The 324799-nt window shown below is 46.9% G+C and carries 298 protein-coding genes, 8 tRNA genes, 1 rRNA gene, 1 pseudogene and 1 riboswitch; of the genes and pseudogenes, 203 read left to right on the forward strand and 105 right to left on the reverse strand.

The features are described from left to right. The first annotated feature begins 75 nt into the window (after window positions 1-75). The 6 genes from rrf to purB all read left to right on the forward strand — a co-directional run bounded on the left by rrf (window position 76) and on the right by purB (window position 2947). Window positions 76-191: ribosomal RNA gene (gene rrf, locus P7M01_RS02585) — 5S ribosomal RNA — on the forward strand. An 11-nt stretch (window positions 192-202) separates the two neighbouring features. After that, a tRNA-Asp gene (locus P7M01_RS02590) sits at window positions 203-279 on the forward strand. A gap of 18 nt (window positions 280-297) precedes the next feature. Continuing rightward, window positions 298-373, forward strand: a tRNA-Trp gene (locus P7M01_RS02595). A gap of 108 nt (window positions 374-481) precedes the next feature. Continuing rightward, a complete protein-coding gene (locus P7M01_RS02600) occupies window positions 482-907 on the forward strand; it encodes a GNAT family N-acetyltransferase (RefSeq protein ID WP_317480666.1) in 426 nt (141 codons plus the stop codon). A 44-nt stretch (window positions 908-951) separates the two neighbouring features. Then, window positions 952-1566, forward strand: a complete 615-nt coding sequence (gene hflD, locus P7M01_RS02605; protein WP_317480665.1) for a high frequency lysogenization protein HflD — start codon at window positions 952-954, stop codon at window positions 1564-1566. Between the two features lie 13 nt (window positions 1567-1579). Then, complete coding sequence (gene purB, locus P7M01_RS02610) at window positions 1580-2947, forward strand: adenylosuccinate lyase (protein WP_317477597.1); 1368 nt, start codon at window positions 1580-1582, stop codon at window positions 2945-2947. A 75-nt stretch (window positions 2948-3022) separates the two neighbouring features. Here purB and yecR read toward each other — a convergent pair whose 3' ends face one another. Then, a complete protein-coding gene (yecR, locus tag P7M01_RS02615) occupies window positions 3023-3328 on the reverse strand; it encodes a YecR family lipoprotein (RefSeq protein WP_317475556.1) in 306 nt (101 codons plus the stop codon). Between the two features lie 48 nt (window positions 3329-3376). Here yecR and P7M01_RS02620 point away from each other — a divergent pair, with 48 nt between their 5' ends. Then, complete coding sequence (locus P7M01_RS02620) at window positions 3377-3661, forward strand: helix-turn-helix domain-containing protein (protein ID WP_317480664.1); 285 nt, start codon at window positions 3377-3379, stop codon at window positions 3659-3661. A 62-nt stretch (window positions 3662-3723) separates the two neighbouring features. Here P7M01_RS02620 and srmB read toward each other — a convergent pair whose 3' ends face one another. Further along, complete coding sequence (srmB, locus tag P7M01_RS02625; protein WP_317482935.1) at window positions 3724-5046, reverse strand: ATP-dependent RNA helicase SrmB; 1323 nt, start codon at window positions 5044-5046, stop codon at window positions 3724-3726. A gap of 92 nt (window positions 5047-5138) precedes the next feature. After that, entirely contained in the window at window positions 5139-6797 is a 1659-nt protein-coding gene (locus P7M01_RS02630) for a putative transporter (protein ID WP_202936768.1), read from the reverse strand. 168 nt (window positions 6798-6965) lie between these two features. Here P7M01_RS02630 and P7M01_RS02635 point away from each other — a divergent pair, with 168 nt between their 5' ends. Together P7M01_RS02635 and polA are read left to right on the forward strand one after the other, a co-directional pair. Next, on the forward strand, window positions 6966-8750 hold the full coding sequence (locus P7M01_RS02635; RefSeq protein ID WP_317482936.1) for an ABC transporter ATP-binding protein/permease: 1785 nt from the start codon (window positions 6966-6968) through the stop codon (window positions 8748-8750). Between the two features lie 108 nt (window positions 8751-8858). Next, window positions 8859-11747 carry a DNA polymerase I gene (polA, locus tag P7M01_RS02640; protein WP_317482937.1) on the forward strand — a complete coding sequence of 963 codons (2889 nt, stop codon included), beginning with the start codon at window positions 8859-8861 and terminating at the stop codon, window positions 11745-11747. Between the two features lie 90 nt (window positions 11748-11837). On the opposite strand, the gene P7M01_RS02645 is transcribed toward polA, so the two are convergent. From P7M01_RS02645 to radC, 8 genes are all read right to left on the reverse strand, one after another. Continuing rightward, complete coding sequence (locus P7M01_RS02645; RefSeq protein ID WP_317482938.1) at window positions 11838-13226, reverse strand: SLC13 family permease; 1389 nt, start codon at window positions 13224-13226, stop codon at window positions 11838-11840. A 162-nt stretch (window positions 13227-13388) separates the two neighbouring features. Beyond that, the gene (locus P7M01_RS02650) at window positions 13389-14099 is read right to left on the reverse strand and encodes a tRNA1(Val) (adenine(37)-N6)-methyltransferase (RefSeq protein ID WP_202936772.1); all 711 of its coding nucleotides are present in this window, start codon (window positions 14097-14099) and stop codon (window positions 13389-13391) included. Window positions 14100-14160: 61 nt separating this feature from the next. After that, window positions 14161-15162 carry an outer membrane protein assembly factor BamC gene (gene bamC, locus P7M01_RS02655; protein ID WP_202936773.1) on the reverse strand — a complete coding sequence of 334 codons (1002 nt, stop codon included), beginning with the start codon at window positions 15160-15162 and terminating at the stop codon, window positions 14161-14163. A gap of 117 nt (window positions 15163-15279) precedes the next feature. After that, window positions 15280-16176, reverse strand: coding sequence for a 4-hydroxy-tetrahydrodipicolinate synthase (gene dapA, locus P7M01_RS02660; protein ID WP_317477606.1), 897 nt, complete (start codon window positions 16174-16176; stop codon window positions 15280-15282). 137 nt (window positions 16177-16313) lie between these two features. Then, the gene (gene mutM, locus P7M01_RS02665) at window positions 16314-17126 is read right to left on the reverse strand and encodes a bifunctional DNA-formamidopyrimidine glycosylase/DNA-(apurinic or apyrimidinic site) lyase (RefSeq protein WP_317482939.1); all 813 of its coding nucleotides are present in this window, start codon (window positions 17124-17126) and stop codon (window positions 16314-16316) included. Between the two features lie 129 nt (window positions 17127-17255). Continuing rightward, a complete protein-coding gene (rpmG, locus tag P7M01_RS02670; protein ID WP_011978673.1) occupies window positions 17256-17426 on the reverse strand; it encodes a 50S ribosomal protein L33 in 171 nt (56 codons plus the stop codon). A gap of 11 nt (window positions 17427-17437) precedes the next feature. Continuing rightward, on the reverse strand, window positions 17438-17674 hold the full coding sequence (rpmB, locus tag P7M01_RS02675) for a 50S ribosomal protein L28 (protein ID WP_011201102.1): 237 nt from the start codon (window positions 17672-17674) through the stop codon (window positions 17438-17440). A 226-nt stretch (window positions 17675-17900) separates the two neighbouring features. After that, window positions 17901-18563, reverse strand: coding sequence for a RadC family protein (gene radC / locus P7M01_RS02680; RefSeq protein ID WP_317482940.1), 663 nt, complete (start codon window positions 18561-18563; stop codon window positions 17901-17903). Window positions 18564-18729: 166 nt separating this feature from the next. Between radC and coaBC the strand changes: the two genes are divergently transcribed. From coaBC to dld, 8 genes are all read left to right on the forward strand, one after another. Further along, window positions 18730-19929, forward strand: coding sequence for a bifunctional phosphopantothenoylcysteine decarboxylase/phosphopantothenate--cysteine ligase CoaBC (gene coaBC, locus P7M01_RS02685; protein WP_317482941.1), 1200 nt, complete (start codon window positions 18730-18732; stop codon window positions 19927-19929). 60 nt (window positions 19930-19989) lie between these two features. Next, window positions 19990-20445 carry a dUTP diphosphatase gene (gene dut / locus P7M01_RS02690; protein ID WP_202936778.1) on the forward strand — a complete coding sequence of 152 codons (456 nt, stop codon included), beginning with the start codon at window positions 19990-19992 and terminating at the stop codon, window positions 20443-20445. Further along, complete coding sequence (slmA, locus tag P7M01_RS02695) at window positions 20446-21099, forward strand: nucleoid occlusion factor SlmA (protein ID WP_317475632.1); 654 nt, start codon at window positions 20446-20448, stop codon at window positions 21097-21099. It abuts the gene before it with no gap. A 16-nt stretch (window positions 21100-21115) separates the two neighbouring features. Beyond that, window positions 21116-21337, forward strand: a complete 222-nt coding sequence (locus P7M01_RS02700; RefSeq protein ID WP_317479904.1) for a YheU family protein — start codon at window positions 21116-21118, stop codon at window positions 21335-21337. Window positions 21338-21364: 27 nt separating this feature from the next. Continuing rightward, the gene (gene crp / locus P7M01_RS02705; RefSeq protein WP_202936779.1) at window positions 21365-22033 is read left to right on the forward strand and encodes a cAMP-activated global transcriptional regulator CRP; all 669 of its coding nucleotides are present in this window, start codon (window positions 21365-21367) and stop codon (window positions 22031-22033) included. Between the two features lie 156 nt (window positions 22034-22189). Continuing rightward, window positions 22190-22948, forward strand: coding sequence for a class I SAM-dependent methyltransferase (locus tag P7M01_RS02710; protein ID WP_317482942.1), 759 nt, complete (start codon window positions 22190-22192; stop codon window positions 22946-22948). A 131-nt stretch (window positions 22949-23079) separates the two neighbouring features. Next, window positions 23080-24900 carry a monovalent cation:proton antiporter-2 (CPA2) family protein gene (locus P7M01_RS02715; protein ID WP_317475565.1) on the forward strand — a complete coding sequence of 607 codons (1821 nt, stop codon included), beginning with the start codon at window positions 23080-23082 and terminating at the stop codon, window positions 24898-24900. A 146-nt stretch (window positions 24901-25046) separates the two neighbouring features. Further along, window positions 25047-26741: a D-lactate dehydrogenase gene (gene dld, locus P7M01_RS02720; protein ID WP_317482943.1), complete on the forward strand. Its 1695-nt coding sequence runs from the start codon at window positions 25047-25049 to the stop codon at window positions 26739-26741. A gap of 75 nt (window positions 26742-26816) precedes the next feature. Here the strand turns inward: dld and P7M01_RS02725 are convergent, their stop codons facing one another. From P7M01_RS02725 to dnaA, 4 genes are read right to left on the reverse strand one after another with little or no spacing between them, the layout of a single operon-like run. Continuing rightward, a complete protein-coding gene (locus tag P7M01_RS02725; RefSeq protein ID WP_202936783.1) occupies window positions 26817-27425 on the reverse strand; it encodes a hypothetical protein in 609 nt (202 codons plus the stop codon). Between the two features lie 30 nt (window positions 27426-27455). Further along, a complete protein-coding gene (gene recF, locus P7M01_RS02730) occupies window positions 27456-28532 on the reverse strand; it encodes a DNA replication/repair protein RecF (protein ID WP_317482944.1) in 1077 nt (358 codons plus the stop codon). 30 nt (window positions 28533-28562) lie between these two features. Then, window positions 28563-29663, reverse strand: a complete 1101-nt coding sequence (gene dnaN, locus P7M01_RS02735; protein WP_317482945.1) for a DNA polymerase III subunit beta — start codon at window positions 29661-29663, stop codon at window positions 28563-28565. A 17-nt stretch (window positions 29664-29680) separates the two neighbouring features. Continuing rightward, window positions 29681-31051, reverse strand: coding sequence for a chromosomal replication initiator protein DnaA (gene dnaA / locus P7M01_RS02740; RefSeq protein ID WP_317482946.1), 1371 nt, complete (start codon window positions 31049-31051; stop codon window positions 29681-29683). 351 nt (window positions 31052-31402) lie between these two features. On the opposite strand from dnaA, the gene rpmH reads away from it, so the two are divergent. The 4 genes from rpmH to yidC are packed head-to-tail and all read left to right on the forward strand — an operon-like array spanning window position 31403 to window position 33756. Continuing rightward, the gene (gene rpmH / locus P7M01_RS02745) at window positions 31403-31537 is read left to right on the forward strand and encodes a 50S ribosomal protein L34 (protein ID WP_317475568.1); all 135 of its coding nucleotides are present in this window, start codon (window positions 31403-31405) and stop codon (window positions 31535-31537) included. Between the two features lie 13 nt (window positions 31538-31550). Beyond that, complete coding sequence (gene rnpA, locus P7M01_RS02750) at window positions 31551-31925, forward strand: ribonuclease P protein component (protein WP_202936788.1); 375 nt, start codon at window positions 31551-31553, stop codon at window positions 31923-31925. Continuing rightward, on the forward strand, window positions 31880-32146 hold the full coding sequence (gene yidD, locus P7M01_RS02755) for a membrane protein insertion efficiency factor YidD (RefSeq protein WP_202936789.1): 267 nt from the start codon (window positions 31880-31882) through the stop codon (window positions 32144-32146). The genes rnpA and yidD overlap by 46 nt, the downstream gene beginning before the upstream one ends. Beyond that, window positions 32143-33756, forward strand: coding sequence for a membrane protein insertase YidC (yidC, locus tag P7M01_RS02760; RefSeq protein WP_317482947.1), 1614 nt, complete (start codon window positions 32143-32145; stop codon window positions 33754-33756). The genes yidD and yidC overlap by 4 nt, the downstream gene beginning before the upstream one ends. A 104-nt stretch (window positions 33757-33860) precedes the next feature. Here yidC and P7M01_RS02765 read toward each other — a convergent pair whose 3' ends face one another. Together P7M01_RS02765 and serB are read right to left on the reverse strand one after the other, a co-directional pair. After that, window positions 33861-34352: a YajQ family cyclic di-GMP-binding protein gene (locus P7M01_RS02765; protein ID WP_317477620.1), complete on the reverse strand. Its 492-nt coding sequence runs from the start codon at window positions 34350-34352 to the stop codon at window positions 33861-33863. A 17-nt stretch (window positions 34353-34369) separates the two neighbouring features. Continuing rightward, window positions 34370-35311 carry a phosphoserine phosphatase gene (gene serB / locus P7M01_RS02770; RefSeq protein WP_317480652.1) on the reverse strand — a complete coding sequence of 314 codons (942 nt, stop codon included), beginning with the start codon at window positions 35309-35311 and terminating at the stop codon, window positions 34370-34372. 76 nt (window positions 35312-35387) lie between these two features. Here serB and P7M01_RS02775 point away from each other — a divergent pair, with 76 nt between their 5' ends. Beyond that, the gene (locus tag P7M01_RS02775) at window positions 35388-36059 is read left to right on the forward strand and encodes a YtjB family periplasmic protein (RefSeq protein WP_317480651.1); all 672 of its coding nucleotides are present in this window, start codon (window positions 35388-35390) and stop codon (window positions 36057-36059) included. Between the two features lie 46 nt (window positions 36060-36105). On the opposite strand, the gene rpsT is transcribed toward P7M01_RS02775, so the two are convergent. Continuing rightward, window positions 36106-36369 (reverse strand): 30S ribosomal protein S20, encoded by a 264-nt coding sequence (gene rpsT, locus P7M01_RS02780; protein ID WP_202936794.1) that lies wholly within the window; start codon window positions 36367-36369, stop codon window positions 36106-36108. A gap of 222 nt (window positions 36370-36591) precedes the next feature. On the opposite strand from rpsT, the gene murJ reads away from it, so the two are divergent. Beyond that, complete coding sequence (gene murJ / locus P7M01_RS02785) at window positions 36592-38166, forward strand: murein biosynthesis integral membrane protein MurJ (RefSeq protein WP_317475572.1); 1575 nt, start codon at window positions 36592-36594, stop codon at window positions 38164-38166. Between the two features lie 87 nt (window positions 38167-38253). Here murJ and cysK read toward each other — a convergent pair whose 3' ends face one another. Both cysK and efp read right to left on the reverse strand, forming a co-directional pair. After that, a complete protein-coding gene (gene cysK / locus P7M01_RS02790) occupies window positions 38254-39204 on the reverse strand; it encodes a cysteine synthase A (RefSeq protein ID WP_317475573.1) in 951 nt (316 codons plus the stop codon). 250 nt (window positions 39205-39454) lie between these two features. Beyond that, on the reverse strand, window positions 39455-40021 hold the full coding sequence (gene efp / locus P7M01_RS02795; RefSeq protein ID WP_317477623.1) for an elongation factor P: 567 nt from the start codon (window positions 40019-40021) through the stop codon (window positions 39455-39457). A 31-nt stretch (window positions 40022-40052) separates the two neighbouring features. Between efp and epmB the strand changes: the two genes are divergently transcribed. The 3 genes from epmB (at window position 40053) to P7M01_RS02810 (ending at window position 43007) form a co-directional block, all read left to right on the forward strand. Beyond that, window positions 40053-41075: an EF-P beta-lysylation protein EpmB gene (gene epmB / locus P7M01_RS02800; protein ID WP_317482948.1), complete on the forward strand. Its 1023-nt coding sequence runs from the start codon at window positions 40053-40055 to the stop codon at window positions 41073-41075. A 187-nt stretch (window positions 41076-41262) separates the two neighbouring features. After that, window positions 41263-42606 carry a LysM-like peptidoglycan-binding domain-containing protein gene (locus P7M01_RS02805; RefSeq protein WP_317486322.1) on the forward strand — a complete coding sequence of 448 codons (1344 nt, stop codon included), beginning with the start codon at window positions 41263-41265 and terminating at the stop codon, window positions 42604-42606. Window positions 42607-42617: 11 nt separating this feature from the next. Further along, entirely contained in the window at window positions 42618-43007 is a 390-nt protein-coding gene (locus P7M01_RS02810; protein WP_317482950.1) for an opacity-associated protein OapB, read from the forward strand. 119 nt (window positions 43008-43126) lie between these two features. Here P7M01_RS02810 and P7M01_RS02815 read toward each other — a convergent pair whose 3' ends face one another. Together P7M01_RS02815 and P7M01_RS02820 are read right to left on the reverse strand one after the other, a co-directional pair. Then, the gene (locus P7M01_RS02815; RefSeq protein WP_202936801.1) at window positions 43127-44527 is read right to left on the reverse strand and encodes a multicopper oxidase domain-containing protein; all 1401 of its coding nucleotides are present in this window, start codon (window positions 44525-44527) and stop codon (window positions 43127-43129) included. 3 nt (window positions 44528-44530) lie between these two features. Continuing rightward, the gene (locus P7M01_RS02820; RefSeq protein ID WP_317475576.1) at window positions 44531-45256 is read right to left on the reverse strand and encodes a 1-acylglycerol-3-phosphate O-acyltransferase; all 726 of its coding nucleotides are present in this window, start codon (window positions 45254-45256) and stop codon (window positions 44531-44533) included. A 111-nt stretch (window positions 45257-45367) separates the two neighbouring features. Between P7M01_RS02820 and lpxH the strand changes: the two genes are divergently transcribed. Further along, a complete protein-coding gene (gene lpxH, locus P7M01_RS02825) occupies window positions 45368-46075 on the forward strand; it encodes a UDP-2,3-diacylglucosamine diphosphatase (protein WP_317475577.1) in 708 nt (235 codons plus the stop codon). Between the two features lie 44 nt (window positions 46076-46119). On the opposite strand, the gene cysZ is transcribed toward lpxH, so the two are convergent. Continuing rightward, window positions 46120-46977, reverse strand: a complete 858-nt coding sequence (gene cysZ, locus P7M01_RS02830) for a sulfate transporter CysZ (RefSeq protein WP_317482951.1) — start codon at window positions 46975-46977, stop codon at window positions 46120-46122. Between the two features lie 165 nt (window positions 46978-47142). Between cysZ and zipA the strand changes: the two genes are divergently transcribed. Both zipA and ligA read left to right on the forward strand, forming a co-directional pair. Then, window positions 47143-48183 carry a cell division protein ZipA gene (gene zipA, locus P7M01_RS02835; RefSeq protein WP_317482952.1) on the forward strand — a complete coding sequence of 347 codons (1041 nt, stop codon included), beginning with the start codon at window positions 47143-47145 and terminating at the stop codon, window positions 48181-48183. A gap of 82 nt (window positions 48184-48265) precedes the next feature. Beyond that, the gene (gene ligA, locus P7M01_RS02840; RefSeq protein ID WP_317482953.1) at window positions 48266-50284 is read left to right on the forward strand and encodes an NAD-dependent DNA ligase LigA; all 2019 of its coding nucleotides are present in this window, start codon (window positions 48266-48268) and stop codon (window positions 50282-50284) included. Window positions 50285-50360: 76 nt separating this feature from the next. On the opposite strand, the gene P7M01_RS02845 is transcribed toward ligA, so the two are convergent. The 5 genes from P7M01_RS02845 to nanQ all read right to left on the reverse strand — a co-directional run bounded on the left by P7M01_RS02845 (window position 50361) and on the right by nanQ (window position 54951). Then, window positions 50361-50489: an entericidin A/B family lipoprotein gene (locus P7M01_RS02845; protein ID WP_317475580.1), complete on the reverse strand. Its 129-nt coding sequence runs from the start codon at window positions 50487-50489 to the stop codon at window positions 50361-50363. Between the two features lie 77 nt (window positions 50490-50566). Next, on the reverse strand, window positions 50567-51169 hold the full coding sequence (locus P7M01_RS02850; protein WP_317482954.1) for a thymidine kinase: 603 nt from the start codon (window positions 51167-51169) through the stop codon (window positions 50567-50569). Window positions 51170-51202: 33 nt separating this feature from the next. Next, complete coding sequence (gene rlmB, locus P7M01_RS02855) at window positions 51203-51940, reverse strand: 23S rRNA (guanosine(2251)-2'-O)-methyltransferase RlmB (protein WP_202936808.1); 738 nt, start codon at window positions 51938-51940, stop codon at window positions 51203-51205. A gap of 44 nt (window positions 51941-51984) precedes the next feature. Then, complete coding sequence (rnr, locus tag P7M01_RS02860; protein ID WP_202937792.1) at window positions 51985-54342, reverse strand: ribonuclease R; 2358 nt, start codon at window positions 54340-54342, stop codon at window positions 51985-51987. Between the two features lie 132 nt (window positions 54343-54474). Continuing rightward, entirely contained in the window at window positions 54475-54951 is a 477-nt protein-coding gene (nanQ, locus tag P7M01_RS02865) for an N-acetylneuraminate anomerase (RefSeq protein ID WP_317482955.1), read from the reverse strand. Between the two features lie 269 nt (window positions 54952-55220). Here nanQ and pnp point away from each other — a divergent pair, with 269 nt between their 5' ends. The 3 genes from pnp to P7M01_RS02880 all read left to right on the forward strand — a co-directional run bounded on the left by pnp (window position 55221) and on the right by P7M01_RS02880 (window position 60429). Next, a complete protein-coding gene (pnp, locus tag P7M01_RS02870) occupies window positions 55221-57344 on the forward strand; it encodes a polyribonucleotide nucleotidyltransferase (RefSeq protein WP_317482956.1) in 2124 nt (707 codons plus the stop codon). An 83-nt stretch (window positions 57345-57427) separates the two neighbouring features. Then, a complete protein-coding gene (gene nlpI / locus P7M01_RS02875) occupies window positions 57428-58381 on the forward strand; it encodes a lipoprotein NlpI (protein WP_317480639.1) in 954 nt (317 codons plus the stop codon). Between the two features lie 197 nt (window positions 58382-58578). Further along, on the forward strand, window positions 58579-60429 hold the full coding sequence (locus P7M01_RS02880; protein ID WP_317482957.1) for a DEAD/DEAH box helicase: 1851 nt from the start codon (window positions 58579-58581) through the stop codon (window positions 60427-60429). An 88-nt stretch (window positions 60430-60517) separates the two neighbouring features. On the opposite strand, the gene dauA is transcribed toward P7M01_RS02880, so the two are convergent. Continuing rightward, a complete protein-coding gene (gene dauA, locus P7M01_RS02885; RefSeq protein ID WP_317482958.1) occupies window positions 60518-62269 on the reverse strand; it encodes a C4-dicarboxylic acid transporter DauA in 1752 nt (583 codons plus the stop codon). Window positions 62270-62476: 207 nt separating this feature from the next. Here dauA and P7M01_RS02890 point away from each other — a divergent pair. The 3 genes from P7M01_RS02890 to P7M01_RS02900 all read left to right on the forward strand — a co-directional run bounded on the left by P7M01_RS02890 (window position 62477) and on the right by P7M01_RS02900 (window position 64810). Next, window positions 62477-62566: transfer RNA gene (locus P7M01_RS02890), tRNA-Ser, on the forward strand. A gap of 156 nt (window positions 62567-62722) precedes the next feature. Next, window positions 62723-63403 (forward strand): 7-cyano-7-deazaguanine/7-aminomethyl-7-deazaguanine transporter, encoded by a 681-nt coding sequence (locus P7M01_RS02895; RefSeq protein WP_317475589.1) that lies wholly within the window; start codon window positions 62723-62725, stop codon window positions 63401-63403. Between the two features lie 96 nt (window positions 63404-63499). Further along, entirely contained in the window at window positions 63500-64810 is a 1311-nt protein-coding gene (locus P7M01_RS02900) for an MFS transporter (RefSeq protein ID WP_317482959.1), read from the forward strand. A gap of 174 nt (window positions 64811-64984) precedes the next feature. Here P7M01_RS02900 and P7M01_RS02905 read toward each other — a convergent pair whose 3' ends face one another. Continuing rightward, a complete protein-coding gene (locus P7M01_RS02905; protein WP_317477638.1) occupies window positions 64985-65353 on the reverse strand; it encodes a MerR family transcriptional regulator in 369 nt (122 codons plus the stop codon). Between the two features lie 77 nt (window positions 65354-65430). On the opposite strand from P7M01_RS02905, the gene P7M01_RS02910 reads away from it, so the two are divergent. Next, a complete protein-coding gene (locus P7M01_RS02910) occupies window positions 65431-65820 on the forward strand; it encodes a carboxymuconolactone decarboxylase family protein (RefSeq protein ID WP_317480635.1) in 390 nt (129 codons plus the stop codon). Window positions 65821-65878: 58 nt separating this feature from the next. Here P7M01_RS02910 and P7M01_RS02915 read toward each other — a convergent pair whose 3' ends face one another. Both P7M01_RS02915 and truD read right to left on the reverse strand, forming a co-directional pair. Next, complete coding sequence (locus P7M01_RS02915; protein ID WP_317482960.1) at window positions 65879-67282, reverse strand: cytochrome c peroxidase; 1404 nt, start codon at window positions 67280-67282, stop codon at window positions 65879-65881. Window positions 67283-67530: 248 nt separating this feature from the next. Then, the gene (truD, locus tag P7M01_RS02920) at window positions 67531-68538 is read right to left on the reverse strand and encodes a tRNA pseudouridine(13) synthase TruD (RefSeq protein ID WP_317483041.1); all 1008 of its coding nucleotides are present in this window, start codon (window positions 68536-68538) and stop codon (window positions 67531-67533) included. 187 nt (window positions 68539-68725) lie between these two features. Between truD and pyrG the strand changes: the two genes are divergently transcribed. After that, window positions 68726-70354, forward strand: a complete 1629-nt coding sequence (pyrG, locus tag P7M01_RS02925) for a glutamine hydrolyzing CTP synthase (protein WP_317475593.1) — start codon at window positions 68726-68728, stop codon at window positions 70352-70354. A 105-nt stretch (window positions 70355-70459) separates the two neighbouring features. Next, entirely contained in the window at window positions 70460-71761 is a 1302-nt protein-coding gene (eno, locus tag P7M01_RS02930; protein WP_317482961.1) for a phosphopyruvate hydratase, read from the forward strand. 86 nt (window positions 71762-71847) lie between these two features. Here the strand turns inward: eno and P7M01_RS02935 are convergent, their stop codons facing one another. After that, window positions 71848-72459 carry a glutathione S-transferase gene (locus tag P7M01_RS02935; RefSeq protein ID WP_317482962.1) on the reverse strand — a complete coding sequence of 204 codons (612 nt, stop codon included), beginning with the start codon at window positions 72457-72459 and terminating at the stop codon, window positions 71848-71850. A gap of 112 nt (window positions 72460-72571) precedes the next feature. On the opposite strand from P7M01_RS02935, the gene P7M01_RS02940 reads away from it, so the two are divergent. Beyond that, complete coding sequence (locus tag P7M01_RS02940; RefSeq protein WP_317482963.1) at window positions 72572-73201, forward strand: NUDIX hydrolase; 630 nt, start codon at window positions 72572-72574, stop codon at window positions 73199-73201. Window positions 73202-73210: 9 nt separating this feature from the next. Continuing rightward, window positions 73211-73615, forward strand: coding sequence for a DUF2251 domain-containing protein (locus P7M01_RS02945; protein ID WP_317482964.1), 405 nt, complete (start codon window positions 73211-73213; stop codon window positions 73613-73615). 45 nt (window positions 73616-73660) lie between these two features. Here the strand turns inward: P7M01_RS02945 and fucO are convergent, their stop codons facing one another. From fucO to P7M01_RS02985, 8 genes are all read right to left on the reverse strand, one after another. Continuing rightward, window positions 73661-74812 carry a lactaldehyde reductase gene (gene fucO / locus P7M01_RS02950; protein ID WP_317476682.1) on the reverse strand — a complete coding sequence of 384 codons (1152 nt, stop codon included), beginning with the start codon at window positions 74810-74812 and terminating at the stop codon, window positions 73661-73663. A 71-nt stretch (window positions 74813-74883) separates the two neighbouring features. After that, complete coding sequence (gene fucP, locus P7M01_RS02955) at window positions 74884-76170, reverse strand: L-fucose:H+ symporter permease (protein ID WP_317476681.1); 1287 nt, start codon at window positions 76168-76170, stop codon at window positions 74884-74886. Between the two features lie 45 nt (window positions 76171-76215). Beyond that, on the reverse strand, window positions 76216-76866 hold the full coding sequence (locus P7M01_RS02960) for an L-fuculose-phosphate aldolase (protein ID WP_317476680.1): 651 nt from the start codon (window positions 76864-76866) through the stop codon (window positions 76216-76218). Between the two features lie 10 nt (window positions 76867-76876). Next, complete coding sequence (gene fucU / locus P7M01_RS02965) at window positions 76877-77311, reverse strand: L-fucose mutarotase (RefSeq protein ID WP_317476679.1); 435 nt, start codon at window positions 77309-77311, stop codon at window positions 76877-76879. A gap of 13 nt (window positions 77312-77324) precedes the next feature. Then, complete coding sequence (fucK, locus tag P7M01_RS02970) at window positions 77325-78782, reverse strand: L-fuculokinase (protein WP_317476678.1); 1458 nt, start codon at window positions 78780-78782, stop codon at window positions 77325-77327. 88 nt (window positions 78783-78870) lie between these two features. Then, complete coding sequence (gene fucI, locus P7M01_RS02975; protein ID WP_317482965.1) at window positions 78871-80631, reverse strand: L-fucose isomerase; 1761 nt, start codon at window positions 80629-80631, stop codon at window positions 78871-78873. Between the two features lie 220 nt (window positions 80632-80851). Continuing rightward, on the reverse strand, window positions 80852-81604 hold the full coding sequence (locus P7M01_RS02980; RefSeq protein WP_317476676.1) for a DeoR/GlpR family DNA-binding transcription regulator: 753 nt from the start codon (window positions 81602-81604) through the stop codon (window positions 80852-80854). Window positions 81605-81963: 359 nt separating this feature from the next. Beyond that, complete coding sequence (locus tag P7M01_RS02985) at window positions 81964-83028, reverse strand: AI-2E family transporter (RefSeq protein WP_317482966.1); 1065 nt, start codon at window positions 83026-83028, stop codon at window positions 81964-81966. Window positions 83029-83125: 97 nt separating this feature from the next. On the opposite strand from P7M01_RS02985, the gene P7M01_RS02990 reads away from it, so the two are divergent. The 20 genes from P7M01_RS02990 to gorA all read left to right on the forward strand — a co-directional run bounded on the left by P7M01_RS02990 (window position 83126) and on the right by gorA (window position 100926). Further along, complete coding sequence (locus tag P7M01_RS02990) at window positions 83126-83416, forward strand: alternative ribosome-rescue factor A (protein ID WP_317475597.1); 291 nt, start codon at window positions 83126-83128, stop codon at window positions 83414-83416. 8 nt (window positions 83417-83424) lie between these two features. Then, a complete protein-coding gene (locus P7M01_RS02995; protein ID WP_317478870.1) occupies window positions 83425-83721 on the forward strand; it encodes a DUF5377 domain-containing protein in 297 nt (98 codons plus the stop codon). A gap of 154 nt (window positions 83722-83875) precedes the next feature. Then, on the forward strand, window positions 83876-85234 hold the full coding sequence (locus P7M01_RS03000; protein ID WP_317482967.1) for a patatin-like phospholipase family protein: 1359 nt from the start codon (window positions 83876-83878) through the stop codon (window positions 85232-85234). Between the two features lie 158 nt (window positions 85235-85392). Beyond that, window positions 85393-85935 (forward strand): ferredoxin-type protein NapF, encoded by a 543-nt coding sequence (napF, locus tag P7M01_RS03005; protein WP_394853427.1) that lies wholly within the window; start codon window positions 85393-85395, stop codon window positions 85933-85935. A gap of 37 nt (window positions 85936-85972) precedes the next feature. Beyond that, complete coding sequence (locus P7M01_RS03010) at window positions 85973-86236, forward strand: chaperone NapD (protein ID WP_202936836.1); 264 nt, start codon at window positions 85973-85975, stop codon at window positions 86234-86236. 32 nt (window positions 86237-86268) lie between these two features. Further along, a complete protein-coding gene (gene napA, locus P7M01_RS03015; protein ID WP_317475601.1) occupies window positions 86269-88749 on the forward strand; it encodes a nitrate reductase catalytic subunit NapA in 2481 nt (826 codons plus the stop codon). A gap of 133 nt (window positions 88750-88882) precedes the next feature. Beyond that, window positions 88883-89788 (forward strand): ferredoxin-type protein NapG, encoded by a 906-nt coding sequence (gene napG / locus P7M01_RS03020; RefSeq protein ID WP_317475602.1) that lies wholly within the window; start codon window positions 88883-88885, stop codon window positions 89786-89788. Next, window positions 89788-90684 carry a quinol dehydrogenase ferredoxin subunit NapH gene (gene napH, locus P7M01_RS03025; RefSeq protein ID WP_202936839.1) on the forward strand — a complete coding sequence of 299 codons (897 nt, stop codon included), beginning with the start codon at window positions 89788-89790 and terminating at the stop codon, window positions 90682-90684. Before napG ends, napH begins: the two co-directional genes overlap by 1 nt. 54 nt (window positions 90685-90738) lie before the next feature. Continuing rightward, window positions 90739-91167: a nitrate reductase cytochrome c-type subunit gene (locus tag P7M01_RS03030; RefSeq protein WP_317476669.1), complete on the forward strand. Its 429-nt coding sequence runs from the start codon at window positions 90739-90741 to the stop codon at window positions 91165-91167. A gap of 11 nt (window positions 91168-91178) precedes the next feature. Then, complete coding sequence (locus tag P7M01_RS03035; protein WP_202936841.1) at window positions 91179-91796, forward strand: cytochrome c3 family protein; 618 nt, start codon at window positions 91179-91181, stop codon at window positions 91794-91796. A 119-nt stretch (window positions 91797-91915) separates the two neighbouring features. Continuing rightward, window positions 91916-92194 carry a cell division protein FtsB gene (ftsB, locus tag P7M01_RS03040; protein ID WP_202936842.1) on the forward strand — a complete coding sequence of 93 codons (279 nt, stop codon included), beginning with the start codon at window positions 91916-91918 and terminating at the stop codon, window positions 92192-92194. Then, window positions 92194-92895, forward strand: a complete 702-nt coding sequence (ispD, locus tag P7M01_RS03045; RefSeq protein ID WP_317482969.1) for a 2-C-methyl-D-erythritol 4-phosphate cytidylyltransferase — start codon at window positions 92194-92196, stop codon at window positions 92893-92895. The genes ftsB and ispD overlap by 1 nt, the downstream gene beginning before the upstream one ends. 9 nt (window positions 92896-92904) lie before the next feature. Further along, window positions 92905-93381, forward strand: a complete 477-nt coding sequence (ispF, locus tag P7M01_RS03050) for a 2-C-methyl-D-erythritol 2,4-cyclodiphosphate synthase (RefSeq protein WP_317476666.1) — start codon at window positions 92905-92907, stop codon at window positions 93379-93381. A gap of 261 nt (window positions 93382-93642) precedes the next feature. Beyond that, window positions 93643-94758 (forward strand): bifunctional tRNA (adenosine(37)-C2)-methyltransferase TrmG/ribosomal RNA large subunit methyltransferase RlmN, encoded by a 1116-nt coding sequence (locus P7M01_RS03055; RefSeq protein ID WP_317476665.1) that lies wholly within the window; start codon window positions 93643-93645, stop codon window positions 94756-94758. Between the two features lie 19 nt (window positions 94759-94777). Continuing rightward, on the forward strand, window positions 94778-95317 hold the full coding sequence (gene pilW, locus P7M01_RS03060) for a type IV pilus biogenesis/stability protein PilW (protein ID WP_317482970.1): 540 nt from the start codon (window positions 94778-94780) through the stop codon (window positions 95315-95317). Window positions 95318-95410: 93 nt separating this feature from the next. Beyond that, window positions 95411-96346, forward strand: a complete 936-nt coding sequence (locus P7M01_RS03065; RefSeq protein WP_317482971.1) for a RodZ family helix-turn-helix domain-containing protein — start codon at window positions 95411-95413, stop codon at window positions 96344-96346. A gap of 5 nt (window positions 96347-96351) precedes the next feature. Then, window positions 96352-97467: a flavodoxin-dependent (E)-4-hydroxy-3-methylbut-2-enyl-diphosphate synthase gene (gene ispG, locus P7M01_RS03070; RefSeq protein ID WP_317479933.1), complete on the forward strand. Its 1116-nt coding sequence runs from the start codon at window positions 96352-96354 to the stop codon at window positions 97465-97467. A 60-nt stretch (window positions 97468-97527) separates the two neighbouring features. Beyond that, window positions 97528-98799, forward strand: a complete 1272-nt coding sequence (hisS, locus tag P7M01_RS03075) for a histidine--tRNA ligase (protein ID WP_317476661.1) — start codon at window positions 97528-97530, stop codon at window positions 98797-98799. A 10-nt stretch (window positions 98800-98809) separates the two neighbouring features. After that, window positions 98810-99418, forward strand: a complete 609-nt coding sequence (locus tag P7M01_RS03080) for a YfgM family protein (RefSeq protein WP_317482972.1) — start codon at window positions 98810-98812, stop codon at window positions 99416-99418. A gap of 137 nt (window positions 99419-99555) precedes the next feature. After that, window positions 99556-100926, forward strand: coding sequence for a glutathione-disulfide reductase (gene gorA, locus P7M01_RS03085; RefSeq protein ID WP_317482973.1), 1371 nt, complete (start codon window positions 99556-99558; stop codon window positions 100924-100926). A gap of 31 nt (window positions 100927-100957) precedes the next feature. Here gorA and P7M01_RS03090 read toward each other — a convergent pair whose 3' ends face one another. Further along, complete coding sequence (locus tag P7M01_RS03090; RefSeq protein ID WP_317482974.1) at window positions 100958-101290, reverse strand: DciA family protein; 333 nt, start codon at window positions 101288-101290, stop codon at window positions 100958-100960. Window positions 101291-101399: 109 nt separating this feature from the next. On the opposite strand from P7M01_RS03090, the gene secM reads away from it, so the two are divergent. The 3 genes from secM to mutT all read left to right on the forward strand — a co-directional run bounded on the left by secM (window position 101400) and on the right by mutT (window position 105039). Next, window positions 101400-101699 carry a secA translation cis-regulator SecM gene (gene secM, locus P7M01_RS03095; RefSeq protein WP_317482975.1) on the forward strand — a complete coding sequence of 100 codons (300 nt, stop codon included), beginning with the start codon at window positions 101400-101402 and terminating at the stop codon, window positions 101697-101699. 104 nt (window positions 101700-101803) lie between these two features. Then, window positions 101804-104560: a preprotein translocase subunit SecA gene (gene secA / locus P7M01_RS03100; protein ID WP_317480620.1), complete on the forward strand. Its 2757-nt coding sequence runs from the start codon at window positions 101804-101806 to the stop codon at window positions 104558-104560. Window positions 104561-104631: 71 nt separating this feature from the next. Continuing rightward, on the forward strand, window positions 104632-105039 hold the full coding sequence (gene mutT, locus P7M01_RS03105) for an 8-oxo-dGTP diphosphatase MutT (protein ID WP_202936855.1): 408 nt from the start codon (window positions 104632-104634) through the stop codon (window positions 105037-105039). Between the two features lie 10 nt (window positions 105040-105049). Here the strand turns inward: mutT and P7M01_RS03110 are convergent, their stop codons facing one another. From P7M01_RS03110 to queC, 3 genes are read right to left on the reverse strand one after another with little or no spacing between them, the layout of a single operon-like run. Next, window positions 105050-105676, reverse strand: coding sequence for a 7-carboxy-7-deazaguanine synthase QueE (locus P7M01_RS03110; RefSeq protein WP_317482976.1), 627 nt, complete (start codon window positions 105674-105676; stop codon window positions 105050-105052). Continuing rightward, a complete protein-coding gene (queD, locus tag P7M01_RS03115) occupies window positions 105673-106092 on the reverse strand; it encodes a 6-carboxytetrahydropterin synthase QueD (RefSeq protein WP_317478888.1) in 420 nt (139 codons plus the stop codon). The genes P7M01_RS03110 and queD overlap by 4 nt, the downstream gene beginning before the upstream one ends. A gap of 11 nt (window positions 106093-106103) precedes the next feature. Beyond that, a complete protein-coding gene (queC, locus tag P7M01_RS03120; RefSeq protein WP_317482977.1) occupies window positions 106104-106802 on the reverse strand; it encodes a 7-cyano-7-deazaguanine synthase QueC in 699 nt (232 codons plus the stop codon). A gap of 2 nt (window positions 106803-106804) precedes the next feature. Next, a riboswitch (PreQ1 riboswitch) is annotated at window positions 106805-106849 on the reverse strand. A 119-nt stretch (window positions 106850-106968) separates the two neighbouring features. Here queC and ypfJ point away from each other — a divergent pair. Next, complete coding sequence (ypfJ, locus tag P7M01_RS03125; RefSeq protein ID WP_317482978.1) at window positions 106969-107808, forward strand: KPN_02809 family neutral zinc metallopeptidase; 840 nt, start codon at window positions 106969-106971, stop codon at window positions 107806-107808. A gap of 72 nt (window positions 107809-107880) precedes the next feature. On the opposite strand, the gene clpB is transcribed toward ypfJ, so the two are convergent. Together clpB and tsaD are read right to left on the reverse strand one after the other, a co-directional pair. Next, a complete protein-coding gene (gene clpB, locus P7M01_RS03130) occupies window positions 107881-110451 on the reverse strand; it encodes an ATP-dependent chaperone ClpB (protein WP_317475615.1) in 2571 nt (856 codons plus the stop codon). Between the two features lie 166 nt (window positions 110452-110617). Beyond that, window positions 110618-111655, reverse strand: coding sequence for a tRNA (adenosine(37)-N6)-threonylcarbamoyltransferase complex transferase subunit TsaD (gene tsaD / locus P7M01_RS03135; protein WP_317480618.1), 1038 nt, complete (start codon window positions 111653-111655; stop codon window positions 110618-110620). A 226-nt stretch (window positions 111656-111881) separates the two neighbouring features. Between tsaD and exbB the strand changes: the two genes are divergently transcribed. From exbB to P7M01_RS03155, 4 genes are all read left to right on the forward strand, one after another. After that, entirely contained in the window at window positions 111882-112337 is a 456-nt protein-coding gene (gene exbB / locus P7M01_RS03140) for a TonB-system energizer ExbB (RefSeq protein ID WP_202936862.1), read from the forward strand. A gap of 12 nt (window positions 112338-112349) precedes the next feature. Next, on the forward strand, window positions 112350-112736 hold the full coding sequence (exbD, locus tag P7M01_RS03145; RefSeq protein ID WP_317482979.1) for a TonB system transport protein ExbD: 387 nt from the start codon (window positions 112350-112352) through the stop codon (window positions 112734-112736). Further along, the gene (locus tag P7M01_RS03150; RefSeq protein WP_317482980.1) at window positions 112737-113519 is read left to right on the forward strand and encodes an energy transducer TonB; all 783 of its coding nucleotides are present in this window, start codon (window positions 112737-112739) and stop codon (window positions 113517-113519) included. It abuts the gene before it with no gap. 92 nt (window positions 113520-113611) lie between these two features. Further along, window positions 113612-114328: a DUF554 domain-containing protein gene (locus P7M01_RS03155; protein ID WP_317482981.1), complete on the forward strand. Its 717-nt coding sequence runs from the start codon at window positions 113612-113614 to the stop codon at window positions 114326-114328. A gap of 55 nt (window positions 114329-114383) precedes the next feature. On the opposite strand, the gene P7M01_RS03160 is transcribed toward P7M01_RS03155, so the two are convergent. Further along, window positions 114384-115466, reverse strand: a complete 1083-nt coding sequence (locus tag P7M01_RS03160; protein ID WP_317482982.1) for a TrmH family RNA methyltransferase — start codon at window positions 115464-115466, stop codon at window positions 114384-114386. Between the two features lie 103 nt (window positions 115467-115569). Here P7M01_RS03160 and pssA point away from each other — a divergent pair, with 103 nt between their 5' ends. The 10 genes from pssA (at window position 115570) to P7M01_RS03210 (ending at window position 124242) form a co-directional block, all read left to right on the forward strand. Next, complete coding sequence (pssA, locus tag P7M01_RS03165) at window positions 115570-116931, forward strand: CDP-diacylglycerol--serine O-phosphatidyltransferase (protein WP_317482983.1); 1362 nt, start codon at window positions 115570-115572, stop codon at window positions 116929-116931. A 227-nt stretch (window positions 116932-117158) separates the two neighbouring features. Then, a tRNA-Ile gene (locus tag P7M01_RS03170) sits at window positions 117159-117234 on the forward strand. A gap of 74 nt (window positions 117235-117308) precedes the next feature. Next, complete coding sequence (gene yceD, locus P7M01_RS03175) at window positions 117309-117833, forward strand: 23S rRNA accumulation protein YceD (protein ID WP_317478898.1); 525 nt, start codon at window positions 117309-117311, stop codon at window positions 117831-117833. 21 nt (window positions 117834-117854) lie between these two features. Beyond that, complete coding sequence (gene rpmF / locus P7M01_RS03180; RefSeq protein WP_005544470.1) at window positions 117855-118025, forward strand: 50S ribosomal protein L32; 171 nt, start codon at window positions 117855-117857, stop codon at window positions 118023-118025. A gap of 23 nt (window positions 118026-118048) precedes the next feature. Continuing rightward, entirely contained in the window at window positions 118049-119077 is a 1029-nt protein-coding gene (gene plsX / locus P7M01_RS03185) for a phosphate acyltransferase PlsX (protein ID WP_202936869.1), read from the forward strand. 24 nt (window positions 119078-119101) lie between these two features. After that, window positions 119102-120052, forward strand: coding sequence for a beta-ketoacyl-ACP synthase III (locus P7M01_RS03190; RefSeq protein WP_317480614.1), 951 nt, complete (start codon window positions 119102-119104; stop codon window positions 120050-120052). A gap of 74 nt (window positions 120053-120126) precedes the next feature. Beyond that, entirely contained in the window at window positions 120127-121065 is a 939-nt protein-coding gene (fabD, locus tag P7M01_RS03195; RefSeq protein WP_317482984.1) for an ACP S-malonyltransferase, read from the forward strand. Window positions 121066-121146: 81 nt separating this feature from the next. Next, complete coding sequence (fabG, locus tag P7M01_RS03200) at window positions 121147-121875, forward strand: 3-oxoacyl-ACP reductase FabG (protein ID WP_202936872.1); 729 nt, start codon at window positions 121147-121149, stop codon at window positions 121873-121875. Window positions 121876-122103: 228 nt separating this feature from the next. Next, a complete protein-coding gene (gene acpP, locus P7M01_RS03205) occupies window positions 122104-122334 on the forward strand; it encodes an acyl carrier protein (protein ID WP_202936873.1) in 231 nt (76 codons plus the stop codon). Window positions 122335-122574: 240 nt separating this feature from the next. Further along, window positions 122575-124242: an anaerobic C4-dicarboxylate transporter gene (locus P7M01_RS03210; protein ID WP_202936874.1), complete on the forward strand. Its 1668-nt coding sequence runs from the start codon at window positions 122575-122577 to the stop codon at window positions 124240-124242. A gap of 167 nt (window positions 124243-124409) precedes the next feature. On the opposite strand, the gene P7M01_RS03215 is transcribed toward P7M01_RS03210, so the two are convergent. Further along, window positions 124410-125225 carry a Cof-type HAD-IIB family hydrolase gene (locus tag P7M01_RS03215; RefSeq protein ID WP_317479944.1) on the reverse strand — a complete coding sequence of 272 codons (816 nt, stop codon included), beginning with the start codon at window positions 125223-125225 and terminating at the stop codon, window positions 124410-124412. A gap of 245 nt (window positions 125226-125470) precedes the next feature. On the opposite strand from P7M01_RS03215, the gene nhaA reads away from it, so the two are divergent. After that, window positions 125471-126643 carry a Na+/H+ antiporter NhaA gene (gene nhaA / locus P7M01_RS03220; protein WP_317480669.1) on the forward strand — a complete coding sequence of 391 codons (1173 nt, stop codon included), beginning with the start codon at window positions 125471-125473 and terminating at the stop codon, window positions 126641-126643. 112 nt (window positions 126644-126755) lie between these two features. Beyond that, the gene (locus tag P7M01_RS03225) at window positions 126756-127319 is read left to right on the forward strand and encodes a manganese efflux pump MntP (protein ID WP_202936876.1); all 564 of its coding nucleotides are present in this window, start codon (window positions 126756-126758) and stop codon (window positions 127317-127319) included. Window positions 127320-127467: 148 nt separating this feature from the next. Here the strand turns inward: P7M01_RS03225 and pnuC are convergent, their stop codons facing one another. Then, window positions 127468-128193 (reverse strand): nicotinamide riboside transporter PnuC, encoded by a 726-nt coding sequence (gene pnuC / locus P7M01_RS03230; RefSeq protein ID WP_317476636.1) that lies wholly within the window; start codon window positions 128191-128193, stop codon window positions 127468-127470. 208 nt (window positions 128194-128401) lie between these two features. Between pnuC and rapA the strand changes: the two genes are divergently transcribed. The 6 genes from rapA to rluA all read left to right on the forward strand — a co-directional run bounded on the left by rapA (window position 128402) and on the right by rluA (window position 137581). Then, a complete protein-coding gene (gene rapA, locus P7M01_RS03235) occupies window positions 128402-131272 on the forward strand; it encodes an RNA polymerase-associated protein RapA (RefSeq protein WP_317480611.1) in 2871 nt (956 codons plus the stop codon). Window positions 131273-131602: 330 nt separating this feature from the next. Continuing rightward, window positions 131603-132565 carry a TAXI family TRAP transporter solute-binding subunit gene (locus P7M01_RS03240; protein ID WP_317475625.1) on the forward strand — a complete coding sequence of 321 codons (963 nt, stop codon included), beginning with the start codon at window positions 131603-131605 and terminating at the stop codon, window positions 132563-132565. 161 nt (window positions 132566-132726) lie between these two features. Further along, window positions 132727-135357 carry a TRAP transporter permease gene (locus P7M01_RS03245; protein WP_317483042.1) on the forward strand — a complete coding sequence of 877 codons (2631 nt, stop codon included), beginning with the start codon at window positions 132727-132729 and terminating at the stop codon, window positions 135355-135357. 9 nt (window positions 135358-135366) lie between these two features. Further along, window positions 135367-135792 carry a universal stress protein gene (locus P7M01_RS03250; protein WP_202936880.1) on the forward strand — a complete coding sequence of 142 codons (426 nt, stop codon included), beginning with the start codon at window positions 135367-135369 and terminating at the stop codon, window positions 135790-135792. Between the two features lie 98 nt (window positions 135793-135890). Next, window positions 135891-136838, forward strand: coding sequence for a TAXI family TRAP transporter solute-binding subunit (locus P7M01_RS03255; protein ID WP_317482985.1), 948 nt, complete (start codon window positions 135891-135893; stop codon window positions 136836-136838). A gap of 83 nt (window positions 136839-136921) precedes the next feature. Beyond that, the gene (gene rluA, locus P7M01_RS03260) at window positions 136922-137581 is read left to right on the forward strand and encodes a bifunctional tRNA pseudouridine(32) synthase/23S rRNA pseudouridine(746) synthase RluA (RefSeq protein ID WP_317479947.1); all 660 of its coding nucleotides are present in this window, start codon (window positions 136922-136924) and stop codon (window positions 137579-137581) included. A gap of 19 nt (window positions 137582-137600) precedes the next feature. Here rluA and P7M01_RS03265 read toward each other — a convergent pair whose 3' ends face one another. Next, window positions 137601-138659: a glycosyltransferase family 9 protein gene (locus tag P7M01_RS03265; protein ID WP_317482986.1), complete on the reverse strand. Its 1059-nt coding sequence runs from the start codon at window positions 138657-138659 to the stop codon at window positions 137601-137603. Window positions 138660-138732: 73 nt separating this feature from the next. Here P7M01_RS03265 and P7M01_RS03270 point away from each other — a divergent pair, with 73 nt between their 5' ends. Continuing rightward, on the forward strand, window positions 138733-139470 hold the full coding sequence (locus P7M01_RS03270; protein ID WP_317482987.1) for a 3-deoxy-D-manno-octulosonic acid kinase: 738 nt from the start codon (window positions 138733-138735) through the stop codon (window positions 139468-139470). Window positions 139471-139517: 47 nt separating this feature from the next. On the opposite strand, the gene P7M01_RS03275 is transcribed toward P7M01_RS03270, so the two are convergent. The 4 genes from P7M01_RS03275 to nudC all read right to left on the reverse strand — a co-directional run bounded on the left by P7M01_RS03275 (window position 139518) and on the right by nudC (window position 142491). Further along, a complete protein-coding gene (locus P7M01_RS03275; RefSeq protein ID WP_202936884.1) occupies window positions 139518-139793 on the reverse strand; it encodes an HU family DNA-binding protein in 276 nt (91 codons plus the stop codon). Between the two features lie 150 nt (window positions 139794-139943). After that, window positions 139944-140528, reverse strand: a complete 585-nt coding sequence (locus tag P7M01_RS03280; protein WP_202936885.1) for a YjaG family protein — start codon at window positions 140526-140528, stop codon at window positions 139944-139946. Window positions 140529-140537: 9 nt separating this feature from the next. Continuing rightward, the gene (gene hemE, locus P7M01_RS03285) at window positions 140538-141602 is read right to left on the reverse strand and encodes a uroporphyrinogen decarboxylase (RefSeq protein WP_317482988.1); all 1065 of its coding nucleotides are present in this window, start codon (window positions 141600-141602) and stop codon (window positions 140538-140540) included. An 88-nt stretch (window positions 141603-141690) separates the two neighbouring features. Beyond that, window positions 141691-142491: an NAD(+) diphosphatase gene (gene nudC, locus P7M01_RS03290; RefSeq protein ID WP_317482989.1), complete on the reverse strand. Its 801-nt coding sequence runs from the start codon at window positions 142489-142491 to the stop codon at window positions 141691-141693. A gap of 250 nt (window positions 142492-142741) precedes the next feature. Between nudC and P7M01_RS03295 the strand changes: the two genes are divergently transcribed. After that, window positions 142742-144073, forward strand: a complete 1332-nt coding sequence (locus P7M01_RS03295) for an NAD(P)/FAD-dependent oxidoreductase (protein WP_317476366.1) — start codon at window positions 142742-142744, stop codon at window positions 144071-144073. A gap of 165 nt (window positions 144074-144238) precedes the next feature. Here the strand turns inward: P7M01_RS03295 and P7M01_RS03300 are convergent, their stop codons facing one another. Then, complete coding sequence (locus tag P7M01_RS03300) at window positions 144239-144379, reverse strand: hypothetical protein (protein ID WP_317480604.1); 141 nt, start codon at window positions 144377-144379, stop codon at window positions 144239-144241. 26 nt (window positions 144380-144405) lie between these two features. Here P7M01_RS03300 and corA point away from each other — a divergent pair, with 26 nt between their 5' ends. The 4 genes from corA (at window position 144406) to mnmE (ending at window position 147998) form a co-directional block, all read left to right on the forward strand. Continuing rightward, window positions 144406-145353: a magnesium/cobalt transporter CorA gene (gene corA, locus P7M01_RS03305; RefSeq protein WP_202936890.1), complete on the forward strand. Its 948-nt coding sequence runs from the start codon at window positions 144406-144408 to the stop codon at window positions 145351-145353. Between the two features lie 172 nt (window positions 145354-145525). Next, window positions 145526-146095 carry a YggT family protein gene (locus P7M01_RS03310; RefSeq protein ID WP_317483043.1) on the forward strand — a complete coding sequence of 190 codons (570 nt, stop codon included), beginning with the start codon at window positions 145526-145528 and terminating at the stop codon, window positions 146093-146095. A gap of 45 nt (window positions 146096-146140) precedes the next feature. After that, window positions 146141-146437 (forward strand): DUF167 family protein YggU, encoded by a 297-nt coding sequence (gene yggU / locus P7M01_RS03315; RefSeq protein ID WP_202936891.1) that lies wholly within the window; start codon window positions 146141-146143, stop codon window positions 146435-146437. Window positions 146438-146639: 202 nt separating this feature from the next. After that, window positions 146640-147998, forward strand: a complete 1359-nt coding sequence (gene mnmE / locus P7M01_RS03320) for a tRNA uridine-5-carboxymethylaminomethyl(34) synthesis GTPase MnmE (protein ID WP_317482990.1) — start codon at window positions 146640-146642, stop codon at window positions 147996-147998. A gap of 415 nt (window positions 147999-148413) precedes the next feature. Here mnmE and P7M01_RS03325 read toward each other — a convergent pair whose 3' ends face one another. From P7M01_RS03325 to dapF, 6 genes are all read right to left on the reverse strand, one after another. Continuing rightward, window positions 148414-149112 carry a LutC/YkgG family protein gene (locus tag P7M01_RS03325; RefSeq protein ID WP_317482991.1) on the reverse strand — a complete coding sequence of 233 codons (699 nt, stop codon included), beginning with the start codon at window positions 149110-149112 and terminating at the stop codon, window positions 148414-148416. Next, window positions 149112-150524, reverse strand: a complete 1413-nt coding sequence (locus tag P7M01_RS03330; RefSeq protein ID WP_317486323.1) for a LutB/LldF family L-lactate oxidation iron-sulfur protein — start codon at window positions 150522-150524, stop codon at window positions 149112-149114. Before P7M01_RS03330 ends, P7M01_RS03325 begins: the two co-directional genes overlap by 1 nt. Window position 150525: 1 nt before the next feature. Beyond that, window positions 150526-151266 carry a (Fe-S)-binding protein gene (locus P7M01_RS03335; RefSeq protein ID WP_202936895.1) on the reverse strand — a complete coding sequence of 247 codons (741 nt, stop codon included), beginning with the start codon at window positions 151264-151266 and terminating at the stop codon, window positions 150526-150528. A gap of 57 nt (window positions 151267-151323) precedes the next feature. Next, window positions 151324-152919, reverse strand: coding sequence for a lactate permease LctP family transporter (locus tag P7M01_RS03340; RefSeq protein ID WP_202936896.1), 1596 nt, complete (start codon window positions 152917-152919; stop codon window positions 151324-151326). Window positions 152920-153162: 243 nt separating this feature from the next. Beyond that, window positions 153163-153855 carry a DUF484 family protein gene (locus tag P7M01_RS03345; RefSeq protein WP_202936897.1) on the reverse strand — a complete coding sequence of 231 codons (693 nt, stop codon included), beginning with the start codon at window positions 153853-153855 and terminating at the stop codon, window positions 153163-153165. A 37-nt stretch (window positions 153856-153892) separates the two neighbouring features. Continuing rightward, the gene (gene dapF, locus P7M01_RS03350) at window positions 153893-154717 is read right to left on the reverse strand and encodes a diaminopimelate epimerase (protein WP_317476377.1); all 825 of its coding nucleotides are present in this window, start codon (window positions 154715-154717) and stop codon (window positions 153893-153895) included. A gap of 235 nt (window positions 154718-154952) precedes the next feature. Between dapF and uppS the strand changes: the two genes are divergently transcribed. The 6 genes from uppS to lpxD all read left to right on the forward strand — a co-directional run bounded on the left by uppS (window position 154953) and on the right by lpxD (window position 162001). Further along, the gene (gene uppS / locus P7M01_RS03355) at window positions 154953-155672 is read left to right on the forward strand and encodes a polyprenyl diphosphate synthase (protein ID WP_317476378.1); all 720 of its coding nucleotides are present in this window, start codon (window positions 154953-154955) and stop codon (window positions 155670-155672) included. A gap of 12 nt (window positions 155673-155684) precedes the next feature. Beyond that, on the forward strand, window positions 155685-156551 hold the full coding sequence (locus tag P7M01_RS03360) for a phosphatidate cytidylyltransferase (RefSeq protein WP_202936900.1): 867 nt from the start codon (window positions 155685-155687) through the stop codon (window positions 156549-156551). Between the two features lie 9 nt (window positions 156552-156560). Then, window positions 156561-157889 (forward strand): sigma E protease regulator RseP, encoded by a 1329-nt coding sequence (rseP, locus tag P7M01_RS03365; RefSeq protein WP_317482993.1) that lies wholly within the window; start codon window positions 156561-156563, stop codon window positions 157887-157889. A gap of 44 nt (window positions 157890-157933) precedes the next feature. Next, window positions 157934-160294, forward strand: coding sequence for an outer membrane protein assembly factor BamA (gene bamA / locus P7M01_RS03370; protein ID WP_317482994.1), 2361 nt, complete (start codon window positions 157934-157936; stop codon window positions 160292-160294). 102 nt (window positions 160295-160396) lie between these two features. Beyond that, window positions 160397-160954, forward strand: a complete 558-nt coding sequence (locus P7M01_RS03375) for an OmpH family outer membrane protein (RefSeq protein ID WP_317478932.1) — start codon at window positions 160397-160399, stop codon at window positions 160952-160954. Between the two features lie 21 nt (window positions 160955-160975). Then, window positions 160976-162001: a UDP-3-O-(3-hydroxymyristoyl)glucosamine N-acyltransferase gene (gene lpxD / locus P7M01_RS03380; RefSeq protein ID WP_202936904.1), complete on the forward strand. Its 1026-nt coding sequence runs from the start codon at window positions 160976-160978 to the stop codon at window positions 161999-162001. A 78-nt stretch (window positions 162002-162079) separates the two neighbouring features. Here the strand turns inward: lpxD and P7M01_RS03385 are convergent, their stop codons facing one another. From P7M01_RS03385 to pdxA, 7 genes are all read right to left on the reverse strand, one after another. Beyond that, window positions 162080-162835 (reverse strand): DeoR/GlpR family DNA-binding transcription regulator, encoded by a 756-nt coding sequence (locus P7M01_RS03385; protein WP_317482995.1) that lies wholly within the window; start codon window positions 162833-162835, stop codon window positions 162080-162082. A 148-nt stretch (window positions 162836-162983) separates the two neighbouring features. Then, complete coding sequence (locus P7M01_RS03390; RefSeq protein ID WP_317475059.1) at window positions 162984-163448, reverse strand: YhcH/YjgK/YiaL family protein; 465 nt, start codon at window positions 163446-163448, stop codon at window positions 162984-162986. Window positions 163449-163506: 58 nt separating this feature from the next. Beyond that, window positions 163507-164694, reverse strand: coding sequence for a sialidase family protein (locus P7M01_RS03395; protein ID WP_317482996.1), 1188 nt, complete (start codon window positions 164692-164694; stop codon window positions 163507-163509). Between the two features lie 13 nt (window positions 164695-164707). Further along, a complete protein-coding gene (locus P7M01_RS03400; protein ID WP_317482997.1) occupies window positions 164708-165988 on the reverse strand; it encodes an SLC13 family permease in 1281 nt (426 codons plus the stop codon). Between the two features lie 48 nt (window positions 165989-166036). Then, the gene (locus P7M01_RS03405; RefSeq protein ID WP_317475061.1) at window positions 166037-167194 is read right to left on the reverse strand and encodes an iron-containing alcohol dehydrogenase; all 1158 of its coding nucleotides are present in this window, start codon (window positions 167192-167194) and stop codon (window positions 166037-166039) included. Between the two features lie 25 nt (window positions 167195-167219). Beyond that, window positions 167220-168098 carry a dihydrodipicolinate synthase family protein gene (locus P7M01_RS03410; protein ID WP_317482998.1) on the reverse strand — a complete coding sequence of 293 codons (879 nt, stop codon included), beginning with the start codon at window positions 168096-168098 and terminating at the stop codon, window positions 167220-167222. 14 nt (window positions 168099-168112) lie between these two features. Beyond that, the gene (pdxA, locus tag P7M01_RS03415) at window positions 168113-169114 is read right to left on the reverse strand and encodes a 4-hydroxythreonine-4-phosphate dehydrogenase PdxA (protein WP_202936911.1); all 1002 of its coding nucleotides are present in this window, start codon (window positions 169112-169114) and stop codon (window positions 168113-168115) included. Window positions 169115-169606: 492 nt separating this feature from the next. On the opposite strand from pdxA, the gene miaB reads away from it, so the two are divergent. The 29 genes from miaB (at window position 169607) to P7M01_RS03560 (ending at window position 203350) form a co-directional block, all read left to right on the forward strand. Further along, a complete protein-coding gene (gene miaB / locus P7M01_RS03420; RefSeq protein WP_317475063.1) occupies window positions 169607-171031 on the forward strand; it encodes a tRNA (N6-isopentenyl adenosine(37)-C2)-methylthiotransferase MiaB in 1425 nt (474 codons plus the stop codon). Window positions 171032-171189: 158 nt separating this feature from the next. Next, window positions 171190-171849 (forward strand): amino acid ABC transporter permease, encoded by a 660-nt coding sequence (locus tag P7M01_RS03425; RefSeq protein WP_202936913.1) that lies wholly within the window; start codon window positions 171190-171192, stop codon window positions 171847-171849. Window position 171850: 1 nt separating this feature from the next. Continuing rightward, on the forward strand, window positions 171851-172519 hold the full coding sequence (locus tag P7M01_RS03430; RefSeq protein WP_202936914.1) for an amino acid ABC transporter permease: 669 nt from the start codon (window positions 171851-171853) through the stop codon (window positions 172517-172519). Between the two features lie 5 nt (window positions 172520-172524). Further along, window positions 172525-173289, forward strand: coding sequence for an amino acid ABC transporter ATP-binding protein (locus P7M01_RS03435; protein ID WP_317483044.1), 765 nt, complete (start codon window positions 172525-172527; stop codon window positions 173287-173289). Beyond that, complete coding sequence (locus P7M01_RS03440) at window positions 173273-174139, forward strand: cysteine ABC transporter substrate-binding protein (protein ID WP_317481689.1); 867 nt, start codon at window positions 173273-173275, stop codon at window positions 174137-174139. The genes P7M01_RS03435 and P7M01_RS03440 overlap by 17 nt, the downstream gene beginning before the upstream one ends. Window positions 174140-174281: 142 nt before the next feature. Beyond that, window positions 174282-176558, forward strand: a complete 2277-nt coding sequence (gshAB, locus tag P7M01_RS03445) for a bifunctional glutamate--cysteine ligase GshA/glutathione synthetase GshB (RefSeq protein WP_317482999.1) — start codon at window positions 174282-174284, stop codon at window positions 176556-176558. A gap of 141 nt (window positions 176559-176699) precedes the next feature. After that, window positions 176700-177776, forward strand: a complete 1077-nt coding sequence (locus P7M01_RS03450; protein WP_317483000.1) for a PhoH family protein — start codon at window positions 176700-176702, stop codon at window positions 177774-177776. Between the two features lie 38 nt (window positions 177777-177814). Continuing rightward, a complete protein-coding gene (gene ybeY, locus P7M01_RS03455; protein WP_317483001.1) occupies window positions 177815-178282 on the forward strand; it encodes an rRNA maturation RNase YbeY in 468 nt (155 codons plus the stop codon). Then, the gene (locus tag P7M01_RS03460; RefSeq protein ID WP_394853428.1) at window positions 178282-180135 is read left to right on the forward strand and encodes a GNAT family N-acetyltransferase; all 1854 of its coding nucleotides are present in this window, start codon (window positions 178282-178284) and stop codon (window positions 180133-180135) included. The genes ybeY and P7M01_RS03460 overlap by 1 nt, the downstream gene beginning before the upstream one ends. Before the next feature lie 42 nt (window positions 180136-180177). Beyond that, window positions 180178-180348 carry a DUF5363 domain-containing protein gene (locus tag P7M01_RS03465; RefSeq protein ID WP_317478952.1) on the forward strand — a complete coding sequence of 57 codons (171 nt, stop codon included), beginning with the start codon at window positions 180178-180180 and terminating at the stop codon, window positions 180346-180348. Between the two features lie 117 nt (window positions 180349-180465). After that, a complete protein-coding gene (locus P7M01_RS03470) occupies window positions 180466-181986 on the forward strand; it encodes a carbon starvation CstA family protein (RefSeq protein ID WP_317479965.1) in 1521 nt (506 codons plus the stop codon). A 232-nt stretch (window positions 181987-182218) separates the two neighbouring features. Further along, on the forward strand, window positions 182219-182677 hold the full coding sequence (mraZ, locus tag P7M01_RS03475; protein WP_202936923.1) for a division/cell wall cluster transcriptional repressor MraZ: 459 nt from the start codon (window positions 182219-182221) through the stop codon (window positions 182675-182677). Between the two features lie 145 nt (window positions 182678-182822). Next, window positions 182823-183788, forward strand: coding sequence for a 16S rRNA (cytosine(1402)-N(4))-methyltransferase RsmH (gene rsmH / locus P7M01_RS03480; RefSeq protein ID WP_317483003.1), 966 nt, complete (start codon window positions 182823-182825; stop codon window positions 183786-183788). Continuing rightward, on the forward strand, window positions 183788-184120 hold the full coding sequence (gene ftsL / locus P7M01_RS03485) for a cell division protein FtsL (RefSeq protein ID WP_202937798.1): 333 nt from the start codon (window positions 183788-183790) through the stop codon (window positions 184118-184120). Before rsmH ends, ftsL begins: the two co-directional genes overlap by 1 nt. Beyond that, window positions 184120-185985 carry a peptidoglycan glycosyltransferase FtsI gene (gene ftsI, locus P7M01_RS03490; RefSeq protein ID WP_202936925.1) on the forward strand — a complete coding sequence of 622 codons (1866 nt, stop codon included), beginning with the start codon at window positions 184120-184122 and terminating at the stop codon, window positions 185983-185985. Before ftsL ends, ftsI begins: the two co-directional genes overlap by 1 nt. 9 nt (window positions 185986-185994) lie before the next feature. Next, window positions 185995-187461, forward strand: coding sequence for a UDP-N-acetylmuramoyl-L-alanyl-D-glutamate--2,6-diaminopimelate ligase (gene murE, locus P7M01_RS03495; RefSeq protein ID WP_317483004.1), 1467 nt, complete (start codon window positions 185995-185997; stop codon window positions 187459-187461). Continuing rightward, a complete protein-coding gene (gene murF / locus P7M01_RS03500; protein WP_317483005.1) occupies window positions 187462-188907 on the forward strand; it encodes a UDP-N-acetylmuramoyl-tripeptide--D-alanyl-D-alanine ligase in 1446 nt (481 codons plus the stop codon). A 7-nt stretch (window positions 188908-188914) separates the two neighbouring features. Continuing rightward, window positions 188915-189997 carry a phospho-N-acetylmuramoyl-pentapeptide-transferase gene (mraY, locus tag P7M01_RS03505; RefSeq protein ID WP_202936928.1) on the forward strand — a complete coding sequence of 361 codons (1083 nt, stop codon included), beginning with the start codon at window positions 188915-188917 and terminating at the stop codon, window positions 189995-189997. Between the two features lie 37 nt (window positions 189998-190034). After that, on the forward strand, window positions 190035-191351 hold the full coding sequence (murD, locus tag P7M01_RS03510) for a UDP-N-acetylmuramoyl-L-alanine--D-glutamate ligase (protein WP_317483006.1): 1317 nt from the start codon (window positions 190035-190037) through the stop codon (window positions 191349-191351). Window positions 191352-191364: 13 nt separating this feature from the next. Then, window positions 191365-192555, forward strand: a complete 1191-nt coding sequence (ftsW, locus tag P7M01_RS03515; protein WP_317475076.1) for a putative lipid II flippase FtsW — start codon at window positions 191365-191367, stop codon at window positions 192553-192555. Between the two features lie 17 nt (window positions 192556-192572). Continuing rightward, window positions 192573-193637: an undecaprenyldiphospho-muramoylpentapeptide beta-N-acetylglucosaminyltransferase gene (gene murG, locus P7M01_RS03520; RefSeq protein WP_317483007.1), complete on the forward strand. Its 1065-nt coding sequence runs from the start codon at window positions 192573-192575 to the stop codon at window positions 193635-193637. Between the two features lie 18 nt (window positions 193638-193655). After that, a complete protein-coding gene (murC, locus tag P7M01_RS03525) occupies window positions 193656-195086 on the forward strand; it encodes a UDP-N-acetylmuramate--L-alanine ligase (RefSeq protein ID WP_202936932.1) in 1431 nt (476 codons plus the stop codon). Window positions 195087-195175: 89 nt separating this feature from the next. Beyond that, complete coding sequence (locus P7M01_RS03530; protein WP_317483008.1) at window positions 195176-196099, forward strand: D-alanine--D-alanine ligase; 924 nt, start codon at window positions 195176-195178, stop codon at window positions 196097-196099. Next, window positions 196099-196869 carry a cell division protein FtsQ/DivIB gene (locus tag P7M01_RS03535; RefSeq protein ID WP_202936934.1) on the forward strand — a complete coding sequence of 257 codons (771 nt, stop codon included), beginning with the start codon at window positions 196099-196101 and terminating at the stop codon, window positions 196867-196869. Before P7M01_RS03530 ends, P7M01_RS03535 begins: the two co-directional genes overlap by 1 nt. 10 nt (window positions 196870-196879) lie before the next feature. Further along, window positions 196880-198172 carry a cell division protein FtsA gene (gene ftsA / locus P7M01_RS03540; protein ID WP_317483009.1) on the forward strand — a complete coding sequence of 431 codons (1293 nt, stop codon included), beginning with the start codon at window positions 196880-196882 and terminating at the stop codon, window positions 198170-198172. Between the two features lie 83 nt (window positions 198173-198255). Continuing rightward, window positions 198256-199467, forward strand: coding sequence for a cell division protein FtsZ (gene ftsZ / locus P7M01_RS03545; protein ID WP_317476409.1), 1212 nt, complete (start codon window positions 198256-198258; stop codon window positions 199465-199467). A 43-nt stretch (window positions 199468-199510) separates the two neighbouring features. Beyond that, window positions 199511-200428: a UDP-3-O-acyl-N-acetylglucosamine deacetylase gene (gene lpxC, locus P7M01_RS03550; protein WP_202936937.1), complete on the forward strand. Its 918-nt coding sequence runs from the start codon at window positions 199511-199513 to the stop codon at window positions 200426-200428. Window positions 200429-200500: 72 nt separating this feature from the next. Continuing rightward, window positions 200501-202147, forward strand: coding sequence for a bifunctional UDP-sugar hydrolase/5'-nucleotidase UshA (gene ushA, locus P7M01_RS03555; protein ID WP_317483010.1), 1647 nt, complete (start codon window positions 200501-200503; stop codon window positions 202145-202147). 42 nt (window positions 202148-202189) lie between these two features. Further along, window positions 202190-203350, forward strand: coding sequence for a chorismate mutase (locus P7M01_RS03560; protein ID WP_317483011.1), 1161 nt, complete (start codon window positions 202190-202192; stop codon window positions 203348-203350). 77 nt (window positions 203351-203427) lie between these two features. On the opposite strand, the gene P7M01_RS03565 is transcribed toward P7M01_RS03560, so the two are convergent. Next, window positions 203428-203763 (reverse strand): zinc ribbon domain-containing protein YjdM, encoded by a 336-nt coding sequence (locus P7M01_RS03565; RefSeq protein ID WP_202936940.1) that lies wholly within the window; start codon window positions 203761-203763, stop codon window positions 203428-203430. Between the two features lie 164 nt (window positions 203764-203927). Here P7M01_RS03565 and corC point away from each other — a divergent pair, with 164 nt between their 5' ends. Together corC and lnt are read left to right on the forward strand one after the other, a co-directional pair. Further along, window positions 203928-204830, forward strand: a complete 903-nt coding sequence (gene corC, locus P7M01_RS03570; protein ID WP_202936941.1) for a CNNM family magnesium/cobalt transport protein CorC — start codon at window positions 203928-203930, stop codon at window positions 204828-204830. Window positions 204831-204917: 87 nt separating this feature from the next. Beyond that, entirely contained in the window at window positions 204918-206453 is a 1536-nt protein-coding gene (gene lnt, locus P7M01_RS03575) for an apolipoprotein N-acyltransferase (protein ID WP_317483012.1), read from the forward strand. A 47-nt stretch (window positions 206454-206500) separates the two neighbouring features. Here lnt and infA read toward each other — a convergent pair whose 3' ends face one another. Continuing rightward, a complete protein-coding gene (infA, locus tag P7M01_RS03580) occupies window positions 206501-206719 on the reverse strand; it encodes a translation initiation factor IF-1 (RefSeq protein ID WP_202936943.1) in 219 nt (72 codons plus the stop codon). 145 nt (window positions 206720-206864) lie between these two features. On the opposite strand from infA, the gene P7M01_RS03585 reads away from it, so the two are divergent. From P7M01_RS03585 to mreD, 6 genes are all read left to right on the forward strand, one after another. Beyond that, window positions 206865-209177, forward strand: a complete 2313-nt coding sequence (locus P7M01_RS03585) for a molybdopterin guanine dinucleotide-containing S/N-oxide reductase (RefSeq protein ID WP_317483013.1) — start codon at window positions 206865-206867, stop codon at window positions 209175-209177. A 425-nt stretch (window positions 209178-209602) separates the two neighbouring features. Then, a complete protein-coding gene (locus tag P7M01_RS03590; RefSeq protein ID WP_317483014.1) occupies window positions 209603-210697 on the forward strand; it encodes a NapC/NirT family cytochrome c in 1095 nt (364 codons plus the stop codon). An 11-nt stretch (window positions 210698-210708) separates the two neighbouring features. Beyond that, window positions 210709-213177 (forward strand): trimethylamine-N-oxide reductase TorA, encoded by a 2469-nt coding sequence (gene torA, locus P7M01_RS03595; RefSeq protein ID WP_394853425.1) that lies wholly within the window; start codon window positions 210709-210711, stop codon window positions 213175-213177. A gap of 145 nt (window positions 213178-213322) precedes the next feature. After that, window positions 213323-214372, forward strand: coding sequence for a rod shape-determining protein (locus P7M01_RS03600; RefSeq protein WP_202936947.1), 1050 nt, complete (start codon window positions 213323-213325; stop codon window positions 214370-214372). 66 nt (window positions 214373-214438) lie between these two features. Further along, a complete protein-coding gene (mreC, locus tag P7M01_RS03605; protein ID WP_202936948.1) occupies window positions 214439-215494 on the forward strand; it encodes a rod shape-determining protein MreC in 1056 nt (351 codons plus the stop codon). Further along, a complete protein-coding gene (mreD, locus tag P7M01_RS03610; RefSeq protein ID WP_202936949.1) occupies window positions 215494-215982 on the forward strand; it encodes a rod shape-determining protein MreD in 489 nt (162 codons plus the stop codon). The genes mreC and mreD overlap by 1 nt, the downstream gene beginning before the upstream one ends. A gap of 160 nt (window positions 215983-216142) precedes the next feature. Here mreD and leuD read toward each other — a convergent pair whose 3' ends face one another. The 3 genes from leuD to leuB all read right to left on the reverse strand — a co-directional run bounded on the left by leuD (window position 216143) and on the right by leuB (window position 219454). Continuing rightward, window positions 216143-216745: a 3-isopropylmalate dehydratase small subunit gene (leuD, locus tag P7M01_RS03615; protein ID WP_317483016.1), complete on the reverse strand. Its 603-nt coding sequence runs from the start codon at window positions 216743-216745 to the stop codon at window positions 216143-216145. A 53-nt stretch (window positions 216746-216798) separates the two neighbouring features. Beyond that, window positions 216799-218208: a 3-isopropylmalate dehydratase large subunit gene (gene leuC / locus P7M01_RS03620; protein ID WP_317480049.1), complete on the reverse strand. Its 1410-nt coding sequence runs from the start codon at window positions 218206-218208 to the stop codon at window positions 216799-216801. A 169-nt stretch (window positions 218209-218377) separates the two neighbouring features. Then, the gene (leuB, locus tag P7M01_RS03625) at window positions 218378-219454 is read right to left on the reverse strand and encodes a 3-isopropylmalate dehydrogenase (protein ID WP_317483017.1); all 1077 of its coding nucleotides are present in this window, start codon (window positions 219452-219454) and stop codon (window positions 218378-218380) included. A 22-nt stretch (window positions 219455-219476) separates the two neighbouring features. On the opposite strand from leuB, the gene P7M01_RS03630 reads away from it, so the two are divergent. Continuing rightward, entirely contained in the window at window positions 219477-219599 is a 123-nt protein-coding gene (locus P7M01_RS03630) for a hypothetical protein (protein ID WP_317476422.1), read from the forward strand. Between the two features lie 3 nt (window positions 219600-219602). Here the strand turns inward: P7M01_RS03630 and leuA are convergent, their stop codons facing one another. Together leuA and P7M01_RS03640 are read right to left on the reverse strand one after the other, a co-directional pair. Then, entirely contained in the window at window positions 219603-221153 is a 1551-nt protein-coding gene (gene leuA, locus P7M01_RS03635) for a 2-isopropylmalate synthase (RefSeq protein WP_317480050.1), read from the reverse strand. Window positions 221154-221504: 351 nt separating this feature from the next. Continuing rightward, window positions 221505-221813: a YfcZ/YiiS family protein gene (locus tag P7M01_RS03640; RefSeq protein WP_317483019.1), complete on the reverse strand. Its 309-nt coding sequence runs from the start codon at window positions 221811-221813 to the stop codon at window positions 221505-221507. A 173-nt stretch (window positions 221814-221986) separates the two neighbouring features. Here P7M01_RS03640 and P7M01_RS03645 point away from each other — a divergent pair, with 173 nt between their 5' ends. From P7M01_RS03645 to P7M01_RS03665, 5 genes are read left to right on the forward strand one after another with little or no spacing between them, the layout of a single operon-like run. Next, a complete protein-coding gene (locus P7M01_RS03645) occupies window positions 221987-223291 on the forward strand; it encodes a porin (protein ID WP_317483020.1) in 1305 nt (434 codons plus the stop codon). A 50-nt stretch (window positions 223292-223341) separates the two neighbouring features. After that, a complete protein-coding gene (locus P7M01_RS03650; protein ID WP_317480052.1) occupies window positions 223342-223881 on the forward strand; it encodes a methylated-DNA--[protein]-cysteine S-methyltransferase in 540 nt (179 codons plus the stop codon). Between the two features lie 53 nt (window positions 223882-223934). Further along, on the forward strand, window positions 223935-224606 hold the full coding sequence (gene mutH, locus P7M01_RS03655) for a DNA mismatch repair endonuclease MutH (protein ID WP_317483021.1): 672 nt from the start codon (window positions 223935-223937) through the stop codon (window positions 224604-224606). Between the two features lie 60 nt (window positions 224607-224666). Continuing rightward, window positions 224667-225431, forward strand: a complete 765-nt coding sequence (locus tag P7M01_RS03660) for a TerC family protein (RefSeq protein WP_317476428.1) — start codon at window positions 224667-224669, stop codon at window positions 225429-225431. Between the two features lie 4 nt (window positions 225432-225435). After that, window positions 225436-226737, forward strand: coding sequence for a nucleobase:cation symporter-2 family protein (locus P7M01_RS03665; RefSeq protein ID WP_317476429.1), 1302 nt, complete (start codon window positions 225436-225438; stop codon window positions 226735-226737). Window positions 226738-226780: 43 nt separating this feature from the next. Here P7M01_RS03665 and galM read toward each other — a convergent pair whose 3' ends face one another. From galM to galT, 5 genes are all read right to left on the reverse strand, one after another. Further along, window positions 226781-227827 carry a galactose-1-epimerase gene (gene galM / locus P7M01_RS03670; RefSeq protein ID WP_317483022.1) on the reverse strand — a complete coding sequence of 349 codons (1047 nt, stop codon included), beginning with the start codon at window positions 227825-227827 and terminating at the stop codon, window positions 226781-226783. 38 nt (window positions 227828-227865) lie between these two features. Next, entirely contained in the window at window positions 227866-229245 is a 1380-nt protein-coding gene (locus P7M01_RS03675; protein WP_317476431.1) for a rhodanese-like domain-containing protein, read from the reverse strand. Between the two features lie 9 nt (window positions 229246-229254). Then, window positions 229255-230271, reverse strand: coding sequence for a YeeE/YedE family protein (locus tag P7M01_RS03680; RefSeq protein ID WP_317483023.1), 1017 nt, complete (start codon window positions 230269-230271; stop codon window positions 229255-229257). Window positions 230272-230374: 103 nt separating this feature from the next. Continuing rightward, window positions 230375-231538 (reverse strand): galactokinase, encoded by a 1164-nt coding sequence (gene galK, locus P7M01_RS03685; protein ID WP_317480575.1) that lies wholly within the window; start codon window positions 231536-231538, stop codon window positions 230375-230377. A gap of 423 nt (window positions 231539-231961) precedes the next feature. After that, entirely contained in the window at window positions 231962-233005 is a 1044-nt protein-coding gene (gene galT, locus P7M01_RS03690; RefSeq protein WP_317483024.1) for a galactose-1-phosphate uridylyltransferase, read from the reverse strand. 354 nt (window positions 233006-233359) lie between these two features. Here galT and mglB point away from each other — a divergent pair, with 354 nt between their 5' ends. From mglB to P7M01_RS03745, 11 genes are all read left to right on the forward strand, one after another. Continuing rightward, window positions 233360-234352 carry a galactose/glucose ABC transporter substrate-binding protein MglB gene (gene mglB, locus P7M01_RS03695; RefSeq protein ID WP_202936963.1) on the forward strand — a complete coding sequence of 331 codons (993 nt, stop codon included), beginning with the start codon at window positions 233360-233362 and terminating at the stop codon, window positions 234350-234352. A gap of 69 nt (window positions 234353-234421) precedes the next feature. Further along, the gene (gene mglA, locus P7M01_RS03700; protein WP_317483025.1) at window positions 234422-235933 is read left to right on the forward strand and encodes a galactose/methyl galactoside ABC transporter ATP-binding protein MglA; all 1512 of its coding nucleotides are present in this window, start codon (window positions 234422-234424) and stop codon (window positions 235931-235933) included. 12 nt (window positions 235934-235945) lie between these two features. Beyond that, window positions 235946-236953 (forward strand): galactose/methyl galactoside ABC transporter permease MglC, encoded by a 1008-nt coding sequence (mglC, locus tag P7M01_RS03705; RefSeq protein ID WP_317475096.1) that lies wholly within the window; start codon window positions 235946-235948, stop codon window positions 236951-236953. Window positions 236954-237114: 161 nt separating this feature from the next. Further along, window positions 237115-237567: a 3-hydroxyacyl-ACP dehydratase FabZ gene (gene fabZ, locus P7M01_RS03710; RefSeq protein ID WP_012073621.1), complete on the forward strand. Its 453-nt coding sequence runs from the start codon at window positions 237115-237117 to the stop codon at window positions 237565-237567. 12 nt (window positions 237568-237579) lie between these two features. After that, the gene (gene lpxA, locus P7M01_RS03715) at window positions 237580-238368 is read left to right on the forward strand and encodes an acyl-ACP--UDP-N-acetylglucosamine O-acyltransferase (protein ID WP_202936966.1); all 789 of its coding nucleotides are present in this window, start codon (window positions 237580-237582) and stop codon (window positions 238366-238368) included. A gap of 63 nt (window positions 238369-238431) precedes the next feature. After that, window positions 238432-239601, forward strand: a complete 1170-nt coding sequence (gene lpxB / locus P7M01_RS03720) for a lipid-A-disaccharide synthase (protein WP_317483026.1) — start codon at window positions 238432-238434, stop codon at window positions 239599-239601. A 14-nt stretch (window positions 239602-239615) separates the two neighbouring features. Further along, window positions 239616-240218, forward strand: a complete 603-nt coding sequence (gene rnhB / locus P7M01_RS03725; protein WP_317483027.1) for a ribonuclease HII — start codon at window positions 239616-239618, stop codon at window positions 240216-240218. Window positions 240219-240239: 21 nt separating this feature from the next. After that, a complete protein-coding gene (gene mog, locus P7M01_RS03730; protein ID WP_317483028.1) occupies window positions 240240-240833 on the forward strand; it encodes a molybdopterin adenylyltransferase in 594 nt (197 codons plus the stop codon). 50 nt (window positions 240834-240883) lie between these two features. Next, entirely contained in the window at window positions 240884-241222 is a 339-nt protein-coding gene (gene glnB / locus P7M01_RS03735; protein ID WP_202936970.1) for a nitrogen regulatory protein P-II, read from the forward strand. 29 nt (window positions 241223-241251) lie between these two features. Continuing rightward, window positions 241252-241620 carry a cytochrome b562 gene (locus P7M01_RS03740; protein WP_317483029.1) on the forward strand — a complete coding sequence of 123 codons (369 nt, stop codon included), beginning with the start codon at window positions 241252-241254 and terminating at the stop codon, window positions 241618-241620. Window positions 241621-241683: 63 nt separating this feature from the next. Beyond that, window positions 241684-242736 (forward strand): AI-2E family transporter, encoded by a 1053-nt coding sequence (locus P7M01_RS03745; RefSeq protein ID WP_317475100.1) that lies wholly within the window; start codon window positions 241684-241686, stop codon window positions 242734-242736. 42 nt (window positions 242737-242778) lie between these two features. On the opposite strand, the gene dsbB is transcribed toward P7M01_RS03745, so the two are convergent. Next, window positions 242779-243315 (reverse strand): disulfide bond formation protein DsbB, encoded by a 537-nt coding sequence (gene dsbB, locus P7M01_RS03750; protein ID WP_317476441.1) that lies wholly within the window; start codon window positions 243313-243315, stop codon window positions 242779-242781. Between the two features lie 16 nt (window positions 243316-243331). After that, complete coding sequence (gene nhaB, locus P7M01_RS03755) at window positions 243332-244900, reverse strand: sodium/proton antiporter NhaB (protein WP_202936974.1); 1569 nt, start codon at window positions 244898-244900, stop codon at window positions 243332-243334. A 149-nt stretch (window positions 244901-245049) separates the two neighbouring features. Here nhaB and fadR point away from each other — a divergent pair, with 149 nt between their 5' ends. Beyond that, the gene (gene fadR, locus P7M01_RS03760) at window positions 245050-245775 is read left to right on the forward strand and encodes a fatty acid metabolism transcriptional regulator FadR (protein WP_317475102.1); all 726 of its coding nucleotides are present in this window, start codon (window positions 245050-245052) and stop codon (window positions 245773-245775) included. A 35-nt stretch (window positions 245776-245810) separates the two neighbouring features. On the opposite strand, the gene folB is transcribed toward fadR, so the two are convergent. After that, window positions 245811-246173, reverse strand: a complete 363-nt coding sequence (gene folB / locus P7M01_RS03765) for a dihydroneopterin aldolase (RefSeq protein WP_317475103.1) — start codon at window positions 246171-246173, stop codon at window positions 245811-245813. A gap of 102 nt (window positions 246174-246275) precedes the next feature. Between folB and plsY the strand changes: the two genes are divergently transcribed. Beyond that, on the forward strand, window positions 246276-246878 hold the full coding sequence (gene plsY / locus P7M01_RS03770) for a glycerol-3-phosphate 1-O-acyltransferase PlsY (protein ID WP_317483030.1): 603 nt from the start codon (window positions 246276-246278) through the stop codon (window positions 246876-246878). Window positions 246879-247115: 237 nt separating this feature from the next. Here plsY and P7M01_RS03775 read toward each other — a convergent pair whose 3' ends face one another. Further along, window positions 247116-247595 carry a single-stranded DNA-binding protein gene (locus P7M01_RS03775; protein WP_317483031.1) on the reverse strand — a complete coding sequence of 160 codons (480 nt, stop codon included), beginning with the start codon at window positions 247593-247595 and terminating at the stop codon, window positions 247116-247118. 152 nt (window positions 247596-247747) lie between these two features. Between P7M01_RS03775 and uvrA the strand changes: the two genes are divergently transcribed. The 20 genes from uvrA to hda all read left to right on the forward strand — a co-directional run bounded on the left by uvrA (window position 247748) and on the right by hda (window position 271783). After that, window positions 247748-250579, forward strand: a complete 2832-nt coding sequence (uvrA, locus tag P7M01_RS03780; RefSeq protein ID WP_317480067.1) for an excinuclease ABC subunit UvrA — start codon at window positions 247748-247750, stop codon at window positions 250577-250579. 120 nt (window positions 250580-250699) lie between these two features. Beyond that, window positions 250700-251419: an oxygen-insensitive NADPH nitroreductase gene (gene nfsA, locus P7M01_RS03785; RefSeq protein WP_317475112.1), complete on the forward strand. Its 720-nt coding sequence runs from the start codon at window positions 250700-250702 to the stop codon at window positions 251417-251419. A gap of 154 nt (window positions 251420-251573) precedes the next feature. Further along, window positions 251574-252527: a bifunctional riboflavin kinase/FAD synthetase gene (gene ribF / locus P7M01_RS03790; RefSeq protein ID WP_317476445.1), complete on the forward strand. Its 954-nt coding sequence runs from the start codon at window positions 251574-251576 to the stop codon at window positions 252525-252527. Between the two features lie 47 nt (window positions 252528-252574). Further along, the gene (ileS, locus tag P7M01_RS03795) at window positions 252575-255379 is read left to right on the forward strand and encodes an isoleucine--tRNA ligase (RefSeq protein WP_317483032.1); all 2805 of its coding nucleotides are present in this window, start codon (window positions 252575-252577) and stop codon (window positions 255377-255379) included. A gap of 122 nt (window positions 255380-255501) precedes the next feature. After that, a complete protein-coding gene (lspA, locus tag P7M01_RS03800; protein WP_317479010.1) occupies window positions 255502-255993 on the forward strand; it encodes a signal peptidase II in 492 nt (163 codons plus the stop codon). Next, the gene (gene ispH, locus P7M01_RS03805; RefSeq protein WP_317480070.1) at window positions 255990-256937 is read left to right on the forward strand and encodes a 4-hydroxy-3-methylbut-2-enyl diphosphate reductase; all 948 of its coding nucleotides are present in this window, start codon (window positions 255990-255992) and stop codon (window positions 256935-256937) included. Before lspA ends, ispH begins: the two co-directional genes overlap by 4 nt. Window positions 256938-257157: 220 nt before the next feature. After that, a complete protein-coding gene (locus tag P7M01_RS03810) occupies window positions 257158-257499 on the forward strand; it encodes a ComEA family DNA-binding protein (protein WP_202936990.1) in 342 nt (113 codons plus the stop codon). A gap of 117 nt (window positions 257500-257616) precedes the next feature. Next, complete coding sequence (rdgB, locus tag P7M01_RS03815) at window positions 257617-258216, forward strand: RdgB/HAM1 family non-canonical purine NTP pyrophosphatase (protein ID WP_202936991.1); 600 nt, start codon at window positions 257617-257619, stop codon at window positions 258214-258216. A 20-nt stretch (window positions 258217-258236) separates the two neighbouring features. Further along, a complete protein-coding gene (locus P7M01_RS03820) occupies window positions 258237-258560 on the forward strand; it encodes a YbjQ family protein (RefSeq protein WP_202936992.1) in 324 nt (107 codons plus the stop codon). Continuing rightward, complete coding sequence (gene hemW, locus P7M01_RS03825) at window positions 258560-259726, forward strand: radical SAM family heme chaperone HemW (RefSeq protein ID WP_317483033.1); 1167 nt, start codon at window positions 258560-258562, stop codon at window positions 259724-259726. Before P7M01_RS03820 ends, hemW begins: the two co-directional genes overlap by 1 nt. 245 nt (window positions 259727-259971) lie before the next feature. After that, on the forward strand, window positions 259972-260631 hold the full coding sequence (rpiA, locus tag P7M01_RS03830; RefSeq protein ID WP_317475116.1) for a ribose-5-phosphate isomerase RpiA: 660 nt from the start codon (window positions 259972-259974) through the stop codon (window positions 260629-260631). Between the two features lie 66 nt (window positions 260632-260697). Then, window positions 260698-261936: a phosphoglycerate dehydrogenase gene (gene serA / locus P7M01_RS03835; RefSeq protein WP_317483034.1), complete on the forward strand. Its 1239-nt coding sequence runs from the start codon at window positions 260698-260700 to the stop codon at window positions 261934-261936. A gap of 108 nt (window positions 261937-262044) precedes the next feature. After that, the gene (gene mltG, locus P7M01_RS03840) at window positions 262045-263103 is read left to right on the forward strand and encodes an endolytic transglycosylase MltG (RefSeq protein WP_317483035.1); all 1059 of its coding nucleotides are present in this window, start codon (window positions 262045-262047) and stop codon (window positions 263101-263103) included. 86 nt (window positions 263104-263189) lie between these two features. Continuing rightward, window positions 263190-263822 carry a dTMP kinase gene (gene tmk, locus P7M01_RS03845; RefSeq protein WP_317476455.1) on the forward strand — a complete coding sequence of 211 codons (633 nt, stop codon included), beginning with the start codon at window positions 263190-263192 and terminating at the stop codon, window positions 263820-263822. Further along, window positions 263815-264840: a DNA polymerase III subunit delta' gene (locus tag P7M01_RS03850; RefSeq protein ID WP_317486324.1), complete on the forward strand. Its 1026-nt coding sequence runs from the start codon at window positions 263815-263817 to the stop codon at window positions 264838-264840. Before tmk ends, P7M01_RS03850 begins: the two co-directional genes overlap by 8 nt. A 10-nt stretch (window positions 264841-264850) precedes the next feature. Then, window positions 264851-265633, forward strand: coding sequence for a TatD family hydrolase (locus tag P7M01_RS03855; RefSeq protein ID WP_317475121.1), 783 nt, complete (start codon window positions 264851-264853; stop codon window positions 265631-265633). 83 nt (window positions 265634-265716) lie between these two features. Beyond that, window positions 265717-266244, forward strand: a complete 528-nt coding sequence (locus tag P7M01_RS03860) for a DUF1523 family protein (RefSeq protein ID WP_202937000.1) — start codon at window positions 265717-265719, stop codon at window positions 266242-266244. A gap of 12 nt (window positions 266245-266256) precedes the next feature. Next, entirely contained in the window at window positions 266257-267561 is a 1305-nt protein-coding gene (locus P7M01_RS03865) for a hemolysin family protein (RefSeq protein ID WP_317475122.1), read from the forward strand. Between the two features lie 48 nt (window positions 267562-267609). Then, window positions 267610-271086 carry a DNA polymerase III subunit alpha gene (dnaE, locus tag P7M01_RS03870; protein WP_317480559.1) on the forward strand — a complete coding sequence of 1159 codons (3477 nt, stop codon included), beginning with the start codon at window positions 267610-267612 and terminating at the stop codon, window positions 271084-271086. A 4-nt stretch (window positions 271087-271090) separates the two neighbouring features. Then, on the forward strand, window positions 271091-271783 hold the full coding sequence (hda, locus tag P7M01_RS03875; RefSeq protein WP_202937003.1) for a DnaA inactivator Hda: 693 nt from the start codon (window positions 271091-271093) through the stop codon (window positions 271781-271783). Between the two features lie 25 nt (window positions 271784-271808). Here the strand turns inward: hda and rdgC are convergent, their stop codons facing one another. The 6 genes from rdgC to rlmKL all read right to left on the reverse strand — a co-directional run bounded on the left by rdgC (window position 271809) and on the right by rlmKL (window position 280592). Continuing rightward, window positions 271809-272717: a recombination-associated protein RdgC gene (gene rdgC, locus P7M01_RS03880; protein WP_317483037.1), complete on the reverse strand. Its 909-nt coding sequence runs from the start codon at window positions 272715-272717 to the stop codon at window positions 271809-271811. 109 nt (window positions 272718-272826) lie between these two features. Then, complete coding sequence (locus P7M01_RS03885) at window positions 272827-273960, reverse strand: glycerate kinase (RefSeq protein ID WP_317476460.1); 1134 nt, start codon at window positions 273958-273960, stop codon at window positions 272827-272829. A gap of 16 nt (window positions 273961-273976) precedes the next feature. Next, the gene (locus P7M01_RS03890) at window positions 273977-275236 is read right to left on the reverse strand and encodes a GntP family permease (protein ID WP_317476461.1); all 1260 of its coding nucleotides are present in this window, start codon (window positions 275234-275236) and stop codon (window positions 273977-273979) included. Between the two features lie 111 nt (window positions 275237-275347). Then, complete coding sequence (locus P7M01_RS03895) at window positions 275348-276454, reverse strand: sugar diacid recognition domain-containing protein (RefSeq protein WP_317483038.1); 1107 nt, start codon at window positions 276452-276454, stop codon at window positions 275348-275350. Between the two features lie 454 nt (window positions 276455-276908). Continuing rightward, the gene (locus P7M01_RS03900; protein WP_317476463.1) at window positions 276909-278285 is read right to left on the reverse strand and encodes a GntP family permease; all 1377 of its coding nucleotides are present in this window, start codon (window positions 278283-278285) and stop codon (window positions 276909-276911) included. Window positions 278286-278441: 156 nt separating this feature from the next. Beyond that, window positions 278442-280592: a bifunctional 23S rRNA (guanine(2069)-N(7))-methyltransferase RlmK/23S rRNA (guanine(2445)-N(2))-methyltransferase RlmL gene (gene rlmKL, locus P7M01_RS03905; protein ID WP_317483039.1), complete on the reverse strand. Its 2151-nt coding sequence runs from the start codon at window positions 280590-280592 to the stop codon at window positions 278442-278444. 233 nt (window positions 280593-280825) lie between these two features. On the opposite strand from rlmKL, the gene argA reads away from it, so the two are divergent. Further along, window positions 280826-282148, forward strand: a complete 1323-nt coding sequence (gene argA, locus P7M01_RS03910) for an amino-acid N-acetyltransferase (RefSeq protein ID WP_317483040.1) — start codon at window positions 280826-280828, stop codon at window positions 282146-282148. A 228-nt stretch (window positions 282149-282376) separates the two neighbouring features. On the opposite strand, the gene birA is transcribed toward argA, so the two are convergent. Next, window positions 282377-283318, reverse strand: coding sequence for a bifunctional biotin--[acetyl-CoA-carboxylase] ligase/biotin operon repressor BirA (birA, locus tag P7M01_RS03915; protein WP_317480542.1), 942 nt, complete (start codon window positions 283316-283318; stop codon window positions 282377-282379). Window positions 283319-283474: 156 nt separating this feature from the next. On the opposite strand from birA, the gene guaB reads away from it, so the two are divergent. The 6 genes and pseudogenes from guaB to guaA all read left to right on the forward strand — a co-directional run bounded on the left by guaB (window position 283475) and on the right by guaA (window position 288373). Further along, window positions 283475-284941 (forward strand): IMP dehydrogenase, encoded by a 1467-nt coding sequence (guaB, locus tag P7M01_RS03920; RefSeq protein WP_202937016.1) that lies wholly within the window; start codon window positions 283475-283477, stop codon window positions 284939-284941. A gap of 119 nt (window positions 284942-285060) precedes the next feature. Beyond that, the gene (locus tag P7M01_RS03925) at window positions 285061-285729 is read left to right on the forward strand and encodes an HAD family hydrolase (protein WP_202937017.1); all 669 of its coding nucleotides are present in this window, start codon (window positions 285061-285063) and stop codon (window positions 285727-285729) included. Between the two features lie 40 nt (window positions 285730-285769). Next, window positions 285770-286080 (forward strand): annotated as a pseudogene (locus P7M01_RS03930) (BRO-N domain-containing protein); the annotation flags it as partial. 22 nt (window positions 286081-286102) lie between these two features. Next, complete coding sequence (locus P7M01_RS03935) at window positions 286103-286243, forward strand: hypothetical protein (RefSeq protein WP_202937019.1); 141 nt, start codon at window positions 286103-286105, stop codon at window positions 286241-286243. Window positions 286244-286355: 112 nt separating this feature from the next. Further along, complete coding sequence (locus P7M01_RS03940) at window positions 286356-286757, forward strand: GFA family protein (RefSeq protein ID WP_317481740.1); 402 nt, start codon at window positions 286356-286358, stop codon at window positions 286755-286757. 44 nt (window positions 286758-286801) lie between these two features. After that, window positions 286802-288373 carry a glutamine-hydrolyzing GMP synthase gene (gene guaA / locus P7M01_RS03945; RefSeq protein WP_317481741.1) on the forward strand — a complete coding sequence of 524 codons (1572 nt, stop codon included), beginning with the start codon at window positions 286802-286804 and terminating at the stop codon, window positions 288371-288373. Window positions 288374-288403: 30 nt separating this feature from the next. On the opposite strand, the gene P7M01_RS03950 is transcribed toward guaA, so the two are convergent. From P7M01_RS03950 to putP, 4 genes are all read right to left on the reverse strand, one after another. Further along, window positions 288404-288871: a hypothetical protein gene (locus P7M01_RS03950; RefSeq protein ID WP_202937022.1), complete on the reverse strand. Its 468-nt coding sequence runs from the start codon at window positions 288869-288871 to the stop codon at window positions 288404-288406. A 109-nt stretch (window positions 288872-288980) separates the two neighbouring features. Beyond that, window positions 288981-289070 (reverse strand) — tRNA-Ser (locus tag P7M01_RS03955). A 272-nt stretch (window positions 289071-289342) separates the two neighbouring features. Then, window positions 289343-290308, reverse strand: a complete 966-nt coding sequence (gene cmoB, locus P7M01_RS03960) for a tRNA 5-methoxyuridine(34)/uridine 5-oxyacetic acid(34) synthase CmoB (protein ID WP_317483411.1) — start codon at window positions 290306-290308, stop codon at window positions 289343-289345. Continuing rightward, entirely contained in the window at window positions 290305-291819 is a 1515-nt protein-coding gene (gene putP / locus P7M01_RS03965) for a sodium/proline symporter PutP (RefSeq protein ID WP_317483410.1), read from the reverse strand. The genes cmoB and putP overlap by 4 nt, the downstream gene beginning before the upstream one ends. A gap of 245 nt (window positions 291820-292064) precedes the next feature. Between putP and rng the strand changes: the two genes are divergently transcribed. From rng to P7M01_RS03985, 4 genes are all read left to right on the forward strand, one after another. Continuing rightward, a complete protein-coding gene (gene rng, locus P7M01_RS03970; protein WP_317476475.1) occupies window positions 292065-293543 on the forward strand; it encodes a ribonuclease G in 1479 nt (492 codons plus the stop codon). A 146-nt stretch (window positions 293544-293689) separates the two neighbouring features. Continuing rightward, the gene (gene tldD / locus P7M01_RS03975) at window positions 293690-295138 is read left to right on the forward strand and encodes a metalloprotease TldD (protein ID WP_202937026.1); all 1449 of its coding nucleotides are present in this window, start codon (window positions 293690-293692) and stop codon (window positions 295136-295138) included. Window positions 295139-295293: 155 nt separating this feature from the next. After that, window positions 295294-296493 carry an aspartate aminotransferase family protein gene (locus tag P7M01_RS03980; RefSeq protein WP_317483409.1) on the forward strand — a complete coding sequence of 400 codons (1200 nt, stop codon included), beginning with the start codon at window positions 295294-295296 and terminating at the stop codon, window positions 296491-296493. A gap of 571 nt (window positions 296494-297064) precedes the next feature. Then, window positions 297065-298480 (forward strand): sucrose-specific PTS transporter subunit IIBC, encoded by a 1416-nt coding sequence (locus P7M01_RS03985; RefSeq protein WP_202937028.1) that lies wholly within the window; start codon window positions 297065-297067, stop codon window positions 298478-298480. Between the two features lie 89 nt (window positions 298481-298569). On the opposite strand, the gene P7M01_RS03990 is transcribed toward P7M01_RS03985, so the two are convergent. Continuing rightward, a complete protein-coding gene (locus P7M01_RS03990) occupies window positions 298570-299364 on the reverse strand; it encodes an epoxyqueuosine reductase QueH (protein WP_202937029.1) in 795 nt (264 codons plus the stop codon). Between the two features lie 48 nt (window positions 299365-299412). Beyond that, window positions 299413-300384, reverse strand: coding sequence for an octaprenyl diphosphate synthase (ispB, locus tag P7M01_RS03995; protein ID WP_317476612.1), 972 nt, complete (start codon window positions 300382-300384; stop codon window positions 299413-299415). A gap of 252 nt (window positions 300385-300636) precedes the next feature. Here ispB and rplU point away from each other — a divergent pair, with 252 nt between their 5' ends. The 4 genes from rplU (at window position 300637) to cgtA (ending at window position 303414) form a co-directional block, all read left to right on the forward strand. Then, window positions 300637-300948 (forward strand): 50S ribosomal protein L21, encoded by a 312-nt coding sequence (gene rplU, locus P7M01_RS04000; protein ID WP_012072663.1) that lies wholly within the window; start codon window positions 300637-300639, stop codon window positions 300946-300948. A gap of 20 nt (window positions 300949-300968) precedes the next feature. Then, complete coding sequence (gene rpmA, locus P7M01_RS04005; RefSeq protein WP_005760959.1) at window positions 300969-301226, forward strand: 50S ribosomal protein L27; 258 nt, start codon at window positions 300969-300971, stop codon at window positions 301224-301226. An 88-nt stretch (window positions 301227-301314) separates the two neighbouring features. Next, on the forward strand, window positions 301315-302238 hold the full coding sequence (locus P7M01_RS04010; RefSeq protein WP_317483408.1) for a DMT family transporter: 924 nt from the start codon (window positions 301315-301317) through the stop codon (window positions 302236-302238). Window positions 302239-302241: 3 nt separating this feature from the next. Further along, entirely contained in the window at window positions 302242-303414 is a 1173-nt protein-coding gene (gene cgtA / locus P7M01_RS04015) for an Obg family GTPase CgtA (protein ID WP_317483407.1), read from the forward strand. A 71-nt stretch (window positions 303415-303485) separates the two neighbouring features. On the opposite strand, the gene P7M01_RS04020 is transcribed toward cgtA, so the two are convergent. Then, entirely contained in the window at window positions 303486-303827 is a 342-nt protein-coding gene (locus P7M01_RS04020; RefSeq protein ID WP_202937032.1) for a DUF496 family protein, read from the reverse strand. A 196-nt stretch (window positions 303828-304023) separates the two neighbouring features. Here P7M01_RS04020 and serC point away from each other — a divergent pair, with 196 nt between their 5' ends. The 10 genes from serC to rapZ all read left to right on the forward strand — a co-directional run bounded on the left by serC (window position 304024) and on the right by rapZ (window position 313855). Beyond that, window positions 304024-305112 (forward strand): 3-phosphoserine/phosphohydroxythreonine transaminase, encoded by a 1089-nt coding sequence (gene serC / locus P7M01_RS04025; RefSeq protein ID WP_317483406.1) that lies wholly within the window; start codon window positions 304024-304026, stop codon window positions 305110-305112. Between the two features lie 91 nt (window positions 305113-305203). Next, complete coding sequence (hisC, locus tag P7M01_RS04030; RefSeq protein WP_317483405.1) at window positions 305204-306310, forward strand: histidinol-phosphate transaminase; 1107 nt, start codon at window positions 305204-305206, stop codon at window positions 306308-306310. Between the two features lie 98 nt (window positions 306311-306408). After that, window positions 306409-307710, forward strand: a complete 1302-nt coding sequence (aroA, locus tag P7M01_RS04035; RefSeq protein WP_317483404.1) for a 3-phosphoshikimate 1-carboxyvinyltransferase — start codon at window positions 306409-306411, stop codon at window positions 307708-307710. 129 nt (window positions 307711-307839) lie between these two features. Continuing rightward, window positions 307840-309192: a lysine-sensitive aspartokinase 3 gene (gene lysC, locus P7M01_RS04040; protein WP_202937036.1), complete on the forward strand. Its 1353-nt coding sequence runs from the start codon at window positions 307840-307842 to the stop codon at window positions 309190-309192. Window positions 309193-309659: 467 nt separating this feature from the next. Then, window positions 309660-310484: a shikimate 5-dehydrogenase gene (locus P7M01_RS04045; protein WP_317483403.1), complete on the forward strand. Its 825-nt coding sequence runs from the start codon at window positions 309660-309662 to the stop codon at window positions 310482-310484. A gap of 154 nt (window positions 310485-310638) precedes the next feature. Beyond that, a complete protein-coding gene (lptC, locus tag P7M01_RS04050; protein WP_202937801.1) occupies window positions 310639-311232 on the forward strand; it encodes an LPS export ABC transporter periplasmic protein LptC in 594 nt (197 codons plus the stop codon). Beyond that, a complete protein-coding gene (gene lptA, locus P7M01_RS04055) occupies window positions 311216-311728 on the forward strand; it encodes a lipopolysaccharide transport periplasmic protein LptA (protein WP_317476485.1) in 513 nt (170 codons plus the stop codon). The genes lptC and lptA overlap by 17 nt, the downstream gene beginning before the upstream one ends. An 11-nt stretch (window positions 311729-311739) precedes the next feature. Then, entirely contained in the window at window positions 311740-312465 is a 726-nt protein-coding gene (gene lptB, locus P7M01_RS04060; RefSeq protein ID WP_202937039.1) for an LPS export ABC transporter ATP-binding protein, read from the forward strand. A 3-nt stretch (window positions 312466-312468) separates the two neighbouring features. Further along, window positions 312469-312975 carry a PTS sugar transporter subunit IIA gene (locus P7M01_RS04065; protein WP_317476487.1) on the forward strand — a complete coding sequence of 169 codons (507 nt, stop codon included), beginning with the start codon at window positions 312469-312471 and terminating at the stop codon, window positions 312973-312975. 16 nt (window positions 312976-312991) lie between these two features. Further along, a complete protein-coding gene (gene rapZ, locus P7M01_RS04070; RefSeq protein WP_202937041.1) occupies window positions 312992-313855 on the forward strand; it encodes an RNase adapter RapZ in 864 nt (287 codons plus the stop codon). A 138-nt stretch (window positions 313856-313993) separates the two neighbouring features. Here the strand turns inward: rapZ and P7M01_RS04075 are convergent. The 3 genes from P7M01_RS04075 to P7M01_RS04085 all read right to left on the reverse strand — a co-directional run bounded on the left by P7M01_RS04075 (window position 313994) and on the right by P7M01_RS04085 (window position 314305). Continuing rightward, window positions 313994-314067, reverse strand: a tRNA-Cys gene (locus tag P7M01_RS04075). A gap of 58 nt (window positions 314068-314125) precedes the next feature. Next, window positions 314126-314212, reverse strand: a tRNA-Leu gene (locus tag P7M01_RS04080). A gap of 17 nt (window positions 314213-314229) precedes the next feature. Further along, a tRNA-Gly gene (locus P7M01_RS04085) sits at window positions 314230-314305 on the reverse strand. Window positions 314306-314560: 255 nt separating this feature from the next. Here P7M01_RS04085 and P7M01_RS04090 point away from each other — a divergent pair. Next, entirely contained in the window at window positions 314561-315667 is a 1107-nt protein-coding gene (locus P7M01_RS04090; RefSeq protein WP_317476488.1) for a methionine biosynthesis PLP-dependent protein, read from the forward strand. 141 nt (window positions 315668-315808) lie between these two features. After that, window positions 315809-316132 (forward strand): thioredoxin, encoded by a 324-nt coding sequence (trxA, locus tag P7M01_RS04095; RefSeq protein WP_317476489.1) that lies wholly within the window; start codon window positions 315809-315811, stop codon window positions 316130-316132. 104 nt (window positions 316133-316236) lie between these two features. Here the strand turns inward: trxA and P7M01_RS04100 are convergent, their stop codons facing one another. Then, window positions 316237-316776: a hypothetical protein gene (locus P7M01_RS04100; protein WP_317483402.1), complete on the reverse strand. Its 540-nt coding sequence runs from the start codon at window positions 316774-316776 to the stop codon at window positions 316237-316239. Continuing rightward, window positions 316773-317735 (reverse strand): 23S rRNA pseudouridine(955/2504/2580) synthase RluC, encoded by a 963-nt coding sequence (rluC, locus tag P7M01_RS04105; protein ID WP_317483401.1) that lies wholly within the window; start codon window positions 317733-317735, stop codon window positions 316773-316775. Before rluC ends, P7M01_RS04100 begins: the two co-directional genes overlap by 4 nt. 500 nt (window positions 317736-318235) lie before the next feature. On the opposite strand from rluC, the gene rne reads away from it, so the two are divergent. Then, entirely contained in the window at window positions 318236-321106 is a 2871-nt protein-coding gene (gene rne / locus P7M01_RS04110) for a ribonuclease E (RefSeq protein ID WP_317483400.1), read from the forward strand. 64 nt (window positions 321107-321170) lie between these two features. Here the strand turns inward: rne and apbC are convergent, their stop codons facing one another. Continuing rightward, window positions 321171-322283 carry an iron-sulfur cluster carrier protein ApbC gene (gene apbC / locus P7M01_RS04115; RefSeq protein WP_317476046.1) on the reverse strand — a complete coding sequence of 371 codons (1113 nt, stop codon included), beginning with the start codon at window positions 322281-322283 and terminating at the stop codon, window positions 321171-321173. Window positions 322284-322433: 150 nt separating this feature from the next. Here apbC and metG point away from each other — a divergent pair, with 150 nt between their 5' ends. Continuing rightward, complete coding sequence (gene metG / locus P7M01_RS04120; RefSeq protein ID WP_394853426.1) at window positions 322434-324491, forward strand: methionine--tRNA ligase; 2058 nt, start codon at window positions 322434-322436, stop codon at window positions 324489-324491. Window positions 324492-324799 lie beyond the last annotated feature (308 nt).

Consider the following 324799-nt stretch of genomic DNA (forward strand, 5'->3'; position numbering starts at 1 on the left):
CACCGCCAGGTTTTATTTTTTAAGTTCACTGAGTAACCGACTAATGTCATAAGTGAATTTAAAAAATAAAAATTTTTTGGCAGTAATAGTGCAATAGTTCCACCTGATCCCATGCCGAACTCAGAAGTGAAATGTTGTAACGCCGATGGTAGTGTGGGAGCTTCCCATGTGAGAGTAGGTCACTGCCAATTACCATTTTAGCGGAGTGGTAGTTCAGCTGGTTAGAATACCTGCCTGTCACGCAGGGGGTCGCGGGTTCGAGTCCCGTCCATTCCGCCAATTTATTTTCATACCAATAGGGGCGTAGTTCAATTGGTAGAGCACCGGTCTCCAAAACCGGGTGTTGGGAGTTCGAGCCTCTCCGCCCCTGCCATATTATTCTCATTTCTTACGGCTTCCATTGGGATTTATTTTTGTGTCGTCAATGTAGATACTTTATACTATAAACCAATCTTATATTGCTCGTCTGTGTATTTCAGCTATGTCTTTTATTATTCATCCGATGTTTCCTCATCATTTTGATGAGGTTTATGCACTCTGGCAGTCAATGGAAGGGGTTGAACTGAATCCGTCAGATGATACTCCTCAGGCGATTGCCGAATTCCTTAGTTTTAATCCCGGTTTAAATTACATTGCCTCTCGCGAAAATAAAATCGTAGGCGTGGTTATGTGCGGTTTTGACGGCCGCCGGGCAACCGTTTATCATTTAGCGGTAAATCCGCTTTATCGGCGAAAAGGGATTGCTTCCGCATTAATGTCAGTTTTGGAGAAAGCGTTGCAAGAAAAAGGCGTTACAAAAGGCCGTTTATTGGCGTTTAAGACTAATGAGGACGCCACTTTGTTCTGGCAAAAAGAGGGTTGGCGCTTACAGCCTCAGCTGAATTATTTTTCAAAGAATTTTAGCTAAAAATGTGCTATATTTGACCGCACTTTTTCAATATTTTGAATTTTATGGCATCTGATTATTTCGATATTGCTATTGCATTAGCCGGTGTTTGTCAGGCGGCGAAGTTAGTCCAACAATTTGCCCATAGCGGCGAAGCGGATCTTAACGCGCTAGAAACCAGCCTTTACTCTTTATTGCAGACTGAACCGGATAATATTACGGCGGTGTATCGCGGTTCCTTGGCGAATATTAAGTTAGGGTTGAAAACGCTGATTGAGCAATTAAATGCCATGGATAACGAATTGGCGCGTTATTGGTTAAGTATTTTAGCTTTATCCGGTAAACTGACAAAATCCCCGAAAGCTAAAAATGCGTTGGCCGATCGTATTCGATATCTACCGACACAACTTGAACATTACGGTTTGTGCAGCGAAACGATGTTTGAAAAAATGGCATCAATCTATACTGATATCATCAGTCCGCTCGGTAAGAAAATTCATGTCGTCGGTTCACCTCTTTATTTGCAGCAACCCGCTATGCATCACCGTATTCGGGCCTGCCTGTTGGCCGGAATTCGTTCGGCGGTATTATGGCAGCAGCTCGGCGGCACCAAATGGCAAATTCTTTTCTCCCGTCGCAAGATTCTAAAAGCGGCAAAACAAATTTACCAAACAATCTAATGGAGCAAACTCTATGCAACTCAATGCGTTAACAGCACTTTCCCCCATTGACGGACGTTATCAAGATAAAGTGACGGCACTTCGCACTATTTTTAGCGAATTCGGCTTATTAAAATTTCGCGTAACCGTTGAGGTTCGTTGGCTGCAAAAATTGGCGGCAACCGCAGAAATCCGGGAAGTTAAAGCTTTGTCCAAAGACGCAAACGATTACCTTGATAATATTGTGGCGAATTTTAATCTTGCGGATGCGGAACGTATTAAGGAAATTGAACGTACCACCAACCACGATGTGAAAGCGGTAGAATATTTTTTGAAGGAAAAATCCACCGCACTTCCCGAATTAGCGGCGGTTTCCGAATTTATCCACTTCGCGTGCACATCGGAAGACATCAATAACCTTTCTCACGCCTTGATGTTAAAAACCGCACGTGAAGAAGTTATCCTGCCTGAATGGCAAAAATTGATTGATGAAATCACCCGTCTTGCCCACGAATACAAAAATATTCCGTTACTGTCGCGTACTCACGGTCAGCCGGCTTCGCCTTCAACCGTCGGAAAAGAAATGGCGAATGTGGTTTATCGTTTACGCCGTCAATTCAAACAATTGGAAAACATTGAAGTTCTGGGCAAAATCAACGGCGCCGTAGGAAATTACAATGCCCATTTAAGCGCGTATCCGGAACTTAACTGGCATCAGTTCAGTGAAGAATTTGTGACTTCGTTGGGGATTAGCTGGAATCCGTACACCACCCAGATTGAACCGCACGATTATATCGCAGAGTTTTTCGATTGCGTGGTGCGTTTCAATACGATTATCATCGATTTTGATCGCGATCTTTGGGGTTATATCGCATTAAATCATTTCAAACAGCGTACCGTTGCCGGTGAAATCGGTTCTTCCACCATGCCGCACAAGGTTAACCCGATTGATTTTGAGAATTCGGAAGGAAATCTTGGCCTGGCAAATGCGGTGATGACGCATTTAGGTCAGAAATTGCCGGTTTCCCGCTGGCAGCGTGATTTAACCGATTCAACCGTATTGCGTAATTTGGGCGTCGGCGTGGGTTATTGTCTGATCGCTTATGCGGCGACGCGTAAAGGAATCAGCAAGCTCGAAGTTAATGAACAACATTTGCGGGACGAATTAAATCAAAACTGGGAAGTTCTGGCGGAACCGATTCAAACGGTTATGCGTCGTTACGGAATTGAAAAACCGTATGAAAAACTCAAAGAGTTAACCCGCGGTAAGCGCGTAGATGAAAAAGCGATGCGCGAATTCGTCGAAAAACTGGATATTCCGCCGGAAGAAAAAGCCCGTTTGCAGGCGTTAACGCCGGCGACTTATATCGGCGCAGCGATCCGGTTAGTGGAAAAACTTTAATCGGTATAAACAAAAGTGCGGTCAAATTTGACCGCATTTTTTATTAGGACAAAGCTATTCCGACATCATTATGCGTTAGAAACACTGGTATTGCACCGTGATTAAATAGCTAAGACATTTATGCCCTCTTACTTGATTGCATTTACTTGTATGACCCGAAAATCTTTCGGCGTTTTGATAGCCCCACTGTCTGCATCTTTTTTGCGCTAAACGTAGCCCTTGGTTTGGATTCGGACTGCTCCTTTCGTAGTATCGTTGTTCGTAAGAAAGGTTAATTACGCCGTCGGCTTTACTGCCGCCTGTCGCTACATAACGTTTTTGTTCGGATGCGCAAGCCGTCAGCAAACCGACAATACAAGCCGCCATTAATAATTTTTTCATTTTTTACTCCTTAGGTTTTATTGCGTAATCATTTAATTTGTACCTGAAATGGGTACATTTTATATTGCACCTAAAATCGGTGCAATGGGAAATATAAGATTATCAATACATTCTTTTGAGCACAGCTGGTTGAGAGATTTTCTGCTTAAAAGAAGAAAGGAATTAGGTTTATCACAACGCGCATTAGGTATGAAAATGGGCGTTGTGCATTCCTTTATCGGAAAAGTGGAAACCGGCGATAGAAGACTTGATATTTTTGAATTTATAACTTATTGTCGCGCCTTGGAATTGGATCCCGGCGAAGTGATACGAGAGATTCAGGAACTGAAATAATCAGCGTATGAATTCTTTGCAACGAAGCAACAAAAGTGCGGTCAAATTTGACCGCATTTTTTTCAGTGATTTTGGGCATTTGTCGGTTTGCGTCGTTTGCCGATATTTTTGGTATCTTTATGACGCAATTTGACTTTTTTCTTCTGCTCCGTTTTTTTCTTTTCGGCCAGTTTTTGTTTTTTACGCGCTTTCGCTTCTTTTGACACGGTTTTTGTCTCGCCGTTTTTCGGCGGGTTGGTTCGCGGTTCCAAGCCTTCGATTATCCGCGGTTTAAGTAATTCTTCCGTATAACGTTTGATTTTGCCTAGTAAAGGGTAATCATGTCCTTCTACGAAAGACACCGCCGTGCCTTTTTTGCCGGCGCGTGCGGTCCGTCCGATTCGATGCAGATAGGTGTCGGCGCTGTAAGGCAAATCGAAATTCATGACATGACTGACATCGTCAATATCGATTCCGCGGGCGGCCACATCCGTCGCCACCAATAACGTCACCGTGCCGTTTTTGAGTTTGTTGATAGCCTGATTACGCTGAGTTTGTGCCATTTCGCCTTCCAGATAGGCGGAACGGATTCCGCGTTTGCGCAACGTTTCCGATAATTCCCGCACATCCTTCCGACGACGTACGAAAAGAATGCCTTTTGTAACTTTTTCCTGCTCGATAAAACGGGCGACCAGCTTGATTTTATGTTCGACGCTGTCGGCGTGATAATACCATTGGTTAATTTTTTTTCTTTCGCGACGGCTGGGTTCCGCGTCAATTTTGACGGGGTTATCCAGAATTCGTTCCGCAAAATCCCGGAGCGGTTCGCCTTCCAGCGTGGCGGAAAATAATAAGGTTTGTTTGCGCCAACGGGTTTCCGCCGCGATTTTTTCGGCATCTTGCCCGAATCCCATTTGTAGCATTCTGTCCGCTTCGTCGAAAATCAACATTTCAACGGAACGGCAATCGAAATTTTCTTCGTTAATGTACTGCAGTAGACGTCCGGGGGTGGCGACCACCAGATCCTGGTTCTTATTGAAGATTTCGCCGTGATTCTGATATGCCACGCCGCCGGTGATGGTCGCGATGCTGAGTTTGGTGAACTGCGCCAATTCTTTCGCCTGTTCGGCGACCTGCATGGCTAATTCGCGGGTGGGCGTTAACACCAAGATGCGCGGAGCGCCGGGTTTTCTGCGCGGATAATCTAATAAATGCTGAATGGCGGGCAGCAAAAACGCCGCGGTTTTACCGGTGCCCGTCGGCGCGGAGCCTAAAATATCCCGTTCTTCCATCGCGGCGGGAAGGGTTTCCTGCTGAATGGCCGTCGGGCGGTTGTAGCCTTTTTTAGCTAACGCTTTAAGCAGTTCGGGAGCAAGATCGAAATCATCAAAAGTCGGTTGTGACATAAAGTTCTCTAGTATTGTTATAAAAATCGGGCAAAATTATACCGCACTTTCCGGCATAAAGGGGAAAGTGCGGTCGATTTTACGGGAGTTTTTTATACGGCGGACCAGAGCAGAATGGCAAGTAATTGCGGAGAGACGATGCGCAAGAACATGACGAGTGGATAAACCGTTGCGTAAGCCAAGGCGGAGGCGCCGCAATTTTCTTTTAACGAATTCGCGAAGGCTAACGCCGGCGGATCGGTCATTGAACCCGCGATTAATCCGCAAATGCTGAGGTAATTGAGGTTGCCGTAAATCCGTGCGATAACGCCGACTATCAATAACGGCACAAAGGTGATGAAAATGCCGTAGAACATCCATTCCAGACCGTTCCCGTTGACCAGCGTATGAATGAAATTGCCGCCGGATTTAAAGCCCACCACGGACAGGAATAATACGATACCGATTTCCCGTAAGGCGAGGTTGGCGCTTGGCGGCATAAACCAGTAAAGTTTGCCGATAGTACCGATTCGCGCCAGAATTAAGGCGACGACAAGCGGTCCGCCCGCCAGCCCGAGTTTTAACGGAACGGGAATGCCCGGGATGCTGAAGGGAATGGAACCCAGTAATACGCCCAATCCTATACCGATAAAGACCGGTAGCATTTGAACCTGATTAAGTTTTGATTGAGCGTTACCGAACATTTCGATCACTTTATCCATTACGTCGACGCCGCCTATAATGTGTAACACGTCACCGAATTGTAAAGTGGTGTTGGCGGTTGGAATCAATTCCACACCGGCTCGGTTGAGGCGGGAGATCATCACGCCGTATTGTTGGTGAAAGGCTAAAGTGCGGATTTTTTTGCCCAGGATTTTTTCATTGGTGACCACGACGCGTTCGGTGCGTAGATTACCTCGCATGGCGGAAGCTTCCACTTCTATGGATTCGCCGAGAATTAACTCCATTTCACGCAACGTTTTCGGATCGCCCAGAAAATGCAGGATATCGCCGATTTGTAGCTGAGTATCCGCCTGCGGCACGAAAATGTCCTGATCACGCTTTAATCGGGTACACACAATACCGTGTTTTTCAAAACCGGGAATATCCCGTAAATTTAAACCTGAAAAATTGGCGTTGGTGATGCGGATATTGGCTTTTTGAATGGTTTCTTTATCCTTGCCCGTTTCGCGGTCGAAATTTTCCGCTTCTTTATCGATATTAACTTTGAAAAATAAACGGATCAGCCACATGGTTAACAGGATACCGCAAATCCCGAACGGATAGGCCATGGCGTAGGACATCCCCATGGTTTCGGTGATGTCATGCATGCCTAATTCATTCAGAATTTGTTGTCCGGCACCTAATGAAGGTGTGTTAGTAACCGCTCCGGAATAGATCCCTAAAATAGCATCGAGCGGTATATCGGTAGCTTGATGAATGATGATCACCAATAATGCGCCCAGGCAGACGATTAACGCGCCTAACGCATTTAATTTTAACCCGCTCTCACGCAAAGAGGCGAAGAAACCCGGCCCCACCTGAATCCCGATGGTATAAACGAACAGAATTAAACCGAATTCCTGAACGAAATGAAGCGTATGTTCGTCTAACCGCAGACCGTATTGAGCGGCAAAATGGGAGATAATAATTCCCCCGAACAGCACGCCGCCGATGCCTAATCCCACACCTCTGATTTTCCAATGACCAATCCATAGCCCCAGCACCGCCACCAGCGACAGCACGGAGATGGTTACCGCAATATCGGACATGAAGCCCTCCTCAAGTTTGATAAAATTAACTAGTTGTGATTATAGCGATGTTCGAATACGAAATAATGATTAATGTCAAAAAGTGTAGGGTTCATCACATTTTTCTTGCACTCCATTGTATTTTGCTCAACAATAACGGTCATTTTTTAGCGGAAATAAAGAGAACTCATGAATTACAGCGAAGAATTACTTGCCTCGATATTCTGGATTTTGAAAGCCATCGGCATTACTGCCGTTGTATTCAGTCTGATGGTGTGGATTTTAGTGAAAACCACTCGCTGGGCGTATCAGTTCTGGTCGCTTGGGAAAGATTATTTGTCGCCTAAACGTAGTGCGAAACCGCTGGTTTATTTTATTGTGATCGTCTTTTTTAACCTACTTTCCGTGCGGTTGGATATCCTCTTTTCCAACTGGTATAAAGCCATGTACGACGCTTTGCAGAAAATGGACGAAAACGTATTTTGGCTGCAAATGATGGTGTTTTCGGTTCTTGCCGTCATTCATATCAGCAATATTTTGCTGACTTACTACCTCACTCAACGCTTTACCATTCAATGGCGCACCTGGTTGAATGAAAATATGGTGGAAAAATGGATGACGCAACAGGCTTATTATAAGTCTCAGTATGTTTATAATCAGCTTGATAACCCGGACCAACGTATTCAGCAAGACGTTCAATCTTATGTCAGTTCGTCCATCAGTTTTGCCACCGGCGTGATTTCTTCCGTCGTCTCCATTGTGGCGTTTACGCTAATTCTGTGGAATTTGGCGGGGCCGATGAATATCGCCGGCGTAACCGTGCCGCATGCCATGGTATTCCTGGTTTTTATTTATGTGCTGATTACCAGTATTTTCGCTTTCCGCATCGGTCGTCCGTTAATTCACTTGAATTTCTTAAACGAACGCCTGAACGCGAACTATCGTTATTCCCTTATTCGGGTGAAAGAATATGCGGAAAGCATCGCCTTTTTCCGCGGCGAAAAAATGGAAAAAAACGTGTTGTACAAACAGTTCGGGTATGTGATTGATAACGTGTGGAAAATGGTGTACATGACGTTGAAGTTATCCGGTTTTAACGTGATGATGACGCAGATTTCGGTCATTTTTCCGTTCATTATTCAAGCGGCGCGCTATTTCAGCAAACAAATCCAATTGGGGGATTTAATTCAGACGGCGCAATCCTTCGGCCGCGTGCAATCGGCGTTATCTTACTTCCGGAACGTTTATGACGAGTTTACCGGATATCGCGCCGTGCTCGATCGTTTAACCGGATTTCACAGCGCCGTCAGCCAGGCTACTCAGGTTTCTCATGTGGTATTGAAAGACAGCGAAAGTGCGGTCGTTTTTGAGCGACTTTTTGTGAAAAAGCCGACGGGTGAAGTGCTGATTAAAGATTTAAATTTAAACCTGCCGCAAGGTTCGTCGATGTTAATCAAAGGCGCGTCCGGTTCCGGCAAAACCACTTTATTGCGAACGGCGGCGGGCTTGTGGTCGTTTTCGGAGGGCACCGTGCATTGCCCGCAGCATCATGCGCTGTTCTTGTCGCAAAAGCCTTATTTGCCGCAAGGACGTTTAATTGATGCCTTATATTATCCGGAAGTGACGCCTGTGGATGCGGATTTGGCTGCGGCGGCGGATACTTTACGCGAAGTACAGCTCGGTCATCTGGCGGATAAACTGGAACAGGAAAACGACTGGATGCGCACTCTTTCTCTGGGCGAACAGCAACGTTTATCTTTTGCGCGTCTGTTAATTCATAAACCGATTGTCGCGTTTCTGGATGAAGCCACGGCGAGCATGGACGAAGGGCTGGAAGACGCAATGTATCGGCTGTTACGCGCGCGCTTGCCGTACACGACCATTATCAGCGTCGGCCACCGTTCTACATTGCGGACGCATCACGATAAGCAACTGATTATTAATGCGCAGGATCAAAGCTGGCAATTCTGTTAAAGTGCGGGTGATTTTTGCATAGTTTTTTTAAGCGCGGACTTCGGTTCGTGCTTTTTTATTTGTCTGTTATAATGCTTGTCAGTTTTTATCAGATTGCGGGATTTTCCAATGGCTCAGATTGCTCCAAATCCGCTCGTTCTTGTGGACGGCTCCTCTTATCTTTATCGTGCGTTTCATGCTTTTCCGCCGCTCAACAATTCGCAGGGCGAACCCACCGGCGCGATGTTCGGTGTGCTGAATATGCTGAAAAGCCTGATTTCTCAAGTGCAGCCCAGCCACATTGCGGTGGTGTTTGATGCGAAAGGCAAGACTTTTCGCGACGAATTGTTCGAGCAGTACAAATCCCACCGCCCGCCGATGCCCGATGATTTGCGGCGGCAGATTGAGCCGTTGCATCACATTATTCGCTCGTTGGGCATTCCTTTGCTTTCCATTGAAGGCGTAGAAGCGGACGACGTGATCGGCACCCTTGCCGTGCAGGCGTCGTCACAGGGAAAAAAGGTTTTGATTAGTACCGGCGATAAAGATATGGCTCAGTTGGTGGATGATAACATCATGCTTATCAACACCATGAACAACACGTTGCTCGATCGTCAGGGCGTGATTGAGAAATACGGCATTCCGCCGGAACTTATCATTGATTATCTCGCGCTGATGGGCGACAGTTCGGATAATATTCCGGGTATTGCCGGCGTAGGCGAAAAAACCGCGTTGGGCTTGCTGCAGGGCATCGGTTCCATGGCGGAAGTGTATGCTAACTTGGATAAAGTGGCGGATTTGCCGATTCGCGGTGCGAAAAAATTGGGCGAAAAGTTATTGGCGGCAAAAGCGGATGCGGAGCTGTCCTATGTGCTGGCGACCATAAAAACCGACGTTAAACTTGAAGTGGCGCCGGAGGATTTGGTTATCGGTTCGTCCGATAATGACGAACTGGCGACCTTGTTCGGGCGTTACGAATTTAAACGCTGGCTGAATGAAGTGCTGACGAGCGACAGTCCGCTGACCCAAGCGACGTCACAACCGGTTAAAGTGAATCCTTACCAAGCCTCGCCGGCGACCTCGACAACCGAAAGTGCGGTGAAAAACGTGGTAAAAATTGACCGCACTTTGTATGAAACCGTCACCACGCCGGCGCAGCTGCAGGACTGGATTACCAAAATTCAGCGGGCAAAATTGGTGGCGCTGGATACGGAAACCGATTCGCTGAATGCTATGACGGCGGAGCTGGTGGGCATTTCTTTCGGCTTGGAGAACGGCGAAGCCTGTTATATTCCGTTGGCGCACGTGCATCAAACGACGCAAGACGGTGAAGCCCGGAAAGCCGATGAAAGTGGGCAAGCCGATTTGTTCGCCGAGCCGGAAGCAAGCGCCCAAACCCATTGGCGGTTATTGCCGCAGCAGCTTAATAAAACGGATTGTCTGGCACAGTTGAAAGCGGTGCTGGAAGACACCGACATTCGGAAAATCGGACAGAATTTAAAATACGATCTCACGATTTTCGCCAATCACGGCATTCAGGTGCAAGGCGTAGCCTTTGATACCATGCTGGAAAGCTATGTGTTAAACAGCACCGGCCGGCATAATATGGATGAGTTGGCGGAACGTTATCTGGGCCATCAAACCATTTCTTTCGAAAGCCTGGCGGGCAAGGGGAAAAATCAGTTAACTTTCGATAAAATCCCATTGGCGCAGGCGGCGGAATATGCGGCGGAAGATGCGGACGTCACCATGAAACTGCATCAAACGCTTTGGCCGGAGCTGGAAAAAACACCGAGTCTGAAAGCCTTATTCAATGATATTGAATTGCCGTTGGTTCCCGTACTTTCCCGTATCGAACGTAACGGCGTGCTGATTGACGCCCAAGCCTTGAAAATTCAGTCGCGGGAATTCGCCGTAAGATTAACCGAACTGGAAGCTAAAGCCTATGAAATCGCCGGCGAATCCTTTAATCTGGCGTCTCCGAAACAATTGCAGGAGATTTTGTTTAATAAACTGAATTTGCCGGTGTTACAGAAAACGCCGAAAGGCGAGCCTTCCACCAAAGAAGAAGTGTTGGAGGAATTGGCCTTTGAGCATGAATTACCGAAGCTGTTGGTGGAACACCGCGGCCTGGCGAAACTGAAATCCACTTACACCGATAAATTACCGCAAATGATTAATCCGCATACGGGGCGGGTGCATACCTCTTATCATCAGGCCGTCACGGCGACCGGGCGGCTTTCTTCGACGGATCCGAATCTACAGAACATTCCTATCCGCAACGAAGAAGGGCGTCGCATTCGTCAGGCGTTTATCGCCCGTGACGGTTACAAAATTATTGCGGCGGATTATTCGCAAATCGAACTGCGGATTATGGCGCATTTGTCCGGCGATAAAGGGCTGACCGACGCTTTTATTGAAAGACGCGATATTCACCGTTCTACCGCATCGGAAATTTTCGGCATACCGCTGGAAGAGGTGACCGGCGAACAACGCCGTAGCGCCAAAGCGATTAATTTCGGCTTGATTTACGGCATGTCGTCCTTCGGGCTTTCCCGTCAGTTAGGCATTTCCCGGCTCGAAGCGAAAAAGTACATGGATTTATATTTCCAGCGCTATCCGAATGTGCAAACTTTCATGCATGACATTCAGGAAAAAGCGAAAGCGCAGGGTTTCGTGGAAACCCTGTTCGGTCGCCGTTTGTATCTGCCGGATATTAAATCCGCAAACGCCGCGCGTCGTAAAGGCGCCGAACGAGTGGCGATTAATGCGCCGATGCAGGGAACGGCGGCGGATATTATTAAACGCGCGATGATCGATATTGATCACGCCATTGCCGGCGACGAGGATATTCTGATGATCATGCAGGTGCATGATGAATTGGTGTTTGAAGTGCGGTCGGAAAAAGCGGAGTTTTTCAGTCGGCTGATTAAGCAAAAAATGGAAAGCGCCGCTCAGCTGGCGGTCCCGTTAATTGTGGACGTGGGCGTCGGGGTGAATTGGGATGAAGCCCATTAAAAAACTCGTGAAAATTTGACCGCACTTTTCGAGTCAAATCAGTAAATTCAAGGCTTGGATAATCCAAGCCTTTCTTTTTGCCGTGATTTATTACCACCAAGTCATCCAGAAGAAATAAGACAGCGAGCCGATAATAAATACGCCGATAGTATTTAAGATAATCCCTACCTGTAACATTTCTTTTTGTTTTATATAGCCGGTCGCAAATACAATGGCGTTCGGCGGGGTGGCAATCGGCAGCATAAATGCGCAGGATGCGCCGCAAGCGATAATTGCCGCCAGCGAGATAGGCGGCAACCCTAATGAAGTTGCCACGGAAATGTAAATCGGCATAAGCAGCGCGGCGCTTGCGGTGTTAGAAGTGAATTCGGTTAAGAACAGAATAAATGCCGTCATCACAATCGCCATTAACCACCAGTTTTTATGACCGATATAAGACACGATGGTTTCCGCCAGAATTTTGCTGGCGCCGGTATCTTTCAGCACAATGCTTAACACCATGCCGCCGCCGCAAAGTAACAGCACGCCCCATTCCGTACGATCTTGAATTTGGCTCCAGGTCGCCGTACCGCTTAAGGTGAACGCCATTACCGCGATCATCGCGATTAACGCATCAAAACTGCGGATGGCGGAGGTTAATCCGAGCGCGTTTCGTACGACGGGTTCGAGTACGGAACTGAAAATAAGAAATAACGCAGTCAGGCTGAATACGACCAATGTGATAATACGTTTGCCGTTCATGGGAATTTCTTCAATTTCAACATCAAAGGGCACGTTAAAATTCGGGCGCAGTACAATTAAAAGTGAAATAATCATGGCAATCAGCAGCAAGAATGTTACCGGTACGCCGTACGCCAGCCATTCCGAAAATGAAACTTTGATTTGCGATGCCAAAATGGCGTTCGGGGCGGAGCCCACCAATGTGGCTATTCCGCCGATACTGGCGCTGAAAGCAATGCCGAGCAACACGAAAACATACAGATTACGGTTACTTTTCATATCTACTTTATGCAGAATGCCCAGTGTTAGCGGCAACATCAAAGCGGCGACCGCGGTATTATTGATGAAGAAGGATAACAGATTGGTGACGGCAAACAGGTAGAAAATCGTGAGCCTTAAATTGCCCCGCGCCAAACGAATGACGTGATTGGCAATCCATAAGTCAATTTTCTGAATATTCAGCACCGCCGCAATCACAAAGCCGCCGAAGAACATAAAAATAATCGGTTCGGAAAAGGGCGCAAAAGCCGCTTTGGTATTCAGTACGCCCAATCCGATGGCGAAAACCGGCACAAGCAAGGCGGTAATCGTGATGTGGAAAGCCTCGGTCAGCCACAAAATACCGATGAAAACCAGTAAGGCAAGGCCTCGGTTTTCCTGAGAATTAAAGGGCAGGATATTTAATAGAGTAAAGAAGAGTATCAGATCCGCGACTAAGATAATCAGCCCTCTGACTGGATTTTTGCTGGTACTTGACATAACGCCCTCGCTATTTTATGTTATATGTTTGCATTGAATAAAAATGAATAGATATGTTATTTTTCTGAATTTCTATTCAGTTTCGAATGTAGCGTAATTCGAGCGGTTGCGCAATCCGTGGCGGATTATTTTAATCAGGTTTTTGAATAAAATTTGAAATTATCAAAATTTCAGGTAAAACTCGCGGGTTAATTGAATAAATTCTAGCGTATAGCGATTTTTTTCATCATAAATCGTCAATTTGCCGTGTTCCGTTTCTTTTTTCCGTTTCATAAAACTCAATAACACCCGTTGCGGCGCTTTACCTTGTTTGGTCGTCACATCACATTGCCGTACGCAATAAAGTGCGGTCAATTTTTTTAACGTTTTTCCTTGTTCCGCCGGCAAAACAAAATGGATCATGCCTTGTTCCGTCAGCAAAGACGAAGCAATCCGCAACCATTCCTCATGAGAAAGCGCCGCGATGTAACGGGCGGCGTCACGTTCGTGATTACGGCAATTCACACCCGGTGCAAAATAGGGCGGATTCGCCACAATATTATCGAATTTTTGCCCGCACTTTCGGGCGAAATCCGCAATATCGGCACAATGCACATGCAGGCGATGCGCCCAGGGTGAAGCGTTGAAGTTCTCCCGGGCTTGCCGAGCGGCGGCGGGATCCCGTTCCACACCGTGAATTTCCGCATTTTCGTCGCTGCGTTGCGCTAACATGAGGGCGATTAATCCCGAACCGGTGCCGAGATCCAATACGGATCGCGCGCTTGCCACATCGGCCCAGGCGCCGAGCAAAATGCCGTCCGTTCCCACTTTCATCGCACAGCGATCGTGATTGATATGGAATTGTTTAAAAGTAAAGCCGTTACGCGTTGTCATGATGGTATCGTGATTAAAAAGAAAGGCACAAATATGTGCCTTTCGGAGAAGGATTCGGCGATTATTTGCCGATTAAGCGCGCCAGTGCCTGATATAGCGCTTGCGCGGCGTCACCGCTGATAGCGTTGCCGTCTTCATCACTGATGACGACGGAACTTTGTTTGCCGTGCGCGCTGATTTGCATGCTGTATTCGCCGTCTTCCAGATCAGGTCGGGAGACGCCGAAACGTGCCCATTCCGTCTGGCTTAGCGGTTTATAGTTCAGTTTACGGTAGCCGCGACCGACGGTTTCTTCTTCCGTTTCAAAACCTAATTGCGGCAAGGCTTCACCGAGTTTGATCCAGGACTGCTGGAATTCGGAAGACATCGCTAAAGCCGGATGGTTGTTTGAATCGGTAATGATCGCCGTTTGAATCGGTCCGCTTGCCGTCGGCGTTGCCACCGCCTGCGCCTGGCTTTGATAATCGGCGTTCAATTCGCCCACGAACTGATTCAACAAACTTGAGGTGTAACGTTCTTTCTCTTTTTGGCTTGGCGTGAACAGAATTTCGTCACGTTTGGCTTCCAGTACGCTCACCACTAAAGCGTTAGCCTCCTGATTACCGACTTGGTTAATCTGGTAACGCAACAGGGTTTCGCCCGGATCCATTTTGGCGCCGAAATTGGTCCAATCGGTTTCGATTTGGTTGTCTTTTGCCGTGAATTTAATGGATCTTTCTTCTAACAAACGCGCCATTTGCTGAATATTATAAACACTGGCTTTTTCCGGCGAATAAATGATGGATGCCCGTTCGCCGTCAAATTGCGCGACGGAATTGCCGATAATCGCCATTGGAACGGCCGGCGGGCGAATGTCCATATTTTCGCCCTTTTTGACATTGGTTTCAGGTAAGGCGTAAGTATCGTTTTGACCGACGATCTGAATACCGGCGGTATCGATAGTCGTGAAGGTCGGTGCGCTGGCGTGTTTTTCGTAACTGTCGTTAGCGTAAGGGCTGGTGTTTCCGCAACCGGTCGCCGCGACAACGGCTAGCACAGTTAAAGGGAATAAGCATTTTTTCATTCTTTTTCCTTAAATTTAAAGAATATTCTGTTTTCTGACCGCACTTTGGGGGAAAAGTTTAAATGAAAACCGCACACGTTGCGACGCGTGCGGCTTTTTATCAATATTCGGTTAATTTCAGATTAAACCCGCAATTTTTAACGCTTCGAGTACTTTCGGTTGCGCCTGTTCGCTTAATACGGTTAACGGCAGACGCAAAAACGGATCTTTGATTAAGCCGATTTTATAGGCAGCCCATTTTACCGGAATCGGATTGCCTTCGATAAATAAATCGCGGTGTAACGGCATTAAGCGTTGGTTGATTTTTTCCGCTTCTTCAAAGTTGCCTTCCAACGCAAATTTACACATTTTCGCCATGTCTGCCGCCGCCAGGTTGTTGGTGACGGAAATAACGCCTTGCCCGCCCAGCTTCATGCTTTCCAAACCGGTCGCATCGTCGCCGCTTAAGAAAATGAAATCTTCGCCGGCCAATTGTTTAATGAGTTTTACCCGGCTGACGTCTCCGGTCGCTTCTTTGATCGCTACGATATTCGGAATTTTTGCTAAACGCGCGACGGTTTCCGGTTTCATATCGGAACCGGTACGTCCCGGTACATTGTAAAGAATTTGCGGTAAATCGGTGCATTCGGCGATGGCTTTGAAATGCTGATACATGCCTTCCTGCGTCGGTTTGTTGTAATAAGGCACCACGCTTAAGCAACCCGCAACGCCGCTGTCACGTAATAATTTCGTCATGGTGATGGCTTCGCTGGTGGCATTGGCGCCCGTTCCGGCGATAACCGGAATGCGGCCGGCGGCAAATTCCACGGTTTTCAGAATCGTCTTCACATTTTCATCGATGCTCAGTGTGGCGGATTCACCGGTGGTGCCGACCGAAACAATCGCGTTAGTGCCCGCTTTGATGTGAAATTCAACCAATTTTTTTAATTCGTCGTAATCCACTTCGCCGTGGTTATCCATGGGTGTGATTAATGCAACGATACTTCCTGAAAATAATGGAGTGCGTGAAGACATAAGAACCTCTTATCGTTATTTGAACTCATTGCTATAAGCATTGCGAAAATAAACAGGTTTTGCAAGCGGTTTTTTTGTTTTTTGCCGTGAAGCGGCAAAATTATACGGAACTTTTCCGATAAAAAAGACAGAACGCGTTATTTTTTCTGGCAATGCGGGCAAACATAGCTGTTGCGTTGTCCGACTAAAAAACTTTCGATTTTTTGCCCGCACTTTGGGCAATTTTCGCCTTTTTTACCGTAAATTTGTAATTCCTGAACGAAGTAGCCGGGGCGTCCGTCGGGTTGCAGAAAGTCTTTCAGCGTCGTACCGCCTTGGGCGATGGCGCGGACCAATTCTTTTTTAATGGTTTCCGCCAGCAGCGCCGCCTGGGTTTTGGTGATTTTGCCCGCCGGTTTTTCAGGATGCAACCCGCATTGAAACAGCACTTCGTTGGCGTAAATATTGCCGACGCCGACTACCACGGCATTATCCATAATGAAGGATTTAAGTGCGGTCAATTTTTTGCGAGATTTTTTGAACAGATAATCGCCGTTGAATTCGTCGGAAAGCGGTTCGGGACCCAGTTTGGCAAACAGATGAAATTCATCCGGATTTTCCGTCCAAAGCCAGGCGCCGAAGCGGCGGGGATCGTTATAACGCATGATTTTGCCGTTACTCATCACAATGTCCAGATGATCGTGTTTATCTACGGTGGCGTCCGGCGGCACAATGCGCACGGAACCCGACATGCCGAGGTGACCGACGATATAACCTTGTTCCGTGTGAATAATCAGATATTTCGCCCGACGCGAAAGTGCGGTCACTTTTTGGTGAGAAATTCGGGCAAGTTCGGGACTGACCGGCCAACGTAATTTAGGCTGGCGAACGACGATTTTTTCGATATAAAAACCGTTCAAATAAGGCGCTATACCGTTTTTGGCGGTTTCGACTTCGGGAAGTTCGGGCATATGGATTTCCGGGAATTTACAAATAGAGGTTCGTCACTATACCATATTTTTTACAGCGGAGTCGTGGCGTTCGGCAGACAATAAAAAACCCGAATTTTCATTCGGGTTTCGATTCGGCGTAAAACCAAATTATTTGATTTTGGCTTCACGATAGATAACGTGTTTGCGCACAACCGGATCAAATTTTTTGATTTCCATTTTTTCCGGCATGTTACGTTTGTTTTTATCTGTTGTGTAGAAGTGACCGGTTTCCGCTGAAGAAACTAAACGGATTTTCTCACGAGCGCCTTTAGCTGCCATGTTTTAGCTCCTTAGATTTTTTCGCCACGAGCACGGATATCAGCCAATACTGCATCGATGCCTTTTTTATCGATAATACGCATACCTTTGGCGGTTAAGCGTAAAGTTACAAAACGGTTTTCACTCTCAACCCAGAAACGGTGAGTGTGCAAGTTTGGTAGAAAACGACGACGAGTCGCATTCAATGCGTGCGAACGGTTGTTACCAACTGCCGGACGTTTGCCTGTTACTTGACAGACTCTAGACATAATAATCTCCAATAATTAAATATAAGCTCGAGCTTACGGTTCGGATACAATTTCAAGGAAAGCCTTGAGAGCTACCTCGTCAGGTCGCTCGTTGGTTGCCGACCCGCTTACTATATTAAAGGTCGCAAATTATACTTGCTAAAATCCGTTTTCTCAAGTGAAAATTGGATTTTCCTTTAAAAAACCGCGAGATTTTACCTGAAAACCGTTGATGAGCCAAGCGGAACTACAGCAGGTCTTGCTCGGCGAAAGAAAAGTAACAGCCTTTTCCGATAATAAAATGATCCAGAATCCGAATTTCCATTAATTCTGCGGCGGCTTGGATTTGTTTGGTAATCCGTTCGTCGGCGGCGCTGGGTTCCGCCCGTCCCGAAGGATGATTGTGGGCGAGGATAAGCGCGGCGGCATTGCAATATAACGCGGTTTTGATGATTTCCCGCGGGTAAATCGATGCGGCGTTAATGGTGCCCTGAAACATTTCTTCTTTTTTTATCAGACGATGTTGATTGTCCAAAAACAGTACGCAGAACACTTCCCGTTCGTAATGTTCCAATTCCGTTTGCAAATAAAGCCTGACGGTGAGCGGATTGGTAAACTCGTGGGTAAAAGCGAGTTGCTCCGCAAGATAACGCTTTGTCATTTCCGTGCAAGCCTGTAACTGAATATATTGCGTAATGCCGATTCCTTTAAATTGGCAGAATTGCGTCCGACTGGCGGAAATCAGTCCGCGTAAAGAGCCGAAATGGCGCAACGCCTCTTGGGAAAGCTGCATAACGGGGCAGTTTTTCATCCCCGTTCGTAGAAAAATTGCCAGTAATTCATGGTTTTCCAGCGCTTCGGGGCCGAATTTCAGCAATTTTTCTCTGGGCATGAGCGATTGATTTTCCATGATTTCCTCAAAAACTTCACAAAAATTGACCGCACTTTGGCGTATTTTCCCGATTCCCGCCAGATTGGAATTTCGAATTTGGAACGGGGATCGCAAAATAAAATTTTTTCTTCGGGAAATTTGAAGTAAAATGCTCGAACTTATAAGATGTGAAAGGGGACTAACAATGTTGAAAGCAAAACGCATTGTCGTGGGAATAACGGGCGGCATTGCGGCGTATAAAAGCATTGAACTGATTCGTCTGTTGCGTAAAAACGAGGCGGAAGTCCGTGTGGTGTTGACGCCCGCCGCGGCTGAATTTGTCACGCCTTTAACCTTGCAGGCGATTTCGGGCAATCCCGTTTCTCAATCTTTGCTGGATCCGGCCGCCGAGCTGGCCATGGGACACATTGAATTGGCGAAATGGGCGGATGCCGTGTTGATCGCCCCCGCCAGCGCGGATTTTATCGCCCGTTTAACCGTTGGCATGGCGAACGATTTGTTATCGACCGTTTGTCTTGCCACCGCCTCGCCGATTTTATTAGCGCCGACGATGAATCAACAAATGTACGCGCAAACGGTAACGCAGGAGAATATTGCGAAATTAGCCGCGCGCGGGATGAAATTTATCGGTCCGGCCTGCGGTTTTCAGGCTTGCGGTGATGTGGGCGCGGGGCGTATGTCCGAACCGGGCGAAATTTTCACCGCACTTTCCGAATACTTTGAGCGCAAACGGGATTTAACCGGTTTATCCGTGGCGATTACCGCGGGACCGACCCGTGAAGCTATCGATCCGGTGCGTTATATCAGTAATCACAGTTCGGGCAAAATGGGCTTTGCTATCGCGGCGGCATTCGCCGAACGCGGTGCGGAAGTCACACTGATTGCCGGGCCGGTAAATTTAACGACGCCGGCGGGAGTAACACGTATCGATGTTACTTCAGCGCGGGAAATGTGGCGGGCGGCTTTGGAAAGTGCGGTCAAAAATTCCGTATTTATCGGTTGTGCCGCGGTAGCGGATTACCGTGCGGCGGAAGTGTCGGAACAGAAAATCAAAAAAACGGGAGATAACGACGAGCTTGCGTTAAAGTTAGTGAAAAACCCGGATATTATTGCCGATGTGGCGCATTTGACCGAACGCCGTCCTTTTGTGGTCGGTTTCGCGGCGGAAACGCAGGATGTCGAGCGATATGCCCGGGATAAATTGGTGCGCAAAAATCTGGATATGATTTGTGCCAACAATGTGGCGGGAGGAAGCGTGTTCGGCGCGGATCAAAATGCGTTGCACTTATTTTGGAAAGACGGCGAGAAATTGTTGCCGACCGCTTCCAAAAGCGAATTGGCGAAAACGTTGGTAGAAGAAATTGTTGCGCGATATCGTGCATGATGAATATTTCTCTTTTCACTGCAAAGAAAGGAAAATTAAGAAAGAGTAAAGGGAATCCGAATGAAAAAAATTGATGTTAAAATTTTAGATAGCCGTATCGGTACGGAATTTCCGTTGCCCGCCTATGCTACGGCGGGGTCGGCCGGCCTGGATTTGCGGGCTTTGGTTGATGAAACCTTTGAAATTCAACCGGGTGAAACCAAATTAATCCCTACCGGTTTATCCGTTTATATCGCCGATCCGCAGTTAGCGGCAGTCATTTTGCCCCGCTCCGGTTTAGGTCATAAACACGGGATCGTATTAGGTAATTTGGTAGGGTTGATTGACAGTGACTATCAAGGACCGTTAATGGTTTCCATGTGGAATCGCGGCAGTGAGCCGTTTAAGGTGGAAGCGGGCGATCGTATCGCGCAACTGGTTTTTGTTCCTGTGGTACAAGCCGAATTTAATATTGTGGAAGAATTTGAACAAACGGATCGCGGTGAAGGCGGTTTCGGACATTCGGGCAAGAAATAAATTATGGTTGAACAACTCGAAATTGCGGATTTAGAACCTGCACCGGAAACGAATACGATAAAAATTGAAAAGCGCAGCGTTAAAGAACGCCGCCAGCAGGTATTGGCCGTTCTCATGAATATGTTACATTCCGAACGCGGCATGGAACGCATGACTACGGCGCGTTTAGCGGAAGCCGTCGGTGTTTCGGAAGCGGCATTGTATCGTTATTTCCCCAATAAAACGAAAATGTTTGAAGCGCTGATTGATCATATCGAAAAAAATCTCTTCACCCGAATTGATCAGGCGAAAGCATTGCAAACCAATACGGTCAGCCGGGTACACGACATTTTATTGATGGTTCTGGATTTCGCCCGTAAAAATCCGGGATTAACCCGCGTATTAACCGGGCATGCGCTGATGTTTGAAGACGCCCGGCTTCAACTTCGCGTCGCGCAGTTTTTTGATCGTCTTGAATTACAATTCGTGAATGTGTTACAAATGAGTAAAATCCGCGAAGGTAAAACTTTTGCGATTGACGAACGAATGATTGCGGCGCATCTTGTCACCTTCTGTGAGGGGCAGATGATGCGTTTGGTACGCACTAATTTCCGCCGCACGGCAAATCAGGGATTTGAGCAGCAATGGACATTGCTGGAACCGATTTTTGTTTAAACAGATTGGAGGAGGGATGATCATTCCTTGGCAATCCTTAGAAGACGAAACGCTGAAAAATATTGCGGAAAGCTTCGTTTTGCGCGAGGGGACGGATTACGGATTTGAAGAACTTTCCTTAGAGCAAAAAGTTAACAATTTATTAAGCTTAATTCGTTCGGGAAGTGCGGTGATTGTTTGGTCAGAATTGCATGAAACGATTGATATTAAAGATAAAGATTCGTTTTTGACCCGTTAAGTCAAAGCATAAGTATGGAGTGATTTTATGCTAAAGAAAGAACAGGAATTGGCGGCCGAACCGGCTGAGCAACAATCGGTGTCGCTTGACCCGACGATAGATTGGTTCGTGTCCCATTGTCATATCCATAAATATCCGACCAAAACAACGTTAATCCATGCGGGCGAAAAAGCCGATACGCTCTATTATTTAGTGAAGGGCTCGGCGATTGTCATGGCGAAGGATGAAGACGGCAAAGAAATGATTTTGTCGTATCTCAGTGAAGGCGAATTTTTTGGCGAAGTCGGTTTGTTTGAGGAAAATCAAGTGCGCACGGCTTGGGTGAAAGCGCGGACGTCCTGCGAAGTGGCGGAAGTGTCATATAAAAAATTTCGTCAGCTATTGCAAGTGAATCCCGAAATTCTGATGAATTTGGCGGGACAGCTTTCTCATCGTCTGCAAAATACCTCGCGTCAAGTAACCAATTTGGCGTTTCTTGATGTCACGGGACGTATTGCGCAAACTCTGATGAACTTGGCAAAACTGCCGGACGCCATGACACATCCGGACGGCATGCAGATTAAAATTACTCGCCAGGAAATCGGGCAAATGGTGGGATGTTCGCGGGAAACCGTCGGGCGCGTGCTGAAATTGCTGGAAGATGACAACCTGATTGCGGCGCACGGCAAAACCATTGTGGTGTTCGGCACCCGTTAATATTTGATAAAAACGCAAAGTGCGGGCAAAATTTCACGTGTTTTTCACTCGAAAAAATATGTCGAAAATTGACCGCACTTTTTATTGCAAATAAGAATAGATTTCATCTTTTTAATCCGATATATTTAGTCAGGTATAAGAAGAGAGGAGTGCGCAATGAAAAAAGATGAAGTCGGACATAATTTTTTGGCTCGGTTAGGTAAAACCCGCTTACGCCCCGGCGGCCGTAAAGCCACGGAATGGCTGATTGAACAGGGACGTTTTACACCGGATAAAAAGGTATTGGAAGTGGCGTGTAATATGGGAACCACCGCTATCGGACTGGCGAAACGGTTCGGTTGTCATATTGAAGGCGTGGATTTGGATGAAACGGCGTTATCCAAAGCCGAGCGCAATATTGTTGCGCAAGGGGTACGGAATTTGATTCATGTCCAGCGAGCCAATGCGATGAAGTTGCCTTTTGCTGATGAAACCTTTGATGTTGTGATTAATGAAGCCATGTTGACAATGTTGCCGTTACCGGCGAAACAAAAAGCGGTGACGGAATATTTTCGCGTACTTAAGCCGGGCGGTGTGCTGTTAACTCATGATGTGATGTTGACGACGGAAGACAGCGAAACAGTGTTACAACAGCTACGGCAAGCGATTAACGTTACCGTAACGCCGCTAACCCGAGACGGTTGGAAATCGTTGTTTGAGAAAATTGGTTTTGTTAGAGTGGAGACTTTAAACGGTAATATGACTTTACTTTCGCCGTTGGGAATGATTTACGACGAAGGCGTATTGGGAACATTGAGAATTATGAAAAACGCGTTGAAAGCGGAAAATCGCGTCACTTTTAAGAATATGTTCAAAGTGTTTAATGATCCCGAGCGAAAGCTGAATTTTATTGCCGTTTGCTGTCGTAAAGCGTAATTGGAAAATCTCCTGCATTTGTTCGGGGGATTTTTTATTTTTCAGGTAAAAGTGCGGTTAAAATTTGTAAAATTTTTGCTAGAATAATGAAAAATTTTTAATTTCATTTTTTTCGTGGGGAATCGAGTCTGATGGCGGCGGTAGAAGGTGCAAACCAATTAGTACATGTGGTGACGTTATTAGGTGCGGCAATTATTGCCGTGCCTTTGTTTAAGCGCTTGGGCTTAGGTTCCGTACTGGGTTATCTCGCCGCCGGTTTGATTATCGGGCCTTTCGGATTACGCTTGTTTACCGAACCGCAATCCATTATTCATGTAGCGGAACTGGGCGTGGTGATGTTTTTGTTTCTGATCGGTCTGGAAATGAAACCTTCTCATCTATGGGGATTGCGTAAACAGATTTTCGGGTTGGGGCTGTTACAGGTGCTGCTGAGCGGTTCGCTGGTTATGCTGGCGGGCAAAATCTGTTTGGGTTTTTCCTGGCAAATGGCATTTATTATCGCTTCGGGTTTTGTGCTGAATTCCACGGCTATCGTGATGCAAATACTGAGCGAACGCAATGACATGGGGACACCGCGAGGACAGAAAATGATTTCCATTTTGCTGTTTGAAGATTTGCTGATTGTTCCGTTGCTTGCCATAGTGGCTTTTCTTTCTCCCGTGACCGATAACGCCGCTCACGAACCTTTGTGGCAGAAATTTGCCGTCGGAACGGGTTCCTTAACCATCTTAATCGTGTCGGGAATTTGGTTGCTGAATCCGTTATTTAAAGCTTTGGCCTGGACCAAATTGCGGGAAATGATGACGGCGGCGGCTTTGTTGGTGGTGCTCGGTTCCGCGTTATTAATGGAACATGCGGGACTTTCTTCTGCGATGGGCGCTTTTGTGGCGGGCGTGTTGTTGTCCAATTCCAGTTTCCGCCATCAGTTGGAAGCGGATATTGAACCGTTCCGCGGGCTGTTGCTCGGTCTGTTTTTCCTCGGTGTCGGCATGTCTTTGGATCTCGATCTGGTGTTCGCCCATTTCTGGTTTATTTTATTCGGCGTGATAGCCTTGATGATGGTGAACGGTTTGGGTGTATTCTTGGCGGCATTATTAACCCGTTCCGGCTTTGCCGAAGCGTTGGATCGCGCTTTCGTGATGGCCTTGGGGGGCGAGTTCGCTTTCGTTATTTTTGCCGCCGCAGCCGGTCAGCGCGTCATTACACCGCAACAGCAAGCCAACGGTATCGCGATTATCGTGTTGTCTATGGTCTTCAGTCCGCTTTTCATTTTACTTCATAAAAAATATCTGGAGCCGCGTTTACGTAAGCCGGATGAGGAGCGGGAGGCGGATCATATCGATGAAGTCCGGCCGATTATTATGGTGGGATTCGGTCGTTTCGGGCAGGTTATCAATGAAGTGCTGACCATGACCAATCATAAAGTCACCATTATTGACCGTGACGAAGAAATCATTACGGGCATGCGCAAGTTGGGGATAAAAGCCTATTACGGTAACGCGGAGCGTCCGGAAATTCTGCATCATGCGGGCATTGAATCCGCCAAAATGCTGATTGTGACTTCGGGGAATAAGGCGAAAGCCACGCATATCGTGACGATGGCGCGGAAAATGAATCCGAATCTGCGTATTCTGTCGCGCGCTTATGATTTATTCCATGTTTTTGAATTATATGAAAGAGGCGCCGATCGTCAGGTTCGCGAAACCTTTGATTCCGCTTTGCGCACCGCCCGTTATGCGTTGGAAGATTTGGGCGATATCGACAACGAACGCATTGAGGAAATCACTCGGGTGTATTATGAAGAAAACCGTCATCGCGTCCGTTTGATGGCGATGGTGCATGATCCGAGTTATAAGCGGAAATTCCAGAATAAAGAAATGATTAAGGTTGCGCTGGAACACGATCAACAAACCATGGCGAAAATCCAGCAAATTCTGCAACGGGAAGATTAAACGGATAGAATGAAAAGTGCGGGCAAAAAAATGAAAGTTTTTTTGCCCGCACTTTTATATTTTGTGACGAACATCACAGATTTGCTTCAATCATAACCGATTAAATTTGTTATCATATTGTTATGTTTTCACAAAAGGACAACAATATGTCGATACAACAATTGCTTTCAACCTTAACTCAAATCGTCACGCCTTCCCATATTATCACCGAGCCGAGCAAAACGGAGGCGTATCGCAGCGGTTACCGTTTCGGTTCGGGAAATGCGCTGGCGGTGGTCCGTCCCGCCGATTTACTGGAATTCTGGCGCGTGTTAAAAGCCTGCGTAGAAGAGGACGTTATTGTGATTAATCAAGCCGCGAATACGGGGCTGACGGGCGGTTCGACGCCGAGCGGTAACGATTACGACCGACCTATTGTGATCATCAATACCATGCGCATGGACAATATTCAGGTGATCAATGATGCGCGGCAAGTAGTGTGTTTTCCCGGTTCTACGCTCAATAAATTGGAGAATGTGCTGAAACCGCACGGACGGGAACCGCATTCGGTGATTGGTTCGTCCTGCATCGGCGCTTCCGTGATCGGCGGGGTGTGCAATAATTCGGGTGGCGCCTTGGTACAACGCGGTCCGGCATATACAGAAATGGCATTGTTTGCTCAGTTGAATGAAAACGGCGAACTGGAGCTGAAAAACCATTTAGGCATAGATTTAGGCACGACGCCGGAAGAAATACTGACGAATTTGCAAAATCACCGTTATCAGCAAAAAGATATTGAGCAAAATTGCGGGAACGGACATGACCACAACTATTGTCATCATGTCCGCCAGGTGAACGAAGATTCGCCGGCGCGGTTTAATGCGGATCCCGCCCGCCATTACGAAGCTTCCGGCAGCGCGGGTAAGTTGGCGATTTTTGCGGTGCGTTTGGATACTTTTCCGCTGGAAAAAAATACCGCCGTGTTTTATATCGGCACCAATCAAACGTCAGTGCTCACCGAATTACGTCGCCATATGCTTTCCGATTTTGAAGAGTTGCCGATCTCCGGCGAGTATATTCATCGCGATGCCTTCGATATTGCCGCCCGTTACGGCAAGGATACGTTCTGGGTGATTAAGAAATTCGGCACGGATTGGTTGCCGAAACTGTTCGCTTTAAAAGCCAATGTGGATCGCCTGAGTAAAAAGCTGCCTTTTGTGTCTGCTCATTTTAGCGATAAATTTATGCAATGGTGTTCCAAATTCATCCCCGAACATCTGCCGCAAAGCTTATGGCAGTATCGGGAGCGTTATCAACACCATTTAATTTTAAAAATGGGCGGTAAAGGTGTTGAGGAAGCGCGCGCTTATCTGGCGGATTATTTTAAGGACGGCGACAAAGGTGCTTATTTCGAATGCAATGCGGCGGAAACTCAGGCGGCGATGCTGCATCGTTTTGCCGTGGCTTCCGCGGCGATTCGTTATCGTGCGATTCATTCGGAAGAAGTCGAAGAAATCGTAGCGTTGGATATTGCCTTGCGCCGTAATGATCCCGATTGGTTTGAGACTCTACCGCCGGAAATTGACGCGCAAATTATGCATAAACTGTATTACGGGCATTTTATGTGCCATGTTTTTCATCAGGATTACATTATCAAGAAAGGTTGTGATTATGAAAAAGTGGAACATGATATGTTGCAGTTGCTGGATCGGCGCGGAGCGCAATATCCCGCCGAGCATAACGTCGGACACTTATATGAAGCGAAACCGGCGCTACGGAAATTTTATAAAGCGCTGGATCCGACTAACAGTTTTAATCCGGGAATAGGTAAAACCTCGAAGAAAAAATTCTGGCAGGAATAATGCTTTTTAATGAATAACGAATAAAAATCGCCATTGACCGCTGAAACGGCAATGGCGATTTTCACATTTTATTCATCAAGCCTTGCTTCTAATATATTTTATGCAGGAGAAGCACATAATGGAGTAGCCTAATAACTCCGTGTATTCTTCCGCAATATTTTTTACGATGCGAGGATACGCGTAATAGAAAATTGAACGCCAAAGCCAACTCATGCCGATAAGACGGGAGATCACCAATACCAGCAATAAACCGATGATGAAACTGTAAAATTCTTTGGATTGAGTAAAATCCGTTAAGGCGTTTAAGGTTTCGGTTTCATTTAGTAAGGCGTAAACTACGGCAAAAGTGGCAATCGGGGCGGCAAAAAGGCTCCAGCTACCGTGATAAATAAGCATGTCGAATATGTTATCCGTCTCGCGGATCAGCATGGTAAGAAAGAAAAATCCCATTAATAAGAACCCGCTGCGCGCTTCCTTATGTCGGTGAGCCTGCCGAAAAAATAAAACGCTGAGTATGATAAGGAAAATATCCTGACAATATTCCACGACGGATTCTTCACCGACGGAATTTTGAAGATAAACGGTGTCGACCAGTAATGCCGCGAAAGGAATAACCGAAGCGGCTAAAAAATATAGGGTGACGTATAAACTTTGACAAAATAATCGAGCTTGTATTTTTGGCATAAGACTAAGGTTCGGTCAATTAAACGGTTGTTACAATGAAATTATACCGTTATTTACGGAAAAAGTGCGGTGCTTTTCCGGCTGCATTTGTTTAAGCTGCTCCGCGGTAATTGCCGTAATGAAAACTTGAGAATGACTTTTTTGTAAACGTTCGGCTAACAGCGCGCGTCTGGTTTCGTCCAGTTCGGAGGCAAAATCGTCGATTAAAAAAATACAGGCGCGTTTTTTTTGCGCCATCAAATGTTCGCCTTGCGCCAGGCGTAACGCACACATCAGCAATTTTAGCTGGCCGCGGGAAAGCACGTCTTCGACAGGCAATCCGTTGGCTTTAAAACGGAAATCGGCTTTCTGCGGACCGGAAACCGTATAGCCGATATGCTTGTCTCGGGCAAAATTTTCACGCAATAAATCGCCGTAGTCCGTATTTTTATCCCAACCTTGGTGAAAGCTCACCTGAATGTCCAATTCGGGCAGAAATGAACGACAGGTTTGCTCGATTTCCGGACGTAAAGCTTCCGCATAATGAGCACGCCAAAGGCTAACCTGATGGGCTAATTTAGCGAGCTCCACATCCCAAATATGTAAATCCGCGTAATCGTTGGTTTGTTGCAATGCTGCGTTTCGCTGCCTGAGCAAGCGGTTTAACGCCGACCAGGCGGAATGGAAACTCGGTTGGTGGTGAAACAAACCCCAGTCCAGAAATGCCCGGCGGTAAGCCGGCCCGCCGTTAAGCAAAGTGAGCCCTTCCGGCGTAATGATTTGCATGGGCAGCAAATGCGCCAAATCGGAAATTTTATTACCGTCTTCACCGTTGATTTTTACGATGGTCAGCCCTTCTTTGCGTTGTTTTTGCAGCCCCACCGACCATTCGTGTTGTTGCTCCCGAATGCGTCCGTGCAGAGTAAAATAAGGTTTGTCGTAGGTGATAATCCGCGTGGTGACCGAACTCTTAAAGGAACGCCCGTGCCCGAGATAGAAAATACTTTCCAGTAAACTGGTTTTTCCGCTGCCGTTATTGCCCACCAGAAAGTTAAAGCCGTGGTCGAATTCCAGATCCACGGCAGCTAAATTACGGAAGTTCTCAATAATTAAACGTGAAATAGCCATTAAAGTGCGGTCAAAAATTTGAACGTTTTTTTAAAGTTTCATCGGCATAATGACGTATTCGGCCGTATTATCTTCGCAATCTTCGATTAAACAGCTTGACGAAGCATCCGTAAAACGCACGCGAACACGACGGCATTTCAACGCATTCAACACGTCCAACACATAACTGACGTTGAAACCAATCTCGATCGGTTCGCTTTGATAGGAGACATCGAGGATTTCCTCCACTTCCTCTTGTTCCGGATTTTTTGCCGTAATGGTTAATTGGTTTTGATTGAGCTCCAAACGCACGGTGCGCACTTTCTCGCTGGAAAGAATGGAGGCGCGAACAAAAGATTGTTTTAAACTTTCCCAATCCGATTCTAAAATACGATCGGCATTGCGCGGCAAGACGCGTCGATAATCCGGGAAACGCCCGTCGATAAGTTTTGAGGTGAATACCACGGAACCTAATTCGACGCGGAAATTATTGGTGCCGATTTGTAAACGGGCGGGCTGTTCGCTGGCGGCGTCCAGTAACCGCGCCAATTCCAGCACGCCTTTGCGCGGCAGAATAACGGAGTGATTTTGCAAATCCTGATCTAACTCGATGGTACAAACCGCAAGGCGGTGTCCGTCTGTCGCCACAGTACGCAGCAAATTATCTTCCGTTTCAAATTTCATGCCGTTTAAGAAATAACGGGCATCGTTGTTTGCCATGGAAAATTGGGTGGCTTCAATTAAACGGCGTATCGTCGCCTGACTGACGGTGAAATCCACTTCCGATTGCCAGTCGGCGAGATTCGGGTATTCCTCGGCGGGAAATGTCGCCAGATTAAATGTGGTGCGACCGGAACGAACAATTGCGCGATCTTCTTCGAAATCCACCGTAATGACGGCATTTTCGGGTAAACTGCGACAAATATCCAGGAATTTTCTGGCCGGAATGGTAAAGGTGCCTTCGCCTGCGCTGTCCAATTGCGCTTGGGCGGATAATTCCACTTCCAGATCCGTGCCGGTGATGGTTAAGCGGTTGCCTTCAATTTGTAACAAAACATTGTTCAGCACAGGAACATTAGGGCGAGAGCTTAATACGCCGCAGACCTGTTGTAACGGTTTTAACAGATTTTCTCTTGAAACGATAAACTGCATGGTTTTCTCCCTGATTCTTATGCGGATAACGTACGGATTAAATTTGACCAGTCTTCTTGAATACTGCTGTCGGTTTCCCGTAACTCCTGAATTTTATCACAAGCGTAAATAACGGTGGTATGGTCTTTGCCGCCGAAATTTTTACCGATTTCAGGGAAACTGCGGTTGGTCAGCTCTTTTGCCAGCGCCATTGCCAGTTGACGCGGACGGGCTACGGAACGGGAACGGTTTTTCGAGTTCAAATCGGAAACTTTGATGCGATAATATTCCGCCACGACTTTCTGAATGTTATCAATGGTCACTAACTTGTCTTGTAACGCCAGCATATCTTTTAAAGTGTCGCGCACAAAATCAATGGTAATGGTTTTACCGGTAAATTCGGCGTTGGCGATAACTCGATTCAGGGCGCCTTCCAGTTCCCGTACGTGGGTGCGTAATTTCTGGCCGATGAAAAATGCCACTTCTTCCGTTAAATTTACGCCGCGTTCTTCGGCTTTTTTCATCAAAATCGCGACGCGCGTCTCTAATTCGGGCGGTTCGATGGCGACGCTAAGTCCCCAGCTGAAACGGGATTTTAAACGATCTTCGATTTTTTCGATTTCCCGCGGGTAGCGATCCGAGGTCAAAATGATTTGTTTTTCGCCTTCGAATAAGTTGTTGAAAGTATTAAAGAATTCTTCTTGAGTGAGTTCTTTCCCCGCAAAGAACTGGATATCGTCGATAAGCAATGCGTCCAGATTGCGATAAAATTTCTTAAAATTTTCCGCGGCGCCTAATTTTGTGGCTTTTACATATTCTTGTACAAAACGTTCCGCATGAATGTAAAGTACGCGAGCGCTCGGATTGTTGGCCAGAATGCCGTTACCTACGGCGTGTAACAAATGCGTTTTGCCTAATCCCGTGCCACCGTATAAAAACAGCGGATTCGCGGTTTTGTCACCCGGATTGTTGGCGACTTTAATACCCACTGCGCGGGCCAGTTGGTTGGATTTTCCTTCCACAAAATTTTCAAACAGATGATTGCCGTTCAAGCCGGTTTTAAATTCAACGGGCTGAAAATCTTGCTCGGAATTGACCGCACTTTCCGAATTTTGCTTGGCGCCGGCAGAGGTTACGTTTTCTTTAGGCGCGGGCTTAACACCTTCCACCAGTTTCACGACGAAATCGGGATTTCCCGTTAATTGACGGGCAAGTTTGGTGATGTCCGACAAATAATTGTTTTCGACCCACTGGCGGCTGAAAAAATTTTGTACGTAAATGGTCAGTTGATTGGGAGACGAAATATCCGCCTGTAACGGACGCAGCCACATTTGGAATTTGTCCGCAGGCACTTGATCTTGCAGTTGGAGCAGGCAGTCGGCCCATAATGAAGAAATATTACGGTTCATTTTATCTTTATTATCATAGGATTAACGAAACAGACCCAAAAGCGCGGTCGAAATTGTTTACGATTTTACCTTAAAACCGACAAAAGATCTTGTGAAAAGGATCAAAAAAATGACTTGAGATTTTTCCCGGAAAACGTATAATTCGACCACGCTTTTTATGCGTGAGACCGGTAAAAATGCAAATATCCGCCGGATTTCGCCTATTCATATTTGACGAACGCCGAATTTATCAGTAGAATTCCGTTCCTATTTTTTGAATAACCTTGTTTTCAAGTAATAGTTTTGTTCGCTTTGGCTTTCAGTGCGAATAAAGCGATCAATGCAATAACTTTTGATTTAGGTAGATTTAATATGAAACGTACATTTCAACCATCTGTATTAAAACGTAGCCGTACTCACGGTTTCCGTGCTCGTATGGCGACTAAAAGCGGTCGTCAGGTTTTAGCCCGTCGTCGCGCTAAAGGTCGTAAAGTTTTATCGGCTTAATTATTAATCTCGCGTGATTAAGCAAAGTCTGAACTTTCATCGGGGGCTACGTTTGTTAGCCCCTGAGCATTTTAAGCACGTCTTTCAGAATCCTCAACGCGCTTCGACTCCCGAAGTCACTATTCTTGCTCGCCCCAATTCGGTCGGAAATCCTCGTTTAGGATTAACCGTCGCTAAAAAACATTTAAAACGCGCTCATGATCGTAATCGTATCAAACGATTGTGTCGCGAAAGCTTTCGGCTTTTGCAGCATGAATTGCCGAATTATGATTTTGTAATTGTGGCGAAAGCGGGGATCGGTAAATTAGACAATCCGGAATTTACGGCAAATTTGGCTAAATTATGGCAACGTCACATTCGCTTGGCGAAAAAGTCCTCATCAAGCTGATCCGTTTTTATCAGATCGTTATCAGTCCGCTGATCGGACCGCGTTGTCGGTTTGTACCGACCTGTTCCTGTTACGGTTTAGAAGCGATAAAAACTCACGGAGCAGCAAGAGGTGCTTGGCTTACGCTTAAACGTATATTAAAATGTCACCCTTTGAATGCGGGTGGTTACGATCCAGTGCCGCCTAAATCTGACAATCACTCCAAAGAGAACAAAAAATGAATTCCAGCCGTAGCTTATTAGCGCTCGCTTTACTTTTTATTTCGTTCCTGGTTTATCAGCAATGGGAAATGGACAAAGCGCCAAAACCCGTTGTTCAGGAAACAAGGGTTTCGCAATCCGATACGCCGAACAGTTCGTCAACTTCAACTTCTGCGGTGGACAGCCAGGCAAAAGGCCGTGTGATTACTTTGCAGAATGATGTATTCCGTCTGAAAGTGGATACGCTCGGTGGTGACGTGATCGAAAGCGAATTGTTAAATTATGCGCAAGAATTAAACAGTGAAAAACGTTTCACCTTATTGGAAAACCAAAACGGCACCACTTATATCGCACAAAGCGGTTTAGTGGGTAAGAACGGTATCGACAGCGCGGCAGGACGTGCGGATTATCAGGTTGACGGCGACAATTTCGTGTTAGCCGACGGTCAGGACGAATTAAGCGTACCCTTTACCTTTGAAAAAGACGGCGTGACTTATCGCAAAATCTTCGTATTAAAACGCGGTTCTTACGATATCGGGGTGAATTATGAAATTCGCAACCAAAGCGGTGAAGCGATTGAAGTTCAGCCTTACGGTCAGTTAAAACATACGTTGGTGGAAAGTTCCGGCAGCATGGCCATGCCGACTTATACCGGCGGCGCTTATTCCTCTTCGGAAACCAATTACAAAAAATATAGTTTTGATGATATGAAGAGCGCCAATCTTTCGATTGACACTAAAGCCGGTTGGGTCGCCGTATTGCAGCACTATTTCGTGTCCGCCTGGATTCCGAACCAGGATGCGGATAATCAGCTTTATACCAGTACCAATAACGGCATGGGTTTCATCGGTTTTCGCGGTCCGGCGGTAACGGTTCCGGCAGGCGCGACGGAAACGTTGAAAACTTCCCTTTGGACCGGTCCGAAACTGCAAAACCAAATGGGTAAAGTGGCCGAACATTTAGACTTAACCGTGGATTACGGTTGGGCGTGGTTCATAGCCAAACCGTTGTTTGCCTTATTAACCTTTATTCAAAGCATAGTCAGCAACTGGGGCTTGGCGATTATCGGGGTAACCTTGGTGGTGAAAGCCATTTTGTATCCGTTAACCAAAGCACAATACACTTCCATGGCTAAAATGCGTATGTTGCAGCCTAAATTGCAGGAAATGCGCGAACGTTTCGGCGATGATCGTCAGCGGATGAGCCAGGAAATGATGAAGCTTTATAAAGAAGAAAAAGTCAATCCGTTAGGCGGTTGTTTGCCGTTATTAATCCAAATGCCGATTTTCATCGCATTATATTGGACGTTTATGGAAGCGGTGGAATTGCGTCATGCGCCGTTCTTCGGCTGGATTCAGGATTTATCGGCTCAGGATCCGTACTACATTCTGCCGTTGCTCATGGGCGCTTCCATGTTCCTGTTGCAAAAATTATCCCCGACTCCGGTGGCGGATCCGATGCAGCAAAAAGTGATGAATTTTATGCCGGTGATCTTTACCGTGTTCTTTCTCTGGTTCCCGGCGGGCCTGGTGTTGTATTGGTTGGTGTCAAACGTCATCACTATCATTCAACAACAATTAATCTATCGCGGATTAGAGAAAAAAGGGCTGCATTCCCGTAAATCCAAATAACCGATAAAATAAAAGGCATCGAAAGATGCCTTTTTTGTTGTAAATTTTGCAGCGGTTGTAAATCAAAAAACTTTGCATTTTTTGCCCGCACTTTTAGGCTGAAATCAGTCGCGGAAATTATTGAACTGGAACGGTTGACCGAGTTCCGCGCCTTTTACTAATTGAATTACGGCTTGTAAATCGTCACGGGATTTGCCCGTTACACGCACTTGATCGCCCTGAATCTGAGTTTGCACTTTTAATTTGCTGTCTTTAATGAGCTTGGTGATTTTTTTCGCCGTTTCGGTTTCGATGCCTTGTTTTAGCTTCACTTCTTTTGAATAGAGTTTACCGTGATGCTCGCTTTCGCCCGGAATATCCAGCGAGGTGCTGTCGATACCGCGTTTCACGCAGGCGCCGATTAAGATTTCGATTAACTGTTCCAATTGGAAATCCGATTCGGTGGTGAGTTTTACGGTTTCGTTTTTTTCATTTAATTCGATGACCGCTTCCACGCCGCGAAAATCATAACGCGAAGTTAAAACGCGATTGGCGTTTTCGACGGCGTTATTCACTTCGTGCATGGCGATTTCCGATACGATGTCAAATGATGGCATGATCTTTCTCCTTATCTTTAATTTTTAAGCCGTTGGACTTTATCATTGGCGCTGAGCAAGCAGAGCAGCCCGGTTAAGTCCGCAAAGTTTACCATAACCTGCGCTTGTTGTTGAACTTTCGGCTTGGCATGGAATGCGGCGCCTAAATCCGCCGCCGACATCATGACTAAATCGTTGGCGCCGTCACCGATGGCGACGGTATTTTGTAAATCGACGCCGAATTCCTGCGCCAACAATTTCAAGGTATTCGCTTTGTATTGAGCATGCACAATGTCGCCCTTGAGACGGCCGGTCAATTTGCCGTCGATAATTTCAAACTGATTGGACACCGCGGCATCGAGCGCCAGCATTTCTTTCAGATAATCGGCGAAATAAGTAAAACCGCCGGATGCAATCGCTACTTTCCAGTTTTGTTGTTTCAGCGCGGCAACGGTTTCCCGTAATCCTTCCATTAACGGCAGCCGTTCGCGAACCCGGCTCAAAATCTGTTCCGACGCGCCTTTTAGCGTGGCGACCCGGCGGCGTAAACTTTGTTCAAAATCCAATTCGCCGCGCATGGCCGCGGCGGTAATGGCGGATACTTCATTGCCGGTGCCCGCCAGTTTGGCGATTTCGTCAATGCATTCAATTTTAATTGCCGTGCTATCCATATCCATGACTAACAAGCCGGGTTGACTTAACCGTACGTTAAAATCAATTAAGGCGGCGTCTAACCGTAATGCGTGGGCATATTCCACATAACGGCGTTCGAACCGCCCCTGTAGCAGAACGACCGTATTTTCGCCGATGCGCCAGCAATCAAAAATCACAAAATTTCGCCCGCACTTTTCCTGAAAATCCGCCAGTTCGGGTAAATTTAATGCGGTGCCGAATAAAATGAAATAATCTTTTCCGTTGTCGGTTTGCCCGGGTAAAAGTGCGGTCGGAAACGGCGAATATTTTTGCGTAATGCTTTGCATGGGATTCCTGTAGATTTGATCCTGTAATTTTAGAAGTGGTACAATCATACATATTCTCAAATTTTAGGTAAAGAATTTGCAGCTTATTAAAGAAAAAATCCTGAAATCGGCGCTGCTTACGGCGATTATCCTGTTATGCGCAGCGGTGATGGCGCTGATTTTATTCGGCGTTAAACAATTTCAGACGGGCTCTCAGCTGGCGGGTGTGAATCAAGTGGCGAATCTGTCGCATTTGTTGGTTCGTCAGCAAACCAATTTGTTTTCGATGTTGCTGCAAAGTAATGCGAACAGCGAAAAGTTAACGGAAAGCCTGGATAAACTGATCAATGATGATGTAGTGCTGGACGCTTCGCTGTACGCCAATAACGGCGAATTGCTGGCGCAAAGTACGGCGTCGCAGAATCTTCGCCGGCGCTTGGGTTTGGGGCAGGATGAAAATGATCGCGTGCAGCAGATCGTAGAACCGATTTATGCGGAAAATTCGGTAATCGGTTTTTTACGCGTCAGCTTCGACGCTAAATACGGGCAGGCGACGAAAAGTAAAGTGAGCCAGCTGTTCCACCATCTTTACGGTGAATTGATTATCGTTTTTTTGGTCGGCGTATTATTGGCAAGTTCGGTACATTATTTCCTGGGGCATTACCGGCGTATTCATCGCCGCAACCATGACCCGGCGGAAGGAATCGTAAAACCGGTCAAATCGACGGTAAACAGTTATCATCGTCGCCGTCGCTCATGGCGCCGATAATAAAAAACCGCACAAAAGTGCGGTCAATTTTTTAGCTGTTTCTAAATTATGCTAATTTTTTAATCTGAGCGGATAATTTAGATTTGTGATTCGCCGCTTTATTTGCGTGAATTAAGCCTTTAGACGCCATACGGTCTACCACTTTTTGCATTTCTACGAAGGCGGCTTGCGCTGCTGATTTTTCACCTGTCGCGACTGCTGCATATACTTTTTTGATGTATGTACGCATCATTGAACGTTGACTTGCGTTGTGTTGACGGCGTTTTTCAGATTGAACCGCACGTTTTTTTGCTGACTTGATATTAGCCAAGGTCAAACTCCTACGAATTTCTGTTAAATATGATTTAAAAATTTGTTGATTTTCGGTGAGACACAACCGAATGTTTCCACCGTTTTAGGGTGTCGCATTAAGCCATTCGCGACGAGATCAACGATGTGGGCGAGATTTTAGCAGTTTTTTTCATTGGAATATAGCTTAAAAATTAAATTTCTATAAAATTAACGCAATTTTTATTGTTAACGGAATGCTATTTTGAGTAAACGACTTTTAAAATCGAGCCTGCTGGTGAGCATTATGACATTGCTTTCCCGCGTATTGGGGTTAATACGGGATGTGGTGATCGCCAACATTATCGGAGCCGGAGTGGCGGCGGATGTGTTTTTATTTGCCAATCGCATTCCCAATTTTTTACGCCGACTGTTTGCGGAAGGGGCGTTTTCCCAGGCGTTCGTTCCGGTTTTGGCGGAATATCAGAAAGCCGGCGATTTAAACAAAACCCGGGAATTTATCGCCAAAGTGTCGGGGACCTTGGGCGGGCTGGTTTCCGTCGTTACATTATTCGCCATGATCGGATCGCCGGTGGTCGCCGCCGTGTTCGGGACGGGTTGGTTTGTGGACTGGCTGAACGACGGCCCTAATGCGGCGAAATTCACTCAGGCTTCGTTGTTGCTGAAAATTACTTTTCCTTATTTATGGTTTATCACGTTTGTGGCGTTATCCGGCGCGGTGCTGAACACGCTGGGCAAGTTCGGCGTGATGTCTTTTTCGCCGGTGTTGCTGAATATTGCCATGATTGCCACCGCACTTTTATTGGCGCCGCGCATGGATAATCCGGATTTGGCGCTTGCCATCGGGATTTTTATCGGCGGTTTACTACAGTTTTTATTCCAACTGCCGTTTCTGAAACAGGCAAAGTTGTTGGTTAAGCCGAAATGGGCTTGGAACGACGAAGGCGTGAAGAAAATCCGTACTCTGATGATTCCCGCATTATTCGGCGTGTCCGTCAGTCAAATTAATTTATTATTGGATACTTTTATCGCCAGTTTTTTGATGACGGGTTCTATCAGCTGGCTGTATTATTCCGATCGTTTGCTGGAGTTTCCTCTCGGCTTGTTCGGTATCGCCATTTCCACCGTAATTTTGCCGACATTGGCGCGCCAGCACGCCAATCGCACGGATAATGTGACGCAGAGTACGACGGATTTTCGTCAAACCATGGATTGGGGCGTTCGTATGATTTTGTTGTTGGGCGTGCCCGCGACCGTCGGTATTGCCGTATTGGCGCAACCCATGCTGTTAACGCTGTTTATGCGCGGACAGTTTACGCTGACCGATGTGCAGGCGACTTCATACGCGCTATGGGCGATTAATGCCGGTTTGTTGAGTTTTATGCTGATTAAAATTCTGGCGAACGGCTATTATGCCCGGCAGGATACGAAAACGCCGGTGAAAATCGGGATTATTGCCATGGTGAGCAACATGGCGTTTAATCTTCTGGCTATTCCGTTCAGTTATGTGGGATTGGCCATAGCGTCCGCCATGTCGGCGACCTTGAACGCTTATTTGCTTTATCGCGGATTGGCAAAGCGCGACGTTTATCGTTTCAGTCGGCAAAGTGCGGTCTTTTTTTTGAAAGTTTTATTGGCGGCGGGGTTAATGGGCGCTCTGATTTGGCATTTCAGCCCGAATCTTGAAGAATGGCATGCCATGAAATTTTTGACTCGCGTGCATTGGCTGGCATGGTTGCTTGGTTTGGCTGCCGTCAGTTATGCGGTCGGGCTGTTGTTGTTCGGCGTGCGGAAACATCATTTACTGGTGCGCGGTTAAGCGCAATAATGCGAAAAAGTGCGGTCAAATTTTAAAAAGATTTTTTAAATTTGACCGCACTTTTTAATTGGTAGAATCAGACACGGATTAAGCGGCGATACCTTCAAACAGCGCCGTACTTAAGTAACGCTCCGAAGCGGAAGGTAAAATGACCACGATAAGTTTATCGGCAAATTCCGGCAGTTTCGCCAAACGATCCGCGGCGGCGACCGCTGCGCCGGACGAAATGCCCGCCAGAATTCCTTCTTCCGCCATTAAACGACGGGCCGTCGCGATAGCTTCGTCGCTGGTTACGGTTTCCACCCGATCGATTAAGCTTAAATCCAGGTTTTTAGGAATAAAGCCGGCGCCGATACCCTGAATTTTGTGCGGACCCGGTTTCGGTTCTTCGCCTTTCAGGGTTTGCGTAATCACCGGACTTTCCGCCGGTTCCACCGCAACCGCAGTGATTTGTTTGCCTTTGTCCAGTTTAATAGCGCGACTGATACCGGTAATTGTGCCGCCGGTACCGACGCCGGCCACCACAACATCCACTTTTCCTTCCGTATCTTCCCAAATTTCAGGGCCGGTGGTTTGTTGGTGGATTGCCGGATTAGCCGGGTTTTCAAATTGTTTTAACATGATATAACGGTTCGGATCGCTTGCCACGATTTCTTCCGCTTTGGCAATCGCGCCTTTCATGCCTTTTGCGCCTTCGGTGAGCACAAGATTTACGCCCAAGCCGCGTAATAAACGTTTACGTTCGGTGCTCATGGTTTCCGGCATGGTTAAAGTAATTTTGTAACCGCGCGCCGCCGCTACGTAAGCCAGAGCAATCCCCGTATTACCGCTGGTGGCGTCAACAATTTCTTTGCCTTTGGTTAAGGTGCCGTCTTTTTCTGCCTGCCAAACCATATTCGCACCGATACGGCATTTTACGCTGAAACTCGGATTGCGCCCCTCGATTTTAACGACCACGTTGCCGTTTTGACCGAAATGTTGTAAGCGCACGAGCGGGGTGTGACCGATGGAATATGAATTGTCCGCATAAATTGTCATGTGAAATCTCCTTAAAGGTGTTCTGGCTGATATTGACGATATTTTTAGCACAGCTACTTATAGAAAAAAAAGATTTATTTGATCTATTTTATAACGAAACGCTATTAATATTTACCCGCTTTTCTGTGTGTCGTCAAAGAAAAACAGGCAAAAAAGAAGGGAGATTACAATAAAAGTGCGGGCGATTTTTTACATGTTTTTGATGTAAAAATACCCGCTTAAAAGCGGGCATTAAACGGGAATATTTTGATTATTTTACGCGGGATACGTATTCGCCTGAGCGGGTGTCCACTTTGATGACTTCGCCGATTTGGATGAAAAGCGGTACGCGGACAACGGCGCCGGTGCTTAATGTAGCCGGTTTGCCGCCGGTGCCGGCGGTGTCGCCTTTAAGGCCCGGATCGGTGTCGACCACTTCTAATTCGACAAAGTTCGGCGGAGTAATGGAAATCGGAGAACCGTTCCATAAGGTTACGATACATTCCGCCTGGTCTAACAACCATTTTTCCGCATCGCCGATCGCTTTGGCGTCCGCCGAATATTGTTCGAAAGTTTCAGGATGCATGAAATACCAGAACGCTTCGTCTTTGTAGGAGTAGTTCAGGTTTAAATCCATAACGTCCGCCGCTTCAACCGAAGTTCCGGATTTGAAGTTTACGTCTAACACTTTTCCGGAAATTAATTTACGAATACGGGTACGGGTGAACGCTTGACCTTTCCCCGGTTTAACGAATTCGTTTTCAACGATGACGCAAGGTTCACCGTCGTGCATAAATTTTAGACCTGGTTTGAAGTCAGTGGTAGTATATGAAGCCATATTATCCTCAATTTTAGAGCTTATTTAGAAAGTGCATATTTTAACCCAAAATATCCTCGTTAGAGAAGAACCAAAACAAGAAAATTGGCTGGAAATTCTGGCAAACGCGGTTTCTGATCCCACCGAACTGTTAAAAATATTGAATTTATCCGGACAATTTCACGAACGGGATTTCGCCGCCCGTAAACTTTTTGGCGTGCGCGTGCCCATGCCGTTTATTGCAAAAATGGAAAAAGGCAACCCGCGGGATCCGTTATTGTTGCAAGTCATGGCATCTCATCAGGAATTTTTATATGCGGAAGGATTCAGTAAAGATCCGTTGGAAGAACAAAAAATGGCGGCGCCCAATATTCTGCATAAATATCGTAACCGATTGTTATTTATGGTAAAAAATTCTTGCGCAGTGAACTGCCGTTATTGTTTCAGAAGGCACTTTCCTTATAATCGGAGTGCGGGAAATAAAGCCAACTGGCGTAAAGCAACGGAATATATTGCGGCAAATCCGCAAATCGAAGAAGTGATTTTTTCCGGCGGTGATCCGTTAATGGCGAAAGATCACGAGCTGGATTGGCTGATTAAACAACTGGAAAATATTCCGCATTTGCAGCGTTTGCGGATTCATTCCCGTTTGCCGGTGGTGATTCCGCAACGGGTGACGCCGGCGTTGTGCGAAACGCTGAAAAATACGCGGCTGAAAACCGTGCTGGTGACGCATATCAATCATCCCAACGAAATTGACGACGCGCTGGCCCGGGCGATGGCGAAATTAAAACAAGCGCAGGTCGTATTATTGAATCAGTCCGTGCTCCTGAAAAATGTGAATGACGACGCCATGATTTTGAAAACGCTGAGCGACAAATTATTTGAAACCGGGATCTTGCCTTATTATCTGCACCTTTTGGATAAAGTGGAAGGCGCCGCTCATTTTTACGTACCGGATGAAAGTGCGGTCGAAATTTATCGAGATTTTCAGGCGCTGACCTCCGGTTATCTGGTGCCGAAATTGGCGCGGGAAATTGCAAATGAACCGAATAAAACTTTGTATTCGGGTTAGGGATCCGATAAAATAGCCCTAATTTTGACCGCACTTTTCAGGTGCATGATTTCAGTCTTTAATGCCGAGGTATATCGTGGAAAATACGCCCAAAAATGATTCGAGCAATCAGAACGAATTGGATTTAGGTCTCAATTCAAATGAACCGGTTACGCCGAGAAGAACGACGACAAACGAGACGTCTTTTTTGAATAAATTTTTCAAGAAAAAAGAAACGGCGACCAATCCGTTTGCCGAGCGTCGCGAGCCGACTTTTGGGATGGGTAATACTAATACGACGATCAGTTCCGGAGATGTGGTGAAATCCGTTGCGGCCTCCATGAATAACAATCCGACGAATTACGGTGCAAACAACATTAACCCGCAACAACCGACGGCTGCGCCGAATAATCCGGCGCAAGATCATCATACGGCAGCAACTTATTCCGCGTTCGAAAATCGTCAACAAGAAGCGGCGCCGGCGCAAAACAACGATTCTCTTCAAACGGAAACCGCAAATTATGCCGAAGCGCCCGCTGAAAGCGAAAAACCGGCAACGGCGAAGCGTTCCATTAAAAATCCGGAAGATTGGAAAGTGATGCAAAAATTACCGCACAAACACCGTCGTTTGTTTATCGCCATTGCGGCTGCGGTGATTATTTTAGCGGCGTTATTGCTGTTAAAGCCGCGTTCTTCCGAAACGGTGGAAGATTTCCAGGCGAACAATAACGGCAATGCGATGCCGATTGAATTCCAATCGTTAGATCCGAACAAACCGTTGGAAAATGCGGAAGCGGCGAGTGCCAATAATGTTGAACCGTCTCCGTCTCAGGACGTAAACGGGCAAACCGGTGATGTTCTACCGAACGAACAAGCGGCTTCCGGTGTAACCGGAGCGGTATCCGCCGCGGCGGGTGCGGCGGAATCTCGCGCGCAAAATATGGCAAATCAGTCAGCCGAATCGGGAACCGCCGCGAATATGCCGGCCGCCGCCGGAAATACGGCGACAACGGCAAATACGACGTCGGCAGCCAATCCACCGGCAACTCCGGATAATCAGGCTCAATTGAAAGCGGCGGAACAGGCGCGTTTAGAAAAAGCCCGCGAAGCACAGCGTAAAGCGGAACAACAAGCGCAAGCGGCGAAATTAAAAGCCGAGCAACAAGCAAAAGAGAAAGCCCGCTTGGCACAGCAACAGGCGCAGGCAAAAGCCCAGACTGCGGCAAAAGACAAAACACCTGTCGTCGATGCAAAACCGGCGGGAACTAAAACGGAAGCGGCGCAATCTAAATCTGCAGGCGGTTCGTCAAAAACCTTGACTGTTCCGTCAGGCACATCACTGTTCCAGGTTTTCCGTACCAACGGATTGGATATTCGTGATGCGAATGCGATGACTAAAGCAGCCGGCGCAAGTAACGTATTAAGTAGCTTTAAAGCGAATGATAAAGTCCAGGTTGCGACCAATAGTGAAGGTCGGGTAAGTACCATGCGTTTATCTGACGGTTCGGTCTTCACTCGTCAGTCAGACGGTACTTATAAATACAGCAAATAAGGAAAACGACCGTGAAAACGACCGCACTTTTTCTGTTCACATTACTTCTGGCGGGATGTTCCCATAATATTCTCCCTCTGCCCGTTGAGTCAAAACCGAAACCGCCAACCGCGGTATTAGACAAAACCAAGCAAACCGGAGCCGCCATTCGTTATGTTTGCAAAGACGATAAAGAAGTGCGGGTCGTGCGCGAGAAGGTTTTGAACAGAAAATCGGCGAAAAACATGGAAGCCATTTATCTGACTTTCGGGCAATCGACGGAAAAATTAAAATCTACCGTGTCTGAAAGCGGAAAAGTGTATACCAATATTCATTTGCGCTGGATAGAGCGAGTGGGCGGCGCGAATACGCTGACAAACAGCGTCGGTGTGGTTTTGGCGGATGTTTGTGTGGCGCAGTAAGCCCGTTTTACCGATAAAAGTGCGGTCAAAAAAACGAGAGTTTTTTTAATTTATAGAGAAAGTTGAAAACCTGTAAAAAAGGAGCTTTAAGCTCCTTTTTTCATTCGACGGTGGCACGATTATTGCACCACAATCAATCCCAGCGCACCTTTGTCCGCCTGCATTAAATCCGCCGAACCGAAAATAAACGGTTGGGAATTAGAGGCCGAATTATCGAATTTAACCAGGATTTTCGCGGTTTTGTCGAACCATAAGGTATCCTGCCATACCAGTTCGTTGCCCGGCGTTGCAACGTCATCTCGGCTTTCCACTACAAATTTTGCCCCTTGAATGCGGAATCCCATGGCGTTAGCGGCGCTTAGCGTCCAGCGTTCTACCGAACCCTGTTTGGCGTTGACATCAATTCGGCGCGGATCGAAGCGTTTACTGTTGATCATGGCGTTTTCCGTATCGAAATGGAACGTGCGCTCTTGTGCGATTTGACTCGGCATGGCGGCCGTCACGCTAGGGCGATAACTCGGTTTTCCGTTGAATACGGACAGTAACCCTTCCGGACGCAGTTCCAATACTCTGTTATCCGCCAATTCGCCGTTATCATTGAAAAACAGCTCGACTTTGTCGATAAAAGATCGTTTTTTGCCCGCAAGCAGCGACACGTTGCCGCCTTCGTTTAAATCCACCAGAATTTCAATCCGTTCGCCCGTGCCGACAAATACGGATTTAACGGTTTTGGCTTCGGGCAGGAAACCCTGATCTTTGGCAATCAGCAAAAATTCCCGTTCATCGTCAAACTGCAAAGAATAACCGCGCGACACGGAGGCGTTCAGAATACGCAGGCGAATCCAGCCGCGTCCCACATTGATGAATGGCGCCTCTTGTCCGTTGACAAACAGGCGATCACCGTAAAAGTGCGGTTCGTTTTGCTGAAATAATTGGGCGCCTTCTTGGTTCAGGTGTAAATCCTGCAGAATCAGCGGAATATCGTTAACGCCGTATTTATTCGGTAATTGCGCCTGACGGCTTTCGTCGTCTTCAATAATCCACATGCCCACTAAGCCGCGATAGTTCTGATAAGCGGAACTTGCCAGCGAACAGGAATGATAATAACAGGTGGCGGCGGTTTGGCTAATCGGCACGATCGGCGACCAGCTTTGTTGCGGTTTCAGACTGTGTCCGATCCCGCCCAGAATATCGCTGTTGGTTTGCAGCCCCTGAATATTCATCGCGACGGCCTGGGGCAGGTTATTGCGGTAATTTAATTTGACAAAGTCGCCTTTACGCACCCGCACGGTCGGGCCGAGATATTGTCCGTTGAACCCCCAGACCTCGACCAATTGGTTATCGACCAGTCTGATTTGTGTACTTTCAAAGCCCAGAAAGACGGGTTTACCGCGGCGGCTTTCGAGCAGCGGCGGAATAACCAGCGGTTGGTTTGTTGCCGCCAGTAAAGGGGCGGGCAGGGCCGAAAATGCGGTGGCAATCAGCGTTTTTTTGAACAAAAATCGGCGAGAATAATCCATAATTTATTCCTTTGCTTGCGCAATTTCCGCATCTAATTCGGCAATGCGTTTTTTCATCACATCATGGCAGTACTCGGCAAATTCACGCACGTTTTCTTTACTGAATCGGCTGGAATCGATGGGATCCATAATTTCGCAAATCACTTTGCCGTTGTCCCAGCGGTTTAAATCTATTTTGTTGTGAGTGGTGGAACAAATAACCGGCACCACCGGCACGCCGGCGATTAACGCGGTATAAAACGCACCGGTTTTAAACGGCAGCAATCCGCGGCCGCGGCTGCGCGTGCCTTCCGGAAACATAAAAATACTCAAATCGTCTTCATTGATGTGTTGCGCGACACGCGTCATTGTGCTGTGTGCTTTGCTGCGATTTTCACGGTCAATAAAAATGTTGCCCGTCGCCCAATACAAAATGCCGAAAAAAGGCACCCAAATCAGGCTTTTTTTGCCCACCGAAACCGTACGCGGCATCACCATATAAGAAATCGTCACCATATCGTAATTGTTTTGGTGATTACCGATATAAATACAACGTCCCACTTTATCCGCATCTTTGGGAAAACGGTGTTCCACTTTTAATCCGAACAAAGGCGACAAACGCCCGAACCAGCGCGCCATGACGCCGACGTTATTCGGGTTTTTAAAGCGAATGAGAGAATAAACGGTGCCGATCAGGCAAATCAGAATACAACAGATAACAACGAGGATGATACGACAGATTTTTAACATAAATTGGCGTCCTTTTGGAAATTTGGTAAAGTATAGCGAAATTAGCGGGTATTTTCTATTTTTAATCGGTTTTTCCCGTTGTTTTTCCGCGTTATTCAATCAGGATTTTTCATGCATAAAACCTATTTTATCGCCGATTTACATCTCTCGGAAACTCGTCCGAATTTGACCGCACTTTTCGTGGATTTTATGCGGCATCGCGCGCCCGAAGCGGATGCGGTGTATATTCTGGGCGATTTATTCGATTTCTGGATTGGCGACGATGAACGTTCGCCGTTGATTGATACGGTGAAACACGAAATTCGCGAGGTGGTGAAACAGGGCGTACCTTGTTATTTTATTCACGGTAATCGCGATTTTTTATTGGGCGAACGCTTTGCCGCCGATTGCGGTTTGCAATTGTTGCCGGAGTATCAGGTGATTGATTTATACGGCGAGCCGACTTTGCTTTGTCACGGCGATACGCTTTGTACCGATGATCTTGACTATCAGGCGTTTCGTCGCAAAGTGCATCAGCCCTGGCTGCAATGGTTGTTCCGCCGTTTGCCGTTAAAAGTGCGGTTAAAAATCGCACGGAATATTCGGGCGAAAAGCCTTCAGGATAAGCAAAGCAAAAGCCGGGCGATGATGGATGTGAATGCTGAATTCACCCGACGGATGTTTGATCGGTTTCAGGTGAAACGTTTGATTCACGGGCATACGCACCGGCAAAATATTCACCAAATTCCACCGCACTTTGAACGCATTGTCTTGGGCGATTGGGGAGACAAGGCCTCCATTTTGGAAGTAACTCCGCAGCGTATCCGGTTTCAACAATAAAAAAAGCCCGCGTTCAGGCGGGCTTTTTTCCGTTTGTGGATGCGTTATTTGGAAATCACGTCGTTGCCGGCACTCGGTTTGATGTCCGTTCCCGCGGCGTTCCGTTGTTCGGGTGAAAGTGCGGTAGAATTTTGCGTTGTTTTATATTGTTTCGGGTTATACAGTTCGCGCCGATAAGTATCCACCCACATTGCGGTTGCGCCGCATACCGCCACCGGAATGACCACCAAATTAATCACCGGGGTGAAGGTGCAAAGCGTGATCAACGAACCGAAAATCAGACTTTGCGTGCGGTTTTCCTTCAACTTGACGCGCATGGTTAGAAAAGAAATTTTATGGTTATCGAAAGGATAATCGCAATATTGAATCGCCATCATCCATGCCCCGAACAGGAAGGCCGCAATCGGCACGGCGGTTTGCCCGAGAATGGGCATAAAACCTAATAAAAACAAAGCGATATAAATGGGAACGCTATACACCAGTTTCTGCCATTCTCGCGCCAGCATGCGCGGAATATCTTTTATGAAATCCGCGATGTTTGTGTCCAGCAACACTTCGCCCGTCAGCATTTTTTCGACTTTTTCAGCCAGTAAACCGTTAAACGGCGCGGCGATAAAGCCGGATAACATGGCGAAAGAGAAGTAGAACAAAATGAGAATCATGGCGAGGGAAGTGACGAACATAACGGAACTTAACCAATCCAGCCAGTTCGGTAAAAAGCTCATAATCCAGTCAATCATGCCACGGATTTGAGTGACGAAAATCCACAGCAGCCCAATCATTAACACAATATTGAGCAAGATCGGCATAACCACGAAACGGCGTAATCCGGGCTGAGTGATTAAATGCCAGCCGGTAACAAAGTAATGAAAACCCGACTTTACTTCATTTTCTGCAATCATTTTTATCCTTTTTTCTTCAGTGAAACCGCTATTAAGGTACGGTTAAAAAATGCAAATTTCAAGATCCACAAATCCGTTAAATATGGTAAGCTAACAGCAATTTTGAAACTGTTCTTACATCCCTCGGGGTGAATGGTTAGGCTGTCAAAAAAAGGAAAAGTTGCAATGGATTTAAATACCATCTTAATTATTTTAGGTATTCTTGCCCTGATAGGCTTAGTGGCTCACGGTATTTGGTCGAACCGTCGCGAAAGATCGCAATATTTTGATAACGAGAATGCCTTTCATCGCAATCCTCAATCTAGCGGACGACCGAGTGCGCAAACTTCACAGCCTATGACGCCGAATTTTGCCCAGCCGGCGAAAGAAACGGAACAAATTCGCCAGACTTATCAGGAACCGCAGGTTCGTCAAACGTCGTCTCCGTCCGTTCAACAGCCGCAAACGACAACGCAAGCGATACCGGAAAATCATACGGAACCCGACATTGCTTCCGTTCAATCGGAACAGCAAACTCTCAATTTTGACACCGCAGAAAAAATTAAAATTACCTTGCCGAATACGGATACCACAGCGGGCGCCGCACAACCCGTGCATTACGAATATCATGCGGAGCCTTCTTCGGCGGTTAACCGTCAGGCTCCTCAAACAGCGGCGCAGGAGGCGGTTTATCCGGAACATGCCGCGGTGCCGGATATGCAGGTTTCGTTGCAACAACCATCGGCCGTGAGTCCGATTTCGCAGCCGACTTTGCAACAGCCGGTGAGCGACGGCCAGACTTATCAACATTCACAACCCGTCGCCGCCGAACCGACGGATTTCATCATGCTTTACGTGGTGGCGCCGGAAAACCGCCGGTTCCACGGTACTTCGCTGGCGCAGGCGCTGGATAATTTAGGTTTCATTTTCGGACAAGGTAATATTTATCATCGTCATCTGGATTTAACCGTCGCTAGCCCTGTGATTTTCAGTGTGGCGAACATTAACCAGCCGGGCACGTTTAATCCGCATGAAATGCAGGATTTCGCTACTGTGGGTGTGGCATTATTCATGCAGTTGCCGGTTGCCGGAAATCCGCGCGCCAATCTGAAAATGATGATCCAATCGGCAAAAAATCTTGCCGCACAGCTGGGCGGATTCGTGTTAACCGAACAGCAGGAAGAATTTGACGTAATGGCGGAAGCCGCATATTTAGCCCGCGTATAGCGGCAAAAAACGAATCAAAAAACGACCGCACTTTGCGACCGTTCGGGTTGAAAGTGCGGTTTATTTTGCCAGAGATTTTAAAATGACCGATATTCAAAACCAAATCAATCAGTTACGTAAAACTTTACGACATCATGAATACCAATATCATGTGTTGGATAACCCTGAAATTCCGGACAGTGAATATGATCGCTTATTCCATCAGTTGAAAGCGCTGGAACAGCAACATCCCGAACTTATCACCGCCGATTCGCCGACACAGCGGGTCGGAGCCAAGCCGTCGGCGGGATTTGCCCAGATTACTCATGAATTGCCGATGTTATCGCTGGATAATGCGTTTTCCGATGAGGAAATTTATGCATTTATGAAGCGAATTCAGGATCGCCTGATGAGTTTACCGGATAATCTGGAGTTTTGTTGCGAACCGAAGCTGGACGGTTTAGCCGTCAGTATTTTGTATGAAAACGGCGTGTTGGTGCAGGCGGCAACCCGTGGTGACGGCATGACAGGCGAAGATATTACGCTGAACATTCGGACCGTTCGTAATATTCCGCTGCAGTTGCTGACGGACAATCCGCCCGCTCGTCTTGAAGTGCGGGGCGAAGTGTTTATGCCGCAGGCGGGATTCGACAAACTGAATGAGGAGGCATTGGCAAAAGGCGAGAAAACCTTTGCTAATCCGCGCAATGCGGCGGCGGGCTCGTTGCGTCAGCTCGATCCGAAAATTACCAGTCAACGTCCGTTGGTATTCAATGCGTACAGTATCGGTATTACGCAAGGCGCGGATTTACCGCCGACCCATTATGAACGCCTGCAATGGCTGAAATCCGTCGGCATTCCGGTTAATTCTGAGATTCGTTTGTGCAACGGAACGGAAGAAGTGCTGAAGTTTTATCGTGCTATTCAGGCAAAACGCCCGAATTTGGGTTATGACATTGACGGCACCGTGGTGAAAGTGAATGCAATCTCATTGCAGGAACGCCTCGGTTTTATTTCCAAGGCGCCGCGTTGGGCGATAGCCTATAAATTTCCGGCGCAGGAAGAAATGACGGTGCTGAACGATGTGGAATTTCAGGTCGGGCGTACCGGCGCCATCACGCCGGTAGCGAAACTGGAACCGGTTTTTGTAGCGGGCGTGACGGTCAGTAATGCCACATTACATAACGGCGATGAAATTGCGCGCTTAGATATCGCCATTGGCGATACGGTCGTGATCCGTCGAGCCGGCGATGTGATTCCGCAAATTATCGGCGTAGTACATGATCGCCGTCCGGCAAACGCCAAACCGATCATATTTCCCACCCATTGCCCGGTGTGTCATTCCGCCATTGTGCGTATTGAAGGCGAAGCGGTGGCGCGTTGTACCGGAGGTCTGTTCTGTGATGCACAACGGAAGGAATCGTTGAAGCATTTTGTTTCCCGTCGGGCGATGGACATTGACGGCGTGGGCGCGAAGTTAATCGAACAATTGGTGGATCGAGAATTGATTCATACGCCGGCGGATCTGTTCAAACTGGATTTAACCACTTTAATGCGACTTGATCGCATGGGCGAAAAATCCGCACAAAAAGCGTTGGACAGTCTGGAAAAAGCCAAGAAAACCACCCTTGCCCGCTTTATTTTTGCCCTTGGCATTCGTGAAGTCGGCGAAGCGACGGCATTAAATCTGGCAAATTTCTTCAAAAATCTGACCGCACTTCAGACCGCCGATTTAGAGCGGTTGCAAACGGTGTCCGATGTGGGCGAAGTGGTGGCTAACCGCATTTATGTGTTCTGGCGCGAACAGCATAATATCGATGTGGTGAATGACCTGATTGCACAAGGCGTACATTGGGACGACGTGGAAGAAAAAGAAGCGGATGAAAATCCGTTTAAACAGAAAACCGTAGTGCTAACGGGCACTTTAAGCCGAATGGGGCGTAACGAAGCCAAGGCTTTGCTCCAGCAAATGGGCGCCAAAGTGGCGGGCAGCGTATCCGCTAAAACCCATATTGTGATTGCGGGAGAGTCCGCCGGTTCCAAGTTAACCAAGGCGCAGGAACTGGGCGTGGCGGTGATGAGCGAAGAAGAATTTCTGGCGATAGCGAATAATTTTTCCTGATCGGATTGAAAGCGGATAAAACAAAAGTGCGGTAAAAAAACGTTTAATTTTTTTACCGCACTTTTCGTATGAACGATTAATTGACGATTTGTTCCATTTTTTCACCGGCGCTTTGAATGTCTTTGCCCACGCCTTTGGTGGTTTCGCATGCCGTTAAGGTGAAAAGAAATGCGCCCGCAACGAATAATGAAATCAATTTTTTCATGGTTTATACCCCTTATTTTATGTTAGATTAACGGCGCTATTTTACTCAATATCGCCGGAAGCTAAAAGGATTTTATTTTAATCCTCGGATTGCCGCTTATGCAGTTTTCCCATTTTCTGTTTGAAATGGCGACGACACAAGGATAAATAGCGATCGTTGCCGCCGATTTGAATCTGTTCGCCGTCTTTAACCACTTCGCCGCGTTCGTTGAGTCGCACCACAAAATTTGCCTTACGTCCGCATTCGCAAATGGTTTTAAGCTCTTCCAGCTGATCCGCCCAGGCCAGCAAATATTGGCTGCCTTCGAATAAATTACCTTGGAAATCCGTGCGAATACCGTAACAAAGTACGGGAATATTCAGCTCGTCCACCACGTCGGAAAGTTGATACACCTGTTCTTTGGTTAGAAATTGCGCTTCGTCCAACAACACGCAACTTAGTTTTTCCGCGCGGTGGTGAGCCTCAATTTCCCGGCGGAAATCGGTTTCGGCATTAAACAAATGCGCCTGCGCGCTGATCCCGATGCGGGATGTGATTTTCCCCGCGCCGAAACGATCGTCAATGGCGGCGGTGTAAAGCATGACGTTCATGGCGCGTTCGCGGTAGTTATAGGCGGACTGCAGCAAAGTGGTGGATTTGCCGGCATTCATGGTGGAATAATAAAAATAAAGTTTTGCCATTTTTACGCTATTGATGAACGGACGATATTTCAACTAAGCCAGACGTTGGCGTACGATTTCAAACAGGCAGACGCCGGCGGCGACGGAAACGTTCAACGAAGAGACGCTGCCCGCCATCGGAATGCTGATGAGCTGGTCGCAGCATTCGCGGGTTAGACGGCGCATTCCGTCGCCTTCCGCGCCCATCACTAAGGCCAGCGAACCGGTCAGCCGGGTTTGGTAAAGGGTTTCTGTGGCTTCACCCGCCGTGCCGACCACCCAGACGTTATGAGATTGCTGAATATCGCGCAGCGTTCGCGCCAGATTGGTGACGCGGATTAACGGTAAAACTTCCGCCGCACCGCAAGCCACTTTACGGGCGATTGACGTGAGCTGTGCCGATTTGTCTTTAGGAACAATCACGGCGTCCACTCCCGCCGCATCCGCTGTGCGCAGACAGGCGCCTAAATTGTGAGGATCGGTAACACCGTCCAGCACCAGCAATAACGGATTCGGCTTGCCGTTTAGGATCTTCTCGAGATCGGCTTCATTCAGCTCTTTTGCCGGTTGCACCCGTGCAATAATGCCCTGATGGACTTCGCCCTGCGCCTTGTTATCCATGGTTTGACGGTTTAAAAATTGTACCGAAACGCCCAATTCGTGCAGTTCGTTTAATAACGGCTGAAGTCGTTTGTCATCGCGGCCTTTAAGGGCATAAACCTCGATCACCCGCTCCGGCGTGCGTTCGAGAAAAGATTTTACGGCGTGAATGCCGTAGATATTGTCGGACATGTCATTTCCTTTTTGTTATAGCCTGCCGTCTGCAAGCGAACATATTATTTTTTCTTCGTCTTTGCGCCGGAGGCTTTTTTACCGAAAACCTTGGAATTTTTTCCCGCACTTTTTTCTTTTTTCAGCTTGCCTTTGCTTTTAGGCTCGGAAAGTGCGGTCAATTTTGCCCGAGTTTTTGCGGTTTTGCCCGGACGGCGCGGTTGACGTTCGCTGGAGACTAACGAGAAATCCACCTGACGGTTTTCCAGATTCGCCGCTTCCACCCGCACGCGCACTTTATCGCCCAAACGATACAGCATGCCGCTGTTCTCGCCGATTAAACGCTGTCCGGCGCCGTCATATTGGTAGTAATCGTTGTCCAGCGTGGAAACGTGCACTAAGCCGTCGATGAACAAATCGTCCAGCCGCACGAACAGCCCGAAACTGGTGACGGAAGAAATAATGCCGTCGAATTCTTCGCCGATATGATCCTGCATGTATTCGCATTTCAGCCAGTCGGAGACTTCCCGCGTGGCGTCGTCGGCGCGGCGTTCCGTCATGGAACAATGTTCGCCCAGTTCCGCCATTTCGTCCGCGTTGTAATGATAACCGCCGGTTTCTGTGTTGCGGCGAGTGCCGCCTTTCGCTTTGGCAAGTAAATATTTGATACCGCGGTGCAGGGTTAAATCCGGATAACGACGGATCGGCGAAGTGAAATGGGCGTATTCGTCCAACGCCAATCCGAAGTGCCCGATGTTATCCGGTTCGTACATAGCTTGACTGAGCGAGCGTAACAGCATGGTTTGAATCAGTTCGGCGTCGGGGCGTTCTTTCACTTGATTCAGCAATTGCGCGTAATCGTTGGTGCTCGGCTTGGCGCCGCCGCCTAAAGACAAGCCCAATTCTGCCAAAAAGGCGCGAAAAGCCGTGAGTTTTTCTTCGCTCGGCCCGGCGTGAATCCGGTACAAGGCCGGTTCTTCGTGGCGTTCCATAAAATTTGCCGCCGAAATGTTGGCTAAAATCATACATTCTTCGATGATTTTATGCGCGTCGTTGCGTTCCACCGCTTCAATGCGATCGATTCGTCCCATTTCGTTGAAAATAAATTTGCTTTCGACGGTTTCGAAATCAATGGCACCCCGTTTATGACGGGCGGCGAGCAGCGCTTTGTACATGGCGTGCAACTCTTCGATATGCGGGACTAAGGCGGCATAACGATGGCGTAATTCTTCGTCGCCTTCCAGAATTTTCGCTACTTTGGTGTAGGTTAAGCGGGCGTGGGAATTCATCACCGCTTCGTAGAATTGATAACCTTTCAGCAGACCTTTTTCGTTGATTTGCATTTCGCATACCATACACAAACGATCCACCTGCGGATTAAGGGAACACAAGCCGTTAGATAAAATTTCCGGCAACATCGGCACGACGCGGTTCGGAAAATAAACCGAATTGCCGCGGTTGCGCGCTTCGCCGTCTAACGCCGTGCGTAAGCGTACGTAATAACTGACGTCGGCAATGGCAACCCATAAACGCCAGCCTTTTTTTTCTTTGCGGCAGTAGACGGCGTCGTCGAAATCGCGGGCGTCTTCGCCGTCAATGGTCACTAACGGCAGATCGCATAAATTAATGCGCCCCGCTTTCGCTTCCGGCGGCACTTCTTCGGTAAATTTTTTGATGTATTTTTCTACCGCAGGCGGGAACACATGAGGAATATCATGGTTACGCAGAGCGATTTCCACCTCCATGCCTTTTGCCATGTTATCGCCTAAAATTTCGGTGACAGCGCCTACGGGCTGGCTGAAATTCGCAGTGCGCGGTTTCAATTCCACCACGACCACCTGCCCCATACGCGCGCCTTTGCGATCTTCGTTCGGCACCAGAATATCCCGCGCAATGCGGCTATCGTCCGGCACGACATAACCGATTCCGTCCTCCAGGAAAAAACGACCGACAATTTGTTTTTTGCGATTTTCCAGCACACGTACGATACGCACTTCCTGGCGCCCTTTACGGTCCAGCACGGTGGGTTGAGCAAGCACAAAATCGCCGTGCATCACACGTTGCATTTGAGCGTTGGGAATGAATAAATCTTTTTTATCCGTCCGGCCTTCAACCTGCAGAAAACCGTAACCGTCTCGATGTCCGATCACCGTACCTTTGAGTAAATCCATTTTTTCCGGCAACGCATAACATTTTCGTTTGGTAAATACCAACTGGCCGTCGTTTTCCATGGCGCGTAAACGGCGGCGCACCGCTTCCGTGCGTTCGTCGTCTTTAATGCCGAAAATGGTCAGCAATTCCTCGCGGCTTACGGGGCGGTTTTGTTCGCGGATAATTTGCAGAATAAATTCGCGACTCGGAATCGGATTGTCGTATTTCGCCTGTTCTTTTTGATAATTCGGATCAAGATGAATCGAATCCATAAGTGCGGTCGGTTTTTTTGCCGTTTTTTTGCGTGGCATGAGATTTTCCTCGTTGGAAATGAATGAAGTAAGTTTGACAGCTTGAGCGGGTTAAAGCAAGAAAAATCCCAGCGGATGCCGGGATTGAGAAGGTTACAGCAATTCTACCGGAATTTTCACCACCAGCTTTTTGATGGCGCCGCTTTTTGTGCCGACGTTGCAGCAGGGTTTGTGCGGTTCGTAAGGCAGAAACACCGCAAACATTTTAGGGCGTAAAATCACCGCGCTTTTGCATTCGATGTCTTTGCCCGGCAAAGTCAGTTGATAATCGCTTTCTTCGTTGTAGGGCTCGTAATCCGCCAAATCGGGAACGGTAACGCCGAATTCCATTTTTTCTTCGCCGGAAATCAACACCTGAATATCGAGATATTTGCGGTGAATTTCCGATTTGCGAGCTTCGGCGGGTTCGCTTTCCACTTCCATTACGTTCATGAAAATATTGTCGGTAATATCATGACGGCCGCTTTCCAGCGCGGCTAAATCCAGGGTGTTCAGATAATCGCAGGTTTGCGCAATCACTTGCGGTAAACCGCGTTTGAAATCCGCTCGGGTTAAGTCGCCGAATAACATAAAAAACTCCTCCGTTTTTGACCGCACTTTGCGGCGGTTAGAGGGCGAGTGTAATACGCAAAAGAGGAAAGAACAAGTATTTGCAAATAAAATTACCAATCGCGCTAAAAGGCGAGTATAATATGCCAGTTTTGTTTTCCGTATTAGCGTGCGGCTACTAAAAAGGCGTTCGGATTCGCATTCAAGTGCGGTCGATTTTGAGCGTGTTTTTAATAGTCGCAATTTGGAAGATGAAACGCTTAACTTATTTATTTTAAAAGGAAAAAAGTGTGAATCCGATTGTAAAACAATTTAAATACGGTCAACATACCGTAACGTTGGAAACGGGCGCCATTGCGCGTCAGGCTACTGCCGCAGTAATGGCAAGCATGGACGACACAACGGTCTTTGTTACCGTCGTGGCTAAAAAAGACGTGAAAGAAGGGCAGGATTTCTTCCCGTTAACCGTGAATTACCAGGAACGTACTTATGCGGCGGGTAAAATCCCCGGCGGTTTCTTCAAACGTGAAGGCCGTCCTTCCGAAGGCGAAACCTTAATTGCGCGTTTAATCGATCGTCCGATTCGTCCGTTGTTCCCGGAAGGTTTCCTGAACGAAATTCAAATCGTCGCGACCGTGGTTTCCGTGAATCCGCAAATCACGCCGGATTTAGTGGCGATGATCGGTGCTTCCGCCGCGCTTTCATTATCCGGCGTACCGTTTAACGGTCCTATCGGTGCGGCGCGCGTCGGTTTTATCAACGATCAGTTCGTATTAAACCCGACCATGGCGGAACAAAAACAAAGCCGTTTGGATTTAGTGGTTGCCGGTACGGATAAAGCCGTGTTAATGGTGGAATCCGAAGCGGATATTTTAACCGAAGAACAAATGCTGGCGGCGGTGGTGTTCGGTCATCAACAGCAACAGGTTGTGGTTGAAGCCATTAAAGAGTTCGCGAAAGAAGCGGGTAAACCGCGTTGGGATTGGGTTGCGCCTGAACCGGACACGGCATTAATCAACAAAGTGAAAGAAATTGCCGAAAGCCGTTTGGGTGATGCTTACCGCATCACGGAAAAACAAGTGCGTTACGAACAAATCGACGCCATCAAAGCGGACGTGATTGCGCAAATTACTGCGGAAAACGAAGAAGTAAGCGAAGGAAAAATCGTTGATATTTTCACCGCACTTGAAAGCCAAATCGTGCGCGGACGTATTATTGCCGGCGAACCGCGTATTGACGGTCGTACCGTTGATACCGTGCGCGCTTTGGACATTTGCACCGGCGTGTTACCGCGGACTCACGGTTCCGCCATTTTCACCCGCGGTGAAACTCAGGCTCTGGCTGTGGCAACATTGGGTACCGAACGTGACGCACAAATTATCGATGAATTAACCGGCGAACGTGCGGATCATTTCTTATTCCACTATAACTTCCCTCCGTATTCCGTGGGTGAAACCGGTATGATCGGCTCACCGAAACGTCGTGAAATCGGTCACGGTCGTTTAGCGAAGCGCGGTGTGGCGGCCGTTATGCCAGGTATTACCGAATTCCCGTATGTGGTGCGCGTCGTTTCCGAAATCACCGAATCTAACGGTTCTTCTTCCATGGCTTCCGTATGCGGCGCTTCGCTTGCCTTAATGGATGCCGGCGTGCCGATTAAATCCGCAGTGGCGGGTATCGCTATGGGCTTAGTGAAAGAAGAAGACAAATTCGTCGTACTTTCGGATATCTTAGGTGATGAAGATCACTTAGGCGATATGGACTTTAAAGTGGCGGGGACTCGCACCGGTGTGACCGCATTGCAAATGGATATCAAAATTGAAGGGATTACCCCGGAAATTATGCAAATCGCCTTGAACCAGGCGAAAAGTGCGCGTATGCATATTTTAGGCGTGATGGAACAAGCGATTCCGGCGCCGCGCGCAGAAATTTCCGAATATGCGCCGCGCATTTACACCATGAAAATTGATCCGAAGAAAATCAAAGACGTGATTGGTAAAGGCGGTGCGACAATTCGTGCATTAACCGAAGAAACCGGCACGTCTATCGATATTGACGATGACGGTACGGTGAAAATCGCTGCTGTTGACGGTAACGCAGTAAAAACCGTGATGGCGCGTATTGAAGATATTACCGCCGAAGTGGAAGCGGGAGCGGTTTACCAAGGAAAAGTGACCCGTCTTGCGGATTTCGGCGCTTTCGTGGCTATCCTCGGTAACAAAGAAGGTTTGGTCCATATTTCTCAAATTGCGGAAGAGCGCGTTGAGAAAGTGACCGATTACCTGTCTGTCGGTCAGGAGGTCACCGTGAAAGTGGTGGAAATCGATCGTCAGGGTCGTATCCGTTTAACAATGAAGGATTTAGCGCCAAAAGCGGGAACAGCAGACGCGCAAAACGACTTCGTTGAAGAATAATTTGTAAAATTCGACCGCACTTTGGTAAGTTAAGGCAAAGTGCGGTTGTATTTTCGAATTTTTTATCCTAAGGCATTTCTTAAATGGCACATCTGAAACGGTTTTTAAACATCGGTTTATTTATTCCAGGTTTATTCGTTTTGTTGCTTGCGAGCTGTACAAGCGGCAGCGGAGTTTTCGTGTCTAAAAATAAGATTGTGTTGGCAGAACAATATCCTAACGTGCATTTTGAACAGGAAGTGATGATTGCACGTATCAGCCAAATGCTGATTATAGGACAAATGTCGCAGGATGAACGCGCCGATTTACATTTTGAGCGCGGCGTACTTTACGATAGTTTGGGGCTTTGGGGCATGGCTCGTTACGATTTCACCCAAGCCCTCGCACTGCAACCGAAAATGGCGGCGGTGTACAATTATCTGGGCTTATATTCGTTGTTGGATGAAGATTATGACAGCGCATTGGAAGCGTTCAATGTGGTGTTGGAATTGGATCCCGATTATGAGTACGGCTATTTGAATCGTGGTTTGGATTTTTATTACACAGGGCGTTATAACCTTGCCGAACAGGATTTTCATCGTTTTTATCAAGCGAATAACCAGGATCCTTATCGGGCGTTATGGATTTATTTGAACGAACTGAAATTCAAACCGAACGAAGCCAAACAGAATTTAGTAAAACGGGCGCCAACCCTTTCGACTGAATATTGGGGAACCTTTATCGTCCAATATTATTTGGGCAAGCTTTCCGAGCAGGATTTATTAGACAGAGCAAAAGTCTTTGTTGATCCGCAATCCCCAGAATATGCGGAAATTCTGACGGAAACCTACTTTTATCTAGCAAAACAAAAACTCAATACGGGCAATTTGGACGAAGCGGAAACCTTGTTCAAATTGGCGGTGGCAAATCAGGTGTATAATTTTGTTGAGTATCGTTTTGCGTTGTTTGAGCTGGATAAGCTGAAAAAAGCGGATGCCGGTGAACAAACGGAACCGATGTTGGACCGAAGAAAAACGGCCAATATTATCGCGGATTAAATCCATTCGTTATATTTCGCGATAAAGTGCGGTAGAAAAAAACAAAATTTTTGGCGTTGACGCAATCAACGTGCATGAAGTTATGACGCGATGTTTAATCTCGCGGCGTATCTTTGAAACCTTTTGCGGTGTGTAATCGCAAATTTATACACATGAAAGCCGATTGAGCTTTCCTTACATATAATCTGAGTATTTTAATGACTGAAACTAAAATTACCTTTGGCGACTTAGGTCTGCCTGACTTTATCCTTTCCGCTGTTTCTGAAATGGGGTTTGAATCTCCGTCTCCTATCCAACAAGCTTGTATCCCGCACCTTTTGGAGGGGCGCGACGTGCTGGGAATGGCACAAACCGGCAGCGGTAAAACCGCCGCTTTCTCTTTACCTTTACTGGCGCAAATCGATAGTAACGAAAAATATCCTCAAATGCTGGTGATGGCACCGACGCGGGAACTTGCCATTCAAGTGGCGGAAGCCTGCGAACAATTCAGCAAAAATGCGAAAGGCATTCATATTGTCACCCTTTACGGCGGACAACGTTATGACATCCAACTTCGTGCTTTACGCCAGGGCGCACAAGTGGTAGTGGGAACGCCGGGGCGTATTCTGGACCATATCAAGCGCGGTACGCTGGATCTTTCCGCCTTGAAATTCATTGTGTTGGATGAAGCGGACGAAATGCTACGTATGGGTTTTATCGATGATGTGGAAACCGTGATGGCGGAATTGCCGGCACAACATCAAACGGCGCTGTTCTCCGCTACTATGCCGGAACCGATTCGCCGTATCACCAAACGTTTTATGACCAATCCGCAGGAAGTGCGAATTCAGTCAACCCAACGTACCAATCCGGATATCGCTCAAAGTTGCTGGTATGTGCGCGGTTATCGTAAAAATGACGCCTTATTGCGTTTCCTTGAAGTGGAAGATTTTGATGCCGCTATTATTTTTACCCGTACTAAAACGGGAACATTGGATGTAACGGAATTATTGGACAAACACGGTTTTCGTGCCGCCGCATTAAACGGCGATATGACTCAGCAAGCGCGCGAACAAACGCTTGACCGTTTACGCAACGGCAGCCTGGATATTTTGGTTGCGACGGATGTCGCCGCCCGCGGTTTGGATGTGGAACGCATTAGCCTGGTGGTGAACTACGATATTCCGCTGGATGCCGAATCTTATGTGCACCGTATCGGACGTACCGGCCGTGCAGGTCGTTCGGGCAGCGCCATTTTGTTTGTGGAACCGCGCGAGCGTCGTTTGTTAGGCAACATCGAACGTTTAATGAAAAAGCCGATCGACGAAGTGGAATTACCGAATCACGAACGTTTGCAGGCTTGTCGTCGTGCTAAATTTGTGGCGAAAATCACTAAACAGCTTGAACATCATGATCTGGAAAAATATCGCAGTCTGTTGGAAGATTTGTTTACTGCGGATCAGGATCAGGAAGATATCGCCGCCGCGATGTTAATGCTGCTGCAAGGCAAACAAAAACTGATTCTGCCGCCGGATGCACCGATGCCGAAACGCAGCGAACGTCGCGAGCGCTCTCAACGTTCCGAACGTTCGGATGAGCGACGCGGTTACGGCGCGCCGAAAGCCATGGATTTATACCGCATCGAAGTCGGTCGTTCCGACGGCGTGGAAGTGCGTCATATCGTCGGTGCGATTGCCAATGAAGGCGATATTAACAGCCGCCATATCGGCCACATCAAATTATTTGACGACTATTCGACAATCGAGTTACCGCAAGGCATGCCGAAAGAATTACTGCGTCATTTCGAAAAAACGCGGGTGCTGAATAAACAAATGCAGATGTCTTTTGTTCGCGCGGTACAAAGCGAAGAGCGTGCGGAACGTTTCGAACATCGTGACGGCAGAAGCGGCGGCAATGATCGTTTTGATGATCGCGGCGAACGTCGTTTTAATGAACGCGGTTTTAAAGGTGACCGTAAAAAATTCAGTGAAAAATTTGACCGCACTTTTAAAGAAAGCGGCCGCAAAGAATTTCGCGGAAAGAGCTTTAAAGGCAGTCGTCACAGTTAAGCGCAAGACATAAAAGAAAAAAGGAGCGTTCGCTCCTTTCTATGCCGTTACTGACAAAACCACCTTTCAGAAGGTGGTTTTTTTATAATTAACGACGTAGTTCCGATTCGTTTTCCTGCAAACGAATTTTGCCGTAAGTTTCGGTTAAATCCGGGCTGAAATTGATTTTTTTCAGTTCGGGCACAACGCTGGATTTCACCAGCATACGCAACGGCTGGAACTGCATGTTACACATATAAAGCTGTTGATGAGGCAACATGTGTTGTACAAATCGCGTTAAGGCGTGAATTCCCCCGGTATCCAACACGTTTACCGCTTCGCATTGCAGCACGATATGTTTGATTTCATGATCCGTATGCACGGTTTTATCATGCAGTTCTGCGAACAAATTATCCGCTGCAGCGAAGAATAACGGACCGCTGATTCGGTAAACCAGCACATCGGTTAGATCGTCGGGATGCGACATTTCGATAGATTTGGTCATTTCGGCAATAGTCCGGATGAAAAGCAAACTTGCCAGCAGAACGCCCACGGAAATAGCGATAACCATGTCGAAAATCACAGTCAGCAGGATACAGATCACTAGCACGGCAATTTCGTTTTTACCGGAACGACGTACCAACGAAATGATATTGTGAATATCCGCCATGTTCCATGCGACCATCAACAGTAACGCCGCCATCGAGGCTAATGGCAGATAAGATAAGGCTTTGGCGAAGATGAGCAAGGATAAAAGCACTAAAATACCGTGAACGATACTGGCGATAGGCGAAACTGCGCCGGCTTTAACGTTTGCCGCCGAACGGGCAATCGCCGCCGTTGCCGTAATTCCGCCTAAAAACGGCGATACGATGTTACCAATTCCCTGTGCCAGCAATTCGTTATTGGAATGGTGTTTGGTGTCCGTCATGTTATCCAGCACAACCGCGCATAATAAGGATTCGATGGCACCGAGAACCGCCATGGAAAACGCCGCCGGTAGCAATGCCTGTAAAGCGGCGAAATCCCAATTAATCACTTCGCCTTGCGCATTGGGAATGTTCCACGGCAACATGAATTGCGGTAATACGTTCGGAATGCCGTTACCCACGGTGCCGTCCGATAACGTGTAAGTAAAAGCGGAGCCGATGGTGGCGACGTTCATACCGTAATAACTTAAAATTAACGCTAAAATCGTGCCCACGATTACCGCCGGCAAATGTCCCGGAATCGGCAAACGCAAACGACGCCATTGAGTTAACACGAAAAGCGTGACGATCCCTACGGCGGTATCCGACCAACTGATTGTCGGCAGTGCGGTGAAAATGGTTTGCACTTTGTCAATGTAATGAGAAGGCATCGACGGAATGGTCAAACCGAGAAAATCTTTAATCTGCAACGTGGCGATGGTGATCCCAATTCCGCAGGTGAAGCCCAGGGTGACGGGTAACGGAATATATTCGATTAAGCGCCCCAAGCGAAATAGCGCCATAATAATCAAAATGAGGCCGGAAAGCAGAGTTGCCATCAATAAACCGCCTAAACCGAATTGTTGGGTGATCGGATATAAAATCACCACAAATGCGGCGGTCGGTCCCGAAATGTTGAAACGGGATCCGCCGGTGACGGCGATCAAAATACCCGCGACAATGGCGGTATATAACCCGTGTTGCGGCGGCACGCCGCTGGCGATGGCCAACGCCATAGAAAGCGGAATGGCAATCACGCCGACGGTGAGACCCGCAATGACGTCTCTAATCAAATGTTGTTTGGTGTAACCCGCGCGAAAGCTGTCTTTTAACGCGCTAAAAGGTTTCACGGCCAGAAAAGCGTTTTTGGTTAAAAACCATTTATTTAGCATAGTGATTCCTGAAGGAGAAAAAAGTGCGGTTATTTTACTCTCAATTTTTTAAAAAATGCATGGGTTAGCGCAATAAATTTTAAAAAAGACTGGACGGAAAGCCGATAAATTCTTATAATCTCGCCCGCTTTGTTGCTGTTAAGTATTTTACTTAATGCAAAACGGCGATAAAGCGACAATAAACAGAATGAATTCTGTGTTCAAGATGGTGAGATGTCCGAGTGGTTGAAGGAGCACGCCTGGAAAGCGTGTATACGGGAAACTGTATCGGGGGTTCGAATCCCCCTCTCACCGCCATCCGATATTAATTCTATTCATCTTTATTCCGAAATTCTTTCATTTGTTTCCGCTTGAAATCTTCTTTATATTCACTATTATTCCGGTTTCATTTTAAACGAAGCAACTGAGATTCTTGGGTTCCCTCACCCCAGGTTTTAACAAAAAGGATTTGTCATGACACATAATGCTATCATTGTTACTCGTCAGCAAAAGCGTAATGCATTGATTCTGCTGGCTTTATTTCATATTTTTATTATTGCGGCAAGCAACTATCTGGTGCAGATTCCGTTTGAAATCTGTTTACCGTTGACGGCGTTGGGCGCGGCTGAGGATTTCAGCTTTCACAGCACCTGGGGAACCTTAACGTTTCCGTTTATCTTTCTGGCGACGGATTTAACCGTGCGGGTGTTCGGCGCCGCATTGGCGCGACGCATTATCTTTGCGGTGATGTTTCCCGCCCTGGCGGTCAGTTACGGCGTTTCCACCTTGTTTTCGGACAGCCAGTATCAAGGGCTGCAGGCGTTATCGACGTTCAACGGTTTTGTATTCCGCATCGCCGTCGCCAGTTTCAGCGCCTATGTGTTCGGGCAGTTACTGGACGTATTGGTATTTAATCGCCTACGCCGGCTTAAAACCTGGTGGATTGCGCCCGGCAGCTCGATGATTTTCGGTTCTATGGCGGATACCTTTATATTTTTTGCCGTGGCGTTTTATGCCAGTACCGATCCGTTTATGGCGGAACATTGGATGGAATTGGGTTTTGTGGATTATTTATTTAAATTATTTGTGGGCGTTATGCTGTTTGTACCGGCTTACGGCGTGGTGCTGAATTTTATTTTGCGCAGGATTTTGTAGCGGATTCAATCGAGTCGGTTTATTGCGTAAGTGCGGTCAAAAAATGTTGAGTTTTTTGACCGCACTTTTAACTCTAATCACAATCAAGGAACCAAGATGAATTTAAGAGAGAAAATTGACGACAGCCCGATGTCCGGTTATCAGTGGATGATTGTAATCATGGCGGCGATTATGAATTTGCTTGACGGCTTCGATGTGCTGGCGCTGGCGTTTACGGCGACCAATATTCGCAACGAATTCGGTTTAAGCGGCGAACAGCTCGGATATTTGCTGAGTGCGGGCTTATTCGGCATGACCGCGGGCTCGTTGTTTTTGGCGCCGGTGGCGGATAAAATCGGACGCCGTCCGTTGTTGCTGATTGCCGTTGCGTTGTCCGCCGTGGGTATGTTGGGATCGGCGTTTATTCAGTCTCATCATGCCTTATCATTCTGGCGCGTGGTCACGGGTTTGGGCGTTGGCGGGATTTTAGTGGGCACAAATGTATTGACCAGTGAATATTCTTCCCGTAAATGGCGCAGTTTCGCCATCAGCGTGTACGCCGCCGGTTTTGGCGTCGGCGCGGTGTTGGGCGGCATGTTCGCCGTGACATTGCAGGCGGAATACGGCTGGCGTTCGGTTTATTTGGCCGGATTTGCGCTCACGGCGTTGTGTCTGGCGGCATTAATGGTTTGGTTGCCGGAATCCATCGATTTCCTGATGTCGAAGCAACCGCCGAATGCCAGGGTTCGGTTAAATAACATTGCGAAGAAAATCGGCTTGGCGGGTGAATGGTCATTGCCTGAAAAATCCGTTGCGCCGGTGCACAAATTGCCGATAAGCCAACTATTCAACGGGCGATATCGCCGTTCTACCGGGTTAATTTGGCTAGCGTTTTTTGCCGTTATGTTCAGTTTTTATTTTGTCAGCTCATGGACGCCGGCCTTGCTGAAAGAAGCGGGGATGACTACAGAACAAAGCGTTAGCGTAGGCATGATGATTTCTTTGGGCGGAACCTGCGGTTCTTTATTTTACGGCTTGCTCGCCAGTCGTTGGTCGGCGCGTAAGGTGTTGATTTTGTTTACTTTGTTATCCGCCTTGTTGGTTGTCGTTTTTATTCTGTCCGCTTCCGTTTTATGGTTGGCCATGCTGTTCGGCGTGTTGCTGGGCGCGTTGATGAACGGTTGTATCAGCGGGCTTTACACCCTTAATCCGAGCATTTATGCCGCAGACATTCGCAGCACGGGCGTGGGTTGGGCAATCGGCGTCGGGCGAATCGGTGCCATTCTGGCGCCGATTACCGCCGGCGCGCTACTGGATGGCGGTTGGGAAAAGCAAAGCCTATACGAAGCCGTTGCCTTGGTGTTGTTAGTTTCAACGATAGCGTTGGCGTTATTGAAGACTCGCACGGTCGTGAAATCGGTTTCGTAAAAAAACTTGTCATTTTTTATGCGTAATCGCCAGTGCGATTACTTATGGCTTCGCCACCGTTGGCAAAGCCAACGTTCAAAAAGCGTTGCTTTTTGTGACCGCACTTTTCTGTCGCAAAGGCGGCGTTCAAGCGAGTAAGAGGCGGTTTTATTCGCTTATGTTGACGTTTTTCCGTTAAATGTCGTCCGCGGACTTTTGCATGGCGGAACGGTAAATCGCCAGCTTTTGCGCTAAAAACGCTTGATGTTCCGCTAATTCTTGCTGCTTTCGGATGAGATTTTCGCGATGGGCGAGCAGAATTTCATAACGTTGGGGAATGGTGGCGTCGCCCATGTGGCGCAATCGGGCGTATTCTTTAATTTGCGCCAGAGGCACGCCCATTTCCTTCAGGCGAAGAATAAATCCCACCCATTCCGCATCGCGGTTGCCGTAACAACGATAGCCGTTTGAATCCCGTTCGGGCATTAACAGCCCTTCTTTTTCGTAATAACGTAAGGTGTCGCTGGACAGCCCGGTTTTCGCCGAAAATGCTTTAATTTGCATAAAAAAATCCTTGCCTTGGAGTGAGGTCCATAGTTTACCCTGCTTGGGTCATTTCATAAACAAGTAAGGAGAAAATTATGCTAAATGATCAAAAGTTAATGAAGCGCGGATTAGCGAAATTACAGGAAATCGACGGCGGACAAGGCGACCAGGTCATGCAGGCGTTGGCGGATATTGCGCCGGATCTGGGGAAATATATTATTACCTTTGGTTTCGGTGAAATTTATAACCGTCCGCAACTGGATTCATCACAGCGGGAATTGATTACTTTAGCCGTGTTAACGGCGCAGGGCGGTTGTGAAAAGCAATTACAGGTGCATATTCATGCGGCGCTGAACGTAGGTATCAAGGAAGAGCAGATTATTGAAACGTTCATTCATTGCGTGCCTTATTTAGGTTTTCCGAAAGCGTTAAATGCGGTATTTACGGCGAAAACGGTGTTTGCTGAAAAGCGGGGAGAAAAATAAAGCGAAAGGAAAAAAGGTTGTGGAAAGCGCGGCGGCTTTCCACAAGATGTTGAAAAAATTACTTCATTTTTTCGTTGGTTAACGGTTTGCCTTTAAATTCACCGGTTAACGAATTCAGGAAGGAAACGAGATCGTCGAGTTCCGCATCCGAGAAATCTTTATTGCTTTGATAATGTCCCATAATGCGAACCGCTTCTTTCAGGTCTTTTGCCGTCGCGTCATGCAGATAAGGCGCGGTTAAGGCCACGTTGCGCAGCGTCGGCACTTTGAAGCGGTGCATGTCGTAAGGATCCTGAGTTTCGGCGAAACGTCCTTTGTCCGCATCGGTCAATTCGGTGCCGCGGGCTTTGAAATAATCGTCGTAAACGCCCATATATTCAAAGGATTGTCCGCCCATTGCGGTGCCGGTGTGGCAGGTGTCGCATTTTGCATTTTTGAATAATTCGTAACCGCGTTTTTGTTGATCGTTTAAGGCGTTTTGTTCGCCTTTTAAGTAACGGTCGAAAGCGCTGTTCGGGGTAATCAGTGTTTTTTCAAATTCGCCGATAGCTTCCGTCACGGTCGCTTGGGTCAGTTCCGGGAATACCGATAAAAATTCTTTTTTGAACGCTTCATCTTGATCCAAACGGGCAATAATCTCATCCCAGTTTTTAGAACCCATTTCCACCGGATTAGTCGGCGGACCGCCGGCTTGATCCGCTAAGGTTTTCGCGCGACCGTCCCAGAACTGCCATTTATGAAACGCCGCATTGAAAACCGTCGGGGCGTTAATTCCGCCTTTTTTACCTTCGATTCCTTCGGAAACCGGTAAATTATCCACGCCGGCACGTTCTAATTGGTGACAGGTATGACATTGAATCGAACCGTCGCCGGATAAACGTCCGTCGAAATACAATTTTTCACCCAACGCCACTTTGCGCGAATCCGTCGGAATGGCGTCCGGAATAGGTTGTATCAAACGGCTCGCATCCGTTCCGCTCGTGTTCTGAGGCAGAAAATGCGCTTCACGTTGTTGTTTAATCCAATCCAGCACCACTTGTTTTTCATCTTCGTCAGGACGATTCCCCCAGTGAACGTGCAGGAATTTCACTTCCGGCATTTCATCGTTGCGCAGCACTTGTTCCAGCTTGGCTAAATCCGCTTCGGACAATTTGCTTGGATCATTCATGCCTTCGAACATCCGATCCAAACGAAAACTGCGCAAGCCTTTACTGATATCTTCCGCCATTAACTGTTTGGCGACCGGAAAATCGGCGTAGCCCGGCAGTTCCGCGCTCGGCGCGTGGCAATATTGACAGCCGTTGTCAAACATCACTTTGGCGACAGGTTTAAACTGCGCCGGCACGTTCGTTGCGGCATACAACTTTTCCGATTGCGATTTATCGAAAAAGTGCGCATAACCGACCATCGAAAAATATCCCGCTGCGGCAATGCCCACCGCGGATAATAAGTATTTTTTCATAGCGTCACTCCGATGTCATAAAAACCGTATGAATTATCCTATAAATCGTAGGGTTTTTGTTAATTTAAAAATCTATTGAATTGATAAGGGAAAACGATAAACGAAACGAATGGCAAAGGGAAAAGTGCGGTCACAAAAAGCAACGCTTTTTGAACGTTGGCTTTGCCAACGGTGGCGAAGCCATAAGTAATCGCACTGGCGATTACGCATAAAAAACGTTAAATTTTTTGACCGCACTTAATCAAGATTTAATCGGCAATCCGCACTAATTCGCGAATCAGCGCGGTGGCGTAGCTGCCGGCAGGCAGGAAAAACCGCAGCCGCAATCCCGTCGGTTCGAATTGCCAGCTGAAATTTTGCGGTTGCATTAACAGCGGACGGCGCGCCGGTTTCAGCCCTTCCCGTTTCATTAACGCCTGCAACGCCTGATGTTGCGCTACCACCTGATTTTCCAGCGCGTCGGCGGGTTGCGGTCTATCGCCAATAAGCGGTGCGGTGAGCAAAATATCGTGATTTTCCAGCCGCGTCTGCAACGCATTTAAATTTTCCTTTTCATCCGCCTGAAACCAGCTGTTGGAACCGGCGAGCTGCAGAATGTCGTTCGGCATTATCTGAGTGGCGAGCCCCATTTGCAGGCGGTTGGAGACCACCAGATTAAACACTTCGCTGCGTGCCGCGGAAAGATAAAAACCGCGTTTTTGACGATCTTTCACCTGTATTTCGCCGTTGGCCCAGCGCATGGCTTCGGTTAAATTGTGTCCGTCCCGGCCAAATCGCTGTTCGGTGAAATAATTGGGAAAACCCAGTTGTTTCACCAGATTCAAACGACGGTTAAGTTCATCCGTGGCGACGGCATCGCGCAACAAAATATCGAAATGATTTCCCTGCAAACTGCCGATACGAATTTTACGATTGTGCCGCGTAACCTCCAGTATTTCGACGCCTTCAATGCGGCATTGGTCGAAATCCGGCGTGGGTTTGCCGGGCATTTGCAGGCCGAACCATTGTTCGGTGACGGCGTGGCGATCTTTCAAACCGGCGTAACTCATATGGCGGACGGAAATGTTGCAGAATTTGGCTAATTGTTCGCCTGCCCAGATTGTGTTGGCGTCGGTTTTGCGGATTTTTACCGCCACGAATTCACCGTCGCCGGACAATGGATAACCCAGTTCTTCCCGTACGATAAAGTCGGCGGGTTGTTGTTTTAAATGAGCGCGCTGTTCCGGCGCGGTTTGTAAATAGGCTAAATCTAACATTTTACGGTTCTGTTTTATCAATTGGTTTTTGGGAAAAATTATAACGAAATTGACCGCACTTTGAAGATAAATTTGCGCTAAATCTTGCCTCTGTCGATTGAGTTTAACGCCCTTTTGATGTAAACTACGCTCCCGTCTTGATACATCATATCAACTCTTTTTTACCCCCAACATTTTAGGTTCTTATATGGCTACCAATTATATTTTTGTCACAGGCGGTGTGGTTTCATCATTAGGTAAAGGCATTGCGGCGGCGTCTTTGGCGGCGTTGCTTGAAGCGCGCGGTTTGAACGTCACCATTATGAAACTTGACCCGTACATCAACGTCGATCCGGGCACCATGAGCCCGACTCAGCACGGCGAAGTGTTTGTCACGCAAGACGGCGCGGAAACCGATTTGGATTTGGGTCATTATGAGCGTTTTATCCGAACTAAAATGACCAAACGCAACAATTTCACCACCGGCAAAATTTATTCCGAAGTGTTGCGCAAAGAGCGTCGCGGCGATTATTTGGGCGCCACCATTCAAGTGATCCCTCACATTACCAACGAAATCAAAGCGCGCGTGATTGACGGCGCGGCGGGTCATGATGTGGCGATTATTGAAGTGGGCGGAACGGTTGGCGACATCGAATCTTTGCCGTTCCTTGAAGCGTTGCGTCAGTTGGCGGTTCAAGTGGGACGCGAACGCACGATTTTCATGCACTTAACCTTAGTGCCGTATATTCCGACGGCAGGTGAAGTAAAAACCAAGCCGACTCAGCATTCCGTCAAAGAATTGTTGTCTATCGGTATTCAGCCTGACGTGTTGGTTTGTCGTTCGGATCGTATGATTCCGGCAAATGAACGCTCAAAAATCGCGTTGTTCTGTAACGTGCCGGAAAAAGCGGTGATTTCTTTAAAAGACGTGGAATCCATTTATCAGATTCCGGCGTTATTGCAATCTCAGGGTTTGGATGAATTCGTGTGCAACCGTTTCCGTTTGGAAGCCAAACCGGCGGATTTATCGGAATGGGAACAGGTGCTTTATCGCCAGGCTAATCCGACGGGCGAAGTAACAATCGGCATGGTAGGGAAATATGTGGAATTGCCGGACGCCTACAAATCCGTCAATGAAGCGTTAAAACATGCGGGATTAACCAACCGTTTAACCGTTCATATCAAATACATTGATTCGCAGGATGTGGAAACCAAAGGTACGGATATTCTGAAAGGGTTGGACGGAATTTTAGTGCCGGGCGGCTTCGGTTATCGCGGTGTGGAAGGCAAAATTTTAACCGCGCAGTATGCCCGTGAAAATAACGTTCCTTATCTTGGTATTTGTTTGGGGATGCAAACCGCATTAATCGAATATGCGCGTAACGTTGCCGGCATGAAAGACGCTAATTCCTCGGAATTCGTGAAAGATTGCCCGTATCCGGTGATCGGCTTGATTACCGAATGGCAGGATGCGGACGGCAATGTGGAACAACGTTCCGAAAGCTCGGATTTAGGCGGTACCATGCGTTTGGGCGCGCAAAAATGTCATTTGGTCGAAGGTTCGAAAGCCCGTGAATTATACGGCAAAGAAACCATTGAGGAACGCCACCGCCACCGTTATGAAGTGAACAATAAACTGTTACCGCAGATTGAAGCGGCGGGGCTAAGCATAACAGGCCTAAGTGCGGACAGAAAATTGGTAGAAATTATCGAAGTTCCGAATCACCCGTGGTTTGTGGCTTGCCAGTTCCATCCGGAATTTACCTCCACGCCGCGCGACGGTCATCCGTTGTTCGCCGGATTCGTGAAAGCGGCGAAGGAAAATCAGAAAAAGTAGTGGTTTGATCAAAAGATCATAAAGTTTTGCAAGACAAAACGACGAAATACAGATACTATACTTGAGTTATATACCCATTTTAGATTAACTAAGAGGAAAACAAAAATGGCAAAAATCGTTAAAGTTATCGGCCGTGAAATTATTGACTCACGTGGTAATCCGACTGTTGAAGCTGAAGTTCACTTAGAAGGTGGCTTTGTAGGTTTAGCGGCGGCTCCGTCAGGCGCATCTACCGGTTCCCGTGAAGCGTTGGAATTGCGTGACGGCGACAAATCCCGCTTTTTAGGCAAAGGCGTATTAAAAGCCGTTTCAGCGGTAAACAACGAAATTGCTCAAGCGGTAGTCGGTAAAGACGCATCCAATCAAGCCGAAATCGACCAAATCATGATTGATTTGGACGGTACCGACAACAAATCTAAATTCGGTGCGAACGCAATTTTGGCAGTTTCTTTAGCTACTGCAAAAGCAGCAGCAGCGTCAAAAGGTTTGCCACTGTATGCTTATATTGCAGAATTAAACGGTACGCCGGGTCAATATTCCATGCCGTTACCGATGATGAACATCATCAACGGCGGTGAACACGCAGACAACAACGTTGACATTCAAGAGTTCATGATCCAGCCGGTGGGCGCAAAAACTTTACGTGAAGCCGTACGTATCGGTTCCGAAGTCTTCCACAACCTGGCTAAAGTATTAAAAGCGAAAGGCTACAACACGGCCGTGGGTGACGAAGGCGGCTTCGCGCCTAACCTGGGCTCAAACGCGGAAGCGTTGGCTTGCATCAAAGAAGCCGTTGAGAAAGCGGGTTATGTGTTAGGTAAAGACGTCACTTTAGCGATGGACTGCGCATCTTCCGAATTCTATAACAAAGAAACCGGTAAATACGAAATGAAAGGCGAAGGCCGTTCGTTCACGTCTCAGGAGTTTACGCATTATTTGGAAGAATTATGCAAACAATATCCGATCGTATCTATCGAAGACGGTCAGGACGAATCCGACTGGGAAGGTTTTGCATACCAAACTAAAGTTTTAGGCGGCAAAATTCAATTGGTGGGCGACGACTTATTCGTTACCAACACCAAAATCCTGAAAGAAGGTATCGAAAAAGGTATCGCGAACTCAATCTTGATCAAATTCAACCAAATCGGTTCGTTAACCGAAACGTTGGCGGCAATCAAAATGGCTAAAGACGCAGGTTACACCGCGGTGATTTCACACCGTTCCGGTGAAACCGAAGACGCGACTATCGCCGATTTAGCGGTGGGTACGGCAGCCGGTCAAATCAAAACCGGTTCGATGAGCCGTTCGGATCGTGTTGCGAAATACAACCAATTAATCCGTATCGAAGAAGCGTTAGGCGACAAAGCACCGTTCTTAGGCTTGAAAGCGGTGAAAGGTCAGGCTTAATCGCCGATTGAGTTGAAAAAACTCGTCAAAAATCGCCCGCACTTTCAAAGTGCGGGCGATTTTTCGTTTGTTTTTTGTCGTTAAACTCAGGGTTGGGTAGCGGCTAAAATCGGGTATCGATTATTCATTTCTTCCGCCCAGGCCACTAATTTCGGGAAATGCGCGGTCAGATCGTAACCGGTTTTATCGGCGCGGAAATTCCACCAATCGATCAAACAAACGGCGGTGATCGTTCCTATATTTAACTCGTAGCCGAACGGCGCAAGCGCTTGTTCAAGCTGAGTAAAACTTCGTATGTTGCGTTCCGTTAATTGATGATGACGTTCCGTCCACCATTCGTTTTCCGGACGAAGCATTTTTTCCGCGACCATCGGCATGGTATTTTCCATGATGCCGTCAACCAGGTTATGTAACGCCAACACCGCCCAACGGGGTTTACCGCTTTCCGGAATTAATTTCGGACGGTCGCCTTTTTGATCGAGATATTCGCAGATAAGCAGGCTGCCGAAAAGCCAGTTTCCGCAATTACGCTGCAAAGCCGGTATGCGTCCCAGCGGGTTGACTTGGTTATGGGGCGAGTTGGGATCAAAGGATGAAGTAATGCGTAATAATTCCGTTTTGTCTTCAAGCTGCTGATGTTTTAGCGTCACTAAGACTTTACGCGCGAACGGGCTTGTTGTGGAATACCAAAGTTTCATATTAACTTCCTTCTGTGACAAATGAATTCAATATAAATACTATCATACAAAATATCGGCTTTCTTCTATGTTACAATATCGGCGAATGATTTTGGTCAAACGTAGGTTTCAGATGAAAGATGTTTTATTAACCGAGCCCTGGCTGGCTTGGGCGATTGAAATTCAAAGCATTGCCCAAAACGGATTGGCGTACGGTAAAAATGTTTATGATATTGAACGTTATGAGCGGTTGCGGACGCTGGCGGCGGAAATGTTAAGTTATAAAACGGCTCTGCCCGTCGAAAAAGTCCAAAATTTATTTTGCAACGAGCAGGGTTATCAAACGCCGAAAATCGATTCCCGCGCGGCGATTTTTAAAGACGACAAGATTCTGTTGGTGCAGGAAAATTCGGGTTTGTGGTCATTGCCCGGCGGTTGGATTGATGTCACCGAAACCATTCGCAGCAACACGATAAAAGAAGTGCGCGAAGAAGCGGGATTAGCGGTCAATCCGCAATTTATCATCGCGATTCACGAACAGCATAAACGAAATTATCCGGCGTTTGCCCATCGGGTGTTGAAAACCTTTGTGATGTGCGAATTGCTCGGCGGCGAATTTCAGCCTAACAGTGAAACCTTGCAGTCCGCTTATTTCGGCATCGACGAGATTCCCGAAATGGACGGCGAGAAAAATACCGCAGAACAAGTGAAACTGTGTTTTGAAGCGCACCGCAGCGCCCAATGGACAACGCAATTTGATTAAGGAAAACAGATGTTACATTTAGTATTGGAAGATAAACATTTAATCGGCCGGGCAAAACGCTTCGGCGCGCATTCCGTTAAACATGATCATTTGGTGGTGATGTTCGAAGACGACGGCGAAACCGGCTATTTTTACGCCTTAAATACCGAAGAGCCGCAACCGGTGGTAGACAGCCTGTTTGTGTACGGCTGTCATGATATTGAAGGCAAACACGAACCGCGCACCTTCCAGATTTGCTGGACGGAAGACGGCATGCAGGCGTTCCTGCTGGTGAACGGTTATCCGCACGCCTCCTTTGATTTCGCCCGTTTAGTGGGATTCAATCACAGCAAATATCCGGAGCCGGATTTGGGTAGTATGTGGTCACGAGATGAAATCAATGATGATTTAGTAAAAAAATGGCTAAATGAATGAAGAAAATAAAGCCCTAACGCAATAGGTTAGGGCCGATTTTTCTACTTAAAAGGCAATCTTATATACGTCTAGAATTTCTTCTGCCGTGCAATCTCTAGGGTTTCCACCAGTGCATACATCATTAAAAGCATCCACAGATAACGCTGGAAGATCCGCTTCTTGAACGCCAATGGCAGACAGTTTTTCTGGAATACCCACATCTTTAGCTAGTTGTTTAACAGCGTTGACTGCAGCATTACAATACGCTTCAGGCGTCATTTGATCAACACCCTGAACGCCCATGGCTCGTGCGATTTCACGATATTTTTCACCAGTAAAATCTTTATTAAAATCCATCACATAAGGTAATAAAACTGCATTCGCAATGCCATGTGGCGTATCGTAATACGCTGAAAGCGGATGCGCCATACTATGCACAACACCAAGCCCAACATTAGAGAAACCCATACCTGCAACATATTGTCCCAATGCCATACCTGCACGTCCTTCCGGCGTATTTTCTACGGCTCCACGTAGGCTACGAGAAATCATTTCAATCGCTTTCAAATGTAATGCATCCGTTAATTCCCAAGCGGCTTTTGTAATATAGCCTTCGATAGCATGGGTTAAAGCATCCATACCGGTTGCCGCCGTCAGTCCTTTTGGCATCGACGACATCATATCCGGATCAACAACGGCCACAACAGGAATATCATTCACATCCACGCAAACAAATTTACGTTTTTTTGCTTCATCGGTAATCACATAATTAATGGTCACTTCTGCCGCTGTGCCTGCTGTTGTAGTCACCGCAATAATTGGCACACATTTATTTTTGGTCGGCGCCACACCTTCAAGAGAAAGTACATCGGCAAATTCAGGATTATTAATAATAATACCAATGGCTTTCGCACTATCAATCGGTGAACCACCACCAATGGCAATTAAATAATCTGCGCCAGCCTGTTTAAAGGTTTCTACGCCTTTTTTAATAATATCTACACTTGGGTTGGCTTTCACTTCATCAAAAAGCACATAATCCAAGTTCGCTTGCTCTAAAAGTGCGGTAACTTTTTCTGCAACTTTAAACTTCACTAAATCTTTATCTGTTACTACTAGTGCTTTTTTAAAACCACGACGTTGCGCTTCGACAACTACATTTTGTACGGCTCCAGAACCATGGTAACTGGTTTCATTAAGAATCATTCGATTTGCCATAATATATTCTCCTTACTTCATATAATGAACAAATAAAAAGTGCTGCCAAAACGACCGCACTTTTAAGATAATTATTTCAACACTTTCCAGCATCTGAATCCATAGATAGCGATAACAACGAAACAGATGAGCGGAAGAACAAATGAGAAGTTCACTGCTGGCATTCCTGCCACAACACCTTGGTCAATAATCATACCCTGTAATGGAGGCATTAATGCGCCCCCCACAATCGCCATAACCAAACCTGCCGCACCTAAAGCAGATTCTTCTTGCTGTCCATCCAATGCAATACCATAAATAGTTGGGAACATCAGTGACATGAATACGGATGTTAAAACTAAACAGTAAAGTCCCACGATACCATCAATGAAAATAACGCCCAAGATACTGAAGAAACCACCAATAGCAAACAAGAATAACATCACTTCTGCTTTCAAAAATTTCATCACGGCTGTACTAATAAAACGGCTGCAGATAAATAGCGCCATCGCAACAATATTCCAGTTTTGCGCTTCTGCTTTTGTAAGGCCAATACGTTCAGCATATTGAATAATAAACGTCCAACACATAATTTGCACGCCAACATAAAATACTTGCGCAATTACGCCTTCACGGTATTTCACATTAACAATTAAGCGTTTAAACGCATCTTTAGGTGAAATATGTGCAGATTCATCTGCCTTCGTCGTTGGCATTTTATAAAGTGCAATAATGATAAACACCGCCAATACAATTAACCCAATGACCACATAAGGATCTCGAATCATCGCCAAATCGTGGGTTTTGACTACAGCTTTTTCAGCTGCAGACAAAGTATTAAAAATAAGATTACCTGCCGCATCACGTTTTTCCGATTCAAGATTAGTTAAGACAATTTGAGAAGCGACAAACATACCAGTAATCGATCCCAACGGGTTAAAGGATTGCGCAAAATTCAATCTGCGTGTAGCCGTACTTGGATCGCCCATAGATAAAATATAAGGATTAGCTGTCGTTTCAAGGAACGCAAGACCAAAGGTAAGAATATAAAGCGACCATAGGAAAAACGAGAATTGCTCAAACATTGCTGCAGGGATAAATAAAAATGCTCCTATCGCGTACAATGCCAAACCCAATAAAACGCCCGCTTTATAACTATAACGACTGGCAAATAATGCGGCTGGAATCGCCATTGTTCCATAGCCACCATAGAAAGCGAATTGCACTAATGCCGCTTCAGAGGCTGGAATTTCCATTACCGTCTGGAACACTGCCACCATCGGATTAGTAATATCATTCGCAAATCCCCACAATGCAAATAACGATGTAATTAAAATAAAGGGGACGATAAATTTTTTCTCAAGCACTTTAGCACTCATAGAATATTCCTTCTAAACGTTTAACCTGTCATCTGCCATACATTCTCATTTTTCTTCAACCCAAGAGCCGTAAGACTTAAATTTTTCTAATACAAAGCGCATTTCATCTTGGGATAACACCGGAATTGTTTTACCTGTCGCTAATAATTTCAGATACCATTCTGAAATAATTTCCACTTCATGAGCGATATGCAACGCTTTGTCTAAGGTTTTATCTGTCGTAATTAATCCGTGGTGGGCTAATAAAATCGCCTTGCTTTGTTTAATACCATCACGTACATAATCCGCAAGTTGGTGAGTACCAAAAGTGGCATAAGGGACACATGGAATATGATCTGTTCCCGTACAAGCAATCATATAGTGAATGGCGGGGATCGCTTCACCAAGAATCGAAACCGCGGCACAATTGCGAGAATGATTATGTACAACAGCGTCCATTTCAGGACGAGTTTCATACACGGCTAAATGGAATTGCCATTCACTCGACGGCAATTTACCGTCTTCGTGTTGCCCATTTTTATTGACATAAACAATAGAATCTTCAGTCATTTCTTCATAAGGTGTGCCCGTTGGTGTAATAAGCATACCGTTTTGATAACGCACGCTCACATTTCCTGCGGTTCCTTGATTTAAACCGAGCTTAGTCATTTCTAAACAAGTAGAAATAATTTGACGAGAGAGTTCTTTACGATTCATAGTAGATTCCTTATTCCACAGGTGTGACACCTTTTTTAATAATAATATTGCCGTATTTCGCTAATTCGCCTGTAATCACGATGGCATAGGCAGTTTTAGCACGATCATAAAAAGTAAAACGTTCAATACGTTGTAAATTCGGCGCATTTCCCACCGCACTTTTAATCGCGGCAAGATAGCGTTCTTCTACGCTTGGATCGATACTGTCGCCTTCCACCGCTTGCATCATAATTAATGGCGCATCCACATAAGCGTCATACTCAAACAATGGACTAATTCCTTCAAGTAATGTAGCAACACTGATACCATCTGCACGAATGACACGATGATGAAGTTGATGTGCAGGGAAATGCGCATCAGATAATACCAGTTCATCGCCATGTCCCATTTCAGCGAGAACTTTTAATAACTCTGGTGAAATCGCTGGGTGAATACCTTTTAACATTTCTCACTCCTTATTAATTTTGTTGTAAAAGTGCAGTGTAAATTGCTCTATTTTCTGAGGGTTCAATGCGTTTTTTCGCTGCTTGCATAGCCTGTTGTGCTTGTTCTGCATTTTCATACACACCAACACCCGCAAAGACAAACATCGCCGCACCTAATACGGTACTTTCTGCCACATCCACGACATCAATAGGCAAACCTAAAACATCTGCACGGATTTGATTCCATAACCGATTTTTTGAACCACCACCGACACAAATTAAGCTTTCAGCCTTGAAATGACTGACTTGTTCAAGTACATCCAACCCTTGTTTTAGTTGGTAAGCCATATATTCCAATGCCGCACGGTAAATTTGTCCACGTTGGCTATGCATAGACAGCCCGACAATTTGCCCAACACCGCTGTGATGATCAGAGTTGAATACGCCTTGTAACGAAATACCGCCAGAGCCTGCTGGTTGTGCTTCACCTTCATCAATCATGGTAGGGTAATAGTGTTCAGTGCCGACTACGTCCGCAAACAACAATTTACCTATCCATTCCATAATACCTGAACCTACCCATTGCACTGCAGGGTTATAAGTTTGCGATTGCGCGTCAAATTCTGTGGTTAAACCTTGCGGTACAAATTCAAAATGTGGCTCAGCTTGTTTCGTGCGCGCCATCAGAATTTCCCAAGTGCCTGAACTTAACACGGGTTGATTTAACCCCGCGCCTGAACCAAAAACCGCAAACTGCGTGTCATGACCACAGGAAATCACGGGAATAGGATTTAACCCAAATTGTTCACAAAGTGCGGTCTGTAAAACGCCAATTTTTTCGCCCGCACTTTTCATTGGTGGAAAATGAGAAACATCTAACCCTAATTTAGAAAGCACATCCACATCCCAATTATTGGCGTGTAAATTGGTCATCATAGATGTTCCTGCCATGGTTCGATCTGTGGTTAATTTCCCTGTTAAGCGATAAGTGAGCATGGAAGAAATAAATACCCATTTATCCATTTGAGCAAAAATCTCAGGTTGATTTTCTTTTAGCCAAAGGAGTTTAAATAAGGTATTGAAACTGTATTGCCCAATGCCATTGCGTTCATATAAAGCTTTTACATCAAAATAATGGTCGAGCTTTTGCATAATGGGCAATGTACGCGGGCATTTCCATGAGATAATGGGATAAAGCTGATTTCCATGCTGATCAAAAGGCGCACCATCCACGCCAAACGTCGTCACACCAATACCTACGATATTCGCAAGATCAACACCTTTTGCTTTTAGCTCGTTTAAGGTCTGTTCGGCACACACAGTGAGTTTTGACCAAATTTCATCAAAATCCCAAATATGGTAGTCAGGATTTTCTGCACCCACTTGCGTGTTATTGGCAAGGTGATGCGCAGCGACAATTTCGCCTTGTTCATTCATGGCAATAGTGCGTAAATTGGTCGCGCCGCAATCAAAAATAAGGGCTAATTTCATATTAAGCTCCGGAAAGTGCGGTCAAAAAATGAATGATTTTTTATGATTTATAGGTGGGCAGATTCGCCCACCATCTTATGTTGTTAGATTATTTATAAAGTGGTCCAAAATTCTCGCACGCACGATAATCTTGCCCTTCTTTATCTTGGCCAAAACTATTCCACGCACTTGGACGGAATACGTGTTGATCGTCCACATTGTGCATACAAACTGGAATTCGCAACATAGACGCTAAAGTAATGAGATCCGCACCAATATGGCCATAAGTTGCGACGCAGTGATTGGCTCCCCAATTTGCCATCACCGAATACACATCTGTAAATGCGCCTTTACCTGTTAAACGTGGCACAAACCATGTGCAAGGCCAAGTTTCGTTTGTCCGTTTCATTAAGGTTTCATGAACTTCTTCAGGTAATTCAATTGACCAACCTTCTGCAATTTGCAAGACAGGACCTAAACCTTTAATGATATTTAAACGGTGCATCGTAAATGGCATGCCGCCTTTTGTGACGAATTGAGAAGAATAGCCACCCCCACGGAAATATTCATGCACCGCCGGACACCATTTGGTATTTTCTAAACAACGTTCGCCATCTTCTGGTGTCACATCCCACGCAGGTTTAATGGTTGGTTTACCATCGGCATAATGATGTTGACCACTACCGTCTAAGGCAGCCGAACCCGAGTTGATTAAATGGATAAATCCAATCTCAGGACGGAATCCTGTGACTCGTTCAACAGAATCTTGGCTCCAATAGGTACGCACATCAGCAAAGACTTGCGCTTGTCCTGTGAGTTGGTGACCAAATAACATACAAACGCCATTGAGTGAATCATTTTCTGTAGCAAGAATATAAGGCGGACGCACACCATTCCAGTCATAAGTTGAGTTAAGCATGGCTTCCATAAAATCGCCATTTGGCAAATGATCTGTCCAATGGCGTTGACCTTGGAAACCTGCGGCAATGGCATTATGACCTAAGGCTTCTTCGCCAAATCCCAATTCAGCAAGACGTGGATTACCTACCATTAAATCACGTGCAATAATGGTCATTTTCACCACATTTGCCCAAAGTTCATCGCGTTCTGCCGCTGTACGTTGATGTTCTGGTGTATTCACATCCACGCCTTCAGGGCAATGAGCTTTCACCCAATCAAAGGCTAGTTTGAATTCTTCTTCATCATAAATATGGCGATCTAAACGACGTTTAATTTCCGTCATATCCACATATTCATTACGCATGCCAAGATATTCTTGGAAGAACGGTTGATTCACGATAGACCCTGCGATACCCATAGAAACAGAACCGATAGAAAGGTAAGATTTACCGCGAATCGTCGAGACAGTAAGGGCGGCACGAGCAAAACGTAGCAATTTTTCTTGTACATCAGTAGGGATACTTGTGTCGTCAGCTTCTTGCACTTCTGTGCCGTAAATAGAGAAAGCCGGTAAACCAAGTTGTGAATGGCCTGCAAGTGCAGCAGCTAAATAAACTGCCCCTGGACGTTCAGTACCATTAAATCCCCAAATGGCTTTCGGCATATGTGGATCCATATCAATCGTTTCAGAACCATAGCACCAACAAGGTGTAACCGTAATAACTGCACCAACATTAGCTAATTTAAATTTTTCAGCGCAAGCTGCGGCTTCTGCTACACCACCGATACAAGTATCGGCAATGACACATTCCACAAAGGAACCATCTGTGTGGCGAATATGGGTTTGCAATAATTCCGCCACAGATTTTGCCATATTCATGGTTTGTTCTTCTAAAGATTCACGAACCCCCATGCGGCGACCATCGATTGTTGGACGAATACCAATTCTAATCGGAGTTGATTTAGTCATAGACTTATTCCTTCTTAATGATTTGATTACTCAACTAACAAAAATGTTAGTACTCTGTACTGCTTGAAAATATTTTTAACTGCTGACAAAGAAGAACCTAATATTTTTTCAATTTTGTTTGATTTTCGTGATAAAGATCACATATTTCGGTCAAAAACGCCAATAAAAAATGCCCGATTTGGTCAAAAATAAAACCAATCGGGCATTTAGTTCAATCTATTTATGCCGTTAGAATCAAAATATCATGTTCATGGCAATAATGTTCCAGTTCATCGGGCAAACCTTTTTCAGTAGATAACACATCCATTTGAGAAAGATCACCCAACAAAATAAGATTTTTCTTTTCAAACTTAGAACTATCTACAATTAAGATTTTTTGCCCTGACGCATCAATCATCTTCCGTTTTAAGGAGGCATTAACTTCGTTACTCTCCCAAATTTTTCCCTGACTATCCACACCAGAGCAAGAGAATACGCCAATATCAATATGTAAACGTTCTAGCAGTTTCTCAGATAATGGACCATAAAAAGCATCATATTTACTTGAATAAACCCCGCCAGTAGCTATCGTTCTAATATTAGGTTTGTTCACTAATGCCATGATATTATGCATTGAATTTGTCACCACAGTACAAGGAATATCGGGAATCTGTTGAGCAAAATACCAGCTTGTTGAACTGGCATCTAAACCTATTACCGCGCCCTCAAACACATAATCAATAGCATTTAACGTAATTGCCTTTTTATTTTCAACATTAGTACGCTGACGCGTTTGAAACGAGCTACCGATGTCTCGTGCTTTTATACTTGCTGCCCCGCCGTGAGTACGATAAATTAACCCGCGCTCTGCAAGCAAATTTAAGTCTCTGCGAATTGTTTCTACAGAAACAGAACAAGTATTAGCCAATTCTGAGACCGAAATCTTACCCATTGAGCTAATACGTTGTAAGATGATATCTTCACGTTTTTTCATAATAACCTCACTTAAATTCGGTCAAAACGGTCATTTAATTATAAATGCTATTCTGTTCTTTTTGTCAATTCTTGAATAACGTAAAAATAACGATCCGTACATAAAAAGTGCGGTTTTTAGGCTATCCTATAAAGGCCTAGTATTTCACATGCCCTTCAAAGGACATGTGAAAAAAACAGACAACCGCACAATAACTCTATGGCTTACCCTGTACCACTACACTTTGATTCCATACGCATAGCGTATGGTTATTATAGTTAGACTTAGACAAGGTCTAGCTATAATAAAAAAGAGCCGTGAATTTCATGACACTTTTCATCTTTTCTTAGGGGGGTATCTGTTAAAAACAGCACCTAGATTTAAATACCTTTCTCAATGTTATCAGGCCAGGCGTTGATGACCGCTTTCACTAAAGTTGCCAGCGGAATGGCAAAGAATACGCCCCAAAATCCCCACAAACCGCCGAAAATTAGCACGGCGACAATAATGGTAAGCGGATGTAAATTCACCGCTTCGGAGAACAAAAACGGCACCAGTAGGTTTCCGTCCAGCAATTGCGAAATAATGTAAGCGGTCATGATGTACCAAAACGTCGCGTGATCACCGAACTGAAAGAACGCCACCAGCGCCACCGGAATGGTGACAATCACCGCGCCCACATAGGGAATCAGCACGGAAATTCCCACCGCCACGGCCAGCAGGAGCGGGTAATTTAACCGGAAATACAGAAAAATAATGTAAGTCACGACGGCAACAATGGCGATTTCCAATAATTTCCCGCGGATATAATTGGCGATTTGTTGCTGCATTTCCGACCAAACCTGTCCGGCAAGGAGGCGGTTTTTCGGCAAAAATTTCGCGACGCTGGCAAGCAACGCCTGCTTGTCTTTCAGCATAAAAAACATCATCAACGGCACTAAAAAGGCGTAAATCCCGATGGTGACCAGATTGACGATAGAAATAAGTGAAAATTTGACCGCACTTTCGCCGTATGCCAGCGTTTTTTCCCGGGCGGAACTGAAGAAACTGTCGATTAACTGATAGTCCACCAATTCGGGATAATGTTCGGGCAGCGTGGCCACCCATTCGTGTAACTTATTGAACATATTAGGCAAATCGCTCAATAAGTTGATGGTTTGACCGACCAGGTTCGGCAGCAAACCGAACACCATAATCGCCACCAGACCGATAAAACCGCCGAAAATCAGCGTAATGGCAAGCATGCGGGGAAATTTCAGTCTGGTGATTAAAAAATGAATCGGAATTTCAAGCAGATAGGCCAATACGATGGCAATCAGCAAGGGCGCGATTAAGCCGCTGAAAAAATAAATGGCGATAAAACCGAACAGCAAAATCGCAGCCAGCCCCATGGCCTGGGGATCGCTGAAATTGCGCTGATACCAACTTTTTAATAGCTCGACCATTAATATTTACCTCATTAGAAATTTTCTCGATTATAAGTTAAAATTTCCCCGATTTACATATATAATGACCGCCGTTTATCCACAGGAGGAAACGAAAGTGAAGAAAAAAACTCATAAAAAACCGACCGCACTTGCCGTTTTGGAAGCGCAGGATCGGACGGTTTACCGGCACCAACGCGGGATCATTCGCGATAATGCGTTGCAGGCGTTATTGCATGATCGCTTGTTCCGTCAGCGTATTGAGAAAAAATTAAAAGGCAAAGGCAGTTATCAACGTAAACCGAAATTCGTTAAAGCTGTTTTCGAAAAGCCCGATGATAAAATGTCTTACGTCAGAGATTTTATCATCGGGTTTTTCTTAACGAATAAAAATAACATGTTAAATTAGAGGTGAATATGTCGGCAAACACAGAATTATTATTCAGCAATACTTGGAACGTGCGCATTAGCGATCCGGGCGAAGAAGGCGCGCACAGCCACTTTTTCGAAACCGTTTATATTACTTTGGAAGCCCATGTGGATGGCGATAAGGTGCGCTACGAATTTACCCGCAAAGTGGAAAATGAAGTAAAAATTCACCGCACTTTTACGGAATTAAACGAACTTTTCATTTTCCTGGCGGATTATTTGGATCCGGTTTCATTGGGTAATTTAGGGGTGAAAATCGGGCAGCTTGGTTTGGCGAAAGCTTAAGTTATCCTGAAATTTCCTGCGTACAATCCTCCTGAAACGGAGGATTTGTGCTATTTAAACCCGCATTTCCAATCAATATCGGATGAGGTTTAGCCGTTTTTATCCTCTTTCCGTTTTGGTTAAAATTCAGCATTTCTAAATAAATGAGAACAATATGGATAAACTCAGAAAATCCTTTTCTATCCTGGTGACGGTAACGTTGCTGTCGGCCTGTAATTTAGTGACTTATCAGCCGGTGGAAACCATCAGTCGGGTGAACGAACGGCAAGGCTATCGTTTGCGTCCGGTGATTACGGAAAATACTCAGGACGGCAATCTGATCGCAGTGATGTTTTCCGGCGGCGGCTCACGGGCGGCGGCATTGGGTTACGGCGTGTTGGAACAATTCAAAAATACGCGGGTGCATCCGACGGCAAAAGGCGTAACTTTATTGGATAACATTGATGTAGTGTACGGCGTGTCCGGCGGTTCCGTGCTGGCAAGTTATTTTGCTTTGGAAGGTCGGGATGTGGTGCCGAAATTCGCCGAGAATTTTCTCAAGAAAAATTTCCAGCGCGAAGTGATCAGCCAGGTTTTCTCGTTGTCCAATTTGCCGCGCTTAACCTCACCGCAATTCGGACGGGGCGATTTATTGCAGGAACAGCTGAATATCGTTCTTTACCACGGAAAAACTTTTGATGATTTGGATAAACGCCGCAAAGGGCCTTTTGCGGTGATTAGCGCAACGGACATGAATACGGGGCGGAAAATTACTTTTACCCAGGATATGTTTGACGGTTTGTGTTTGAACCTGAACGATTTGGAAATTGCCCGTGCGGTGGCGGCATCCAGTTCCGTGCCTTTGGTTTTTGCGCCGCTTACGCTGAATAATCACGGCGGTAATTGTCACTTCACCATGCCGAAAGAATTTATCTTGCGGGAGCAGACGGTGAACGGCTTAATCGTCAAGAATATTGAAGAAACCAAACATATGCTGGCTCAATACCAAAATGTACGGGAAAGGCCTTATATCCATTTGGTGGACGGCGGTTTGACCGATAATCTGGGGCTGGCGGGGCTGCTGGATATGTCCGATGTTTTGGGGTTAGAGCAAACATACGAACAAGTGCAGAAACTGAATTTGAAAAATATTGTGGTGATTAACGTGAACGCTCAAAACGAAGTGCAGAACGAAGTGGATAAATCCGCGGATGTTCCGGGCATGGGCGAAGTGATTAATACCATCATCAATGTGCCGATCGACAAAGCCACCCAGAATTCTCTGCGTCGCTTCCGCGAATTCACCGATAACTGGAACCGTTATAAGGTGACAAAACGTGGCCCTAAAGTGTCGCTGCATTTTGTCGGGTTAAGCATGAAAGATTTGCCGGAAGGCGAACTGAAGAAAAAAGTCCTGAATATCGGCACTTCGTTTTATTTACCGAAATCCGACGTGGACGATTTACGGAGAGCGGCGCAAATCCTATTACAAAATTCTGCGGAATATCATGAAGTGTTAAGAACGTTGCAATAATGCTTCGTACGGAAAAGTGCGGTCAAAAATTTATTGATTTTGCGCAATAGATCACAGTTTTTCTCGCGAAATACCCCATGATAGGTAATAAAAAAAGAGGTGCGCTATCTTATAATTCACATACTTAGAATGGGGATTTGGGTATTTTGACAGCAAACATGTTGCCTCGCCGCCAATTTCTGCGAGGAAAATTTCTCACCGCATTACAATCGGAGAAAGAGAAAAAACAAGGGTCCAACGGCATTCGTCCGCCTTGGGCGGCGGCTGAGATGCTGTTCACGGCAGATTGTACCCGTTGCGGCGATTGCGTGCGGGCGTGCGAAACTCAGGTTTTGATTGTCGGAGCCGGAGGATTTCCAGAAATCGATTTTTCCCGGGCGGAATGTAACTTTTGCGGGCGTTGTGCGGCGGTGTGCCGACAACCTGTTTTTCGCCCGTCGGACGAACCGGCTTGGACGCATAAAATTGAAATTCTGCCTTCTTGCCTGGCATTGCGGGGCGTGGAGTGCCGTTCTTGCGAAGATAACTGCGAAAGCCGCGCGATCCGCTTTAAACGCGAAATCGGCGGCATCGCCAAGCCGCAAGTGAATTTGCAAAATTGTAACGGCTGCGGCGCCTGTTTAAGTGTTTGTCCGGTAAGTGCGGTCAAAATAATTGAAGATTTTTCAATGTCGGATTCACCGACGGCCCCGAAGGGATAAGCGATTGCGCATAAAATTTTGAAAGAATTTATAACTGATGAGTGATTTAAATACAAGCGAAAACTGGTATGTGTGCAGCCTGGTGGTGCAAGCCAAACCGGCGAAACTGGAACAAGTGAAAGCGGATATTCTGAACATTCCGCATGCCGAGATTCACGGTGAAAAACCGGAAGAAGGCAAGTTGATCGTGACATTGGAAAGCGATCGGCATTTGGCCTTATCCGATTTAATTGATGAAGTGAAGAATGTGAACGGAGTGATTGTCGTCTCGTTGATTTCGAATTACATGGATGAAGCGTAAATCTATTTTTAATCTAAAACGTGGGAAAAGTTATGGAACTGAATCGTAGAGAGTTTATGAAAGCCAATGCGGCAATCGCCGCTGCCGCTGCCGCCGGAATTGCGATTCCGGTGAAAAACGTGCAGGCTGCGGATGACGGCATCCGCTGGGATAAAGCGCCGTGTCGTTATTGCGGAACCGGTTGTAGCGTGCTGGTGGGAACCAAAGACGGTCGTGTCGTGGCGACGCAGGGCGATCCGGATGCGGAAGTTAACCGCGGGTTGAACTGTATTAAAGGTTATTTCCTGTCAAAAATCATGTACGGTGCCGACCGAGTTCAGACGCCGTTACTGCGCATGAAAGACGGTAAATTCGATAAAGAAGGGGATTTCACGCCGATTTCCTGGGATCAGGCTTTCACCATTATGGCGGAAAAAATCAAGGATATTCTGAAGAAAAAAGAACCGAATGCCGTCGGCATGTTCTCTTCCGGTCAAACGACGATTTACGAAGGTTATGCCAAAGTGAAATTGTGGAAAGGCGGTTTACGTTCCAACACCATCGACCCGAACGCCCGCCATTGTATGGCGTCCGCCGCAGTGGCGTTTATGCGCACTTTCGGGATGGACGAACCGATGGGTTGTTACAACGATATCGAAAAAACCGACGCATTCGTGCTTTGGGGTTCAAACATGGCGGAAATGCACCCGATTCTGTGGAGCCGTATTTCCGATCGTCGATTATCCAGCGATAAAGTGAAAGTGGTGGTGATGTCCACTTACGAACACCGTTCGTTTGAGCTGGCGGATACGCCGATTATTTTCAAACCGCAGTCCGACCTGGCGATCTTAAACTATATTGCCAACTACATTATTCAAAACGATAAAGTCAACTGGGATTTCGTTAACAAACATACCAAATTCAAACGCGGCGAAACCAATATCGGTTACGGTTTGCGTCCCGAACATCCGTTACAACAGGGTACCAACGCCAAAACCGCGGGAAAAATGTACGATTCCGATTTTGAGGAATTCAAAAAAATCGTTTCCGAATATACCCTGGATAAAGCGCATGAAATTTCCGGGGTGCCGAAAGATCAATTGGAAGCTTTGGCGAAAATGTACGCCGATCCGGAACAAAACCTGGTTTCTTACTGGACCATGGGCTTCAACCAACACACCCGCGGCGTTTGGGTGAACCACATGATGTACAACGTGCACTTACTCACCGGGAAAATTTCCAAACCGGGTTGCGGACCGTTCTCGTTAACCGGTCAACCGTCCGCTTGCGGGACAGCCCGTGAAGTGGGAACTTTCGTTCACCGTTTGCCGGCGGACATGGTGGTCACCAATCCTAAACATGTGGCAAAAACCGAAGAAATCTGGAAATTGCCGGCCGGTACGATTCCGACGGTGCCGGGTTTCCATGCCGTGGCGCAAAGTCGCGCACTAAAAGACGGAAAATTAAACTTCCTGTGGCAGTTGTGCACCAATAATATGCAGGGCGGCCCGAATATTAATCAGGAAATTTTTCCGGGCTGGCGTAATCCGGAAAACTTTATCGTGGTTTCCGATCCTTATCCGTCAACAAGTGCGGTCGCCGCAGACTTAATTTTGCCGACCTGCATGTGGGTGGAAAAAGAAGGAGGCTACGGTAATGCGGAGCGTCGTACTCAGTTATGGCGTCAACAAGTAAAAGGGCCGGGCGAATCTCGTTCCGATTTATGGCAAATCGTCGAATTTTCCAAATATTTCAAAACCGATGAAGTCTGGCCGGAAGAATTGCTGGCGAAAAAACCGGAATATCGCGGCAAAACCCTTTACGAAGTGTTGTATAAAAACGGCGAAGTGGATAAATTCCAGGTACCGACGGACGTTCCGGGTTATATCAATGATGAAGCGGATCACTTCGGTTTCTACTTACAGAAAGGATTATTCGAAGAATATGCCGGTTTCGGCCGCGGACATGGACACGATTTAGCCCCGTTCGACGTTTATCACCAGGTGCGCGGTTTACGTTGGCCGGTGGTCGACGGCAAAGAAACCTTATGGCGTTACCGTGAAGGTTACGATCCGTATGTGAAAGCGGGCGAAGAAGTCGCGTTCTACGGTTATCCGGATAAAAAAGCGATTATTCTGGGCGTGCCTTATGAAGCGCCGGCGGAAAGCCCGGACGACGAATACGATTTATGGTTATGTACCGGTCGTGTGCTGGAACACTGGCATACCGGCACCATGACCCGTCGCGTACCGGAATTGCACAAAGCGTTCCCGAACAACTTAGTGTGGATGCATCCGACGGATGCGAAGAAACGCGGTTTACGTCACGGAGATAAGGTGAAATTAATTACCCGTCGCGGTGAAATGATTTCTCATCTGGATACCCGCGGTCGTAACAAATGTCCGGAAGGTTTGATCTTTACCACCTTCTTCGACGCCGGTCAGTTAACCAATAAATTAACCTTGGACGCAACGGATCCGATTTCATTCGAAACGGACTATAAAAAATGTGCGGTTAAAGTCGTAAAAGCATAATAAAGTGCGGTCAAAATTTCGCATGTTTTTTGTGGAAACCGACCGCTTGATGGGGCGTATTTTAACGTCCCGCAGGTTATCGACATCCGGTAGCGCCTATGAAACGGGTCGCTACTGAAATATAGGAACGCATATGAAATTGGATCCGAACCGTCGCCAGTTCTTAAAGAATGCGACGAGAACCGTAGCAGGCGTTTGCGGTGTCGGTGTTATCCTCGGATTACAACAACATCAGGCGAATGCCAAAGAAGGTGTGGCGTTGCGACCGCCGGGCGCATTGCCGGAGAAAGATTTTCTCGCGGCCTGTACCCGTTGCGGTCAGTGCGTGCAGGCTTGCCCTTACGATATGCTGCATCTGGCCAGCCTGCTTTCGCCGATGGAAGCCGGTACGCCTTATTTTGTGGCGCGCGATAAGCCTTGCGAAATGTGTCCGGATATTCCTTGTATGAATGCTTGCCCGAGCGGCGCATTAAGCGAAGAACTGAAAGACATCAATGACGCCCGCATGGGGCTGGCGGTGTTGTTAGACCATGAAACCTGTCTGAACTGGCAAGGCTTGCGCTGTGACGTCTGTTATCGGGTTTGCCCGTTAATTGACAAAGCGATTACCTTAGAAAATATTCATAATGATCGCACACATATCCACGCCAAGTTAATTCCGACCGTGCATTCCGACGCTTGTACGGGTTGTGGTAAGTGCGAGCAGGCATGTGTGCTGGAAGAAGCGGCAATCAAAGTGTTGCCGATGGATTTAGCGAAAGGTTTGTTGGGCCGTCATTACCGTTTAGGCTGGCAGGAAAAACAAAACGCAGGCAAAGCCTTATTGGAAGAACAACATCCGGACGGTTTGCGTCCGTCTTTGGATGCGCGTATGCCGGAAGGTTTGTCCGAACCGACCTATCAGCATATGAAAGTGAAACCGAATCAGAAAGTTGCGACGCCAAGCCGCGCGGCGGATGATTATGTTCCGCGTTCAACGACGGTGGATGCGCCGGAACATTTTCCGGATTTAGAATTAAATACTAAGGGGGTGAAATAATGGCAGCAACCAAAACAACCCCGAATAAGCCGAAAGACGCCGGGTTGGAAGCCCGTCAAAAGCTTGGCTGGTGGCATGCGTATCGGTTTTTAATTTTACGTCGTTTAAGCCAGTTGAGCGTGATTCTGATGTTTTTGAGCGGACCGCTTTGGAATGTCTGGATTTTAAAAGGCAATTACAGTTCCAGTATGCTGTTTGATACGGTGCCGTTAACGGATCCGTTGATTACGGCGGAAAGCCTGGCGACCGGTTATTTGCCCGAATGGACGACGATTATCGGCGCATTAATTATCGTGCTGTTTTATGCGGTAGTCGCTAGTAAATCGTTCTGCAGCTGGGTTTGTCCGATGAATATGGTGACGGATGCCGCCGCCTGGTTACGCCGTAAGTTGGGGATTCGTCAAACGGCAAAACTTCCGCGTAATTTGCGTTATGTTTTGCTTGTTGTGATCTTGGCGGGAAGCGCCGTTTCCGGCACGTTGCTGTGGGAATGGATTAATCCCGTAGCCGCGCTCGGACGCGTGTTCGTTTTCGGGCTAGGCGCGACCTTATGGTTGGTGGCGATGGTGTTTATATTCGATTTACTGGTCGTGGAGCACGGTTGGTGCGGACACCTTTGCCCAATCGGCGCCGTTTACGGTTTGATTGGCGCGAAAAGTTTGATTAAGGTCAATGTGGTTGATCGCGCCCGTTGCGACCGTTGTATGGATTGCTACAATGTGTGCCCGGAACCTCAGGTGTTACGTTTACCGTTACACGGTTCGGAAACCGACAGTCAAATTATCCTGGAAAAAGATTGTATAACTTGCGGACGCTGTATTGACGTTTGTCCGGAAAATGTTTTTGCTTTTGGTTCCCGTTTCGAGAAACAAGTGCATGTGAAAAATATTAATTAACCTCTTTCAGCAAAGAGAATAGAAAAATTCTAAGTTTAACGGAGTGATTTAACGATGAGAAAATATCTCACCCTCATTTTTACCGCACTTGCGGGATTCGCGGTTGCCGAAACGCCGTCGTCAGCTCTGACGATGGAACAAATGCCGGAAAATGTCGCGCCTGCTTACACCAATCCGCAGAAAGACGTAGGCAGTATTCCGACGACGTTCCCAAATCAACCGCCGTTGGTGCCGCACAGTATTCGCGGTTTACAGGTGACGAAAAACGCCAACCAATGTTTGGGTTGTCATTCGCCTGACGTTTCGCCGACTACGGGAGCCCCACGCGTACCGGAAAGCCATTTCTTAGATCGTGACGGCAAACGTACCGAAGGCACGTCACCGCGCCGTTATTTCTGCTTGCAATGTCACGTTCAACAAACCGACGTAAATCCGATAGTGCAGAATAAATTTGAAACTATCCGTCAAACGCAGGGTAAATAAGGAGCAAGGCAATGATTAAGAAATTCTGGAACTGGTTCCGTAGCCCGAGCAAAATGGCGGTTGGCGCGGTCATTATTCTTTCCGCTATCGGCGGCATTCTTGCCTGGGGCGGTTTCAATGCGGGATTGGAACACACCAACACGGAAGAATTCTGTTCAAGTTGTCACATGAATGATGTGGTGCCCGAATACCGTCAAACCGTTCACTATTCGAACCGTAGCGGTGTGAAAGCCATTTGTGCGGATTGCCACTTACCGCATGAATTTATTCCGAAATGGACCCGTAAAATTCAGGCCAGCCGCGAAGTGTTCGCATATTTCACCGGCAAAGTGGATACCAAAGAAAAATTTGAAGCGCATCGTTTGGAAATGGCGGAACGCGAATGGGCGCGCATGAAAGCCAATAATTCGCAGGAATGCCGAAATTGCCATAATTTTGAAGATATGGACTTTACTCAACAGAAAACTGTGGCGCAGGAAATGCATGCCGCGGCGGAACAACAGGGTAAAACCTGTATCGATTGCCACAAAGGCATCGCACACAATTTGCCGCACATGGAAAAAGTGCAAAAATCTTTTATTCCGGCGGATATGCTTGAGAAAAAAGACGGCGCTTCAAACGCCAATTAACCGGCAGCGATGTGAAAAAACGATAAAAAAATTGACCGCACTTTTGGGCTGCGGTCTTTTTTTGTCCGCCGTTTTCCCCTACACTATGATTTTTCTATAAATAAAAGTGATGAAGGCTTATGCGTTTATTGATTATTACCCTGGCTTTTGTGCTGATGCTATTCCAATATGATTTGTGGTTCGGCAAAAACGGCTATTTGGATTACCAGGAAACTCAGGAAGAAATCGCCGCCCACAAAGAAGAGAACACCAAATTGTCGCAACGTAATCAGGTGATTGCGGCGGAGATCAAGGATTTAAAAGACGGTGTGAACGCTATTCAGGAACGCGCCCGTTTGCAATATGAAATGGTCAAACCGGACGAAACGTTTTATCGCATTACAAAAGAGCACAAATAATGACCGCACTTTCCCGTCAAATTATTGCCGTCGTGCCGGCGGCAGGTGTCGGCAGCCGTATGCAGGCGGATAAACCTAAGCAATATCTGCGGATTCACGGCAAAACCATTTTAGAACATACCGTCGGCGCGCTGTTGTCGTATCCGCCCGTTAAGCGCGTGATTCTGGCGGTCGCCGAAAACGATCCTTATTTTCGTCAATTGCCGCTGGCGCGGGATTCCCGTATTCAAATCGTGTCCGGCGGCGAAACCCGCGCAGAAAGCGTATTAAACGGGTTAAAAGCCATTGAAAACCCTGAGCGGATTCAGGTGCTGGTGCACGATGCCGCCCGTCCTTGTATTACCCATGAAGATTTGGATAAATTATTATGTGTTACCGATGAAAACGGCGCCATTTTAGCTTTGCCCGCCGTGGATACGATTAAAACGTCCGATATTCGTCAACAGATTGTTCGAACAGAAGATCGCAATTTTATCTGGCTGGCGCAAACGCCGCAATTTTTCCGCGCCGAAGTGTTGCTTCGGGCATTAGAACAAGCGTTGGCGCAGGGATTTAACATTACGGACGAGGCCTCCGCCATGGAATTGGCGGGATTCCGACCGCACTTGGTGACCGGACGCAGCGATAATATTAAAATCACTCGCCCGGAAGATTTGGCGCTTGCCGAGTTTTATTTAAGTCAAAAAAATAAAATTAAATAGGATAACGTTATGATTCGAATCGGACATGGTTTTGACGTGCATGCTTTTGGCGAACCGCGACCTTTGATTATCGGCGGGGTGGAAGTGCCGTATCATACGGGATTTATTGCGCACAGTGACGGCGACGTGGCGTTGCACGCGCTGACCGACGCCTTGCTCGGCGCTGTGGCGCTGGGAGATATCGGCAAGTTATTTCCCGATACGGATAGCCGATTCAAAAATATCGACAGCCGGATTTTGCTGCGCGAAGCGTTTCGTCAGGTGCGGGAAAAAGGCTATGTCATCGGCAATGTGGATGTGACGATTATTGCCCAAGCGCCGAAAATGCGCCCGCATATTGATGCCATGCGCGCCGTGATTGCGCAAGATTTACAATGCGGCATCGACCAAGTCAATGTGAAAGCCACCACAACGGAAAAGCTCGGTTTTACCGGACGAAACGAGGGCATTGCGACCGAAGCGGTGGCATTGTTAGTAAAAGCTTAGTTTCAATTTTACGATCATTCCGCGATAAAAGATCCGCTCAAAATCAGATTCAATCATCAACGGTTTAAGGAGCGGATTTTTATTGCTCAGCGGTGCCGTTTGCAGGCGAAAATCGATTTCTGTGATCACCATTCCGCAAAAGTGCGGTCAATATTTGCAAGGTTTTTAAATATTGATAGATTATCTTGCATGAAATCTGTACAATCGCGTCCTAATTTTAACCGGATCCTAAGCCGCAAGGTGTAACAACGAGGCAATCAGATGTCAGAAAAAATCAATTTGATGGATTTAACCCGCCGACAAATGCGCGAGTTTTTTAAAGAGTTGGGAGAAAAGCCGTTTCGAGCGGATCAGCTGGTGAAATGGATTTACCATTTCGGCGAAGACAATTTCGACAATATGACCAATATTAACAAGAAATTGCGTGAGAAACTGAAACAGGTCGCCGAAATCAAGGCCCCGGAAGTGGCGGTAGAGCAACGTTCCGCCGACGGCACCATTAAATGGGCTATGCAAGTCGGCGATCAGCAAGTGGAAACCGTGTACATTCCCGAAGCGGATCGGGCGACATTATGCGTGTCTTCGCAAGTCGGCTGCGCGCTGGCCTGTACTTTCTGTTCGACGGCGCAACAAGGCTTTAACCGGAATTTAACCGTTTCGGAAATTATCGGGCAGGTTTGGCGCGCGTCTAAAATTATCGGTAATTTCGGTGTGACGGGCATTCGTCCAATCACCAATGTAGTGATGATGGGAATGGGCGAACCGCTTTTGAATGTCGCTAATGTGGTGCCGGCGATGGAAATCATGCTGGACGATTTCGCTTACGGTTTATCCAAACGTCGTGTGACGATTTCCACTTCAGGCGTGGTACCGGCCTTGGATAAATTAAGCGATATGATCGATGTGGCGCTGGCGATTTCTTTACATGCGCCGAATGACGAATTACGCGATGAAATCGTACCGATTAACAAAAAATATAACATTAAAATGTTGATGGACAGCGTAAATCGTTATTTGAGCGTATCCAATGCGAATCACGGAAAAGTGACGATTGAATACGTTTTGCTGGATCATGTAAATGACGGCACCGAGCACGCGCATCAGCTGGCGGAAGTCTTGAAAAATACGCCTTGTAAAATTAATTTGATTCCATGGAATCCGTTCCCGCAAGCGCCTTATGCGAAAAGTTCGAACAGCCGCGTCGATCGTTTTCAGAAAACGCTGATGGAATACGGATTTACCGTGATTGTGCGTAAAACCCGCGGTGACGATATCGACGCGGCATGCGGACAATTGGCGGGAGAGGTGATTGACCGTACCAAACGTACCGCCCGCAAAAAACAATTTGGTCAGCCTATTGATGTGATCAATCAATAACCCGAATAAGGAGAATAATATGAAACTTTGTAAATTTACACCGCACTTTTTGTTCTCCTTGGTTCTTTGCGCCTGCGTGTCTTCCCCGGCTGCGGATTTTGACAAACGACAGGCGGCGAAATCACGGGTTGAACTGGCGTTAGGTTATCTTGCTCAGAATAATCCGACTCAGGCCAAATTAAATCTGGATAAGGCGTTAAATTATGCGCCGGATTATTATCTGGTGCATTCCGCGCTGGCTTATTTTTATCATCAGCAAGGCAATACCACGCTGGCGGACAACGCGTATCGTAAAGCGATCGCGTTAGATGACGAACAAGGCGACGTGCATAATAATTACGGCACGTTTTTATGTTCCCAAGGCAAAGCCGAACAGGGATTTGAACAATTCCACAAGGCTTTATCCGCCAAACATTATTACAATCAAGGGGATACTTACGAAAATCTGGCCATTTGCGCCTATTCCGTGAAAAATCGAGCGGTTTATCAGGAAAGTATTGAGATGCTGCGCAAAGTTTCGCCGTCACGGGCTGCGGAGCTGGAATCCCTGCATTTCTGATTTTTCTTTTTTCTGTGTAATAACGGTTGCAAAAGACGTTTTTCAACTTTAAACTTTATCAGTTTTATTGCCTTTCATTTCGAAGAAATATTTATGGATACCGAAGAAAAAAACGTTGCAACTCTTGGCGAACAATTCCGTCAGGCTCGTGAAAATTTAGGTCTGTCACTTGAAGCGGCGGCTAAAAAATTAAATTTACGCGCGCAAGTGCTTCAATGTATTGAAAATAACGAATTTGCCCAAAAATCCATTCCGGCAACCTTTATGCAAGGGTATGTTCGCAGTTATGCGAAGTTGGTTAAATTGCCCGAAAGCGTGTGGAAAGGCGCCGTTCCAAGTTTCGGCGAAATCCCGAAAAACGATCTCAGCCGCGCCGCGCGCGTGGATAAAGCCATTAATCCTCATTCTTCTCATAATAACCGTTGGATTGGTTATTTCACGACCATCGTTCTTTTATTTGTCGCCGGTATGACCGCGCTTTGGTGGTGGGAAAACTATCAGCAATCGAATAAAGAACGCGAAACCTTGGTACAGAATTATACGCTGATAGAAACGGCGTCCGAGCCGCCAAAAGAACTTTTGCCTGAAGTGCAGGTTCCTGCGGCGCCGGCGGAAGCGTCCGCAGACACGCCGGCACAGTCCGAACAATCGACAGCCGCCGCGACGCTAACCGATTCGTCCCAGGTTAATGAAACTAATACGCAACCGGCGGTTGAAGTGCCGAATACTCAAAATCACAATCAAAGTGCGGTCGAAAATTCCGATGTTTTTCAAACGGCGGAACAGCCCGCGACGGACGGAGATTTGCAAATTGAAATTACTGCGGCAACCAGTTGGATTAGCGTAAAAGACGCCAAACGCAAAGTGCTTGCTCAGAAAGAATATCGTCAGGGTGAAACGCTGAACTTTAAAGACGGTGCGCCTTACGCCGTTATCATTGGCGCGCCGGGCAATGTGAAAATTACTTATAAAGGTGAAAATTATCCGCTGAAAGTGGATGGTCGTGTCGCCAAATTTAAACTTCAATAACGATTATGTCAGCATTTAAACCAACCATTAAACGCCGTGAATCCACCAAGATTTACGTCGGTAACGTGCCTGTCGGCGGTGATGCGCCGATTGCCGTTCAATCTATGACTAACACGCGCACCACCGATGTGGAAGCGACGGTGGCGCAGATTAAAGCGTTAGAACGCGTAGGCGCGGATATTATCCGCATTTCCGTGCCGACCATGGACGCGGCGGAAGCGTTCAAATTGATTAAACAGCAAGCCAAAGTACCGTTAGTGGCGGATATTCACTTTGATTATCGGATTGCCTTAAAAGTGGCGGAATACGGCGTGGATTGCCTGCGCATTAATCCGGGCAATATCGGTCGGGAAGATCGCATTCGTGCGGTGGTGGATTGCGCTAAAGATAAAAACATTCCTATCCGTATCGGTGTGAATGCCGGCTCACTGGAAAAAGATTTGCAGGAAAAATACGGCGAACCGACTCCGGAAGCCTTGCTGGAAAGCGCATTGCGTCATGTGGAAATTCTGGATCGTTTAAATTTCGATCAGTTTAAAGTCAGCGTAAAAGCGTCAGACGTATTTTTAGCGGTCGAGAGTTACCGCTTGCTGGCAAAAGCCATTAAACAACCGCTGCATTTGGGAATTACCGAAGCGGGCGGCGCCCGTGCCGGCGCAGTAAAAAGTGCGGTCGGTTTGGGCATGCTTTTAGCGGAAGGCATCGGCGATACCCTGCGGGTTTCCTTGGCGGCGGATCCGGTGGAAGAAATCAAAGTAGGATTTGATATTCTGAAATCGTTGCGTATCCGTTCCCGCGGTATTAACTTTATTGCCTGCCCGACCTGTTCCCGTCAGGAATTCGATGTGATCGGCACGGTAAATGCTCTTGAACAACGCCTTGAAGACATCACCACACCGATGGATGTATCCATTATCGGTTGTGTGGTGAACGGGCCGGGGGAAGCTCTGGTTTCCGATTTGGGCGTAACCGGCGGCAATAAAAAAAGCGGTTATTATCTGGACGGCGAACGTCAGAAAGAGCGTTTCGACAACGACGACATTGTAAATCAGCTGGAAGCGAAAATCCGAGCAAAAATTGCAATGCGGGAAAACCGAATTGAAGTGGCTTCGGTGGAATAAAAGCCAATCGGTTAAATAACAAAAACAGATACGTTAAACAGAATAGGAAATAGGATAAACGTGGCAAACATTATCAAAGCAATTCGCGGGATGAATGATTGTTCTCCGACTGATTCGCCGTTATGGCAATGGATTGAAGACAAAGTGCGCAATGTGCTGGCGAGTTACGGTTACAGCGAAGTGCGTATGCCGATCGTGGAAAGTACGCCGTTGTTCGCGCGCGCCATCGGTGAAGTTACCGATGTGGTTTCGAAGGAAATGTATACATTCTGGGACAACGACGAGCAACTGACGCTTCGTCCGGAGGGCACCGCGGGTTGTGTACGGGCGGCGATTGAAAACGGCTGGATTTATAATAATGAACAACGTTTGTGGTATATGGGGCCGATGTTCCGCCACGAGCGCCCGCAAAAAGGACGTTACCGTCAGTTTCATCAGGCCGGCGTAGAAATTTTCGGTATCGCCAATCCGGAAATCGATGCGGAACTTATCATTTTAACCGCACGTTTATGGAAAGAATTAGGCATCGAACAGCATGTTTCGTTGCAATTGAATTCCATCGGCTCGCTGGAAGCGCGTGCCAATTACCGCACGGCGTTAGTGGCGTTTTTGCAAAATCATCAGGCGTTAATGAATGACGAAGAGAAAGATCGTTTGGTGAAAAACCCGCTACGGATTTTAGACAGCAAAAATGCGGCGCTGCAGGAAGTGTTAAACGACGCACCGAAATTATTGGATTATCTGGATGACGAAAGCCGCGAACATTTTGTGCAGCTTTGCGCCTTGCTGGATAATATGGGCGTGAAATATGAAATCAACCCGAAATTGGTGCGAGGACTGGACTATTACAATAAAACCGTATTTGAATGGGTAACCTCCGCCCTGGGCGCACAGGGTACGGTTTGCGGCGGCGGTCGTTACGACGGCTTGGTGGAACAGCTGGGCGGGCATGCCACTCAGGGTGTCGGTTTCGCCATGGGCTTGGAACGTTTGGTTCTGCTGGTTCAAGAGGTCAATAAGAATATTATCGTACCAAGTGCGGTCGATATTTACGTTGTTTTTTCCGGTGAAGGAACCACCTTGGCGGCCTTTAGAATTGCGGAAAAAATCCGCACGGAATTACCGCACTTACGTGTGATGACTCATTGTTCCGGCGGTAAATTCCAAAAACAATTCAAACGGGCGGATAAAGTCGGCGCAAGATTCGCGTTGGTGATCGGTGAAAGCGAAGTGCAGGCCGACCAAGTGGTGGTGAAAGATTTATCAGGTGCGGCCGAACAACAAACGATTTCCGCAGTCGAACTTATTGACTATTTAAAACGTGCATTTTGAGGATTAGAACATGGCTTATACCAGTTTAGAAGAACAAGAAATCAACGAAATTAAATCCTGGTGGAACGAAAACTATAAAAGTTTGATCGCCATTTTCATTATTGCGTTGGCGGGCGTGTTTGGCTGGCGTTACTGGCAGGATCACCAAACGGCGAAAGCTCATGAAATGTCGGCGCTATACGACAAAGTGGTTGCTCATCAGGATGTTGCGGCAAAACAGGCTCAGATTGACGCTTTCGTACAAGACAACGAAAAAACCGGTTATGCCGCGTTGGTATTGCTGGAAAAAGCCAAAGATGCGGTAAACAAACAGGATTTTGCTTCGGCGGCGGAAGCTTTGAAACAGGCGGCATCCCATGCGCCTGAGCCGATTTTAGCGGCAACGGCAAATATGCGTTTAGCGGAAGTGCAGTTCCAGCAGAAAGATTTTGACGGTGCGTTAGCCACGCTGGCACAGGTGAAAGAAAGCGGATTTGCGAATCCTAAAGCCTTACTGACCGGTGAAATTCAGTTAGCGAAAGGCGATAAAGCCGCGGCGAAGGCCAGCTTTGAAGAAGCCCTGAAAAATGCGACGGCGTTAGAGCAGCAAGAAGCACAAGTGCGGTTAAATAATTTATAGTTTTTTTATAAAAGACTTGGTTGATGCCAGGTCTTTTTTATTGGTAAAACCGATTAAACCGATTCATTCAATCGCTTTGCCTTTCTTTGTCTTTTTCGGCAAAATGGCTCGAATTTCACAAAAATAGGAAATCCATTATGACAAAACATTATTATTATTTAGCTATCGGCGGAGGCAGCGGCGGAATTGCCTCCGTTAACCGTGCGGCAAGCTATGGCAAAAAATGTGCCGTTATTGAAGCCAAACATTTAGGCGGAACCTGTGTAAATGTGGGGTGCGTGCCGAAAAAAGTGATGTTTTACGGCGCACAGATTGCGGAAGCCATTCATCATTACGCGCCGGACTATGGTTTTGACGTCAGTGTAAACCGATTTGATTTCGCCAAATTGGTGGAAAGCCGTCAGGCTTATATCGATCGCATTCATACTTCATACAATAACGTGTTGGCGAAAAATAATGTGGACGTGTTGAACGGTTTTGCCAAATTTGTGGATGCGAAAACCGTTGAAGTGTTTTATGCCGACGGTTCAAGCGAACAAGTCACGGCGGATCATATTCTGATCGCAACCGGCGGACGTCCGACTATTCCTGCGGTAAAAGGCGCGGAATACGGTATTGATTCAAACGGCGTATTTGCTTTAAAAGCGTTACCTAAACGCGTGGCGATTGTCGGTGCGGGTTATATTGCGGTGGAATTGGCGGGCGTCTTCAACAGTTTCAAAACGGAAACCCATTTGTTTGTGCGCAAACATGCGCCGTTGCGTAATCAGGATCCGCTGATTGTAGACACACTGCTGGAAGTATTGGAGCAGGACGGCATTCGGCTGCACACTCAGGCAATCCCTCAGGAAGTGGTGAAAAATGCCGACGGATCTCTTACTTTAAAATTGGAAGACGGACGCGAAACGACGGTGGATTCCGTGGTATGGGCAATCGGTCGCGAACCGACGACCGATGCGATTAATCTGCAAGCGGCCGGCGTGGAAACCAATGTGCGAGGTTTTGTGAAGGTGGACAAATATCAAAACACCAATGTAAGAGGCATTTATGCGGTGGGCGATATTATCGAAGGCGGTATTGAATTAACCCCCGTAGCGGTGGCGGCAGGTCGTCGTTTGTCCGAACGTTTGTTTAATCACAAACCGGATGAGCACCTGGATTATAATCTCGTTCCGACCGTAGTGTTCAGCCATCCTCCGATCGGCACCGTAGGCTTAACCGAACCGAAAGCTATCGAGCGATACGGTGCGGAAAATGTGAAAGTCTATAAATCTTCTTTCACACCGATGTATTCCGCCGTTACTCAGCATCGTCAGCCTTGCCGTATGAAACTGGTGTGCGCGGGGGCGGATGAAAAAATAGTGGGTTTGCACGGAATCGGTTTCGGCGTCGATGAAATGATTCAAGGATTTGCCGTGGCGATTAAAATGGGAGCGACCAAAGCGGATTTCGACAATACCGTCGCGATTCACCCGACCGGCTCGGAAGAATTTGTCACCATGCGTTAAATCCAATAAAAATAGGCATAGTCGACTATGCCTATTTTTTTATCGATTTTTTGCCAAGTTCGGGATTTATACGAAATTGCAGCCGGTTAATTTCCGGGTGAATACGGCGGAACGTTTGTAACAGTTCCTGCTGACGAAATAAAAATCCCTGCCGCACGACCGCACTTGCCACTTCAATCGTCAGTCCGTCCTCAGAAAAATTTGCGACGCGGTATAATTCGATAAACCGGGAAGGCAAAAGTTGCTGGATATTTTGATTTAATTCATTGATAAACAAACCTTTTTTCATGACTTGCGCAAGGCTTGAGGTATCCAGCAATTCTTTGATATTCATGACTTTTTGATGACGTTTGCTACGTTCCATGCTTGATATTTCTCTCCTAAAGCCCCATCTAAAGGGAAATTTGAATAAATTTACGACATTGTAACGAATTTCCGCTATAATTTGACTACTTTTTTGTGAGAACTCCGAAATGATATTAACCAAAGGCAAACATTATTTTTGGTCGCGATTACTGTTCAGCGTAATTGCGATGTTCGCGCTGCCTCAGGTTCAGATATCACAACATGCCGAATCGGAGAATCACACTTATCAAAATCAGTCCGTTCAACGGCAAATCGCCCGTGCCGCACAGGTTTTGCAACAGAAACAGGCGCAGCAATTTTTTGTCGTATCATCGGCTGAACCGAAAAAACTTCTCGAATTTCGCCCGCACTTTTCGGTGACGGAATTCGCCTTTCACGCACCGATTCGCGGTAGTCCTCGCGTTTAGTTTTCCCGTTAAAAATGTAACAACAAAATGGAATAAACCGCCGTGTTGAAGAGCTATTGCGGTTTATTTCTCAAAATCATAACAGTCAAAAAACAGAGAAAATTATGCTAAGAACTATTGCAACGAAAATTTTTGGTAGCCGTAACGATCGTATTTTGCGTCGTCTGAACAAAATCGTTAAGAAAATTAATGGGTTGGAACCTTCCTTTGAAGCGTTGAGCGATGACGAACTCAAAGCCAAAACCGATGAATTCCGTCAACGTTTAGCCAACGGCGAAACCTTGGAACAGCTGATGCCGGAGGCCTTTGCCACCGTGCGCGAAGCCAGTCGTCGCGTATTGGGCATGCGTCATTTCGACGTACAGTTAGTCGGCGGCATGGTACTGACCAACCGAAATATCGCGGAAATGCGTACCGGTGAAGGGAAAACCTTAACCGCAACCTTGCCTTGCTATTTGAACGCGCTGACCGGCAAAGGCGTGCACGTAGTCACAGTGAACGATTATTTGGCTCGCCGCGATGCGGAAACCAACCGTCCGTTATTCGAATTTTTAGGTATGACCGTAGCGGTGAATGTGCCGGGGTTGGATCCGGAAGTGAAGCGCGACGCCTATAAAGCGGATATCACTTATGCCACTAACAGCGAATTAGGTTTCGACTATCTGCGGGATAATCTGGCCCATTCGGCGCAGGAACGTTTTCAGCGGCCGCTGCATTACGCGTTAGTGGACGAAGTGGATTCCATTTTAATTGATGAAGCCCGGACTCCGTTGATTATTTCCGGCCCGGCGGCTGACAGTTCCGAACTTTATATCGCTATTAATAAACTGATTCCGTCTCTGGTGGAACAGGAAAAAGAAGACAGCGATGAATTTCAGGGCACCGGCGATTATTCCCTCGATTTGAAGAACAAACAGGCGAATTTAACGGAACGCGGCTTGGAAAAATGCGAAAACTGGTTGGTGGAACAAGGTTTAATGCGGCCGGAAGACAGCCTGTATTCAGCGGCGAATTTGGGTTTGTTCCATCATATTTCGGCGGCGCTGCGCGCTCATACTTTATTCCAGCGCGATGTGGATTATGTCGTGAAAGACGGCGAAATCGTTATTGTGGACGAACATACGGGACGCACTATGGCGGGACGTCGCTGGTCCGACGGTTTACATCAAGCGATTGAAGCCAAAGAGGGTGTGAAAATTCAGGGCGAAAACCAAACCGTTGCTTCAATCACTTATCAGAATTTCTTCCGTTTGTATGAAAAATTGGCCGGGATGACGGGTACGGCGGATACGGAAGCGTTTGAATTTCAACAAATTTATGGATTGGAAACCGTGGTTATTCCGACTAATCGCCCAATGATTCGTGATGACAAAACGGATATTATGTTTGAAAACGAACAGTACAAATTTGATGCCATCATTGAAGATATCAAAGACTGTATTGCCCGTCATCAACCCGTATTGGTGGGGACGGCGTCGATTGAAAAATCCGAATTGTTGTCTGCGGCACTGGATAAAGCGGGTATCGAACATAATGTGTTAAATGCCAAATTCCATGCTCAGGAAGCGGAAATTGTTGCCAATGCGGGATATCCGGGAGCGGTGACCATTGCCACCAACATGGCGGGACGCGGTACGGATATTGTATTGGGCGGTAACTGGAAAGCCGAAGTGGCGAAACTGGAAAATCCGACGGAAGAACAAATTGAAGCGATCAAAGCGGCATGGCAGCAGCGTCATGACGAAGTTATGCAGGCGGGCGGTTTACATATTATCGGAACGGAACGCCACGAATCCCGTCGTATCGACAACCAGCTGCGCGGACGTTCCGGTCGTCAGGGCGATCCGGGCTCGTCCCGTTTTTATCTCTCATTGGATGACGCTTTAATGCGGATTTATCTGAATGAAGGTAAGTTGAACATGATGCGTAAAATGTTCACCACGGCGGGCGAAGCGATGGAATCCAAACTGTTGGCGAAAGTTATTGCTTCTGCGCAGGCGAAAGTGGAAGCTCATAACTTCGACGGACGTAAAAATCTGCTGCAATATGACGATGTGGCGAATGATCAACGCCATGCCATTTATGAACAGCGCAACGCCTTACTGGATAATGAGGATATTTCCGAAACCATTGACGCCATTCGCGAAGACGTATTCAACGCTGTGATTGACGAATACATTCCGCCGCAATCTTTGGAAGAGCAATGGAAAATTCCCGAATTGGAAGAGCGTCTGCGTTCCGACTTTACGTTGGATCTGCCGATTCAGCAATGGTTGGAAGAAGATAATCAGTTACACGAAGACAACTTGCGCGAACGCATTATCGAGGCGGCGAAAACGGAATATCAACGTAAAGAAGCGCTGGCCGGTTCGGAAAGTATGCGCAGTTTCGAGAAAGGCATTATGCTGCAAACGCTGGATGAACTCTGGAAAGAGCATTTGTCGGCGATGGATTATCTGCGTCAGGGCATTCATTTGCGCGGTTATGCCCAGAAAGATCCGAAACAGGAATACAAAAAAGAGTCGTTCCAAATGTTTACGGAAATGCTGGATGCTTTGAAGTTAAGCGTCATCCGCACCTTAAGCCGCGTACGAGTGCGTACTCAGGAAGAAATGGAAGAGGCGGAACGTCAATATCAGGCGGCGATGGCGGCGCAGCAGCAAGCCCGACAAGCGCAACAAGCGCCGCTTCCGAACGAACGCCCTTCGTCTGATACGGCGCAGGACGAGGCGTTATCGGCGGAGGAAAAAGTGGCCCGCGCTGTCGCGGAACGTCATATCGGACGCAACGAACCCTGTCCGTGCGGTTCCGGTAAAAAATACAAATACTGCCATGGCAGTCGTGCCAAAGATCACGCCTAATCTTTGAATCAAGTGCGGTCAAAAAATGAAACGTTTTTTGACCGCACTTTCACATAAAGGTGAACATAACGATGAACAAAAAAATGGTTTCCGTTGCGGCGGGGATTATTCGCAATGAATTCGGACAAATTTATCTGACCCAGCGTTTGGAAGGGCAGGATTTCGCTCAGTCTCTCGAATTTCCCGGCGGCAAGGTGGATCCGGGTGAAACGCCGGAACAGGCGCTGAAACGGGAATTGGAGGAAGAAATCGGCATTATGGTGCTGGAGCCCTTATTGTATGAGCAATTTCTGTTTGAATATCCCACTAAAATCATTCATTTTTATTTTTATCTGGTGGAAGAATGGGTGGGCGAACCCTTCGGACGGGAAGGACAAGAAGGATTTTGGACCAATCAGCTTGATTTGGACGCCGGCCAGTTTCCGCCGGCAAATTTTAAACTGATTCAACGTTTACTGGCGGAAAGCGAAACGGATTAACGCCATCCGCTTATTCGATGCCGATCAATTTATGGGTTTGCAGACTCAGCTGCCATTTCGGCCTGTTCACCCGTTGGTTGAGCTTGCCGAGCAAGGTAATGGTTTCGTGCAAATTCATCTTTCCTTCGATTTCGCAAGGTGATAAGTAATAACGGTTCGCCTTGATTTTACCTTCAATAAATGCGCAAAATTCCAGCACGTCTTCATCCGCCACAATGCGAACTTCATGAGCGAAAGGAATGCAGCGGGATTGATATTTTTCCCGATACAATCGCTTCGGACTGGCGGCAATATAATCGATTTGAGCCGGTACCGTTTTCAATCCGTTGGTTTCAATGGCTAAAAAATAGCCGTCTTGCTTAAGCTGATCCAGCAACAGCGAAAGACGAGGCTGAATGGTTGGTTCGCCGCCGGTAATGATAATATTCTTCGCCGAAAACGCCCGCACTTTTTGCAGAATCCGAGCAAAGGTGAAAGGCTTGAATTCGTTGTAAGGCGTGTCGCACCAAGGACAGGCCAAATTGCATTTGCCGAAGCGAATAAAAATGGCGGGCATTCCCGTATTGGCGCCTTCTCCCTGCAGGCTTTCGAAAATTTCGACGATCGGATAGTTGATGGTGGAAGCAAGCGGATTCATTCGCGATACTCACAAAAAGAAGTGGGTGTTTCCCACAGACGAACAGCGGACAGCGGCAATTCGGATTTTAGCCGATTGAATATAAAACGCGCCATTTCTTCCGCCGTTGTGCGACTCGGCATGCCGAAAGTTTTGGAATCCAATTCGTTCAACAGGGCGGCGATTCTGCATTCCCGTTCGCTGTTCGTATCGTAAATAAACGCGTGATCCATCGGCGCTAAGATCAGCGTTTTAACAATGTCTTTTAAATCCGCAAAATCTATTACCATCCCTTTTTTCGGCCCTTGTTGGTAAAGGTCGCCGCTCACTTCCACCTGTAATTTATAGGTGTGGCCGTGCAGATTCCGGCATTTGCCGTCGTGGCCGTCCAAAATGTGTGCCATATCAAAACTGAATTCTTTGGAGACGCGAAACATGATAGTGTCCTCTATGCCGAAAAAACAGGCGATTTTTCGCCCGCACTTTTATGCGTTAAATATTCCTGCAACCCTTTTTCGCGCAAAATACAGCTCGGACAAGTGCCGCAACCGCCTTCTACGCCCAGATAGCATGTATGCGTGTGCCGGCGGATGTAATCCAGTGCGCCCAGTTCATCGGCGAGCTGCCAGGTTTGCGCTTTGGTTAAATACATCAGCGGCGTGCGAATATTGAATTGATAATCCATGGCAAGATTTAACGTTACGTTCATGGATTTCACAAAAACGTCGCGGCAGTCGGGATAACCGCTGAAATCAGTTTCGCACACGCCGGTGATAAGATCCGTGATGCCTTGTCCTTTGGCATAAATAGCGGCGTACAGCAGAAACAGCGCATTGCGTCCGTCCACGAAAGTGTTCGGCATGCCGTTTTCATCCTGCTTGATTTCCGTCTCGGACATCATGGCGTTGTTTGTGATGGTTTTGATGACGGAAGTATCGATCAGCGTTTGTTTTACGCCCAGATCCTGCGCAATCCATTGCGCTTTTTGCAATTCGACGGCGTGGCGTTGGCCGTATTGAAAGGTAACGGCTTCCACGTTATTTACGCCGTAATCCCGGATTGCCTGAATCAGACAAGTGGTGGAATCCTGTCCGCCGGAGAAGATAACAACCGCTTTACGGTTGCCGTTTGGGTTGAGGATATTCATAGATTTCCTTAGTTTTTTTACGTGGGAGGTTCGCGAACCACGATGAAAAGAAAGCGTATTGTAGCGATTTTCGCAAAAACTTGCAAAAAACCACCGCGCTACTATCGAATTCGGGGCTTTTCCGTTAAAATACGTTCAATTTTTACAACAGTAAGGAAAAGTAATTATGCGTTGGCAAGGTCGTGAACGAAGCACTAACATTGAAGATCGTCGCGGTTCAGGCTCAAGCGGCTTGGGCGGCGGTAAAAAAATGGGCGGAATCCTCGGATTCATCGTGCTGTTAATCGGTTCCTATTATGGTGTGGATTTGTCCGGATTGGTCGATTCGTCAGGTATGGGCGGCACGAGCGGAGGTTCGTCCCTCAGTCAGCAGGAAGAAGAGCATTTGGAAGGGCTTTCCGCCGTTGTGCTGAAAGATACGGAAAATACCTGGCAATCTTATTTCGCCAGCAGCGGACAACACTATCAGGCGCCAACCATGGTACTTTACCCCGGTGCCACCCCGACTGCCTGCGGCACGGGACAAGCGGCGATGGGGCCGTTCTACTGTCCGAACGATCGCAAGGTATATTTGGATTTGTCGTTTTATAACGATATGAAAAATCAACTTGGTGCCGCCGGCGATACCGCTTTTGCTTACGTCATCGCCCATGAAGTCGGTCATCACGTGCAGAATCTGCTTGGCATTTTACCGAAAGTGACGGCGGCGCAGCAGGCAAAAAGTAGTCAGGCGAACGCGCTTTCCGTCAAACTGGAATTGCAAGCGGACTGTTTCGCCGGCATATGGGGTTATCAAGCGGCAAAAAATAACCTGCTTGAAACCGGTGATTTGGAAGAAGCCTTTAATGCCGCGGAAGCCGTCGGCGACGACCGTCTGCAAAAACGCAGTCAAGGCTACGTGGTTCCGGACAGCTTCACTCACGGCACTTCCGCTCAACGTCTTGCCTGGTTCAAACGCGGTTTACAAAGCGGCGATCCGAAACAGTGCAACACCTTTGCGGAATAAAAAAACTGTTAAAAAAACGACCGCACTTTAGTCGCTAAAGTGCGGTCCGTTTTATCACTGTTTTTTGACGGCTTATTGTTTTGCCGCAATTTTGCCGTCTTGATAATCCACCGTGACCGGTTTGCTCGGTAATAATTTACCGGACAGGATTTCGTTGGCTAACGGATTTTCAATTTCCTGCTGGATTGCCCGTTTTAACGGACGCGCGCCGTAAATCGGGTCGTAACCCACTTCGCTGATGAAGTCCAATGCCGCATCGCTGAAGGTGATCTGATAACCGTGTTCCGCCATACGTTTCGCCAAGCGAGCCAATTGAATTTGCGCAATGGCTTTGATGTTTTCTTTGGCTAACGGATGGAATACCACCGTTTCGTCGATACGGTTGATGAATTCAGGACGGAAATGTTGTCCCACCACCGACATCACGATTTCTTTCATGCCTTCGTAACCTAAGCCGCGGTTTTCCTGAATGAGATCGGAACCCAGGTTAGAGGTCATAATCACCACTGTATTGCGGAAATCGACCGTACGCCCCTGTCCGTCGGTTAAGCGTCCGTCATCCAAGACTTGCAATAAAATATTGAACACGTCGTGATGGGCTTTTTCCACTTCATCCAATAAGATGACGGAATACGGACGGCGGCGGACGGCTTCGGTCAAATAACCGCCTTCTTCATAACCGACATAACCCGGAGGCGCACCCACTAAACGCGATACGCTGTGTTTTTCCATAAACTCGGACATGTCAATCCGCACCATGGCGTTTTCGTCGTCAAACATAAAGTTGGCCAAGGTTTTACAAAGTTCGGTTTTACCCACCCCGGTCGGCCCTAAGAACAGGAAGGAACCAATCGGACGGTTCGGATCGGATAAGCCCGCACGGCTGCGGCGAATGGCATTCGCCACCGCTTCTACCGCTTCGGTTTGTCCTACTACGCGTTTGTGTAATTCCTGTTCCATGCGCAGAAGTTTTTCTTTTTCGCCTTCCATCATTCGGGCGACCGGAATGCCGGTAGCGCGTGAAAGCACTTCGGCGATTTCTTCGTCGGTAACGCGATAACGTAACAGCTTCATTTCCTTGCCTTCGGATTTATCCGCATCGGCCAGTTGTTTTTCCAAGGCCGGAATAGTGCCGTATTGCAATTCGGACATTTTGTTTAAATCGCCGGCACGGCGCGCCTGTTCCAATTTGGTACGCGCATTTTCCAATTCTTCTTTAATATGCTGGGTACCGGAAAGGGCGGCTTTTTCGCTCTTCCATACTTCTTCCAGTTCGGCGTATTCGCGTTCTTTTTCCGTCAGTTCTTTTTCCAGCATTTCCAAACGCTTGCGGCTGGCTTCGTCGTCTTCTTTCTTCAACGCCTGTTGTTCCAGTTTTAACTGGATAATACGGCGTTCCAATTTATCCAGCGGCAACGGTTTACTGTCGATTTCCATTCGGATACTGGACGCCGCTTCGTCGATTAAGTCGATGGCTTTATCCGGCAACTGACGATCGGAAATATAACGATGGGAAAGGGTTGCCGCCGCTACAATCGCCGGGTCGGTAATTTCCACGTGATGGTGCAATTCGTAACGTTCCTGCAAGCCGCGCAAAATCGCAATGGTGTCCTCCACGCTCGGTTCGCCGACAAATACTTTTTGAAAACGACGTTCCAACGCCGCATCTTTTTCAATGTATTGGCGGTATTCGTCTAAGGTTGTGGCGCCGACACAATGCAATTCGCCGCGCGCCAGAGACGGTTTCAGCAGGTTGCCCGCATCCATCGCACCGTCGGTTTTACCGGCGCCGACCATAGTATGGATTTCGTCGATGAATAAAATGACTTTACCTTCTTCCTGCGCCAGTTCTTTCAACACCGCTTTTAAACGTTCTTCGAATTCGCCGCGGTATTTCGCACCGGCGATTAACGCGCCCATATCCAGGGAAAGAACCCGTTTGCCTTTTAACCCTTCCGGCACTTCGCCGTTGACGATACGTTGCGCTAATCCTTCCACGATAGCGGTTTTACCGACGCCAGGTTCACCGATTAACACCGGGTTATTTTTGGTCCGGCGTTGCAATACCTGAATCGCGCGACGAATTTCATCGTCACGACCGATTACCGGGTCGAGTTTTCCGCTTTCCGCCCGTGCGGTTAAGTCGATAGTATATTTTTCAAGAGCCTGACGGCTGTCTTCTGCATTTTGATCGTTCACGCTTTGTCCTCCGCGCACCTGTTTAATGGCGGCCTCTAAATTTTCTTTTTTCGTTCCGCACTTGCGTAATAATTCCGCTAGGCTGCCTTTTTCTTCGAATACGGCGAGTAAGAATATTTCGCTGGAAATAAATTTGTCATTTTGACGCTGTGCGATTTTGTCACACAGATTCAGTAAATTCACCAGCTGACGGGAAATCTGCACGTCCCCGCCGTTGCCGGAAACCTGCGGTAGTTTGTTAATTTCCGCATTTAATTCGCTGCGCAACATTGCGACATTAGCGCCGCTTGCCGTTAAAATCGGTGCGACGGAACCGTCTTGCTGGTTCAAAAGTGCGGTCAATAAATGGACCGGTTCTATAAACTGATTGTCTTTTCCCAGCGCCAGCGATTGCGCTTCGCCTAACGCCTGTTGAAATTTGGTGGTAAATTTATCAATGTTCATGTTTGCTCTCCTGAAAAGATTGAATATTGCGTTCACGTTTAACTAAGTGAGAGCGGAATTTCGGATTTCAAGGGAAAAATGAAAATATTTTATGTTAAATAGAAGAAACCGATAACGAGCGGCTGATGGGTGCAAATCATGATTCGTTATCGGTGAGAACGGGAAATTATGCTAACGCAGGTAAATCAGTCATCATCCAGCGAGGTTTAACATCAATTTCCAGGCCGGAAGTTTCGCCCGCCTGCAAACGTAAATGCCCTACGTAAGCAATCATGGCGCCGTTATCGGTACAGAATTGCGGAGAAGGGTAGAACGTCTTGCCGCCCAATGAACCCGTTAATTGCGCAAGTCCCTGTCGCAACTGTTTATTGGCGCTGACGCCGCCGGCCACAACCAGCGTTTTGTAGCTGGTCTGTTGTAAAGCCCGTTTACATTTGATTGCCAGGGTTTCCACCACGGCGGTCTGGAATGCGCAGGCAATATCCGCTTTGGTTTGTTCCGTCAGTTCGCCTTCCTGTTTGATTGCCTGGTGAATCGTATTGGCCGCCGCCGTTTTTAAACCGGAAAAACTGAAATCCAAACCCGGACGGTCGGTCATCGGTTTCGGAAAGACAAAACGCCCGGCTGAACCTTTTTCCGCCAAGCGGGAAAGCGCGGCACCGCCCGGATAATCCAATCCTAACAATTTTGCCGTTTTGTCAAAGGCTTCACCGGCGGCATCGTCAATGCTTTCGCCCAGTAATTCGTATTTTCCTACGCCGTCAACCCGAACAAGCTGCGTGTGTCCGCCGGAAACCAGCAACGCGACGAAAGGAAAGTGCGGGCGATTTTCGGGCGATTCTAACATCGGAGCCAGCAAATGTCCTTCCATGTGGTGTACGCCCACCGCCGGCACATTCCAGGCATACGCCAGCGAGCGGGCAATGGTCGCGCCCACGAGTAATGCGCCCACTAATCCCGGCCCGGCGGTATAGGCAATGCCGTCAATTTCCTCGGCGGTAAGATTGGCTTCTTTCAGCGCGGCTCGGATGAGAGGCGCGGTTTTACGGATATGATCGCGCGACGCCAATTCCGGCACGACGCCGCCATAATCCGCGTGCAACGCAATTTGAGTATAAAGCTGGTCGGCGATTAAGCCCCGTTCCGTGTCGTAAATGGCGACGCCCGTTTCATCGCAGGAGGTTTCAATACCTAAAACTTTCATTCGATTCTCTTGTTTCGTTCAAAAAAACTCATGAAAATTCTACCGCACTTTTAGCCGTTTCGCAGTATTTGATTTTTCCGTCCGCAGTTTTCCGAGGCATTTTGATTGATTTCATGAAATTCGTCGATTGAGCGGTTTACGCTTTTGTCGAACTTTGTTAAAATTCCCAATCTAATTGAAACTGATTATCAATTAGATAATTTTTATTTATCTTAAAGGGTTTCTCATGCCGGCATTATTCGAATTTCTCAAAAATTACAGTGATTACATCATCCTCGGCTTGTTAGGTTTGATGAGCTTTATTATGTTATGGTTTGTGATTGAACGTTTTATCTTCTTAAGCAAAGTCAAAGTCGGCACTTATAGCAATATTCACTCTTTGGATATTGATTTAACCCGCCATTTAACCATCGTTTCCACCATCGGCGCCAACGCGCCTTATATCGGTTTGTTGGGAACCGTTATCGGGATTTTATTAACTTTCTATGATTTGGGCACGTCCGCGGCCGATATTGACGCTGCCGCCATTATGCTGCATTTGTCTTTGGCGCTGAAAGCTACGGCGGTAGGGATTCTGGTCGCGATTCCGTCCATGGTGTTTTACAGCGCATTGGGACGCAAAGTGGATGTACAGCGTTTGAAATGGAAAGCGTTAAACAGCACCAAAAATATCGGCGCATAGCGGAGTCCGGCGATGAAAAAATTTGACGAAATCAACATCATCCCGTTTATCGACATCATGTTGGTGTTGCTGGCTATCGTACTGATTACGGCCTCTTTTATTTCTCAGGGCAAAATTCAGGTGAATGTCCCGAAAGCGTCGCAAACGGTGGCGTTCAAATCGGACGATTTGGCGAAATTATTAACCGTGAATGCGGAAGGTAAAATTTTCTTCAACGATAAACCGATAGAACAGGCCGAGTTAGAAAAGGAAATCGCCGGTTGGGATAAAGATCAGAAAGTGACGTTAAAAGTGGATGCGGAATCTTCATTCCGGAATTTCGTTTCGATTACCGATTTGATGGCAAAAAATAACATCAAGAATGTCGCCATTGTGACAATGAAAGATAAAGGTCAGTAAATGAAAGGCAATTCTTGGCTGGGATTTATAGGTTCGGCGGTTTTCCACGCCGGGCTGGCGGCGGCGTTGTTTGCGGCATTTAAGCAAGATGAAAGCGCCAACGGGCGAAGTGCGGAGGAAATTGCCACTAACATTTCTATGGAAATGCTGATGGCGACGACGGTGGAAAGCCGTCCGCCGGCGGAACCCGAACCGGTAAAAAAGGCGGAAGCGGAGCCTGAGAAAAAAGAAACGGTAGCGGATCCGACATTAAAACCGAAACCGGAAAAAGCAAAAGAGAAGCCGAAAGAGAAAGCGAAGGAAAAACCGCCGGAAAAACCGAAAGAAGCGGTGAAAAAACCGGCTAAAGCGGTGGCAAAAGTGACACCGAATCCGTCACCGAAGGCTGTTGCGGCGGATCGTGTTCAGGCGGGCAATGCCAATGTAAATTCGAAGGCGACGGCAATTTCCGCCAATACCAACAGCAATAACGCGAATTTAACCGGCAGCGGAGCGAGTTCGTCGGAAGTGGCGGAATATAAATCCCGCATTCGTCGCGAAATCGAACGGCATAAAAAATATTCCCAGCGCGCTCGTATGATGCGAAAACAAGGCGTGGTGGTGGTCGCGTTTTCCATCGGAAACGACGGTTCCGTCAGCGGTGCGCATATTGTGAAATCTTCCGGTAGCGAAGATTTGGACAATTCCGCTGTGGCTGCGGTGAATGCGGCGAAATCAGTGGGGCCGAAACCGGCCGGCATGAGCAGCGCCCTTAGCGTGCCGATCAGTTTCAAAATTCAATAGCGTTTTCATTCCTGAAAAATCGGCGTAGAATACAAGTGCGGTCAAAAACGTTTGAATTTTTGACCGCACTTTTTTTGATTAACGGAGTTTTTATGGTTGTTGGTCCTTTTATTAATGCGGGCGCCATCGTGTTGGGCGGGGTATTGGGCGCCGTGTTGGGCGGTCGAGTGCCGGAACGGTTGCGGTTCAATTTAACCTTGTTATTCGGATTGTGTTCCATGGCAATGGGCATTTCCATGGTGGCGAAAGTACACAGCATGCCGGCCATGGTGCTTTCCGTGTTGCTTGGTACCATTATCGGCGAATTACTTTTGTTGGAAAGCGGCATTAATCGTTTGGCGACGGGCGCAAAGGGAATTGTGGAACGCATTTTCCCGGCGAACGACAGTCATCATTTTCATGAAGAATTTTTGCAAAAATTTGTGAGCCTGCTGATTTTGCTGTCTTTCAGCGGAACGGGGATTTTCGGAGCGATGAACGAAGGCATTACCGGAGACGAAAGCATTTTGATTGTGAAAGCTTTTCTGGATTTTTTCACCGCCATTATTTTTGCCACCACGTTAGGCATTTCGGTTTCTACGCTGTTTGTACCGCAAATTGCGGTGCAACTGATTCTGGCGTTCAGCGCAACGTTTTTGATTCCCTTGATTACGCCGGAAATGCGGGCGGATTTTGCCGCAACCGGCGGGGTGTTGATGGTGGCGACAGGTTTTCGCATCTGCGGAATGAAGAATTTTCAGGCGGGCAATATGTTGCCGGCATTATTTATCGCCATGCCGATTTCCGCTTTGTGGGCAACGTTCTTTTAAATGTTGACGGCGCAATGCAAAACGGGAACCTGAGTTCCCGTTTTTATTTTTTGTATTATTTGGCCCGGCTTGCCAGTAACACGCCTGCGGTAACCGCCACGTTTAAGCCGGTTTTTAGCGGATTGGCGGTGCTCAAATTTACTACTTCGTCGTCGTTTTTGGCAAAGCCGGAGACATCGCTTTCGCTTAATACGAATACGGTTTTTTTCGTCCATAATAGTTTATTCAGGCTTTTTGCCCGTTTGTCGGTGCTGGTATAAATCACTTGATAACCCGCTTGGCGTAATTGCGACAGAGCCTGTTCCGTATCGTTCGTTTGCAGAATATTGACAAATTCCGCCCCGCCTTCGGCAACCCGCATGGCGTTGGCGGATTGAATCAATTCCGGCTCGGCGGTAATCAACGCTTTTACGCCGTACACCGCGCAAGTGCGCAGAATTCCGCCGATATTTTGCGGATTGCGTACGTTGTCGAGTAGCACGACAACATCTTGCCGGCGCGTGATATCCAGATAACCTTTCAAGGTGAACGGATGGCGTTTTTTCACCAGCATACAAATGCCGCCGTGATGTTCCGTCCCGCTGACCCGTTCCAATTCATCCCGATCAACCACGTGATACACTTTTTTATTCGCCGCCAGATAGCTGAACATTTCGCCGGTTTTATGCGCGGTTTCCACCGTCGTCCACACGCGAACAATACTTTCCGGACGTTGCGCAAACAAGGTAAAACAGGCGTTTTCACCGAATACCTTCATTTCTTCCGCCCGGTTTTTCTTGATTTTTTCCGGCGCACGAGGCGAAAGCGGACCGGTTTTTTTCTCTTTGGGCTGAGCGCTGACGCCGGTAGATTTGGTCACCACTTTCACCTTGCCTAATTGGGTTTCGGTCACTTGTAATGTGAATTCCGGCGTGCGCGGCGTGCGATTTTCATCACGTTTGCCACTTGATTTCGGAGAAAAGTGCGGTCGATTTTTGTCGAGTTTTTGATCGAAATCGGTATTTTCGCGACGGCGATTCGGCTGGTTTTCCGTCATTCGAGCGGATGAACGCGGTGAACGTCGTTCGCCGACGGAACGTTCTTTAAAGCGGTGTTCTCCGGTAGCGGCTTGAAATTTAGGTTTCTGGAAGTTGCTCATTTGCTGTCCTGTAAGGTCAAAAATTTTAGGCATTATAGCAAAAATATTGTAAACTAACCCATTAATTAAAAGCGCAATTATGGCGTGAACAAAGAAGAATACTATGTTTATTAATCGGATCAATCGAGCAAAACAGCACCTGCGCAGCCTTTCCTATATTCCGCAAGCGGCGGAGGATATTGAGTTTCTGCATAGTGCGGATCAATTTAAACAGACCATTATTGAGTTAATTCGCGGCGCGAAAACTCGTATTTATGTGACCGCACTTTACTGGCAGCTGGATGAAGCCGGTCAGCAGATTTTGGCGGAAATTTATCAGGCGAAAGCCAATAATCCGGATTTGGATGTCAAAATTTTAGTGGATTGGCATCGGGCTCAGCGTAATTTGCTGGGCGAAGCAAAAGGCATCACGAATGCGGATTGGTACAGCGAAGAACGCGCTAAACACGGAAATGACGCCATGTTTTTCGGCGTGCCGGTGAACGGACGCGAAGTTTTCGGCGTGCTGCACATTAAAGGTTTCGTGTTCGACGATACCGTTCTTTACAGCGGTGCCAGTATTAATAACGTATATCTGAATCAGCTCGGCAAATATCGTTACGATCGCTATCAAAAAATTAAAAATGGCCCTTTGGCGGATTCGTTGGTTCGGTTTATTCGGCAATATTTTCTGAATGCTGATTCCGTTTATGCGCTAGACGACGCCGGCCGGCCTAAAACGCGGGAAATTAAATCTCAGATTAAGGCGTTTCGTAAGCAGCTGAAATTGGCGCAATATAGGGTTGAGCCCTCAAATACGGCGGTATACGGCGAAGAATTGATGATTGCTCCTTTATTCGGGCTGGGCACAAAGTACAATGTGTTGAATCGCACAATTCAGGATTTATTCGTTTTAGTTCAGGAACGGCTGACGATTTGTACGCCGTATTTTAATTTCCCGCGCACCTTACAAGTGAAAATCCGGGATTTGTTAAACGACGGTAAGAAAGTGGAAATTATTGTCGGCGATAAAACTGCGAACGATTTTTATATTCCGCCAAGCCAGCAATTCCGTATGGCGGGCGCTTTACCTTATTTATACGAACGCAATTTGCGCGCTTTTTGTAAGAAATTCGAGCAGGATTTGACAAGCGGACGGTTAACGGTACGTTTATGGAAAGACGGCGATAATTCCTATCATTTAAAAGGTATTTGGGTGGATGACGAATACATTTTACTGACCGGCAATAATTTGAACCCGCGCGCATGGCGTTTGGATGCTGAAAACGGTTTGTTGATTCAGGATCCTAAACGGGTGTTACAAGCGCAGGTACAAGCGGAGTTAAATGAAATTCGTCAGCATACGAGCGAGGTAAAACATTATTCCGAATTGGAACAAATGGAACAATATCCGCACGCCGTTCAGCGTTTGCTTAAGCGATTCTCTCGCGTAAAAGCCGATCAAATCGTGAAATGGATTTTATAAGCGTTACGGTAAAAAACGAACAAAGGAAAAGTGTTAGAGTTTTGCCGAAATCCGTGCTTAAGAAATCTGTTTTTTAGTCGTCGGTTTCGATAAGCCGGAGCCGGCGGCAATCGGAATGTGCCGTTAGTGTCGGGTATTCGGTTTTTTAACGGAATTATCCGAACTTTTCTAGACTTCACGTCAATATTTCTCTATAATCGACCGCACTTTTGAATCCGTATTCAACCGCCCCCATAGCTCAGCGGTCAGAGCAGACGACTCATAATCGTTTGGTCGCTGGTTCAAACCCAGCTGGGGGCACCATTTGTAGATTGATTGGCCAAAAGTGAGAATTTCCCTTTGACTATTTCTGACTCACAAGGTAATATTCACGCCCTATGCAAAAGGTAAGACTACCCTTAACTGTTGATCCGGTTAAAGACGCTCAGCGCAGATTAGATTATGTCGGTTATTATGCCGCGAATCAGCTTGGTCGTCTGGCGGAATCAGTAGGAAAAGTGCTCAGCGATGCACAGGTGACATTATCGTTTTTCATTGATCCGCAAAAATTGGTGGTAATGAAAGGGCATGCGGAAGTTGACGTAGAATTAGAATGTCAGCGCTGTAATTCTCCTTTCGTTCAAAAGCTGGAATGTGATTTCTGTTACAGTCCGGTATCTAATTTAGATAAGATTGATGAGTTGCCAGAGATTTATGAACCTATTGAGTTCAATGAATTCGGGGAAATAGATTTAATTGGTACGATTGAAGACGAACTAATATTATGTTTGCCTCTTGTACCGATGCATTCATCTGAACACTGTGAAGTGTCCGCGCACGAACAGGTTTTTGGCAAATTGCCTGAAGAATTGGCAAAAAAACCGAACCCGTTCGCTGTATTAGCTAATTTAAAGCAAAAGTAAATTAATTTAGGAGTATGGCCAATGGCTGTTCAACAAAACAAAAAATCTCGTTCACGTCGTGATATGCGTCGTTCACATGATGCGTTAACTACCGCTGCAGTATCAGTAGATAAAGCGAGTGGCGAAACTCATTTGCGTCACCATGTTACTGCTGACGGTTACTACCGTGGTCGTAAAGTAATCAACAAGTAATTCCTTTTCATTAAGGTATTCACTTGAGTCGTCTAACCCTTGCGTTAGATGTGATGGGCGGGGACATTGGTCCCCGTATTACTATCCCAGCATCCTTAAAAGCGTTGGATGATGATCCGATGCTGTCTTTGCTTTTGTTCGGCGATAGCCGGCAAATCCAGCCAGAGCTAGATAAAGCTTCCGATAAAATTTCACCAAATATCAGAGAACGTTTGGTGATTCGTCATGTTTCCCATACGATAGAGAATAATCAATCCGTTACCGACGCTTTACGTCATAGCAAAGGTACCTCTATGCGTTTGGCGATTGAAGCCGTACAGCGTGGGGAAGCACAAGGTTGTGCGAGTGGCGGAAATACCGGCGCATTAATGGGATTGGCAAAAGTGATTTTGCAGCCGCTAAAAGGAATTCAGCGTCCTGCTTTAGTTTCAGTATTACCTACTATGGATGGCAATCACTCAGTGATGCTCGACTTGGGGGCAAATATTGATTGCGATGCGGAAAATCTGTACCAATTTGCGCTGATGGGTGCTATTTTTGCCGAGAATCGGTTAAACTTGGTTTTTCCTCGGGTAGCATTACTTAATATCGGGGTGGAAGCGATTAAGGGATATAAATCCATCCGTGAAGCCTCAGAAATGATTAAAAAAAATACCGCACTTAACTATGTCGGATTCATTGAAGGCAATTATTTGTTGAACGGCGTAGCCGATGTGATTGTCAGCGACGGGTTCGCCGGTAATGTGGCGTTAAAAACCCTGGAAGGTGCGGCGCAAAATGTGATCGGATTATTAAAAGGTCGTTCCCGTAATGACCTGCTGAAACCACTGTTCGGTTGGTTAATGAAAATCCTGTTTCGGGAAAGTTATCAACGGCTACGCAGTATTAATCCGGAGCAATATAACGGTGCGTCTTTAATCGGATTAACCTCAGTCGTGGTGAAAAGTCACGGTAGCGCCAATATCAATGCCTTCACTAACGCGATTAAAGATGCCGCATTACAAGTGCGTCAACAAATTCCGCAAAAAATTTTAGATGGTTTAAATAAATAAAATAATTGTAATAACGAGAATGTTATGAATAGCAGAATTTTAGCAACCGGTAGTTATTTACCGACCCGAGTTCGTACTAATGCCGATTTGGAAAAGATGGTCGAGACTTCCGACGAATGGATTGTTACCCGTTCGGGGATTCGTGAGCGTCGTCTTGCCGCAGAGCATGAGACTGTCGCCACCATGGGGTTTGAAGCGGCGAAGAAAGCATTGAAAACCGCCAAAATTGATCCGAATGAGATCGAACTTGTCATAGTGGGTACGACCAGCAGCTCTCATGCGTATCCGAGCGCGGCTTGCCAGATTCAAGGTATGCTTAATATTGATGATGCTATTTCTTTTGATTTGGCGGCCGCTTGTACGGGATTTGTTTACGCGTTAAGCGTTGCGGATCAATTCATTCGTGCGGGAAAGGTGAAAAAAGCGCTGGTTATCGGTTCGGATCTAAACTCTCGTAATCTTGACGAGACCGACCGTAGTACTGTAATTTTATTTGGCGACGGTGCCGGTGCGGTAATTTTAGAAGCCAGCGAAGAAGAGGGCATTATTTCTACTCATTTGCATGCTACCGCTGATAAACATGACGTGTTGGTGCTTCCTCACGCGCAGCGTGATGACGAGAAATCGGGTTATATCTCAATGCAAGGTAATGAAACCTTCAAATTAGCCGTGCGTGAATTGGCAAATGTCGTGGAGGAAACACTGGTAGCCAATAATTTAGATAAAAAAGATATAGATTGGCTGGTTCCTCATCAGGCTAATTTGCGAATTATCTCCGCAACTGTGAAAAAATTGGATATGACGCTTGAACAAGCCGTGGTGACATTGGATAAATATGCCAATACCAGTGCGGCTTCCGTGCCGATTTCCTTAGACGAAGCGGTGCGCGACGGAAGAATCCGACGCGGTCAGTTGTTATTATTAGAAGCTTTTGGCGGCGGCTGGACTTGGGGATCGGCCTTAGTACGTTTCTAAATCAGCGGATCTTTATATTGGTGCGGTTTAACGTGTGAAGGCACGCACCATTTCAGCATTAAAAAGGATACAAAATGAAAAAATTTTCAATGGTATTTCCCGGACAGGGATCTCAATCCGTCGGTATGTTAGCCGAACTGGCAGAACAATTTCCGGTTGTGACTGAAACCTTTAAACAAGCGTCGGATGTATTGGGTTATGATTTATGGGCGTTAACGCAACAAGGCCCGGCGGAAGAATTAAACAAAACATGGCAAACTCAGCCCGCACTTTTGGCCGCCTCCGTGGCGATTTACCGCGTTTGGCAACAACAATATCCGGATTTAAAACCGGAAGTCATGGCGGGTCATAGTCTGGGCGAGTATTCGGCGTTAGTTTGTGCCGGAGTGATTGATTTCGAAGACGCCATTCAATTAGTAGAATTGCGCGGCAAATTAATGCAGCAAGCTGTACCGGAAGGCGCGGGTGCGATGTATGCCATTATTGGTCTGGACAATGAAACTATCATTAATGCCTGTAAAACCGCAGAACAAGGCGAAGTGGTTTCTGCCGTAAACTTTAATTCGCCGGGACAAGTTGTTATCGCGGGCAGTAAAGATGCGGTGGAACGTGCGGCGGCAGCTTGTAAAGAAGCCGGTGCGAAACGTGCACTGCCGTTATCGGTTAGTGTGCCGTCTCATTGCGCCTTAATGAAACCGGCGGCGGATCAACTTGCCGTTTCGTTGGAAAGCGTTGCGGTAAAAGCGCCGTCAATTGCGGTGATCAATAACGTCGATGTGAAAACCGAAAACGGCGCGGATGCGATTCGTACCGCATTAGTTCGCCAACTTTACAGCCCGGTACGCTGGACGGAAACCGTCGAAAAAATGGCGGCACAGGGCATTGAGGTGTTGATCGAAATGGGCCCGGGCAAAGTATTAACGGGTTTAACCGGCCGCATTGTGAAAGAGCTTTCCGCTCAGGCGGTTAATGATGTGAAATCATTAGAAGCGGCGAAGGAATTACTGGCGTAATTTGCAGATGGGCGTTAGCCCGTTAATGATTCAAATAAATGGCGGGTGATCAACCCGCTCCAGCAAAGAAGGAAAACGGACATGCAAGGTAAAATCGCATTAGTGACGGGCGCAACCCGCGGCATTGGTAAGGCTATTGCAGAGGAGTTAGCGTCAAAAGGTGCATTTGTTATCGGTACGGCGACTTCCGAAAAAGGTGCCGAAACCATTTCCGCTTATTTAGGCGAACGGGGCAGAGGCTTAGTGTTAAACGTTGCCGACAGTAATTCCATTGATTCCGTGTTAGAACAAATCAAGAAAGAACATGGCGATATCGATATTTTAGTCAATAATGCCGGCATTACCCGTGATAACCTGTTAATGCGCATGAAAGACGACGAATGGTTCGATATTATCCAAACGAATCTGACTTCCGTTTATTATCTTTCGAAAGCCATGTTACGTTCTATGATGAAAAAGCGTTTTGGTCGTATTATTACTATTGGTTCCGTTGTGGGCTCAATGGGAAATCCGGGCCAAGCCAACTATTGTGCAGCCAAAGCGGGTTTAATCGGTTTCAGCAAAGGTTTAGCGAAAGAAGTGGCGTCACGCGGCATTACGGTCAACGTGGTTGCTCCGGGCTTTATCGCGACGGATATGACGGATGTTTTAACGGATGAACAAAAATCCGGTATTCTGGCCAATGTGCCGGCGGGACGTTTAGGTGAACCGAAAGATATTGCCAAAGCCGTTGCATTTTTAGCTTCTGATGATGCAGGCTATGTCACCGGTACGACATTGCACGTAAATGGTGGGTTATACATGGCGTAACCCGAAAAATTCCGGTGAAAGCATAGCCAAAATGAAAGGGATTTGTTAGAATCGTGCAGAATATGTAATTCGGTTACGTATAGTCGGTTTTATTTAATCGGTGTTTTGAAAAAGTGCGGTCAAATTTTTTGTGGTTTTACCACTGAAAGAAATGGCTTGCAACTTTTGAAAAAATGCATACACTATTAACTCTATCGCATTGTGCGAGAACTACAATAGGAAACAAAAATGAGCATTGAAGAACGCGTAAAAAAAATCATTGTTGAACAACTTGGCGTTAAAGAAGACGAAGTAAAATCTGAAGCTTCATTCATTGAAGACTTAGGTGCGGACTCTTTAGACACTGTTGAATTAGTAATGGCTTTAGAAGAAGAATTCGATATCGAAATTCCTGATGAAGAAGCTGAAAAAATTACGACAGTTCAATCAGCGATTGATTACGTTCAAAACAATCAATAATTTCGAAATTAAGGCGACGGTTAAGTCGCCTTAATTATTTTTATTCCGACGTTTCTGCCTATTTTCGTTTCATTAGTTCGCTTTTAACATTTTATTAACTTCCTTTTTTCCCCTCTCAAATAAAATATTTTTAATTTGTTGACTTAGAACAAAGATTGATTAAATACCATTTATTGAGTAGTGCAATTAATGCTAGGATCGGCACACCTTAAATTGGTAATAATGATATTTGGAGTTTATATGGATTTTTTGATAAATCTAAGTGAAGGTACGCAATTCACAATTCAACTTGCGATTGTGCTTATCTGTTTGTTTTATGGTGCAAGAAAAGGCGGTATTGCACTTGGGATGTTAGGCGGCGTCGGTTTAATCGTTTTGGTATTCGGTTTCGGGATTGAACCGGGTAAACCTGCGATTGATGTGATGCTGACAATTTTGGCCGTGGTGGTCACTTCGGCAACATTGCAGGCCAGCGGCGGTTTGGATGTAATGTTACAAATTGCTGAAAAAATGTTACGTCGCAATCCTAAATATGTGAGTATTCTTGCGCCGTTTGTTACTTGCTTTTTGACCATTCTTTGCGGTACGGGTCATGTTGTTTATACTATGTTGCCAATCATTTATGATATTGCGATTAAAAATAACATTCGTCCTGAACGCCCGATGGCGGCAAGTTCTATTGCCTCTCAAATGGGGATTATCGCTTCTCCGGTTTCCGTCGCTGTGGTGACATTAACCGCTTTCTTAGTGAATGCCAAAACACCGTTAGCCGGATTCGACGGTTATCTTGATTTATTGAAAGTCACCGTTCCTTCAACTCTTTGCGGTATTTTAGCGATCGGTATTTTCAGTTGGTTCCGCGGTAAAGATTTAGACAAAGACGAAGTATTCCAAGAAAAGCTGAAAGATCCCGAATTCAAAAAATACGTTTATGGCGACAGCGCTTCTTTATTAGGTAAAAAACTGCCTCAATCAAGCTGGAATGCCATGTGGATCTTCTTTGGTGCGATTTTAGTGGTTGCGCTGTTAGGTTATTTTAAAGATTTGCGCCCGGCTTTCGATAAACCGGTACCGGCTCAGGTTGTTGAAATTGTATCCGCCGATCAAACGGTGAAAAGCATCAACGTGAAAGACGGTAAAATTGTCGCGACGGCGCAGGACGGCAAAGTGGCGATTGACGTGAAAGAAAATAAAGGTAAAGCTAAAACCGCTTATAATGCGATTGAAATTTATGATGATAAAGGCGTGTTAACGCAAACCTTATCCGTACAGGATAATAACGTGGTGATCACCGCGGGCGATCAATCGGAAACCATTGCTAACGCCTCAATTGCGTTGAAAGATACCATGAAGAAGAAAACTAACCTCAGCATGGTTAATGTTATTCAAATTTTCATGTTATTGGCCGGTGCATTAATTGTTATCTTCACGAAAACCGATCCGGGTAAAATCAGTAAAAATGAAATTTTCCGCTCCGGTATGATTGCGTTAGTGGCCGTATTCGGTATTTCCTGGATGGCGGAAACCATGTTTACGGTTCACACGCCAATGATGAAAGCCGCGCTTGGTGATGTGGTGAAAGCGCATCCTTGGACTTATGCCGTGATGTTGTTATTGATTTCTAAATTCGTAAACTCACAGGCGGCGGCGTTAGTGGCGTTCGTTCCGTTGGCGTTAAGTATCGGTGTGGAACCGGCCGTTATTCTGGCATTCGCTTCCGCTTGCTACGGTTACTACATTTTGCCGACTTACCCGAGCGACTTGGCGGCAATCCAATTTGACCGCTCCGGCACGACCCATATTGGTAAATTTGTGATTAACCACAGTTTCATCATGGTCGGTTTAATCGGTGTGGTGACGGCATGTATTTTCGGTTATCTCTTCACAATGATGTACGGTTACCTTTAATCGATAGCCAACAATAAAAGAAAAGTGCGGTCAAATTTGGCCGCATTTTTTATGTTTGACGTTTCCCGTCTCGACGGAAAATTTTATGGGAAAAGTGCGGTCGGATTTTTGTGAGTTTTTTGAGAAAAATGTGCAAATCGAATGACGACTTGCGCGGAATGAGGTAATTAAGCTTCAATCAAGCCGGATTTCACCAGAAAATTGTATATTCCGTCTTGTTCGATGTGATCCGTCACATAATCCGCCACGTCTTTCAGTTGCGGGTGCGCATTCCCCATTGCTACGCCGACACCGACGGTGTTAAGCATTTCGAGATCGTTTAAACCGTCACCAAATGCCATCACGTTATCCATGGACAAACCCAAATAATCAACCACGGCGCGAATTCCCCGCGCTTTGGAACCTTCCGCATCGAATAAGTCGACAGAATCTTTGTCCCAACGCACTACGCGCAATCCGTCTAAAATTTGCGCATCCGCAATCAGCTGATCCTGCGTTTCATCATAAAACGGCAGTAACTGGAAGACTTCATTGGATTTAAAGTAATCTTTATCCACAATATAATCCCGCAGAATAGGATCCAATGCCGATTTTTGTTGCGGTGTGATGCCGGAAACCGCGATTTTTTTATCGGAAACAAAAGCATATTCAATGCCGTGGGCGTCAAAAAAGTCCACCAGAACCTGAATTTTTTCGGTGGGAATGGTGTGTTTTTCAATGAAATGATCTTTATAAACCGCTAATTGCCCGTTCATAGTGACAAACAAATCGATCGGTTCCTGCGCAAGTAACGCCCGGAGTTTTAACGGCAAGCTGCAACGGGAACGTCCCGTGGCAATGGCGGGAATAATGCCGTTGGCTTTCAATTTCCGGATTGCGGGTAAAACCGAATCGGGTAAGTAATCTTTGTGTTTAACGATAAGGGTTTCGTCAATATCGAAAAAGACGATTTTAATTTTGTCGCGCAGGTTTGGTACCATCATAATGGCCTCGGAAAACGAATAAATGTACTCAAAAAATTTTCCGCAATTTTACACTATTTTGACAGGGTTTAGGCAAGAGAATGAGGGGCATTGTTTGCAGGAAATTTATTTAACTCAATGGAATTGCCGCTAAATCCGTATTTTTTGAAATAGGCCGAAGATCTATTTTTGTTACGAAATTGCAACAAATTTGACCGCACTTATGCTAGGATGACGTTCCATTTGATTGTTCGTTTTGGGAGGGAATTTTGCAATTTTTACAGCGTTTTTTAAAATTGGAATCGGCGCCGGGTATTCTATTATTCATTTTTGCCGTTTTGGCGATGATGTTGGCCAATTCGCCGTTAAAATCCCATTATTTTGATTTTCTGGATATTCCTATTGCCATACGGGTGAGTAGTTTTGAAATCAATAAAACCTTAATTCACTGGGTGAACGATGGCTTCATGGCGGTGTTTTTTGTGTTGGTGGGCATGGAAGTGAAACGGGAAATGGCGGAAGGTTCGCTGGCAAGCTATCGACAAGCGATTTTCCCGGCGTTGGCCGCCGTGGGCGGCATGATCGTGCCGGCATTAATTTATGCTTTTATTACCCATTCTCACGCGGAACTGGCAAACGGTTGGGCGATTCCGATGGCGACCGACATTGCTTTTGCCCTGGGAATTATCGGGTTGCTCGGTTCGCGCGTTCCGTTGCCACTCAAAGTGTTTTTGCTGGCGCTTGCCATTATTGACGACTTAGGCGCCATTGTGGTGATTGCGCTGTTTTACTCGGAAGAATTAAGCATGCCGGCGCTCATGGTCGCCGTCTTCGCTATTGCCGGCTTGTTAACGTTAAACCGTTTGAGAATGGGACATCTGTGCGGTTATTTGCTGTTTGGCACCATTTTATGGGCGTCCGTGTTGAAATCCGGCGTACACGCTACATTGGCGGGAGTGATCATCGGTTTTTGCATTCCGTTGAAAGATCGCGAAGGCAATAGTCCGTTACATATTTTTGAACATGCGATGGCGCCTTGGTGTTCTTTTTTCATTTTACCGTTGTTTGCTTTCGCCAATGCGGGGGTATTTCTGGGTAGTGTAGATTGTAGTCTGGTTTTATCCGCTCTGCCGATGGGCATTGCGTTAGGTTTATTGATCGGTAAACCTTTAGGCGTATTCGGATTCAGTTTTCTGGCGGTGAAATCGGGGCTGGCAAAATTACCGGAAGGCACGAATTTCAAACAGATTTTTGCCATAGCCGTTTTATGCGGTATCGGCTTTACAATGTCCATGTTTCTGGCCAGTCTGGCCTTTGAAGGCGAGAGCGACAGCGCTGTGAATACTCTTTCTCGTTTGGGCATTTTACTGGGATCTTCTGTTTCCGCTCTTATCGGTTATCTGATACTGAAAGCCGTTACCCAACCGGTGAAAAATTAATTTTAATAAAAAACACGAGTGTGAGGCTCGTGTTTTTTAATATTTATTTGATCTATTACATCCGTTTTCAAACAGAAAAGTTTATAATAACTTTTTCATTTTTGGATTTAGCATGTCTTATTATACATTGTGGGTGATAGCTTTCGGGCTGTCCATGGACGCATTTGCGGTTTCCGTCGGTAAAGGTCTCACGTTAACGGATTTCTGCCTGAAATTTGCGTTAAAAATTGCCTTCTGTTTCGGGATGTTCCAGGCGTTGATGCCGTTGCTGGGATATTACGTGGGCTCGCATTTCAGCAATTACATTACCGAATTCGATCATTGGATTGCCTTTGTGTTGCTGTGTGTAATCGGCATCAATATGATCAAAGAATCTTTCAGTGAGGAAGACGGCGACGACGACCCGTTCGATTTCAGTTGGCGTCATTTAATCATGTTGGGCGTGGCAACCAGCATTGATGCGCTTGCCATGGGCATTTCCTTTGCTTTTTTGAACGTGAATGTATGGCAGGCGGCGGCCGTGATCGGGCTTACCACGGCGCTGCTTTCCGTATTCGGTTTAAAAGCGGGACATTGGCTCGGCGACAGAATCCGCAAACAGGCGGAATTGTTAGGCGGAGCGGTTTTGATCGCAATGGGGATAAAAGTGTTGATTGAACACCAGGTTTGGGGTTAAAAAAACAGGCCGAAAATCGACCGCACTTTAACGGCGTTTTAACTTGCGCGCCAAAAGTGCGGTCAAAAAAATCGAAGTTTTTTTGAAGTCGGCTTGCCGGATTCACTCCGCCGGGGAGCCAATTATTTAAAACAAAGCGGATGAATTTTTAATCGTTTTGATGGCGTTTCACCAACTGGGTCCAGTTGTAATAACCGTAAATGGAATTACAGAAGTACATGATATACATCACTAACAGCGGCAGACTGGTGTCGCCCGTTTTGGAATACATGCCGATCCATAATGCGATGGTGAGCGCGTTCACGATAATCCATAACGCCCATTGTTCGCGATAACGCAACATCATCAGCACCTGCGCCACAATGGACACCACAACGGTAACGCCGTCCAGCTCCGGAAATGCGCTATTCAAACGGGTTAGCAGCTTAATGTAGCTATAAGTGCCGACTAACACCACGGCAATGACGATTAACCATTGTTTGAAGTTCAGCGCTTTGGCGATAACTTCCTCCACGCCGTCGCTATTCACCGTATTTTTGTTGGTCATATGTTTACGCCACAAATAAAAACCGATAAATTGAACCGGTACATATACCAGCAAATTCAGCTGCATTTCGCCGTAAAGCCCGAAAGTGTACGAGGTGTACGCGTAAAGAGAGACGCTGATGAGCCCGAACAAATAGTTGCTGATCTTGCCTTTTCCTACAAATACCACACATAAAATTCCCGTGATGGCGGCGATGGTGGCAATCCAGCCGTCGGGTTGAATGGCGAAAATAACCAGTTGAATAGTCAGGAAAAAGCACAGCCATAAGGCTTCGAATTTGGTCCAGCCGCCGAAAAATTCGTCTTTCAGTTTTGCGGTCAAGCTCATAACAGGCTCCTTGAAAATGAGGTAGGAATAAAAATCGATTGATTTTTGCACCGCACTTTTTTTATGTCAAGGATAAATTATATTTTTTGAAATTTAATTTGATTTTATCGATTATTTGTAAAGCATATTATACATAAAAGGACGGTTTGATTTTTCCGGAAGACTCGCTAAAATAGCCGCCTTTTTGATATTTAACAGGTGAAATTTTATGCCGTTTGCAATCGGTCAGCGTTGGATAAGCGAAAGCGAAAATAATCTGGGATTGGGAATGATTACCGAGGTGAACAGCCGCACGGTGACGATCTTCTTCCCCGCCGCCGACGAAACGCGGATTTATGCCGCGGACGGCGCGCCGCTGACACGCGTGCTGTTTAATGCGGGCGACACGGTCACTCACCGGCAAGGCTGGCAAGCGCAAGTGATAGAAATTACGGTCAATAATTTGACCGCACTTTATCTGGTTAAACGGCTGGATAACGGTGCAGAAGCGGTGCTGAAAGAAATGGAGCTCGCTCATCAAATCAGCTTCAGCAAACCGCAGGATCGCCTGTTTGGCGCGCAAATTGATCGTAGCGACCGTTTTGCCTTGCGTTATCAGGCGTTATTGCATCAACAGGCGCAGTTTCAATCGCCTTTGCGCGGGTTGCGCGGCATTCGGGCGGGATTAATTCCCCATCAGCTGCATATTGCGAAAGAAGTGGGGCAACGCCTTCATCCGCGCGTATTGCTGGCGGACGAAGTGGGGTTGGGGAAAACCATTGAAGCGGGCATGATTTTGCAGCAACAAATTTTCGCCGGGCGGGCGGACAGAGTGCTGATTATTGTGCCGGAAACCTTGCAACATCAATGGCTGCTGGAAATGTTGCGTCGTTTCAATTTGCATTTTTCCTTGTTTGACGAAGAACGGGCGGCGGATTTTGCCGCGACGGAGGAGCAGGACGAACGCAATCCTTTCGACAGTGAAAACCTGATTATTTGTTCGCTGGATTGGCTGATTTCCCAGCCTAAACGCGGGGAACAGGCATTGCGGACGCAATTCGATTTACTGATTGTCGACGAAGCGCATCACTTGGCATGGACGCCGGAAGCTGTCAGTCCGGAATATCGGCTGGTCGAAGGCTTGGCGAAACGGATTCCATCCGTCCTGTTGCTAACGGCGACACCGGAACAATTAGGCCTGCAAAGCCATTTCGCGCGTTTAAAATTATTGGATGCGGATCGTTTTTATGATTACGACGCGTTTGTTGCCGAACAACGGCATTATCGGCCGGTAGCGGAGGCGGTGCAAACCCTGTTGGCGGAGAAACCGTTAAGTGCGGTGGAAAAAAATGCGATTTCCGATTTATTGGCGGAACAGGATGCGGAGCCGCTGTTTAACGCGTTGGACAGCCGGAATGAAACGGAAAAAGCCTTGGCTCGTCAGGAACTGATCAGCAGTTTGATTGATCGCCACGGCACCAGCCGCGTGCTGTTCCGCAATACGCGCCGAGGCGTGAAAGGTTTTCCGCGCCGGGTTTATCACCAAATCAATCTGGCGCCGCCGGAACAATATATTCAAGCGAGCTGTTTGCCGGGAGAAAATCCGGAACCTTTGTTTGGCAATAAGGAACAGGGAAACAAATGGTGGAATTTCGATCCGCGCGTGGAATGGTTGATCACTTTTTTGAAAAATCAGCGTCATGAAAAAGTGCTGGTGATTTGCCGGCAAGCTCAAACGGCGGTTCAGCTGGAACAGGCGTTGCGCGAAAAAGAAGGTCTTCGCAGCGCGGTTTTCCACGAAAATTTATCCGTTATTGAGCGGGATCGGGCGGCCGCTTATTTTGCTGATCAGGAAAACGGCGCCCAGGTTTTGTTAAGTTCCGCTATCGGTTCCGAAGGGCGAAACTTTCAGTTTGCCTGCCGTTTGGTGCTGTTTAATTTGCCGGAAAATCCGGATTTATTGGAACAATGTATCGGGCGTCTGGATCGTATCGGGCAGCAGCGGGATGTTCAAATTTACGCGCTCTGTTTCGCGGATTCACCGCAAAGGGTGCTGGCGGATTGGTATCATCAAGGGTTAAATGCGTTTGAAGAAACCTGTCCGATGGGCGCGGCGTTATTTGAAAAGTGCGGGCAAAAATTGCGAAGTTTTTTGCAACATCCTACCGAATCGGCGGGCTTTGATAGGTTCCTGAAGGAAACTGAGAAGCTGCGTTTGCAGCTGAAAAGGGAATTGGAAGAGGGACGCGATCGGTTGTTGGAACTGAATTCAAACGGCGGTGAGGCGGCGCAACGGCTGGCCGAGGCGATTCGGGCGGAAGATTACGATACCGAGTTGGTAAATTTCACCCTGAATCTGTTTGATGTTATCGGCGTGGAACAAGAGGATTCGGGCGAAAAATCCATTGTGATTACATCGACGGGCACCATGTTGGTGCCGGATTTTCCTGGGCTGAAAGAAGACGGTGTGACGGTAACTTTTGATCGCGAGCTGGCATTAGCCCGGGAAGAACTGGAATTTTTAACCTGGGATCATCCGATGTTGCGTAACGGTATTGATTTGGTGGTTTCCGGCGATATCGGTAAAACGGCGGCGTCATTGCTGATTAACGACAAATTACCGCCCGGCACGTTGCTGCTGGAATTGATTTATGTGGTGGAGAGTCAGGCGCCGAAAGGCTTGCAGCTTAACCGTTTCTTGCCGCCTACGCCGATACGCTTGTTGTTGGACGGTAAAGGTCGGGATTTGGCGGCGCAAGTGAGTTTTAGTCGGTTGGAAAAACAGTTGAAGCCAATGGATAAACATGTGGCGAATAAAATGGTGAAAATAATCCGCCCGAATATCGAAAAAATGCTGGTCATGGCGGATCAACAGGTTGCCGAACGGGCAAAAACGGTGATTGCAGCGGCGCAACAACAGGCGGATTCGGCGTTAAGCCATGAGCTTAATCGCCTGAACGGACTGAAAAGTGTCAATAAAAATATTCGTCAGGATGAAATTGACGGCCTGGAAACGCTGCGTATCCAATCTTTGGCGACACTGGCGAAGGCGAATTGGCGGCTGGACAGCTTACGCGTGATCGTGAGCAACAAATCGTGATTTTTTGATTTTATTGTCTTGGCCGGGATTTTCGTCATCTTGGGAAAGTTGCGTTAAACGCTTTTTAAATTCATATGGCTTATATTTTTATTCAAAAAAATTAAAAATTCTTATATTTTCATCGTTTGATTGAGGGTTTTAATTAGAAAAAATCAAAAAAACAGGTGAAAACTGAAGAATCTTTAATGTCGCATAATTTTATTTCTCAGGGTATTGCAACCGTTTGCTTAAATCTGATATATGTAGCAACACGTCGGCGAAATATTTTGCGCTTCGCCGGCGTAAACACAACATAATCCGATTAAAAGCGCTTATCATGGAGTGCATCCTATGAAAAAATTATTTAAACTCTCTCTTGTCGCCGGCATTGCTTTAGCATCGCTAAATGTTCATGCCGAAGAAAAATTCATCACCATCGGAACCGGCGGTCAAACCGGCGTGTATTATGTGGTGGGTCAGTCTATTTGTCAGTTAGTGAATCGTGATACGGCGAAAACCGGTGTGAAATGTAATGCGCCTTCAACCGGTGCTTCCGTGGCGAATCTGAACGCCATTGCCGATCATCAAATGGATATGGGAATTGCCCAATCCGACTGGCAATATCATGCCTATAACGGTTCAAGTTCTTTTGAAGGTAAGAAAAACGAAAAATTACGTGCCGTTTTCTCACTTCATCCTGAACCGTTTACATTAATGGTGCGTGATGATTCTGGTATCAAATCTTTTGACGATTTGAAAGGCAAACGTGTGAATGTGGGCGATCCGGGCTCGGGCACGCGCGCCACTATGAATGTTATTCTGGCGGCTAAAGGCTGGACGGATAAGGATTTCAAAGTGGCTTCCGAATTAAAACCGGCGGAAATGGCCTCTGTCATGTGTGATAACAATCTGGACGCGATTACCTATAATGTGGGCCATCCGAACGGGGCGCTGAAAGAAGCGGCGGCTTCCTGCGATTCTCATTTGGTGCCGGTAACGGGCGAGGCTATCGATAAACTGGTGGCGGATCATTCTTACTATGCGAAAGCCGTGATTCCGGGCGGATTATACAAAGGCACGGACAATCCGGTGGAAACTTTCGGGGTGTATGCGACATTGGTGACCTCTGAAGATGTGGATGCGGATAAAGTTTACGCGGTAGTGAAAGCGGTGTTCGATAATTTTGACCGTTTCAAACGTTTACATCCGGCTTTTGCCAACCTGAAACAGGAAGAGATGATCACCAACGCCTTATCCGCACCTTTGCATGAAGGCGCCGTCCGTTATTACAAGGAACGTGGCTGGATTAAATAAAAAACTTTCGTTTTTTTTACCGCACTTTTTCTTGATTTCGGCGCGCTGTGCGTAGCTATCAACGTAAAAGTGCGGTCGTTTTTTTGTTATTTTTTTCTCCTTGTCGCTCGAATCGGTTGCGGGGAGTGTTACTTGGAAGGAACCTGTCTATGTCAGCAGATATGTCAGCCAAAAAATCGATTGATTATGATGATTTACAGGACATGGTGGCGTCAAATGATGCCGGGGGGCGCACGCCTCGCGGTTTTGCCAAAAAACTCATTGTTGTCACCGCCATTCTGTGGTCCGTTTTTCAACTTTATTACACCTCGCCGCTGCCTTATTGGCTGCAGGAAGTGTTAACCCATCACGGGTGGGATATTAATGTGGTGGTGGACGACACCAAAGCGCGCTCTATTCATCTGGCGTTTGCTTTGTTTCTTGCGTATCTGTCGTTTCCGGCCTTCGCCACTTCACCTAAGCAGCATATTCCGACGCTCGACTGGATTCTAGCGGTGGGTGGCGCATTTTTAGGGGCGTATTATCTGTTTTTCTATGAAGGATTAGTGAAACGTTTCGGTGCGCCGAATCTGCAGGATATTATTGCGGGCTGTTGCGGCGTGTTGTTATTGCTGGAAGCGACCCGTCGCAGTTTGGGCTTGCCGTTGGTGGTCATCGCCGTCGTGTTTTTGTTGTATAACTTTTTCGGCCAATATTTGCCGACGGATTGGATTATCAGCCATCGTTCCGGCTCGCTGTCTCAAATTGTCAACCAGCAATGGATTACTACGGAAGGCGTGTTCGGCGTGGCATTAGGGGTTTCGACCAAATACGTGTTCCTGTTCGTGTTGTTTGGCGCATTGCTGGATAAAGCGGGCGCCGGCAATTATTTTATTAAAACCGCCTTTGCTTATCTCGGACATTTAAGCGGTGGTCCGGCGAAAGCGGCGGTCGTCTCTTCCGCCTTAACCGGCTTGGTTTCGGGTTCTTCCATTGCCAATGTGGTGACGACCGGGACCTTCACGATTCCGATGATGAAACGTGTGGGCTTTACGCCGGAAAAAGCGGGCGCCGTTGAAGTCGCTTCTTCGGTAAACGGTCAGCTTATGCCGCCGGTCATGGGCGCCGCCGCCTTCCTGATGATCGAATACGTCAATATGCCTTACAGCGAATTGATCGTTCATGCCTTTTTGCCGGCGCTTATTTCGTATATCGCCTTGGTTTATATCGTCCATATTGAAGCCTGCAAAATGGGGCTGAAAGGCCTGCCGAGAACCGATCCGCCAAAACCTCTGCTGATGGTGCTGATTCGTGTGCTGGCGTCGTTTCTGGTGATTTGCGTAACCTATTTTATTCTCGAATTTTGCTTAGGCTGGATTAAACGTGTGGCGCCCGATTTTTCGTTCCTGATTGTCAGCGTCTTATTATTTGCGGCATATTTATTGCTGATTCGCCGTGTGGCCCGCTTTCCGGATTTAGAACCGGATGATCCGAATGCCAAAATCGCCGTCTTGCCGTCCGTGAAGCCGACGGTTAATGCCGGTTTGCATTATTTGCTGCCGGTGGTGGTGTTAATGTGGTGTCTGATGATTGAACGTATGTCTCCGGGTTTGTCTGCGTTCTGGGGGACTTTGGCGTTGGGGATGATTTTACTGACGCAACGTCCGCTGCTCAGCTTGTTCCGAAAAAATCACGAAAATCTGCCCGCACTTTTCCGTCAGGGGCTGCGGGAATTGATTGACGGTTTGGAAGCCGGCGCGCGAAATATGATCGGGATCGGTATTGCCACCGCGACCGCCGGTATTATCGTCGGTTCGGTGTCGCTGACGGGATTCGGCGTACAGCTGGCTAGTATCATCGAATATCTGTCCATGGGCAATATTTTGTTGATGTTGATTTTGGTGGCGATATTCAGTTTGATTCTCGGAATGGGATTGCCGACCACAGCGAACTATATTGTGGTGTCTTCGCTGATGGCGTTGGTGATTATTGAAGTGGGGAAACAAAACGGGCTCATCGTGCCGCTTATCGCCGTGCATATGTTCGTTTTCTATTTCGGGATTATGGCGGACGTCACGCCGCCGGTGGGTCTGGCGTCCTTTGCCGCTGCGGCAATTTCGGGCGGCAGTCCGATTAAAACCGGGGTGGAAGCCTTTTATTACAGCCTGCGTACCGCTATTTTACCGTTCCTGTTCATCTTCAATACGGATTTATTGCTGATTGATGTGGGCTGGGCGAAAGGCATATTGATTTTCGTCGTGGCGGTTATTGGGATTATGGCCTTTACCGCCGCCAGCATGGGGTATTTCTTCCGTTTCAACAAACGTTGGGAAACTCTGTTGCTGTTATTTGCCGCGTTTACGTTGTTCCGTCCGGGATATTTCATGCAGTATATTTCGCCGACGGAGCGGTATATCGAACCGGCGAAACTGGTGCAGGAAATCGGGCAAACGCCGGTGGGACAAAATCTCACCATTAAAGTGGCGGGTGTAAATCCTTACGGCAAGCCTATCGAATTTTATTCGCAACTTAGCGTTCCGGAAGGAAAAACAAGTGAAGAACGCTTGGAAAATCTTGGCTTAACCTTGCTGGATACCGGAGAAAAAATTGAAATTAACGGAGTTGAAACGCCAAAAATCCTGATTGATAATGTCACCCTCGATTCGCCTGCGGCCAAAGCCGGTCTGAATTGGGATCAAACCGTTATCGAAGTGGCGGTGCCGCAAAATTCTTTAGCGAAAGAATGGATGTTTATTCCCGCTTTGTTATTGATTGCGGGCATTGTCTGGAATCAGCGCCGTCGTCCGGAATAGGAGCCGAATATGTATAAAAATTTATTGATTGCCATTGATTTAAATAACCTTGATAGCGCGAAATATGTGGTGGACACTTGTTTGAAACTGACGGCGCACGAGGAGAATCCCGTATATCGGGTGGTGACGATTATCGAGCCGATGGACGACAGTTTTATTTCCGCTTTTTTGCCGAAAAATTTTGATAAATCGGTGGTGGAAGAAGCCAACAAGGCGCTGCATACTTTTACGGAAGCCAGTTTTCCGAAAGGTGCGAAAGTGCAACATATTGTAGCGCACGGCACGATTTACGAAGAAATCAATCGTATTGCGGAAGAGAAAAACGTGGATCTTATCGTGATGCTTGCCAGCAGCAAACCCAATGCTGCGGGTCTGAGCACCAATACGGTGAAAGTGGCGCGGTTCTCGGATAAGCCGATATTGGTTTTGCGGTGATCCAAGTGCGGTCAAAAATTCTTTCGTTTTTTTGACCGCACTTTTACTGATTTTCATCAAGCGTTTCCCGATAAGCGCAGTTTAAGAAGGACGTATTCATGAAAAAATTCGCGAAGTTTACCCTGTGGGCGGGATTGTTGTTAACGGCGTCGGTGCAGGCGAAAGACGCTGTGACGATCGGCACGGGCGGGCAAACGGGTGTTTATTATGTGGCGGGGCAGTCCATTTGCCAGTTGGTGAATCGTTACGACGATTTGGTCTGTAAAGCCCCCTCTACCGGCGCTTCATTAGCCAATTTGGACGCCATCGCCGATCAATCTCTGGATATGGGCATTGTGCAATCGGATTGGCAATATCACGCCTATCACGGTTCGGATGTCTTTGCCGGCAGAGCTAATCCGAAATTGCGCGCGGTGTTTTCCTTGCATGCGGAACCTTTTACCGTGATGGCGCGAGACGATGCTAAAATCACCGCTTTTGACGACATCAAAGGCAAACGGATAAATATCGGTGATGCGGGTTCAGGAACACGCGCCACGATGAATGTGATTATGCAGGCGAAAGGCTGGACGAACGATGACTTCCGCATGGTAACGGAATTGCAGCCGGGCGAACTTGCCGGCGTGATTTGTCGTAATTATCTGGATGTCATTACTTACAGCGCGGGCAATCCGAACGGCACTTTTAAAGAGGCTGCCAACGAATGTGAAACTCATTTAGTGCCGGTAACCGGTGCGGAAATTGATAAATTGGTGGCGGAATATCCTTATTATGCCAAAGCGGTTATTCCGGCTAAAACTTATAAAGGAACGGATAATCCGGTGGAAACTTTCGGGGTTTACGCCACGTTGGTGACATCGGAAGAGGTGCCGGCGGACAAAGTGTATGCCGTGGTAAAAGCGGTTTTTGACAATTTCGATCGTTTCAAACGCACTCACCCGGCGTTTGCTCACCTCAGCAAGGAAGAGATGATTCGCAATGCTTTGTCGGCGCCGTTACATGAGGGCGCGGCGCGTTATTATCGCGAACAGGGTTGGCTAAAATAATTCTGACGGTATAATGTCAGGCATTTTGTGGTTGCAATCGTGTTTTTTCGTCGGAAAAAACACGATTTTACTTTTTTATTATTATGGCATTAATTGAATACAATCCGCCCCAAACGCCCTATTTGAACGTTGTTTATCACGATAATCACATGCTTGTGCTGAACAAACCCAGCGGGCTATTGTCCGTACCGGGCAATCAGCCGCAGTATTATGACAGCGCCATGAGCCGCGTGAAAGAAAAATACGGATTTTGCGAACCCGCTCACCGCCTGGATATGGCAACCAGCGGCATTATTCTGTTCGCCATGAGCAAACTGGCGGACAGCGAGCTGAAACGTCAGTTTCGCGAACGGCAAACGAAAAAATTTTATCAGGCGTTGGTGTGGGGACATGTTAAACCGGACAGCGGCACAGTGAATTTGCCGCTGATTTGCGATTGGGAAAACCGCCCGCGCCAGCGCATTGATTTCAATTCGGGCAAAAGTGCGGTCACAAAATTTGAAGTTTTAGAACGTTTGCCGAATAACAGCACGCGGGTGAAGTTAACGCCGATTACCGGCCGTTCCCACCAATTACGCTTACATATGCTGGCGTTAGGACATCCTATTTTAGGCGACAAGTTCTATGCTCATCCGCAGGCGAAAGCCATGGCGCCGCGTTTGTATCTGCATGCGGAAAGCTTAACCGTTAATCATCCCGTTACGGGAGAATCCATAAGCTTTCATTGCCCGGCGGATTTTTAATCAAAACCGCGTAGGCGAATTAAAAACCTAATTGCCGCAGTTGCGCAATAACCGCGTCCGCCTGAATTTTCGCCATCAGATTCGGCGTTTTCAGTTTGGTCGCCCAAGGCAGTTCTGAGGAAGGTTTGCCGAATTCCTTGCGGGCATTTTGTTCGTAAACGGACACCACGTTCGCCAAGTTATGATAAGGCCCGGTGCGCCAAGGGTTATGATAAGCGTATAAACCGATAACCGGCGTGCCCGTCATGGTAGCAATGTGTGCCGGCCCGCTATCCGGCGCGATAACCGCATCTGCTTGTGCGATCAGCGCGACCAATTCCGCTAAACTGGTTTTTCCGCAAGCGTTTGTCGGCTGAAAATCGCAAAGTGCGGTAATTTTTTCCATCATTTTTACTTCGCGAGGCGCCGCCGAACCGCAAAGTACGACGTGCATGTTGCGGGAATGGGCATAATTCGCTACCGTCGCATAGCCTTCCGGCGACCAGTCTTTTTCCGCTTTGCTTGAACAAGGGGCGATAATCAGATTTTTCTGATTTGCGCTTAAAAACGCCCGCACTTTTTCATTGGCTTGCGGCGGCAGGGTTAACGACCAGCGCGGGGCGAACGGCGGCACGCCGATTTCCTGCGCGAAGGCCATAAAACCGTCGAGCACATGAGGACTCCGCGGATCCTGAATGCGATGATTAACAAAAAATTTCTGTCCTTCCCGGCTGCGTTTTTCGCCGAAACCGATTTTATATTTGGCTTTAATGCCAAGGGACAGCACAGACGCTCGCACTGCGGTCTGCATATTGAGCAATGCGTCAAATCGTTGATTTTTCAGCTTTTTCCATAAAGCCAACAAGCCTTTCCAACCGCTTTTCTTATCGTACACTTCAAAATGAATGCCCGTTGACACGGCGGATAACAAAGCGTTTTCCGCTTTTCCGACGATCCAGGTTATTTCGCATTTCGGATAGAACCGTTGAATTTCCTGCACTACGGCTAAAGCGTGGGTAACGTCGCCGATAGCGGAAAGGCGCAGGATGCAGATGGATTCGGGCGGATTATCGGAACTGAATAACGGTTTGCGAGGCATAAGGCTTCCTAATATTTTGCGGTTGCCGGTTATTTTAAAGTAGAATAGCACGATATGCTACAAGGAGTTGAAAATGCTCGAAGTTCGACAAAACCATTGTTTTTATCTGTTTAACTGGGATGAACCTTATGAGGAACAGAGCCGTTTTTTTTCGCCCGAATTCTGGCAGGAACAGGATCGTATTCTGGGTTCGGCGCAGGGGCGGGGAACCACGTGGTTTTTGCGGACGGCCGATTTGTTCGGCGTGAATGCCGCGTTGCGTCATTATTATCGCGGCGGCTTCTGGGGCAAAATCAATAAAGATCGTTATACTTTCACCTCGTTGGAACGAACCCGTAGTTTTGCGGAATTCCGTTTGTTGCAGCGTCTTTATCAGGCGGGGCTGCCGGTGCCGAAGCCGTTGGCGGCGAAAGTGGAAAAGCTGCCTTTAGGCGGATACCGGGCGGATATTCTGACGGAAAAGATCGAAAATGCTCAAGATTTGACCGCACTTTTGCAAACGCAAACTTTGTCGGACGCTGCATGGCGCCAAATTGGCGGGCTGATTCGTCATTTACATGATTTACAAATCTGTCATACGGATTTAAACGCGCATAATATTTTGGTGCAACAGTCTGGAGCGCAGGAAAAATATTGGCTGTTGGATTTCGATAAGTGCGGTCAAAAATCGGAAGATTTTTGGAAAGCGCAAAATCTGGCGCGCTTGAAACGTTCTTTTTTGAAGGAAACGGAACGGATGGGAATTCGTTTCACGGAGGAAAATTGGACGATGTTGCTGCAAGGTTACGGAGTTAAATCCTTGCAGGCATAAAAAACTCTACCGCTAGGGTAGAGTCTTGAAATCCGTCAGATCAAAGATTAGCCGTTAACTTCGTCTTTTAATGCTTTACCTGCTACGAATGCAGGCGCTTTTGATGCGGCGATTTTGATTTCGGCACCGGTTTGCGGGTTACGACCGACACGCGCTTTACGTGCGTTCACTTTGAATGTACCAAAGCCGATTAATTGTACTGCTTCGCCTTTTTTCAAGCTTGCAGTGATTGCGTTTAAAGTTGCTTCTAATGCTGCTTTTGCATCTTTTTTCGTTAAGCTTGCCGCACTTGCAATAGCATCAATTAAATCCGTTTTGTTCATAAATGAGTACCTTCTTTATTGTATTTGAACTTAGTTCTTTACCTGGTGGGGTAAAGTCTTAACATTAAGTTATAACTGTTGAACAGCATGCATAGCTTAATCTAACTTTTCCAGAAAGCAAAGCGTAATTATGCAATTTTTTGTAAATTTTTAGATTTCAATCCCAATATTTGAAACTCCGGTCGTCCGGATTTCATTTTTCAGGTCTAAAATTACGCTAATATTGCGTTCTTCGCATTCGTTTAAAGTCCGATAGATTTGCCATTGCACATCCAACTCGTCTGTAATTTCGACCGCATTTTTTAAATCTTGTTCATTAAAATTTCGATTTTCTTGCGTTTCCAACACTGTAATGACGGTTTGAATGGAAAGCTGACTGACGCGAACCGCATGTTCCAGACAGAAACCCGCAATCAGGCCGTGCAGCAGTTCGGATAAGGCTTCGCAGGCATCTAACGCGGGCACTACGCCGAAGAATTCATAATCGTTGACATCGGGAATAATATTTTCCAGCTTTTCCAGTTGGTTTTCGAAATTAATTTTGGCGCCTTTCACGGTGAGAGATTCCCACACCAGATTCAAAATATTTTGATAAATCTTGGCATTTTCCGCTTGTTCGGTAACCTGGCAGAACAGCTGATAATTCGGATACATCCGTTCGCACAGGCACGCCATGAACGTGAGATGCTGCCAGGTTTCAAAATGTTCCAGCCGTTTGTGAATCGGATTTCTCATAGCGCGTCCTTATTTATGATAGGCTTTGGAATATGCATGAACGGCATCCACGAAAATTTTCGGGTTTTCCACCGGTACATCCTGATGAATGCCGTGTCCCAGATTGAACACATGTCCGCTGCCGTTGCCGAAATCCGCTAAAATAGACCGCACTTCCTGTTGGATACGTTTCGGCTGCGCATATAAAACCGAAGGATCCATATTGCCCTGCAGCGCCACTTTGTGGCCGATTCTGGCTTTTGCTTCCGCTAAGTTGACCGTCCAATCCACACCGACGGCGTCACAACCGCTGTTTGCGATTTGTTCCAACCACAAACCGCCGCCTTTGGTGAAAAGGGTAACCGGCACTTTGCGCCCTTCGTTTTCGCGGATTAAACCGGCGACGATTTTCTGCATATATTGCAGGGAAAAATCAAGATAATCGCGATGCGCCAACACGCCACCCCAGGTGTCGAACACCATCACCGCTTGCGCGCCGGCCTTAATTTGGGCGTTCAGATATAAAATTACCGCTTCGCTGACTTTCTCCAGTAATTTATGCAAGGTTTGCGGATCGCTGTACATCATTTTTTTGATTTTGGTGAAGGTTTTGCTGGAGCCGCCTTCTACCATGTAAGTGGCTAATGTCCATGGGCTGCCGGAAAAGCCGATTAACGGCACCTCGCCGTGCAGTTCGCGACGAATGGTGCGCACCGCGTTAATCACGTATTGTAACTCCGTTTCGGGATCCGGAATCGGCAGGTTTTTCACCATTGCCGCATTTTCGACGGGACGGGCGAATTTCGGCCCTTCGCCTGCACCGAAGCTTAAACCGAGTCCCATGGCGTCCGGCACGGTTAAAATATCGGAAAACAAAATAGCGGCGTCCAGATCGTAACGGCGCAGCGGTTGCAGCGTGACTTCACAGGCTAACTCCGCATTGCGGCATAAAGACATAAAATCGCCCGCCTGTGCGCGGGTGGCTTTATATTCCGGCAGATAACGTCCCGCCTGGCGCATCATCCATACCGGCGTGCAATCTACCGGTTCGCGCAATAGGGCGCGGAGGTAACGATCGTTTTTTAATCGGCTCATGCTGTTTCCTTAAAAAATCTTCAAAAAACTGACCGCACTTTGCGGTAAAGCGCGGTCATTATAAAGGGAATTTCGAGGGTTTGCGATCTTATTCTTTTATTTCCGCCCGACGACAGATGTTTAAGGTCGCGTTGATTAATTTTAACGCGATCGTGCCTTCCGGCGGCAATTCGGGCAAGGGTTGATCGCAATGGAACCAGCGGGCGTCATGCAGTTCTTCTTTCTGCAAACGGATTTCTCCGCTGTCGTAATCCGCCAGAAATCCCACCATTTGCGAATTCGGGAACGCCCAGGGCTGGCTGCCGAAATAACGAATGTTTTTCACTTTCAGGCCGGTTTCCTCAAACACTTCCCGTTCCACCGTTTGTTCGAAACTTTCGCCGATTTCGACAAAACCCGCCAACGTGGTGTACATGCCGGTGCCGCCGTTTTTCGGCATGTGGCGGATATGGTTTGCCAGCAGAATTTCTTTGCCTTTGCGCACCGCTACGATAATGGACGGGCAAATCACGGGATAACTACGATAACCGCAAGCCTGACATTGCACCGCCCATTCGTCGCTCGCCATTTCGGTTTTGTGTCCGCATTTGCCGCAGCGTCGATGGGTTTTCAGAAAATAATTCAGTTCCACGCCGCGGTTAAGCAGGTAGAATTTTTCTTCGGAAAGGCGCAACAGCGCGCGCAAAGCCGTCCATTCCCGTTGTTCGGCGGGATCTTCTTCCACCACAAATAAGGGATGGCCGTCCCATTCGCCGATTCGGGCGGCGTGACGGTGAGTTAAATTTAACGATTCTGCGGTGCCGAAAGGCAGATTGTTGTCGGGAAAATAAATATCCTGATCTACGTGAATCAACCAGAATCCGCAGTCCCGGGTTTGAATTGCGTTCATAAAATCCTCATAAAACTGCCCGCACTTTTGAAGTGAGTGTGGGTAAACGGGCGTTTATTTTTCGTAAAATGTTGTGACGAACGTTCAATTTTGTCAAGGTTCACGGAGATTTTACGGAAAATAAACAAGTTCGTTTATTATAGTCTTATTTTTATTCCGACTGAATCCTTTCAAATTTATTGGTGCTTAATTTTTAAATAAATATTATAATTGTTAAAATTTTGTTTAATTTGTCTTGATAGGAAACTTTATGAAAAACATTGTCATTGTCGGAGGCGGCGCCGGCGGGTTAGAGCTGGCGACTTTTTTAGGACATAAACTGGGGCGTAAATCCCGCGCCAACGTCACCTTAGTGGATCGCAACCAAACTCACCTGTGGAAGCCGTTATTGCACGAAGTGGCCACCGGCGTGCTGGATGCGGAAACCGATGCGGTGAGCTATCGTGCGCACGCTTATAATCACGGCTTTCATTTTGAACAGGGTTCGATTAATCGAATCGATCGCACCAATAAATATGTAGAACTGGAACCCGTGTACGGACAGGACGGCGATATGATCGTGGTGGCGCGCCGTATTCCTTACGATTATTTGGTGTTGGCAATCGGCAGTAAATCCAACGATTTCAAAACCAAAGGCGTAGCGGAGAACTGTATTTTCCTGGACTCTCCGGATCAGGCATTGCGTTTTCAGCATAAAATGCTGGAACTGTTTCTGAAGTTTTCCGAAAACAACGCCCTGGCGGAAATCGGCGAAGACGACAGCAAGCAGTCTTTAGTGCAGGAAGATAAAGTCAATATCGCTATCGTAGGCGGCGGCGCGACCGGCGTGGAATTGTCCGCCGAATTATTCAACGCCACTCAGCATTTGTCTTCTTACGGTTACGGCAAAATCGACGCCGGACATTTGCGCGTAACCCTGATTGAAGCGGGCGATCGTTTATTACCCGCTTTGCCGCAGCGAATTTCGGATTCGGTGCGCAAGGAGCTGGAAGAGCTGGGCGTTACGGTGAAAACCGGCACCATGATCACGGAAGCCACTAAAAACGGTTTGCTGACCAAAGACGGCGAAGAAATCAAAGCCGATTTAATGGTATGGGCGGCGGGTGTGCGCGTTTCCACCGTTACTCAGCGATTTGACGGTTTGGAATTGAACCGCATTAACCAAATCTGCATCAAAAACAGCTTGCAGACCACGGTGGACGACAGCATTTTCGCCATCGGCGATTGTGCGTATTTATTGCAAAAAGACGGTACGCCGGTGCCGCCGCGCGGTCAGGCGGCGAACCAGATGGCGACGGTATGCGGGCAGAATATTGTGGCGCTGTTTGATAATAAACCTTTGAAGGATTTCAGTTATTTCGATAAAGGTTCGCTGGTGTCGTTATCCAAATTTACCGCGTTGGGCAATATTACTACGGGCAAGAAAACCTCCATGACCATCGAAGGCCGTTTGGCGCGTTTAGCCTATATTTCTCTGTATCGTCTGCATCAGCAAAAATTACACGGTTGCTTTAAAACCGGATTAATCATTCTTATCGGACGTTTGAATCGTTTCATCCGACCGTCGTTGAAGCTGTATTAATCCGTCGCGAAAACCGACCGCACTTTTAAATTTAAAATGTAAAAAGTGCGGTCAAATTTTTGCTAATTTCTTGACGAATAAGGCTTTCGGGCGTATTATGCGCTCGATTTTTCTACTAGAGGACACACACTTTGGACAGTCACAGTCGATACCGACTTAAATTTTTTATATAAACTGTCGCCCGTCTTTTGACTTATCGGCGACAAGTTCGCGGATAAGCCTTTCCGCCTTAATTGGTATCCTTTTATTCGTTTTGCCGCCGATATGCCGCCGGAAAAATGATTTTTGTTCACTTTGTTTGTTCATACCGTTCCTGAAAGGAGTATGACAAAATGATTAACGCATTTGCACTTGAAAATGCACGCCTTACCCGTTTGGATGAAGAGAATATTGCCCTTGATACGGCAATTTGGCTGGATTTGGTCGAACCGACGCCGGAAGAGCGTGAAGAATTGCAGGAAGGTCTGGGACAAAGCCTGGCTTCGTTTTTGGAATTGGAAGACATTGAGGCGTCAGCCCGTTTTTTTGAGGACGAAGACGGTTTGCACCTGCACTCGTTTTTTTATTGCGAAGACGAAGATGATTACGCGGATTTGGCTTCCGTGGCGTTTACTATTCGCGACGGACGTTTATTCACCCTGCGTGATCGCGAATTGCCGGCTTTCCGCTTATATCGCATGCGTTCGCGCTATCAGCGTTTGGACGAATGTAATGCCTATGAAGTGCTGCTGGATTTGTTCGAAACCAAAATCGAGCAGCTGGCGGATGTGATTGAAACCGGTTATGCGGATTTGGAAAAATTAAGCCGCGTGATTTTAGACGGTAAACAGGGCGAAGCCTTTGATGAAGCGTTAACCACTTTGACGGAGCAGGAAGATACCAGTTCCAAAGTGCGTTTGTGTCTGATGGATACGCAACGCGCGTTGAGTTTCCTGGTGCGTAAAACCCGTCTGCCGGCGAATCAGTTAGAGCAGGCGCGCGAAATTTTGCGCGACATCGAATCCCTGCAACCGCATAACGAATCTCTGTTCCAGAAAGTGAATTTCCTGATGCAGGCGGCAATGGGTTACATCAACATTGAGCAGAACAAAATCATGAAATTTTTCTCGGTGGTGTCCGTGATGTTTCTGCCGGCGACGCTGGTGGCGTCCACTTACGGCATGAACTTTGATTTTATGCCGGAATTGCATTTTAAATATGGCTATCCGATGGCGATCGGGTTAATGATTGCCGCCGCGCTGGCGCCGTATCTTTATTTCAAACGTAAAGGCTGGCTGTAATTCGACGTGCGGTCACAAAATGAACGTTGGCTTTGCCGACGGTCCCTTGGGGAGCAATCTTTTTAAGGATTGCGAATAAAAACTTCATGATTTTTGCCCGCACTTTGCTTGAATTTTGCGGATTTCGCCTCCATTTACCGCATTAAAGTTTAGAAAAAGGAACGTTATGCAATTGAATTCCCTTCAATATTTATTGAATACCGCCATCGGTATTTACAGTCTGATCGTGATGTTGCGCATGTGGATGCAATACAGCCGGGCGGATTTTTATCATCCTATTTCGCAAGCCGTGGTGAAATGGACGGATCCGGCGCTGAACCCGCTGCGCAAAACGTTTAAAGCGCGCAAAGGCATTGATATTGCCGCGTTGGTATTCGTTTTTGTGTTGGGTATGGTGAAATTGCCGTTGTTGCTGATTCTGGGCGGCGATTGGACGATGGATTTCATCACCAATAATCTGCTCGCCTTGTTGCTGCTCGGCGTGCTGAGTATTGTCCGCGCATTCGGCGAAATGATTTTATACGTCATTTTTATCGGCGCGATTCTCAGTTGGTTCCGTCGCGGCAATGATCCGCTCAGCTATCTGCTGTATCAGCTGGGCGAGCCCGTGTTGTCGCCGATTCGCCGCCTGTTGCCGAAAACCGGCATGATCGACTTTTCGCCGATGGTGCTGGCGTTTATTCTATTCTGGCTGAACCGCGTGCTGTGGGATCTTGCGCCGACCATCTGGCAATGGGCGTAAAACGGGCATAAAGTGCGGTCAAAAAATGAAAGGTTTTTTGAGTTCATGAACGCAGTAGAACAAACCGAACAAGGCATTCGTTTACGCATTCTGTTGCAGCCGAAAGCCAGCAAAGACGCGATTATCGGTTTGCACGACGAGGAGCTGAAAATTGCTATTACGGCGCCTCCCGTTGACGGTGCGGCGAATGCGTATTTGATGAAATATCTCGGCAAAGCCTTTAAGGTGCCGAAAAGCGCCATTCAACTGGAAAAAGGCGAGCTTAACCGCCACAAACAAGTGTTTATTCCCGCGCCTAAAGCGATTCCCGAAGTGGTGCGGCAGTTACTGGAAAATCTCTGAAAAAGCATCATGACGATGCTTTTTTGTTATAATTCGAACGAATTTTTACTCTCAATCGCCTGTAGGCGATTGCTTGCTCCTTCGGAGCCGTTGGTAGAGCCAACGTTCAAAATACTAAAGTATTTTTTGACCGCACTTTTATTGCGTTTCCGTTGTTTGCGGGCGGATAAATCGGCGGGAACTATTTTTTAAGAAGGTATTGATGAAAGAAACGATTGTAGCGCAGGCCACACCTATCGGACGCGGCGGTGTCGGCATTCTGCGGGTTTCCGGCCCGTTGGCGAACAAGGTGGCGAAAGCCGTTGTGGGTAAAGAATTGAAACCGCGGCTGGCCAATTATCTGCCGTTTCAAGATACAGACGGCACCACGCTTGATCAGGGCATCGCGCTGTTTTTCCAATCGCCGAATTCCTTCACCGGTGAGGACGTGTTGGAACTGCAGGGGCACGGCGGGCAAGTGGTGCTGGATTTGCTGCTTAAGCGTATTTTGCAGGTAAACGGTGTGCGTTTAGCGCGTCCGGGCGAATTTTCCGAACAGGCGTTTTTAAACGATAAGCTGGATTTAGCGCAGGCGGAAGCCATTGCGGATTTAATTGACGCCAGTTCCGAACAGGCGGCGCGTTCGGCATTGAAATCGCTGCAAGGGGAATTTTCTAATAAAGTCAATCAGTTAACCGATGGCGTTATTTATTTGCGCACTTATGTGGAAGCGGCCATTGATTTTCCCGATGAAGAAATTGATTTTCTGGCGGACGGCAAAATCGAAGGGCATTTGAACGAGATTATCGCGCAGTTGGAACGCGTACGAGCCGAGGCCAAACAAGGTTCCATTTTACGCGAAGGGATGAAAGTGGTGATTGCGGGGCGGCCGAATGCCGGCAAATCCAGTTTATTAAATGCGCTGGCGGGACGTGAAGCGGCGATCGTTACGGATATCGCCGGTACAACGCGCGACGTGTTGCGCGAACATATTCATATCGACGGCATGCCTTTGCATATTATTGATACGGCCGGTTTGCGCGATGCCACGGATGAAGTGGAGCGCATCGGCATTACGCGGGCGTGGAATGAAATCGAACAAGCGGATCGCGTGTTGCTAATGCTGGACGGCTCGGATCCGGACAGCCAACAGCCGGCTAAAGTGCGGTCGGAATTTTTAGCAAAATTGCCGCCGCATATCCCGGTTACGATTATTCGCAACAAAACGGATTTAACCGGTGAAGGCGAAGGTATTTCGCAGGAAAACGGTTTTACGGTAATTCGTTTGTCTGCTCAAACCCGACAAGGCATGGATTTATTGCGCGAGCATTTAAAGCAATCTATGGGCTACCAAACCGGCAACGAAGGCGGTTTTCTGGCGCGGCGGCGGCATCTGGAGGCCTTAGAAAAAGCCGCGTACCATTTGCAGCAAGGGCATGTTCAACTGACGGAATTTCACTCCGGCGAGCTGTTGGCGGAAGAGCTGCGCATGGTGCAATCCCATCTCAGTGAAATTACCGGACAATTTACTTCCGACGACTTGCTGAGCAATATTTTCAGTTCGTTCTGTATCGGCAAATAACGGATGACCAAGAACAAAACGGACGACTCGCGGTTGCACCGAAGCGTTGTCCGTTTTTTTATCTACTGTGTCTAAAGATGGAAATTGACCTACCGGAACCGACGGACTTGTTCCCACAAGCGTTCAATTAGCTTAAACCATAAGACTGTGCTGAAGCGGATGAATGCGCTGAACGTTCATTTCATCGTGCGCCAGAAAAGATACGGAAAACGCGGGCGTCGTATATTGCGTCGATTTACTGAATCGTGATTTCAGCGCGACGGAACTCAATCAAAAACGGATTTAAGGCCTGAGCCCTGCACAATACAGAGCTCAGTACTTAGTTAAATAGCCTGTCCAACTTTTGGGGTGTAGCTCACTTTTAGGTTTGAAAATAAAAGTGCGGTCGAATTTTAGACAGTTTTTTTGGCGGTTTTTACAAATCGTCGATGACCAAATAAATTTTCGCCACCGGGCCATGTACGCCGACGACTTTGATCAGTTCGATATCCGCGGTGGAGCTCGGACCGGCAATAATATTGATGCAGGACGGCATGCGTTCGCCGTTTTGCGCTTTTTCATGCAGCACTTGGGCGAGTTGCGCCACGCGCGGCAAAACGGTGCTTTTGCGTACGACCACAATGGATTTTTCCGGCAACAGACTGACGGCGCGGCCGCGGTCTTTTTCCGAAAACAGCACAATGCCGCCGGTTTCGGTTAAGCCGTATTCGGCGTAAACGATACCGATATTGGCTTTTTCCGCTTGCGTCAGATTGTCGCCTGCCGCTTCCGGCGTCCAAATATGAGTGGAATAGCGGTTTTGTACCGCTTGCGTGATTCCTAGCGCGGTTAATCTTTCGTCATTGTTGATCACCAGTTCGCCGCCGCCGTATTTTTCACATAGTTCAAGAATTTTTTCCGCGGCATCGGCTTCCGTTGCTTCCGCCACATCCACCATCATAACTTTGGCGAAATCCATAAACGCCTGACAGCGTTCGGCCTGAGTTAATTCGGTCAGTCGGGTTGCGGCGTAATTATTTACCGGCGACGGCATCGGTTCGGCCTCGGTTTGGCGCGGACGCCCCATGCGTTGCGCCAGTTTGTCCAGAAACGTGTCACGATTTTGAATAGTCATTAATTTTTCTCCCGATTTGCAAACCATGAACGGAAACTTTCGCCTTCAGGTTGCGGTAAATCCCGCGCTTTTGTCCATTCGGCCAGCGCGCCCGCCCGAATCGGCGCTTTGCCGTTTTTAATAAACCTGCCGGCGAGTTTTGCGCCGATTTTTACGCTGCTGCCCCAAATGGCGGGATGTGCGTTGGCAAAATTGAAGCCTTTGATGGAAAGGCGTTCCGTCAGCGGTGTCATGCCGCTTTGGGCAATGTTCTCGCGATGGTGTAGAATTAATTGCGCCAGCGGAATTTTGACCGGGCAAACGCTGTTGCAGCCGGAACAAAGCGAGCAGGCGTACGGCAATTCTTTAAAGTCCTGGTAACCGCCCAATAACGGGGAAATAACCGCACCGATCGGACCGGGATAAATGGAACCGTAACCGTGACCGCCGATTTGACGATATGCCGGACAAGTGTTTAAACAGGCGCCGCAACGGATACAGCGAAGCACTTCTTTAAATTCGCTTTCGAGAATTTTTGAACGACCGTTATCTACGATGACTAAATGGAAATCTTCCGGTCCGTCGGTTTCGCCCTCAAGACGCGGACCCGTCAGCCAAGTATTATAGCCCGTTAATTTAGCGCCGACTGCGCTGCGGCAAAGCATGGTAATCAATACGTCCACTTCTTTGAAAGTCGGTGCAATTCGTTCCATTCCCATCACGGCGATATGGGTTTTCGGCACCGTGGTGGCTAAACGCAAATTGCCTTCGTTCGTCACTAAACAGAGGGAACCCGTTTCCGCCACTGCGAAGTTACAACCGCTGATACCGATGTCCGCCTCCAGGAAATCCCGACGAATCACTTTACGTATGAATGCCGTCATTTCTTCCGGTGTTTCGGTGCCTTGATAGCCTAATTTTTCCTGTAAATCTTTACGGATTTGGTGACGGTCTTTATGGATGGCCGGCACCACGATGTGAGAAGGTTTGTCATCGGCGATTTGTAGTAGATATTCGCCTAAATCGGTTTCCACCACTTTAATGCCTTCCGCTTCCAATACGTGGTTCATCCCGATTTCTTCCGTCACCATGGATTTGGATTTCACGATTTTTTTGGCATTTTTTTCGAGGGCTATTTTACGGATATAATCCGTGGCTTCTTCTGCGGTTTCAGCGAAGAAAACGTGCCCGCCGTTTTGCGAGACTTTTTCGCTTAATTGGTGTAAATAAGCGTCTAAATTTGCCAATACGTGGTTACGAATCTGTTTTGCCGCCTCGCGCCATTCTTCCCAATGACCGAGTTCATCCACCATTTTCTGACGGTTTGCGCCGATAGTTTCCTGAGCCTTAACGACGGCCCGACGCATAATTTCGTTATGAACCTGCCGTTCAACACGCTCTTTGAATGGGAGTTCGCTGGTTTTTAATGACATTTTAATTCTCTCCCTTTTCATTCTGCATTAATACTTCGGCGATATGCATAACTTTTACTTTTTTACCTTCACGGCTTAAACGTCCTGCAATGTTCATTAAACAGCTGACATCTGCGCCCACTAAATAATCCGGTTCCGCTTCGCTGATATTCATCACTTTTTCCGTCACCATTTCGCCGGAAATTTCCGCCATTTTAACCGAGAAAGTGCCGCCGAAACCGCAACATGTCTGTTGATTGTGAATCGGAAGTAGTTGTAAACCTTTTACGTTCTGTAACAAGGTTAGCGGTTCCCGTACAATGCCGAGTTTACGGGTCAGACTACAGGAAGGATGATAAACCGCTTTACCGGTTAAGGTGGCGCCGACATTTTCAACTTTCAGAACGTTAACGATGAAATCGGTGATGTCGTAGAAACGATCCGCCACTTTTTGTGCGCGTACCGCCCAATCCGGTTCGCCGAACCGTTCAAAATATTCGGGATAATTTTTAACGGCGTAAACGCAGGAACCCGCCGGCGCCACGATTGGATAGTCGTTCACTTCAAAGGTTTCCACCAGATTTTTCATGCCGGGAATCGCTTGTTTGGCATAACCGCTGTTGATAGCGGGTTGGCCGCAACATCCCTGTTTTTCAAGAAACACGACATTGCAGCCAAGTTTTTCCAGTAGAAGCACCGAATGCTTACCGACACCGCTTTTGACGATATCCGCAATACAGGTGACATAAAAATTGACGTTCATATTCACTCCAAAAAATAAATCGGCACACAGACGTTGTGCCGAGAAAATCATGTGTCGTTACAGGTTAAAGAATAACGGAATAACAAACAATGCGACCAGCGCGGCAATGACACCGTAAATAAACATCGGAACCACGGTGTGTTTGATGATGCTACCTTCCTGATTATCAATATTCAATACGGAAGATACGGCTACGATATTATTGATACAAACCATATTACCCATTGCGCCGCCCACGGATTGTAAAGCAAGAATCAGTGCGGTGGATAATCCGGTAAGTTCTGCGGTAGAAAGTTGTACGCTACCGAAGGTCAGATTGGAAACCGTATTGGAACCGGAGAAGAACGCGCCGACCGCGCCAAGGTAAGAAGAAAACAACGTCCAATGTTCGCCGGTGGTTTCCGCAAATGTTTTACCGATGGTTTTCACCATGGAACCGTCTCCGCCGACCAACATTAAATTTACCATAATTAATGCTCCGACCAACGCAATAAACGGGTTTTTACTTTGACGCAAACTGACGGCAAAGATTTCGCGGGTTTGACGGAATGACATAGAAAATAGCGGAACGGCGATTAATACGGTGATCACAAACGGAATCAGTGCAGGAACATAAAGCAGTTTATAGCTGGCGCTGACCGGAGTATCAAAAATATTTTTTAATGAGAAGACTAAACCGCGGCTGACTTCGAAATCGCCTAATGAACCGATGCGGGTAACAAACCAGGTTGTGGTATCGTTCATCCAGGCTTTGAACGGTAATTGCTGGATACGAGTAATAATTAAAATGGCGATAAGCATAGCGGTCGGCAACAGCGCTTTTGCCACCTGGCTGCCGGATACCGCTTTGCCGTCCAAAGTGTTTTCCACTTTTGCCAATCCGATGCCTCGATTGGCAGCAATAACAGAAATCAACAAACCGATGGCGCCGCCGACCAGAGCAGGAAATTCATAATTGATTTGAGCAATTAGGAAATAAGGAATAACGCAAGCAAAAACGCTAAGATAGATAAAGCCGATGTTTTGGCGGATTTCTTTCCAGCTTACTAAAACGCGTAATGCCAACAGCGGAATGACGAAAGCGGCAAAACTGTGGATTAATGCGGTCATAGAGCCGACTTGCAGAATTTGATCTTCGGCCAATTTCAGCGGACCGAAACCGAACCAAGTCGGTGTTCCCACCGCGCCGAAAGATACCGGCACCGAGTTCATAATTAAGGCTAAAATTGCCACTTTAATCGGATTAAAGCCCAATCCGACCAAAATAGGCGCGGCGATGGCCGCCGGCGTACCGAAGCCGCTGGCGCCTTCAATCATAAAGGCAAAAGCCCAACCGATAATCATTAATTGCGCAACCGGATTCGGATTGATGTTGCCCAGCCAGCGACGCAAAATATTGGTGGCGCCTGACATTTCGGAGAATTTGTTAAACAGAATTGCGCCGAAAATAACCGTAATCGGGGTTTGTACGGCAACGATACTGGCGGTGACATTGGCGCTGATCGTCGCAATGTCGGTGCCGAAATAGGCCAGATGAATCATCAGAACGACAACCGCAATCCAGGGCAAAGCCACATAAGACGGTAATGCGTTACGTTTTACCATCAGGTAAATTAATAAAATAATGGGAAAAATACTAAGAGCAAATGCCATGATCAGATCCTTTTTTTAAAATACTGGTGGCATTGTATTGAAAAAATGTTAAAAAAATAGCTTGAATTTGTAAAATTTTGATGAGGATCACAAAATTTTTTGTAACATTTATGCCTTTTCACTCTATCGAGGTAGATTTTGCTCTGCCGACCGTTAAAGTGCGGTCAAAAAATCCACAGTTTTTTTCGGGGTAACGACATCACCGGGCAAATGTTCGCCACGCTATATTGTCTCGCATCATTTTTACGCTTTTTCCGTATTCATTAACCAGCGGTGCAGATGCAATTCCACAATATCAATCAGATGTTTTAAAAAAGCGGTATCCTGTCCCTGATAAAATTGTGTGGCATCGCGCGAAGTAAATAACAACAAGGCGTTGGCGTGATGATGGTTGCCGCTGATTCCGAGCAGGCAGCAGGCGAGAGAACCGACCGGCAATTCTTCCGGTAGAAACAGCAGACTTTTTTCTTTGCCGGATAATTCGCCCAGGTAAATTTTTTTCAATCCCATGCGTTCCAACCGAATGATTTCAAAGGCTTTTCTGTCCACCCAATGTTGTTCGGGCACGTCGTCGGTTTTCATCCAGCTATCCCGAAACAGTAAAATCTTGGCTTGCTGTAAATCGTATTGTTGCGCCCAATCGTTAATTTTTTGCACGCCGTCGAGGAAATGTTCGGTATGGGATAATTGCTGTTGCAACGGCATTAATCCCAGAAAAATATCCTGCTCGCGGTGCGCAAGTCGTCCGAAAATCGCCAGTTCCCGTTCCAGTTCTTTAATCCGTTCCCGTTGGCGTTCCAGCTGCATTTCCACCAATGACAGCGTGCCTTTTTGCCGATGAGGAATCTGTAACGTATCCAGCAATTCCAGGTGACGGACGAAAAAGTGCGGGTGATTTTTCAGGTATTTTACGATTTGTTGTTCCGTTTCGTTCATTTGAGAGAAAAATACCGAGTTTTCACTCGGTATTCCTTTAAAGTTTGATAACTCCGTCATAGACATGGGTGGCGTCGCCGGTCATATAGAGCGGATGACCTTCACCCTCCCATTCGATCGTAAGTGAACCGCCGGGCAAATCCACTTGTACCGGCGAATCAAGCAGACCCTGCATGATTCCGACCGCCGCCGCCGCACAGGCGCCGCTGCCGCAGGCTTGGGTTTCGCCCGCACCGCGCTCGTACACGCGAAGTTTAATGTGATGACGATCAATCACTTGCATGAATCCCGCATTGACACGTTCCGGAAAACGTTCGTGGTTTTCCAGTAACGGACCTAATTGGGCGACATTTGCCGTTTCGATGTCTTCCACCTGAACCACACAATGCGGGTTTCCCATAGACACCGCACCGCATAATACCGTTTGAATCTCTGTGCGGAGAATGTAGTTTTTTTCGAATTTATTAGCGTTAAACGGAATTTTAGCCGGTTCCCAAATCGGTTCGCCCATGTTGACGCGAATCATGCCGTCGTCTTTAACGGTGAGCACCATTCTGCCTTTTGCCGTGCTGACGGCAATGTCTTTTTTATTGGTCAGACCTTTCAATGTGACAAAACGGGCGAAACAACGGGCACCGTTGCCGCATTGCGCCACTTCGCTGCCGTCCGCATTAAAAATGCGGTAATGGAAATCCAAATCCGGATCATAAGGCGGTTCCACCAGTAAAAGTTGGTCGAAACCGATACCGCGATGACGATCGGCGAGTTTTTTTATCACTTCTTCCGGAAAGAAGACGTTTTGCGTTACGGCGTCCACCACGACAAAGTCGTTGCCGAGTCCGTGCATTTTGGAAAATTGCATTTTTCCGTCCTGAATCAAAAATAAGATATTTCGCATTATAGTGCGCGATTGAATCGGAGTAAATACGCGTTCGGTCGCAAAAGAAAATGACAGCAATAGGGGGTTATGCTATATTTCATGCAATTTTATAAGCGGAAAAGTGCGGGCAAAAAACGTAACGTTTTTTCGCATCGTTTTGACCGGCGATGAACGCTCTGTTCGGAGATTGTCAATAAATTTAATAATTTTGAATAAAATGAAAGAACTGGATTCAAATAACATCCCAAAACACGTGGCTATCATTATGGACGGCAACGGACGTTGGGCCAAGCAACAGGGCAAAATTCGGGTTTTCGGGCATTCCAACGGTGTGAAAGCCGTGCGTCGTTCCGTTTCTTATGCGCTGCGTAGCGGCGTGCAGGTGCTGACTTTGTATGCGTTCAGCAGTGAAAACTGGAACCGCCCGGAAGCCGAAGTATCCGCGCTGATGGCATTGTTTATGCAGGCGTTGGATCGCGAAGTCAAAAAGTTGCATAAAAACAACATCAAATTGCAGGTGTTGGGCGATAAATCGGGCTTCAGTGAGAAACTGCAGGAAAAAATCGAGAAAGCGGAAAAATTAACGGAAAACAATACGGCGTTAATCGTAAATATTGCGGCGAATTACGGCGGTTGCTGGGATATCGTGCAGGCGACGAAAAAATTGGCGGCGCAGGTTAAGGAAGGAACGCTGGAAGTCGACCAGATCACGGAAGAACTTTTCCAGCGAAACTTGGTCACAGAAGAGCAGCCCGCGGTGGATTTGCTGATTCGGACCAGCGGCGAACAACGCATCAGTAACTTTTTACTTTGGCAGATTGCTTATGCGGAACTTTATTTTTCCGATGTGCTTTGGCCGGATTTTAACGAAAAAGAATTTAATCATGCAATTTTTGCATTTCAACAACGTGAACGCCGTTTTGGCGGTTCAGAATAAAGGAGCCAGACTTTGCTAAAAGAACGTGTTTTATCGGCGATTGTGTTGATTGCCATCGTTTGTGCTGCATTATTTCTTTTTTCCCCTTTTTATTTTGCTCTGACCTTAGGCGCGGTAGTGGCCCTCGGCGTGTGGGAGTGGACGCAGTTTCCTCGTTTTAATCACAGTGTTTGGCGTTTTTCTTTAACGGCGATTGCTTCGGCTTTTTTATTTTTATGGATTTACAGCCAAGCGTCCTATTTGAACGCCGGAAAAGTGTTTGCCGGTTATGCGCAACCGATTTTGTTGTTTGCCGTCATTTGGTGGTTTGCGGCGTTTTTCTTGGTGATCGGTTATCCGAAATCCGCCGCAATTTGGCGAAAATCCGTGATTTTGCAGCTGCTTTTCGCTTTTCTTACTTTAGTCCCGTTTTTGGTCGGTGTGTTGAAATTACGTTTGGATCAATACACCGCCGACAGCATTCACGGTATTCAATTATTACTGTACGTCTTTGTTTTGGTGTGGGCGGCGGACAGCGGCGCTTATTTCGCCGGTCGGAAATTCGGTAAACATAAACTGGCGCCGAAAGTTTCGCCGGGCAAAACCTGGCAGGGCGTTATCGGCGGATTAATCACCGCTTGTATTTTGGCGGCGTTATTTATTCATTTTGCCGGCGACAGTTTATTTAGTCACGGAACGTTGCCAAGTTTGACCGCACTTTCGGTGGCAACGGTTGCCGTGTCCGTCTTGGGCGATTTAACCGAAAGCATGTTTAAACGGGAAAGCGGCATTAAAGACAGCGGCAATTTAATTCCGGGACATGGCGGGGTGCTGGACCGAATCGATAGCCTGACGGCGGCAACGCCGTTCTTTGCCTATTTTTATTTCTTTGTTTTATAAGGCAATATAATGTCATTTTTGTGGTCATTGGTTTCATTTATTATCGCCGTCTGTGTACTCGTGTTTGTGCACGAGTACGGGCATTTCTGGGCGGCACGAAAGTGCGGTGTAAAAGTTCATCGTTTTTCCATCGGCTTCGGCAAAGTGCTGTGGCGACGAGTGGATAAATTGGGCACGGAATTTGCCGTATCCGCTATTCCTTTGGGCGGGTACGTGAAAATGCTGGATGAGCGTAATGAAGAGGTTCCGGTCGAATTGAAGCCGCAATCCTTTAATGGCAAAACCGTGTTGCAGCGCGCATTTATTATTGCCGCCGGTCCGCTGGCGAATTTCCTGTTCGCCGTTTTGGCTTACTGGATTATTTATGCGGTGGGTATTCCCGCGGTGAAACCGGTTATTGCCAAGGTTGAACCGAATTCCGTTGCTGCCGCCGCGCAGCTGCAGCCCGACAGCCAAATTCTTGCGGTAGACGGTGAAGACGCGCCGGATTGGGAAACCGTCAATATGCTGCTGGCAAGTAAATTAGGCAATGATTCCGTCATTTTAACCTTAACGCCTTTCGGTGAAGATCAGCCTCGGGACAAAGTGCTGAATTTGCAGAATTGGTCGTTTAATCCTGAAAAAGAATCCGCTTTTCGTGCTTTAGGTATTCAACCCGTCGCGAGTAAAGCCGGCAATGTGTTATCGAGTGTGGTCAGCGGTTCGCCGGCGGAACGGGCCGGATTAAAAGTCGGTGACGTATTATTGCAACAGGACGGCTCGCCGGTGGTCTGGTCTGATTTGGTGGCACAAATTCAAAAAGGAAACCCGATCTCTTTGCTGATTGAGCGCCAGGGCGAACGCCATACTATTTCTTTTACTCCAGTGGAAAAAGACGGCAAATATTTTGCCGGTATCGCACCGACCTTTGAACCGGTTAATGAAAAGTACCGTACCGAATTAAAATATGATATTCTTGAGGCGCTTAAAAAAGGCGTTGAAAAGACCGCGCAACTATCCTGGTTAACGATTAAAGTGATCGGTAAGTTATTTACCGGCGATTTATCGTTGAATAATCTTAGCGGGCCGATTTCCATCGCGCAGGGAGCGGGCATGTCGGCCAGTATCGGTTTGGTCTATTTCCTGAGTTTTATGGCGTTAATCAGTGTGAATCTCGGCATTATGAATCTGTTCCCGTTACCGGTACTGGACGGCGGACATTTGGTTTTTCTGGCGGCCGAAGGTATTAAAGGTAAGCCCGTTTCAGAAAAAATACAGGATTTTTGTTACCGAATCGGGGCGGTGTTGCTTTTAATGCTGACCGTATTCGCTTTATTTAACGATTTCTTACGTTTATAAAAAACGTGAAAAAATTTGACCGCACTTTATAGGTGATTTAAACAATGAGAAAACTTTTAGTAGCTAGTTTGTTATTCGGCTCTGCCAGTGCGTATGCAGCGCCATTCGTTGTGCAGGATATTCGGATTGATGGTGTGCAATCGGGTGCGGAAGGGAAAGTCCTTGCGGGATTGCCGGTGCAAGTGGGGAAACGGGTAACGGATTCCGATATTGCAAATGTGGTAAAAACGCTTTATTCGCGCGGTTATGATAATGTGCAGGCGAGTCGTGAGGGCAACACTTTGCTTATTTCCGTGACACAACAACCGGTTATTGCGGATGTCACGGTTTCCGGTAACGATTCGATTCCTACCGAAGCGCTGAAAGAAAATTTAGATAACAACGGTTTGAAAGCCGGCGAAGTGCTTAATCGCGAAAAACTGAATGCTTTTGCTAAAAGTCTAGAAGATCATTATTACTCAACCGGTCGTTATAACGCGAAAGTTGAACCTGTGGTGAATAACCTGCCGAATAACCGCGCAGAAGTCAAATTACAGGTGACGGAAAACGATGTGGCGAAGTTAAAGGAAATTACTTTCGACGGCAATAACGCTTTTGACAGCGATACATTACGCGAACAGATGGAATTAAGCGAAGACGCGTGGTATAAGCTATTCGGTGCAAAATTCACTACTGAAGATATGAACAAAGATCTTCAAACGTTAACGGATTATTACCAAAATCGCGGTTATGCGAAAGCCCGTGTGACGCCCGATGTTAAATTAAATGACGAAAAAACGGAAGTTCGTCTCGGTTTAAAAGTGGAAGAAGGTGATCGTTATACGCTGAAAAGCGCGCGAATTGTCGGTGATGTGGGCGGTATGCAGAATGAATTGCAACCGCTGGTTAACAGTCTGCATCTCAATGAAGAGTTGCGCCGCAATGAAATTGTTGATGTCGAGCAAAATATTAAAAATAAATTGGCGGAACAGGGTTACGCCATGGCGCAGGTGAATATCAGTCCTTCTTTGGATGAAGAAAACAAAACGGCGGATATTACTTATGTGGTGGATGCCGGACGCCGTTATTCCGTGCGTCAGATTCGTTTTGAAGGCAATACCGTCAGTGCGGACAGCACATTGCGTCAGGAAATGCGTCAGCAGGAAGGAACGTGGTTATCCTCCCAGTTGGTGGAATTGGGGAAAACCCGTTTAGATCGCACCGGCTTTTATGAAACCGTAGAATACCGCAATGAACCAGTGAAAGGTTCGGATGATGAAGTAGACGTTATCTATAAAGTGAAAGAGCGTAATACGGGGAGCATTAACTTCGGTATCGGTTACGGTACGGAAAGCGGTTTAAGTTATCAAGCCAGCATTAAACAGGATAACTTCCTGGGTATGGGCTCATCTATCAGTCTGGGCGGTTCCCGCAATGACTACGGTACCAGCGTGGATTTGGCCTATAACGAACCTTATTTCACCAAAGATGGTGTCAGTCTGGGCGGAAATGTGTTCTATCAAACTTACGATAACTCGGACACGGACGATAATGTGGCATCCTATAAACGTAAAACTTACGGGCTGAATTTAACGCTTGGTTTTCCGGTTAACGAAAATAATGCCTATTATATCGGTGCGGGTTACGCCTATAATAAGTTAAGCAATATTAGTCCGGAATATACCCGTAATTTATATCGTGAATCCATGGGTTATGACGGATGGGAATTTAAATCCCATGACTATACGGTTTCCACAGGTTGGAATTACAATAGCTTAAACCGCGGTTATTTCCCTACCAAAGGGGTGAAAGCTACCGTCGGCGGAACCGTGACTGTCCCGGGTTCGGATAATAAATTCTATAAATTAAGCGCGGAAGCTACCGGTTATTATCCGTTAAACCGTGAACATTCATGGGTGCTTTCCGGCCGTGCGTCAGCCGCCTATGCCAACGGATTCAACGGCAAACGTTTACCGTTCTATCAAAACTATAACTTGGGCGGTATCGGTACGATCCGCGGTTTCTCTTACGGTGGTTTCGGTCCGCAAGCGATTTACGCGGATAAAAACGGTGACTACAATCTTGTTAACGACGATGTAGTGGGCGGTAACGCCATGGCTACGGCAAGCGTGGAATTAATCGTGCCGACACCGTTTGTTGCCGAGAAAAACCAAAACAGCGTACGTACTTCATTGTTTGTCGATGCGGGCAGTTTGTGGAATACCAAATGGAGCGATGCGGATAAAGCAAGATTCCCGACGCTGCCGGATTACGGTGATCCGTCACGTATTCGTGCGTCCGCCGGTGTAGCGTTCCAATGGCAATCGCCGATTGGTCCGTTGGTGTTCTCTTACGCCAAACCAATCAAAAAATATGATGAAGACGACGTAGAACAATTCCAATTCAGTATTGGCGGTTCGTTCTAATTCCGATGAACTAATTGAAGGTTTATCAGTCGAAATAAATATCCGTGTTCGTTGTGAAACGGACACGAAATTAATTAACAATCAACCAAGGAAATTTATACAATGAAAACTGTCGTAAAAGCCACCGCACTTTCTTTAGCTTTAGCATTCGCCTCTTCCGCTGCCGTTGCGGCTGAAAATATCGCCTTCTTAAATGCCGGCGTAGTTTTCCAGAACCATCCGGATCGCGCAGCCATCGCTAAAAAATTAGACGACCAATTTAAAGGTGAAGCCGACAAATTAGCGGCGAGCAAAAAAGCAATCGATGCCAAAATCGCCGCGCTACAAAAAGAAGCGAAAGATTTACGCAGCGCAGACATCAAAAAACGTGAAGATGAAATTAACAAGTTAATGCGCGAACAAGATGCCAAAGCTCGTAAATTCCAACAAAAAACACAACAGGTTGAACGTGAAGAAACCGCTAAACTGTTAGAATCCATCCAGAAAGCCACTAACGATTTCGCAAAAGAAAAAGGCTATACCTATGTACTTGACGCCAATTCAGTGATTTATGCGGCGGACGGCAAAGATATCACCGAAGACGTATTAACGGCCGTAGGCGGTAAGTTACCGGCGGAACCGAAAGACGGCAAACCGGCGGAAGCGCCTAAAGCGGAATAATCGGTAAAAGGAAACTTCCGAATGCGTTCCTATTCCTTACAAGAATTAGCAAACCAAATCGGCGGGGCCATTCGTGGCAACGCCGATGTTGTTGTTAATAGTATCGCTCCTTTGGATAAAGCCGCTGGCGAACATTTAACCTTTATTTCCAATGTCAAATACCGTCCGTATTTGTCTCAGGCGCAGGCGGGCATTCTGGTGGTTTCGCCGGCCGACGTGGAATTTTGCGCCGACGACGCTAATCTGATTATTGTAGAAAATCCTTATGTGGCTTATGCCCGTTTGGCGCAATATATGGATAGCACTCCGAAAGCGGCGGTCAATATTGCGCCAAGTGCGGTCATTTCTGAGACCGTTTTATTGGGGCAAAACGTGTCGATTGGCGCCAATGCGGTGATCGAAGCCGGTGCGGTAATCGGCGATAACGCCGTTATCGGTGCGGGTTGCTTTATCGGGCAGAATGCCAAAATCGGTCGCAACACTCAGCTTTGGGCGAATGTCAGTATTTACCATGAAGTGGAAATCGGCGAGGATTGTCTGGTGCAATCCGGCGCGGTGATTGGCAGCGACGGTTTCGGTTATGCCAACGAGCGCGGTCAATGGATTAAGATCCCGCAAACCGGACGCGTAATTATCGGCAATCGTGTGGAAATCGGCGCCTGCACCTGTATCGATCGCGGTGCGTTGGATGATACCGTGATTGAAGATAACGTGATTATCGACAACCTTTGCCAAATCGCTCATAACGTGCATATCGGCACGGGAACGGCGGTTGCCGGCGGCGTTATTATGGCGGGCAGTTTAACCGTCGGTCGTTATTGCCAAATCGGCGGTGCAAGCGTGATTAACGGACACATGGAAATTTGCGATCAGGCCATTGTTACCGGCATGAGCATGGTAATGCGCCCGATCGACAAACCGGGCATTTATTCTTCCGGTATCCCGTTGCAACCGAATAAAGAATGGCGCAAAACCGCGGCGTTAACCATGGACATTGATAAAATGAACAAACGGTTAAAAGCGGTTGAGAAAAAACTCGCCGAATAACGGTTAAAAAACTTATCAATTTTTGCCCGCACTTTTCGGTGCGTTTTGCTTATTCTGTGCGCGAAATCGGATTTGTTCTTATGTGGTAGTCAGGCGAATGTCAGCTTGCCGTAATTGGTTAACTGTTTCGCTTGATAATGCGCGGTCTGTAATAATATCCGTTAATTCGCCGAGTTTTGCTGCGCAGAATAATGAAAATTTGCCGTATTTGCTGCTGTCGGCAACTAATATGCGTCTTGTGGCATTGTGTAAAAGCGATTTTTTCAGCGCCGCCTTTTCTTCGGTCGGCGCGGTAATGCCTTTTTCTAATGACCAAGAATTACAGCTTACAAAGGTAAAATCCGGGTTAACGTTCTGTAAAAATGAGATGCTTTGATTGCCTATGCAAGATTGGCTGCTGCTGTCGATACGCCCGCCGGTCATGGTCACTTCAATTTGTTTATATTCGGAAAGTAGCAGCGCAATATGCAGATCCGTCGTAATAACCCGCAACGGGAGATGGGTAATTTTTTTCGCTATACATAATGTGGTTGTTCCGGCGTCTAAAACCACTGAATCGCCTGCCGTGATCAATGATACCGCATAATCTGCAATTCGTTCTTTTTCAATTATTTGGCGGGATTGTTTTTCGTTAGTGGTGGGTTGAAACGGAATAAACTGATTGAGCGCCACGCCGCCGTGAGTGCGAATAATCGAACCTTTCTCATCCAGCTTAATTAAATCTCGGCGGATGGTTGCCGGCGATGAATTAGTGACTTTAACAAGCTGCTCCACGGTTGCGATATTGTGACTTTTCAGGTAGAGCATGATTGTTTCGTGGCGATCGTTTGGCATATGACATTCCTTATCGGCTTTATATTTTAAATAGATAATTATGTTTTCGGTGTAAAGAGTATAGCGCAAAAATCCGTTGAATTATCGATGATTTTTATTACATCGTAGTTTATAAAAAAAACGCCGGCATTTTGCCGGCGTCATATGATCAGATAATTTCTTTGGGAACTTTAAATACCGCTTTGCGTACGGTGGCGGGCGCTTTAACCATGCATAACGCTTGATGAGGTTCGCCGGGATAAAAGGTAACGAAGTCGCCGGCGCGCAACAAAATGCCGTTGGTTAGCACGGGATTATTTAAAATATATAAATCCGGCTTTTTTTCGACCGCACTTTGACCGATTGCGTTAGTTAAGCTGTAATTAATGATTTCTTCACCTTCCAAAATTAACTGAATATCAAGATAATTTTTGTGGAATTCCGTGTGCCGGGTTTCTGCGGGCGAGGTTTGTGAGTCGCCAACGTTACAAAACCATTTCGCACCTTCCGGTTGATATTTGCCGTCAGGCAATGCTTGCAATTTTTCTAGGCTAAATTCCGGGTGAGATAAAATATCGTAAAGTGATTTGGGTAATGTTGCCAAATCCAGGATTTTCATATTTCCGGCAATCATAAGTCCTCCCGTTAGAGAAAAGCATGCCGTTTCATGAATGACATGCCTGATAATTAAGTTAAGCGTTTTTAACCCAGGATTCGTCAATGCATACGTATTTAATCGCCATTCGGTAGAATGTGTAGGCAATATGCAGTTTGCCGTCCGGGCCTTGTTTAATACTTGGATAAGAAAGTTCGCGGTTAAGTTGCTCTCTTGAGTTATTGGACATACAATAACCGTCACCTTCATCCAGATTACGAATATAAGGCCAGGTTTTGCCGTTGTCCGTGGAAATTGCCAATGACATTGGTGCGCGCGGCGCGCCCCAAAATGCATTGCGTTGTCCTTCAACCAATTCCGCTTCTTTTTTCTGTTCTTTGCTTTCGTCTTCAATTTCATCATAAAGAGAAAGACGACGTTCTTTGGCGTCTTTTGCACTTGAATTATTGAATACTAAGGCAATATCACCGTTAGCAAGCACATCGGCCTGAATGGAGGCATTGTTATTCGGCAATGGCAGCGCTTTAGGTTCTGACCAGGTTTCGCCATTATCAAATGAACGGCTTTCATAGATAAAGTCTGCCCAACGACTGCGATAAAGCGCATATAAACTGCCGTCTTTGAGTTTTAACACATTCATATGAACACAGCCCGTACTGTTGGGAACATCGACGGAACGCCATGTTTTGCCTTTATCGCTTGAAATCATGACCGCACTGGTGTCATAGCTGCCGACCCACTTTTCACCCGGGCGTGCAATACAATAGAACACGGGAAGTAACCAGTTGCCGTTATCTAATACAACAATTGGCTGGCGAATAAATATGCCTTTGTTCGGATCTTCCAGTAACACTTCGATTGGACCCCAGGTTTCGCCGAAGTCCGTTGATTTACGGTAACGAACGATCGCCGTATCCTGATTACCTGAAATCTGAGCGGTATATAAAATCCATAAAATATTGTCAGGATCTAAGAAAAAGACAGGATTTTGTTCCGAGCGGGTCGGATCGTCGGAAAGTTTTACCGCCGGCGTCCAGGTATCGGCGCCTTTTTTTAAGCGTGAGAAATAGGCTGAAATATCAGAAATCCCTTCCTGCGTTCCGCCAAACCAAGTGCAGAGCAAATCACCGTTTGGTAATGGTAATAAGTTAGCCGCATGATTTTGCACACATTCTGTCGGCAAGTAGGCGTCTTTACGCGAGCTATCGTTTGGATTAACGACAACCTTACCCGATAAATCTAATTTAATTATTTCTTCAGTCATTTTGTTTCTCCTATTAAACCGGAAATAGAGTCAGTGCGCCTGCCGTAAGAGCCAGTAAACGAATAAAGTATTGCGGAATGGTGAATTTCCAGAATTCGATCATGGTATATTTCCCCGTTCCCATAATTAATGCGGGCATACCGTCCACAGGGAGAAAGTGACCGCACCAGCCCGAGATAACGATTGCGGTTGCTGCAGCGGTCGGATTGAATCCAAGTTGTAAGCAAGTCGCGATAGCTAATGGTGCAAATACAAATACCGTACCTATTGTTGAACCGGTTAACGTAGCTAATAAACTGGTTAAAATACAGAAAGTGAAGATTAATAGGAACGGGTTGATGTCGGAACCGAGCATATCGGCGACGGATTTACCGACCATTTCTGTCAGCCCTGTGCTTCCTAGTGCGTCAGCAACCCCAATAACCCCGGCAGACATAAGAATGATAGGCGCGCTAATGGCATTTCTTATTTCTGTGAAGTTCAATACACCGGCCAAGAATATCGGTAGCACTGCAAGACCGGTTATGGCGTAACCCGCATCACCAATGTAACTTTGCGCAACCATACCAATAACTGCAAGAACAAAGGAGGAATAAGTGACTAGTTCTTGTTTTTTTGTAAGCTGGGTTTTGTGTTCTTCCGCTAAATTATCACTGTATTCGCCGGTAGTAGAAATGGGATGTTCCGGTAAAATCTTGTAGGCTAATAATGACCACGCCAAGAAACTGAGTGAGAGAATTAAATTAACGATTGAAAATTCAACTAAGTTAACATTAGTCGCAGCTCCTGCCGCTTCCAATACCGCAATTGTAATACCATATTGTAAAGCGGTATTAAACGGCGCAAGTGGATGGTTAGCCGCAAAACCGGCCGGCATCAATACTTTAGAGGGCGCAAGTGCTTTGTTTTCCGGTAATGCAGACAAAAGCCCGATAACCAACACATAATAAGCTGTTGAGCCCATACCAAAAAGACTTGTTCCCAGCATAACGACTACAACCAGAAGAGTATATGCTTTAAAACCGCCTTTTTTTGCCATATTGAATATAGCCGTTTTAAATGTGGTGATAAAACTGGTCTTTTGCAAGGCTGCGATAATAGCCATAAACGCTGCAAGCATCATAATGGTTGAGTTAGCAAAACCACCAAAAGCAACTTTAATATCAACCACTCCTGTTACTACGAGCAACAGGCAGGCAATGAGCGGAGGTACGCCGAAAGGCAGTTTGTCTCTCATGATTAAAATAATCATTAAAATCGTAATTGCTAACGCAATAATCATTGGGGTTGTCATAAGTCACCTCCACTATGGCGCTTTGGATTAATAGGAAAATGATGAGGATTAGATAATTTTTCTATAAATTTCAATAATATCCGTTTTAGTCATCACTTTCGGATTGTTATCAAGTAAGCGTTTTACCGTCAAAGCCGCATCAGCAAGCTCACTCAAGGTCTCTTCCGTGATACCGACAGATTTCAAATCACATTTAATGTTTAAATCACGAATTAATGCATAAAATTCATCAATCAATTTTTCTGCCGCTTGATGTTGCGTACAACCCTGTACATCTAAGCCCATCGCTTTCGCGAGATTGGCAAATTTTGCTTCACAGGCATCAAGGTTGAATTTCATCACATCGGGCAATAGAATCGCATTCGATAATCCGTGCGGAATATGGTATTTACCTCCTAACGGATAAGATAATGCGTGAATGGCTACGGTGCTTGACGTGGCAATAGATGCGCCGCCGAAATAAGAACCGAGTAACATATTTTCGCGCGCTTGCAGATTTTTACCGTCACGATAAGCGGTACGAATGCTGCGCCCGATTAATTCCACCGCTTTTAGGGCGAAGGTATCGCTGAACGGACTTGCTTTCTTGGAGATGTAGCATTCCACGGCGTGACAAAGCGCATCAATCCCCGTATTGGCGGTGATATGCGGTGGTAGACCGACGGTCATTGCGGGATCTAGAATGACGCAATTCGGCAGCATTTTTTCATCTACGATACCCACTTTTAATTCACGTTCGGGAATAAGCACGATTGCGTTTGGCGTAGCTTCAGAGCCCGTACCGGATGTGGTTGGTACCATAACGGTTGGAATGCCGCGGTTTTTGAATTTTGTTTTACCGTCCGCAACATCTTGCAGTTCAACATTATTATTGAGCAACATCGCGACGAGTTTCGCAGTATCCATTGCGCTGCCGCCGCCAATACCAATCACCATTTGAGCATTAGTATTTTGGGCATGCCGGTAAATTTGATTAACTTGTTCCAATGGCGGTTCGGGCGGCGTATCGTTAATTACTTGTACGTTAATACCCGCGTTTTCAAGAATTGCTTTAGGCTCGTTGATTAAACCTGCAGCGAACACGCCGGGATCGGTAATAATAACGACATTTTCGGCGTTGTAGCTTTTTACGACATCGGCAATTTGTTGAATACTGCCGGCACCGCCAATGATTTTATTGGTATGAAATAAAGAATAAGTTGACATAAATGATTACCAAGTGAATTTTCGATTAATCGTATAGTTTAAATACGTCTTGTAATGCTTGATCGATGACCGTATTGGCACAGTTTGAAGGTTCGCGCGCAGGGCCTACGTTGTGACCGCGTAAAAGTGTGGCACGTTTTACCACAGAATTTGGATTGCCCATTTGCATAACATTGCGGAATGCCCGGATTTTTTTCTGCGCTTCATTCGCTTTCTCAAAATCACCTTGTTTCCAATATTCGTAAATAGACACCATGAGTTCGGGAAACACATTGGCACAACCGCTAATGGCGCCCGTACCGCCGGCGAGCAACGTCCAAAGGATTAATGAATCGCTGCCCGCCATAACATTAATATTAGGAACGGTATTTTCGATGTATTTCAATGTGTTATCGAAATTACCGCTGCTGTCTTTAATACCAATAATATTGCTGTTTTCTTCGGCAAGTTTTTTCACCGTTTTATAGTCGATATTATTGCCTGAGCGTGCCGGAATGTTGTACATCAAAACAGGAGCATTAACGCTTTTCGCGACGGAATTAAAATGACGATATAAATCGTCCTGGCTAACGGCAACAAAGTATGGTGAAATCACTGAAAGCACGTCTACTCCGAGATCTAACACTTTCTTCGAGAATTCAACGGTTTCTTTCGTCGTAATACAACCGGTGCCGGCATAAACCGGAACCCGACCGTTTACCGCTTCAACGGCGGTTTTTATAATCTCCAGTTTTTCGTTTTGATTGAAAGCGTAGAATTCGCCGTTAGTTCCCAATGGAAAAATGCCGTGAATACCGGCTTGTATAAGATAATCAATAAATTCTTTGTAGGCTTCCGGATTAAATTTTTCGTTCTCGTCCAGTGCAGTGAGTACTGGTGCGACAACGCCTTCAGGTTTAAACATAATGAACTCCTTTTTTATTGATTTTCATATTTGATATTGGCCATTTTGGCACCAAGGTATAACGCCTCGGTCATACTGCGACTGTCGGCAATACCTTGACCTGCAATCTGGAATGCGGTCCCGTGATCAACTGAAGTACGGATAAACGGTAAACCGGTCGTAACGTTAACCCCGCTGTCGAAACCGATGAGTTTTAACGGAATATGACCTTGGTCGTGATACATCACAACCACCATATCGAACTCATCCAGGTTCGCCGCTCGATGGAAAACGGTATCCGGCGGAATCGGTCCTACCGCATTAATTCCTTTCGCTTGCGCTTCCAGAACCGCCGGTAAAATTTCTTCTTCATCTTCCGTACCAAATAAACCGTGCTCGCCCGCATGCGCATTAAAACCCGCTACGGCAATACGCGGTTGTTTGAAACCGAGCATTTTGGTGTATTCCTGGGCCAGTTCGATGACGGTTAAAACGCGCTCTTTTTTGATTAAATCGCAAGCTTGGCGCATTGACACATGAGTAGTGACATGAATCACATTTAATTTTTCGCTGGTAAGCATCATCGAAAAATCTTCGGTATGGCTGAGTTGAGCGAGAATTTCCGTATGCCCAGGAAACATTTTGCCGCCCGCGTGCAGCGCTTCTTTGTTTAAAGGTGCGGTCACAATTGCGTGGATTTTTCCTTTCAGGGTTAAATCAACCGCACGTTCGATAAATTCATAAGCGGCTTTTCCCGCGCGGGCGTCTACTTTTGAAAACGGCAAGTCGGCAGGGAGGTTATCTAAATCAATGACATCAATGTAACCGAATTCACTTTGATAATGATCGAGATCGTCAACTTTACGCAGTTTAAGATTGGATTTAACGATAGGTAATGCGCGTTGCATAATTTTGAAATCGCCGATAACAACGGGATGCGCTAAGTCGTAAATTCGTTTATCTTCTAACGCTTTGACGATTACTTCAGGTCCGATACCCGCGGCATCGCCCATTGTGATACCTAAAATCGGTTTCATTGGATACTCCTTAATTCTCTGTAATTTCAATAAAACTTGTTGTGAATCGAAGCGTAAAATCTGATTTTTGTTAATATGTTTCGCTTTATGGCGCAAAAATGATCTTCTTATTTGATTTTGAGCATTTTCAATCTGATTGAACACGTTATTCGATTCGCCGGTATATTGGGAATTATTGAGGAGTATAGCGTTTATTTTCCGAGTAAGTTGTGATCTGAATCACATTTTATGATTTATTTAAATCTTATGATTTTATTTAATCATTTTGATATGGCCCGAAAAATACCGTAACGACGATCTGACAGGCGATATTTGAAGAAAATAAATCACGGATATTTTTGTCCGTCGGTTTGAATTTATGAAGAGGATGCAAGCTTGAACGGAGAATCCGAGAAATCCGTAAACAGCCGAAATTAACCCTGGTCAATCTTATTCTAAGCTTGTAAAATAACCGACTAATTTTATCTATTACATTCTTAATGAATTCAGAAAATGACACAGAAATTACATATTAAAACCTGGGGCTGTCAGATGAATGAGTATGACAGCGCTAAAATTGCCGATTTATTGTTCAGCACTCACGGACTGGAATTGACGGAAGATGCGGAACAGGCGGACGTATTGCTGTTAAATACCTGTTCGATTCGTGAAAAAGCACAGGAAAAAGTTTTTTCCCAATTAGGTCGTTGGAAAACCTGGAAGAATGAAAAGCCGGGTTTAATCATCGGTGTGGGCGGTTGCGTCGCATCACAGGAAGGCGAGCATATTCGCGAACGCGCGCCCTTCGTAGATATTATTTTCGGGCCGCAAACTTTACACCGTTTGCCTGAAATGATTAATCAGATTCGAGGCGGTAAAAGTTCGGTGGTGGACGTCAGTTTCCCGGAAATCGAAAAATTCGATTGCCTGCCCGAGCCGAAAGCGGAAGGTCCGACTGCATTCGTTTCGATTATGGAAGGCTGTAATAAATATTGCACCTATTGTGTCGTGCCTTATACCCGCGGGGAAGAAGTCAGCCGTCCGCTGGACGACGTTTTGTTTGAAGTGGCGCAGTTGGCGGAACAGGGCGTGCGCGAAATCAATCTGTTAGGACAAAATGTAAACGCCTATCGCGGCCCGACGCACGACGGCGGTATTTGTACTTTTGCCGAATTATTGCGTTTAGTGGCTTCCATCGACGGTATTGACCGCCTGCGTTTCACCACCAGTCATCCGATTGAATTCACCGACGATATTATTGAGGTTTACGCGGACACGCCCGAATTGGTCAGTTTCCTGCATTTACCGGTGCAGGCGGGTTCCGATCGTATTCTGACCATGATGAAACGCGGTCATACGGCGTTGGAATATAAGTCCATTATCCGTAAATTACGCAAAGTTCGTCCGGATATTCAAATCAGTTCGGATTTCATCGTCGGCTTCCCGGGAGAAACCAATGCGGAATTTGAGCAAACCATGAATCTGATTGCCGATGTGAATTTCGACATGAGTTTCAGCTTTGTGTATTCCGCCCGTCCGGGCACGCCGGCGGCAGACATGCCGGACGACGTGAGCGAAGAAGAGAAAAAACAGCGTCTGTATTTGCTTCAGCAACGGATCAATAATCAGGCGGCGAAATTCAGCCGCGCAATGCTTGGCACCGAACAGCGCGTGCTGGTGGAAGGCCCGTCGAAGAAAGACATTATGGAATTGACCGGTCGCACCGAAAACAACCGCATTGTGAATTTCAAAGGCACGCCGGATATGATTGGCAAATTTGTCGATATTAAAATTACCGACGTGTTTACCAATTCTCTGCGCGGCGATGTGGTACGTACCGAAGATGAAATGGGATTACGAGTGGAGCAATCGCCGCAATCGGTGATCCAACGCACCCGTAAAGAAGACGAATTGGGCGTCGGCAAATACGTGGCGTAATCTTCGCATAAAAAACCTTTCATTTTTTGACCGCACTTTGACGTAAAGTGCGGTCGTTTTTTATGGCGATTGGTTATAAAACATAGCGAAGCATTATTTCTTATTCATATTAGCGCCCCGTATAATGATTCAATCGAAATCCTGACAAATTTATCATAATGAACTGGCAATATATTTGGAACGCCGTCCCGAGATTTATCGACGCAACCCTGCTGACGCTGAATTTATCCCTTTGGAGCATTATTCTGTCGATGATTATCGGCATGTTTTGCGCGGTGGCGCTTGTGTATAAAATCCGCGGATTGCAAGGGTTCGTGAAAGCTTATATTGAGCTTTCGCGTAACACGCCGCTGCTGATTCAGGTATTTTTTCTTTATTTCGGGTTATCGAAAATCGGTATCAAACTGGACGGCTTCACCTGCGGAATAATCGGACTGGCTTTTCTGGGCGGCAGTTACATGGCGGAAGCCTTCCGAGCCGGGCTGGAAGCGGTGTCCAAAGGACAAATCGAAAGTGCGCTGAGTTTGGGATTGACCTCGCGGCAGGCGTTTCGTTACGTGATTTTCCCGCAGGCATTCGCTATTTCAACGCCCGCTATCGGCGCCAACTGCTTGTTTCTCATGAAAGAAACTTCGGTTATCAGCGCCATTGCGGTGGCGGAATTAATGTTTTTGGCGAAAGATATAATCGGTATGGATTATAAAACCAACGAAGCCTTGTTTTTGCTGGTGGTGTTTTATTTGATTATTTTATTGCCGGTTTCCGTTTATATCCGTTATTTGGAGCGCCGTTTACGCCGCGCAAAATATGGAGCGTAACATGGGATTGGGCATTCTTTTTCAAGGTTCGAATTTCGAGCGTTTGCTCGGCGGACTCGGCGTGACGGCGGAAATCGCGTTTGTCTCGGTTTTCTTCGCCTGTATTCTCGGCGTGTTATTGGGCATAGTGATGACAAGCCGAAACAAAATTATCCGTTTTTTGTGCCGGTTTTATTTGGAAGTGGTACGCATTATCCCGCTGCTGGTGCTGTTATTTTTAGTTTATTTCGGCTTCGCCAAGTGGTTTAACGCCCATTTAGACGGCGTTTTGGTCTGTATTGTCGTTTTTGTTTTCTGGGGCGCGGCGGAAATGGGCGATTTGGTGCGCGGCGCCTTAACGTCCATTGAAAAACATCAGGTTGAAGCGGCTTACGCGCTGGGTTTAAGCAAAATGCAGACTTTTATTTATATTTTGTTGCCGCAAAGTTTAAAACGCGTGACGCCGGGCGCGATCAATCTGTTCACGCGTATGGTGAAAACCAGTTCGCTGGCGATGTTAATCGGTGTATTGGAAGTCATCAAAGTAGGACAACAGATTATTGAAACGTCCCTGTTTACGGATCCGTCGGCGGCGCTGTGGATTTACGGAGTCATTTTCGTACTGTATTTTGTGATTTGTTATCCGTTATCGTTATTTTCAAAATATTTGGAAAGCCGTTGGGAAAATTAGAAATTATGGCATTGCTTGAAATTAAAAATTTGGTCAAAAACTACGGCGAAGTGACCGCTCTTAACGGCATTGATTTATCCGTGAGAAAAGGCGAAGTCGTTGTGATTCTGGGGCCGTCCGGATGCGGCAAAAGTACATTATTGCGTTGCATTAACGGCTTAGAGGAAATCAAAAGCGGTGAATTGACGTTGCAAAACTACGGCAAACTAGGCAAAGACATTTCCTGGGTAGAAGTGCGTCAGCATATCGGCATGGTTTTTCAGAGCTACGAATTGTTTTCCCATATGTCGGTGATCGATAACATTTTGCTCGGCCCGATGAAAGTACAAAAACGCAAACGGGAAGAAGTGGAAAAGCAGGCCGATGAATTGCTGAAACGGGTCGGTCTGTACGATCGTAAAAACGCTTATCCGCGTGAATTGTCCGGCGGTCAGAAACAGCGTATCGCTATTGTGCGTTCTTTATGTATGAATCCTGAAATTATGCTGTTCGACGAAGTCACCGCCGCGCTGGATCCCGAAATGGTGCGCGAAGTGCTGGATGTGATTTTGAATCTGGCGAAAGAAGGCATGACCATGTTGATCGTTACCCACGAAATGGGTTTTGCCCGCCAAGTGGCGGATCGGATTGTGTTTATGGACAGGGGCGAAATCATCGAACAGGACATTCCCGAATATTTCTTTACTAACCCGAAAACGGATCGCGCAAAAGCCTTTCTGAACATTTTAAATTACGAGTCAAGAGGAACAGACTATGAACAAAACATTTAAAAAATTGACCGCACTTTTTGCTTCGCTACTGCTGGCCGCGGGCATCACGGCATGCAACGATAAGAACGACGCGCAATCGGCAAACGCTGATGCGACAAAAGCTTCCGCGCTGGAACGGATTAAACAAGCGGACAAAATCCGCATCGGCGTATTCAGCGACAAACCGCCGTTCGGTTATGTGGACAAAGACGGCAAAAATCAGGGATTTGATGTGGAAATCGCCAAAGCCTTAACCAAAGATTTGCTGGGCGATGAGAACAAAGTGGAATTCGTGTTGGTGGAAGCTGCAAACCGCGCGGAATATCTGCTTTCTAACAAAGTGGACATCACGTTGGCTAATTTCACGGTTACGCCGGCTCGCCAGGAAGTGGTGGATTTCGCCAAACCTTACATGAAAGTGGCGCTGGGCGTGGTATCAAAAGACGGCGCCGTGATTACCGATGTGAAACAATTGGAAGGCAAAACCTTATTGGTGAACAAAGGCACCACCGCGGACGCTTATTTCAGCAAAAATTTCCCGCAAATCAACTTGTTGAAATTCGAACAAAACACCGAAACATTCGAAGCTTTGCGTGACGGTCGCGGCGACGCCCTTGCTCATGACAACGCGTTATTGTTCGCCTGGGTGAAAGAAAATCCGGGTTTCACCGTCGGTATAAAAGAATTGGGCGACATTGACTTTATCGCCGGCGCCGTGCGTAAAGAAGACAAAGATTTGCTGGAATGGTTAAACGCCGAAACGGAAAAACTGGGTAAAGAAGGGGTATTACAGCAGGCGTACGATAAGGTGTTAGCACCTATTTACGGCGACAGCATTAAAGCCTCGGATATTGTGGTTGAGTATAAGTAGTTGATCTTAAAGGTAAAAAAGTGCGGTCAAATTTGACCGCACTTTTTTAACTGTGGCGAAATTATCCAATCGGTGGTACAGTAGGGATATTTGTACAGTTCGCGTATTTTGCGTAAAGCCTGTTTGGCATGGAAGGATACTTATGAATTTACGGCATATTATTAAACAAAATCATCTTGAATTATTATTCCGGCAGGGCTATTTCGGTCTGGAAAAAGAAAGCCAGCGTGTGCATCGCGACGGCTCGGTGGTAACCTCCGAACATCCGAAGGCATTTGGTAAGCGATCCTTTCATCCGTACATACAAACGGATTTTGCGGAAAGCCAGCTTGAATTGATTACGCCGCCGAATAAGAAACTGGAAGATACCTTCCGCTGGCTGCAAACCATTCATGAAGTGGTATTACGCACATTACCGGAAGACGAATTCATTTTTCCCATGAGCATGCCAGCCGGATTGCCGCCGGAAAAGGACATTAAAGTCGCTCAACTGGAAAATCCCGAAGATGTGGCGTATCGCGAACATTTGGTGGAATCCTACGGCGCTTACAAGCAAATGGTGAGCGGCATTCATTATAATTTCCAGCTTGATCCGGCGCTGATTGACGCATTATTTCATACGCAAAATGAATATCAGAACGCAGTGGAATTTCAGAATAATTTATATCTGAAAATGGCAAAAAATTTCCTGCGTTATCAATGGATTTTACTCTATTTGTTATCCGCTACGCCGACGGCGGAAGCGAATTATTTCAAAGCGGGTTCGCCGCTGAAGCCGAATCAATATGTGCGCAGTTTGCGTTCCAGCCAATACGGCTACGTGAATGCGCCTGAAATTGTGGTGTCTTTCGACAGCATTCCTAAATATGTGGAAACCCTGGAACATTGGGTGAATTCGGGCAAGTTGGTTGCGGAAAAAGAATTTTATTCCAATGTGCGTTTGCGCGGAGCGAAAAAGGCCCGGGAATTCCTGCATACCGGGATTCAATATCTGGAATTCCGCTTATTCGATTTGAATCCGTTCGAACCGTACGGCATGAATTTGCGCGACGCAAAATTCGTTCATTATTTTATTCTGCTGATGATTTGGCTGGAGGAAACCGCGGATCAGGCCGGTGTGGAATTAGGCAAGGCGCGTCTGATGGAAGTGGCGTTTGAAGATCCTCGCCGGGAAACGGCTTATCGCGCCGAAGGCGAACAGATTCTGAACGCCTTAATCGACATGTTAAAAGACATCGGCGCCGATGAAAGTGCGGTGGAAATTGCGCAAGAAAAACTCACGCAGTTTGCCCGTCCGGAACAAACTTTGTGCGCCCGTTTAGTTGCCGCCATTGAACAAGCCGGCGGTTATCAAAAACTGGGCGCGGAACTGGCGCAACGTCATAAAGCGCAGGCGTTTGAACGTTTTTATGCCTTAACCGCTTTCGACAATATGGAATTATCCACCCAAGCTTTAATGTTTGATGCGATTCAAAAAGGGCTGGAAATGGAAATTCTGGATGAAAACGATCAGTTCCTGCGCCTGCAGTTCGGCGAGCATTTCGAATATGTGAAAAACGGTAATATGACAAGCCGTGACAGCTATATTTCACCGCTTATCATGGAAAACAAAGTGGTGACTAAAAAAGTACTGGAAAAAGCCGGTTTCAACGTGCCGAAAAGTCTGGAATTTACCGGTATCGAACAAGCGGTTGCCAGTTACGGTCTGTTTGAAGGGCGCCCCGTGGTGATTAAGCCGAAATCCACCAATTACGGTTTGGGCATCACTATTTTCCAACAGGGCGTGCATGATCGCGAGGATTTCGCCAAAGCCGTTGAAATCGCTTTCCGTGAAGACAAAGAAATCATGGTGGAAGATTATTTAAGCGGCACCGAATACCGATTTTTCGTGTTGGGCGATCAAACTCTTGCCGTGTTGCTGCGCGTACCAGCCAACGTAGTGGGTGACGGCGTGCATACGATGTCGGAATTGGTGGCGGCCAAAAACAATCATCCGTTACGCGGCGACGGCAGCCGAACGCCGCTGAAAAAGATTGCGTTGGGCGATATTGAACGGTTGCAGCTGAAAGAACAGGGTTTTACGGTTGACAGCATTCCCGCCAAAGGACAAATCGTACAGCTGCGGGCAAATTCCAATATCAGCACCGGCGGCGACAGTATCGACATGACGGATGAAATGCATCCGAGTTATAAAGCGCTTGCAGTGGGCATTACCAAAGCCATGGGCGCGGCGGTGTGCGGCGTGGATTTGATCATTCCTGATCTGAAAAAGCCGGCCGAGCCTAATTTGCAATCTTGGGGCGTGATTGAAGCCAATTTCAATCCGATGATGATGATGCATATTTTCCCGTATCAAGGCAAATCCAGACGGTTAACGCAGAATGTAATCAACATGCTGTTTCCGGAATTGCCGTCTTAATGACGCAAAAAACGCGCAATACAGGAAAAAGTGCGGGCGATTTTTGAGGAGTTTTTTAAAACACTGGAAAAATCGCCCGCACTTTTCTACAATAACGCATGCACTAAGCGGGCGATCCCGATATCAATTAAGGACATAAACTTGACAACGCCACAGCAAGAAGGATTTACGCTCTCTCCCGAAGATAATCACCGGCTTCAAGCGCTTTGCGGAGCGTTCGACGATAATCTCAAACTCATTGAAAAAGAATTTAATCTCCGCATTTCTCGCCGGAATTTTCATTTCGGCATTCAATCCGCCGACCAACCGACAAAGCCTCATCACGCCAAACTGATTCAAAATGCTGCGAAATTGATTCAGCATTTGTATGCGGAAACGGCGCCGGTGCGCGGCAAAATTAAAGAGTTGGATCTTAATGATATTCATCTTGCGATTCAGGAAAGCCGCATGTTAAGTCAGACGACGGAAGACGAGCGCGCGGAAAGCAAGGTATACGGCACCACGATTAAAACCAAACGCGGGCTGATTAAACCGCGCGGTAAAAATCAGATTGAATATCTGCATAATATTTTAACCCACGATATCAGTTTCGGTATCGGGCCGGCGGGCACCGGCAAGACTTTTCTCGCCGTAGCGGCGGCGGTGGAAGCCTTGGAACGCCAGGAAATCCGCCGTATTTTGTTAACCCGTCCCGCCGTGGAAGCCGGCGAAAAACTGGGCTTTCTGCCGGGCGATCTGGGCTCCAAAATCGAACCTTATTTGCGCCCCTTATACGACGCCTTGTTCGAAATGCTCGGTTTTGAACGGGTGGAAAAGCTGATGGAACGTAATGTCATTGAAATTGCGCCGCTTGCTTATATGCGCGGTCGTACGTTGAACGACAGTTTTATTATTCTCGACGAAAGCCAAAATACCACTGTCGAACAAATGAAAATGTTCCTGACCCGAATTGGGTTTAATTCCAAAGCGGTGATTACCGGCGACGTAACCCAAGTGGACTTACCGCGCAGCCAGAAATCGGGCTTAAAACACGCCGTCGAAGTGTTATCCGAAGTGAAAGAATTAAGCTTTAATTACTTCGACAGCCAGGACATCGTTCGTCATCCGGTCGTCGCCAAAGTGGTTCAGGCCTACGAAAAATGGGAAGCGGAAGACGACGCGCGTAAGCAGAAAATCGCGGCGCAACGCCGTTTGGAACGCGAACAAGGCAATGAATAACCGCGGACGTATGATATACGCTCAGACGAGAAATATTTATGAATAATGTTATCATCGATCTCCAAATCGCTACCGAAAACAGCGAAAATCTGCCGACTCTCGAACAGTTTACCGTTTGGGCGACGCGTGCCGTTCGGGCGGAAGCGGTTGAGCCGGAAATTACCGTTCGTATTGTGGACGAAGCGGAAAGTCATCATTTAAATTTAACTTATCGCGGCAAAGATCGCCCGACCAACGTGTTGTCCTTTCCCTTTGAATGTCCCGACGAAGTGGAATTGCCGCTGCTTGGCGATTTGGTCGTTTGCCGCCAGGTTGTGGAACGGGAAGCGGAAGAGCAGGGCAAACCGTTATTGGCGCACTGGGCGCACATGGTGGTGCACGGCAGCCTGCATTTGCTCGGTTACGATCACATTGAAGAAGACGAAGCCGTCGAGATGGAAAGCCTGGAAACGAAAATTATGACGGAGCTGGGCTTTGCCGATCCTTATTCTTACGACGAAGTATGATGCAGCCGCGCCGTTTAACGTTAAAATTCGATCAAAATCCACCGCACTTTCCGCAAAATTTAAAGGAAAGTGCGGTCGTTTTATCGCCTGAAAATTTTAGTCAGGCCAAAAACCTGCTGGGGCGAGAATTTGATTGGATTTTGTATGACGGTCGAGCCGCGTTGAATTTAGACGCCCTGGCAATGGCGGTCGGCACGTTAAAAGCCGGTGGCGAACTGGTTTTATGGCTGGACAAAAACCGGCAAACGGATTCGGACAGCCGGCGTTGGTCAGGAGTAGAACAAGGGATTGCGACGCCGAATTTTGATCGTCATTTTTATCAGCTACTTGAACCGTTTCGCAAAGATATATTATATGCGCCTCTTCCTGAATGCGACGCAGAGCGGAACGAATTGCCACTCCGGGCGACGAATCGGCAATCGGCAATCATCAATCAAATTCTGCGGCAAAAATCCGATCTTTATATTATCAGCGCCAAACGCGGACGGGGAAAATCGGCATTGGCGGGTTTTCTGGTAAAAAAACTTCGTGAAGCGGGCAACCCGACCCTGCGCTTAACTGCGCCGAATAAAAGTGCGGTCAAAATTTTGCAAGATTTTGCAGGCGAAGCGCCGAATTTTATCGCGCCTGACGATTTGATCCGGCAAATCAACGACGATCCCAGCCGATTCGCCGAAGATTGGCTGTTTATCGATGAAGCGGCGATGTTGCCGTTGCCGTCGTTATTTCAATTGATTTCCGCTTTTAAGCATATTGTCATCACGACGACCGTTCACAGTTACGAAGGAACGGGCCGAGGATTTTTGCTGAAATTCCTGGCCAATCTTCACCGCACTTTTCAGCATTTTCAGTTAACCCGCCCCATGCGTTGGCGTGAAGATGACAGGCTGGAGCCTTTTATCGACGAATTGTTGCTGCTGGAATGCGAAGATAATCTTGTGCAGCCGGGTTTTTCGCCGCAAAGTGCGGTCAAAATTCGACAAGTTTTTCAGTCTGAAATCGTTGCCCGCATTCGGGATTTTTACGGTTTGCTGACTTTGGCGCATTACCGCACTTCGCCGTTGGATTTGCGTCGTTTGTTTGATGCACCGAAACAGCGGTTTTGGCTGGCGGAAACGGATTCCGCCTTACTGGGCGGCATGTGGCTGGTGGAAGAGGGGTTGCAGGACGAACGGCTGATTCGGGATATTTGCGTGGGTTTGCGTCGTCCTAAAGGAAATTTGGCGGCGCAGAAATTGGCTCAGCAACAGAATGATTCCGCTTTTCTTGCGCTGAATTCTTTGCGCATTTCGCGAATTGCGGTACAACCCGCCTGGCAACGGCAAGGTTTAGGGCGGCAGTTAGTCGCGCATTTGTTGCAAAATTGTGCGGCGGATTTTGTTTCCGTCAGTTTTGGTTATACGCCGGAATTGGCGGGTTTTTGGCAAAAGTGCGGGTTTATTTTGGTGCATTTGGGGGAAAGTCGGGAAGCGAGCAGCGGTTGTTATTCGGCGATTGCGTTGAAAGGAATTTCGGTTGCCGGGCTGGCATTGGTTCGGCGTGCGGAACTGGATTTTAAACGGAATTTTTCGCTCGGTTTTCATCCTTTGCGCGCGGATTTTGATTTTCCGCCGTGCTGGCAATATAGTCCGCAGGATGAAGTACATTTGAAAAACTTCGCGGAAAATCACCGTACTTTAGCGGCGACAGTGCCGGCAATTCGTCGTAAGTTGGCTTTGTCGGAGGCCTCGGATTATCCGGTTCTGGCTGATTTTTGCCGTCGGGAACAAGCGGATGTCGTACGCTGGAACGGCAAAAAGAACTGGCTTGTGCAATGTCGGCGGGAAGTGAAAAAAATGTTGAATTTTTGTTAGTTCATTCATAATATAAACCCGTTATCACAGCGGGAGGCGGGAATGAGCGAACAAAAAACATCACAAAACTGGTTTAAGTCTTTAGTGGAGAAATATGACCGATTTTGTCGCGAACTCGGGCTGGATTCGGGCGCTTGCCGTAGTTGTACGCCGATTGTCAAGACCGATGAACGGGGAAATATAATTAAAAACCCGCCGAAACAGACAAAATAATTTGAATAAGATCACATTTTTGATTTTTCCGTTCAAGGATCGTCAAAATCTCATTTACTTCTTTTTAACCACTTCATACAATATGCCCGGTTTTTTTATTTATCTAAGGATATTTGTATGTTGTGGTTTTTTATTTGCGTAGCGATTTTACTTTTGGGCTATTGGCTTTACAGTAAAGTCGTCGAAAAAATCTTCGTGATTAATCCGGAACGTAAAACGCCGGCCTATTCCATGGGCGACGGAGTGGATTACGTGCCGATGTCTAAAAATAAAATCTGGCTGATTCAATTATTGAATATTGCCGGAACCGGACCGATTTTCGGGCCGATTTTGGGGGCGTTATACGGACCGGTGGCAATGCTGTGGATTGTTTTCGGCTGCGTTTTTGCCGGAGCGGTGCACGATTATTTCAGCGGTATGCTGAGTATTCGTAACGGCGGCGCCAACATTCCTTTCCTGGCGGGGAAATATCTCGGTCGTCCGGCAAAACATTTTATGAACTTTATTGCGATTTTACTGCTTCTGTTAGTAGGCGTGGTGTTCGTAGCAAGTCCGGCGTCATTATTAACCAATATTACCAACGATTTAATGACATCCGGCGGTGTCGGAGCAGCGGCGGTGAATGATGAAGCCGGTGCCAGCAATACCAATATTCTGATGATATGGACCGCCATCATCTTTATTTATTACATCCTGGCGACATTGGTGCCGATTGACAAAATTATCGGCCGAATTTATCCGATTTTCGGCGGCTTATTAATGTTTATGACGTTAGGAATGCTATTCGGTTTATTTTTTGAAGGGATTCCGCTTTTCCGTACGATTACGACGGAATTAGGTCATGATGTGACGCTGGCGGATTTCTTTGCCAATTTACATCCGAAGGAAGGCACTCCGCTTTGGCCGTTATTGTTTGTTACCATTGCCTGTGGCGCGGTTTCCGGTTTTCATGCCACTCAATCCCCGTTGATGGCGCGTTGTACCCAAAATGAAAAAGAAGGTCGCTTCATTTTCTACGGTGCAATGATTGGTGAAGGCGTGATTGCGTTAATTTGGTGTATGGTCGGTTTAAGTTTTTATGACGACCAGGCGTCTTTACTGGAAGCTTTGAAAGGTACGCCTTCTAAAGTGGTTTATGATTCGGCCATCGGTATGCTCGGCGTATTTGGCGGCATTTTAGCGGTATTAGGCGTGGTGGTATTACCAATCACATCCGGCGACACCGCATTCCGTGCGGCACGTTTGTTAATCGCGGATTTCTTCAAATTCGAACAACGTTCACTGATAAAACGTTTGACGATTGCCATTCCGTTATTCGCTATCGGCTTCTGGGTATCTACCGTGGACTTCCAGGTATTATGGCGTTACTTCGGTTGGGCGAACCAAACCACAGCGATGGTGATGTTATGGACGGCTTCCGCTTATTTATTCCGTCACCAAAAATTCCACTGGATCACAACGATCCCGGCAATTTTCATGACTTTGGTTTGTTCCACTTATATCGCCAATGCCCCAATCGGCTTCGGTTTGTCTTATGACGTGTCCGTTTGGGTTGGCGTGGCAACCACTGCGGTGGCGCTGATTTCTTTCCTTGTGTTCTTAAAACCGATTCCGAAAGATCAACAGGAAAACGATTAACTTCGTAAAAAACTTCTTTAAAATTGACCGCACTTTATGCAAATAAAGTGCGGTTTTTTATCCGTAATTTTTCTACGGATTTTTCTTTTTTCCGTATTAATCGCTTGCAACTTCATCAATCAATCTATAGAATGGCAAATAAGTGGTAAAAAGTGGCGTTTTGTGGAGATATTTGGATTTTATCTGCAAAAACAGCGCAAAAAGTTAACTTGGCGAGATTTTTGAGGTACCCATGTTCCGTGGAGCTTCGGCGATAAATTTAGATGCAAAGGGACGTTTAGCGATCCCGACGCGTTATCGTCCCGAGATCCTGGATCAAAATCAAGGTCAACTGGTTTGTACCGTTGACATCCGCCAGCCTTGCTTGCTGCTTTATCCTTTATCCGAATGGGAAATGATTGAACAAAAGTTGTTATCACTGGCAAATTTTGATCCGGCTTTGCGTAGTTTGCAACGAGTTATGTTAGGGTACGCTACCGAATGTGCGCTAGACAGCGCGGGGCGGATTCTGCTGAGCGAGCCGTTACGCCAACGGGCAAAATTAGAAAAAAATATTATGTTGGTGGGACAACTCAATAAATTCGAGATTTGGTCGGAATCCGAATGGAACGCCCAAATTGAACAGGACATGGTATTAGGATCCAGCGCTGAATTCGCCTTGTCCGACGCATTAAAAACGCTGTCATTATAAATTCAACAACAGCGGCACTAGCAAACTAGCGTGATAGCTAGATAAAAAAGATAAACGGCGAGTTATCGCCGCTTTATCTCATCTGACGTTCATTAATGAGTTCGTCATTCGATTTTTAAAATTCATTTTATTTTGTGGTTTATTTATGAGCGAGCGCAATACTTTTTCTCATCCTGAACACGCCACTGTTTTACTTCATGAAGCAGTGCAGGGTTTAGCGTTGAAAGATCAAGGTATTTACATTGACGCCACCTTCGGGCGCGGCGGTCATTCGCGCTTAATCCTCTCCAAACTTTCTCCGAACGGGCGTCTTATCGGCGTCGATCGCGATCCTCGGGCCGTTGCCGAAGCAAAAAAAATTCAAGATTCGCGTTTTCAAATTGAACACAACAGTTTCTCTGCAATTCCCGAAATTTGCGAAAAATACGGGTTAATCGGCAAAATTGACGGTATTTTGCTTGATCTCGGCGTATCTTCACCGCAATTGGACGACGCAGAACGCGGTTTTAGTTTTATGAAAGACGGACCGCTGGACATGCGAATGGACACCACTAAAGGTTTGTCCGCGGCGGAATGGCTGGCGCAAGTGAACGAAGATGACTTAGCCTGGGTGCTCAAAACCTTCGGTGAAGAACGTTTTGCCAAACGCATTGCCGCCGCGATCGTGAATTACAATAAAAGTGCGGTAGAAAAAAACGAAGAAATTCTTCACCGCACTTTACAGCTGGCGGAACTGATTTCCAATTCCGTACCTTTCAAGGACAAACACAAACATCCGGCAACCCGCTCTTTTCAGGCAATCCGTATTTTTATCAATTCCGAATTGGAAGAACTGGAAAGTGTTTTGCAATCGGCGCTGACCGTTTTGGCGCCGCAAGGTCGTTTATCCGTCATCAGCTTTCATTCGCTGGAAGATCGAATGGTGAAACGTTTCATGCGTAAACAAAGTCGGGGGGAACAGCTTCCGAAAGGCTTGCCGTTGCGTGAAGACCAGATTCAACGTCATTGCACATTAAGAACGATCGGCAAATCCATCCGGCCCGGTGAACGGGAAATTGCCATGAATCCCCGTTCACGCAGTGCCGTGTTAAGAATAGCGGAGAAATTATGATGTCTGATCAACCGTTATTAAACAGTGAACGTTATCCGTTGCAGGATTTAATTATTCAGGATTTATGCGAACTGAATAAAACCGTTATCGCATTGATTTTAGCGATAACCTGTACCGCTATCGGCACGGTTTGGATTACTCATCAAACACGTATGCTGGTGGCGGAGAAAGGCGAATTAGTGTTTGAAAAACAAGCACTTGAGAATGAATTTGTTAATTTGAAACTGGAAGAAACTACACTAAGCGACAACACCCGCATTGAAGCGATCTCGACGGTGAAACTAGGAATGAAACGTGTAGAACCTGAACAAGAAGTGGTGATTTTAGAATAATGGTCAAATTTAATTCAACACGACAACGTACCAATCCTAAAAAAACGGTGAAAAAACCGGCGGTTTCTTCATCCGTGGGCAGCGGTGCGAAACTGAATAAGCCGAAGGTAACCTTTGAAAAGAGTTTCTTGAAAGCGCGTTATCATTGGGTGGTGGGTTTCGTTTGTTTCGGTCTTTTTGCGTTAATTGCGCGCGCGGCTTTCGTACAGACGATCAATGTGGAAACCTTCAGCAACGAAGCGGATAAACGTTCGTTACGTACGTTAACAATCGAATCGGCCCGCGGTTCAATTTTAGACCGCAACGGACAAATGCTTTCGGTGAGCGTGCCGATGCATGCGATTACTATCGATCCGAAAGTGATTCTGGACGAACATTCTCTGGACGATCGCGAGCGCTGGACCGCTTTAGCGGACAGTTTGGGCTTGCGATATAAAGATATTGCTGCAAAAATTCAGGCGAAACCCCGTTCCCGCTTTGAATATCTTGCCCGTCAGGTCCCGCCGAGCGTTGCCGACTATGTGAAAAAATTAAAAATCCCCGGCGTGATGTTAGTGAGCGATTTCCGCCGTTTCTATCCTCGCGCGGAGGAAACCGCTCATTTAATCGGTTTCACCGACGTGGACAATAAAGGGATTGAGGGAATTGAAAAGAGCTTTAACTCATTATTACTCGGTAAATCCGGTTCGCGTACTTATCGCAAAGATAAACAGGGTAAAATCGTCGAAGAAATCGCCGATATTAAAAAATACGAAGCGCATAATGTGACGTTGAGTATCGATGAAAAATTGCAGTCTATGGTTTATCGCGAAATTAAACGCGCGGTGGCGGAAAATAACGCAACGTCCGGTACCGCCGTCTTGGTTGACGTACGTACGGGCGAAGTGTTGGCAATGGTTAACGCACCTTCCTATAATCCGAACAAACGTACCGGCGTATCGGAAGATTTAATGCGTAACAAAGCGGTTACCGATACTTTTGAACCGGGTTCTACGGTAAAACCTTTCGTCGTTTTGACCGCACTTCAACGCGGCGCCGTACATCGCGGCGAAATCATCAACACCGGACCTTTGGTATTGAACGGTCATGAAATTAAAGACGTTGCGCCACGCAATCAGCAAACGTTGGATGAAATTCTGGAAAACTCCTCAAACCGTGGGGTCAGCCGGCTTGCCTTGCGCATGCCGCCTTCCGCATTAATGGAAACTTACCAAAACGCCGGTTTAGGCAAATCGACGGATTTGGGTTTAGGCGGCGAACAGGCGGGATATTTAAACGCCAATCGTAAACGTTGGGCGGATATCGAACGCGCAAACGTTGCCTACGGTTACGGTATTAATGCGACGCCGTTGCAAATCGCCCGCGCTTATGTCACTTTAGGCAGCTTCGGCATTTATCGTCCGTTATCCATTACCAAAGTGGATCCGCCGGTGATTGGCAACCGCGTTTTTTCTGAAAAAATTACCCGTGACGTGGTTGGCATGATGGAAAAAGTGGCGATTAAAAATAAACGCGCCATGGTAGACGGTTATCGCGTCGCCATCAAAACCGGTACGGCGAAAAAATTGGAAAAAGGCCGTTATGTCGATAAATACATGGCTTACACCGCAGGACTTGCGCCGGCAACGGATCCGCGTTTCGCTTTGGTGATTTTAATTGATGATCCGAAAGCCGGACAATATTACGGCGGCGCCGTGTCCGCACCGGTATTTTCCAGCATTATGGGTTATGCTTTGCGAGCCTATAACATTACGCCGGATGCCGAGCCTTCCGAGCAAAATGCGAAAATCACAAGACGCGTGGTGCGTTTGAGTCAACAACCTAAACTGGATTCGCAACAATCACCGATGCAGCAACAAAATTAATAAAAAACGATGAAAAATTTGACCGCACTTTTGGGGCTTAACCGCCCCGAATTAGAAGGTATTCAACTTACGGAAATGTGTTTAGACAGCCGATCGATTAAGACTGGCTGTCTTTTCGTTGCAATAAAAGGCCACAATGTTGACGGCAGACGGTTTATTTCTGCCGCGATCGAGCGCAATGCCGCAGCGGTTTTGGCGGAATGCGAGGATGCGCGCGAACATTTGCAACTGCGTTTCGAACGCAATATTCCCGTCATTTCTTATTTCAATCTTCCCGAACATTTATCGGAAATCGCCGATAAATTTTACGACAGTCCGTCTCAACGCCTGCAGTTAATCGGTGTGACCGGCACGAACGGCAAAACGACCGTTGCCCAGTTATTGGCGCAATGGGCGCAGATTTTAGGGAAGACGCCCGCCGTGATGGGAACGATCGGAAACGGCTTGCTGGGACAGGTTCATCCAGCCGTCAACACGACCGGTTCGGCCATTGAAGTCCAATCTTCATTAGCGAATTTTATCGAACAGGGCGCGAATTTTGCCGCCATTGAAGTGTCTTCCCACGGTTTGGTGCAAAAACGAATTGAGGCGTTAAAATTTGCAGCGGTGGTTTTCACCAATTTAAGCCGTGATCATTTGGATTATCACGGCACCATGGCGGCTTATGCGGACGCTAAAAAGCGTTTGTTCACCGAATTGCCGTCGCAATATCAAATTATCAATGCGGACGATGAAATCGGTCGGGCATGGTTGCAGGAATTGCCGGATGCGGTGGCGGTCAGTTGTGATCCCGATTTTCAACCGCAACAAAAAAACTGGCTGAAATCGACCGCACTTTCCTTTACCGGTCACGGCGCCGAGATTGAATTCGCTTCCGCTTGGGGCGACGGCAAGTTGGAAAGCCGGCTTATCGGCGCTTTTAATGTGAGCAATTTATTACTTGTGTTGGCAACGTTGCTGGCTTTAGGGTATCCTTTACAGATTTTAATCCGCACGGCTTCGCAACTTCGCGGCATTTGCGGCCGCATGGAAATGATTACGGCGGCCGGTAAACCTACGGTGATGGTGGATTATGCCCATACGCCGGATGCCTTGGAGAAAGCCCTGGCGGCGGCACGCATTCATTGTACGGGCGAACTTTGGTGCATTTTCGGCTGCGGCGGTGATCGCGATAGCGGAAAACGTCCGATGATGGCGAAAGTCGCCGAGCGTTTCGCCGATCGAATTATCATCACCGACGATAATCCCCGCACGGAAGCGCCGGCCAAAATTGTGGCGGATATCACTGCCGGCTTTGAACAATTACAAAACGTGCAAATTATTCATGCCCGTGAAGCGGCTATCCGCACGGCAATTCAATGTGCGGCGGAAAATGATGTGATTTTAATTGCCGGTAAAGGGCATGAAGATTACCAAATTGTCGGAAAAGAAAAGCATCATTTTTCCGATCAGGAAACAGCAAAGAAATATTTATAAATGATTAGATTACAAACAAAAAAACTGGCGGAAATTCTAAACGGCAGATTGATCGGCGATGGAAATGCGGTGGTCGAGGCCGTGAGCACGGATACGCGTCAGCCGACGCAAAAGGGTTTATTTTTCGCCTTAAAAGGTGAAAAATTTGATGCTCATGATTATTTGCCGTCTGCGGTGGAGCAAGGCAACGCGGCGGTTGTGGTGGATCATGTCTGTGAAATTGACGTTCCACAAATTGTGGTTGCCGATACCCGTTTAGCGCTGGGCCGTTTGGCTCAGTGGTTGAAAGCGGAGCTGAAACCATTAACCGTTGCGATGACCGGTTCTTCCGGCAAAACGACGGTAAAAGAGATGACGGCGTCGATTTTGCAACAGACGGCACGGAAAAGTGCGGTCAAAAATCGTGAAGTTTTTTTTAACGATAATGGCGGGCACGAGCAAACCGATTCCGCCGATGCCGTTTTGTTTACGCAGGGAAATTTCAATAACGATATCGGCGTGCCGTTAACCTTGCTTCGTCTGGAACCGAAACATCGTTTTGCGGTGATTGAACTGGGCGCAAATCACGCCGGCGAAATCGATTACACCACGAAATTAGTGCGTCCTGATGTGGCGTTGATTAATAATATTGCGCTGGCGCATTTGGAAGGTTTCGGTTCGCTGGACGGCGTGGCGCGGGCAAAAGGCGAAATTTACCGAGGCTTGCCCGAAGACGGGATTGCGGTGGTGAATTTGGATTGCCATTATTTGCCGTTATGGGGAAAAGAAATCGGCGGACGTCAGGTGCGGTCGTTTTCCGCCGCGAACGGTCGGGCGGATTATTGGGCGGATAACGTTCGGATGACGGAATCCGGTTCCGCTTTCACGTTGCATAGTCCCGCCGGTTCGATTGATATCAATCTGCCGTATTTAGGCGCGCACAATATCGGTAACGCCTTGGCGGCAACGGCGCTGGCTATGAATGTCGGCGCCGAATTGGCGGATGTGAAAGCGGGACTGGAGCAACGTTCGCCGGTGAAAGGACGGTTATTTCCCATTGAACCCTGCAAAAATTTATTATTGCTGGACGATACCTATAACGCCAATGTGGATTCGCTGAAATCGGCAATTGATGTGTTGAAAAATTATAAGGCGTTTCGTATTTTGGCCGTGGGCGATATGGCGGAACTGGGCGAAAACAGCCGGGAATGTCATCAGCAGGTGGCGGATTATGCCAAAGCGGCGAATTTGGATTGCGTTGCCAGTTTCGGGCGGAAATCCGCCGTCATTGCCCAGGCCTGTCGCGGGATTCATTTCACCGATAAAACCGGAATGGCGCATTATTTAGCCGAACTCATTGATGATAAATTGAAGAATAATCAACAGGTTGTGGTGTTGGCAAAAGGATCGCGCAGTCAAAAAATGGAAGATGTGATTGCAATTTTAAAGCAAAAATTTGAAGGATAATCAAAAAATGTTAGTTTGGCTTGCCTCTTTTTTAGAACAGTATTTTAGTAGTTTTCATGTGATTTCTTACTTGACTGTGCGCGCCGTTTTGTCGCTGCTGACCGCTTTGTTATTGTCGCTTTGGATTGGTCCGAAAATGATCCGTCGTTTGCAGATTTTTAAATTCGGTCAGGAAGTGCGTAATGACGGGCCGGAAAGCCATTTTCAGAAGCGCGGTACGCCGACTATGGGCGGTATTATGATCCTTGCTACGATTACCGTCAGTTCATTGCTGTGGAGCGATTTGTCCAATCCGTATATCTGGTGCAGTTTGTTCGTATTATTGGGCTATGGCGCCATCGGCTTTGTGGATGATTACCGCAAAATCAAATATAAAAATACCGATGGTTTGATTGCCCGCTGGAAATATTTTTGGTTATCCGCCGTGGCGTTCGTCGCCGTGTTTGCCATGTATATGATCGGTAAAGATACCGATGCGACGCGCTTAGTGGTGCCGTTCTTTAAAGATATTATGCCGCAGTTGGGACTGTTTTACATTGTGCTGGCTTATTTCGTAATTGTCGGTACCAGTAACGCCGTGAATTTAACCGACGGTTTAGACGGTTTGGCCATTATGCCGACGGTTTTTGTCGCCGGCGCATTTGCGATTATCGCCTGGGCGACGGGGAACGTTGAAATTTCTAAATATCTTTATATTCCTTATGTCAGTCACACTTCCGAACTGGTGATTTTCTGTACGGCTATTGTCGGTGCCGGCTTGGGATTTCTGTGGTTCAATACTTATCCCGCACAAGTCTTTATGGGCGATGTGGGCTCTTTGGCACTGGGCGGCGCATTAGGCACCATTGCCGTTTTGGTTCGTCAGGAATTTCTGTTGGTGATCATGGGCGGCGTGTTCGTAATGGAAACCGTGTCGGTTATCTTACAGGTGGGTTCCTACAAATTACGTAAAAAACGTATTTTCCGCATGGCGCCGATTCATCATCATTACGAACTTAAAGGTTGGCCGGAACCGCGCGTGATTATCCGTTTCTGGATTATTTCATTGATGCTGGTATTACTGGGATTGGTTACGCTTAAACTCCGTTAGAACATCGTTAGACTAATTACCCTTAGGATATTTCCACATGGCAGAATATAAAAATAAAAAAGTCACCGTCATCGGATTAGGTAAAACAGGATTGTCCTGTGTCGATTTTTTGCTGAAAAAACAAGCGGATGTGCGCGTTATTGATACGCGGGAAAATCCGGCCGGGGCGGAAAAACTGAGTCCGAATATCCCGTTGCACAAGGGCGGTTTGAATCAGGATTGGCTGAACGCTAGCGATATGATTGTCATCAGCCCCGGTTTGGCGGTAAAAACGCCGGAAATTCAGACCGCACTTTCCGTCGGCGTGGAAGTGATCGGCGACATTGAGCTGTTTTGCCGCGAAGCCAACGAACAGGGAAAACCCGTGGTGGCGATTACCGGTTCAAACGGCAAAAGCACCGTGACGGCGTTGGTGACGGAAATGGCGAAAGCGGGCGGTTTACGCGTGGGAATGGGCGGCAATATCGGTATTCCGGCGCTGTCTTTATTAGAGACGGAATGCGATCTGTATGTGCTGGAATTATCCAGTTTCCAGCTGGAAACCACATTCAGCCTGAAGGCTGCGGCGGCAACGGTGTTAAATGTCACGGAAGATCATATGAACCGTTATGCGGATTTGGAAGATTACCGTCAGGCAAAACTGAAAATTTATCTGAACGCCGAAACCGCCGTGATCAATGCGGAAGATTCGTTAACTAAAGAAGATAATAAACAGAGCGCCAAACGGCAGCTCAGCTTCGGTGAAAATCATGCGGATTATTGGCTGAAAACGGAAAACGGTCGGCAATATTTAATGGCGCGGCAAGAGGTGATTCTGCCGTGCAGTGAAGTGAAAATTTCCGGTCGTCATAATTATATGAACGCATTGGCGTCGATTGCTCTGGCTCAGTCTGTCGGGGTAAAAACTCACGGAATTTTGACCGCACTTCGCACTTTCGGCGGTTTGGATCACCGTTTTCAATTGGCTCATTTCGCCGACGGCGTGCGCTGGATTAACGATTCTAAAGCGACTAATGTAGGCAGCACCGTGGCGGCGTTAACCGGTTTACATTTGGAAGGCAATTTACATTTACTGCTGGGCGGCGACGGTAAAGGCGCCGATTTCAGCGAATTGGAAAAATTGATTAATAAACCCGGAATTTTCTGTTACTGTTTCGGGCGGGACGGCGCGACACTGGCTAAGTTGTCGAATCAAAGCCGGTTGTTTGAAACCATGGAACAAGCCGTTAACGCAGTGCGATCTGCGTTAAAACCCGGCGATATGGTGTTGTTATCGCCGGCTTGCGCCAGCCTGGATCAGTTTGCTTCATTTGAAAAACGTGGGGAAGAATTCACGCGTTTAGCTAAATTATAGGATTGATGCGCGAATGCCATTTTTAACGAAATTCAAAGAAAATATGCAGCGTTGGACTACCATTACGCCGAGCAATCTGCTGTATGATCGCACGTTGTTGTGGTTATTCGTGATTTTGCTGTTTATCGGCTTTATTATGGTGACGTCCGCTTCAATTCCCGTAGGGACGCGAATTGAAAATAATCCTTTTCATTTTGCCGTTCGTGATGCGTTATACGTTTTTTTATCGTTTGTCACGTTTTATATTTTTCTGAAAATTCCGATGGAAAAATGGGAAGAGCGCTATTTTCTGGTGTTTCTTATTGCTATTGTGTTGCTGCTGGCGGTTGCGATTCCGGGAATTGGGAAAACCATTAACGGCGCGCGCCGTTGGATTCCTATCGGTATTTTTAATTTTCAGCCGGCGGAATTCGCTAAATTAGCGCTCATTTGTTTTCTTTCCAGTTATTTTACCCGCCGTTATGACGAAGTGCGGTCAAAAAAACTCAGTGCGTTCAAGCCGTTGCTGGTGATGGGCTTATTCGGTGTGTTGTTATTGTTGCAGCCGGATTTGGGTAGTACGGTGGTGCTGTTTGTTATCACTTTCGGTTTGTTGTTCATTGCCGGCGCTCACATCATGCAGTTCGTGGGATTAATCGGTATCGGCGCGTTTTTATTCGTCGTGCTGGTGCTGTCTTCCGCTTATCGTATGAAGCGGATTACCGGTTTTATGGATCCGTTCAAAGACCCTTACGGCACCGGGTTTCAACTTTCAAATTCGTTAATGGCTTTCGGACGCGGCGAATTTAGCGGCGAAGGCTTGGGGAATTCCATTCAGAAATTGGAATATTTGCCGGAAGCCCATACGGACTTTGTGATGGCGGTAGTGGGCGAAGAATTCGGTTTCTTAGGTATCGCGGTTATCGTATTTTTACTTTCCGCGTTGGTGTTCCGTGCAATGAAAATCGGCCGCGAGTCTTTGCAGTTGGAACAACGCTTTAAAGGCTTTTTTGCTTTCGGTATCAGCTTTTGGATTTTCTTTCAGGGATTCGTTAATTTAGGTATGGCGTTAGGGTTGTTACCGACCAAAGGCTTAACTTTCCCGCTGGTCAGTTATGGTGGTTCCAGTTTAATCATTATGACAATCAGTATTGCGGTGTTGATTCGAATCGATCATGAGAACCGCTTAATGCGCGGCGGACATGCACGCTTACGAGATGATTAAACTTAAAAGAGATAACCATGAATAAAAAATTATTGGTAATGGCTGGCGGTACTGGCGGACACGTATTCCCAGCCATTGCTGTAGCGCAACAATTACAACAACAAGGTTGGGAAGTTCAATGGCTTGGCACGGCGGACAGAATGGAAGCTCAGCTGGTGCCGAAACACGGGATTAAAATTAATTTTATCCAGATTTCCGGTTTGCGCGGTAAAGGCTTGTTCGCATTGCTTAAAGCGCCCTTTGCCATATTTCGTGCGGTGCTGCAGGCGAGTAAAATTATTAAACAATATCAACCTCATGCGGTGCTCGGTATGGGCGGATACGTTTCCGGTCCGGGCGGAATTGCGGCGAAATTATGCGGTGTGCCCATTATTTTGCATGAACAAAATGCGGTGGCGGGCTTGACCAACGTTTGGTTGTCGAAAATAGCCAAACGCACGCTACAGGCGTTTCCGAGCGCATTTCCTCAGGCGGAAGTGGTCGGCAATCCGGTGCGTCAATCTTTATACGCGGAACTGTTGCCGGAACAGCGTTATGCCGAACGCACAGGAAAATTGCGCCTGCTGGTTGTGGGCGGAAGCCAGGGGGCGCGCGTGTTAAATCAAAATGTGCCGCCGATGGTTGCCCGTTTAACCGATAAACTGGATGTACGTCATCAAGTGGGCGCCGGAAATGTGGAAAATGTGACCGCACTTTACCAAAAACTGGGGGTGGACACGAAAAGTGCGGTCAAAATTACGGAGTTTTTTGACGATATGGCCGCCGCCTACGCTTGGGCGGATTTAGTGATTTGCCGTTCGGGGGCGTTAACGGTGTGCGAGCTGGCCGCCGTCGGCACGCCTGCTATTTTTGTTCCGTTTCAGCATAAAGATCGTCAGCAATTCCTCAATGCAAAATATCTGGCCGATGTCGGCGCGGCAAAAATTGTCGAACAGGCTGACCTAAGCCCCGAAGTTTTGGTAAACTTAGTGGATAATTTGGATCGCGCAATTTTGTGCGAGATGGCGATGAAGGCGAAGTCCATGGCAACGCCGTTAGCGGCGAAGCGCGTCGCGGATGTAATTATTGAAAATGCTAATTAAAACAATGAGATAAATATAATGAAGAAAAGACAGGATAAAATCAGACAAATGGTGCCGGGTATGCGTCGTGTGCGTCAGATTCACTTTGTGGGAATCGGCGGCGCGGGAATGGGCGGTATTGCCGAAGTACTTTTAAATGAAGGCTACGACATTACCGGTTCCGATATTGCGGAAAATGCCGTGACCAGCCGTTTGTCTTCTCTGGGCGCCAAAATTTTTATCGGGCATGCGGCCTCAAACGTTGAAAAAGCCAGCGTCGTGGTGGTATCGAGTGCCATTAAACCCGATAATGTTGAAGTGGTTGCCGCTCATGAGAAACGGATTCCTGTTATTCAGCGCGCGCAAATGTTGGCGGAACTTATGCGTTTCCGTCACGGTATCGCCATTGCCGGCACGCACGGTAAAACCACTACCACGGCGATGATTTCGATGATTTATACCCAGGCGGGGCTGGATCCTACTTTTGTCAACGGCGGACTGGTTAAATCGGCGGGAACCAACGCTTATCTCGGTGCGAGCCGTTATTTGATTGCAGAAGCGGACGAAAGCGACGCATCGTTTCTGCATTTACAGCCGATGGTATCCGTGGTGACAAATATCGAGCCGGATCATATGGATACTTACCATGGCGACTTTGATGAAATGAAACGTACTTATGTGAACTTTTTGCATAATTTGCCGTTCTATGGTTTAGCCGTGATGTGTGCGGACGACGCCGTATTAATGGAATTGGTACCGCAAGTAGGGCGCCAGGTGATTACTTACGGTTTCAGCGATAAAGCCGATTATCGTATTGAAAATTATGAACAAACCGGCTTTCAAGGACATTATGACGTGATTACGCCGACAGGCGAACGCATTCATATTTTGTTAAATGTGCCCGGTAAGCATAATGCGCTGAACGCCACGGCGGCGTTGATTGTGGCAAAAGAAGAAGGCATTGAAAACGAAGCGATTTTAGCCGCACTTGCGGATTTCCAGGGTGCGGGACGTCGTTTCGATCAGCTTGGCGAATTTATTCGTCCGAACGGCAAAGTCATGTTAGTGGATGATTATGGACATCATCCTACGGAAGTGGGCGTAACGATTCAGGCGGCGCGTTCGGGCTGGGAAAATAAACGTGTAGTGATGGTTTTTCAACCGCACCGTTACAGTCGTACCCGTGATCTTTTTGATGATTTTGTCCGCGTGCTTTCGCAGGTGGATGTACTTATTTTGTTGGACGTGTATCCGGCGGGCGAACAACCGATTGCGGGAGCGGATAGCCGTTCCTTGGCGCGTTCAATTCGTAATTTAGGTAAAGTGGATCCGATTTTTGTCGCGGATCACGCGCAATTATCGGAAGTGATTGATCAGATTATTCAGGACGGCGATTTAATTTTGGCGCAAGGCGCGGGAAATGTCAGTCGTTTGTCCCGTAATTTGGTGGAACATTGGACGAGAGCGTAACGCCGGCGACGCGGAATTCTCCGCGCTTTAAGATAACCCGTAATCATGTGGCATAAACCGAGGGTTTATGCGGAGTTTGGACAGAAAGAATGAAACCATTAAAACAACAAAAAATTGCCGTATTATTAGGCGGAACCGCATCGGAACGAGAAGTGTCGTTAAATTCGGGAGCGGCGGTATTGGAAGCGTTGCGTTCGCAAGGATACGACGCGCATCCGGTAGATCCGAAAGAAACATCCGTCGCCCGTTTGAAAGAACAGGGATTTGATCGCGCCTTTAATATTTTACACGGACGCGGCGGCGAAGACGGCGTGATTCAGGGCGTATTGGAACAAATCGGATTGCCGTATACCGGTTGCGGCGTGATGACTTCCGCATTAACGATGGACAAAATGCGTACCAAAATGTTGTGGAAAGGCTTCGGTTTGCCGATTGCCGATATGGAAATTGTGACAAAATCGACCGCACTTTCCTTGGATCCGCAAGCCGTTGTGTCGCGTTTAGGCTTGCCGTTAATGGTGAAACCGTCGCGCGAAGGGTCAAGTGTCGGGTTAACCAAAGTGGATTCGGCGGATAAATTAAAAAGTGCGGTCGATTTTGCCTTAGAATTTGACGATATTGTTTTGATTGAAGAATGGTTATCCGGCGATGAATTAACCGTTCCCGTACTAGGCGGTGAAGTGTTGCCGGCGGTGCAAATTGTGCCGGAAGGCGAATTTTACGATTATAATGCGAAATATATTTCCGATAATACCCAATACATTTGTCCGATGCCGATGAGCGACGAGCGGTGGGAAGAATTGAAAAATCTGGTAAAACGCGCTTATGATGCGGTGGGATGTCGCGGTTGGAGCCGCATTGACGTTATGACGGATGCAAAAGGCAATTTCCGCCTGGTTGAAGTGAATACCACGCCGGGCATGACAAGTCACAGCTTGTTCCCGAAATCGGCGGCGACAGTGGGTTATTCCTTCGAAAAACTGGTTGAGAAAATTTTGGAGCTTAGCGTTTAATGGCAGTGATCAAACGCAAAAACACGGTCAAAAAAGCAAGGACTCATGATTTTAAGGCGCGCAGCCTGATTCAAGTGAAGCCCTTGCTTGTGTTATTATGCGTTGGCATATTGTATTATGCATATTCAAATTGGCAGAATTGGTTGGAAAAATTAGACGATAAACCGATCAGTTCTTTTGCTTTATTGGGTACGCCGAAATTTACCACGAATGCCGATGTGCGCGATCTTATTATTAAGATGGGCGACTTAAAAGGCTTTTTCGGGCAGGATGTGGATAAAGTACGCGAGCAAATTCAGTCTATGCCCTGGGTGAAAGGCGCAGTGGTACGTAAAATCTGGCCGGACAGACTGAGTATTTTTGTGTCCGAATATACGCCGATTGCTTATTGGAATGACGATCGGTTTCTTTCCAGTGACGGTGCGGTATTTAAATTGCCGTTAGAAAAATTGAAACAAAAAGATATGCCGCGTTTATTCGGGCCGGATTATCAGAGCGCAGTGGTGTGGGATGCCTGGAATAAGATTTTTAACGAACTAAAAACGAAAAATTTAAATTTAAAATCCGTTGCAATTGATGAACGCGGTTCTTGGGATATCACATTGGATAACGATATTACCTTAAAATTGGGACGTGGCGAATGGAAATCGAAAATTGATCGGTTTGTCACGATTTATCCGCAAATTGAAGTACCTGAAAATAAACGCATTAATTATGTGGATTTGCGTTATAAAGTCGGGGCGGCAGTGAATTTTATAGAGATAAATTAGGCGAAGTAACATGGCAAAAATTGTGGAATCAAAAACTATCGTTGGGTTAGAAGTAGGCACGACCAAAGTGGTCGCGGTAGTCGGTGAAGTACTACCCGATGGTGTGGTGAATGTGTTAGGGGTGGGCAGTAGTCCGTCAAAAGGCATTGATAAAGGCAGTATTACGGATTTATCCGCCGTGGTGAGTTCTATTCAACGCGCCATTGAAAATGCGGAATCGGTGGCGGATTGCCAGATTGTATCCGTGACATTGGCCATCACCGGCGAACATATTCAGAGTTTCAACGAAAGCGGCTTTGTGCCTATTGCCAACGGCGAAGTGACGCAAGATGAAATTGATTCCGCCATGCACACGGCAAGTTCGGTCAAACTGCCTGACGGTTTGTCGTTATTACATGTTATTCCGCAAGAATTCGCCGTAGATAAGCAACACAATATAAAAAGTCCGCTCGGTTTACAAGGCGTGCGTTTGAAAGCGCAGGCGCATTTGATCGGCTGTCAGCAGGCATGGTTGACCAATTTACAAAAAGCCGTGGAAAGCTGCGGGTTAAAGGTTGATGACGTCGTATTTTCCGGTTTGGCTTCAACTTATTCCGTATTAACCGAAGACGAAAAAGACCTCGGCGTCTGTATGATTGACTTTGGCGGCGGTTCCATGGATATTATGGTTTATACCAACGGTGCGTTGCGTTACAGCAAAGTGGTACCTTACGGCGGTAATGATATTACGGATTTTGTGGCGCAGAGTTTAACGACTTCACGCAATGAAGCGGAGAGTATTAAAATTAATTACGGAAGTGCGGTCAATCCGTCGCAAGAATTAGTTGAACATTTTGCTAAGACGAAGGTCGAAGTAGCAGGACTGGGCGGAACGTCGTCCCGTACATTCACGAAAGCGCAAATTGTTGACGTCACGTCAAAATGTTACGGTGATTTATTAAAAGTTATACAAAACGAGTTGATTAATTTACGCAACGACCTGACCGTAAAAGGCATTAAGCATGATTTGATCGCCGGTGTAGTGTTAACCGGCGGCGGTGCGCAAATGGATGATGTTGCGAAATGCGCAACGGATATTTTCGGTTTACACGTTAGAGTCGGCAGCCCGCTGAATATTACGGGGTTAACCGATTACGTAAATAAACCTCAATATGCTACGGTATTAGGATTATTGCAGTATACTCATCACAATGATGAAGAAACAAAACCTATTTTTGGCAGTGTGAATGACGAAGATAGTCTTTTAGGCTCGATTTGGAGTAAAATTAAAAAAATTGGCAATAAAGTGCGGTCAGAATTTTGATATTTTGTAATTTTCATCTACAATAGGAAGAATTTCAGAATAATTTACGTGCTAGCCCTGTTTAGCATTGACGGAGAGTATAAATGTTTGAACCTGTACAATATGATTTTGATGATGAAGTGGGTCGCACGCTGATCAAAGTGGTTGGTGTCGGCGGTGGCGGCGGTAATGCCGTAAACCATATGGTTGAACAAATGGTTCAGCAAGGTGGTGAGTTTGTAGGCGAAAGCATCTATACCAATGATGAACATGGTGAGATTATTTTCTATGCCATCAATACTGACGCCCAGGCGTTACGCAAAAGCAAGGTTCAACAAACAGTTCAAATCGGGGCGGAAACAACCCGCGGTCTTGGTGCCGGCGCAAATCCGAATATCGGACAAAAAGCGGCGGAAGAAGATAAAGACGCAATTCGTTCAATGTTAGAAGGTGCCGATATGGTATTCATCGCAACGGGTATGGGCGGTGGTACCGGTACAGGGGCGGCACCAATCGTTGCACAGGTTGCGAAAGAATTAGGTATTCTCACCGTAGCGGTCGTGACAAAACCGTTCTCGTTCGAAGGGAAAAAACGGATGTCATTTGCGGAACAAGGCATTAAAGCGCTTTCTCAATATGTTGACTCATTGATTGTGATTCCTAATGAGAAGTTGAAGAAGGTTCTGCCGAAAGGCGCCTCTTTATTGGATGCCTTTGCTGCGGTTAATAATGTATTACGCAATGCGGTAACCGGTATTTCGGATATGATCACAACGCCTGGTATGGTTAACGTGGACTTCGCGGATGTGCGAGCGGTGATGTCCGAAATGGGCCGTGCCATGATGGGAACGGGTATTGCACAAGGTGAAAAAGACAGCGGTCGCGCAGAAAAAGCTGCGAACGAAGCGGTGGCCAGTCCGTTATTGGAAGATGTGGATTTAACCGGTGCGCGCGGTGTTATTGTCAACATTTTATCCGGTCTGGATTTGACTTTAGATGAATATGAAACAATCGGTGATACGATTAAATCGTTTGCTTCGGATGAAGCGACTGTAATTGTGGGTACCAGTCTGAATCCTGAAATGACTGACGAAATTCGCGTTACGATTGTAGCGACGGGTATCGGAGCAAATGAAGAACCGACGGCACAGTTGGCGCCGGTTGCTCGTTCGGTACAGGGCACGACAGCCAACGTTCAATCTGCTGCGGAAAATGTTGCTCAGACACAATCCGAACCAACCCCGGCTCGCCCGACTCAATTGGGCAATAATAACGATTTATTTAAACCTGCGTTTTTACGCGGAAACAACCAATAATCATGTTAATTCATAATCCTAAAGATTATGTAAGAGAAAATCTATGATTAAACAAAGAACATTAAAACAAAGCATTAAAGTGACAGGTGTTGGTCTGCACAGCGGTAATAAAGTTACCTTAAACTTACGCCCTGCAGCAGCTAATACGGGTGTTGTGTATTGCCGTACAGACTTAAATCCGCCGGTATCATTCCCGGCGGATGCTAAAGCCGTGCGCGATACGATGCTTTGTACGGCATTAGTGAATGACGAAGGCGTGCGTATTTCGACCGTCGAACATTTGAATGCAGCGTTGGCGGGTTTAGGCATTGATAACGTTATTATTGAAGTGGATGCGCCTGAAATCCCGATTATGGACGGCAGCGCAAGCCCGTTCGTTTACTTGCTTTTGGACGCAGGTATTGAAGAACAGGATGCGCCGAAGAAATTTATTCGTGTGAAGAAAAAAGTACGTGTTGAAGACGGTGATAAATGGGCGGAAATTTTGCCTTATAACGGTTTCCGTTTGAACTTTACGATTGACTTCAACCATCCGGCAATTACAAAGAATCTGAGCACTTACAGCCTTGATTTTTCAGCGCAGAAATTTGTACAACAAATCAGCCGGGCGCGAACTTTTGCTTTTATGAAAGATATTGAATATCTTCAATCACAGGGTTTGGCGTTGGGCGGAAGTTTAGACAACGCTATCGTGTTGGATAATTATCGCGTCTTAAATGAAGACGGTTTGCGCTTCAAAGACGAATTGGTTCGCCACAAAATGTTAGATTCTATCGGCGACTTGTTCATGTGCGGTTACAACATGATTGGTGAATTTAAAGCCTATAAGTCCGGTCACGGATTAAATAATAAGTTGCTTCGCGCTTTATTAGAAAATCAGGAAGCCTGGGAATTCGCCACATTTGAAGACAAAGAGAAGGTTCCGCAAGGTTATACTGTAGGCGCACAAGTCCTTATTTAATATTGATTAACGAAAAAAGCTATACTGAAAAGTATGGCTTTTTTTATCTGAAGCTTTATTGGAAAGATTACTATGAAAACTTCATTAATTTTGACCGCACTTTCGTTCTCATTATGTTCAACTGCCGTTATGGCGTATGAGCAAGATAAAACCTACCAGTTTACGATTTTGCATACTAACGATTTACACGGACATTTCTGGCAAAATGATAAAGGCGAATTCGGATTAGCCGCGCAGAAAACCTTAGTGGATCGCGTTAAAAAAGAAGTGGAAGCAAAGGGTGGCGCGGTGATTGTGCTGAATGCCGGTGATGTGAATACGGGCATTCCTGAATCGGATTTGCAGGATGCGCGTCCGGATTTAGAAGGCATGAATGCCATCGGTTATGAAGCGATGACATTGGGCAACCATGAATTCGATTATCCGCTGCAACTGCTCGATATGCAGGAGAAATGGGCGAAATTCCCGTTTTTAGGCGCTAACGTTTATAATGCGAAAACGGGAAAACCGTTGGTTAAACCTTATATTTTGCTGAATAAAGCCGGACTGAAAGTAGCGGTAGTCGGTTTGACCACGGAAGATACCGCGAAGTTAGGTAATCCCCAGTATATGAGTCTGGTGCGTTTCGATGATCCGACCGCCACTGCGAAGAAAGTGCTGGCGGAATTAAATAAAAATGAAAAACCGGATGTAAAAATCGCTTTGACTCACATGGGTTATTATTATGACGGTCAGTTTGGTTCCAACGCGCCGGGCGATGTGTCGATGGCACGCAATCTGGATAAATCCGCTTTTGATGTGATTGTCGGTGCCCACAGCCATGATACGGTTTGCGTCGATGACAAAGGCGGATGGATTAAAGATTATCGACCGGGACAGCCTTGTAAGCCGGATTATCAGAACGGAACTTGGATTATGCAGGCCGGAGAATGGGGAAAATTTTTAGGTCGGGCGGATTTCGAATTTAAAAACGGCGTAACTAAATTGGTCAATTATCAGCTGATTCCTGTGAACCTGAAACAGAAAATTAAAACGCCGGACGGAAAAACCGAATACCGCTATTACACCGAAGAAATTCCTCAGGACGCCGAAGTGCTGGCGTTATTAAAAACCTATCAGGACAAGGGCGATAAGCTGCTTAATGTCAAAGTAGGCGAAACCAAAGGAAAACTGGAAGGTGATCGCGCTGTCGTCCGCTTTAAGCAAACCAATCTCGGTCGTCTGGCGGCTGAAGTGCAGCGTCAAAAAACCGGTGCCGATGTCGGCTTAGTGAATTCCGGCGTGGTACGGGATTCCATCGCCGACGGCAATGTCAGCTATCGCGATATTCTTAAAGTTTTGCCTTTCGGTAATGCGGTCAGTTATGTGGATTTCACCGGCAAAGAACTGCAGGATTATCTGAACGTCGTGGCGTTAAAAGAAGTGGATTCGGGCGGTTATCCGCAGTTTTCCGGCGATATTAGTATGCTGGTGGATTTCACACATAAAAAAATTCATGACATCAAAATTAAAGGCGAACCTTTGAATCTAACCAAAAAATATCGTCTTTCCGTGCCGAATTACAGTGCGGCGGGCGGCGACTATCCGGTGATTACTTCGCATCCGGCTTATGTGGATACCGGGTTTATTGATGCCGATGTAATGAAAGAATATTTCCAGAAAAATTCCCCTATTGATGCGGCGAAATTTGAACCGAAAGGCGAGATTATTTATCGATAACCCTGTGCTATAATCGGCAAAATTTATTTTAAAGGACAATTTATGCCACTTGATTTATCGGAAATTCGCCAACAAATCACCCAAATCGACCGCAGTTTGTTAAAACTGTTGTCAGAACGTCATCGTCTGGCCTTTGAGGTGGCGCGCAGTAAAGAATTAACCCAAAAACCGTTACGCGATGAAGAGCGCGAACAGCAGCTGTTGCAGGAATTAATCGCCTTTGCCGAGAATGAAAATTACCAGCTGGAACCGCAATACATTACGCAAATTTTTCAACGAATTATTGAAGATTCGGTGGTGACGCAGCAGGTTTATTTGCAGAATAAACTTAATCGGCAGCGGGAAAGTTCGGTTCATATCGCATTCCTGGGGAAACGCGGTTCTTATTCCAATCTGGCTTCGCGCAGTTATGCAAACCGTTATAGCAAGCAACTGATCGAGCTCAGTTGCAGTTCTTTTGAGCAAATTTTTGAAAAAGTGCGGTCGGGCGAAGCGGATTTTGGCATGTTGCCGCTGGAAAATACCACTTCCGGTTCCATTAATGAGGTATACGATTTGCTTCAGCATACGGATTTATCGTTAGTGGGCGAGTTGGCTTATCCGATTAAGCATTGCGTGTTGGTGACGGAGCAAACCGATCTCGACCGAATCGATACCTTATACAGCCATCCGCAGGTCATTCAGCAATGCAGCCAATTTATTCGCAGCTTGGATCGCGTACATATTGAATATTGCGAAAGTAGTTCCCACGCCATGCAATTGGTGGCAAGCCTGAATAAACCGAATATCGCGGCGTTGGGCAACGAAGACGGGGGAAAATTGTACGGATTGCGCGTGTTGAAAACCGATATCGCGAATCAAGCTAACAATATCACGCGTTTTATTGTGGTAGCGCGCGAACCGTTTTCCGTTTCGCCGCAAATCAGTACAAAAACGCTGTTGTTGATGACGACCGGTCAACAAGCGGGCTCGTTAGTGGATGCGTTATTGGTGTTCAAAAAATATCGGATTAACATGACAAAATTGGAATCCCGCCCGATTTACGGCAAACCTTGGGAAGAAATGTTTTATCTGGAAATTGAAGCGAACATCAATCATCCCGACACCAAACAGGCGTTAGACGAATTGAAGCGATACAGCTCTTTCCTGAAAGTGCTGGGCTGCTATCCGAGCGAAATCGTCAAACCGGTGGATGTGAAGTAACGCCATTCGGATATAAAAAGTGCGGTCAAAAAAACGAAAGAATTTTTGCCCGCACTTTTTGATTTAATGGGAAGTTATTAAGCTTTTTTCAAGAATTCGGATTTTAATGAAAACGGTTGACCGTCAATTTTGCAGTCTACGTCGTGATCGCCGTCCACTAAGCGGATGTTTTTCGCTTTGCTGCCTTTTTTCAACACAATGGACGATCCTTTCACTTTCAAATCTTTAATTAAAATGACATCGTCGCCGTCTTGTAATATGTTGCCGTTGCTGTCTTTCCAGATTTTTTCGTCGCTTTCCTGCGCCGTTTCTTCGCCGGACCATTCGTATGCGCAGTCCGGGCAAACAAAATTGATGCTGTCGTGATACACAAATTCACTTTGGCATTTCGGGCATTTAGGCATTTGATCCATGGTTGTTTCCTTATTGCTGTGTAAAATTGAAGGGCGAGTATAACAAAAAACTGTTAAAAAATCGACCGCACTTTTCGCCGCTTGAGACATGATTTATGCTAGCCATTGCGCGTAAAATGTGCTAATTTTTGCTCGTCAATCCGACAGAAATTTTAAATTCCATTATGACAGACGAACACTCGAATAACGTTACTCAATTAGAGCCGACACAGAAAAAATCTTTTTTTGAATCACTTTTCGGTCGTTTTTTTCAAGGCGAACTGAAAAACCGGGAAGAACTGGTGGAAGTGATTCGCGATTCCGAACAAAACGAACTGATCGATCAAGATACCCGCGAAATGATTGAAGGCGTGATGGAAATCGCCGAATTGCGCGTTCGCGATATTATGATTCCTCGCTCGCAAATCGTGTTTATCGACGAGACCCAGGATTTAGAGGGCTGCCTGGATATTATCATCGAAACCGCGCATTCGCGTTTTCCGGTCATTGCCGATGAACGCGATAACGTACGGGGAATTCTGCATGCCAAGGATTTGCTGAAATTTCTGCGTGAAAAGCCGGAAGAATTCGATTTGAAACAGTTGCTGCGCCCGGTGGTGATCGTGCCGGAAAGCAAGCGAGTGGATCGCATGCTGAAGGAATTTCGTTCCGAACGTTTTCACATGGCGATTGTGGTGGATGAATTCGGCGCCATTTCGGGCTTGGTGACCATTGAAGATATTCTGGAACAAATTGTCGGCGATATTGAAGACGAATTCGACGAAGAAGAGATTGTCGCCAATATCCGACAGTTATCCCGGCATACTTATGCGGTGCGGGCGTTAACGGATATTGATGATTTTAACGCCCAGTTCAATACGCATTTCGCCGATGAGGAAGTAGATACCATCGGCGGCGTAATTATGCAGGCGTTCGGTTATCTGCCGAAACGGGGCGAAGAAATCACCCTGGAAAATGTTCATTTTAAAGTGACTTCCGCCGATAGCCGCCGCATTATTCAATTGCGGGTGACCGTTACGGACGAGTTGACGGGAATCGAAAAGCCGGAAGAAACTCCGGAAGACTAAAAACAACGGATTTTTAGACCGTATTTATTATTCGGTTGGTGAATTTGACGGAAATTCAGCAACCGTTTTGTGTTTTATTGGATTTGTATGAAAAATTTATTGCCTTATTTTATTGCGTCGATTTCAGGCGTTCTCGGCGTTTTGGCTTTTTCTCCCTACGATTACTGGATTTGCGCCTATATTTCGCTGCTCGGTTTGCTGTATGCGGCAAAAACATCGAAAAAATCTACCGCACTTTGGGCGGCTTTTTTATGGGGTCTGAGCTTTTTTGCCGTCGGCACCGCCTGGCTGCATGTCAGCATTCACCAATTCGGCGGTTCGCCTTTGTGGTTGAGTTATATTTTAGTGCTGCTGCTGGCGGCGTATTTATCTTTATATCCCGTTTTATTCGCTTATTTAATTCAACGTTTTAAAGTCCGTTCCGTAATGATGTTCCCCGTGCTGTGGACGTTCACGGAATTTCTGCGCGGTTGGATATTGACCGGTTTCCCGTGGTTGCAGTTCGGTTACACGCAAATTGATACGCCTTTTGCCGGCATTGCGCCGATTTTCGGCGTCACCGGATTAACATTCTTTGTGATGTGGGTAAGTGCGGTCGTTTTTACCGTCGTTTCTGCGCTGTTAACCTCGCCGCGTAAAATCAATGTTGCCGCGGCGAACGGAATTTTGCTCTTGGTTGTGGCGGGATTGGCTTCGCTCAGTTCAAGCGTGAATTATGTCAAACCGGTTGAAGACAAAGCCATGACCGTCACGCTGGCGCAGGGAAATATTGCGCAAAATCTGAAATGGGATCCGGCTTATTTGGATGCCACGCTGAAAATTTACGGACGCCTGATTAGCGAGCATCTCGGTAAGTCGGATTTGATCATCCTGCCGGAAAGCGCATTGCCGGCATTGGAAAACCGCATTCAGCCGTTTTTTGATGAACTGAAACGGGCGGTGAAAGACAGCAAAACCGAAGTGATGATTGGTTCGGTTTATCAGAATGAGAACGGCGGAAAGCTGTTTAACTCCATTGTGCTGGTGAATGAAGGCTATCAGCCGGAAAGCGCGCCGCGTTATAACAAACACCATTTGGTGCCTTTCGGCGAATATGTGCCGTTGGAAACGATATTGCGACCGCTCGGTTCGGTGTTTAATCTGCCGATGTCGGCGTTCCAGCAGGGTAAGGAAATTCAGCCATCCTTGCTGACGAAAGATCATCGTTTTAACGCGGCGATTTGCTATGAAATCATTTTGGGCGCTCAATTACAGGCGAATCTGAAAAAGGACACGGATTTTCTGTTAACCGTTTCTAATGACGCGTGGTTCGGCGACAGCCACGGCCCCTGGCAGCATTTTCAAATGGCGCGAATGCGGGCGTTGGAATTGGGTAAACCGCTAATCCGCGCCACCAATACGGGCGTGACGGCATTTATTGATGCCCGGGGGAAAATTATCAGCTCGGCGCCGCAATTTGAAGAAACCGCACTAACCGCGCGCATTGCGCCGACGGAAGGGCAAACGCCTTATGCGGCGTTAGGCGATAAACCGCTTTACGGATTGGCGTTGTTGTTGCTGATCATGCGCATTTTAGGCGAGTGGATTAAGCGGAAAATGCTAAAAAACATTCATCAGGCTTAAAAGAAAAATCCCGGAAGCCGTTCGGTTCCGGGATTTCTATCATCGGTTTATCGGGCGCGGAATACGATACGACCTTTGGTTAAATCGTAAGGCGTCATTTCCACTGTAACTTTGTCGCCGGTTAAAATACGGATGTAGTTTTTGCGCATTTTGCCGGAAATGTGCGCCGTTAAAATATGACCGTTTTCAAGTTCTACGCGGAACATGGTGTTCGGCAGGGTTTCTAAAATCGTGCCCTGCATTTCAATACTGTCTTCTTTAGCCATTCGCTATTAAGTCCTTTGTTTTAAGTAATATAAAGTAAAAACGGCGTGATTATACTCGTTAAACCGTAAGACTGAAAGGATTTTTGTGCGATTTTTCTACAACTATGCTATGTTTAACCGCAAAATTTTGCGGATAGGCACGAATATGACAATCAAACGACAGGTGATAACCGCCGCCCATTGGGGCGGATTAAAAGTGACGGTGGAAAACGGCATAATTACCCGTTCCGCTACGGCGTTTTCCGCCGAGCCGGAGAATGAGCTGCAAACCGTTGTCGCCGAACAGGTTTACAGTCCGTGCCGGGTGAAATTTCCCATGATCAGAAAAGGATTTTTTGAAGGAAATTCCGACCGCACTTTACGCGGACGGGATCAATGGATTCGCCTATCCTGGCCGCAGGCGTTGGATTGGGTGCACAACGAACTGACGCGCGTGCGCCAAAACTATGGCGCCCAGGCTATTTTCGGCGGTTCTTACGGTTGGAAAAGTTCCGGTGCGTTGCATTCCTCGCGAACTTTATTGCAGCGTTATCTCAATCTCACCGGCGGTTTTGTTAACAGTTTCGGCGATTATTCCACCGCCGCGGCGCAGCAAATTCTGCCTTATGTAGTAGGCGGTAACGAAGTTTATCAACAAACTTCCGCTTGGGAAACCGTGCTTGCCCATTCGGAGATTATCGTGTTGTGGGGCGCGAATCCTCTCACGACGTTACGTAATACCTGGACGGCGACGGATCAGCAGGGTATCGCTTATTTTCGGCAGGCGCAGCAAGCCGGTAAACGGATTATTTGTATCGACCCCGTTCGCTCCCAAAGTTGTGAACGGCTAAAGGCGGAATGGTTGCCGATTCACGCGGGCACCGATGTTGCGTTAATGTTAGCCTTGGCATATACGCTGGCGGAAGAAGCGCTGCTCGATCGCGCCTTCCTGCGCACCCATACTCAAGGTTACGAGATTTTCGAATCCTATTTACTGGGAAAAACCGACAATCAACCGAAAAACGCGCAATGGGCGAGCCGGATTTGCGGCTTGCCTGCCTCGCAAATTCAGCAGCTTGCCCGCGATTTTTCCCGTCATCGAACTCTATTGATGGCGGGATGGGGCATGCAGCGACGGAAATACGGCGAGCAACCGGCATGGATGTTGGTGGTGTTGGCCGCCATGCTAGGGCAAATCGGTTTGCCGGGCGGCGGTTTCAGTTTCAGTCATGTTAACGGTAACGGCGGCGTCGCGCGAACGCAGGCGGGCGTGTTGGGCAAAATCAGCGAAAAACCGACGAATTTTCGCCCGCACTTTACGGCCGCCATTCCCGTTTCGCGTTTGACGGATGCCTTGTTACATCCGCATAAAACGATTTCTTTCAACGGCGGCAAAATTACTTATCCCGACATTAAACTGATTTACTGGGCGGGCGGCAATCCGCTGTCGCAGCAGCATGATCTCAATCTTGCGGCGCGAGCCTGGCGGCGACCGGAATGCATTATCGTCAATGAAATCAACTGGACGGCGACCGCAAAAATGGCGGACATTGTGTTGCCGGTCACCACCAGTTTCGAACGCAATGATTTAACCCAGTCCGGCTCTTTTTCCATGCGGCATTTGTTGCCGATGAAGCAAGCGGTGCCGCCGCAATTTGAAGCGAAAAACGATTACGATATTTTTCTTGAGCTGGCGAAACGGGCGGGCGTTGCGGAACAGTTTAGCGAAGGTAAAACCGAGTGGGATTGGTTACGCGAGTTTTATTCGTCGCTGCAAAAGTGCGGTCAAAATTTACCGAGTTTTGATGATTTCTGGCGCGCCAATCGGCCGTTGATTTTTGCCGCCGAGGAATCGGATAAATATTGGGTGAAATATGCGGATTTCCGTCGCGATCCGCAGGCGAACCCGCTCAACACGGCGTCCGGCAAAATTGAAATTTATTCGCAAACCGTGGCGGCGATGCGGTACGCCGATTGCCCAGGGCATCCGGTGTGGTTTGAACCCGAGGAAAATGCGCAGCATGGCGACGCGCGTTATCCGTTAACTCTGGTGACGCCTCATTCGCCTTATCGCCTGCACAGCCAGCTGGCGCAGACTTCGTTGCGTCGGCATTATGCGTTAAACGGACGCGAGCCGGCCTGGATTCATCCGATTGACGCCAAAGCCCGCGGAATTTGCCATGGCAATGTGATTTGCATTGAAAGTCCGCGCGGGCGGGTATTGGCCGCCGCCCTGGTGACGGAATCCGTGCGGCAAGGCGTTATCGCGTTGTATCAGGGCGCGTGGTATGACCCGTTAAATCCGGGCGAAACAGAAAATCCGCTATGTAAAAACGGCTGCGCCAATGTGCTCACCCCGGATGAAAGTTCGTCTCAATTATCCCAAGGCAATGCACCGAACGGTTGTGCCGTTCAGGTGACGAAATTTATCGGTAAAGCGCCCGAAATAACGGCATTTTTGCCGCCCGATGGCGCTTGAATCGCCGTTCAAACAAAAAACATCGGTATTATGTAGCAGTTGCACAAACATTTAATGTTTTCGTAGGGGCGGGGTTTATCCCCGCCCGAATCTCATTCAAATATCAGGGCTTACGGGCGGGGATAAACCCCGCCCCTACATAAATTTTCCTAAAATTAACTTTTGTGCAACTGCTACATAATACCGAAAAACATCATTATTTTTGACCGCACTTTTGATCCGCTCCCAAAAGTGCGGTCAAATTTTTCAACGTTTTTTATTTGTTCAATCATACAAAAACGGGGAAAGGATAACGGACAAACTTTGATCTTGATCCTGTTTTTGTTGTTTTCCGGTTGCGCCGAAACGCACCGACAGAGTACATTACTTCGTGACGTTTACCTATATTAAGGTAGTAAATTTATTTTTATTATACGGAGTGATTTATGGCGAAACGGAAAATTTCACTCATCGGCGGATTGGTGCTGATGGGCTTGGGTGCGGCGGCGGTGTTGGGCGTTCAGAAAACGTTGAAAGCGACCAATTCGACGGAATTTTGTGTCAGTTGCCATTCAATGGAGCACCCTAAGGCGGAATGGGAGGGTTCTGCGCACTTTTCCAATGCTCAAGGCATTCGTGCCGATTGTGCGGATTGTCACGTGCCGCAGGAAAACGGTTTGCATTATTTGAAAGCGAAATTTATTGCGCTGAAAGATTTGTGGTACACCGTGACCGACAAGCTGCCGGACAAACAGGCTTACGAACAACATCGTGCGGAAATGGCGAAAACCGTGTGGGAAGATATGAAAGCCAACGATTCGGAAACTTGTCGCTCCTGTCATAGTTTTGAAGCCATGGAAATTTCCGCTCAGAAACCGGCGGCACAGGATTTCCATACGCAGGCCAAAGAAAACGGACAAACCTGTATTGATTGTCACAAAGGTATCGTTCATTTCTTACCGGAAGATAAAAACGATAACGGCGGCGATACCGAATTGGCAAAACACGGTGGTCAGCTTTCCGCTGAAAGCAAGGTGTTGTATGCGTTGGCCGTCAGTACGGCGAAATCCGCTAACGGCGGCGAGGTGCGCTTAATGCCGTTTGCCGAATTAACGGATTGGAAAGCCGAGGGCGAAAATGTGGCGGCAAGTCTGCACGGTTGGCAGCAGGCGGGAGCGGAAAGCGTGCTTTATACCGGCTTAGGACAGCGGATTACCGCTGCGGTATTGGATGACGAAGCGAAAGCCAATCTGCAAGTGAAAAACAAAGTGCATGATTCCGTGACCGATTCGCAATGGTCTGAGGTGATGTTGCCGATTAATGCGCCGAAAAATGCGGTTACCTCCGATATTAATTCGCTCAATGCCTTCGGTAAAAATCTGAATGAAACCCATTGTAGCGGTTGCCATGCGCCGATCGCGGCGGATCATTACACGGCAAATCAATGGATTGGCGTGGTGAATTCCATGAAAGATCGCACTTCGATGACAAAAGAACAGGTGCGCGCGCTCACCATTTATCTACAACGCAATGCAAAATAAGGATGGAAAACATGAAAGAAAAAATCAATCAAAGACGTCGCGATTTCTTGAAAACTTCATCTTTAGGCGTGGCGGGGGCAGCCCTGGCCGGCGGCAGTTTAACCGCCGGTTCGTTGCAGGCGAAAGAAACGGCGGAATCGCGAACCGTCGTGACGGCCGCTCATTGGGGACCGCTCGGCGTGGTGATAGAAAACGGCAAAGTAGTGAAATCCGGTGCGGCTATTCCTGCGCCGATTGAAAACGAACTGCAATCCGTGGTGGCGGATCAACTTTATAGCGAAGCCCGGGTGAAATATCCGATGGTGCGCAAAGGCTATTTAACGGGAAATTCCGACCGCACTTTGCGCGGGCGGGACGAGTGGGTGCGCGTTTCCTGGGAACAGGCGCTGGACTTGGTGGCAAACGAAATAAAACGGGTGCGGGAAAAATACGGTGCAACCGGTGTGTTTGCCGGCTCTTACGGTTGGTATAGTGCGGGCGCTTTGCATGCCGCCCGTACGTTGTTGCACCGTTATATGAACGTTACCGGCGGTTTTGTGGGGACGAAAGGAGACTATTCCACCGGCGCCGCACAGGTCATTATGCCGCACGTGTTGGGGACAATTGAAGTTTACGAACAGCAAACCAGCTGGGAAGTTTTACTGGAAAGCACCGATATTATTGTGTTATGGGGCGCAAATCCATTGACCACCATGCGCATTGCCTGGACTTCGACGGATCAAAAAGGAATTGAATATTTCAAAAAATTTAAAGAAACCGGTAAACGGATTATTTGTATCGATCCGGTTCGTAACGAAAGTTGCGAATATCTGGGCGCGGAGTGGATTCCGCTTAACACCGCTACAGATGTGCCTTTGATGTTGGGAATGGCGCATACTTTGGTCAGTGAAGACAAACACGATAAAGCTTTCCTGAAAAAATACACGCGCGGTTATGAGAAATTCGAAGAATATTTGTTGGGGAAAACGGACGGTCAAGTGAAAGACGCCGAATGGGCAAGTCGTATTTCCGGCGTGCCGGCGGAGGTGATTAAAACTTTGGCGCATGATTTCCGCGAAAAACGTACGATGCTGATGGGCGGTTGGGGAATGCAGCGTCAACGCCACGGCGAACAGGCTCATTGGATGCTGGTAACTTTGGCGTCCATGCTCGGACAAATCGGTTTACCGGGCGGCGGTTTCGGCTTCAGTTACCATTATTCGAACGGCGGGGTCCCGACCGCAACCGGCGGCGTGCTGGGTTCGATTACGGCGAATCCGTCCGTGGCGGCCGGTGCGAAAACCTGGCTGGATGAAACCTCGCAATATTCGTTTCCGTTGGCGCGCTTAACGGATGCGCTGTTAAATCCGGGAAAAGTGATTCAATATAACGGTTCCGAAGTCACTTATCCCGAAATTAAGCTGATTTATTGGTGCGGCGGCAATCCGTACAGCCATCATCAGGATACCAACTTAATGGTGAAAGCCTGGCGCAAACCGGACACCATTATCGTTAACGAAGTGAACTGGACGGCAACGGCGCGCATGGCGGATATTGTCTTGCCGGCGACCACCAGTTATGAGCGTAACGACTTAACCATGTCCGGCGATTATTCCATGCTGAATATTTTTCCGATGAAGCAGGTTGTGGAGCCGCAATTTGAAGCCAAAAACGACTTTGAGATTTTTGCCGAACTGGCAAAACGTGCGGGGGTAGAAGAACAGTTCACCGAAGGTAAAACGGAAATGCAATGGCTGAGAGAATTCTATCAAACCGCTTTTACCGCAGCGCGTAACGCCCGTGTTACTATGCCGAAATTCGAGCGGTTCTGGCAGGAAAATAAACCGATTACCTTTGAAACGTCGGAAAAAGCGAAAAAATGGGTCCGTTATGAAGAATTTCGTGAAGATCCGTTACTGAATCCGTTGGGAACGCCATCCGGCAAAATTGAGATTTTTTCCGAAACTATCGCCAAGATGAATTATGACGATTGCAAAGGTTACCCGAGTTGGATGGAGCCGGAGGAATACGCCGGCAAGGTTACGGCGGAATATCCGCTCGCGCTGGTCACGCCGCATCCGTATTACCGTTTGCACAGCCAGTTGGCGCACACCTCATTGCGTCAGAAATACGCGGTGAAGGATCGCGAACCGGTGCTGATTCATCCGGACGATGCGAAATCCCGCAATATTGCCGACGGCGACATTGTTCGCATTGAAAGCCCTCGCGGGCAAGTGTTGGCGGGAGCGGTCGTGACCGACGGCATCATTAAAGGCACGATCGCTTTACATGAAGGCGCCTGGTACGATCCGCTAAATCCGGGCGAAACGGAAAAACCGCTGTGTAAAAACGGTTGCGCCAACGTGTTAACCCGCGATGAAGGCACGTCGAAACTGGCGCAGGGAAATTCGCCGAATACCTGTATCGTACAAATCGAGAAATATCGGGGCGAAGCGCCGGAAGTGACGGTGTTCAAACAGCCTAAAACGGAAAAACTTTAAAAAAATCGACCGCACTTTTGCTGCGGTCTTTTTTATATTCGAATAAAATTCACTGTAAAGTGCGGTCATTTTTTGGTACATTATGCACAATTTTTTTCAAGCTTAAAATTTAAGCGCGGTTTAATCAAAATTTAATGGAATTCTTATGTTATTTAAAAAAATTCGCGGATTATTCTCAAACGATCTTTCTATTGACCTGGGTACGGCGAATACCTTGATTTACGTGAAAGGGCAGGGCATCGTATTGAATGAACCCTCAGTGGTGGCGATCCGTCAGGGACGCGGCGGTAATAAAAGTATTGCGGCGGTCGGTAAAGATGCAAAATTAATGTTAGGCCGTACATCGAACAACATCACGGCTATCCGCCCGATGAAAGACGGCGTGATCGCCGATTTCTCAGTCACTGAAAAAATGTTGCAACACTTCATCAAGCAAGTGCATAGCAGCAATTTCCTGCGTCCAAGCCCGCGCGTGGTTATCTGCGTGCCGGCGGGCGCCACTCAGGTGGAACGCCGTGCGATTAAAGAATCCGCCTTCGGTGCGGGTGCGCGCGAAGTGCATTTGATTGTTGAACCGATGGCGGCGGCAATCGGGGCGAAATTACCGGTTTCTACACCGACCGGTTCAATGGTCATCGATATCGGCGGCGGCACGACGGAAATCGCGGTTATCGCCTTAAACGGCGTGGCTTATTCGTCGTCCGTGCGTATCGGCGGCGATAAATTCGACGAAGCGATTATCGCTTATGTGCGTCGTACCTTCGGCTCGTTAATCGGTGAATCCACGGCGGAACACATCAAACATGCCATCGGTACCGCCTATATTCAGGACGACGATGAAATTTTAGAAATGGAAGTGTTCGGCAGTAATTTGGCGGAAGGTGTGCCGCGCGCTTTCACATTAACTTCGCGCGATGTCCTGGAAGCGATTCAACAACCGCTGGAAGGCATTATCAGAGCAATGCGTACCGCGCTGGAAGAATGTAAACCGGAACATGCGGCGGATATTTATGCGCACGGCATGGTTTTAACCGGCGGCGGCGCGCTGTTGCGTAATATCGATATTTTATTAGCGAAAGAATCGGGCGTGCCGGTTATTATTGCCGATGATCCCTTGACTTGCGTTGCGCGCGGCGGCGGCGAAACGTTGGAAATGATCGATCAATACGGCACGGATATTTTTAGCGAAGACTAACATTTTTCTTATAATAAAAAGTGCGGTTAAATTTGACCGCACTTTTTATCTGTTTATGTTGATTTGATGAAACCTATTTTCAGTAAAACTTCCCCTTTGGGGCTGCGTTTGTTTTTGGCCGTTACGGCATCCATTATGCTGATTCTGACGGACGGGCAGACGAATACTATGATCAAAGTCCGCAGTTTTATGGAAACGGCGGTCGGAGGCTTGTATTATCTCGCCAATACGCCGCGTACGGTGCTGGATAACGTATCGGAAAATCTGGTGGATACCGGCAAACTGCAAATTGAAAATAAAGTGCTGAAAGAACAGTTGCGCGAGAAAAACGCGGATTTGTTGTTGCTGGATCAGCTTAAAGTGGAAAATCAACGTTTGCGTCTGTTGCTCAATTCGCCGTTGCGGACCGACGAATACAAAAAAATCGGAGAAATTCTGACCGCGGAAACGGATCGTTATCGTCAGCAGGTCGTGATTAACCAAGGGCGGCAAGAAGGCGCCTATGTGGGGCAGCCGGTAATTGATGAAAAAGGTGTGGTCGGACAGATTATTTCCGTCGGCGAAAAAAGCAGTCGCGTGTTGTTGATTAGCGACGTAACGCATTCCATTCCCGTTCAGGTTTTACGTAATGACGTACGAGTGATTGCCAGCGGATCGGGACGCAGCGATGAGTTAACCTTGGATAATGTGCCGCGTTCCGTGGATATTGCGAAAGGCGATTTATTGGTGACTTCGGGCCTGGGCGGCCGTTTCCCCGAAGGTTATCCGGTTGCGGTGGTGGAAAACGTATCGCGCGACGGTTCCAATTATTTCGCCACCGTGACGGCAAAACCGTTGGCGTCGCTGGAGCGCTTACGTTACGTATTATTGGTTTGGAGCCATGAAGAAATTCATAAATATCAGGCCAGTTCGCCCGAAGATGTGCGCAATACGGTGCAGCAACGTTTGGCCAATAAGGAACGCGGCGTGGACACTAAAAAAGCCTTGGTGACGGAAGGAAACGAGAATAGCAAAGAAAACGGCGAAAAAGACGATATTGCGATTCCCGAAAATTTACCGGAAATGAACAGTAACGATCATCAGGTTTCGCCTGAAATTCAGGAACATAGAGAAGAAGATTAATGAACGGACGGTTTTTGTTACAGGTAATAGGTCTGGTTGCCGTTTTTGTGGTGGCGCTGGTACTCGAAATTGCGCCCTGGCCGAGCGGTTTCCAAAGCTTTAAACCTTCTTGGTTGATCCTGATTTTAACCTATTGGATTCTGGCGTTGCCGACGACCGTGAATGTAGGAACGGCGTTCGTGCTGGGCATTATCTGGGATTTGGTTATCGGTTCCATTTTAGGCGTACATGGTTTAGTGCTTTCCGTTTTTGCCTATTTTGTTGCCCGTTACCATCAAATTCTCAGCAATTTATCCCTTTGGCAGCAAAGTCTGCTGATGATGATTGCGGTTTTCGTTATTCGTTTTGGCATTTTCCTGGTGGAAATGTTTATTCACAGCGCCGTTTTTGACTGGAAAGACATTTTCGGCGCTCTTATTACCGGCGCGTTGTGGCCTTGGGGATTTTTACTGCTACGCAAAGTCGGGCGCAGACTCGGTTTAAACTGAGCGCAATTTAACGGCTTATTGCGTCAATACGGGAAAAACGCTGCCGTTGCAACAGCAATACCGACCGAATTGAAAGGTTACGGAAAACAAGAATTATGACGATAAAAGTGCGGGCAAAAAAATTAACGTTTTTTTGCCCGCACTTTTTTAGAACGGAAGATTAACGCAAGAACGCGGGAATTTTTTTCTCATACGCTGCGATCGCGTCTTCATGTTGAAGGGTTAAGCCGATGTTGTCCAGGCCTTCCAACAGACAGTGACGGCGGAATTCGTCCAAGTCGAAATGATAAACTTTCTCGCCGACAGTGACGGTTTTCGCTTCCAAATCCACATGAATTTGTTTGCCCGGGTTGTCCCAAACCCAGTGAAAAATTTCGTCCACTTCTGCTTCGCTTAATTTAATCGGCAACATGTGATTGTTTAAGCTGTTGTTGTAGAAAATGTCCGCAAAACTTGGTGCAATCATCACTTTGAAACCGTAGTCGGCAAGTGCCCAAGGCGCATGTTCGCGGGATGAGCCGCAGCCTAAATTTTTGCGGGCGAGTAAAATGCTGGCGCCCTGATATTGCGGGAAATTCAGCACGAATTCCGGGTTGGGTTGGGTTTCCGCCGCATCTAAATAACGCCATTCGTGGAATAAATGTTTGCCGAAACCCACGCGGGTGATGGCTTGTAAGAATTGTTTCGGAATAATTGCGTCCGTGTCCACGTTCGCTGCATCCAGCGGAACAACCAAGCCCGAATGTTGTTTTAATCCTGTCATTTTATTTTTATCCTTTTTGCAAGAGCGAATGTTATTCGCCCTTATATTCATGATTAATTTAATTCGACATGACGAATATCGACGAATTTACCGAACATCGCCGCCGCGGCCGCCATTGCGGGGCTGACCAGGTGAGTGCGACCGTTACGGCCCTGGCGACCTTCAAAGTTGCGGTTTGAGGTGGAGGCGCAACGTTCCCATTCGCCTAAACGATCGTCATTCATTCCCAAGCACATTGAACAACCCGGATTGCGCCATTCTGCCCCGGCTTCGATAAAGATTTTGTCCAATCCTTCTTTTTCCGCTTGTTCTTTCACTAAGCCTGAACCCGGGACGACTAACACGCGTTTTACGTTATCCGCTTTTTTACGGCCTTTCATTACGGCGGCGGCGGCGCGTAAGTCTTCGATACGAGAGTTGGTGCAGGAGCCGATAAACACCTGATCGACAGCCACGTCTTTTAGATCGGTGTTAGGTTCCAACCCAATGTAAGCCAAGGCTTTTTCCGCTGACGCTTTGGTGACGGGATCCGTCATCTCCGCCGGATTCGGCACAAGTTGATCGATGGCGATGACTTGTCCCGGATTGGTTCCCCAGGTCACTTGCGGGGCGATGTCTTTGGCTTCTAACACCACAACCGTATCGAAATGCGCGTCGTCATCGGATTTTAAAGTTTTCCAGTATTCCACGGCGTCGTCCCAATCTTTGCCTTTCGGCGCATGCGGACGACCTTTCAGGTATGCGAATGTGGTTTCGTCCGGTGCGATTAAACCGGCTTTGGCGCCGAATTCAATTGCCATGTTACATACGGTCATTCGTCCTTCCATCGAAAGATCTTGAATCGCTTCTCCGCAGAATTCCACCACATGACCGGTGCCGCCCGCCATGGTCGTTTTGCCGATAATCGCCAAAACGATGTCTTTTGCGGTAATGCCCGGGTTGACCTTGCCGCGTACTTCCACTTTCATGTTTTTCGCACGCGCCTGTTTCAGCGTTTGAGTGGCTAACACATGTTCCACTTCGGAGGTGCCGATTCCGAACGCCAACGCGCCGAATGCGCCGTGAGTTGCGGTGTGCGAGTCGCCGCAAACAATGGTCATTCCCGGCAAGGTTAAGCCTTGTTCCGGTCCCATGACATGCACGATACCCTGTTCTTTGGTATTCATGTCAAATAATGAAATGCCGGTGGCTTTACAGTTTTTATCCAATTCTAAAACCTGAATTTTCGCCTGACCTTCAAGTTTGTTGACATCGCGCACTTGGGTTGAAATGCTGTGATCCATGGTGCCGAAGGTTTTGCTCACCTGACGCACCTGACGTCCCGCCACCCGCAAGCCGTCAAACGCTTGCGGCGACGTCACTTCGTGAATCAAATGTCGGTTAATATAAAGAATCGGCGTTTCGCCTTCCGCTTCGTACACCACGTGTGCGTCGAACAGTTTTTGGTAGAGTGTTTTGCCCATTTTAGTCTCTCGTTAGATCGTAAATTCGTTGTGAGGGCGTATTTTATTACGCCCGATGCATAAAGTGCGGTCACAAAAAGCAACGCTTTTTGAACGTTGGCTTTGCCAACGGTGGCGAAGCCATAAGTAATCGCATCGGCGATTACGCATAAAATTTTCGCAAGTTTTTTTAAATTGCATTCGCAATCAAAGTTCCCATTTCCGCCGTTGAAACGGGTGTCGAATTATCCGCTAAATCGCCGGTGCGATGGCCCGCCGCTAACACGCTTTGCACCGCATTTTCAATGGCGTCCGCCGCTTCGTTAAGGTTAAAGCTGTAACGTAACATCATGGCGGCGGAAAGAATTTGCGCGATCGGATTCGCAATGCCTTTGCCGGCAATATCCGGTGCGCTGCCGCCTGCCGGTTCGTATAAACCGAATCCTTCTTCATTCAGGCTGGCGGACGGCAACATTCCCATTGAACCGGTAATCATCGCCGCTTCGTCGGAAATAATATCGCCGAAAATGTTCGAACAAAGCAACACGTCGAAACTTTCCGGCGCTTTGATTAATTGCATGGTGGCGTTGTCGATATACATGTTTTCAACGGTCACTTGCGGATATTCTTTGGCGATTTCCGCTACGGTTTCGCGCCATAGGATTGAGCTTTGCAGCACGTTCGCTTTGTCTACCGAGGTGACGCGTTTACGGCGTTTCATGGCGGCGTCGAAGGCGGCGCGGGCAATGCGTTCGATTTCGTATTTGTAATACACTTCGGTGTCAAACGCTTTGGTTTGCGAACCTTCGCCTTCGCGACCTTTCGGCTGACCGAAGTAGATTCCGCCGGTTAATTCGCGTACCACCACCATATCGAAGCCTTTCGCCGCGATGTCCGCGCGTAGCGGACAGAATTTTTCCAAGCCTTTATAAAGCGTGGCGGGACGAAGATTACAAAACAGTTTGAAATGTTTGCGCAGCGGCAGTAAAGCGCCACGTTCCGGTTGGCGATCCGGCGGCAGATTGGTCCATTTCGGGCCGCCTACGGAACCGAATAAAATGGCGTCGGCCTCATCACAGCCTTTTAACGTTTCCGCCGGCAACGGTTCGCCTTTCGTATCGATTGCCGCGCCGCCCACCAGGTATTGAGTGAAATTCAGTTTAAAACCGAATTTCGCCTGGACTTTGTCTAAAACCTTAATGGCTTCCGCCATGACTTCGGGCCCGATACCGTCGCCGGGAAGCACCGCTACGTTGTATGTCGACATGTTGTTTTCCTATTGCTGAAAAATGATTAAAATTTTATGCGTAATCGCCGATGCGATTACTTATGGCTTCGCCACCGTTGGCAAAGCCAACGTTCAAAAAGCGTTGCTTTTTGTGACCGCACTTTTAAGTTCTGCGAGCCTTTAACAATTAATGTTTTAAATCCTTGGTTAAATCCGCCACTTTTTGCGAACGGTAAATCGCATTGATGGCATGCACCAGCGCCAGTGCGGAGGATTCGACGATGTCCGTCGCCAAACCTACGCCGTGGAATTTACGTCCCTGATATTCTACCACAATATCCACTTGGCCGAGGGCTTCGGCGCCTTCGCCTTTCGCGGTTAAGTTATAGTGAGACATTTTCAGATCCATGCCCACGATTTGCATAATGGCGTTATACACCGCGTCCACCGGGCCGTTACCGCCGTTGGAGGTTTGGTTAATCCGTTTACCGTCCAGTTCCACCTGCACGAATGCGGAAGCCGGCAGCGTGCTGATGGTTTGCGACGTGATGACGTCTAATTTCAGGCGATCTTCATCACCTTGCTGCATATCGATAAAGGCGAGCGCTTCCAGATCGTAATCGAACACCTGGCCTTTTTTATCGGCAAGTTTCAGGAACGCTTCGTATAGTTTGTCCAAATCGTAATCCTGTTCGGTATAACCCATATCCGCCATATGACCTTTCACCGCTGCACGACCGGAACGGGCGGTTAAGTTTAACTTCTCTTTTTTCAGACCGATGGTTTCGGGCGACATAATTTCGTAAGTATTTTTGTTTTTCAGCATGCCGTCCTGATGAATTCCCGATGAATGGGAGAACGCGTTTTCACCGACGATCGCTTTATTCGGCTGAATCGGCATATTGCAAATCTGGCTTACCATTTGGCTGACGCGGTGAATTTCCTGAGTGTTAATACGCGTATCTACGGCAAATAAGTCCTGACGGGTTTTCATGCTCATCACCACTTCTTCTAAGGCCGTATTGCCTGCGCGTTCGCCGATACCGTTAATCGTACATTCGATTTGGCGCGCGCCGTTCAATACTGCGGTTAAGGAATTGGCGGTCGCCATGCCCAGGTCGTTATGGCAATGCACGGAAACCACGGCTTTGTCGATATTCGGCACGCGATTCATAACCTGATGGATAATATTGCCGTATTCCGTCGGCAGACAGAAACCCACGGTATCCGGAATATTCACCGTGGTTGCGCCCGCATTAATGGCGGCTTCAACGACGCGACAGATATTATCGATACCGGTACGGCCCGCGTCTTCACAGGAAAATTCCACGTCGTCGGTATATTGACGGGCGCGTTTCACCGCTGCAACCGCCATTTCCACCACGTCGTCGAAAGAGCGTTTTAATTTGGCTTCCACATGCAAAGCGGAGGTGGCGATAAAGGTATGAATCCGGAAACGTTCCGCCACTTTTAAGGCTTGCGCCGCGGCGTCGATGTCTTTGTTCACCGCCCGGGAAAGCCCGCAAACGATACTGTTTTTCACGTGTTGAGCGATGGTTTGCACGGATTCGAAATCGCCGGCGGATGAAACCGGAAAGCCTACTTCCATCACGTCCACGCCTAAGCGTTCCAAGGCTAAGGCAATCTGCAATTTTTCTTTTACGGTTAAACTTGCTTTTAATGCTTGTTCGCCATCACGCAAGGTGGTGTCGAAAATAATGACGCGATCTTGAGCCATATTGATGTCCTTTTTATATATGAAAAAACCCGCTTAAAGTGCGGGCGAATTTGGAAACGTTTTTTGAATGTTTGCTGCATTTCTCTCGTCCACAACTTAACCGCACAGAGACTGTGATAATCGTAAGTTAAGCAGGAGAGAAACGAAGTAGAACATAGAAAATCCTGTAAATTCCGTTGAATTGCCCTCAATCTTACGGATTTAAACGGCACTGTCAACGGATTTTTTAGATAAATATTTGTTTTTTAATGGATTATGAGGATTTAAATAAAATTAATAAACTAAATTATCTTGTTTATTTAGTATAAAATTCTGAATTGATAAGAAAGCGAAGCGTTTATCCCTGAGTTTTTAAACTTTTACCGATGATCGGCATTTCATCTGAAAAATGAAACTTTCCGCCTGACAACAGAATTCAAATTGCGCTTTCAGGTGAAACCAATGATTTTGCGGATAAATGCGGCTTTGAATAATACAGGGTTCGGTTTCTGCTTCCCGTGCTATGGCGGTGAGCCGACTAAGCGTTTGCCGCGCCTCTTCTTCCGTGGTAAAAACTTGCTCAAAATCGACCGCACTTTCACTGCCGTCGAGAAATTCCGTGCTTTTCTTTTTAGAACAGCCGCTGTTTTCCAGAATTTTTTGTTGCAAGGTTTGAGTCATGGCGTTTCTCCTGTCGAGTGAGCATATTTTAATTCGTTGTCGTCATTTTTAACCGTTTCAAGTTAACTGGTCGGATTAGTTCTAAATATAACAAATAAATTTGCACCGGATTTCAGCTTTATTTAGAATCCGGCTGTTTTTATTGAACGGATATGATCCAGGGAACTGATTTAATGAATAAAATTTTAACAAAAACGCTGTTTGCTTCGGCGTTAACGCTTTGTGCGGGCGCAGCTAACGCGGCGGCTTTTCAGTTGCAGGAAGTGACGACATCAGGTTTGGGACGCGCTTATGCCGGGGAAGCGGCGATTGCCGATAACGCGGGCGTGGTGGCAACCAATCCGGCGTTAATGACACAATTTAAACGTCCTGAAATTTCAATGGGCGGCATTTGGGTGAATCCGGGTGTGAATATTGAGGGCGAGATCGGTGTGCCGGCTGTGGGATATCGTGTCGACGCCGGTTATTCCGACGCCATTTCAAGTAAATTTTTGCCTAACGCTTATTGGATTTATCCTATTGACGAGAAATTTTCCGTTGGTGGCGGAGCAAATGTGAATTACGGGTTGGCCACCGAATATAACGCGGATTATAACGCCGGGTTAATGGGCGGAACGACGGATTTAACCACTATCAATCTGAATCTGAGCGGCGCATACCGTTTGGATGAGCACTGGAGTTTTGGTCTGGGATTGGATGTGGTTTATGCGGAAGCGAAACTCTCGCGCCGTGTCGGCGGTTTAGCGCCTTTATTGAATGCCCGTTTGAAGATGGCGGGCCGGTCGGAAACCATTTTGCCGACGGATTTTGTGACGGATTTGAAAGGGGACGACTGGGGCATCGGTTATAATGCCGGCGCAACGTACCAAATCAACCCGAATCATCGCTTCGGTCTGGCTTATCATTCCAAAGTGAAAATTAAATTTGACGGTACGATTGAAAACGATTTGCCTGCCGGCCTGGGCGGATTAACCAAACATGACGGTTCGGTGGAGTTGAATCTGCCGGATTATTGGGAGTTTTCCGGTTATCACCAATTAACTTCTAACTGGGCGATTCATTACAGCTATAAATTGACCAAGTGGAGTCGCGTACAACGCTTACAGGCTTATACCGACTCCGGCGTTCAGGTTTTTGATAAAACGGAACATTTCGGCGATACTTCCCGTGTGGCTTTCGGTACCACTTATGACGTGAACGATAAGCTAACCTTACGCGCGGGGATTGCCCATGACGAAGGCGCGGCGGGACGTAAATCCTCCATTTCTATCCCGGACACGCATCGTATGTGGTACAGTCTGGGCGCGACCTATCGGTTTACGCCGAATCTTTCCGTGGATCTGGCTTACGCCTATGTGCACGGCAAAACCCGCACCTTCACGGAAGTGGAAAACGTACGCGGAATTTCGGTGGAAGGCCGTTATAAAGTGCGTTCACAGGTTAATCTTTACGGTTTGAACTTAAACTATCGTTTCTAATCGATTTCATCTATAATCGGGCGTAAGTTTTTTTACGCCCTTTTTATTTTATGAAACCGATTTATTATTGCTATTTTTCTTCGCCGGTCGGGCGCTTGCTGATGTTGGAACAGGACGGCAAGCTGACCAATCTTGATTGCGAAGCGGAACAGACGACGCCGAATCCGAAATGGATTTTTGATGAAAATCGTCCTCTGTTTGATGAGGTGAAAGCGGCGTTAACGCGTTATTTCAACGGCGAAAAAGAAACCTTCGCGCAAATTCCTCTGGCGCCGCAGGGCACCGATTTTCAGCAAGCCGTCTGGACGGCGTTGCGGAAAATTCCTTTAGGCGAAACCGCCACTTACGGTGGTCTGGCGCAGGCGCTGGATAACCCGAAAGCCGTGCGTGCCGTGGGCGGAGCGGTAGGCAGCAATCCCATCAGCATTATTATTCCTTGTCATCGCGTGCTGGGCAAAAACCGTCAATTGACCGGTTTCGGCGGCGGATTGCCGGTAAAACGTTTTTTACTGGATTTGGAAGGCGTCGCTTATGTGGACAAAGGCGTGGAATACGTGAAACAGAAATTGTTGAAAAAGTACAAAATCTGAACGACGGATTATCCATGCCGAATAAAAAACATTCAAAATTTTGACCGCACTTTATGAAAACCGATAGCCCTTCATCCGAAACCGAATTGCTTAATCGTGCAAAATCCATCGCGGGTCTGACCTTGGGTGAACTGGCGACGGAGCTGAATCTTTCCGTGCCGCCGAATCTTAAGCGCAATAAAGGCTGGGTCGGGCAATTACTGGAAATAGCTTTGGGCGCCAAAGCGGGCAGCAAGCCCGAACAGGATTTTTCTCATCTCGGCATCGAACTTAAAACCATTCCTATTGATGCGCAAGGTTATCCCCTGGAAACCACTTTCGTCAGTCTTGCGCCGCTGGTACAGAATTCAGGCGTTAACTGGGCGCATTCGCACGTTAAGCATAAATTGTCCAAAGTATTGTGGATTCCCGTGCAGGGTGAACGGCGGATTCCTTTGGCGGAACGTTATATCGGCGCGCCGGTGTTATGGCAGCCCGATGCGGAACAGGAAAACCGCCTTCGCCGCGATTGGGAGGAACTGATGGATTACATTGTGTTGGGCAAGGTTCATCAGATTAACGCTACGCTGGGCGAAGTGCTGCAGTTGCGCCCGAAAGGCGCTAATAATAAAGCCCGCACCCAAGCTATCGGTCGGAAAGGAGAGGTTATCGAAACTCTGCCGCTGGGCTTTTATTTACGCAAAGAATTTACGGCCGAAATTTTGCAAAATTATTTCGTCGCTTGATTGCATTTTTTTATCGAGTCGATATGATCGGCAAATTCAATTTCTTTTTAAGGACATATTATGTTTGAGTGGCTTAGTAATCCCGAAGCCTGGATTGCACTTTTCACATTAACCGCACTTGAAATCGTGCTGGGTATCGACAACATTATTTTTATCAGTATTCTGGTGGGGCGTTTGCCGGTGAAGCAGCGCCAATCCGCTCGTGTTATCGGGCTGACGCTTGCTATGTGTACGCGTATTGCATTATTGGTTTCACTCGCTTGGATTATGAAACTGACTCAACCGTTATTTACCGTACTCGGGCAAGAGATCTCAGGTCGGGATTTAATTTTATTGCTCGGAGGGTTGTTCTTAATTGTCAAAAGTACGCATGAAATCCATAATGAAATGATTCCTGAAGACGAAGATGATGAAATTCTCGATAAGAAAAAAGTTCCGAACTATTTCTTCACGCTCATCCAAATTGCTGTTCTCGATATTGTGTTTTCGCTTGATTCCGTTATCACCGCTGTGGGTATGGTAAATAATCTTGAAATAATGATTATCGCCATTATGATTGCCGTCGGCGTGATGATGCTTGCCGCTCGCGCGATAGGCGATTTTGTGGATACCCATCCGACACTTAAGGTTTTGGCATTATCGTTCTTAATTATGATTGGTGTGATGCTGATTGCAGAAAGTCTTGATTTCCATATTCCGAAAGCTTATGTGTACTTCGCAATGACCTTCTCCGTTTGTGTGGAAATGATTAATATCAGAATGCGTTCACGCCTTGTCAAACGCGGCAAGGCTAAAACTGCTGATTTGCTTGACCAACAGGATTAACACAGTGAATCGTTTACTCTATAACGTAGAAGATAAGCCACCGTTTGGCTTAAGTTTATTACTTGCCGCACAACATTTGTTAGCGGCGCTGGGCGGCATTATTGCGGTGCCTTTGGTTATCGGTAACGTGCTTAAATTGCCGACGGCGGACACCATCACATTAGTGAATGCGGCCTTATTGGTTTCCGGTCTTGTTACCGTTGTCCAATGTCGCGGTTTAGGACCTATCGGCATTCGTTTGCCCAGTGTAATGGGCACGAGTTTTACTTTCGTTGCCGCCGCCCTGGCGATTGGATTCAGTGAATACGGTATTTCGGGGATTCTCGGCGCATCCTTGGTAGGATCGCTGGTGATGATTGTTGGCAGTTTCTTTATGCCGTCGATTCGTAAACTGTTTCCTCCGGTGGTAACGGGAACCGTGGTGATGATGATCGGTTTAAGTCTGATTCCCGTCGCGGTCGATTGGTTTGCCGGCGGTCAGCGCGGCGATGCCGATTACGCGACGCCGGCCAATCTGATGATGGCGACTTTCGTACTGGTGATTGTTATTGTGTTGGTGCAATGGGGAAAAGGAATTTTCTCTGCGGCGGCCATTGTGATCGGCATGATGACGGGCTATATCGTGGCGTTGGCCTTGGGCTGGGTAAGTTTTGACGGTGTGAAAAACGCCGATATTTTTGCTTTGCCGCAACCGTTACATTTCGGTTTATCCTTCCCGATTTCCGGTATTATCGGCATGTCTATCGCTTATCTGGTGACGATCGTGGAATCCAGCGGTAATTTCCTGGCGTTGGGAAACGCCACACAAACGGAAATTACCGGTAAACATCTGCGCGGCGGCGTATTGGCGGACGGACTGGGTTCCGCACTGGCCGCAATTATGTCGACCACACCGTTTTCTTCTTTCTCACAAAATATCGGTGTTATTTCTCTAACCGGCGTGGCCAGCCGTTATGTGGTGGCATTAACCGGCGTATTATTAGTGTTGGCGGGGCTGTTCCCGGTATTCGGTGCGTTAATCGTGTCGATTCCGTTGCCGGTGTTGGGCGGAGCGGGGCTAATGATGTTTGCCATGATTATTGCGGCGGGAATTCAGATGCTGGATACCGTGGAACGCAGCCGTCGTAACGGCTTGATTATTGCGATTTCCATCGGTTGCGGATTAGCCGTCACCACTCGCCCGGAATTATTGGATAAACTTCCGCACTTTTTCAAAGAAGTATTGGGCTCGGGGATTACGGTGGGTTCGTTGCTTGCCATTATTCTGAATCTGATTTTGCCGGAAGAAAAAACGTATCAGGAATAAAACAAAGAAAAACGCCCGTCGAATAAAATCGGCGGGCGTTTTGTTATTCGGCGGTCACAAATTGGAAGGTGGTACGCTGTTGATAATGTTCTCCCGCTTTCACCATGCCGCCGAATCGTTGCCATTCCGGATGGTTCGGCGTATCGGGTAACGCCTGCGTTTCAAATGCGATGCCTTGATAATCCTGATAAACGCCGCCCGAACGAGTGGGCGTGCCGGCCAGATAATTTCCGCAGTAAACCTGTAACGCCGGCTGCGACGTACTTATTTTCAACTGTAACGACCCGTCTGGTGCGGTCAGAATCGCTGCTGTTTTTGTCGCATCCTCATTCAGCAGAAACGCGTGATCGTACCCTTTGGTCGCCCGTTGTTCTTCTAGTAAAAAGTCCTGCTTGATCGGTTTGGCACGGCGAAAGTCGAAACTGGTTCCCGCCACATCTTTCAACGGCGAATTGGGAATGCCTTCGCTGTCTACGGGTAAAAATTGCGCGGCGTTTAACTGTAAAAAGTGATCTCGCACATCGCAGCCGTCGGCGGCGTTGAGTAAGTTGAAATAAGCGTGATTGGTCAAATTGAGCGGCGTATCCCGATCGCTTTGCGCTTCGTAAGTGATCGTCAGCCTATTGTCATCGCTCAGTTCGTAATGGACGCGAGCCTGGACGTTGCCGGGAAAACCTTGATCGCCGTCTTCCGAAAACAGCAAAAAACTCACGAAATTTTGACCGCACTTTTCCGGCGTCCAGCGCCGCTTGTCGAAGCCTGAGCCGCCGTGCAACTGGTGTTTGCCCTGATTGGCCGTTAACGCGAATCTTTGACCGTTTAATTCGAAACGGCTATTGGCGATCCGATTAGCGTAGCGTCCGATGCTGGCGCCGAGATAGGCGGTTTGCTGCGGGTAATCTTCCGCTTTGCAACCCAGCAATACTTCCCGTAATCGCCCGTGAACCGGCACTTTGCAGGAAATCCAGCCGGCGCCCCAATCCATAATTTGAACCGTCATACCGCCGGCGTTGGTCAGCGTGAATAATTGAAACGGTCGCCCGTCCGGCGCGGTGCCGACAGCCACGCCTGTTATCGGTTGTTTTGACATGTCGCTTTTCCCTTGTTGTTTAACCTGATTAGAAGGTTCTAACTTTTACATGAATTTCCGCGTTTGGCAACGTCGCCGTAATCGTTTTTGTTGTCGGGTTTGGATATATTTTTCGGCGCGCCTTTTTGAATCGGCAAGCTGCCGTTCATCTGCCACGCATTCCAGCCGCCGTCATAAACATAAGTATGTTCCCAGCCCGCCAGTTGGGTTATAAACCAGGATACGCCCGCGCGCCAGCCGGTACCGCAATAAAACGCCAGTTGATCGCCTTGATTAATGCCCAGTTGTTTCCATAAGGCGAAAATTTCGTTCGGATTACGTAATGTGCCGTCGGGATCGTAATAATCCGCCATGTTGGAAGAGTCGGTACCGGCGAAACCCCATTCGGCGCCTTCCGGTTCGCCTGCGTTTTGAATATAGTCATAACCGCTGATTTTGCCCGTATATTCGTCCCAAGCGCGATTACTGATTAAACGTAAGCCGGATTTTTGCGCTTTAACGGCGTCTTCCGGCGTGGAAATATTAATCTGCGGATTGGACGGAACGGTCGTACCGAAAGCCGTTGCCGGCGTCGGCGTATTTACCGTGGTTTCGGTCGGTAAACCGGCGTCTTGCCAGGTTTCAAAATTGCCGTTCATGACGCGTACGTCTTCTACGCCCGCCCATTTCAACGCCCAGAACACACGGTAAGCCGCCAGTTGATTATCGGAATAGAGAATCACTGTTTTGTCTTTGGTGATGCCGTTTTTCAACAGATTTTGTTCAATCACTTTCGGATCCGATAAATTCCATACCGGTTCGTTTTCCACCCAATCGGTATCAAAATGATATGCGCCCGGAATGTGCTGCGCGTAAGATTTAGCTTTATCCAACGGCCCCCAGGACACTTCAAAAATCATAAAATCGTTATTGCTGTAGGTTTCCGGTTTTTCTCCTTGAATAACCGCATCAACCCACTGCGGTGAAACGCTGTATTTGAAATTCGGAAAATTCTCCAACGGATATTCCGCCACATTCGCGTAGCTGACGAAATCTTTAAATTCGGCGATTTTATAGCCGCGCGTTAAGAATTCCGACGCCACACATTCGCGCGTTTCCGGATCCGTACCGTAGACCACCAAAGTTTTGTCTTTGGTAATGCCTTTCCCCGCCGCGAAACTTTCCAGCTTGTCGCGCTCGATATTGTACAGCCACGCGCAGGTGAACTGCACGGCACCTTTAATATGCCCACCACGCAAGGCGTTTTTTTCTTTAAAACCGTTGTAAAAACTGTCATCACGGGTGTCGATAATGACATATTTCGGATTATCCAGATTTTTTAGCAATTCATCCGTTTCTATAACCCGCACCGAATTTTTATCGCAAGCCGCAAGTACTAAACTAACTGCCAATACAAGAAAAGAAGGTTTTATTTTCATCACATATCCTTAAATTCGACACTGTGTCGGTTTAATTATTGCCGACGTCAACCAACAACCGAGCATAATCATGAGGGTGGAAAGCCATCCCTGCCAGGAAAAATAAGCGGTCGATACTAAAGAATTAGTTACCGTACAGCCGCCCGCCAACGTCGCTCCGATACCCATCATTACGCTCCCGGATATCCGTTGCAGAACGGCTTTCGGTTCGGGCACGCGGATTTCAAACTCGCCGCTCAATTTGGCACTGATAAAGGAACCCAACATAATTCCCAACACGAAATAGGTTCCCCAATTCAAATACCGGTGTTGCCCGTTAACGAGATACTGCACCGCATTGGCGGAAGGCACCGCAATGCCGAAACCGTAGCTGCGCCCGGTTTGTTCGCTGAGAACCCAGGCGGCTACGCCGAGTATGCCAATTAGCGCCGCCGAAACAAATAAATTCCACGGGTTAGCGAATAACGGATGGGCGATCAGCGGCGTTGTCGGTTTTCGCGGCGGTTGATAACGCGGATGACGGATTTGATAAACCGTCAGAAAAACGGTTACGACGATTAAAAGTGCGGTCAAAATCCACGGCGAAATGCCAAAGGTGAGATAAATGTTATCTATCGGCGTGACCTGTTTTACTATCGGATTAATCCAGCTACGCAAGGCACCGGTTTGAGTTGCCGCCATGGTAAGCGAAAAACAGACTAACGCAATCCAGCTGCCGGTCAGTCCTTCGCCGGTGCGAAACCAGGCGCCGGCGGCACAACAGTTAGATAAAACCATGCCCGCACCGAATAGCAAACCGCCCGCCAGCGTAGCCGAAACCGGCAGCTGAGTCGTGGGAATCGTGATTAAACCGAAAGCGGATAAAGCGAAAAATCCGACGGATTGAATGGATACTGCGATTAAAAGTGCGGTCAAAAATCGCGTATTTTTTTGAAAATAAAGATTCCGAAAACCGGAAACGAAACAGAACTGACTACGTTGCAATAAAAAGCCGAACGCAATGCCGATGAGAAGTCCGCTTAACATAGATTAAAACCTTAATACTGATGTCCGAATGCGAAAAGTATAACAGGAAAGCCCGGCCATGTCATTTGTTGTCAAATCTGAGCCGAGGCTTTCCTTTCGGCAGTTAATCGTTATAGGCTTGGACGCCTTGCGATGCGGTGCACACGTAGAAATCTTCCTTCAGACCGGTTCGTTGTTGGTAATTATCGGCGATGATTTGGCGCACGGCGTCCACTTTTTCCGCCGGCGCCAGGGCAACGATACAGCCGCCGAAACCACCGCCGGTCATGCGTGCGCCGCCGGATTTGCCGATCACGGACTGTGCCAGTTCCACCAGATAATCAATTTCCGGCGTGGTAATTTCAAAATCGTCCCGCATGGAAACATGCGAAGCGTTCATCAATTCGCCCAACCGGGAAATATCTCCGCGATTCAGCGCTTGCGCCGCATCCAGCACCCGCTGATTTTCGGTTACCACATGACGCGCCCGTTTCGCCATTTCGGCATCAAGTGCGGTCAATTCCGTTTCTCTTTTTTGGAATTGCTCGATAGACACATCACGCAACGCTTTCACGCCGAAGAATTTTGCCGCCGCTTCACATTGTTGACGACGCGTATTATATTCGCCGGTGACCAAATCGTGTTTTACGTGAGAATTGACAATCATCACCGCGATGTCTTTCGGCATCGGCGTCGGCAAAGTTTCGAGGGATCGGCAGTCAATCATCAGCAGATGCTCCGCCTGACCTAATGCGGAAATAAGCTGATCCATGTTGCCGCAGTTGGCGCCGACGAATCGGTTTTCCGCTTTTTGCCCGATAAGCGCAATATCCGTATTGCTGAGCGGCAATTCGCCCAGTAACTGACAGAATTTTCCGACGGCCACTTCCAGTGACGCCGACGAACTCAAGCCGGATGACAACGGCACATTGCCGCTGATAACTAAATCCGCGCCTTGGCGGAATTCGGGGCAGCGTTCCTGAATGAATTTCACCACGCCGCGCACATAACCCGTCCATTTTTTCGCCGGATTCGGCACAATCGGTTGATCCAGCCGGAATTGGTCGCATTCGTTTAAATCCGCCGCATACACGTTGAAAACCTGATCATCCCTTTTGGCGCCGCTGATTGCCGTGCCGTAATTTATAGCGCAGGGCATCACAAAACCGTCGTTGTAATCGGTGTGTTCGCCGATGATATTAACGCGCCCGGGAGCGTAAACATTAAGGGTCGGCGCTTTGTTGTATTTTTGTTGAAAAAGATGTCGTGATTGTGATTTTGGGTGCATAAAAGTATCCTTTTTTTTGACCGCAGTTTGCGGTTGAACTGACTTTCTTTGCTTCGCCGAAGAAAGTCAGCAAAGAAAGGCGTCTCCGTTTTGCCTTGTTTCCTGAAGATAATTAAATTTGCTTAACGAAAATCTTGTAAATTCGCTGTGCTCGGGCAAGCAGGATTTTCTACAAATTTAATCGTTTTCAGGCGGCAAAAAGGGGAATCGCTTGTTCATCTAAATTTATAGTTTTTTATTCATTGTAAAAAACGTTCAAAAATTTGACCGCACTTTTTATTGTAAAACTCCAATGGGTCCCGTCTGAGATGCCTGAGTGGCTTGAAAATTTTAGAAAATTTCAATCAAACGAAGAACAGTATCGAAGTCGGGGCGTACTTTCTTTTGCATATTTTTCTTTGTGCAAGCGAAGAAAGTAAGAGACTACCGAAGTTGATAATGAACCTCGCTTAACTCCCGTAATCTCGCCGCCGCTTGTTCCGCCGTTAAATCCCGTTGACTTTCGCCGAGCATTTCGTAACCCACCATAAATTTGCGGATTGTCGCCGATCTTAATAGCGGCGGGTAGAAATGGGCGTGCAGCTGCCAGTGTTCGTTGTCTTCGCCGTTGAATGGCGCGGCGTGAAATCCCATGGAATAAGGGAAGCTGATTTCGAACAGATTATCGTATTTCGTGGTCAGTTTTTTCAGAATGATGGCTAAGTCCTGCGCTTGTTCGGCGGATAATTCGGTCAGCCGTTTAACATGAGTTTTAGGCAGCAACAGGGTTTCAAAAGGCCAGACCGCCCAATAAGGCACCAGCGCAAGCCAGTGTTCGGTTTCTACTACGATACGTTCTTTTTGTTCCAGTTCCCGCTTGGCGTAATCCACTAATAAGACGGAACCTTGCTGTTGATAATATTTCCGTTGATTGATATCTTCTCGCGCCACTTCGTTCGGCAAAAAGCTGTTTGCCCAGATTTGTCCGTGGGGATGTGGGTTGGAACAGCCCATTGCGGCGCCTTTGTTTTCAAAAATTTGTACCCAAGGATAAGTTTGTCCGAGTTCCTGTAGCTGTTGCTGCCAAACTTTAATGACTTCATTGATTTCATCAACGGTCAATAAAGGCAGGGTTTTGCTGTGATCCGGAGAAAAACAGATGACTCGGCTTTCGCCGCGGGCGCGCGCGGTGCGGAAAAGCGGATCAATGTTTTCTTCCGGTGCCGGCGTATCCTGCAGCAAAGCGGAAAAATCGTTACGGAAGACGTACGGTTTTCGGTAATCCGGATTCGGTTCGCCCGTGATTCGTTTGTTACGCGGACAAAGGTAACAGTTTGGATCATGAGTCGGCTTTTGCTCTTCGTTAACTTTTTCCTGCTGACCTTGCCAAGGACGTTTGGCGCGATGAGGAGAAACAAGCACCCATTGATCCGTTAACGGATTATAACGGCGGTGCGGATGTTCCGTCGGGTCGAATAACGTAGTCATTGTACTACTCCTTACAATTTGACTGTAAATGTTAACATTATTGGTTATTCAATATTTGAAACGTCACAAGAATACCATAATGAGATTTTGGCTTTGTGATCTGAATCACATTTTCACAAATAGCCGAAAAGGGCAATGTGAAATTGTGAACTTGATCACGGTATTTTAGTTTCTTAACCGCTATATTTCCGCCAGCTGCAGGACGCAGCATTTTTAGGGTTTGTTTATGGGATGAGTTTATGAAAAATAAACAGCTCCTGAAAACAGTGTCGTCGCATAGCCTTAGGCTGGTGAAAAACGCCGTGAAGCATGCCCTACGGATGATTTGATTTTACTAATTGGAGAAGTAGCATTATGAAAAAATTAGGTCTAAGTGCAATTGCATTGGCTGTTGGTCTGGTTGCCGGTATGAGTACCGCTCAAGCCGAAACGAAAATCGGTGTGACCATTTATAAATATGACGATAACTTCATGGCGTTAATGCGTAAAGAAATCAATAAAGAAGCGGAACAATTAAAAGATGTAAAATTATTGATGAATGACTCTCAAAATGCCCAATCCATTCAAAACGACCAAGTGGACGTATTGCTTTCTAAAGGCGTGAAAGCCTTAGCAATCAATTTGGTTGACCCTTCCGCCGCACCGACCATTATCGGTAAAGCGAAACCGGATGATATTCCGGTCGTATTCTTTAATAAAGACCCCGGTGAAAAAGCTTTGGCAAAATACGATAAAGCTTATTATGTGGGAACCGATCCGAAAGAATCCGGCTTAATTCAAGGCGACTTAATCGCCAAACAATGGAAAGCCAATCCGGCATTAGACTTAAATAAAGACGGTAAAATCCAATATGTATTGTTAAAAGGCGAACCGGGTCATCCGGATGCGGAAGCCCGTACCAAATACGTAATTGAAAAATTAAATGAATTAGGTATTCAAACCGAACAATTGTTTATGGATACCGGTATGTGGGATGCCGCAATGGCGAAAGATAAAACCGACGCCTGGTTATCCAGCGCCAGAGCTAACGACATTGAAATGATTATTTCCAATAATGACGGTATGGCAATGGGCGCGTTGGAAGCGGTAAAAGCGCACGGTAAGAAATTACCGATTTTCGGGGTAGATGCTTTACCTGAAGTGTTACAACTAATCAAAAAAGGCGATATCGCGGGTACCGTATTAAATGACGGCGCCGGTCAAGGGAAAGCCGTTGTTCAGTTAGCCAACAACTTGGGACAGGGTAAAGATGCCGCGGAAGGAACCGAGTGGAAAATCGAAAACAAGGTGGTTCGTATCCCTTATGTGGGCGTAGATAAAGACAACTTGTCCGAATTCTTGAAATAACTGCGATGGGCACGCATTACATCGGATTGTGTGCGTGCCTGATTTTTATAACAATTTGTGGGGTGATGTATGACAGCACAAAGTAATCAGGAAGTGCTACTCACAATGACCGACGTTAGCAAGTCATTTCCCGGGGTAAAAGCCCTGGATCATGCCAATCTCTCCGTAAAATCTCACAGTGTTCACGCCTTAATGGGAGAGAACGGAGCAGGAAAATCAACTTTACTCAAATGCCTGTTCGGGATTTATGTCAAAGATGAAGGTGAAATTTTATTTTTAGGCAAACCCGTTAATTTCAAAACATCAAAAGAAGCCCTGGAAAACGGGATTTCTATGGTGCATCAGGAGTTAAACTTGGTTCGCCAGCGCAGTGTCATGGATAATCTCTGGCTAGGGCGTTATCCGCTAAAAGGCATTTTTGTGGATCACACCAAAATGTATAACGACACCAAGGCGATTTTTGACGAACTGGGCATTGAGGTGGATCCGCGGGAAAAGGTGGCAAATCTTTCCGTTTCCCAAATGCAGATGATCGAGATTGCGAAAGCGTTCTCTTATAACGCCAGAATCGTGATTATGGACGAACCGACTTCATCGCTTTCGGAAAAAGAAGTGGAGCACCTGTTTACCATCATCGAAAAACTGAAGAACCGCGGTTGCGGTATCATTTATATTTCCCACAAAATGGATGAAATTTTCAAAATTTGTGACGAAATTACCATTCTGCGCGACGGACAATGGGTGAATACCGTCAATGTGAAAGACACCACGATGGAGCAGGTGGTGGCGATGATGGTAGGGCGTGAGTTAACCCAACGCTTCCCGGAAAAGACCAATACTCCGAAAGAAGTGATTCTGGAAGTGGAACACTTAACCGCGCTTAATCAACCTTCTATTCAGGATGTCAGCTTCCAACTGCGCAAAGGGGAAATTCTCGGTATTGCCGGTTTGGTGGGCGCCAAACGGACGGATATTGTGGAAACGATTTTCGGTGTGCGGGAACGCCGGAGCGGCACTGTAAAACTACACGGAAAAACAGTGAATAATCGGACCGCACTTGAAGCCATTAATAACGGTTTTGCATTGGTTACCGAAGAACGCCGTTCTACCGGCATTTATGCAAATCTGAGTATCGAATTTAACTCACTGATTTCCAACATGAAATCGTACATGACGAAATGGGGCCTGTTGAGCAATAAGAAAATGAAAAGCGACACCCAATGGGTGATCGACGCCATGAATGTGAAAACTCCGTCGCACCGCACCACTATCGGTTCGCTTTCCGGCGGCAATCAGCAAAAGGTTATCATCGGACGTTGGTTGTTGACTCAACCGGAAATTCTGATGCTGGACGAACCGACCCGCGGTATTGATGTCGGTGCCAAATTCGAGATTTATCAATTAATCATGCAATTGGCGCAAAAAGATAAAGGCATCATTATGATTTCCTCCGAAATGCCCGAATTATTAGGGATTACCGATCGGATTTTGGTGATGAGCAACGGACGTGTCGCAGGTATCGTAGAAACGGCAAAAACTTCGCAGGAAGAAATTTTGCAACTGGCAGCTAAGTATTTATAGAAGGAACGTTGTATGGCTGGTCAAAAAAATAAAACGTGGGATTTTTTCAAACAAAATGCCATTTATTTCGTGTTACTCGTTTTATTGGGCGTTATTATTGCGCAGGATCCCTCATTTCTGAATCTGATGAACTTCAGTAATATTCTGACTCAATCCTCCGTGCGTTTAATTATTGCATTAGGGATTGCGGGATTATTGGTGGTGCAGGGTACCGACTTGTCCGCTGGTCGCCAGGTCGGGTTGGCGGCGGTCGTCGCCGCGACCATGTTGCAGGCGATGGATAACATGAACCGCGTGTTCCCGGAACTGCCGGAACTGCCGATTTTTGTGGTCATTTTGGTGGTATGCGCCATTGGTGCCGTTATCGGGTTAATCAACGGATTTATCGTTTCCGTATTGAACGTTACGCCGTTTATCGCCACCATGGGCACCATGATTATCGTATACGGTTTCAATTCTTTATACTACGATGCGGTCGGCGGCTCACCGATTGCCGGTTTCAGCGAAAATTTCTCCGCCTTTGCGCAAGGTTTCTTCCGATTCGGTTCGTTCAAATTGTCCTACATCACGATTTACGCTGTTATCGCCACAATCATTATGTGGATTTTATGGAACAAAACCCGCTTCGGTAAAAATATTTTCGCTATCGGCGGTAATCCGGAAGCGGCACGCGTTTCCGGGGTAAACGTCACGCGCAATTTGCTGGTGATTTATACTTTAGCCGGTGTGTTCTATGCTTTCGGCGGTATGCTGGAAGCGGGTCGTATCGGTTCTGCCACCAATAACTTAGGTTTTATGTACGAATTGGATGCCATCGCCGCCTGTGTGGTGGGCGGCGTATCCTTCGCCGGCGGCGTGGGGACAATCATCGGCGTGGTAACCGGGGTATTGATTTTTACCGTGATCAACTACGGTTTAACCTATATCGGCGTTAATCCGTACTGGCAATATATCATCAAAGGCTCGATTATCATTCTGGCGGTAGCCATCGACAGCTTGAAATACGCGAAGAAAAAATAGTAAAAAACTCACGAAAAATTGACCGCACTTTTAAAGTGCGGTCGGTTTTTTAACAATTCTTGCGGATGAGTCAGGGTTAGCCTCTACTCATTTCCCCCGAAATACCGTATAATTCAGAAAATTTTTCTCTTCATTCTTAAAAAATAATTAAGGATCCCATTGTGACAACTGAAAACCGAACTCCAAGAATTATCGAAGCAAAAGAAATTATGACGCTGTTACCGCACCGTTTCCCATTCCTGTTAGTGGATCGCGTTGTGGATTTCCAGGAAGGCGAATGGTTAAAAGCGATTAAAAATATTTCAGTCAATGAACCGTGTTTTACCGGACATTTCCCGAATGAACCGATTTTACCCGGTGTGTTAATTCTTGAAGCGTTGGCGCAATCTATGGGACTTTTAGCGTTCAAAACCCATGAAATTCAGGGCGGAGAATTATTCTATTTTGCCGGTATCGACGATGCGCGTTTCAAACGTCCAGTATTGCCGGGCGATCAAATGGAACTTTATGTAGAAGTTATTAAAGAACGTCGCGGCATTACGTCTTTCATCGGACGCGCCACCGTAAACGGCGAAGTCGCCTGTGAAGCGAAATTGATGTGCGCCCGTCGCTAGTAAGGAGCCAAAATGATTCATCCAACGGCAAAAATTCACCCATCTTCCATCGTTGAAGACGGCGCTAAAATCGGCGAAAACGTGGTTATCGGCCCGTTTTGCGTCATCGAGAAAGACGTGGAAATCGGCAAGGGAACGATTTTGTATTCTCACGTCGTGGTGCGCGGTATCACCAAAATCGGCGAAGATAACCAGATTTTCCAGGGCGCAAGCATCGGCGAAATTAATCAGGATTTAAAATATCAAGGCGAAGCCACCCGCACAGTGATCGGTAACCGCAACCGCATTCGCGAAAACGTCACCATTCACCGCGGTACGGCGCAAGGCGGCTGGGTGACGAACATCGGTGACGATAATCTGTTCATGGTGAACGCGCATATCGCTCACGATTGTCAAATTAAAAATCGTTGCATTTTAGCCAATAACGCCACCCTGGCGGGACATGTGGAATTGGATGATTTCGTGATTGTGGGCGGCATGTCGGCAATTCACCAATTCGTTGTGGTTGGCGCGCACGTGATGTTGGGCGGCGGTTCGATGGTCAGCCAGGACGTACCGCCTTATGTGATGGCGCAAGGCAACCATGCCCGTCCGTTCGGGGTGAATATCGAAGGTTTAAAACGTCGCGGTTTCGATAAGCCGACGTTGCATGCCATTCGTAACGTTTACAAACTGATTTACCGCAGCGGACGCACGCTGGAAGAAGTGATGCCGGAAATCGAAACTTACGCACAAACGGAAAGTGCGGTCAGTTTTTTCTTAGATTTTTTTGCTCGCTCAACCCGCGGTATTATCCGCTAAGCAAAATGACAAAAAATCGGACCGCACTTCGAAAAAAGTGCGGTTATTTTTTAGGAAATTTTTATGGAACAACGGAAGCATAATCATCCTGTCATTGCTTTGGTCGCCGGTGAAGTGTCGGGCGATATTCTGGGCGCCGGTTTAATCCGCGAACTGAAAAACATTTACCCGAATGCGCGATTTATTGGCATTGCGGGACAACAAATGCTGGCGCAGGGCTGTGAAACTTTAGTGGATATGGAAGAAATCGCCGTGATGGGGCTGGCGGAAGTGGTGAAACACCTGCCGCGGCTACTAAAAATCCGCAAGCTGACGGTTGAACGTATGCTGGCGGAAAAGCCCGATATTTTCATCGGCATTGATGCGCCGGATTTTAACCTTTATGTGGAAGGCAAACTGAAAGCGCAGGGAATTAAAACCATTCATTACGTCAGCCCGTCCGTTTGGGCGTGGCGTCAGAAACGGGTTTTCAAGATTGCCAAAGCCACTAATCTGGTGCTGGCGTTTTTGCCTTTCGAAAAAGCCTTTTACGACCGTTTCAACGTGCCTTGCCGTTTTATCGGACACACCATGGCGGATGCCGTTCCGCTGCAACCTAATCGCTCGGAAGCTTGCGAACAGCTGGGTTTAGACGCCGGCGGACGTTATGTGGCAATTTTAGCGGGCAGCCGCAGTTCGGAAGTGGAATTCCTGGCGGAACCTTTTTTGCGAACCGCGCAACTGCTGAAAAATACGCATCCCGATATTCAGTTCTTGGTGCCGTTGATTAACAAAAAGCGCCGTCGCCAGTTTGAAGCCGTGAAAGCGCGGGTGGCGCCCGATTTGCCTTTGATTTTATTGAATGGACAGGCGCGTCAGGCAATGATTGCGGCGGACGCGACGTTGCTGGCATCGGGGACGGCGGCATTGGAATGCATGTTGTGTAAATCACCGATGGTGGTAGGATACCGCATGAAACCGTTCACTTATTTTTTAGCCAAACGTCTGGTGAAAACGGATTACGTTTCGCTGCCGAATTTATTGGCGAATGAAATGTTGGTGCCGGAAATGATTCAGGATGATTGCACCCCGCAGAAATTAGCGCAGAAAATGGAAGCTTATTTGGGAGAAAGTGCGGTCAAAAATCGAGAAGTTTTGATCCGGCGTTTCACCGAATTGCATCGTCAAATCCGTTGTAACGCCGATAAACAGGCGGCACAGGCGGTGGCGGATGTGCTGAACGGCACGATTTAAAACGGAGAAGCAATATGGCGGAATTTGAATATCCGCAGGGATATGAACTGATTGCGGGCGTCGACGAAGTGGGGCGCGGACCGCTAGTGGGCGCCGTGGTGACGGCGGCGGTTATTTTGGATCCGAACAATCCTATTGCAGGGCTGGCGGACAGCAAAAAACTGAGTGAAAAAAAACGGCTTGCTTTAGCGGCAGAAATTAAGGAAAAAGCGCTGGCATGGGCGTTGGGACGAGCGGAAGCGGAAGAAATCGACAAACTGAATATTTTGCACGCCACCATGCTTGCCATGCAGCGGGCGGTAAAATCGCTTAAAATTTCACCGCACTTGGTGTTGGTGGACGGCAATCGCGTGCCGGAACTGGATATGCCGGCGCAGGCGATTATCAAAGGCGACGGCAAAGTAGCGGAAATCAGCGCGGCTTCTATTCTTGCCAAAGTGGCGCGAGATCAGGAAATGGAAGCGCTGGATAAACGGTTTCCCCAATACGAATTCGCCAAGCACAAGGGTTATCCTACCAAAGCTCATCTGGAAAAGCTGGCGCAATTCGGCGCGTTGCCGCAACATCGCCGCAGTTTCGCGCCGGTTCGGAAAGCGATTGAACAATCCAACGAATAAACTGTAAAAATAAGGAAAAATATGACCGCACTTGCTCAAAATAAAACGTTAAAAATCGGCTTGGTTTCCGTATCGGATCGCGCTTCACAAGGCGTTTATGCGGATCAGGGCATTCCCGAGCTGCAGAAATGGCTGGAAGCGGCATTGACGGAGGAATTTGCAGTGGAAACGCGATTAATTCCCGATGAACAGGCGAAAATCGAGCAAACGCTGATCGAATTGGTGGACGAACGGCAATGTCATTTAGTGTTAACCACCGGCGGCACCGGGCCGGCGAAACGGGACGTGACGCCGGATGCCACATTGGCGATTGCGGATCGCGAAATGCCGGGATTCGGCGAACAGATGCGTCAAATCAGCCTGCATTTTGTGCCGACCGCCATTTTATCCCGTCAAGTGGGCGCGATTCGCAAAAACACTCTGATTTTAAATCTGCCGGGGCAACCGAAGGCCATTAAGGAAACCTTGGAAGGCGTAAAAGATGCCGACGGCAACACGCTGGTGAAAGGAATTTTTGCCGCCGTGCCTTACTGCCTGCAACTGATTGACGGCATTTATATCGACACCAAACCTGAAGTGATTGAAAGCTTCAGACCGAAATTCGCCCGCCGTTAAAGTGCGGGAGAAATTTACGTTGTTTTTCAACCTGTCAGAAGGAAAGAGAGATGAAAAAAATTGAAGCCATTATAAAGCCGTTTAAACTGGATGATGTCCGAGAAGCCTTGTCCGATATCGGCATCACCGGCATGACGGTAACGGAAGTCCGCGGTTTCGGGCGCCAGAAAGGGCACACGGAACTGTATCGCGGCGCGGAATACATGGTGGACTTTCTGCCGAAAGTCAAGGTGGAAATCATCATTGCGGACGAGCAGCTGGATCAATGTATCGAAACCATTATTGACACGGCGCAAACCGGTAAAATTGGCGACGGTAAAATCTTCGTGTATGATGTGGAACGCGTCATTCGGATTCGCACCGGCGAAGAAAACGAAGAAGCAATTTAATCATACATTTTATAAACGGGAACATGATGATGAAAAAACTTTTTGTTTTATTGGGGGTTTTTGCCTTTGCTATGACGGCTTGTGACGGCGGTTCCAATGTGAAAGCCGAAATGGCGCAAATGTCGGTCGCCGTGAATAAGTTAAGCGACGCCGCTTCCGCTCAGGAATTCCATCAGGCGGCGGCAAGTTTACGCGAGGCGTCCGTTCTGTCTATGAATAAAAAACCGTCAAAAATAAAAACCGACGAAGAATTCAAGGATTATCAGGCGGGAATGCAACAATTCATTGAAGCGTTGGACCGAGCGGATAAATTGGCGGATGAGAATTTGGACGAAGCGAAAAAAGCCACGCAGCGCCTGTTCGAACTGAAAGCCGAATATCACAGATTATATAAATAACCCAACCTTTTTATGAACCGCACCGATTGAAAAGTGCGGTTAATTTTTGCGGAGTTTTTTTTGATGACAAAGCCCTCTTCATTGCTGTTTTATCTGGTTGCCATGGCGTCGCTGGTCATTATTTTTGCCGGCATTAAGCTATCAGCGGAAATCGTGGTGCAGTTTTTATTGGCCTTATTTATTTCGATTATTTGTTCTCCGATAATCAAATTTATGACAAGCCGGCGGGTGCCGCACTGGCTGGCGATTACGCTGCTGTTCGTGCTGATTTCTTTGATATTTTTCTTCCTGATTGGATTGATTAACGGCACGGTGCGGGAATTCAGCCAATCTATGCCGCAATATCGGGAATTAATGCTGGAACGACTTCATGCCGTTCAGGCGTTGGCGGCGCGGTTTCGCATTCCTTTTGATTTTGACGCTTCCCGCATTCAGCAGCAGTTCGACCCGAATGTACTGATGAATTTTGCCAGCCGTTTATTGCTGAACTTTTCCAATGTGGTATCGAATGCTTTTGTGCTGATTTTAGTGGTGGTTTTTATGTTGCTGGAAGCGCCTACGGCAAAACGCAAGCTGGCGGTCGCTTTCAGTAGCAATCAGCGTGAACAGAATCGGGAAGAGCAACATCTGGATCGCGTGCTGCAGGGAATTATCAGCTATTTGGGCGTGAAAACGCTGGTCAGTGCGCTGACCGGGTTTTGCGTCTGGATATTGCTTGAATTGATGGGCGTGCAGTATGCGGTGTTGTGGGCGACATTGAGTTTCCTGTTAAACTATATTCCCAATATCGGTTCCATTATTGCCGCCATGCCGATTATTGTGCAGGCGTTGTTGCTGAACGGTTTTTCCGTGGGATTTGCCGTAGCGGTCGGCGTAATTGCGATTAATATGGTAATCGGCAACGTACTGGAACCTAAATTAATGGGCAAGAAATTAGGGTTGTCCACTTTGGTGGTGTTTCTTTCCCTTTTATTTTGGGGATGGCTGTTGGGAACCGTCGGCATGTTGCTGTCGGTGCCGTTAACCATGGCGTGCAAAATTGCTTTGGAAGCCAGTCCGAATACGTCACGTTATGCGGTGTTGCTGGGCGATGAAGTGCCGAACGAGAAAGAATAAGAAAAAACGCTGAATTCCGGATTCAGCGTTTTGTTTAAGCGGTTAACGAAAAATGTCGCGATTTTTGACCGCACTTTTCTTCAATTGGCTGAGAAAAATTAAGCCTAACGCGACGGTGTAAAAGCCGAAAATGAAAACCAGCCATTGCGGCATGGTGAAGCTCATGAAAGTCCAGTTAATTTCACTGCATAGTCCGGTCGGATGGAAGAGCGCCGGGAACCATTTATCCAACGGAAGCGTTTCGGGAAACTGGACGAACATCGGGCATTGATCCCAGGGATTGGGGTGCAGTTGATAACCTACATGTTTGATGGAAAAGAGCAATCCTTTAATTGCTCCCCATAAGCCGACGGCGAGAGCAAGTAAACGGAAAATGAAAAACCGAGGCGCAATGAAACCGATAATCCCGGCGAAGGCCACGCCGAATAGGGCAACCCGTTCGTAAACGCACATGACGCATGGGTTGAGTTTTAAACCGTATTGGAAATAAAGTGCGGTCAATTCCAGACAGATTGCTGATACGAATAACAGCAACCAGGATGATCGCCCCGTTGAAATACGTTTTAAATAACCGAACATTACGCCTCCTTTTTAATTAGTGACCGAGAACCGAATTTACCGGAATATGCGGCGATGAAATTAATCCGACTTGCGTCAGCCATTGCGTCATGCCGGGCAGGACGAATTCTACCGCCAGTAAACCCACAAGGCTTAATACGATAGTGTAAGGCAACGCCATATAGACCATGCGTCCGTAAGACAACCGAATTAACGGCGCGATGGACGACGTCAGCAGGAACAGAAACGCCGCCTGACCGTTTGGTGTCGCCACGGACGGTAAATTGGTACCGGTATTGATTGCTACGGAAATCATTTCAAATTGATAAGGTGAAATCGCACCTTCCGTTAATGCATTTTTCGCTTCGTTAATATAAACGGTCGCCACAAAAACGTTGTCGGAAATGGAAGATAATAATCCGTTGAAAATATAGAACAACACTAACTGGGTGGATTCGGAAGCATTCAGAACATAACTGATAACCGGTGCGAATAAGTGCTGATCAATAATTACGGCCACTACGGAAAAGAATACCACCAATAAGGAGAGGAACGGTAAACTTTCCTGGAAGGCTCTGCCGATTGCGTGTTCGTCCGTAATACCGCAATAAGCCGTAGTGAGGATAATTACGGTTAAACCGATTAGACCTACGGAAGCCAAATGGAATGCCAAGCCGAGAATTAACCAGATACCGACGAAAGCCTGTACGCCTAATTTGACGCGATCCTGCGTAGTCATTTGCGCTTCGTGGGCACGGTCGAATTTCGCCAAAACCCCCCATACTTTACGCGGCAGTTTTTCACCGTAGCCGAATAAACGGAATCGCTCTACAATGATACAGGTCAGTATTCCGGAGATTAATGTCAACACCGTGACAGGCGACATACGGAAGAAGAATTCTTTAAATCCCCAACCCGCCTGTTCGGCGATAATCAGATTTTGCGGTTCGCCGACTAATGTCATCACGCCGCCCAATGCGGTACCCACCGCCGCATGCATCATCAGACTACGCAGAAATGCGCGGAATTGTTCCAGGGTTTCCATGTTTTGCTTGATTTTGGCATCATTGCTGATATCGGACGGATCATTAAAGTTGCCGCCGGACGCCACTTTATGGTAAACACCGTAGAAACCCATTGCCACACTGATGATTACGGCAATTACGGTTAATGCGTCCAGGAAGGCGGAAAGAAATGCGGCGGTTACACAGAACGCCAATGACAGCGCGAGTTTAGAGCGGATTTGCAGTAATAATTTGGTAAAGGCATAAAGCAACAATTGCTTCATGAAGTAGATACCCGCCACCATGAACATTAACAGCAGAATCACTTCGAAATTCGCTAAAAGTTCCGATTTAACGTGTTCGGGGCTGGTCATTCCGATAGTTACCGCTTCTAACGCCAGCATCCCGCCGGGTTGCAACGGATAGCATTTTAATGCCATAACCAGAGTAAAGATGAATTCCGCTACCAGCAACCAACCGGCGGTAAACGGATGAAACCAAAAGATAAAAGGATTAACAATTAAAAAAGCGCCGATTGTGACTTTATACCAGTTCGGGCTATTCCCTAAAAAGTTATTCATAAACGCTTGAATGTATTTCATCTGTTTGTCCTTAGGAAAATATAGCTTTCATTGTCCTACTGTTTTGTGGATAATAGGCTTACTGTTTTACAGGTAATTACCCAAAATTACCAGTAAAAATTTAATTTATTCTTTTAATTTTTTTGATTTTAAATTTTCCCTTGATATTTATGAACGATTTTGCATCCATTCTAAAAGCGCGCAGTCCTGCGGCGCTTGCCGAAGAATATATTATCAAGAGTATTTGGAATAATACTTTTCCACCCGGCACAGACTTACCGGCTGAACGGGATTTGGCTGAAAAAATAGGGGTTACTCGGACAACATTGCGTGAAGTTTTGCAACGTTTGGCTCGTGACGGTTGGCTGCATATTCAACACGGCAAACCGACTCGAGTAAATAACGTCTGGGAAACGTCCGGGTTGAATATTATCGAAGTCTTGATTCGTTTGGACAGCGTACAATCACCGCTGTTAATCGCTAATGTGCTCTCCGCCCGTACCAATCTGGCGACTATTTATATGCCGCGCGCTTTTAAGTACTTTCCTGCGGAATCGTTTGCGTTGTTTGACAAGCTGGATTCTTTAGAAGATACCGCCGAAGCTTACATTGCATTCGATTACAAAGTTTACCGCGATTTAACTTTCATTTCTAAAAATCCGATTTACGGCTTAGTGTTAAATAGTTTGCGCAATCTGTATATGCGGGTTGGCACTCTGTATTTTTCCAATGCCAAAGCGCGCGCTTTAGCCATGAAATTTTACAAAGAATTGGTGGCGTTGGCGAAAACCGAGCAATTTGAGGTGATTCCCGCCTTAATTCGTCAATACGGTAAAGAAAGCGGCGTACTTTATGCAGAAATTCAAGACGATATGACATTGTTAATGAACAAATAAAAAACCGGTCGCTCATTTGTATGCCGATTCGGTCTTTAGCGGGAACAGCCGCCGCGTTCAATAATAATGCCGACGTTGCGGGCTTGCTTTACCGCTTCGGGCTTGCTTAATTTCAGTCGCAACCAGGAAATCCGGAATCGTTGTTGAAGCTGTTCCGCCACTTCGTTTGCGACGCGTTCGATTAATAGAAAGGGTTTGGATTGCACATAGTTGATGATGAATTCACTGACTTCCGCATAGTTCAGACAGTCGGCGACATCATCGGTTTCCGCCGCTTTTCGGCTGTCCCACGCCATTTCAAGATCAAAAACCAAACGTTGTTTAATCCGTTGTTCCCAATCATATACGCCGATTTGGGCTAAAACGGTGAGTTCTTCAATAAAAATGCGATCGTTCATCTTGTTGCTTAGAAATTCATGAAAAATTTGGTAGGCGTATGCTACCAAGTTTGGATACAATAAACAAAATTATTCTTCATCTTACAGGAATCATTCGTCATTATGAGCCTTTTCGCCCTTTGTTATATGTTTGCCGCTTATTTACTGGGCTCTATTTCCAGCGCGGTCATTGTTTGTCGTCTTGCCGGCTTGCCGGATCCCCGCCAGTACGGTTCGCATAATCCGGGAGCGACCAATGTGCTACGCATCGGCGGACGTTGGGCGGCGCTTGCCGTATTCGTTTTCGATGTATTAAAAGGCATGATTCCCGTCTGGTGCGGTTATTATTTGGGGTTGACTCAGTTCGAATTGGGCATGGTGGCGTTGGGTGCCTGTCTCGGTCATATTTTTCCGATTTTCTTTAAATTTAAGGGCGGTAAAGGCGTGGCTACCGCATTTGGCGCCATCGCGCCCATTGGTTGGGGCGTCTTAGTTACCATGTTAGGCACCTGGGTTTTGGTATTTGTGATTAGCGGGTATTCTTCTTTAAGCGCGGTGATTTCCGCTTTACTCGTTCCGTTATATGTCTGGTGGTTCCGACCTGAATTTACTTTTCCCGTTGCGCTTGTTTGTTGTCTGCTTATCTATCGACACCACGAGAATATTCAACGTCTTTGGCGCGGTCAGGAAGATCGCATCTGGGGCAAAAAATCCGACGAAAAATAAGCGAAAATTCGCCCGCACTTTTGCGGTTTATCGCAGTTTTTACATTCACGAATGCCTGAAATAAAGCGGAAGCGTGTTTATTTTCCGTGTTTTATGCTTTTTACGACGCACGCGTTTTTAATTACGTTTTAGTTGATCACTACATACGTACAGAATGTAAAAAAGAGAATCCTTGCATACAAAGGATTCTCTTAACATTTGTGAATTCTATATCTACAATTTTTAGATATAGGTAATTTAGAACGGAATATCGTCGTCGAAATTATCCATTGGTGGCTCAGGCTGCGGTGCCACTTTAGGCGCGGTTTGTTGACGAGGTGTCTGTGAACGGGAATATTGCTGTGGCGCGGCATTTTGCTGAGCAAAGTCACCGCCTTGGCTGTTACGGCTGTCCAACATTTGCATCACATCGCCCTGGATTTCCGTCGTGTAGCGATCCTGACCGTTTTGATCCTGCCATTTACGCGTGCGTAAACGACCTTCAACATAAATTTGCGAACCTTTGCGCAGATATTCACCCACCACTTCTGCTTGACGCCGGTAGAATACAATGCGATGCCATTCCGTCACTTCGCGACGTTCGCCGGTATTGCGATCGTTCCAGCTTTCGCTGGTTGCTACGCTGATATTGGCGACGGCTTCGCCGTTTGGCATGGTGCGAATTTCAGGATCGTTTCCTAAACGACCAACGATAATAACTTTATTGACGCCTGCCATGATTTTCTCCTAAATATTATTCTTAAAAGTGCGGTCTATTCTGCCTGAATTTCTAAAAAAGATCTATAAATTTTCACTGAATATTTTAACAGATTTAAAAATATGAGATAATCATTCCAACTTTTTTAGTATTGATTTTAATTGGACGAAAAATGGATCAAATCGACATTCGGGGAGCTCGAACTCATAACTTAAAAAACATCAATCTCACCATTCCCCGCGACAAACTTATCGTCATCACCGGTTTATCCGGTTCGGGAAAATCTTCACTGGCTTTTGATACTTTATACGCGGAAGGACAGCGGCGTTATGTGGAAAGTTTGTCCGCTTATGCCCGCCAGTTTTTATCGTTAATGGAAAAGCCTGACGTGGATAGCATCGAAGGTTTGTCGCCGGCGATTTCCATTGAACAAAAATCCACCTCTCACAATCCTCGTTCTACCGTGGGAACCGTGACGGAAATTCACGATTATCTGCGTTTATTATTCGCTCGCGTGGGCGAACCGCGCTGCCCGCATCACAATGTACCGTTAGCGGCGCAAACCATCTCGCAAATGGTGGATAAAGTACTGAGTCAGCCGGAAGATAGCCGCATGATGTTGCTTGCTCCCGTGGTTAAAGCGCGTAAGGGCGAACATCTCAAAATATTAGAACAGATCGCAGCCCAAGGTTATATTCGCGCCCGAATTGACGGCGAAATCTGTGATTTGTCCGATCCGCCGAAGTTGGAATTACAGAAAAAACATACCATCGAAGTGATCGTGGACCGTTTCAAAGTGCGGGCGGATTTAGCCACAAGATTGGCGGAATCTTTTGAAACCGCGCTGGAATTATCCGGCGGTACGGCGGTAGTTGCTTCGATGGACGATTCAACGGCGGAAGAATTGATTTTTTCCGCTAATTTTGCTTGTCCGCATTGCGGTTATTCCGTGCCGGAACTGGAACCGCGCCTGTTTTCTTTCAACAACCCCGCCGGCGCCTGTCCGACCTGCGACGGTTTGGGCGTTGAACAATATTTTGATGAAACCCGCGTGGTACAAAATCCGGGAATTTCGTTGGCAAGCGGAGCGGTAAAGGGCTGGGATCGCCGCAATTTTTATTATTACCAAATGATGAAATCCTTGAGTAATCATTACCGCTTTGATCTTGAAGCGCCCTTTGAAAGCCTGCCGAAAAAAATCCGAGACATTGTGCTATACGGTTCGGGTAGTGAAGAAATTGAATTCGTTTATTTGAATGATCGCGGCGACAGCGTGATTCGCCGCCATCCTTTTGAAGGCATTCTGAACAACATGGCGCGCCGTTACAAAGAAACGGAATCCATATCCGTACGGGAAGAACTGGCGAAAAATATCAGCACCCGTCCTTGTAAGGACTGCTGCGGTTCCCGTTTACGACTTGAAGCCCGTCATGTGTACATCGGACAAACCAATCTGCCGGATATTGCGGATATGAGTATCGGCGAGGCTTTAGCGTTTTTTGAAAAAATGGCGTTAGCGGGACAAAAAGCCCGAATTGCCGAAAAAATTCTAAAAGAAATCAAAGAACGTTTATCGTTTCTGGTTAATGTGGGGCTGAATTACCTTTCCCTTTCCCGCTCTGCCGAGACCTTGTCCGGCGGTGAAGCGCAACGTATCCGTTTAGCCAGCCAAATCGGAGCGGGGCTGGTGGGCGTTATGTATGTGCTGGACGAGCCTTCCATCGGCTTGCATCAACGAGACAACGAACGCTTGCTTAACACCTTGATTCATTTACGCAATTTAGGCAACACCGTTATTGTTGTGGAACATGACGAAGACGCCATTCGTGCGGCGGATCATATTATCGATATCGGCCCGGGCGCGGGCGTGCACGGCGGTGAAATCATTGCGCAGGGCAATGCCGAAGAAATTATGGCCAACCCGAATTCCATCACGGGTAAATTCCTGTCGGGGAAAGAAAAAATAGAAATTCCGTCAAAACGGACCGCACTTAATAAGAAAAAAATCCTGCGTTTAAACGGCGCCACAGGAAATAACCTGAAATCCGTCAATCTGGAAATTCCGGTGGGCTTATTCACCTGCATTACGGGCGTATCGGGTTCGGGCAAATCCACGCTGATTAACGATACGTTGTTCCCGTTGGCGCAAAATGCGCTGAACCGCGCGGATAACATTGATTTCGCGCCTTACAAATCCATTGAAGGTTTGGAACATTTCGATAAAGTCATCAACATCGACCAAAGCCCGATCGGACGAACGCCGCGTTCTAACCCGGCGACGTACACCGGTTTATTTACCCCGATCCGCGAATTATTTGCCGGCGTACCGGAATCCCGCGCGCGCGGTTATAACCCGGGGCGCTTCAGTTTTAACGTGCGGGGAGGGCGCTGCGAAGCCTGTCAGGGGGACGGCGTGATCAAAGTGGAAATGCATTTCCTGCCGGACGTTTATGTGCCGTGCGATCAATGTAAAGGCAAACGTTATAACCGTGAAACGCTGGAAATCCGCTACAAAGGCAAAAGCATTCACCAGGTGCTGGACATGACGGTAGAAGAGGCGCGCGAATTTTTTGACGCGATTCCCGCCATTGCGCGTAAATTGCAAACCCTGATGGACGTCGGCTTGTCTTATATTCGTCTCGGACAGTCTTCCACTACGCTTTCCGGCGGTGAAGCGCAACGGGTGAAATTAGCCACCGAATTATCGAAACGCGATACGGGCAAAACCCTTTACGTACTGGATGAACCGACTACCGGTCTGCATTTTGCCGACATCAAGCAGTTACTGGACGTGTTGCACCGTTTGCGCGATCAGGGCAATACCATCGTGGTGATCGAGCATAATCTGGACGTTATCAAAACCGCCGATTGGATTGTGGATCTCGGTCCCGAAGGCGGTAACGGCGGCGGTGAAATTATCGCAACAGGCACGCCTGAACAAGTGGCGAAAGACCCGCGTTCGCACACCGCGCGCTTCCTGAAACCGATGTTAACCCAGAAATAACCGCTTTGCTCGATACCGAAAAGGATTTTGCAGCGGTCAATGGCGATAAAAAAACATCGCAAAATTTGACCGCACTTTTCTTTCCGAACGCAAGAAAACAGAGAATAAAGAGGCAATATTATGCAAAGCAAACCCGCTTTAGAGACGATTTTATCCCATCGTTCCATTCGTAAATTCACGGATCAACCGATTTCCGAGGAGACTTTCGAACGGTTAATCGACGCCGCCCGGCGCGCGTCTTCCTCGAATAACCTGCAGTGCGTGACCATTATTCGGGTGAAGGATCCCGCGATCCGCCAAACGTTACGGCAAGCTTCCGGCATGGAATATGTCACCGAATGTGCGGAATTTTTGGTGTTCTGTATTGATTTTCACAAGCATCGGCAGCTTGATCCTGACGCTCAGCTGGATTGGGCGGAAGTCAGCCTCATCGGCGCGGTGGATACGGGAATTATGGCGCAGAACGTGTTGTTGGCGGCGGAATCGCTCGGTTTAGGCGGCGTATATATCGGTGCGTTGCGCAACGGCATTGAAACGGCGGCAAAAGCGTTGAATTTGCCGAAATTCTGCGTGCCGTTAGTCGGAATGTGTCTGGGCTATCCGGCGCAGAATCCGGATTTGAAACCTCGCCTGCCGCGTCAGTTAATGTGTCACGAAAACGGGTATCAACCGCTCGACGAAAACCTTCTGGCGGATTACAACGCCGAAATCGCCGCCTATTATCGGGCGCGCACCGGCGAATCTCAACAATGGCAGGATGCGATTCGCCATTCGTTAGATCACGCCGTGCGTCCGCATATTCTGCCGTTCTTCCAACAACAAGGATTGCTAAAACGTTAATTTTTTCGACCGCACTTCAAAGAAGCAATCCGTTAAAGTGCGGTCGATTTTTCGTGAGTTTTTTCTGCGCAAACCTCAGCTTTAATCTTGCATGATTTATGCGTATAATACCGCATTACTTCGGCTTTAAACTCAAGGAACGGATTTTCACTCAATGCGATTGATTCGAGGCATGCACAATCTGCGGCAAAATTTTGAACGTTGCGCGCTAACCATTGGTAATTTTGACGGCGTGCACCTCGGACATCAGGCCGTGTTGCGTCACTTGCGTGAAAAAGCGAACAGCCTGAATCTGCCGATGGTCGTGATGTTATTCGAACCTCAGCCGCGCGAATATTTTCAGGGTGAACGAGCGCCCGCCCGTTTGATGCGGTTGCGTGATAAATTGCATTATTTAAACGAAGCCGGTGTGGATTTCGTCATCTGCATAAAATTTGACCGCGCTTTTGCGGCGTTAACGGCGGAGGCATTTATCCGCGAATGGCTGGTGCACAAACTGAATGTCGGTTTTTTGAGCATCGGCGACGATTTCCGTTTCGGCGCCGACCGGAAAGGAGATTTCGCCTTGTTACAACAAGCCGGTGCGCAATTCGGCTTTACGGTGGAAGACAACAGCACTTTCTATTTGCGCGAACAGCGAATCAGCAGCACGGCAATCCGCACCGCTTTGGCGCAAGATAACCTTGCTTTGGCGGAAAGCCTGCTCGGCCGACCTTATCGCATTTTCGGCAAAGTGGTGCACGGAAAAAAATTAGGGCGCACCATCGGTTTTCCTACGGCGAATATCCGTTTGCAGCGTCAGGTGAATCCGGTTAAAGGCGTGTATGCGGTGAAAGTGCAATGCGAAGCGAGTGTGCGGGGCGAAAAGTGCGGTCGAATTTTTGAAGGAATTGCGAACATCGGTCAGCGCCCGACGGTGGATGGTGTGAAACAGTTGCTTGAGGTGCATCTATTTGATTTTAATAGTAATTTATACGGTAAAACTATTTCGGTGGAATTTTGTAAAAAAATCCGCGACGAAGTAAAATTTCCATCGGTGGACGCGCTGAAAGCGCAAATTCGGCAAGATGCCCTGACGGCGAGAGATTATTTTCAACGGAACGGCTGATTCCGTGATTTCAACAACAAGATTTTTTATTTACAACGGTACGAAAAATGTCTGAACAAAAAGATTACAAAAATACGTTAAACCTGCCGGAAACGGGGTTTCCGATGCGCGGAGATTTGGCTAAACGCGAGCCTGCGATGCTAAAAAACTGGTATGAAAAAAATCTCTATCAAAAAATCCGCGCTTATTCGAAAGGCAAAAAATCTTTCATTTTGCATGACGGTCCTCCTTATGCCAACGGTAGCATTCATATCGGTCACGCTGTAAATAAAATTTTAAAAGACATTATTATTAAATCCAAAACCGCGCTGGGTTTTGACAGCCCGTATATTCCGGGCTGGGACTGCCACGGCTTGCCGATTGAATTAAAAGTGGAAGCTTTGGTGGGAAAACCGAATCAGAAAATCTCGGCGGCGGAATTTCGCGAAGAATGCCGTAAATATGCGCGTGAACAAGTGGAAGGACAGAAAAAAGATTTCATTCGTTTAGGCGTGTTAGGTGATTGGGATAATCCGTATCTGACCATGAATTTCGATACGGAAGCCAATATCATTCGGGCGTTCGGTAAAGCGGTGGCAAACGGGCATTTGTACAAAGGTTCCAAACCGGTTCACTGGTGCTTGGATTGCGCCTCTTCACTGGCGGAAGCGGAAGTGGAATATGAAGACAGAACTTCACCGTCCATTTATGTGCGTTTTGCCGCGGTCGATGAAAGTGCGGTGGAAAATAAGTTCGTTTTAACGGAAAAAGGACAAGGCAAATTGTCCGCGGTGATTTGGACGACGACGCCTTGGACGTTGCCGTCCAATAAAGCCATTTCCATCAACCCGGAATTGGAATACCAAATCGTGCAATTCGGTGAGGAGCGTTTAATTTTAGCCGCCGAATTAGTAGCAAGCGTTGCGCAGGCGGTTGGCATTGAAAATTGGAAAGTATTGGGATCGGCAAAAGGGTCCGATTTGGAATTACTGCAATTTAAACATCCGTTCTATTATTACAATGTGCCGTTTATTCTGGGCGATCACGTCACCACCGACGGCGGAACGGGATTGGTGCATACCGCACCGGATCACGGTCAGGACGACTATGTGGTTTCCCGCAAATACAATATCGGTATGGCCGGTTTAGTGGGCAACGATGGTAAATTTAATTCGGATGTGAAATTTTTTGCGGGACTTGGCGTGTTTGAGTCTAACGGTAAAGTGCTGGAAAAATTAGAGGAAGTGGGCGCATTACTGAAACTGGGAAAAATCCGCCACAGTTATCCGCATTGCTGGCGTCACAAAACTCCGATTATCTTTCGCGCTACGCCGCAGTGGTTTATCGGTATGGAAACCAAAGGTTTACGCCAACAGGCATTGACTGAAATTAAAAATGTGCGTTGGATTCCGGATTGGGGTCAGGCCCGTATTGAAAAGATGGTGGAAAACCGTCCGGATTGGTGTATTTCTCGTCAGCGTACCTGGGGCGTGCCGGTGGCGTTATTTATTCATAACGAAACCGAACAGCTGCACCCACATACCGTCGAGTTAATCGAAAAAGTGGCGAAACTGGTTGAACAAAAAGGCATTCAGGCCTGGTGGGATCTGGATCCGAAAGATTTACTCGGCGACGATGCCGAACATTACAGCAAAGTGCCGGATACGTTGGACGTCTGGTTTGATTCCGGCTCCACTTATTATTCCGTGGTGAAAAACCGCCCTGAATTTAACGGCAAAGAAGCGGATATGTATCTCGAAGGTTCCGATCAACACCGCGGTTGGTTTATGTCGTCGTTAATGCTTTCCACCGCAACCGATAATAAAGCGCCTTACAAACAAGTGCTGACTCACGGTTTTACGGTGGACGGTCAAGGTCGGAAAATGTCGAAATCCATCGGTAATATCGTAACGCCGCAGGAAGTGATGGATAAATTCGGCGGCGATATTTTACGTTTATGGGTGGCGTCAACGGACTATACCGGCGAAATGACGGTTTCCGATGAGATCTTAAAACGTGCTGCAGACAGTTACCGTCGTATCCGTAATACTGCTCGTTTCTTGCTGGCGAATTTGAACGGTTTTGATCCGAAACGGGATTTGGTGAAACCGGAAGACATGATTTCCCTCGATCGTTGGGCGGTGGATTGTGCATTGCAGGCGCAAAACGAAATTCAAGACGCGTATGATAATTATCAGTTCCATACCGTGGTGCAGCGTTTAATGAAATTCTGTTCTGTCGAAATGGGCTCATTCTATTTAGATATTATCAAAGATCGTCAATACACGACCAAAGCGGACAGTCTTGCCCGTCGCAGTTGTCAAACGGCGTTGTGGCATATTGCGGAAGCCTTGGTACGTTGGATTGCGCCGATTCTTTCCTTCACGGCGGATGAAATCTGGCACTATATTCCGGGTGAGCGCGGTGAATTTGTTTTCACCGAAGAATTTTATGACGGTTTATTCGCTCTGGAACCCGACGAAGAATTGGATGACGCTTACTGGCAACAAGTGATCACCGTACGTAACGAAGTCAACCGCGTGCTTGAACAAGCCCGTAATGATAAAGTGATCGGCGGCGGCTTGGAAGCGGAAGTGACCATTTTCGCTAACGACGAATACCGCGCGTTGCTCAATAAACTGGGCAATGAATTACGTTTTGTAACGATTACGTCAAAAGCCGAAGTGAAAACTTTAGCGGATGCCGATGTATCCGAAGGCGAAGTGCCGGGATTAGCCATCAAAGCTATTCGTTCCGCCAACCACAAATGCCCGCGCTGCTGGCATTATTCGGACAGTAAAGACGCAAACAGCCTGTGTTCGCGCTGTGAAGAAAACGTCAACGGCAACGGTGAAGTGCGTCGGTTTGCGTAATGATGTCACCGGATTTTAAAGCGGATTGATATTTTTGGTAAGGGCGAATCATATTCGCCCTAAATTTCAGGGATTATCTCGGGCGAAGATCATTCGCCCTTACATTATTTAGGTTGCATCAGATGCAAAAAAAATCAGGTTTATCATTTTTATGGTTAAGTGCGGTCGCTTTTTTCATAGATTTACTAACGAAATATATCGTGACGCAAAACTTTGAACTATATGAAAGCGTAAACGTACTGCCGATATTTAATTTAACCTATGCCAGAAATACGGGTGCCGCCTTCAGTTTTCTAGCGGAACACGGCGGTTGGCAGAAATATTTTTTTATTGTGCTGGCGTTGGTGATTTCCGCCGTGTTGGTGTATTTGCTCCGTAAAAACAGTGCGCAGCAGAAATTGCAGAATTCCGCTTACGCCTTAATTATCGGCGGAGCGCTTGCCAATATGGCGGATCGCGCTTATAACGGTTTTGTGGTGGATTTCTTCGATTTTTTCTGGCGGGAATGGCATTATCCCGTGTTTAATGTGGCGGATATCGCCATTTGTGTAGGCGTGGGATTGTTGATTCTGGACAGTTTTAAGAATGGCGAGAAAAAGGCGGACAAGCGATGAAAATTATTTTAGCCAATCCGCGCGGCTTCTGCGCCGGCGTGGATCGCGCCATCAGTATTGTGGAACTTGCCCTTGAAATTCACGGTGCACCGATTTACGTACGTCACGAAGTGGTGCACAATCGTTTTGTCGTGAACGGATTGCGCGAACGCGGCGCCGTCTTTGTGGAAGAATTGGATGAAGTGCCGGACGGCGCGATTGTGATTTTTTCCGCCCACGGCGTGCCGCAGTCGGTGCGTCAGGAAGCGAAGCGCCGCAATCTGAAAGTGTTCGACGCCACTTGCCCGCTGGTAACGAAAGTGCATATGCAGGTGGCGCGCGCCAGTCGTAAAGGAACAAAAGCGATTCTTATCGGGCACGAAGGTCATCCTGAAGTGCAGGGCACCATGGGACAATATGACAATCGTGACGGCGGCATTTTTTTGGTTGAAAACGTGGAAGATATTGCAAAATTGCATTTGCGCGACGGCGATGATTTGACTTTTATGACACAAACGACATTATCCATTGACGATACGGCGGATGTGATTGAAGCGTTAAAACAAAAATATCCCAATATTCAGGGGCCGCGTAAAAACGATATTTGTTATGCCACCACCAACCGCCAACAGGCGGTGCGGGATTTAGCCAAGCAATGCGATTTAGTCATTGTTATCGGGTCGAAAAATTCCTCTAATTCCAACCGTCTGGCGGAACTGGCAAACCGCATGGGCACGCCGGCGAAGCTGCTGGATGACGCGAATGACGTCGATCCGGCCTGGCTCGAAAATGTCGAAACCATCGGTGTGACGGCAGGGGCTTCGGCGCCGGAAGTGCTGGTGCAATCTGTGGTTTCCCGCTTGAGAGAATTGGGCGTGGATACGGTTGAAGAGCTGGAAGGCTGCGAAGAAAATATGTTCTTCGAGGTGCCGAAAGAACTGCGTGTCAACGAAGTGAATGAATAAGGTTTTTGATCGGCGCCTTTATTCGTTTTTCTGAAAAAACGTGTCGATTTTTTACCGCACTTTAAGGGGCGTTGGCGAAAGCCGAACGCCCTTTTATTTTATAAATCGATTATTTTTGCGATCAGGATTCCAAAAGTGCGGTCGGATTGTTGCCGATTTTTGCCGTTCCTTTCAAAGTATGCCCGTTGAAAATACTCAACATAACTTAGAAGGAAAATTTATGAAGGCATTTAAAACATTATTGGCATCCGGTTTGATGACAGGTTTTTTATTAAGCGGTTCCGCGTTGGCGGCGGAACCGGCCGGTGCGGCGGAGCCTGCCGTGAAACAGACGCAAACCGTAACCGAAACGCAAAACGCGGCAAGCGACAAGATCAATATTAACAGCGCAACGGCAAGTGAGATTTCCAAATCCTTAATCGGTATCGGAGCGAAAAAAGCGGAAGCTATTGTGCAATATCGCGAAAAACACGGCAATTTTACCGAGGCGGAACAACTGCTTGAAGTGCAGGGAATCGGTAAAGCGACGCTGGATAAAAACCGGGATCGCCTCACCTTTTAATTTATTCGTTAATCAAATCGGCGGCATAGGAATATGCCGCTTTTTTGTTATAATGTCCGCACGTTTTAGGTGCGAAAAAAGCGGATTTTTCGCGCCAGTGCAAAGAGGATAATTAACATGAAACAGAAAATCGTTTTGGCGACCGGGAATCGGGGCAAAGTCAAGGAAATGGCGGATGTTCTGGCGGATTTCGGCTTTGAAGTGATCGCGCAAACGGATTTAGGCATTGAAAGTCCGGAAGAAACCGGATTAACTTTTGTGGAAAATGCTATTTTGAAAGCCCGTTATGCGGCGAAAGTATCGGGTTTGCCCGCTATCGCGGATGACAGCGGTTTGGTTGTGGCGGCATTAAACGGTGAGCCGGGTTTGTATTCCGCCCGTTATGCGGGCGTGGACGGCGATGAAGCCGATGCCTTGAATCGTCGGAAATTATTACGGAATATGGCGGATATCGCCGACGAACATCGCCGGGCGAAATTCGTCAGTTGTATCGTATTGTTGCGACATGAAACCGATCCGAGCCCGATTATCGCGGAAGGCGAATGTTCGGGCGTGATTATTCGCGAAGAAAAAGGCGATAACGGTTTTGGCTACGACAGTCTGTTTTTCAGCCCGGAAAAAGGCTGTACTTTTGCCGAGTTGGAAACCGTCGAGAAGAAAAAAATCTCGCATCGCGCCCGTGCGCTGGCGGTGTTAAAACAAAAACTTTCAAAATAATCGAATGACAGGATGATAAAATGTTACTAACCACAACAAACAGCGTTGAAGGCAAACAAATCGTTGAATATAAAGAGATTGTGTACGGCGAAGTAGTTGCCGGCGCTAACTTTATTCGCGATTTCTTTGCGAGTTTTACCGATATTTTCGGCGGGCGTTCGCGTTCTTATGAAAGCAAACTCACATCCGCACGTCAGGATGCGATTAACGAAATGGTGACCAATGCTCAGCGCGCGGGAGCGAATGCCGTGGTCGGCGTAGAAGTCAATTATACCTCTATCGGTTCGGGCTCAAAAAGCATGTTTATGATTGTGGCGAGCGGCACGGCGGTCGTGGTGCGGTAATGGCCGAATTGACGCTACCGCCGCTCAGTCTTTACGTGCATATTCCGTGGTGCGTGCAGAAATGTCCTTATTGCGATTTCAATTCTCACGGACAAAAAGGCGAGATTCCCGAACGGGATTATGTGGGTCATCTGTTGGCGGATTTGCGGCAGGATCTGCAACGTTATCGCGACAGTATCCGTAATCGCCCGTTATCTTCGATTTTCATCGGCGGCGGCACTCCGAGCCTGTTTTCCGCAGAAGCTATCCGAACCTTGCTGGCCGGCATTCGAGCGCAAATTCCCTTTTCAGAGGAAATTGAAATTACCCTTGAAGTCAATCCCGGCACGGCGGAGGCCGAACGTTTCCGCGGTTACGTAAATGCCGGCGTCACGCGGCTTTCCGTCGGCATTCAGAGTTTTTCCGACGAAAAACTGAAGGCGTTGGGGCGCATTCACAATTCTGCGGAGGCCCAAAGTGCGGTAGGTTTTGCGCAAGATTTATTCGGGCAAGGGCTGAAAAGTTTTAATCTCGATTTAATGCACGGTTTGCCGAATCAGACGGTGGAACAAGCGTTGGACGATTTGCAGCGGGCCATTGCACTGAATCCGCCGCATTTGTCCTGGTATCAGCTCACCGTCGAACCCAATACGATGTTTGCTTATCGTCCGCCGAAATTGCCCGATGACGATGAATTATGGGATATTTTCGAACAAGGGCATCAATTGTTGACGGCGGCGGGCTATCAACAATATGAAACCTCCGCTTACGCAAAACCGGGTTTTCAATGCCGGCATAATTTGAATTACTGGCGTTTCGGCGATTATCTTGCCGTCGGTTGCGGCGCCCACGGCAAACTGAGTTTCACGGACGGACGCATTGTGCGTTACAGTAAAACCAAGCACCCGAAAGGCTATTTGCGCGGCGAATATCTTTATGAAGAAAAAAACGTGCCGAAATCCGACCGCACTTTTGAGTTTTTCATGAACCGTTTCCGCCTGCTGGAACCGGTGCCGAAAACGGAATTCGAACAATTTACCGGGTTGTCGCAAAATGCGGTGAAAAATGATATTGTTTGGGCGGCGGAACAAAAATATTTAACGGAAACCGATCGTAGCTGGCAAATAACCGAACACGGCAAACTGTTTTTGAACGAATTACTGGCGCGCTTTTTGCCGGACGATTAGAGCGGGTTTTCCATCGCCGATAAGTTGAAAGACGGTCTTCGTATTGAGAATGTTGCAAAGACGGTGATAAAAGACAGCGGTAATAAAATTTGTCGGTTAACCTATTGAAAAATTTATGAAATAGGTTAAATAACCAAATTTTTACCGTCGAATAAACAAATTTGTATCAGATTACGCTTGTGTCGCGATCTGTTTGGTATTAGAGTATAGCAATCGTTTGCCTATGAGTAAATAAAGGATAAGTTATGGATCAACTCGAAATGAAAAAAATGGCTGCCCAAGCCGCATTACAATTTGTCCGGCCCGACAGCATTGTGGGCGTCGGCAGCGGTTCCACCGTAAATTGTTTTATTGAAGCGCTGGGAAGCCTGAGAGATCAAATTAAAGGCGCGGTGGCGGCGTCCAAAGCTTCGGAAGAATTGTTACGCAAGCAGGGCATTGAAGTGTTCAGCGCCAATGATGTATCGAGTTTGGATATTTATGTGGACGGCGCGGACGAAATCAATCCGCAAAAAATGATGATTAAAGGCGGCGGTGCGGCGTTAACCCGCGAGAAAATCGTGGCGTCGCTGACCAAAAATTTCATCTGCATTGTGGACAGTTCAAAACAGGTGGACGTGCTGGGCTCCACTTTTCCGCTGCCGGTGGAAGTGATTCCCATGGCGCGTTCTCAGGTGGCCCGCAAACTGGTGGCGTTAGGCGGCTCGCCGGAGTGGCGTCAGGGCGTGGTAACGGATAACGGCAATGTCATTTTGGACGTGCACAATTTCCCGATTATGAATCCGGTGGAAATGGAAAAAGAATTAAATAACGTGGCGGGCGTGGTGACAAACGGGATTTTTGCTTTGAATGCGGCCAATACCGTCATCGTCGGCACGGCGGAAGGGGCAAAAATCATCAAATAATCAAAAAACGATGGTAAATTTGACCGCACTTTATAACGAATACAAACACAATTATAAGGAAAAACTATGACAGCGAAAGTCTCTCTGGATAAATCAAAGATTAAGTTCTTACTGTTGGAAGGCGTACATCAAAATGCGCTGGACGTATTACATGCCGCAGGTTATACCAATATTGAATACCACAAAAAAGCGTTGGAGCCGGAGGAGTTAAAACAAGCGATTAAAGATGCGCATTTCATCGGTTTGCGCTCGCGTACCAATTTAACGGCGGACATTCTCGAACATGCGCAAAAACTGATTGCCATCGGCTGTTTTTGTATCGGCACCAACCAAGTGGCGTTAGAGGCCGCTAAAGAAAAAGGCATTCCCGTGTTTAACGCGCCGTTTTCCAACACCCGTTCCGTCGCAGAATTGGTGCTGGCGGAAATCATTTTGTTAATGCGAAATATTCCGAAAGCCAATATGGAAGTGCATCGCGGCGAATGGAATAAATCGGCGGCGGGCTCCCATGAAGTGCGGGGCAAAAAACTCGGGATTATCGGCTACGGCCACATCGGTTCGCAGTTAAGTATTATCGCGGAATCCTTGGGTATGAACGTCTTTTTCTACGACGTGGAAACCAAATTACCGCTGGGAAATGCGCAACAGGTGAATTCTTTGGAAGAACTGCTCGGCAGTTGCGATGTGATTTCGTTGCACGTACCGGAAAACGCTTCCACGAAAAACCTGATGAGCGCGGAACGCATTGCGCAATTAAAACAAGGCAGTATTCTGATTAACGCGGCTCGCGGCACGGTGGTGGACGTTGATGCGTTGGCGGCGGCGCTGGAATCCGGTAAAGTCCATGGCGCGGCGGTGGACGTATTCCCGAAAGAACCGGCATCCGCGGAGGAAACTTTCGAATCGCCGCTGCGTAAATTCGATAACGTCATTCTGACGCCGCATGTGGGCGGTTCGACCGCCGAGGCGCAGGAAAATATCGGTACGGAAGTGGCGCTGAAATTCGTGAAATATTCGGACAACGGTTCGACCCTGTCCGCCGTGAACTTCCCGGAAGTTTCGTTACCGGAACAAAATACCGGCAAAGCCAAACGCCTGTTGCACATTCATCGCAACAAACCGGGTATCATGAACAAAATCAACCAAGTGTTTGTGGACGCCGGTGTGAATATCGCCGCCCAATTCCTGCAAACGGATCCGTCCATCGGTTACGTGGTGATTGATGTGGAAACGGAAAATACCGACGATTTGTTAACCAAACTAAAAGAAATCGACGGCACCATTCGCGCCCGCGTGTTGTTCTGACGGTTTGAACGAATCCGATTTAAAAAGTGCGGTCAAATTTGACCGCATTTTTTCTTTCTTTGCGGTTCTATGTTAGAATCTTCGAAATTTTAAACTGTGAATTTAGCGATGAAAAAATTTCTATCTTTCGTTCTGACGCTGCTGATGATTGCGGCGGGCGCAGGGCTTTGGGGCTATCATCAAATCCGACAGGTGCTGCAACAACCGATCTCGGCGCAGCCCGATCAGTTGTTGACTTTAGAACGGGGCACGACGGGCAAAAAACTGGCCGCTTTGTTTGAGCAGGAAAAATTGCTGGAAGACGCCGCCTGGTTGCCTTGGGCGTTAAAATTTCAACCGAATCTGAATAATGTGAAAGCGGGCACTTATTCCTTAAACGGCGTGGAAACCGTGGAAGCGTTGTTGCAGCTTTTAAATTCGGGTAAAGAAGCGCAATTCAGCATTCGTTTTACTGACGGCGAAACCTGGAAACAGGTGAAAAAATCGTTAGAAAACGCACCGCACTTAAAGCGGGTTTTCGATTATCGGAGCGAAAATCTCGAACGCGAAATTTTTAACGGCTTGGCTGCGGATGACAGCGCATCCGCCATGAATAATATGCTGGCCGGGCAGCAAAAACTGGAAGGCTGGATTTATCCCGATACTTACAATTACGTACCGAATTCCACCGATGCGGCGTTGCTGAAACGGGCGATGGACAAAATGGTGAAAACGCTGGATAAAGCCTGGGCGGAACGGGATGCGGATTTGCCGCTGGAAACGCCTTATCAAATGCTGATTCTGGCTTCTATTGTGGAAAAAGAAAGCGGATTATTGGCGGAACGCGGAAAAATCGCTTCGGTATTTGTGAATCGCTTGAAAAACAAAATGCGTTTACAAACGGATCCTACCGTTATTTACGGTATGGGCGAAGCCTATGACGGCAATATCCGCAAGAAAGATCTGGAAACGGAAACGGAATACAATACATATTTGATTGAAGGATTACCGCCGACACCGATTGCCAATCCAAGCGAAAGCGCGTTGATGGCGGTTGCGCATCCGGACAAAACGGATTATCTGTATTTTGTGGCGGACGGCAGCGGCGGGCATAAATTCAGCCGTAATCTGACCGAACATAATCGGGCGGTGCAGGAATATTTGAAATGGTATCGCGAGAAAAAATAAGAAATTCTTCTCTCATGCCAGGCTGACGCCAAACATGCTTAACTTTTACCGGTGAGCGACGGGCTCACTCTTTAACAGATAGATTTATGAACGGAAAATTCATTGTGCTGGAAGGCCTGGAAGGCGCAGGCAAAACCACGGCGTTACGGACGGTCGTGGAGCAGCTGCGAGCATTCGGTATTACGGATTTAGTGTTTACCCGCGAACCCGGTGGTACGCCGTTGGCGGAAAAATTGCGTCAGCTGATTAAACACGAAACGGAAGAGCCGGTGACGGACAAAGCGGAGCTTTTAATGTTGTACGCCGCGCGCATTCAGTTGGTGGAAAACGTGATTAAGCCGGCATTGGCGGCGGGCAAATGGGTGATTGGCGATCGTCATGATTTGTCGTCACAAGCGTATCAGGGCGGCGGACGCGGATTGGATCGCCGTTTCATGCAAACATTGAAAGACTGTGTATTGGGCGATTTCGAACCGGATTTTACTCTGTATCTGGACATTGATCCCGCCGTGGGATTGGCGCGCGCACGCGGACGCGGCGAATTGGATCGCATTGAACGGGCGGGGTTGGATTTTTTCAATCGCACAAGAACGCGTTATTTGGAGTTGGTTCGCGATAATCCGAAAGTCGTGGTGATTAACGCGCAGCAAAATATCGAACAGGTGACGGCGGACATTCAAAGTGCGGTCAAAAAATTCGTAGAATTTCAACATGGTTAATCTTTATCCTTGGCTGACGCCGATTTATCACAATATCACCGCGGCCTTTAGCCAAGGGCACGGGCATCATGCTTTGTTGTTTAAGGCGGATGAAGGCGTTGGAGCGGAAAATTTAGTGACGGCGACGGCGCGGTTTTTATTATGTCAGGCGTCGCGAAGCGAAGAAAAACCTTGCGGGCGATGTCATGCCTGTCAGTTATTTCAGGCGGGCAGTCATTCGGATTTTCATGTGCTGGCACCGATCGATAACAAAGATATCGGCGTGGATCAGGTGCGCGAAATCAATGAAACCGTCGCTCAACACGCGCAGCAGGGCGGGAATAAAGTCGTATGTTTACAAGGCGCGGAACGGTTGACGGAAGCGGCGGCCAACGCCTTGTTGAAAACCCTGGAAGAACCGCGTGCAAATACTTATTTCTTGCTGCAAACGGACGTAAACGCCGCTTTATTGCCGACGATCTACAGCCGTTGTCAGGCCTGGATGGTCGCTTCACCGCCGCAAGATACGGCGTTGGCATGGTTACAGCAACAGCCTGTCGTTGTGCAATCGGCAGAAAAAACGGATGAAATTTTGACCGCACTTCGCATTAATTACGGGCGTCCGTTACTGGCTCGGGAAACGCTGGCGCAAGGGTTAATCGAAAAACGGCGAGAATTTTTGCGTGCGTTTTGGTTGTTCTATCAACGCCGTTCGCCGTTAGAACTGTTGCCGTTATTTGATAAGTCTTTGATTTTGCAGCAAGTGGAATGGATTACTGCATTTTTAGCCGATGCGTTAAAGGATAAACTGGAAATCCGAGACGGTTGGATTTGTCTGGATTTGGTTCGCGGCGTGCGTCAATTCAGCGAAAAGCAAAGCGTGCAAGGGTTGCTGGAAGCCAATCGGATTATGCAACAAATGCGCTCAGATTTAACCCGGATTACGGCGGTGAACCAGGAATTGATTTTATTAGACGGATTAATCCGTCTGATTACGGAAGTATTTTGTCCGGAATCGGATTCCGGACGGGCGGATTAAAGGAATTATTATGTTTATTGTCGACAGCCATTGCCATTTGGATGCATTGGATTATGAAAAACGGCATGAAAATGTGGATGACGTGGTAGAAAAAGCGCGGTTGCGCGGCGTACGTCATTTATTGAATATCGGCGTTACTTTAAGCCGTTTTGAAAAACAGCGCGAAATGTTGGCGCATTTGGATAACGTTTCGCTGGCTTGCGGCGTGCATCCGCTGGATTTGGAAGACGAGCCTTATGATCACGCACGTTTGCTGGAATTAGCTTCGCATCCGAAAGTGGTGGCGATTGGCGAAATCGGACTGGATTATTATTACAGCGCGGAAAATAAAGCGAAACAGCAATCGATCTTCGCGCGACAAATTCAGGCGGCAAATGCGTTGAATAAACCCGTGATTATTCATACCCGTGATGCGGGTGACGATACTATTGCGTTGCTGCGCGAAAATCAGGCGCAAAAGTGCGGCGGCGTGATTCATTGTTTCACCGAAACCATGGCGTTCGCCGAAAAAGCTTTGGAGTTGGGATTTTACATTTCCTGTTCCGGCATTGTGACGTTCAAAAATGCGGAAGATATTCGCGATGTGATTCGCGAAGTGCCGCTGGATCGCCTGTTGGTGGAAACCGATAGTCCGTATCTGGCGCCCGTTCCTTACCGCGGTAAGGAAAATCAACCGGCATATACGCGGGAAGTTTGTGAATATGTGGCGGCGTTAAAAGGTCTGTCCGCGCAGGAATTCGCCCGAATTACCGTGGAAAATTTCGAACGTTTATTTAAAATTAAAGTTCATTAATCGTTTATTTTGTAAAGTGCGGTGAAAAATTCCTCTGTTTTTGACCGCACTTGACGGAATTATTTCTCTGAGAGGGATAGAAAATGCGTAAAGCCATCAAATATTTTTTAATCACCGTTGTGGTATTGTTTCATGCCGTGCTGTTTGCGGGCATTCATTTTGTGTTTCCCCATTATGAAACCACGCATGTGACCGGCGTGGAAGTCAAACGGGTGGATAAAGACGGCCCGATTACCAAAGCGAATCCGCAGGACGGTCCGACCCGCGATGTTTACTACATTTATACTCAGCGTACGGATGAAAGCAAACCGACGGTGTATCGCAACGAAGATACCCGTTGGGGCTTCCCGTTCTATTTTAAATTCGATTCCGCCGTGCAGCAGGCGCGCGCTTCCGGCTTTGCCCAAAATAAAAAAATGGTGGAAGTGAAATATTACGGTTGGAATATCGTGATGTTTAATGAGTTCCGCAATGTGATTTCTATGAAAGAAGTGACGGAAGAACAAGGCTCGCATCCGATTTTAAGCTATGTTTTCTATGTGCTCGGTTTGCTGACGATGTTTATTTCCATCCAATTCGTGCGCGGTTGGTTTGATAGCGAAAAAGCATAATGAGAAAGCAGAATGGGATTATTTGAAGCTATCGTCATTATTTTTCTGCTGATCGCCATCAGTGCGGTAATTTCTTCGGCGGAAATTTCCCTTGCCGGTGCGCGGCGCCTGAAATTACAGGCGTTGGCAAATGAGGGCAATACAAAAGCCGAACAAGTGCTGAAATTACAGGAAAAACCGGGACGTTTTATTACGGTGGTGCAAATCGGGCTGAATATGGTTGCCATTTTGTCGGGGGTGATTGGCGAGAGCGCGTTGAATCCTTACATCGCCCATGCGCTGCGTACTTATACTCATTTATCCGACGGCGCGGTGCCGAGTTTAGCTTCCTGGCTGGCGTTCGCGGTGGTCACCTTTTCGTTTATTCTGATTGCGGATTTGATTCCTAAACGCATTGCCATGACTTATCCCGAAGCGGTGGCGTTGCGAACCGTCGGCATTATGCAGGTGTGCATTTTTGTTTTCAGTCCGCTGGTGTGGATTTTCGATACGCTTGCCAACGGCATTTTCCGCTTGTTGCGGATTTCCACCGTGCGCGAAGACAACATGACCTCGGAAGATATTGTAGCGGTGGTGGAAGCGGGCGCGGAATCCGGCGTGTTGAAGGCACAGGAACATTATTTGATCGAAAATATTTTCGACATGCAGCAACGCACCGTCACCTCAACGATGACCACGCGTGAAAACATCGTATTTTTAGACCGCACTTTTGATCGCGCCAAAGTGCTGGAAACCCTGAGTTCCGACAGCCATTCCAAGCTACCGGTTTGCGACGGCGGGCTGGATAAAATTCTGGGTTATGTGGAATCCCATGATTTGCTGAGTTATTACCTCAAAGGCGAAGACAATATTTCTTTAACGGACGGCCGTTTATTGCGCAAGCCGGTGTTTATTCCCGATACGCTTTCGCTGTATGAAGTGTTGGAATTATTTAAATCCGCCGGTGAGGATTTCGCCGTGATCGTCAATGAATATGCTTTGGTGGTGGGAATTGTGACGTTGAACGACGTCATGAGTATCGTAATGGGCGAACTGGTTTCCAGCGAAGAAGAACAGATTGTGCGACGGGATGAAACTTCATGGCTGATTGACGGTGCGACGCCGCTGGAAGACGTGATGCGCGCGCTGGACATTGAAGCGTTCCCCGATTGGGAAAATTATGAAACCATCGCCGGTTTTATGATGTACATGCTGCGCAAGATTCCGAAAAAAACGGATTTTGTGCTGTACGACAAATACAAGTTTGAAATTATTGATACCGACAATTTTAAAATCGATCAGCTGTTGGTGTCACTGCGAACCGATTTAGAACAATAATATGGCGAGGGTTTCTCCGTGCCGAATTTTTGCCAGAAGGATAATGTGATGACGCAACCCCGTTTTGTCCATCTTCGTACGCACAGCGACTTTTCTATGATTGACGGAATCGCCAAAGTGAAACCGTTAGTGAAAGCCTGCGTGCAGGAAAATATGGTGGCGCTGGGGTTAACGGATTTCACCAACTTCTGCGGTTTGGTCAAATTTTACGGCGAAGCCTTGAGTGCCGGCGTGAAGCCGATTGTGGGCGCCGATGTGCTGGTAAAAAGCAAATTGTGCGGCGACGAACGGTTTGAATTGACATTGCTCGCTAAAAATAACGAAGGCTATAAAAATATTACCTTGCTGTTATCCAAAGCCTATCAGCGCGGTTACGACGATTTGCCTTACATCGATCAGGATTGGCTGATTGAGCATAAAGAGGGCGTAATTATTCTGTCGGGCGGCCGCAGAGGAGATATCGGTCAGAAATTGCTGAAAGATAACTTTGCCGATGCGGAAAGTGCGGTCAAATTTTATCAAGAATTTTTCCCGAACCATTTTTATATCAGCCTCGCCCGCGTAGGACATTACGATGAAGAGCGCTATATTCGGACCGCTATGGATTTGGCGAAAAAACATCGAATTCCCTTGGTGGCCACTAACGACGTGGTTTTTCTGAAAACGGAAGATTTTGAAGCGCACGAGATTCGCGTAGCGATTCATGACGGTTACACGTTGGACGATCCGAAACGGCCGAAATTGTACACATCGCAACAATATTTTCGTTCCGAACAGGAAATGTGCGATCTTTTTGCCGATATTCCCACCGCACTTGAAAATACCTTGCTGATTGCGCAGCGTTGTAATGTGACGATTCGCTTGGGCCAATATTTTCTGCCGCAATTCCCGACCGGCGAATTATCTACGGAAGATTATCTGATTAAACGCGCCAAAGAAGGCCTGGAAGAACGGCTGGAATTTCTGTTTCCCGATCCGAAAGTGCGGTCGGAAAATCGACAGAAATATGACGAGCGGTTGGATACGGAGCTGGGCGTGATTAACCAAATGGGTTTCCCGGGCTACTTCCTGATTGTGATGGAGTTTATTCAATGGTCGAAGGATAACGGCGTGCCGGTAGGGCCGGGGCGCGGTTCGGGTGCGGGTTCTTTGGTGGCTTATGCGTTGAAAATTACCGATTTGGATCCGCTGGAATTCGATTTACTGTTTGAACGTTTCCTGAATCCGGAACGGGTTTCCATGCCCGATTTTGATGTGGACTTCTGTATGGAAGGGCGTGATCGCGTTATTGATCATGTGGCGGAAACTTACGGGCGCGGCGCTGTGTCACAAATTATTACTTTCGGTACTATGGCGGCAAAAGCGGTGATTCGCGATGTGGGACGCGTGTTGGGCCATGCTTATGGCTTTGTTGATCGCATTTCCAAACTGGTTCCTCCGGATCCGGGCATGACCTTGGCGAAAGCTTTCGATATGGAACCGAAATTGCAGGAAGCCTACGACAGCGATGAGGAAGTGAAAGATCTTATCGACATGGCGCGTAAGCTGGAAGGCGTTACGCGTAATGCCGGTAAGCACGCAGGCGGCGTGGTGATTTCACCGACGCTGATTACGGATTTTTCACCGCTCTATTGTGACAGTGAAGGTCGTCATCCGGTCACGCATTTCGATAAAAATGACGTGGAATATGCCGGTTTGGTTAAATTTGACTTTCTGGGTTTGCGTACGTTGACCATCATCAAATGGGCGCTGGAAATGATTAACGCTCGCATGGTGCGGGAAGGTAAGCCTGAAATTCGTATCGAGAGCATTCCGCTGGATGATCCGGAATCGTTCAAATTGTTGCTGAATGCGGAAACTACCGCCGTATTCCAGTTGGAATCGCGCGGTATGAAAGATTTGATTAAACGTCTGCAACCGGACTGTTTTGAGGATATTATCGCCTTGGTGGCGTTATTTCGTCCCGGCCCGTTGCAATCCGGTATGGTGGATAATTTTATCGACCGAAAACACGGACGGGAGGAGGTGTCTTATCCCGATGCGGAATATCAGCACATTTCCTTAAAACCGATTCTTGAACCCACTTACGGCATTATTTTGTATCAGGAACAGGTGATGCAAATCGCGCAGGTACTGGCGGGTTATACACTGGGTGGTGCGGATTTGCTGCGTCGTGCCATGGGTAAGAAAAAACCGGAAGAAATGGCAAAACAACGTTCCGTATTTGAAGAAGGCGCGATTAAAAACGGCATTGACGGCAAGCTCGCCATGAAAATTTTTGACTTGGTGGAAAAATTCGCGGGCTACGGATTTAATAAATCTCACTCCGCCGCCTATGCTTTGGTTTCCTATCAAACGCTTTGGCTGAAAGCTCATTTCCCGGCGGAATTTATGGCGGCGGTGATGACCTCGGAAATGGATAACACCGATAAAATCGTCGGCTTGTATGACGAATGTTTGCGTATGGGGTTAAAAGTGACGCCGCCGGATATCAATACGGGCAAACACCATTTCAGTGTTAACGATCACGGTGAAATCGTGTACGGTATCGGCGCCATTAAAGGTGTGGGAGAAGGGCCGATCGAGGCCTTGGTAAAAGCCCGCAATGAAGGCGGTATTTTTAAAGATTTGTTTGATTTATGCGCGCGGGTGGATTTAAAACAAATTAACCGTCGCACCTTTGAAAGCCTGATTAAATCAGGCGCCTTTGATAAGCTGGGACCGCATCGCGCCGCGCTGGCCAAGAATCTGGAAGACGCATTACAGTCTTCCAGCCAGTTCGCCAAGGATGAAGCCATGGGACAGGCGGATATGTTCGGTGTGTTGACTGCCGGACATGCAGAAGTCGAACGTAAATATGCCAACACGCCGCGTTGGACGGAAAAACAGATTCTGGACGGCGAACGGGAAACCTTAGGATTGTATTTAAGCAGCCATCCGATTAGCCGTTATCTGAAAGAATTGTCTCATTACAGTCCGAATCGGTTGAAAGATTTGGTACCGAACCAACGGGGCCAAATGAGCACCGCCTGCGGACTGATTGTCAGTTCCCGTTTTGCGGTAACCAAAAAAGGCAGTCGCCTGGGCATTGCCAGTCTGGATGATCGTTCGGGGCGTTTAGATATTACGCTCTTTGCGGAAGCCTTGGATAATTACGGCGAAAAACTGCAAAAAGATGCCATCGTAGTCGTTAAGGGGCAGGTAAGTTTCGATGATTTTACCCAAGGATTGCGTATGTCCGTGCGTGAACTGACGACGTTGGACGAAGCCCGTTCTCAATATGCGAAAAGCCTGGCAATTAGTCTGAAACAGGAGCAAATTACACCGCAGTTTATCCGTGAGTTTAAAACGGCGATCGAACCTTTTAGCGGCGGTACCATGCCAATTAACGTCTATTACGATAGTCCGCAGGGCAGAGCATTGCTTAAACTCGGAGTGCAATGGTACATCAAACCCAGCGATGATCTGCTTGCCGCCTTAGTAGGAATGTTGGGCGAAAGTGCGGTGGAATTAGAGTTTGAATAGAAGCATGTTGCAGTTATCTTTGCCGATTCACCAACTGGACGGGGAAACCTTTGCCAATTTTTACGGCAACAACAATCTGTTGTTGCTGGATTCTTTACGTAAAAATTTCACTCTTCCCCGCCAACAGTTTTTCTATATTTGGGGTGAAGAAGGCTGCGGTAAAAGTCATTTACTGAAAGCGATGACTCACCAATTTTTTGCGGAAAATCGTACCGCACTTTATGTGCCGTTGTCGAAATCCGCTTATTTCTCGCCCGAAGTGCTGGATAATTTAGAACAGCAGGAATTGGTTTGCCTGGACGATTTACAATGCGTCACGGGTGATAAAGAATGGGAAATCGCGGTTTTTGATTTGTTCAATCGCATAAAAGAGCACGGCAATACCTTGCTGGCGGTGAGCGCCAATCAGTCGCCGAACGGTTTACCCGTTCAATTACCGGATCTGGCTTCGCGTTTGCGCTGGGGCGAAATTTATCAATTGCATCCGCTTGACGATCAGCAGAAAATTACCGCACTTCAACGGAATGCGCATCAACGGGGCATTGATTTGCCGGATGAAACGGCGAATTTTCTGATAAAACGATTGGATCGCAATATGCATAATTTGTTTGGCGTGTTAGATCAGCTGGACAAGGCATCGCTGCAAGCGCAACGCAAGCTCACGATACCTTTTGTGAAAGAAACGTTAGGATTGTAATGACGTTTGCATTCCGTAAAGCGCATTATAAACGCGCTTTTTCACCGCCGAAATCATCCAACAGATTTTCCGTCAGTTTCGCTAATTCGCCCGTCATCAGAATGAAATCCGCATCAAACCGCTGAGCATAATCTTCTTTCAGAATGTCATCATTTTTTTCGCGGATATTATCGGCGAATTTCAGGCGTTTCAAGGTTCCGTCGTCATTCAGGACAAAACTTAAATGATCGTCCCAGTCAAGCGCCAATTTGGTAATAAATTTACCTTTGCCCAAATGAGACAAGATTTCCTCACTGTCCAGAGGCTGATTTTTACAGCGAATTATGCCTTTATCGTCCGCCGCTTTGAGCTCCGCTTCTTCAAGTGCGGTCAAATATTGCGGAGTTTTTCCTTCGGCGATCCAGCTTGTCATCACGTCTGCCGGTTCGTTGGCAAACGCAAGCGGCACCACCGGCAACGAACCCAACGATTTACGCAATAACGCCAAAGCGTCTTCCGCCCGTTTGCTCGACGCCGCATCCACATAAATTAAATTCGTTTCCGTATTGATCCAAACCGCCGTTTGTTGATTCTTGCTGAATGCACGCGGCAGCAGCACGGACACGACGTCGTCTTTCAGCGCCTGTTTTTCGGTTTTCTTTAATTTGCGGTTTTCCTTCTGTTCCAATTCCTCTACGCGGTTGTCCAATTCCCGTTTCACCACATGGCTTGGGATGATTTTTTCTTCTTTATGCGCCACCAACAGAATCTGCTTGTTTACAGAAAAATGCAGCAACGGCGAACCTCGCAACGGTTCCGCCCAACCGAATTTACTCATATCCGACTGTCCGCACGGGTGGTAGGCATTTTGCGCCAGATTCCGCTGCAGCGCTTCCTCAGACCAATCCAAACGTTTTGTCAGACGATAAATCATCACATTTTTAAACCAATACATAATAATCCCTTTTAGAATGGAAAAGTGCGGTCGATTTTAGCATAGTTTTTTTAACCTAAAAAAATCCCCGAATAATTATTCGGGGCGTTTTGATGTTAATGGAATACGTTTAATGAGCGAGTTTATACAATCTGGCAACATTTTGTGCCGCGGATTCTAAGTTTTCCCGTCCTTTTGCCAGAGTTTCTTCCAATGTACCTAACTGGCGGATAATCGGAAATACCGCATCAATTCCATGATTATAAACTACATCATAATCTTCTCGTAAACATCCTGTAATGGCAATAACCGGTTTATTGTTGGCTTTTGCCGTTTTTGCCACACCAATAGGCGTTTTACCATGGATAGTCTGGCTGTCCATGCGACCTTCTCCGGTAATGACTAAATCCGCATCTTTCAGATGTTCAGCTAAACGGACGGCATCTATCACGATTTGTACACCGGCTTTTAGCTGTACGTTTGGTAGTAATAATAGCCCTCCGCCCATGCCGCCGGCGGCTCCCGCACCAGCCTGATCACGAATATTTAAATGCAAGTCTCGTTCGGCAATCTTAGCAAAATGAGCTAATGCCCGGTCAAGCTGTTCAACCATATTGGGGGTAGCGCCTTTTTGCGGACCAAATGTTGCTGATGCTCCTTTTTCACCACAAAGCGGATTATTTACGTCACAAGCAACTTGGAGTTCTACATTTTGTAAGCGGGCATCAAGAGAAGTGCGGTCAATTTTTTCAATATTGTTTAATGCGCTTCCGCCAAATCCGATCTCTTTACCATTTATATCTAAAAACCGGATACCAAGTGCTTGTAACATACCGACACCACCATCGTTAGTTGCACTTCCACCGATACCGAGGATGAGTTTTTTTACACCGAGATCTAGTGCGGCTTTAATTAATTCGCCGGTACCGTAACTGGTCGTTTTAGTCGGATCTCGTTTTTCAATCGGTACCAAATGTAAACCGGATGCAGCCGCCATTTCGATGATTGCTGTTTGTTCATCACCAGAAATAGCGAATTCAGCTTTAACTTTATTACCAAGCGGTGCAGTAACTTCAACGGTAATTAAACGTCCTTGCAAGGCATCTGCCAGAGATTGTACGGTACCTTCACCTCCATCCGCCATAGGAATTTTCACATAAGTTGCGTTTGGGAAAACTTTTTTGAAGCCTGTTTCGATAGCATCCGCCACACCGAGTGCGGAGAGGCTTTCTTTAAATGAATCAGGAGCAATAACTATTTTCATAATGGATCACCTTTAATTAGAAGATATTAAATACACCAAAAATAAGAGTTGAAATGACAGTCATTATCAGACCAACGGCAGTTTCATAAGGAATCAGCTTTAAACGCTCACGAATGTCCATATTCATACTTCCGCCGGTGGCGTGAAAGAATGAGCCGTGAGGCATGTGATCAAGTACTGTTGCTCCCGCATGAATCATCGCAGCACTGGCAAGTCCGGAAACACCTAATTCGAGTAGAGTACCACTGAAAACTTGTGATGCGACAACCGTACCAGCTGTAGTGGAGGCCGTTGCTAGAGACATCAGGATACCGGAAATCGGAGCAAGCAGATAAGATGGTAAACCTGAAATCGTTAAATTTTCAATTAAGACATCTTTTAAGCTTGAATTTGCAATAACTCCGGCTAATGCTCCTGTGCCAAGCAACATAATGGCAACAGGAGCCATCTTCCCTAAACCAATGATAGCAAATTGATTGATGGAACGTGCTTTTCCCATACAAATCGCTCCCAAAATACCACCTACAGGTAAAGCAATTAACGGGTCTACCTGAATACCTGCAATCGGGCGTAATGTTAATAAGATAATAGCAGTTAGTGGTGCTACGATAGCCGGAAGGAATTTAGGCAAATCATCACTCATTTCGGTGACTTCGTAACTTTCTACTTTTGATCCTTTCTTAATTAATAAGTTAGCCAAGAAATAGGTTAGAATTACACCAAAGATAGCTGGAATAATACCTGCGGTCATTACGGAGGTGAGCGGCAAATGGAAAGTATCTGAGGCTGCAATGGCATTGGGGTTAGGTGACATGATATTTCCTGCTTTACCACCTCCAATCATGGCAAACAGGGTTGCCATTTTAGATAAATTGCCGCGTTTAGCTAACGCTAGCGCAATGGGCGAAACGGTAATGACCGCTACATCTATAAAGACACCTGCGGTTGTAAGAATCATTGTAGCTAGGATAAGAGCCATCAAGGCGCGGGTTTCGCCAAGTTTTTTGACAATAGTTTCCGCGATAGTATTGGCAGCACCGGATTCAATCAATACACCTGCTAGCATACCGGCAGCTAAAATTCGCATAACGGCAGTAGTAATTCCTTGTGCACCGTCAATCATTAATTTAACGGTTTGTGTAAGATCTGCTCCACCGACTAATCCCCCGATTAATGCGCCAACAATCATTCCGTATGCCGGTGGAACTTTTTTTAGAATAAGAATGATTGCAACTGCTAGAGCTACGATTGCGCCTAATGTAGTAACTGTTATCATAGAATTTCCCCTCGTTATCAAGTTGAGAAGGATTATTACCACAATTTAGTGTTGTGTCTTTATAATAATTAACAATAATATGCCAAGTATGGTTGTCCTTTTTGGATTTTTCTACAATAACTTATTTAGTATAGTGCTTAAATAAAAAATAAATTTATCATCTATCTTATTGAAATATAAGCCGGTTATACGTTCTATTTTAGCCAGACGATAGCGTAGTGTATTGATATGAATGAACAGATTCTTCGAAGTGAGAGCTAGATCACAATTTGATAAAAAATATTGTTGTAGTGTTTTTTGTAGTACAAAGGTTTCATCGTTGTCATAAAGTGCTTGTAAAGGTTCTAATAACTTTTCTGCTTGCCAGGTGGCGGATAAGTTATCTAGTAATACTGGCAAACGATGTTGTTCAAATACGTAAAGAGAGCGTTTGGGATAGGATCTTAAGCCGAAATTTAAGGTACTGAGCGCTGTTTGAAATGATTGTGCAATTGTCATGTCGAACGTGAAATGGGTACCGATAGCAATTTTATATTCATGATAAGACATATCTGGTGGTAACAATTTGTTGGTTTGTTTATTTTGTAGCAAGTCTAAACATTGAGTACTAGGGATCAGTACTGCAATTTCGTTTAAAGATAACACTGCACAGTTATATTTGGTTTCCAGATAAGTGACTATCGATTGTAATTTATTGATAGTGGAGTCCTGTAGTTTTATTATGGCGACAGTTGTTGGAGTTTGTAAATCGAATTGGAAAAATTTCGCTTGATTTATTAAGGTATTGGAAGGGATTTTATTCTCTAACAGCTGTAAAATGAATTCTTCTCTGTAGCGACGTTCCCAACGTTCTTTTTCCAGTAATACATGCTGTTCAATTATCAACTCCGCAGTCATTTTCACCAATTCGGCATAAGGTTTTACTTGTTCAGGTTCCCCTGAAATGCCAACGACTCCGAGAATTTCACCTAAATATACAATAGGTAAATTTATTCCCATTTTTACTTCATGATTCCATTTTCGCACTAATTCTTCATCAATAATAACAGTACGATTCTCTCGAATAGATATCATTGCACCGATATGTTTTTGATTGAGGCGACGGGGATCCCCGGAAGCAATAATGATTCCTTGTTCATCCATTACATTAACCGAAGAATCTATTATTTTCATTGTTCGTTGGACAATATTTTGTGCAATGGTTTTATTTAATTTCATAGCACTGAGCTTCCTTTGAAATTAAGATTAGGTTAATTAGTTTCCGATTGTAATACATTAAATATTTCTCAAGTGTAGTTTACAATCTGTAATTGAAGTATAGCCAGAACATTCCGATTCCAATATTTTAAGAAGATTCTAGCTTAATTGCAGCATCAGAAAAGTTTATCCGTCGGTTCATACTTCGTATCATCTTACTTTCAATATTTTCACAATTTAGTTCTCCTTTATTTCGAAAGATTTTAATCAAATAGTATATATAGTGAAGCTTAGCTACTTTTAGAATACCAAAATTTGGCTTAGCGACAAGTTTGATAACTTCCGCATATAAGATATGCTCTGTTTCTCAAAATTCAGCGATCAGGTTCAGCTCAAAGTGCGGTCAAAATTTTCATCGTTTTTTGCGGGTTAAGATTTGCCCGCCATCACGGTAATTGTGGCGGCGGGACGCGGGTTATAGCAAAATTAGAGAAAGAACGTAAACCGTTAATATTCCGACAATGCCCATAATGAAAGTCAGCATACTTTGAGTGCGATATCCTTGTGGCGGCGTCATTCCGGTGAAATTGGTGACTACCCAGAAATAACTGTCGTTGGCGTGGGAAACGCACATAGCACCGGCGGCAATCGCCATGACGGTTAACGCCGCCGCGATTTCGGTCGTGAGGTTCAGGGCGGTCATCAGAGAATCATCCGCATTGAACATTCCCATAATAGAGGCGGTGGTGATGATGGCGACGGTCGAACTGCCTTGTGCGGTTTTTAAGATCGCCGAAATAATGAACGGGAAAAAAATCCCCGCCGAACTAATGGCTACTGCGTTTTGTTTAATGTATTCTACAAAGCCCGCTTCGGTAATCACTTTGCCTAACACGCCGCCGGCGGCGGTGATGAACAGAATCGGGCCGACGATTTTGAGCGTATCGTTGGTTAAGGCGTCAAATTCGCCGATTTTGCCGGTATTCAGTAGCAAAAAAACAGAGAAAATCACACCGACTGCCAGGGCGATAATCGGATTGCCCAAAAATTGCAGCAAGACGCCTAATTCTCCTTCGATACCCATGATTTTTCCGGTGGAACCGAGCGCCATAAATAAGATAGGCATGAAAATCGGGGCCAGGCTTAAAAAGCCGCTCGGCAGTTTGCCGTAATGTTCGAGCAATTCTTCATAGCTTTTACTGATAACTTTGTCGCTTTCAGCTTCATCCAATACAATTTTCGGACCGACGGATTTGGCGAAAAGATAGCTTGCGAACAATACGGGAACGGAAACTACCGCGCCCATCGTCATTACCAGTAAAATATTACCGCTTAATCCCACTGCGCCTGCTGCGGCAATCGGGCCGGGTGTGGGCGGAATGAACACATGCGAGGTATACAAACCGGCACTTAACGCCACCGCCATGCCCACGGGATTGGCGGCGATTTTTTTATGAATGGCTTCCCGAATCGGATTCAGCACGACGAACCCGCTGTCGCAGAAAACGGGAATACCCACAACCCAACCCATAATCAGCATGGCGAGTTCGGGGCGTTTTTGTCCGACTATTTTAACCACCATGTCCGCTAATTTCAGCGCGGCGCCGGTTTTTTCCAGTACAGTGCCGATAATGGCGCCGAAGATAATTACGATACCGATGCTTTTAAAGGTTCCGCTGAAACCGTCCCCGATCAGGCCGGGAATTCTTGCCAAGCCGATACCCGCCACTAACGCGAGGGCGAGGGAAATGGTCATTAAGGCTAAAAACGGGTGAACTTTGAGCTTTGAAATCAGCAAAATCATAATAATAATGGCAATAACAAAGCAAATAATGAGTGATATACCGGTCATAATGGCAACTCCTTTTTTGCAAAATTTCGTAATTATCCTAGGTTCGCGGTGGCGGAGTTGCAACCGGCATTTTGGTAAAATGTGAATTGGATCACAATAAAAAACGGCGAAAAACTCGCCGTTTTTTGACCGCACTTTTATTGGAAATCGCTTGAATCAGTCATTGCGGGTGAGCAACCAGCAGTTGTGGATTTGCTTGTTGCGTGCAAAATCCAACGGTAAGGTTTTGGCGGAAATTTCTACGCCGTTTAAGCCTAACCAAGCTAAACCGTCGAAATCCATTTTGAATCCGCGTTTATTGTTGGAGAACACAATGGTGCCGTTCGGACGCAAAATCCGTTTTAGGTTTTCCATCAGTTTGATGTGGTCGCACTGCACGTCCCAGCTGTCTTCCATCCGTTTGGAATTGGAGAAGGTGGGCGGATCCGCAAAAATCAAATCGAACTGTTTATCGCAACGCGCCAGCCATTGCAGACAATCCGCCTGAACCAGTTTATGCCGTTTGCCGTCTATATCGTTCAGAATCAGGTTTTGTTCCGCCCAGTTCAGATAAGTATTCGACATATCCACGGTGGTGGTGGATTTCGCGCCGCCCAGCGCCGCATGCACCGTTGCGGCTCCCGTGTAAGCGAAAAGATTGAGAAAATCTTTGCCTTTCGCCATTTCGCCCACCATTTTACGGGTTAACCGGTGATCCAAAAATAAACCGGTATCCAAATAATCGGTCAGATTTACCCAGAGTTTCGCACCGTATTCCGTCACGTAAAAATATTCGCCTTTGTTGGCCAGTTTTTCATATTGATTGCTGCCTTTTTGTTTTTGACGAACTTTTAAAACCAGTTTATTGGTTTCCACGCCGGTGACGGCAAGGGTCGCGCTTATCGCGTCCAATAAGCGTTGGCGGGCTTTGTTTTCATCAATATTTTTTGGTGCCGCATATTCTTGCACCACAATGTGATCACCGTAACGATCCACGGCCAAATTGTAATCGGGTAAATCCGCGTCATACAGGCGATAGGCCTCCAAACCCTGTTGTTTCGCCCATTTTTCAATTTTCTTTATGTTTTTCTGCAAGCGATTGGCGAAATCCGTCGCCACCTCGGCATGGTCGGAAAGTGCCGGATTTTCCGCCGCACTTTCATCTCTTTGTTCTAAAGTGCGGTCAGAAATTTGATAGTTTTTTTGCACGCAATCCAACGGGCCGTTTTTCGCCTTAAACTGACGAAAAGAACGCATTCGCAGGCAGTCCAGCAAGCCTTGTTCCGAACTGAAAACGGAGGCGTTCCAGCCGCCGAATTGTTGTTTCAAGCGTTGCCCGAACACGGAATAAAGAGCGATTAACGCCGGCGTGGTGCCGAGTCGTTCGCCATAAGGCGGATTACACAGCACGGTGCCTTTTTCGCCGTTTGGCAGCGGATTTTTTAACGCCGCGACATCTCCCTGAGAGAATCGGATTAAATGAGCGACTCCCGCATTTCGAGCGTTAGCTTGCGCTTTTTTCAGTACCGGATGATCCAAATCGAACCCGTAAAAATGCGGCTGCGGATTTTTCTGCATTTCCGCTTCCGCCAGGGCAACGGCTTGCGCCTTCACTTTTTCCCAGACCGCCTGATTATGCCCTTTCCAGAAATCAAATCCCCAGTGTAATCGGTGTAGCTGCGGCGCGATTTGTGCTTCCATTTGCGCCGCTTCAATCAGCAACGTGCCGGAACCGCACATGGGATCCACTAGAGGCGTGCCTTTTTGCCAGCCGGAACGCAAGACCAACGCCGCCGCTAAGGTTTCCCGCAACGGCGCTTGTCCGCTGTCTTCGCGGTAACCGCGCATATGCAGGGCTTCGCCGCTTAAATCCAGAGAGATGATTAAATCGTCGCGATTCAGATAAGCGTGAATGCGCACATCGGGATGATTTTTATCTACGCTCGGGCGCTCTTTACCGTTACGTTCGAAATAATCCACAATGCCGTCTTTCACCCGCATAGCACCGAATTGACTGTGGCGAATTTCGCGGTTTGTGCCGTTAAAATCGACAAAAAAGCGGGCTTTTTCGTCGAAATAGTTTAACCAGGGCTGGCTGACGACGGTAGAGTAGAGATCCAAATCGCTGTAAATTTTGCTTTGGGTAATGGGCAATAAAATGCGGGAGGCAAGACGCGACCACAATAACGCTTTGTATTGGGTTTCATCGTCTGCGGAAAAATGGACGCCGCCCTGCGCGACGCGGGCGTTTTGCGCGCCGAGTTCGGTCAGTTCGGTTTTCAATAATTCTTCAAAGCCACGGGCACAGGTGGCGAAAAGTGGTTTCATCAGGTTTCTCTGTTCATCAAAAAATTGCCGCGATTATAGCAGGTTTATGCGAGGAAAAGAATGCGATAAAATAGCCGGCGACCGTTATCTTCAGCCTCGTAGCAAAGGTTTTTGTCTGACAGGAATACGGCAAATGAAAAAACGTGTCTTTTTGTGACCGCACTTTTTGCTTGCATATTGTTTGATTTGCATATAAATTCATTATTACTGAATAATTATTTATCTATGAGCCCATGCGAAGTACAGAATTAGTCCAATGGTTCCGCCAGTCTACCCCTTATGTGAATATGCATCGCGGTAAGACGTTCGTCATCATGTTGGATGGTGATACCATCGCGAGTGAGAATTTTATCAATATTATCAGTGATATACGTTTGCTGCACAGTTTGGGAATTAAGCTGATTATTGTGTTCGGCGCCAGATTTCAGATTAACGAATTGCTGCTTAAAAATCACATTCAGCCCGTTTATCATAAAAATATCCGGGTGACGGATCCGCGTACGCTGGAATTGGTGAAACAGGCCGCCGGGCGGCTCAATTACGACATTATGTCCCGTCTTTCCATGCGTTTGCCCCATTCGCCGCTGCTGAACGTGGTGAGCAGTAACTTTATTCTGGCGCAGCCTATCGGGGTGGATGACGGCGTAGATTACATGCTAAGCGGCAAAATTCGTCGAATAGAAGTGGAAAATATCAAAAAACAACTGGAAAATGACGCGATCGTGTTAATCGGGCCGGTCGCACCTTCCGTCACCGGCGAAAGTTTCAATTTGCCTTTCGAAGAAGTGGCGACGCAGGTGGCGATTAAGCTGAAAGCGGAAAAACTCATCGGTTTCAGTAATACCCAAGGAATTTTAGATAAAAACGGCGTGTCCATTTCCGATTTGTTGCCGCAGGAAGCGGCGGATTATTTGCAACAATTCATTGAACGGGATCAATATCACAGTTCGCAGGCGCGTTTCCTGCAGGCGGCGATTGACGTGTGCCGCGCCGGCGTGCACCGTTCTCATTTGCTGAGTTACGAGGAAGACGGCTCGTTATTGCAGGAATTATTTACCCGCGACGGGGTGGGAACGCAGCTTTCCATGGAAAATTCGGAAGATGTTCGGATTGCCACGGCGCGTGATATTCCAAGTTTGCTCGAATTGATTCATCCGTTGGAACAACAGGGCGTGTTGGTAAAACGTTCGCGCGAGCAGCTGGAAATGGATATTGAAAAATACACTATTATCGACCGCGACGGCGTCATTATTGCCTGTGCCGCGCTGAATGTGTACGAGGCGGAAAAAATGGCGGAAATGGCGTGCGTTGCCGTGCATCCCGATTACCGCAGCTCTTCCCGCGGCGATATTCTGCTGACGGAAATTCAAAAACGGGCGAGAAATTTGGGGATTGAAAAACTGTTCGTGCTCACCACCCGCACGGTGCATTGGTTCCAGGAACGTGGCTTCCGCATGGCGAACGTGGAAGATTTGCCGAAGGATAAACGCGAGCATTACAACTATCAGCGCCGTTCGAAAATTCTGATTCAGGATTTGCAGAAATCCGACGAGTAGTGACATATAAAAATCCGCCTAATCGGCGGATTTTTTGGATTTCGGGTCGTAAAGTGCGGTCACAAAAAGCAACGCTTTTTGAACGTTGGCTTTGCCAACGGTGGCGAAGCCATAAGTAATCGCACTGGCGATTACGCATAAAAAAAGCGACGTTTTTTAATCGGTTTGGCGACCACTGCAAAAGGCGATCCGTTCTTTCAAACACGGCCGTTTTTTACGGGAAAACGATCATCTGCCGTTTTTTCGCAAGGAAACTTCGCCGCCGTTAAACGTCATCCATTCGTTTCCAACCTGCAAACGCAAATGTCCGCGTTCGTCGATTCCTTGTTCAACACCGGAAATAATCTGTTTTTCTTTGATAATGTTGACTTCGTGCTGAAAAAATGCGTCATTTTGCCGCCATTGTTGTTGAAATTCGGGGGTGATGCCGTGCCGTTCAAATTCCGTTAACGCCTGAATTAATTCCTCAAATACCGTAATCAGCAGTAAAGTGCGGTCGATTTTCGGCAAGATTTCCTGTAAATTCGCCCAAGCCTGATCGATTTGATTGGTGTCACGTAACACGGCGACATTAATGCCTACTCCGATGACCAGATTCAGCCGGCCGTTTTCCGTGCCCGCCGTTTCGATCAAAATTCCCGCCAGTTTGCGACCGTGCAGCAGGATGTCGTTCGGCCATTTTAATTTTGCCTGATCGGAACCCAGTTTACAGATTGCCCGACGAATCGCCATGCCTACCGTCAGGCTTAAACCGTCCACGGATTTGCCGGCGTCCACTTGCCACATCATGCTGAAAATCGCCTGTGCGGCAAACGGCGATTGCCATTGGCGCCCGCGCCGTCCCCGACCGGCGGTTTGGTGTTCCGTTATGCAAATATCTCCTTTGTTGAGGCGGCTCATGTTGGTCAGCAATAAACGATTGGTGGAATCAATCACCGGTACGTACATGATTTTATGACGGGGAAAAACTTGCTGAATTTTGACCGCACTTAACAACGGCGTTTGCGGAATTAATCGCACTTCGCCGAAAGCGGTGTCGATGAGAATGCCCTGTTTCTGCAACGTTTGAATGCGGGCGAGCAATTCCTCGTCGGAACAGGCGAAAAGTGCGGTCAGATTTTCGAAAGAATGAGGCTGGCAGTCCGCCAGAATTTCTAATAATGAAGTCATGTAAATTCCTTACGGCAAACGATTAGCGTTTTTTTATCATAAATTGGGGAAAAGATAAATTTTTCTTGAAAAAACGTTCACAACGGAAATCAAAATCTGTATAATCCGTCCGCAATATTTTTTAACTTCAACTTTAAATTTAGAGAGAATATTGCAATGTCATTACGTATCAAAACGGAAGCGTTAACCTTCGACGACGTGCTTCTTGTCCCCGCACATTCCACCGTGCTGCCGAATACCGCAGACCTTTCCACTCAATTAACCAAAGAAATTCGTTTAAACATCCCGATGCTTTCCGCCGCGATGGATACGGTAACCGAAGCCAAGCTGGCAATTGCGCTTGCGCAGGAAGGCGGAATCGGATTCATTCACAAAAATATGTCTATCGAACGCCAGGCGGATCGCGTGCGTCGGGTGAAAAAATTTGAAAGCGGTATTGTGTCCGAACCTGTTACGGTTTCTCCCGAATTATCTCTTAACGAACTGGCGCAATTAGTGAAGAAAAACGGTTTCGCCGGTTATCCCGTTATCGATCAAAAGGATAATTTAGTCGGTATTATCACCGCCCGCGATACCCGTTTCGTCAAAGATTTAAACAAAACCGTGGCGGAAGTGATGACGCCGAAAGAAAAACTGGTTACCGTGAAAGAAGGCGCAAAACGCGAAGATATTATCGCCTTAATGCACAGCCATCGGGTGGAAAAAGTGTTAGTGGTTGACGATAACTTCAAATTGAAAGGCATGATTACCGTTAAAGATTTCCAAAAAGCCGAACAAAAACCCAACGCCTGTAAAGATGAATTCGGTCGTTTGCGTGTGGGCGCCGCCGTTGGCGCCGGTCCGGGCAACGAAGAACGAGTGGAAGCTTTAGTTAAAGCGGGCGTGGACGTGTTATTGATCGACTCTTCGCACGGTCATTCGGAAGGCGTGTTGCAACGGGTACGCGAAACCCGCGCCAAATATCCGAATTTGCCGATTATCGCCGGTAATATTGCAACGGCGGAAGGTGCGAGAGCGCTGGCCGAAGCCGGCGCCAGCGCGGTGAAAGTGGGAATCGGACCGGGTTCAATCTGTACTACTCGTATCGTGACCGGCGTGGGTGTGCCGCAAATCACTGCCATTGCGGAAGCCGCAGGCGCTTTAGAAGGCACCGGCATTCCGGTTATCGCCGACGGCGGTATCCGTTTTTCCGGCGATATTGCTAAAGCGATTGCCGCAGGGGCTTCATGCGTGATGGTGGGATCTATGTTCGCCGGTACGGAAGAAGCGCCGGGTGAAATCGAATTGTATCAAGGGCGTTCGTACAAATCATACCGCGGCATGGGCTCATTAGGCGCGATGGCAAAAGGTTCCGCCGACCGTTATTTCCAATCGGACAATGCAGCCGACAAATTGGTGCCGGAAGGGATTGAAGGCCGTATTGCATACAAAGGCTTCTTAAAAGAAATCATTCTGCAACAAATGGGCGGTTTGCGTTCCTGCATGGGCTTAACCGGCTGCGCCACCATCGAAGAACTCCGCACCAAAGCGGAATTCGTCCGCATCAGCGGCGCAGGCATTAAAGAATCGCACGTTCACGACGTAACCATTACCAAAGAAGCGCCGAATTATCGTTTGGGTTAAGCTTCCAAATTAACTTTAGGGTGGGCTTTTAGCCCGCCTTTTTGAGTTTAAAGTGCGGTAGATTTTTGTGAGGTTTTTTGTAAAATTCGGTTGTTTACTTAATAAGATAGAAAGTGCTTATGCTGCAAGCCATTATTTTTGATATGGACGGCGTGATTGTCGATACCGAGTATGTGGAATTCACCCTACAGAAACAATTTATTGCCGACATTCAGGAACATAACCGCCCGATTACACCGGAACAACAATCGGAAGTGGTCGGTAAATCCTTAAGGGAAATCCCGGAAATCGTCAAAAAACTGAGCGGTTCAAGCTTACCGCTGGCAGAGATTCAAACACGCTATCAAGCCTTTTTTAACGATTTATTCAGCAATGTGGATTACCGAACGATTTTTCGATCCGACATTAAACAAATTATCGAGTTTGCCAAAGCACACCGAATTAAACTGGCGGTGGCGTCGTCTTCCGCTTTGTCACATATCAGCAACATTTTGACAGTATGCGGAATTAAAGATGATTTTGATTTGATCGTGACCGGCGACGACTTCGACCGCAGTAAACCCGATCCGGCGATTTATCGCCACACGTTAGATTCATTAGGCGTTTCCGCCGAACACGCTGTTGCCGTAGAAGATTCCTATTACGGCATGCTTGCCGCCAAAGGCGCGGGAGTAACCGTCATCGGCTACGAAGAAAAGCGGATGATAGTCGATCAATCTTTGGCGGATTACATGGGCAAAGATATGTCGGAGATTTTGGCGTTGATTAAAAGGTTACATGCGGCGTAAAGTGCGGTCGAAAATTCAGGCATTTTTTTAGGTGTTATAAATGGACATCAAACTTTTTGAACAAAAAAAGTGCGTTCCATTTGGGATGAAGAGCAGGAAAAATGGTATTTTTCGATTGTAGATGTGGTTGAGGTTTTAACTGAAAGCCCTAATCCAAGAAATTATTGGAAAGTACTGAAACATAGACTGACTAAGGAAGGAAGCCAGTTGGTTACAGATTGTAACCAACTGAAATTAAGAGCTTCAGACGGAAAATTTTATAAAACTGATGTTGCGGACATACCACAACTGTTACGCCTCATTCAATCCATTCCGTCCCCTAAAGCCGAGCCATTTAAACTTTGGTTGGCGTAAGCGATTAATCCTGCAACCTTTGAAGAAAATCAAGCCTGAACAAGGCGGCAATGTCGCCAAAGTCGCCCGAATGGAGCTGGAAAGCAAAACGGGCAAAAAAGTCGTGAGTGATTTATCGGCGAAGAAGATGATTGCGGGAAGTAAGAAGAAGTTGAAATAACTACATTTTCTCTGAACGGCTTTGCAGTGGATGGATTGAAAGAGGTGTAATTTGCAAAATTTTAATCAATTCTCACCGCTTGTCTCCACTATAAATGACTAAGGAATAAAAAATGAAAGGTCAATGCTTATGCGGTTCAGTAAAGATTACTGTACCTGAAAATAAAAACGTTCATGCTTGCCATTGCGGAACTTGTGTTCGTTGGAACGGTAGTCCGTTATTTTCTTTAAGTTATCAACAAAAATTGGATATTTCAGGTGAAGATTTCATCCAATGTTATCAGTCTTCCGAATGGGCGGAACGAGCTTTTTGTAAGAAATGCGGTACGCATTTATACTATCATTTATTAGGTACGGATAATTATGAACTTTCCGCCGGTTTATTCAGTGCGGAAAATGAATTTACCTTAGAGCAGGAAATTTATATTGATTGTAAACCCTCTTTTTATTATTTAGGCAACGATGTTCCTAAATTAACGGAGAAAGAATTTTTAGCAAAGTTAGGCTCGCAATAAGCAGTCAAATTTAATCTGATTTTTACAAAAAATAGAGAAACAAAATGAACAACATCCACAACCACAAAATCTTAATCCTCGACTTCGGTTCACAATACACCCAACTGATCGCGCGTCGTGTGCGTGAAATCGGGGTTTACTGTGAACTTTGGGCTTGGGACGTGACGGAACAACAGATCCGTGAATTTAATCCGACCGGGATTATTCTTTCCGGCGGTCCGGAAAGTACTACGGAAGACAACAGTCCGCGTGCGCCGGAATACGTATTCAACGCCGGCGTTCCGGTGCTCGGCGTGTGCTACGGCATGCAAACTATGGCGATGCAGCTTGGCGGTCTGACGGAAAATTCCAATCATCGTGAATTCGGTTACGCTTCCGTTTCTCTTGAAAATTCTACCGCACTTTTTGCCCGATTGAATGATGATTTGAATTCGGCGCAGCCCAAACTGGACGTTTGGATGAGCCACGGCGATAAAGTCACCCGTTTACCGGAAGGCTTTCAGGTGACCGGCACCACGTCGACTTGTCCGATTGCTGCCATGTCGGATGAAAGCCGTCGTTTCTACGGCGTACAGTTCCACCCGGAAGTGACACATACTAAAAGCGGTTTGGCCTTATTAACCAACTTTGTGGTAGATATTTGCGGCTGCAGCACGAACTGGACGCCGGAAAATATTATCGAAGACGCCGTAGCGCGCATTAAAGCGCAAGTGGGCGACGATGAAGTGATTTTAGGCTTATCCGGCGGTGTGGATTCTTCGGTAACCGCATTGTTATTACATCGCGCCATCGGTAAAAACTTGCACTGCGTGTTCGTAGACAACGGTTTGTTACGTTTAAACGAAGCCGATCAAGTAATGGAAATGTTCGGTGACAAATTCGGTTTGAACATTATCCGAGTGGATGCCGAAGAGCGTTTCTTAAGCGCGTTAAAAGGTATTGCCGATCCGGAAGCGAAACGCAAAATGATCGGTAAAGTGTTTGTGGACGTGTTTGACGAAGAAGCACACAAACAAACCAGCGTGAAATGGCTGGCGCAAGGCACCATTTATCCCGATGTGATTGAATCTGCAGCCAGTAAAACCGGCAAAGCGCACGTGATCAAATCCCACCACAACGTGGGCGGCTTACCGGACTACATGAAGCTCGGCTTGGTGGAACCGCTTCGCGAGTTGTTTAAAGACGAAGTGCGTAAAATCGGTTTGACGCTTGGTTTGCCGGCGGAAATGCTGAATCGTCACCCGTTCCCGGGCCCGGGTTTAGGTGTACGCGTGTTGGGCGAAATCAAGAAAGAATACTGTGATCTACTGCGCAAAGCAGACGCGATTTATATCGAAGAACTTTATAAATCCGGTTGGTATTATAAAGTCAGCCAGGCATTCACTGTGTTCCTGCCGGTGAAATCCGTCGGCGTAATGGGCGACGGCCGCAAATATGACTGGGTTGTCAGCCTGCGCGCGGTCGAAACCATCGATTTTATGACCGCACATTGGGCGCATTTACCGTATGATTTGCTCGGTAAAATCTCAAACCGCATTATCAACGAAGTAGACGGCATTTCCCGCGTAGTATACGACGTAAGCGGCAAACCGCCTGCGACGATTGAGTGGGAATAATCAATATCTAACCGATAAAGGCGCTGGTTTTTAACGTGCGCCTTTATTTTTTCGCATTCGATTTCTTCTTTGGGTTACTTTTCTGTTTCTGGGAGCCAGCGTAAGCAGCAGCGATCCTAAATATATTCCGACCCCGAACATCAGCCATTCAATTACGCCATAAGCTAGTTTCCAATAGAGGTGATCGACTGATTCTCTCAGTTCTTTATAGAGATAAAATAATACGAAGCTAATGAATAGCCGGAACATAATACGGTTAAAATCACTCAAAGCACTTTTAGCAATATCTTGGAAAAATGATTCGGTAACGGCAACCATAAGCACAAATGTTGCGATCAATGCGCCGACGTAATCGACAAATACTATTAGTATCTCATTAAATTTTTCCGGATAGGTGAAAAATCGTATTAAAAAAAGGATGGCCCAAATTAGACATGATAGCGAGCTTAGCCAATATAACTTTTGTAAGTTTTTATTTACCATGGGTTTAAGCAGCATTGGTTTTATTCCTTATAATGACTTTCATTATTCGGAATCTTAACTCGAAATGTAAATTCGGTGAAATAAAAAACGGCAAGTTCGAAACTTGCCGTTTTTTTGAATTGGATGGCGGAGGAACTGAGATTCGAACTCAGGGAGGGCTCGCACCCTCGCCGGTTTTCAAGACCGGTGCATTCAACCGCTCTGCCATTCCTCCGCGATTTAAGCGTGGTGAATAATACGGATTTAGGCTGTGGCTGTCAAGGGATAATCTTGAAAAAATGCAATTTTATCAATTTGTTTTGACTGCAAAAATCGCCTTGTCATCCTTTGAAAGCATTTCTTGTGTTTTTCTGATGTCGGGTAAGCCTATTTTCCCAAAAACTTTGCTTTTTTTATGCGTAATCGCCAGTGCGATTACTTATGGCTTCGCCACCGTTGGCAAAGCCAACGTTCAAAAAGCGTTGCTTTTTGTGACCGCACTTTTGCTTATTTATTGGCGATAATCACCGCGCGTTTGGGCGCGGGATAGCCTTCGACGGTTTTGCTGTGATCGGCAGGGTCTAAAAAATCAATCAGACTTTCGTTGTCCAGCCAATCGGTTTTTCGTTGTTCTTCAAGAGTGGTCACCGCTTCATCCACGCAACGAATATTGCTGAAGCCGGATTTGCCCAACCAGTTGATTAAACAAGCCACCGACGGAATGAAATACACATTTTTCATTTTGGCGTAACGATCCGCCGGCACCAGCGCCGTATTTTCGTCGCCGTCGATCACCAAAGTTTCCAGCACCAGTTCGCCGCCTTTACGCAGTTGGTTTTTTAGCTGAGTTAGATGATCCAGCGGTGATTTGCGGTGATACAGCACACCCATGGAAAACACCGTATCGAACACGCCGAGAGGCTGCATTTCTTCAATGCCTAAAGGAATTAAATTGGCGCGGCGATCGTTATTCAGCAGTTTGCGCACCGCTTCAAACTGACACAGGAACAATTCGGTCGGGTCGATGCCCACCACGGTTTTGGCACCTTCGCCGACCATGCGCCACATGTGATAACCGCTGCCGCAGCCGACGTCTAACACGGTGCGATCCTGCAACGGCGCCAAATGGGGCAGCACCCGCTCCCATTTAAAATCGGAGCGCCATTCGCAGTCCACATGAATGCCGAATAAATGATACGGGCCTTTGCGCCACGGCATCAGCTGTTTCAGATGATGAATAATGCGTTGGCGTTCGCCTTCGGAAAGCGGAAAAGTGCGGGAGGATTTTACAGAGTTTTTGAGATCAATATGATCCGCCGTTAAATTCGGTAAAAAATCCACAATTTTCGCCCATTTGGCATATTCGCCGTGGGTATTTTTTTCCCAGTTTTTCAGCTGTAACGGCAAGGTTTCCAGCCATGCAGACAAATTAGAAGTGGCAATTTGCCGGTAAAAGGGACGAAAGTCGATCATTGGGCATCCTTATAAGCTTGATTGGCCTGACGGAATCTGTCTTCGATTTGTCGGCTTGGTTTGGGCGATAACAACGACACGATAATAATGCTTAATGTCGCGCAGCCGAAAGCGGGAATCATTTCATAGACATTGTGCCAAACGCTGTCTGTCGGCACCCAGTGTTTCCAGCCGAAAACCACGACGGCGCCCGCCAGCATGCCCGCCATGGCGCCGCTTGAAGTCATGCGCTTCCAGAATAAAGACAGTAGCACGACCGGGCCGAAAGCGCTGCCGAAGCCCGCCCAGGCGAACTCAACCAGTTTCAGCACTTTATTGTTTTCGTCCTGTGCAATCCAAATGGCAAGCCCCGCAATGCTCAGCACCATGACGCGACCTAACCAAACCAGTTCTTTATCGGAGGCGTTCGGGCGAATGAAACCTTTATAGAAATCTTCGGTAATGGCGCTGGAGGAAATCAGCAATTGGCAACTGAGGGTGCTCATCACCGCGGCTAAAATAGCGGAGAGTAAAATACCTGAAATCCAAGGGTTGAACAGCAATTTTGCGAGTTCGATAAAAACCTGTTCGCGTTCCCCGTTAACGGTGCCCGCTAGTTGCGGATTAGCATGGAAATAGGCGATGCCGAAGAAACCGATGCCGATAGCGCCCGATAAACAGAGTATCATCCATATCATGCTGATACGACGGGCTTTATTGAGTGATTTAGCCGAATAAGCCGCCATAAAACGGGCTAAAATATGCGGTTGACCGAAATAGCCCAAGCCCCAGGCGGCCAGGCTGCATAAAGCGAGCGGCGTGGTGCCGGTGAATAAGTCGGTGTAGTCTTTTTGAGCGAATTGTTCCGCCTGTGTCATGATCACGGATAAATTATCCCAGCCGCCGATGCTGTAAATGATGAAAACGGGAGTGAGGAGCAGGGCGAAAATCATCAATGTCGCCTGAATGGTGTCCGTCCAGCTGACCGCCAGGAAACCGCCGATAAAGGTATACGCAATGGTTGCCAGCGCGCCGTACCAAAGCGCGGTGTGATAATCCATCGAAAACAGATTCTGGAATAATTTGGCGCCGGCCACCACGCCGGACGAGCAATAAATGGTGAAAAAGACCAGAATAATGGTAGCGGATACGATTTTTAATAATTTATGCTCGCTGCCGAAACGGCTGTGAAAATATTCGGGCAAGGTGAGCGCGTTATTATTGAATTCCGTGTGCACGCGTAAACGTCCCGCCACGAAGCGCCAGTTGCAGTAGGCGCCAAGGGTTAAACCGATGGCGATCCAGCCTTCAATCAGACCCGAAGCGTAAACTGCGCCGGGCAATCCCATTAATAACCAACCGGACATATCGGAAGCACCGGCGGACATGGCGGTGACAAAACTGCCCAAACGGCGGCCGCCCAGAATGTAATCGGAAAGATTCGACGTATAACGGTAGGCGAGCAAACCGATGGCAATCATGCTCAAAATATAAACACTGAAGGTAATAAGCGTTGGATCAAGTCCAAACATGAAAAACTCCGAAAATTGTGATTTTTATCCGCCGTTCCTGAACGGATGGCTCAGCTTTTAGGTCGTTGGCAAAGCCGGGCTCAAAAAACATTGCGTTTTTTGACCGCACTTTACAGGCTGCGAACGGGTGATTTTTTACGCTAAATTTGAGAAAGGTCACATTTTACATGAATTCCGCTTGTTTTTCTATTTTGCTTTTCGTTATCCTAACGGGATTAATTTTAATGTGATTTTTCAGGTAGTTTATGAATGCTGTAGAGTTGTTGGTGAATGTGACGCCGAATGAAACCCGCGTCGCATTAATGGATAATGCGGAATTAAAAGAAGTTCATATCGAACGTCAGGCAAAACGCGGGATTGTCGGCAATATTTATAAAGGCCGAGTGACGCGCGTGCTGCCCGGCATGCAATCGGCGTTTGTGGACATCGGGCTAGACAAAGCGGCGTTTTTACATGCGTCGGATATCGTCAGCTATACCGAATGCGTCGATGAAAACGAACAAAAGCAGTTCGTGGTGAAAGATATTGTGGAACTGGTGCGCGAAGGGCAGGATTTAGTGGTTCAGGTGGTGAAAGATCCGATTAGCACTAAAGGCGCCCGTTTAACCACCGATATTACGCTGCCGTCCCGTTATCTGGTGTTCATGCCGGAAAACAGCCACGTGGGCGTGTCGCAACGTATTGAAAGCGAAGAAGAACGGGCGCGCTTAAAAGCCTTGGTGGAACCTTATTGCGACGAATTGGGCGGCTACATTATCCGTACCGCCGCGGAAGGCGTGACGGAAGCGGAACTAAAACAGGACGCGGATTTCTTAAAACGTGTATGGCGCAAAGTGCTTGAACGTAAAAGCAAATATCCGACCCGCTCTATGATTTACGGCGAACTGGCGTTAGCGCAACGGGTGTTGCGGGATTTTATCGGGCAAGGTATCGAAAAAATCCGCATCGACTCTAAACTTTGTTTCAACGAAGTGAAAGAATTCACCGAAGAATTTATGCCGGAACTGACGGACAAACTGGTGCTGTATTCCGGCAATAATCAGCCGCTGTTTGACGTATACGGCGTGGAATCGGCAATTAATGCGGCGTTAAATAAACGGGTGAATTTGAAATCGGGCGGTTATCTTATCATTGAACAAACGGAGGCGATGACTACCATCGACATCAACACCGGTGCGTTTGTGGGGCACCGCAATCTGGAAGAAACCATCTTCAACACGAACATTGAAGCCACCAAAGCCATTGCGCAGCAGCTGCAATTACGTAATCTCGGCGGGATTATCATCATCGATTTCATTGACATGCAAACCGACGATCACCGCAATCGCGTGATTCAGTCCTTGGAAGAAGCGCTATCGAAAGATCGCGTCAAAACCAACGTTAACGGTTTTACCCAATTAGGCTTGGTGGAAATGACGCGAAAACGCACGCGCGAAAGTCTGGAACATATTCTTTGCAGCGATTGTCTCGCCTGCCAGGGACGCGGGCACGTCAAAACCGTGGAAACCGTATGTTACGAAATTATGCGCGAAATTATCCGCGTTCATCATTTATTCGCCAGCGAAATTTTTACGGTTTATGCCTCGCCCGCCGTCGCGGATTATCTGATTAACGAAGAAAGCCACGGTTTACTGGCGGAAATCGAAGTCTTTATCGGTAAGCGCGTGCAGGTTAAGCCTGAAGTTTTCTATCACCAGGAACAATTCGACGTGGTGGTGATGTAAACCGAGCGATAATGAAGTTAAAGTGCGGGCGATTTTTTCAATGTTTTTTTAAATTGTGTTAAAATCGCCCGCACTTTTGTATGATTTTTGCCTTCATAAAGCACTGAGAAAAGCGGAAAGTCATCATTTTTTATTTAGAGAAGAATATGTTAGATACCGTCCAAAATTCCTTGCTCACCAACAGCAACCTTTCCTTAACCGATATTCCGAACATTTTTGATTTAATGTCGCACCGTCGTATTGATTACGCGGATCTTTATTTCCAGCTTAGTCAGGATGAAAACTGGGTGCTGGAAGACGGCATTATCAAAGAAGGCGGATTTCATATCGATCGCGGTGTCGGCGTGCGGGCCGTAAGCGGCGAGAAAACCGGTTTCGCTTATTCCGATCAAATCAATCCGGCGAATTTACAGCAATGCGCCAATGCGGTGAAAGGCATCGCCGCGCCGAGCGAGCGACATATTATGCAGCCGGTAAATTTAACGCCGGTGCAGGCCGTTCGGCGTTACGCCGCAATTAATCCGCTGGATACGTTAAGCAAAGAACAGAAAATCGATTTATTGCGCCTGGTTGATCGCACGGCGCGCGCCGAAAGTCAATATGTGACAAAAGTAACCGCAAATTTGACCGCACTTTATGAAGAAATCCTGGTGGCGGCGACAGACGGCACGCTGGCGGCGGACATTCGTCCGTTGGTGCGGTTGTCGATTTCCGTGCTGGTGGAAAAAGACGGCAAACGGGAGCGCGGCAGTGCAGGCGTGGGCGGACGGGTCAGCCTGAATTGGTTCTTCGACGATTTCAACGGCGAAATGCGCGCCCTGTATTTTGCTAAAGAAGCGGTGCGCCAGGCGCTGGTGAATGTCGGTGCCGTCGCCGCGCCTTCCGGTTTAATGCCCGTCGTGCTGGGCGCCGGCTGGCCGGGCGTGTTACTGCACGAAGCGGTGGGACACGGCTTGGAAGGTGATTTCAACCGCAAACAAAGTTCGTTATTCAGCGGCAAAATCGGGCAGTTGGTGACTTCGCCGTTATGCACTATTGTGGACGACGGCACCTTGCCAAATCGTCGCGGCTCCGTGACCGTTGACGACGAAGGCGTACCAAGCCAATGCAATGTGCTGATTAAAGACGGCGTGCTGCAGGGATACATGCAGGACAAAATGAACGCGCGGTTGATGGGAATGCAGCCGACGGGCAACGGTCGTCGCGAAAGTTACGCGCATTTACCGATGCCGCGCATGACGAACACTTATATGCTGGCGGGCGAAAGCCGGTTCGAGGATATTATTGCTTCGGTGGATTACGGTATTTTTGCTCCGCATTTCGGCGGCGGGCAGGTGGACATTACGTCGGGAAAATTCACATTTTCCATGTCGGAAGCCTATCTGATCGAAAAAGGCAAAATCACTAAACCGGTGAAAGGCGCCACCATGATCGGCAACGGTATCGAAGTGATGCAACAGGTTTCTATGGTGGGAAATTCGGCGGAAATTGACCACGGTATCGGCGTATGCGGCAAAGACGGCCAAAGCGTGCCGGTCGGCGTCGGACAACCGGCGTGCAAGATTGAGAAGATTACCGTAGGCGGAACAAATTAAGTTTTTTCTTTTTTCATTGAAGTCGGGCTCATTCTTTGGGAGCTTTCTTGCACGAGCATGATAATAATTTTGAATTTTTATTCAAGATAATTGCATAATAAATCAAAAAAGCGTAACCTACAGCCAAACATAATCAGCGAAAAAGGACAATAAAAATGACACAATATCTCCGCAGTAAATTTGATGAGGTGATGATTCCCAACTATAATCCCGCCAATTTTGTGCCGGTAAAAGGCAAAGGAAGCCGAGTGTGGAATCAAAACGGACGGGAATATATCGATTTTACCAGCGGAATTGCAGTGAACGCTTTGGGGCATTGTCCCGATGAAATTGTGGCCGTCTTGAAAGAACAGGGCGAAAAATTGTGGCATTCCAGCAACTGGTTTACCAGCGAGCCGACATTGGAACTGGGTGATAAATTGGTGGCAAATACCTTTGCCGAGCGAGTGATGTTTGCCAATTCCGGCGCCGAAGCCAATGAAGCGGCACTGAAACTGGCCCGGCGTTATGCGGTGGATCATTTCGGTTATCAAAAATACAATATTATTTCCTTCAAACAGAGTTTTCACGGCCGTACTTTGTTCACTGTCAGCGTGGGCGGGCAGCCGAAATATTCCGACGGATTCGGTCCGAAACCGGCGGGTATTATTCATGTGCCGTTTAATGATTTGGACGCGGTAAAAGCGGTTATCGACGATCATACCTGTGCGATTATCGTGGAGCCGATTCAAGGCGAAAGCGGTGTCATTCCGGCGAAAAAAGAATTTTTGCAGGGATTACGATCGCTTTGCGACGAATATAATGCGCTGCTGATTTTCGACGAAGTACAAACCGGCGTAGGACGTACCGGGGCGTTCTATGCCTATCAAAAATTCGACGTGACGCCCGATATTTTAACTTCCGCCAAAGCGTTGGCGAACGGTTTTCCGATCAGCGCCATGATGACCACTGCCGACATTGCGAAAAGTTTTGCGCCGGGCGTGCACGGCACGACATTCGGCGGTAATCCGTTGGCTTGCGCCGTCGGAGCGAAAGTTGTGGATATTATTGCCCGTCCGGAATTCTTAGCGAATGTCAACCGCACTTCCGAGTTTTTTAAGGCTCAGTTATGCCAATTAAACGAACGATTCGGTTTGTTTACCGACGTGCGCGGCGAAGGCTTGTTGATTGGTGCCGAGTTAGTCGAGCAATATCGTGGCAAAGCGGCCGAGTTTGTAAAAGCCTGCGCCGATCAAGGGTTGATGATTTTGGTTGCCGGCCCGAATGTGTTGCGATTTGCACCGGCACTGAATATTTCGCAGGAAGAAATTGAAGCGGGAATTGGAAGATTGGCAAGCGCATTGGAGACATTCTGATTGTTTGATCGTTAAGTGATGAGTGAGACGACAAAATAACAACGGCCGGGCTTATACCCGGCTTTATTTTTAATGATTTTCGAATTTTTTAAGCTATTGATAAATAAGAAATTAAATTTTTTTTGTAAAATGTTAGAAATTTTTCAATAAATATATTGACACAAATTTACATTAACCTTACAATTCACCGCGTTTAACGTTGTGATGATGTTAAACGAATATAAGTATTTTATTCATAAAACCCCTTTTTACGCCAGATTCCCTTAGTCTGGCTTTTTTTATACGTGGAATTTAAGACAATACATAAATCGTCATTTTATTGAAGGTTTCCAAAAGCGTGTTTGTAACGGTAATCTTCAAAAAACACTTCATTTTTTATGCGTAATCGCCAGTGCGATTACTTATGGCTTCGCCACCGTTGGCAAAGCCAACGTTCAAAAAGCGTTGCTTTTTGTGACCGCACTTTTCTTTCTTTTTACTGCAATAACTCGATAACGGTAAAATTGTTCTAGTTAAATCCTCTTGTTTTGGTTAGAATTCCTAAAGACTTAATCGTTTCAGGAGGATTTTTATGAATTTCCCGCAAATTGCCCGACAGGTTATTGATAAACTTGGCGGTAAAGAAAATATTGCGACCCTTGCGCATTGTGCGACTCGCTTGCGTTTAACTATTGCTGACGAATCAAAAATAGACAAGGCGGCGATTGAAAACATCGACGGCGTAAAAGGACAGTTTTCCACTTCCGGGCAATATCAAATTATTTTCGGTTCCGGCACGGTGAACAAAGTGCATGCGGAAATGGCGAAAATTATGGGCGGCGAATCTTCCGCTTCGGCACAAGCCGCAGCCGCCAACGTGCCGCAGCAAAATATCGTACAACGCTTAATCAAAGGCTTGTCGGAAATTTTCGTGCCGATTATTCCGGCTATCGTCGCCGGCGGTTTGTTAATGGGGATTGGCAATATTTTTACGGCCAAAGATTTGTTTCAGGAAGGGAAGTCGCTGTTAGATCTTTACCCGCAATATCAAGATCTCGCCTCATTAATCGATACCTTCGCCAACGCACCTTTCGTATTCCTGCCTATTTTACTCGGTTTCACCGCCACCAAAAAATTCGGCGGTAATCCGTATCTGGGCGCTACGCTGGGTATGTTGCTGGTTCATCCCGCATTGACCAATGCTTACGGTTATGCGGAAGCCATACAAAACGGTACACTGCAAAATTGGAATATTCTGGATTTAATCAGTATTGAAAAAGTCGGTTATCAAGGCACGGTGATTCCTGTTTTGATTGCTTCCTGGGTGCTGGCGACATTAGAAAAATTCTTCGTTAAGGTGGTGCCGTCCGTATTAAATAACTTGATTACGCCGTTATTTTCTTTGTTTATCACGGGATTATTGGCGTTTAGCGTGATTGGACCTTTCGGTCGGGAAGCGGGCGAATTGCTGAGTTCCGGCTTAACCTGGCTGTATGATAACCTGGGCTTTATCGGCGGCGGCGTGTTCGGCAGTCTATATGCGCCGATTGTGATTACCGGCATGCACCAAACTTTTATCGCCATTGAAACGCAATTACTGGCAAGCACGGCGGCGACTTTCATTTTCCCGATTGCCGCGATGTCGAACATTGCGCAGGGCGCGGCTTGCCTGGCGGTGGCCGTGCTGAATAAAGACGCGAAAACTCGCGGTCTGGCGGTGCCTTCAGGTATTTCGGCCTTGTTAGGCATTACTGAACCGGCGATGTTCGGGGTGAATTTGCGTTTCCGTTATCCGTTCTATGCCGCGATGGTCGGTTCCGGTTTAGCGGCGGCGTTTATCGCGTATTTTAACGTTAAAGCGACCGCATTAGGCGCTGCCGGTTTGGTGGGAATTGCCTCTATCCGCGCGGGAGACTGGGGCATGTACGCCGTAGGGATGGCGATTTCCTTTACCGTTGCCTTTATTGTGGCGTTAGCGCTGGGCATGCGCGCTAAATCGCAGGCTTAAGTATTTGGCAAGATAAAAACGCACCGCACGAAATAAAAGTGCGGTGCGTTTTTTGTGAGTTTTTTCAAAGCACAAACAGGTGACGGCGATTATTCGTCTAAAGAATAGAAGGTTTTACCGATCTCGATTTTACCCAAACCTTTGGCTTCGCGCCATTGGTTGGCGTCCCGCAGGGAATAGACGCAGCCGCAATATTCCTGTTTGTAAAATCCTTCTTCTTTGCGAATTCGGTCGGAACGGGCGGAACCGCCGTCTTTACGCCAGTTGAAATCCCAAAAAATGACGTCGTCATAACGGGCGGCGGCGCGGCGGCCGCAGTCGTAAACTTGTTCCTGATTTTTCCAGCGGGAAATTCCGAGGCTGGTGGCGATAACCGGAAAGCCGTTTTCATGAGCGTAAAGGGCGGTGCGTTCCAATCGCATGTCGAAACATTTGGTACAACGCGCACCGCGTTCGGGTTCGTGTTCCAATCCTTTCACCCGTTCAAACCACTGCGCGCGGTCGTAATCCGCATCGATAAAAGGAATATTGTTTTTTTCCGCAAAACGTTTGTTTTCTTCTTTCCGGATTAAATATTCTTTATGCGGATGAATATTGGGGTTGTAAAAGAAAATGGTGAATTCCACGTCCGACGCCATTACCGCGGCGATAATTTCACCGGCGCAGGGCGCACAGCAAGTATGCAGCAACAATTTGCGATGCCCGTTCGGCAATTCGAGCCGAGGGCGGACATAAGGTGCATTGGGATCCGGTTTCGGGTTGCGTTTTTTTTGTTTCGGCTCAAATGAATGTGCCGAAGATTGCCCGTTTTGCGTTTTTTCCGAACGGGAAAAAACATCGCATTTTTTTCCCGCACTTTGTGCGGATTGATTGTTTTCCGTCATAATACTTTCCTAAAAAAATAAGGGCGTTTGCACGCCCTGAAATCCTGATTAATAAGTTCGATTTACGGATTGGTAAGCCAGGGAAATCAGCGCTTGTTTATATTCGTTATCCGGCAACGCGTTCAGCGCATCCACCGCTTTTTGCGCTTCAATTTTAGCGCGCTCCATAGCGTGATCGAGGGATTTATGTTCCGCCATAATGGCAAGCACTTCGCCAATGATTTCCCGTTTGCCGCCTTCTTCAATCGCCGAGCGGATAAGCGCGGCCTGCTCCGGCGTGCCGTGCCGCATGGCGTGGAGCAACGGTAAAGTCGGTTTGCCTTCCGCTAAATCGTCGCCCACGTTTTTGCCCATGGTTTCCGCTTCGGCGCTGTAGTCCAACACGTCGTCCACCAGTTGGAATGCGGTGCCGAGATAGCGTCCGTATTGTTGCAGCGCCGATTCGGTTTTTTCATCCGCATTCGCCACAATCGCCGCCGCCTGAGTGGATACTTCAAACAGACGCGCGGTTTTGCGGTAAATCACTTTCATGTAATTTTCTTCGGTGGTTTCCGGATCATTCACATTCATCAACTGTTGCACTTCGCCTTCCGCCAATACGTTCGTGGCGTCAGACATAATCGTTAACATTTTCAACGAGTTAAGTTTAGCCATCAACTGAAATGCGCGAGTGTAAATGAAGTCGCCCACTAACACGCTGGCGGCGTTACCGAACGCTGCGTTGGCCGTTGCGCGTCCGCGGCGCATATCCGATTCGTCCACCACATCGTCATGCAACAGGCTGGCGGTATGAATAAATTCAATGAAAGCCGCGCACATCGGCATTTGTTCGCCGTCGTAATTCAGTGCGCGCGCCGCCAGTAAGGCGATCATCGGACGAATGCGTTTTCCGCCGCCCTGAATGATATAAAAACCGAGTTGGTTGATTAAAGCGACGTCAGAATTAAGTTGCGCTAAAATTTCCGCGTTCACTTTTTGCATATCCGGCTCGATTAAAGCCTGAATGGCTTTCATGTCCATGAGATGATTTTGTGTTGTCATTATTGCCAATCCATGAATAAATGGGCGTTGATCGATAAAAAGTGCGGTCAAGTTTAACCGATTTTTTGTTATATCTAAAATGAAACCGACGGATTTCACAATTTTTTTATTTTATTACAAAGAAACGCTTGCTATCCCTCATATTTTTCCGTAGAATTTGCGACCTATTTATATGATTTTGACGTGCTATAAACAAAATGACGTTATAAGCACAGTATTAGCGGAGTATTTATGTACGCAGTTTTTCAAAGTGGCGGTAAACAACACCGTGTAAGCGAAGGTCAAGTTGTTCGTTTAGAAAAACTTGAATTAGCAACCGGTGAAACGGTTGAATTCGATTCAGTGTTGATGGTCGTTAACGGTGAAGATGTTAAAATTGGTGCGCCGGTTGTTTCTGGTGCGAAAGTAGTGGCTGAAGTGGTTGCGCAAGGTCGTGGCGATAAAGTAAAAATCGTTAAATTCCGTCGCCGTAAACACAGCCGTAAACAGCAAGGTCATCGTCAGTGGTTCACGGAAGTGAAAATCACTGGGATTCAAGCATAATTTCAGAGGAGATCAAGTAGATGGCAACTAAAAAAGCTGGTGGTTCAACTCGTAACGGTCGTGATTCTGAAGCTAAACGCCTTGGTGTTAAACGTTTCGGTGGCGAATCCGTATTAGCAGGCAGCATTATTGTTCGTCAACGCGGTACGAAATTCCACGCAGGCAGCAATGTTGGTATGGGTCGTGACCATACTTTGTTCGCAACTGCAGATGGTAAAGTAAAATTTGAAGTTAAAGGCGAAAAAAGTCGTAAATACGTCAGTATTGTGACTGAATAATCAAGAAACCTTATAATTTCGGTCGTATAAAATTTAAAATGCCTCACAGTTTTGTGGGGCATTTTTATATTGTGTTAATGTAAAGATTATGAATCAGCAACCCGTTTTAGGCTTTATTTTTGCTTTAATTGCGGCCATGGCATGGGGATCGTTGCCCATTGCATTACAAAACGTACTGCGGGTAATGGATGCGGAAAGCATTGTATGGTACCGCTTTTTCGTGGCGGCTTTTGCCTTGTTTTTATTATTGTCCTGGAAGAAAAAATTGCCAGCTCTTGCGCAATTCAGTCCAAGATATTGGCAATTATCCGTAATTGGCGTGTTGGGACTTGCAGGAAACTTTTTTCTGTTTAATTCTTCTTTGAAGTATATCGAACCTTCCGTTACCCAGATTTTTATTCATTTATCGTCATTTATGATGTTGATTTGCGGCGTTTTTGTGTTTAAAGAAAAATTAGGCGTGCACCAAAAATTAGGTTTGGCGGTTTTAATTTTCGGATTAATTTTATTTTTTAACGATAAATTCGCCGTGTTGTTCGGTGTTAACGCGTATTCTACGGGAATTATGTTGAGTGTAACGGCGGCGGTGGTTTGGGTCGGTTATGGTATGGCGCAGAAATTGATGTCGCGTTCATTTAGCGCTCAGCAAATTTTGCTGATTATGTATGCGGGATGCGTTATTGTGTTTATGCCCTTTGCAAAATTTTCACAAATTGAAGGATTAAGCGGTTTTACTTTAGGTTGTTTCATTTATTGTTGTTTGAATACGCTGATTGGCTACGGTGCTTATGCCGAAGCGTTAAATCGCTGGGACGTTTCGAAAGTCAGCGTAGTGATTACTTTGGTGCCGTTGTTCACGATTTTATTTTCCCATATTTTACATAAAATCAATCCGGAGCATTTTGCTATGCCTCATCTTAATAGCATTAGTTATATTGGGGCGTTTGTTGTAGTATTGGGAGCAATTATCTCGGCGGCGGGATATAAATTGTTCAAGCATAGAAAGGTATAGAAGATGAAATTTATTGATGAAGCTTTGATTCGTATTGAAGCGGGAGACGGCGGTAACGGCTGTGTGAGTTTCCGTCGTGAAAAATTTATTCCGAAAGGCGGCCCTGACGGCGGCGACGGCGGCGACGGCGGCGATGTTTATTTGCTTGCCGACGAAAATCTAAACACCTTAATCGATTACCGTTTTGAGAAACGTTTTGCCGCACAACGCGGCGAAAACGGGCGCAGTTCCGATTGCACGGGGCGGCGCGGGCAGGATATTACGTTACGCGTACCGGTGGGAACCCGTGCGATTGATAACGATACCAAAGAAATTCTGGGGGATTTAACTCGGCACGGCAGTAAATTGCTGGTGGCGAAAGGCGGTTATCACGGATTGGGCAATACCCGTTTTAAATCTTCCGTAAACCGCGCGCCGCGTCAGAAAACCATGGGAACGCCCGGTGAAAAACGCGATCTGCAACTGGAGCTGATGTTGTTGGCGGATGTGGGCATGCTCGGTTTGCCGAATGCCGGAAAATCCACCTTTATTCGCGCGGTTTCCGCAGCAAAACCGAAGGTGGCGGACTATCCGTTTACCACATTGGTGCCGAGTTTAGGCGTGGCGCGTGTCGGTTCCGATCGCAGCTTTGTAGTGGCGGATATTCCCGGTCTAATTGAAAATGCATCCGAAGGCGCAGGGCTCGGCATTCGCTTCCTGAAGCATTTGGAGCGTTGCCGCGTATTGATCCATTTGGTGGATATTGCGCCGATTGATGAAAGCGATCCCGCCGATAATATTGCCGTTATTGAAAACGAATTGTTTCAATATAGCGAAAAATTGGCGGAGAAGCCGCGCTGGTTGGTGTTCAACAAGATTGATACCATGAGCGACGAAGAAGCGGCGGCGCGCGCGAAAGAGATTGTCGAACGCCTCGGCTATGAGGATGACTATTTCCTGATTTCTGCGGCAACGGGTAAAAATGTGTCTCAATTAACCCATGACATTATGGATTTCCTTGAAGCGCATCCGCGCGAAACGGAACAAGATAAGCCGGCCGACGAAGTGAAATTCAAATGGGACGATTATCATCAACAAGCCGTGGAAAATGCGGTTGAAGACGATGATTTCTGGGACGATTGGTCGGAAGAAGATGACGAAGGCGTGGAAATTATCTACGAACGGGGCGGAAATTAATTCCATGAAACGGAAAAGTGCGGTCAAAAAACGATGAGATTTTTGACCGCACTTTATTGATTTAGTTGAAATTATTTTTCTTTTTTCGGTAACGCCGCATGGGAAGCTTTCAATTCTTTCATGCGGTTTTTTAAATCACGACGCTGTTTAGACAGTTCCGCCGCTTTGATGACATAATCGTCAACGCGGTTTTCATAGTCGTCGTGCATATTGTTGATAATTGCGCGCACGTCTGCAATGCTCATATCGTCCTGAATGTAATCGGTAAGATTATCTAACAATAACACGCGTTTTTTGTTATCGCGGATTTTGCGTTCGCAATCGCCGATTTCGCGCAATAATTTGTTACGCTGACGATTAATTCGGACGTATTCTAGAACTTCTTGGAAGGATTGTTTGCTCACATTTTCCATAATTTTACTCTCAACAGGTTAAACAAAGATAAGGTAATCTAACGTTTTTTTGTTATGCCGTCAAAGTGTTAAAAAAGATTTTGTGGGATAAATCAATTTTTTCCGCGAATTTACCTAAAATTCGTTGCCTAGCCGGGCTCAAGGTGGTAAAAATACCGAGTTATACTCAAAATCAAAAACAATCAGGATGCAAATTATGACACAGGTATTTAATTTCAGCGCGGGACCGGCGATGATGCCGCAAGCGGTTTTAAAAACGGCGCAGGCCGAATTATTAAATTGGCAAAACCAAGGGACTTCCGTCATGGAAGTCAGCCATCGCGGTAAGTATTTTATGGAATTAATCGCGCAGGCGGATAAAGATCTGCGTCAGCTTTTTAAGGTGCCTGATAATTACAAAATTCTTTTCCTGCAAGGCGGCGCCCGCGGCCAATTTGCGGCGGTACCGATGAATTTAATCGGTGCAAAAGGCAAAGCGCTTTATTTGAACAGCGGCCACTGGTCCGCAATGGCGGCGAAAGAAGCGCGTAATTTCTGCGAAATTGATGAAATCAGCATTGCCGAAAAAGACGAAAACGGCGTTATCGGCGTGACTCGTACGGATTTCAGCGACATTGCGGATCAATATGATTACGTGCATTACTGCACTAACGAAACCATTACCGGCGTGCAGATTAAAGAAGTGCCGAATGTGGGCGACGCGGTTTTAGTGGCGGATATGTCTTCGGATATCATGTCGAAACAAATCGACATCAGTAAATTCGGATTAATTTATGCCGGCGCGCAAAAAAATCTGGGACCGGCCGGGATTACCTTAGTGATTGTGCGCGAGGATTTAATCGGTCACGCCCGTCGGGCGACGCCGTCGATTTGGAATTACGAAGTGCAGGCGAACGCCGATTCCATGATCAACACTCCGCCGACGTTTGCGTGGTATTTGTGTTCCCTGGTGTTCCGACATATGTTGGCGGAAGGCGGTATCGACGTTTATACTCGCCGCAATGCAACGAAAGCCGAATTGCTGTATAACTTCTTGGATCAGAGTAAATTCTACCGCAATTATATTGCAAAACCGAACCGTTCCGTGATGAACGTCACCTTTACCACGGATAACGACGAACTCAACATGAAATTTGTCGCCGAAGCTACTGCCGCCGGCTTGCATGCGCTGAAAGGGCATAAAGTTTTGGGCGGCATGCGCGCGTCCCTGTATAACGCCATGCCGATTGAAGGCGTGCAGGCGTTAATCGAATTTATGAAAAAATTCGAAGCGGAAAACGCATAATTTGTCGCGGGTGATCGACGGTTCACCCGTTTTCAACATTTCGTAACGGGCAAATTTGTCCTTTTTATCCTTAAAAGTGCGGTCAAAATTTATGACATTTTTACAACGAGCCAATCAGGGCGTTCAATCGCTTTCTCCTTATCAAGCGGGAAAACCTATCGAAGAACTGGAACGTGAATTAGGCATCAGCAATATCGTCAAACTCGCGTCCAACGAAAATCCGTTCGGTTTTCCTGAAAGTGCGAAAAAAGCCATTCGCGAACAACTGGATTCTCTCACTCGTTATCCCGACAGCAACGGTTTCACCCTGAAACAGACGATTGCCGGAAAATTCGGTTTAAAACCGGAACAAATCACCTTGGGTAACGGTTCTAACGATTTAGTGGAATTGTTTGCCCATACGTTCGTTTCAGAACACGACGAAGTGATTTTTTCCAAATATGCGTTTATCGTTTACCCGTTGATTACCCAAGCCATTAACGCCACCGCCCGCGAAATTCCTGCGAAAAACTGGGGGCATGACTTAGATGCGTTTTTAGCGGTAATCAACGAAAAAACCAAGTTAATTTATATTTCCAATCCGAACAATCCGACGGGAAATTTCTTAACGCATAACGAAATTGATGAGTTTCTGGCAAAAGTGCGGTCGGATATTATTGTGGTTTTGGACGAAGCCTATACCGAATTTACCGCCAAAGACGAGCGGGTGGATTCTTTCGCGTTATTGAAAAAATATCCGAATTTGGTGGTGTCTCGCTCTTTGTCCAAAGCCTATGGTTTAGCGGGTTTGCGGATTGGTTATGCGGTAGCGAACGAAGAAATCACCGGTTTATTCAACCGCGTGCGTCAGCCGTTTAATGTGAACAGCCTGGCGTTAGCCGCGGCGGTTGCGGTGCTAAACGACGATGCCTTTGTGGAAAAAGTGGCGGAAAATAACCGTAACGAACTTAAACGTTATGAAGCGTTCTGCCAACGATACGGGTTGAAATATATTCCGTCCAAAGGCAATTTCATTACTATTGATTTTGAACGTCCGGCCGCGCCGATTTATGATGCGTTATTGCATGAAGGCGTTATTGTTCGCCCGATCGCCGGTTACGGCATGCCGAATCATTTGCGCGTGAGCATCGGTTTGCCGCAGGAAAACGATCGTTTGTTTGACGCATTAATTAAAGTTTTGAATTTAAAAGAAATTTAAATATTAATTGTCCTTCGGCATACATTGGCTTATGTATGCCGATTATTTATATTTAGGCACGAATCGCGAGATTCGCGCCCTCATTTTTATAGAAAAGCATGGAAAAAATCACTTTAAATCCAATCAACCGTGTTGAAGGTACGGTTAATTTGCCGGGCTCGAAAAGTTTGTCCAATCGCGCATTATTACTCGCCGCGCTGGCGAAGGGCACCACGAAAGTGACCAATTTACTTGACAGCGACGATGTGCGTCACATGCTCAATGCGCTCAAACAGCTTGGCGTGAATTATAGGCTTTCCGACGATAAAACTACGTGCGAAGTGCAGGGGTTCGGCAAAGCTTTCGAATGGCAAAACGGGTTATCGCTTTTTTTAGGCAATGCCGGCACCGCCATGCGGCCGTTAACCGCCGCGTTATGTTTGGCTAATCCGGGCGACGAAGGCGTTGCCGAAATTGTGCTTACCGGCGAACCGCGCATGAAAGAACGTCCTATCAAACATTTGGTGGATGCATTGTTGCAGGCGGGCGCGGAAGTGGAATATTTGGAACAGGAAGGTTATCCGCCGCTGGCAATCCGCAATAAAGGTCTGCACGGCGGCAAGGTGAAAATCGACGGTTCAATTTCTTCTCAATTTTTGACCGCACTTTTAATGGCGGCGCCTATGTCTTCAGCCGATACCGAAATTGAAATTATCGGTGATTTGGTATCGAAACCTTATATTGATATCACTTTGAATATGATGAAAATTTTCGGTGTTGAGGTGGAAAATCAACATTATCGGCGTTTTATGGTAAAAGGCTGCCAACAATATCAGTCGCCGAACACTTTCTTAGTAGAGGGCGATGCTTCGTCCGCCTCTTATTTTCTGGCGGCGGGCGCTATTAAAGGTTGCGTGAAAGTCACCGGAGTCGGTAAAAACAGCATTCAGGGCGATCGCTTGTTCGCCGACGTATTGTCCGCCATGGGCGCGAAAATTACTTGGGGCGACGATTTTATTCAGGCGGAACAAAGCGAACTTGTGGGAGTGGATATGGATATGAATCACATTCCCGACGCCGCTATGACCATTGCCACCACCGCGCTATTTGCCAAAGGCGAAACCGTGATCCGTAATATTTATAACTGGCGGGTGAAAGAAACCGATCGTTTAACGGCGATGGCGACGGAATTGCGCAAAGTAGGCGCTACGGTGGAAGAAGGAGAGGATTTTATCCGCATTCAGCCTTTGCCGTTAGAGCGATTCCGGCATGCGGAAATCGAAACCTATAATGATCACCGTATGGCGATGTGCTTTGCGTTGATTGCCTTATCCGATACGCCGGTGACGATTTTGGATCCGAAATGTACGGCGAAAACCTTTCCGACATTCTTTGATGAATTTTCAAGAATTTCACAATAATTTGGCCTTAAATCAAGGGAAACGTTAAAAATTTACGCTTTCCCTTAGATTTTATTTGACAAAATAAAAACAAGCCTTTATTTGTATAAGCCATCAAATATTTTCGTTTTTAGTTTTCAGGAGTTATTTATGTCTCATCTTTCTGTTGCAAAATTCGGCGGGACCAGTGTTGCAAATCATGCCGCTATGACGGCTTGTGCAAAAATCGTTATTGCCGATCCCAATACTCGTGTGGTCGTACTTTCCGCTTCTGCCGGTATCACGAATTTATTAGTGGCGCTGGCGAATGGGGTTGACGCTCAACAACGGGAGAAATTATTAGCTGAAGTTCGTCAAATCCAGGAAAATATTTTAACCGAGTTACAGGATGACAGCTTTGTGCGTCCTGAAATCGAACGCTTGCTGGATAATATCGATTCGTTGGCGGAAGCGGCGAGTTTGGCCACTTCGGCGGCGTTAACGGATGAATTAATCAGCCACGGCGAAATGATGTCCACTCGTCTGTTCGTGGAAGTGTTGCGCGAATTAAATGCGCAATCAACCTGGTTAGACGTGCGTTCATTGGTGGCAACCAACAGCAATTTCGGTAAAGCGGCGCCGGATGACGAGCAAACCCAGAAAAACAGCGACAATATTTTAAAACCGTTAATCGATCGCGGTGAGCTGGTGATCACTCAAGGTTTTATCGGACGTGATCCGAACGGCAAAACCACTACGTTAGGTCGCGGCGGTTCGGACTATTCGGCGGCACTGATTGCCGAAGTATTGAATGCCAAAGACGTATTGATCTGGACGGATGTGGCGGGTATTTACACCACGGATCCGCGTATTGTGCCGGCGGCCAAACGTATTGATACCATGAGCTTTGCCGAGGCGGCGGAAATGGCGACTTTCGGGGCGAAAGTCTTGCATCCGGCGACATTACTACCGGCAGTGCGCAGTAACATTCCGGTTTATGTGGGTTCCAGCAAAGCGCCGCAAGACGGCGGCACCTGGGTCACGCGCGATCCGCAGCCGCGTCCGACATTCCGCGCCATCGCGTTGCGTCGCGATCAAACTTTATTAACGCTTTCCAGTTTAAATATGTTGCATGCGCAGGGATTCCTTGCGAATGTGTTCAATATTCTGGCAAAACACAAAATTTCCGTGGACACCATTACCACATCGGAAGTCAGCATTGCGTTAACCCTGGATAAAACCGGTTCGGCTTCTTCCGGAGCGGAATTGTTATCTAACGAATTACTGACCGAATTGAGCGAAGTGTGCACGGTGAAAGTGGATACGGGACTGGCGTTGGTGGCGTTAATCGGTAACGATTTGCATATTGCGGCGGGCGTGGCAAAACGCATATTTAATTCATTGGAACCGTATAACGTGCGAATGATTAGTTACGGCGCCAGCACAAATAACATCTGCATGCTGGTCCACAGTAATCAGGCGGACGATGTCGTGCGGGCGTTACATGCGGAATTATTTGAATAATTTTGTTTAACGTATAGGTAAAGTGCGGTCAAAAATTGAAACGTTTTTTGAAATTACGTCGCAGTTGAACAAAGCTGAAATTAGGGTTACCGAGCTTGTGGAAGTATAAGTCGTTTCGGCTTTTGTTAAGCACAAAACGCATGCTTCCGCAAGTTTTGTGCGTTTACGGCATAATGCCGCATTTCTTGGCGATACGGGAAAAAATCCGGCCATCGGCACGCGAAAATTAGCGTGGGAAAATCGGGGCGGTTGCTAAAATTTCAGATCATTATTGACGTGCGGAAATATGCCAAATTCGTGCCGATTCCATTGTGCGACATCTATCCCGGCGCCCCGGCTGTTGCGGTGGGCGCCGTTTTAATCAAGATCACTCGCCGAATCCCGCGTTTGATATGAATTAATCCTTCATCGACGATGGGGCGATGTCCAACATTTAAAAGTGCGGTCAATATTACAGGAGTTTTTTCATGGCAATTAATAAAGATACTCAATTATGCATTTCTATTTCGGCGCGTCCGAGTAATTTCGGCACAACCTTCCATAATTATTTGTATCAAAAACTCGGTCTGGATTTTATTTATAAAGCGTTTCAGGTGCAGGATGTTGAACACGCCGTGAAAGGCGTGCGGGCGCTTGGGATTCGAGGTTGCGCGGTGTCTATGCCGCACAAAGAAAGCTGTATGCCGTTTGTGGACGAAATTTCGGAATCGGCGGCGGCTATTCAGTCTGTGAATACTATTGTCAATGACAACGGCTATCTAAAAGCCTATAACACGGACTATATCGCAATTTATAAATTAATCGAGAAATATCAATTAGATAACGCAAAATCGGTGATTGTTCACGGCAGCGGCGGTATGGCGAAAGCCGTGGTTGCGGCGTTCAAAAATTCGGGTTTTAACCGACTGAAAGTGTATGCGCGTAATGCGGAAACGGGCAAGAATCTCGCCGCACTTTATGGCTTTGAATATATTTCCAGTCTTGAGCATCAACAGGCGGAGATTTTGGTGAACGTGACGCCAATCGGCATGAAAGGCGGCAAGGACGAATTGACGTTGGCATTCCCCGAGCATCTCATAAAAGCCGCCGAAACGGCATTTGATGTGGTGGCGATGCCGGTAGAAACGCCGTTTATTAAATCGGCGGAACGCTTTGGTAAGCAAGTGATTTCCGGCGCGGAAGTTATTGTGTTGCAAGCCGTGGAGCAATTCGAGCTTTATACCCACCAACGACCAAGCGATGAGCTTGTTATCGAAGCCGGAAACGTTGCGCGCGAAACTGTCCGGAAATAATTATTCCAATAGTAAAGTGCGGTCAAAAAAACGATCGTTTTTTCGACCGCACTTTTGTTGCTACAGTAGACAAAATTTTGCTCGCATTTTCTTTTGTTTCAAAAAAGTATGCTATTATTCGTTATTATTTTTTATTAAGAGCATTATTCGATTGATGAATTTTCGTTGGAATTTAATTTTAGGCGTGATTGCTTTGGCGTTGTCGGCTTGGTTTTATAGCCTGAACCAAGAAGACGGTTCATTGGCCAATCTCATTAAAAAGCCTGATAGTCCCGAATATATCGGGCAGAAAATGGAGACAACTATTTTTTCGCCGACGGGTCAAAAGCAATATATTGCCAAATCGGATAAAGTGGAATATTACAGTGAAGACGGACATACGGATTTCTTTAATCCTATGGTTTTCGTTTTGGACGATTCCGCTTCCGACAAATCCAAACAAAATGAAACGGATCTGCACCAAAGTTGGAAATTAACTGCGGCAAAAGCAACGTTAACTAAAGATAATATGTTGAATTTAAGCGGGCGGGTAGTCGCGCAGAGTTTATTGCCCGAATCCCGTTTGCAGCGGATAGAAAGCGAACGTGCGACGGTGAATTTAAAGACTCAGGACATCACGTCGAATACGGAAGTGAAAATCAACGGCCAGAATTTTGTCAGTTCGGGCCTGAAACTGGACGGCAATCTTAAACAGCAAGTTGCAACGCTCAAGGAACAAGTGAAAACTCATTATGAAATCAACAAATAAAATTTTATTGGCGACGGTCTTATTGATGACTTCGTTATCCGCCGCCGCGTTGAAAGACGACACCAATAAACCGATTAATATCGATTCCGGCAATCAGGAATTGGATATGGAAAACAGCGTGGTGACTTTCACCGATAATGTCGTCATTACGCAAGGCTCTATTTTAATTAAAGCGAATAAAGTCGTCATTACCCGGCCGCCGGAAAATTCCGGTAAAAAAGAAACGGTGGATGCCTTCGGCTCGCCGGTGACATTTCATCAGATGATGGACGACGGTAAACCCGCCGATGGTAAAGCCGATAAAGTCCATTATGATTTAGGTACGGAATTCCTCACGCTGACGGGAAATGCCGAATTGAAACAGCTGGATAGCAAAATTAACGGCGACGTGATCACTTATGACGTGAAAAAACAACAGCTTAAAGCCACGAGCGGAGCGAAATCCCGCGTGCGTACCGTCTTAATTCCGGCGCAGTTAAACGATAAGAAAAAGTAAGGAGACGATGAATGGCTGTTCTTTATGCCGAACATTTAGCAAAAAGTTATAAAGCGCGAAAAGTCGTTTCCGATGTGAGTTTTACCGTGCGATCCAACGAAATTGTGGGGCTGCTCGGTCCGAACGGCGCCGGGAAAACCACTTCTTTTTATATGGTGGTGGGGTTAGTGCGTCACGATGAAGGTAAAATCCGTATTGATGACGAAGATATCAGTCTGCTACCCATGCATAACCGTGCGCAAAAAGGCGTCGGTTATTTACCGCAGGAAGCGTCGATTTTCCGCCGTTTAAGCGTCTATGATAATTTGATGGCGGTACTTGAAATCCGGAAAGATTTAACCCCGGAACAGCGTCATGATCGCGCGGAGGAATTAATTGAAGAGTTTAATATCGAGCATATCCGTGACAGCTTAGGGCAATCTTTATCCGGCGGTGAGCGTCGTCGGGTGGAAATTGCGCGGGCATTGGCGGCCAATCCTAAATTTATTTTGCTTGACGAACCTTTTGCCGGAGTCGATCCGATTTCGGTTATCGATATCAAAAAAATTATTAAGGATTTGCGGGATCGCGGTTTGGGCGTACTTATTACGGATCATAACGTACGTGAAACCCTGGATGTATGCGAGCGGGCCTACATCGTCAGCGCAGGGAAAATGATCGCAACGGGGACGCCCGCGGAAGTCATGAATAATGATCACGTGAAACAGGTGTATCTCGGTGAGGGATTTAAGCTATAAACCATGAAATTTACCGAATTATTAACGCCCGACAACATCCGTCAGGGCGTTGTTGCTTCTAGCAAAAAAGCGTTATTGGAATTTATCGGACGGATTGTCGGCAAGCAGGTGAATTCGGAACAATTTACCGGCCTGAAGTGTTTTGAAAGTCTGTTCGGTCGTGAAAAAATGGGATGTACCGCAATCGGTAGCGGTGTGGCGATGCCGCGTGCGCGGTTGCCTGTCGGCGACAAACCTATCGCCGTTTTTTTGCAGTTGACGGAACCGATTGATTATGAAGCTCAGGATAAACGCAAAGTGGATCTTATTTTAGCGGTATTAGTGCCGGAAGGCCTGTGTTCCAGCTACAGTGCGAATTTATCCGAGTTGTCTGAAAAATTGACCGATAAAAATCTCACAAAAAAACTGCGCGCCGCACAAAGTGCGGAAGAAATTTGGCAAGTTTTTGAATTCGCTGACGCCTATCTGGACGAAAGCGTCAAAGAAGAAGCGGCAACAACAAGCAATTAATTTTAGTAGGCAAGCTATGGAACTCATTATTATCAGTGGACGTTCAGGTGCAGGGAAATCAGTAGCATTGCGAGCGTTGGAAGATATCGGTTATTACTGTGTAGACAATCTGCCTATCGATTTACTGCCTCAATTAGCCGATATTCTCTCGCAAAGTCAGGCTTCTGCGGCAATTAGCCTGGATATCCGCAATTTGCCGAATTCCACTCAGCATCTTGATGAAATTCTGACGGAGTTGGGCAATAAGCACCAGATCAAAGTGATCTTTTTAGATGCGGATCGCGGTACGTTGATTCGGCGTTATAGCGATTCCCGCCGGCTTCATCCGTTATCCGTCCAGAACCAGGATTTGAGTCTGGAGGCGGCGATTGATGCGGAACAGATTCAACTTGATCCGTTGATTCAACACGCCAATCTGATTATTGATACGGCGGTGCTTTCCACTCACGAATTGGCGGAGCGGTTACGCGAATTTTTGCGCGGCAATTCGGATAAAGAACTGAAAATTGTGGTGGAATCTTTCGGTTTCAAATACGGTTTACCGCTGGATGCCGATTATGTTTTTGACGTTCGTTTTTTGCCGAATCCTCATTGGAATCCGTCACTGCGACCAATGACGGGATTGGAACAGCCGGTTATTGATTTTTTGGCTAAATACGAAGAAGTGGCAAATTTCATTTATACCACCCGAAATTATATTGAAACCTGGTTGCCTATGCTGGAACGAAACAATCGCAGCTATTTAACCATTGCGATCGGTTGTACCGGCGGCAAACACCGCTCGGTTTATATTGCACAACAATTGGGGGAATATTTTCAGGATAAAGGGAAACGTGTAAAGATTCAGCATAGATCCTTAGAAAAGCATAAAAATAAATAGGCCTGCCGTAATTCGTATAACCTCTGATTCCTTAAAAAAATCAGAGGTTTATTTTTTATGAGAATTATTGTTTTAAGAAAAATATGAAGAAAACTGCGCAATATAAAATTCAAACATCGATTTAAAATCGGGAGAGAATGGAGGCGTGTCCCGGAGTCGAACCGAGCTACATGGATTTGCAATCCAGTGCATAACCGCTTTGCTAACACGCCATGAAGTTTGGATATAAAAAAACACCTGAACGGTGTCATTTAATCAATGATATTTAAATGGTGCCCGAGGCCAGACTTGAACTGGCACGCCCCGAAAGGCGAGGGATTTTAAATCCCTTGCGTCTACCGATTCCGCCACTCGGGCACAACGCATTTAAAAATTGGAGCGGGAAACGAGGCTCGAACTCGCGACCCCAACCTTGGCAAGGTTGTGCTCTACCAACTGAGCTATTCCCGCTTTATTTCAGCTTGTTGCCGTCAACGGAAGTGCATTCTACGGATTTTCAATTTAGTGTCAACTGATATTTTTAAAAAATACGAAAAACGCGGTTGATTGATTATAAAAAAGGCAATTCGGTCAAAAAGAATATTGGAATCAGGCGGAATATTCCGTCTTTTATCTAACGCGAAAATCTCCTTTAATCCGACCGCACTTTATGCCACAATGTGCGAATCCGTTTTTAATCCGATTAAAAAGATGTAGGTAAATTGAATGACGAAATATGCTTTAGACACACTTTTGGCGCAAGCCGGTAATCGAACCGATTCCCGCACCGGTGCGGTTTCCGCCCCCATTTTCCTTTCTACGGCTTACGGGCATCAGGGGATCGGCGAAAGTACGGGCTATGACTATACCCGTACCAAAAATCCGACGCGCACCGTTTTGGAAGAAACCATGGCAAAATTGGATGGCGGCGATCGCGGCTTTGCTTTTGCTTCCGGCATGGCGGCAATTCAAGTGTTAATGAGTTTATTTAAAGCGCCGGACGAATGGATTGTGTCCAGTGACGTGTACGGCGGAACATATCGTTTATTGGATTATTGCTATAAAAATAATCATGCGGTGAAACCCGTTTACGTGAACACCGCCTCTACCGACGCAATTGAAGCCTCAATTACGGCAAATACTAAAGCTATTTTTGTGGAAACGCCGTCGAATCCGTTGATGGAAGAATGCGATATCGCCGCCATTTCAAAGGTGGCGAAAAAATATAATTTATTGTTAATCGTAGATAATACTTTTTTAACGCCGGTTTTATTCCGGCCGATGGAGCACGGCGCCGATATTACCGTTTACAGCGGAACAAAATATATTGCGGGCCATAATGACGTGCTGGCCGGTTTAATCGTTGCGAAAGGACAAGCTCTGTGCGATAAATTGTTCTATATTCAAAACGGCGCGGGCGCCGTGCTTTCACCGTTTGATTCCTGGTTAACTATACGCGGATTAAAAACGTTGTCGTTGCGCGTGAAACGTCATCAGGATAATGCGCGGGAAATCGCAGAATTTTTACATCAACAACCGCAGGTGAAAGATGTGCTGTATCCAAATAAAGGCGGTATGTTGTCATTCCGTTTGCAGGACGAAAACTGGGTGAACCCGTTCTTAAAAGCCATTCGATTAATCACGTTTGCCGAAAGTCTGGGCGGTACGGAAAGCTTTATTACTTACCCGTCTACGCAAACTCACATGGATATTCCGGAAGCGGAACGAATCGCCCGCGGCGTAACGAATGATTTGCTGCGCTTTTCCGTCGGTCTGGAAGACGTTGAAGACATTAAGGCGGATTTATTGCAGGCCTTGGCGCAATTAAAATAAGGTTTCGCAAATTGTAACGATTGATTGACCAAAAGTGCGGTAAAAATTACACTCGTTTTTAGTAAAAAGGGCATAGCTCTTGAAATTAACCCGATTGCTCCCAATATTAGCGGGGAACAATCACATAAAAAGGATAAAAATATGGCAGAAGTATTTCATTCAACCGACGCGTCTTTCGAAACGGACGTGTTAAACGCAGAGGTACCGGTATTATTGGATTTTTGGGCGCCTTGGTGCGGTCCTTGCCGCATGGTCGGTCCGATTTTAGAAGAGTTGGCGGCGGAATACGGCGACAAAGTAAAAATCGTTAAAATGAATATCGACGAAAATCAAGGTACGCCGGCACAATTCGGCGTGCGCAGTATTCCGACCTTATTGTTGTTTAAAGACGGCAAAGTGGTAGGAACTCAAGTGGGCGCATTGCCAAAAAATCAATTGGCGAATTTTGTTAATCAAGCGCTTTAATCGGTTTTACCTTTCGAAATCCCGGCATTGTCCGGGATTTTTTGTTTATTATAAGATCTGAATCGGCACGCTGAATAACAAAAACGGCGTCAAACGGTTATCGTTTACTCGTCTTGTACTTTCCGCCGGCACAGTCCGGGGTAACGTTTTTGGTTATCCCAGACATGATCGATGATCATTTGGTTTTTGTCATATCTGAGAATATGCAGATTCACGCTTTCACCGGAATTAGAGTTTTCCTTCAGATTTTCAAAGAACAAAGATTCGAATTCCTTTAATTTCGGCTCTTCATCCAGCCGTTTTTCCGTTTGGCTGGGGTGAATGCGGCCGAAAGAATAATCGGTACTGGTTTCCGACAGCACATTATCTTTTAATTGCCAGCGGCCGGTATGCTTGCTTTCGTAAGCAAAATTGTTATGAACAAACAACAAGCCGGTGCCAACGGTAGAACCGTCGGCCTGAAAATCAAGACTGTCCAGCGCTTGAATTTGCAAATCGTCGTAAATGATTTTGCATTGCCATTCGCCGATGATGTCCTGTTTGGAAACGTTCGGATTTTTGCCCGCACTTTCCGCCGCATTCGTGTCGGCATAAACAGGCAGAGTCGCGACGACGGCTAACAGCCATAATATATTTTTGCTCATCTTGATTGCTCCCGTAATTTTTTCAGAACGGCTTTCATTTTTTCGTCCAGCGGCGCATTCAAACGCAATATTTCGCCGTTTTTCGGGTGTTCGAAGCGAATGCTTGCGGCATGTAGAAACAAGCGGTTCAAGCCCAATGCCGCCATAGCGGCGTCGAAATTTTTGTCGCCGTATTTATCGTCCATAGCGATAGGATGACCGGCATATTGAGCGTGCACGCGGATTTGATGAGTTCTGCCCGTGACGGGCGAAGCTTTCACCAGCGTGGCGTTAAGATAACGTTCTTCGATAGAAAAATGCGTTTCCGACGGTTTGCCTTGCTCGCTTACTCGCACAATCCGTTCGCCGCTCGATAATTCGTTTTTCAGCAACGGCGCTTTGACGACTTTAACATGAGACTGCCATTGCCCGCGCACTAACGCCAAATAGTCTTTCTGCACGGTTTTAATCCGTAACTGTTCGTGTAAATTGCGTAAAGCGGAACGTTTTTTCGCCACCAGCAAAATGCCCGAGGTATCGCGATCCAGACGATGAACCAGCTCTAAAAAACGGGCTTGCGGACGCAACGCGCGCAATCCCTCGATAACGCCGAAACTCAACCCGCTGCCGCCGTGCACCGCGGTGCCGGAAGGCTTGTTGAGCACCAACAGGCAATCGTCTTCAAAAATAATCTGATGTTCCAGCTGTGCCACTTTATTGAGCTTGATCGAAACGGGCGCTTGTTCTTTTTCCGAAACGCGCACCGGCGGCACGCGTACGACATCGCCCGCCTGCAGTTTATATTCGGGCTTAATCCGCCCTTTGTTTACGCGCACTTCGCCCTTGCGCAAAATGCGGTAAATCAGACTTTTCGGCACGCCTTTCAATTTTGCGAGCAAAAAATTGTCGATACGTTGGCCGGCTTCCTCATCGAAAATTTCCAGCATTTTTACGGCGGCGTTAATGACTTTGTCGTTCATATTCATGTTTATTGGTGAAAATCGACCGGATTTTAGCATAAAAACCGCCCGAATTGAACGATTGAAATGTTGGGAACAGAGCCGAAATGCCTTGCTTAAAACCGCCTTTTCACCCATAATATTACAAATTTTTGTCCGCCTGAAAGTGCGGTCGAAATTTTATCCGTTTTTGTTAGGGCAGACTTAATGCCGATTTGTTGGAAAATAATCGTAAGACATTAATACTTAACAAATTTTATGCAATTAAAGCGCCGCTTCGGCAAGGCTTTTGAAGGTTGCCGACGCTATCAATGCACCCAGCCGGATGACCGTCGGGAAGACGGGCAACGGCGACAAACACGAGGTCGATGGTGACGCGAGCGAAAACAGGATGCGAAACGGGCCGGTAATTCGTTAAGACGATGGTCGCCGAAATTCGCAGTCCGCAGACACTCAAAGTGCGGTCGGTTTTAATTGAGTTTTTTTGACAAAAATAAAAAATAACAGAGAAATTTTTACAAATGAAAAGAATGTTAATTAATGCGACTCAAAAAGAAGAGTTGCGCGTTGCGTTGGTCGACGGCCAGCGTTTATTCGATTTAGATATCGAAAGTCCGGGTCATGAGCAGAAAAAAGCGAACATCTACAAAGGACGCATTACCCGCGTGGAGCCGAGCCTTGAGGCCGCATTTGTGGATTACGGCGCCGAACGCCACGGGTTCCTGCCGTTAAAAGAAATTGCCCGTGAATATTTCCCGGCGGATTATGTTTACAACGGTCGCCCGAACATTAAAGATGTGATTAAAGAAGGGCAGGAAGTGATTGTTCAAGTGAACAAAGAAGAACGCGGCAACAAAGGTGCGGCGTTAACCACTTTCGTTTCCTTGGCGGGCAGCTATTTGGTGATTATGCCGAACAACCCTCGCGCGGGCGGGATTTCCCGTCGCATTGAAGGGGACGAGCGTCTTGAGTTAAAAGAGGCGTTAAGTTCGTTAGAAGTGCCGGACGGTGTAGGTTTAATCGTACGTACGGCGGGCGTGGGAAAATCGTCGGAAGAATTGCAATGGGACTTGAAAGTGCTGTTGCATCATTGGGAGGCCATTAAGCAGGTTTCTGAAAGTCGCTCGGCTCCGTTTCTGATTCATCAGGAAAGTGATGTGATTGTTCGCGCGATTCGCGATTATTTGCGTCGCGATATCGGCGAAATTTTAGTAGACAGCCCGAAAGTTTACGAAAAAGCGAAAGCGCACATCAAACTGGTGCGTCCGGATTTCATCAACCGGATTAAACTTTACCAGGGCGAAGTGCCGTTATTCAGTCATTATCAAATTGAGTCGCAAATCGAATCCGCATTTCAACGGGAAGTGCGTTTGCCTTCCGGCGGTTCTATTGTGATTGACGCCACCGAAGCATTGATTGCGATCGATATTAACTCTGCACGTTCGACGCGCGGCGGCGATATTGAAGAAACCGCATTAAATACTAACCTTGAAGCGGCGGATGAAATTGCCCGTCAATTGCGTTTACGCGATCTGGGCGGTTTAGTGGTGATCGATTTCATCGATATGACCCCGGTTCGTCACCAACGCGAAGTGGAAAATCGTATGCGCGAAGCGGTTCGTCAGGACCGGGCCCGCATTCAGATCAGTCGCATTTCCCGTTTTGGTTTGCTGGAAATGTCACGTCAGCGTTTAAGTCCGTCGTTAGGCGAATCGTCCAGCCATGTCTGTCCGCGTTGTCAGGGAACGGGTAAAATCCGTGATAACGAAAGCCTGTCGCTTTCTATTCTGCGCTTGATTGAAGAAGAAGCGTTGAAAGAAAACAGCAAACAGGTTCACTGCATTGTACCGGTACAAATAGCTTCTTATTTACTGAATGAAAAACGTAAGGCTATTCGCAGCATTGAAAAACGCCATAATGTAGACATTGTGGTGGCGCCGAATGAAGCGATGGAAACGCCGCATTTCAGCGTTTTCCGTTTGCGCGACGGCGAAGAAGCGAATGTCTTAAGTTATCACTTGCCGAAACTGCATGAAGCGCAGGACGATGTGTTCGTTGCGGAAGAAAGTTTGGTTTCGCGCAATATTGAAGCGGCGGCCGTGACGGCGGAAAATGTGGCGGAAACGGCTGCGTTGTCTATGACGATTTCTGAAGCCGCGCCGGTTATTGAGCCCAAAAAAGAATCTACGCCGTCTTTATTAGCGCGCATTGTCGCGGCGATTAAAAAACTATTTGCGACGGAAGAGAAGGTTGAACAACAACCGGTTGTGACTCGTAATAATCGTCGTGAACGCAATAATGAACGTCGCAATAACCGTCGTTCGCGTTCGGAACGTAATACGGCGAAAAGTGATGAAGCTTCTGCGGAAAAATCGGAAACTCCGTCACGCGGTGAACGTTCGAATGAACGCAATAGTCGACGCAATGCCCGTCGCAGCAGTTTAGCGGCGGACGCGTTAACAAATGCGGAGACAACGGAAGCGCTTGAAACCGCAGAGGAAAAAGCACCGTCAACCCGTCAACCGAGAGAGCGCCGCGAACGTCGCGATTTACGTAAAAAAGTCCGTATAAACAATGAAACGGCAGAACAACCGACGGTTGAGGAAGTCGCTGTCGTTGCGGAAGAAGTGGCGAAAGAGCAACAGCCGACGGAACCGCGCCGCGAGCGTGCTGAACGCAATTCCCGTCGTACGCCGCGCCATTTGCGGGCTAATAATTCGCGCCGTCGCCGTAATGACGCCTCGCCGATGCCGTTGTTTGCCGCCGTGGCTTCTCCGGAATTGGCAAGCGGTAAAGTCTGGATTGACGTTGATGCGGTATCGCCGAAGTCGAAAGAATCGACTTTCCTGTCGGTGGACGAATTGCTGGAACAGCAGACGCAAAATGATGAAGTTGAAGTCAGTATGCCGGCTTCCGCTATCGTAGAAGAAACGGAAAATAATGCGCAACCGCTGGGGCTGGTTAGTCAACCGGCGAATGAAGCGGTGGAAAAAATGGTGCAGGAATCGCTTGAACGTTTGAACGAAGAGCAACGTATTCTTGAACGTCAAGCAAAATCCGCTTTCGGCGCGGATGAAGCTATCGTAGAAAAAGAAACCGTAGTTAACGGCACTGTTGCGAATGAAGCGGTGGATGTGCCGGAAATGACGGTAAAAAACGTGCGAAAATTTGACCGCACTTACAGCTTCAACGGGCAGTTAGGAACCATTTCCGCCGTGCACCATACCAAAGCGGACATGACCTTGGCGAAAGCCGCCGATGAAGTGAATGCGCCGTTTGACATTGTGGAATGGAAAGAAAGCCGCTACTATTTCCACGGCAAAGGTTCGGCGGGTCATCACAGCGCCATCAGCCACGTGTTTAGCGAACCGACAAAAGCTGAAGCGAAGTAATGCTTCATTAATATGATAAAAAGGTCTAACTTTCGGGTTAGACCTTTTTTAATTTTAAGTGAAATTATTTCACCTCTTTGAACATAATCTCATCCGGAATAACGGAACCTTGCCAGTAAAGCTCGCTTGCCACTTTTTCCGCTAATTGCAGATAAGCCTGACGGATTTCTTCATTGGAATGAGAAATCACCGTCGGGGTGCCTTTGTCTAAGTCTTCACGCAGGCAAATGTGCAGCGGTAATTGACCCAACACTTTCGAACCGTATTTTTGCGCGATTTTTTCTGCGCCGCCGGTTCCGAAAATCGGTTCGTGATGTCCGCAGTTGGAACAAATATGCATGGACATATTTTCCACAATACCCAAAACCGGCACGGAGACTTTTTGAAACATCGTAATGCCTTTCACCGCATCTAACAACGCGATGTCCTGCGGCGTGGTGACCACCACGGCACCGGTGACCGGGATTTGTTGGGATAGCGTTAACTGAATATCACCCGTGCCCGGCGGCATGTCGATGACCAAATAATCCAGCTCGTTCCATAAGGTTTCGTTCAATAGCTGATTAAGCGCACTGCTCGCCATCGGACCGCGCCAAATGGTGGCGTTATCCGCTTCCATCAAATAGCCGATGGAATTGGTTTGTAAACCCTGTACCACGATTGGATTGATATGTTGATTATCCGGCGAGGTCGGGCGTTGATCCGCCGCGCCCAACATATGCGGAATGGACGGACCGTAAATATCCGCATCTAAAATGCCCACTTTGGCGCCTTGCGCCTGTAAAGCCAACGCCAGGTTAACCGTTGTGGTGGATTTGCCCACGCCGCCTTTGCCGGATGTGACGGCGATGATGTTTTTGACGCCTTTTACCGCAGGATGATTATTAGCCCGCTTAAGGGTAGCGATTTGATAATTTAACGCCCATTTGATTTCTTTAGCCTCAGCGGCTGCGCGTAAAGCGTCCGATAATTCGGCTTTGCATTGCTCAAAAGCGGAATTCCAGGCGAAAGGCATTTGTAATTCAATGCGTAGCGTGTCGCCGCCTTTTTCGATTTTTTTAACCGCATTTAGCGCAATTAAATCCTGCCGTAAGCTGGAATGTTTGAAATTTTTAATGATTTCAACAAGTTTTGTCTGTTGTTCTGCCGAAAGTGTCGGCGAAAATTGAATGGTCATAATATTTCCTAAAAGTCAGAGTAGATTTCTCGACTATTTAACCATGACAAATTGATTCTGTTAAGTGAAAATGCGGTTCCGGTGGAAAAAATACCGTGCTTAAGGTAAAATCTCCACAATTTTCACAGCAGATTCAGGGTTATAAAAAGAATGTCAAAATCAAACCGTCAAATTCTTGTCACTTGTGCGTTGCCGTATGCCAACGGTCCGATTCATTTAGGTCATATGCTTGAACATATTCAGGCGGATATTTGGGTGCGTTTCCAACGTATGCGCGGCAATGAAATCTATTTTGTGTGCGCCGACGACGCACACGGCACCCCGATTATGCTGAAAGCTGATCAAATGGGAATAACGCCGGAGCAGTTGATAGCCGAGGTGCAAAAAAGCCATTATGCGGATTTTTGCGGTTTTAATATCAGTTTTGATAATTATCATTCCACTCACAGCGAAGAAAACCGTGAATTTTCCGAAATGATTTACAATCGGTTGAAAGAAAACGGTTTCATTAAAACCCGTACCATTTCCCAGTTATTTGATCCTGAAAAAGCTATGTTCCTTCCGGATCGTTTCGTGAAAGGCACTTGCCCGAAATGTAAATCGGAAGATCAATACGGCGACAACTGCGAAGTGTGTTCGGCAACATACAGCCCGACGGAATTAATTAATCCGCGTTCGGTAATATCTGGCGCGACGCCCGTCATCAAAGAAAGCGAACATTTCTTTTTTGATTTGCCGAGTTTTGAAACGATGCTGAAAGAATGGAACCGTTCCGGCGCCTTGCAATCGGAAGTGGCGAACAAAATGCAGGAATGGTTCGACGCCGGCCTGCAACAATGGGATATTTCCCGTGATGCGCCGTACTTCGGCTTCAAAATTCCGGGCACGGAAAACAAATATTTTTACGTTTGGCTGGATGCGCCAATTGGCTATATGGCGTCATTCAAAAACTTATGTAACCGCCGAAATATCGACTTCGATCAATTCTGGAAGCAAGACAGTAACGCGGAACTTTATCATTTTATCGGTAAAGACATCATGTATTTCCACAGTCTGTTTTGGCCGGCGATGCTGGAAGGCGCAAATTTACGTAAACCGAGCAACATTTTCGTACACGGTTATGTAACGGTGAACGGCGAAAAAATGTCCAAATCGCGCGGCACCTTTATTCAGGCGGCAACTTATCTGAAGCATTTGGATCCGGAATGTCTGCGTTATTACTATGCGGCGAAACTCAGCAACCGTATCGATGATTTGGACTTGAATCTGGAGGATTTCGTACAACGGGTCAACACGGATTTGGTCAATAAACTGGTGAATTTAGCGTCGCGTAATGCCGGGTTTATTCAAAAACGTTTTGCCGGAAAATTGGCGGATAAATTGGACGATGAAGCCCTATTCGACGAATTTATCGCACAATCGGAGCAAATCGCCGCTTATTATGAAAACCGTGAATTCGCCAAAGCCGTTCGGGAAATTATGGCGTTAACCGACAAAGCCAATAAATATGTGGACGACAAAGCCCCTTGGGTGATTGCGAAAGAAGAAGGACGTGAGGCCGAATTGCAACGGGTTTGTTCTATGGGCATTCAACTTTTCCGTGTGTTAATGGGCTATTTAAAACCGGTATTGCCTAAATTGGCGGAACGTTCGGAAGCTTTCTTGCAGGCGGAATTAACCTGGGATAACTTGGCACAACCGTTGTTGGATCACGAAATCGCCGCCTTTAAAGCCTTGTTCAGCCGAGTGGATGCGAAACAGATCGACGCGATGATTGAGGCTTCGAAAGCGGAAAACGCGGCGGTAAATAGCGCGCCGAAAGCTGAAAAAACAGTGAAAAAATCGCCCGCACTTGAGAGCGAATTTGAACCGGTGGAAGCGGAAATCAGCATTGACGACTTTGCCAAAATGGATTTGCGCGTGGCGAAAGTGCTCGGCTGTGAAGCTGTGCCGGAAAGCAAAAAACTGTTGAAATTCCAATTGGATCTCGGTTTTGAAACTCGCCAGGTTTTCTCCGGTATTAAAGCCGCTTACGGAAATCCGGACGAGTTAGTGGGGCGCTATGTAATTATGGTGGCAAATCTTGCGCCGCGTAAAATGAAGTTCGGCATATCCGAAGGCATGATTTTATCCGCCGGCAGCGGCGGCGAAGATTTATTCCTGCTGGATGTGGACGCGGGTGTCAAAGCGGGCAGCCGAGTAAAATAAAACGCTGAAATTTATGACTGCACTTGGGTTTTATACATAAAAGTGCGGTCACAAAAAGCAAAGTTTTTTGAACGTTGGCTTTGCCAACGGTGGCGGAGCCATAAGTAATCGCACCGGCGATTACGCATAAAATTTGCAAAGTTTTTACCCAATTCGATCGCTTATAAAGAAAAGAAATGTAAGGCGGGCTATGCGTTCGCCCGAAAATACGGATATTGTGCGGTCGGCGGATAAAATCCGCTGCTGCGAAGACAACACAGGAAAAAAATATGACCATTTCACAACTTTCCCGAAAAAACGTCCAAGCC

This window comes from Exercitatus varius (genome assembly GCF_029577735.1).
Classification (GTDB): Bacteria; Pseudomonadota; Gammaproteobacteria; order Enterobacterales; family Pasteurellaceae; genus Exercitatus; species Exercitatus varius.

Coding starts and splice junctions, on each gene's coding strand:
- P7M01_RS03600 (WP_202936947.1), top strand. CDS start 213,323: ATGTTATTTAAAAAAATTCGCGGATTATTCTCAAACGATCTTTCTATT.
- napH (WP_202936839.1), top strand. CDS start 89,788: ATGGCAGCAACCAAAACAACCCCGAATAAGCCGAAAGACGCCGGGTTG.
- guaA (WP_317481741.1), top strand. CDS start 286,802: ATGAACAACATCCACAACCACAAAATCTTAATCCTCGACTTCGGTTCA.
- ftsL (WP_202937798.1), top strand. CDS start 183,788: ATGTCTGATCAACCGTTATTAAACAGTGAACGTTATCCGTTGCAGGAT.
- P7M01_RS03940 (WP_317481740.1), top strand. CDS start 286,356: ATGAAAGGTCAATGCTTATGCGGTTCAGTAAAGATTACTGTACCTGAA.
- murC (WP_202936932.1), top strand. CDS start 193,656: ATGAAGAAAAGACAGGATAAAATCAGACAAATGGTGCCGGGTATGCGT.
- lspA (WP_317479010.1), top strand. CDS start 255,502: ATGCAAAAAAAATCAGGTTTATCATTTTTATGGTTAAGTGCGGTCGCT.
- miaB (WP_317475063.1), top strand. CDS start 169,607: ATGACACAGAAATTACATATTAAAACCTGGGGCTGTCAGATGAATGAG.
- torA (WP_394853425.1), top strand. CDS start 210,709: ATGAAAGAAAAAATCAATCAAAGACGTCGCGATTTCTTGAAAACTTCA.
- P7M01_RS04100 (WP_317483402.1), bottom strand. CDS start 316,776: ATGAGCAAAAATATATTATGGCTGTTAGCCGTCGTCGCGACTCTGCCT.
- dapF (WP_317476377.1), bottom strand. CDS start 154,717: ATGCAATTTTCCAAAATGCACGGACTCGGCAACGACTTTGTCGTGGTG.
- lpxH (WP_317475577.1), top strand. CDS start 45,368: ATGCATAAAACCTATTTTATCGCCGATTTACATCTCTCGGAAACTCGT.
- exbD (WP_317482979.1), top strand. CDS start 112,350: ATGAAAAAATTTGACGAAATCAACATCATCCCGTTTATCGACATCATG.
- dauA (WP_317482958.1), bottom strand. CDS start 62,269: ATGCTAAATAAATGGTTTTTAACCAAAAACGCTTTTCTGGCCGTGAAA.
- bamA (WP_317482994.1), top strand. CDS start 157,934: ATGAGAAAACTTTTAGTAGCTAGTTTGTTATTCGGCTCTGCCAGTGCG.
- crp (WP_202936779.1), top strand. CDS start 21,365: ATGCTAAAGAAAGAACAGGAATTGGCGGCCGAACCGGCTGAGCAACAA.
- zipA (WP_317482952.1), top strand. CDS start 47,143: ATGGATTTAAATACCATCTTAATTATTTTAGGTATTCTTGCCCTGATA.
- truD (WP_317483041.1), bottom strand. CDS start 68,538: ATGTTAGATTTAGCCTATTTACAAACCGCGCCGGAACAGCGCGCTCAT.
- murF (WP_317483005.1), top strand. CDS start 187,462: ATGATTAGATTACAAACAAAAAAACTGGCGGAAATTCTAAACGGCAGA.
- P7M01_RS02600 (WP_317480666.1), top strand. CDS start 482: ATGTCTTTTATTATTCATCCGATGTTTCCTCATCATTTTGATGAGGTT.
- mnmE (WP_317482990.1), top strand. CDS start 146,640: ATGAAAGAAACGATTGTAGCGCAGGCCACACCTATCGGACGCGGCGGT.
- mreC (WP_202936948.1), top strand. CDS start 214,439: ATGAAACCTATTTTCAGTAAAACTTCCCCTTTGGGGCTGCGTTTGTTT.
- P7M01_RS03680 (WP_317483023.1), bottom strand. CDS start 230,271: ATGTTAAGCGGACTTCTCATCGGCATTGCGTTCGGCTTTTTATTGCAA.
- dapA (WP_317477606.1), bottom strand. CDS start 16,176: ATGTCTTCACGCACTCCATTATTTTCAGGAAGTATCGTTGCATTAATC.
- pssA (WP_317482983.1), top strand. CDS start 115,570: ATGTTTATTAATCGGATCAATCGAGCAAAACAGCACCTGCGCAGCCTT.
- murD (WP_317483006.1), top strand. CDS start 190,035: ATGGCAGAATATAAAAATAAAAAAGTCACCGTCATCGGATTAGGTAAA.
- P7M01_RS02635 (WP_317482936.1), top strand. CDS start 6,966: ATGAATTACAGCGAAGAATTACTTGCCTCGATATTCTGGATTTTGAAA.
- recF (WP_317482944.1), bottom strand. CDS start 28,532: ATGGCTATTTCACGTTTAATTATTGAGAACTTCCGTAATTTAGCTGCC.
- P7M01_RS03080 (WP_317482972.1), top strand. CDS start 98,810: ATGGCTTATACCAGTTTAGAAGAACAAGAAATCAACGAAATTAAATCC.
- P7M01_RS03300 (WP_317480604.1), bottom strand. CDS start 144,379: ATGAACAAACAAAGTGAACAAAAATCATTTTTCCGGCGGCATATCGGC.
- lptB (WP_202937039.1), top strand. CDS start 311,740: ATGGCTGTTCTTTATGCCGAACATTTAGCAAAAAGTTATAAAGCGCGA.
- rsmH (WP_317483003.1), top strand. CDS start 182,823: ATGAGCGAGCGCAATACTTTTTCTCATCCTGAACACGCCACTGTTTTA.
- P7M01_RS02700 (WP_317479904.1), top strand. CDS start 21,116: ATGATCATTCCTTGGCAATCCTTAGAAGACGAAACGCTGAAAAATATT.
- P7M01_RS03425 (WP_202936913.1), top strand. CDS start 171,190: ATGAACTGGCAATATATTTGGAACGCCGTCCCGAGATTTATCGACGCA.
- P7M01_RS03035 (WP_202936841.1), top strand. CDS start 91,179: ATGATTAAGAAATTCTGGAACTGGTTCCGTAGCCCGAGCAAAATGGCG.
- folB (WP_317475103.1), bottom strand. CDS start 246,173: ATGAACGATCGCATTTTTATTGAAGAACTCACCGTTTTAGCCCAAATC.
- glnB (WP_202936970.1), top strand. CDS start 240,884: ATGAAAAAAATTGAAGCCATTATAAAGCCGTTTAAACTGGATGATGTC.
- P7M01_RS03820 (WP_202936992.1), top strand. CDS start 258,237: ATGTTACTAACCACAACAAACAGCGTTGAAGGCAAACAAATCGTTGAA.
- ypfJ (WP_317482978.1), top strand. CDS start 106,969: ATGCGTTGGCAAGGTCGTGAACGAAGCACTAACATTGAAGATCGTCGC.
- P7M01_RS04010 (WP_317483408.1), top strand. CDS start 301,315: ATGAATCAGCAACCCGTTTTAGGCTTTATTTTTGCTTTAATTGCGGCC.
- P7M01_RS03010 (WP_202936836.1), top strand. CDS start 85,973: ATGAGTGATTTAAATACAAGCGAAAACTGGTATGTGTGCAGCCTGGTG.
- rne (WP_317483400.1), top strand. CDS start 318,236: ATGAAAAGAATGTTAATTAATGCGACTCAAAAAGAAGAGTTGCGCGTT.
- ftsI (WP_202936925.1), top strand. CDS start 184,120: ATGGTCAAATTTAATTCAACACGACAACGTACCAATCCTAAAAAAACG.
- ftsZ (WP_317476409.1), top strand. CDS start 198,256: ATGTTTGAACCTGTACAATATGATTTTGATGATGAAGTGGGTCGCACG.
- mltG (WP_317483035.1), top strand. CDS start 262,045: ATGAAAAAATTTCTATCTTTCGTTCTGACGCTGCTGATGATTGCGGCG.
- exbB (WP_202936862.1), top strand. CDS start 111,882: ATGCCGGCATTATTCGAATTTCTCAAAAATTACAGTGATTACATCATC.
- cysK (WP_317475573.1), bottom strand. CDS start 39,204: ATGACAATTTATGCGGACAATTCATATTCCATCGGTCACACCCCGCTC.
- ftsW (WP_317475076.1), top strand. CDS start 191,365: ATGCCATTTTTAACGAAATTCAAAGAAAATATGCAGCGTTGGACTACC.
- leuD (WP_317483016.1), bottom strand. CDS start 216,745: ATGACAGGATTAAAACAACATTCGGGCTTGGTTGTTCCGCTGGATGCA.
- P7M01_RS03210 (WP_202936874.1), top strand. CDS start 122,575: ATGGATTTTTTGATAAATCTAAGTGAAGGTACGCAATTCACAATTCAA.
- P7M01_RS04090 (WP_317476488.1), top strand. CDS start 314,561: ATGACGAAATATGCTTTAGACACACTTTTGGCGCAAGCCGGTAATCGA.
- ispB (WP_317476612.1), bottom strand. CDS start 300,384: ATGGACATGAAAGCCATTCAGGCTTTAATCGAGCCGGATATGCAAAAA.
- P7M01_RS03900 (WP_317476463.1), bottom strand. CDS start 278,285: ATGACCGGTATATCACTCATTATTTGCTTTGTTATTGCCATTATTATT.
- P7M01_RS03465 (WP_317478952.1), top strand. CDS start 180,178: ATGAGCGAACAAAAAACATCACAAAACTGGTTTAAGTCTTTAGTGGAG.
- P7M01_RS02765 (WP_317477620.1), bottom strand. CDS start 34,352: ATGCCATCATTTGACATCGTATCGGAAATCGCCATGCACGAAGTGAAT.
- P7M01_RS03585 (WP_317483013.1), top strand. CDS start 206,865: ATGACAATCAAACGACAGGTGATAACCGCCGCCCATTGGGGCGGATTA.
- ftsA (WP_317483009.1), top strand. CDS start 196,880: ATGGCAAAAATTGTGGAATCAAAAACTATCGTTGGGTTAGAAGTAGGC.
- P7M01_RS03385 (WP_317482995.1), bottom strand. CDS start 162,835: ATGCCAAACGATCGCCACGAAACAATCATGCTCTACCTGAAAAGTCAC.
- P7M01_RS03110 (WP_317482976.1), bottom strand. CDS start 105,676: ATGAATCCGCTTGCTTCCACCATCAACTATCCGATCGTCGAAATTTTC.
- cysZ (WP_317482951.1), bottom strand. CDS start 46,977: ATGATTGCAGAAAATGAAGTAAAGTCGGGTTTTCATTACTTTGTTACC.
- P7M01_RS02945 (WP_317482964.1), top strand. CDS start 73,211: ATGTTACATTTAGTATTGGAAGATAAACATTTAATCGGCCGGGCAAAA.
- P7M01_RS03810 (WP_202936990.1), top strand. CDS start 257,158: ATGAAGGCATTTAAAACATTATTGGCATCCGGTTTGATGACAGGTTTT.
- eno (WP_317482961.1), top strand. CDS start 70,460: ATGGCAAAAATCGTTAAAGTTATCGGCCGTGAAATTATTGACTCACGT.
- pdxA (WP_202936911.1), bottom strand. CDS start 169,114: ATGAAACCGATTTTAGGTATCACAATGGGCGATGCCGCGGGTATCGGA.
- polA (WP_317482937.1), top strand. CDS start 8,859: ATGGCTCAGATTGCTCCAAATCCGCTCGTTCTTGTGGACGGCTCCTCT.
- lpxA (WP_202936966.1), top strand. CDS start 237,580: ATGATTCATCCAACGGCAAAAATTCACCCATCTTCCATCGTTGAAGAC.
- pyrG (WP_317475593.1), top strand. CDS start 68,726: ATGGCTACCAATTATATTTTTGTCACAGGCGGTGTGGTTTCATCATTA.
- hemW (WP_317483033.1), top strand. CDS start 258,560: ATGGCCGAATTGACGCTACCGCCGCTCAGTCTTTACGTGCATATTCCG.
- P7M01_RS03000 (WP_317482967.1), top strand. CDS start 83,876: ATGGATAAACTCAGAAAATCCTTTTCTATCCTGGTGACGGTAACGTTG.
- P7M01_RS03275 (WP_202936884.1), bottom strand. CDS start 139,793: ATGAACAAAACGGATTTAATTGATGCTATTGCAAGTGCGGCAAGCTTA.
- leuA (WP_317480050.1), bottom strand. CDS start 221,153: ATGGCTCAAGATCGCGTCATTATTTTCGACACCACCTTGCGTGATGGC.
- rdgC (WP_317483037.1), bottom strand. CDS start 272,717: ATGTATTGGTTTAAAAATGTGATGATTTATCGTCTGACAAAACGTTTG.
- uppS (WP_317476378.1), top strand. CDS start 154,953: ATGAAAGAACTGGATTCAAATAACATCCCAAAACACGTGGCTATCATT.
- P7M01_RS03375 (WP_317478932.1), top strand. CDS start 160,397: ATGAAAACTGTCGTAAAAGCCACCGCACTTTCTTTAGCTTTAGCATTC.
- radC (WP_317482940.1), bottom strand. CDS start 18,563: ATGGAAAATCAATCGCTCATGCCCAGAGAAAAATTGCTGAAATTCGGC.
- P7M01_RS02725 (WP_202936783.1), bottom strand. CDS start 27,425: ATGCCAAAAATACAAGCTCGATTATTTTGTCAAAGTTTATACGTCACC.
- lnt (WP_317483012.1), top strand. CDS start 204,918: ATGAAAAATTTATTGCCTTATTTTATTGCGTCGATTTCAGGCGTTCTC.
- napG (WP_317475602.1), top strand. CDS start 88,883: ATGAAATTGGATCCGAACCGTCGCCAGTTCTTAAAGAATGCGACGAGA.
- P7M01_RS02645 (WP_317482938.1), bottom strand. CDS start 13,226: ATGTCAAGTACCAGCAAAAATCCAGTCAGAGGGCTGATTATCTTAGTC.
- mglB (WP_202936963.1), top strand. CDS start 233,360: ATGAAAAAATTAGGTCTAAGTGCAATTGCATTGGCTGTTGGTCTGGTT.
- P7M01_RS03895 (WP_317483038.1), bottom strand. CDS start 276,454: ATGAAATTAAATAAAACCATTGCACAAAATATTGTCCAACGAACAATG.
- argA (WP_317483040.1), top strand. CDS start 280,826: ATGCGAAGTACAGAATTAGTCCAATGGTTCCGCCAGTCTACCCCTTAT.
- galM (WP_317483022.1), bottom strand. CDS start 227,827: ATGTCAAAACAACCGATAACAGGCGTGGCTGTCGGCACCGCGCCGGAC.
- aroA (WP_317483404.1), top strand. CDS start 306,409: ATGGAAAAAATCACTTTAAATCCAATCAACCGTGTTGAAGGTACGGTT.
- lpxB (WP_317483026.1), top strand. CDS start 238,432: ATGGAACAACGGAAGCATAATCATCCTGTCATTGCTTTGGTCGCCGGT.
- ybeY (WP_317483001.1), top strand. CDS start 177,815: ATGAATAATGTTATCATCGATCTCCAAATCGCTACCGAAAACAGCGAA.
- fabG (WP_202936872.1), top strand. CDS start 121,147: ATGCAAGGTAAAATCGCATTAGTGACGGGCGCAACCCGCGGCATTGGT.
- P7M01_RS02845 (WP_317475580.1), bottom strand. CDS start 50,489: ATGAAAAAATTGATTTCATTATTCGTTGCGGGCGCATTTCTTTTCACC.
- P7M01_RS03405 (WP_317475061.1), bottom strand. CDS start 167,194: ATGTCAACTTATTCTTTATTTCATACCAATAAAATCATTGGCGGTGCC.
- murG (WP_317483007.1), top strand. CDS start 192,573: ATGAATAAAAAATTATTGGTAATGGCTGGCGGTACTGGCGGACACGTA.
- P7M01_RS02820 (WP_317475576.1), bottom strand. CDS start 45,256: ATGTTAAAAATCTGTCGTATCATCCTCGTTGTTATCTGTTGTATTCTG.
- queD (WP_317478888.1), bottom strand. CDS start 106,092: ATGTTTCGCGTCTCCAAAGAATTCAGTTTTGATATGGCACACATTTTG.
- P7M01_RS02910 (WP_317480635.1), top strand. CDS start 65,431: ATGCTAAATGATCAAAAGTTAATGAAGCGCGGATTAGCGAAATTACAG.
- napA (WP_317475601.1), top strand. CDS start 86,269: ATGGAACTGAATCGTAGAGAGTTTATGAAAGCCAATGCGGCAATCGCC.
- P7M01_RS03775 (WP_317483031.1), bottom strand. CDS start 247,595: ATGGCAGGCGTCAATAAAGTTATTATCGTTGGTCGTTTAGGAAACGAT.
- P7M01_RS03630 (WP_317476422.1), top strand. CDS start 219,477: ATGATTAAAATTTTATGCGTAATCGCCGATGCGATTACTTATGGCTTC.
- mutT (WP_202936855.1), top strand. CDS start 104,632: ATGAACAAAAAAATGGTTTCCGTTGCGGCGGGGATTATTCGCAATGAA.
- P7M01_RS03155 (WP_317482981.1), top strand. CDS start 113,612: ATGGTTGTTGGTCCTTTTATTAATGCGGGCGCCATCGTGTTGGGCGGG.
- leuC (WP_317480049.1), bottom strand. CDS start 218,208: ATGGGCAAAACACTCTACCAAAAACTGTTCGACGCACACGTGGTGTAC.
- P7M01_RS03400 (WP_317482997.1), bottom strand. CDS start 165,988: ATGACAACCCCAATGATTATTGCGTTAGCAATTACGATTTTAATGATT.
- rpiA (WP_317475116.1), top strand. CDS start 259,972: ATGGATCAACTCGAAATGAAAAAAATGGCTGCCCAAGCCGCATTACAA.
- dut (WP_202936778.1), top strand. CDS start 19,990: ATGAAAAAAATTGATGTTAAAATTTTAGATAGCCGTATCGGTACGGAA.
- ispG (WP_317479933.1), top strand. CDS start 96,352: ATGTCAGCATTTAAACCAACCATTAAACGCCGTGAATCCACCAAGATT.
- P7M01_RS03345 (WP_202936897.1), bottom strand. CDS start 153,855: ATGAACGAAACGGAACAACAAATCGTAAAATACCTGAAAAATCACCCG.
- P7M01_RS03245 (WP_317483042.1), top strand. CDS start 132,727: ATGTCAGCCAAAAAATCGATTGATTATGATGATTTACAGGACATGGTG.
- P7M01_RS03395 (WP_317482996.1), bottom strand. CDS start 164,694: ATGACTGAAGAAATAATTAAATTAGATTTATCGGGTAAGGTTGTCGTT.
- P7M01_RS03390 (WP_317475059.1), bottom strand. CDS start 163,448: ATGATTGCCGGAAATATGAAAATCCTGGATTTGGCAACATTACCCAAA.
- secA (WP_317480620.1), top strand. CDS start 101,804: ATGCTAAGAACTATTGCAACGAAAATTTTTGGTAGCCGTAACGATCGT.
- lpxD (WP_202936904.1), top strand. CDS start 160,976: ATGCGTTCCTATTCCTTACAAGAATTAGCAAACCAAATCGGCGGGGCC.
- fucP (WP_317476681.1), bottom strand. CDS start 76,170: ATGAGTGCTAAAGTGCTTGAGAAAAAATTTATCGTCCCCTTTATTTTA.
- fabD (WP_317482984.1), top strand. CDS start 120,127: ATGAAAAAATTTTCAATGGTATTTCCCGGACAGGGATCTCAATCCGTC.
- P7M01_RS03855 (WP_317475121.1), top strand. CDS start 264,851: ATGTTTATTGTCGACAGCCATTGCCATTTGGATGCATTGGATTATGAA.
- P7M01_RS02935 (WP_317482962.1), bottom strand. CDS start 72,459: ATGAAACTTTGGTATTCCACAACAAGCCCGTTCGCGCGTAAAGTCTTA.
- corA (WP_202936890.1), top strand. CDS start 144,406: ATGATTAACGCATTTGCACTTGAAAATGCACGCCTTACCCGTTTGGAT.
- P7M01_RS04045 (WP_317483403.1), top strand. CDS start 309,660: ATGGCAATTAATAAAGATACTCAATTATGCATTTCTATTTCGGCGCGT.
- mreD (WP_202936949.1), top strand. CDS start 215,494: ATGAACGGACGGTTTTTGTTACAGGTAATAGGTCTGGTTGCCGTTTTT.
- corC (WP_202936941.1), top strand. CDS start 203,928: ATGACAGACGAACACTCGAATAACGTTACTCAATTAGAGCCGACACAG.
- nhaB (WP_202936974.1), bottom strand. CDS start 244,900: ATGAAATACATTCAAGCGTTTATGAATAACTTTTTAGGGAATAGCCCG.
- ispD (WP_317482969.1), top strand. CDS start 92,194: ATGACCGCACTTTCCCGTCAAATTATTGCCGTCGTGCCGGCGGCAGGT.
- dnaA (WP_317482946.1), bottom strand. CDS start 31,051: ATGAACCGTAATATTTCTTCATTATGGGCCGACTGCCTGCTCCAACTG.
- P7M01_RS03865 (WP_317475122.1), top strand. CDS start 266,257: ATGGGATTATTTGAAGCTATCGTCATTATTTTTCTGCTGATCGCCATC.
- ushA (WP_317483010.1), top strand. CDS start 200,501: ATGAAAACTTCATTAATTTTGACCGCACTTTCGTTCTCATTATGTTCA.
- lptC (WP_202937801.1), top strand. CDS start 310,639: ATGAATTTTCGTTGGAATTTAATTTTAGGCGTGATTGCTTTGGCGTTG.
- purB (WP_317477597.1), top strand. CDS start 1,580: ATGCAACTCAATGCGTTAACAGCACTTTCCCCCATTGACGGACGTTAT.
- P7M01_RS03330 (WP_317486323.1), bottom strand. CDS start 150,524: ATGTCATTAAAAACCAGCGAACTCCCATTCAAAGAGCGTGTTGAACGG.
- mraZ (WP_202936923.1), top strand. CDS start 182,219: ATGTTCCGTGGAGCTTCGGCGATAAATTTAGATGCAAAGGGACGTTTA.
- P7M01_RS02880 (WP_317482957.1), top strand. CDS start 58,579: ATGACTGAAACTAAAATTACCTTTGGCGACTTAGGTCTGCCTGACTTT.
- mog (WP_317483028.1), top strand. CDS start 240,240: ATGACCGCACTTGCTCAAAATAAAACGTTAAAAATCGGCTTGGTTTCC.
- infA (WP_202936943.1), bottom strand. CDS start 206,719: ATGGCTAAAGAAGACAGTATTGAAATGCAGGGCACGATTTTAGAAACC.
- galT (WP_317483024.1), bottom strand. CDS start 233,005: ATGACTACGTTATTCGACCCGACGGAACATCCGCACCGCCGTTATAAT.
- hemE (WP_317482988.1), bottom strand. CDS start 141,602: ATGAGCCGATTAAAAAACGATCGTTACCTCCGCGCCCTATTGCGCGAA.
- efp (WP_317477623.1), bottom strand. CDS start 40,021: ATGGCTTCATATACTACCACTGACTTCAAACCAGGTCTAAAATTTATG.
- yggU (WP_202936891.1), top strand. CDS start 146,141: ATGAACGCAGTAGAACAAACCGAACAAGGCATTCGTTTACGCATTCTG.
- nudC (WP_317482989.1), bottom strand. CDS start 142,491: ATGAACGCAATTCAAACCCGGGACTGCGGATTCTGGTTGATTCACGTA.
- P7M01_RS03240 (WP_317475625.1), top strand. CDS start 131,603: ATGAAAAAATTATTTAAACTCTCTCTTGTCGCCGGCATTGCTTTAGCA.
- rapA (WP_317480611.1), top strand. CDS start 128,402: ATGCCGTTTGCAATCGGTCAGCGTTGGATAAGCGAAAGCGAAAATAAT.
- P7M01_RS03745 (WP_317475100.1), top strand. CDS start 241,684: ATGACAAAGCCCTCTTCATTGCTGTTTTATCTGGTTGCCATGGCGTCG.
- P7M01_RS03460 (WP_394853428.1), top strand. CDS start 178,282: ATGCAGCCGCGCCGTTTAACGTTAAAATTCGATCAAAATCCACCGCAC.
- rlmKL (WP_317483039.1), bottom strand. CDS start 280,592: ATGAAACCACTTTTCGCCACCTGTGCCCGTGGCTTTGAAGAATTATTG.
- P7M01_RS03410 (WP_317482998.1), bottom strand. CDS start 168,098: ATGTTTAAACCTGAAGGCGTTGTCGCACCAGTACTCACTGCACTGGAC.
- apbC (WP_317476046.1), bottom strand. CDS start 322,283: ATGACCATTCAATTTTCGCCGACACTTTCGGCAGAACAACAGACAAAA.
- fucI (WP_317482965.1), bottom strand. CDS start 80,631: ATGACTAAATCAACTCCGATTAGAATTGGTATTCGTCCAACAATCGAT.
- fucO (WP_317476682.1), bottom strand. CDS start 74,812: ATGGCAAATCGAATGATTCTTAATGAAACCAGTTACCATGGTTCTGGA.
- rdgB (WP_202936991.1), top strand. CDS start 257,617: ATGAAACAGAAAATCGTTTTGGCGACCGGGAATCGGGGCAAAGTCAAG.
- rpmH (WP_317475568.1), top strand. CDS start 31,403: ATGAAACGTACATTTCAACCATCTGTATTAAAACGTAGCCGTACTCAC.
- P7M01_RS03340 (WP_202936896.1), bottom strand. CDS start 152,919: ATGGCATTTGCTCTTAGTATTTTTCCCATTATTTTATTAATTTACCTG.
- gorA (WP_317482973.1), top strand. CDS start 99,556: ATGACAAAACATTATTATTATTTAGCTATCGGCGGAGGCAGCGGCGGA.
- tsaD (WP_317480618.1), bottom strand. CDS start 111,655: ATGAAAGTTTTAGGTATTGAAACCTCCTGCGATGAAACGGGCGTCGCC.
- P7M01_RS03215 (WP_317479944.1), bottom strand. CDS start 125,225: ATGATGGTACCAAACCTGCGCGACAAAATTAAAATCGTCTTTTTCGAT.
- rluC (WP_317483401.1), bottom strand. CDS start 317,735: ATGAACGACAAAGTCATTAACGCCGCCGTAAAAATGCTGGAAATTTTC.
- P7M01_RS02980 (WP_317476676.1), bottom strand. CDS start 81,604: ATGAAAAAACGTGAAGATATCATCTTACAACGTATTAGCTCAATGGGT.
- lptA (WP_317476485.1), top strand. CDS start 311,216: ATGAAATCAACAAATAAAATTTTATTGGCGACGGTCTTATTGATGACT.
- P7M01_RS03250 (WP_202936880.1), top strand. CDS start 135,367: ATGTATAAAAATTTATTGATTGCCATTGATTTAAATAACCTTGATAGC.
- rplU (WP_012072663.1), top strand. CDS start 300,637: ATGTACGCAGTTTTTCAAAGTGGCGGTAAACAACACCGTGTAAGCGAA.
- ligA (WP_317482953.1), top strand. CDS start 48,266: ATGACCGATATTCAAAACCAAATCAATCAGTTACGTAAAACTTTACGA.
- rlmB (WP_202936808.1), bottom strand. CDS start 51,940: ATGTCCGACAATATCTACGGCATTCACGCCGTAAAATCTTTTCTCGAA.
- P7M01_RS03325 (WP_317482991.1), bottom strand. CDS start 149,112: ATGACTATTCAAAATCGTGACACGTTTCTGGACAAACTGGCGCAACGC.
- guaB (WP_202937016.1), top strand. CDS start 283,475: ATGTCATTACGTATCAAAACGGAAGCGTTAACCTTCGACGACGTGCTT.
- P7M01_RS02850 (WP_317482954.1), bottom strand. CDS start 51,169: ATGGCAAAACTTTATTTTTATTATTCCACCATGAATGCCGGCAAATCC.
- P7M01_RS02815 (WP_202936801.1), bottom strand. CDS start 44,527: ATGGATTATTCTCGCCGATTTTTGTTCAAAAAAACGCTGATTGCCACC.
- P7M01_RS03660 (WP_317476428.1), top strand. CDS start 224,667: ATGTTTGAGTGGCTTAGTAATCCCGAAGCCTGGATTGCACTTTTCACA.
- rnhB (WP_317483027.1), top strand. CDS start 239,616: ATGGCGGAATTTGAATATCCGCAGGGATATGAACTGATTGCGGGCGTC.
- yecR (WP_317475556.1), bottom strand. CDS start 3,328: ATGAAAAAATTATTAATGGCGGCTTGTATTGTCGGTTTGCTGACGGCT.
- rseP (WP_317482993.1), top strand. CDS start 156,561: ATGTCATTTTTGTGGTCATTGGTTTCATTTATTATCGCCGTCTGTGTA.
- rluA (WP_317479947.1), top strand. CDS start 136,922: ATGGCATTAATTGAATACAATCCGCCCCAAACGCCCTATTTGAACGTT.
- P7M01_RS03435 (WP_317483044.1), top strand. CDS start 172,525: ATGGCATTGCTTGAAATTAAAAATTTGGTCAAAAACTACGGCGAAGTG.
- trxA (WP_317476489.1), top strand. CDS start 315,809: ATGGCAGAAGTATTTCATTCAACCGACGCGTCTTTCGAAACGGACGTG.
- dnaN (WP_317482945.1), bottom strand. CDS start 29,663: ATGCAGTTTATCGTTTCAAGAGAAAATCTGTTAAAACCGTTACAACAG.
- nfsA (WP_317475112.1), top strand. CDS start 250,700: ATGCAAAGCAAACCCGCTTTAGAGACGATTTTATCCCATCGTTCCATT.
- P7M01_RS03280 (WP_202936885.1), bottom strand. CDS start 140,528: ATGAGAAATCCGATTCACAAACGGCTGGAACATTTTGAAACCTGGCAG.
- P7M01_RS03440 (WP_317481689.1), top strand. CDS start 173,273: ATGAACAAAACATTTAAAAAATTGACCGCACTTTTTGCTTCGCTACTG.
- plsY (WP_317483030.1), top strand. CDS start 246,276: ATGAGCCTTTTCGCCCTTTGTTATATGTTTGCCGCTTATTTACTGGGC.
- P7M01_RS03860 (WP_202937000.1), top strand. CDS start 265,717: ATGCGTAAAGCCATCAAATATTTTTTAATCACCGTTGTGGTATTGTTT.
- galK (WP_317480575.1), bottom strand. CDS start 231,538: ATGCACCCAAAATCACAATCACGACATCTTTTTCAACAAAAATACAAC.
- P7M01_RS04065 (WP_317476487.1), top strand. CDS start 312,469: ATGAAATTTACCGAATTATTAACGCCCGACAACATCCGTCAGGGCGTT.
- hisC (WP_317483405.1), top strand. CDS start 305,204: ATGACATTTTTACAACGAGCCAATCAGGGCGTTCAATCGCTTTCTCCT.
- dld (WP_317482943.1), top strand. CDS start 25,047: ATGTCGATACAACAATTGCTTTCAACCTTAACTCAAATCGTCACGCCT.
- serB (WP_317480652.1), bottom strand. CDS start 35,311: ATGCAAAGCATTACGCAAAAATATTCGCCGTTTCCGACCGCACTTTTA.
- mutH (WP_317483021.1), top strand. CDS start 223,935: ATGAAAACCGATAGCCCTTCATCCGAAACCGAATTGCTTAATCGTGCA.
- hda (WP_202937003.1), top strand. CDS start 271,091: ATGTTGCAGTTATCTTTGCCGATTCACCAACTGGACGGGGAAACCTTT.
- P7M01_RS03560 (WP_317483011.1), top strand. CDS start 202,190: ATGCCACTTGATTTATCGGAAATTCGCCAACAAATCACCCAAATCGAC.
- serC (WP_317483406.1), top strand. CDS start 304,024: ATGACACAGGTATTTAATTTCAGCGCGGGACCGGCGATGATGCCGCAA.
- tmk (WP_317476455.1), top strand. CDS start 263,190: ATGAACGGAAAATTCATTGTGCTGGAAGGCCTGGAAGGCGCAGGCAAA.
- P7M01_RS02620 (WP_317480664.1), top strand. CDS start 3,377: ATGGGTACATTTTATATTGCACCTAAAATCGGTGCAATGGGAAATATA.
- gshAB (WP_317482999.1), top strand. CDS start 174,282: ATGAATTTACGGCATATTATTAAACAAAATCATCTTGAATTATTATTC.
- P7M01_RS03590 (WP_317483014.1), top strand. CDS start 209,603: ATGGCGAAACGGAAAATTTCACTCATCGGCGGATTGGTGCTGATGGGC.
- P7M01_RS03255 (WP_317482985.1), top strand. CDS start 135,891: ATGAAAAAATTCGCGAAGTTTACCCTGTGGGCGGGATTGTTGTTAACG.
- P7M01_RS03925 (WP_202937017.1), top strand. CDS start 285,061: ATGCTGCAAGCCATTATTTTTGATATGGACGGCGTGATTGTCGATACC.
- secM (WP_317482975.1), top strand. CDS start 101,400: ATGATATTAACCAAAGGCAAACATTATTTTTGGTCGCGATTACTGTTC.
- rpmG (WP_011978673.1), bottom strand. CDS start 17,426: ATGGCAGCTAAAGGCGCTCGTGAGAAAATCCGTTTAGTTTCTTCAGCG.
- P7M01_RS03430 (WP_202936914.1), top strand. CDS start 171,851: ATGGGATTGGGCATTCTTTTTCAAGGTTCGAATTTCGAGCGTTTGCTC.
- P7M01_RS02995 (WP_317478870.1), top strand. CDS start 83,425: ATGTCGGCAAACACAGAATTATTATTCAGCAATACTTGGAACGTGCGC.
- rng (WP_317476475.1), top strand. CDS start 292,065: ATGAATGCTGTAGAGTTGTTGGTGAATGTGACGCCGAATGAAACCCGC.
- P7M01_RS02895 (WP_317475589.1), top strand. CDS start 62,723: ATGACACATAATGCTATCATTGTTACTCGTCAGCAAAAGCGTAATGCA.
- P7M01_RS03885 (WP_317476460.1), bottom strand. CDS start 273,960: ATGAAAATAGTTATTGCTCCTGATTCATTTAAAGAAAGCCTCTCCGCA.
- P7M01_RS03565 (WP_202936940.1), bottom strand. CDS start 203,763: ATGGATCAAATGCCTAAATGCCCGAAATGCCAAAGTGAATTTGTGTAT.
- P7M01_RS02960 (WP_317476680.1), bottom strand. CDS start 76,866: ATGAATCGTAAAGAACTCTCTCGTCAAATTATTTCTACTTGTTTAGAA.
- fucU (WP_317476679.1), bottom strand. CDS start 77,311: ATGTTAAAAGGTATTCACCCAGCGATTTCACCAGAGTTATTAAAAGTT.
- P7M01_RS03530 (WP_317483008.1), top strand. CDS start 195,176: ATGAAACCATTAAAACAACAAAAAATTGCCGTATTATTAGGCGGAACC.
- mglC (WP_317475096.1), top strand. CDS start 235,946: ATGGCTGGTCAAAAAAATAAAACGTGGGATTTTTTCAAACAAAATGCC.
- mglA (WP_317483025.1), top strand. CDS start 234,422: ATGACAGCACAAAGTAATCAGGAAGTGCTACTCACAATGACCGACGTT.
- P7M01_RS03090 (WP_317482974.1), bottom strand. CDS start 101,290: ATGGAACGTAGCAAACGTCATCAAAAAGTCATGAATATCAAAGAATTG.
- metG (WP_394853426.1), top strand. CDS start 322,434: ATGTCAAAATCAAACCGTCAAATTCTTGTCACTTGTGCGTTGCCGTAT.
- P7M01_RS03980 (WP_317483409.1), top strand. CDS start 295,294: ATGACACAATATCTCCGCAGTAAATTTGATGAGGTGATGATTCCCAAC.
- yidC (WP_317482947.1), top strand. CDS start 32,143: ATGAATTCCAGCCGTAGCTTATTAGCGCTCGCTTTACTTTTTATTTCG.
- yceD (WP_317478898.1), top strand. CDS start 117,309: ATGCAAAAGGTAAGACTACCCTTAACTGTTGATCCGGTTAAAGACGCT.
- P7M01_RS03675 (WP_317476431.1), bottom strand. CDS start 229,245: ATGAAAATAAAACCTTCTTTTCTTGTATTGGCAGTTAGTTTAGTACTT.
- mutM (WP_317482939.1), bottom strand. CDS start 17,126: ATGCCCGAACTTCCCGAAGTCGAAACCGCCAAAAACGGTATAGCGCCT.
- lpxC (WP_202936937.1), top strand. CDS start 199,511: ATGATTAAACAAAGAACATTAAAACAAAGCATTAAAGTGACAGGTGTT.
- uvrA (WP_317480067.1), top strand. CDS start 247,748: ATGGATCAAATCGACATTCGGGGAGCTCGAACTCATAACTTAAAAAAC.
- leuB (WP_317483017.1), bottom strand. CDS start 219,454: ATGTCGACATACAACGTAGCGGTGCTTCCCGGCGACGGTATCGGGCCC.
- P7M01_RS03645 (WP_317483020.1), top strand. CDS start 221,987: ATGAATAAAATTTTAACAAAAACGCTGTTTGCTTCGGCGTTAACGCTT.
- nanQ (WP_317482955.1), bottom strand. CDS start 54,951: ATGTTATTCGGCGACTTAACCCGAGCGGATTTCAAACGCGGTTTACCG.
- lysC (WP_202937036.1), top strand. CDS start 307,840: ATGTCTCATCTTTCTGTTGCAAAATTCGGCGGGACCAGTGTTGCAAAT.
- hflD (WP_317480665.1), top strand. CDS start 952: ATGGCATCTGATTATTTCGATATTGCTATTGCATTAGCCGGTGTTTGT.
- P7M01_RS02630 (WP_202936768.1), bottom strand. CDS start 6,797: ATGTCCGATATTGCGGTAACCATCTCCGTGCTGTCGCTGGTGGCGGTG.
- P7M01_RS03030 (WP_317476669.1), top strand. CDS start 90,739: ATGAGAAAATATCTCACCCTCATTTTTACCGCACTTGCGGGATTCGCG.
- pnuC (WP_317476636.1), bottom strand. CDS start 128,193: ATGAGCTTGACCGCAAAACTGAAAGACGAATTTTTCGGCGGCTGGACC.
- yidD (WP_202936789.1), top strand. CDS start 31,880: ATGGCAACGTCACATTCGCTTGGCGAAAAAGTCCTCATCAAGCTGATC.
- P7M01_RS03535 (WP_202936934.1), top strand. CDS start 196,099: ATGGCAGTGATCAAACGCAAAAACACGGTCAAAAAAGCAAGGACTCAT.
- rpmB (WP_011201102.1), bottom strand. CDS start 17,674: ATGTCTAGAGTCTGTCAAGTAACAGGCAAACGTCCGGCAGTTGGTAAC.
- P7M01_RS02650 (WP_202936772.1), bottom strand. CDS start 14,099: ATGACAACGCGTAACGGCTTTACTTTTAAACAATTCCATATCAATCAC.
- nlpI (WP_317480639.1), top strand. CDS start 57,428: ATGGCACATCTGAAACGGTTTTTAAACATCGGTTTATTTATTCCAGGT.
- dsbB (WP_317476441.1), bottom strand. CDS start 243,315: ATGTTCGGTTATTTAAAACGTATTTCAACGGGGCGATCATCCTGGTTG.
- P7M01_RS02710 (WP_317482942.1), top strand. CDS start 22,190: ATGAAAAAAGATGAAGTCGGACATAATTTTTTGGCTCGGTTAGGTAAA.
- srmB (WP_317482935.1), bottom strand. CDS start 5,046: ATGTCACAACCGACTTTTGATGATTTCGATCTTGCTCCCGAACTGCTT.
- fucK (WP_317476678.1), bottom strand. CDS start 78,782: ATGAAATTAGCCCTTATTTTTGATTGCGGCGCGACCAATTTACGCACT.
- bamC (WP_202936773.1), bottom strand. CDS start 15,162: ATGAAAAAATGCTTATTCCCTTTAACTGTGCTAGCCGTTGTCGCGGCG.
- P7M01_RS03650 (WP_317480052.1), top strand. CDS start 223,342: ATGAAACCGATTTATTATTGCTATTTTTCTTCGCCGGTCGGGCGCTTG.
- P7M01_RS03150 (WP_317482980.1), top strand. CDS start 112,737: ATGAAAGGCAATTCTTGGCTGGGATTTATAGGTTCGGCGGTTTTCCAC.
- dnaE (WP_317480559.1), top strand. CDS start 267,610: ATGACGCAACCCCGTTTTGTCCATCTTCGTACGCACAGCGACTTTTCT.
- tldD (WP_202937026.1), top strand. CDS start 293,690: ATGTTAGATACCGTCCAAAATTCCTTGCTCACCAACAGCAACCTTTCC.
- ileS (WP_317483032.1), top strand. CDS start 252,575: ATGTCTGAACAAAAAGATTACAAAAATACGTTAAACCTGCCGGAAACG.
- P7M01_RS02900 (WP_317482959.1), top strand. CDS start 63,500: ATGAATTTAAGAGAGAAAATTGACGACAGCCCGATGTCCGGTTATCAG.
- P7M01_RS03990 (WP_202937029.1), bottom strand. CDS start 299,364: ATGACGGAAAACAATCAATCCGCACAAAGTGCGGGAAAAAAATGCGAT.
- cgtA (WP_317483407.1), top strand. CDS start 302,242: ATGAAATTTATTGATGAAGCTTTGATTCGTATTGAAGCGGGAGACGGC.
- cmoB (WP_317483411.1), bottom strand. CDS start 290,308: ATGATCGACTTTCGTCCCTTTTACCGGCAAATTGCCACTTCTAATTTG.
- P7M01_RS02905 (WP_317477638.1), bottom strand. CDS start 65,353: ATGCAAATTAAAGCATTTTCGGCGAAAACCGGGCTGTCCAGCGACACC.
- P7M01_RS02915 (WP_317482960.1), bottom strand. CDS start 67,282: ATGAAAAAATACTTATTATCCGCGGTGGGCATTGCCGCAGCGGGATAT.
- P7M01_RS03055 (WP_317476665.1), top strand. CDS start 93,643: ATGTCAGAAAAAATCAATTTGATGGATTTAACCCGCCGACAAATGCGC.
- putP (WP_317483410.1), bottom strand. CDS start 291,819: ATGTTTGGACTTGATCCAACGCTTATTACCTTCAGTGTTTATATTTTG.
- P7M01_RS03065 (WP_317482971.1), top strand. CDS start 95,411: ATGGATACCGAAGAAAAAAACGTTGCAACTCTTGGCGAACAATTCCGT.
- P7M01_RS03985 (WP_202937028.1), top strand. CDS start 297,065: ATGAATTTCCCGCAAATTGCCCGACAGGTTATTGATAAACTTGGCGGT.
- napF (WP_394853427.1), top strand. CDS start 85,393: ATGTTGCCTCGCCGCCAATTTCTGCGAGGAAAATTTCTCACCGCATTA.
- P7M01_RS03640 (WP_317483019.1), bottom strand. CDS start 221,813: ATGACTCAAACCTTGCAACAAAAAATTCTGGAAAACAGCGGCTGTTCT.
- rapZ (WP_202937041.1), top strand. CDS start 312,992: ATGGAACTCATTATTATCAGTGGACGTTCAGGTGCAGGGAAATCAGTA.
- ispH (WP_317480070.1), top strand. CDS start 255,990: ATGAAAATTATTTTAGCCAATCCGCGCGGCTTCTGCGCCGGCGTGGAT.
- P7M01_RS03270 (WP_317482987.1), top strand. CDS start 138,733: ATGCTCGAAGTTCGACAAAACCATTGTTTTTATCTGTTTAACTGGGAT.
- P7M01_RS03470 (WP_317479965.1), top strand. CDS start 180,466: ATGTTGTGGTTTTTTATTTGCGTAGCGATTTTACTTTTGGGCTATTGG.
- P7M01_RS03225 (WP_202936876.1), top strand. CDS start 126,756: ATGTCTTATTATACATTGTGGGTGATAGCTTTCGGGCTGTCCATGGAC.
- pilW (WP_317482970.1), top strand. CDS start 94,778: ATGAAACTTTGTAAATTTACACCGCACTTTTTGTTCTCCTTGGTTCTT.
- rpmA (WP_005760959.1), top strand. CDS start 300,969: ATGGCAACTAAAAAAGCTGGTGGTTCAACTCGTAACGGTCGTGATTCT.
- mraY (WP_202936928.1), top strand. CDS start 188,915: ATGTTAGTTTGGCTTGCCTCTTTTTTAGAACAGTATTTTAGTAGTTTT.
- P7M01_RS03950 (WP_202937022.1), bottom strand. CDS start 288,871: ATGCTGCTTAAACCCATGGTAAATAAAAACTTACAAAAGTTATATTGG.
- P7M01_RS04020 (WP_202937032.1), bottom strand. CDS start 303,827: ATGGAAAATGTGAGCAAACAATCCTTCCAAGAAGTTCTAGAATACGTC.
- P7M01_RS03265 (WP_317482986.1), bottom strand. CDS start 138,659: ATGCCTCGCAAACCGTTATTCAGTTCCGATAATCCGCCCGAATCCATC.
- serA (WP_317483034.1), top strand. CDS start 260,698: ATGACAGCGAAAGTCTCTCTGGATAAATCAAAGATTAAGTTCTTACTG.
- birA (WP_317480542.1), bottom strand. CDS start 283,318: ATGACTTCATTATTAGAAATTCTGGCGGACTGCCAGCCTCATTCTTTC.
- P7M01_RS03740 (WP_317483029.1), top strand. CDS start 241,252: ATGAAAAAACTTTTTGTTTTATTGGGGGTTTTTGCCTTTGCTATGACG.
- ftsB (WP_202936842.1), top strand. CDS start 91,916: ATGCGTTTATTGATTATTACCCTGGCTTTTGTGCTGATGCTATTCCAA.
- fadR (WP_317475102.1), top strand. CDS start 245,050: ATGAACGATTTTGCATCCATTCTAAAAGCGCGCAGTCCTGCGGCGCTT.
- clpB (WP_317475615.1), bottom strand. CDS start 110,451: ATGAACATTGATAAATTTACCACCAAATTTCAACAGGCGTTAGGCGAA.
- ribF (WP_317476445.1), top strand. CDS start 251,574: ATGCGATTGATTCGAGGCATGCACAATCTGCGGCAAAATTTTGAACGT.
- P7M01_RS03190 (WP_317480614.1), top strand. CDS start 119,102: ATGAATAGCAGAATTTTAGCAACCGGTAGTTATTTACCGACCCGAGTT.
- P7M01_RS02940 (WP_317482963.1), top strand. CDS start 72,572: ATGAAAGATGTTTTATTAACCGAGCCCTGGCTGGCTTGGGCGATTGAA.
- murE (WP_317483004.1), top strand. CDS start 185,995: ATGAAAAATTTGACCGCACTTTTGGGGCTTAACCGCCCCGAATTAGAA.
- coaBC (WP_317482941.1), top strand. CDS start 18,730: ATGTTGAAAGCAAAACGCATTGTCGTGGGAATAACGGGCGGCATTGCG.
- P7M01_RS03335 (WP_202936895.1), bottom strand. CDS start 151,266: ATGAACGTCAATTTTTATGTCACCTGTATTGCGGATATCGTCAAAAGC.
- queC (WP_317482977.1), bottom strand. CDS start 106,802: ATGAATATCCTCAACCCAAACGGCAACCGTAAAGCGGTTGTTATCTTC.
- ispF (WP_317476666.1), top strand. CDS start 92,905: ATGATTCGAATCGGACATGGTTTTGACGTGCATGCTTTTGGCGAACCG.
- P7M01_RS03850 (WP_317486324.1), top strand. CDS start 263,815: ATGGTTAATCTTTATCCTTGGCTGACGCCGATTTATCACAATATCACC.
- P7M01_RS03295 (WP_317476366.1), top strand. CDS start 142,742: ATGAAAAACATTGTCATTGTCGGAGGCGGCGCCGGCGGGTTAGAGCTG.
- P7M01_RS03160 (WP_317482982.1), bottom strand. CDS start 115,466: ATGAGCAACTTCCAGAAACCTAAATTTCAAGCCGCTACCGGAGAACAC.
- P7M01_RS02715 (WP_317475565.1), top strand. CDS start 23,080: ATGGCGGCGGTAGAAGGTGCAAACCAATTAGTACATGTGGTGACGTTA.
- acpP (WP_202936873.1), top strand. CDS start 122,104: ATGAGCATTGAAGAACGCGTAAAAAAAATCATTGTTGAACAACTTGGC.
- rpmF (WP_005544470.1), top strand. CDS start 117,855: ATGGCTGTTCAACAAAACAAAAAATCTCGTTCACGTCGTGATATGCGT.
- rnr (WP_202937792.1), bottom strand. CDS start 54,342: ATGGATTCGATTCATCTTGATCCGAATTATCAAAAAGAACAGGCGAAA.
- P7M01_RS02985 (WP_317482966.1), bottom strand. CDS start 83,028: ATGGTCGAGCTATTAAAAAGTTGGTATCAGCGCAATTTCAGCGATCCC.
- P7M01_RS03890 (WP_317476461.1), bottom strand. CDS start 275,236: ATGATAACAGTTACTACATTAGGCGCAATCGTAGCTCTAGCAGTTGCA.